The 461,373-nt window shown below is 53.8% G+C and carries 405 protein-coding genes, 4 tRNA genes, 3 rRNA genes, 1 other RNA gene, 7 pseudogenes, 1 riboswitch and 1 other annotated feature (1 of these 422 cut by a window edge); of the genes and pseudogenes, 179 read left to right on the top strand and 241 right to left on the bottom strand.

Annotated elements, in window-relative coordinates:
• Positions 1 to 134: 134 nt before the first annotated feature.
• From ppiB to mnmH, 6 genes are all read left to right on the top strand, one after another.
• Positions 135 to 629 carry a peptidylprolyl isomerase B gene (gene ppiB, locus AL479_RS15520; protein WP_061076698.1) on the top strand — a complete coding sequence of 165 codons (495 nt, stop codon included), beginning with the start codon at positions 135 to 137 and terminating at the stop codon, positions 627 to 629.
• Between the two features lie 2 nt (positions 630 to 631).
• Complete coding sequence (gene lpxH / locus AL479_RS15515; RefSeq protein ID WP_061076697.1) at positions 632 to 1,354, top strand: UDP-2,3-diacylglucosamine diphosphatase; 723 nt, start codon at positions 632 to 634, stop codon at positions 1,352 to 1,354.
• A 39-nt stretch (positions 1,355 to 1,393) separates the two neighbouring features.
• Positions 1,394 to 2,335: a DUF1848 domain-containing protein gene (locus AL479_RS15510; RefSeq protein WP_061076696.1), complete on the top strand. Its 942-nt coding sequence runs from the start codon at positions 1,394 to 1,396 to the stop codon at positions 2,333 to 2,335.
• Positions 2,336 to 2,449: 114 nt separating this feature from the next.
• On the top strand, positions 2,450 to 2,959 hold the full coding sequence (gene purE / locus AL479_RS15500; protein WP_061076695.1) for a 5-(carboxyamino)imidazole ribonucleotide mutase: 510 nt from the start codon (positions 2,450 to 2,452) through the stop codon (positions 2,957 to 2,959).
• Positions 2,956 to 4,023: a 5-(carboxyamino)imidazole ribonucleotide synthase gene (gene purK, locus AL479_RS15495; RefSeq protein WP_061076694.1), complete on the top strand. Its 1,068-nt coding sequence runs from the start codon at positions 2,956 to 2,958 to the stop codon at positions 4,021 to 4,023. The genes purE and purK overlap by 4 nt, the downstream gene beginning before the upstream one ends.
• A 96-nt stretch (positions 4,024 to 4,119) precedes the next feature.
• Positions 4,120 to 5,190 (top strand): tRNA 2-selenouridine(34) synthase MnmH, encoded by a 1,071-nt coding sequence (gene mnmH, locus AL479_RS15490; protein ID WP_061076693.1) that lies wholly within the window; start codon positions 4,120 to 4,122, stop codon positions 5,188 to 5,190.
• Between the two features lie 66 nt (positions 5,191 to 5,256).
• On the opposite strand, the gene AL479_RS15485 is transcribed toward mnmH, so the two are convergent.
• From AL479_RS15485 to ybbA, 3 genes are all read right to left on the bottom strand, one after another.
• Positions 5,257 to 6,390, bottom strand: a complete 1,134-nt coding sequence (locus tag AL479_RS15485) for a porin (RefSeq protein ID WP_061076692.1) — start codon at positions 6,388 to 6,390, stop codon at positions 5,257 to 5,259.
• Positions 6,391 to 6,567: 177 nt separating this feature from the next.
• The gene (ybbP, locus tag AL479_RS15480) at positions 6,568 to 8,982 is read right to left on the bottom strand and encodes a putative ABC transporter permease subunit YbbP (RefSeq protein WP_061076691.1); all 2,415 of its coding nucleotides are present in this window, start codon (positions 8,980 to 8,982) and stop codon (positions 6,568 to 6,570) included.
• Positions 8,979 to 9,665 (bottom strand): putative ABC transporter ATP-binding protein YbbA, encoded by a 687-nt coding sequence (ybbA, locus tag AL479_RS15475; protein ID WP_061076690.1) that lies wholly within the window; start codon positions 9,663 to 9,665, stop codon positions 8,979 to 8,981. Before ybbA ends, ybbP begins: the two co-directional genes overlap by 4 nt.
• Here ybbA and tesA point away from each other — a divergent pair.
• The 3 genes from tesA to AL479_RS15460 are packed head-to-tail and all read left to right on the top strand — an operon-like array spanning position 9,633 to position 11,972.
• Positions 9,633 to 10,259 (top strand): multifunctional acyl-CoA thioesterase I/protease I/lysophospholipase L1, encoded by a 627-nt coding sequence (tesA, locus tag AL479_RS15470; RefSeq protein WP_192477830.1) that lies wholly within the window; start codon positions 9,633 to 9,635, stop codon positions 10,257 to 10,259. The genes ybbA and tesA overlap by 33 nt on opposite strands.
• Before the next feature lie 28 nt (positions 10,260 to 10,287).
• Entirely contained in the window at positions 10,288 to 11,058 is a 771-nt protein-coding gene (locus AL479_RS15465) for an SDR family oxidoreductase (RefSeq protein ID WP_046401496.1), read from the top strand.
• Positions 11,059 to 11,117: 59 nt separating this feature from the next.
• Positions 11,118 to 11,972, top strand: coding sequence for a co-chaperone YbbN (locus AL479_RS15460; RefSeq protein WP_061076688.1), 855 nt, complete (start codon positions 11,118 to 11,120; stop codon positions 11,970 to 11,972).
• Between the two features lie 50 nt (positions 11,973 to 12,022).
• On the opposite strand, the gene fetB is transcribed toward AL479_RS15460, so the two are convergent.
• Together fetB and fetA are read right to left on the bottom strand one after the other, a co-directional pair.
• Positions 12,023 to 12,802: an iron efflux ABC transporter permease subunit FetB gene (fetB, locus tag AL479_RS15455; RefSeq protein ID WP_061076687.1), complete on the bottom strand. Its 780-nt coding sequence runs from the start codon at positions 12,800 to 12,802 to the stop codon at positions 12,023 to 12,025.
• Complete coding sequence (fetA, locus tag AL479_RS15450; RefSeq protein ID WP_061076686.1) at positions 12,795 to 13,466, bottom strand: iron efflux ABC transporter ATP-binding subunit FetA; 672 nt, start codon at positions 13,464 to 13,466, stop codon at positions 12,795 to 12,797. The genes fetB and fetA overlap by 8 nt, the downstream gene beginning before the upstream one ends.
• A 145-nt stretch (positions 13,467 to 13,611) precedes the next feature.
• Here fetA and AL479_RS15445 point away from each other — a divergent pair, with 145 nt between their 5' ends.
• The 4 genes from AL479_RS15445 to AL479_RS15430 are packed head-to-tail and all read left to right on the top strand — an operon-like array spanning position 13,612 to position 17,837.
• The gene (locus tag AL479_RS15445) at positions 13,612 to 14,526 is read left to right on the top strand and encodes an SPFH domain-containing protein (protein WP_061076685.1); all 915 of its coding nucleotides are present in this window, start codon (positions 13,612 to 13,614) and stop codon (positions 14,524 to 14,526) included.
• The gene (locus AL479_RS15440; protein WP_061076684.1) at positions 14,526 to 14,984 is read left to right on the top strand and encodes an NfeD family protein; all 459 of its coding nucleotides are present in this window, start codon (positions 14,526 to 14,528) and stop codon (positions 14,982 to 14,984) included. The genes AL479_RS15445 and AL479_RS15440 overlap by 1 nt, the downstream gene beginning before the upstream one ends.
• Before the next feature lie 22 nt (positions 14,985 to 15,006).
• Positions 15,007 to 17,151: a hypothetical protein gene (locus AL479_RS15435; protein WP_061077989.1), complete on the top strand. Its 2,145-nt coding sequence runs from the start codon at positions 15,007 to 15,009 to the stop codon at positions 17,149 to 17,151.
• On the top strand, positions 17,121 to 17,837 hold the full coding sequence (locus AL479_RS15430) for a DUF3142 domain-containing protein (RefSeq protein WP_061076683.1): 717 nt from the start codon (positions 17,121 to 17,123) through the stop codon (positions 17,835 to 17,837). Before AL479_RS15435 ends, AL479_RS15430 begins: the two co-directional genes overlap by 31 nt.
• Here AL479_RS15430 and cueR read toward each other — a convergent pair.
• Complete coding sequence (gene cueR, locus AL479_RS15425; protein WP_044258912.1) at positions 17,834 to 18,244, bottom strand: Cu(I)-responsive transcriptional regulator; 411 nt, start codon at positions 18,242 to 18,244, stop codon at positions 17,834 to 17,836. The two genes, AL479_RS15430 and cueR, sit on opposite strands and share 4 nt — an antisense overlap.
• A gap of 378 nt (positions 18,245 to 18,622) precedes the next feature.
• Between cueR and AL479_RS15420 the strand changes: the two genes are divergently transcribed.
• The 7 genes from AL479_RS15420 (at position 18,623) to ybaK (ending at position 27,150) form a co-directional block, all read left to right on the top strand.
• Complete coding sequence (locus tag AL479_RS15420) at positions 18,623 to 20,017, top strand: MFS transporter (RefSeq protein WP_061076682.1); 1,395 nt, start codon at positions 18,623 to 18,625, stop codon at positions 20,015 to 20,017.
• Positions 20,018 to 20,121: 104 nt separating this feature from the next.
• Positions 20,122 to 21,153: a LacI family DNA-binding transcriptional regulator gene (locus tag AL479_RS15415; RefSeq protein WP_061076681.1), complete on the top strand. Its 1,032-nt coding sequence runs from the start codon at positions 20,122 to 20,124 to the stop codon at positions 21,151 to 21,153.
• Positions 21,154 to 21,163: 10 nt separating this feature from the next.
• Positions 21,164 to 22,147 carry a nucleoside hydrolase gene (locus tag AL479_RS15410; RefSeq protein ID WP_061076680.1) on the top strand — a complete coding sequence of 328 codons (984 nt, stop codon included), beginning with the start codon at positions 21,164 to 21,166 and terminating at the stop codon, positions 22,145 to 22,147.
• A 61-nt stretch (positions 22,148 to 22,208) separates the two neighbouring features.
• Entirely contained in the window at positions 22,209 to 22,922 is a 714-nt protein-coding gene (locus AL479_RS15405) for an MgtC/SapB family protein (RefSeq protein ID WP_061076679.1), read from the top strand.
• A 96-nt stretch (positions 22,923 to 23,018) separates the two neighbouring features.
• Positions 23,019 to 25,520: a copper-exporting P-type ATPase CopA gene (gene copA, locus AL479_RS15400; protein ID WP_061076678.1), complete on the top strand. Its 2,502-nt coding sequence runs from the start codon at positions 23,019 to 23,021 to the stop codon at positions 25,518 to 25,520.
• A gap of 153 nt (positions 25,521 to 25,673) precedes the next feature.
• Positions 25,674 to 26,468: a TraB/GumN family protein gene (locus tag AL479_RS15395; RefSeq protein WP_061076677.1), complete on the top strand. Its 795-nt coding sequence runs from the start codon at positions 25,674 to 25,676 to the stop codon at positions 26,466 to 26,468.
• A 202-nt stretch (positions 26,469 to 26,670) separates the two neighbouring features.
• Entirely contained in the window at positions 26,671 to 27,150 is a 480-nt protein-coding gene (gene ybaK, locus AL479_RS15390) for a Cys-tRNA(Pro)/Cys-tRNA(Cys) deacylase YbaK (RefSeq protein WP_061076676.1), read from the top strand.
• A gap of 123 nt (positions 27,151 to 27,273) precedes the next feature.
• On the opposite strand, the gene ushA is transcribed toward ybaK, so the two are convergent.
• The gene (gene ushA, locus AL479_RS15385; RefSeq protein WP_105291769.1) at positions 27,274 to 28,926 is read right to left on the bottom strand and encodes a bifunctional UDP-sugar hydrolase/5'-nucleotidase UshA; all 1,653 of its coding nucleotides are present in this window, start codon (positions 28,924 to 28,926) and stop codon (positions 27,274 to 27,276) included.
• Positions 28,927 to 29,151: 225 nt separating this feature from the next.
• Between ushA and fsr the strand changes: the two genes are divergently transcribed.
• Both fsr and ybaL read left to right on the top strand, forming a co-directional pair.
• Positions 29,152 to 30,372 carry a fosmidomycin MFS transporter gene (gene fsr / locus AL479_RS15380; RefSeq protein WP_061076675.1) on the top strand — a complete coding sequence of 407 codons (1,221 nt, stop codon included), beginning with the start codon at positions 29,152 to 29,154 and terminating at the stop codon, positions 30,370 to 30,372.
• A gap of 214 nt (positions 30,373 to 30,586) precedes the next feature.
• The gene (ybaL, locus tag AL479_RS15375) at positions 30,587 to 32,263 is read left to right on the top strand and encodes a YbaL family putative K(+) efflux transporter (protein WP_061076674.1); all 1,677 of its coding nucleotides are present in this window, start codon (positions 30,587 to 30,589) and stop codon (positions 32,261 to 32,263) included.
• A gap of 119 nt (positions 32,264 to 32,382) precedes the next feature.
• On the opposite strand, the gene gsk is transcribed toward ybaL, so the two are convergent.
• On the bottom strand, positions 32,383 to 33,687 hold the full coding sequence (gsk, locus tag AL479_RS15370; RefSeq protein WP_061076673.1) for an inosine/guanosine kinase: 1,305 nt from the start codon (positions 33,685 to 33,687) through the stop codon (positions 32,383 to 32,385).
• A gap of 141 nt (positions 33,688 to 33,828) precedes the next feature.
• Here gsk and aes point away from each other — a divergent pair, with 141 nt between their 5' ends.
• Entirely contained in the window at positions 33,829 to 34,800 is a 972-nt protein-coding gene (gene aes, locus AL479_RS15365) for an acetyl esterase (RefSeq protein WP_061076672.1), read from the top strand.
• Here the strand turns inward: aes and hemH are convergent.
• The 8 genes from hemH to AL479_RS15315 all read right to left on the bottom strand — a co-directional run bounded on the left by hemH (position 34,797) and on the right by AL479_RS15315 (position 43,111).
• Positions 34,797 to 35,759 (bottom strand): ferrochelatase, encoded by a 963-nt coding sequence (gene hemH, locus AL479_RS15360; RefSeq protein WP_061076671.1) that lies wholly within the window; start codon positions 35,757 to 35,759, stop codon positions 34,797 to 34,799. The two genes, aes and hemH, sit on opposite strands and share 4 nt — an antisense overlap.
• Positions 35,760 to 35,922: 163 nt before the next feature.
• Complete coding sequence (gene adk, locus AL479_RS15355; RefSeq protein WP_043001547.1) at positions 35,923 to 36,567, bottom strand: adenylate kinase; 645 nt, start codon at positions 36,565 to 36,567, stop codon at positions 35,923 to 35,925.
• Positions 36,568 to 36,809: 242 nt separating this feature from the next.
• On the bottom strand, positions 36,810 to 38,684 hold the full coding sequence (htpG, locus tag AL479_RS15345; RefSeq protein ID WP_061076670.1) for a molecular chaperone HtpG: 1,875 nt from the start codon (positions 38,682 to 38,684) through the stop codon (positions 36,810 to 36,812).
• 110 nt (positions 38,685 to 38,794) lie between these two features.
• A complete protein-coding gene (gene recR, locus AL479_RS15340; RefSeq protein WP_061076669.1) occupies positions 38,795 to 39,400 on the bottom strand; it encodes a recombination mediator RecR in 606 nt (201 codons plus the stop codon).
• Positions 39,400 to 39,729 carry a YbaB/EbfC family nucleoid-associated protein gene (locus AL479_RS15335; RefSeq protein WP_001515903.1) on the bottom strand — a complete coding sequence of 110 codons (330 nt, stop codon included), beginning with the start codon at positions 39,727 to 39,729 and terminating at the stop codon, positions 39,400 to 39,402. The genes recR and AL479_RS15335 overlap by 1 nt, the downstream gene beginning before the upstream one ends.
• Before the next feature lie 53 nt (positions 39,730 to 39,782).
• Positions 39,783 to 41,711 (bottom strand): DNA polymerase III subunit gamma/tau, encoded by a 1,929-nt coding sequence (dnaX, locus tag AL479_RS15330; protein WP_061076668.1) that lies wholly within the window; start codon positions 41,709 to 41,711, stop codon positions 39,783 to 39,785.
• Positions 40,386 to 40,450, bottom strand: a sequence feature (DnaX frameshifting element). Its footprint overlaps the gene before it by 65 nt.
• A gap of 208 nt (positions 41,712 to 41,919) precedes the next feature.
• Positions 41,920 to 42,471, bottom strand: coding sequence for an adenine phosphoribosyltransferase (gene apt, locus AL479_RS15320; protein ID WP_061076667.1), 552 nt, complete (start codon positions 42,469 to 42,471; stop codon positions 41,920 to 41,922).
• A gap of 262 nt (positions 42,472 to 42,733) precedes the next feature.
• Positions 42,734 to 43,111, bottom strand: a complete 378-nt coding sequence (locus AL479_RS15315) for a DUF454 family protein (RefSeq protein ID WP_061076666.1) — start codon at positions 43,109 to 43,111, stop codon at positions 42,734 to 42,736.
• 69 nt (positions 43,112 to 43,180) lie between these two features.
• Between AL479_RS15315 and priC the strand changes: the two genes are divergently transcribed.
• Positions 43,181 to 43,708, top strand: coding sequence for a primosomal replication protein N'' (gene priC / locus AL479_RS15310; protein WP_061076665.1), 528 nt, complete (start codon positions 43,181 to 43,183; stop codon positions 43,706 to 43,708).
• Between the two features lie 14 nt (positions 43,709 to 43,722).
• Positions 43,723 to 43,884, top strand: coding sequence for a pleiotropic regulatory protein RsmS (gene rsmS / locus AL479_RS15305; RefSeq protein ID WP_061076664.1), 162 nt, complete (start codon positions 43,723 to 43,725; stop codon positions 43,882 to 43,884).
• Between the two features lie 118 nt (positions 43,885 to 44,002).
• Here the strand turns inward: rsmS and mscK are convergent, their stop codons facing one another.
• Positions 44,003 to 47,362 carry a mechanosensitive channel MscK gene (gene mscK / locus AL479_RS15300; protein ID WP_061076663.1) on the bottom strand — a complete coding sequence of 1,120 codons (3,360 nt, stop codon included), beginning with the start codon at positions 47,360 to 47,362 and terminating at the stop codon, positions 44,003 to 44,005.
• Between the two features lie 119 nt (positions 47,363 to 47,481).
• Complete coding sequence (gene acrR / locus AL479_RS15290; RefSeq protein WP_061076662.1) at positions 47,482 to 48,135, bottom strand: multidrug efflux transporter transcriptional repressor AcrR; 654 nt, start codon at positions 48,133 to 48,135, stop codon at positions 47,482 to 47,484.
• A gap of 141 nt (positions 48,136 to 48,276) precedes the next feature.
• On the opposite strand from acrR, the gene acrA reads away from it, so the two are divergent.
• From acrA to AL479_RS15260, 6 genes are all read left to right on the top strand, one after another.
• Positions 48,277 to 49,470, top strand: coding sequence for a multidrug efflux RND transporter periplasmic adaptor subunit AcrA (acrA, locus tag AL479_RS15285; RefSeq protein ID WP_061076661.1), 1,194 nt, complete (start codon positions 48,277 to 48,279; stop codon positions 49,468 to 49,470).
• Between the two features lie 22 nt (positions 49,471 to 49,492).
• Positions 49,493 to 52,642, top strand: coding sequence for an efflux RND transporter permease AcrB (acrB, locus tag AL479_RS15280; protein ID WP_061076660.1), 3,150 nt, complete (start codon positions 49,493 to 49,495; stop codon positions 52,640 to 52,642).
• A gap of 512 nt (positions 52,643 to 53,154) precedes the next feature.
• Positions 53,155 to 53,529, top strand: coding sequence for an Hha toxicity modulator TomB (gene tomB / locus AL479_RS15275; RefSeq protein ID WP_042324455.1), 375 nt, complete (start codon positions 53,155 to 53,157; stop codon positions 53,527 to 53,529).
• Positions 53,530 to 53,556: 27 nt separating this feature from the next.
• Positions 53,557 to 53,775, top strand: coding sequence for an HHA domain-containing protein (locus AL479_RS15270; RefSeq protein WP_001280991.1), 219 nt, complete (start codon positions 53,557 to 53,559; stop codon positions 53,773 to 53,775).
• A 176-nt stretch (positions 53,776 to 53,951) separates the two neighbouring features.
• Positions 53,952 to 54,503, top strand: a complete 552-nt coding sequence (maa, locus tag AL479_RS15265) for a maltose O-acetyltransferase (protein ID WP_061076659.1) — start codon at positions 53,952 to 53,954, stop codon at positions 54,501 to 54,503.
• Positions 54,504 to 54,616: 113 nt separating this feature from the next.
• On the top strand, positions 54,617 to 55,087 hold the full coding sequence (locus AL479_RS15260) for a YlaC family protein (RefSeq protein ID WP_061076658.1): 471 nt from the start codon (positions 54,617 to 54,619) through the stop codon (positions 55,085 to 55,087).
• A gap of 51 nt (positions 55,088 to 55,138) precedes the next feature.
• Here the strand turns inward: AL479_RS15260 and ykgO are convergent, their stop codons facing one another.
• Positions 55,139 to 55,279 carry a type B 50S ribosomal protein L36 gene (gene ykgO, locus AL479_RS15255; RefSeq protein WP_003859006.1) on the bottom strand — a complete coding sequence of 47 codons (141 nt, stop codon included), beginning with the start codon at positions 55,277 to 55,279 and terminating at the stop codon, positions 55,139 to 55,141.
• 222 nt (positions 55,280 to 55,501) lie between these two features.
• Here ykgO and AL479_RS15250 point away from each other — a divergent pair, with 222 nt between their 5' ends.
• The gene (locus tag AL479_RS15250) at positions 55,502 to 57,052 is read left to right on the top strand and encodes an EAL domain-containing protein (protein ID WP_061076657.1); all 1,551 of its coding nucleotides are present in this window, start codon (positions 55,502 to 55,504) and stop codon (positions 57,050 to 57,052) included.
• Positions 57,053 to 57,091: 39 nt separating this feature from the next.
• Here AL479_RS15250 and AL479_RS15245 read toward each other — a convergent pair whose 3' ends face one another.
• Both AL479_RS15245 and AL479_RS15240 read right to left on the bottom strand, forming a co-directional pair.
• Positions 57,092 to 57,445, bottom strand: coding sequence for a DUF1428 domain-containing protein (locus AL479_RS15245; protein WP_061076656.1), 354 nt, complete (start codon positions 57,443 to 57,445; stop codon positions 57,092 to 57,094).
• Positions 57,446 to 57,527: 82 nt separating this feature from the next.
• Entirely contained in the window at positions 57,528 to 58,124 is a 597-nt protein-coding gene (locus tag AL479_RS15240) for a YczE/YyaS/YitT family protein (RefSeq protein WP_061076655.1), read from the bottom strand.
• A gap of 84 nt (positions 58,125 to 58,208) precedes the next feature.
• Here AL479_RS15240 and AL479_RS15235 point away from each other — a divergent pair, with 84 nt between their 5' ends.
• Complete coding sequence (locus tag AL479_RS15235) at positions 58,209 to 59,636, top strand: PLP-dependent aminotransferase family protein (protein ID WP_105291768.1); 1,428 nt, start codon at positions 58,209 to 58,211, stop codon at positions 59,634 to 59,636.
• On the opposite strand, the gene AL479_RS15230 is transcribed toward AL479_RS15235, so the two are convergent.
• The 3 genes from AL479_RS15230 to ffs form a co-directional block, all read right to left on the bottom strand.
• Positions 59,633 to 59,851, bottom strand: a complete 219-nt coding sequence (locus AL479_RS15230; RefSeq protein WP_043001564.1) for a hypothetical protein — start codon at positions 59,849 to 59,851, stop codon at positions 59,633 to 59,635. The genes AL479_RS15235 and AL479_RS15230 overlap by 4 nt on opposite strands.
• Positions 59,848 to 60,099, bottom strand: a complete 252-nt coding sequence (locus AL479_RS15225) for a hypothetical protein (protein ID WP_061076654.1) — start codon at positions 60,097 to 60,099, stop codon at positions 59,848 to 59,850. The genes AL479_RS15230 and AL479_RS15225 overlap by 4 nt, the downstream gene beginning before the upstream one ends.
• A gap of 199 nt (positions 60,100 to 60,298) precedes the next feature.
• An RNA gene (gene ffs / locus AL479_RS15220) (signal recognition particle sRNA small type) lies at positions 60,299 to 60,395 on the bottom strand.
• Positions 60,396 to 60,557: 162 nt separating this feature from the next.
• Between ffs and AL479_RS15215 the strand changes: the two genes are divergently transcribed.
• A complete protein-coding gene (locus AL479_RS15215; RefSeq protein WP_061077988.1) occupies positions 60,558 to 60,869 on the top strand; it encodes an MGMT family protein in 312 nt (103 codons plus the stop codon).
• Positions 60,870 to 60,900: 31 nt separating this feature from the next.
• Here the strand turns inward: AL479_RS15215 and AL479_RS15210 are convergent, their stop codons facing one another.
• Entirely contained in the window at positions 60,901 to 61,470 is a 570-nt protein-coding gene (locus tag AL479_RS15210; RefSeq protein WP_044267638.1) for a YbaY family lipoprotein, read from the bottom strand.
• Positions 61,471 to 61,682: 212 nt separating this feature from the next.
• Between AL479_RS15210 and tesB the strand changes: the two genes are divergently transcribed.
• The gene (gene tesB / locus AL479_RS15205) at positions 61,683 to 62,546 is read left to right on the top strand and encodes an acyl-CoA thioesterase II (RefSeq protein WP_061076653.1); all 864 of its coding nucleotides are present in this window, start codon (positions 61,683 to 61,685) and stop codon (positions 62,544 to 62,546) included.
• A gap of 73 nt (positions 62,547 to 62,619) precedes the next feature.
• On the opposite strand, the gene amtB is transcribed toward tesB, so the two are convergent.
• The 5 genes from amtB to decR form a co-directional block, all read right to left on the bottom strand.
• Positions 62,620 to 63,906, bottom strand: a complete 1,287-nt coding sequence (amtB, locus tag AL479_RS15200) for an ammonium transporter AmtB (protein WP_061076652.1) — start codon at positions 63,904 to 63,906, stop codon at positions 62,620 to 62,622.
• Between the two features lie 31 nt (positions 63,907 to 63,937).
• Positions 63,938 to 64,276, bottom strand: coding sequence for a P-II family nitrogen regulator (gene glnK, locus AL479_RS15195; RefSeq protein ID WP_002891893.1), 339 nt, complete (start codon positions 64,274 to 64,276; stop codon positions 63,938 to 63,940).
• 223 nt (positions 64,277 to 64,499) lie between these two features.
• Complete coding sequence (locus tag AL479_RS15190; protein WP_061076651.1) at positions 64,500 to 66,278, bottom strand: SmdB family multidrug efflux ABC transporter permease/ATP-binding protein; 1,779 nt, start codon at positions 66,276 to 66,278, stop codon at positions 64,500 to 64,502.
• A complete protein-coding gene (locus AL479_RS15185) occupies positions 66,271 to 68,043 on the bottom strand; it encodes a SmdA family multidrug ABC transporter permease/ATP-binding protein (RefSeq protein ID WP_061076650.1) in 1,773 nt (590 codons plus the stop codon). Before AL479_RS15185 ends, AL479_RS15190 begins: the two co-directional genes overlap by 8 nt.
• A gap of 45 nt (positions 68,044 to 68,088) precedes the next feature.
• On the bottom strand, positions 68,089 to 68,547 hold the full coding sequence (gene decR, locus AL479_RS15180; protein WP_061076649.1) for a DNA-binding transcriptional regulator DecR: 459 nt from the start codon (positions 68,545 to 68,547) through the stop codon (positions 68,089 to 68,091).
• Between the two features lie 112 nt (positions 68,548 to 68,659).
• Between decR and AL479_RS15175 the strand changes: the two genes are divergently transcribed.
• Positions 68,660 to 69,715, top strand: a complete 1,056-nt coding sequence (locus AL479_RS15175; RefSeq protein ID WP_081093671.1) for a PLP-dependent cysteine synthase family protein — start codon at positions 68,660 to 68,662, stop codon at positions 69,713 to 69,715.
• A gap of 44 nt (positions 69,716 to 69,759) precedes the next feature.
• Here the strand turns inward: AL479_RS15175 and cof are convergent, their stop codons facing one another.
• Positions 69,760 to 70,578 carry an HMP-PP phosphatase gene (gene cof / locus AL479_RS15170; RefSeq protein WP_061076647.1) on the bottom strand — a complete coding sequence of 273 codons (819 nt, stop codon included), beginning with the start codon at positions 70,576 to 70,578 and terminating at the stop codon, positions 69,760 to 69,762.
• Between the two features lie 99 nt (positions 70,579 to 70,677).
• On the opposite strand from cof, the gene AL479_RS15165 reads away from it, so the two are divergent.
• Both AL479_RS15165 and queC read left to right on the top strand, forming a co-directional pair.
• On the top strand, positions 70,678 to 72,378 hold the full coding sequence (locus AL479_RS15165) for an SgrR family transcriptional regulator (RefSeq protein WP_061076646.1): 1,701 nt from the start codon (positions 70,678 to 70,680) through the stop codon (positions 72,376 to 72,378).
• A gap of 190 nt (positions 72,379 to 72,568) precedes the next feature.
• A complete protein-coding gene (gene queC, locus AL479_RS15160) occupies positions 72,569 to 73,264 on the top strand; it encodes a 7-cyano-7-deazaguanine synthase QueC (protein ID WP_043001575.1) in 696 nt (231 codons plus the stop codon).
• 64 nt (positions 73,265 to 73,328) lie between these two features.
• Here queC and fadM read toward each other — a convergent pair whose 3' ends face one another.
• From fadM to bolA, 9 genes are all read right to left on the bottom strand, one after another.
• The gene (fadM, locus tag AL479_RS15155) at positions 73,329 to 73,727 is read right to left on the bottom strand and encodes a long-chain acyl-CoA thioesterase FadM (RefSeq protein WP_043001576.1); all 399 of its coding nucleotides are present in this window, start codon (positions 73,725 to 73,727) and stop codon (positions 73,329 to 73,331) included.
• A 108-nt stretch (positions 73,728 to 73,835) separates the two neighbouring features.
• A complete protein-coding gene (locus tag AL479_RS15150) occupies positions 73,836 to 74,216 on the bottom strand; it encodes a helix-hairpin-helix domain-containing protein (RefSeq protein ID WP_061076645.1) in 381 nt (126 codons plus the stop codon).
• A gap of 150 nt (positions 74,217 to 74,366) precedes the next feature.
• On the bottom strand, positions 74,367 to 76,241 hold the full coding sequence (ppiD, locus tag AL479_RS15145; RefSeq protein WP_061076644.1) for a peptidylprolyl isomerase: 1,875 nt from the start codon (positions 76,239 to 76,241) through the stop codon (positions 74,367 to 74,369).
• 255 nt (positions 76,242 to 76,496) lie between these two features.
• Positions 76,497 to 76,769 (bottom strand): nucleoid-associated protein HU-beta, encoded by a 273-nt coding sequence (gene hupB, locus AL479_RS15140; protein ID WP_042324500.1) that lies wholly within the window; start codon positions 76,767 to 76,769, stop codon positions 76,497 to 76,499.
• Positions 76,770 to 76,977: 208 nt separating this feature from the next.
• Positions 76,978 to 79,332 carry an endopeptidase La gene (gene lon, locus AL479_RS15135; protein ID WP_042285905.1) on the bottom strand — a complete coding sequence of 785 codons (2,355 nt, stop codon included), beginning with the start codon at positions 79,330 to 79,332 and terminating at the stop codon, positions 76,978 to 76,980.
• Between the two features lie 184 nt (positions 79,333 to 79,516).
• The gene (gene clpX, locus AL479_RS15130; RefSeq protein ID WP_042324505.1) at positions 79,517 to 80,791 is read right to left on the bottom strand and encodes an ATP-dependent protease ATP-binding subunit ClpX; all 1,275 of its coding nucleotides are present in this window, start codon (positions 80,789 to 80,791) and stop codon (positions 79,517 to 79,519) included.
• 127 nt (positions 80,792 to 80,918) lie between these two features.
• Entirely contained in the window at positions 80,919 to 81,542 is a 624-nt protein-coding gene (gene clpP, locus AL479_RS15125) for an ATP-dependent Clp endopeptidase proteolytic subunit ClpP (protein ID WP_061076643.1), read from the bottom strand.
• 245 nt (positions 81,543 to 81,787) lie between these two features.
• Positions 81,788 to 83,086, bottom strand: a complete 1,299-nt coding sequence (gene tig, locus AL479_RS15120; RefSeq protein ID WP_061070466.1) for a trigger factor — start codon at positions 83,084 to 83,086, stop codon at positions 81,788 to 81,790.
• Positions 83,087 to 83,427: 341 nt separating this feature from the next.
• Positions 83,428 to 83,745, bottom strand: coding sequence for a transcriptional regulator BolA (bolA, locus tag AL479_RS15110; protein WP_042324511.1), 318 nt, complete (start codon positions 83,743 to 83,745; stop codon positions 83,428 to 83,430).
• Between the two features lie 307 nt (positions 83,746 to 84,052).
• Here bolA and AL479_RS15105 point away from each other — a divergent pair, with 307 nt between their 5' ends.
• The 8 genes from AL479_RS15105 (at position 84,053) to AL479_RS15065 (ending at position 92,993) form a co-directional block, all read left to right on the top strand.
• On the top strand, positions 84,053 to 84,631 hold the full coding sequence (locus tag AL479_RS15105) for a lipoprotein (RefSeq protein WP_061076642.1): 579 nt from the start codon (positions 84,053 to 84,055) through the stop codon (positions 84,629 to 84,631).
• A gap of 47 nt (positions 84,632 to 84,678) precedes the next feature.
• On the top strand, positions 84,679 to 86,154 hold the full coding sequence (gene ampG, locus AL479_RS15100) for a muropeptide MFS transporter AmpG (RefSeq protein WP_061076641.1): 1,476 nt from the start codon (positions 84,679 to 84,681) through the stop codon (positions 86,152 to 86,154).
• 458 nt (positions 86,155 to 86,612) lie between these two features.
• Positions 86,613 to 87,569: a cytochrome o ubiquinol oxidase subunit II gene (gene cyoA, locus AL479_RS15090; protein ID WP_061076640.1), complete on the top strand. Its 957-nt coding sequence runs from the start codon at positions 86,613 to 86,615 to the stop codon at positions 87,567 to 87,569.
• An 11-nt stretch (positions 87,570 to 87,580) separates the two neighbouring features.
• Positions 87,581 to 89,572, top strand: coding sequence for a cytochrome o ubiquinol oxidase subunit I (gene cyoB / locus AL479_RS15085; protein WP_042324518.1), 1,992 nt, complete (start codon positions 87,581 to 87,583; stop codon positions 89,570 to 89,572).
• Entirely contained in the window at positions 89,562 to 90,176 is a 615-nt protein-coding gene (locus AL479_RS15080; RefSeq protein ID WP_061076639.1) for a cytochrome o ubiquinol oxidase subunit III, read from the top strand. The genes cyoB and AL479_RS15080 overlap by 11 nt, the downstream gene beginning before the upstream one ends.
• Positions 90,176 to 90,505 carry a cytochrome o ubiquinol oxidase subunit IV gene (locus tag AL479_RS15075; RefSeq protein ID WP_032176034.1) on the top strand — a complete coding sequence of 110 codons (330 nt, stop codon included), beginning with the start codon at positions 90,176 to 90,178 and terminating at the stop codon, positions 90,503 to 90,505. Before AL479_RS15080 ends, AL479_RS15075 begins: the two co-directional genes overlap by 1 nt.
• Positions 90,506 to 90,516: 11 nt before the next feature.
• A complete protein-coding gene (cyoE, locus tag AL479_RS15070) occupies positions 90,517 to 91,407 on the top strand; it encodes a heme o synthase (protein ID WP_081093670.1) in 891 nt (296 codons plus the stop codon).
• Between the two features lie 221 nt (positions 91,408 to 91,628).
• Positions 91,629 to 92,993: an MFS transporter gene (locus AL479_RS15065; protein ID WP_061076637.1), complete on the top strand. Its 1,365-nt coding sequence runs from the start codon at positions 91,629 to 91,631 to the stop codon at positions 92,991 to 92,993.
• A gap of 36 nt (positions 92,994 to 93,029) precedes the next feature.
• On the opposite strand, the gene AL479_RS15060 is transcribed toward AL479_RS15065, so the two are convergent.
• Complete coding sequence (locus AL479_RS15060; protein ID WP_061076636.1) at positions 93,030 to 93,521, bottom strand: YajQ family cyclic di-GMP-binding protein; 492 nt, start codon at positions 93,519 to 93,521, stop codon at positions 93,030 to 93,032.
• Positions 93,522 to 93,634: 113 nt separating this feature from the next.
• Here AL479_RS15060 and panE point away from each other — a divergent pair, with 113 nt between their 5' ends.
• Together panE and yajL are read left to right on the top strand one after the other, a co-directional pair.
• The gene (panE, locus tag AL479_RS15055) at positions 93,635 to 94,546 is read left to right on the top strand and encodes a 2-dehydropantoate 2-reductase (RefSeq protein ID WP_061076635.1); all 912 of its coding nucleotides are present in this window, start codon (positions 93,635 to 93,637) and stop codon (positions 94,544 to 94,546) included.
• The gene (gene yajL / locus AL479_RS15050) at positions 94,509 to 95,099 is read left to right on the top strand and encodes a protein deglycase YajL (protein ID WP_061076634.1); all 591 of its coding nucleotides are present in this window, start codon (positions 94,509 to 94,511) and stop codon (positions 95,097 to 95,099) included. Before panE ends, yajL begins: the two co-directional genes overlap by 38 nt.
• Positions 95,100 to 95,226: 127 nt before the next feature.
• On the opposite strand, the gene AL479_RS15045 is transcribed toward yajL, so the two are convergent.
• The 3 genes from AL479_RS15045 to AL479_RS15035 are packed head-to-tail and all read right to left on the bottom strand — an operon-like array spanning position 95,227 to position 98,910.
• On the bottom strand, positions 95,227 to 96,015 hold the full coding sequence (locus AL479_RS15045) for a dimethyl sulfoxide reductase anchor subunit family protein (protein ID WP_061076633.1): 789 nt from the start codon (positions 96,013 to 96,015) through the stop codon (positions 95,227 to 95,229).
• A 10-nt stretch (positions 96,016 to 96,025) separates the two neighbouring features.
• A complete protein-coding gene (locus AL479_RS15040) occupies positions 96,026 to 96,577 on the bottom strand; it encodes a 4Fe-4S dicluster domain-containing protein (RefSeq protein WP_061076632.1) in 552 nt (183 codons plus the stop codon).
• Positions 96,577 to 98,910 carry a molybdopterin-containing oxidoreductase family protein gene (locus AL479_RS15035; RefSeq protein ID WP_061076631.1) on the bottom strand — a complete coding sequence of 778 codons (2,334 nt, stop codon included), beginning with the start codon at positions 98,908 to 98,910 and terminating at the stop codon, positions 96,577 to 96,579. Before AL479_RS15035 ends, AL479_RS15040 begins: the two co-directional genes overlap by 1 nt.
• Before the next feature lie 170 nt (positions 98,911 to 99,080).
• Between AL479_RS15035 and AL479_RS15030 the strand changes: the two genes are divergently transcribed.
• Positions 99,081 to 99,776 (top strand): IclR family transcriptional regulator, encoded by a 696-nt coding sequence (locus tag AL479_RS15030; RefSeq protein ID WP_061076630.1) that lies wholly within the window; start codon positions 99,081 to 99,083, stop codon positions 99,774 to 99,776.
• Between the two features lie 36 nt (positions 99,777 to 99,812).
• On the opposite strand, the gene thiI is transcribed toward AL479_RS15030, so the two are convergent.
• Complete coding sequence (gene thiI, locus AL479_RS15025; RefSeq protein WP_061076629.1) at positions 99,813 to 101,261, bottom strand: tRNA uracil 4-sulfurtransferase ThiI; 1,449 nt, start codon at positions 101,259 to 101,261, stop codon at positions 99,813 to 99,815.
• A gap of 320 nt (positions 101,262 to 101,581) precedes the next feature.
• On the opposite strand from thiI, the gene xseB reads away from it, so the two are divergent.
• From xseB to AL479_RS15005, 4 genes are read left to right on the top strand one after another with little or no spacing between them, the layout of a single operon-like run.
• On the top strand, positions 101,582 to 101,824 hold the full coding sequence (xseB, locus tag AL479_RS15020) for an exodeoxyribonuclease VII small subunit (RefSeq protein WP_042324547.1): 243 nt from the start codon (positions 101,582 to 101,584) through the stop codon (positions 101,822 to 101,824).
• The gene (gene ispA / locus AL479_RS15015; protein WP_043001594.1) at positions 101,825 to 102,724 is read left to right on the top strand and encodes a (2E,6E)-farnesyl diphosphate synthase; all 900 of its coding nucleotides are present in this window, start codon (positions 101,825 to 101,827) and stop codon (positions 102,722 to 102,724) included.
• 27 nt (positions 102,725 to 102,751) lie between these two features.
• The gene (gene dxs / locus AL479_RS15010) at positions 102,752 to 104,614 is read left to right on the top strand and encodes a 1-deoxy-D-xylulose-5-phosphate synthase (protein ID WP_061076628.1); all 1,863 of its coding nucleotides are present in this window, start codon (positions 102,752 to 102,754) and stop codon (positions 104,612 to 104,614) included.
• A 56-nt stretch (positions 104,615 to 104,670) separates the two neighbouring features.
• Entirely contained in the window at positions 104,671 to 105,645 is a 975-nt protein-coding gene (locus AL479_RS15005) for an aldo/keto reductase (RefSeq protein WP_061076627.1), read from the top strand.
• Between the two features lie 84 nt (positions 105,646 to 105,729).
• On the opposite strand, the gene pgpA is transcribed toward AL479_RS15005, so the two are convergent.
• From pgpA to nrdR, 6 genes are all read right to left on the bottom strand, one after another.
• Positions 105,730 to 106,245 (bottom strand): phosphatidylglycerophosphatase A, encoded by a 516-nt coding sequence (gene pgpA / locus AL479_RS15000; protein ID WP_061076626.1) that lies wholly within the window; start codon positions 106,243 to 106,245, stop codon positions 105,730 to 105,732.
• The gene (gene thiL / locus AL479_RS14995) at positions 106,223 to 107,200 is read right to left on the bottom strand and encodes a thiamine-phosphate kinase (protein ID WP_061076625.1); all 978 of its coding nucleotides are present in this window, start codon (positions 107,198 to 107,200) and stop codon (positions 106,223 to 106,225) included. The genes pgpA and thiL overlap by 23 nt, the downstream gene beginning before the upstream one ends.
• Before the next feature lie 77 nt (positions 107,201 to 107,277).
• On the bottom strand, positions 107,278 to 107,697 hold the full coding sequence (nusB, locus tag AL479_RS14990; protein WP_042285962.1) for a transcription antitermination factor NusB: 420 nt from the start codon (positions 107,695 to 107,697) through the stop codon (positions 107,278 to 107,280).
• Positions 107,698 to 107,716: 19 nt separating this feature from the next.
• Positions 107,717 to 108,187: a 6,7-dimethyl-8-ribityllumazine synthase gene (ribE, locus tag AL479_RS14985; protein ID WP_001021161.1), complete on the bottom strand. Its 471-nt coding sequence runs from the start codon at positions 108,185 to 108,187 to the stop codon at positions 107,717 to 107,719.
• A 95-nt stretch (positions 108,188 to 108,282) separates the two neighbouring features.
• Positions 108,283 to 109,386 (bottom strand): bifunctional diaminohydroxyphosphoribosylaminopyrimidine deaminase/5-amino-6-(5-phosphoribosylamino)uracil reductase RibD, encoded by a 1,104-nt coding sequence (gene ribD, locus AL479_RS14980; protein ID WP_061076624.1) that lies wholly within the window; start codon positions 109,384 to 109,386, stop codon positions 108,283 to 108,285.
• 3 nt (positions 109,387 to 109,389) lie between these two features.
• Entirely contained in the window at positions 109,390 to 109,839 is a 450-nt protein-coding gene (nrdR, locus tag AL479_RS14975) for a transcriptional regulator NrdR (RefSeq protein ID WP_042324561.1), read from the bottom strand.
• A gap of 152 nt (positions 109,840 to 109,991) precedes the next feature.
• Between nrdR and AL479_RS14970 the strand changes: the two genes are divergently transcribed.
• Positions 109,992 to 110,531: a DUF3251 domain-containing protein gene (locus AL479_RS14970; protein WP_061076623.1), complete on the top strand. Its 540-nt coding sequence runs from the start codon at positions 109,992 to 109,994 to the stop codon at positions 110,529 to 110,531.
• 298 nt (positions 110,532 to 110,829) lie between these two features.
• Positions 110,830 to 111,714 (top strand): nucleoside-specific channel-forming protein Tsx, encoded by an 885-nt coding sequence (locus AL479_RS14965; protein ID WP_061076622.1) that lies wholly within the window; start codon positions 110,830 to 110,832, stop codon positions 111,712 to 111,714.
• A 44-nt stretch (positions 111,715 to 111,758) separates the two neighbouring features.
• On the opposite strand, the gene AL479_RS14960 is transcribed toward AL479_RS14965, so the two are convergent.
• The 7 genes from AL479_RS14960 to queA form a co-directional block, all read right to left on the bottom strand.
• Complete coding sequence (locus AL479_RS14960) at positions 111,759 to 112,451, bottom strand: helix-turn-helix transcriptional regulator (protein ID WP_061076621.1); 693 nt, start codon at positions 112,449 to 112,451, stop codon at positions 111,759 to 111,761.
• Positions 112,452 to 112,466: 15 nt separating this feature from the next.
• Positions 112,467 to 112,832 (bottom strand): VOC family protein, encoded by a 366-nt coding sequence (locus AL479_RS14955; protein WP_061076620.1) that lies wholly within the window; start codon positions 112,830 to 112,832, stop codon positions 112,467 to 112,469.
• Positions 112,833 to 112,985: 153 nt separating this feature from the next.
• Positions 112,986 to 113,957: a protein translocase subunit SecF gene (gene secF, locus AL479_RS14950; RefSeq protein ID WP_046476190.1), complete on the bottom strand. Its 972-nt coding sequence runs from the start codon at positions 113,955 to 113,957 to the stop codon at positions 112,986 to 112,988.
• A 10-nt stretch (positions 113,958 to 113,967) separates the two neighbouring features.
• Complete coding sequence (gene secD, locus AL479_RS14945) at positions 113,968 to 115,815, bottom strand: protein translocase subunit SecD (protein WP_061076619.1); 1,848 nt, start codon at positions 115,813 to 115,815, stop codon at positions 113,968 to 113,970.
• A gap of 27 nt (positions 115,816 to 115,842) precedes the next feature.
• Positions 115,843 to 116,175, bottom strand: a complete 333-nt coding sequence (gene yajC / locus AL479_RS14940) for a preprotein translocase subunit YajC (protein WP_042324569.1) — start codon at positions 116,173 to 116,175, stop codon at positions 115,843 to 115,845.
• A 22-nt stretch (positions 116,176 to 116,197) separates the two neighbouring features.
• Positions 116,198 to 117,325 carry a tRNA guanosine(34) transglycosylase Tgt gene (gene tgt, locus AL479_RS14935; RefSeq protein ID WP_012133574.1) on the bottom strand — a complete coding sequence of 376 codons (1,128 nt, stop codon included), beginning with the start codon at positions 117,323 to 117,325 and terminating at the stop codon, positions 116,198 to 116,200.
• A gap of 54 nt (positions 117,326 to 117,379) precedes the next feature.
• On the bottom strand, positions 117,380 to 118,450 hold the full coding sequence (queA, locus tag AL479_RS14930; RefSeq protein WP_061076618.1) for a tRNA preQ1(34) S-adenosylmethionine ribosyltransferase-isomerase QueA: 1,071 nt from the start codon (positions 118,448 to 118,450) through the stop codon (positions 117,380 to 117,382).
• Between the two features lie 295 nt (positions 118,451 to 118,745).
• On the opposite strand from queA, the gene acpH reads away from it, so the two are divergent.
• The 7 genes from acpH (at position 118,746) to fba (ending at position 124,664) form a co-directional block, all read left to right on the top strand.
• Positions 118,746 to 119,327 (top strand): ACP phosphodiesterase, encoded by a 582-nt coding sequence (gene acpH, locus AL479_RS14925; protein WP_061076617.1) that lies wholly within the window; start codon positions 118,746 to 118,748, stop codon positions 119,325 to 119,327.
• 205 nt (positions 119,328 to 119,532) lie between these two features.
• Positions 119,533 to 120,135, top strand: coding sequence for a peroxiredoxin (locus AL479_RS14920; protein WP_042324573.1), 603 nt, complete (start codon positions 119,533 to 119,535; stop codon positions 120,133 to 120,135).
• A gap of 461 nt (positions 120,136 to 120,596) precedes the next feature.
• Positions 120,597 to 121,040, top strand: a complete 444-nt coding sequence (locus AL479_RS14915; RefSeq protein WP_061076616.1) for a PTS sugar transporter subunit IIA — start codon at positions 120,597 to 120,599, stop codon at positions 121,038 to 121,040.
• Between the two features lie 5 nt (positions 121,041 to 121,045).
• The gene (locus AL479_RS14910; protein WP_004099415.1) at positions 121,046 to 121,333 is read left to right on the top strand and encodes a PTS sugar transporter subunit IIB; all 288 of its coding nucleotides are present in this window, start codon (positions 121,046 to 121,048) and stop codon (positions 121,331 to 121,333) included.
• Between the two features lie 20 nt (positions 121,334 to 121,353).
• On the top strand, positions 121,354 to 122,745 hold the full coding sequence (locus AL479_RS14905; protein WP_061076615.1) for a PTS ascorbate transporter subunit IIC: 1,392 nt from the start codon (positions 121,354 to 121,356) through the stop codon (positions 122,743 to 122,745).
• A 66-nt stretch (positions 122,746 to 122,811) separates the two neighbouring features.
• Positions 122,812 to 123,774, top strand: coding sequence for a carbohydrate kinase family protein (locus tag AL479_RS14900; protein ID WP_061076614.1), 963 nt, complete (start codon positions 122,812 to 122,814; stop codon positions 123,772 to 123,774).
• 29 nt (positions 123,775 to 123,803) lie between these two features.
• Positions 123,804 to 124,664, top strand: a complete 861-nt coding sequence (gene fba / locus AL479_RS14895; RefSeq protein ID WP_061076613.1) for a class II fructose-1,6-bisphosphate aldolase — start codon at positions 123,804 to 123,806, stop codon at positions 124,662 to 124,664.
• 101 nt (positions 124,665 to 124,765) lie between these two features.
• On the opposite strand, the gene AL479_RS14890 is transcribed toward fba, so the two are convergent.
• The 5 genes from AL479_RS14890 to AL479_RS14870 form a co-directional block, all read right to left on the bottom strand.
• Entirely contained in the window at positions 124,766 to 126,160 is a 1,395-nt protein-coding gene (locus AL479_RS14890) for a DUF3999 domain-containing protein (protein WP_061076612.1), read from the bottom strand.
• Positions 126,157 to 128,820: a DUF2339 domain-containing protein gene (locus AL479_RS14885; protein WP_061076611.1), complete on the bottom strand. Its 2,664-nt coding sequence runs from the start codon at positions 128,818 to 128,820 to the stop codon at positions 126,157 to 126,159. Before AL479_RS14885 ends, AL479_RS14890 begins: the two co-directional genes overlap by 4 nt.
• A gap of 136 nt (positions 128,821 to 128,956) precedes the next feature.
• The gene (locus AL479_RS14880; protein ID WP_061076610.1) at positions 128,957 to 130,825 is read right to left on the bottom strand and encodes an amidohydrolase; all 1,869 of its coding nucleotides are present in this window, start codon (positions 130,823 to 130,825) and stop codon (positions 128,957 to 128,959) included.
• 21 nt (positions 130,826 to 130,846) lie between these two features.
• Positions 130,847 to 131,392: an antibiotic biosynthesis monooxygenase gene (locus tag AL479_RS14875; protein ID WP_061076609.1), complete on the bottom strand. Its 546-nt coding sequence runs from the start codon at positions 131,390 to 131,392 to the stop codon at positions 130,847 to 130,849.
• A gap of 140 nt (positions 131,393 to 131,532) precedes the next feature.
• Positions 131,533 to 132,174: a hydrolase gene (locus AL479_RS14870; RefSeq protein ID WP_061076608.1), complete on the bottom strand. Its 642-nt coding sequence runs from the start codon at positions 132,172 to 132,174 to the stop codon at positions 131,533 to 131,535.
• Between the two features lie 269 nt (positions 132,175 to 132,443).
• Between AL479_RS14870 and AL479_RS14865 the strand changes: the two genes are divergently transcribed.
• The gene (locus AL479_RS14865; protein WP_061076607.1) at positions 132,444 to 133,346 is read left to right on the top strand and encodes a LysR family transcriptional regulator; all 903 of its coding nucleotides are present in this window, start codon (positions 132,444 to 132,446) and stop codon (positions 133,344 to 133,346) included.
• Here the strand turns inward: AL479_RS14865 and malZ are convergent.
• The 5 genes from malZ to phoB all read right to left on the bottom strand — a co-directional run bounded on the left by malZ (position 133,340) and on the right by phoB (position 140,499).
• Positions 133,340 to 135,157: a maltodextrin glucosidase gene (gene malZ, locus AL479_RS14860; RefSeq protein WP_061076606.1), complete on the bottom strand. Its 1,818-nt coding sequence runs from the start codon at positions 135,155 to 135,157 to the stop codon at positions 133,340 to 133,342. The two genes, AL479_RS14865 and malZ, sit on opposite strands and share 7 nt — an antisense overlap.
• A 137-nt stretch (positions 135,158 to 135,294) precedes the next feature.
• A complete protein-coding gene (proY, locus tag AL479_RS14855) occupies positions 135,295 to 136,668 on the bottom strand; it encodes a proline-specific permease ProY (RefSeq protein ID WP_043001619.1) in 1,374 nt (457 codons plus the stop codon).
• Between the two features lie 78 nt (positions 136,669 to 136,746).
• Complete coding sequence (gene brnQ / locus AL479_RS14850) at positions 136,747 to 138,066, bottom strand: branched-chain amino acid transporter carrier protein BrnQ (RefSeq protein ID WP_061076605.1); 1,320 nt, start codon at positions 138,064 to 138,066, stop codon at positions 136,747 to 136,749.
• A 406-nt stretch (positions 138,067 to 138,472) separates the two neighbouring features.
• Positions 138,473 to 139,768, bottom strand: coding sequence for a phosphate regulon sensor histidine kinase PhoR (gene phoR, locus AL479_RS14845; protein ID WP_061076604.1), 1,296 nt, complete (start codon positions 139,766 to 139,768; stop codon positions 138,473 to 138,475).
• 41 nt (positions 139,769 to 139,809) lie between these two features.
• Positions 139,810 to 140,499 (bottom strand): phosphate response regulator transcription factor PhoB, encoded by a 690-nt coding sequence (gene phoB / locus AL479_RS14840; RefSeq protein ID WP_061076603.1) that lies wholly within the window; start codon positions 140,497 to 140,499, stop codon positions 139,810 to 139,812.
• A gap of 196 nt (positions 140,500 to 140,695) precedes the next feature.
• Between phoB and sbcD the strand changes: the two genes are divergently transcribed.
• The 3 genes from sbcD (at position 140,696) to araJ (ending at position 146,365) form a co-directional block, all read left to right on the top strand.
• Positions 140,696 to 141,898, top strand: a complete 1,203-nt coding sequence (gene sbcD, locus AL479_RS14835; protein ID WP_061077987.1) for an exonuclease subunit SbcD — start codon at positions 140,696 to 140,698, stop codon at positions 141,896 to 141,898.
• The gene (sbcC, locus tag AL479_RS14830; protein ID WP_061076602.1) at positions 141,895 to 145,038 is read left to right on the top strand and encodes an exonuclease subunit SbcC; all 3,144 of its coding nucleotides are present in this window, start codon (positions 141,895 to 141,897) and stop codon (positions 145,036 to 145,038) included. Before sbcD ends, sbcC begins: the two co-directional genes overlap by 4 nt.
• A 157-nt stretch (positions 145,039 to 145,195) precedes the next feature.
• Positions 145,196 to 146,365 carry an MFS transporter AraJ gene (araJ, locus tag AL479_RS14825; protein WP_061076601.1) on the top strand — a complete coding sequence of 390 codons (1,170 nt, stop codon included), beginning with the start codon at positions 145,196 to 145,198 and terminating at the stop codon, positions 146,363 to 146,365.
• Between the two features lie 39 nt (positions 146,366 to 146,404).
• Here the strand turns inward: araJ and mak are convergent, their stop codons facing one another.
• Positions 146,405 to 147,313, bottom strand: a complete 909-nt coding sequence (gene mak / locus AL479_RS14820; RefSeq protein WP_061076600.1) for a fructokinase — start codon at positions 147,311 to 147,313, stop codon at positions 146,405 to 146,407.
• 125 nt (positions 147,314 to 147,438) lie between these two features.
• Here mak and rdgC point away from each other — a divergent pair, with 125 nt between their 5' ends.
• The gene (gene rdgC / locus AL479_RS14815) at positions 147,439 to 148,350 is read left to right on the top strand and encodes a recombination-associated protein RdgC (RefSeq protein ID WP_061077986.1); all 912 of its coding nucleotides are present in this window, start codon (positions 147,439 to 147,441) and stop codon (positions 148,348 to 148,350) included.
• Between the two features lie 36 nt (positions 148,351 to 148,386).
• Here rdgC and ppnP read toward each other — a convergent pair whose 3' ends face one another.
• The 5 genes from ppnP to AL479_RS14790 form a co-directional block, all read right to left on the bottom strand.
• The gene (gene ppnP, locus AL479_RS14810) at positions 148,387 to 148,671 is read right to left on the bottom strand and encodes a pyrimidine/purine nucleoside phosphorylase (RefSeq protein ID WP_046476127.1); all 285 of its coding nucleotides are present in this window, start codon (positions 148,669 to 148,671) and stop codon (positions 148,387 to 148,389) included.
• A gap of 70 nt (positions 148,672 to 148,741) precedes the next feature.
• The gene (locus AL479_RS14805; RefSeq protein ID WP_043001625.1) at positions 148,742 to 149,419 is read right to left on the bottom strand and encodes an AroM family protein; all 678 of its coding nucleotides are present in this window, start codon (positions 149,417 to 149,419) and stop codon (positions 148,742 to 148,744) included.
• Positions 149,420 to 149,671: 252 nt separating this feature from the next.
• A complete protein-coding gene (gene yaiA, locus AL479_RS14800; RefSeq protein WP_043001626.1) occupies positions 149,672 to 149,863 on the bottom strand; it encodes a protein YaiA in 192 nt (63 codons plus the stop codon).
• Between the two features lie 25 nt (positions 149,864 to 149,888).
• Positions 149,889 to 150,434 (bottom strand): shikimate kinase AroL, encoded by a 546-nt coding sequence (gene aroL / locus AL479_RS14795; RefSeq protein WP_061076599.1) that lies wholly within the window; start codon positions 150,432 to 150,434, stop codon positions 149,889 to 149,891.
• Between the two features lie 182 nt (positions 150,435 to 150,616).
• Entirely contained in the window at positions 150,617 to 151,075 is a 459-nt protein-coding gene (locus tag AL479_RS14790) for a YaiI/YqxD family protein (protein ID WP_105291767.1), read from the bottom strand.
• A 148-nt stretch (positions 151,076 to 151,223) separates the two neighbouring features.
• On the opposite strand from AL479_RS14790, the gene proC reads away from it, so the two are divergent.
• Entirely contained in the window at positions 151,224 to 152,033 is an 810-nt protein-coding gene (proC, locus tag AL479_RS14785; RefSeq protein WP_061076598.1) for a pyrroline-5-carboxylate reductase, read from the top strand.
• Between the two features lie 15 nt (positions 152,034 to 152,048).
• Here the strand turns inward: proC and adrA are convergent, their stop codons facing one another.
• The 6 genes from adrA to AL479_RS14755 all read right to left on the bottom strand — a co-directional run bounded on the left by adrA (position 152,049) and on the right by AL479_RS14755 (position 157,779).
• On the bottom strand, positions 152,049 to 153,149 hold the full coding sequence (adrA, locus tag AL479_RS14780; protein ID WP_061076597.1) for a diguanylate cyclase AdrA: 1,101 nt from the start codon (positions 153,147 to 153,149) through the stop codon (positions 152,049 to 152,051).
• A gap of 118 nt (positions 153,150 to 153,267) precedes the next feature.
• Entirely contained in the window at positions 153,268 to 153,588 is a 321-nt protein-coding gene (psiF, locus tag AL479_RS14775) for a phosphate starvation-inducible protein PsiF (RefSeq protein WP_043001631.1), read from the bottom strand.
• A gap of 129 nt (positions 153,589 to 153,717) precedes the next feature.
• Positions 153,718 to 155,133, bottom strand: coding sequence for an alkaline phosphatase (gene phoA, locus AL479_RS14770; RefSeq protein ID WP_061076596.1), 1,416 nt, complete (start codon positions 155,131 to 155,133; stop codon positions 153,718 to 153,720).
• A 99-nt stretch (positions 155,134 to 155,232) separates the two neighbouring features.
• A complete protein-coding gene (gene iraP, locus AL479_RS14765; protein WP_061076595.1) occupies positions 155,233 to 155,493 on the bottom strand; it encodes an anti-adapter protein IraP in 261 nt (86 codons plus the stop codon).
• Positions 155,494 to 155,745: 252 nt separating this feature from the next.
• Positions 155,746 to 156,951, bottom strand: coding sequence for a multidrug efflux MFS transporter (locus AL479_RS14760; RefSeq protein WP_061076594.1), 1,206 nt, complete (start codon positions 156,949 to 156,951; stop codon positions 155,746 to 155,748).
• 168 nt (positions 156,952 to 157,119) lie between these two features.
• Positions 157,120 to 157,779: an extensin family protein gene (locus tag AL479_RS14755; RefSeq protein ID WP_081093668.1), complete on the bottom strand. Its 660-nt coding sequence runs from the start codon at positions 157,777 to 157,779 to the stop codon at positions 157,120 to 157,122.
• A gap of 128 nt (positions 157,780 to 157,907) precedes the next feature.
• Here AL479_RS14755 and ddlA point away from each other — a divergent pair, with 128 nt between their 5' ends.
• Positions 157,908 to 159,002, top strand: coding sequence for a D-alanine--D-alanine ligase (gene ddlA / locus AL479_RS14750; protein ID WP_061076592.1), 1,095 nt, complete (start codon positions 157,908 to 157,910; stop codon positions 159,000 to 159,002).
• A 42-nt stretch (positions 159,003 to 159,044) separates the two neighbouring features.
• On the opposite strand, the gene AL479_RS14745 is transcribed toward ddlA, so the two are convergent.
• A complete protein-coding gene (locus tag AL479_RS14745; protein WP_061076591.1) occupies positions 159,045 to 159,251 on the bottom strand; it encodes a DUF2754 family protein in 207 nt (68 codons plus the stop codon).
• 256 nt (positions 159,252 to 159,507) lie between these two features.
• On the opposite strand from AL479_RS14745, the gene AL479_RS14740 reads away from it, so the two are divergent.
• On the top strand, positions 159,508 to 159,816 hold the full coding sequence (locus tag AL479_RS14740) for a YaiY family protein (RefSeq protein ID WP_043001638.1): 309 nt from the start codon (positions 159,508 to 159,510) through the stop codon (positions 159,814 to 159,816).
• 11 nt (positions 159,817 to 159,827) lie between these two features.
• On the opposite strand, the gene AL479_RS14735 is transcribed toward AL479_RS14740, so the two are convergent.
• The 3 genes from AL479_RS14735 to AL479_RS14725 form a co-directional block, all read right to left on the bottom strand.
• On the bottom strand, positions 159,828 to 160,922 hold the full coding sequence (locus tag AL479_RS14735; protein WP_061076590.1) for a DUF1615 domain-containing protein: 1,095 nt from the start codon (positions 160,920 to 160,922) through the stop codon (positions 159,828 to 159,830).
• A 14-nt stretch (positions 160,923 to 160,936) separates the two neighbouring features.
• The gene (gene sbmA, locus AL479_RS14730) at positions 160,937 to 162,157 is read right to left on the bottom strand and encodes a peptide antibiotic transporter SbmA (protein WP_061076589.1); all 1,221 of its coding nucleotides are present in this window, start codon (positions 162,155 to 162,157) and stop codon (positions 160,937 to 160,939) included.
• A gap of 117 nt (positions 162,158 to 162,274) precedes the next feature.
• Positions 162,275 to 162,808, bottom strand: a complete 534-nt coding sequence (locus tag AL479_RS14725; RefSeq protein WP_061076588.1) for an isochorismatase family protein — start codon at positions 162,806 to 162,808, stop codon at positions 162,275 to 162,277.
• Between the two features lie 328 nt (positions 162,809 to 163,136).
• Between AL479_RS14725 and ampH the strand changes: the two genes are divergently transcribed.
• Positions 163,137 to 164,294: a D-alanyl-D-alanine-carboxypeptidase/endopeptidase AmpH gene (ampH, locus tag AL479_RS14715; RefSeq protein WP_061076587.1), complete on the top strand. Its 1,158-nt coding sequence runs from the start codon at positions 163,137 to 163,139 to the stop codon at positions 164,292 to 164,294.
• Here the strand turns inward: ampH and iprA are convergent, their stop codons facing one another.
• Positions 164,295 to 164,918 (bottom strand): hydrogen peroxide resistance inhibitor IprA, encoded by a 624-nt coding sequence (gene iprA, locus AL479_RS14710; protein WP_061076586.1) that lies wholly within the window; start codon positions 164,916 to 164,918, stop codon positions 164,295 to 164,297.
• Between the two features lie 89 nt (positions 164,919 to 165,007).
• Positions 165,008 to 167,924: pseudogene (gene ehaB, locus AL479_RS14705) on the bottom strand (autotransporter adhesin EhaB).
• 508 nt (positions 167,925 to 168,432) lie between these two features.
• Between ehaB and hemB the strand changes: the two are divergent.
• On the top strand, positions 168,433 to 169,407 hold the full coding sequence (hemB, locus tag AL479_RS14700; protein WP_061076585.1) for a porphobilinogen synthase: 975 nt from the start codon (positions 168,433 to 168,435) through the stop codon (positions 169,405 to 169,407).
• Between the two features lie 120 nt (positions 169,408 to 169,527).
• On the top strand, positions 169,528 to 171,228 hold the full coding sequence (locus AL479_RS14695) for a lysophospholipid acyltransferase family protein (RefSeq protein WP_061076584.1): 1,701 nt from the start codon (positions 169,528 to 169,530) through the stop codon (positions 171,226 to 171,228).
• A gap of 54 nt (positions 171,229 to 171,282) precedes the next feature.
• Here the strand turns inward: AL479_RS14695 and tauD are convergent, their stop codons facing one another.
• From tauD to tauA, 4 genes are read right to left on the bottom strand one after another with little or no spacing between them, the layout of a single operon-like run.
• A complete protein-coding gene (tauD, locus tag AL479_RS14690) occupies positions 171,283 to 172,134 on the bottom strand; it encodes a taurine dioxygenase (RefSeq protein ID WP_061076583.1) in 852 nt (283 codons plus the stop codon).
• Positions 172,131 to 172,958 (bottom strand): taurine ABC transporter permease TauC, encoded by an 828-nt coding sequence (gene tauC / locus AL479_RS14685; protein ID WP_061076582.1) that lies wholly within the window; start codon positions 172,956 to 172,958, stop codon positions 172,131 to 172,133. The genes tauD and tauC overlap by 4 nt, the downstream gene beginning before the upstream one ends.
• Entirely contained in the window at positions 172,955 to 173,722 is a 768-nt protein-coding gene (gene tauB / locus AL479_RS14680) for a taurine ABC transporter ATP-binding subunit (protein WP_061076581.1), read from the bottom strand. The genes tauC and tauB overlap by 4 nt, the downstream gene beginning before the upstream one ends.
• Positions 173,723 to 173,733: 11 nt before the next feature.
• Complete coding sequence (tauA, locus tag AL479_RS14675; protein WP_061076580.1) at positions 173,734 to 174,696, bottom strand: taurine ABC transporter substrate-binding protein; 963 nt, start codon at positions 174,694 to 174,696, stop codon at positions 173,734 to 173,736.
• 997 nt (positions 174,697 to 175,693) lie between these two features.
• Here tauA and AL479_RS14660 point away from each other — a divergent pair.
• The 6 genes from AL479_RS14660 to fbpC all read left to right on the top strand — a co-directional run bounded on the left by AL479_RS14660 (position 175,694) and on the right by fbpC (position 183,557).
• Entirely contained in the window at positions 175,694 to 176,323 is a 630-nt protein-coding gene (locus tag AL479_RS14660) for a response regulator transcription factor (RefSeq protein ID WP_044328386.1), read from the top strand.
• Positions 176,323 to 177,864, top strand: a complete 1,542-nt coding sequence (locus AL479_RS14655) for an MASE1 domain-containing sensor histidine kinase (RefSeq protein WP_061076579.1) — start codon at positions 176,323 to 176,325, stop codon at positions 177,862 to 177,864. Before AL479_RS14660 ends, AL479_RS14655 begins: the two co-directional genes overlap by 1 nt.
• 84 nt (positions 177,865 to 177,948) lie before the next feature.
• Positions 177,949 to 179,253, top strand: a complete 1,305-nt coding sequence (gene uhpC / locus AL479_RS14650) for an MFS transporter family glucose-6-phosphate receptor UhpC (RefSeq protein ID WP_061076578.1) — start codon at positions 177,949 to 177,951, stop codon at positions 179,251 to 179,253.
• The gene (locus AL479_RS14645; protein ID WP_043001654.1) at positions 179,250 to 180,281 is read left to right on the top strand and encodes an ABC transporter substrate-binding protein; all 1,032 of its coding nucleotides are present in this window, start codon (positions 179,250 to 179,252) and stop codon (positions 180,279 to 180,281) included. Before uhpC ends, AL479_RS14645 begins: the two co-directional genes overlap by 4 nt.
• 139 nt (positions 180,282 to 180,420) lie before the next feature.
• Positions 180,421 to 182,499: an ABC transporter permease gene (locus tag AL479_RS14640; RefSeq protein ID WP_061077985.1), complete on the top strand. Its 2,079-nt coding sequence runs from the start codon at positions 180,421 to 180,423 to the stop codon at positions 182,497 to 182,499.
• Between the two features lie 11 nt (positions 182,500 to 182,510).
• A complete protein-coding gene (gene fbpC, locus AL479_RS14635; RefSeq protein WP_061076577.1) occupies positions 182,511 to 183,557 on the top strand; it encodes a ferric ABC transporter ATP-binding protein in 1,047 nt (348 codons plus the stop codon).
• A gap of 136 nt (positions 183,558 to 183,693) precedes the next feature.
• Here fbpC and mmuM read toward each other — a convergent pair whose 3' ends face one another.
• Positions 183,694 to 184,626, bottom strand: a complete 933-nt coding sequence (gene mmuM, locus AL479_RS14630; protein WP_105291764.1) for a homocysteine S-methyltransferase — start codon at positions 184,624 to 184,626, stop codon at positions 183,694 to 183,696.
• 392 nt (positions 184,627 to 185,018) lie between these two features.
• Between mmuM and AL479_RS14625 the strand changes: the two genes are divergently transcribed.
• From AL479_RS14625 to lacA, 6 genes are all read left to right on the top strand, one after another.
• Positions 185,019 to 185,795 (top strand): MBL fold metallo-hydrolase, encoded by a 777-nt coding sequence (locus AL479_RS14625; protein ID WP_061076576.1) that lies wholly within the window; start codon positions 185,019 to 185,021, stop codon positions 185,793 to 185,795.
• Positions 185,796 to 185,814: 19 nt separating this feature from the next.
• On the top strand, positions 185,815 to 186,771 hold the full coding sequence (locus AL479_RS14620) for a GlxA family transcriptional regulator (protein ID WP_061076575.1): 957 nt from the start codon (positions 185,815 to 185,817) through the stop codon (positions 186,769 to 186,771).
• Between the two features lie 34 nt (positions 186,772 to 186,805).
• Positions 186,806 to 187,888, top strand: coding sequence for a LacI family DNA-binding transcriptional regulator (locus tag AL479_RS14615; RefSeq protein ID WP_061076574.1), 1,083 nt, complete (start codon positions 186,806 to 186,808; stop codon positions 187,886 to 187,888).
• A gap of 107 nt (positions 187,889 to 187,995) precedes the next feature.
• Positions 187,996 to 191,079, top strand: coding sequence for a beta-galactosidase (locus AL479_RS14610; protein WP_061076573.1), 3,084 nt, complete (start codon positions 187,996 to 187,998; stop codon positions 191,077 to 191,079).
• A 51-nt stretch (positions 191,080 to 191,130) separates the two neighbouring features.
• A complete protein-coding gene (locus tag AL479_RS14605) occupies positions 191,131 to 192,384 on the top strand; it encodes an MFS transporter (RefSeq protein WP_061076572.1) in 1,254 nt (417 codons plus the stop codon).
• A 29-nt stretch (positions 192,385 to 192,413) separates the two neighbouring features.
• Positions 192,414 to 193,025: a galactoside O-acetyltransferase gene (lacA, locus tag AL479_RS14600; protein WP_061076571.1), complete on the top strand. Its 612-nt coding sequence runs from the start codon at positions 192,414 to 192,416 to the stop codon at positions 193,023 to 193,025.
• A 52-nt stretch (positions 193,026 to 193,077) separates the two neighbouring features.
• Here the strand turns inward: lacA and prpE are convergent, their stop codons facing one another.
• The 5 genes from prpE to AL479_RS14570 all read right to left on the bottom strand — a co-directional run bounded on the left by prpE (position 193,078) and on the right by AL479_RS14570 (position 199,526).
• A complete protein-coding gene (prpE, locus tag AL479_RS14595) occupies positions 193,078 to 194,964 on the bottom strand; it encodes a propionate--CoA ligase (RefSeq protein WP_061076570.1) in 1,887 nt (628 codons plus the stop codon).
• A 39-nt stretch (positions 194,965 to 195,003) separates the two neighbouring features.
• Positions 195,004 to 196,455, bottom strand: a complete 1,452-nt coding sequence (locus tag AL479_RS14590; protein WP_061076569.1) for a bifunctional 2-methylcitrate dehydratase/aconitate hydratase — start codon at positions 196,453 to 196,455, stop codon at positions 195,004 to 195,006.
• A gap of 39 nt (positions 196,456 to 196,494) precedes the next feature.
• On the bottom strand, positions 196,495 to 197,664 hold the full coding sequence (gene prpC / locus AL479_RS14585; protein WP_061077984.1) for a bifunctional 2-methylcitrate synthase/citrate synthase: 1,170 nt from the start codon (positions 197,662 to 197,664) through the stop codon (positions 196,495 to 196,497).
• 108 nt (positions 197,665 to 197,772) lie between these two features.
• The gene (gene prpB, locus AL479_RS14580; RefSeq protein WP_061076568.1) at positions 197,773 to 198,654 is read right to left on the bottom strand and encodes a methylisocitrate lyase; all 882 of its coding nucleotides are present in this window, start codon (positions 198,652 to 198,654) and stop codon (positions 197,773 to 197,775) included.
• Between the two features lie 515 nt (positions 198,655 to 199,169).
• Positions 199,170 to 199,526: a hypothetical protein gene (locus AL479_RS14570; protein WP_071887634.1), complete on the bottom strand. Its 357-nt coding sequence runs from the start codon at positions 199,524 to 199,526 to the stop codon at positions 199,170 to 199,172.
• A gap of 403 nt (positions 199,527 to 199,929) precedes the next feature.
• Here AL479_RS14570 and AL479_RS14565 point away from each other — a divergent pair, with 403 nt between their 5' ends.
• The 3 genes and pseudogenes from AL479_RS14565 (at position 199,930) to prpR (ending at position 205,042) form a co-directional block, all read left to right on the top strand.
• Positions 199,930 to 201,183 carry an HlyD family secretion protein gene (locus AL479_RS14565; RefSeq protein WP_061076566.1) on the top strand — a complete coding sequence of 418 codons (1,254 nt, stop codon included), beginning with the start codon at positions 199,930 to 199,932 and terminating at the stop codon, positions 201,181 to 201,183.
• Positions 201,183 to 203,320 (top strand): annotated as a pseudogene (locus AL479_RS14560) (peptidase domain-containing ABC transporter). Before AL479_RS14565 ends, AL479_RS14560 begins: the two are co-directional and overlap by 1 nt.
• Positions 203,321 to 203,446: 126 nt before the next feature.
• A complete protein-coding gene (prpR, locus tag AL479_RS14550; RefSeq protein WP_061076565.1) occupies positions 203,447 to 205,042 on the top strand; it encodes a propionate catabolism operon regulatory protein PrpR in 1,596 nt (531 codons plus the stop codon).
• A 78-nt stretch (positions 205,043 to 205,120) separates the two neighbouring features.
• Here prpR and yahO read toward each other — a convergent pair whose 3' ends face one another.
• Positions 205,121 to 205,396: a DUF1471 family periplasmic protein YahO gene (yahO, locus tag AL479_RS14545; RefSeq protein WP_043001665.1), complete on the bottom strand. Its 276-nt coding sequence runs from the start codon at positions 205,394 to 205,396 to the stop codon at positions 205,121 to 205,123.
• A gap of 827 nt (positions 205,397 to 206,223) precedes the next feature.
• Here yahO and AL479_RS14540 point away from each other — a divergent pair.
• The 4 genes from AL479_RS14540 (at position 206,224) to AL479_RS14525 (ending at position 213,394) form a co-directional block, all read left to right on the top strand.
• Entirely contained in the window at positions 206,224 to 208,791 is a 2,568-nt protein-coding gene (locus tag AL479_RS14540; RefSeq protein ID WP_061076564.1) for an autotransporter outer membrane beta-barrel domain-containing protein, read from the top strand.
• 90 nt (positions 208,792 to 208,881) lie between these two features.
• Positions 208,882 to 211,950 (top strand): autotransporter outer membrane beta-barrel domain-containing protein, encoded by a 3,069-nt coding sequence (locus AL479_RS14535; RefSeq protein ID WP_225851840.1) that lies wholly within the window; start codon positions 208,882 to 208,884, stop codon positions 211,948 to 211,950.
• A gap of 130 nt (positions 211,951 to 212,080) precedes the next feature.
• The gene (locus AL479_RS14530; protein ID WP_061076562.1) at positions 212,081 to 212,713 is read left to right on the top strand and encodes a LysE family transporter; all 633 of its coding nucleotides are present in this window, start codon (positions 212,081 to 212,083) and stop codon (positions 212,711 to 212,713) included.
• A 171-nt stretch (positions 212,714 to 212,884) separates the two neighbouring features.
• Positions 212,885 to 213,394, top strand: a complete 510-nt coding sequence (locus tag AL479_RS14525; protein ID WP_061076561.1) for a hypothetical protein — start codon at positions 212,885 to 212,887, stop codon at positions 213,392 to 213,394.
• Positions 213,395 to 213,458: 64 nt separating this feature from the next.
• On the opposite strand, the gene AL479_RS14520 is transcribed toward AL479_RS14525, so the two are convergent.
• Entirely contained in the window at positions 213,459 to 216,221 is a 2,763-nt protein-coding gene (locus tag AL479_RS14520; protein ID WP_225851838.1) for an autotransporter outer membrane beta-barrel domain-containing protein, read from the bottom strand.
• Between the two features lie 781 nt (positions 216,222 to 217,002).
• Entirely contained in the window at positions 217,003 to 218,547 is a 1,545-nt protein-coding gene (locus tag AL479_RS14515; RefSeq protein WP_061076558.1) for a peptide MFS transporter, read from the bottom strand.
• Positions 218,548 to 218,995: 448 nt separating this feature from the next.
• Between AL479_RS14515 and AL479_RS14510 the strand changes: the two genes are divergently transcribed.
• The gene (locus tag AL479_RS14510; RefSeq protein ID WP_061076557.1) at positions 218,996 to 220,210 is read left to right on the top strand and encodes a multidrug effflux MFS transporter; all 1,215 of its coding nucleotides are present in this window, start codon (positions 218,996 to 218,998) and stop codon (positions 220,208 to 220,210) included.
• Entirely contained in the window at positions 220,207 to 220,614 is a 408-nt protein-coding gene (locus AL479_RS14505; protein WP_061076556.1) for a cupin domain-containing protein, read from the top strand. The genes AL479_RS14510 and AL479_RS14505 overlap by 4 nt, the downstream gene beginning before the upstream one ends.
• A 4-nt stretch (positions 220,615 to 220,618) precedes the next feature.
• On the opposite strand, the gene AL479_RS14500 is transcribed toward AL479_RS14505, so the two are convergent.
• The 3 genes and pseudogenes from AL479_RS14500 to AL479_RS14490 form a co-directional block, all read right to left on the bottom strand.
• Complete coding sequence (locus tag AL479_RS14500; RefSeq protein ID WP_061076555.1) at positions 220,619 to 221,509, bottom strand: LysR family transcriptional regulator; 891 nt, start codon at positions 221,507 to 221,509, stop codon at positions 220,619 to 220,621.
• Positions 221,510 to 221,665: 156 nt separating this feature from the next.
• Positions 221,666 to 222,499, bottom strand: a pseudogene (locus AL479_RS14495) (class I SAM-dependent methyltransferase); the annotation flags it as partial.
• 233 nt (positions 222,500 to 222,732) lie between these two features.
• Complete coding sequence (locus tag AL479_RS14490; RefSeq protein WP_061076553.1) at positions 222,733 to 223,788, bottom strand: NAD(P)-dependent alcohol dehydrogenase; 1,056 nt, start codon at positions 223,786 to 223,788, stop codon at positions 222,733 to 222,735.
• Between the two features lie 337 nt (positions 223,789 to 224,125).
• Between AL479_RS14490 and AL479_RS14485 the strand changes: the two genes are divergently transcribed.
• Positions 224,126 to 224,440 carry a PTS sugar transporter subunit IIB gene (locus AL479_RS14485; protein ID WP_061077983.1) on the top strand — a complete coding sequence of 105 codons (315 nt, stop codon included), beginning with the start codon at positions 224,126 to 224,128 and terminating at the stop codon, positions 224,438 to 224,440.
• An 82-nt stretch (positions 224,441 to 224,522) separates the two neighbouring features.
• Here AL479_RS14485 and AL479_RS14480 read toward each other — a convergent pair whose 3' ends face one another.
• The 17 genes and pseudogenes from AL479_RS14480 to AL479_RS14395 all read right to left on the bottom strand — a co-directional run bounded on the left by AL479_RS14480 (position 224,523) and on the right by AL479_RS14395 (position 236,938).
• Positions 224,523 to 226,118, bottom strand: a complete 1,596-nt coding sequence (locus AL479_RS14480; RefSeq protein WP_061076552.1) for a glycoside hydrolase family 43 protein — start codon at positions 226,116 to 226,118, stop codon at positions 224,523 to 224,525.
• A gap of 61 nt (positions 226,119 to 226,179) precedes the next feature.
• Positions 226,180 to 227,484 carry a glycoside-pentoside-hexuronide (GPH):cation symporter gene (locus tag AL479_RS14475; protein ID WP_061076551.1) on the bottom strand — a complete coding sequence of 435 codons (1,305 nt, stop codon included), beginning with the start codon at positions 227,482 to 227,484 and terminating at the stop codon, positions 226,180 to 226,182.
• Positions 227,485 to 227,742: 258 nt separating this feature from the next.
• Positions 227,743 to 228,639, bottom strand: a complete 897-nt coding sequence (locus tag AL479_RS14470; RefSeq protein ID WP_061076550.1) for a helix-turn-helix transcriptional regulator — start codon at positions 228,637 to 228,639, stop codon at positions 227,743 to 227,745.
• 627 nt (positions 228,640 to 229,266) lie between these two features.
• A complete protein-coding gene (locus AL479_RS14460) occupies positions 229,267 to 229,635 on the bottom strand; it encodes a TA system toxin CbtA family protein (RefSeq protein WP_061076549.1) in 369 nt (122 codons plus the stop codon).
• Between the two features lie 20 nt (positions 229,636 to 229,655).
• Positions 229,656 to 230,012, bottom strand: coding sequence for a type IV toxin-antitoxin system YeeU family antitoxin (locus AL479_RS14455; RefSeq protein ID WP_057101183.1), 357 nt, complete (start codon positions 230,010 to 230,012; stop codon positions 229,656 to 229,658).
• A gap of 25 nt (positions 230,013 to 230,037) precedes the next feature.
• Positions 230,038 to 230,259, bottom strand: coding sequence for a DUF987 domain-containing protein (locus AL479_RS14450; RefSeq protein ID WP_057101182.1), 222 nt, complete (start codon positions 230,257 to 230,259; stop codon positions 230,038 to 230,040).
• Entirely contained in the window at positions 230,256 to 230,798 is a 543-nt protein-coding gene (gene radC / locus AL479_RS14445; protein WP_061076548.1) for a RadC family protein, read from the bottom strand. Before radC ends, AL479_RS14450 begins: the two co-directional genes overlap by 4 nt.
• 12 nt (positions 230,799 to 230,810) lie before the next feature.
• Complete coding sequence (locus AL479_RS14440; RefSeq protein ID WP_061076547.1) at positions 230,811 to 231,251, bottom strand: antirestriction protein; 441 nt, start codon at positions 231,249 to 231,251, stop codon at positions 230,811 to 230,813.
• A 30-nt stretch (positions 231,252 to 231,281) separates the two neighbouring features.
• Entirely contained in the window at positions 231,282 to 232,103 is an 822-nt protein-coding gene (locus AL479_RS14435) for a DUF932 domain-containing protein (RefSeq protein ID WP_061076546.1), read from the bottom strand.
• A 120-nt stretch (positions 232,104 to 232,223) separates the two neighbouring features.
• A complete protein-coding gene (locus tag AL479_RS14430; protein WP_061076545.1) occupies positions 232,224 to 232,697 on the bottom strand; it encodes a hypothetical protein in 474 nt (157 codons plus the stop codon).
• 71 nt (positions 232,698 to 232,768) lie between these two features.
• Positions 232,769 to 233,221 carry a hypothetical protein gene (locus tag AL479_RS14425; protein ID WP_049082528.1) on the bottom strand — a complete coding sequence of 151 codons (453 nt, stop codon included), beginning with the start codon at positions 233,219 to 233,221 and terminating at the stop codon, positions 232,769 to 232,771.
• A gap of 35 nt (positions 233,222 to 233,256) precedes the next feature.
• Positions 233,257 to 233,973: a helix-turn-helix transcriptional regulator gene (locus AL479_RS14420; RefSeq protein ID WP_049082522.1), complete on the bottom strand. Its 717-nt coding sequence runs from the start codon at positions 233,971 to 233,973 to the stop codon at positions 233,257 to 233,259.
• 243 nt (positions 233,974 to 234,216) lie between these two features.
• Positions 234,217 to 235,092, bottom strand: a complete 876-nt coding sequence (locus AL479_RS14415; RefSeq protein ID WP_023303014.1) for a GTPase family protein — start codon at positions 235,090 to 235,092, stop codon at positions 234,217 to 234,219.
• A gap of 258 nt (positions 235,093 to 235,350) precedes the next feature.
• Positions 235,351 to 235,461 (bottom strand): annotated as a pseudogene (locus AL479_RS14410) (arsenical resistance protein ArsH); the annotation flags it as partial.
• A gap of 52 nt (positions 235,462 to 235,513) precedes the next feature.
• Positions 235,514 to 235,909 (bottom strand): H-NS family nucleoid-associated regulatory protein, encoded by a 396-nt coding sequence (locus AL479_RS14405; protein ID WP_061076544.1) that lies wholly within the window; start codon positions 235,907 to 235,909, stop codon positions 235,514 to 235,516.
• Between the two features lie 314 nt (positions 235,910 to 236,223).
• On the bottom strand, positions 236,224 to 236,451 hold the full coding sequence (locus AL479_RS14400) for a hypothetical protein (RefSeq protein ID WP_010434226.1): 228 nt from the start codon (positions 236,449 to 236,451) through the stop codon (positions 236,224 to 236,226).
• Positions 236,452 to 236,719: 268 nt separating this feature from the next.
• Positions 236,720 to 236,938 (bottom strand): cold shock domain-containing protein, encoded by a 219-nt coding sequence (locus AL479_RS14395; protein WP_000203924.1) that lies wholly within the window; start codon positions 236,936 to 236,938, stop codon positions 236,720 to 236,722.
• Positions 236,939 to 237,216: 278 nt separating this feature from the next.
• On the opposite strand from AL479_RS14395, the gene cspF reads away from it, so the two are divergent.
• From cspF to AL479_RS14385, 3 genes are all read left to right on the top strand, one after another.
• Positions 237,217 to 237,429 carry a cold shock-like protein CspF gene (gene cspF / locus AL479_RS14390; protein WP_001446195.1) on the top strand — a complete coding sequence of 71 codons (213 nt, stop codon included), beginning with the start codon at positions 237,217 to 237,219 and terminating at the stop codon, positions 237,427 to 237,429.
• Between the two features lie 75 nt (positions 237,430 to 237,504).
• A complete protein-coding gene (locus AL479_RS24045) occupies positions 237,505 to 237,675 on the top strand; it encodes a YnfU family zinc-binding protein (RefSeq protein ID WP_305955329.1) in 171 nt (56 codons plus the stop codon).
• Positions 237,676 to 237,830: 155 nt separating this feature from the next.
• Positions 237,831 to 246,413, top strand: a complete 8,583-nt coding sequence (locus AL479_RS14385) for a GH36-type glycosyl hydrolase domain-containing protein (RefSeq protein ID WP_061076543.1) — start codon at positions 237,831 to 237,833, stop codon at positions 246,411 to 246,413.
• 19 nt (positions 246,414 to 246,432) lie between these two features.
• On the opposite strand, the gene AL479_RS14380 is transcribed toward AL479_RS14385, so the two are convergent.
• Positions 246,433 to 246,666, bottom strand: coding sequence for a hypothetical protein (locus tag AL479_RS14380; RefSeq protein WP_004132711.1), 234 nt, complete (start codon positions 246,664 to 246,666; stop codon positions 246,433 to 246,435).
• 93 nt (positions 246,667 to 246,759) lie between these two features.
• Between AL479_RS14380 and AL479_RS24235 the strand changes: the two genes are divergently transcribed.
• Positions 246,760 to 246,996: a YnfU family zinc-binding protein gene (locus AL479_RS24235; protein WP_218189857.1), complete on the top strand. Its 237-nt coding sequence runs from the start codon at positions 246,760 to 246,762 to the stop codon at positions 246,994 to 246,996.
• A gap of 554 nt (positions 246,997 to 247,550) precedes the next feature.
• Positions 247,551 to 248,459, top strand: a complete 909-nt coding sequence (lpxP, locus tag AL479_RS14370; protein WP_061076542.1) for a kdo(2)-lipid IV(A) palmitoleoyltransferase — start codon at positions 247,551 to 247,553, stop codon at positions 248,457 to 248,459.
• A 384-nt stretch (positions 248,460 to 248,843) separates the two neighbouring features.
• Here lpxP and AL479_RS14365 read toward each other — a convergent pair whose 3' ends face one another.
• Together AL479_RS14365 and AL479_RS14360 are read right to left on the bottom strand one after the other, a co-directional pair.
• Positions 248,844 to 249,761 (bottom strand): hypothetical protein, encoded by a 918-nt coding sequence (locus AL479_RS14365; protein WP_061076541.1) that lies wholly within the window; start codon positions 249,759 to 249,761, stop codon positions 248,844 to 248,846.
• 455 nt (positions 249,762 to 250,216) lie between these two features.
• Positions 250,217 to 251,385, bottom strand: a protein-coding gene (locus AL479_RS14360) for an IS3 family transposase (protein ID WP_105291761.1) whose coding sequence is annotated in 2 segments (ribosomal slippage) — positions 250,217 to 251,136 and positions 251,136 to 251,385 — 1,170 coding nt in all. Because the reading frame shifts where the segments join, the coding sequence is not laid out codon by codon here.
• Between the two features lie 80 nt (positions 251,386 to 251,465).
• Between AL479_RS14360 and AL479_RS14355 the strand changes: the two genes are divergently transcribed.
• From AL479_RS14355 to tnpC, 5 genes and pseudogenes are all read left to right on the top strand, one after another.
• A complete protein-coding gene (locus tag AL479_RS14355) occupies positions 251,466 to 252,008 on the top strand; it encodes a YagK/YfjJ domain-containing protein (protein ID WP_225851836.1) in 543 nt (180 codons plus the stop codon).
• Positions 252,009 to 252,115: 107 nt separating this feature from the next.
• Positions 252,116 to 252,325, top strand: coding sequence for a helix-turn-helix transcriptional regulator (locus AL479_RS14350; RefSeq protein WP_075038942.1), 210 nt, complete (start codon positions 252,116 to 252,118; stop codon positions 252,323 to 252,325).
• Between the two features lie 254 nt (positions 252,326 to 252,579).
• The gene (gene tnpA / locus AL479_RS24230) at positions 252,580 to 252,957 is read left to right on the top strand and encodes an IS66-like element accessory protein TnpA (protein WP_042922212.1); all 378 of its coding nucleotides are present in this window, start codon (positions 252,580 to 252,582) and stop codon (positions 252,955 to 252,957) included.
• A pseudogene (tnpB, locus tag AL479_RS14340) lies at positions 252,957 to 253,303 on the top strand (IS66 family insertion sequence element accessory protein TnpB). Before tnpA ends, tnpB begins: the two are co-directional and overlap by 1 nt.
• Before the next feature lie 49 nt (positions 253,304 to 253,352).
• The gene (gene tnpC / locus AL479_RS14335) at positions 253,353 to 254,891 is read left to right on the top strand and encodes an IS66 family transposase (RefSeq protein WP_042922208.1); all 1,539 of its coding nucleotides are present in this window, start codon (positions 253,353 to 253,355) and stop codon (positions 254,889 to 254,891) included.
• Positions 254,892 to 254,924: 33 nt separating this feature from the next.
• Here tnpC and AL479_RS14330 read toward each other — a convergent pair whose 3' ends face one another.
• Both AL479_RS14330 and AL479_RS14325 read right to left on the bottom strand, forming a co-directional pair.
• A complete protein-coding gene (locus AL479_RS14330; RefSeq protein WP_061076537.1) occupies positions 254,925 to 255,269 on the bottom strand; it encodes a YbaK/EbsC family protein in 345 nt (114 codons plus the stop codon).
• 137 nt (positions 255,270 to 255,406) lie between these two features.
• Positions 255,407 to 256,015 carry a DUF1062 domain-containing protein gene (locus AL479_RS14325; protein ID WP_061076536.1) on the bottom strand — a complete coding sequence of 203 codons (609 nt, stop codon included), beginning with the start codon at positions 256,013 to 256,015 and terminating at the stop codon, positions 255,407 to 255,409.
• Between the two features lie 569 nt (positions 256,016 to 256,584).
• Here AL479_RS14325 and AL479_RS14320 point away from each other — a divergent pair.
• From AL479_RS14320 to AL479_RS14280, 8 genes and pseudogenes are all read left to right on the top strand, one after another.
• Positions 256,585 to 256,977 carry a VOC family protein gene (locus AL479_RS14320; protein ID WP_000493336.1) on the top strand — a complete coding sequence of 131 codons (393 nt, stop codon included), beginning with the start codon at positions 256,585 to 256,587 and terminating at the stop codon, positions 256,975 to 256,977.
• 207 nt (positions 256,978 to 257,184) lie between these two features.
• A complete protein-coding gene (locus AL479_RS14315) occupies positions 257,185 to 257,562 on the top strand; it encodes a GNAT family N-acetyltransferase (RefSeq protein ID WP_236847473.1) in 378 nt (125 codons plus the stop codon).
• 376 nt (positions 257,563 to 257,938) lie between these two features.
• Positions 257,939 to 258,196: a YjhX family toxin gene (locus AL479_RS14305; protein WP_061076535.1), complete on the top strand. Its 258-nt coding sequence runs from the start codon at positions 257,939 to 257,941 to the stop codon at positions 258,194 to 258,196.
• An 11-nt stretch (positions 258,197 to 258,207) separates the two neighbouring features.
• Positions 258,208 to 258,755: pseudogene (locus AL479_RS14300) on the top strand (GNAT family N-acetyltransferase).
• 55 nt (positions 258,756 to 258,810) lie between these two features.
• The gene (locus AL479_RS14295) at positions 258,811 to 259,557 is read left to right on the top strand and encodes a methyltransferase domain-containing protein (protein WP_061076533.1); all 747 of its coding nucleotides are present in this window, start codon (positions 258,811 to 258,813) and stop codon (positions 259,555 to 259,557) included.
• Between the two features lie 169 nt (positions 259,558 to 259,726).
• On the top strand, positions 259,727 to 259,936 hold the full coding sequence (locus AL479_RS14290; RefSeq protein ID WP_252997360.1) for a zinc ribbon domain-containing protein: 210 nt from the start codon (positions 259,727 to 259,729) through the stop codon (positions 259,934 to 259,936).
• A gap of 47 nt (positions 259,937 to 259,983) precedes the next feature.
• A complete protein-coding gene (locus AL479_RS14285; RefSeq protein ID WP_061076531.1) occupies positions 259,984 to 260,376 on the top strand; it encodes a VOC family protein in 393 nt (130 codons plus the stop codon).
• A gap of 341 nt (positions 260,377 to 260,717) precedes the next feature.
• A pseudogene (locus AL479_RS14280) lies at positions 260,718 to 261,356 on the top strand (ArsA-related P-loop ATPase); the annotation flags it as partial.
• 30 nt (positions 261,357 to 261,386) lie between these two features.
• On the opposite strand, the gene arsC reads toward AL479_RS14280, so the two are convergent.
• The 12 genes from arsC to proB all read right to left on the bottom strand — a co-directional run bounded on the left by arsC (position 261,387) and on the right by proB (position 273,996).
• Positions 261,387 to 261,812: a glutaredoxin-dependent arsenate reductase gene (arsC, locus tag AL479_RS14275; protein WP_061076530.1), complete on the bottom strand. Its 426-nt coding sequence runs from the start codon at positions 261,810 to 261,812 to the stop codon at positions 261,387 to 261,389.
• Between the two features lie 12 nt (positions 261,813 to 261,824).
• Positions 261,825 to 263,114, bottom strand: coding sequence for an arsenite efflux transporter membrane subunit ArsB (gene arsB / locus AL479_RS14270; protein ID WP_061076529.1), 1,290 nt, complete (start codon positions 263,112 to 263,114; stop codon positions 261,825 to 261,827).
• Between the two features lie 47 nt (positions 263,115 to 263,161).
• Entirely contained in the window at positions 263,162 to 264,913 is a 1,752-nt protein-coding gene (gene arsA / locus AL479_RS14265; protein ID WP_061076528.1) for an arsenite efflux transporter ATPase subunit ArsA, read from the bottom strand.
• A gap of 17 nt (positions 264,914 to 264,930) precedes the next feature.
• Positions 264,931 to 265,293 (bottom strand): arsenite efflux transporter metallochaperone ArsD, encoded by a 363-nt coding sequence (gene arsD / locus AL479_RS14260; RefSeq protein WP_061076527.1) that lies wholly within the window; start codon positions 265,291 to 265,293, stop codon positions 264,931 to 264,933.
• A 47-nt stretch (positions 265,294 to 265,340) separates the two neighbouring features.
• Complete coding sequence (arsR, locus tag AL479_RS14255) at positions 265,341 to 265,691, bottom strand: As(III)-sensing metalloregulatory transcriptional repressor ArsR (protein WP_061076526.1); 351 nt, start codon at positions 265,689 to 265,691, stop codon at positions 265,341 to 265,343.
• A gap of 346 nt (positions 265,692 to 266,037) precedes the next feature.
• Complete coding sequence (locus AL479_RS14250; protein WP_061076525.1) at positions 266,038 to 268,047, bottom strand: DUF3732 domain-containing protein; 2,010 nt, start codon at positions 268,045 to 268,047, stop codon at positions 266,038 to 266,040.
• Complete coding sequence (locus AL479_RS23845; RefSeq protein ID WP_071887631.1) at positions 268,044 to 268,514, bottom strand: three component ABC system middle component; 471 nt, start codon at positions 268,512 to 268,514, stop codon at positions 268,044 to 268,046. Before AL479_RS23845 ends, AL479_RS14250 begins: the two co-directional genes overlap by 4 nt.
• The gene (locus tag AL479_RS14245) at positions 268,511 to 269,722 is read right to left on the bottom strand and encodes an ABC-three component system protein (RefSeq protein ID WP_061076524.1); all 1,212 of its coding nucleotides are present in this window, start codon (positions 269,720 to 269,722) and stop codon (positions 268,511 to 268,513) included. The genes AL479_RS23845 and AL479_RS14245 overlap by 4 nt, the downstream gene beginning before the upstream one ends.
• A 337-nt stretch (positions 269,723 to 270,059) precedes the next feature.
• On the bottom strand, positions 270,060 to 271,274 hold the full coding sequence (locus AL479_RS14240; RefSeq protein ID WP_061076523.1) for a tyrosine-type recombinase/integrase: 1,215 nt from the start codon (positions 271,272 to 271,274) through the stop codon (positions 270,060 to 270,062).
• Positions 271,275 to 271,437: 163 nt separating this feature from the next.
• Positions 271,438 to 271,513 (bottom strand) — tRNA-Thr (locus AL479_RS14235).
• A 114-nt stretch (positions 271,514 to 271,627) separates the two neighbouring features.
• On the bottom strand, positions 271,628 to 272,881 hold the full coding sequence (proA, locus tag AL479_RS14230; RefSeq protein ID WP_061076522.1) for a glutamate-5-semialdehyde dehydrogenase: 1,254 nt from the start codon (positions 272,879 to 272,881) through the stop codon (positions 271,628 to 271,630).
• A gap of 11 nt (positions 272,882 to 272,892) precedes the next feature.
• Complete coding sequence (proB, locus tag AL479_RS14225; protein WP_042324793.1) at positions 272,893 to 273,996, bottom strand: glutamate 5-kinase; 1,104 nt, start codon at positions 273,994 to 273,996, stop codon at positions 272,893 to 272,895.
• Positions 273,997 to 274,284: 288 nt separating this feature from the next.
• On the opposite strand from proB, the gene phoE reads away from it, so the two are divergent.
• Positions 274,285 to 275,337, top strand: coding sequence for a phosphoporin PhoE (phoE, locus tag AL479_RS14220; protein WP_061076521.1), 1,053 nt, complete (start codon positions 274,285 to 274,287; stop codon positions 275,335 to 275,337).
• 81 nt (positions 275,338 to 275,418) lie between these two features.
• Here the strand turns inward: phoE and crl are convergent, their stop codons facing one another.
• The 3 genes from crl to gpt all read right to left on the bottom strand — a co-directional run bounded on the left by crl (position 275,419) and on the right by gpt (position 277,680).
• Positions 275,419 to 275,820, bottom strand: coding sequence for a sigma factor-binding protein Crl (gene crl / locus AL479_RS14215; RefSeq protein WP_061076520.1), 402 nt, complete (start codon positions 275,818 to 275,820; stop codon positions 275,419 to 275,421).
• A 57-nt stretch (positions 275,821 to 275,877) separates the two neighbouring features.
• Positions 275,878 to 277,122, bottom strand: coding sequence for an esterase FrsA (gene frsA, locus AL479_RS14210; RefSeq protein ID WP_061076519.1), 1,245 nt, complete (start codon positions 277,120 to 277,122; stop codon positions 275,878 to 275,880).
• Positions 277,123 to 277,221: 99 nt separating this feature from the next.
• A complete protein-coding gene (gene gpt / locus AL479_RS14205; RefSeq protein ID WP_061076518.1) occupies positions 277,222 to 277,680 on the bottom strand; it encodes a xanthine phosphoribosyltransferase in 459 nt (152 codons plus the stop codon).
• Between the two features lie 324 nt (positions 277,681 to 278,004).
• Here gpt and pepD point away from each other — a divergent pair, with 324 nt between their 5' ends.
• On the top strand, positions 278,005 to 279,462 hold the full coding sequence (gene pepD / locus AL479_RS14200) for a cytosol nonspecific dipeptidase (protein ID WP_061076517.1): 1,458 nt from the start codon (positions 278,005 to 278,007) through the stop codon (positions 279,460 to 279,462).
• 138 nt (positions 279,463 to 279,600) lie between these two features.
• Here the strand turns inward: pepD and AL479_RS14195 are convergent, their stop codons facing one another.
• Together AL479_RS14195 and dinB are read right to left on the bottom strand one after the other, a co-directional pair.
• The gene (locus AL479_RS14195) at positions 279,601 to 280,053 is read right to left on the bottom strand and encodes a GNAT family N-acetyltransferase (RefSeq protein WP_105291760.1); all 453 of its coding nucleotides are present in this window, start codon (positions 280,051 to 280,053) and stop codon (positions 279,601 to 279,603) included.
• A complete protein-coding gene (gene dinB, locus AL479_RS14190) occupies positions 280,050 to 281,105 on the bottom strand; it encodes a DNA polymerase IV (protein WP_061076515.1) in 1,056 nt (351 codons plus the stop codon). The genes AL479_RS14195 and dinB overlap by 4 nt, the downstream gene beginning before the upstream one ends.
• Before the next feature lie 265 nt (positions 281,106 to 281,370).
• On the opposite strand from dinB, the gene dpaA reads away from it, so the two are divergent.
• Positions 281,371 to 282,111 (top strand): peptidoglycan meso-diaminopimelic acid protein amidase, encoded by a 741-nt coding sequence (dpaA, locus tag AL479_RS14185; RefSeq protein ID WP_061076514.1) that lies wholly within the window; start codon positions 281,371 to 281,373, stop codon positions 282,109 to 282,111.
• Here dpaA and AL479_RS14180 read toward each other — a convergent pair.
• Together AL479_RS14180 and lpcA are read right to left on the bottom strand one after the other, a co-directional pair.
• Positions 282,082 to 282,849 carry a class II glutamine amidotransferase gene (locus tag AL479_RS14180; protein ID WP_061076513.1) on the bottom strand — a complete coding sequence of 256 codons (768 nt, stop codon included), beginning with the start codon at positions 282,847 to 282,849 and terminating at the stop codon, positions 282,082 to 282,084. The genes dpaA and AL479_RS14180 overlap by 30 nt on opposite strands.
• A gap of 44 nt (positions 282,850 to 282,893) precedes the next feature.
• Positions 282,894 to 283,472, bottom strand: a complete 579-nt coding sequence (gene lpcA / locus AL479_RS14175) for a D-sedoheptulose 7-phosphate isomerase (RefSeq protein WP_025760181.1) — start codon at positions 283,470 to 283,472, stop codon at positions 282,894 to 282,896.
• 239 nt (positions 283,473 to 283,711) lie between these two features.
• Between lpcA and fadE the strand changes: the two genes are divergently transcribed.
• The 3 genes from fadE (at position 283,712) to AL479_RS14160 (ending at position 287,626) form a co-directional block, all read left to right on the top strand.
• Positions 283,712 to 286,156 (top strand): acyl-CoA dehydrogenase FadE, encoded by a 2,445-nt coding sequence (gene fadE, locus AL479_RS14170; protein WP_061076512.1) that lies wholly within the window; start codon positions 283,712 to 283,714, stop codon positions 286,154 to 286,156.
• Positions 286,157 to 286,265: 109 nt separating this feature from the next.
• Positions 286,266 to 287,036, top strand: coding sequence for an amidohydrolase (locus AL479_RS14165; RefSeq protein ID WP_061076511.1), 771 nt, complete (start codon positions 286,266 to 286,268; stop codon positions 287,034 to 287,036).
• Between the two features lie 179 nt (positions 287,037 to 287,215).
• Positions 287,216 to 287,626: a Spy/CpxP family protein refolding chaperone gene (locus AL479_RS14160; protein WP_061076510.1), complete on the top strand. Its 411-nt coding sequence runs from the start codon at positions 287,216 to 287,218 to the stop codon at positions 287,624 to 287,626.
• On the opposite strand, the gene AL479_RS24225 is transcribed toward AL479_RS14160, so the two are convergent.
• The 3 genes from AL479_RS24225 to dnaQ form a co-directional block, all read right to left on the bottom strand.
• On the bottom strand, positions 287,545 to 287,976 hold the full coding sequence (locus AL479_RS24225) for a phosphoribosyl-dephospho-CoA transferase MdcG domain-containing protein (RefSeq protein ID WP_071887630.1): 432 nt from the start codon (positions 287,974 to 287,976) through the stop codon (positions 287,545 to 287,547). The two genes, AL479_RS14160 and AL479_RS24225, sit on opposite strands and share 82 nt — an antisense overlap.
• A gap of 205 nt (positions 287,977 to 288,181) precedes the next feature.
• Positions 288,182 to 288,258: transfer RNA gene (locus AL479_RS14150), tRNA-Asp, on the bottom strand.
• A 131-nt stretch (positions 288,259 to 288,389) separates the two neighbouring features.
• Positions 288,390 to 289,118 (bottom strand): DNA polymerase III subunit epsilon, encoded by a 729-nt coding sequence (gene dnaQ, locus AL479_RS14145; protein WP_044258800.1) that lies wholly within the window; start codon positions 289,116 to 289,118, stop codon positions 288,390 to 288,392.
• On the opposite strand from dnaQ, the gene rnhA reads away from it, so the two are divergent.
• Positions 289,072 to 289,650, top strand: coding sequence for a ribonuclease HI (gene rnhA, locus AL479_RS14140; RefSeq protein WP_192575234.1), 579 nt, complete (start codon positions 289,072 to 289,074; stop codon positions 289,648 to 289,650). The two genes, dnaQ and rnhA, sit on opposite strands and share 47 nt — an antisense overlap.
• Here the strand turns inward: rnhA and AL479_RS14135 are convergent.
• Entirely contained in the window at positions 289,647 to 290,369 is a 723-nt protein-coding gene (locus AL479_RS14135; protein WP_061076507.1) for a class I SAM-dependent methyltransferase, read from the bottom strand. The two genes, rnhA and AL479_RS14135, sit on opposite strands and share 4 nt — an antisense overlap.
• 37 nt (positions 290,370 to 290,406) lie before the next feature.
• Between AL479_RS14135 and gloB the strand changes: the two genes are divergently transcribed.
• Entirely contained in the window at positions 290,407 to 291,162 is a 756-nt protein-coding gene (gene gloB / locus AL479_RS14130) for a hydroxyacylglutathione hydrolase (RefSeq protein WP_061076506.1), read from the top strand.
• A gap of 71 nt (positions 291,163 to 291,233) precedes the next feature.
• On the top strand, positions 291,234 to 292,601 hold the full coding sequence (mltD, locus tag AL479_RS14125; protein WP_061076505.1) for a murein transglycosylase D: 1,368 nt from the start codon (positions 291,234 to 291,236) through the stop codon (positions 292,599 to 292,601).
• A gap of 48 nt (positions 292,602 to 292,649) precedes the next feature.
• Here mltD and AL479_RS14120 read toward each other — a convergent pair whose 3' ends face one another.
• The 3 genes from AL479_RS14120 to AL479_RS14110 form a co-directional block, all read right to left on the bottom strand.
• Complete coding sequence (locus tag AL479_RS14120) at positions 292,650 to 293,420, bottom strand: class I SAM-dependent methyltransferase (protein WP_061076504.1); 771 nt, start codon at positions 293,418 to 293,420, stop codon at positions 292,650 to 292,652.
• 77 nt (positions 293,421 to 293,497) lie between these two features.
• On the bottom strand, positions 293,498 to 294,298 hold the full coding sequence (locus AL479_RS14115; RefSeq protein ID WP_042324835.1) for an endonuclease/exonuclease/phosphatase family protein: 801 nt from the start codon (positions 294,296 to 294,298) through the stop codon (positions 293,498 to 293,500).
• A 131-nt stretch (positions 294,299 to 294,429) separates the two neighbouring features.
• Entirely contained in the window at positions 294,430 to 295,608 is a 1,179-nt protein-coding gene (locus AL479_RS14110; RefSeq protein ID WP_061076503.1) for an MFS transporter, read from the bottom strand.
• Between the two features lie 104 nt (positions 295,609 to 295,712).
• Between AL479_RS14110 and yafC the strand changes: the two genes are divergently transcribed.
• Complete coding sequence (gene yafC, locus AL479_RS14105) at positions 295,713 to 296,627, top strand: DNA-binding transcriptional regulator YafC (RefSeq protein ID WP_061076502.1); 915 nt, start codon at positions 295,713 to 295,715, stop codon at positions 296,625 to 296,627.
• Positions 296,628 to 296,648: 21 nt separating this feature from the next.
• Here the strand turns inward: yafC and dkgB are convergent, their stop codons facing one another.
• The 7 genes from dkgB to gmhB all read right to left on the bottom strand — a co-directional run bounded on the left by dkgB (position 296,649) and on the right by gmhB (position 303,704).
• Positions 296,649 to 297,452, bottom strand: coding sequence for a 2,5-didehydrogluconate reductase DkgB (gene dkgB, locus AL479_RS14100; protein ID WP_061076501.1), 804 nt, complete (start codon positions 297,450 to 297,452; stop codon positions 296,649 to 296,651).
• A 164-nt stretch (positions 297,453 to 297,616) separates the two neighbouring features.
• Positions 297,617 to 297,693 (bottom strand) — tRNA-Asp (locus AL479_RS14095).
• Between the two features lie 54 nt (positions 297,694 to 297,747).
• Positions 297,748 to 297,863 (bottom strand): 5S ribosomal RNA (rrf, locus tag AL479_RS14090).
• A 95-nt stretch (positions 297,864 to 297,958) separates the two neighbouring features.
• Positions 297,959 to 300,865, bottom strand: a 23S ribosomal RNA gene (locus AL479_RS14085).
• A 197-nt stretch (positions 300,866 to 301,062) separates the two neighbouring features.
• Positions 301,063 to 301,138 (bottom strand) — tRNA-Glu (locus AL479_RS14080).
• An 86-nt stretch (positions 301,139 to 301,224) separates the two neighbouring features.
• Positions 301,225 to 302,766 (bottom strand): 16S ribosomal RNA (locus tag AL479_RS14075).
• Together the 16S, 23S and 5S rRNA genes with 2 tRNA genes alongside form the textbook arrangement of a ribosomal RNA operon.
• 371 nt (positions 302,767 to 303,137) lie before the next feature.
• The gene (gene gmhB, locus AL479_RS14070) at positions 303,138 to 303,704 is read right to left on the bottom strand and encodes a D-glycero-beta-D-manno-heptose 1,7-bisphosphate 7-phosphatase (RefSeq protein ID WP_042997843.1); all 567 of its coding nucleotides are present in this window, start codon (positions 303,702 to 303,704) and stop codon (positions 303,138 to 303,140) included.
• A gap of 188 nt (positions 303,705 to 303,892) precedes the next feature.
• Here gmhB and metN point away from each other — a divergent pair, with 188 nt between their 5' ends.
• The 7 genes from metN to AL479_RS14035 all read left to right on the top strand — a co-directional run bounded on the left by metN (position 303,893) and on the right by AL479_RS14035 (position 310,359).
• On the top strand, positions 303,893 to 304,924 hold the full coding sequence (gene metN, locus AL479_RS14065; RefSeq protein ID WP_061076500.1) for a methionine ABC transporter ATP-binding protein MetN: 1,032 nt from the start codon (positions 303,893 to 303,895) through the stop codon (positions 304,922 to 304,924).
• Positions 304,917 to 305,570 (top strand): methionine ABC transporter permease MetI, encoded by a 654-nt coding sequence (locus tag AL479_RS14060; RefSeq protein WP_042323638.1) that lies wholly within the window; start codon positions 304,917 to 304,919, stop codon positions 305,568 to 305,570. The genes metN and AL479_RS14060 overlap by 8 nt, the downstream gene beginning before the upstream one ends.
• Before the next feature lie 39 nt (positions 305,571 to 305,609).
• On the top strand, positions 305,610 to 306,425 hold the full coding sequence (gene metQ, locus AL479_RS14055; RefSeq protein ID WP_061076499.1) for a methionine ABC transporter substrate-binding lipoprotein MetQ: 816 nt from the start codon (positions 305,610 to 305,612) through the stop codon (positions 306,423 to 306,425).
• A gap of 118 nt (positions 306,426 to 306,543) precedes the next feature.
• Entirely contained in the window at positions 306,544 to 306,948 is a 405-nt protein-coding gene (gene rcsF / locus AL479_RS14050; protein WP_042323642.1) for an Rcs stress response system protein RcsF, read from the top strand.
• Positions 306,945 to 307,652, top strand: a complete 708-nt coding sequence (tsaA, locus tag AL479_RS14045) for a tRNA (N6-threonylcarbamoyladenosine(37)-N6)-methyltransferase TrmO (RefSeq protein WP_061076498.1) — start codon at positions 306,945 to 306,947, stop codon at positions 307,650 to 307,652. The genes rcsF and tsaA overlap by 4 nt, the downstream gene beginning before the upstream one ends.
• Before the next feature lie 110 nt (positions 307,653 to 307,762).
• Complete coding sequence (gene proS / locus AL479_RS14040; protein ID WP_061076497.1) at positions 307,763 to 309,481, top strand: proline--tRNA ligase; 1,719 nt, start codon at positions 307,763 to 307,765, stop codon at positions 309,479 to 309,481.
• A 53-nt stretch (positions 309,482 to 309,534) separates the two neighbouring features.
• Complete coding sequence (locus tag AL479_RS14035) at positions 309,535 to 310,359, top strand: YaeF family permuted papain-like enzyme (RefSeq protein ID WP_061076496.1); 825 nt, start codon at positions 309,535 to 309,537, stop codon at positions 310,357 to 310,359.
• A gap of 77 nt (positions 310,360 to 310,436) precedes the next feature.
• Here AL479_RS14035 and nlpE read toward each other — a convergent pair whose 3' ends face one another.
• From nlpE to AL479_RS14020, 3 genes are read right to left on the bottom strand one after another with little or no spacing between them, the layout of a single operon-like run.
• Positions 310,437 to 311,111, bottom strand: a complete 675-nt coding sequence (gene nlpE, locus AL479_RS14030; RefSeq protein WP_233623187.1) for an envelope stress response activation lipoprotein NlpE — start codon at positions 311,109 to 311,111, stop codon at positions 310,437 to 310,439.
• Positions 311,112 to 311,167: 56 nt separating this feature from the next.
• Entirely contained in the window at positions 311,168 to 311,587 is a 420-nt protein-coding gene (gene arfB / locus AL479_RS14025) for an alternative ribosome rescue aminoacyl-tRNA hydrolase ArfB (protein ID WP_061076494.1), read from the bottom strand.
• Positions 311,584 to 312,129, bottom strand: a complete 546-nt coding sequence (locus tag AL479_RS14020; protein ID WP_061076493.1) for a YaeQ family protein — start codon at positions 312,127 to 312,129, stop codon at positions 311,584 to 311,586. Before AL479_RS14020 ends, arfB begins: the two co-directional genes overlap by 4 nt.
• A gap of 188 nt (positions 312,130 to 312,317) precedes the next feature.
• On the opposite strand from AL479_RS14020, the gene AL479_RS14015 reads away from it, so the two are divergent.
• Positions 312,318 to 312,518 (top strand): YaeP family protein, encoded by a 201-nt coding sequence (locus AL479_RS14015; RefSeq protein ID WP_042323658.1) that lies wholly within the window; start codon positions 312,318 to 312,320, stop codon positions 312,516 to 312,518.
• The gene (rof, locus tag AL479_RS14010; RefSeq protein WP_042323659.1) at positions 312,505 to 312,765 is read left to right on the top strand and encodes a Rho-binding antiterminator; all 261 of its coding nucleotides are present in this window, start codon (positions 312,505 to 312,507) and stop codon (positions 312,763 to 312,765) included. Before AL479_RS14015 ends, rof begins: the two co-directional genes overlap by 14 nt.
• Positions 312,766 to 312,802: 37 nt before the next feature.
• Here rof and tilS read toward each other — a convergent pair whose 3' ends face one another.
• The 20 genes from tilS to rpsB all read right to left on the bottom strand — a co-directional run bounded on the left by tilS (position 312,803) and on the right by rpsB (position 336,342).
• Positions 312,803 to 314,101 (bottom strand): tRNA lysidine(34) synthetase TilS, encoded by a 1,299-nt coding sequence (gene tilS / locus AL479_RS14005; RefSeq protein WP_061076492.1) that lies wholly within the window; start codon positions 314,099 to 314,101, stop codon positions 312,803 to 312,805.
• A 61-nt stretch (positions 314,102 to 314,162) separates the two neighbouring features.
• Entirely contained in the window at positions 314,163 to 314,552 is a 390-nt protein-coding gene (locus AL479_RS14000) for a VOC family protein (RefSeq protein ID WP_061076491.1), read from the bottom strand.
• Between the two features lie 65 nt (positions 314,553 to 314,617).
• Complete coding sequence (gene ldcC, locus AL479_RS13995) at positions 314,618 to 316,756, bottom strand: lysine decarboxylase LdcC (protein ID WP_061076490.1); 2,139 nt, start codon at positions 316,754 to 316,756, stop codon at positions 314,618 to 314,620.
• A gap of 98 nt (positions 316,757 to 316,854) precedes the next feature.
• Positions 316,855 to 317,814 (bottom strand): acetyl-CoA carboxylase carboxyl transferase subunit alpha, encoded by a 960-nt coding sequence (gene accA / locus AL479_RS13990; RefSeq protein WP_061076489.1) that lies wholly within the window; start codon positions 317,812 to 317,814, stop codon positions 316,855 to 316,857.
• 12 nt (positions 317,815 to 317,826) lie between these two features.
• The gene (dnaE, locus tag AL479_RS13985; protein ID WP_061076488.1) at positions 317,827 to 321,309 is read right to left on the bottom strand and encodes a DNA polymerase III subunit alpha; all 3,483 of its coding nucleotides are present in this window, start codon (positions 321,307 to 321,309) and stop codon (positions 317,827 to 317,829) included.
• A 24-nt stretch (positions 321,310 to 321,333) separates the two neighbouring features.
• Positions 321,334 to 321,930, bottom strand: a complete 597-nt coding sequence (rnhB, locus tag AL479_RS13980) for a ribonuclease HII (RefSeq protein WP_061076487.1) — start codon at positions 321,928 to 321,930, stop codon at positions 321,334 to 321,336.
• Positions 321,927 to 323,075, bottom strand: a complete 1,149-nt coding sequence (gene lpxB / locus AL479_RS13975) for a lipid-A-disaccharide synthase (protein WP_061076486.1) — start codon at positions 323,073 to 323,075, stop codon at positions 321,927 to 321,929. Before lpxB ends, rnhB begins: the two co-directional genes overlap by 4 nt.
• Positions 323,075 to 323,863, bottom strand: a complete 789-nt coding sequence (lpxA, locus tag AL479_RS13970) for an acyl-ACP--UDP-N-acetylglucosamine O-acyltransferase (RefSeq protein ID WP_061076485.1) — start codon at positions 323,861 to 323,863, stop codon at positions 323,075 to 323,077. Before lpxA ends, lpxB begins: the two co-directional genes overlap by 1 nt.
• A 3-nt stretch (positions 323,864 to 323,866) precedes the next feature.
• Positions 323,867 to 324,322 (bottom strand): 3-hydroxyacyl-ACP dehydratase FabZ, encoded by a 456-nt coding sequence (gene fabZ / locus AL479_RS13965; RefSeq protein WP_003018528.1) that lies wholly within the window; start codon positions 324,320 to 324,322, stop codon positions 323,867 to 323,869.
• Between the two features lie 102 nt (positions 324,323 to 324,424).
• Positions 324,425 to 325,450: a UDP-3-O-(3-hydroxymyristoyl)glucosamine N-acyltransferase gene (lpxD, locus tag AL479_RS13960; RefSeq protein ID WP_061076484.1), complete on the bottom strand. Its 1,026-nt coding sequence runs from the start codon at positions 325,448 to 325,450 to the stop codon at positions 324,425 to 324,427.
• Between the two features lie 3 nt (positions 325,451 to 325,453).
• Positions 325,454 to 325,939, bottom strand: a complete 486-nt coding sequence (gene skp, locus AL479_RS13955) for a molecular chaperone Skp (protein ID WP_042323679.1) — start codon at positions 325,937 to 325,939, stop codon at positions 325,454 to 325,456.
• Between the two features lie 122 nt (positions 325,940 to 326,061).
• On the bottom strand, positions 326,062 to 328,491 hold the full coding sequence (gene bamA / locus AL479_RS13950) for an outer membrane protein assembly factor BamA (RefSeq protein WP_061076483.1): 2,430 nt from the start codon (positions 328,489 to 328,491) through the stop codon (positions 326,062 to 326,064).
• 31 nt (positions 328,492 to 328,522) lie between these two features.
• Positions 328,523 to 329,875 (bottom strand): sigma E protease regulator RseP, encoded by a 1,353-nt coding sequence (gene rseP, locus AL479_RS13945; RefSeq protein ID WP_061076482.1) that lies wholly within the window; start codon positions 329,873 to 329,875, stop codon positions 328,523 to 328,525.
• An 11-nt stretch (positions 329,876 to 329,886) separates the two neighbouring features.
• Positions 329,887 to 330,744: a phosphatidate cytidylyltransferase gene (gene cdsA / locus AL479_RS13940; RefSeq protein WP_061076481.1), complete on the bottom strand. Its 858-nt coding sequence runs from the start codon at positions 330,742 to 330,744 to the stop codon at positions 329,887 to 329,889.
• Positions 330,745 to 330,756: 12 nt separating this feature from the next.
• Positions 330,757 to 331,515: a (2E,6E)-farnesyl-diphosphate-specific ditrans,polycis-undecaprenyl-diphosphate synthase gene (ispU, locus tag AL479_RS13935; protein WP_042997864.1), complete on the bottom strand. Its 759-nt coding sequence runs from the start codon at positions 331,513 to 331,515 to the stop codon at positions 330,757 to 330,759.
• Between the two features lie 188 nt (positions 331,516 to 331,703).
• Positions 331,704 to 332,900: a 1-deoxy-D-xylulose-5-phosphate reductoisomerase gene (gene ispC / locus AL479_RS13930; RefSeq protein ID WP_061076480.1), complete on the bottom strand. Its 1,197-nt coding sequence runs from the start codon at positions 332,898 to 332,900 to the stop codon at positions 331,704 to 331,706.
• 93 nt (positions 332,901 to 332,993) lie between these two features.
• Complete coding sequence (frr, locus tag AL479_RS13925; protein WP_042323692.1) at positions 332,994 to 333,551, bottom strand: ribosome recycling factor; 558 nt, start codon at positions 333,549 to 333,551, stop codon at positions 332,994 to 332,996.
• A gap of 142 nt (positions 333,552 to 333,693) precedes the next feature.
• A complete protein-coding gene (gene pyrH / locus AL479_RS13920; protein ID WP_042323694.1) occupies positions 333,694 to 334,419 on the bottom strand; it encodes a UMP kinase in 726 nt (241 codons plus the stop codon).
• 153 nt (positions 334,420 to 334,572) lie between these two features.
• A complete protein-coding gene (gene tsf / locus AL479_RS13915) occupies positions 334,573 to 335,424 on the bottom strand; it encodes a translation elongation factor Ts (protein WP_042323696.1) in 852 nt (283 codons plus the stop codon).
• Between the two features lie 192 nt (positions 335,425 to 335,616).
• The gene (gene rpsB, locus AL479_RS13905; RefSeq protein WP_012133990.1) at positions 335,617 to 336,342 is read right to left on the bottom strand and encodes a 30S ribosomal protein S2; all 726 of its coding nucleotides are present in this window, start codon (positions 336,340 to 336,342) and stop codon (positions 335,617 to 335,619) included.
• A gap of 448 nt (positions 336,343 to 336,790) precedes the next feature.
• Between rpsB and map the strand changes: the two genes are divergently transcribed.
• The 4 genes from map to AL479_RS13885 all read left to right on the top strand — a co-directional run bounded on the left by map (position 336,791) and on the right by AL479_RS13885 (position 341,717).
• On the top strand, positions 336,791 to 337,585 hold the full coding sequence (gene map, locus AL479_RS13900; RefSeq protein WP_061076479.1) for a type I methionyl aminopeptidase: 795 nt from the start codon (positions 336,791 to 336,793) through the stop codon (positions 337,583 to 337,585).
• Between the two features lie 108 nt (positions 337,586 to 337,693).
• Positions 337,694 to 340,366 carry a bifunctional uridylyltransferase/uridylyl-removing protein GlnD gene (gene glnD / locus AL479_RS13895; RefSeq protein WP_061076478.1) on the top strand — a complete coding sequence of 891 codons (2,673 nt, stop codon included), beginning with the start codon at positions 337,694 to 337,696 and terminating at the stop codon, positions 340,364 to 340,366.
• A gap of 30 nt (positions 340,367 to 340,396) precedes the next feature.
• A complete protein-coding gene (dapD, locus tag AL479_RS13890) occupies positions 340,397 to 341,221 on the top strand; it encodes a 2,3,4,5-tetrahydropyridine-2,6-dicarboxylate N-succinyltransferase (RefSeq protein WP_061076477.1) in 825 nt (274 codons plus the stop codon).
• A 109-nt stretch (positions 341,222 to 341,330) separates the two neighbouring features.
• Positions 341,331 to 341,717: a DUF3461 family protein gene (locus AL479_RS13885; protein WP_042997870.1), complete on the top strand. Its 387-nt coding sequence runs from the start codon at positions 341,331 to 341,333 to the stop codon at positions 341,715 to 341,717.
• A gap of 114 nt (positions 341,718 to 341,831) precedes the next feature.
• Here the strand turns inward: AL479_RS13885 and cdaR are convergent, their stop codons facing one another.
• The 3 genes from cdaR to dgt form a co-directional block, all read right to left on the bottom strand.
• Complete coding sequence (gene cdaR, locus AL479_RS13880; RefSeq protein WP_042323710.1) at positions 341,832 to 342,989, bottom strand: DNA-binding transcriptional regulator CdaR; 1,158 nt, start codon at positions 342,987 to 342,989, stop codon at positions 341,832 to 341,834.
• 150 nt (positions 342,990 to 343,139) lie between these two features.
• Entirely contained in the window at positions 343,140 to 344,567 is a 1,428-nt protein-coding gene (degP, locus tag AL479_RS13875; protein WP_061076476.1) for a serine endoprotease DegP, read from the bottom strand.
• A 129-nt stretch (positions 344,568 to 344,696) separates the two neighbouring features.
• Positions 344,697 to 346,214, bottom strand: a complete 1,518-nt coding sequence (gene dgt / locus AL479_RS13870) for a dGTPase (RefSeq protein ID WP_061076475.1) — start codon at positions 346,212 to 346,214, stop codon at positions 344,697 to 344,699.
• 82 nt (positions 346,215 to 346,296) lie between these two features.
• On the opposite strand from dgt, the gene mtnN reads away from it, so the two are divergent.
• Genes mtnN through AL479_RS13855 form a run of 3 tightly spaced genes read left to right on the top strand, consistent with a single transcriptional unit; the run spans position 346,297 to position 348,449 of the window.
• Positions 346,297 to 346,995 carry a 5'-methylthioadenosine/S-adenosylhomocysteine nucleosidase gene (mtnN, locus tag AL479_RS13865; protein ID WP_046475774.1) on the top strand — a complete coding sequence of 233 codons (699 nt, stop codon included), beginning with the start codon at positions 346,297 to 346,299 and terminating at the stop codon, positions 346,993 to 346,995.
• Positions 346,988 to 347,788, top strand: a complete 801-nt coding sequence (btuF, locus tag AL479_RS13860; protein ID WP_061076474.1) for a vitamin B12 ABC transporter substrate-binding protein BtuF — start codon at positions 346,988 to 346,990, stop codon at positions 347,786 to 347,788. Before mtnN ends, btuF begins: the two co-directional genes overlap by 8 nt.
• Positions 347,789 to 347,825: 37 nt before the next feature.
• Positions 347,826 to 348,449 carry a TRIC cation channel family protein gene (locus AL479_RS13855; protein ID WP_042997876.1) on the top strand — a complete coding sequence of 208 codons (624 nt, stop codon included), beginning with the start codon at positions 347,826 to 347,828 and terminating at the stop codon, positions 348,447 to 348,449.
• Positions 348,450 to 348,551: 102 nt separating this feature from the next.
• Here the strand turns inward: AL479_RS13855 and erpA are convergent, their stop codons facing one another.
• Genes erpA through clcA form a run of 3 tightly spaced genes read right to left on the bottom strand, consistent with a single transcriptional unit; the run spans position 348,552 to position 350,399 of the window.
• A complete protein-coding gene (gene erpA / locus AL479_RS13850) occupies positions 348,552 to 348,896 on the bottom strand; it encodes an iron-sulfur cluster insertion protein ErpA (RefSeq protein ID WP_042997877.1) in 345 nt (114 codons plus the stop codon).
• Complete coding sequence (yadW, locus tag AL479_RS24220; RefSeq protein WP_350396263.1) at positions 348,893 to 348,943, bottom strand: small protein YadW; 51 nt, start codon at positions 348,941 to 348,943, stop codon at positions 348,893 to 348,895. Before yadW ends, erpA begins: the two co-directional genes overlap by 4 nt.
• A 34-nt stretch (positions 348,944 to 348,977) precedes the next feature.
• Positions 348,978 to 350,399, bottom strand: coding sequence for a H(+)/Cl(-) exchange transporter ClcA (gene clcA / locus AL479_RS13845; RefSeq protein WP_061076473.1), 1,422 nt, complete (start codon positions 350,397 to 350,399; stop codon positions 348,978 to 348,980).
• Positions 350,400 to 350,567: 168 nt separating this feature from the next.
• On the opposite strand from clcA, the gene hemL reads away from it, so the two are divergent.
• A complete protein-coding gene (gene hemL, locus AL479_RS13840) occupies positions 350,568 to 351,848 on the top strand; it encodes a glutamate-1-semialdehyde 2,1-aminomutase (RefSeq protein ID WP_061076472.1) in 1,281 nt (426 codons plus the stop codon).
• Positions 351,849 to 351,959: 111 nt separating this feature from the next.
• Here the strand turns inward: hemL and fhuB are convergent, their stop codons facing one another.
• From fhuB to hrpB, 6 genes are all read right to left on the bottom strand, one after another.
• Entirely contained in the window at positions 351,960 to 353,942 is a 1,983-nt protein-coding gene (gene fhuB, locus AL479_RS13835) for a Fe(3+)-hydroxamate ABC transporter permease FhuB (protein WP_061076471.1), read from the bottom strand.
• A complete protein-coding gene (gene fhuD, locus AL479_RS13830) occupies positions 353,939 to 354,829 on the bottom strand; it encodes a Fe(3+)-hydroxamate ABC transporter substrate-binding protein FhuD (protein WP_105291759.1) in 891 nt (296 codons plus the stop codon). Before fhuD ends, fhuB begins: the two co-directional genes overlap by 4 nt.
• Positions 354,829 to 355,626, bottom strand: a complete 798-nt coding sequence (gene fhuC, locus AL479_RS13825; protein WP_044255394.1) for a Fe3+-hydroxamate ABC transporter ATP-binding protein FhuC — start codon at positions 355,624 to 355,626, stop codon at positions 354,829 to 354,831. The genes fhuD and fhuC overlap by 1 nt, the downstream gene beginning before the upstream one ends.
• A gap of 47 nt (positions 355,627 to 355,673) precedes the next feature.
• Positions 355,674 to 357,926, bottom strand: coding sequence for a ferrichrome porin FhuA (gene fhuA, locus AL479_RS13820; protein ID WP_061076470.1), 2,253 nt, complete (start codon positions 357,924 to 357,926; stop codon positions 355,674 to 355,676).
• Between the two features lie 284 nt (positions 357,927 to 358,210).
• Positions 358,211 to 360,742 carry a bifunctional glycosyl transferase/transpeptidase gene (gene mrcB, locus AL479_RS13815; protein ID WP_061076469.1) on the bottom strand — a complete coding sequence of 844 codons (2,532 nt, stop codon included), beginning with the start codon at positions 360,740 to 360,742 and terminating at the stop codon, positions 358,211 to 358,213.
• 124 nt (positions 360,743 to 360,866) lie between these two features.
• Positions 360,867 to 363,296 (bottom strand): ATP-dependent helicase HrpB, encoded by a 2,430-nt coding sequence (gene hrpB / locus AL479_RS13810; RefSeq protein WP_061076468.1) that lies wholly within the window; start codon positions 363,294 to 363,296, stop codon positions 360,867 to 360,869.
• 73 nt (positions 363,297 to 363,369) lie between these two features.
• Here hrpB and thpR point away from each other — a divergent pair, with 73 nt between their 5' ends.
• The 9 genes from thpR (at position 363,370) to panD (ending at position 370,419) form a co-directional block, all read left to right on the top strand.
• On the top strand, positions 363,370 to 363,900 hold the full coding sequence (gene thpR, locus AL479_RS13805) for an RNA 2',3'-cyclic phosphodiesterase (RefSeq protein ID WP_061076467.1): 531 nt from the start codon (positions 363,370 to 363,372) through the stop codon (positions 363,898 to 363,900).
• A gap of 15 nt (positions 363,901 to 363,915) precedes the next feature.
• Positions 363,916 to 364,620 (top strand): DNA/RNA nuclease SfsA, encoded by a 705-nt coding sequence (sfsA, locus tag AL479_RS13800; RefSeq protein ID WP_061076466.1) that lies wholly within the window; start codon positions 363,916 to 363,918, stop codon positions 364,618 to 364,620.
• Between the two features lie 177 nt (positions 364,621 to 364,797).
• The gene (dksA, locus tag AL479_RS13795; protein ID WP_003829221.1) at positions 364,798 to 365,253 is read left to right on the top strand and encodes an RNA polymerase-binding protein DksA; all 456 of its coding nucleotides are present in this window, start codon (positions 364,798 to 364,800) and stop codon (positions 365,251 to 365,253) included.
• A 64-nt stretch (positions 365,254 to 365,317) separates the two neighbouring features.
• Positions 365,318 to 366,214, top strand: a complete 897-nt coding sequence (gene gluQRS / locus AL479_RS13790; protein WP_061076465.1) for a tRNA glutamyl-Q(34) synthetase GluQRS — start codon at positions 365,318 to 365,320, stop codon at positions 366,212 to 366,214.
• An 80-nt stretch (positions 366,215 to 366,294) separates the two neighbouring features.
• Positions 366,295 to 367,692, top strand: a complete 1,398-nt coding sequence (gene pcnB / locus AL479_RS13785; RefSeq protein ID WP_205685287.1) for a polynucleotide adenylyltransferase PcnB — start codon at positions 366,295 to 366,297, stop codon at positions 367,690 to 367,692.
• Positions 367,689 to 368,168, top strand: coding sequence for a 2-amino-4-hydroxy-6-hydroxymethyldihydropteridine diphosphokinase (folK, locus tag AL479_RS13780; RefSeq protein WP_061076464.1), 480 nt, complete (start codon positions 367,689 to 367,691; stop codon positions 368,166 to 368,168). The genes pcnB and folK overlap by 4 nt, the downstream gene beginning before the upstream one ends.
• A 119-nt stretch (positions 368,169 to 368,287) precedes the next feature.
• On the top strand, positions 368,288 to 369,079 hold the full coding sequence (gene panB / locus AL479_RS13775) for a 3-methyl-2-oxobutanoate hydroxymethyltransferase (RefSeq protein WP_061076463.1): 792 nt from the start codon (positions 368,288 to 368,290) through the stop codon (positions 369,077 to 369,079).
• A gap of 11 nt (positions 369,080 to 369,090) precedes the next feature.
• A complete protein-coding gene (gene panC, locus AL479_RS13770) occupies positions 369,091 to 369,945 on the top strand; it encodes a pantoate--beta-alanine ligase (RefSeq protein ID WP_061076462.1) in 855 nt (284 codons plus the stop codon).
• 93 nt (positions 369,946 to 370,038) lie between these two features.
• Complete coding sequence (panD, locus tag AL479_RS13765) at positions 370,039 to 370,419, top strand: aspartate 1-decarboxylase (protein WP_042323756.1); 381 nt, start codon at positions 370,039 to 370,041, stop codon at positions 370,417 to 370,419.
• Positions 370,420 to 370,424: 5 nt separating this feature from the next.
• Here the strand turns inward: panD and AL479_RS13760 are convergent, their stop codons facing one another.
• The 4 genes from AL479_RS13760 to AL479_RS13745 form a co-directional block, all read right to left on the bottom strand.
• Positions 370,425 to 371,651 carry a polysaccharide deacetylase family protein gene (locus AL479_RS13760; protein ID WP_061076461.1) on the bottom strand — a complete coding sequence of 409 codons (1,227 nt, stop codon included), beginning with the start codon at positions 371,649 to 371,651 and terminating at the stop codon, positions 370,425 to 370,427.
• A 64-nt stretch (positions 371,652 to 371,715) separates the two neighbouring features.
• A complete protein-coding gene (locus AL479_RS13755) occupies positions 371,716 to 372,156 on the bottom strand; it encodes a PTS sugar transporter subunit IIA (RefSeq protein WP_061076460.1) in 441 nt (146 codons plus the stop codon).
• 106 nt (positions 372,157 to 372,262) lie between these two features.
• Positions 372,263 to 373,033, bottom strand: a complete 771-nt coding sequence (locus AL479_RS13750) for an ABC transporter permease (RefSeq protein ID WP_046475711.1) — start codon at positions 373,031 to 373,033, stop codon at positions 372,263 to 372,265.
• Entirely contained in the window at positions 373,030 to 373,956 is a 927-nt protein-coding gene (locus AL479_RS13745) for an ABC transporter ATP-binding protein (protein WP_061076459.1), read from the bottom strand. The genes AL479_RS13750 and AL479_RS13745 overlap by 4 nt, the downstream gene beginning before the upstream one ends.
• Positions 373,957 to 374,191: 235 nt before the next feature.
• Between AL479_RS13745 and can the strand changes: the two genes are divergently transcribed.
• Positions 374,192 to 374,854, top strand: a complete 663-nt coding sequence (can, locus tag AL479_RS13740) for a carbonate dehydratase (protein WP_061076458.1) — start codon at positions 374,192 to 374,194, stop codon at positions 374,852 to 374,854.
• A gap of 65 nt (positions 374,855 to 374,919) precedes the next feature.
• On the opposite strand, the gene hpt is transcribed toward can, so the two are convergent.
• Entirely contained in the window at positions 374,920 to 375,456 is a 537-nt protein-coding gene (gene hpt / locus AL479_RS13735; protein WP_042997896.1) for a hypoxanthine phosphoribosyltransferase, read from the bottom strand.
• Between the two features lie 205 nt (positions 375,457 to 375,661).
• On the opposite strand from hpt, the gene AL479_RS13730 reads away from it, so the two are divergent.
• On the top strand, positions 375,662 to 378,052 hold the full coding sequence (locus tag AL479_RS13730; protein ID WP_061076457.1) for a glucose/quinate/shikimate family membrane-bound PQQ-dependent dehydrogenase: 2,391 nt from the start codon (positions 375,662 to 375,664) through the stop codon (positions 378,050 to 378,052).
• Between the two features lie 55 nt (positions 378,053 to 378,107).
• On the opposite strand, the gene AL479_RS13725 is transcribed toward AL479_RS13730, so the two are convergent.
• From AL479_RS13725 to cueO, 3 genes are all read right to left on the bottom strand, one after another.
• On the bottom strand, positions 378,108 to 379,412 hold the full coding sequence (locus AL479_RS13725; protein ID WP_061076456.1) for a glycoside hydrolase family 28 protein: 1,305 nt from the start codon (positions 379,410 to 379,412) through the stop codon (positions 378,108 to 378,110).
• 276 nt (positions 379,413 to 379,688) lie between these two features.
• Positions 379,689 to 380,210 carry a hypothetical protein gene (locus AL479_RS13720; RefSeq protein WP_061076455.1) on the bottom strand — a complete coding sequence of 174 codons (522 nt, stop codon included), beginning with the start codon at positions 380,208 to 380,210 and terminating at the stop codon, positions 379,689 to 379,691.
• 162 nt (positions 380,211 to 380,372) lie between these two features.
• Complete coding sequence (gene cueO / locus AL479_RS13715; protein ID WP_061076454.1) at positions 380,373 to 381,932, bottom strand: multicopper oxidase CueO; 1,560 nt, start codon at positions 381,930 to 381,932, stop codon at positions 380,373 to 380,375.
• Positions 381,933 to 382,097: 165 nt separating this feature from the next.
• On the opposite strand from cueO, the gene AL479_RS13710 reads away from it, so the two are divergent.
• From AL479_RS13710 to speD, 3 genes are all read left to right on the top strand, one after another.
• The gene (locus tag AL479_RS13710; RefSeq protein ID WP_000846617.1) at positions 382,098 to 382,445 is read left to right on the top strand and encodes a YacC family pilotin-like protein; all 348 of its coding nucleotides are present in this window, start codon (positions 382,098 to 382,100) and stop codon (positions 382,443 to 382,445) included.
• A 104-nt stretch (positions 382,446 to 382,549) separates the two neighbouring features.
• Positions 382,550 to 383,416, top strand: a complete 867-nt coding sequence (speE, locus tag AL479_RS13705; protein ID WP_061076453.1) for a polyamine aminopropyltransferase — start codon at positions 382,550 to 382,552, stop codon at positions 383,414 to 383,416.
• Positions 383,417 to 383,431: 15 nt separating this feature from the next.
• Positions 383,432 to 384,226 (top strand): adenosylmethionine decarboxylase, encoded by a 795-nt coding sequence (gene speD, locus AL479_RS13700; protein WP_061076452.1) that lies wholly within the window; start codon positions 383,432 to 383,434, stop codon positions 384,224 to 384,226.
• A 47-nt stretch (positions 384,227 to 384,273) separates the two neighbouring features.
• On the opposite strand, the gene AL479_RS13695 is transcribed toward speD, so the two are convergent.
• The 7 genes from AL479_RS13695 to acnB all read right to left on the bottom strand — a co-directional run bounded on the left by AL479_RS13695 (position 384,274) and on the right by acnB (position 391,838).
• Positions 384,274 to 384,519, bottom strand: a complete 246-nt coding sequence (locus AL479_RS13695) for a YmjA family protein (protein ID WP_061076451.1) — start codon at positions 384,517 to 384,519, stop codon at positions 384,274 to 384,276.
• 31 nt (positions 384,520 to 384,550) lie between these two features.
• Positions 384,551 to 385,318 (bottom strand): DeoR/GlpR family DNA-binding transcription regulator, encoded by a 768-nt coding sequence (locus AL479_RS13690; protein ID WP_061076450.1) that lies wholly within the window; start codon positions 385,316 to 385,318, stop codon positions 384,551 to 384,553.
• A 9-nt stretch (positions 385,319 to 385,327) separates the two neighbouring features.
• A complete protein-coding gene (locus AL479_RS13685) occupies positions 385,328 to 386,311 on the bottom strand; it encodes a D-threonate 4-phosphate dehydrogenase (RefSeq protein ID WP_081093663.1) in 984 nt (327 codons plus the stop codon).
• Complete coding sequence (dtnK, locus tag AL479_RS13680; protein ID WP_061076448.1) at positions 386,301 to 387,572, bottom strand: D-threonate kinase; 1,272 nt, start codon at positions 387,570 to 387,572, stop codon at positions 386,301 to 386,303. The genes AL479_RS13685 and dtnK overlap by 11 nt, the downstream gene beginning before the upstream one ends.
• On the bottom strand, positions 387,569 to 388,522 hold the full coding sequence (locus tag AL479_RS13675; RefSeq protein WP_061076447.1) for a 2-keto-3-deoxygluconate permease 1: 954 nt from the start codon (positions 388,520 to 388,522) through the stop codon (positions 387,569 to 387,571). The genes dtnK and AL479_RS13675 overlap by 4 nt, the downstream gene beginning before the upstream one ends.
• 181 nt (positions 388,523 to 388,703) lie before the next feature.
• Complete coding sequence (gene yacL, locus AL479_RS13670; protein WP_042997907.1) at positions 388,704 to 389,066, bottom strand: protein YacL; 363 nt, start codon at positions 389,064 to 389,066, stop codon at positions 388,704 to 388,706.
• A 174-nt stretch (positions 389,067 to 389,240) separates the two neighbouring features.
• The gene (acnB, locus tag AL479_RS13665; protein ID WP_061076446.1) at positions 389,241 to 391,838 is read right to left on the bottom strand and encodes a bifunctional aconitate hydratase 2/2-methylisocitrate dehydratase; all 2,598 of its coding nucleotides are present in this window, start codon (positions 391,836 to 391,838) and stop codon (positions 389,241 to 389,243) included.
• 398 nt (positions 391,839 to 392,236) lie between these two features.
• On the opposite strand from acnB, the gene AL479_RS13655 reads away from it, so the two are divergent.
• Complete coding sequence (locus AL479_RS13655; RefSeq protein WP_061076445.1) at positions 392,237 to 393,880, top strand: DUF3300 domain-containing protein; 1,644 nt, start codon at positions 392,237 to 392,239, stop codon at positions 393,878 to 393,880.
• Between the two features lie 12 nt (positions 393,881 to 393,892).
• Positions 393,893 to 394,684 carry a DUF2950 family protein gene (locus AL479_RS13650; RefSeq protein WP_061076444.1) on the top strand — a complete coding sequence of 264 codons (792 nt, stop codon included), beginning with the start codon at positions 393,893 to 393,895 and terminating at the stop codon, positions 394,682 to 394,684.
• A gap of 56 nt (positions 394,685 to 394,740) precedes the next feature.
• Here AL479_RS13650 and lpdA read toward each other — a convergent pair whose 3' ends face one another.
• The 4 genes from lpdA to pdhR form a co-directional block, all read right to left on the bottom strand.
• Complete coding sequence (lpdA, locus tag AL479_RS13645) at positions 394,741 to 396,168, bottom strand: dihydrolipoyl dehydrogenase (protein ID WP_061077979.1); 1,428 nt, start codon at positions 396,166 to 396,168, stop codon at positions 394,741 to 394,743.
• 199 nt (positions 396,169 to 396,367) lie between these two features.
• The gene (gene aceF / locus AL479_RS13640; protein WP_061076443.1) at positions 396,368 to 398,257 is read right to left on the bottom strand and encodes a pyruvate dehydrogenase complex dihydrolipoyllysine-residue acetyltransferase; all 1,890 of its coding nucleotides are present in this window, start codon (positions 398,255 to 398,257) and stop codon (positions 396,368 to 396,370) included.
• Between the two features lie 14 nt (positions 398,258 to 398,271).
• Complete coding sequence (aceE, locus tag AL479_RS13635; protein ID WP_061076442.1) at positions 398,272 to 400,935, bottom strand: pyruvate dehydrogenase (acetyl-transferring), homodimeric type; 2,664 nt, start codon at positions 400,933 to 400,935, stop codon at positions 398,272 to 398,274.
• 163 nt (positions 400,936 to 401,098) lie between these two features.
• On the bottom strand, positions 401,099 to 401,863 hold the full coding sequence (gene pdhR, locus AL479_RS13630; RefSeq protein ID WP_042997914.1) for a pyruvate dehydrogenase complex transcriptional repressor PdhR: 765 nt from the start codon (positions 401,861 to 401,863) through the stop codon (positions 401,099 to 401,101).
• A gap of 589 nt (positions 401,864 to 402,452) precedes the next feature.
• Here pdhR and aroP point away from each other — a divergent pair.
• From aroP to AL479_RS13615, 3 genes are all read left to right on the top strand, one after another.
• The gene (gene aroP / locus AL479_RS13625) at positions 402,453 to 403,826 is read left to right on the top strand and encodes an aromatic amino acid transporter AroP (RefSeq protein ID WP_105291758.1); all 1,374 of its coding nucleotides are present in this window, start codon (positions 402,453 to 402,455) and stop codon (positions 403,824 to 403,826) included.
• A 158-nt stretch (positions 403,827 to 403,984) separates the two neighbouring features.
• Entirely contained in the window at positions 403,985 to 405,391 is a 1,407-nt protein-coding gene (locus AL479_RS13620) for a glycoside-pentoside-hexuronide (GPH):cation symporter (RefSeq protein WP_061076441.1), read from the top strand.
• A complete protein-coding gene (locus AL479_RS13615; protein WP_061076440.1) occupies positions 405,391 to 406,341 on the top strand; it encodes a family 43 glycosylhydrolase in 951 nt (316 codons plus the stop codon). The genes AL479_RS13620 and AL479_RS13615 overlap by 1 nt, the downstream gene beginning before the upstream one ends.
• A gap of 47 nt (positions 406,342 to 406,388) precedes the next feature.
• Here the strand turns inward: AL479_RS13615 and ampE are convergent, their stop codons facing one another.
• Together ampE and ampD are read right to left on the bottom strand one after the other, a co-directional pair.
• Entirely contained in the window at positions 406,389 to 407,243 is an 855-nt protein-coding gene (gene ampE, locus AL479_RS13610) for a beta-lactamase regulator AmpE (protein ID WP_061076439.1), read from the bottom strand.
• Positions 407,240 to 407,803: a 1,6-anhydro-N-acetylmuramyl-L-alanine amidase AmpD gene (gene ampD / locus AL479_RS13605; protein WP_061076438.1), complete on the bottom strand. Its 564-nt coding sequence runs from the start codon at positions 407,801 to 407,803 to the stop codon at positions 407,240 to 407,242. The genes ampE and ampD overlap by 4 nt, the downstream gene beginning before the upstream one ends.
• 87 nt (positions 407,804 to 407,890) lie before the next feature.
• Here ampD and nadC point away from each other — a divergent pair, with 87 nt between their 5' ends.
• The 4 genes from nadC (at position 407,891) to hofC (ending at position 412,021) form a co-directional block, all read left to right on the top strand.
• Positions 407,891 to 408,790 (top strand): carboxylating nicotinate-nucleotide diphosphorylase, encoded by a 900-nt coding sequence (gene nadC, locus AL479_RS13600; protein ID WP_061076437.1) that lies wholly within the window; start codon positions 407,891 to 407,893, stop codon positions 408,788 to 408,790.
• 206 nt (positions 408,791 to 408,996) lie between these two features.
• On the top strand, positions 408,997 to 409,434 hold the full coding sequence (ppdD, locus tag AL479_RS13595) for a prepilin peptidase-dependent pilin (RefSeq protein ID WP_061076436.1): 438 nt from the start codon (positions 408,997 to 408,999) through the stop codon (positions 409,432 to 409,434).
• 9 nt (positions 409,435 to 409,443) lie between these two features.
• Complete coding sequence (gene gspE, locus AL479_RS13590) at positions 409,444 to 410,829, top strand: type II secretion system protein GspE (protein ID WP_061076435.1); 1,386 nt, start codon at positions 409,444 to 409,446, stop codon at positions 410,827 to 410,829.
• Positions 410,819 to 412,021, top strand: coding sequence for a protein transport protein HofC (hofC, locus tag AL479_RS13585; protein ID WP_061076434.1), 1,203 nt, complete (start codon positions 410,819 to 410,821; stop codon positions 412,019 to 412,021). The genes gspE and hofC overlap by 11 nt, the downstream gene beginning before the upstream one ends.
• Positions 412,022 to 412,077: 56 nt before the next feature.
• On the opposite strand, the gene AL479_RS13580 is transcribed toward hofC, so the two are convergent.
• Entirely contained in the window at positions 412,078 to 413,121 is a 1,044-nt protein-coding gene (locus tag AL479_RS13580; RefSeq protein WP_061076433.1) for a GMP reductase, read from the bottom strand.
• Positions 413,122 to 413,346: 225 nt separating this feature from the next.
• Here AL479_RS13580 and coaE point away from each other — a divergent pair, with 225 nt between their 5' ends.
• The 3 genes from coaE to yacG are packed head-to-tail and all read left to right on the top strand — an operon-like array spanning position 413,347 to position 414,914.
• Positions 413,347 to 413,967: a dephospho-CoA kinase gene (gene coaE / locus AL479_RS13575; RefSeq protein WP_061076432.1), complete on the top strand. Its 621-nt coding sequence runs from the start codon at positions 413,347 to 413,349 to the stop codon at positions 413,965 to 413,967.
• The gene (gene zapD / locus AL479_RS13570; RefSeq protein WP_061076431.1) at positions 413,967 to 414,710 is read left to right on the top strand and encodes a cell division protein ZapD; all 744 of its coding nucleotides are present in this window, start codon (positions 413,967 to 413,969) and stop codon (positions 414,708 to 414,710) included. Before coaE ends, zapD begins: the two co-directional genes overlap by 1 nt.
• 9 nt (positions 414,711 to 414,719) lie before the next feature.
• Entirely contained in the window at positions 414,720 to 414,914 is a 195-nt protein-coding gene (gene yacG / locus AL479_RS13565; protein ID WP_061076430.1) for a DNA gyrase inhibitor YacG, read from the top strand.
• A gap of 70 nt (positions 414,915 to 414,984) precedes the next feature.
• On the opposite strand, the gene mutT is transcribed toward yacG, so the two are convergent.
• The 23 genes from mutT to leuO form a co-directional block, all read right to left on the bottom strand.
• Positions 414,985 to 415,377, bottom strand: coding sequence for an 8-oxo-dGTP diphosphatase MutT (mutT, locus tag AL479_RS13560; RefSeq protein ID WP_061076429.1), 393 nt, complete (start codon positions 415,375 to 415,377; stop codon positions 414,985 to 414,987).
• Between the two features lie 58 nt (positions 415,378 to 415,435).
• Positions 415,436 to 418,141, bottom strand: coding sequence for a preprotein translocase subunit SecA (gene secA, locus AL479_RS13555; RefSeq protein ID WP_061076428.1), 2,706 nt, complete (start codon positions 418,139 to 418,141; stop codon positions 415,436 to 415,438).
• 63 nt (positions 418,142 to 418,204) lie between these two features.
• Positions 418,205 to 418,711: a secA translation cis-regulator SecM gene (gene secM / locus AL479_RS13550; RefSeq protein WP_061076427.1), complete on the bottom strand. Its 507-nt coding sequence runs from the start codon at positions 418,709 to 418,711 to the stop codon at positions 418,205 to 418,207.
• 276 nt (positions 418,712 to 418,987) lie between these two features.
• A complete protein-coding gene (gene lpxC, locus AL479_RS13545) occupies positions 418,988 to 419,905 on the bottom strand; it encodes a UDP-3-O-acyl-N-acetylglucosamine deacetylase (protein WP_061076426.1) in 918 nt (305 codons plus the stop codon).
• A gap of 100 nt (positions 419,906 to 420,005) precedes the next feature.
• Entirely contained in the window at positions 420,006 to 421,157 is a 1,152-nt protein-coding gene (gene ftsZ, locus AL479_RS13540; protein ID WP_004857884.1) for a cell division protein FtsZ, read from the bottom strand.
• A 61-nt stretch (positions 421,158 to 421,218) separates the two neighbouring features.
• Positions 421,219 to 422,481, bottom strand: a complete 1,263-nt coding sequence (gene ftsA / locus AL479_RS13535; RefSeq protein WP_003018755.1) for a cell division protein FtsA — start codon at positions 422,479 to 422,481, stop codon at positions 421,219 to 421,221.
• On the bottom strand, positions 422,478 to 423,308 hold the full coding sequence (ftsQ, locus tag AL479_RS13530; protein ID WP_042997932.1) for a cell division protein FtsQ: 831 nt from the start codon (positions 423,306 to 423,308) through the stop codon (positions 422,478 to 422,480). The genes ftsA and ftsQ overlap by 4 nt, the downstream gene beginning before the upstream one ends.
• Position 423,309: 1 nt before the next feature.
• Entirely contained in the window at positions 423,310 to 424,230 is a 921-nt protein-coding gene (locus AL479_RS13525; protein WP_061076425.1) for a D-alanine--D-alanine ligase, read from the bottom strand.
• Positions 424,223 to 425,698, bottom strand: a complete 1,476-nt coding sequence (gene murC / locus AL479_RS13520) for a UDP-N-acetylmuramate--L-alanine ligase (RefSeq protein WP_061076424.1) — start codon at positions 425,696 to 425,698, stop codon at positions 424,223 to 424,225. Before murC ends, AL479_RS13525 begins: the two co-directional genes overlap by 8 nt.
• A gap of 52 nt (positions 425,699 to 425,750) precedes the next feature.
• On the bottom strand, positions 425,751 to 426,818 hold the full coding sequence (gene murG, locus AL479_RS13515; RefSeq protein ID WP_061076423.1) for an undecaprenyldiphospho-muramoylpentapeptide beta-N-acetylglucosaminyltransferase: 1,068 nt from the start codon (positions 426,816 to 426,818) through the stop codon (positions 425,751 to 425,753).
• Positions 426,815 to 428,059 carry a cell division protein FtsW gene (gene ftsW, locus AL479_RS13510; RefSeq protein ID WP_061076422.1) on the bottom strand — a complete coding sequence of 415 codons (1,245 nt, stop codon included), beginning with the start codon at positions 428,057 to 428,059 and terminating at the stop codon, positions 426,815 to 426,817. Before ftsW ends, murG begins: the two co-directional genes overlap by 4 nt.
• Positions 428,059 to 429,375 (bottom strand): UDP-N-acetylmuramoyl-L-alanine--D-glutamate ligase, encoded by a 1,317-nt coding sequence (murD, locus tag AL479_RS13505; RefSeq protein WP_061076421.1) that lies wholly within the window; start codon positions 429,373 to 429,375, stop codon positions 428,059 to 428,061. The genes ftsW and murD overlap by 1 nt, the downstream gene beginning before the upstream one ends.
• Positions 429,376 to 429,377: 2 nt before the next feature.
• Positions 429,378 to 430,460 (bottom strand): phospho-N-acetylmuramoyl-pentapeptide-transferase, encoded by a 1,083-nt coding sequence (gene mraY / locus AL479_RS13500; protein ID WP_042997938.1) that lies wholly within the window; start codon positions 430,458 to 430,460, stop codon positions 429,378 to 429,380.
• Positions 430,454 to 431,812, bottom strand: a complete 1,359-nt coding sequence (gene murF / locus AL479_RS13495; RefSeq protein ID WP_061076420.1) for a UDP-N-acetylmuramoyl-tripeptide--D-alanyl-D-alanine ligase — start codon at positions 431,810 to 431,812, stop codon at positions 430,454 to 430,456. The genes mraY and murF overlap by 7 nt, the downstream gene beginning before the upstream one ends.
• On the bottom strand, positions 431,809 to 433,296 hold the full coding sequence (gene murE / locus AL479_RS13490) for a UDP-N-acetylmuramoyl-L-alanyl-D-glutamate--2,6-diaminopimelate ligase (protein ID WP_061076419.1): 1,488 nt from the start codon (positions 433,294 to 433,296) through the stop codon (positions 431,809 to 431,811). The genes murF and murE overlap by 4 nt, the downstream gene beginning before the upstream one ends.
• Complete coding sequence (gene ftsI / locus AL479_RS13485; protein ID WP_042997941.1) at positions 433,283 to 435,049, bottom strand: peptidoglycan glycosyltransferase FtsI; 1,767 nt, start codon at positions 435,047 to 435,049, stop codon at positions 433,283 to 433,285. Before ftsI ends, murE begins: the two co-directional genes overlap by 14 nt.
• A 15-nt stretch (positions 435,050 to 435,064) precedes the next feature.
• Entirely contained in the window at positions 435,065 to 435,430 is a 366-nt protein-coding gene (gene ftsL, locus AL479_RS13480) for a cell division protein FtsL (RefSeq protein ID WP_012904474.1), read from the bottom strand.
• Complete coding sequence (rsmH, locus tag AL479_RS13475; RefSeq protein ID WP_061076418.1) at positions 435,427 to 436,368, bottom strand: 16S rRNA (cytosine(1402)-N(4))-methyltransferase RsmH; 942 nt, start codon at positions 436,366 to 436,368, stop codon at positions 435,427 to 435,429. Before rsmH ends, ftsL begins: the two co-directional genes overlap by 4 nt.
• 1 nt (position 436,369) lies before the next feature.
• Positions 436,370 to 436,828: a division/cell wall cluster transcriptional repressor MraZ gene (gene mraZ / locus AL479_RS13470; RefSeq protein WP_044255498.1), complete on the bottom strand. Its 459-nt coding sequence runs from the start codon at positions 436,826 to 436,828 to the stop codon at positions 436,370 to 436,372.
• Positions 436,829 to 437,439: 611 nt separating this feature from the next.
• Positions 437,440 to 438,444 carry a catabolite repressor/activator gene (gene cra / locus AL479_RS13465; RefSeq protein ID WP_061076417.1) on the bottom strand — a complete coding sequence of 335 codons (1,005 nt, stop codon included), beginning with the start codon at positions 438,442 to 438,444 and terminating at the stop codon, positions 437,440 to 437,442.
• Between the two features lie 180 nt (positions 438,445 to 438,624).
• Positions 438,625 to 439,116, bottom strand: a complete 492-nt coding sequence (gene ilvN, locus AL479_RS13460) for an acetolactate synthase small subunit (protein WP_042997945.1) — start codon at positions 439,114 to 439,116, stop codon at positions 438,625 to 438,627.
• A 2-nt stretch (positions 439,117 to 439,118) separates the two neighbouring features.
• The gene (gene ilvI, locus AL479_RS13455; RefSeq protein ID WP_061076416.1) at positions 439,119 to 440,843 is read right to left on the bottom strand and encodes an acetolactate synthase 3 large subunit; all 1,725 of its coding nucleotides are present in this window, start codon (positions 440,841 to 440,843) and stop codon (positions 439,119 to 439,121) included.
• Between the two features lie 317 nt (positions 440,844 to 441,160).
• Positions 441,161 to 442,111 carry a transcriptional regulator LeuO gene (leuO, locus tag AL479_RS13445; protein ID WP_061076414.1) on the bottom strand — a complete coding sequence of 317 codons (951 nt, stop codon included), beginning with the start codon at positions 442,109 to 442,111 and terminating at the stop codon, positions 441,161 to 441,163.
• 657 nt (positions 442,112 to 442,768) lie between these two features.
• On the opposite strand from leuO, the gene leuL reads away from it, so the two are divergent.
• The 5 genes from leuL (at position 442,769) to leuD (ending at position 447,626) form a co-directional block, all read left to right on the top strand.
• Positions 442,769 to 442,855 (top strand): leu operon leader peptide, encoded by an 87-nt coding sequence (gene leuL / locus AL479_RS13440; RefSeq protein WP_042323878.1) that lies wholly within the window; start codon positions 442,769 to 442,771, stop codon positions 442,853 to 442,855.
• A gap of 89 nt (positions 442,856 to 442,944) precedes the next feature.
• Positions 442,945 to 444,516: a 2-isopropylmalate synthase gene (leuA, locus tag AL479_RS13435; protein WP_061076413.1), complete on the top strand. Its 1,572-nt coding sequence runs from the start codon at positions 442,945 to 442,947 to the stop codon at positions 444,514 to 444,516.
• Positions 444,516 to 445,607, top strand: a complete 1,092-nt coding sequence (gene leuB / locus AL479_RS13430; RefSeq protein ID WP_061076412.1) for a 3-isopropylmalate dehydrogenase — start codon at positions 444,516 to 444,518, stop codon at positions 445,605 to 445,607. The genes leuA and leuB overlap by 1 nt, the downstream gene beginning before the upstream one ends.
• A 2-nt stretch (positions 445,608 to 445,609) precedes the next feature.
• Complete coding sequence (gene leuC, locus AL479_RS13425) at positions 445,610 to 447,010, top strand: 3-isopropylmalate dehydratase large subunit (protein ID WP_105291757.1); 1,401 nt, start codon at positions 445,610 to 445,612, stop codon at positions 447,008 to 447,010.
• A 10-nt stretch (positions 447,011 to 447,020) separates the two neighbouring features.
• Positions 447,021 to 447,626, top strand: coding sequence for a 3-isopropylmalate dehydratase small subunit (leuD, locus tag AL479_RS13420; RefSeq protein ID WP_061076411.1), 606 nt, complete (start codon positions 447,021 to 447,023; stop codon positions 447,624 to 447,626).
• Between the two features lie 89 nt (positions 447,627 to 447,715).
• Here the strand turns inward: leuD and AL479_RS13415 are convergent, their stop codons facing one another.
• Entirely contained in the window at positions 447,716 to 448,894 is a 1,179-nt protein-coding gene (locus AL479_RS13415) for a sugar efflux transporter (RefSeq protein WP_061076410.1), read from the bottom strand.
• A gap of 109 nt (positions 448,895 to 449,003) precedes the next feature.
• Entirely contained in the window at positions 449,004 to 449,126 is a 123-nt protein-coding gene (gene sgrT / locus AL479_RS13410; protein ID WP_042323887.1) for a glucose uptake inhibitor SgrT, read from the bottom strand.
• Positions 449,127 to 449,219: 93 nt separating this feature from the next.
• On the opposite strand from sgrT, the gene sgrR reads away from it, so the two are divergent.
• The 4 genes from sgrR to thiQ all read left to right on the top strand — a co-directional run bounded on the left by sgrR (position 449,220) and on the right by thiQ (position 454,404).
• Positions 449,220 to 450,875, top strand: coding sequence for an HTH-type transcriptional regulator SgrR (gene sgrR / locus AL479_RS13405; RefSeq protein ID WP_061076409.1), 1,656 nt, complete (start codon positions 449,220 to 449,222; stop codon positions 450,873 to 450,875).
• 33 nt (positions 450,876 to 450,908) lie between these two features.
• Positions 450,909 to 451,120: riboswitch (TPP riboswitch) on the top strand.
• A gap of 32 nt (positions 451,121 to 451,152) precedes the next feature.
• Positions 451,153 to 452,136 carry a thiamine ABC transporter substrate binding subunit gene (thiB, locus tag AL479_RS13400; protein WP_042997954.1) on the top strand — a complete coding sequence of 328 codons (984 nt, stop codon included), beginning with the start codon at positions 451,153 to 451,155 and terminating at the stop codon, positions 452,134 to 452,136.
• Positions 452,112 to 453,722 (top strand): thiamine/thiamine pyrophosphate ABC transporter permease ThiP, encoded by a 1,611-nt coding sequence (gene thiP / locus AL479_RS13395; protein ID WP_061076408.1) that lies wholly within the window; start codon positions 452,112 to 452,114, stop codon positions 453,720 to 453,722. Before thiB ends, thiP begins: the two co-directional genes overlap by 25 nt.
• Positions 453,706 to 454,404, top strand: a complete 699-nt coding sequence (gene thiQ / locus AL479_RS13390; protein WP_061076407.1) for a thiamine ABC transporter ATP-binding protein ThiQ — start codon at positions 453,706 to 453,708, stop codon at positions 454,402 to 454,404. The genes thiP and thiQ overlap by 17 nt, the downstream gene beginning before the upstream one ends.
• 64 nt (positions 454,405 to 454,468) lie before the next feature.
• On the opposite strand, the gene AL479_RS13385 is transcribed toward thiQ, so the two are convergent.
• Positions 454,469 to 455,236, bottom strand: a complete 768-nt coding sequence (locus AL479_RS13385; RefSeq protein WP_061076406.1) for a DedA family protein — start codon at positions 455,234 to 455,236, stop codon at positions 454,469 to 454,471.
• Between the two features lie 85 nt (positions 455,237 to 455,321).
• Positions 455,322 to 456,200: an arabinose operon transcriptional regulator AraC gene (araC, locus tag AL479_RS13380; RefSeq protein WP_042997958.1), complete on the bottom strand. Its 879-nt coding sequence runs from the start codon at positions 456,198 to 456,200 to the stop codon at positions 455,322 to 455,324.
• A gap of 340 nt (positions 456,201 to 456,540) precedes the next feature.
• On the opposite strand from araC, the gene araB reads away from it, so the two are divergent.
• From araB to polB, 4 genes are all read left to right on the top strand, one after another.
• The gene (gene araB / locus AL479_RS13375) at positions 456,541 to 458,250 is read left to right on the top strand and encodes a ribulokinase (protein ID WP_061076405.1); all 1,710 of its coding nucleotides are present in this window, start codon (positions 456,541 to 456,543) and stop codon (positions 458,248 to 458,250) included.
• A 10-nt stretch (positions 458,251 to 458,260) separates the two neighbouring features.
• Entirely contained in the window at positions 458,261 to 459,763 is a 1,503-nt protein-coding gene (araA, locus tag AL479_RS13370; RefSeq protein WP_061076404.1) for an L-arabinose isomerase, read from the top strand.
• Between the two features lie 96 nt (positions 459,764 to 459,859).
• Positions 459,860 to 460,555, top strand: coding sequence for an L-ribulose-5-phosphate 4-epimerase (araD, locus tag AL479_RS13365; protein ID WP_061076403.1), 696 nt, complete (start codon positions 459,860 to 459,862; stop codon positions 460,553 to 460,555).
• A gap of 84 nt (positions 460,556 to 460,639) precedes the next feature.
• On the top strand, positions 460,640 to 461,373 hold the 5' portion of the coding sequence (gene polB, locus AL479_RS13360) for a DNA polymerase II (RefSeq protein ID WP_061076402.1). The gene runs 1,618 nt beyond the window's last position; the window shows 734 of its 2,352 coding nt (coding positions 1-734); the start codon lies at positions 460,640 to 460,642; its stop codon lies beyond the right edge, outside the window.

Raw genomic sequence — 461,373 nt, 5'->3', positions numbered from 1 at the left:
TATAATACCCATAATTGGGACGGGAAGCAGCACACTTTGCGAGGTGATCGCAGCGTGCGGTTATGCTATAACACCTCCCTAACTCTGACCCTTAGTTGGGTTAAAGCACCACTATATCGGAACAGGATGCAAAAATGGTTACTTTCCACACTAATCACGGCGATATCGTAATCAAAACGTTTGATGATAAAGCGCCTGAAACAGTTAAAAACTTCCTGGACTACTGCCGCGAAGGTTTTTACAACAACACCATTTTCCACCGTGTGATTAACGGTTTTATGATTCAGGGCGGCGGTTTTGAGCCTGGCATGAAACAGAAAGCCACCAAAGAAGCTATCAAAAACGAAGCCAACAACGGTCTGAAAAACACCCGTGGTACGCTGGCGATGGCGCGTACTCAGGCTCCGCACTCCGCGACGGCGCAGTTCTTCATCAACGTTGCCGACAACGACTTCCTGAACTTCTCCGCCGAAAGCATGCAGGGCTGGGGCTACTGCGTATTTGCAGAAGTTGTTGAAGGTATGGACGTGGTTGACAAAATCAAAGGCGTTTCTACCGGTCGCAGCGGCATGCACCAGGACGTACCAAAAGAAGACGTCATTATCGAAAACGTGACCGTCAGCGAGTAATCGTGACGACACTGTTTATTGCAGATCTTCATCTCTGCACGGAAGAACCGGCGATCACCGCCGGTTTTCTGCGTTTTTTAGCGGGTGAAGCTCGTCAGGCCGACGCGTTGTATATCCTGGGCGACCTGTTCGAAGCCTGGATTGGCGATGACGATCCCAACCCGTTACACCGTGAAATAGCCGCCGCCATTAAAGCGGTTGTTGATTCCGGCGTCCCCTGTTTCTTCATTCACGGTAATCGTGACTTCCTGATTGGCAAACGCTTCGCCCGCGAAAGCGGCATGACGTTGCTCCCCCAGGAAAAAGTACTCAATCTGTACGGTCGTCGGGTGCTTATCCTGCACGGCGATACGCTGTGCACTGATGACGCGGGTTATCAGGCATTTCGCGCAAAAGTCCATCAGCGCTGGCTGCAAACGCTGTTCCTCGCCCTGCCGCTGTGTATTCGCAAACGCGTGGCCGCCCGAATGCGTGCCGACAGCAAAGCCGCCAACCGCAGCAAGTCGCTGGAAATCATGGACGTCAACAAACATGCGGTTATCGCGGAGATGGAAAAACACCATGTCCAGTGGCTGATTCACGGCCATACTCACCGTCCTGATGTTCACCCGCTCACTGCTAATGGTGAACCCGCCTTCCGCGTCGTGTTAGGCGCCTGGCATCATGAAGGTTCAATGGTTAAAGTCACGCCGGACGATGTGGAACTGATCGCTTTCCCGTTTTGAGAAAAAAGCTCTCTCATTATTAATACTGGAATACTCGCGATGATTATTAGCGCCAGCCGTCGCACCGATATACCTGCTTTCTACAGTGAGTGGTTAATGAACCGCATTCACGCTGGCTTTTTGCTGACCCGGAATCCTTTTAACTATCACCAGGTCTCTCGGGTGTCATTGCGACCTGAAGATGTTGATGCGATCGTATTCTGGACACGCAATCCCACGAAACTGCTTCCCTATATCGATGAGCTCACTGAAATCGGTCATCGCTTTTATTTCCAGTTCACCCTCACCGGGTATCCGCGGTTGATTGAGTCTAAAACCTTAAATCCGCATAAAGCGCTCGACGTATTCAAACGACTGTCAGCAAAAGTCGGCGCTGAAAAAGTCATCTGGCGCTATGATCCCATTTTGTTTTCAAACCACCTTCCGTTTGACGAACATATCCGCCTGTTCAGTAAAATCGCCAGCGAATTAGAAGGCCATACCCGGCGCGTCGTCATTAGCTTCGCTGATTTCTATCAAAAGACAGAAAAAAACCTGAAGGCGATTGATTCGCTCATTTACAGCGATATCACGCAAAACCATGAACTCTGTTTAGCGTTGTCGCAAAAATTATCAGAGATTGCCCGGCAACATGGACTGGACATTTACTCCTGTGCCGAAGAAGCCAATCTTACCGGGCAAGGCATTCAGCATGGGAAGTGTATTGATGAGGCGCTGATTAATGACTTATTTGGCTTATTAATCCCTGATAGCAAAGATTCAGGTCAACGTGAGGCCTGTGGATGTGTGAAGAGCATAGACATCGGCACCTACAACACCTGCCTGCATGGATGTCAATATTGCTACGCGACCGACAATCAGCATCAAGCCAACAGCAATTTCAAAAAACATGATCCGCAGAGTCCTTTTTTGTCAGGGGGGACTGAGGGGGTCGATCCGCTTCTGTTGGAACCGGTACGTTTCCAGCAAAATCTCTTTTGACGTCGCAGGAAGCCTTAAAATCCAGCTACGCAACCGTTTTCCTTGGCGTAGTATCGTGCTATTCTCTGTGGCCTCAAAAGCAGTGTGTCCCGCACCACAGGAGTTTTCAGACGCATGTCTTCCCGCAATAATCCGGCGCGTGTCGCCATCGTGATGGGGTCCAAAAGCGACTGGGCTACCATGCAGTTCGCCGCCGAAATCTTTGAAATCCTGGATGTCCCACATCACGTAGAAGTGGTTTCTGCCCACCGCACTCCCGATAAACTGTTCAGCTTTGCCGAAAGCGCCGAAGAGAACGGCTATCAGGTAATTATTGCTGGCGCGGGTGGCGCTGCCCATCTTCCAGGTATGATTGCGGCGAAAACGCTGGTGCCGGTACTGGGCGTTCCGGTACAAAGCGCGGCGCTGAGCGGCGTCGATAGCCTGTACTCTATCGTGCAGATGCCGCGCGGTATTCCGGTCGGTACGCTGGCGATTGGTAAAGCGGGCGCGGCTAACGCGGCGCTGCTGGCGGCGCAGATTCTGGCAACGCATGATAAAGCGCTGCATCAGCGCCTGACCGACTGGCGCAAGGCGCAAACGGATGAGGTGCTGGAGAATCCGGATCCGCGAGGTGCGGCATGAAACAGGTTTGCGTACTGGGCAACGGGCAATTAGGCCGGATGCTCCGTCAGGCGGGTGAACCGCTGGGCATCGCCGTCTGGCCGGTCGGGCTGGATGCGGAACCGGCTGCCGTGCCTTTTCAGCAAAGCGTGATTACCGCAGAAATCGAGCGCTGGCCGGAAACCGCGTTAACGCGTGAATTGGCGCGTCATCCGGCCTTCGTTAACCGCGATGTATTCCCAATCATTGCTGACCGCCTGACGCAAAAACAGCTTTTCGATAAGCTCGGTCTGGCGACCGCGCCGTGGCAGTTGCTGGCCGACAAAAGCGAATGGCCTGCTGTCTTTACCCGTTTAGGCGAACTGGCGATCGTGAAACGTCGCGTCGGTGGTTATGACGGTCGTGGTCAGTGGCGTCTACGTGCCGATGAAACCGATCAACTGCCGGACGACAACTACGGCGAATGCATTGTTGAGCAGGGCATTAATTTCTCGGGTGAAGTGTCGCTCGTTGGCGCACGCGCACATGACGGCAGCACGGTGTTCTACCCACTGACGCGTAACCTGCATCAGGACGGTATTCTGCGCACCAGCGTCGCCTTCCCGCGCGCTGATGCCAGACAGCAGGCGCAGGCCGAAACCATGCTTTCGGCCATCATGCAGGATCTGGGTTACGTCGGCGTGATGGCGATGGAGTGCTTTGTGACACCGGAAGGTCTGCTGATCAACGAACTGGCCCCGCGCGTACACAACAGCGGTCACTGGACGCAAAACGGCGCCAGCATCAGCCAGTTTGAGCTGCATCTGCGGGCGATTACCGGCCTGCCGCTGCCGTCACCGGTGGTGGACAGTCCGTCGGTAATGGTGAATCTGATTGGCAGCGATCTGAACTACGATTGGCTGAAACTGCCGCTGGTTCATCTGCACTGGTACGACAAAGAGGTGCGTCCAGGGCGTAAAGTGGGTCACCTGAATCTGACCGACAGCGATACCGCGCGACTGAGCGCCACGCTGGAAGCCCTCTCGCCGCTGCTGCCGACGGAATACGCCAGCGGTATCCTCTGGGCGCAAACTCAGCTCAAGTAAGCCTAAAATGCGGGGAAGTTTAACTTATACTTCCCCGTCCTCTCCTTCCGCGCGTAAAATCCCGTCCATTGCTGTTTGTCTTTTTCAGGATTTCTCATGAACGATGGAACGGACTATCGCGCGATCCTTACCGCCGATACGCCCTTAATCGATGTCCGCGCGCCGGTTGAATTTCAGCAGGGCGCCATACCGGGCGCGATAAATTTACCCTTAATGAATGATAACGAGCGCGCCGCCGTGGGTACCTGCTACAAACGCCAGGGGCCAGAGGCTGCACTGGCGCTCGGTCATCAACTGGTCTGCGGCGAGATTCGCCAGCAGCGTCTGGATGCCTGGCGCGAAGCCTGCCAGCAATATCCGCAGGGCTATCTCTGCTGCGCCCGGGGCGGTCAGCGTTCGCACATTGTCCAGCAGTGGCTACGTGAATCCGGTGTGGATTACCCATTGATCAACGGTGGCTACAAGGCGCTACGCCAGGCCGCGATCGCCGCCACGGAAGAACAGGTCCAAAAACCGATCGTGCTGATTGGCGGCTGTACCGGCAATGGCAAAACGCAACTGGTGCAACAGCAGGAAAATGGGGTAGACCTCGAGGGATTAGCCCACCATCGCGGCTCCTCTTTTGGTCGCACGCTGGAACCCCAGCTCAGTCAGGCCAGTTTTGAAAATCTGCTGGCGGTGACGCTGCTCAAAAAGCAGGCCACACGCTGGGTGCTGGAAGATGAAGGCCGGATGATTGGCGCTAACCATCTGCCGGAATGTCTGCGCGAGCGCATGGCGCAGTCCACAATCGCCGTGATTGACGATCCTTTCGAGCGCCGTCTTGAGCGCCTGCGGGAAGAGTATTTTGTGCGAATGCATCATGATTTCACCCACGCCTATGGCGACGAGCCGGGATGGCAGGAGTACAGCAACTATCTGCATCACGGGCTTTTCGCCATTCAACGGCGTCTGGGCTTGCAGCGGTTTAACGCGTTAACCGCAAAGCTGGACGTGGCGCTGGAGGTACAGCGTCATACCGGCAGCACCGAAGCGCATTTCAGTTGGTTAGTGCCGCTGCTGGAAGAGTATTACGATCCGATGTATCGCTATCAGCTGGAAAAGAAAGCCGGAAAGATTGTCTTTCGTGGAACGTTCGAAGAGGTTGAAGCGTGGTTGCGCAGTTGAAAAATGCCGGATAGTGATCATTTGTAGGCCCGGTAAGCGTTAGCGTCACCGGGCCTGGCATCAGACTCAGAAGTCGTAACGCAGACGTACCAGGTTCATATCACCCAGGTTGTCGGTGCTGGAGGTAAAGACGTGTTCGTAATCAACACGGAAACCGTAATCCAGCTGGAAGCTGATACCCACGCCATTGTCGGTACGCAGGTAGTTGCGACCATTCACGTATTCAATACGGTCACCCATGAAGTACGGCTGAACAGATTTCAACGCATACTGGTTGATTGGGAATTTATAGCCCGCAAAGTATTCCAGACCCCACGCATCACCGGCAAAGTAGTCGTTAACAGACACTTTCTTGGTGGTCATGAAGTTCTGGTACCAGCCGCCGCCCAGTGAGAAGGTCCAGTTATCCGGGGTCCAGCTCAGCGCGGTACCCACGATGTTCTGATCGTACGTTTTGCTGCCGTTACCGCGCATTTCCGCACGCGTGTAGTTCCACGCCGTACCCCAGCTCAGATCGTCAGTAATGTGATAATCCGCACCCAGTGAACCACCGCCTTTACGCTTGTAGTTCAGGCCATTGTTCGGGTTGTAGTCGTCGCTGAACAGATAAGACGCGTAGAGATCAACATCGCCAACCGTTTTCTTATATTTCAGCATTTTGCGGGAACGGTAAGAACCATCATAGTCGCCGTTAATCCCGTTACCCGGAGCCTGACCAATCATGTCGTAGTCCCAGATATCGGTTTTCGCACCAACCACATCGTAGTAGATGCTGTTCTGTTGACCGAAGGTCAGCGTACCCCAGGTATCGCTCTTCAGACCGGTGTACAGCATACGACGCGTGGTGTCATGCGCGCCATCAGCATAGTGATTGTCCCAGTTGAACTGTGCCGGAATGTTGACGCCCAGCTCGTAGAAGCTGATCCAACTGATGTCATCAAACAGATAGTAATCTGCCGCGAAGCGGAAACGGGTACCGCCGTCGAAGCCATTGCGTTTATAGCCATTTGCGCCGTCATCGCCCGTCATATTCTGGAACTGAGGACGAATACTCCCGCCAACGGTAAAGTTGAGACGACTCAGCGGATTGCCCGCCTGCGGATCTTGTTTCAGAACGGTGATTTCCGCCTGAGAGGCGAAGGACGTCAATGCCACTGCTGCGCCGATCGATGCCGCCAGCGCTGTTGTTTTTATAGTCATTATTTTTCCTTGATAGATTTCCTGCTAATTATTCAGCGCTTGAATATTAACTGGTATTAACACTGACGTGTTGGCGGGTTTTTAATGATTTGTGCCGTTAAACAGCGAGGGGTTATCAATTTATGCTACTAAGAAAGTACGCGCCAGCATAAAAACCGGCGCGTCATTATCACGGCATTAAACAGTAAACTGACGGAACAACGCTTTCCCTTTCAGCAGACGGACGCCGAGCCAGCCCCCGCAAAGAGAAAGTAAAAGCGCGCCGCAAAGAGGCAGGACAATCCACAAACGCCAGTCAGGTTCCCACGGGAAGTCAAACACCTGAGTTTGCAGCACCGCCAGCGCGGTTTCCGCGCCGATGGACGCCACCAGCCCGGAGACCAGCCCCAGCATGGCAAATTCACACCACAGCGTGGTGCGCAGGAGTTTCTTGCCCGCGCCTAACGTACGCCAGACCACCAGCTCCTGATGGCGCTGGCGCATGCCGACCTGCACCTGCGCCAGTAGCAGCAGCATGCCGCAGGCGGTCACCAGCACAACCATGACCTCCAGCGCCCGGCTAACCTGCTCCAGCACCTGCCCCACCTGCTTGAGGATCGCGCCGATGTCTAACAGGCTAATCGTCGGGAACTCACGGTTAAGCTGCGTCAGCATGCCGTTGCCGTTTTCCCAGCGGAAGCTGGTCAGCCAGCTTTGCGGCTGACCATCCAGCGCGCCGGACGGGAAGATAAAGAAAAAGTTGGGGCGCAGGCTTTCCCAGTCGACCCGGCGCAAACTGGTCACCTTCGCGCTGAACGCCTGGGTGTCCCCCATAAAAGTGACGCTGTCGCCGAGTGAAACGTTCAACCGTTTTGCCAGCCCCTCTTCCATCGATACCTCGCCTTCTTCTGGCGGCCAGTTGCCGGCGGTGATGGGATTGTGATCCGGACGGGCATCCTGCCAGGTCAGGTTCAGCTCACGATTCAGGGACTCATCTTGTCCACCTTCCGTCGGTGTGTTGTTTATCGCTGTCAACCGCGCCCGCACAATCGGGTAGAACGCCTCCGGGATCACCTGATGTTCGGAGAGAAATGCCTTCACCTGCGGCACCTGCTCCGGGGCAATGTTGATCAGAAAATAGTTGGGACTTTCCGGCGGAAGCTGCTGCTGCCAGCGATCCAGCAGGTCACCGCGTAAAACCAGCAGCAGCGCCAGCAGCATAAACGACAACGAAAATGCTGACAGCTGGCTCAGCGTCGACCACGGCTGGCGCAACAGGCGACTGACCGCGAGGCGCAGCGGCAGCGCCGACAGCGTCATCCCGCGCAGAACGTTCAGCAGCATCCATCCCAGCACGCCGCACAACAACGCCAGCACGACCGCCCCCGCCAGCACCGCCCACAGCAGCGGGCTGCCGCCCATTAACCCGGCCAGTAACACCACCACCACCACGGTCACGATCGGCAAATAGAATTTCAGCGGCCAGACGTTGGCCACCACGTCACGACGCAATACGCGCAGCGGCTGGGTGGCTAATAACAAGCGATATGGACGCAAACCGACCAGTAGAGAAATCACCGTCATGGTGCCCAACGCCCAGATCCACGGCCAGAAACTGGCAGGCGGCAGCGCGGCGGGCAACACCGGTTTAAGCAGCACCATCAGCATCTTTTCGAATAACAGGCCGATCGCCCCGCCCGTCACGGCGGAAAGCGCCAGTACCATCAACCACTGCCCGACAATCAGTTTTCGCAGTTGCGCCCTGCCCGCGCCGAGCGTTTTCAGAATCGCCACCAGATCGTAGCGACTGCGGCAGTAGTGATTCATCGCCACCGCCACGGCAGCGACGGCCAGCAGCAGTGTTAACAGTGCCGAAAGAAGAAGAAATTGTTGCGAACGCTCAAGGGATTTACCCAGCGCGCCTTCGTCCTGTTCAAGTCCGTACCAGCGATGTTCCGGCTTCAGTTGCGGTAACAGCCACTTTTCATAGCCGTCAAGCTGTTGTGGCGTACCGCCAAATTTATAGCGCCACGTGACGCGACTGCCGGGCTGCACGGCACCGGTTTTCGCGACATCCGCCGTATTCATTAACAGACGCGGCGCCATCTGGAAGGGATTAAAACCGGAATCCGGCTCCTGCACTACTTCACCGGCAATGCGCAGCGTGGCATCGCCGACATCAATGGTGTCGCCGGTTTTCAGATTCAGCAGCGCCATCAGTCGCGGCGCCAGCAGTACCGTTCCCTGCTGCGGCTTGAGCCCCGGCGGGTTGGTTTCCAGCTCGCCGTACATCGGGTAGATGTCATCGACCGCTTTGACATTCGCCAGTTGTGGCGTGTCACCGGCAAAGGTCATGGTGGCAAAGGTCAGTTGCTCCCCGACCTTCAGGCCGCGCTGACGCGCTTCGTCAATCCACGTCTGCGGCACCTCGCGTGAGCTGCGCAGCGCTCGATCGCCGGCCATGAACTCACGACTTTGCTGACTTAACCCTTTTTCCATCCGGTCGCTGATGTTGCCCAGCGCCAGCACGCAGGCCACCGCCAGACTCAGCGCCAGCCAGACAATCAACAGCGACGGCGAACGCCATTCGCGCCAGAACCAGCGTGCGATCATGCCTCCTCCTGCAACTGTCCATTCACCAGACGCAGCCGTCGGTTACAGCGCGCCGCCAGTTGCGGATCGTGAGTCACCAGGATAAGCGTGGTACCGTGTTCGCGGTTAAGAGAAAAGAGCAGATCGGCAATTTTCTCACCGGTCTGCCGGTCGAGGTTCCCCGTCGGTTCATCGGCAAACAGGACGTCCGGGCGACCATTAAAGGCACGCGCCAGCGCCACGCGCTGCTGCTCACCACCGGAAAGCTGTGCCGGAAGATGGTCCAGACGCTTGCCCAGACCCAGTTGTTCCAGCAGGGCTTTTGCTCCCGCTTTACTTTGTCCGCTGTTTTCGCCGCGCAGCAGTGCGGGAAGTTCGACGTTTTCCAGCGCATTCAGTGTGGGAATCAACATAAAGGACTGAAAGACAAAACCGACATGCTGTGCACGCAGTTGGGCCCGGGCCTCTTCATCCATCTGATGCAGCGGTTTCCCCACCAGATTGACGTCGCCCTCGGTGCCGTCGTCCAGTCCGGCGAGGATCGCCAGCAGCGTGGATTTCCCTGAACCCGACTCGCCAATCAGCGCAATGGTCTCGGCGCGTTTGACAACCAGGTCAACTCCGGTAAGGATGGAAAGCTCGTGCTCCCCCTGACCGACGGACTTCTTAAGATGATGAACTTCAACAATGTTTTCCGCTGGCATTTGCCTTTCCTGTTCCTGATCCTGTTTACCTGTCGGGCCGCTGTGGCTGACACGTTGTTAATCCTCGGCGACAGCCTGAGCGCCGGATACCGAATGTCCGCCAGTGCCGCCTGGCCTGCGTTGCTCAACGATAAATGGCAGAGCAAAACCACTGTGGTGAACGCCAGCATCAGCGGCGACACCTCCCAGCAAGCGCTGGCGCGTCTGCCTGCGCTACTCAAGCAGCATCAACCGCGCTGGGTGCTGGTTGAGCTGGGCGGCAACGACGGACTACGCGGCTTTGCGCCGCAACAGACCGAACAGACGCTGCGCACCATCGTGCAGGACGTGAAGGCGGCGAACGCCGAACCGTTGCTGATGCAAATTCGCCTGCCCGCAAACTATGGTCGTCGGTATAATGAAACCTTTAGCGCGCTCTATCCAAAGCTCGCCAAAGAATTTGATATTCCTCTGTTACCCTTTTTTATGGAAGAGGTCTATCTGAAACCGCAATGGATGCAGGATGATGGTATTCATCCTAACCGCGATGCCCAGCCGTTTATCGCCGACTGGATGGCGAAACAGCTGAGTCCTTTAGTAAAACACGAGTCTTAATTCAACGGAGATCCTGACAGGTAAAGTTATGCAAAAATCGGTCTTAATAACAGGATGTTCCAGCGGTATCGGCCTGGAAAGCGCGCTTGAGCTGAAGCGTCAGGGCTTTCAGGTTCTCGCCGGCTGCCGCAAACCCGACGATGTCACGCGCATGAATAACATGGGATTCACCGGCGTATTGATCGACCTCGACTCGCCTGAAAGCGTGGATCGCGCCGCTGACGAGGTGATCGCCCTGACCGATAACTGCTTATACGGGATCTTTAACAATGCCGGATACGGCGTCTACGGTCCGCTGCCCACCATCAGCCGCGCGCAGATGGAGCAGCAATTTTCCGCCAATTTCTTTGGCGCTCATCAGCTCACGATGCGTCTGTTACCGGCCATGCTGCCGCACGGCGAAGGTCGGATCGTGATGACCTCCTCGGTGATGGGGCTGATCTCAACGCCCGGGCGCGGCGCCTACGCGGCCAGTAAATACGCGCTGGAAGCCTGGTCAGATGCGTTACGCATGGAGCTGCGTCACAGCGGAATTAAGGTCAGTCTGATTGAACCCGGCCCCATTCGCACGCGCTTTACTGAAAACGTTAACCAGACCCAGAATGACAAACCGGTGGAAAACCCCGGTATTGCCGCACGTTTTACGCTCGATCCTGAAGCCGTCGTCGCCAAAGTGCGCCATGCTTTTGTCAGCGACAAACCCAAACTCCGCTATCCCGTCACGCTGGTGACCTGGGCCGTCATGCTGCTCAAACGTCTGCTGCCGGGACGCCTGATGGACAAAATTTTGCACGGATGAGTTGAAGCGTACGCGTCAGCCCCCATGTAAAAAAGAAATCGACACAAGAGAGTGACTCCATGTCCACACAGAATATTGTCAACATTAACGAATCGAACCTGCAGCAGACCTTAGAACTGTCTATGACCACGCCGGTCCTGTTCTACTTCTGGTCTGAACGCAGCCAGCACTGCCTGCAACTGACGCCGGTGCTGGAAAGCCTTGCCGCGCAGTACAACGGTCAGTTCATTCTGGCGAAGCTCGACTGTGATGCCGAACAGATGATCGCCTCTCAGTTCGGTCTGCGCGCTATTCCGACCGTCTATTTGTTCCAGAACGGTCAGCCGGTTGACGGCTTTCAGGGACCGCAGCCGGAAGAGGTGATTCGCGCCCTGCTCGACAAAGTGTTGCCACGTGAAGAAGAGCTAAAAGCGCAACAGGCCATGCAACTGATGCAGGAAGGCAACTACACTGAAGCGCTGCCGCTGCTGAAAGACGCCTGGCAGTTGTCTAACCAGAACGGTGAAATCGGCCTGCTGCTGGCGGAAACGCAAATTGCCCTCAACCGCTCCGAAGACGCAGAAGCCGTGCTGAAAACCATTCCGCTTCAGGATCAGGACACCCGTTATCAGGGGCTGGTCGCGCAAATTGAACTGTTGAAACAGGCGGCGGATACGCCAGAGATACAGCTACTGCAACAACAGGTGGCGGAAAACCCGCAGGACGCCGGACTGGCAGCGCAGCTGGCGCTGCAGCTGCATCAGGTGGGACGCAACGAAGAAGCGCTGGAACTGCTGTTCAGCCATCTGAAAAAAGATCTTGCCGCCGCAGACGGTCAAGCGCGTAAAACGTTCCAGGAAATTCTTGCCGCGCTGGGTACCGGCGACGCGCTGGCGTCGAAATATCGCCGTCAGCTGTATGCGTTGCTGTACTGATCGTATTTGCCCGATGGCGCTACGCGTATCGGGCCTACGCAAGCCGCCGGTTACGATTTCCTTAAATGCGTCACCACCAGTTGGTGACGCGAGTTGTAAAACTTCCGATAGGTTAAATAACAGGCAATGATGGTCGACAGACTCGCCGTTGAGAGCAGCATAAACGTCACCATAATCTGATATTTAATCGCTTTGACCGGATCGATACCGGCAAAGATCAGCCCTGACATCATCCCCGGCAAACTCACCAGTCCGACCGTTTTCGCGGAGTCGATCGTCGGGATCAGCGAGGCGCGAATGCTGTCGCGGATCAAGCCAGCAGACGCCATTTTCGGCGTGGCGCCGAGACTGAGTTTCTCCTGAATCTGCTGTTGTTCACTGCTGAAACGCTGGCCGAGATTGTTGTAGCACAATCCGACGGCCACCATTGCATTACCGGCGATCATCCCGGAAATGGGGATCACCTGCATCGGAATAAATTCAATCGACCCCGACAACACCAGCACCGCCAGCGTTAACCCTGCCCCTGTCGTGATGGCAATAAACGAGGAAACAAACGCTTTATCAATATATTTACTGCGCTTCTGCGCGTTATACGCGGCGTTAAAACAGATAAATAGCACCATCACTAACGTCAGGACCGCATGATTCACCGCGAAGATATATTTCAGGACATAGCCGACGATAATAAGCTGAACCACGGCGCGAGCGACGCTCCAGAGAATATCTTTCTCCAGCGCGAGTTTCTCTTTATGGCTTATCAGCATCGCCACCACCACCAGCATCATCGCTAATGCCGGTGACTCGTTAGTAATATTATGTTCATTCATTACGCGCTTCCTGCATTTCTCCGGCATGCGGCATCAGAGTGATTATTTCATCCGCATGATTAATTTCGTCTTTATCGTGAGTCACCCACAGCACCCCTATCCGCTGCTCGCGAGCATAGTGATGAATAATCTCATTCACATTGCGCTTATTGCTTTCATCCAGCGCGCTGGTGATTTCATCAAGCAGTAAAACCTGCGGCAAAAACTGTAAATTGCGGATCAGAGAAATGCGCTGTTTCTCTCCGCCGGAAAGTTCGTTGATATTTTTCGTCAGCATCGACTCCGGCAGTTGAAAGCGGGCCAGATCCGCCAGAAAAGCCCCAGGATCAGGGCGCCGGTTACGGATTTGCCAGGGGAAGATCAGATTATCGTAGACGGTATCGCCAAACAGCGCGGGCGTCTGGGCGCAATAGGAAACCTGTTGACGATAATGTTCCGGGTTGAGAGTGGCGATATCCTCCCCGACAAAGAGGATCTCGCCGCTATTCGGACTGAGCAACGACGCAATAATCTTCAGTAATGTACTTTTTCCACAGCCGGAAGGGCCGGTGATTAATTTAAATTCACCGGGATGTAAGTCAAAACTGATGTTATTCAGAATTTTCGTGGTCCCGACCTGGTAACCCACATTGTTTACCTGCAGCAAAATGCTATTTTCACGCATTATCTATCCTGTTTTCGCGTTTTATCGCAAAATAGTGTATCCCTCTAATTAACGGGAGGGGAACTCTCTTTAATGAATCAGGTATAATTTCAAGAGTAACGTCGCCAATCACGACATCATGGACAGTTCAACAGGAGGTTTTTCAATGCTTATCGTTATTCCTATTCTCATTTTTGTCGCGCTGGTCATCGTCGGTGCCGGCGTGAAAATTGTTCCCCAGGGGTATCAGTGGACGGTAGAGCGATTTGGCCGCTATACCAAAACGCTGCAACCGGGCTTAAGCATCGTTGTGCCGTTCATGGACCGGGTTGGCCGCAAAATCAATATGATGGAGCAGGTGCTGGATATTCCCTCGCAGGAAGTGATCTCGAAAGATAACGCCAACGTCACCATTGATGCCGTCTGCTTTATTCAGGTGATTGACGCTCCGCGTGCGGCCTATGAGGTCAGCAATCTGGAACTGGCGATCATCAACCTCACCATGACCAACATCCGTACCGTTCTGGGTTCGATGGAGCTCGATGAAATGCTCTCCCAGCGTGACAGCATCAATACCCGACTGCTGCATATTGTCGATGAAGCCACCAATCCCTGGGGCATTAAAGTTACGCGTATCGAAATTCGCGATGTCCGCCCACCGGCTGAACTGATCTCCTCAATGAACGCCCAGATGAAAGCGGAACGAACCAAGCGTGCCTATATTCTGGAAGCCGAAGGGGTGCGTCAGGCGGAAATCCTTAAGGCCGAAGGGGAAAAACAGTCGCAGATCCTGAAAGCTGAAGGGGAACGTCAGTCCGCCTTCTTACAGGCGGAAGCCCGCGAACGTTCCGCTGAAGCGGAAGCCCGCGCCACCAAAATGGTGTCTGAAGCGATCGCCTCCGGTGATATTCAGGCGGTGAATTACTTTGTGGCGCAGAAATATACCGAAGCGCTACAGCAAATCGGCTCGTCCAGTAACAGTAAAGTGGTGATGATGCCACTGGATGCCAGCAGCCTGATGGGCTCCATTGCCGGGATCACTGAACTGATCAAGGACAGCGCCAGCGAACGGAATAAATAATGATCGAGATGATTGTGGGGCATCCCCATATTTTCTGGCTCAGCCTCGGTGGTCTGCTTCTGGCCGCTGAGATGCTGGGCGGCAACGGTTATCTGTTATGGAGCGGCGTCGCGGCGGTCATTACCGGCATTCTGGTCTGGCTGTTGCCCGTCGACTGGGAATGGCAGGGTATTATCTTTGCCGTCTTAACGCTGCTTGCCGCCTGGTTCTGGTGGAAGTGGATGGCAAAACGCGTTCGTGAACAAAAGCCCGCAGACAGTCAGCTCAACCAGCGCGGCCAGCAACTGGTCGGCCGTCGGTTTGTACTGGAGTCGTCTCTGGTCAATGGTCGTGGACACATGCGGGTTGGCGACAGTTCATGGCCGGTCAACGCCAGCGACGATCTGCCCGCCGGCACTCACGTTGAAGTGATTGCCGTTGAAGGCATCACGCTCTACATCAGACCCCTTCCCCGATGAAACAGATGACAGGAATCGCATGATGGTCAGGAAGACGCCTCTGGCATTAAGTTTTTGCGCACTACTGGCGAGCGCCCCGCAGGCATTCGCCTCGTTTGATATGGCAGACTGCACGTGGAGCGACGAACGCTGCCTGCTGAAAGGCGACCCTATTCTGACGCCCGATAATGATTCTCGCGATAACCTGTTGCGCCTGCTGAGTGAGGCAAAGTCGTTTGCTGTGCCCGTCCAGTCGATGCCTGCGGATATCACCCGCTCACGCGACTTCTATTTTGCTTATCACCCGCAGTGGGATGACATTGATGTCCGGACGGACTCATCTGCACAAACGCAGAACGCAACCAGCCCGCTCGCCAGGCAAATGGCAACGCTGCAGGTGGAGCCGGTTGAATTCAACCACGACGGTGATCAGGAAAACCGTTTTGTCTCCAATAATGCCGACAGCGTCAGTCAGTTTTTTGCCGCGCTGCAAAGCGATGCGGCGCTGACGGCAGAACAAAAGCAGGCGCTGGCGCAGGCACGTCTGGGGCTTTATTCCGGGGCCAACGCAGAGCAAATTACGGCGTCCCTCGCCGCGCTCCCGGCGGATTCAGTTGCCCTGACGTATAAAACCTATCTGACCGGCGCGGCCCATTTTTACGCGGGTGAATACGAAAGCGCCGCGCAGACCTTCACGTCTCTGCTTAAGAGCGATCGCCCGTGGCTGGCGGAAACCGCGCAATATATGCTGATGCGCACGGCGCTGAACAAAAGCAGCCAGAACAGTGTCGGCGAATATGGCGATTTTGATATCGCGCGAATAAACCGTGAAGACGCCTTGCTCGCGCAAAAAGAGGCGCAAACCTATCTCCAGCGCTGGCCAGAAGGCCGCTATGCCGATTCCGCACACGGCATGCTGCGCCGCATCCACTGGTATTTGCAGGACTGGACGTCACTTGCAGGATTGTATGAGCAGGCATTCCAGCAGGCCGCCGATGCGCAGGCGCTGCGAAACCTGGTGATTGAATACGATAATGTCTTTGGCATGCAGTTTTACGATCAATCCGTCCAGGAGGCGTTCGCCGATGCCCCCCTCGTCAGTTATATCGAGATGCTGCGCGCCCTTCGTCTGAACAGCGACCAGAAGCCAACCCTGACGCAGGCCAACCTTGATGCCAGCAAACCGGTTTTTGAAAAAAGCGGGAAACTGCCGCTGTGGCGCGATCTGCAACTCAACCTGTGGCTGGTGACAGAGAACGATGCTGCCATTCTGCAGGCGGTTACCCCGGCGCAAAAACTACCGGCTCACGATATCCTCGCCTTCAGTGAACAGGTTCTCTACGGTAACGCGCTGATGGGGCAAAAGCAGTGGTCAGCGGCACGCGATTTCTGGTCGACACTGCTGAAGCTGAGCCAGGATAACGAACAGCGGCAGTATGTGCAGGCAAAACTGGCGGCGACGCTGGTCTACAGCGGCGATACGGCGGCGATGTTTGCCCCGGACAGCGCGGTCACCAGCTTGCGCTATCGCTCGCGGGTACTGAAAACCGTGGCGACGCCTGAACAGCTGCGCCAGCAGGTCAGCCAAGGGCCGAATAATGAAGAACGCACTATCGCGCTGCATACGCTGCTGGTGCGCGATCTCACTGAAAACCGCTTTAGCGACTGGCTGCAGGACCGCAAACTCGCCAGCGCCATCACGCAGCCGGTGATCGGTGAAGCATTCGACGACATCAATCTGAGCACGTTTGACTGGAACGGCGACGCCGCTGAAGCCGGTTACGTGTGCCGTAGCCTCAATGACACCGTCGGCACGCTGAGCAAAAATCCCGATGATGCCCATGCGCTGAACTGTCTGGGTGAGTTTTTCCGCACGTCGCAAACCCATGTTGATTTGTGGAAAGACAGCGCAGGCAATGGCGTGCTGGAAGCCGCTATCGACCGCAAGCATCCGGTTGGGCAGTATGACCGCCAGAGTTACTATCAGCAGGTCATTACCTCGCCGCAAGCCGAGCATGAAGACAGAAGTTACGCGCTGTATCGCGCCATCATGTGCTACGCCCCGTCCGGTGCAAATGAGTGCGGCGGAGAAGAGGTGGACAAACAGCAGCGCAAAGGCTGGTTCACGCAATTGAAAACCCAGTATCCGGGCAGTCCGTGGGCGCAAAAACTCAAATACTACTGGTAATCGCGCTACTGGCGGGACAGGCGCAGGCAGTTGAGACGGTTACCGCCCGCGAACATCCCGCCTTCTGGCTCTGGTCAGGGGTAAAGGCCAGCGATGAACTGAGAGGCGCCCGGACGGTCTATCTGCATCAGGGTGAAGTATTGATGCGGGCGAAGGGCGCAGAGTTTCAGCGTCTGGGACTTCCCGTCAGCCGCCTGACGTTTCCGTCCATCTGGCTTACCGTGCGCTTTACCACGCTCGACGTTCCGGACGCAATTCCGGCACGCATCGTGCGGCTGATGCAGCGCTGGCAGGCGGCGGGAAATCAGGTGGTAGGGCTGCAGGTCGATTTTGACGCCGCGACGCATCAACTCGCCGACTATGCCCGCTTTCTGCGGGCATTGCGCCAACAACTGCCTCCCGACTTTGCTCTTGGGGTAACCGGATTACTGGACTGGGCGAAAACCGGTGACGTCGCGACGCTGAACGCGCTGCCGATCGATGAACTGGTGGTGCAGAGCTATCAGGGGCGGCGCACGGTGACGAATTATCAGGACTACCTGCCCGCCCTCACCCGCCTGCGTATTCCATTTAAGCTTGGTCTGGTACAGCACGGTAAGCGGGACAGCCAGGCGGAAGCACAGTTACGCACCTCCCCGTGGTATCGCGGCACGGTGGTCTTTATGCTCAACTCCGACGCGCGTTAAGCCTGCGCCTTGTGGTGGCAGCAGCCAGAAAGGTTATCAATAATTGGGCATTCCGCGCTGTCATCGCCCGGACACGACTCAGCCAGCGCCAGCAACTGTACGCGCATTGACTGTAATTCGCTGATATGGCGCTCAATTTCAGCCACTTTCTCCAGCGTCCGCTTTTTGACATCCGCGCTGTGACGCCCCGGATCGTTGAACAGATTTACCAGTTCACCGCACTCTTCAAGATTGAATCCGACCTGGCGCGCCTGGCGCAGTAGCGTCAGCTCATTGAGATGCTGCTGCCCGTACGTGCGATAGCCGTTTTCGCCACGCAGCGGCGGCGTGACCAGCCCTTTCTCTTCATAAAAGCGGATCGCTTTACTGGTTAAGCCGGTTTTTTTTGCTACATCGCTGATATTCACACGTCCTCCGCACCTTAAGCTGTGGCATGGTGTCATTATAACGTACTTGTTGCTGACACCCCACACCCCATCCCTATTGATGCCAGTAACCATCTGTTATTTCACAGGTCACGGGCGTTACCACTGCCACTTTCACATTTTCCCGGAACCGCCGATCGTTCGTACAGAATAAACAGTGAAGAACATCGAAGCGGGCATACCTTTTTCTGTAACAATTGCCTGTTATAAGTGATCGCTTTCGCAATTTTAACTCTTTTATTTGATCATTCTACGCGGGTAGATTTATTAATCTCCGGTAAAAATATAATATCTACGCGAGTAGAACGTGAAGAGCACAAGCCTGCGACGCATGTCGACAGATAACTTCAAGGAGTTCTTATGAACACGCATTCATCCTCTGTTCCCCTGACGGATAACCAACAAGCAGCACAAGAGCGGCTGGAAACCCCCGAAGGACGCCGCGAGTTTTGGCGAGCAACATTTTCCTGCTGGTTAGGCACCACGATGGAGTATGCCGATTTTGCTCTGTACGGCCTTGCCGCAGGCATTATCTTTGGCGATGTCTTTTTTCCGGAAGCGACACCTGTCATGGCGTTGCTTTCCAGCTTTGCCGCCTATTCTGTTGGATTTATTGCTCGCCCCATCGGTGCGCTACTGTTCGGCTGGATAGGCGATAAACATGGTCGGAAGATTGTCATGGTTATCACGATTGGATTGATGGGCATGTCGACCATGCTAATAGGTTTAATCCCCAGCTACGCCCAGATTGGCGTCTGGGCGCCGGTATGCCTGGTTATCCTTCGATTTTCTCAGGGACTGGGAGCCGGAGCGGAGCTTTCAGGCGGTACTGTGATGCTCGGCGAATATGCTCCCGTTAAACGCCGTGGGCTGGTTTCCTCGATTATCGCGCTAGGCTCGAACAGCGGAACATTACTGGCTTCTCTGGTTTGGCTCATCGTCCTGCAAATGGACAAAGATGACTTACTGAGCTGGGGCTGGCGTATTCCTTTTCTTTGCAGCATTCTTATCGCCGCCGCCGCATTATTCATTCGTCGCCATATGCGCGAAACGCCCGTCTTTGAACGACAAAAAGCCCTCCTGCAGGCAGAGCGAGAAAAGGTTCTTCGCGAGGGGAAAGCACAGCAACTGCATGATACACGTAGCTTCTGGAAACGGACCCGTGCGTTCTGGACCATGGTCGGATTACGCATTGGCGAGAATGGCCCCTCCTACCTGGCTCAGGGATTTATCATTGGCTATGTCGCTAAGGTGCTGATGGTGGATAAATCTGTGCCGACCGTGGCGGTATTTATCGCATCGGTTCTGGGATTTGCCATTATTCCTCTGGCGGGTTGGCTTTCCGATCGATTCGGCAGACGGATCATCTATCGTTGGTTCTGCTTGTTACTGATCCTGTATGCCTTTCCGGCATTCATGCTGCTGGATTCTCGTGAGCCGTGGATTGTTATCCCAACGATCATTACCGGGATGGGACTTGCGTCACTGGGTATTTTTGGTGTTCAGGCTGCCTGGGGCGTTGAGCTTTTCGGTGTCACGAATCGTTATACTAAAATGGCATTTGCAAAAGAGCTCGGTTCGATTATGTCTGGCGGGACGGCGCCACTCATCGCCTCTGCACTGCTCTCGTTTTACGGACACTGGTGGCCAATCGCTCTCTATTTCGCTCTTATGGCCACCATTGGACTGGTAACCACTTTCTTTGCACCAGAAACCCGTGGGCGGGATCTTAACTTACCCGAGGATGCGATTTGAGGCCAGAGAACGTGAGACGCGCGTTCTTTACCAAAGATTTTTGGGTCATAACGCCTTATGCTGTCTGGAAAAAATCACTCTGAACGCAATCAGGTAGGTGCCTCGTGACTCAATCACATTCGCAACGCGTAACACGTTCTGACGTGGCAAAAGAAGCGGGAACGTCCGTCGCTGTCGTTAGTTACGTTATTAATAATGGTCCACGTCCCGTTGCCGAAGCGACCCGGCAACGTGTACTACAGGCCATTAAGAAAACCGGCTATCGACCCAATGGCATCGCGCGTGCGCTGGCTTCAGGGAGTACACAAACTTATGGGCTTGTCGCACCGGACATCTCGAACCCGTTTATCGCCTCTATGGCCCATGCTCTGCAACACGAAGCATTTGCTGATGGCAAAGTACTCCTGCTGGGTGATGCAGGCGACAGTAGCTGCCGTGAACGTGAACTCATTAATAATATGTTGCACCGCCAGGTTGACGGGCTGATCTACACCAGTGTTGATCGCCATCCTTATATCAATTTGATTCAGGAGAACGGTACGCCCTGTGTCATGCTCGATCGTGTGGATCCGGGACTTAACGTCAGCGTTATCCAGGTTGATGAACAACAGGCAGCGATGCAGGTAACACAACATCTGATTGATCATGGATACCGCGACATCGGCATCATCTGTGGCCCGCGTGAAATGCTGAATACTCAGGATCGTATCCGGGGCTGGCAGCAGGCGCTGGAAGCCTCATCGTTAATGGTCAATCCCTTATGGATTTTTTCGACCAACTATACCCGCGCCGGGGGTTACGAGGCGACAAAACGTATGTTGCAGCGCCAGCCACCGCGCGCGCTGTTCGCGACGAATGAACAGCAGGCACTGGGTTGTTTACGCGCTCTGGCGGAACAGGGGCTGCGCGTTCCTGAAGATGTTGCACTGGTCTGTTTTAACGCAACCCATGAATCAGCTTACAACGTCCCCTCGTTAACCGCCGTTCTGCAACCGGTCGATAAGATGGCCCGCGCGGCAATTGACATGCTGAAAAATTGGGATGGAGAGGTTCGCCGCGTTGAATTTGAATTTTATTTACGAACAGGAGAGTCGTGTGGCTGCCAGGGACATAAAGTACAACCCGAGACAACGTGAAAATACATCGATGCGGATCATAATTGACTGCGATCCAGGCAATGGCATCCCCGGCGCGAATATCGATGACGGCCTGGCGCTGGCGCTGGCGATCGCCGCGCCGCAAATCACTCTGGAGATGATCACCACTGTCGCAGGAAACACACCGGCAGACGTGGGATATGCCGTCGCGAAAGATCTCATTGCGCAATTGGATGTTCCGGTTGCGGTCTACCGTGGCGCCTCGCGTGCGCTCCGGGAAGATCCGCAACCCTGGCGTGAAAAACTGGATCATGGTGTCGATCAGTTCGGCTTGCGGCAACTCTGGTCGGAGGTTCCTGCCCCGGCATTGTGTCAACAGGTGCCCCCCCATGCGCCTGAGGCAATAGGTGAACTCATCAGTAATAACCCTGGTGAGATCACGTTGGTTGCTACCGGTCCACTCACCAATGTGGCCATTGCCCTGCAGCTTTACCCGCAGATGGTTCACGCGGTCAAAAATATCGTTGTTATGGGCGGCGTATTCAATGTGCCGGGCTACCTGAAAGATACAAATTTTGGTCTGGATCCTGAGGCGGCTCATGCGGTGCTTACCAGCGGTGCGCCAGTCACGCTGGTCCCGATGGACGTGACAACGAAAACTCAACTGCTTCACGCTGATTTGGATCGTCTGGCAAAAACAGAAAACGGGCTTAGCCGTTATTTGGTGCAAACCATTCGCCCGTGGATCACATACTCTATGCAAACCCGCAATCTGCCCGGATGTTGGATCCACGATGTGTTAACCGTTGCCTGGTTACTGGATCCCTCTCTGGCAACGATGGAGGAAGATTATCTGGATGTCTCTCTGGAAGGCATCACGCGGGGAATGACCTGTCGCTATGGACGTGACACGTTGCGTCTCAATGTCGGGATCCCTGAGCCAAAAGGTGCGCGGGTAAACATTCTGCAGAGCATCGATAACGAGCGGCTTCTTTCGCTGATTGAGCACTATATCCATACCTACAGCGCATAGCGTTACGGTCAGAAAAGGAGACCTTTCTACGCTGCTTGAGGTGAGTTTTTTCGGAGGAAATATGAATACGTTATCCTTCCTCTTATTCGGTGAAGGAGAATCTCTCTTAATTACCCTGGGCAAAATTTGCGTCGCTTTTATCCTCGGAGGGGTCATCGGTCTTGAAAGAGAATCGAAAGGAAAGCCTGTCGGATTTAAAACGTGCGTCATTATTTCCGTCGCCAGTTGCGTTCTGACAATCGTCTCTATTCAGTCAGCAGAGTATTACGCGGAAATCTCGATGAATATACGTAGCGATCCGATGCGCCTGGCCGCACAAATTATCAGCGGCGTAGGCTTTCTCGGTGCAGGTGTTATCCTTCATCGCCATGATGACGCCATATCCGGGCTGACAACCGCAGCCATTGTATGGGCGTCCGCAGGAGTGGGAATTACCAGTGGCGCCGGTTTTTATATGCATGCTCTGCTTGCCACAGGCTTGTTCCTGCTGGCCATAAAACTCAGCTATTTTGTGATCTTTTTACAAACCAAAAATCAATTGCCCGGTAAAGTAAAGATTCGCATTATTCTTGACGAAAAATCAGGGCTACAAACGCTGGTGGAAAGTATTAATCAGCAAAAAAACATTATTGAAGCTATCACCATCCGCGATGTCAAAAAGGGGAAAATAGAGGTTAACCTTAAAGTCGTGATTAGAAAAAAAATGACCTTACCGGAACTTTACAACAACCTTTCTACCCTCGAACATGTTTGCGCCATCGCGCTGGAACATTAAAAACACAGGGAAAAAACAAATCCCTTGACCTTCCCCTTGCGGGAAGGTTTAACCTTTATCACAGTCAGTTAATCCCTGTAATAAAGGAGTGTAGTGATGTCTCACACTATCGACCTGACCCTGGACGGCCTGTCCTGCGGTCACTGCGTCAAACGCGTAAAAGAGAGTCTTGAACAACGCCCGGATGTTGAACAAGCTGAGGTTACCGTGACTGAAGCGCACGTCACCGGTACTGCCAGTGCCGAAGCGCTTATCGACACCATCAAACAAGCCGGTTACGGCGCAGAGTTAAGCCACCCAAAGGCTAAACCGCTGGCGGAGTCATCAATCCCGTCGGAAGCGCTGGCAGCGGTCCCTCCTGAGCTTCCGGCAGCGACGGCTGAAGATGAGAGCCAACAGCTGCTGTTAAGCGGCATGAGCTGCGCCAGCTGTGTTTCCCGGGTACAAAATGCGCTGCAAAGCGTTCCCGGGGTCACGCAGGCACGGGTAAACCTCGCGGAACGTACTGCGCTGGTGATGGGCAGTGCGTCCGCCGCAGATTTAGTCCTGGCGGTGGAAAAAGCCGGTTATGGCGCGGAGGCGATTGAAGACGATCTCAAACGCCGTGAGCGCCAGCAGGAAACCGCCATCGCAACAATGAAACGCTTCCGCTGGCAGGCGATTGTTGCCCTGCTGGTCGGCGTGCCGGTGATGGTCTGGGGGATGATGGGCGATAACATGATGGTGACCGCCGACAACCGCAGTCTGTGGCTGGCGATCGGCCTGGCAACGCTCGCCGTGATGGTCTTTGCGGGCGGTCATTTTTATCGAAGCGCGTGGAAAAGCCTGATGAACGGCACCGCGACGATGGATACCCTGGTGGCGCTGGGCACCGGCGTTGCCTGGCTGTATTCCATGAGCGTCAACCTGTGGCCGCAGTGGTTCCCGATGGAAGCACGTCATCTTTATTATGAAGCCAGCGCGATGATCATTGGTCTGATTAACCTCGGACACATGCTGGAAGCGCGCGCGCGTCAGCGCTCGTCTAAGGCGCTGGAAAAATTACTCGATCTCACGCCGCCAACGGCGCGAGTGGTTACAGAAGAAGGTGAAAAGAGCGTACCGCTGGCAGAGGTTCAGCCGGGGATGCTGTTGCGCCTGACCACCGGCGACCGCGTGCCGGTTGACGGTGAAATCACCCAGGGCGAAGCCTGGCTGGATGAGGCGATGCTCACCGGCGAACCTATCCCACAACAAAAAGGGGAAGGCGACAGTGTGCATGCCGGTACCGTCGTGCAGGATGGCAGCGTGTTGTTCCGCGCCAGTGCGGTAGGCAGCCATACCACACTGTCGCGCATTATTCGCATGGTGCGCCAGGCGCAGAGCAGTAAGCCTGAAATCGGTCAGATGGCCGATAAGATTTCCGCCGTGTTTGTCCCGGTCGTGGTGCTGATTGCGCTGGTGAGCGCGGGTATCTGGTACTTCTTTGGCCCGGCCCCGCAAATTGTCTATACCCTGGTGATTGCCACGACGGTACTGATCATCGCCTGTCCGTGCGCGCTGGGTCTGGCGACGCCGATGTCGATTATTTCCGGCGTAGGTCGTGCGGCTGAGTTTGGCGTACTGGTGCGTGATGCCGATGCGCTGCAGCGCGCCAGCACTCTGGATACCGTGGTCTTCGACAAAACCGGGACGCTGACCGAAGGCAAACCCCAGGTCGTTGCGATTAAAACCGTTGGCAGCACTGACGAGGCGCAGGCGTTGCGACTGGCGGCCGCGCTTGAACAAGGCTCCAGCCACCCGCTGGCACGGGCAATTCTCGACAAAGCGGGTGACGGCGCACTGCCGCAGGTCAACGGTTTCCGCACCCTGCGTGGATTAGGCGTTAGCGGCGAAGCGGAAGGCCATACGCTGTTGCTGGGCAACCAGGCGCTGCTGAATGAGCAGCAGGTTGACACCCGCGAACTGGAAGCCGAGATTTCAGCCCAGGCTTCCCAGGGCGCCACGCCGGTATTGCTGGCGATTGATGGCAACGCGGCGGCGCTGCTGGCCGTACGCGATCCGCTGCGTAGCGACAGCGTGGCAGCCCTTCAGCGACTGCACCGTGCCGGTTATCGTCTGGTGATGTTAACCGGCGATAACCCGACGACGGCCAACGCCATCGCCAAAGAGGCGGGAATTGATGAGGTGATTGCCGGCGTTCTGCCGGACGGTAAAGCCGATGCCATTAAACGTCTGCAAAGCCAGGGGCGTCAGGTGGCGATGGTCGGTGACGGCATCAATGATGCACCGGCGCTGGCGCAGGCCGATGTCGGGATTGCAATGGGCGGCGGCAGCGACGTGGCGATTGAAACTGCCGCAATCACACTGATGCGCCACAGTCTGATGGGCGTAGCAGATGCGCTGTCCATCTCCCGTGCCACACTGCGTAATATGAAGCAGAACCTGCTCGGGGCGTTCATCTACAACAGCATCGGGATCCCGGTGGCCGCCGGTATCCTGTGGCCGTTTACCGGTACGCTGCTCAACCCAGTGGTTGCCGGTGCGGCAATGGCGCTCTCATCCATTACCGTGGTGAGCAACGCTAACCGACTGCTGCGCTTTAAACCAAAAGAGTAAGCGATGCCGGATGGCGCTGACGCTTATCCGGCCTACTGCGTTAATGTGAAACGGCAAAGCCGGATGAGGCACTTTAGCGCCGCCATCCGGCAATTCACACATTGCACAGCCCTGGGCCACGCGTTAGCATGGGCTTCTGATTAGGGAGGTCGCATGGATCTGTTTTACCGGGTAAAAACATTCTTCGCTACGCTATCCGGCAATCGCTATACCTGGCCCGCCATTGATGTTTCGTTGCCCGGCAACCGCCATTTCCACCTGATTGGCAGTATTCATATGGGCAGTCGCGATATGTCCCCTCTCCCTGCCAGACTGCTCAAAAAGCTTCACAACGCCGATGCGCTCATTGTTGAGGCCGACGTCTCCGGCAATGACAGTCCCTTTGCCGATCTACCCGAGTTTGCCGCGCTGGAAGAACGCATCAGCGAGGAGCAATTGCGCAACCTGCATCGCGCGACCGATGAACTGGGGATCTCTCCGGCGCTGTTTTCCACGCAACCGCTGTGGCAAATCGCGATGGTGTTGCAGGCCACCCAGGCGCAACAGTTAGGATTACGCCCGGAGTACGGCATTGATTATCAACTGTTGCAGGCCGCGAAAAAGGCAGAAAAACAGGTGATTGAACTGGAAGGCGCCGCCAGTCAGATTGCGCTATTGTGCGAACTGCCTGATAACGGTCTGGCGCTGCTGGATGATACGTTGACGCACTGGCACACCAACGCCCGACTGCTGCAGCAGATGATGAGCTGGTGGCTGAAAGCGCCGCCGCAGGACAATCACCTGACGCTTCCGAACACCTTCAGTCAGTCGCTGTATGATGTGCTGATGCATCAGCGCAATATCGCCTGGCGGGATCGTCTGGCCGCGCTGCCTGCGGGTCGCTATGTGGTAGCTGTCGGCGCGCTGCACCTGTATGGAGAGGGGAATCTGCCGGAGCTGATGCGATAAAAAAAGTGGCCAATATTTCTATTGGCCCGTCAAAGAGGAATTTCATCATTATTATTATGCCGCCGCTTAATGCGACGGTGTATGTCGATTGTCGCTCAAACTCTGCATCCTGCCAACATAATTGCGCAAGATGGTACTATATTTCGGACATTTGTTAGAGATACGCTTGACTTGTCATTTGGTTTAGCCAGGAAAAATAGCTATGACACCCGCCGTTAAATTACTCGAAAAAAACAAAATTACGTTCAAAATCCACACCTACGATCACGATCCCGCCGAAACCAACTTCGGTGATGAGGTGGTACGCAAGTTAGGGTTGAATGCCGATCAGGTGTACAAAACGCTGCTGGTTGCGGTGAATGGCGATATGAAACATCTGGCGGTAGCGGTCACCCCCGTGGCCGGACAACTGGATCTGAAAAAAGTCGCCAAAGCGCTCGGCGCGAAAAAGGTCGATATGGCCGATCCGCTGGTTGCGCAACGTACAACCGGGTATCTGGTCGGCGGCATTAGTCCGCTGGGACAGAAAAAACGTCTGCCAACGCTGATCGATGCGCCAGCCCAGACGTTTGACACCATTTTTGTCTCTGGCGGCAAACGCGGGCTGGACATTGAACTGGCGGCGGTTGATTTGGCCGCGATTCTGGAGGCTAAATTCGCCGATATCGCCCGCCGGGACTAAATGCGTATTTGTGCCGGATGGCGACGCACGCGTCTTATCCGGCCTACCTCTTATCAGGCCGACAAACCGCGCTGACCTGCAGGCCGGAAAAGGTGCCAGCACCCCATCCGGCACTCCGTCCTGTTACTGCCAGCTGACTTCCCCCTTCGGCTCATACGCACTGGCATCGAGCGGTGAGTTTTTCTGAATGTATTCCTTCAGCACTTCCGCATCAATAAACCCGGTGTTGACGTACCCCGGTTTGTTATCAATACGCGGATAACCATCGCCGCCGGTCGCGTTAAAGCTGAGCGTCGCCATACGATAGGTTTTCGCCGGGTCAACTGGCTCGCCATTGATTTTCAACTCGTTGAGCTTGCCATCTTTTGCCACAAAACTAACCCTGGCAAACTGCGGATAGGCGCCGGAATCCGGTTTCATTTGCGCCACAGCCGTCAGATAGTCCGTCACATCCTTACCGTTCATATCGACATACACGACAACGTTGCCGAACGGCTGAACCTTCAGCACGCTTTTATAGGTGATATCCCCGCCTTCGATCGAGTCACGAATGCCGCCGCCGCTCATGACGCCGAAATCAGCACCGGTGCGCGCCATTTGCGCAGCCAGAATCAAATGCCCCATGTTGGTCTGCACAAAACGGACCTTGCTGCGGTCGCCTTCCAGACGGTCATTCACCGCCCCGATTTTCACATCCAGCTGCGCTTTTCCTTTATTCTGGAACGGAGACAACAGCGAGAGCATCTGCGCATTCTCAGCGATTTCCGGGGTGTAAAGTACATGCTCACTTTTCCCGTCTTCCCAGGTCACTTTCTTCTTCAGGTTCACCGGAATCAGCTGATAGTTGACCATTTTCATCTCGCCGTTACGGAACTCAAAGTCCGCGCGACCAACGTATTTCCCCCACTCATGGGCCTGTACAATCCAGATCCCGTTCTGTTTGTCCGGCGCACACGGCGTACCGGGAACGTAATCCACCTGTTTTTTATTTTCCGCTGCCATGCACACCGGGTCCTGTGAGTGACCACCCACAATCATCGCCAGCGCGCCCTCTGGCAGACTGCGTGCCATTTCGACGTCGCCCGGCGCGTTCGAACCATGGTTACCGTTGTCGTAGTGCCCCATGTGAGTGGTGGCAATCATGACGTCAGGCTTTTCATTCATCTGCAACTCCTGAATCACCACCTTTGCCTCTTCCGCTGGTTTGCGAAATTCGATATCGGTGAAGAACTCAGGGTTACCGATTTTCGCCGTGTCATCAGTAGTCAAACCGATAACCGCGATTTTCAGGTCCTGACGTTTAAAGATGGCCCAGGGTTTGAACAGACGCTCGCCGGTACTTTTCTGGTAAATATTGGCCGAGAGAAAGGGGAACTTCGCCCACTTCTCCTGCTGACGCAGGACGGTGAGCGGATTATCAAATTCGTGGTTACCGACCGCCATCGCGTCATAACCAATCAGGTTCATCCCACGAAAGTCGGGCTCAGCATCCTGGAGATCCGATTCGGGAACGCCGGTATTGATGTCACCACCGGACAGCAGCAGGACGCTGCCCCCTTCGGCAGCCACCTCGCGACGAATCCCGTCCACCAGCGTTTTTTGCGCTGAGAGACCGTACTCGCCGTATTCGCTGCGCCAGAAATGGCCATGATGATCGTTGGTATGCAGAATGGTGATTTTATAGGTTTTATCTTTTTCATAAGCCTGAGCAGGCTGACTTGCCAGCGTGAATGCGGCGAACAGTGCCAGCGCCACACCCCGTTTCAAAAATTTCATGTTTCTCTCCCTGATTCCTTCACTCGGCTGAAATTACAATTATCTGAAATAATAGTCGAATAAGTTTTCAGAATTGAGACTTCCTTCAAACCTCGTCCGCAGGTATGTTAGTCAGGTAATAATCACAATGACGATATTCCCCTATGCGCAACATCGTTCACGTTGCATCCGGGCAGCGTGAAGGATAAAGCGCATACATCGCAAATCAGACAGAAGTGACTTTCTATGGCAATGAGTGAACAAACCCAGCCAGCACTTGGTGCGTCCGCGCCAGTCGCTAAGGCACGTACGTCGTTCGGCATTTTAGGCGCGATCAGCCTTTCACACCTGCTTAACGATATGATTCAGTCGTTAATTCTGGCGATCTATCCGCTATTACAGTCCGAATTCTCACTGACCTTTATGCAGATAGGGATGATCACCCTGACCTTCCAGTTGGCCTCTTCGCTTCTACAACCGGTGGTCGGCTACTGGACCGATAAGTACCCGATGCCGTGGTCGTTGCCGATTGGCATGTGCTTTACGCTGAGCGGGCTGGTGCTGTTGGCGATGGCCGGCAGTTTTGGCGCCGTGCTGCTGGCTGCCGCGCTGGTGGGCACCGGCTCTTCGGTATTCCACCCGGAATCGTCCCGTGTGGCACGGATGGCCTCAGGCGGACGCCACGGTCTTGCCCAGTCCATCTTCCAGGTGGGCGGTAACTTTGGTAGCTCCCTCGGCCCGTTGTTGGCGGCAGTGATCATCGCCCCTTACGGCAAAGGTAATGTGGCCTGGTTCGTGCTTGCGGCGCTGCTGGCGATTGTCGTGCTGGCGCAAATCAGCCGCTGGTATGCCGCGCAGCATCGTATGAGCAAGGGGAAACCCAAAGCAACGATTATCAATCCGCTGCCGCGCAATAAGGTGGTGCTTGCGGTCAGTGTCCTGCTGATCCTGATTTTCTCGAAATACTTCTATATGGCGAGCATCAGCAGCTATTACACCTTTTATCTGATGCAAAAATTCGGATTATCGGTACAAAACGCGCAATTTCACCTCTTTGCCTTCCTGTTTGCGGTTGCTGCAGGAACGGTAATCGGCGGGCCTTTAGGCGATAAGATTGGCAGAAAATATGTCATTTGGGGCTCTATCCTCGGCGTCGCGCCGTTTACGCTGATTTTACCTTATGCCACCCTACACTGGACCGGTATTTTAACGGTGATCATTGGTTTTATTCTCGCCTCCGCGTTTTCCGCCATTCTGGTGTATGCCCAGGAGCTACTGCCGGGTCGTATCGGCATGGTTTCTGGTCTGTTTTTTGGTTTTGCCTTTGGGATGGGTGGCCTGGGAGCCGCCGTGTTAGGTCTGCTCGCTGACCACACCAGCATCGAGTTAGTCTATAAAATCTGTGCTTTCCTACCACTTCTGGGGATACTGACCATATTCTTACCTGATAACCGGCATAAAGCCTGAGTTTCTTGCGGCTAAAGCTAAACTTTAGCCGCTCGCTACACCTGTTGTTATAAGCCTTTGCTCTGTATCCAGTCCGCTCGTTTTCCGATCCGTGCCTTTTTCGCCTCAAATTGCAGTTTTCTTCAAAATTCAATAATTATTCACAAACATAATAGTCAAAATTGTCATAAACTATTACCTGGAATTTTGGAAATCAGCTACCAAAGGAGACGGAATGCATCACGCCACCCCGCTTATCACCACCATTGTTGGCGGCCTTGTGCTCGCTTTTATACTCGGCATGCTTGCCAATAAACTGCGTATTTCTCCTCTGGTGGGATATCTGTTAGCGGGCGTTCTGGCCGGTCCTTTTACTCCTGGTTTTGTGGCTGATACCAAACTTGCGCCGGAGCTCGCTGAGCTTGGCGTTATTCTGCTGATGTTCGGCGTCGGTTTGCACTTTTCACTGAAGGATTTGATGGCGGTAAAGTCGATAGCCATTCCCGGTGCGATCGCCCAGATAGCCGTGGCGACGCTGTTGGGTATGGCCCTTTCCGCCATGCTGGGCTGGTCGCTGATGACCGGCATCGTCTTTGGTTTATGTCTTTCAACCGCCAGTACCGTGGTGCTGCTGCGCGCGCTTGAAGAACGACAACTGGTCGACAGTCAGCGAGGGCAGATAGCCATCGGCTGGCTGATTGTTGAAGATCTGGTGATGGTGCTGACGCTGGTCCTGCTGCCCGCCGTGGCCGGAATGATGGAAAAAGGCAACGTCGGGTTCGCCTCGCTGGCGGTCGACATGGGTATGACCATCGGTAAAGTTATCGCCTTTATCGCCATTATGATGCTGGTTGGCCGCCGTCTGGTACCGTGGATTATGGCGCGCAGTGCGGCAACCGGCTCCCGCGAACTGTTTACCCTGTCCGTACTGGCGCTGGCATTAGGTATCGCTTTCGGCGCAGTAGAACTGTTTGATGTCTCCTTCGCGCTGGGCGCGTTCTTTGCCGGGATGGTACTGAATGAATCGGAACTGAGCCATCGTGCGGCCCACGATACTCTGCCGCTGCGCGACGCATTTGCCGTCCTGTTCTTTGTCTCCGTCGGTATGCTGTTTGATCCGCTGATTCTGATCCAACAGCCGCTGGCCGTGCTGGCAACGCTTGCCATCATTATCTTTGGTAAGTCGGTCGCCGCCTTCTTCCTGGTACGTCTGTTTGGCCACTCGCCGCGTACCGCGCTGACCATTGCCGCCAGCCTGGCGCAGATTGGTGAGTTCGCCTTTATTCTCGCCGGTCTGGGGATGGCGCTGAACCTGCTGCCGCAGGAAGGGCAAAATCTGGTGCTGGCGGGGGCGATTCTGTCGATTATGCTCAACCCGGTGCTGTTTGCTCTGCTGGAAAAATATCTGGCAAAAACCGAGACGCTGGAAGAACAGACGCTGGAAGAGGCTATCGAGGAAGAGAAACAAATTCCGGTGGATATCTGCAACCACGCGCTGCTGGTCGGTTTTGGCCGCGTCGGCAGTCTGCTCGGTGAAAAACTGATGGCGGCCGGAATGCCGTTAGTGGTTATCGAAACGTCACGGACACGGGTGGATGAGCTACGCGAGCGCGGGATCCGCGCGGTGCTGGGGAATGCCGCCAATGAAGAGATCATGAATCTGGCGCACCTGGATTGCGCCCGCTGGCTGATCCTCACCATCCCGAACGGCTACGAGGCCGGCGAAATTGTTGCTTCTGCCCGCGAGAAGTGCCCGAATATTGAGATTATCGCTCGCGCGCATTATGACGATGAGGTCGAGTACATTACCGAACGCGGCGCTAATCAGGTCGTGATGGGCGAGCGCGAAATCGCCCGTACGATGCTGGAACTGCTGGAAACACCACCAGCAGGTGAAGTCGTGACGGGGTGACCGTCGTTGCATCGGCTCGTTTGCCTGATGGCGCTTCGCTTATCAGGCCTACGTGATGACACAGATAACAGCAACCGTAGGCCGGATAAGGCGTTTACGCCGCCATCCGGCATGATGACTTAACGATCCCAGTACGACTCTTCGAGGCTATCCTCACGCTCCGGCAGTCCACGCGTCAGACGCGGGGAGTGCTGGTTCAGTACCTGATAACTCACGCGATTGGCATATTTACACACCTGCGCTAATGACGAATAGGTCAGCCAGGTGAACTTATGCTTACTGGAATTTGGCACATTCGAACGGTGATAGCTGTTGGCGGTAATATCATGCAGCAGCGCCGCCAGCGCGCCGTCACCTGCGCCATTGGTGTTCATGATCTTTTCTGGGCCGCCCATATACGGAGCGATATGGGAATAGACACGCAGCGGATTGCGACAGTCTTTATGGCGCATCGCACGGCTGAACTCATACTGGTTAAATTCGGCAATCGCGCCCGGCAGCAGCGGGTGCTGGGTTTTGCGTTTGGCTTCCTCTTCAGTAAAGCCCGCCATGTACAGCCCTACCGGTCCGGCGGTACACAACACCAGATCGACCCAGTCCAGCGCTTTGTCAGACGCCAGCAGCGGATCGTTTTCACCGGTCAGCGCTTCGGCTTCTTCTTCATTCATCGCCAGAATAGAGACGTTCTCTTTCAGGAAATCCTGCCACCACTGCGGGTTATCGGCGATGACAAATTTGGTTCCCAGCGTCAGTACCACCGGCACATTGTGCTTTTTAGCGTACTCTATGGCCTTCATGGTGGCTTCCGGCATCGGCTCGCCCGGCTTGCAGCGTACCAGATAGGAGGTCAACACCAGCGCCGATGCCCCGGCAATTACCGATTCCGGAATGCTTTCCGCGCGCAGTTGGTTCATGTGCCCTGGGCTGATGGCGAAGGTACGCTCGCCGGATTCGCCTATCAGGGTAAAGCAGCGGCCAATCGGTCCGTCAACGCCCTGCAGATAGTTAAGGTCGGTCCGGCTGGAGGTGTTACACAGATAGCGGTATGCGTAACTACCAATCTCAATGTTGCTGCACATTACGCCCAGCAACACTGAACGGTCATCGGCCAGCACAGAGTAGTTATGCATGGTGTTGCCAATGGTCCCGCCGGCAAACTGATGGGTGATCAGGTTGTCACGTACCAGTTCCTGATACAGCGCTTCGGCCACGTCATCCTCAATCACCAGCGAATGCCCGGCGCTCAGTCCATAACGTTGCACAAACGCGTCATCCACTTTCGCCTCAATATCCACCAGCGTTTGATCGATCCCCACCACCCATGCGGCGCTGGTTTCATTTTCATGCTGGATTTGTTGCAGCAGCGGATCGCGTGCATTGACAGGGAAATAATGTTTGGATTTGCGTTTACCGGGAAATTTCATGGCTGTTTTTACGGGTGGCTAACTGAGCGGTGCATGGTAGCACATTCCCCCTGCGACAACAGAGTTTCAATATCGGACGGGCGGATCGCAGTTTCCATTACGAAAGTTTTTACAATGGGTCGATTTCACATGGAGCGTTTTATGAAACTGGAAAACAAACTTCCCGTACTGGCACGCATTTCAGATGAAATGAAGGCGGTACTGAATGTCCGGCAGGACGATCTGCCGCCCTGGCCGCCCGCTGATGATGTGGTCGCTATGCGCCAACACTACATTCTTGAACGCCGCTTCTGGAACGCGGATGCACCGCAGATGCCAACGCGGGAATATGCCATTCCCACGCGCTGGGGAGAGGTGACAACGCGCCTGTACAGCCCAACGCCAGACAGTCAGGCTACGCTGTTTTACCTGCACGGTGGCGGTTGTATTCTCGGTAATCTGGATACCCATGACCGTATCATGCGCCTGCTGGCAAGCTATACCCAGTGCACGGTGATTGGCGTCGACTATTCGCTCTCGCCTGAAGCGCGCTTTCCACAAGCCCTTGAAGAAACCGTTGACACCTGTCAGTTCTTTTATCAGCAGGCGGACGACTATCAGTTGAATATGACACGCATTGGCTTTGCTGGTGATTCCGCTGGCGCGATGCTGGCGCTCAGCAGCGCGCTGTGGCTGCGCGATAAGCACATCTCCTGTGGAACGGTGGCGGGCGTGCTGTTGTGGTACGGCCTGTACGGTTTACAGGATTCAGTGAGTCGTCGACTGATGGGCGGCGACTGGGATGGCCTCAGCCGCCAGGATTTAGCGATGTACGAAAAAATGTATCTGCGTAATGCCGACGATCGCGAGTCGCCATACTATTGCCTGTTCAACAACGACCTGACACAGGCGGTGCCGCCCTGCTTTATCGCCGGTGCGGAGTTTGACCCGCTGATCGACGACAGTCGCCTGCTCTTCCAGACGCTGGCGGCACACCAGCAGCCCTGCGAATACAAAATGTATCCCGGCACCCTGCACGCCTTTCTGCACTACTCACGCCTGATGAAATCTGCCGATGATGCATTACGCGATGGTGCGCGTTTCTTTACTCAGCAGATTAACGCGGCACGTTAGCGGTACGCGGCCGTCAGTTTCAGCATCATATCGATATGTTCCGGTGCGGCATTCAGCGCCGGAATATATTCATACTTTTTGCCGCCCGCGTCGAGGAAGATCTCTTTATTCTGCACCGCAATTTCTTCCAGCGTCTCCAGACAATCCGCCGCGAAGCCCGGACACATTACCTGAATATGGCCCGTTCCCTTCTCGCCTAACATCTTCAGCGTTTCATCAGTGTAGGGCGTCAGCCACGGTTCACGACCAAAACGCGACTGGAAGGTCATCATGACTTTTTCTGGCGGCAGGCCGAGCGCAGAAACCAGCTCTCGGGTGGTATCGCGGCAACGCTGCGGATAGTCGTCGCCTTCATCCGCAAAACGCTGGGGAATACCGTGATACGACAACAGCAGCAAATCGGGTTCGCCATGTTCGGCAAACGAGTCTCGCGCGCTGTTCGCCAGCGCATCAATATAGGCGCTGTCATCGGCGTAATCGCGAATAAACGAAATGCCGGGAATACGACGTTTACGCGCCAGAATGCGCGCCAGCTCATCCCAGACCGCCGCGGCGGTTGAGCAGGAATATTGCGGGTACAGCGGCAGCACAACAATGTGATCAACGTGGTTCGCCAGCAGCTCGTCTACCGCGCTTTCCAGCGACGGCGAGCCGTAACTCATACCCAGCGCGACGGGCGTGTCCGGTAAGCGCGCAGCAAGCGCCTGCTGCTGTTGACGGCTGTAGACCATCAGCGGCGAGCCGCCTTCCATCCAGACTGACTGATAAAGCTTTGCCACTCGCGGAGCGCGCAGCGGCAAAATTACACCGCGTAGTAGCGGCCACCACAACACACGGGGCGTATCGACAACGCGTTTATCGCTTAAGAATTGCCGGAGATAGCGTGTTACTGCCGCCGGGGTGGGGGCATCGGGAGTCCCAAGATTTGCCAGCAGGATACCGGTTTTCGTCTGACGCATTACCGCCTCTTATCGATTCAAATTGTTGATAATTGTAGCGGAAAAGCGAATAAGAAGAACTAATTGCTGTGAGAGGTATGACGAGAATTTGCCTGATGCCGCTGCGCTTATCAGGCCTACAGGATAATGGCAGGCCTGATAAAAGGTTCACGACGCGAAAAACTTAGCCGAGGATTTTTTCCAGCGCAGCACGCACGTCAGCAACGGCCTGAGTCCCGTCAACTTTCGCGTATTGGGTGTTACCTGCTGCCGCTTCTTTCTGGTAGTAGCCAATCAGCGGCGCCGTCATCTGATGGTATTCCACCAGACGCTTACGCACGGTCTCTTCCTGGTCGTCTTTACGGGTGGTCAGCTCTTCACCGGTCACGTCGTCTTTACCTTCAACCTTAGGCGGGTTGAATTTGATGTGGTAAACGCGGCCAGAGGCAGCGTGCACGCGACGACCGACGATACGGTCAACGATCAGCTCATCCGGTACGTCGAATTCGAGAACATAATCCACCACGATACCGGCTTCTTTCATGGCGTCTGCCTGCGGAATCGTGCGCGGGAAACCATCTAACAGAAAACCGTTACGGCAATCTTCCTGCGCGATACGCTCTTTTACCAGCGCGATCACCAGCTCATCCGTCACCAGCTTGCCGGCGTCCATGATGTCTTTCGCTTGTTTGCCCAGCTCGGAGCCAGATTTCACGGCGGCACGCAGCATATCACCGGTGGAGATTTGCGGAATACCATACTTCTCCATGATGAACTGAGCCTGAGTTCCTTTACCCGCGCCCGGAGCGCCAAGCAGAATGATACGCATTACGAAAATCCCCTTAAAGGTTGTCGATATTTTTAAAAAAGCGCTAAACGATACCACCATCACGCATTTGTCTCAAGGAAGGCGCCCTGCGCTGAAACGGTTAATGAGGGAAAATTTAGAAAAGAGAGGCGATTAAAAGAAAGGCCAGATGGCGATAACGCCCATCCAGCCTGGACAGAATATATCAATGTAGGCCGGATAAGACGCTAACGCGTCGCCATCCGGCATTCACATGGCGGTTATCAGGAAACCAGCAGTTGGTTCATACGACGAATGAACTGGTTTGGATCTTCGAGCGTGCCGCGCTCGGCAAACAACGCCTGATCCAGCAGCAGTTCAACCCACTCGTTGAATTGCGCTTCATCCTGGGTATCCGCCGTGCGTTTCACCAGCACGTGGTCCGGGTTGAGTTCAAAGATATATTTCACTTCCGGCACGTTCTGGCCCGCAGCGGCAAACAGTTTCGCCATCTGGGTGCTCATTTCGTCCGCGTCGGTGGTGACAATCGCCGGCGTATCGGTCAGACGGTGCGTCAGACGTACGTCTTTCACCCGGTCGCCCAGCAGGTTTTTCACGCGCTCAACAAACGGTGTCAGCGCTTTTTCCGCTTCTTTCGCGCTTTCATCAACCTCATCAGCCAGCTTGTCGATAGACTCGTCCGCTTTGGCGACGGACTGGAACGCCTTACCGTCGAACTCGGTCAGGTAGTTCATCATCCACTCGTCAATGCGATCGGAGAGCAGCAGCACTTCGATGCCTTTCTTACGCAACAGTTCCAGATGCGGGCTGCTCTTCGCTGCCGCGTAGCTGTCTGCAGTGATGTAGTAAATCTTCTCCTGCCCTTCTTTCATGCGGGAGACGTAGTCTTCCAGAGAGACGGTCTGCGCAGAAGAGTCGGTATGCGTCGACGCGAAACGCATCAGTTTGGCGATGGTTTCCTGGTTAGCGTGATCTTCCGCCGGCCCTTCTTTCATCACCAGACCAAACTGCTGCCAGAACGTCTGGTATTTTTCCGCGTCATCTTTCGCCAGTTTTTCCAGCATCTGCAATACGCGCTTGGTCAGTGCGCTACGCAGGTTGCGGGTAACGCTACTGTCTTGCAGGATCTCACGCGAGACGTTCAGCGGCAGATCGTTAGAGTCGATAAGCCCTCGCACGAAGCGCAGATAGTTCGGCATGAACTGCTCGGCGTCATCCATGATAAAGACGCGCTGGACGTACAGCTTCAGGCCGTGTTTGTGATCGCGGTTCCACATGTCCCACGGCGCCTGCGACGGGATGTACAGCAGGCTGGTGTACTCCTGCTTCCCTTCTACGCGGTTGTGGCTCCAGGTCAGCGGATCGGTAAAATCGTGCGCGATATGTTTGTAAAACTCGTTGTACTCGTCGTCTTTGATTTCTGACTTGTTACGGGTCCACAGCGCCTGCGCCTTGTTGATTTTCTCCCAGGAAACGACGGTTTCGCCGTCTTTTTCTTCCTGTTTTTCAATCTCAACCGGCAGCGCGATATGGTCGGAATATTTGCTGATGATGGAACGTACGCGCCAGTCATCAAGGAACTCGTCTTCGCCTTCACGCAGATGCAGGGTGATTTCCGTTCCGCGATCGTCTTTGGTGATATCGGCAACGGTGTATTCACCTTCGCCCGCCGACTCCCAGAACACGCCGTTCTCCGGCTTGTCGCCTGCGGCGCGAGTGCGGACCGTCACTTTATCCGCGACGATAAACGCCGAATAGAAGCCTACGCCAAACTGACCAATCAGTTGACTGTCTTTCGCCTGATCGGAGCCCATGGATTCAAGGAAGGATTTGGTCCCGGACTTCGCGATGGTCCCCAGATGATCGATCACGTCATCACGGTTCATCCCCACGCCGTTATCGGCGATGGTCAACGTACGCTTATCTTTATCGAAGGAGACGCGTACGCGCAGTTCACCGTCGCCTTCATAGAGGTCCGGGTTCGACAGCGCGCGAAAACGCAGCTTGTCTGCCGCATCGGAGGCGTTAGAGATAAGCTCACGCAGGAAGATTTCTTTATTGGAATACAGAGAATGGATCATCAGGTGCAGAAGCTGTTTTACTTCTGACTGAAAACCACGAGTTTCTTGTCCTTTCATGTAGATCTACCTCAACAATGCCATTTTCAATGGTAAAAACACGTTGAGGGTGAAATGGGGACAAGCGGGAAGGTTTTCAAGCGGAGGCCACGAGCGCAGCCTCCGTTTGGTCAGAATTTAATCTTGTGGCGTCCTGCCAGAGAATGCGACAGCGTGGTGCCGTCCACCATCTCCAGCTCACCACCGACCGGCACGCCATGGGCGATACGGCTGGCATCAACGCCATATTGCGCGCAGAGTTCAGCAATGTAGTTCGCCGTGGCTTCCCCTTCGACCGTCGGGTTGGTCGCGAGGATCACTTCACTGAGTTGCTCAGAGGACAGGCGCTGCTCAAGTCTGTCGAGACCGATGTCATCCGGCCCGATGCCGTCGAGCGGCGACAAATGCCCCATCAGCACGAAGTAGCGCCCGGAAAACTGCCCGGTCTGCTCGATAGCGTAGATATCCGCCGGGCTCTCGACCACGCAAATCTGGCCGTTTTCCTGGCGACGCGGGTTCGAACAGATATTGCAGACTTCCTGCTCGGTGAAGGTGCGGCAATCGGCGCAGTGACCGATTTCCGACATCGCCCGGGTGAGCGCTTGCGCCAGACGCATCCCGCCGCTGCGGTCACGCTGAAGCAGCGTAAATGCCATGCGCTGCGCCGACTTCGGGCCAACGCCCGGCAGACAGCGCAGTGCTTCCATAAGCTGAGTTAACAGCGGGCTGGTTTGCATCAGAACGGCATCTTAAAGCCTGGCGGCAGTTGCATACCGGAGGAAACAGAGGCCATTTTCTCTTTCTGGGTCTCTTCAATACGACGGGCAGCATCGTTAAATGCAGCAGCAACCAGATCTTCCAGCATCTCTTTGTCATCTTCGAGCAGGCTTGGGTCGATCTCCACGCGACGGCAGTTATGCGCGCCGTTGATGGTCACTTTCACCAGACCCGCGCCGGATTCACCGGTCACTTCCAGCTTGGCGATTTCTTCCTGCATCTGCTGCATTTTTTCCTGCATCTGCTGGGCCTGCTTCATCAGGTTACCCAGACCGCCTTTACCAAACATAGGCTTCTCTCTCAATCACGTTAAGGGATGACAATCATAAGCGTCGCTTACGATCAAATGGGGCGGATACTCTCTTCATCCAGATCCGCATCGAAGAATCGACGCAGAGTCTGGATGTTGTTATCCGCAACTATCGACTCGCGCGCCTGCGCAAGTTTCTCTTCATAAATCGCCTGACGCCATTCCAGCGGCGTTCGCACCGCCGGATTATCATCTTCTACGATGGTCAGTTCAACCGTTGATCCCGCAAGCTGACTCAGTGCTTCCGCCAGCTTTTGCTGTGCACCGCTGGAATTCAGGTGACGCTGGCTGGAACGCAAATGCAGACAGACCGCATTGCCGTTCTCTTCTTTCCAGGCATTGAGCGCGACCTGCTCAACCAGTTTGGGCAGCGAGAGCTGACTGACCTGCGCCGCCCACGGATCGCGTTCAATCGCTTCTGCGGCCAGCTTAGCAGCCAGTTCCGGCGTTTTCTCATGCTCCAGCGCTTTCTTCAGCGCCTTCGGCGTCGCCACCACCTCTTTCACTTCAGCAACCGGCGTGGTCGCCTTCCAGCGATAGGCTTCTTTCTTCGCCGGAGCCTGTTCGAGCGCAGACGGCGCAGGTCGAGCCTGCACGCGTTCTGATACCGAAGCCAGTCTTTCCAGCGCAGCGTTATTCACCGGCCGCGCGCGGGGTGCGGCTGCCGGTTCACTCTTTTTTGCTTTGGTTGCTCCCTGCGCACGTTGCAGTTGATTGCGCGCCGCCAGCACCTGACTGGTGGATTCCGGCAGCGGCGCTGTCGGAGATGGTTGCGCAGGCGCAGACTGCTGCGACACCTGGGTCGGCGACATTACCGCCGTTGGCGCGACAGGGGCAAACGATTGTCGCGGAACCTCGGGTTCTGGTAACGGCATACGCGGATGAAACGCCAGCGCCCGCAGTAAGGTCATTTCAACGCCCATGCGTCTGTCTGGCGCGTACGGCAGTTCTTTACGGCCAATCAATAACGTCTGGTAATAGAGCTGAACGTCCGCCGGCGGCACAGTACGCGCCAGTTCACGCATGCGCACTTCGATCGTCGCCATGTCGCTGCCAAGCGCGGCAGGAGACAACTGGACCAGCGCAATACGGTGCAGCAGACCCAGCATTTCGACCAGCAGCGCTTCCCACTCGATTCCCCGCGCCGCAGCCTCGTTGACCAGCGTCATCACCCGTTCGCCGTCGGCGGCGATTACCGCCTCCACCAGCGACAGCGCCTGATCGTCATCCAGCGTGCCGAGCATCGCGCTCACCGCCTGGGTGGATACCTGGCCGTCACCGCTGGCTATCGCCTGATCGGTCAGACTCAATGCGTCACGCAGACTGCCGTCGGCCGCACGGGAAAGCAGTTGCAGCGCACGCGGCTCGTGGGCGATCTGCTCTTCGTTAAGAATATGTTCAAGCTGATGGCGAATCTGGTCGACATCCAGCGCTTTAAGATGGAACTGCAGGCAGCGGGACAGAATGGTCACCGGCAGCTTCTGCGGATCGGTTGTCGCCAGCAGGAATTTGACGTGCGACGGCGGCTCCTCAAGCGTTTTGAGCAGCGCGTTAAAACTGTGGCGAGACAGCATATGCACTTCGTCGATCAGATAAACTTTGAATCGACCGCGCGCCGGTGCGTACTGGACGTTATCCAGCAGGTCCCGGGTGTCTTCGACTTTGGTGCGCGAGGCGGCATCGATCTCAATCAGATCGACAAATCGCCCCTGCTCAATTTCGCGGCAGTTATCACACACGCCGCACGGCGCGGCGGTAATGCCGGTTTCGCAATTCAGTCCCTTTGCCAGCAGACGGGCAATGGAGGTTTTACCGACACCCCGGGTACCGGAAAATAGATATGCATGGTGAATACGCCCTAACGACAAGCCGTTCGCCAGTGCGGTCAGCACATGTTCCTGGCCGACGACGTCAGCAAAGGTTTGTGGGCGCCATTTTCGGGCTAAAACCTGATAACTCATTGGCTGGCTCTGAAACGCTGGAAGGTGGATTCATAGGGGGGAATGCTAACACAACCTCGCACATTCAGCGAGGTTGAGAGGTGATATTCAGGCGACATCGTTGCAGCCAGTTTGGTGACGGACAGCGCGCAAAAACCGGAGCGTACTGACAGTACGTGAGGATTTCGAGCACTGACCGGGGCCAAAATGGCAAATAAGATAGCCTGAATCAGTGTCCCGGGAAAGGAACCAGGCTATAACAGTTGATGCCCTGCTGCGCCAGGCGCTGTTCGCCGCCGAGGTCAAACAGGTTGATGATGAACGCGGCATCGGTCACTTCGCCGCCCAGACGACGGATCAGTTTCACGGTCGCTTCAATCGTCCCGCCGGTTGCCAGCAGATCGTCAACCACCAGCACTTTATCACCGGCGTGGATCGCATCAACGTGGATTTCCAGTTGATCGGTGCCGTATTCCAGTTCGTAGCTTTCAGCGATCGTTTCACGCGGCAGCTTGCGCGGTTTACGCACCGGCACAAAGCCAACGCCCAGACCCAACGCTACCGGCGCGCCAAACAAAAAGCCGCGTGCTTCGGTACCGACAACTTTGGTGATGCCTGCATTTTTGTAACGCTCAACCAGCAATTCGATGCTGAGCGCGTAAGCTTTCGGATCTTCCAGTAAGCTGGTGACATCACGGAAAAGAATGCCCGGTTTCGGGTAGTCCTGAATGCTTTTAATGCTATTTTTGAGAAACTCAAGCTGCTGTGCAGTTGCGGTCATAAGTTTGTGCCTGATTAATACGGTGTTACTTCACGGCGCACTATACACTTCATCCTTCAGGCTGCCTCTTTGTTGGCTGCCATCATTCATCCCGGCCACTTACTGATGTAAGCTCAGGGATTCATTCAGTTGCCGCCTCGATGCACCTTCAAGGATAGTGTGTATATAGAAGGCCAACATTAATTTGACCCGGCGCGCCTGTGCTCGAAAACGGTCGAATTTACTGGCTACCGCCCTCAATTGCAACCGCGATTATTATGCTTCAGTGCTTTTGTTGCTTTTCGTCAATCACTGGTATTCGCCACATAAATATCAGCAGGCAGACCAGGATCACCAGCAGCAGGATCCGCACCCACCACATCGGGGTCAACCACAGCGATATGGCGAAGGTGATGAGGATCATTACGATCGCGCGGGGCTTAACGCCCGGCGGCATAGCCTTATATTTCTGCCAGAATCGCAAATAGCTGCCAAACCACGAGCGATAGAGTAACCAGTCATGGAAACGCGGCGATGAGCGGGCAAAGCACCAGGCAGCCAGCAGGATAAACGGTGTCGTCGGCAGTACAGGCAACACGACGCCCAGCGTCCCCAATACAACTGCCAGCCAACCCGTGATGATTAAAAGGATTCGTTGCATAATAAAGGCATATCGCAAACCAGAACGCTACTTTAGCATAACAGTTATCATTTTCATCGGAGTGTTACATTGAAAACCGCCATGCTGCTGCAAAAGCTGGAAGATCAGCTCGCCCTCCTGCGCCAACGCTGCGCGCCGGTGGCGCAGCATGCCACGATCAGCGCCCGCTTCGATCGCCATCTTTTTCAGACACGCAGTACCCTGCTCCAGGCCTGTCTGGAGGAAGCTGAAGGCCACCTTCAGGCGCTACGTCAGGCGGTTGAACAACAGCAATTGCCGCAAGTTGCCTGGCTGGCGGAACATCTGGCGTCGCAACTGGAAGCGATCTCCCGCGAAACCGCCAGTTGGTCGCTGCGGGAGTGGGACAGCGCCTCGCCGGGTCTGGCACACTGGCAGCGCAGACGCATCCAGCATCAGGAATTTGAGCGACGCCTGCAGGAAATGACCGCGCAACGCAAAGCGCGACTGGCTCAGGTCACCCGCCTGGACGAACAACAAACGCTGCAACGCGAAGTGGAAATCTATGAAGGTCGTCTGGCGCGCTGTCGTAAGGCGCTGGACAATATTGAACGTGTCCTGGCGCGTTTAACCCGCTAATCCCTGGAGACGCTATGTCACTTGAAAACGCCCCGGATGAGGTCAAACTGGCCGTCGATTTGATTGTGTTGCTGGAAGAAAACAATGTCGCCCCGGCTACCGTTTTGAAAGCGCTGGAAATGGTTAAGCGGGACTATGAAAAAAAAGTGGCTCAGACGGCTGACAAACCGGATTGAGTTTTGCCTGATGGCGCTGCGCTTATCAGGCCTACATTTCTGAGCGGGTATTGGATATTACCCTGTGTTGTAGGCCGGATAAGACGCAAGTGACGCCATCAGGCATGCGATCGTTTGATTAAACCGCAGGCGCCGGATCGTCGCCTTTGATCTCGCGTTTAACCTCTGTAACCTCATCGCCCTTCTCGTTGCGCAGATGCACTTCAAGCTGGTTAAAGGCGATATCAATGTTATTTTCGCGACACAGACGATCGATTGACCGGTTCAGTTCATCAACCGTGTGGCTACGATCGCGCAGCTCACGCACGTACAGACGCAGTTCGTGATCCAGGGTGCTGGCGCCGAAGGTGGTGAAGAACACCGCTGGCTCGGGATCGTGCATCACTTTCGGATGCTCCATCGCGGCCTGAAGCAGGACTTTCTTCACTTTATCCAGATCCGAACCGTAAGCCACGCCGAGGCGGATCACCAGACGAGTGGTGGTATCAGACAGCGACCAGTTGATCAGGCGCTCGGTTACAAACGCCTTGTTCGGGATGATCACCTCTTTACGATCGAAATCGGTAATGGTGGTCGCGCGGATACGGATCTTGCTGACGGTACCGGAGAACGTGCCGATCGTCACCGTATCGCCGATCCGCACCGGGCGTTCGAACAAAATGATCAAGCCCGAGACAAAGTTACCGAAGATCTCCTGCAAACCGAAACCGAGACCGACCGATAAGGCCGCCGCCAGCCACTGCAGTTTATCCCACGACACGCCGAGCGAACCGAAGACCGTCATCGCCCCGACGGCAATGATGATGTAGTTCAGGATCGTGGTGATGGCGTACGATGCGCCCTGGCGCATTTTGAGGCGCGACAGCACCAGCACTTCCAGCAGACCCGGCAGGTTGCGGATCAACGCCCAGGCCACCATCGAAGCGATAATGGCAAACAGCAGGCTGCCCATCGTCACGCTTTTCACTACCGCCGCGCCTGCTTCGGTGCCGTTATAGTGCCAGAGCGTAATGCTGTCGAGATAGCTGAACACGGTGATCAGATCGGACCAAATCGCCCAGAACACCACCGCAAACAGTGAAACCATCAGCAGCATCGTAATGCGTAATGTTTGCTGGTTCACCTGCTCCAGCGCGATGGTTGGTTCTTCCTGCGGTTCCGCCCCTTCGGCCCCCTCTTTCACCAGATTCTGACGACGCGCCAGCGCACGACGCCAGGCGATACGCCGCGCCGCGACGCTTAAACCGCGCAGCACCGTCTGATACAGCAGGTTCCAGATGATGACCAGATAAACGGTCTCAATCCAGCGGCCCGACAGGCGCAGCGTGGTGTAGAAGTAGCCGGTTGCCGTCAGCACCATCAGCGCAATCGGGATGATTGACAGGATGGTGATCGTCACCAGGCGCAGGCCATGCGACTCTTTATCACGCCAGCTTTCACGGCACATCGGCCACACCAGAAACGCGATCAGCAGCAGGTTGAGGAAAATCATCGCCTGCCCCAGCACATCGTCCATCAGATGCAGCGGAGAAAGCTCTGCCACGACGGACCAGAAGTGGAGTGGCAGTAGCGCCAGGCTGATGCGCACAATCTGGCGACGCCAGTGGCTGGTCAGTTGTGCAGGCATACCGAAATGGCGAATCGCCACCCCGTCTTTTTCGAGCACTTTCCAGCACAGTCCGAAGACCAGCCAGAAGATAGCCAGTTTTTTACTGAATGCCCACAGCAGATCGCTGATGTTTAACTGCATGGTCAGCAAAATCAGGCCGACAGCCAGAATCAGCAGGCACACCGGCAGTGCACGGATCAGATCGATCAGAATCGCTTTCGGTGTGTTTAGCTGACTGTCATTGCGCAGCGACCCCACCGCGGCGGCGAGTTTCTGCTGCCAGGCTTTCAGCCACTTCAGACGCCAGCGAATCAGCCCGGCAATCAGCAGTAGCGGCAGCCCGGCCAGGAAGGCGATAAACACCGCCGGCCACGCTTTTTCCCAGTTCACCGTGATTTTCATCGACTTGAACTGATCTTTCAGCGACTGCGGGAAGGCTTTGATCCAGTCCCAGTCCATTGGTCGGTTGCTGTTTACCCAGAAGATTTGCTGGGTCAGGATCTCTTTCAGGTTTTTCGAGACGCTCATTAACTGCTGCTGATTAATTTGCAGGTTAATGGCCATCATGAGCTGATTGCCCAACTGCTTATTAAGCTGGTCCAGCAGTTCACGGCGCATATCGACAACCTGCAACAGCGCATCGTGGACTTCGTCATTTACTTCGTTGCTGTGACCTTCTTCCAGCTTAGCCACGAACGCATCGTTCTGGAACAACGCGTCACGCTGTTGGTTAATTTCGAACTGCTCCAGACGCAGGTCCGCAATGCGGTTGGTCATGTCAGAGAGTTCATCCGCCGACGGCAGCGTTTGCTGCTGCTGATAGAGAATACGCGACAGCAGCAGGCTTCCCTTCAGCACCGCGATTTGTTCTTTAATATTGCGTTCGGATTGCAGCGCACGGTCCAGCCAGTTTTTGACTTTGATGTTTTGCTGCATCAGCGAGTTGCCATTTTCCGTCGCGGTGATCAGGCGCTGGCTGAGCTGATGATTGATTTCCAGCTCCTGTTTGACCAACGGATTGGCCTGGATCCGCGCGGTTTCATCCGGTGAAATGGCCTCCTGCGCCGTTTTTTCCGTTAAGGTCAGACGTTTACTGTTGACCGCTTCCTGCAGCAACTGCATCTGATGCTCGAGCCGGTTGCTGTTTGCGGTGACATAATCGCGCTGCTTTTGCAGAGTGTCCTGCAACACCGTATTGCCTTCCAGGCTTTTACGCTGTTGATCGATCTGGGCGTTCAGTAACGTTTGCTGGGCCTGTAAAAGCACCTGCTGAGTCGGTCGCAACGCCGCTTCGCCCACGTTGGTGCCGTCCAGTCGGTTGCGGATCTGCTGAAGCTGCTGAGAAGCCGTATACATCGCATTTTGTACGCGTTCGGGCTGCGTTTGCAGGGAGACCAACTGGCTGTTATAGGTGGCGAGATCGTTTTGCGCGTTCTGCAAATCATCCAGTACCTGCGCCACGCGCAGTTCTAACTGGCGTAATGAAAGCGTACTGAGCGTCTTACGCGTTTCATCATCATTATCCACATCGCTGAGGGCATTCAGGGCCTCTGTCGCCTGACGCATTTTTTCCGGCGCCTGCGCCACGCGCTGACGGAGCTGCGTCGTCTCGTCTTTCACCCGCTCGATTTTCTCCAGCGTTGCGATGGTCTCGACGAGATCCTGCTGAACCAGTTTATCCTGCGCGGAAAGGTCTTTTTGCTTATTGAGCGTATCCAGTTGGCTTTGCACCTCCGCCTTCGACGGCAGATCGCTGTTTGACGACGCGCGGGCAAGCGCCAAAGACTGGCAGGACAGCATTAAGATGAAAACAGCCACCGTGATAAAAACGAGGTGCTGTGCACGTTTATAGAGCTGCAACATAGTCATGTGAATGAAGGTTTCTGAACCGAAAAGACGACCGAAAATAGTCAACGAGCAAGAATATCACGGCTCTGTCAGACAGAATAGCGGCAGCGAAACCGTCCAGGATAATTCCTGGAGTGGCGTCAGGACACGGCGTCAGGCCCCGTCGACTGTAGCGTGGGGCAAAATGTTAACATTTCCAGCAACACGGCGACGTAATCCCGCGCTTCTTTTTTGAGATCAAACGATTGTGGAGCAAAAAGCCAGTTTTCCATCAGACCTGAAATCATGGCGCGCATGATCACCGCCGCCCGCCGCGTAATCAAATTTGCAGGCAACATTTTTGAATGAATACAATGGGCTAACGTTTGTTCGATCCGATCATAGCTTTCGAGACAGATGTTTCTTTGCGCCTGCTGGACTATAGTCATTTCTCCCACAAATTCACATTTGTGGAATATAATCTCCATCAATAAACGTCGCCGTTCTTCTGTCACGGTAGATTCAAGGAGATGAACGAGTATTTCTCTTAACACTGATAGTGGATCGTCGGGGAATTTTGCCTGATACTCAGTCTCAAGCTCACCAATACTGGATTCTGATAGTTCCCAGATTTCACTAAATAAATCCGACTTGTTTTTGAAATGCCAATAGATTGCACCGCGAGTAACGCCAGCGGCTTTTGCAATCTCCGCCAGCGAGGTGGAAGATACCCCTTGTTGCGAGAACAACCGTAGCGCTACATCCAGGATGTGTTGTCGTGTTTCCTGCGCTTGTTGTTTGGTTTTTCGTGCCATATGTCGGTGAATTTACAGGTGTTAGATTTACATACATTTATGGATGTATGTACCATAGCACGACGATAATATAAACGCAGCAATGGGTTTGTGGACTTTTGACCATTGATCAATTTGAAATCGGACACTCGAGGTTTACATATGAACAAAAACAGAGGGTTTACGCCTCTGGCGGTCGTTCTGATGCTCTCAGGCAGCTTAGCGCTTACAGGATGTGACGACAAACAGGCCCAACAAGGGGGCCAGCAGATGCCAGAAGTTGGGGTTGTGACGCTCAAAACCGAACCTCTACAGATCACAACTGAACTCCCGGGTCGCACCAGTGCTTTCCGTATTGCGGAAGTTCGTCCTCAGGTAAGCGGGATTATCCTGAAGCGTAATTTCGAGGAAGGTAGTGATATCGAAGCAGGAGTGTCTCTCTATCAGATTGATCCTGCGACGTATCAAGCCACTTATGAAAGCGCGAAAGGCGATCTGGCGAAAGCCCAGGCCGCTGCCAGCATCGCTCAGGTAACGGTTAACCGTTATAAAAAGCTGCTGGGCACGCAGTACATCAGTCAACAAGATTACGATCAGGCGCTGGCCGATGCGCAACAGGCGAATGCCGCTGTCGTTGCCGCGAAAGCCGCCGTTGAAACAGCGCGCATTAACCTGGCGTACACCAAAGTGACCTCTCCGATTAGCGGCCGTATTGGTAAATCTGCCGTGACGGAAGGCGCACTGGTGCAAAACGGTCAGGCGACAGCACTGGCAACCGTGCAACAGCTCGATCCTATCTATGTTGACGTGACGCAGTCGAGCAACGACTTCCTGCGTCTGAAACAAGAACTGGCTAACGGAACGTTGAAGCAGGAAAACGGCAAGGCGAAAGTCGAGCTGGTGACCAGCGATGGCATCAAATTCCCGCAGACCGGTACGCTTGAGTTTTCAGACGTGACCGTCGATCAGACCACCGGTTCTATCACCATCCGCGCCGTCTTCCCTAACCCGGATCACACTTTACTGCCGGGAATGTTTGTTCGCGCGCGTCTGGAAGAAGGAACCAACCCTACTGCGTTACTGGTACCACAACAAGGCGTGACCCGTACGCCGCGCGGTGATGCAACCGTGCTGGTTGTGGGCGCTGATGACAAAGTGGAAAGCCGTCAAATCGTGGCCAGTCAGGCGATTGGCGATAAATGGCTGGTGACCAGTGGTCTGAAATCAGGTGAACGCGTCATTATCAGTGGGCTGCAGAAAGTGCGTCCTGGTGCGCAGGTGAAAGCACAAGAGATTACCGCAGAGAACAACCAGCAAGCCGCTAGCGGTAGCCAGCCTGAGCAGTCTAAGTCTTAACTTAAACAGGAGCCGTTAAGACATGCCTAATTTCTTTATCGATCGCCCCATATTTGCATGGGTGATCGCCATTATCATCATGTTGGCAGGGGGGCTTGCGATCCTCAAGCTGCCGGTCGCGCAATATCCGACGATTGCGCCGCCCGCAGTGACGATCTCCGCAACCTACCCTGGTGCTGATGCCAAAACCGTGCAGGATACGGTCACGCAGGTTATCGAACAGAATATGAACGGTATCGATAACCTGATGTACATGTCCTCAAACAGTGACTCCACGGGTACCGTGCAGATCACCCTGACGTTTGAATCCGGTACGGATGCAGATATCGCGCAGGTTCAGGTGCAGAACAAACTGCAGCTGGCGATGCCGTTGCTGCCGCAGGAAGTACAACAACAGGGTGTAAGCGTTGAGAAGTCGTCCAGTAGCTTCCTGATGGTTGTCGGGGTTATCAATACCGACGGCACCATGACGCAGGAAGATATTTCGGATTACGTCGCCGCCAACATGAAAGACACCATCAGCCGTACTTCCGGCGTAGGTGACGTTCAGCTGTTTGGTTCGCAGTATGCGATGCGTATCTGGATGGACCCGACCGAACTCAACAAGTATCAGTTAACCCCGGTTGATGTCATTGCGGCCATCAAAGCGCAGAACGCCCAGGTCGCAGCCGGTCAGTTAGGCGGTACGCCGCCGGTGAAAGGCCAGCAGCTCAACGCATCGATTATTGCCCAGACCCGTCTGACGTCAACCGACGAGTTCGGCAAAATCCTGCTGAAAGTGAACCAGGATGGCTCTCAGGTTCGTCTGCGCGACGTCGCGAAAGTTGAACTGGGCGGCGAGAACTACGACATCATCGCGAAGTTCAACGGTAAACCGGCCTCCGGCCTGGGGATCAAACTGGCAACCGGTGCGAACGCGCTGGATACCGCCGCGGCGATCCGTGCCGAACTGGTGAAGATGGAACCGTTCTTCCCGTCAGGTCTGAAAATCGTTTACCCGTATGACACCACCCCGTTCGTGAAAATCTCTATTCACGAAGTGGTGAAAACGCTGGCGGAAGCGATCATCCTCGTGTTCCTCGTGATGTATCTGTTCCTGCAGAACTTCCGCGCGACGCTGATCCCGACCATTGCGGTGCCGGTCGTTCTGTTGGGGACCTTTGCGGTACTTGCCGCTTTTGGCTTCTCGATAAACACCCTGACGATGTTCGGGATGGTGCTCGCCATCGGCCTGTTGGTGGATGACGCCATCGTGGTGGTCGAGAACGTCGAACGTGTTATGTCCGAAGAGGGGTTACCGCCGAAGGAAGCCACGCGTAAATCCATGGGCCAGATTCAGGGCGCACTGGTGGGTATCGCGATGGTGCTGTCTGCGGTATTTATCCCGATGGCCTTCTTTGGTGGATCTACCGGTGCGATTTATCGTCAGTTCTCCATCACCATTGTGTCCGCAATGGCGCTGTCCGTACTGGTTGCGTTAATCCTGACGCCGGCGCTGTGCGCCACCATGCTTAAACCGGTTGCCAAAGGCGACCACGGTGAAGGCAAAAAAGGCTTCTTCGGCTGGTTTAACCGCATGTTCGATAAGAGCACGCACCATTACACCGACAGCGTGGGTAATATTCTGCGTAGCACCGGTCGTTATCTGCTGCTGTATCTGATCATCGTGGTCGGCATGGCGTTCCTGTTCGTCCGTCTGCCAAGCTCCTTCCTGCCGGACGAAGACCAGGGCGTATTCCTCAGCATGGCCCAGTTGCCTGCGGGTGCGACCCAGGAACGTACGCAGAAAGTGCTTGATGAGATGACCGACTACTTCCTTACCAAAGAGAAGAGCAACGTTGAATCGGTGTTTGCGGTTAACGGCTTCGGCTTTGCAGGTCGTGGTCAGAACACCGGTATCGCGTTCGTCTCGTTGAAAGACTGGGCTGACCGTCCGGGCGAAGAGAACAAGGTTGAAGCCATTACCCAACGCGCTTCTGCCGCCTTCTCGCAGATTAAAGACGCCATGGTATTCGCCTTTAACCTGCCCGCGATTGTGGAACTGGGTACCGCGACCGGTTTTGACTTCCAGTTGATTGACCAGGCGGGACTCGGTCACGACAAACTGACCCAGGCGCGTAACCAGTTGTTCGGCGAAGTGGCAAAACATCCGGATCTGCTGGTCGGCGTTCGTCCGAACGGTCTGGAAGATACGCCGCAGTTCAAGATTGATATCGACCAGGAAAAAGCACAGGCGCTGGGTGTTTCCATTAGCGACATTAATACCACGCTGGGTGCCGCATGGGGCGGAAGCTATGTGAACGACTTTATCGACCGTGGTCGTGTGAAGAAAGTTTACGTCATGTCCGAAGCCAAATACCGTATGTTGCCGGAAGATATCGGTAACTGGTATGTGCGCGGCAGCGATGGTCAGATGGTGCCGTTCTCCGCCTTCTCGTCCTCACGCTGGGAATACGGTTCACCGCGTCTGGAACGCTATAACGGTCTGCCTTCTATGGAGATCTTAGGTCAGGCGGCACCGGGTAAGAGTACCGGTGAAGCGATGGCGATGATGGAGCAGTTGGCCAGTAAGCTGCCATCCGGTATCGGCTACGACTGGACGGGGATGTCCTACCAGGAACGGCTGTCCGGTAACCAGGCCCCTGCCCTGTATGCCATCTCACTGATCGTCGTCTTCCTGTGTCTGGCGGCGTTGTATGAGAGCTGGTCTATTCCGTTCTCCGTAATGCTGGTGGTTCCGCTGGGGGTTATTGGTGCGCTGTTGGCGGCCACTTTCCGCGGCCTGACCAACGACGTTTACTTCCAGGTGGGCCTGCTCACAACCATTGGGTTGTCGGCGAAGAACGCGATACTGATCGTCGAATTCGCCAAAGATCTGATGGATAAAGAGGGCAAAGGCCTGATTGAAGCAACGCTGGATGCGGTTCGTATGCGTTTACGTCCGATCCTCATGACATCTCTGGCGTTCATTCTGGGCGTTATGCCACTGGTTATCAGCTCCGGTGCCGGTTCCGGCGCACAGAACGCCGTAGGTACTGGCGTAATGGGCGGGATGGTCACCGCAACGGTTCTGGCTATCTTCTTCGTCCCGGTCTTCTTTGTGGTGGTACGCCGCCGCTTCAGCCGGAAAAGTGAAGATATTGAACACAGCCATTCCGTAGAACATCGCTGATGCTCATCTGATAAAAGGCCGCGCAAGCGGCCTTTTTTTTCGAATGAAATCAGCAAAAGGGCTTATTGATACATTGTTGACTTTTGGTTGTGGATAATAAAGGTTATAATCCACAAGAGGATGAAGGCTATTTCTGGCCATTTGGCTTATGGCTTATTCCCTGCTTAATAACTCATTATTAAGACAATTCCTGGGGAGCATCCGTTTCTGGTTTCGTGCCGGAGGTAAGCGAAGAGGATGGAAAGAGAAGATAATCTGATGAATTTCAAAATAATCACGTAATTATCTCATTCCGGAATGGGTTGTCGGCATGCTATAATGAGAAAAATCTACAAACCTTCACTTTCTTTCGTATTACATTAATTGTAATTTTTCGTAATATAGCGATGAAATCTTTTTTAGAGTAGATTATAGTTAAATCATCAAGCGTAGAAGGCAAGTACCAGGTCAGTTAGTTGTACCCATCCCGAAAGGTGTTCGGTTAGTTCAAGCCACTAAGAAGGGGATGCGTTATGGATGAATACTCACCCAAAAGACATGATATAGCGCAGCTTAAATTTCTTTGTGAAACGCTTTATCACGACTGTCTTGCAAACCTTGAAGAAAGCAATCATGGCTGGGTTAACGACCCAACCTCGGCGATCAACCTTCAACTCAACGAACTGATAGAGCATATTGCAACCTTCGCACTTAATTATAAAATTAAGTATAATGAGGACAATAAGCTGATTGAGCAGATTGATGAATATCTGGACGACACATTTATGTTGTTCAGCAGTTATGGCATTAATGCGCAGGATCTGCAGAAATGGCGGAAATCAGGTAATCGCTTGTTCCGCTGCTTTGTGAATGCCACCAGAGCTAATCCTGTTAGTTTGTCTTGTTAAAAATTATTACAATCATAGGTAAGATTTATGTCCGATAAACCATTAACTAAAACTGATTATTTGATGCGTTTGCGACGCTGTCAGACAATTGACACGCTTGAGCGCGTGATCGAGAAAAATAAATATGAATTATCTGACAATGAACTGGCTGTATTTTACTCAGCCGCCGATCACCGTCTCGCAGAATTGACGATGAATAAACTTTACGACAAGATCCCCTCCTCCGTCTGGAAATTCATTCGTTAATTTGATTACTGAACATCAGGAAATACGGACGTTTTCCTGGAGGACATTTATCTTATTTGCAGTAACAATAGCATGACTATTGTGATTTCTGTCACGGTATGGCTCAGGGATCGTTCCCTGGTTAGCGCAGTCCCTCTACTGTATTGCCTCACTGGTGAACCGTCAGAGAGTGCAGAATGAGTGAAGAGAAGCGGAAAATGATAGCGGGTGAACGGTATCACCCGGCAGATGAGACCCTGCGCCATGACCGATTGCAGGCACGTCGGTTTGTTCACCGCTACAATCACACCGCCCCGGATGAAAAGGCCGAACGACTGGCTATTCTCCACGCCCTGTTAGGCCAGTGCGACCGGCCTTACATCGAGCCGTCATTCCGCTGTGACTACGGTTATAATATCTTCCTGGGTAAAGCATTTTACGCCAACTTCGACTGCGTCATGCTTGACGTCTGCCCCATTCATATTGGTGATAACTGCATGCTGGCTCCCGGCGTGCATATCTATACCGCCACGCACCCGCTGGATGCGACAGAGCGCAATAGCGGACTGGAATTCGGCAAACCCGTCACGATTGGCAATAATGTCTGGATTGGTGGGCGTGCAGTCATTAATCCCGGCGTCAGCATTGGTGACAATGTGGTGGTTGCCTCCGGCGCCGTCGTGACCAAAAGCGTACCCGCTAACGTCGTGGTGGGTGGTAATCCGGCTCGGATTATTAAAACACTGTAAATAGAATTGTAACTGTTATGCTAAATTGTGGTTAATCTGTTACTTTTTTCACGCTAATCGCCCACTTAAAATAGGGCGTTCCCCTGTAAGTAGCGAAATCACGAAGGCAAAAAATGACAGAAATACAACGCCTGCTCACTGAAACCATCGACGAACTGAACGTGCGTGAGAAGCGCGATAATAAGCCCCGCTTTAGCATCAGCTTTATTCGCAAACATCCTGGTTTGTTTATTGGGATGTATGTTGCATGGTTTGCGACGCTGGCAGTCATGCTGCAATCAGAAACGCTGGTCGACTCCGTCTGGCTGCTGGTGGTGCTGTTTGTCATCCTCAACGGTTTTTTCTTTTTTGATGTCGCCCCGCGCTATCGCTATGAAGATATCGACGTGCTGGATTTCAGAGTGTGTTACAACGGCGAATGGTACAACACCCGGTTTGTGCCTTCCGCGCTGATTAGCACCATCCTTCACTCCCCCCGTGTTGACGATGAACGCAAAGCGCAATTACAGAAGATGTTGACGCGTAAGGGCGAACTGTCGTTTTACGATATCTTCACCATTGCCCGCGCGGAAGCCACGCCATAACCGATTGGTGTTGCCGGATAGACTTTCTCTCTATCCGGCCCCCCCTTCTCCCTAACGCCGTTTTTTCCTTCCCTGTACCGCTTTAAAACGCGGGTTGCTCTTACAAATCACATATAAACGCCCTTTCCGTTTTACTATCTGACAGTCCGGATGGCGCTGCTTTGCGCTACGTAATGAATTCAAGACCTGCATGGTATCCTCTTCACCTCAAAAGTAATGTTATAATATAACATTACTTTATCGCTGAACGCACGACAGTTCAATCCTTTCTGCATTAACGCCCATTTTTTCGCTGTGCAGATGGCGAAAATTCACACTCCCCTCAAAAAAATCGGCAGATTAACGACATCATTTACAGGGCTTTTTTCCCGATCGGATATACTTTCTCTACAATGCGTTATTAAGGATATTTGCGTGAGAACACGACATCTGGTCAGTCTGGTGACAGGAGTGCTTATCCTCGCCGTGTTGGTTCCGGTCGGTTTGAGTGTTTGGCTCGCTCATCGCCAGGTCGAGAAGAAATTCATCGAGGAACTGGATACCTACTCATCGCGCGTTTCTGAACGTACTGAACGCGTGGTAGCCCAGGCAAAACAGGCATTGCAGCAGATTAGCGCCGTGAATAGCGCGCCTTGCTCGCGTGAACACTTACTGGCGATGCGGAGACTCTCCTTCAGCTATCGTTATGTCCAGGAAGTGCTGTATCTGCGCAACAACATGCCGGTTTGCTCATCCCTGGAGCAGGAAAGTTATACTTCGGCCTTCCCTCCGCCCATGAAAATCACTAACGATGGCTACCGCGCCTGGTTTACCGCGCATAACGATCTGGGGATCGAGCGCTACATGGCAGCACTGGGCTATGGCGACTATATCGTGATGATTGATCCCGCCTCTTTTATCGACGTGGTTCCTTTTGGCGCCTGGCAGATCGATGTCGCGATTATTGGCGTAAAACACAATACCGTCATTGCCAGCAGCAGCGCGCTCGCACCGAATATTCTGCAATTTACTCAGGAAACCACGCCTCGCCACCTGGAAAGCCATGGCATTATTTATGAAATTCGCCCTTTCCCGGAGATGGGCATTACCATTGTCAGTTGGGCGTCGACCCTCCCACTACAAAAAATTTGGTACCGGCAGGCGCTGATCTGGGTTCCCGCCGGCACGCTGATCGGTCTGCTGGCCGCCGCCTTTATTCTGCGCATTCTGCGCCGTCTCCAGTCTCCCCATCACCGATTGCAGGATGCCATCAATAACCGGGACATTAAGGTTCACTACCAACCCATTATTTCGTTATCCACCGGGAAAATCGTCGGGGCTGAAGCGCTGGCACGCTGGCCGCAAACCGACGGCAGCTACCTGTCACCCGACATTTTTATCCCCCTGGCCGAACAGACCGGGCTTACCGAACCACTCACTCGTTTAATTATCGAAACGGTGTTTGAGGATATGGGGCAATGGCTGAAGCAGCATCCCGAACAGCATATTTCCATTAATATTGAAGCGGCGGATCTCGCCTCTGAAAAGCTCCCGACGTTGCTCAGTAAACTGCTTAACCGGTATCAGCTTGCCCCCTCACAGATAGCTCTGGAACTGACGGAACGGGGATTTGCCGATCCGAAAACCAGTTCACCCATTGTCGCCCGCTACCGTAAGGCGGGACATGCCATCTATATTGATGATTTTGGCACCGGCTATTCCAGCCTCAGCTATTTGCAGAATCTGGACGTGGATATCCTGAAAATCGACAAATCGTTTGTCGATGCCCTGGAGTACAAAAACGTGACGCCGCATATCATCGAAATGGCCAAAACACTGAAGCTGAAAATGGTGGCGGAAGGGATTGAAACGGCTAATCAGGAAGACTGGCTGCGCCAGCACGGCGTCCACTACGGGCAGGGCTGGCTTTACAGCAAAGCGCTGCCCAAAGAAGCATTTATTCTGTGGGCGGAAAAACGCTTATAACGCGGAGATGGCTGGCGGCACGCCGCACAGCCAGTCACGCTAGTCGTCGATAATGGGTGAGAATCCGCCGTAAATCATGCGTTTACCATCAAACGGCATCGACTCGCCGAACGCTTTCATGCGCGGATCGGTCATCATCTTCTGATTCGCCGCATCCCGCACCTCTTTTGACGGGTATTCAATCCAGCTGAATACCACTTCTTCGTGCTCCTCGGCTTTCACCGCCATACGAAAATCGGTGAGTTTGCCATCGGGCACATCCTCGGCCCAGCATTCCACAATGCGGAGCGCGCCAAATTCCTTGAACAGCGGTGCTGCTTTTGCCGCCATCGCCTTATAAGCCTCCTTGTTTTCGGCAGGTACGGCAAGGACAAATCCATCCACGTACTTCATGAGAAAAACCTCCGAAGTCCACCGCGCGGCAAGCCAATTCCAGCCGCGTCAGTCGTGAATAAGTTTAGTCGTCCTCTCCGGTCTATGCCGTCTGAATCCGCGCCCGGGGTTTGTAGCGAAACCACGGCAGGCAGATCTGGATCAGAGGCCCAATCGCCAGCGCATACAGCACGGTTCCGACGCCAAGCGTACCGCCGAGCAGCCAACCACTCAGTAAAACAGAAACTTCAATCGCCGTTCGAATCGTACGCACCGACCATCCCGTGCGGGCGTGAATACCGGTCATCAGACCGTCTCTCGGCCCGGCGCCAAAACCCGCACCAATGTACATCCCCGTCGCCAGGGCGTTCACCACCACGGCCGCCACCAGCATAAGGCTACGCACGACGAGGGAGGAAAACGCCGGCATCACCGCCAGCGCGGCATCGGCGGCAAGTCCGATCACAATCACGTTACTGAGGGTGCCCAGCCCAGGACGTTGACGCAGGGGGATCCACAGCAAAAGGACCAGCGCACCGACAATAATCATCACCACGCCAATCTTCATCGACAACAGATTCGCCAGCCCCAGATGGAACACGTTCCACGGATCGGCACCTAAATCCGCGCGCACAAACATCGCGGTGGATACCCCATACAGAGCCAACCCAAAATAAAGTTGAACCAGACGACGCCCCATTTTCACCCTCCCCGTTCAGATAGCCTTCATCATCGCTGTAATTGGCACTATGATTAATGACCAGTTTTGAAAAAGTGGACTGCAATGTCATCACGTCGTTATGGAAGTCAATCTCTCCAGCGCCTGCTTGGGCACTGGCAGGACAGCGCTGCGAGAACCCCGCTCTGGCGGCAACTGGCAGAAGCGTTGCGTCTGCTGATCCTCGACGGGCGCCTGGCGCTCGACAGCCGTTTGCCCGGAGAACGCGAACTGGCTACGGTACTCGACGTCAGCCGGACCACCGTGGCCAGCGCGCTGGCGCAATTGCGGGAAGAGGGATATCTGGAGAGTCGGCACGGCAGTGGGTCGCGCGTGGTTTTGCCGGGTCATATCCGCGAAGTGCCGACGCGCACCGGTACCACGATGGCGTTGGATCTCTCCACCGCTGCCCTCAGTGCGGGGCCTGAAATCCATCAGGCTTATCAACAGGCGCTGGTTGCGATGCCGCCGCATTTGCTGACGTCGGGCTATCAACCGCAGGGATTACTCTGCTTGCGAGAATCGCTCGCCCGTCATTACTGCGCGCGAGGCCTTCCGACAACGGCGGATGACATCATGGTGGTCAACGGCGCGGTCAGTGGTCTGGCGCTGATCCTGCGCTTATTGACCGGCCCCGGCGATCGGGTAGTGGTCGATCATCCGACGTACCCGCTGGCGATTGCGGCCATTCAGGGCGCCTCCTGTCGACCGGTGGGCGTGTCATTACCCGAACAGGGCTGGGATACAGCCGGACTGGCAGCAACCATCGCCCAGACCTCACCGAGAATGGCCTATCTGATGCCGGATTTTCACAATCCCACCGGGCGGTGTATGGATGATGAGACGCGGCAAGTCATCGCGGATATCGCTGCCCGCACACGTACAACGCTGGTGATTGACGAAACGATGGTGAACCTCTGGTACGACGCCCCACCGCCACCGCCGCTGGCGACGTATCACCGCGACGCCCCGGTAATTATGCTGGGTTCGGCCGGCAAGAGCTTCTGGGGAGGACTGCGTCTGGGCTGGGTGCGTGCGCCATCTCGTACTATCGCCGCGCTGGTGCAAACGCGGGATACGGTCGATTTGGGCTCACCGATCATCGAACAACTTGCCACCACGTGGCTACTGGATAATGCCGATTCATTTTTGCCGCAGCGCAGACAACAGCTCGCCGCGCGGCGCGCACTCTGCGACACGCTGATGCGCAAGCACTTTCCCGAGTGGCGCTATCAGCAACCACAGGGCGGATTATCCTTCTGGGTAGAACTGCCGGATACGCTGGCGACGCTTTTCGCCACGCGAGCGGAAAGCGTCGGGATTCAACTCGGAACAGGCACCCGCTTTGGGCTCGCGGGCGCATTTGATCGTTTCTTACGTATGCCGTTTGCCTTGCCGGAAGAGCCTCTGCGCGCGGCATTTAACACCCTGGAACCGATCTGGGAAACACTGCGTCTGCAGTCCGGCAGCGGTAAGGTGCGTAAGATTATTTAATGCTGACGAGGAACCGGAAAACCCTTGAGGGAAATCACAAAGTTATCTCCCTCTTTCTTTATTTTGGCGCCGGCATCGCACCAGTCTGAGGCAATGCGAAAAAATTCATCGCTGCCGACGTTCCAGCTCAGACAAACATGCTTAACATAACCCGAGCGGAGCAGTTCACAGGCTTCGCCATAGTTACTGGCGATAGAGAGCGTTTGCTGTTTCATTTTTTCTTCTTCAGTAGTCTGCGCAATGCTTTGATTTCTTTAGGAGTCAGTGGCTCAACAAACGACTCTTCCGTGTGTTGGCTATCGATATCGCCAGCCGAGACCCCCGCCTCTGCCGCAACGTCGAAGGCAATCAGCAGCAGTTTTTCTGTCGTGATGCTTAAATTCTCATTATTCAGTTCAGCGTAATGACGCAGTTTTTCTTTTAACGTCTCATCAATTTTGACATTCAGTACTGCAGTAGCCATCGTAAGGATCCTTGTGGACAGGCAAAAGCACGGTTCCGGCGACGACAGGATCGCCATGGCGTGATAAGAGAATTGAGCGCCAGGATTTAACATCCCAAAAACACTCTGCCAGCATTTGATGACAAAAAAATGACAAAACTATGACAACGACAAGAAGAAAAACGAAGATGTGATGCCGGATGGCACAAATGGGTGGGGGCCCTGCCAGCTACATCCCGGCACACGCGTCATCTGCCTTGGCTGCTTCCTTCCGGACCTGACCTGGTAAACAGAGTAGCGTTGCGGGAGAACCAACAGAGCCCCCATTGAGAGCGTTGTTAACCAACGCGCAGGCGCATTATCACTGCTGCCCCCTGTAATTGCAAGCTATCGGCGGTCAGATGCTGGTTTCTTGCGCAATGGAACTTCCCGCGCCCGCCATTCCAGATTATGCTGAAGGATTACCGCAGGAAGAGACCATGGACAGACAAGACACTTTCCCTCAGCGCGTCTGGCAAATTGTTGCCTCCATTCCCGAAGGCTGTGTCACCACTTATGGCGACGTCGCAATGCTCGCAGGCTCTCCGCGTGCGGCCAGACAGGTCGGCGGCGTTCTCAAACGTTTACCTGAAGGCAGCACCCTGCCCTGGCATCGGGTGGTGAATCGGCACGGCGCGATTTCACTCACCGGTCCAGATCTACAGCGACAACGGCAGGCATTACTGGCGGAAGGTATTGTGGTGTCCGGGAGCGGGCTGATCGATTTACAGCGGTATCGCTGGAATTATTGACCCTCTCCGGGTGGAGAGGGTCAGACAGGCCTTAGTACTGCGTCGGGGCAGGCACCGCTGAAGACGGGTTGACCTGCGTTGGCGAGGTTGAAGGCACTGTCGTCGCTGCCCCACCGCTTGCCTGCACAGGAACTTCCGTCTGCTGGACCGGTACCAGAGTCAGATCGGCTTTCGTGCCGCCCTGGTTGATGACCGGCTGAACGGTATCGGTAATAAACACCAGTTTGTCATTCACCGTAATTGCCGCACTCAGCAGAATGCGGGCATTCGGCTGCACGTCAGCCGGGTTAAACGGCAGAACGAAGCTGAATGGCGCCTGTTTCCCTTCGGTACGAACCGCTTTCTGGGACAGAACTTTCGACGGGGCGTCGGCGAGCGACGCATCCGACAGGGTCACGGTCAGCACGGCGTCAGGCGGCAATGCCACTTTCTGACGGATCCATACGGTACCCGAGACATTAGGTTGCTGAATAGCAGGCTGTGTGGCCGTTGCTGAAGTGTTTGGGTTCGGCGCTGGCGTCTGGATATCCGCGCTTTTATCCGCGCAGGCAGCCAGAGCAACCGCAACCGCTAAACCACTTACCATGTGCATGAGCTTCATTAAATTCTCCTTATCATCTCTGCACCAGCGGGTTTTCCTCCCGCCGGAAGAGTGGTTAACAAAAACGTAACGTAGCTAAGTGTGGCACATATCACTTATTTTTGCCTGGAATTGGCCAGTTTTTCAGACTATTGCACCCATCGGACCACTTCCAAAATTGCGTTATACTCTGCCTATCTCGCTTCGGCGTCGTTGTTACCTGGAGAGCATGTATGAGTCAGGCACTGAACAATTTGCTGACATTGTTGAATCTGGAAAAAATTGAGGAAGGACTCTTTCGGGGCCAAAGTGAAGACTTAGGGTTGCGCCAGGTTTTTGGTGGACAGGTCGTCGGTCAGGCGCTATATGCGGCGAAAGAAACGGTACCGGAAGAACGCCTGGTCCACTCGTTTCACAGCTATTTTTTACGCCCTGGCGATAGTCAGCGACCGATTATTTATGACGTGGAAGTCCTGCGCGACGGCAACAGCTTCAGCGCCCGCCGCGTTGCCGCTATCCAGAACGGGAAGCCTATCTTTTATATGACTGCCTCCTTCCAGGCGCCGGAGCCCGGTTTCGAACATCAAAAAACCATGCCGCACGCCCCCGCGCCGGAAGGATTAACATCAGAAACCGACATTGCCCGGACAGTCGCGCATCTGCTGCCACCGATTTTAAAAGATAAATTTCTCTGCGATCGCCCGCTGGAAGTACGTCCCGTTGAGTTTCATAACCCGTTAAAAGGCCATGTGGCAGAACCCACGCGCCAGGTGTGGATCCGCGCGAATGGTGCGTTGCCCAACGACATTCGCGTCCATCAGTATCTGTTGGGCTACGCCTCCGATCTCAATTTCCTGCCCGTTGCCCTGCAACCTCACGGCATTGGTTTCCTGGAAAAAGGGATTCAGATTGCCACGATCGATCATTCCATGTGGTTCCACCGTCCGTTTGATTTGAATGAATGGCTGCTGTACAGCGTGGAAAGCACGTCGGCCTCCAGCGCGCGCGGATTTGTCCGCGGCGAGTTTTACACGCAGGATGGCAAACTGGTGGCCTCGACAGTGCAGGAAGGGGTGATGCGTAATCACAACGAATAAAAAGCCGGATGGCATGGTTGCGCATCCGGCGGTATCCCGCGTTGCCCGGTTACGTTAACCGGGCATCTTTCTGTTATGCGTTGTAGGCATTCTCGCCGTGGCTGTTCACATCCAGCCCTTCGCGCTCTTGCTCTTCCGGTACGCGCAGACCGACGGTCATATCCGCCAGCTTGTAGCCGATGAAGGCCACGACGCCAGACCAGACGATCGTGATGGCGATGCTCTCAAGCTGCACCAGCAACTGATGCCCCATCGTCACCCCTTCCGCAAAACCCACACCGCCCAGCGCGCTTGAGGCAAAGACCCCGGTAAGAATACAACCGACAATCCCGCAGACGCCGTGAACGCCGAACACATCACACGGGTCATCAACACGCAGCAGACGTTTGAGCATGGTCACGCCCCACAGCCCGGCCACGCCAGCCACCACGCCAATGATTAACGCGCCGCCGACACCGATGTAACCACAGGCAGGCGTTACGCCAACCAGACCGGCAATCGCCCCCGAGCATGCGCCCAACAGAGACGGTTTACCGCGCAGCGCCCACTCGCCGAAGATCCAGCCGAGAATCGCGGCGGCCGTGGCAACAACGGTGTTCACAAAGGCCAGCGCGGCAATTTCGTTCGCCGTCCCTGCGGAACCGGCGTTAAAGCCGAACCAACCAATATAGAGGATCGCCGTACCGGTAAAGACCATCGGCAGGTTATGCGGTTTGAACGCCTCTTTGCCGAAGCCCACACGTTTGCCAATCAGGTAGGCCCCCACCAGGCCAGCAATGGCGGCGTTGATATGCACGACGGTACCGCCGGCAAAGTCCAGCGCACCGTGCGATCCCAACAGGCCGCCGCCCCACACCATATGGGCAATCGGAATGTAGGAGAGGGTCAGCCAGACCACCACGAAGATCAGAACGGCAGAGAAACGAATGCGTTCCGCCAGCGAACCGACGATCAGACCGACGGTAATACAGGCAAACGATCCCTGGAAAGCAACGTGAATATACTGGTAGATACTGCCCATTACGGCGGTCAGTTCAATGTTTTTCAACATCACCCAGTTGAAGTTACCGAAGAAGCTGTTCCCTTCGCCGAACGCCAGTGAATAGCCAAACACCACCCACATGATGCACACCAGCGCAAAGGTGACGGTGACCTGCGTCAGCATCGACAGGACGTTCTTCCCGCGGATCAAACCGCCGTAGAACAGAGCGATACCCGGAATGGTCATAAACAGCACCAGCGCAGTACAAATCATCATAAAGGCGTTATCGGCTTTATCCGCCACTGCCGGAGCAGCCATCGCGAGACCTGGCAGCAGCGCCAGCGAAGCAAGGCCCGTTTTCATCGTTGCTATCTTCATTTTGTCGTTTCCCGTTACTGTGTGCCAGGCTTTACAGCGCCGCTTCGTCAGCTTCGCCGGTGCGAATACGAATGACGCGTTGCAGCTCCGCGACGAAAATTTTGCCGTCGCCAATTTTTCCGGTGTAGGCCGCCTTGCTGATGACATCGATCACTTCATCCAGTTGGTCGTCGGCAATGGCCACATCAATCTTCACTTTAGGCAGGAAGTTGACGCTGTACTCTGCACCCCGATATAACTCGGCATGACCCTTCTGACGTCCGAACCCTTTCACTTCGGTGACGGTCAGCCCTTGAATACCAATAGAAGAGAGCGCTTCGCGAACGTCTTCCAGTTTGAACGGTTTGATTACCACGGTAACCAGCTTCATAGATCCCCTCCAGTCAGAATTCGGCATATGGTGCGACTACACGACTGAGGTATTGCAAGGGGTATGCCAGAATTGAAAAAGCGGAGCCGATGTCTGTTCTACAGGCCGTCTGGCGGGCAATTCAGAAAGGAAAACGGAGCGGGAAAAGAAAAACGCACCATGACAGTGCATGATGCGTTACATTTTTGCACCACCGCCGAAGCGACCCGGCAACGGCGGTGCATCAGGCGGGAAGCGACTCCTCGCGAACGCTGGCCGCCAGCTCCTCGCCGGCAAGCTGGAGCTGATACATCTGCCAGTAGCGCCCTTGCGCCGCAAGCAGTTGTTGGTGAGTACCACGCTCTACCGCCTGTCCACGATGAAGCACCAGAATGGTGTCCGCCTCGACAATGGTCGACAGTCGGTGTGCAATCACTACCAGCGTGGTGTGTTCGCGCACGGCGGCCAGCGCATGCTGAATAGCCTGCTCGGTACCGGAATCGATGCTGGCGGTCGCTTCGTCGAGGATCAGGATCTGCGGCGTTGCCACCAGTACTCGCGCCAGCGCCAGCAGTTGTTTCTGCCCGACAGAGAGGGTGTTTCCCTGCTCGCCAAGTTGGGTATGAATGCCTTCACTCATCCCACGCGCCAGCTCTGCCAGTTGCACCGTCTCCAGCGCCTGCCACACCTGCTCTTCGGTGATATCCCGCCCCAGCGTCACGTTCGCCAGGAATGAATCCGCCATCACCACCGGATCCTGCTGTACCATCGCCACGCCCTGACGTAACACGCTGTGACTCAGCGAATGTAATGGACGGCCGTCAAGGCGAATCTCCCCCTGACTTAGCGGGTAGTAACCCATCAACAGGCTGGCGAGAGTACTTTTACCGCTGCCGGTATGCCCCACCAGCGCGACAAAACTGCGGGACGGTACGGAAAGAGTGACATTTTGCAGCACCAGATTATCGTCGCGATAGGCGAACGACACATCCTCAACGTCAATCTGCCCGGACGCCAGCGGGCGCGGGTCCTGCCCGTAACGCTGGCGCGGCCCGTCCATCAGTTCAAACACACGCTCCCCGGCCACCACGGCCTGCTGCAACATCGACTGCTGGGTGGTCAGTTCGATCAGCGGTTCATTCAGGCGTCCCAGATAACTGATAAAGGCGTAGAGCACCCCGACTTCTATTGTCCCTGCCGACGTAAAACTGAACAGCATCAGCAGGCCACAGAGAATGAGCGCGGAAAACAGGCTCAGCAGAGGCCGCAATAAGAAGCCATCTAAACGCAGCGTCTGCATACGCGCCAGATAATGCGAGCGGCTGGCTTCACCCATGCGTTCACCAAAACGCGCCTGCTGGCGAAACTGCTGGATCACGCTCATGCCATTGATGATTTCGTTGAAGCCGTCGTTGATATCGGCGAGATAAGCCCGCACGCGGCGGACAATTGGCGTGCTGTAACGCTGATAGATAATCATCACCACCAGCACCGCCGGGAAGATCAGGATCGCCACCAGCGCCATGCGCCAGTCGAGACTGAACATCGCCACCAGCATCGCACCAATCAGTGCAGCGCTGCGCAGAACCGTCGCCACTACCGTGACATACAGATCGCGAATCACTTCGGTATCGTTGGTGACGCGCGAAATGAGCTGCCCGACGGGCTGCGTGTCAAATTCACTCAATGGCTGACGCAGCGCGGCATCCATCACGTCGGTACGCAATTGCTGCACCACGCCGACTGCTGCGCGGTTAAACAACAGCGACTGAGCATAGTGCAGGCTGGCGGCGAGGATCTGCAGCCCGAGATAGGCGGCAATCAGCCCGGCCACTATCCCCAGCGGCAGGTTATTTTTAGCCACCATGTTGTCGATGAAGTAGCTGATCAGCAGCGGCCCACTGACTTCTGCGGCCGCCGCGACCCACAGCATAATCACTGCAACACCTAGCGGTTTTCGCCACGGCGATCCATAGGCCAGCAGGCGTTTGAGGGTCGGCCATAACTGCCCAAAACTACGCATTTGCCGCCTCCTCGTTATTTTCCGGCGCCTCATCGAGCGCCGCTTCCAGTTGCTGATAACGGTACATATCACGATACCAGCCCGGCTGCTGTACCAGCGCCTCGTGATCGCCGCGCTGCGCGATATGCCCATGCTGCATCACGATAATTTCGCTCGCTTCTGTCAGCGCCGAGAGACGATGCGCGCTGATGATCACCGTTCGCCCTTCTCCCCACTGACGCAGATTGTGCAGGATCTGATGCTCCGTTCGCCCATCCACCGCCGACAGAGCATCGTCCAGGATCAGGATTTCGGCATTCAGCAACAACGCCCGCGCAATGGAGATACGTTGTTTCTGCCCGCCGGAGAGCATCACGCCGCGCTCGCCGACTTCGGTATCGTAGCCCTGAGGCAGGCGAAGAATATCCTCATGTACGCTGGCTAAACGCGCCACATGTTCAATGTCCTGTTGCGTGGCGCTGGGGCAGCCCAGCGCAATGTTATTAGCCACGGTATCCGAAAACAGGAATGGCGTCTGACTGACCACCGCCAGCCGGCTGCGCCAGCTGTCCAGTTGCAGGCGCGGCAGAGGAATGTCATGAAAGCGAATATCCCCCTGGGTGATATCGAAATGGCGCTGAATCAGCGACAGCACGGTACTTTTACCCGCGCCGGTCGGCCCGCAGATGCCCAGCATCTGCCCTGGCTTAAGCTGAAAATTGACGTTTTCCAGCGTCGGATGCGTGGTTTGCGGATAGCTGAACGCGCGGATCGCCACCGCCAGCTCACCCCGCCCTTCCGGCACCGGTTCGCTCCCATCATTCACCACCGGCGCTTCGGCCAGCATCGCGCGAATACGGCCATAAGCCGCGCTGCCGCGCTCCACGATGTTAAACATCCACGCCAGCGCCAGCATCGGCCAAATCATCAACCCGAGGTACATCATGAAGCTGGTCAGTTGTCCCAGCGTTAGCGAGCCTTGCACGACCATCCAACTGCCGCCGCCGATAGCCAGCAGGTTCGCCGTGCCGATGGCGATATAAATCGTCGGATCAAAGCGGGCATCAATGCGCGCCACGCGCATGTTTTTCTTCCCGGTATCTTCCGCGTCAGCCGCAAACAACGCGGACTGCCGATCCTCCAGACCAAAGGCTTTGATCATGCGAATGCTGGTCAGGCTCTCCTGGGTACGGTCATTGAGACTGGAGAACGCCGCCTGCGCCAGTCTGAAACGATCATGCAGACGATCGCCGTAGCGTTTGATCATCAGCGCCATCACCGGCATCGGCAGCAGGGCAAACAACGTGAGCTGCCAGCTGATCTGCGTAGACATCACAATCAGCACCGCGCAACCCATCACCAGCGAATCCACCAGCGTCAGAACCCCTTCCCCTGCGGCAAAGACCACGCGATCGACGTCATTGGTGGCGCGGGCCATTAAATCACCGGTACGGTGGCGCAGATAAAATTCAGGATGCTGGCGACTGAGCTGGCGGTAATAATCTTCGCGTAGCTCCACCGCCAGTTGGTAAGAAGCACCAAACAGCAGCACGCGCCAGACGTAGCGCAACAGATAAACCACAACGGCAATCAGGGCGATGGTACCAATCCACATCATGACCTGTTGCGGCGTAAAGTGTTGTGTGGATACGCCATCCACCACAATACCGACCACTTTTGGCGGAATGAGTTGCAGAATAGCGATGAGGATAAGCAAGGCAACCGCCCCGAGGTAGCGACGCCACTCCCGGCGAAAATACCAGCTTAATTGAGCAAATAATCGCACGTATTATGTCCTGACCTGATTTTCCGGCAAATCGTGCCGGGAGAGTTATTCGATTGGCAGCGCAGTGGTGTATTTAATCTGTTCCATGGCAAAGCTCGACGTGACGTCCGACAGACCGGGAACGCTGTTTACCAGACGTTTGTAGAAGTCGTCATAGCGCTTCATATCGGCCACCTGGACCCGCATCAGGTAGTCGTATTCACCGGCCATGCGCCAGAAGCCCAGCACCTCCGGCATCTCACTGACCACCGTCACGAAGCGGCAATACCAGTCACTGCTGTGATGCTGGGTTTTGATATGCACAAAGGCAGTCAACCCCAACCCCAGTTTTTCCGGGTCAAGCAGCGCGACTTTTCCCAGCAGAATGCCATCGTCTTCCAGGCGTTTGAGGCGCTTCCAGCAGGGTGTGGTGGTCAGATTAACGGCATCCGCCAGCGCCTGCAAAGAGAGGGTGCAGTCCTGCTGCATCAATGCAAGTAGCTTACGGTCAATTTTATCTAACATACCGGCACCTCAGAGAAGAATTTTCTCCTTACATTCTATTTTAAAGGTTAAATGGCAACAATTTTTTCCGTGCTTTTCGTTACTCTTGGCACAAAATGACAAATGGATATTAATGATGAACAGCACCTGGGTTAAAAATGCCATCAATGAGATTAACGCGGATTATCAGCGCTCGGCTGATACCCATCTTATCCGCCTGCCGTTACCCGCTTTTCCGGGGATCCAGCTCTATCTGAAAGATGAAAGCACCCACCCGACCGGTAGCCTGAAGCACCGACTGGCGCGTTCACTGTTCATTTATGGGTTGTGCAACGGCTGGATTAAGGAAGGCACAACCATTATCGAATCCTCTTCCGGATCAACGGCGGTATCCGAAGCCTGGTTCGCCCGTCTGCTGGGACTGCCGTTTATCGCCGTCATGCCCGCCTGCACGGCCAAACGGAAAATTGAACAGATTGAATTTTACGGTGGTCGCTGCCATTTCGTGGACAGCGCCTGCGAGATTTATGCTGCGTCAGAACAGCTGGCGCACGAGTTGAACGGCCATTATATGGATCAGTTCACCTATGCCGAACGCGCCACCGACTGGCGCGGTAACAACAATATCGCCGACAGCATCTTCCGCCAGATGCAGTGCGAACCGCATCCCGTACCGAAACACATTGTGATGAGCGCCGGAACCGGCGGGACCTCCGCGACCATTGGCCGCTACATCCGCTGCCAGGGTTACGATACAAAATTGATGGTGGTGGACCCGGAAAACTCGGTTTTCCTGCCTTTCTGGCAAACGCGTGATGCCACGCTGCGCAGCCCTGTCGGCAGTAAAATTGAGGGGATTGGCCGTCCGCGCGTCGAACCGTCATTCATTGCCGACGTGGTCGATGAGATGTTGCGCGTCCCTGATGCTGCCAGCGTGGCGACCGCTCACTGGCTGGAAACGCAGTTGGGCCGCAAAGTGGGAGCCTCAACAGGCACCAACATGTGGGGCATGCTGCAACTCGCCGCCCGCATGCGCGAAGCCGGAGAAACCGGCTCGCTGGTGACGTTGCTGTGCGACAGCGGCGAGCGCTATCTGGACACCTACTACCATGCTGAATGGGTAAGCACCCATATTGGCGATCTCACTGCGTCGAAAGCCGAACTCGCCCGGTTGCTGAATGTGAATTAAATCAAAAAAAAACCGGGCTGAACGCCCGGTGCTGGTAGGGTCTCTCATTCGGGGGAATAAGGTCGATTTGGATAGTCCAGCCAATGTGTCAAAAAGTGTGATACCGCCTGATTGCGACAATGACCAATCACCGGTAAATGAGGAAGTTCGGCAATAAGTTGCGGCATGGCATTGCCCATGATCAGGCCGTGCCCGACGCTGCCGAGCATTTCGCGATCGTTCATGGCGTCGCCAAACGCCATACATTCTGCCATCGACAGGCCAAGATGCCCGCTCAGTACCTCCAGTGCAGAACCTTTGTTACAGCCCACCGGCAGCACTTCCAGGCAATCGACCGCAGAGAAGCAAAGATGAGCTCGCGCGCCTAACACCTCTTCAAGCTGAATTTTCAGCCGCGTCAGATCGTCATGATCGCCACAGAAGCAAACTTTGGTCACCCGATCTGCCGGGATACGCGCGACATCCACAATCTGATAGCGAAACCCGCTATAGACGTGGGCGTGCAGCATCTCGGGGATCTCTTGTCCGGTAAACCAGCCGTTATCGTTGAAGACATGCATACTCGCCTGTGTGTCCCAGCGCTGATGCAGGACGATCTCAGCAACAGCCGGATCCAGATCCTGACGGTGCAGCACCTCACCTTCCAGCGAGTGGATACGCGTCCCGTTGCCGGTAATCAGAAAAGCATCGAGTGAAAAGGTGCCGAGAATATGGCGCATTTCCAGCACATGACGCCCGGTGGCAAACGTCAGAGTTATGTCGCGTTCGCGCAGTCGCGCCAGGGTGGAGAGCGTTTCATCCCCCAAAAGGTGATTTGGCATCAACAGGGTGCCATCCATATCAAATGCAGCCAGGCGCGCCATCTCTTTCTCCACTCTGTGACGGATTAACTTGTGATTGAGTATTACCTGATATATACGGAAGTAATAGTGAATAGATAAAAGGAATTGTTCCGGGTTTATATGCGACTTCTCAACCGGCTTAATCAGTACCAGCGACTCTGGCAGCCTTCTAACGGCGAACCGCAGAACGTGACCGTCGGAGAACTGGCTGAACGTTGCTTCTGTAGCGAGCGGCACGTCCGCACGTTGTTGCGCCAGGCGCAGGAATCAGGTTGGCTGGTCTGGGAGGCGCAGTCCGGGCGCGGTAAGCGTGGGCAACTGCGTTTTCTGGTGACCCCGGAATCATTGCGCACGGCGATGATGGAACAGGCGCTGGAAAAGGGTCAACAGCTTAGCGTACTGGAGCTGGCACAACTGGCGCCTGGTGAACTGCGGGCCATGCTGCAGCCCTTTATGGGGGGTCAATGGCAAAACGACACGCCCACGCTGCGTATTCCCTATTACCGTCAGCTTGAACCGCTGCATTCTGGTTTTCTTCCCGGTCGCGCCGAGCAACATCTGGCGGGGCAGATTTTCTCCGGCCTGACCCGTTTTGACAGCCAGACCCAGCTTCCCTGCGGAGATTTAGCCCACCACTGGGACATCTCCGCCGACGGGTTGCGCTGGGACTTTTATATTCGTTCAACGCTGTTCTGGCACAACGGCGACGCGGTAGAGACCGCGCAACTGCATCAGCGACTGCTGATGTTGCGCGAACTCCCGGCGCTGAACCGGCTGTTTATCAGCGTGAAGCACATTGAGGTGACGCATCCTCAGTGCCTGACGTTTATCCTGCACCGCCCGGATTTCTGGCTGGCGCATCGGCTGGCAAGCTACGGCAGCCTGCTGGCACATCCGGAACATCCCGTCATTGGGACGGGGCCTTTTCGTCTGACGCTGTTTACGCCGGAACTGGTACGTCTGGAAAGCCATGATCATTACCATCTCGTACATCCGCTGCTGAAAGCCATTGAATACTGGATCACCCCTCAGCTTTTTGAGCAGGATCTGGGTACCAGCTGTCGCCATCCGGTGCAGATAACCATTGGCAAACCCGAAGAGCTCGCTACGGTGAGTCCGGTGAGTACCGGCATCAGCCTCGGTTTTTGCTATCTCGCGCTAAAAAAAAGCCCCCGCCTGACACCACTGCAGGCTCGTCGGCTGGTCAGCCTTATTCATCGTTCTTCGCTGTTGCAAACGCTGGATGTGAGAGAAAACCTGATTACACCCTGCAACGAACTGTTGCCTGGCTGGGAAATCCCGCAGTGGGAGGGGCTGGAAGCGGTTGAACTGCCGAAAAAGATGACGCTGGTTTATCACCTGCCGGTTGAACTGCATACCATGGCAGAGCACCTGCGCCACACGCTGGCAACCCTGGGCTGCGAACTGACGCTGATTTTTCATAACGCGAAAACCTGGGATGGCTGCCAACGGCTTGCCGAAGCAGATCTGATGATGGGAGACCGCCTGATTGGCGAAGCGCCCGAGTATACTCTCGAACAGTGGTTGCGCTGTGATTCACTCTGGCCGCACGTGCTTGATGCGCCGGCGTTCTCCCATCTTCAGGCCACGCTGGATGCGCTGCAAATCAGACCGGAAGAGGATCATCGCTATGCCGCGCTGCGGCAAGTTTTCGCCAGCCTGATGGATGACGCCACGCTGACACCGCTGTTTAACTATCACTACCGCATCAGCGCGCCGCCGGGTGTGAACGGGGTGCGGTTGAATCCGCGCGGCTGGTTTGAGTTCACCGAAGCCTGGCTACCGCCACCCGCGTCGTGAAGAAGCTGGTCGCCGGGCAACTCTGGCGCTACCATAGCGACTTTATGCACGCCATCCTTCAAACTGCCTCTTTATTGGCTACGTCTGTTCACCCCTGTCATTTACTTAGGTAAACGCCAGGAGATTCTCAGACTTGCCGCCTTGATGCAATTTGAATGATTTTGTGTACAGCAATTTATCAGGATTAACCATGAAACGTGCCGTCGTAGTTTTCAGTGGAGGGCAGGACTCCACCACCTGTCTGGTGCAGGCGCTGCATCAGTATGATGAAGTGCATTGCGTGACCTTTGATTATGGTCAGCGCCATCGAGCGGAGATTGATGTTGCGCGTGATCTGGCACTGAAACTGGGCGCCCGTGCGCACAAAGTACTGGACGTGACGCTGCTGAGTGAACTGGCGGTCAGCAGCCTGACTCGTGACAACATCCCGGTTCCGGATTACGAACCGGATGCCGATGGGATCCCAAATACCTTTGTGCCTGGACGCAATATTCTGTTTCTGACCCTGGCGGCGATTTATGCTTATCAGGTAAAAGCTGAAGCGGTGATTACCGGCGTCTGCGAGACCGATTTCTCCGGTTACCCTGACTGTCGTAATGATTTTGTCGAGGCGCTGAATCACGCCATCAAACTGGGAATGGCAAAAGATATCCGCTTTGAAACGCCGCTAATGTGGATTGATAAAGCCGAAACCTGGGCGCTGGCAGATTATTGGGGCAAGCTGGATCTGGTGCGTGAAGAAACGCTGACCTGCTACAACGGCATTAAGGGCGACGGTTGCGGCCACTGTGCGGCCTGTAATCTACGCGCAAATGGCCTGAATCATTACCTGGCGGATAAACCGGTCATCATGGCGGCAATGAAGCAGAAGACCGGTTTGAAATAATTGCGGGTTTCGCCGGATGGCGGTGCCAGGCACCTTATCCGGCCTACAGTTGAATCATCCACACCTACTTCACCATCTGCTCCAGCTTTTCGCGTAACTCCCCTTCCAGCGGCAGCGCTTTTTGCGATTTCAGATCGATACAGACGAACGTAATGAGCGCATCAGCCACCACCTGTCCTTCCGGTTCCAGCGTAATCACCTGGCTTAGAATACCGCTTTTCCCGTTGAGCTGTTGCACCTGGCTGGTGACAGTCAGCAGATCGCTCAGAACCGCCGGGCGGCGATAGTTAATATTGATGTTGACCACCACGAAAGCGATATTGTGGGCAGTCATCCATTGAAAGCTATCGCTGCTTTCCAGACCATCCCAGCGGGCTTCCTCCAGAAACTCAAGATAGCGGGCATTATTCACGTGCTGATAAACATCAAGATGATAACCACGAACCTTAATCTGTGTTTGCATAGCGCAGAGACCTTACGTTTTTTATAAGAATGTACTCTATGGAAGTAGAGAGGCCATAACTGGTATGACCTCTACTATCCTGGCAAATTTTTGCCACTGCGCAAGTTATTAAAGTGTTAAAATTGACAAATTACGCTCTACCAGCGAATTTCCCATCCCTGGCACTTGCTTGAGATCTTCCACCGTTTTAAACGGGCCGTACTCTTCACGATAGCTGACTATCGCCTGCGCTTTCTTCAGGCCAACACCGTTCATCGCTCGCGCCAGCTCTTCTGCCGATGCGGTATTGATGCTGACCCTGGTGCCCTCTTCGGTGCTGGCTTTCGCCGGAACCGCGGCTTTGTTTTGCCCCGCGACCGGAGCTTGTGCGCTGGTCTCCACCGCCGGGCTTTTCGCTGCCGCTGTCGATGACGCCGCCAGAGCGCTTTGAGTCATACCCGCGCAGGCGAAGGAAAGGGTGATAAGTAACGCTTTGATTCCATGTTTCATACTGTTTTCTCCTTGTTAGTGAACAGTGGAATCACGATAACGAGGCAAAAACCAACGAACAAATGGCAAATGTCAGAAATGGAAAAGGCCGCGAAAGCGGCCTTCAGGTGTTACAACGGTTGTGCAATGATTTGCGAGACGTCTCGACGATTACGGCTGTTGATCCATCGCATCGCCGATTTTGATTTTCGCCGATTTACGCAGGTTACTCATCAGCGCTTCGAAGACAATCTGCGCATTGTTCTGGGTGATCCCCTGAACCATCGCTTTCTTCTGCTCTTCCGGCATGGAACCCGCTTTCACGTCGTCCAGGGCCAGCAGAACCACATTGCCTTGCATATCGTTGGCAATGCCATAGCTCGGCTTATCTTTCGCCGGCAGGCTCAGACCAAACGCCGCCTGGCTAATAGGATCCTGGCCCGTACGGCTCAGCGTTTTAGACTCGCCAAAGCTCAGACCGGCGGCTTTCATCGCTTCTGCGCCTTTACCCGCCTTCAGCTCAACCAGCAGTTTTTCCGCATCCAGTTTAGCCTGCTGCTCTGCCTTGTTGTGCTTAACCAGCGCCGTAACCTGATCTTTCACCTCAGACAGCGGCTTCACGGCCTCTGCTTTGTGATCGCTGATACGCAGAACAAACGCGCGATCGCCATCCACAGTGATGATATCGGAGTTTCTGCCCGGCGCGCCGTTTTCACCCACCAGAGCGCCATCAAAAATGGCGTCTGATACCGGTTTGAAATTCAGCTCTTCCGGCAGGCTCTCGTGGCTGAACCAGCCCGTCTGTACCGCTTTCGCGCCAGCCGCCTGTTCGGCACCCGCCAGAGATTCCGTATCATTGTTCGCCGCATCGCTCACTTTCTGCTGTAAAGCAAAGTAAGCATCCAGCGCTTTTTCCTGTTTCACTTTCGCGGCGATGTCATCACGGACTTCGTTCAGCGGCTTCACAACCGCCGGCTGAATGTCGTCCAGACGCACCACCAGGAAGCCGACAGAGGATTTAATCACGCCAGAAAGCTGGCCCTTCTCTTTCAGCCCGGCATTTTTCAGCTCATCCGGCGTGGTGGCGTCTTCCAGCCAGCCCATATCGCCACCGTTGCGGGCAGAGATGATGTCGGCAGATTTCTCTTTCGCCAGCGCAGCAAAGTCACCGCCTTTGTTCAGCGCGTCCAGGACCGCTTTCGCTTCATCTTCCGTTTTCGTCTGGATAATACTGTAACGGCTACGCTGCGCCTGGGTGAACTGATCCTGATGCTGATCGTAATAAGACTGGATATCTTCATCGCTGACCGGTTTTTGCATCGAGGCAGCGTCCAGCTTGATGTAGCTGACGCGGAACTGTTCCGGGGTCATGAAGCTATTTTTGTGCTGCTCGTAGTAGCTGGCCACTTCCTGGTCCGTCACCGACTGCTTCGCTGCAAGGGCATTAACGTCAATCGTGGCTTCGCGGACGACGCGCTGCTGAGCGACAAGCGCCGCCAGCTCATCCGTCTCGCCTTTGAGCATGAAATCGGTACCCGCGACGCCGCTGATAAGCTGCTGCGTAGTCAGCTGGTTACGCAAGGCTTGCGCATACTGGTCAGCGGTCATCCCCATCTGATTGACAATCGCGTTGTAGCGGTTGTTATCAAACTTGCCATCGACCTGGAATGCCGGCGTGGAGAAAATGGCCTGCTTCACTTGTTCATCGCTGATGCCTAGTTTGAGTTCGCGGGCATACTGGTCAAGCAGCGCTTCATCAATCAGACGATTGAGCGTCTGCTGGCGCAGGGTTTTCATGTAACCTTCGTTTGCCGCGAGCTCAGAGTACTGGTCGCCCAACTGTTGCTGCATGCGATTACGTTCGCTGTTGAACGCATTCTCAAACTGCCCACGGCTGATTTCCTGGTCATTCACTTTAGCGGCGTAGTTATTGCCTCCGCCAATCAGGTAACCACTCACGCCGGTCAGAATGAACGACACGATAATGATTCCGAAAATAATCTTGAGCACGAGACTGTTAGCAGCCGTGCGTAAGCTGTCCATCATGGTGTAACCACACTCCGCTGTAGGTGACTATACACTGCATCAATCAGGCTGCTTCGTCGTGAACCGCCCCGATGCAACGTGAATACCTTAGTGTATATCATAGCGTTTCCTGAACGCTGCGTATAAAGGTCTATTGTGACAAGAAACAGGGGCGATTGTCAGCCCACAACGAGTATAAAATCGCTGCAAAAACAAAAAAGGCACATCAATTGATGCGCCCTTGTACTGAGTCCTGTCCCCGGAAGGGGATCACGCTTAGTTTACTGCGTCTTTCAGTGCTTTACCTGCACGGAAACCAGGTACTTTGGCGGCAGCAATGGCGATCTCTTTACCTGTTTGCGGGTTGCGACCAGTACGGGCAGCACGCTCTTTAACAGCAAAAGTACCAAAACCTACCAGCGCAACGTCATCCCCTTCTTTCAGAGATTCGGTAACAGAAGCAATAATTGCGTCTAACGCACGCCCTGCCGCAGCTTTGGAGATATCAGCCCCTGCAGCAATTTTGTCGATCAGTTGAGATTTATTCACTCTTCTCTTCCTCATTATAATTTATATCGCACCAGAATCCTTCAAAGTGCGACCGCGCAGCAGTTATATCAGGCCTGCCATGCCCTTACAACACCCGATAATGATGGCAAGCCCAATCCGTCATCTAAATTAGCTATACAAAAAAAGGCTGGCAAGTACGAAATGGCCTGCCAGCCCTGTTTTTATTAGTGCTCTTTGCGCGAGGTCACTATTTTGCCGTCACAACCTGCATTCCAGAGGGTTCATTTTGCAATGCGAGAGTCAGAACCTCTTCAATGCGTTTCACCGGATGGATGTCCAAATCGGCAATAACATTGTCCGGAATCTCTTCCAGGTCGCGTTTGTTTTCATCCGGAATTAAGACCGTTTTAATACCACCACGGTGCGCAGCCAGAAGTTTTTCTTTTAACCCACCGATCGGCAGTACCTGACCACGCAGGGTGATCTCACCGGTCATCGCCACATCGGCACGCACCGGGTTACCGGTCAGGCAGGAAACCAGCGCGGTACACATCGCAATACCGGCGCTCGGACCGTCTTTCGGCGTCGCCCCTTCCGGGACGTGAACGTGAATGTCGCGTTTTTCGTAAAAGTCCGGATTAATACCCAGTTTCTCCGCGCGCGCGCGCACCACGGTCAGCGCAGCCTGGATGGACTCCTGCATCACTTCACCCAGCGAACCGGTGTAGGTCAGCTTGCCTTTGCCCGGCACGCACGCGGTTTCGATGGTCAGCAGATCGCCGCCCACTTCCGTCCACGCCAGACCGGTCACCTGGCCCACGCGGTTTTCATTGTCCGCGCGACCATAGTCAAAGCGCTGTACGCCCAGGTAGTCGTGCAGGTTATCGCCATTGATCACAATGTGTTTCAGTGACTTATCCAGCAGCAACTGCTTGACCGCTTTCCGGCACAGTTTGGAAATTTCACGTTCCAGACTACGCACGCCAGCTTCACGAGTGTAGTAACGAATAATGCCGATAATGGCGCTGTCGTCGACCGTCAGCTCGCCTTTCTTCAGCGCGTTACGCTCAATCTGCTTCGGCAGCAGGTGCTGTTTGGCAATATTCAGCTTCTCGTCTTCGGTATACCCGGACAGACGGATCACTTCCATACGGTCCAGCAGCGGCGCCGGAATGTTCATGGAGTTGGAGGTCGCGACAAACATGACGTCGCTGAGATCGTAGTCCACTTCCAGGTAGTGATCGCTGAATGCCACGTTCTGCTCAGGATCCAGCACCTCAAGCAGTGCGGATGCCGGATCGCCACGCATGTCGGAAGACATTTTATCGATCTCATCGAGCAGGAACAGCGGGTTTTTAACGCCCACTTTCGCCATTTTCTGGATCAGTTTACCCGGCATAGAGCCGATGTACGTCCGACGGTGACCGCGAATTTCCGCTTCATCACGCACGCCACCCAGCGCCATACGGATGTATTTACGCCCGGTCGCTTTGGCGATGGACTGACCCAGAGAGGTTTTACCTACCCCCGGCGGTCCCACCAGGCACAGGATCGGCCCCTTGATTTTGTTCACACGGCTTTGTACCGCGAGATATTCAAGGATGCGGTCTTTCACACGCTCCAGACCATAGTGGTCGGTATCAAGGATTTCCTGCGCCTGACGCAGGTCTTTTTTGACCTTGCTACGCGCATTCCACGGCACCTGTACCATCCAGTCGATGTAGCCACGCACGACGGTCGCTTCCGCCGACATCGGCGACATCATTTTCAGCTTCTGCAGTTCAGCTTCGGCTTTCTCTTTCGCCTCTTTCGGCATTTTTGCCGCGTCGATCTTCCGCTTCAGCGCTTCATTTTCGTCTGGCGCGTCGTCCATTTCGCCGAGTTCTTTCTGAATTGCCTTCATCTGCTCATTCAGATAGTACTCACGCTGAGATTTCTCCATCTGCTTTTTCACGCGGTTGCGAATGCGCTTCTCAACCTGCAGCAGATCGATTTCAGACTCCATCATCGCCATCAGATACTCCAGACGCTCGTTCACGTCGGACATCTCCAGCACGGACTGCTTATCCGCCAGCTTCAGCGGCATATGGGCAGCGATGGTGTCCGCCAGGCGCGCCGGATCGTCAATGCTATTGAGCGACGTCAGCACTTCTGGTGGGATTTTCTTGTTCAGCTTGATGTAGCCTTCGAACTGGCTGATCGCCGTGCGTACCAGTACTTCCTGTTCGCGCTCGTCAATAGCAGGCGAATCAAGGTATTCCGCTTTCGCAGAGAAGTGCTCACCGTTATCAGACAGCGCAGAAATACGCGCACGCTGTAACCCTTCGACCAGCACTTTGACGGTGCCGTCAGGCAGTTTCAGCATCTGCAAAATAGAGGCCACGGTCCCGACGGTGAAAAGATCGTTTACACCCGGCTCATCCGTTGATGCTTCTTTCTGGGCGACCAGCATGATTTTTTTATCATGGTCCATAGCCGCTTCCAGACAACGGATAGATTTTTCCCGCCCTACAAACAAGGGTATGACCATGTGCGGATAAACCACCACATCGCGCAACGGCAATACGGGGATTTCAATGCGTTCAGAACGCTCAGGATTCATAGAGCTCTCTCTTAGTTTAGTGTCCGCCAGGTAATCAGATGGCATAGCTGTGCTTCACGCCACCTTTAACATGTATGTCAGTATATGGGGATGTTTCCCACACATTCAACGCCATGATTACGGAAAAAGTAAAGGGGAGATAAAATCCCCCCTTTTTGATTAACTGATTGTATGGATTGGCTAATTATTCACCAGATGCCTGCTGGGCTTCCGGCTTGCCGTAAATCAGCAATGGCTTGCTCTGGCCGCCGATCACTGACTCATCAATCACCACTTTTTCGACGTCTTCCATCGAAGGCAGATCGTACATGGTATCCAGCAGCGCGGCTTCTACGATGGAACGCAGACCACGGGCACCGGTTTTACGCGCCATCGCTTTGCGGGCAATCGCATCCAGCGCTTCGTCGCGGAACTCCAGGTCAACGCCTTCGAGGTTAAACAGCGCCTGATACTGCTTGGTCAGCGCGTTTTTCGGTTCTTTCAGGATCTGGATCAGCGCTTCTTCGCTCAGTTCGCTCAGCGTCGCCACAACCGGCAGACGACCAATAAACTCAGGAATCAGACCAAACTTGATCAAATCTTCCGGTTCAACCTGCGAGAGCAGTTCGCCTTCGCTGGCCTTGTCGGATTTTGCTTTCACCGTTGCGCCAAAACCAATGCCGGAGCCGGTTTCAACGCGGTTGGCGATCACTTTATCCAGACCGGCAAACGCACCGCCACAGATGAACAGGATCTTAGAGGTATCCACCTGCAAGAATTCCTGTTGCGGATGTTTACGTCCACCCTGCGGCGGAACGGCAGCAACCGTCCCTTCGATCAGTTTCAGCAGCGCCTGCTGTACGCCTTCACCGGAAACGTCACGAGTGATCGACGGGTTGTCAGACTTACGGGAAATCTTGTCAATTTCATCGATATAAACGATACCACGCTGCGCTTTCTGCACATCGTAGTCGCACTTCTGCAACAGTTTCTGGATGATGTTCTCAACGTCCTCACCCACGTAACCCGCTTCGGTCAGCGTGGTGGCATCCGCCATCGTGAACGGAACGTCCAGCAGACGCGCCAGCGTTTCCGCCAACAGCGTTTTACCGGAACCAGTCGGACCGATCAGCAGAATGTTACTTTTGCCCAACTCGACGCCATTGCTGGTGTCGCCGTTGCGCAGACGTTTGTAGTGGTTGTATACCGCGACCGCCAGCACTTTCTTCGCCTGTTCCTGACCAATGACGTAATCGTCAAGGTGGTTACGAATTTCGTGTGGCGTCGGCAGCGCACTGCGTTCACGATGCGGTGCAACTTCCTTAATCTCTTCGCGAATGATGTCGTTACACAGATCGACACATTCATCGCAGATATACACGGATGGACCGGCGATGAGCTTACGCACTTCATGCTGGCTTTTGCCGCAAAAAGAGCAGTACAACAATTTGCCCGAGCCATCTTTGCGTTTATCTGTCATGAGTCAAAACCTCTTCTTTGTTCTTTGTGCCGCACACGACGACGCAAAATGCCATTCTCAGGCGCAACTCGCTTTGTCGCGTTGTGCCGCCCCTGGTAAGTATAGCGGCAGAGTTGCGCCCCGGGCATCAATTACGATGGGTCAAAATCGAGTCGACTAAGCCATACTCCACTGCCTCAGCGGCAGAGAGGAAGCGATCGCGCTCAGTATCACGCTCAATCTGCTCAAGAGATTGACCCGTATGGTGTGCCATAAGTTCGTTCATGCGCCCTTTAACTTTCAGGATTTCACGGGCGTGAATTTCAATATCTGTTGCCTGGCCCTGGTAACCGCCCAACGGCTGGTGAATCATCACGCGGGAGTTCGGCAGGCAGAAACGTTTACCTTTCGCCCCGGCCGTCAGCAAGAACGCGCCCATAGAGGCCGCCTGGCCCATACAGATGGTGCTGACGTCTGGCTTAATAAACTGCATGGTGTCATAAATCGACATGCCTGCGGTAATTACGCCGCCCGGAGAGTTAATGTACAGGTAGATATCTTTTTCCGGGTTTTCGGCTTCCAGGAACAGCATCTGCGCCACGATCAGGTTAGCCATATGATCTTCGACCTGGCTGGTCAGAAAAATGACACGTTCCTTAAGTAGACGAGAGTAGATATCAAAAGAGCGCTCACCACGTGAGGTCTGTTCAATGACCATCGGCACCAGCGCCATATGGGGTGCAAAGTTATCTCGTTCGCCGCTGTATGACATTTCCGTCTCCTGGATAAAAAATGAAAAAACCTGCTGTACCGATTGTAACCTTATGGACGGATTATCAGCTAGTCCCTCTGTTATGGGTACGGCATCGCCATAATTCAAGCATAACAATCTTTTGCTTTAACGCTAACACCGAAAAACGCTTTTTCGCACTCTTCCATGCAAAAGTCATGACAAAAAAAAGACCCGCCACCTGACGGTGACGGGCCTTTGTGCGAAATTCGCGCGTTTAAGCGGAATTACGCCTGCTGGTTCATCAGCTCATTGAAGGTCGTGGCTTTTTCAGTCACTTTGGCTTTCGCCAGAACTGCTTCAACCGCCTGTTCTTCCAGAGCGACGTTACGCATGTTGTCCATCAGCTCTTTATTTTTGCTGTAGAACTCGATCACTTCTTTCGGATCTTCGTAAGCAGAAGCCATCTCTTCGATCAGGCCCTTCACGCGATCTTCATCCGCTTTCAGTTCGTTGGTACGAATCACTTCGCCCAGCAGCAGACCTACTACTACGCGACGCTTAGCCTGTTCTTCGAACAGTTCACGCGGCAGCTCCAGTGCTTGTTTCTCGTTACCACCGAAACGCTGAGCAGCCTGACGACGCAGAACGTCGATTTCGCTGTCAATCAGTGCAGCAGGAACGTCGATGTCGTTCGCTTTCACCAGACCGTCGATTGCCTGAGATTTAACACGGTTACGCACCGCGCCTTTCAGCTCGCGTTCCATGTTTTTACGGACTTCGGTACGCAGACCGGCAACGGAACCATCTTCAACGCCGAAACGTTTGATGAATTCTTCAGTCAGTTCCGGCAGCTCACGCTCTTCCACTTTCTTCAGGTTGATGGCGAATTTCGCCGCTTTACCTTTCAGGTTTTCAGCGTGGTAGTCTTCCGGGAAAGTCACGTCGATGGTGAACTCTTCGCCTGCTTTGTGACCTTTGATACCGTCTTCAAAGCCCGGGATCATACGACCCTGGCCCATCGCCAGTACGAAATCAGACGCTTTACCGCCTTCGAACTCTTCGCCGTCTACAGAACCGGTGAAGTCGAGGGTAACGCGGTCTTCTGCATCCGCAGCGCCGTCTTTATCTTTCCAGGTCGCCTGCTGTTTACGCAGGGTATCCAGCATCACGTCAACATCCGCGTCGGTGACTTCAACAACCGGTTTTTCAACTTCGATTGCGTCCAGACCGGTCAGTTCAACTTCCGGATAGACTTCGAATTCTACCGCGTAGGTGAAGTCTTCACCCAGTTTGTATTCGCCCGGAACGTAGTTCGGTGCGCCAGCCGGATTGATTTTTTCTTTGATGATGGCATCAACGAAGTTGCGGCTCATCAGGTCACCCAGAACGTCCTGGCGAACAGACGCGCCATAACGCTGAGCAACAACATTCATCGGTACTTTGCCTTTACGGAAGCCGTCAATACGCACTTTCTTCGCTACGTTGACCAGCTCGCTTTTAACAGCGGTCTCGATGCTGTCAGCAGCGATAGTAATCGTTACACGGCGGCCAAGGCCTTGAGTGGTTTCAACTGAAACTTGCATCTTGTTACCTCAAAAAATCACAGTGCTCGGTCAACTCTACTCCGCAAGCACAGATTATTAGCTTCGCGGAACCGGGATGTTCTCTTAATCAATCACATTCCCTGTCGTCAGAATCATCCCGAAGACATTCAAATAAGACGCGGCATTATAGCGGCATCACTTTTATGAGTCGAGAACGGTTATTGCGCGTTGCTGCGGCATTTTTCACAATTCCCGGCTATTCTTGCCCTGAAAAGGGTTTGACCCGTGCAAAATTCAGACAAAACAAAACGGCCCGCAGGCCGTTTTCACATAATCTTTAGCAACATACTGGAAAAGCGCCAGCGGTTGCAAATGCGTTTTTACGCGATGCTTCCCGCACCCCGACATGGCGGCGACGCAAAGATCGTATCCTGCAACCCTTCCCACTCTTTGATGGTATAGGTATGCAGAGCCAGCGCGTGGACCGTCGTAGACAGTTCTGCAGTTAATGTACCGTAGATCATCCGATGACGATTTAAAAAACGCTCGCCGGTAAAGCGATCGCTAACCAGAACGACTTTAAAGTGGCTTTCTGAACCAGCCGGGACATTGTGACGATAGCTTTCATCCACGACCTCGAGGAACACGGGTTGGAACGCTGCCCTTAATTTTTCTTCTATTTGCTCACGTATCATCATGATATATCTCCTCAAACGGCGCTGAGATGTCACCCATCCCTTTAAATATTAGCCGCTTTTACCGGTTCCATTACACCATTACAACAAAAATTTAGCCTTCGTCTGATTTTCGCCGTCAACGCGATGAAGTTTACTGATTCAACCCGCTGGGGGATGGCATAAATACCCAATTTGGTCTCTATAACCTCATTATTCGGACAACATGATGAATTTACATGCGTTACCCACTTCCCCTCGCCGTTGGCGATGTTATGATGGCGGGAATTATTCTCTATCCATATGATTAAGAGTTACTGAGAGCACGAACATGTTAAAAAAAATCCTCTTCCCGTTAATCGCGCTTTTCATGCTGGCGGGCTGTGCGACACCGCCAACCACGATTGACGTTTCGCCTAAAATTACGCTTCCGCAACAGGATCCGAGCCTGATGGGCGTGACCGTTAGCATCAATGGCGCCGATCAGCGTCCGGACCAGGCGCTGGCGAAAGTGACCCGCGACAATCAACTGGTGACACTGACTGCCTCCCGCGATCTGCGTTTCCTGTTACAAGAAGTGCTGGAAAAACAGATGACCTCACGCGGTTATATGGTCGGCCCGAACGGTGCGGTGAACCTGCAGATCATTGTTAACCAGCTGTACGCTGATGTGTCTCAGGGCAACGTGCGTTATAACATCGCCACCAAAGCCGATATCGCGATCATCGCGACGGCGGCTAACGGCAACAAGATGACCAAAAACTACCGCGCCAGTTACTCCGTTGAAGGCGCGTTCCAGGCGACCAACAAGAATATCGCCAACGCGGTTAACAGCGTGCTGACCGATACGATTGCTGACATGTCTCAGGACACCAGCGTCCACGACTTTATCAAACAGAACGCTCGTTAATTTCTGCCCCCTGACCCGGCACCGCGCCGGGTCAGCTTTATATGCCCATGCCCAGTCACTACTTACGTATTTTTCAACAACCAAAATCAGCTATCTTGCTGATGTTGGGTTTTGCCTCCGGCCTGCCGCTCGCGTTGACCTCCGGTACGCTTCAGGCGTGGATGACCGTCGAGAATATCGATCTGAAAACCATCGGTTTCTTTTCGCTGGTCGGTCAGGCTTACGTCTTTAAGTTTCTCTGGTCTCCGGTCATGGACCGCTACACACCGCCCTTTTTAGGTCGTCGTCGTGGCTGGTTGCTGACAACGCAATGTTTGTTGCTGGTATCCATCGCCGCGATGGGTTTTCTGGAGCCCGGTAGTCAGTTGCGCTGGATGGCGGCGCTGGCAGTGGTGATCGCCTTTTGTTCAGCGTCGCAAGATATTGTGTTTGACGCCTGGAAAACGGATGTCTTAGCCGCAGAAGAACGCGGGACCGGTGCGGCAATCAGCGTGCTTGGCTATCGCCTCGGAATGCTGGTGTCCGGCGGACTGGCGCTGTGGATGGCCGACCGCTGGCTCGGCTGGCAGGGCATGTACTGGCTGATGGCGGCGTTGCTAATCCCCTGCATTATTTCTACCCTGCTCGCCCCCGAACCGACTGACACTATTCCGGTGCCAAAAACGCTGGAACAAGCGGTAGCTGCCCCCTTACGTGATTTCTTCGGTCGCAACAACGCCTGGCTGATTTTGCTGCTCATCATCCTTTATAAGCTGGGTGATGCCTTCGCCATGAGCCTGACCACCACCTTTTTGATTCGTGGCGTGGGCTTTGACGCCGGTGAAGTGGGCGTCGTCAATAAAACGCTGGGACTGATAGCCACCATTATTGGCGCGCTGTACGGCGGGGTATTGATGCAGCGACTGACGCTGTTCCGTGCTTTACTGATTTTCGGCATCCTGCAGGGCGTCTCCAACGCCGGATACTGGCTCCTGTCGGTGACCGACAAACACATGTTCAGCATGGCCGCCGCGGTGTTTTTCGAAAATCTGTGCGGGGGGATGGGGACCTCGGCGTTTGTTGCACTGCTGATGACACTGTGCAATAAGTCGTTTTCTGCCACCCAGTTCGCCCTGCTATCGGCACTTTCTGCCGTCGGGCGCGTCTATGTTGGCCCGGTTGCCGGTTGGTTTGTCGAAGCGCACGGCTGGTCGACGTTTTATCTTTTCTCCGTCGTGGCCGCTGTTCCGGGTCTGATATTGCTGCTGGTGTGTCGGCAAACGCTGGAGTACACGCGACAGAGCGAAAGTTTCCTGCCGCGAACAGAATTCCGTTCGGCCTACAGTCTGGCGTTATGGATTTTGATGGCGGGATGCGCGTTGCTTGCCGTCTGGCTGCTGTTGCTGTCGATGAACGCGATGGATTTCACTAACTTCTCCTTCCTTGCCGGACTGCTGGAAGTCGCGGTGACTGTCGCCATTTTCGGCATCGTGTTTGGCGGATTGCTCGACTATCTGGCGCTGCGCAAAACGCGACTGGTGTAAACGCCCCCTTTATTTAGCCGTTGTAATCACCTTGCGTAATTATATCGGCTAAATAAGCAGCAATTGAAAAAAATAATATTTGTTGTTTTGTGCGCAATAGAATCTGGAAATTATTGACGCCTTTTATAGGTTTTATTTTCCTTACTCGATTCAGCCTGACCACATTTATTTTTTGTATTTTATTTGTCTCTTTATTGATAATCACTTGTTAAGCAATTGTTTTATTTTTGCATTGGTTATACCAATTGCCCTCCTGTCGCCTCCCTGGAATCCCCTTTCGTTATAACGTGATGTTGCAACAGGTTCTTAATGCTGAGACGACATATCCTGCAACATATGTGACACGGGCGGCAGAACCCGGTAACACAGATCCAATGATGTTTACAGTAATGTAACCTTCCCGTAAAATGCCCACACACTTTAAACGCCACCAGGTCCCGTGGAATTGAGGTCGTTAAATGAGACTCAGGAAATACAATAAAAGTTTGGGATGGTTGTCATTAATTGCAGGCACTGCATTACTCAGTGGCTGTAATTCTGCGCTGTTAGATCCCAAAGGACAGATTGGACTGGAGCAACGTTCGCTGATACTGACGGCATTTGGCCTGATGTTGATCGTCGTTATTCCTGCAATCTTGATGGCTGTAGGTTTTGCCTGGAAGTACCGTGCAAGCAATAAAGATGCGAAGTATAGCCCGAACTGGTCACACTCCAATAAAGTGGAAGCGGTGGTCTGGACGGTACCAATCTTAATCATCATTTTCCTTGCCGTGCTGACCTGGAAAACCACTCACGCTCTTGAGCCAAGCAAGCCGCTGGCACATGACGAGAAGCCCATTACCATCGAAGTGGTTTCCATGGACTGGAAATGGTTCTTCATCTACCCGGAACAGGGCATTGCTACCGTGAATGAAATCGCCTTCCCGGCGAACACTCCGGTGTACTTCAAAGTGACCTCTAATTCCGTGATGAACTCCTTCTTCATCCCGCGTCTGGGTAGCCAAATTTATGCCATGGCCGGTATGCAGACTCGCCTGCATCTGATCGCCAATGAAGCCGGTACCTATGACGGTATCTCCGCAAGCTATAGCGGACCTGGCTTCTCCGGTATGAAGTTCAAGGCTATCGCAACAGAGGACCGCGCCGCATTCGACCAATGGGTTGCTAAAGCGAAACAGTCACCGAACACCATGAGCGATATGGCTGCGTTCGAGAAAGTGGCTGCACCAAGCGAATACAACCAGGTGGAATATTTCTCCAACGTGAAACCCGATTTGTTTAAAGACGTTATTAACAAATTTATGGCTCACGGTCAGAGCATGGACATGACCCAACCAGAAGGTGAGCACAGCTCGCACGAAGGGATGGAAGGCATGGACATGAGCCACGCGGAAGCCGCCAACTCAAGGGGCTGAGGAAGAAAACGATGTTCGGAAAATTATCACTGGATGCAGTCCCGTTCCATGAACCTATCGTCATGGTTACGATCGCTGCCATTATCGTCGGGGGTCTGGCTTTATTAGCCTTGATCACTTACTTCGGTAAGTGGACCTACCTGTGGAAAGAGTGGCTCACGTCCGTTGACCACAAGCGTCTTGGCATCATGTATGTCATCGTCGCTATTGTGATGTTGCTGCGTGGCTTTGCCGACGCCATCATGATGCGTAGCCAGCAGGCGCTGGCCTCTGCGGGTGAAGCGGGCTTCCTGCCGCCTCACCACTACGACCAGATCTTCACGGCTCACGGCGTGATCATGATCTTCTTCGTGGCAATGCCTTTCGTTATCGGTCTGATGAACCTGGTGGTTCCGCTGCAGATCGGTGCGCGTGACGTTGCGTTCCCGTTCCTGAACAACCTGAGCTTCTGGTTCACCGTTGTCGGCGTTATCCTGGTTAACCTGTCTCTGGGCGTTGGTGAGTTCGCACAGACCGGTTGGCTGGCCTATCCGCCACTCTCGGGAATAGAGTACAGTCCCAGCGTCGGGGTCGATTACTGGATCTGGAGTCTCCAGCTATCCGGTATTGGTACGACGTTAACCGGTATCAACTTCTTCGTTACCATTCTGAAGATGCGTGCGCCGGGCATGACCATGTTCAAAATGCCGGTCTTTACCTGGGCATCACTGTGCGCGAACATCCTGATTATCGCGTCATTCCCAATCCTGACGGTTACCGTCGCGTTGCTGACCCTGGATCGCTATCTGGGCACCCATTTCTTTACCAACGATATGGGCGGCAACATGATGATGTACATCAACCTGATTTGGGCCTGGGGCCATCCGGAAGTGTACATTCTGGTTCTGCCCGTATTCGGGGTGTTCTCCGAAATCGCGGCAACCTTCTCGCGTAAACGTCTGTTTGGTTACACCTCGCTGGTCTGGGCGACCGTGTGTATTACCGTACTGTCGTTCATCGTCTGGCTGCACCACTTCTTCACCATGGGTGCTGGCGCAAACGTAAACGCCTTCTTCGGTATTACCACCATGATTATCGCCATCCCGACCGGGGTGAAGATCTTCAACTGGCTGTTCACCATGTATCAGGGCCGCATCGTTTTCCACTCCGCTATGCTGTGGACGATTGGCTTCATCGTGACCTTCTCCGTCGGCGGGATGACCGGCGTTCTGCTGGCGGTTCCGGGCGCGGACTTCGTACTGCACAACAGTCTGTTCCTGATTGCGCACTTCCATAACGTCATCATCGGCGGTGTGGTCTTCGGGTGCTTCGCCGGTATGACCTACTGGTGGCCAAAAGCGTTTGGCTTCACGCTGAACGAAACCTGGGGTAAACGCGCCTTCTGGTTGTGGATTATCGGCTTCTTCGTAGCCTTTATGCCGCTGTACGTGCTGGGCTTCATGGGGATGACCCGTCGCCTCAGCCAGCAGATTGACCCGCAGTTCCACCCGATGCTGGTGGTAGCCGCCTGCGGCGCCGCGCTGATTGCACTGGGTATCCTGTGCCAGCTGATTCAGATCTTCGTCTCTATTCGCGACCGCGAGCAGAACCGTGACCTGACCGGTGACCCGTGGGGTGGGCGTACGCTGGAGTGGGCAACCTCTTCTCCGCCGCCGTTCTACAACTTTGCCGTTGTGCCACACGTTCACGAGCGTGATGCATTCTGGGAAATGAAAGAGAAAGGTGAAGCGTACAAACAGCCTGCGCATTATGAAGAAATTCATATGCCGAAAAACAGCGGTGCGGGCATTGTGATTGCGGCGTTCTCTACCGTCTTCGGTTTCGCCATGATCTGGCATATCTGGTGGCTGGCGATTGTAGGCTTCGCAGGCATGATCATTAGCTGGATTGTGAAAAGCTTTGACGAGGACGTGGACTACTACGTACCAGTCCCGGAAGTCGAAAAACTGGAAAACCAGCATTTCGATGAGATTTCTAAGGCAGGGCTGAAAAATGGCAACTGATACTTTAGCGAACGCGACTGCCCACGCGCACGAACACGGGCACCACGACGCAGGCCAGACCAAAATCTTCGGATTCTGGATCTACCTGATGAGCGACTGCATTCTGTTCTCTATTCTGTTCGCAACCTATGCCGTTCTGGTGAACGGCACCGCAGGTGGCCCGACAGGTAAGGACATTTTTGAGCTGCCGTTCGTTCTGGTTGAAACTTTCCTGCTGTTGTTCAGCTCCATCACCTACGGCATGGCGGCGATCGCCATGCACAAGAACAACAAGAGCCAGGTTGTCTCCTGGCTGGCGTTGACCTTCTTGTTTGGTGCTGGCTTCATCGGGATGGAACTCTATGAATTCCATCACCTGATTGTTAACGGTATGGGTCCGGATCGCAGCGGCTTCCTGTCCGGGTTCTTTGCGTTGGTCGGCACCCACGGTCTGCACGTCACTTCCGGTCTGATCTGGATGGCCGTGCTGATGGTGCAAGTCGCCCGTCGCGGCCTGACCAGCACCAACCGTACCCGCATCATGTGCCTGAGCCTGTTCTGGCACTTCCTGGATGTGGTGTGGATCTGTGTGTTCACTGTTGTTTATCTGATGGGGGCGATGTAATGAGTCATTCTACCGATCACAGTGGCGCGTCCCATGGCAGCGTAAAAACCTACATGACAGGTTTTATCCTGTCGATAATCCTGACGGTTATCCCGTTCTGGATGGTCATGACGGGTGCTGCCTCTCCAGCCGTAATTCTGGGGACTATCCTGGCAATGGCAGTGGTGCAGATTCTGGTGCATCTGGTGTGCTTCCTGCACATGAACACCAAGTCTGATGAAGGCTGGAACATGACGGCTTTTGTCTTTACCGTGCTGATCATCGCCATCCTGGTTGTCGGTTCCATCTGGATCATGTGGAACCTCAACTACAATATGATGATGCACTAAGAGCGGCGGTTATGATGTTTAAGCAATACCTGCAAGTAACGAAACCAGGCATCATCTTTGGCAACCTGATCTCGGTGATCGGGGGATTCCTGCTGGCCTCCAAGGGCAGCATTGACTATCCCTTGTTCATCTACACGTTGGTCGGAGTGTCACTGGTTGTGGCGTCGGGTTGTGTATTTAACAACTACATCGACAGGGATATCGACAGAAAGATGGAAAGGACCAAGAATCGGGTGCTGGTAAGAGGCCTGATCTCTCCTAAAGTCTCGCTGGCGTACGCCACCCTGCTGGGTATTGCTGGCTTCATGCTGCTGTGGTTTGGCGCGAACCCTCTGGCCTGCTGGCTGGGTGTGATGGGCTTTGTGGTTTATGTGGGCGTTTACAGCCTGTATATGAAACGCCACTCGGTCTACGGCACGCTGATCGGCTCTCTCTCCGGCGCGGCGCCGCCGGTGATCGGCTACTGCGCGGTAACCGGTGAGTTCGACAGCGGCGCGCTGATTCTGCTGGCGATTTTTAGCCTGTGGCAGATGCCGCACTCTTATGCCATCGCGATTTTCCGCTTTAAGGATTATCAGGCGGCTAACATCCCGGTTCTGCCGGTGGTGAAAGGCATCTCTGTCGCCAAAAACCACATCACGCTGTATATCATCGCGTTTGCCATCGCGACGCTGATGCTCTCTCTGGGCGGCTACGCCGGATATAAATATCTGGTGGTTGCGGCAGCGGTGAGCGTCTGGTGGTTAGGCATGGCGCTGCGCGGTTACAAAGTGGAAGATGACCGAGTCTGGGCGCGCAAGCTGTTCGGTTTCTCCATCATCGCCATTACCGCGCTCTCCGTGATGATGTCGGTCGACTTTATGGTGCCGGATTCACACAATCTGCTGACTTACGTCTGGTAAGTTAATCGTCATATCTTCTATGCCGGATGGCGGCTGACGCCTTATCCGGCCTACAAAAAAGCACATTGCTTGTAGGCCGGATAAGAGATGTTAGTCTCGTCATCCGGCATTTTCGTCTCTAGCCGACGCCACTCACAACCCCAACATTTGTTAATAAAGCGCATATTTACCCCGCCTGCTTAGCGCTTTACACTAGGCGCGAAATTAAGACAGAGGTGGGAATGAACGATTATAAAATGACGCCGGGTGAGTTGCGCGCCACCTGGGGTTTAGGGACCGTATTTTCTCTGCGCATGCTTGGCATGTTTATGGTCCTGCCGGTTCTGACCACATACGGCATGGCGCTACAGGGAGCCAGCCAGGCGTTAATTGGCCTCGCCATCGGCATCTATGGTCTGGCGCAGGCTATTTTTCAGATCCCTTTTGGACTGCTCTCCGACCGTATCGGTCGTAAGCCGCTGATTGTCGGCGGGCTCGCTGTGTTTATCCTCGGCAGCATCATTGCCGCGCTGTCGGACTCCATCTGGGGCATTATTCTTGGCCGCGCGTTACAGGGTTCGGGGGCGATCGCCGCCGCGGTGATGGCGCTACTGTCAGACTTAACCCGTGAACAAAACCGCACAAAGGCAATGGCGTTTATTGGCGTGAGCTTTGGCATCACCTTCGCAATCGCCATGGTGCTTGGGCCAATCATTACCCACGCCCTGGGGCTCAACGCCCTCTTCTGGATGATCGCCATCCTGGCAACGCTTGGCATCATCCTGACGCTGTGGGTGGTGCCAGACAGTGACAACCACGTGCTCAATCGCGAATCGGGGATGGTGAAAGGCAGCTTCAGCAAAGTGCTGGCCGAACCGAAACTGCTGAAGCTTAACTTCGGCATCATGTGTCTGCACATTCTGCTGATGTCCACCTTCGTTGCCCTGCCCGGCCAGTTAGCTGATGCCGGACTACCCGCAGCGGAACACTGGAAAGTGTATCTGGTGACGATGCTGATTTCGTTTGGCTCGGTCGTCCCGTTTATTATATACGCCGAAGTGAAGCGGCGGATGAAACGGGTGTTCCTGTTCTGCGTAGCGCTGATTGTGATTGCCGAGGTTGTTCTCTGGGGCGCGGGCAGCCATTTCTGGGAACTGATTATCGGTGTGCAACTGTTCTTCCTCGCCTTCAATCTGATGGAAGCCCTCCTTCCCTCACTGATCAGTAAAGAGTCTCCGGCAGGCTATAAAGGCACGGCGATGGGCGTGTATTCCACCAGCCAGTTCCTCGGCGTCGCCCTGGGCGGTTCACTGGGCGGTTGGGTCGACGGGATGTTTGACGGACAGACGGTTTTCCTTGCCGGGGCGTTTTTAGCCGTTGTCTGGCTCGCCGTCGCCAGCACCATGAAAGAGCCGCCGTATGTCAGCAGCCTGCGGGTAGTCATTCCACCGGAGATTGCAGCCGATGACGTGCTGAAGCAGCGTTTACTGGCAACAGAAGGTGTCAGTGAAGTTTTGATTGCCCAGCAGGAACATTCCGCCTATGTGAAGATCGACAGCAAAGTGACCAACCGCTTTGAGGTTGAGCAGGCCATCAGCCGGGCGTAAAAGTGAAAACGGTCCGGAAAGCCGGACCGTTGAAGATTAATCGCGGAAGTTTTTAAACTGGAACGGCTGTCCCAAATCGCCGCCACGCACCAGCGCCATCACGGACTGGAGGTCATCACGGGATTTCCCGGTCACGCGAATCTCTTCACCCTGAATCTGCGCTTGCACCTTCAGCTTGCTGTCTTTAATCAGCTTAACGATCTTCTTCTGCACGGCGCTCTCGATGCCCTGCTTCAGCTTTGCTTCCACAAACCAGGTCTTCCCACTGTGGACGAACTCGTCCGGCACGTCGAGGGATGTCCCTTCAATGCCACGCTTGAGCAGCTTGGCACGCAGAATGTCCAGCAACTGGTTAACCTGGAAATCGGATTCGCTCAGTACCTTGATGGTTTTATTGGCATCATTGAGCTCAATGGTCGCTTCAACGCCGCGAAAATCAAAACGTGACTCAACTTCACGAATGGCGTTATCCACGCCGTTACGTGCTTCCTGAAGATCAACTTCAGACACAATATCGAAAGATGGCATCTTTTCCTCTCCCTTCATTTTTGATGCGAAGCATAATACCTGCAAAGTGACCCAACAGACAGCGCTATACTATGTTAGCAAACACCTGGTGCTGTTGCGGGTGAGGAGGAAGAATGAAAATTACCGTACTGGGATGCGGAGCCTTAGGACAGTTATGGCTTTCTGCGCTGTGCAAACAGGGACATGACGTACAAGGTTGGCTGCGCGTTCCGCAGCCCTATTGCAGCGTGAATGTGATTGAGACGGACGGGTCGATATTTAACGAATCCCTGACGGCAAACGATCCGGAGTTTTTAGCCACCAGCGATCTGCTGTTGGTCACGCTCAAAGCGTGGCAGGTCTCCGACGCGGTCAAAGCGCTGGCGTCGACACTGTCGGAAACGACACCCATTCTGTTGATCCATAACGGCATGGGAACGATTGAAGAATTGCACACTATCCGCCAACCCTTGCTGATGGGAACGACCACCCACGCCGCACGTCGCGATGGCAACGTCATTATCCATGTCGCGAACGGCACCACGCGTATCGGTCCGGCGCGCGAGCAGGATGGTGATTTCAGCTATCTCGCCGATTTGCTGCAATGCGTACTGCCTGACGTCGCCTGGCATAATAATATTCGCGCCGAGATGTGGCGCAAGCTGGCGGTGAACTGTGTGATCAACCCCCTGACCGCGCTGTGGAACTGCCCGAATGGCGAACTGCGCAACCATCCTGAAGAGGTCAACCTGATTTGCCAGGAAGTCGCGGCGGTTATTGAACGCGAAGGTCACCATACATCAGTCGACGATTTACGCTATTATGTCGAGCAAGTTATTGACAGTACGGCAGAAAACATCTCATCCATGTTGCAGGACATTCAGGCTCTGCGTCATACCGAGATTGACTACATTACCGGATATCTGCTGAAACGCGCCCGTGCGCATGGGATTGCGGTGCCGGAAAACAGCCGCCTGTTTGAGTTAGTAAAACGAAAGGAGAGTGAGTATGAGCGCATCGGCACTGGTATGCCTCGCCCCTGGTAGTGAAGAAACCGAAGCGGTTACCACTATCGACCTGCTGGTTCGTGGTGGAATCGACGTCACCACCGCGAGCGTCGCCAGCGACGGCAGTCTGACCATTGTCTGTTCACGCGGCGTAAAACTGCTGGCGGATGCGCCGCTGGTTGCCGTGGCCGATGGCGACTACGACATCATCGTTCTGCCGGGCGGCATTAAAGGCGCCGAGTGTTTTCGCGACAGTCCGTTACTGGTCGAAACCGTTAAGCAGTTTCACCGCTCCGGACGGATTGTCGCCGCCATTTGCGCGGCAGCCGCTACCGTACTCGTTCCACACGACATCTTCCCCATCGGCAACATGACGGGCTTTCCGGCGCTGAAAGACCGCATTCCGGCTGAACAATGGCAGGATAAACGCGTGGTCTGGGACCCGCGGGTGAAGTTGCTCACCAGCCAGGCCCCGGGGACCTCAATCGATTTTGGTTTAAAGATTATCGACCTGTTGGTTGGGCGCGAGAAAGCCCATGAAGTCGCGTCACAACTGGTGATGGCAGCAGGCATTTATAATTACTACGAGTAAGATGACGCAAGGCTTATCAGTCTCCAGGCCGGATAAGACGCTTTAGCGTCGCCATCCGGCATCATCGTTGTTTAATGCCTGATGGCGCTGCGCTTATCAGGCCTACAGGAAACCCCCGACCAATCATTCAAAACCAGGGAGCGGAACCCATCACATTACTGTAAAACAGCATTCTCCCGGCCAGTTCCCCCGTGATGATTAATGCCACCCATACCCAACTGCGCATCCCGCTGTTCAGACGTGATATCCCCCACACTGCGACACACACGCTGGCAAGCAACTGCCACCAGAGCAGAGGGCTGGACGCATCGGCACCCGGAACCTGATAGCGAAGGCCCAGTGCGCCTGCGCTCAGTACAATGCCAGCCACAATCCCCGCATTACAGACCGTAGAAGGTGAAAGATGCCAGTACGCTCGGGCAATGGCGACGCTCATAAACCCCGTCAGCAAGGCCGTTCCCAGGAACGCGGCAGGCGTCGCAACGTTGTGCCAGAGCGGGTGTAGCGGCATCTGGTAATAGACCTGCGAGGTCACCAGAATGGTGCCCAGCCCCACCAGCGCCGTCACGCCGCCCAGCAGCGTCACTCCGCGCGGCGCAGGCCTGAACCAGCACAGCAGTAGCCAGCAAAACATCACGCCATTGAGCACAATAAACGCGGCCACTTCCCGACTGAGCCAGGAGCTCTCCAGTCCAGTCAGGGAGCGGTAAGCGCCTTCAGGCGCTCCCAGATGCGCCAGCGATGCACAGGATCCCAGCACGGTAATGATCCAGAACCGAAGCGCCAGCGTACGACACTGCATTGCGCTGAATTTCTGTGCGCTGAAAGACTGGCATAGCGTCAGCGCCAGTACTCCACCAATACCCCACTGAGCGAAGACGGTGAAGAAGACCAATGGCAATTCATAATGTTCCATGTTGTTCTCCTTAATCCCGCGGCGGAATAATGACAATGTTAGGCTGGCTAATCGTGTGATCGGGCAGGTTGTAGCGTTTTTCCAGCACCGCCCATTGCGTCGTATGCTCTTTACGCAGCTCAGCGATCTCACCAAAACGTAATACGCCTGCCGGACAGGATTCTACGCAGCGCGGCTGCAATCCTTCATCGAGACGCTCAGCACACAAATTGCACTTACTGGTTTTCCCTTCGGCGGGATCGTACACCGGCGCACTCCACGGGCAGGCCATGATGCACATCCGACAACCAATGCAGCGATCGTGATCCTGCACGACAATGCCGTCGGCACGTTTGCTGTACGTCCCCGCCGGGCAGACTTTCATGCACTGCGGGTCATCGCAGTGGTTGCACGACATGCTGATGAAGGCCTGCGTGTTGGGCTCATCCGTATGACGTTCGCGAACCCGACGCCAGAGTACGCCCATCGGCGTCATGTTTTCTGATTTGCAGGCCATGCTACAGGTTTTACAACCGTAGCAATTTTGCATATCAATAAGAAATCCATACTGTCTCATCGCCATTAAGCCTCCCTTCTCACATCAACAAGCGTACTGTTGCAACAGTGCCCATTCCCCAGCACTTCCACCTGATCGTTGGTCACATGGCTACTGCTTCCTCCCTGCTGCTCCCACCAGCCGTTATCCAGACTCACGACTCCGCGTTTGATATGGGTGGTCACGTCAGCAATCGCCCGATGCTGACCGCGATGATTGAACACCACGACCCACTCTCCAGGCTGAATCTTACGCTGCCGGGCATCTTCCGGGTGAATCATCACGTTCGGGCGGTTACGCTGAACCTCCAGGATCCACTCGTTCATCCCGTGGCTGGAGTGCACGCTGCGCGCCAATTTGCGCTGCACCGCCATTAGCGGATAGGTTTGAGCCAGTTCAGGCGAGCCTTTAACCGATTCTTTCACCTGCTTCCAGGTCACCACCGGCAGGAAATCCTTTTTCGCCCACTCCTCAATGTACAGATGCGCTTTGCCGGTCGAGGTGAGGAACTGGCCGTCTTTAAACGGGATCCAGTCTTCTTCAACGGGGCATACCGGCCCCTTTTTCAGCATGTCGCGGGTAATGCCCGAGCCTTTCAGGCAGGTATCGATATAGTGCTCAATGGGCTGGTTAAAAACCTCGCCAAAACCAAAGCGTTCGGCCAGTCGGGCAAAAATCCAGTAATCGGGTTTGGCTTCTCCCGGCGGCTCCACCGCCTTCTCCATCAGTTGCACATAGTGGCTGCGCACGCCCGCCATAAGACTGACATCCTCAAAAATGGTCGTGACGGGGAGCACCAGATCGGCATATAGCGCAGACGAACTCATCAGGTTGTCGGCTACCACCACAAACGGTACCTTTTTAAAGGCCTCTCTGACCTGGTTGGTATTGGGCAACTGGGTCATCGCACCCAGCGTCATATTCCACCAGAACTTAATCGCATGCGGTTTTTCGTTAACGACCCAGTCACCGATTTTGGGAATAGGAATGGCGGGAATTTTGGCCGCATTCGGCGCCGGAGGAACGATGGGCGAGAATTTTGCCATCTGTCTGACGCCACCCGCATCGCAGACCCCCGCCCCGGCTTTGCCAATATTGCCGGTGATCAACGCCAGATAGAACTGGCTGGCGGCAACGTAAGTACCAAACTCGGTTCTCTGTGCCCCCGACATGTTCTGCACAATCATCGCCGGTTGCGTTGCGGCGTAATCTCGCGCCAGACGGAGCACCGTCTGCGCGGGCACATCAGTCTCCTCCTCCACTTTCTGCGCTGTCCAGGGTTTTGCCTGCGCCCACACGTTATCCAGCACGGTGGTGAATTCACTGTTGGCAGGTAATTCCTCACTCAACAATGCAGGCATCACGCCGGGCGCATCATGGCGTTTCAGGGTCTGACTCTGTATATCAAACACCAGATAGCTGTCCGCGTCCTTTGGATCGGCACGCATCAGTTGCTGCTGCGGATCCACCAGATAAACCGCACCGGTATGCGCGCGCAGGAAATCCGCGTCATAGCGTTTTTCCTGCATGATGATGTTAATCATCCCTAATGCCAGGGCGATATCCGTACCCGGCACGATTGGTACCCACTCGTCGGCTTTCGCCGCCGTTTCGTTAAATCGCGGGTCGATCACCACCAACCGTGCGCCGTTTCTCTGCGCCTGTGAGTAGTTTTTGAAATAGGCATGCATGGTGACCGCCGGGTTATTCCCCCAGCACAAAATGTAGCGGCTGTCTGCAATGGTGTCGCGGGTATCGGCATAACGCAGGCCAACCATCGGCATCATCGCCGCGGTGACCGCCGCGCAACAGAGCGAACCGGCGGTTTTGGTACTGCCACCTAGATAGTCGAAAAAGGCTTTGGCCATATCGTTCTTGATGGAGTCCATGTTCCCGGAAGCGGCAGTGAGCAATAAGCCTTTATTGCCCTCAGTGGCGATGGTCTCCCGGATGTTCTTTTCAATGAGATCCAGCGCGACGTCCCAGGTTATCGGTTTAAATTTCCCCTCGCCTTTTTCTCCTGTTCGCAACAATGGTTGCGTCAGCCGTAATGGGTGATAAACCCATTTGGTGCGGCTAATTCCCCGTAAACAGCACTTCACATTGAAGCCTTTCGTCGCTTCAATTTTCATTAACCGGTCTTTCCAGACGTACGCCGTCAGGTTGCAGTGCAAACACTCCATCGCGCAGGTCGAGCGGAACGTCTGGTAATCCGATTGCTTAAGACGAAATCGGGGTAAAGGCGCACCGTTAGCCTGACGCAGCGTCAGAAACGTCGGCGCTAATGAGGATAACCCCACCACACCGAACCCTTTTAACAGGGTTCTTCTTTTTAAGCGGATATTGCTCAATGCGTCCATGTTCTTGCCCCTAAAAAAGTTCATTATTAGTTAACCAAGGTTCACCAGTGATTAACCTGACGCAAGTCAATATCTAACCATTTAGGAGTAGTGAGCTTTTTAAATTGCGAAGACAGTACTGATTTCAGCCGCGATGATATACTCGCGAAGAATCAAAAAAGAGAACGCATATGGCTGAAACATCGCAAGGGGTCAATTCGGTTGATATCGCCGTCAACATTCTGGCGTTCGTTGCCAGTCAAAACGGCCAGACGCGGGCCATCGATATCGCTACGGGATGCAACCTGTCGAAAAGTCGTTTACACAAGTATCTGGTCTCACTCTGTCGAACCGGTATGCTGGGGCAAAACGAAAAAGGACTTTATTGCCTGGGATCGACCCTTCTTCAGATGGCGGGGAATCCAGCGGCTGCACGCGATCCGGTGAGTGAACTTAATACGGCGCTGATCGCGTTTCGCGATACCTTTAACCACTCTACCGGCGTGGTGGTTGAGACGGACGGCGGATTAGTGTTGAAGCACTACAATCGCAGCTTCCGTAATGTGGATATCGATTTTCTGCCCAACACGCCCGTTCCGCTTCACGCCAGTTCAGCGGGTCAGGTATTCATGAGTTATTCCGCCTGGCAGCCGCAAGACCAGGCGCAGGCACAACTGATTGAGCAGATACGCTCTCGGGGCTACGCGGTGCGTCACAATCCGACACAGGGGATCCCTGGCGCACAGTCGATTGCCTGTCCGCTATGCAATAAAAAGGGAGAGCTGGTGGCGATTGCCGTGACGATGGGGTTCTTCAGTACAGACGACATGCCGCAGATTGCCGGACAGTTAGTAAGTAGCGTCGAAGCGCTTCATTTGCAGGAATAAGGTTCCCCCGGCGCGGATGGCCGGGGGAAATCGCGATTACGGGCGATACACTTTCACATTCTCAAAGCCCTGCTCACGCAGATACAGCGCCTGCAGACGGCTCATCACGCCGCGCTCACACCACAGCAGCCAGGTTTTATTCTGGTCGAGATCGCCGAACTGAGTGCTCAGCTTGTAGAACGGCAGCGAAACCACATCGACACCTTCTACCTTCAACGGCTTATCGTCCTGCTCGTCGATGGAGCGGATATCCAGAATCACGTCGTTCGGGCCAAAACCGCTGACGGTTTCAACTTCCACCACATCCTGCTGGGTCTGCTGCGCGATTTCACGAATATCGACATTGCTGGCTTCTTCAACCACTTTGTCGAGGATGCTGAAGTCAAAGTTCTGTTCTTCCGCTTCAATCTTCGCCTTGATGGCTTTCACCGTCGGACTTTTTGAAATCACGCCACAGTATTCCGGCATGGTGCGGGCAAAATCTTCCGTCCCAATCTGGCGCGCCAGATTGATGATGTGCTCTTTATCGTAAGCAATCAGCGGACGCAGAATCAGCGTATCGGAGACGTTATCAATCAGACGCAGGTTGGTCAGCGTCTGGCTGGAGACCTGTCCCAGCGCTTCGCCGGTGACCAGCGCCTGCACGCCATAGCGCTCTGCCACTTTCGACGCCGCGCGAACCATCATGCGTTTCAGTACCACGCCCATCTGGCCGTCATCCACTTTTTCGAGGATCTCGCCGACCACTGGTTCAAAGTTGATGGCGACAAAACGCACGCGATGTGAACTGCCGAAGCGGTTCCACAGATAGTGCGCCACCTGACGAACGCCAATTTCATGGGCCGCGCCGCCAAGGTTAAAGAAGCAATAGTGAACGCGGCAGCCGCGACGCATCAGCATATAGCTGGAAACGCCGGAGTCGAAGCCGCCGGAGATCAGCGACAGTACGTCTTCCTGCGTCCCGATCGGGAAACCGCCGATCCCTTCGTAGCGGCCTTTAATCAGCAGCAGACGATCGTCTTCCACTTCCAGATGGACAGTCACATCCGGGTTGGTCAGCTTCACGCGCGCCGATTCAATATGCTGATTTAAACCGCCGCCTACGTAACGTTCCACGTCAATAGAGCTAAACTCGTGTTTACCGCGACGTTTAACGCGCACGCAGAAGGTTTTGCCTTCCAGTTGATCGCGGTATTGCACCAGCGCCTTCTCGAAAATATCGTGCATGTCGGTAAACGGCACGTCTTCGACTTCGAGAATGTGGTGAATCCCCGGGATACGGGTCAGCGCGTCGCGGATCGCCAGACGCTGGTTTTCATCTTTCGCGCGAACTTCGATGTTATCCCAGTGACGGACAACGGCGAGGGTCTCATCATAGTGCTTTAAAACGTTACGAATGTTCCCGGTCAGCATTTTTATAAAGCGCAAACGCACAGATTGGCTTTTGATGGTGATTTCCGGGAACAATTTAATGATAAACTTCATGGCGGCAATGGTTCTTTAGCAAGCCAGTTACGGCTTGTAGTGGAGAAATAGTACAGCAACCCCGTTAAGGGCTGCATCCAGGCGCGGAAGTATACCACTATCACGCGATTCCTGTGCACATTGCGCGTTATACCCTCAATAATTCGAGTTGCAGGCGGGCGGCAAAGGAGCGCATCCCCTGGCGCTGACACAAGTAAGCGGCTGGAGTGAGCGAATGCAGCCAACGTACATGCAGCCTGAAGTATGATGGGTAAATTTGATAATTGCTCTGAGTCCGTTACCATATCAGGGCTGAAAATACTGAGAGTCAGACATTTATTATGGCGAAGAAAAATGAGGCGCCGGTCAGCTTTGAAACGTCGCTGAACGAGCTGGAGCAAATTGTAACGCGTCTGGAAAGTGGCGATCTGCCGCTGGAAGAGGCGCTGAACGAATTCGAACGTGGCGTGCAGCTGGCACGTCAGGGTCAGGTGAAGTTGCAACAGGCTGAACAGCGTGTGCAAATCCTGCTGTCTGACAATGAAGACGCATCCCCTACGCCTTTTACAGCGGATAACGAGTAAATGGATTTTTCGCAGCAGCTTCAGGCCTGCGTCGAGCAGGCTAATCAGGCGCTGAGCCGTTTTATTGCCCCACTGCCCTTTCAGAACACTCCCGTGGTCGAAACCATGCAGTATGGCGCATTATTAGGCGGTAAACGTCTGCGTCCGTTTCTGGTGTATGCCACCGGTCAGATGTTTGGTATCAGCCTGAACACGCTGGATGCCCCGGCAGCCGCCGTTGAGTGCATTCATGCTTATTCGCTGATCCATGACGATCTGCCGGCAATGGACGATGACGATCTGCGGCGTGGCCTGCCGACCTGCCACGTCAAGTTTGGCGAGGCCAATGCGATTCTGGCGGGTGATGCCCTGCAAACGCTGGCGTTCTCGATTATCAGCGACGCCCCGATGCCGGAAGTTGCTGACCGCGATCGGATCGCGATGATTTCCGAGCTGGCGAGCGCCAGTGGAATCGCCGGAATGTGCGGCGGTCAGGCGCTGGATCTTGACGCCGAAGGTAAACAGGTGCCGCTGGAGGCGCTGGAGAAAATCCATCGTCATAAGACGGGCGCTTTGATTCGCGCCGCGGTTCGCCTGGGGGCGTTAAGCGCCGGAGAAAAAGGCAGAAATGCGCTGCCAATACTCGACAAATACGCAGAAAGTATCGGCCTGGCATTCCAGGTTCAGGATGACATTCTGGATGTGGTGGGCGATACTGCAACGTTGGGTAAACGTCAGGGCGCCGACCAGCAGCTTGGCAAAAGTACCTATCCTGCACTTCTGGGCCTTGAGCAAGCCCGGAACAAAGCCCGGGATTTAATCGCAGAGGCTCGCCAGTCGCTAAACCAACTGGCCGCACAGTCACTCGATACCTCGGCACTGGAAGCGCTAGCGGACTACATAATCCAGCGTAATAAATGAACACACTGTCTTACTTAAAGGCCTCTGATGAGTTTTGATATCGCCAAATACCCTACCCTGGCACTGGTCGACTCCACCCAGGAGTTGCGACTGCTACCAAAAGAGAGTCTGCCGAAACTCTGCGACGAACTGCGCCGCTATTTACTCGACAGCGTCAGTCGTTCCAGCGGACACTTCGCCTCCGGGCTGGGCACGGTCGAGCTGACCGTGGCGCTACACTATGTCTATAACACCCCGTTTGACCAGCTCATCTGGGACGTGGGTCATCAGGCTTATCCACACAAAATTCTGACCGGTCGTCGCGATAAAATTGGCACTATCCGCCAGAAAGGCGGCCTGCATCCGTTCCCGTGGCGTGGCGAAAGCGAATATGACGTCCTGAGCGTGGGTCACTCCTCTACCTCTATCAGCGCCGGTATCGGCGTGGCGGTTGCTGCGGAAAAAGAGGGCAAAGATCGCCGTACCGTCTGCGTGATTGGCGACGGGGCGATTACTGCCGGAATGGCATTCGAGGCGATGAACCATGCGGGCGATATCAAACCCGACATGCTGGTCATCCTCAACGACAACGAAATGTCGATTTCCGAGAACGTCGGCGCGCTAAACAATCACCTCGCGCAGTTGCTCTCCGGTAAGCTTTACTCTTCCCTGCGCGAAGGCGGAAAAAAAGTCTTCTCTGGCGTACCGCCGATTAAAGAACTGCTCAAACGCACCGAAGAACATATCAAAGGCATGGTCGTACCTGGCACGCTGTTTGAAGAGCTGGGCTTTAACTACATCGGCCCGGTCGATGGTCACGATGTACTGGGACTTATCACCACGCTGAAAAACATGCGCGACCTGAAAGGCCCGCAGTTCCTGCATATCATGACCAAAAAAGGCCGGGGTTATGAACCGGCGGAAAAAGACCCGATCACCTTCCATGCGGTGCCGAAATTCGATCCGTCCAGCGGTTGTCTGCCGAAAAGCAGCGGCGGTCTGCCGAGCTATTCGAAAATCTTCGGCGACTGGCTGTGCGAAACGGCGGCTAAAGACAGCAAGCTGATGGCGATCACTCCGGCCATGCGCGAAGGATCCGGCATGGTCGAATTCTCGCGTAAATTCCCGGACCGCTACTTTGACGTGGCGATTGCCGAGCAGCACGCGGTGACCTTCGCCGCCGGACTGGCGATTGGCGGTTACAAGCCGGTGGTGGCCATTTACTCCACCTTCCTGCAACGCGCCTACGATCAGGTGCTGCACGACGTGGCAATTCAAAAGCTGCCGGTCATGTTTGCGATTGATCGTGCGGGGATCGTCGGGGCCGACGGGCAAACTCACCAGGGGGCGTTCGATCTCTCCTATCTGCGCTGCATCCCGGAGATGGTCATCATGACCCCGAGCGATGAGAACGAATGCCGCCAGATGCTGTTTACCGGTTATCATTACAGCGATGGCCCCACGGCGGTGCGCTATCCACGCGGAAATGCCGTCGGCGTTGAGCTGACGCCGCTGGAGAAACTGCCGATCGGAAAAGGCGTGGTGAAGCGTCACGGCGAAAAGCTGGCGATCCTCAACTTCGGTACCTTAATGCCGGAAGCGGCAAAAGTCGCGGAATCCCTCAACGCCACGCTGGTCGACATGCGCTTTGTGAAACCGCTGGATGAAGCCCTGATCCTCGAAATGGCGGCGCGTCATGAAGTACTGGTGACGCTGGAAGAAAACGCCATTATGGGCGGGGCCGGTAGCGGCGTGAACGAAGTGCTGATGGCGCATCGCAAACCGGTTCCGGTGCTTAACATCGGCCTGCCGGACTTCTTCATTCCGCAAGGTACACAGGATGAAGCCCGCGCCGAGTTGGGTCTGGATGCCGCAGGCATTGAGGCCAAAATCAAGGCCTGGTTGGCATAATCCCCCCTTCGCTCCTGCTATGCTTAACCCATAACGAGCATAACAGGAGCGAAATAATGCAATACAACATCTTAGGAAAAACGGACCTTCGGGTTTCCCGCCTTTGTCTGGGCTGCATGACGTTCGGCGAGCCGAATCGCGGAAACCACGCCTGGACGCTTCCCGAAGAGAGCAGTCGCCCTATCATCCAACGCGCCCTTGAGGGCGGTATTAACTTTTTCGATACCTCGAACAACTACTCAGCCGGCAGCAGCGAAGAGATCGTCGGTCGCGCTCTGCGCGATTTCGCTCGTCGTGATGAGGTGGTGGTCGCCACCAAAGTGTTTAATCGGGTGGATGACCTGCCGGAAGGATTATCCCGCGCGCAAATCCTGCGTTCTATCGATGACAGCCTGAGACGGCTGGGGATGGACTACGTCGATATCCTGCAAATTCACCGCTGGGATTACAACACGCCGATTGAAGAGACGCTGGAAGCGTTAAACGATGTGGTCAAGGCCGGTAAAGCACGTTATATCGGCGCGTCGTCAATGCATGCGTCGCAGTTTGCCCAGGCGCTGGCGCTGCAAAAACAGCACGGTTGGGCGCAGTTTGTCAGCATGCAAGACCACTATAACCTCATCTACCGCGAGGAAGAGCGCGAAATGCTGCCGCTGTGCTACCAGGAAGGTGTGGCGGTTATTCCGTGGAGCCCGCTGGCCAGAGGGCGTCTGACGCGTCCGTGGGGAGAAACCACAGCACGCCTGGTTTCTGACGAAGTGGGGAAAAAGCTGTATAGCGAAAGCGACGAAAATGATGCGCAGATTGCCGCACGGCTGGCCGGTGTGAGCGAAGAACTTGGCGCGACGCGCGCCCAGGTGGCGCTGGCGTGGCTGTTAAGCAAACCCGGGATTGCCGCGCCAATTATCGGCTCATCACGGGAGGAACAGCTCGATGAGTTGCTGAATGCCGTGGATCTCACGCTGAAACCCGAGCACATCGCCGAACTGGAAACGCCGTATAAACCGCATCCTGTGGCCGGATATAAATAAGGAAATGTGCCCGATGGCGCTTCGCTTATCGGGCCTGCACACACGATCCCAGGCCCGATAAGGCGGTTACGCCGGCATCACCATTCAAATAATGCCAATCGGCCAGTGATGGCCGATGAAATAGAGGATCCCGGCGGAAATCACTCCGGCGACAATATCGTCCACCATGATCCCCATTCCGCCATGCACGTTGCGATCGAACCAACGGATCGGCCACGGCTTCCACATATCGAGAATACGGAAAATCACAAACCCGGCGGCGACCCACTGCCAGTCATGGGTCGGCAACGCCATTAGCGTGATCCACATTCCGATGAATTCATCCCAGACGATGCTGCCGTGATCGTGCACGCCCATGTCTTTTGCCGTCTGGTGGCAAAGATAGACGCCGATACAAATCCCCAGCATCACCACCAGCGAATAGAGCTGCCACGGCAGAAAGGTCATCAGATACCAGAAGGGAATTGCCGCCAGCGATCCCATCGTACCCGGAACAACCGGACTGAGGCCGCTACCAAACCCGGTAGCCAGTAAGTGCCACGGGTTAAGCAGATTCAGGCGGCTTTTGGCGACATCTTTATGGCGTGGCAAAATGGTCATATCCTTTCCAGTCAAAAGTGACAGGCGTTCCGTCACGCATGAAATGAATCCCTTCCACATCGGCGCTCATCTGCCCAATGCAGGTAAAGGCAACGCCAAGCTGGCCCATAGCCACCTCCAGTGCACCGCGGTTCAGTTCCGGTACCGTAAAGCATAACTCATAGTCTTCACCGCCAGACAGCGCCCAGCGCAGCGCCTGTTCAGGTTCGACGTGACGCGTCATCGCGTCTGACCAGGGTAGCGCATTGAGATCGACTCGCGCACCGCAGGCACTGGCCTTCACAATATGCCCAAGATCGGAAATCAGGCCGTCAGAGAGATCAATCGCCGCGCTGGCCAGATCGCGCAGCGCCTGACCCTGCAAAATACGCGGCGTCGGACGCAGGTGGCGCTTGAGCAGGTACTCACGATCGGCAGCATCGACAACCTGCAAGCGGTTCTGCAAAATCGCCAGACCCGCAGCGCTATCGCCCGGCGTACCGGTCACGTAAATCCAGTCGCCCGGTTTCGCCCCGGCGCGTTTCAGGGCGCGCCCGGCAGGAACAAAGCCGTGGATACCCAACGTCATCGACAGCGGACCCCGCGTGGTGTCGCCGCCAATCAGTTGCATACCATAGTAATTCAGACATTCAAACAGACTGTCGCTGAAGGCTTCCAGCCAGGGTTCGTCCACCTCAGGCAGGGTGATCGCCAGCGTCAGCCACGCCGGATCGGCCCCCATCGCCGCCAGATCGCTTAAGTTCACCGCCAGCGCTTTGTACGCCAGATCGGCAGGATCAATGTCGGTCAGGAAGTGGTTGCCCGCCACCAGCGTATCGGTGCTGATCGCCAGCGTCTGTTTATCGGGGATGTTCAGAAGTGCACAGTCGTCGCCAATACCGGTTTCGACGTCAAGACGAGAGCTTCTGACACGGTCAAAATAACGGGCAATCAGGGAAAATTCGCCGCATGCCATACGTTATGCCTCAGCAGAAAAAATGAAAAAGCCGCCAGGAGAGAGGAATCGTTTCCACTTCACTGACGGCCTGGAGATTACTTTTTGTTGGGGCGAATCGCAGGCGCTGCTTTATCCAGAACGCCATTGACGAACTTGTGGCTGTCTTCCGCACCGAACGTTTTCGCCAGTTCGATCGCTTCGTTAATGGCCACTTTGTATGGCACATCACTGCGTTTAGACAGCTCGAACAGCGCAATACGCAGTACGGCTTTTTCCACCTGACCCAGCTCTTCCAGCAGACGAGACAGGTAAGGCTTCATCAGGCCATCCAGGTACGCGCTGTTAGTCGCCACCCCGGACAGCAGTTCACGGAAGTACATGACGTCAACATCTTTCACGTCCTGTTCTGCCAGGAACTGGTATTCAACATCAGCGATGTCGTTCTGGGACAACTGCCAGGAGTAGAGCGCCTGAACGGCACACTCACGAGCGCGGCGACGAGCAGCAGGTTTCACGGATTTCCCCTTACAAAAATCAGGCCTTGATGGCTTTCAATACATTAATCATTTCAAGCGCGGTCAGTGCAGCTTCCGCGCCTTTGTTGCCAGCTTTGGTGCCAGCACGTTCGATAGCTTGTTCAATGCTTTCGGTGGTCAGGACGCCAAAGGCGACCGGAATTTCGCTGTCCTGAGCGACATGCGCCAGGCCGTTGCTTGCACCGCCAGCGACATATTCGAAGTGAGCTGTGCCGCCACGAATAACCGTACCCAGCGCAATCACCGCGTCATATTTACCGGTTTTCGCCAGCGCGCCCGCTGCCAGCGGCAGTTCGTAGGCACCTGGAACCCAGACAACGGTAATGTTTTCATCTTTGACCTGACCAATGCGTTTCAGGGCGTCAATCGCACCTTCCAGCAGGCTGTCGTTGATAAAGTTGTTGAAACGCGCAATGGTGATGGCGACGCGAGCGTCCGGAGTAGCAACGTTAGCTTCAATAATGTTCATATTCTTCCTTCGGGTTCGATATGGCCCCGTAAGGGGGGCGGATTTTATCATAATATTCTGTGCGCTGCTTCCTATAATTCGAAAATTCGAAAGCCTCACGCAGGGGTTAAATGCAGGCAAACGTCCGGGCCCACCTGGCGTATCTCATTGAATTTGAAATGGGGGGCGTCAGCCAGTTTCTCAAGCCCTGGCAACACACATAATCCCCTGGCATCACTGCCTAACAGTTTAGGCGCAAGATAGACGATAAGCTCATCAACCACACCGGCCTGCAAGAGTGCACCGGCGAGCGTCGGCCCAGCTTCCACCCACAGACTGTTAATCTGTTGTTTTCCCAGCAGCATCATCAGCACCACCAGATCCAGATGACCGTTATGCTCCGGCACCCTGATCGTGCGAACCGAATCAGGCCAGACGCGCGCGTCTTCTTTCGTGCGCGCAATCCAGGTTTCCCCTGGCTGCTGTACCAGACGATGCTCCGGCGTCACGCGGTTCTGACTGTCTATCACAATTCGCACCGGCTGGCGCACGGCATCCTGCGGATAAACCGCCTGTGTCGCCTCACCCAGCTCTGACCAGCGCACGGTGAGCTGCGGGTCGTCCGCCAGCACCGTCGCGCTGCTGGTTAAAATGGCGTGGCTTTGCGCGCGCAGACGCTGAACATCACGTCGCGCCTCTGGTGAGGTAATCCACTGGCTTTCACCGTTGGCCATCGCCGTACGGCCGTCCAGCGAAGCGCCGAGTTTCAGTTGCACATACGGAAACCCGGTGCGCATTCGTTTGAGGAAACCTTTATTTAACGCTTCGACTTCGCTCATCATCAGCCCGTGGCTGACGTCGATACCCGCCTGTTGCAGACGATATAACCCGCGTCCCGCCACTTGCGGATTGGGATCCTGCATCGCCGCCACCACGCGAGAAACGCCAGCGGCAATCAGCGCATCGCAGCACGGCGGCGTACGGCCATGATGGCTGCAGGGTTCAAGCGTGACATACGCGGTGGCGCCTTTGGCCTTATCGCCCGCCATACGCAGGGCGTGCACTTCCGCATGCGGTTCGCCGGCGCGATGATGGTAGCCTTCGCCGACAATCTCGCCATCGTTGACGATCACGCAGCCGACATTAGGGTTGGGATGGGTGGTAAACCGCCCGCGCTGCGCCAGCTTCAGCGCTCGCGCCATGTATAACTCATCCTGCATGGCTTAATCCTGTAGGCGAGCGATCTCTTCGCCAAATTCTTTAATATCTTCGAAGCTGCGGTAAACCGAGGCAAAGCGGATGTAGGCGACTTTATCGAGTTTTTTCAATTGTTCCATCACCAGATTGCCAATCATCTTACTGGGGACTTCACGCTCACCGGTGGCGCGCAACTGCGACTTAATGTGATTCAACGCCATTTCGACGTCATCGGAACTCACCGGACGCTTTTCCAGCGCACGCTGCATTCCACTGCGCAGCTTTTCTTCATTAAACGGTTCGCGCACGTCGTTGCTTTTCACAACACGCGGCATCACAAGCTCTGCCACTTCAAAAGTGGTGAAACGTTCATTACAAACCAGACACTGCCGACGGCGGCGTACGGAAGAGCCCTCGCCCACAAGACGAGAGTCAATTACCTTAGTGTCTACGGCGAAACAGAATGGGCAATGCATACGGCGTCCTGACCAGGTGGTTAACAGAAATCTATTTTAACCTGAACTGACGTGACAACAAAGGCGCAACGCTTTTGAGACAATGGATCGATGTCTTTACGCCTTTTACGATCTACCATTAACTTATCGCGACAATTCAGGAAATAAGAGTGATGACAAGACGTTACCTAAGAATTCTCCTGGTGGGAAGTCTCTTTAGTCTGAGCGCCTGCGCACAACAAAGCGAAGTGCGCCAGATGCATCAGAGCGTTTCGACGCTCAATAAAGAGATGAATCAGCTTAATCAGGAAACCGTGAAGATTACCCAGCAGAACAGTCTGAACGTCAAATCAACCCGCGGCGTTTATCTGCTGCCGGGCTCCAATACCCCGGCACGTCTGAACAGTCAGGTTGGCACACTGCGCATGTCGCTTATCAACATTGCGCCAAACGCGGCCGGCACCCGGGTGACGCTGCGTATTCAGGGGGAGTCCAACGATCCGCTGCCAGCGTTTAGCGGCACCGTTGAATATGGGCAAATTCAGGGAACAACTGACAATTATCAGGAAGTAAATGTGCAGAATCAGTTGATCACGGCCCCGGCGAGCGTGCTGGCGCCCAGTGATGTGGACATCCCGCTGCAACTGAATAACCTGACGCCCGATCAATTAGGATTTGTGCGTATCCACGACATCCAGCCTGTTACGCAATAAACCTCCTTGCGGAACGTTTTGTGCGTTCCGCAACATCTCCTGTTCCCTTTTGTTATTCCTCTTACATACACGCCCTTTTTAGTAAACGTTGGCAACATTCATGGAATGCCAGTACAATCCTCGCGCTAAAATACGCAAACGTGAAAGCAATCGATTACGTAAATGATAGAACTGTGAAACAAGACATATTTTTGTGAGCAATGATTTCTATAATAGGCTCGCAGAAACACGAAATATTCAGAAACGCTATTTGCGCCTTTTTCACTCCCGTCAGGGATTTCAAACAGTGGCATACAATATGAAAAAAACATTACTTGCAGCCGGTGCCGTGCTCGCGCTCTCCTCGTCATTCACCGTTAACGCTGCGGAAAATGATAAACCGCAGTATCTTTCAGACTGGTGGCACCAGAGCGTCAACGTCGTCGGTAGCTATCACACACGTTTCGGACCGCAGCTCCGTAACGATACCTACCTGGAATATGAAGCTTTCGCGAAGAAAGACTGGTTCGACTTCTATGGCTACATGGATGCGCCGGTTTTCTTCGGTGGTAACACCGACGCGAAAGGGATCTGGAACCACGGTTCTCCGCTGTTTATGGAAATCGAACCGCGTTTCTCCATCGACAAACTGACCGGCACTGACCTGAGCTTTGGTCCGTTTAAAGAGTGGTATTTCGCCAATAACTACATCTACGACATGGGTCGTAACAAAGATGGCCGTCAGAGCACCTGGTACATGGGTCTGGGTACCGATATTGATACTGGCCTGCCGATGAGCCTGTCCCTGAACGTGTATGCCAAGTATCAGTGGCAGAACTACGGCGCCGCTAACGAAAACGAGTGGGACGGCTACCGTTTCAAAGTGAAATACTTTGTCCCGATTACCGAACTGTGGGGCGGTAACCTGAGCTACATCGGTTTCACCAACTTTGACTGGGGTTCCGATCTGGGCGACAACGATTTCTCCGATCTGAACGGCAACAAAGCGCGTACCAACGACTCTATCGCCTCCAGCCATATTCTGGCGCTGAACTACGACCACTGGCACTACTCGGTCGTAGCGCGTTACTGGCATAACGGGGGTCAGTGGAACGACGACGCTGAGCTGAACTTCGGTAAAGGTAACTTCAACGTGAAATCTACCGGCTGGGGTGGCTACCTGGTTGTCGGTTACAACTTCTGATAACGTCCCTTTCCTGCAAAAGCCAGCCTGAGCGCTGGCTTTTTTTATGCGTGCGTTTCGTCGCGGATCTTACGTAAAAAATCACTCAGCGATCGATCGGCGCACTCGCAAAATCGTCTGTCGAGCGGCGTGATGCTTAAACAGCGATCGACACGAAAACAGCGGTAGTCTTCGCGTCGCTCGCACCAGGCCACCAGCAGCCAGAATTTGCCTTCGAAGAAGATCCCTAATGGCTGCACGTCCCGCCAGGAAAGCTGTCCGGCCTCGTCGCGGTAATGCAGCGCCAGCACCTGCTGGATAGTCACCGCCCGGTGGATCACATCGAACGCGCTGCGTGAATGGTGTTGTCTGCCAAAGTCTGGCGCGAAGATACGCGCCTGTTCGGCCTTGCGTCGGCTTTCTTCCGGCAAGATCGCCAGCACTTTTTCCTGCGCCGACTCCAGTTCCCTGGAGAGCAAATCACCGCCCCATGTGTGCAGCAGACGAATGGCGGCAATCAGCGCTTCCGATTCCCGGTGCGTCAGCATCAGCGGCGGGAGATCAAACCCCGCCATCAGACGATAGCCGCTCCCCGCCTCCCCTTCGACCGGCACGCCGGAGAGCGAAAGGTCACGGATATCACGATAGATCGTCCGCTCTGACACCTCAAGCCGCTCCGCCAGCAGCGCTGCCGTTGTCAGCCGCCTGCCACGCAGGATCTGGACTATCTGGAACAAACGGTCAGCGCGACGGGTCATAGTTGCTCTCTGTGATTAAGCCGGTTGATGTAAACCCACACGATTGCCTTCGCTGTCGGTAAACAGCGCGATGGTACCAATCCCTTTACCGAGATCGAACGGACCAAAAACGCAGTTGCCACCGGCACTGGCGACGCGATCCAGCGTGGCACCGAGATCGTCCGTATGCAGATAAATAATGGCACCCTGCAATGAAGGCGCGATACCGTCAAACTTCGCCAGCGCACCACCAGGAGCCGGATCGTCATACGGAAAAACCGCCAGATCGGCAAAGCCCATTTTTTCACGACGCAGCGACAGACCCATGACCGGCTCATAAAACGCAATCGCGCGCTCCATATCCGTTACGGGAATTTCAAACCAGTTGATAATGCTTTTCATCGTTCCTCCTGCCTGTGTGGGTAAGTTCAGGAAGAGGATAAAACAGGGCTCCTGACAGCATAGTGTCAGTAGTGATTGCAGGACAAGAGAAAGGGAGAAAAGAAAAATCCCGATCGAATGACCGGGATTTCTGAGCGTTAACTGAAAATCGGATTACGGCAGAATTGACGGCTGATCCGCCCCTTCTTTCTCGACTTTCTGTTGCAGCATATGCTCGCGCTTCATACCAAGCTTAAGCGCCAGCGCCGATGCCACGTAAATGGACGATGCCGTACCGATGGACACCCCGATAAGCATGGTCAGCGAGAAGCCTTCCAGCACCGGACCACCGAACAGGAACAGCATCAGGATAACCATTAACGTCGTACCGGAGGTAATCAACGTACGGTGCAGCGTCTGGGTCAGTGACACGTTAAAGATTTCGTAAGGCGTCCCGCGACGAATTTTGCGGAAGTTTTCACGAATACGGTCAGAGACCACGATACTGTCGTTAAGCGAGTAACCGATAACGGACATCAGCGAGGCCACGATAGTCAGGTCGATCTCGATATGGAATAACGACAGGATCCCCAGTGTAATGATGACGTCGTGCGCCAGCGCGATAACCACGCCCGCCGCCAGTCGCCATTCAAAACGGATACCTACGTAAACCAGGATGGAGATCAGCGCTGCCAGCAGCGCCATCGCACCGGTTTGCGCCAGATCGGCACCCACGCTCGGTCCGACGAATTCAATACGCTTCACTGCCGCGTTCTGGTTGGTGGATTCGTTAATCACACTCAACACTTTGCTGCCCAGCACCTGGCCGCCGTTTGCCCCTTCGGTCGGCGGCATACGGACCATGATGTCGTGGCTGCTGCCGAAGTTCTGTAAAAGCGGATCAACAAAGCCCGCTTTTTCCAGCGCGTCGCGCATCACATCCATCTCAGCCGGTTTTTCCAGCGTGATTTCAATCACCGTACCACCGGTGAAATCGAGACCCCAGTTAAAGCCGCGCACGCCCATCACGATGATGGCCAACACCAGCAGCAGGCCGGAGATGCCGAAAGCCCAGTAGTCCCAGCGCATAAAGTCGATGACTTTACGGCCGTGGTTCAATTGTTCAACAGTATATTCCTGTGCCACTTCGCACTCCTCAGATTGACAGCTTTTTGACGCGCTTGCCGCCATACAACAGGTTTACGATGGCACGAGTACCGACGATCGCGGTAAACATCGACGTCGCCACACCGATACCGGTAGTAATCGCGAACCCTTTAATTGCCCCGGTGCCGACGGCGTACAGGATAATGACCTTAATCAGCGTCGTAATGTTCGCATCAAAGATGGAACTGAAGGCGCCAGCATACCCTTCGTTGATCGCCTGCTGTACCGAACGTCCGTTACTCAACTCTTCTTTAATACGTTCGTTGATCAGGACGTTCGCATCGACGGCGACGGCAAGGGTTAAGACGATCCCCGCAATCCCCGGCATACTCAGCGTTGCCCCTGGCAGCAGCGACATAATGCCGACAATCAGTACCAGGTTAGCAATCAGCGCGCTGGTCGCAATCAGACCAAATTTCTTATAGAACAGAATCATGAACAGGATGGACACCGCCAGACCGGCCAGACATGCTTCCAGACCCTGCTTGATGTTCTGCATCCCCAGGGTTGGGCCGATGGTCCGTTCTTCAACAATCTGAATTGGCGCAATCAGCGCACCGGCACGCAGCAGCAGAGAGAGCTGACGCGCTTCGTTCGGGTTGTTGATCCCGGTAATACGGAAGCTGTTACCCAAGCGAGACTGGATGTTGGCGATGTTAATCACCTCTTCCTGTTTCACCAGCACCGCACGACCGTTAGCGTCTTTCTTACCGCTGTCTTTGTACTCCACAAACAGGGTCGCCATCGGTTTACCGATATTGTCCTTGGTGAAGTTAGACATGATGTTGCCACCTGCGCTATCCAGCGAGATGTTTACCTGCGGTTGGTTGTATTCGTCCTGGCTGGAAGTGGAGTCAGTGATATGGTCACCGGTCAGGATGACGCGTTTGTACAGCACAACCGGCTGACCTTCGCGCATCTGTTTCACTTCGGAATCGCCCGGCACACGACCGGAAGCCGCCGCAGACTGATCAACGTTGGTGTTGACCAGACGGAACTCCAGCGTTGCTGTCGCGCCGAGAATCTCTTTCGCACGCGCCGTATCCTGAATACCCGGCAGCTCGACCACGATACGATCCGCGCCCTGGCGTTGTACCACCGGTTCGGCGACGCCCAACTGGTTCACACGGTTACGCAGGATGTTGATGTTCTGTTGTACCGCGTATTCACGCGCTTCACTCAGACGCGCATCGGTCATCACCGCACGCAGCGCATTACTGCCCTGACTTGTGATCACCAGATCCTGGTGACGCTTGCTGAGGTAAGCAATCGCTTTATCACGTGCGTCGGCATCGCGGAAGTTGATGCTCAGGCCGTAATTGTCTTCTTTACGAACGGTAGTATACGGGATGCCTTCTGTACGCAGATCGCTGCGCAGGCTGTCGATATTTTGTTCCTGCAGTTTCCCCAGCGCGGTATCCATATCCACTTCCATCAGGAAGTGAACGCCGCCACGCAGGTCAAGACCGAGTTTCATCGGTTCTGCTTTGATGGCCGCCAACCAGCGCGGGGTTGCCGGAGCAAGGTTAAGCGCCACGACGTATTTATCACCCAGCACGTCCACCAGCGCTTCACGTGCGCGCAGTTGGGTGTCGGTGGTGTCGAAGCGCGCAAGAATCGCGCCCTCTTCCAGTGCCACAGACTTAGCGGTAATTTTTTCTTGTTGTAACGTATTCTGGACCTGGATCAGCGTTTGCTCACTGGCGGCGACACCGCGCGCGCCAGTGATTTGAACGGCCGGATCCTCACCATACAGGTTGGGAAGCGCATACAGCAGACCGACGACAATGACGACGATCAGCATGATGTACTTCCACAAAGGATAACGGTTTAACACGGCAGTTCCCTTAGGGAAAAGTTACTATTACAGCGCCTTCATGGTGCCTTTCGGCAGAACGGCAGCTACGAAGTCACGTTTGATAACCACTTCAGTGGTATCGTTCAGTGCGATAGCGATGTAACCAGATTCAGCAACTTTGGTCACTCGGCCTACCAGGCCACCGTTAGTCAGGACTTCATCACCTTTCGCGATGGAGGCCATCAGGTTTTTATGCTCTTTGGTGCGCTTCTGCTGTGGACGCAGGATCATAAAATAGAAAATCAGACCAAACACCACCAGCATCAGAATCAGAGACATCGGGCTGCCCTGCGCCGGAGCACCTGTTGCCGCTACCGCATCAGAAATAAAAAAGCTCATTCAAATTCCCTCATTATTAAAATTAATCAACGTTCAAAGGTGGAACCGGTCGACCCTGACGTTGGTAAAAATCGGTCACGAAGCTCTCTAATTTACCCTCTTCAATAGCCTTGCGTAAACCCGCCATCAAACGCTGGTAGTAACGCAGGTTATGAATCGTGTTGAGTCGCGCGCCCAATATTTCGTTGCAACGATCAAGATGATGCAAGTAGGCACGTGAATAATTGCGACAGGTGTAGCAATCACACTCAGCATCGAGTGGGCTGGTATCGCTCTTATGCTTCGCATTGCGAATTTTCACCACGCCATCGGTCACGAACAGGTGACCATTACGCGCATTGCGAGTTGGCATCACGCAGTCAAACATATCGATACCGCGACGCACGCCTTCAACCAGATCTTCAGGTTTACCGACGCCCATCAGGTACCGTGGTTTATCTGCCGGAATTTGCGGGCAAACATGCTCGAGGATGCGATGCATATCTTCCTTTGGCTCACCCACAGCCAGACCGCCGACAGCGTAGCCATCAAAGCCAATCTCTACCAGACCTTTCACAGAGATATCACGTAAATCTTCGTAAACACTGCCCTGGATGATGCCAAAAAGCGCATTTTTGTTGCCCAGACCGTCAAAACGGTCGCGGCTACGCTTCGCCCAGCGCAGTGACATCTCCATCGATCGTTTAGCATAGTCCCAGTCCGCCGGGTACGGCGTGCATTCGTCAAAAATCATGACAATATCGGAACCGAGATCGTACTGAATCTCCATCGACTTTTCTGGATCAAGGAAAATCGGATCGCCGTTGATCGGATTACGGAAGTGCACGCCCTGTTCGGTGATCTTACGGATATCGCCCAGGCTGAAAACCTGGAAACCGCCGGAGTCCGTCAGAATCGGTCCTTTCCACTGCATGAAATCATGCAGGTCGCCATGCAGCTTCATGATCTCCTGGCCTGGACGCAGCCAGAGATGAAAGGTATTACCGAGGATAATTTGCGCGCCGGTCGCTTCAACTTCTTCCGGCGTCATGCCCTTAACGGTGCCATAGGTGCCCACAGGCATAAAAGCAGGCGTTTCCACTACGCCGCGATCAAACACCAGGCGGCCACGGCGGGCGCGACCGTCGGTGGTATCCAGTTCGAATTTCATTTTTTCTCCAGTACGTCAGAAAAACAGTCCAACGTGTCAACCAGCGCTGCGGATTTATTCCCCAACGCGTTCATTCAAAGCTTGCGGATTGTACGTGATAAACATCGCGTCCCCGTAGCTAAAAAAGCGATAATTTTGTTCTACCGCAGCCTTGTAAGCGTTCATCGTATGCTGATAACCGGCAAACGCCGAGACCAGCATAATCAATGTCGATTCAGGCAGATGGAAGTTGGTCACCAGCGCATCGATCACTTTGTATTGATAACCTGGATAGATGAAGATTTGTGTGTCGCCAAAGAACGGTTCAATGAGCACGTTCTTCGCCGCCTGCGCCGCGCTCTCCAGAGAACGCACTGAGGTCGTGCCCACCGCAATCACCCGGTTACCGCGCGCTTTCGCCGCCAGCACCGCATCTACCACCTCTTGCGGCACTTCCGCATATTCGGAGTGCATGATGTGATCTTCAATGGTATCCACCCGCACCGGCTGGAATGTCCCTGCGCCGACGTGCAGCGTCACAAACACCATCTCGATACCTTTCTCGCGCAGTTTTTCCAGCAGCAGTTCGTCAAAGTGCAGGCCCGCCGTTGGTGCGGCAACGGCGCCGGGCTTTTCGCTGTACACCGTCTGGTAAAGCTCGCGATCGGCGTCTTCATCCGGGCGGTCGATATACGGCGGCAGCGGCATGTGACCAATGGCATTGAGAATATCCAGTACCGGACGCGTGTCGTTAAATTCGACTTCAAACAGCGCGCCGTGGCGGGCCGTCATCGTCGCATTGATGCTTTCGTCATCGCCAAGCAGCAGTTCTGCGCCCGGTTTCGGCGCCTTGGAGGCGCGAATATGTGCGAGGATGCGTTTATCATCCAGCATGCGTTCAACGAGAACTTCAATCTTGCCGCCGCTGGCTTTACGCCCAAACAGGCGCGCCGGGATCACGCGGGTATTATTAAAGACCAACAGATCGCCAGGGTTGAGCTTATCGAGCAAGTCGGTGAAAGTGCCATGCGTTAGCGCGCCCGTCGGCCCGTCCAGCGACAGCAAACGGCAGCGACTGCGCTCCGGCTGCGGGTAGTGGGCAATCAGGGATTCAGGTAATTCAAAGGAAAAATCGGCAACGCGCATGACACTGACTCAGACTAAAAATAAGAGGCGGGTAGTCTAGTGCCGGGGCGCGCTCCCTGCAACCTTTACCCCTCAGGATAAATCACATAACCTATACACAAAATCATTCAAGATGCATCGAGGCGGCAACTGAGTGAGCCCCAGGCGCTTGCACAAGCCAGTCACAAGAGTGAGTGGCAAATCTGTAGGGAACAGATTTGAACGTCGCGAAGCGGCGGTCAGTAAGGGCGAGTCTCATGGATGAGGCGAGTAACTCATCAGCCAACAAAGAGGCAGTTCGAAGGATGAAGTGTATATGAATTTTCTGGCTCACCTGCATTTAGCCCATCTCGCTGATAGTTCGCTTTCCGGTAATCTGCTGGCCGATTTTGTCCGCGGAAACCCGGAATCACACTATCCACCAGACATCGTGGACGGCATTCTGATGCACCGTCGTATAGACGTGATGACTGATAACCTGCCGGAAGTCCGCGAGGCGCGAGAGTGGTTTCGTCGCGAAACCCGTCGCGTTGCGCCGATTACGCTGGACGTAATGTGGGATCATTTCCTCTCGCGTCATTGGGCACACATTTCCCCTGAGTTTCCGCTACAGGCCTTTGTCGGCTATGCCCACGCCCAGGTCTCCACCATTCTGCCCGATTCACCGCCGCGCTTTGTCAATCTGAACGATTACCTGTGGTCGGAAAAGTGGCTGGAGCGCTATCGCGATATGGATTTTATCCAGAACGTATTGAACGGGATGGCAAGCCGTCGTCCACGTCTGGATGCGCTCCGCGACTCCTGGTACGACCTGGACAACCATTACGATGCGCTGGAAGCGCGTTTCTGGCGGTTTTACCCACGGATGATGGAACAAGCCAGGCAGAAAACGCTCTGATACCGGCTGGATCAGTCGACCGGATACGGCAAGGCCGCCCTCCGGCGATTTGTCCGGTGGTGCTTTCGCTTACCGGGGCTACTGAGAATATTGATAGGTAAAAGCTCACTGAACGATTGTCAGCGCCTCTTTGTCATATTCGCCATCACCTTCTATACTGGCCCGCGTTGCGTTCCAAAAACCCTTAACTTTGCAGGAGAATAATATGGTACTGGTGACTCGTCAGGCTCCGGATTTCACAGCAGCTGCGGTACTCGGTAGCGGTGAGATTGTTGAGAACTTCAATTTCAAACAGCACACCAACGGCAAAGCGACCGTTCTGTTCTTCTGGCCAATGGATTTCACTTTCGTTTGCCCGTCTGAACTGATCGCGTTCGACAAACGTTATGAAGAATTCCAGAAGCGCGGCGTTGAAGTGGTTGGCGTTTCTTTTGACTCAGAATTCGTCCACAACGCATGGCGTAACACCCCTGTCGACAAAGGCGGCATCGGTGCAGTGAAATACGCAATGGTTGCTGACGTTAAGCGTGAAATTCAGAAAGCCTATGGCATCGAACATCCGGAAGCGGGCGTTGCGCTGCGTGGTTCTTTCCTGATCGACGCAAACGGCGTGGTTCGCCACCAGGTGGTTAACGACCTGCCGCTGGGCCGTAACATCGACGAAATGCTGCGTATGGTTGACGCGCTGCAGTTCCACGAAGAGCACGGTGAAGTTTGCCCGGCACAGTGGGAAAAAGGCAAAGAAGGTATGAACGCCTCTCCGGACGGCGTTGCAAAATACCTGACCGAAAACGTCTCCAGCCTGTAATCGGCATGAATTAAAGAAAAGGCTCGCCACGGCGAGCCTTTTTTGTTTTCTGACCGCCAGCCCCTACCATCTCGCAACACCTTTTTAACGCACCGCCATACAAATATTGATGTCATCAATGAGTAAAATCGCCTTCCAGCCTGATTTTTGCCAACTTGTTCAAACTTTGTAAAAAAAACACCCCATTATTTGTGATAAAAATCGCATTCCTTCATTTTAAATTCAGACATTTGACGGTTTATCTTTACGTTCTGTTTCTTCCGCGCAAAAAAGACACAATCTAACTCATTGATATAAAACAACATAAAAAATAAATCGTTTGTCGACAAAATAACGCCAACATTCCCCTGGTGTGATCGGCTTCAACATTTAAAAATCCATATGTGATCTGTCCCATAATTTTTGTTGCTATATTTGGCCATGATCACGTTCAGGAATATGAACGCATTAAGGATCGGATGATGGACATTATTTTTAACCCTGGACTGATTACGCTTAAGCAGAATATTTCCAGCCCCGAGCAGGCTATCGAACTGGCTGGCTCGTTACTGGTCCGGCAAAATATTTGTCGCCCGGAATATGTCAGTGAAATGGTTAAGGTCTACCGGGATTTCGGCTCCGCCATTGTTATCGACTATGGCCTGGCGATGCCCCATGCCCGGCCAGAAAAAGGCGCATTGCTGACCGGATTTTCTTTAGTCACCAGTCAACAACCGTTCGCCTTTGGCCATGAGGAGTTTGATCCGGTTAACGTCATCATCGCCATCGCAGGCGCGGATGCCGATAGCCATATAAAAATGATCCAGCTGATCGCCTCACTGATTGAGTCCGATATTGTGACCTTTCTTCAGCAGGAAAATGACATTAATTCAGTATTACATTTCATCCAAAAACAAATGGAGTAGTCATTATGTTAGTTATCAGAACGGTTTGTGGTAACGGTATTGGCAGTTCATTAATGGCTGCGAATAATGTCAAAAAAATATGTGATGAATTAGGTATCAAAGCCGACGTTGCTTCCGTTGATTTCGCTAACGCCGTAGGCGAAAAAGCCGATCTTTATGTCACGATTAAAGAGCTGGCAAACCAGTTTCCTGCGCACTGTAACGTCGCCATTATTCGTAGCTACGTGCATAAAGCAAAAATTGCTGAAGATATTACCGAGGCACTGACCAAAATTGCTGCAACTCACTCTTAATCATTATTGAGGGAACGATCATGCAGGCTATTCTTAGTTTCTTATCAGAAATCTTTAGCCAACCCGCATTCCTGATGGGGATTATCGCATTTGTCGGTTTAGTGGCGCTGCGCTCTCCAGGGAATAAATTACTCACCGGTACCTTAAAGCCTATTTTAGGGTATTTAATGTTAAGCGCAGGTGCTGGTGTTATCGTTGCCAACCTGAACCCGCTTGGCGGAATTATCGAAGCCGGATTTAATATTCGCGGCGTAATTCCTAACAACGAGGCTATTGTTTCCGTCGCGCAGAAAGTTCTGGGTGTGGAAACCATGAGTATTTTGCTGTTAGGTTTTATTTTTAACCTCATTATTGCTCGCTGTACCAAGTACAAATATATCTTTCTGACCGGCCACCACTCATTCTTTCTGGCGTGCCTGTTTTCAGCGGTCTTACAGGCAGCGGAATTCCGCGGCTGGATGTTGGTTTTAATTGGCGGATTCTTGCTCGGCTCATGGTCGGCCATTTCTCCGGCAATCGGCCAGCGTTATACCAAACAGGTGACTGAAGACGGCGGTATCGCGATGGGACACTTTGGCTCCCTAGGCTATTACATCTCAGCCTGGATCGCCACAAAAACCGGTAACCCGGCAAACTCATTCGCCGATACTGAAATCTCAGAAAAGTGGGGCTTTCTGCGCGATACCACGGTCACAACCGGGATTGTGATGTTCATTATCTACTTTGTATGCAGCGCCGTTGCTGGCACTGAATATCTGCGTACGATAACGGATCAGAACATGTTGATCTTCTCTATCCTTACCGGTCTGCAGTTTGCGGTTGGCGTCGCCATCGTTTACAACGGCGTACGGCTGATCCTCGGCGATCTGGTTCCGGCATTCCAGGGGATTAGCCAGAAGCTGATTCCTGACTCAATCCCTGCCGTTGACTGCGCGGTCTTCTTCACCTTCAGCCCAACGGCGGTCGTCGTAGGCTTTATCAGCTCATTTGTTGGCGGTCTGGTCGGTATGCTCATGTTGGGTGGACTGGGAATGGCGCTGATTATTCCGGGCATGGTACCGCACTTCTTCTGTGGCGGGACCTCCGGGGTATTCGCCGACAAGCTTGGCGGTAAGCGCGGCTGCATCATCGCCTCCTTTATCGGCGGCATATTCCTTGCTTTCCTGCCAGCCATGCTGCTTCCGGCATTGGGTAACCTGGGCTTCGAAAACAGCACCTTCGCTGACTTTGACTTCGCGGTGTGGGGAATTATTATCGGTAACGCCTTCACCCAGTTTGGTCAGATCACTATCTATATGATTTGTCTGGCGCTTATCGTCGCGCTGCTGGTGCCATTCTGCTTCCGTTCGGTTCGCGTAGTCGGTGACACGCTCAGCTATGAGGAGCTCACTGCGGATAAGAAAAATGAATAAGCGGTTTCATTTTTCCCTGCGGGAAGGGATTTCTTCCCGCAGCTGACAAAATAATCAGGAGTTGTTATGGCTATCTTGTCCATCGGGTTTTCATGTTTTGATCAGTTTTTCTTTTTGAATGAATGGCCGCAGGAAAATACCAAAAATTTCTGCCATGACTTTATTGAAAGTGGCGGCGGCCCGGCAGCAAATGCGGCGTGGCTACTGGGATTATGGGGCGAAGATGTTTATTACATCGGCCATCTGAACCAGGACCTTTACGGTCAGCGGATTATCGATGAGTTTGCCCAGGCGGGCGTCGATACCAGCCAGGTCGTCTTCTCCGATGAAATGATCACGCCGCTGGCATCGGTGCTGGTAAACCGCTTAACGGGGTCGCGGACGATTATTACCCGTAAAATGCAGACGCCACCTTCGCTGACCTATGACCAGAAGCTCAAGCTTGATGATTTAGCTGAACGGTTGATTGCGTCAGACGAGCCCGTAACGCTATTAATTGATGGTCATGAAGCGGAAATCAGTGAGTACTTAATTAAGAAACTCCCATCAGCGCGAGTGGTCATGGATGGCGGTTCATTACGTGACAGTAATATTAAGCTAGCGGCCTGGACCGATTATTTTGTGGTCAGCGAACACTTTGCCCGTGACTATATGGGATATCGTGCTCTGAGTACCGAAGCAGAAATTAAAGCAGCATTAGTCGAGTTAAATAAAATTTGCCGTGGGGAGGCCTTTATTACCCTCGGGGAAAAAGGTTGTGCGTTATTAAAAAATGGCATGCTGCAAATTGTGCCTGCCTGGCTGTGCAATGCCGTTGATACCACCGGCGCAGGAGATGTATTCCACGGAGCCTTTACTTACGGCGTTCATTACTCATGGCATATTGATAATATCATTTTATTTGCCAGCCTGACCGCCGCAATATCCATAGAAAAAAAAGGTGTCCGCGAATCCATGCCGGATCTTGCCGTTGTCCACAACTCGTTAAATAGCTACGAAAGAAACTTAAAGCAATATTTTGGCGAGTAATTGCTTTTAATGAATATCAAGAGGTGATTATGTTAGTTTCTATGAAGGACATGCTTCAGCATGCCCTACGGGACGGTTATGCCGTAGGGCAATTCAATATTAATAATCTGGAATGGGTCGGTGCGGTATTAAGCACAGGACAACAGTTGCGCTCTCCGGTTATTTTAGGCGTTTCCGGCGGTACGGTTAAACATATGCTGGGATTAAAATGTATTCATGACATCGTGGTTAATGCGATAGATTATTTAAACATTGATATTCCGGTCGCACTGCACCTGGATCATGGAACCACCCGCGAAGCCTGCGAAGCGGCTATCGACGCCGGATTCAGTTCCATTATGTTTGATGGTTCACACCTGCCGTTTAACGAAAACCTGGCCATCACCCGTCATCTGGTTGAACTGGCCCACAGCAAAGGCATTTCGGTTGAGGCTGAGCTGGGTACCATCGCCGGCAGTGAAGACGGTATTGTCAATTCCGAGGTGATTTACGCCGACCCACAGGAGTGCTACACCCTGGTCAAAGAAACCCAGGTCGATTGCCTGGCGGCCGCGCTGGGTTCAACCCATGGACTGTATAAAGGCAAAGCTAAACTAGGGTTTACGGAGATGAAAACCATTTCCGAGTTGGTGAAAGTCCCTCTGGTATTGCACGGCGGCACCGGTATTGCTGACGACGACATGCGTAAAGCCATTGCCTGCGGGACGGCAAAAATCAACGTCAATACTGAAAATATGTACGCCTGGTGCCAGGAAGTGAAAGCGATATTTGCTGCCGATACCGGTCACGACGTGAATGACCCACGGAAAGTGATCAATCAGGGGCTAAAACCGGTACGCGAGATGATTGCGCGCCGCATCGAACTTTTTGGCTCGCAAAACCGCTATTAGAAACGTCTGGCTTCATCGAGTAATGCCATCTCAGGGAGAAACCCGCCGCCGGTCAACGCCGGGGCGGGCAATATATTGCTGACGACGAGCCTTTTTATCGCTTACTGCGTACCGTCCTTTTTGACTTCCCGCCAGATACGCCAGGCCATTAGCGCCAGAACGGCGACCCCCAATATCAGCGCCCCCCACACCAGCACCGTTTTCCACTGGCTTTGTTGCTCGGCAGTCGATGTTGCCGTCAGCCGCGCCTCGCCGCCGAGAGCGATCTCATTCTGAGGCGTGGCCCGTGGCAGAGAGTCCGGCTCCTGCGTTTTACGTAGCGACGCCGGGATCAGCAAATCAAGGCCAATATCCGCTTTTTGCGCCGCCCGGTTGCCCCAGACCAGCATGTAAGGCCCTTTTCCCTGAGTATTGAACACCAGTTGATAACTGTCCCGCGCGCCGCTCAGCGCAGGCAGTCTCTCCGGCAGGCGTGCGTTAATGGTCGTCATCCGAACGGCGTCAACCCGTTGACCGGAAAGACGAATATCCTCCGAACGCTTGCCGTTCAGGCGATAAAGCACGGTTTTCGTCAGCGGCTGCCAGGGCGCTTTTTCAGCGCTACGCCACGCCAGTTCTACCGGTAAAACCCCTTCATCATCCAGATCGATTCTGAGCGAAGTCAGAGGCTGCGGCTGTGTCCAGCGCCAGACCGCTTCGTCATTGGACACCTTCTCCTCTTGCGCGCCGATCTCGATTCGTGCGGATTCCGGCGCACTGTTTTCGGCAATAGCGGTCACGCTGTTTAACGTCAGCGCCGGGCTTTGTGAGTCGAGGATCACCAGCAGATAACGATTCCCATCGGCAGAGAGTCTCAGGCTGGCACTAATGGTATCCATTTTCAGCCGATCGTTATCACGCGTCAGCGCCATCAGCGGCGCCTCTTCCTGTACGGACCGCCAGTAGCGTAAATCACGACTGGTATAGACCGACGCTTTCCCCTGCCAGTTGCCCGTCGGGGTATCCCAGTTCAGACGCAGTTGCTCCAGGAAAAAGTCGTCTTTCATCTCCTCCGGCAGCATCAGTAAATAGCTCTGTCCGACCGTTTTAACGTCATCACTTTCCAGATGAATTTCAATGCCGGTCTTCGAGCGTAAGACAAAAGATTCCCCGCTACGTCGCCCCTCCTCACGCGGCGGGACAGGCGACATATCCAGGGGGAAGAGTCTCAGCGTGACCGTTTGCGGCGTAACGGGCTGGGTTTTCTGCGCCACCAGCGTAAACGGCACCGTTTCCCCCGCATGATTAAAGACGCGGACATCGCGCAAATCTGGCCAGGCGGTCCCCTGGTACACCGCCTGCGGGAGCGACACGCGATACCACGGCGATGCGCCGGAGGTTTCCAGCATAACGCCCGTCGCGTAATCCGTCGGAGACTCCTTAACGTCATCACTGCCGACGGCGGTTCCTGCCACGCCCAGCAGCACGCTACATAATACCGCTTTCATCCATTTCATTTTTCTTCTCCAGCTTTGGGCGGTAACGGTGAAAAATACCCGACAATGAGCACCAGTATAGCCACACCGATAAACGCGACCGCACGCGCCAGGCCGCCGCCACGCGCGCTGTCCACCAGCATTAGTTTCACAATCACAATTCCTAACAATACCGCCCCGCACAGCCATTCCCGGCGTGAACGATAGCGGGTCGCGCGCAGCATCACTACCAGTGCCACCAGCATCCAGAACAGCGCAAAACAGGTCTGAATCAGCCGTGAATGCCACAGCGCTTCTACGTTCCACGCCACATCGCCATACCAGGCCAATGCGCGCAGCAGCATACCGTTCAGCCACCAGAAGCCGAGTGCGACCAGCGCAACCACAGGCCACGGACGACATACGGACACCTGCACCGGAAAAAAGCGCAGGGAAGCGCGATAAAACACGATCAATCCCAGCAGCGCAAAAGCCGCCCCTTCTTCCAGCGGGTTGATCAGCGGTAGCCAGGTCTGACGATAGACCACGCCGTCCTGCAAATTGGTCAGCACTAACAGCCCCACTAACGCCGCCGCGACAGGAATCAGCCCCTGACAGGCATACAGCGCGGGCCAGACCCGGAACGGCCACAACTGACGACGAACGGCCATTGAGACGAGGAAAATCAACGCACCGCCTGCCGCCATCGCCACACCGCTGCCCCAGGCCGCCATTCCCCACGGTAGATCGCGGGCAAACCAGAACAGTTCCGCCGCCAGCGCCAACAGAATCATCCAGAAAAGCGAGAGATGCGCCAGTCGGGAAAGACGCGGCGGCAACGCCTCAGCATCACGCCAGAGCAACGCCGCCGCCGGTAATGCCAGACACCAGGCCAGATTCTGCCAGCCTGCGGCAAAAATCTGCTGTTGAGATATCTGATACAACAGCACCACCAGCATCATCGGCCACAGCAACCATTTGCAGGCATCCAGCGCCTGCCACGTCAGACGTGCGGCGGCAAATCGCCAGCTCCAGACCGACATCGCCATCAGCGCCAGCACGCCTGCCATCACCTGCGAATCGGTGGTCAACAGCCACTGCGCGGCGCCAGTGAGCGCCACAATCCAGAAAATCACCCCGCCCGCCAGCAGTCCCATGCTGCCGCGCAGATGAATCTTACGCCACAGCCACGCCCCTGCCAGCCAGCAGACGCTAAGGATGGCAAAGATCAGCATCAGCGAAAGCGCGGTAGTGCTGTTCGCCTGCGCCCACAGCGCGCTGCCGAGCGCCAGCACCAGCAGCGCGGTGCCGCTGTAGCTCATGCGTCGCTGCTGCTGTTGCACTCCCAGCCACAGGATCCCCAACCCTTCCAGCGCCCAGGCCATGGCCGTCCACTGCGCCGACAGCGCCAGCGGGATCGCAAGGGTGGTAAACGCGCCGCCCAGCGCCAGCGCAGCCAGCACCAGCGGTCGGCCCAGCGACGGGTAGCGGCGTAATACCAGCCATGCCAGTACCAGATAGAAACCGCCGTAGCCCAGCGCGCTGAGCGCCGGACCATATTCCCAGTGGCGGATAATGGCGTACTGCATACCAAAACCAATGAGCGGCGGCGCAAACAACAAAACGCCATCGATAATCTGCTTGCCCTTCGCCTGCGCTCGCAGCGACAGCGCCACGCTCAGCACGCCAAAAAGCAGAATGTTGGCAATCAGGAACAACTGGCAGTTCAGGTAATACGCTGGCTGATAGTCATCCAGCCCCCAGAGACCGCCAACGCCAAAGGTAAAGAGCAGCCCGAGCAGATTAAGCTCGCGCCAGTGTTGCCAGACGCTGATCGCCAGAATGCCGACCGAAAGCAGCAAATAGAAAGAGAACAGCGCGACATAGTTACCGCTTCCCGTCGAAAGCAGCAGCGGGGCAAGATAACCACCGAGGCTCGCCAGCATCGCCAGACTGAGCGCTTTTTGCAGAATCGCCAGTCCAACGCTCGCCGCGCAGATAACCACCAGCAGCACAAAGGCCAGCGTCATCGGCAGCATTTGCCAGAGACGAAACGCGCCAAAGACGGTGAGATAGAGCGCACCTGTCGCCCCGCCCTGCAAAATGAGGGCATAGATTGGCTGTTTATGCCGCAGACGCCAGCCTATCGCCAGCAGGACAATCGCAAACAGCGCCGCCGCAACTAGACGCAGCTCAAGCGGGAACAGGGAGTGCTCGACCGTATAGCGCAACAGGAAAGAGAGACCGAGGAAGAGAAGCAGGATCCCCAGTTTAGCCAGCGGATTACCCTGCATAAACCAGCGCACCAGCGATGACATCACGCCGCCAAAGGCGGAGGGTTGCGCTGCAGCAACAGGGACTTCTCTTTCGACGGTTTTCTCGGCGCTTGCCGCGTTCTGCGGCGTATGCGAGCGCCAGGGATTGACGGGAGTCTGTTTGGGTTCAGGTTCTGGCGCCGCCACCGGGATCGGGGCCGGGTCGCTCTCCATGACCGTCTCCGCAGGCTGAACCGGTGCCGCTGCCGTCGGTGTTGTCGCAGGGGCAACAACGCCGCGTTGCTCCAGCTCTTCTACCCGTCGGCGTAACCTGGCAAGCTCATCGCGCGTCGCCGAACTGCGATTAAAGGCAATAATCGACAGGATGGGCACCACCACCAGCGCGAAGAACAAAAAGACGCAGCCAAGGATTAAAAGGTCGTCCATGTATCCACCTTCACTGTATTAGGACAGTCCAGAATGACACAAATTGTTGCATTTGTGCCATATCTGTTAGCAGAGTGAACCACTTTTCAGAAAATACAGTCAGCCTCTGCGCACAGGCAGAGGCTGTCAGGCGGGATTAAAACGCAAAGCACGAGCAGCCAAGCGCGCCCCAGAAGGCCCGATCGTCAGACACCGGGATCCCCGACTGACGGGCAATATCATGCTGATGACCGTGCACGCCGCAGCTCCCGCAGCACTGGTGCATCTGCACCACGGCACCCACTTTCGCGGCGGCTGGCGGCGCCGAGCGATAGTGTCCCGGCACTTTCACCACCGGAGACCAGTCCGGGACGACCGGGATCGCAGGCGGCGCCAGCGGAGTAAACTGTCCGGCGGCATACACCACTTTGCCATCGACAATCGTCATCACCGACTCAATACCTTTGATCTCCTCTTCCGTGACGCTGAAGTAGTCTTTTGACAGCACCACCAGGTCGGCCAGTTGATCTTTAGCAATGCGCCCTTTTTTGCCCTGCTCGCTGGAAAACCACGCGCTCCCCGCTGTCCACAGTTCCAGCGCCACGTCGCGCGGCAGACGGTTGTTGTCGTCATACATCGCCGTCCCACCGACCGTGCGCCCGGACACCAGCCAGTACAGCGCCGTCCACGGGTTATAGCTGGCAACGCGAGTGGCATCGGTTCCGAGCCCCACCGGCACCTCGGCGGCCAGCATTTTTGCCACTGGCGGCGTCTGTTTCACCGCCTCTTTCCCGTAGCGGTCGATAAAGTATTCGCCCTGGAAGGCCATACGATGCTGTACCGCAATGCCGCCGCCCAGCGCTTTCACGCGATCAATATTGCGCTCGCTGATAGTCTCGGCGTGGTCGAAAAACCAGTGCAGACCGTTGAATGGAATATCACGGTTCACTTTCTCAAACACATCCAGCATCCGGCTGATGGATTCATCGTAAGTGGCATGCAGACGGAACGGCCAGCGGTGCTCCACCAGATGGCGCACCACGCGCTCCAGTTCATCCTCCATCCCTTGCGGCAAATCCGGGCGCGGTTGCAGGAAGTCTTCAAAGTCCGCTGCGGAGAAGACCAGCATCTCCCCGGCCCCGTTCGCACGGTAGAAATCGGTCCCCTGGCCCGGCTTGAGCATATCGGTCCAGCGCTCAAAGTCTTCCAGCTCCTGCTTCGGCCGCTGAGTAAACAGGTTATAGGCAATGCGCACCGTCATCTGATTGTTGGCATGCAGTTGCTCGATGATCTCGTAATCTTCCGGGTAGTTCTGAAAACCGCCGCCAGCGTCGATGGCGCTGGTCAGTCCGAGACGATTCAGTTCACGCATAAACTGGCGGGTGGAGTTCACCTGCATCTCCAGCGGCAGTTTTGGCCCTTTCGCCAGCGTCGAGTAAAGGATCATGGCGTTAGGTTTGGCGATCAGCATCCCGGTGGGGTTACCGTTGCCATCGCGGACGATCTCGCCGCCTGCCGGATCGGGTGTCGCTTTGGTGTATCCCACGGCTTTCAGCGCCGCGCGGTTTAACAGCGCACGATCGTACAGATGCAGCACGAAAACGGGAGTATCCGGCGCGGCGTCGTTAAGCTCTTCCAGCGTTGGCATCCGGCGTTCGGCAAACTGAAATTCACTCCAGCCGCCCACCACGCGAACCCATTGCGGTGACGGGGTTCGGTCGGCCTGTTCTTTCAGCATACGCAGTGCATCGGCCAGCGAGGGTACCCCTTCCCAGCGCAGCTCCAGATTGTAATTCAGCCCACCGCGGATCAAATGCAGGTGGGAATCATTAAGCCCCGGAATCACAGTGTGACCTTTCAGATCAATCACCTGTGTACCATCAGCGGCAAAACGCATCACCTGATCGTGCGTTCCCGTGGCGAGAATTTTTCCGTCCTTGATCGCCACGGCATCAGCCTGCGGGCGGTGGCTATCGAGGGTATGTATTTTTCCGTGGGTCAGAATCAATGAGGCAGTTTGAGACATAACACTCTCCTGACGAGCCGATCAGGCTTTTTTCAACCAACCGGCAAACAAACGGGTTACGATGGGCATCCACAACCAGACCACCAGCGCAACCACACAGGCATCGTTGATTAGATGCAGTAACAGCGTTCCCTTCAGCGACGGCAATAGCATGCCGGTCAGCCACGGCACCAGATTGGTGCTGGGGAAGATAACCAACAGGGTGATCAGAAACTGCTTCCAGCGCAGCGGTTGACGGACGTGTGGCGCGGGGGGCGTAAACCAGAATGCCGCTTCGGTGTGGATCTCGGTTTTATCGCCTTCCGCCAACAGTGGAGCGATCTCTTCGACCAGGATCCGCCGCGTGTCTGACTGCGTCCAGTTATAGAGATGCTCGAGCGTGTCGAAGCGAATAATGATGTTCCACAGATTTTGCCCATCCGTCGGACGAATCACATTCGCCCCAAGATGCCCGGGAAACGCTGCCGCGACTGGCATGATTTTCCCCAACCATAGCTCATAACGCGCCGCCTGGTCGGGCTGCAGCGTATGCGTAATTACCAACGTCACATGTGTATTCTGCGCCATGAAAAGTTCCTTGCTGAAGGGTAATGGCGGGTTGCCCCGCCATCAGACTGCTGACAAGGAAGGAAAAGACGTGGTTTTTCCTTCCTTGTGATCATCAGCCGAAAATCAATGCATTGATTTTCCTGGTTTTTAATTCAGAATCAGGCTTTACGTTCCGGCGCGCCGTGCACCAGGGTGTAGGCATAATCCACGCCCATGCCGTAAGCGCCACTGTGTTCACGAACCAGATCCATCACCGCGTCATAGGTCTCTTTGCGTGACCAGTCACGCTGGTACTCCAGCATAACCTGTTGCCAGGTCACCGGTACGGCGCCGGCCTGCACCATGCGATCGATCGCGCGCTCATGCGCATCAACAGAGGTGCCGCCGGAGGTATCCGTTACCACATACACTTCGTAACCGGCTTCCAGCGCCATCAGTGCCGGGAAGGTCAGGCACACTTCAGTCCATAAGGCAGAGATAATCAGTTTTTTACGCCCGGTCGCCGCCACGGCTTTCACAAACGCCGCGTCTTCCCAGGAGTTCATGGAGGTACGTTCGATAGGTTTCACATCCGGATGCACCGCCAGTAACTCAGGCCAGATGTAACCACTAAAACTTTTTGTTTCGACTGAAGTATAAATGACCGGCACATTAAATATTTTGCCGGCTTTCGCCAGCGCGACAGTATTATTTTTCAGCGTCTGGCGATCAATATTCGCTACCCCAAATGCCATTTGCGGCTGATGGTCAATAAAAATGAGCGTCGAGTTAGATGGATTAATCAGTTCCCGAATAGACATAATATACTTCCTTAATCAATGAGTTAGAAATTGACGTCTGGTATCCGCCGTCAGCCATCAAATCCTGAATCAGAAAGCCTGTTTAGTATAGTTGGAAATTTCTAACGACTTATTAAAGAAAACTTACCGTTGTGTGAAATAAGCCCTGTCACGGCAATATTTCTTTTATCTTCAAAAAAATGCACATCTTCCATCTAATTTATTCACTGGTTTTGTTTCTCGTCATTCGGTACAACAGAGGGGTTTATTTTCAGGGATATATTCAGCCTATGCGCATTAATCTGGACGTTCTGCTTATCCTGGACGCTATCGACAAATACGGTACTTTTGCCGCCGCTGCCGAATCGTTGTTTAAGACGCCCGCGGCGCTCAGCTATATGATTCAGAAGCTGGAAAAAGACCTGAACATCGAACTGCTTGACCGCTCCGGGCATCGGGCCAAATTCACCGATACCGGACTGATGATGCTGGAAAAGGGGCGTTTGCTGCTCAGCGCGGCAAAAGATCTGGAAAAGCAGGCGCTGCAACTGAGCTCCGGTTGGGAAAAAGAGCTGGTAGTTGCACTGGATGTCTCCTTCCCCTTTGAGGTGCTGTTACCTCTCATCGACGCCTTCCACGCGCTGAACAAACAGACGCTGCTTAAATTTTCATACCACACGCTGGCGGGGTCATGGGAAGAGCTAACGCATAATGGCGCGGATATCATTCTTGGCGCGATTAACGAACCGCCGACATCTGCCGCGTGGTCCTACAAAATGTTAGGCACTCTGGATAATGTCTTTGTGGTGGCGCCCAATCATCCGCTAGCCGCACTCTCTGACCGATTGACGAATGAACAACTTTGCCTGCACCGCGCCATTGTCATCAGCGACAGCGCGCGTTTTTGCCATCCGCTGCAAACCAACCTGATGGAAGAACAGCCGCAGATCCATGTCGATGATTTTCACAGTAAAGTGGCGCTGCTGCGCGCCGGGATGGGCTGTGGGTTTCTCCCGCGTCATATTGCCAGCCCGTGGCTTGCCACGGGCGAGCTGGTCGAAAAAAGCGTTATCTCGTTTCGCGAAAAAGATGTCGCCTATATGGCATGGCGCGAGGGTCACAACGGGCTGGCGCACCGCTGGTGGCGGGAAACGCTGCTTGCCAGCCCCGATATCGCGCGGCTGTATCAGTGATTCACCCAGAGAGTGGCGGAAATCGCCGGCAATGTCAGAATATCGTCAGACAGTTGCCCTTTCCCTTCTTTGCCGCACCATTCTTTTACGTTGAGCAGCGGTGACGCCGGGAGCACCACTTCACACGCCTCGCCGCGGTTAATGGCGACCAGCACGCGCTGCTGCTGGTAGACGCGCAAAAATACCACCACGTTGTCTTCCGCATAGACCACCTGGCACCCACCGTAGCGTAGCGCCGGAATGCCATGCCTCAGCTTCGCCATCCGCTGGTACAAGGCAAGCAATGTGGCATCCTGTTTTTCCTCCTGCCAGGGAAACGTCTTGCGGCAGAACGGATCGTTATCGCCATCCAGTCCCACCTCATCGCCGTAATAGATACAGGGCACGCCGGGCCAACTAAACAGCCAGACGACCGCCAGCGGCAGACGGGCGACATCATTGCCCAGGAGCGATTTGAAACGGGCGGTATCATGACTGTCGAGCTGGTTGAACATCCGCAACTGCTGCTGATGAGAGAGCCCGGCGCGATAGTTCTCCATCCACGCCATACAGGTCTGCGCGTCAATCTGCTGGGGATCGTAAGAGATATCGGTATTGGCAAGAAAACCCCACAGCGGAAAAGTGAAGCCACGATAGTTCATCGCAGCATCTTCTGCATCCGCCTGCAGCCACTGTCGCGCATCACCAAAGTGTTCGCCAAAGACGTAGGCGTCAGGCTGCGTTCCCTTCGCCGCCTGAGTGATCCCGGCGACATGCTGAAGGTTATTACGCGCACCGCCCGCTTCACCCAGCATATGCACGACGTCGAGCCGCCAGCCATCCATGTTCCACGGTGCTTTCAGCCAGTGACGAACGATGCTGTCTTCGCCGCGATACATTTCGTTGACCAGATTTTCGGACTGATAATCCAACTTCGGCAGACTGGAGTATCCCAGCCAGTCCAGCGCAACGCCGTCCGGCGAAAAGCTGTACCAGTCACGCCAGGGAGAATCCGGATGGTGGCACGCGCCGCCGGAGCCGCGCTGATGACGATCGAACCATGTATGGGAGTCGCCGCTGTGGTTAAACACGCCGTCCAGCACCAGCCGCATCCCCTGTTGTTGGGTTTTCAACCGCAGACGCATCAGCGCCGGATCGCCGCCAAACTGCGGATCAACGTGACGGTAATCCTCAGTATCATATTTATGCACGCTCGGGGCGGTGAATACCGGGTTCAGGTACAGGGCGGTGACGCCCAGCTTTTTCAGGTACGGCAGTTTTTCGCTGATGCCGTCGAGGTCGCCGCCATAAAACGTAGAGCCGCCAGCTTGCGCGGTCAACGGTTCATCCCAGTCACGTAGCACAATCTCCTGCCCGGCGGCGTGATGGTAATAGACCTGATCCTGCTGCGCGTCGCGTGACGCGCTACGGGCAAAACGGTCGGGAAAGATTTGGTAGAAAACCTGATCGGCCACCCACTGCGGCCCGCTGTCCGGCGCATCCACGGCAAATTGCTCCAGACGAGCAGGCGGAAAACGGCTGAATCCTTGCGGTGTAAACCACAACTGGCGATCGATCCAGAGCAGCTTGAAGCTGTAGCGCCGACGCGGCTGCCCGCTGCGAAGATCAATCGCCGCACGCCAGGCGGTCACGCCCGGAAACGGCTGCGTGCGTAATTTGTGCATCGCCAGCGCAATTTCTTCGTTGTCATTTTCCGCACGTAGCGTGACGCGCTGCGGCAGGTTCTCCCCCGTCAGCCAGAGCGTAATGGTCAGTTGGTCTTTGTTTTGCTTAACAAATGGGGCAACCGGTAGGTGCCAGGCGTTCAACATCACGTATCCCCTTTGATGAAAATGAGCACACCTTGCCATAGCGATTTACAGGATAACTCATCATCTGAAGGTTTATTGGGGGAGGAGTTCGGGGGAGGAGAAATGACCGGATGGCATTCACGCCACCCGGTACAACATTACTGCGCTTGCGCCATCTGACGATCGTGGCGACGCTTGAACATCCAGCCAATCATCAGCAGAACAATCCAGCCACAGCCAACGTACAACGAGATGCGGGTGTCCGGATGATAACCGATCAGTCCGATGATAAAGACGAGGAAAATCAGGCCTACAATGGTCGTTGCCACGCCGCCCGGCACTTTAAACTTCAGCGCTTTCACCTCTTCCGGCGGCAGACGACGACGGAAAGCGATTTGCGACAGCAGGATCATAATCCACACCCATACCGTCGCGAAGGTCGCCAGCGACGCAATCACCAGGAAGACATTCTCCGGCATGATGTAATTCAGATACACCGCAAACAGCAGAGCGATAGTCATCACCATCACGGTGACCCACGGGATCCCCCGACGCGAGGTTTTGGCGAACACTTTCGGCGCACTGCCCTGCTCCGCCATCCCGTGCAGCATACGACCGACGCCAAAGACGTCAGAGTTAATCGCCGACAGTGACGCCGTAAGCACCACAAAGTTGAGAATGCTGGCAGCAAAGGTGATACCGAGATGCTGGAAGGTCAACACAAACGGGCTACCGTCGGTTCCCACCTGGTTCCACGGGTAGATAGACATAATGACGAACAGTGTCCCCACATAGAACACCAGGATACGCATCGGCACCGAGTTAATCGCGCGCGGAATAGACTTCTCCGGGTCTTTCGCTTCACCGGCAGTGATACCGATGATCTCAATACCGCCGTAGGCAAACATCACCATCTGCAGCGACATCACCATCCCCAGCCAGCCGTTGCTGAAGAAACCGCCGTTAGTCCACAGGTTATGGATCCCGGTCGGTTGTCCGCCGTTGCCAATCCCCCAGATGATGATACCGAAGCCAGCCACAATCATGATGATGATGGTGGCAACTTTAAAGAAGGAGAACCAGAACTCCAGCTCACCAAACACTTTCACGCTCATCAGGTTGATGGCGCAAATGATCAGCACCACGCTGAGCACCCAGATCCAGTGCGGCACCGTCGGAAACCAGACGCCCATATAGATGCCGAACGCGGTCACGTCGGCAATGGCGACAATCAGGATTTCAAAACAGTAGGTCCAGCCGGTAATGTAACCGGCGAGCGGGCCGAGGTTTTCCTGCGCATAGCGCGAAAAGGAGCTGGCGGAAGGGTTGTGTACAGACATTTCCCCCAACGCGCGCATAATGATATAGGCCGCCACCCCACCGATAATGTAGGCCAGCAGCACGCTCGGCCCGGCCATTTTGATGGCGTCCGCAGAGCCATAAAACAGCCCGGTGCCGATTGCTGAGCCCAGGGCCATAAAGCGAATGTGTCGGGTGCTTAGCCCACGCTTCAGCTTGTTATTACTTTCCATCGATTCCTAACCCATCAACACAATAAAAAACCACGGGGCCAGTAATAGCCCCGTGGTTAAAACACTTTTTCCGCAATCTTAGTGTGCGCTGGAAGTCACCTGTCGACCTGCTGCGCGATCCCAGACAACCGCCAGGATCACCATCACGACGGTAGGCATTAACCACGCCAGACCTTGTTCCGCCAGCGGTAAGCGCTGGGTCCAGGCCGGTAACACGTCGCCGATTGCCGATGCTTTAATACCATCAAGGATACCAAAAATCAGGCTGATAAACATTGCCGGAGCAATGACGCGGGTCGAATTATGCCACCATGAGCGGGTAAAACTTAATACAACCAGTGCGATACACGGCGGGTAGATTGCCGTCAGCACCGGAATAGAAATCTGAATCAGATGGCTGAGCCCCAGGTTAGAAACCACCATCGAGAAGCCGCCAAGAATAAACACCAGCGTGCGGTAGGAGAGCGGCACATACTGGGCGAAGAATTCCGCGCAGGCGCAGGTCAGGCCGACCGCCGTTACCAGACAGGCGATGAAGATCAGCGCCGCCAGCAGCAGGCTACCCGCACCGCCAAAGGTGTGCTGAACATAGGCATGCAGGATCGCCGCGCCGTTCGCCGACTGATCGACCAGCGTGGCGCTGTCAGATCCGAGACGGAACAGCGCCAGGTACAGCAACGTTAATCCTACGCCCGCCATCAGGCCAGCCCAGACGGTATAACGGGTCAGCAGACGCGCTTCGGTCACGCCGCGAGAACGGGCGGCGTTAACAATAACGATGCCAAAAACCATCGCGCCCAGCGTATCCATCGTCAGGTAACCGTTAACGAAACCATTGGAGAATGCCGCCGTCTGATAGGCTTCCATGGCATGACTGATCGGGCCGGCAGGCCAGATGATGGCCGCAACGGAGAGCACAATCAGCGCCAGAATCTTCAGTGGCGCCAGGAAGTTACCCACGGTATCCAGCAGTTTGCCCGGATAGAGCGACACCAGAATGACAATGGAAAAATAGACCACGCTGTAGATAAACAGCGGCAGCGTCGAGTCGCCGGTCAGCGGGGCAATGCCCACTTCAAAAGAGACCGTTGCGGTACGCGGCGTAGCAAATAACGGTCCGACGGCCAGATAGCAGACGGTCGCCAGCAAAACGCCAGCCACTTTACCGATAGGGGTACTCAGACTGTCAACGCCACCACCGACTTTCGCCAGCGCGATAACGGTCAGCACCGGTAGCCCAACAGCGGTGATCAGAAAACCGAATGCCGCCATCCAGACGTTTTCGCCTGCCTGCAAACCAACCATTGGAGGAAAGATGATGTTCCCTGCGCCGACGAACAGCGCAAAAGTCATAAAGCCCAGCGCAATAATATCGCGCGATTTTAACTGATGGGTCATAAAGCTTACGGCCTGTGGATGTGGTGTTGATTAAATTAACGTAGTGTCTTTCCCTGCGGGAAGAAACAGCGGTTTTTTTAAGCCATTCCAGAGGGATATATCCCATAACCAGGAAAGCAAAGAATAGTTTTTCGATTTACCGCCTGAATACAGTCAGTCTGACAGCATCTGGGGCGCAATTTAAACGCTTATAACGTTTTAAAGCAAGGAGGGATCCAAAAACCGGAAGATTATAGCGATATCAAATCTCACACTAGTGTAAAACACCATACTAAAGAAAAAGTCATGGCTTATCATGCGAACAAAAAACAACCAGACGTTGATAAATTCAGCAGAGTTATCTTAGCCGCAAAGAAAATAAGCCAGCATTAGCTGGCTTATGGAAAGAAAACCTTACGATTGCACTTTAAGCACTTTTTTTGGCAATTAATCGTTCCGGCAGCACAAAACTAAAGCGCGTCCCTTTACCCGGTTGACTGTCGATCATCAGGCGACTTTCGTGATGATTCAGCGCGTGTTTAACGATAGCCAGTCCCAGTCCACTGCCGCCCGTTTGCCGCGATCGCGCTTTATCCACCCGATAAAATCGCTCTGTTAACCGTGGGATATGTTCCGGCGCAATGCCCGGTCCGTTATCCTCCACGCTAAACTCCGCGCCGTGCGGCGCCGCATACCAGCGGACGGTGATATGGGTTCCCGCTGGGGTATGGTTCACCGCGTTATACACCAGGTTGGACATCGCGCTACGCAGTTGCTCTTCATTCCCCAGTACTTTCAGCTGGTTATCCACCTCAAAACTGAACGTGTGCTTCTGCTGACTGAGCGTCTGCGCCTCGCGTTCAACCATCCGCAGCATCATAGGGACATCGACCTGCTCATTGAGCAGAAGCGTCGGGGCGGCTTCGATTTTCGACAGCGTGAGCAACTGTTTCACCAGTCCTTCCATGCGCGAGGTCTGGTCGCGCATCGTTAACAGCGCTTTTTCGCGCGTTGCCCCTTCCAGCGTTTGCTCGTGCATCATTTCAAGATAGCCCTGCAACACCGTGAGCGGGGTACGCAGTTCGTGGCTCACGTTGGCGAAGAAATTGCGTCTCGCGCCTTCGAGCTGGTGCATCTGGGTCATGTCGCGCGCCACCATCAGCAGTTGCTTATCGGTATACGGCATGACGCGGATTTCCAGGTGTCGGCCGGTATTAAGCACCAGATTTAACGGTCGGCTGAAATCCCGCAACTTGAGGTACTGCGTAAACTCCGGATAACGCAGCAGGTTCAGGATGTTCTGTCCGCTATCGTCCGGCCAGCGTAAGCCCAGCACCTGTTGCGCCAGACCGTTACACCAGAAGATCCCCCCCTCTTCGGTGGTCAACACCACCGCATCGGGCAGCGACTCCGCCCCGCTGCGAAAGCGTTTAATCAGATTGCCCAGCTCACGACGACGCTTTTTATTGCGCAGTTGCATCTGATGCAACCCATACAGCAGCGGTTCCCAACTGCCTCGTCCCGGCGGCGGCGTCATGCTTCTGTCGACCCACAGCCACCATGAGAGGCGTAATAAATTCCAGAAATGCCAGATAAGCAGTCCTGTTACCGATGCCAGTAAAAACCACGGCAGGTAACCCAAAAATGCACTTAGGATCAAGGTCGGGATACAGCAAAGTATCAGCTCCAGCACCAACCTTTTCCATGACAGCCGTTCCAGCACGGGTCACTCTCCCTTCAGAGCCAGGCTCTTGTTCTTGCCTTTCAAAAACGGGTCGAAAAACGATACCCTGTCCCGCGAACCGTCTGCACCATCCGATCGTGGCCGCTGGCTTCCAGCGCCTTACGCAGACGGCGAATATGCACATCAACCGTGCGATCCTCAACGTAGACGTTGGTGCCCCAGACGTGATTCAGCAGTTGCTCACGGCTGTAAACCCGCTCGGGATGCGTCATAAAGAAATGCAGGAGTTTAAATTCCGTCGGCCCCATATCGAGCGGGTTTTCGCCGGTCATCACGCGGTGCGAGGTGGGATCCAGGCTTAGCCCCTGCATCTCAATGACCTCTTCCACCGCCATCGGCGAAATCCTACGCATCACCGCTTTGATGCGGGCAACCAGCTCTTTCGGCGAGAACGGTTTGGTAATGTAGTCGTCCGCGCCGGTTTCCAGGCCGCGTACGCGATCCTCTTCTTCCCCTCTGGCGGTCAACATCATGACCGGAATATCCCGGGTCATCGCTTCACGCTTGAGGTGTTTAATAAACTGTAGACCAGAACCACCAGGCAACATCCAGTCAAGGAGGATCAAATCCGGCCAGGGTTCATTAAGCTGGTTCACCGCACTGTCATAATCTTCAGCTTCAACGGGCTGAAAGCCATTTTGCTCAAGCACGAAACAGACCATTTCGCGAATTGGAGCTTCATCTTCTACGACCAGAATACGTCTCGCCATGATTTGCCCTGTTATATAAGTTGCTTATCATCATCTGTCTTAATGCGGCGCCATTATGCGTCAGTTTTATGACAGATTTATGAAAATGCGTGCTGACGTTAACCTTAGGTTGTTGATTTATGACACCCGAGAAACGAGATATTACAGCCCCCGAATGGTTATAATCCCCTTTATGCTTTTTTGCCATGGAACCGTTATGCGCATCCTTCACACCTCTGACTGGCATCTGGGACAAAATTTCTACAGCAAAAGCCGTGCCGCTGAACATCAGGCCTTTCTTGACTGGCTGCTGGAAACAGCGGTTGAGCAACAGGTGGACGCGATCATCGTGGCAGGCGATATCTTCGATACCGGCTCACCGCCAAGCTATGCCCGCGAGCTCTATAACCGTTTTGTGGTCAACCTACAGCAAACGGGCTGTCATCTGGTGGTATTAGCGGGAAATCATGATTCCGTCGCCACGCTGAATGAATCCCGTGAGATTCTGGCGTTTCTCAATACCACGGTTGTGGCCAGCGCCGGTCACGCGCCGCAGATCCTGCATCGTCGCGATGGTCAGCCCGGCGCGGTGCTGTGCCCGGTGCCATTTTTACGCCCACGCGACATTATCAGCAGCCAGGCGGGACTCTCTGGCCAGGAAAAACAACAGCATTTACTGGGTGCCATCACCGACTATTACCAGCAGCAATACGAGGCCGCCTGCGCGTTGCGTGGCGATCTCGCCCTGCCGATTATCGCCACCGGCCACCTGACTACCGTGGGTGCCAGCAAAAGTGACGCCGTGCGTGACATTTATATTGGCACGCTGGATGCTTTCCCGGCGCAAAATTTCCCGCCTGCCGATTATATCGCACTGGGTCACATCCACCGGGCGCAGAAAATTGGCGGTACGGAGCATATCCGCTACTGCGGCTCGCCCATCGCGCTGAGCTTTGACGAATGCGGCAAAAGCAAATACGTGCATCGGGTGGACTTCCAGGACGGCGCATTAACCAGCGTCGAGGAGCTCACTGTTCCGGTAACGCAACCGCTGGCTGTGCTGAAGGGCGATCTTGCCGCCATTACCGAACAACTGGAGCAGTGGCGTGACAGTCCGCTGGAAACCCCGGTCTGGCTGGATATTGAAATCACCACCGATGAATACCTGCATGACATGCAGCGGAAAATTCAGACGCTGACGGAAACACTGCCCGTTGAGGTGCTGTTAGTTCGCCGCAGTCGGGAGCAGCGCGAACGCATGTTGAGTAACGAACGCCGGGAAACGCTGAGCGAACTGAGCGTGGATGAAGTATTTACCCGCCGTCTGGCGCTGGAAGAACTTGAGCCGCCTCAGTGTGAACGCCTGACATCACTTTTTCACCGCACACTACAGACACTGTCCGGGGAGCATGAGGCATGAAGATTCTCAGTCTGCGCCTGAAAAACCTCAACTCGCTGAAAGGGGAATGGAAGGTCGATTTCACAGTGGAACCCTTTGCCAGCAACGGACTGTTTGCGATTACCGGGCCTACCGGGGCGGGAAAAACCACTCTGCTCGACGCGATTTGCCTGGCGCTGTACCACGAGACGCCGCGCCTGAATACCGTGTCGCAATCGCAGAACGATCTGATGACCCGCGATACGGCGGAATGTCTGGCGGAAGTGGAGTTTGAAGTCAAAGGCGAAGCGTATCGTGCGTTCTGGAGCCAAAACCGGGCGCGCAACCAGCCCGACGGTAATTTGCAGGTTCCGCGCGTTGAACTGGCGCGCTGTGCCGACGGGAAAATCCTTGCCGATAAAGTGAAAGACAAACTGGAGATGACGGCGGAACTGACCGGGCTGGATTACGGCCGCTTTACCCGCTCAATGCTGCTCTCACAGGGGCAGTTCGCCGCCTTCCTCAACGCTAAACCGAAGGAGCGAGCGGAACTGCTGGAAGAACTGACCGGCACGGAAATTTACGGCCAGATTTCCGCTCAGGTTTTTGAGCAGCACAAAAGCGCACGCACCGAACTGGAAAAATTACAGGCGCAGGCCAGCGGCGTCGCGCTGTTAGCGCCAGAGGCGTTGCAGACGCTGACAGAAAGTTTGCAGGCACTCACTGACGAAGAGAAACAACTGGTCGCCCAACAGCAGACAGGACAACAGCAACTGAACTGGCTGACGCGACAGCGCGAACTGCAGGCCGACGCGAACCAGCGTCAGCAAATGCTGCAGGTTGCACAGGAAGCGCTGGAAAACGCCCAACCACAGCTGGCAGCGCTCAGCCTTGCGCAGCCCGCCAGAGCGTTGCGCCCACTGTGGGAGCGCATTCAGGAGCAATCTGCTACCGTTTCCCGCACTCGTCAGCAGATTAACGAAGTGAATGCTCGCTTACAGAGTAGATTCACGCTTCGCAATCACATCCGCCGCCAGGCTGAGCGGCAGTCCACTGCCCTGCTCGCCACGCAACAGACGCTAAGCGAGTGGCTAAACGAACACGATCGCTTTCGCCTGTGGAGCAACGAGTTAGGAGGATGGCGCGCCCTTTTTGCTCAGCAGGCCAGCGATAACGTTCAACTGGCAAAATGGCAGCAACAGCAGGTCAACGACAGCCGCAAGCTGGAATCGCTGCCGCCGGTGACGCTCAATCTGACGGCGGATGAAGTCGCTGTTGCGCTGGCGAAGCATGCGCAACAGCGCCCCCTGCGCCAGCAACTGCTTTCGCTCCATGGTCAGATTGTTCCCCGACTGACGCGTTTGAGTCAGCTTCAGGCGACGATGACGCATAACAAACAGGAACTGGCCCGACTCAACACCCTGCTGGAGGCTAAACGCCAGCAGTATAAAGATAAATATCAGCAGTATCAGGATGTTAAAACGCTCTGTGAGCAGGAAGCACGGATCAAGGATCTGGAAAGCCAGCGTGCGCAGTTGCAGTCCGGCCAGCCCTGCCCGCTTTGCGGTTCCACCACCCATCCTGCTGTCGCGGCGTATCAGGCACTCGAACCCGGTGTTAATCAGGCGCGACGCGATGCGCTGGAAAAAGAAGTCAAATCGCTGGCCGATGAAGGCGCCACCCTGCGGGGACAATCAGAGGCCGTCAACCAGCAGCTTCAGCGTGATGAAAGCGAAGCGCAGGCGCTGGTTAAAGAAGAGCAAGCGCTCACTCAACAGTGGCAAGCCACGATCGGCGCACTGAACGTCACGTTACAGCCGCAGGAGGATATTCAACCCTGGTTGATGGCGCAGGATGAACACGAGCAGCAACTCTACCAGCTCAACCAGCGCCATGATCTACAAGCGCAAATTACCGCCCATGCGCAACAGGTGGCGCAGTTCCGCCAGCAAATCGACCAGCGCCAGGCGACGCTGGCAGCCCAGTTAAGCCGCTATACGTTGTCACTTCCTGAGGAAGGCAGCGAGGAAGCATGGTTAGACGCGCGCGCGGCGGATGCACAAACATGGCAACAGCGGCAGACGGAGTTGACGGCGTTACAGGCGCGCATCGCGCAACTCACCCCGCTGCTCGAGACGCTGCCCGTCGCCGATACCGACGCTGAAGATGATGCAAGCGTGACGCTGGAAAACTGGCGTCAGGTTCATGACGAGTGCGTGTCGCTGCACAGTCAATTGCAGACATTACAGCAGCAGGAGAAGCAGGAAACTCAGCGCGCTGCCGATGCGCAGGCGCAGTTCGATGCTGCGCTTGAGCACAGTATATTTGCCGATCAGGCGGCATTTCTTGCCGCGCTGCTGGATGACGAGGCGGTCACGCGTCTGGAACAGCTAAAACAGTCGCTGGAAAATCAGGTTCAGCAGGCACAGACGCTCGCCGCACAATCGGCGCAGGCGCTGGCGGCACATCAGCAACAGCCGCCAGCGGGTCTGGATCCCACACAGTCGATTGAGCATGTTCAGCAAACCGTGGCGCAGTTAAACGATCGGGTACGCGACAACGCCACGCGTCAGGGCGAAATACGCCAACAGCTAAAACAGGACAGCGACAATCGCCAGCAGCAGCAGACGTTGATGCAAAAAATCGACAACGCGATGCAACAGGTTGAAGACTGGGGCTACCTGAATGCGCTGATCGGCTCTAAAGAGGGGGATAAATTCCGCAAATTCGCCCAAGGGCTGACGCTGGATAACCTGGTCTGGCTGGCGAACAACCAGTTGACCCGTCTCCATGGTCGCTATCTGCTACAGCGCAAAGCCAGTGAAGCGCTGGAACTGGAGGTGGTCGACACCTGGCAGGCCGACGCCGTGCGCGATACCCGTACCCTTTCCGGTGGCGAAAGTTTCCTGGTCAGTCTCGCACTGGCGCTGGCGCTCTCCGATCTGGTCAGCCACAAAACGCGCATTGACTCGCTGTTCCTTGACGAAGGCTTTGGCACGCTCGACAGTGAAACGCTGGATACCGCCCTTGATGCGCTGGATGCGCTCAACGCCAGCGGCAAAACCATTGGCGTGATTAGCCATGTGGAAGCGATGAAAGAACGGATCCCGGTGCAGATCAAGGTGAAGAAAATCAACGGACTGGGCTACAGCAAACTCGACAGAATGTTTGCCGTAGAATAACGAATCGCTTTCGGAGCAACGTATGTAGCACGATCGTCAATACACAAAGACGGATAAGGAATGGCAATACGGCAGACTTATCCGCAAGCTATACACTATTGGCTGCGGTTTTCGCAGCCGTCGCGCTTAACCCGCGCTTGAAATAACGGCAGGTGGTATGAAAAAGGCGATTTTCGCATTGGCGCTGGGGACATTTGGCCTCGGCATGGCCGAATTCGGCATTATGGGGGTATTGACGGAACTGGCACGCGATGTCGGCATATCAATTCCGACCGCCGGGCATATGATTTCGTATTACGCCTTTGGCGTGGTGCTGGGTGCACCCATCATCGCCCTCTTTTCCAGCCGCTTTTCCCTCAAGCATATTTTGCTGTTTCTGGTGACCTTATGCGTCATTGGCAACGCTATCTTCACCCTCTCCTCTTCTTACGCCATGCTGGCGATCGGCAGACTGGTTTCAGGCTTTCCGCATGGCGCCTTCTTTGGCGTCGGCGCGATCATTCTGTCGAAGCTCGCCCGACCAGGGAAAGTGACTGCCGCGGTGGCCGGTATGATCTCCGGCATGACCGTGGCGAATCTGGCCGGGATCCCATTAGGGACGTTTCTCAGTCAGGAATTCAGTTGGCGGTATACTTTTCTGCTGATCGCGGTATTTAACATCGCGGTGATTTGCTCCATTGCCTTCTGGATCCCCGATCTTCGCGATGAGGCAAAAGGCAGACTGCGCGAGCAGTTTCACTTTCTGAAAAATTCCGCGCCCTGGCTGATTTTCGCCGCCACGATGTTCGGTAACGCTGGCGTGTTTGCCTGGTTCAGCTACGTTAAGCCCTACATGATGTACATCTCGGGCTTCCCGGAAGCGAGCATGACCTTCATTATGATGCTGGTCGGGTCAGGAATGGTGTTGGGAAATCTGCTCAGTGGTCGGCTATCGGGCCGGTTTTCGCCGCTCAGCATTGCCGCAACCACGGGTTTTGTTATCGTCCTCGCCCTGTTGCTGCTGTTCTTGCTGGGAGATATCAAACTTGCCTCGCTGACGTTCGCCTTCATCTGCTGCGCAGGACTGTTTGCGCTCTCCGCGCCCTTGCAAATCCTGCTACTGCAAAATGCTAAAGGCGGTGAAATGCTGGGCGCGGCGGGCGGACAAATCGCCTTTAATCTCGGTAGCGCCATCGGCGCGTATTGTGGAGGGATGATGCTGACGCTGGGCTTTTCTTACAACTATGTGGCGCTTCCTGCGGCGCTGCTGTCATTTTCCGCCATGTCGTCGTTATTGCTGTACAGCCGCATGAAACATAAATCCGATCCGGCAGTAGTAGCAGGCTGAGAGCCTGCCACGCACCGGGCACGATTCTGGGTAATAACCTTATTTCTGCGGCCACAGCCACGCCGCGCCGCGCACGCCGCTGGAGTCACCGTGCAGAGCCTTACGTACCGGCGTTTCACACTCTCCACCGAACACAAACGGTTTAATCAACTGCGGTATCGTTTTGTACAGGCGGTCAATGTTGCTCATTCCGCCGCCGAGAACGAAAACATCCGGGTCGAGAATATTCACCACATGGGCCAGCGATTTCGCCAGCCGCAGCTCATAGCGGCTGAGCGCCAGTTCTGCCAGCGCGTCTTGTTCCTCCACCAGGCGGATAATTTCACTGCCTTTTAGCGGGTTACCGCTCAGGCGATGGTAATCGGTGGCAAACCCGGTGCCGGAAATAAACGTCTCAATGCATCCCTGTTTTCCACAGTAGCAGGGGACTTCTTCACGGTAGCGAAGCTCATCCTCGTCCATCCACGGCAAAGGGTTGTGCCCCCACTCGCCCGCCGTCCCGTTGCCACCAATGTGCGCCCGACCGTAGAGCGCCACACCCGCGCCGCAGCCGGTGCCAATAATCACTGCAAAAACCGTCTGCGCCCCGGCGGCGGCGCCGTCGACCGCCTCAGAGACCGCCAGACAGTTCGCGTCATTCGCCAGACGAACATCACGCTGCAGACGAGCGCTAAGGTCCTTATCAAACGGCTGTCCGTTCAGCCAGGTGGAGTTAGCATTTTTTACGACACCGGTGTAAGGCGAAATGGAACCCGGGATCCCTATCCCTACCGTCCCCGTTTGCCCGGTGGTCTGCTCCGCCATCGCCACCAGTGTGGCAATGGTTTCGATGGTTTGCTGATAGTCATTTCGCGGCGTCGGCAGACGATGGCGGAACAGTTGCTCCCCTGCCTCACTGAGCGCGATCACTTCCGTTTTGGTGCCGCCTAAATCAATACCAATACGCACACGGTGTTCCTCTTTTTTTGGGAATATCAACAGAGTAGAGCGAGGGATTGGGAATGGCAATGCAAGCCTGCCCACAATTCGTTACTATACGCGCTGGATTTAACGACAAGGCCGTGGAAATTATCATGCTGTGGTTCAAAAATTTAATGGTTTACCGTCTTAGCCGCGATATTTCATTGCGTGCCGAGGAGATGGAAAAACAGCTAGCCTCAATGACGTTTACCCCTTGCGGTAGCCAGGATATGGCAAAGACGGGCTGGGTGCCGCCAATGGGATCGCACAGCGATGCGTTGACGCATACCAATAACGGCCAGATTTTGATTTGCGCGCGTAAAGAAGAGAAGATCCTGCCTTCTCCGGTGATCAAACAGGCGCTGGAAGCGAAGATCGCCAAACTGGAAGCCGAACAGGCGCGTAAGCTGAAGAAAACCGAGAAAGACTCGCTGAAGGATGAAGTGCTGCATTCGCTACTGCCGCGCGCCTTTAGCCGCTTTAGTCAGACCATGATGTGGATCGACACCGTAAACGGGTTGATCATGGTGGATTGCGCAAGCGCGAAAAAAGCGGAAGATACGCTGGCGCTGCTGCGTAAAAGCCTCGGTTCTCTGCCGGTGGTTCCACTGGCGCTGGAAAACCCGATTGAGCTGACGCTCACCGAGTGGGTGCGTTCTGGCTCCGTGGCTCAGGGCTTCCAGTTACTCGACGAAGCTGAACTGAAAGCCATGCTGGAAGACGGCGGCGTGATCCGGGCGAAGAAACAGGATCTGGTGAGCGACGAGATCGCCGTCCACATTGAAGCGGGTAAAGTGGTGACCAAGCTGGCGCTCGACTGGCAGCAGCGTATTCAGTTTATGATCTGCGATGACGCGTCGATTAAACGGCTGAAATTCAGCGACGAGCTGCGCGATCAAAACGAAGATATCGACCGGGAAGATTTCGCCCAGCGTTTCGACGCGGACTTTATCCTGATGACCGGTGAACTCGCCGCGTTGATTCAGAATCTGGTGGAAGGTTTAGGCGGCGAAGCGCAGCGCTAAACGAAGATTCCCTCTCCACACGGAGAGGGAAAAATATTACAGATAGCGACAAAGATATGAGGTCGGTTCTGCGACCTGTAAATGAAACTCGCTATGGCCCGGGACGTTGAATACCTCTCCTGCGGCATACACTTTCCATTCGGTGGCATCCGGCAGTAACACATTCAACGCGCCGCTTACGACCGTCATCTCCTCAGGCTCCGCGGTACCGAAGGTGTATTCACCTTCCAGCATCACACCCACACTGGCACGGCCAGTACTGCTGCTGGTAAAGCCGATTGATTTTACTTTGCCGGAAAAGTATTCGTTACTTTGAAGCATAAACGGGCCCTGTCTCGTTGGTAAATTGACAACCAATATAGGGGGCAGCCCTTTGGCCTGTCACGCAAAATTAAACCAGCAGTTCTGAAGCCAGTCGCGCAATCAGCACATTAGAGAGCAGCACCGGGACATCGAGCGATTTTTGCAGGACATCGCGGTGGCGCTGATGAAAACCCAGGGAGTCGAGCATGATGACATCCGCCCCCTGTTCCAGCAGATCTTTCCCGGCTTCAATCAACTGCTGGGTACTGCCGTGAACCGGATTCGCCAGCGAGAACAGCGGCGGCGACTGTAAAACCTGCCATTTCTCCGCTTGATCGGCCATCAGATCTTCAACCGGCACAATCACCCCCACCTGGTGACCATCGACAATTGAGGCCACCAGCGGTGGAATAATACGCAGCGGCTCAAGCAGAATGCTGTTACGGGCGGTCATGCTGGCAATCGACACGGTACTCATCAGTAAAATGACGTCGTAGCCCTGGTTATCCAGCACTTCGATGACGCTTTGCAGATCGCGTTCCACTTTCTGCCGTGAAACATAAGCCAGTTCATTATCGTTAAGCAGGGTTAACAGCGGGTCTTCGTCAGATTCCAGCGCATATTCCGCCAGAACGTCATCACGACTCATTTTTCCGAGCAAACTGTGATGGGTGATATGTTGTTCGTCGATGTACTCAGTCAGAAGCGGTAAGACTTCACTCATGGGTACAACACCGATTGTGAGGATAGCCAACGACGCACTCATTTTTTCCACCTTCTTTTTTACTTCGTCGTTTATTCCCGGGCAAATGCGCTGCACCACTGCCGACACTTACCTTTGCAAATGCAAAAAAGCGTAGCAGGCGCAGCACAAGTCGCTGTGTAAAGATTCCAGATCATTCCAGTAATAGATTGTTATTGTTTGATGTTAGTTTTCAGGTACAACGATTCATCGGTGAAAAATGTGATGCAGGTTGGGTTTATACTCGCTCAGATTCCATTCCGAGCCGTTCAGTCGTCAGGTTTTATCCGGGTCTTCGTAACGGGCTTTCGCATCCATCGCTTCCTGCGCGCTGGGATGCTCGCTGATTAACGAATCCGGTTTCGGGTGATCGGCGCGCAACTGGTACCAGGTGACCGTCTGTCCCGGCGTTCCTTTCTCAATGGTGACAATATACGCTTCGCGTGGATAAGGCGGTTTGGTTGGCATAGTGCTTCCTTCTGTCGAATGAAGTTTAAGTATAGACCCCGCCTTGTTTGCACAGCGCGCTCTGCGCCAGCCTGCGCTGAATTTCAGAAATCACCTGGTCAGGTGAATTCGCCGCGTCAATGATGAAATGGGCCGCCTCGCGATACAAAATATCCCGCTGTTGCAGCACCTCTTGCACCTCTTCGCTCAAAGGTTTACCGGTCAGGGTGGGACGCAACTCCTCTTCAGGCGAGGCCTCAAGACGATTCACCAGCGTCGGGACCGGCGCGCTTAAATAAATGACGATGCCGTTATCCCGCATAAAGTGGCGGTTATAGTCAGTGAGAATGATTCCCCCACCGGTCGCCACCACCGTTGACGGTGCAGTCACCGCCTCCAGCGCAGCCGTCTCTCTGGCTCGAAATCCCGGCCAGCCTTCTCGCTCGACGATTTCCGCGACGGTCATTTGTACCTGCGACTGCAGCCATTGATCGGTATCGACAAACCGACAGCCAATTGCCGTAGCCAGCGCCATGCCAACCGTTGTCTTTCCACAGCCGCGTGGGCCAACAAGATAAAGCGGTTGCGTCATAGTGGGCGTTCCCCAGAAGGCCGCAAAGCGGCAGGATCAGATGTCATTAAAGGAATAATCATACCATCAAACTAGTACAGCGTTAAGTGTAAAGAATTTATTCCACAAAAAGTGAAAATATCAATCTATGCCCTACTATATCAAGAAATAGCGCTGAGGAAAGTGTAAAAAATAAATTACATTCACGCTTTTCTGCGCTGAACTTCCAGCCACCACTTTTCCAGTTCCGCCGCAAAATGCTGACGATCGCGCGCAGAGAGGCTATCCGGCCCCCCCGTCTGGATCCCGCTGGCGCGCAATGTATCCATAAAATCGCGCATCGTCAGACGTTCGCGAATGGTCGATTCGGTATAGCGCTCACCGCGCGGATTGAGCGCCGACGCGCCTTTTGCCAGCACTTCGGCGGCCAACGGGATATCGGCAGTAATGACCAGATCGCCCGCCGTACACTGGCGCACAATCTCGTTATCCGCCACATCAAATCCCGCAGGCACGCGCAGCGTACGGATATACGGCGACGGCGGCACGCGCAGGCTCTGGTTCGCCACCAGAATCAGCGACATTTGCATGCGTCCGGCGGCACGATAGAGGATCTCTTTAATTACGTTCGGACACGCATCCGCATCCACCCATATGGTCATACTGTCTCCCGTCTCTTGTGCAATCGGCTATTGTCTCGTGCTTTTGCGCTGCGGCAAAGTGCTGTTTATCCTTCATGCGTCTTTCAATCCGCGCTAAGCTAGGCTTTATCAAACAAAACAACAACTATCACCCATAGGGAGTGACGAGATGGAGAAGAAAATCGGTTTTATCGGCTGCGGTAATATGGGGAAAGCGATCCTCGGCGGTCTGATTGCCAGCGGTCAGGTGCTTCCTGGCCAGATCTGGGTCTACACCCCTTCCCCCGATAAAGTTGCCGCGTTGCACGATCAGTATGGGATCAACGTCGCGCAGTCCGCCCAGGAAGTCGCCCAGGTGGCGGATATTGTTTTCGGCGCCGTGAAGCCGGGCATTATGATCAAAGTGCTCAGCGAGGTAACCTCCAGCCTCAACAAAGAGTCGCTGGTGGTTTCTATTGCGGCAGGCGTGACTCTCGATCAACTCGCCCGTGCGCTGGGACACGACCGGAAAATCGTACGCGCGATGCCAAACACGCCGTCGCTGGTTAATGCCGGGATGACCTCAGTGACGCCAAACGCGCTGGTTACCCCGGAAGATACCGCGGATGTGCTGAATATTTTCCGCTGCTTTGGCGAAGCCGAAGTGATTGCCGAGTCGATGATTCATCCGGTGGTTGGCGTCAGCGGTTCCGCCCCGGCATATGTTTTCATGTTTATCGAAGCGATGGCAGATGCCGCAGTTCTGGGCGGTATGCCACGCGCGCAGGCTTACAAATTTGCCGCTCAGGCGGTCATGGGATCCGCGAAGATGGTACTGGAAACGGGCGAGCATCCTGGCGTACTGAAAGATATGGTCTGTTCGCCCGGCGGCACGACGATTGAAGCGGTCCGTGTACTGGAAGAGCGAGGATTTCGTGCGGCGGTGATTGAAGCGATGGCGAAGTGTATGGAGAAATCAGACAAACTCAGTAAATCCTGAGTGAACAACCGGACGTCAGGCCGCCACTTCGGTGCGGTTACGTCCGGCATTCTTTGCTTTGTAGAGCGCCAGATCGGCCGATTTCAGCCATTCACGATAGTGACCAAACTGCGGCGTCAGCGGCGCAACGCCAACGCTGATATGCAAAATGACCTGCGGCGCGCAGGCCAGACGTAACCCGCGTAACCCCTCATGAACCCGTGACATCGCCGCGATGGCGCTCTCGGCTGGCGTACCGCACATAATCACCGCAAATTCATCACCGCCAAAACGCCCTATCACATCGCTTCCGCGCAGGGTCATTCTCAGCTGTTGGGTCAGCGCCAGAATGGCTTCATCGCCAACGTCATGACCCCAGGTGTCGTTAATACTTTTGAAGTGGTCGATATCGATGATCAGCAGCGTGGCATCCCGATGCTGGCGACGACAGTGCTCAAATTCGTTGCGCAGTAATATTTCCCAGTGTCGTCGGTTGTAAACCCCCGTCATGCCATCACAGGTACTCATCACCTGCAACCGGCGCTTGTGCAGCGCCAGCTTTGTCGCGGCCTGATAGCTAATCCACGAGAATAACAGCGGGTAAATCACGATGACCGGCAGCGTCAGTACCCCTTCCAGCGGCGCACTTCTTAACGCCAGAGAGGCCCCCGTCAACTGCAATGTGACCAGACAGGCGACGACCATCAGGGCAAGTCCGGCAACAAACAGTCGCACACCGCCTGCGCCCATCAGATTCATACAGATGATCATCAACAACGCGGAAGAAGGCAGCGCATTGACGCCCATCAGTCCCATCCACATTCCGGCGAGTACCGCATCCGTTTTCAAATTGGTAAATTCCCGACTCAGCGGGTCGACGGCTCTGCTGGCGATTTGCCAGGCCAGATGTGGCCAGACGAACGCCCATCCCACCAGCAACAACCACCAGACACCGGGGACAGGGTTCGCGACCAGCGCGGCGGCGACAGGGAAAAACATTCCCCCCAGCGCCACTGCGCGCGGCACTCTTACTCGCCGGGCGAATCGCAGTCCAGAGCGTTGATGGTCGTTTTGCTGCGATAAAAGAGAGGTTTCATCGAGATCGACCGCTTTTTTGTAAAAGTTTTCGTCATTCATTATTTTTTGGGAACATTCTGAAACAATTTTCCCAAATTATAGAGACGGGTCTGGCGGGGAAAGTATGATATTTCGGGTGAGCGTTTTTCTTTGCTCACCCGTAAGCACTAGGTCGGCGCTAGGCCGCTTTCTTCAGGCAGGCACTCATAAACTTACTGCGATCGTCACCTTTCAGCGATTGTTCCGTCGCCTGGACGTTGCATTCACGCATTTTTTGCTGCTGCGGCGTCAGGCTTTTTTCACCGGGAGCGGATTTGCTGTTTTTAAGGCAATCGCTCATGTACGTCTTACGGGCATCTCCTTTCAACGCTTTCGCCGTCGCCTGTTGATTACAGGTAGTCATGCGCTGCTGTTGCGGCGTTAATGTTTTCTCTGCCGCACCAACGGTCGTTAAAAAGATCAAACCAAACAATAGGGTAACCAGTAATGTTATTTTCATAGCACCATCCTTTTTTGAGTATTCACTCGACTATCTCCCGCACGTCAGCGCGGGGGATATTCAGATAAGTCTGGCTGCTAACGATAAAAAAACCACCCGGCAGCAAAAGTTATCCTGCCGGGGGTTGGATTATTTCAGGCCTAACGCCGCTTTCATGGTATAGAACAGGTCGGTTTGATCGGTCAGCCCCACCACGTTGGCTGCATGAGGACCATAGGCCGCAATACGCAGCTGGCTGCCGGTATGCTCCTGCGATTCCTCTTCGGAGTTGCCATAGCTGATCACCATTACGGCGCCATCTTTGGTGTTTAATGCCTGGGTCAGACCCGGCGCTTTGGTCTCTGGCGCGACGATCTGGCTGGCGTGAGCGTGATCGGCGGTGACAATCACCAGCGTGTTACCCTCTTTTTTCGCAAAGGCCAGCGCGCGCTGCACCGCTTCGTCCAGATCCACCGTCTCGCCGATCTGTCCGCAAGGATTGGCGGCGTGATCCTGTTTATCGATGGAGGCCCCTTCCACCTGCAGGAAGAATCCCTTCTCATTTTTGCTCAACAACTCAATGGCTTTGTCGGTCATTTGCGCCAGCGTCGGTACGGTCTCATCGCGTTTTGGATTCGGCGTACAGGTTACGGCAGGCTTATCAATATTGCCGTGGTAAGACGCTTTTGGGCCTTCCCAGCGCACAGGCATGTTGCCGTCAGAGAACAGTCCCAGCAACGGTTTGTCCTGACTGGCTTCGCCAATCGCCGCCAGCGAGGCCGCATCGCCGACCAACTGGTAACCACGGGCCTCGGCCTGTTCACGCAGCGTTTTGCCCTGCCACTCGCCGGCCGTTGCGGTTTCGGCGAACGTTTTCGCGCCGCCGCCCAGCGTGACATCCGCACGGGCATTCAGTAGTTGTTCGGTGATCGAGCCTTTGCCGCCTTTTTCCAGCGCATTCGTCGGGCATTTCTCGCTCGTTACGCTCGGGCCATAGCATTTACGTGATGTCACATGCGCCACAAGCGCGGCTGGCGTGGCATCCTGCAGCTCGGCGGTTGAGACGTTACCCGTCGCCAGCCCCGCCGCTTTCGCCATTTCCAGCAGCGTCGTATGATCTTTTTCGTGAATATCGACGCCCAGCGCGCCGTTGTAGGTTTTCACGCCGGTTGTCCATGCGGTTGCTGATGCAGCAGAATCCGTCACGTAATCCGGCTTGCCGGTCTTTTTATTCAGCGCATAGTGGGTGTATTGGCCGGTCAGCGGTAAGGCATCAATCCCTTTAAAATACCCACCCGCGCCTTCAGCATAATTTCGCGCAGCCGTAATTTCCGAATCACCCATACCATCGCCAATCAATAAAATAATATTTTTAGCCGGTTTATCATTCAGTGATTCGCGCAATGCCTGTGTTTGATCGGCCGATAATCGGCGTGCTCCGCCAGGCGTTGTAATATCACCCTGTGCGGCACGGTTATCCAGAACCGCCATTGACGACGTTTCAGAATAGCTAACAGGGATATACAGCAGCGGTAACAATGCAAGAGCAATAGCGCTTTGTTTCACTTTATTTTCTCCATGTACTTAATACACTTAAAATAAAAAACAAAGCGACTATAGGTCTCTGATATGACAGGTTTATGACAGCACAGAAACGGGATAAAACTAGTAACGAGGATGCCTCAACAACTTTTGTACATACTGGCGCAGCAACTCCTTATCGTTATCCGGAATGCTGGCATCGGGCTTTACGCCGTCAAGCGCGCCCTCTACCTGATGAATCAGCATTTGCTGCTCGTTCTGAGCCATATTACGCAGCATCGCTGTGACGATAATCTCTAATGCTTCTACCTGAGCAACCAGTTCTTTCGACTCTTCCTCTTTCTGGGCAAGCTTAAGCAACAACTCAGCTATTAGATTTTTCATGACCGCATTTCCTTATCCAAAGAAGGCTGACGTTATCACTATGAATCCATGCTGCCTAGAGTCTGAAAGTAGTATTTTTATAAGAAAGGAAAGACTTTGCGTAAATAATCACAGAATACGGTGAGCGAAACGTTTCTCGCGCGGAAACAGAACGCTAAATTAAAAGCCAGGAATAAAATAGTCACCCCTGGCCATAATCTAAAGTTATGATAAAAAACGATCAGTTTTACTTAAGTCATTTTTTTAACCGCTTCACGCCCGCTTGCGGATATTTCGCCGCTGGCGCAGAACCAGGGCTAACTGACAAATGTTAATCATCACGATAATGGCGGTGGCAATAAATACCCAACGGAATCCTGCCATGGCTGAAACCGTCGCGCCCATCAGCGGGCCCGCGACATTGCCAAGGTACATAAACGATTGGTTATATCCAAAAATACGCCCGGTTATTTGGTCACTGGAGTATTTGACCAGCAGCGTCTGAACCGCGGGCAGCATGGCGCCATCGGCAAAACCGAGCAGAAAACGTAATACCCCGAGCTGAAAGGGCGTCGTAACCCATGACATGGCAAAAAACAGCACCACCGCACAAATCAGCGTTGCCATCAGGATCCTTTCAGTGCCGATGCGATCCCCGAGTTTACCCAACCGGGGCGCGGAGATAAGCGCGGAGACCCCAGGCACCGAGGCAATTAAGCCACTCAGAAAAGCAATATTATTACTGTCCGGGGCCATCGACTTAATAAATAACGCCAGAATCGGGCTGATTGAGCCATTACATAACTGAATCACCAGGGTGGTGAAAAACAGACTGATCACCAGCGCCGGATAAGGCAGCGACGCAAATACGGCTTTCCCGCTCAACCGTTCGCTCTTTTTCAGCGTCGGACGCACGCCTTCTTTAATCAAAAAGAGTGTGACCATAAAGCTGACGACCAACAGCATTGCGGTGATAAAAAAGACCGGGCGTAACCCCACATGATCGGCAATAAACCCGCCCATCAACGGGCCGCCAATCACGCCGCTGATTTGCGCGGTCGCCAGCGTACTGAGCGCCCATCCGCTACGTTCGCGGGGCACCTGAGACGCCACCAGTGCCATCGCGTTAGGAATATAGCCAGACGTTAAGCCCATGATGCCGCGCAACAGAAAAAGCTGCCAGACGTTGGTGGCAAAAGCCTGCAACAGTATCGCAATCGCCATGCCGAGCGAGGCGCGTAGCAGCATCAGCTTGCGACCTTTACGGTCTGCCAGGCTGCCCCAGAGCGGAGAAACAATCGCGGAAATTAGGAATGTGACACTGAACGTCAGCCCTGACCACATCGAGAGCGCTTCGTGGGAGGTCACCCCAAGCTGCGAAATATAGAGCGGCAAAAACGGCAGGATTTGACTGATTGCCAGACCGGTAAAAAAGCAGCCGAACCAGACGGAAATAAGATTAACTTTCCAGGATTCCATAAACGCTCATCGTGATAAATAGCAGAAAACGCCGGCTAGTTTAGCAATCTCCACGTCTGTCAGGGGATCCTCAGGTGCGGTGGCGCGCAATTTGATATTTTATCTTCCCGTTCACCAGATTTGTGAAATACATCACATTAAAACCCAACAAGCGACAGGGCTTTATGCTTAGCGACAGAGGCCAAATCCCCGTATCCCCAGGTGAAAATGGTTGGCGTGAGCGGCGTTATAGTCCGGCCCCAGGCCGTTGCCATAATATTGACAGCTCGCACTGAGCAGCGCCCGCAGCCACGTTGCGCTTTCTTCCTGCTTCCAGCCGCGCAGAACGGTGACGTGTCGCCCGTCGGCGAGAATAAAGCCGCTGATATCCAGGGCCTGTGCGCTGGCGTGTTCACTACGGCGTGCATCAGGGCGATGGTAAATGTTGCGGCAGGCGTAGCTGCCGAGATGCTCGATCCGGGTCAGTTGGCTCATCATCAGACGTTCCGTCAACGGTGCAGCCTGCTGCCCAACATACAACGCGGAACGCAATGCTAACGGACAGGAGGCAAGGAAGCTGCTGCTCAGTTTGACGACGCCAAAATCCCGCACCCGTACTACGTCGGTTAAAGGACATTCGCCAGCGCTGTCGGCGACAGGCTGCGACGTGATCAGCTTCTGCTCGTTTGCCTGCTGCAACAGCGTCTGACAGCGCGCTGGCGTCAGACGTTTAAGCTTAAATTGGGTAAGCCAGTTTGGCGGATCGGATAACTCAAGAGGGGCGAGCGGGTTGTAATAAGACGGCAGATAGCGATATCCCACGCCACACGCCACGCTCAGAATCATCATCGTCAGCCAGACTTTTCCTCTCACGCGCCCTCCCGTGTAATTCTCCCTAACATTATGGCAGAAGCCCGCGAATCCCTCGTTTTGTCGTGGTAATGTATACGCTTTGCGTTCGAAGGAATGGGTTTAAGATGGCAAAGTTGCGGGTAGGAATCGTATTTGGTGGTAAATCAGCGGAACATGAAGTGTCATTGCAATCGGCAAAAAATATTGTCGATGCCATCGACAAGACCCGCTTTGACGTCGTGCTGTTAGGCATTGATAAGCAAGGGCAGTGGCACGTCAGCGATGCCAGCAATTATCTGCTCAATGCAAACGATCCTGCGCACATTGCGCTGCGTCCTTCTGCGACCAGCCTTGCGCAGGTTCCGGGCAGACACGAGCAGCAGTTGATTGATGCGCAGAATGGCCAGCCGCTGCCGACCGTAGACGTGATTTTCCCGATTGTGCACGGCACGCTGGGTGAAGATGGTTCCCTGCAGGGAATGCTGCGCGTGGCGAATCTGCCCTTCGTTGGTTCCGACGTGCTGGGTTCAGCAGCATGCATGGATAAAGACGTCACCAAACGCTTGTTGCGTGATGCCGGACTGAATATCGCGCCGTTTATTACGCTGACGCGCGCCAATCGCAACACGATAAGTTTTGCCGAGGTAGAAGCCCGTCTTGGCCTGCCGCTGTTCGTTAAGCCCGCCAATCAGGGATCGTCTGTCGGCGTCAGTAAAGTCACCAGCGAAGCGCAGTACGCGCAGGCGGTCGACCTCGCGTTCGAATTCGATCACAAAGTGGTGGTGGAGCAAGGGATCAAGGGGCGCGAGATCGAGTGCGCCGTGCTGGGTAACGATCACCCGCAGGCCAGCACCTGTGGCGAGATCGTGCTCAACAGTGATTTCTATGCCTACGACACCAAATACATTGACGATAACGGCGCGAAAGTGGTGGTTCCTGCGGCGATTGATCCCCACATCAACGACAAAATCCGCGAGATCGCCATTCAGGCGTATCAGGCGCTGGGCTGCGCCGGCATGGCACGTGTCGACGTCTTCTTAACGGCCGACAATGAGGTGGTGATCAATGAGATCAACACCCTGCCAGGCTTTACCAACATCAGTATGTATCCGAAACTCTGGCAGGCCAGCGGCTTAGGTTACACCGATTTGATTACCCACTTGATCGAACTGGCGCTGGAGCGCCACGCTGCAGATAACGCGCTGAAAACGACGATGTAATCTGCACTTCCCGGTAAGCCTGACAGCGGTTTGTTGTCAGGCTTACGCCGTATCATCTTCCACACGACGACGAATAATCAATCCTGCCAGCCAGAAACTGACGATCCAGGTCACCAGCCCCACGGCATAGGTTTGCCAGCCCCTGGCTTCAAACCCCAACAGCCCGACAACGCCGTTCAGAATGAAAATCAGGCCGATAGCAAAGGCGTAGTAGTGCCAGTCACGGCGAATTTTTAAAGGCAGGTTCATGGCAACTCCTGAACGAAAAAAAGTATCGTCGCATATTACGGGAAACCGGTCTGTGTCGTGTGCGGAATTTCTTAAATGTTGCCGAATTTAATTTAAGGTAACTGATTTGTGACAACTGACAAAAATCTGCAATCCAGGATTCATCCCAGACTGAAATTACCATCATTCTGATATTGACAAACGCGATGACCTGTCACACTCACGGTAAGTTACTGGCATAGTGTCAGAGATGCAGAATTACTCGCGGAGGTCATTTATGGCTGATTTCACTCTCTCAAAATCCTTGTTTAACGGGAAACATCGAGAAACCGCCTCTACGCCAGGCAACATCGCTTATGCCGTGTTTGTTCTGTTCTGTTTTTGGGCCGGAGCGCAGATCCTGAACCTGCTGGTTCACGCGCCTGGCGTATATGAACATCTGATGCAAGTACAAGAGACAGGACGCCCGCGCGTAGAGATTGGGCTGGGCGTCGGAACCATCTTCGGTCTGGTGCCGTTTCTGGTCGGCAGTCTGATTTTCGGCGTCATCGCCGCCATTCTGCGCTGGCGCTACCGCCGCCAGTAATGGCCCGACGGTTATTGTCCCATGCACTTCGCCCGGCGATCGTCGACCCGTTTTGCAAACCATGCGGTAGTGAGATTACGGGTGATTTTCGGGCTTTCCAGTTGAATACCGGGCAGCATTTCACGCGGTAATCTCTTCCCTGTCTTTGCTTCAGCAAGCGTAAACACCTTTTCGTAAAGCGCCGTCTCTTCAAACGCAAGACTGTCGCCTTTCTCCAGTTGACGGCGGATCGCGCTCTCGCTGAGATCCAGTTTGCCCGCCAGTTTACGCACCGCCAGCTCCGTTTTACCGGCTTCTTTACTGCCGTAGGCGATCAGGTCGCCATCCAGCGCCAGTTTGACGCCACTGGCTTTACTGACTGCGTTCTGAAACGCGGCGTTTCGACTGGCATACCATCCGGCGTTAAAGTCGGCAAAGCGGAAAATCGGCGCGCTGTAGTTGGCCGGGTAATTGAGCAGGTGGTAGGTTCCGAACCAGAGTCCACCGCGACGGCTGAACACTTCCTGACGCACCGTTCCATCCATCTTCCACGGATACCCTTTGCTGTGCTGCTCGGCAAACGCAATGCTGACCTGCATCGGACCACCGGTATGGACCGGATTGAGTGAACCGAACAGCGTCTGTCCCATCGGCACCATATTGATGAAGTCATCAAAAATGGCGCTGAGCTGCTTTTCCGTTTTGACCGTGTCCAGACGCTCACTGTAGCTTTTCCCGTTCGGGGAGGTGATTTTCAGCGCGGTATGCACCAGGAAAACCGGAATATGCATCCGCTCGGCGCGCCGGTCTATCTCCTTCCAGGCAATGTTGTTCAATCCCGGAACGGCGGGATCGGCCTGATAACTGGACTCCTGCTGTGCGACCGCCAGCACCGAACAGATATTTTCCACGGTCGGCGCCAGCTTCTGGCTTTCAAAGGTTTTGGCAATATCCTGCGCCCAGTTGTCCCGATCCTTCACGCTGGCCGGCATTTTCTGGCGCACCACGCTCGCGACATCGACCGGTTTCTCGCCTTTTTTTAGTGGTTGCGAGGGCTGACTGCTACATCCTGCCAGCACCAGCCCGGCCAGCAATGACAAAGGGTAAAGACGAGACACCGCCGACATAACGTTTCCTTTTGTTAACCAAGTGTGTGGGTGACAGCCTGAATATCCCGCTCGTCCAGTTCGCGCTCAAAACTGCGCAGACGTTTATAGATAGACATCAGTTCAACCAGCGTTGTCCACGAGTTGATCAGGTACTGGAACGCGCCCCGCACCTGGCTAAAGACGTTGGTAATTTGCGTCATCAGACCCAGGGTAATCGTACCGGCAACAATCGACGGAAACAGCAGGAACAACCCGAAAACGTTGTCCACCTGCAGGTAGAGAATGCGCGCGATATTAAAATACATGTAGTGGAAATAGAGACGGAAATAGTTCTGACGAACCGCACTGAACAGCTCACGAACCGTCGGCGGCGTGGCGCGATTGGCATCGTCTTCCCCGTATACCAGCTCTTTACGATAAGCCGCTTCCACCCGCTGATTTTTAAATTCCAGTCCCGGGAGCTTGATCCCGACCACCGCCAGCATACCGGTGCCCATCAGTGACCAGACGATCGCTGCAATCACCAGGCCATAAGGCACATGACCGACTATCGGCAGTTCAGGCACGTGCGGAGACAGCGCAACCAGCACCGGCAGGAAGGCGATCAGCGTCATGATAGCGTTAATAAAACTCACGCCCATGCTTTCCAGCGTTGAGGCAAAACGCATGGTGTCTTCCTGCACACGCTGCGCGGCCCCCTCGATATGACGCAAATGCTGCCACTGCGCCATGTAATATTCGTTCATCGCCGTACGCCAGCGGAACACATAGTGGCTGACAAAAAAGTTGTTCAGCACGCTAATCACCACGGCAATCAGCGCGATGCCAAGGAAGATCCCCAGTTCGTTATAGAACTGGCTCATGGTGACCTTATGTGGTGCGCTAAGGGCGGTCTGGATCAGATCGTAAAATGGCGCATACCAGGCGTTGACGGCCACCCCGACTTCGACCAGAAACCAGGTGACGAAGATAATCAGCGAGGTGCCAAGAATTGACCAGTACTGCCAGCGATGCGGACTGTAGAGAAACCAGAACAGCGCAAACAGCCCGACACAAAGCACGTAGTAGGCATAAAAAATCAGGTAGCTCAGCGACCAGAAACGGGCGGCGCTGATAGGCACGGTACCCGTTGCGCCAGTCAGCCGCGCAACCCAGTCCCCACCACCGGCTTGCCAGAAAATAACCGCGACTATTGCCCAAATAAAAGCCGAAAGGAAAAAAGGACCCGGCTTTGGGAAAAAAGACTTAAACATGATGCTCTCCTGCTAACTTCTTATCGTTATGACAACTGCTGTGTTTTTGCCGCTGCGCGGACTAAAAATAAACGGTCACAACAGGCGAAACCGCCATTGTGACCAACATGGCGGCGCTTAGTTCGTTTTCCAGTCCTGAAGAATTGTTTCGACGGGTTTCACATATACCGGATTGTCCGGCACGATTAGATTGCGCCAGACATCATTATGGTGCGCAATCAGCGTCAGGGCAGGAGCAGCCGGGCGATGCGCAGTGGTATGGGCATCTTCCGCAACCGTAATGCGATAACCCCGGCTGGCGCCGTTTCTGATGGTGGTATCGACACAATAGTCCGTCGCACAGCCGCAAATGACAAAGTGTGAAATCGCCTGTTCGCGGAGCAACCGTTCGAGCGCCGTTTTGTAAAAAGCATCGCAGGCGGTTTTCGTGACATATTTTGCATTCGCAGGCGTGTCCAGTTCAGGCAGCAGCGCAAACCCCGCGCTCCCCTCCTCCAGGCCACCCGCCTCGGTGTGCTGAATAAAAATCGTGAGATCGGCCGCCCGCGTCAATTGATTGATACGTTCCACGCACGCTTCCCGATCAATACGCGGCGTGGCAAACACGCCGATTTGCATATCAACAACCATCACAACCCGTTTTTCAGACATCGTCAGCCCCATCCAAGAGTGGTAATGAAAGATTATTGCACGCCCCGGATCACAAAAGCGGACTTTCTTTCGCGGCAAAAACGCCGCGTTTACGCGCCGTTACGTTTTTCTCACTATCCTTGCTCTAATTAGCGCTTTGCAATGTACCGTTGCGTAGTATAAATACGCATACACACCATCCTTCAGGTTGCCTCTTTGTTGGCTACGTTCATAAACCCCGGTCACATCGTTAACGTTGTGGCGGGGGATTGACTCGCTTGCCGTCCCGATGCCTCCCGAATGATTTCGTGTAACGTTTTTCACTTCATCTCATTCATGGACAACACCGTTGAAACGTAGTCTGCTTTTTTCTGCCGCGCTGTGTGCGGCGTCATTGACCTCAGTCCAGGCGGCTCAGCCTGTCGCCGACCCGGTTTTTGCGTCTGATATTGTCGAACGTTACGCCGAACATATTTTTTATGGCAGCGGGGCGACGGGGATGGCACTCGTCGTGATCGACGGTAACCAGCGTGTTTTTCGCAGCTTCGGTGAAACCCGTCCGGGTAATAACGTGCATCCACAACTGGATTCCGTGATTCGTATTGCGTCACTCACTAAGCTGATGACCAGTGAAATGCTGGTCAAACTGCTCGATCAGGGCACCGTAAAACTGAACGATCCGCTGAGCAAATATGCCCCTGTCGGCGCGCGCGTACCATCGTATGAGGGAAAACCGATCACGCTGGTCAACCTGGCGACGCACACCAGCGCACTGCCGCGTGAACAACCCGGCGGCGCGGCAAAGCGCCCGGTGTTTGTCTGGCCTACGCGTGAACAGCGCTGGCGTTATCTCTCCACGGCGACGTTGAAAGCCGCACCGGGTTCACAGGCGGCCTATTCCAATCTGGCGTTCGACCTGCTGGCGGATGCGCTGGCAAACGCCTCCGGCAAACCCTATACCCAGCTTTTTGAAGAGAAAATCACCCGCCCGCTGGGCATGAAAGACACCACCTATACTCCCTCTCCCGATCAGTGCAAACGTCTGATGGTCGCAGAGAAAGGGGCTAGCCCGTGTAATAACACGCTGGCAGCCATCGGCAGCGGCGGGGTTTATTCAACTCCGGGGGACATGATGCGCTGGATGCAGCAGTATCTGTCCTCTGATTTTTACCAGCGCAGTAATCAGGCCGACAGAATGCAAACGCTGATTTATCAGCGCGCACAGTTAACGCGGGTAACCGGCATGGATGTCCCCGGCAAGGCCGATGCATTGGGATTGGGGTGGGTCTATATGGCGCCGAAGAATGGACGCCCGGGAATTATTCAAAAGACCGGCGGTGGCGGAGGGTTCATTACCTATATGGCAATGATTCCGCAAAAAAATGTGGGTGCGTTTGTGGTTGTCACTCGCTCTCCGCTCACCCGCTTTACAAGCATGAGCGACGGTATTAACGAACTGGTGGTTGAACTGAGCGAAAATACGCCGCGCGTGGTTCCGGCGTCTTAATTAATAATCTGAAGGCAAACGGTTTATTCCCACCAGTTTGCCTTTATTCATTTCGATGTAGCCGCCTTTTCGTAACGCCGCAAGGACTTCTGCCACCACGGAGCGTGAAATTTGCGTGCGCTGGTGAATATAACTCATCACCCCAATTCGTGAGCGTAAACCTTCATCCCACTCAATCATCGAGAAAAGGGTGGTTCGGATCTGTTCGTAGGAATTATTGCCAATTAACTGACGATCGCGCTGCTGCAGGATCCGGTTCTGCCAGGTTAACCAGTAAAAAGCTTCACGCCATAGCTGATATTCTTCAATAATCGCAACGGTTTGCGACGACGAAAGGTGATAACCCGAGCACATCCCTTCGCTGATGAGATCGTACTGAACATCATTTTTCATCACTCCATTGGTCAATCCCATAATGAAAGGGGCCTGGGCGATACCCACAAGAATATGTTCATTACGTCTTAATGAGATAATCCCTTCCAGAATCACTACTGTCGTGTCGGGATGTTTTTCAGTGGAATAAAGAAGATGTTTTTCATGGACATGTTCAAAACGGGTACCAAATTTTGACAAAAACTTATCGAGCTGTGCAAATTCTTGCAGCGGTTTATTCAGAGATAACATCTGTGCGTCCCTTGCAGTAATGCCCGTCAAATCCTTGACGGGCATTTTTTTAGATTAACGCCGCGATATCCATTTCCGTAAGGGAATGATTACCAGGTATATTTAACGCCCGCGTTAGCCGACCAGTCCTGATCAACATCGCCGCCGCCAAGGTAGTTCGCATCGGTATACGCGCTGAAGTTCTTGGTAAAGCTGAACTGCGTACCCAGACCAACGCGAACCGCTGAACCTTTGGTGCCATTGTCGATAGAATCGCCGTTGACATCCGCATGGTTACCCTGATCGTCATACACGTATGCCAGTTTGAAGTAAGGCGTAAGCGCCTGATCCTGGCTGTATGTGAAGGTATAGCCCGTATCCACACCCAGTTCATAACGCATGCTGTCGTAAGACTGACCGTCAAGATGCATGTCGTTGCTTAACCGGTAGTCATCACCAGACTGGAACAGACCAGACACGCTACCGTACGGCGTAACGTAACCCGCATCACCCACTTTCCAGTCGTAGCCCAGTTTCAGACCGAAGCCCCAGGCATCTGTTGACGTTTTACCATCTACATACTGACCGTCGCTCATATTGGCAGACAGATCGTTGTTGAAGTGGGAGTAGCTCAGGTTGCCATCGACAAAGACGTCGTTAGCAAAGCGAGCGGATGAGTAGAGGTAGGCAGACTGGCTGTCCTGATCCACCTGACCGGTATGGTCGCTCATGTCGCCTTTGGCGAAGCCTGCCGCTGCACCGACAATCCACTTCGCGTTATTACCATCAACTTTGGTATCCACACCCACCATGATGCCGTTGACATCCTGGTCGTAATTAATGGTGCCATTGTTGCCGTTGAAGCCGCCGCCGAAGTAACTTACCCATGCGCCGCCGTTATCCGCCAGACCGTGACGAGAGTTGGTCAGACGTGTTCCGACGGTATCCTGCTCCAGGTTCCAGATATTGGTGTTGGCAGACGGAATGCTCAGCGCCATGTTGGCGTAATCGGTCAGTTCCATCTGCTGCATGACAACAGTATTACCCTGTTGCTGAGCCTGATAGGTGTATGCGCCAAGGTCCGCTTTGTTCGCCGCAGAGAAGGTCGCCGTGCTGTTCTTATCGTTAACGTGCTCTTTGCCTTTGTAATCCGCGATGGAACCTTCACCGGTGGCATTGTCGATACGTACTTTGTAGTTACCGGTTGCCGCAGCCGCATTGTCGCCTGCGTTATCCACTTCAGACGTATCAGCGGTGTAAGCATCACCGTTACCGTTAATGGTCAGGTGACCATCGGAGTTCATGCCGATAACGCCATAACCATAGTTAGACCTGGTGGTGTCTGCGGTACGATCGTTGGTCAGATCGGCATCCAGAACGTAGTTGTTACTGTGAATGTCAAACACACCAGCATGCACATTGCCATCCGCATCGGTGGAGCTGGTCAGATTCAGGGTATCCGTCTGCAGCGCATAGTCCGCGCTGTTGCCGACGTCCAGAACACCGTCATTGGTGACGTTGATGGTGTTGGCATACAGTGCAGCATCATCCACGCTCCAACCCGCAGAGACATCATCAGCAATCGTGACGAGGCTGTTGTCGATGGTCAGCGTGTCGGTTGCCACGTGGCCATCTTCGTTGATGTTCAGCGCAGCGCCGCTTGTCAGGCCAATGGAGTCAGAAACCAGGTAGGAATCGCCAACGTTCACGACAGAACCACTGTTGATGCTCAGAGTATCAATCAAAGAGGCTTTCGTGGTATCCCACTCGGAGCCATTGTTCAGCGTGACGTTGAACAGGCCGCTTTGATAGACTTCATTACCAACAACATGACCGTTTTCATCATAAGCGGTGTTGTCATCATCAATGCCATACGTTGATGACGGCCACAGGCTGTTCGCTGCAATGTCGATCAGCGTAGCGGTCGCGTCGGTACCCGCCGCAACACCGTCATATACACCGTCGCCATCAGTATCAACCTGATGTACCGACATCGCTGCACCCACCCACTTGCTGCCGTTATCTAACGTCAGATCCATGCGGTCAGTGCCATCCCAGCCATTGGTGTCAACATCGGCGTCAGTATCACGATAGCTATCCGCGCCATTCGGGAAGAAGTTTTCGTCAAAGTTGCTGGAGAAAACCACATCGCCCATCAGCGTAGAATTGCTGAAATAAGCGGTCGTCTGCATGGCGTTGTCTGCCGCCGGATTGGCAATCACAGCTAAAGCGATGTCATCAGCAGTAACTTTACCGCTGTAATCACTGGCGTTACCGTTGTTGCCAAACCAGCCCGAGGTACCTTCATCTGTCCATGAACCCGACGTCACGGTAGAGTCCGTTACCGTGATCGTGTTATTGAACACTTCATTGCTGTTTACGCCAGTGCTGACGGTATTATCGTCAACATCGCTCCACTCATAGCCCTGCGTCAGGGTAATGCCAGCAACGTGAGAGTTGTTGCTAATAGCCAGATCCACTTCCTGATCCAGGGTGATCGCAGTCCCCAGGTCGTAAACATCAACATTATGCGTATCGGCGGTACCGTCGGTGTTGGTGCCGTTGTAGGTATAATGCTCGTAGTTATCGTCGATGGTTGAGTTATCAACGGTAAGCGCCAGGCGATCGTAGACATAGCCCGTATCACGACCATCGGCACATTCGCTCGTCATGCACTCTGACGTAATCATGCCGTGCACGGTGCTGTTTTTAATCGTCAGGCTGTTGCTATTGGTGTTGGTAGAAAGACCATCATCCAGATAGATAAGTTGAAATGACACCGTTAACGGTCGCGTTATTGATTACCGGGTAGATATCTCCGTTATACAGGCTATCGGTGCCATCGTTATTCCAGCCGACGTAACCATCGTAGTACACACCATCCGGATAAGTTGCGTCGTTATAGTGGTCAAATGTGGTGTAAGTCGTACCAGAAATATCTGTTGAAGCATTCGCCTGAGAAGTGATTGCCAACGTGCAGGCTAATGCTAATTGTGAGACTACAAGTTTCTTTTTCCAGGAGTGCATTTGTCATCCCTCCTCAGGGACGTAATAGTGTTGATCCATCAATAACCAATGCATAAAGAACATTATGTTTCGCAAGGAGGATTATGCGGTGTCCGCAATGAAAGGTTCAATTATTCTTTCCCTGGAGTCCGAAAACAGACAATAACAACATCACCACAATCGCTCAATAAAAATATAAAAACACATATAAAACAACAAATTAAAATAAAACCACAGAGGAATATATATAACATATCAATACTTGCAACCCAAAAAATAGATAATGGTTAATAAATAAACATCAATTAACCAGGAATAATAACCACTTTTATGAATTGATATGTTAAATAGCACAGGAAATAATAATAAAATAACCAAATATAATTATTTGGTTATTTACGACAAAAAATTGCCAAACTATTCCATTTATTTTTCAGGAAAACAAAACCATAAGGCCCATTTTCGTAAAACACTCGCCCGTGGCTTCAGGTATACTATGGCCTTCAATTTCACAAACATCAGGCATCCCATGACAGACTTAATCCATCGCCCTCGCCGTCTGCGCAAATCTGCAGCGCTACGCGCCATGTTTGAAGAGACAACACTCAGCTTGAACGATCTGGTGTTGCCGATCTTTGTTGAAGAAGAACTCGACGACTACAAAGCGATTGAGGCCATGCCCGGCGTCATGCGCATTCCGGAAAAACACCTGGCGCGCGAGATCGAACGTATTGCCAACGCCGGTATCCATTCCGTCATGACCTTTGGTATCTCTCACCATACCGATGACACCGGCAGCGACGCCTGGAAGGAAGACGGCCTGGTGGCGCGGATGTCGCGTATCTGCAAGCAGACCGTGCCAGAAATGATCGTGATGTCAGACACCTGCTTCTGCGAATATACCTCCCACGGTCACTGCGGCGTGCTGTGTGAACATGGCGTGGATAACGACGCTACGCTGGCAAACCTTGGCAAGCAAGCCGTTGTCGCTGCGGCAGCAGGCGCAGATTTCATCGCCCCTTCCGCCGCGATGGATGGTCAGGTACAGGCGATTCGCCAGGCGCTGGATGCCGCAGGCTTCACCGACACTGCCATCATGTCCTACTCGACCAAATTTGCCTCTTCCTTCTATGGTCCGTTCCGCGAAGCGGCGGGCACCGCGCTGAAAGGCGATCGCAAAACCTATCAGATGAACCCGATGAACCGCCGTGAAGCGATTCGCGAATCGCTGCTTGATGAAGCGCAGGGTGCGGACTGCCTGATGGTGAAACCGGCGGGTGCCTATCTGGACGTCCTGCGTGACATTCGTGAGCGCACAGAGCTGCCGCTCGGCGCCTATCAGGTCAGCGGCGAATACGCGATGATCAAATTTGCCGCCATGGCAGGCGCCATTGATGAAGGAAAAGTGGTACTGGAAAGCTTAGGCGCTATCAAACGCGCAGGTGCGGATCTGATCTTCAGCTACTTCGCACGGGATCTGGCAGAGAAAAAAATCCTGCGTTAAGTTTTCCCTGAACATGCCGGGTGGCCCCGCCATCCGGCCTTTCCCCAAAACGTCACCCAAACGTCATACAAGCGACACTTACCGCTTCTACTGTCAGCACAGGAAGAAGGAGGTGTTGTTATGTTCAGTCTCGATAACGTACTCAGCGACCTTTGGCCCGAGGCAAGGACAGCGCCCTGGCAGAAAAAGGTGTTACAACGCGTACTGTATGAAAAAGAGTTCCAGCAGTTTGCCGCCCGCCATCGTCATCTGAAAGGCGTGGATATGGTGGAACAGGTCCTGGAACATCTACAAATACGTTGTGAAATCCCCGAGCATCACATTGAAAACATCCCTGAAAATGGCCCCCTGATCATTATTGCCAACCACCCTACCGGTGCGCTGGATGGACTGGCGCTCATCTATGCCCTCTCCCGCGTACGGCGTGACATCAAAGTGGTGACTAACCGACTGCTCTCCCATCTGGAGCCCCTGAGTTCGTTGTTCATCCCGGTCGATAACATTCAGGGACGCACGCCAAAATCGTCGTTACAGCAAATGGATAGCCATCTGCAGGCCGGCGGCGCGCTGGTTTTCTTCCCGGCAGGGGAAGTTTCGCGGCTGACGCTAAAAGGAATCGCTGAACGCCGCTGGCACTCCGGATTTATCCGCATGGCAGAAAAGTACCGGACGCCGCTGCTGCCGGTACATATTCAGGCGTACAACAGCCCGCTGTTCTATGCCTGTGGGTTGGTTTCTTCCAGCGCGACGCTGCTGCTGTTAATGCAGCAGATGTTTCGCCGTCGCGGCAGCACGCTACCCGTACGCATCGGTCAACAAATTGCCTGGACGCAATGGTCCACCAGCAAAAGCAGCGTGCGCGAGCAGGCGGAAAAGTGTCGGGAGCATGTGATCGCACTGGGCAAAGGCCGACCGGGCCTCTTTCGCACCGAATCGACGATCGCCCCGCCGGAGAACAGAGCACGACTGAAACGCGAGCTGGCACAGGCGGAATGTCTGGGAAAAACCGCCGACGGCAAGCAAATTTACCTCTGGCAGCGCAACGGACAAGAGGAAGCGACGGTCCTGCGCGAACTGGGACGACTGCGTGAAATCGCCTTTCGCGCCGTGGGTGAAGGGAGCGGCAAGCGCAGAGATGTCGACCGTTACGATGATGACTATCTGCATCTGATCTTATGGGACGAGGAGGATCTTGAGATTGTCGGCGCTTACCGGTTCATCCCCTGCGCGCAGCAGCTGGAAAAACAGGGGCCGGAGGGACTCTACAGCCACAGTCTGTTTGACTACGATGAGCGGATGGCGGACATCATGCAGCACGGTATTGAGCTGGGACGTAGCTTTATTCAGCCGCGCTACTGGGGACGCCGCGGGCTGGATTATCTCTGGTCAGGAATCGGCGCATACCTGGCGCGTTATCCGCAGTATCGTTACCTGTTCGGACCCGTGTCTATCTCCGGAGGATTACCGCCGGATGCGCGCGATCTGCTGGTTGCCTTCTATCGTCTGTGGTTTCCGCCAACGCATCCGCTGGCCGTCTCACGCCAGCCGTATCCCGCTTCGCTACCGGATGTGCTGGCGCAGTTTGCGGGTAACGACTACAGCGAAGATCTGACGCGGCTGAAGTCGCTGCTGGGGAATCTGGGCTGCGGCATTCCCCCGCTCTATAAGCAATACTCAGAGCTCTGCGAACCCGGCGGCGTGCAGTTCATCGATTTCGGCAGCGATCCGGATTTTAACCACTGCGTGGATGGCCTGGTGTTGGTGGATTTGACCTATCTGAAGGCCAACCGGTATCAGCGCTATATTGAGGCGCATTTATAACGCCGTTGCCCGGTAGCGCTACGCTTACCGGGCCTGAAATGAAACGTAGGCCCATCACGGTGCACGATAAAACGGCTTATCTCCTAAAATCGTGGCCCGGTGCATAATACGCCGCTGCGGCAGGTAATCGGCGTTCGCATAATGCTGCGTCACACGATTATCCCAAATCGCCACATCATTCGGCTGCCAGCGCCAGCGCACCTGAAATTCCGGTTTCGTAATATGCGCAAACAGAAAGCCAAGCAGCGCCTCACTCTCTTTCTCCGTGACATCAACAATGCGCGTGGTGAAGCCTTCATTCACGAACAGCGCCTGTTTACCACTGATCGGATGGGTTCTGACCACCGGGTGTACCAGCGGCGGATGCTTCGCCACCGCTTCACGCCAGCGCTGATGCTCCTCCTCTGTTTTGCGGTACTTGTATTCCTGGAAGGACTTGCGGAAGTCATGCTCCGCCCGCAAACCGCTCAGCAACTGACGAAACGGCTCCGACAGCGCCTCATACGCCGCGATGCCGCTGGTCCACAGCGTATCGCCGCCGGTGGATGGCAACACCTTTGCCGCCAGAATCGCCCCGGCAGGCGGTGTATCAATAAACGTCACGTCAGTGTGCCAGTTGTCATTATCCGGCGGATTATCATTGTGCGTATCCAGCACGATAATCTCCTCGACGCCCTCCGCATGCGGATAGACCGGATGGATATGCAGATCGCCAAAGCGCTGAGCCAACGCCCGTTGCTGTTGAGGCGTGATGGCCTGTTCGCGCAGGAACACCACCTGATGGCGCAGTACCGCGTGATAAAGCTGCTCAAACTGATTGTCGCTCAGCGGGCGGGTCAAATCCGCCCCGGCGATCTGTGCGCCGATGTACGGCCCCAGCGGGGTAATGCTCAGACGTTCACTCATTGGACTTCTCCATGCCAGGGCGTCAGACGGCGCTGAAGCGCACGCAGACCCAGTTCTAAAATAAAGGCGATAATCGCAATGACCGCGATCCCTGCCAGCACCACGTCGGTCGCCAGAAACTCACCGGCCGACTGCACCATAAACCCTAATCCCCGCGTCGCCGCAATCAGCTCCGCCGCCACCAGCGTCGACCAGCCTACGCCGAGCCCGATGCGTAATCCGGTGAGGATCTCCGGCAGCGCGCCTGGCAGGATCACCAGCCATAACACCTGCGCCCGGCTCGCGCCCAGCGAACGGGCGGCGCGGATCCGCACCTGTTGCGCACTCTTCACCCCCGCCAGCGCGGACATGGCGACCGGAGCGAAAATCGCCAGGTAGATCAACAGGATCTTGGACGTTTCGCCAATCCCGAACCAGATCACCATCAGCGGTAAATAAGCCAGCGGTGGCACTGGACGATAAAGCTCAATGATCGGATCGAGAATGCCGCGTAGCGTCGGGCTGAGCCCCATCGCAATCCCGACCGGAATACCGAAAGCCACCGCGGCCAGCAGCGCCAGCACGATGCGAGTCAGGCTGGCGGCCAGATGCTGCCACAGCGTGGCATCCATAAATCCTTGCGGACCGGCGATGGTGATAAGCTTTTGCAACACCTGGTCTGGCGGCGGCAAAAACAAAGGGCTTATCAGCTGCAGCGCGGCAACCGTCCACCACACCGCCAGAATCACCGTTAACGTCGCAAGGCTCAGCGTAATCTGGCGCGAGAGCGGCCAGCGCCATCTCAGCGGTCGTTGGCGCGGCTTGTCGTTGATCACCACACTCATGAGAAGGCCTCCCGTTGCTCAAAGACGCGGCTTAAGACGTATTCGCGGGTCGCGATAAACTGCGGATCGGACTTAATGCTGCGGCTCGCTTCGCCCGCCACAAAGCGGCGGGCAAAGGTCAGCGGCAGACGCTCCAGCACCCGACCGGGTCCTGGTGACAACAGCACCAGTTCGGTCGCCATAAACACCGCTTCTTCAATATCATGCGTAATCAGCAGCACCTGCTTACCGGTCTCATGCCAGAGTTTCAGCAGCAGGGTTTGCATCTGTTCGCGGGTAAAGGCGTCCAGCGCGCCAAAGGGTTCATCCAGCAGCAACAGCTGTGGGTTCGCCGCCAGCGCGCGGGCAATGCCAACGCGCTGGCGCTGACCGCCGGAAAGTTGCCAGATAAAGCGTTTTCCTGCCCCGTCCAGCCCCACTTTTTTCAACATTTCCTGAGCGATACTGATGCGCTGCGCTTTCCCGATGCCCGCCAGTTGCAGACCCAACGCGACGTTATCCTGCACGTTGCGCCACGGCAGCAGCCCTTCGTGCTGAAACACCACGCCGCGCTCCGCACCTGGCCCGTCAACACGTTTTCCCGCCAGTTGAATGCTGCCGTGTTGATACGGTACAAATCCGGCAATCAGGTTCAGCAGCGTCGTTTTGCCACATCCCGAAGGCCCCAGCACCACCAGCAGTTCACCGTTGTCGAGCGTCAGATTAATATCTTCCAGCGCCGGTTTACCGCCGTAATCGGCATACAGATGAGAGAGTTGCAGCATCAGCGCCTCCTTTATTGCACGAAGCGATCGGTAACGTACTGGCTGTAATCGCTTGCTACCGCAGGCACCTTGCCCTGCTCCTTCAGAAACTGCGCGGTGTCGATAATCGCTTTGTTCCCCGGTCCGGTTAGCTCAGCCGTTTGCTGCTGGGGAGTGAGATAGGTATTGCCTTTCACCAGTCCCGGCACATCGGCTTCCGGAACGCCGCTCAGACGCGACAGCTTGCTGATGTTCTCCGGTTGCTTCAGCCATTCGTCGGGATTCGCGATATAGGGTTGCTGTGCGTCGATAGCGCTTTTCGCGAAGGCTTTCACCACCTCCGGATGCTTCTCGGCAAAGTCTTTGCGCACTACCCACACATCCAGCGTCGGGGCACCCCACTCACCTACTTTTTCCGAGTCGGTCAGCACGTTGCCATCTTTTTCCAGCGCGTTAACGGCAGGCGCCCAGACATAAGCCCCGTCAATATCTCCGCGCTGCCAGGCGGCGATAATCGCCGGCGGCTGCAGGTTCACAATCTCCACCTGACCGGGTTTGATCCCCCAGTGTTTGAGCGCGGCCAACAGGCTGTAGTGAGTGGTGGAGATAAACGGCACCGCGATGCGTTTGCCGATCAGGTCCTCGGGTTTACCGATCGTTTTCTTCACTACCAGCGCTTCGGAGTTACCGAGTTTCGACGCCAGCAGGAAAACCTCGATCGGGACCTGCTGACTGGCGGCGACCGCCAGCGGGCTGGAGCCGAGATTGCCAATCTGTACGTCGCCGGAAGCCAGGGCGCGAACAATGCTCGCGCCGCTGTCGAATTTACGCCAGTCGACGGTAGCCCCGCTCTCTTTAGCAAAGGTGTTATCCGCCTGCGCCACTTTTGCCGGTTCCGCGGAGGTTTGATACGCGACGGTGACGTTCACCGCCTGCGCCTGAAAGGTGATGAATGCCAGTGCGGCGAGAAGTGTATTACGCGATGAACGTGCCATATTGTCTGCTCCCATGTCTTGTTATGGAGGCAGTATTTCGTTGTGGCCGGGTTTGATAAAGGAATTAAAAATTCTTGCTAAGAACAAAGCGTTTTTAGAAAAAAAACGGGAATGGTTAGTCGGGATATGACTTTCATGTCACCGTATCAAACGGTTCCGTTCGCCTTGTATTTCTAACCGTGGGACAGACGTTTTCATGTCACTTCATCAAAGGGTTCCGTTCGCCCTACGAACCGTGATTATCTGGACGTAAATTTCCCGCGAACGTGTTAAGGAGGCTCGTCGCCGCCTCCTTAACAATCCTGGCTCCCGGCAGGAAAATTGTCGCTTCGCGATACCCTCCGCTTATTCCTCCAGGCTATCGGGCCGGGCGCGACTCAGCATCCCTGCTTCGCGCGCCCTGAACCCGCATCCCTGCGGGTTCTCCCGGCCTTACGGAAACACGTCGGCAATTTTCAGCCGGACCCATCCACACCAGACCATCTCTGCGGTTTGCTTTTTTTACAGCGAAATGAATTTACCTGAAAGGCAGAGAATCGAAGCGATGCCGTTGGTCCGGCGTGAAAATCGATGAGCCGTTGACGGCTGACCGGGTCCGCCCGCAGGGAAGCGGGCGGAGGGGACGGCCTGCAGGGACGCAGGCTCGGCCCCGACCCGACAGGCAGACGGCATAAGGCGAATGGACCACGAAGTGGCGATTTTCCCGGCCGGGAGCCGGGATTGTTAAGGGCGTGGCGGAGAACGCCCTTAACACGTTCGCGGGTAAGTGAGTTCCAAAGAAGCAATAGTCATAAAGCGAACGGAACCCTTTGATGAAGTGACATGGAAATGCCTGACACCTTGTGGAACCGTTTGATGAAATGACATGAAAACACATACCACCAGCGCCCCCAAATATTGCCATTTTGTTACATTCATTCCATAACTGTACCTGATTGATTGCCAGCGCAGCGGCGCCAGGCATCATAGGGTCATTATCCGGCAAGAGAGCAAAATCATGATACGTGTGGTGCTGGTGGACGACCATGTGGTGGTGCGTTCCGGCTTTGCGCAGTTACTCAGTCTCGAAGAAGACCTCGACGTCGCAGGCCAGTACAGCAGCGCGGCGGAAGCCTGGCCTGCTTTATTGCAGGACGACGTTAACGTTGCGGTGATGGACATCGCCATGCCGGACGAAAACGGTCTGAGCCTGCTGAAACGTCTGCGGGCGCAGAGGCCGCAATTTCGCGCCATTATTCTTAGCATCTATGACACGCCAGCCTTCGTACAGAGCGCGCTGGATGCGGGAGCCAGCGGCTATCTGACCAAACGCTGCGGGCCGGAAGAGTTAGTGCAGGCCGTCCGTTCCGTTGGGCTGGGGGGGCATTACCTCTGCGCGGATGCGCTGCGGGCGTTGCGTGGTGGAGAACCGTCATCGCCGGTACTGGAGGTTCTGACGCCACGCGAACGGGAAGTGTTTGATTTACTGGTCAAAGGTGACAGCGTAAAGGAGATTGCCTTCAAACTCGATCTCAGTCATAAAACGGTCCATGTCCATCGCGCCAACGTGCTGGGCAAGCTGAACTGCCACAGCACCATCGAGTTGGTTCATTTCGCCCTCGACCATCAGTTACTGGCGGGGCATTGATGTCGCGCAACCTCCGCCACGTCGTCATCTCGCTGTTTATTGTGCTGGCCTGGGGCACCGGCTGGCTAATGTTATGGACGCTCGGTTTTTATCTGACGCACAACGGCCAGCAGGCGGCCCTGTTCCTGCCGCACGGCGTCTACCTGGCGCTGCTGATCCTGCTATCACGCCGCTACTGGCCCGCGCTGGTGCTGCCGCCGATGATGATGATGTTCTGGCTGCACAGCGAGCAACTGCTCAATGGCTATATTCTGCTGACCACACCGCTTATCAGCATGATTCCCGCCAGCCTCGCGCAGACCTTCTGGTACCGTTTCCCCCTTTACTGGCAGCGGCTGACGCTGCTGCTGGCCACGGTAACTGCGGCCTCATTGCTCAACGCCGCTCTGCTGTCGCCGTTCGTCAAAAGTCCGGCGATGCTGCTCGGGCTGGCGTCGTTTACCGGTGGCGTGCTGCTGACGCCGTTCGTTTATCTGATCTTCGAGTTTCTGCGCCAGCAGCATCGCTATCACCTGCTGGGGCTGGACACCAATAACCCGCCGCTGCGTACCTCGTTAATCATCTGGTGCAGCCTGTTTTTCATCATTGGCATTGGTACCCAGATGGTGCTGTCGCCAGAGATTGAACGCCTGCTGTTGATTGTGGTGTTTCTGCCCAACGTGGTGATGGCGTGGAAATTCGGCTGGCAGGGTGGCGTGCTCTCAGGGCTATTGGGAAGCATGATGATCACCATCGCCCGCCAGGTTGGCGTGGGTTTCAGCAATCTGATTGAACTGGAGATCTTTCTCGCGACACAGTCGCTGCTCGGTATTGGTCTGGGGATCGCCATCAGTCGTCAGCAGCATCTGGCGCAAAACCTGCACCATTATCGTCGGCGTCTGGAAGCGGAACTGGCGGCGCGGCGCGCGCTGGCCGAGAAACTGGTGCATACCGAAGAGGATACGCGCAAGAGCCTGGCGCGCGAACTGCATGACGAGATTGGGCAGAACATCACCGCCATTCAGATCCAGTCGCAACTGGTAAAACGGGCGCACGATCCGGCGCAAGCCCAGGCCGCCGCCAGCCAGATCAACGATCTCGCCCGGCGAATCCATCACTCCACCCGCCAGTTATTGCGCCAGCTTCGCCCACCCGCGCTGGACGAACTGTCGTTCAAAGAGGCGTTGCTCCACCTGCTCAACGAATTTGCCTTTACGGAGCGCGGCATTCGCTGCCAGTTTGACTATCAGCTTGCCGCCACGCCCGAGAATGAAACGGTACGCTTCACCCTCTATCGACTGTTACAGGAGTTGCTCAACAACGTCTGTAAACACGCCGGGGCCAGCGAAGTCCGAATTGTTCTGCGTCAGCAGGGAGATATGCTGCATCTCGACGTGACCGACAACGGCGTGGGGATCAGCGCAGACAAAATAGCCGGTTTTGGCATTCAGGGGATGCGCGAGCGGGTCAGCGCTCTCGGGGGTGAACTGACGCTGGAATCGCGGCACGGTACACGGGTAAGTGTTAACTTGCCCACAAATTTGCAACAAATCGCCTTCTGACCAGGAAAAAGTCTTAGTCACTCCGGACTTTCTCTCATCCCCTTTCGGTTTCTCTTTCTTATAGTCAACAAAACGGAGACGGCTATGCACGCAGGCGCAGCAACTGAAATCAATCAACGTTACCGGACGCTGCGTCCACGACTACTGATGTACATGGTCATCGGTTACGCCGCGTTTTATCTGACGCGAAAAAGCGTCAACTACGTGCTGCCTGCGCTGCAAACCGATCTCGGGCTGGATAAAAGTGACATCGGTCTGTTGGGTTCCCTGTTTTATCTGACCTACGGCCTGTCGAAATTTACCGCCGGGTTATGGCATGACAGCCACGGACAGCGTTGGTTTATGGGCGTGGGCCTGTTCGCTACCGGCCTGCTGAACGTGGTGTTTGCCTTTGGCGAGTCGCTGACGCTGCTGCTGGCGGTCTGGACGCTGAACGGATTCTTTCAGGGCTGGGGATGGCCGCCCTGCGCTCGCCTGCTGACCCACTGGTATTCGCGTAACGAACGCGGCTTCTGGTGGGGCTGCTGGAATATGTCGATCAACATTGGCGGGGCGATTATCCCGCTGATTAGCGCCTTCGCCGCCCACTGGTGGGGCTGGCAGGCCGCAATGCTGATGCCAGGGATAATCAGCATGGCACTGGGGATTGGGTTAGCGCTGCAACTGAAAGGCACGCCCCAGGAAGAGGGTTTACCGTCCGTCGGCAACTGGCGTAACGATCCGCTGGAACTGCGCCAGGAGCAGCAGAGTCCGCCGATGGGGCTGTGGCAAATGCTGCGCACCACGATGCTGAAAAACCCGATGATCTGGCTGCTGGGCGTTTCGTATGTGCTGGTCTATCTGATCCGCATTGCGCTCAACGACTGGGGCAACATCTGGCTGACGGAAAGTCATGGCGTCAACCTGCTCAGCGCCAACGCCACGGTGATGCTATTTGAAGTCGGCGGGCTCCTCGGCGCGCTGTTTGCCGGTTGGGGCTCGGACCTGCTGTTTAGCGGTCAGCGGGCGCCGATGATTTTGCTGTTCACGCTGGGACTGATGGTCTCCGTCGCCGCGATATGGCTGGCACCGGTTCATCATTACGCCCTGCTGGCAGTCTGTTTTTTTACGGTGGGCTTTTTTGTCTTTGGCCCACAAATGTTGATTGGCCTGGCGGCGGTGGAATGCGGACACAAAGCGGCGGCAGGTTCAATCACCGGTTTTCTCGGCCTGTTCGCCTATCTGGGGGCAGCGCTGGCGGGCTGGCCTCTGTCGCTGGTCATTGAACGCTACGGCTGGTCGGGGATGTTCAGTTTGCTCTCGGTCGCCGCCGTACTTATGGGTTTACTGCTGATGCCACTGCTGATGGCGAGCATCACCACCACTCTCAGTCAAAGGATAAAACAATGAAAATGACCCTTACCTCTACTCTGATTGCCTCCGCCGTTGCGCTGGCGACCTTATCGGGCGCCGCACACGCAAAAGGGCGTCTGGTGGTGTATTGCAGCGCCACCAACGAGATGTGCGAAGCGGAAACCAAAGCCTTTGGGGAAAAATATGACGTGAAAACGTCGTTTATTCGCAACGGCTCCGGCAGCACGCTGGCCAAGGTCGATGCCGAGAAGAAAAACCCGCAGGCTGACGTCTGGTACGGTGGCACGCTGGATCCACAGTCTCAGGCCGGTGAAATGGGTCTGCTGCAGCCATACAAATCCCCGAACCTGGAACAGGTGATGGAGAAATTCCGCGATCCGGCGAAAGTGAAAGGCAACCTCTCGTCAGCGGTCTACGTGGGGATCCTCGGTTTTGGCGTCAACACTCAGCGCCTGAAAGAGAAAAACCTGCCGGTGCCGAAATGCTGGAAAGATCTGACCAAACCGGAATACAAAGGCGAAATTCAGATTGCCGATCCGCAAAGCTCCGGTACTGCCTATACCGCACTGGCCACTTTCGCCCAACTCTGGGGTGACGATCAGGCCTTTGATTACCTGAAACAACTGAACGCCAACGTCTCGCAGTACACCAAATCCGGTATTGCCCCGGCGCGTAACGCGGCTCGTGGCGAAACCGCCATCGGCATCGGCTTCCTGCATGACTACTCGCTGGAAAAAGAACAGGGCGCGCCGCTGGAGCTGATTTCTCCGTGTGAAGGTACCGGTTATGAAATCGGCGGCGTCAGTATCCTGAAAGGGGCACGCAACCTCGACAACGCCAAACTGTTCGTCGATTGGGTACTGTCAAAAGACGCACAAGAACTGGCGTGGAAGAAAGGCAAGTCCTATCAGATCCTGACCAATACCACGGCCGAAACCTCGCCGAACTCACTGAAGCTCGACGACCTGAAGCTTATCAACTACGACATGGATAAATACGGATCCACAGATGTCCGTAAAGCGTTGATCAATAAATGGGTCAGCGAAGTGAAGATGGGTAAATAAGCCCACACGATGACTTCCTGACGTTAAGGTTACGTAGGCCGGGTAAGGCAACGCCGCCACCCGGCAACCATCGTCACCCTGAATGCCGGATGGCGCTCACGCTTATCCGGCCTACTCGGGATTGAACACCGGAAAACGTATGTCACACACACTTGCACTCCATCCTGTGAAAAAGCGGGATGCGATATTCCTTTGGGTTTTACTCGGCTGGCTGGCATTCGTCCTGCTGCCGAGCTGGAGCCTGGATTACGGTCTGCTGGAATCCACGAGCGATGAAATTCTCGAGGCCTACGGCTGGTCACAGTTCAATATCAGTTGGCTATGGTATCTGCTGCCAAGCCTGCTGCTGGTACGCCCGTTCCACGAAGCCAGACGCGAACAGCGCAGCCGCCACACCCTCGATGCCGGCTGGGCGTTTTTGTGTATCGCCTTTATCGTCATCAGCGCCACCGTTGAAGGGCGTGGTCTTGGCTACGCCACCATCGTGCTGTTTGTCGCGCTGGGAGCGATCATGACGCTGGCACTGACCCGCCTCGAATGGCTGGGCGGCGATCGGTTTGTGATCGGTTCGCTGGTCACTATCGTGGCGCTCATCGGCATCTTTATCGTCTGGCCAAGCATCGCCATTTTCATCCCGATGTTCACCAACGACGCCGGGGAGTTCGCGCCGCTGGCGTTTATGAATGTGCTGTCGCAGGCGCATATCATTCAGGTGATCCTCAACTCTATTGCTCTGTCGATTGCGGTAGGTATTGGCTGTACCTTCTTCGGTCTGGTGCTGGCGATTTATACCACCCGTATCGCCCAACGCAGCGCCATTATTGGGCGTATCTTTTCGATTCTGCCGATCGTCACACCGCCGTTTGTGGTGGGGCTTGGCGTCACGCTGATGATGGGCCGTTCCGGCTATGTGACCGAATTAATGGTCGACTGGTTCGGGTTGACCAACACCAACTGGCTGTACGGATTTACCGGCATCTGGCTGGCGCAGGTGCTGGCGTTTACCCCAATGGCGTTTATGATCCTCGACGGCGCGATCAAAACCATTCACCCGTCGCTGGAAGAGGCGTCATATACCCTGCGCGCCAGTCGCTGGCAGACGTTTAACGGCGTGTTTGTGCCACTGCTGAAACCGGCGCTGGCGAACGCCTTTCTGATTGTCATCGTGCAGTCGCTGGCCGACTTCAGTAACCCGCTGGTGCTCGGCGGTAACTTCGACGTGCTGGCAACGCAAATTTACTTCTACATCACCGGTTCGCAGCTTGATTACCAGGCCGCCAGTACGCTGGGCGCGTTCCTGCTGCTGTTCTCGCTGCTGGTGTTCTGTGTACAGTACATGTGGATTGGCAAGCGCTCTTACGTCACCGTTTCCGGGAAATCGTACCGTGGCGACGTGCAGCCGCTGCCGGTCACGCTGGTCTGGAGCGTGGTGGCCATTCTGGCGATATGGATTGCCTTTAACGCCCTGCTCTATGGCAGCATTTTCTACGGCAGCTTCACCGTGAACTGGGGCGTGGACTACACCCTGACGCTGGATAACTTCATCAAACTGTTTGGTCAGGGGATGAGTGACGGCGCATGGCCTTCGCTGCTCGATACCCTGTTGTATGCCGGGATTGCCGCGCCGATCACCGCCGCCTTCGGTCTGCTGATCGCCTGGATTGTGGTACGCCAGCAGTTCAAAGGCAAAAAGACCATCGAGTTCACCACCATGTTGTGCTTTGCCGTACCGGGCACCGTGGCGGGCGTTTCGTACATCCTTGCCTTTAACAGCGCCCCGGTATACCTCACCGGCACGGCGGCGATTGTCATTATCTCGATGGTGATGCGTAACGTCCCGGTTGGTATTCGCGCCGGGATCGCCGGGCTCGGCCAGATCGATAAATCACTGGATGAAGCCTCGCTCAGTCTGCGTGCCGGGAGCTTACGCACTATCACGCACATTCTGCTGCCGCTGTTGCGCCCGGCCATTCTCTCGGCGCTGATCTACAGCTTCGTGCGCGCCATCACCACCGTCAGCGCGATTGTCTTCCTCGTCACCCCGGACACCCGCGTGGCAACGGCCTACATTCTGAACCGCGTGGAAGACGGCGAGTACGGCGTGGCGATTGCCTATGGGTCGATTCTGATCGTGGTCATGCTGGCGATTATTTTCATCTTTGACTGGCTGATTGGGGAAGCGCGTATTTCCCGGTCTAAAGCCAAAAACCAGGCGTAATGGAGCGCACTATGAGTCAGAAAAATTTCGTTGAACTGCGCAACGTCACTAAACGATTCGGCAGCAACACGGTTATCGACAATATCAATCTCACCATCCCACAAGGGCAGATGGTGACGCTGCTTGGCCCGTCCGGCTGCGGCAAGACCACCATTCTGCGCCTGGTCGCCGGTCTGGAAAAACCGAGCGAAGGACAGATTTTTATTGATGGCGAAGACGTCACCCATCGCTCTATTCAGCAGCGTGATATCTGTATGGTGTTCCAGTCGTATGCTCTGTTTCCGCATATGTCGCTGGGGGAAAACGTCGGCTACGGTCTGAAGATGTTGGGCGTGTCGCGCGCCGATGTGAAAACGCGGGTGAAAGAGGCGCTGGCGATGGTCGATCTGGAAGGATTCGAGGACCGCTATGTCGATCAGATCTCCGGCGGTCAACAGCAGCGCGTGGCGCTGGCGCGCGCGCTGATCCTCAAACCAAAGGTGCTGTTGTTTGACGAACCGTTGAGTAACCTCGACGCCAACCTGCGCCGCAGCATGCGCGATAAGATCCGCGAGCTGCAAAAGCAGTTCGATATCACCTCGCTGTACGTTACCCACGATCAGAGCGAAGCCTTTGCGGTTTCTGACACCGTGCTGGTGATGAACAAGGGGCATATCATGCAGATCGGTTCGCCGCAGGATCTCTATCGTCAGCCTGCGTCCCGTTTTATGGCGAGCTTCATGGGCGACGCCAACCTGTTCCCGGCCCACTTTAGCGAGGATGCCGTCGATATCTACGGTTATCGCCTCCCCCGCCCCGCGCATTTTGCATCCCAGGGGAATGGCACCGTGGGCGTACGCCCGGAAGCGATTACCTTAAGCAATCGCGGTGAGGAGAGTCAGCGCTGTGTGATTCGGCATGTGGCCTATATGGGACCACAGTATGAAGTCACGGTGGAGTGGCACGGACAGGAGATCCTGTTACAGGTCAACGCTACACGCCTGCAGCCGGATGTCGGTGAGACGTACTATCTGGAAATCCACCCCTACGGCATGTTTGTGTTAGCCGATGCGGCATGATAGTTCGTCGCCCGATGGCGGCTAACGCCTTATCGGGCCTACTTATCCGCTACAGCTGTAGGCCTGATAAGCGTAGCGCCATCAGGCAATTACAGTTGTAGGCCGGGTAAGGCATCCGCCGCCACCCGGCACAAACTCAACGTTGCGCGTTCAACGCGGCGATATCCTTTGGTGTGGTGCGACAGCACCCGCCAATCAACTTCGCCCCGGCAGCCTGCCACTGCGGCAGGTAATCCGCCAGGCGCACACATGATTCATCGTGGTGATGCCAGCTTTTGCTGCTCGCATCGTAATACTCTCCGCTGTTCGGATAGACCACCAGCGGCAGCGCCGTTATGCCGTACAGATGCTGCAAAGCGGCGGTGGCCTGTTCCAGGGCAATACAGTTGATCCCCATCGCCACCACCTGCGGATAATGTTCGAGAAACGTCACAACCTCGCGCAGCGGCGTGCCGTCGCTCAGATGCTCGCTATCGCGCAGGGTAAAAGAGAACCACACCCGCGCACGTGGATATGCGGTTAACAACGCCGCCAGCGCCTGAATCTCGGCAAAATTCGGTAGCGTTTCGCAGGCCAGCAGATCGGCCCCGGCATCCAGCAACGCCTCCACGCGCGGACGGTGGAACGTCTGAAAGGCTTCGCGGCTCAGCGCGTAATCTCCACGATACTCCGAACCATCAGCCAGAAACGCGCCGTAAGGCCCGACGGAACCGGCGACCAGCAGCGTGCCCGCCTGCGAATTTTCTGCCAGATACGCCTCACGCGCTTTACGCGCCAGTTCGACACTTTTACCAATCAGCGCTTTCGCCTGCGCCTCATCAAAGCCGCAGGCGGCAAATCCCGCTGGCGTCGCCTGATAGCTGGCGGTAATGGCGCACTGCGCCCCCGCCCGAAAATAGTCCAGGTGTACTTCGCGGATGAGCTCCGGGTTTTCCAGCAGGATTTTCGCTGACCACAGGCTGTCGGCCAGATGACACCCACGCGCTTCCAGCTCCGTCGCCAGTGCGCCATCCAGCAACAGGAAATCCTGCTTATCCAGAAGGGCGCTTAACGGATTATGTTGCGACATGATAAGGCTCCTGTTTTGCGAACGAGAACAGTCACCCTAACACAGCGCTAACGACGGGGATCCGCGCTCGCGCGCAATTCCCGACATACCGTTAGCGTTGCACCAGTCGCAAAAACCCACGCCGGGCGCTTAATGCAGGATCAGGAGTCACAATCAGATACAGAATGGGTCGCCAGCTCATAACGCCTCCACTTCAAGGGGTTATCTACACTCTGGCAGGGGAAATATCCTCCGGCGCTAAGACGAAAGTGGGAACGTTCTGTTACACCTCATGCCAACGGGTGAGGCAGACAATTGGCCCAATCCCATCGTTATTCGCCCATTTGCCCACATTCAGCTTCTGGTCAACACTCTACGATGACACCACTAGCCCCCTCACGTGGAGTATCACCATGAACATTACCCTTATTCGCAACGCCACCCAGTTGATTACCTTTGGCGGCAAAACCTTTCTTGTCGATCCGATGCTCGCCCCTCAAGGCGCATATCCCGGTTTTCCCGGCACGGCGCGGGCCGACATCCGTAATCCGACGGTGGAACTTCCGTGCGACATCGACACCCTGTTACAGGCCGATGCCCTGATTGTCACCCATCTCCATGCGGATCACTGGGACGAGGTCGCCGCAAAGGTCGTGCCGAAAGAGAAGCCGATTTATGTGCAAAACGACCAGGATGCGCAAATCCTGCGGGAACAGGGTTTCAGTCAACTCACCGTGCTGACCGACGATACCCGATTGGGTGAGATCTCCCTGCGCAAAACTGGCGGTCAGCACGGCTCCGACCGGCTGTACGCCATTCCCGCCATGGCTGAGCGGTTGGGCGATGCCTGCGGGATTATTTTCCAGCATCCACAGGAAAAAACGCTGTATCTGGTCGGCGATACGATCTGGCGCGATGAGGTTGAAGCCAATATGGTTTCTTTCCAGCCGGATGTGGTGGTCCTCAATGCCGGGTTTGCGCATGTGATCGGTTTTGGCGCCATTATCATGGGGGCAGAAGATGTGCTGAAAACCCACTTCGTTCTGCCCGACGCGCAGATTGTGGCGATTCACATGGAGGCGGTAAACCACTGCCTGCTGACACGCGCGGCGCTCAGGGAATACGCGCGCGATAACCAGATTGCAGAATATGTCCGGGTGCCGGAAGATGGAGAAACCCTGACGTTTTAATCCCCAGCCGAGGAGTGGTATGCGCCCCGTTACCGTCGCGATCGTCGCCGTTGAAGATTTTAGTCCGTTTCACTTCTCGGTGCCGTGCATCATGTTCAGTGAAAAAGCGGCAACGAAGAAACGCTTTGAGGTGCAGATTTGCGCTGAAGCCCCCGGCGTGGTCACCTCTGCGGAAGGCTTTTCCGTTACCGCCCGCCAGGGATTTGCAGCGATGACGGCGGCGGATATCGTGATTGTCCCCTGGTGGGGAACCCCCGCGCTCCGCCCGTCGCAGTCGCTGCTTGATGCGCTGGTTCAGGCCCGACAAAACGGCGCCCAGGTGGTCGGGTTATGCCTTGGCGCATTTGTGCTCGGTTACGCAGGACTGCTGGATGGCCGGCGCGCCGCCACCCACTGGGAGTTTGAAGCCGATTTTCAGACGCGTTTTCCCGCCGCGCACCTGGACATCAACGCCCTGTACGTCGACGATGATGGCATCATCACCTCAGCCGGTACCGCCGCCGCGCTAGACTGTTGTCTGTATCTCATCCGCCAGCGGTTTGGCAGTACGGTGGCGAATCAGATTGCGCGCCGGATGATTGTGCCACCGCATCGCGAGGGGGGTCAGGCCCAGTTTATTGCCCAACCGGTGGCGAAAAATACCCAGGATCAACGGATTAACGGCCTGCTGGACTACCTCCGCCAGCACAGCCACGAACAGCACGATCTGGATTCGCTGGCGCAAAAGGTGATGATGAGTCGCCGCACCCTGACCCGTCACTTTATGAAAGCCACTGGCTCAAGCGTTGCAGAATGGCTGATCAATGAACGTCTGCGCCGCAGCCAGGAACTGCTGGAATCCTCCCGGCTTCCCGTCGAGCGTATCGCCGGAGAAGTCGGGTTTCTGTCTCCGGTGACCTGGCGTCAGCATTTTAAGTCCCGCTTCGGCGTCAGCCCGGCAGAATGGCGAAAAACCTTTCAGGGTGTGGCATCATAGTGTGCAGAACACGTTGAATTCAGGGGTAAGAATTGTGAAACCGGTAACGCTATACGATGTTGCAGACCACGCAGGGGTCTCCTATCAGACCGTCTCCCGCGTGGTAAATCAGGCGAGCCACGTTTCCGCGAAAACCCGGCAAAAAGTGGAAGCCGCCATGGCGGAGCTGAATTACATCCCCAACCGCGTCGCCCAACAACTGGCCGGAAAACAAACGCCGCTTATCGGCGTGGCAACGTCCAACCTGGCGTTGCATGCCCCTTCGCAAATTGTCGCCGCCATCAAGTCGCGCGCCGACCAGTCCGGTGCCAGCGTGGTGATTGCCATGGTTGAACGTCACGGGGTCGACGCCTGCAAAGCGGCGGTACATAACCTGCTGGCGCAACGGGTAACAGGGCTGATTATCAACTATCCCCTTGATGAAGACGATGCCATCGCCGTCGCCGCCACCTGCGGTACTGTCCCCGTTCTGTTCCTCGACGTTTCTGATCTTTCCCCGATCAACAGTATTATTTTCTCGCATGATGATGGCGCACGACTGGGTGTTGAACATCTGGTCCAGAACGGCCATCAGCGCATTGCTCTGTTAGCTGGCCCTCGTTCTTCCGTTTCGGCACGCCTGCGCCTGGCGGGCTGGCATAAATACCTTGCCCGCTATCAGTTGCAACCGGTCGCAGAACAGGAAGGCGACTGGAGCGCGATGTCCGGTTTTTTGCAGACGCAGCACATGCTCAGCGCAGGCATCATCCCCGGCGCAATGCTGGTGGCAAACGATCAGATGGCGCTGGGCGCGATGCGGGCCATCAGTGAGTTTGGTCTGCGCGTGGCGAGTGACATTTCAGTGGTGGGTTATGACGATACCGAGGACAGCGCCTGCTACATCCCGCCACTCACCACCATCAGGCAGGATTTTGCGCTTCTCGGCCAGACCAGCGTCGATCGCCTGCTGCAACTTTCCCGTGGCGAATCCGCCCCCGGTAATCAACTGCTGCCGGTCACGCTGGTAGAACGAAAAACCGTTCTGCCGCCTGAAAAACAACACGCTTCCCCCCAGGCGCTGGCGGACTCGCTGATTCAACTGGCGCGTCAGATCGCGTTATTACCTCGCGCGGAATAATGTGAGTCAGTTCACTCATTAGACCCCTCAGGCTTTACAGCTTTCTGGCTTCCCTCGTATGTTGAATAAAATTGTGAGCGGATAACAATTATCAACAGGATACAGCCATGACATTCACTACGGATTCACTCGCCGCCGTACTGGCCCGACGCGACTGGGAAAATCCCGGCGTCACGCAGCTTAACCGTCTGGAGGCGCATCCTCCTTTTGCCAGTTGGCGCAACGCGACTGATGCGCGTAACAATACCTCCTCATCCTCTGTTCGCAGTCTGAACGGCGCGTGGAAATTCAGCTGGTTCGCCTCGCCGGAAGCCGTGCCGGAAAGTTGGCGTCTGGGCGATCTGGATGATGCCGATACGATCGCGGTGCCATCCAACTGGCAGATGCTCGGCTATGATGCGCCCATTTATACCAACGTGACCTATCCGATCCCGGTGAATCCGCCGTATGTGCCGCATGAAAATGCGACAGGATGTTACTCGCTCACATTTACTGTCAGCGAAGCCGAACGCCGCGATGGACAGACACGAATTATCTTTGATGGTGTGAATTCCGCTTTTCATCTCTGGTGCAACGGACGCTGGGTGGGCTACGGTCAGGACAGTCGTCTGCCATCTGAATTTGATCTCAGTGAGTTTCTGGTCAGCGGTGAGAACCGTCTGGCGGTGATGGTGCTGCGCTGGAGCGACGGCAGCTATCTGGAAGACCAGGATATGTGGCGAATGAGTGGCATCTTCCGCGATGTCTCCTTGTTAAACAAACCCGCCACGCAAATCAGCGATTTGCGCATCACCACCCACCTCAACGAGGATTTCAGCCAGGCAATATTTGCCGCCGAAGTCAGAATGCGTGGTGAGTGCTGTGACAGCCTGCGAGTGACCGTTCAACTGTGGGATGGCGATGTGCTGACAGGCGAAAGCACCGCCCCTTTTGGCAGCGAGATTATTGATGAGCGCGGTGCCTACGGCGATCGCACGACGCTGCGTCTGAATGTCGATCAGCCTTCACTGTGGAGCGCCGAAACACCGCATCTTTATCGCGCGGTCGTGCAGCTCCATACGGCTGACGGCACGCTGATTGAAGCCGAGGCCTGCGATGTCGGCTTCCGTCAGGTCTGCATTGAAAACGGCCTGCTGTTGTTGAACGGTAAGCCACTGCTGATTCGCGGCACCAACCGTCATGAACATCATCCTGAAAACGGCCAGGTGATGGACGAAGAGACGATGGTGCAGGACATCATTCTGATGAAGCAGAACAACTTTAACGCCGTGCGCTGCTCCCACTATCCGAATCATCCACGGTGGTACACGCTCTGCGATCGCTATGGTCTGTATGTGGTGGATGAGGCCAACATCGAAACCCACGGTATGGTGCCCATGAACCGCCTGACCGACGACCCAACCTGGCTGCCCGCCATGAGCCAGCGCGTGACGCGCATGGTGCAACGCGATCGCAACCATCCGAGCATTATCATCTGGTCGCTGGGGAATGAATCGGGCCACGGCGTCAACCATGACGCGCTGTACCGCTGGCTGAAATCAGAAGATCCGTCACGCCCGGTACAATATGAAGGCGGCGGCGCGGACACGGCGGCAACGGATATTATTTGCCCGATGTATGCGCGCGTCGATCAGGATCAGCCATTCCCGGCCGTGCCGAAGTGGTCAATCAAAAAATGGCTGTCGCTGCCCGGTGAACAACGCCCGTTGATCCTCTGCGAATACGCCCACGCGATGGGAAACAGCCTCGGCGGATTCGCCAAATACTGGCAGGCATTCCGCCAGTACCCGCGCCTGCAGGGCGGCTTCGTCTGGGACTGGGTCGATCAGTCGCTGATTAAATACGATGACGAAGGCAACCCATGGTCCGCGTACGGCGGCGACTTTGGCGACACGCCGAACGATCGCCAGTTCTGTATGGACGGGCTGGTGTTTGCCGATCGCACACCGCATCCGTCGTTGTTTGAGGCGAAACACGCTCAGCAGTTTTTCCAGTTCACGCTGCGACCTGGCGCGCAACGTCAGATTGAGGTCACCAGCGAATATCTGTTCCGCCATAGCGACAACGAGATTCTGCACTGGACCCTTACACTGGATGGCAACCCCATTGCCACCGGGGAGGTCACGCTGGATATCGCGCCGCAGGGTCGTCAGCTCATCACCCTGCCGGAGATTGCACAGCCTGACGCGGCAGGTCAGCTCTGGTTGACGGTGCGCGTGGAACAACTACAGGCAACCGCCTGGTCGCCTGCCGGACATGTCAGCGCCTGGCATCAGTGGCCGCTGGAAGAAAAACTGAATGTCCTCTGCTCACCACGCGCCAGTACGGCGCCACAGCTCAGCGTCAGTGACGCGGCCTTTCACGTGGCACTTCGCACGACGCGTTGGGAATTCTGCCGTCAACAGGGCACGTTAACGCAGTATTGGATTGGCGATGAAGCCCAGTTACTGACGCCACTGCACGATCAATTCACCCGTGCGCCGCTGGATAACGATATTGGCGTCAGCGAATCGACCCGCATTGACCCTAATGCCTGGGTCGAGCGCTGGAAAGCCGCCGGGCATTATCAGCTCCAGCCAGTACTGCTGCAATGCGATGCCCACGCCCTTGCCGACGCGGTACAGATCGCCACCGCGCACGCCTGGCAGTATCAGGGCGAAACCCTGTTTATCAGTCGTAAAACCTGGCGCATCGACGGTCACGGCGAAATGCAGATCACCGTTGATGTTGATGTCGCCAGCGGCACGCCGCATCCGGCGCGTATCGGCCTGACCTGCCAGCTGGCGCAGGAAGCAGAACGGGTGAACTGGCTGGGGCTTGGTCCGCATGAAAACTACCCGGATCGCCTGTCTTCTGCCTGTTTTGACCGCTGGGATTTATCACTGGATGAGATGTATACCCCTTACGTTTTCCCCAGTGAGAACGGCCTGCGCTGCGGTACGCGTGAACTGAAGTACGGTACGCACGTCTGGCGTGGCGACTTCCAGTTCAACATCAGTCGCTACAGCCAAAAGCAACTGATGGAGACCAGCCATCGCCATTTGCTGCAACCCGAAGCCGGCACCTGGCTCAATCTTGATGGTTTCCATATGGGCGTTGGCGGTGATGACTCCTGGAGTCCTTCTGTGTCACCGGAATATCAGCTGAGCGCCGGGCGTTATCACTTCCAGATTGTCTGGGGCCAAAAATAATAACAACCGGGCAGGCCAACGCCTGCCCGGTCGTCGCGTAAGGAAGTCCACATGCATTATTTGAAAAATACTAATTTCTGGATGTTTGGCTTTTTCTTCTTCTTTTATTTTTTCATTATGGGAGCCTACTTCCCGTTTTTCCCGATCTGGTTACACGATATCAACCACATCAGCAAAGGCGATACCGGCGTTATTTTCGCCTGCATCTCCCTGTTTTCCCTGTTGTTCCAGCCAATCTTCGGCCTGCTCTCTGATAAACTCGGCCTGCGTAAACATCTGCTGTGGATCATTACCGGGATGCTGGTAATATTCGCGCCCTTCTTTATTTACGTTTTTGGTCCGTTACTCCAGTTCAATATATTACTCGGCTCGATCGTCGGCGGGATTTATCTCGGTTTTATCTACAACGCCGGGGCTCCCGCCATTGAGGCTTATATTGAAAAAGCCAGCCGCCGTAGCCATTTTGAATTTGGTCGCGCCCGTATGTTTGGCTGTGTCGGTTGGGCGCTGTGCGCCTCAATCGCCGGGATTATGTTCACCATTAATAACCAGTTTGTTTTTTGGTTGGGTTCCGGCTGTGCGGTGATTCTGGCGATTCTGCTGTTCTTCTCAAAAGCGGATGCCCCCTCTTCTGCAACGGTTGCCGATGCGGTCGGTGCCAACCAGTCCGCCTTCAGCCTGAAGCTGGCGCTGGAGCTGTTTAAGCAGCCAAAGCTGTGGTTCCTTTCGCTCTACGTGGTCGGCGTCTCCTGTACTTACGATGTGTTTGACCAACAGTTTGCCAACTTCTTCACCTCATTCTTTGCGACGGGCGAACAAGGTACACGCGTTTTTGGCTACGTCACCACCCTGGGAGAACTGCTGAACGCCTCCATCATGTTCTTTGCACCGCTGATCGTGAACCGGATTGGCGGAAAGAACGCGCTGCTGCTGGCGGGGACCATTATGTCCGTGCGGATCATCGGCTCCTCATTCGCCACCAGCGCGCTGGAAGTCGTCATCCTGAAAACGCTGCATATGTTTGAGATCCCCTTCCTGATTGTCGGCTGTTTCAAATACATCACCAGCCAGTTTGAGGTGCGTTTCTCTGCCACGATTTATCTGGTGTGCTTCTGCTTCTTTAAACAGTTGGCGATGATTTTCATGTCCGTCTTTGCCGGCAACATGTATGAAAGCGTCGGTTTCCAGGGGGCGTATCTGGTTCTGGGGCTGATTGCACTGAGCTTTACGCTTATTTCGGTCTTTACCCTGAGTGGACCGGGGCCATTTTCCCGCGTGTTCACACCAGCAGGTAAACAAGTTTGACTGTCAGTGACAAGGATAGAATAGCGTCAATGAACGTTTCGATGAGAGACAGAATAAAAGCCGGAAAACTGTTTACCGATATGTGCGAAGGTCTGCCAGAAGAGAGGCTGCGCGGTAAAACGCTAATGTATGAATTCAATCACTCACGACCCTGCGAGACTGAAAAGAGGGAAAAACTGATTCGCGAAATGTTTGGCTCGGTGGGGGAAAACGCGTGGATAGAGCCACCGATCTATTTCTCTTACGGTACCCATATTCATGTAGGCGATAATTTTTACGCGAATTTTAACTTTACCATTGTGGATGATTACACGGTCACGATTGGCCATAACGTCCTGATTGCCCCCAACGTCACAATCTCTGTAACAGGGCACCCCATTCACCATGAATTGAGGAAATCGGGGGAAATGTTTTCTTTCCCGGTAACCATAGGTAATAACGTCTGGATTGGCAGCAATGTGGTGATCAATCCCGGTATAACGATTGGCGATAATTCGGTTATTGGCGCAGGGAGCGTCGTCACAAAAGACATTCCATCCGATGTGGTTGCCGTGGGAAATCCTTGTCGGGTGATCAGAACCATTAATGAAAGAGATAAAGAATATTATTTTAAAAATTATAAAGTTGAGCCGTCAGCTTAAGGGGTAATACCGGATGCACCGCTCACGCGGTGTATCCGGTTACGATACCAGATTACTCCTCGATGACCTGGCGGATTTGCTGCAGCGCCGCCGGATCGTCAAGCGTGGTGAGATCGCCCGGATCGCGGCCTTCGCAAATGGCCTGGATCGTGCGGCGGAGCATTTTGCCGGAACGGGTTTTCGGCAGTTGTGAAACAAACCAGACGTGGGCAGGACGACCAAAATTGCCAATCTGGCTGTCTACCAGCGCCATAATCGCCTTCTCTTCCGAATGCGCCACGTCGCTGTCCTCAAGGCTATCGCTCTGTTTGGGAATGACAAACGCCACCGCCACCTGCCCTTTCAGCGCATCTTTCACTCCGACCACCGCCACTTCCGCCACGTTCGGGTAACTGGAGATACTCTCCTCGATTTCCCGCGTGCCCAGCCGGTGCCCGGCGACGTTAATCACATCATCCGTACGACCAAGAATGAAGTAGTAACCATCGGCGTCGCGGATCCCCCAGTCAAACGTGGCGTACACCTGACGCTCGAACAGCGACCAATAGGTATTCACAAACCGTGCGTCGTCGCCCCAGATGGTCTGAATACAGCCGGGCGGCAGCGGCCCTTCGATGACCACCATCCCCTTCTCGTTGGCGCCGCAGGGTTCGCCGGTCGTCTCATTGAGCAACTGCACGTTATAGCCATACATTGGCACGCCGGGACTGCCCAGGCGTGACGGACGGTCATCCAGCGCTCGGGCCAGCGCCATAATCGGCCAACCGGATTCGGTCTGCCAGTAGTTATCGACAACCGGCACGCCCAGCGTTTCGGTTACCCAGCTTGCGGTCGGTTCATCCAGCGGCTCGCCGGCCAGATAGAGCACCTCCAGCGAGGAGAGATCGTGATTGCGGATCTGCGCGGTCGGGAATTTTTTCAGCACGCGAATGGCGGTCGGTGCCGAGAACATGCGGTTGACCTGATATTTCTCGACGATTTTCCACCACACGCCGCAGTCCGGATAGGTCGGCAGCCCTTCATACACAATGGTTGCCATCCCCGCCAGTAGCGGCGCGTAGACAATATAGGAATGTCCGACGACCCAACCGATATCCGACGCGCAGAAGAACACGCCACCCGCTTTACCGCCAAAAATGGTCTCCATGGAGGTCGCCAGCGCTACGGCATAGCCGCCGACGTCACGCTGCACGCCTTTAGGTTTGCCGGTGGTGCCGGAGGTATAAAGAATGCAGGACGTTTCATTGGATTCCAGCCACGTCACCGGCACCGTGGCGCCGAGATGCTGCTGGCGCAAAGTCGCAAAGTCGAGATCGCGACCGGTCACGCGCGCCATTTTCGCCAGTCCGCGATCCACCAGCAGCACCTGTTTCGGCTGATGTTGCGCCTGATCGATCGCATCATCGAGCAGCTTTTTGTAGGGCAACACTTTACCGCCGCGCGCCCCCGCATCGGCGGAGACGATCAGCACCGGCTTCGCGTCATCGATGCGCGCCGCCACGCTGTGCGAAGCAAAACCGCCGAACACCACCGAGTGGATCGCGCCAATCCGCGCGCAGGCCAGCAGCGTGATATGCGCCTCGGCGATCATCGGCATGTACACCAGCACCCGATCGCCGCGCTGCACACCGAGCGATTGCAGCATCGACGCCACCACGTTCACTTCGTCATATAGCTGACGGAAGGTAAAGGTGCGCTCCTCTTCGGTCTCGGATGAGACAGCGATCAGCGCCAGCGCATCCGGTTGTTTCTCCAGCCAGCGGTCAATGGCGTTATGACACAGATTGGTCGTACCGCCGCAAAACCAACGGGCAAACGGCGGATGGCTGTGATCCAGCGTGCGGGTAAACGGCTGCTGCCAGTCGATGCGCCGGGCCTGTTCGGCCCAGAATGATTCCGGTTGCGTAACAGAACGCTGATAAAATTCGCTAAAAGACATAACGCTCTCCTGTTGAACTTACGCCTGATGAAGCGGGTTCTAGATGACATAAAGGTCCATGTACTCATTGACCGGCATCTGCTCCAGGCACGTTCTGTCCAGGGAGACATCCAGGATGCGCTGCTGTTGGCGAGTCGGGAACTGGCGCGCCAGGTTAGTTTTGAATTTTTCGACCAGTTTCGGGATCCCGTCGGTACGGCGACGTGCATGGCCAATCGGGAACGCCACGACCACCTCGTCAAACTGCGAACCGTCAGTGAACTCCAAGGTAATGGCATTGGCGATAGCGCGTTTTTCCGGATCGTGATAGTCCGCGGTAAACGCCGGATCTTCAACACAACGGATCTTCTCGCGCAGGGAATCGATCCGCTTATCCTGCGCCACGCCGTCCTCATAATCCGCCGCCGTTAAGCGTCCGAACAGCAGCGGGATCGCTACCATATACTGAATACAGTGATCGCGATCGGCCGGGTTATTCAGCGGCCCCTGCTTATCGATGATGCGAATGCAGGCTTCGTGGGTGCGAATGGTCACTTTTTCGATATCCGCAGCGCTTTTACCTGCTGCCTGCATCTGCGCGTACAGCGTCATTGCCGCTTCAACCGCCGTCTGAGAGTGGAACTCCGCCGGGAAAGAGATTTTGAACAGCACGTTTTCCATCACGTAGGAGCCGTATGGACGCTGGAAGCGGAACGACTCGCCTTTGAAGGAGACGTCATAAAACCCCCAGGTTTTCGCCGTCAGTGCCGACGGATAACCCATCTCACCGGTTTTCGCCATCAGCGCCAGACGCACCGCGCGCGAGGTCGCATCGCCTGCCGCCCAGGATTTACGCGTGCCGGTATTCGGTGCATGGCGATAGGTGCGCAGCGACTGTCCGTCGACCCACGCCAGCGACACCGCGTTGAGGATCTCATCACGTGTCAGCCCCAGCAGCTCGGCGACCACGGCGGTGGAGGCCACTTTGACCAACAGAACGTGGTCGAGCCCCACGCGGTTAAAAGCGTTTTCCAGCGCGATACAGCCCTGAATTTCGTGGGCCTTAATCATCCCGGTCAGCACTTGTTTCATGGTCAACGGCGCTTTACCTGCCGCGACCGCGTTGCGCGACAGCCAGTCCGCTGTCGCCAGGATCCCGCCGAGGTTATCGGAAGGGTGGCCCCACTCCGCCGCCAGCCAGGTGTCATTGAAGTCGAGCCAGCGGATCATCGCACCAATGTTAAACGCGGCCTGTACCGGGTCGAGCTGAAACTGGGTACCCGGCACGCGTACGCCGTTGGGCACCACGGTACCCGGAACAATCGGCCCCATCAGTTTTTTACAGGCCGGATATTCCAGCGCTTCCAGACCGCAGCCCAACGTATCAAGCAGGCAGTAGTGGGCGGTGTCATACGCCACCGTTGAGGTGATCTCGTAGCTCATGACGTAATCCACGATATCAACGATTTCACGATCGAATTCCGGGCGAACATTTAAAATTTGAGCGGACATAAGGTACGTTTCCTGTTTTTTATCTTTAGAGGTAATGAATTACTGACGCTGATCGATCGGCACAAACTCACGATCTTCCGGGCCGGTATAGTTGGCGGAAGGACGAATGATTTTGTTGTCCTGGCGCTGTTCGATAATGTGCGCCGCCCAGCCGGTGACGCGGGCGATAACAAACAACGGGGTAAACATTTCGGTGGGAACGCCCATCATGTTGTAGGAGACCGCCGAGAACCAGTCGAGGTTAGGGAACATCTTCTTCGTCTCCCACATCACCTCTTCCAGACGATCGGCAATGTTGTACATCTTCAGCGAGCCGCCCTCTTCAGAAAGCTGCTTCGCCACGCGTTTGATTACCTGATGACGCGGATCGGCAATGGTGTAAACCGGATGACCAAAGCCAATCACTACCTCTTTGTTTTCCACGCGCTTACGGATATCGGCTTCAGCTTCGTCCGGCGTTTCGTAGCGCTGCTGAATCTCCAGCGAGACCTCATTCGCCCCGCCGTGTTTCGGGCCGCGCAGTGCGCCAATCGCGCCAATAATGGCCGAGTAAACATCCGATCCAGTGCCGGCAATCACGCGGCTGGTAAAGGTGGAGGCGTTGAACTCATGCTCGGCGTACAGCACCAGTGAAATGTGCATGGCTTTTTCCCAGCTTTGCGCCGGCTTTTCGCCGTGCAGCAGGTGCAGGAAATGGCCGCCGATAGAGTCGTCATCGGTTTCCGGCTGAATACGCTCGCCGTTGTGACTGTAGTGATACCAGTAGAGCAGGATAGAACTGAGCGAGGCCAGCAGCTTATCGGCAATATCACGCGCGCCGGAAACGGTATGCCCCTCTTTTTCCGGCAGCGTACAGCCCAGCGCCGATACGCCGGTGCGCATCACGTCCATCGGGTGCGATGCCGCTGGCAGCGCTTCCAGTACGGTACGGACGTTGGCCGGTAATCCGCGCAGCGCTTTGAGTTTACTTTTGTATGCCTGAAGTTCGTCACGGGTCGGGAGTTTGCCGTGAATCAGCAGGTGCGCGACTTCTTCAAATTCGCACTGCCGGGCGAGATCGAGAATATCGTAGCCGCGATAGTGAAGATCGTTACCGCTTTTACCGACGGTGCACAGCGCGGTATTGCCCGCCGGTACGCCGGACAGCGCGACGGATTTTTTAGGCTTAATGACATGGGTATTATTTTGCAGGATCGTTGTGTCGCTCATGTTGTCCTCGTCATTATTGTCATATGTAGGGTGCTGAGGTTTTTCGTCCAGGCCGGATAAACGCAGTGCCATCCGGCATTGCCTGATGGCGGCTACGCCTTATCAGGCCTACTGTTTGGTATACAACGCGTCGAGTTTCTCTTCGAACTGGTAGTAATTGATGCTTTCGTACAGTTCGTTGCGGGTCTGCATGATGTCGATGACGCTCTTTTGCGTCCCTTCCTGGCGCAGCACGTTGTAGACCTTTTCAGCAGCCCGGTTCATGGCGCGGAATGCCGAGAGCGGATAGAGCGCCATCGCCACGTTCGCACTGCGCAGTTCGTCGGTCGTAAACAGCGGCGTAGCACCAAATTCGGTGATATTGGCAAGAATGGGCACCTGGACTGCATCGGCAAACTGGCGGTACATCGAAAGCGCGGTGATCGCCTCCGGGAACAGCATGTCGGCGCCCGCTTCGACATAGGCCTGCGCACGATCGATCGCCGCGTCTAGCCCTTCCACCGCCAGGGCATCGGTACGCGCCATGATCACAAAGTTGGGATCGGTACGGGCATCCACCGCCGCACGAATGCGATCGACCATCTCCTCTTTTGAAACGATCGCTTTATTCGGACGGTGGCCGCAGCGCTTGGCGCCAATCTGATCTTCAATGTGTAGCGCCGCCGCCCCGGCTTTGATCATCGACTTCACGGTGCGCGCAACGTTAAACGCCGATGAACCAAAGCCGATATCAGCGTCCACCAGCAGCGGGAGCGGGCAGACGTCGGTGATGCGGCGAATGTCGGTCAAGACGTCGTCCAGGGTGGAGATCCCCAGATCCGGCAGTCCCAGCGAACCGGCCGCGACGCCGCCGCCAGAAAGATAAATCGCCTGATACCCGGCACGCTGAGCCAGCAGCGCATGGTTGGCGTTGATGGCGCCGACGATTTGTAAGGGGTTTTCTTTGGTGAGTGCAGCGCGAAATGCCTGACCCGGAGAATCCAGAGACATAGTCCATCCTCGTGTTATCAACTTGTAACTAACCGTTGAATCACATAAAGCAAGGGCTATGCCAACGCAGACATGAAGGTAATCATTATATTTTTATTCATTTTAAAACAAGGGATTATATTTCAGAATGGAAGAAAAAGTAAAAGAATGCAGATCCATTAGCGTTTCATGAAACGCTAATTACGTGTTTCATGAAACAGAAGTGAAACATCATAAAAAAGATGTCAGATACCAGAGATTTTCCGTCCCCAGAGAGAACATCACCTAATTTTATTGATTAATTTTAACAACCACTGGCTAAAGAAAAGCATTGTAGTGATGATTAATATAAATTTTGAGAATGTTTCAGGCGCGGAATACCAGAAATTCGGAAACGCAACATTTGCACCACTCAGGAGCGAGGACGATATAAATACAGATAACAGTATACAAAGCGCCTTTTTCATATTTTCCATTAGGTTATCCAGTACATTATTTTTGTTATGGAGGAGTTTCCTCCTCCATCATACTTAAAATCACTTACAGGTACCACCTATTCCACTTGAACTGCAGTTACTGTTAGCCCCAGAGCCTCCCCCATTACCATTCCCATGAGAAAAACAGCCACCAGCAAATGCGCCTCCTGTGATACCAACGGCAACTCCTGCCAGCCCTCCCAATGAACCTGCAATAGCGCCACCAATAATACCATTATTGCAATTCGTCACATCCTGACCTAAACCACCATAAAACCCTGAATTATTATTCCGTCCCTGATTGTTATAATTGCTGCCTCTGGAGCTAGAAGTATTCCTACCATTTTCATAATTAGAGTTAGCATTACCACCCGACACAAAATTTATTTCCGATATCGATAATTCACGAATACTCATACTCTCTCCTTTTTCAAAAACACTTACGAACACATTTCTCACTATTTTATATTTCACTATATTTCAAAGCGTAAAGACAAACATGTTCAATTTGAGATCTACGTTGCAAAACATTATGATCAATTAACTGATTATATATATCCACACAAAACATAAATAAATTATATAACAATTAAAATCCGCGATAAAAAATCACATCAGATTCATAAAAAACCAAAAACAATAAATTTCAACAATATTTAACACTTCAGTTCTAACTCCTCCGAATTTAAATAGAGAAAATATATAAAATCATCTAAAACTTGACAGCGATAAGATTTACCAGTTTACTACTAAAATAAAGTTTAGTCTAAAATCTAAACGGAAATATAAAATACATTCACAAAAAGCATAAGAATCACGAATGAAATTATTTAGAAAAGAAGTCATTGAAAATTTAAATAGTACGACATATGGGGGTGTGATCATCCCCACCTCATTCAGTCTGCTATTAAGTACAATAGCAACTATAGCATTAATAGTTTTAATTTCTATCTTTCTTGGCTTTGGTGAATACACTAGAAAAGCTCGTCTTACTGGCATTGTAATGCCATCATCTGGATTAATAAAAATAACACCACAATATAGTGGCTATGTAACTAAATTAACAATCCAGGAGGGTGAACATGTCCAGAAGGGGCAAGCTCTTTATCATATAAGTGGAGAACACTATGGCAGCAAAGGTACAGGGACTTTGGCTGCAATGAATCTGTCCTTACAAACACAATACTCCATGCTTTCCTCACAAAAAATGTTAGAACAACGAGATAATAACCAACAGCAACAGTCAATTCAACAGCATATTACATTAATACAATTACAAATAAAAAGCGGTGAACAACGATTACTATTAGCGAAACATCAAGCTGACTTATCTTCGTTAGTAGTAAGGCGTTACCAAAAATTAATAAATCAAAAATATGTTTCTGAAATTGAATATCAGTTAAAACAAATTGAATCAGCGTCAGCTAAAGAAAATGTGGAGAATCAGCGTCAGCTACTTCTACAACTACGGGCCTCTCTGGACAACGCAAGAGATGAACTAGCTCACTTGATTGTACAAGGTGAAAGTAGAAATGCCGAATTGAGCAGGCAGTTACAAGTAATAAAACAGCAGCAATTTGAGCTTGCAAGCCAAGAAAGCTTCACGTTAACTGCACCAGTGGCAGGAACTGTGGCAGCTATTCTCATTCGACAAGGGCAATCCGTAAAAGCTCAAGAACCAGTAATGTCGCTAGTTCCCGAAAATTCAGACCTACAGGTAGAACTTTACGCGACTAGTCAAAATGCAGGTTTTATTCAACCCGGCCAAAAGGTCGCTCTCAGATATACCGCTTTTCCTTATCAGAAATTTGGTGTCCAGTACGGAACCATTCTCGAAATCAGTCGAATAACGCTAGCACCTACAGATCTACTATCCATTTCACCAATGATCTGGAAAGTAAATGAGGGCCACTATCGTGTCATTGTAAAGCCTGAGCTTTCGCATATTCTGGCTTACGGGAAATATGAACCTCTTCGCCCGGGAATGACTTTAGAAGGCGATGTAAATTTGGATACCAGATATCTATGGGAATGGCTAACAGAACCACTCTGGAGTCTAAAAGGAAAGATTTGATGGAATCACTGAAATGGTTTGGGAAAAAATATCTCCCTGTAATACGACAGGCAGAATCTTCCGAATGTGGTCTTGCTTGTCTCGCTATGATTGCCAATTGGTATGGATTACGAACTGATTTATCTACTCTTCGTGGCCGTTTCAATATCGGCTCAAAAGGAATGACTCTACAACAATTAATGGAGTGTGCTACCGCTATTAATCTATCCTCACGGGCAATACGCTTAGATCTTGAAGAGCTAAAATCACTTAACCTTCCCTGCATACTTCACTGGAATATGAATCACTTTGTCGTACTGCATAGTATCAAAGGCCATAGATTAGTAATACATGATCCTGACAAAGGTAAAATTTCAATCAACCTATTAGAAACAGGGAAACATTTTACCGGAATTGCTCTCGAATTAATGCCAGTTGCTGACTTTAGCTGTCGAGATGAAAGAAAAAAAATACGACTACGTCAACTAACAGGTAAAACACCTGGATTATTTTCGTCTATGTTATGCATCATGACCTTTTCGCTAGTGCTCGAGGCAATCACTTTGGGAGGGCCTCTTATAAATCAAATTGTTATTGACGATGTTTTAGTCGCATCAGATAAAAATCTACTGACTGTCATTTTAATTGCACTACTTCTACTTTCGCTAACTCAATTATTGATATCACTTGCCCGGCAATGGGCTAGTATTGCGTTATCCGTTAGTTTTAATATGCAGTGGACAGCTAATATTTTCCATCACCTAATTCGGTTATCCCTAACCTGGTTCGATGCCAGAAGCATAGGAGGAATTAATGCTCGCTTTAGTGCAGTGAACAATATTCAACAAGCATTAACAGTGCAAATTTTAGAAGGTATACTAGATGTTCTTTTGGTCATTACCTCTCTAGGTATGATGTTATTATATAACACTACAATGACTTTTATTGTACTTTTGGCAGCGTTGTTTTACGGAGTATTAAGAGCACTTTGGTACCCATCTCTACGACAAGCAACGGAAGATACTTGGGATGCCGAAACACAAGAATCTGGCCATTTTCTTGAAACACTAAGTGGTATATTGAGTCTTAGAATTAATGGTGTAATACCGCATAGAGAAGCTGCCTGGCTCAATCTAAATGTTGAGCGTAGGAACGCTCAACTACGCCAAAGCAGACTAATGATGGGATTTGACATAGCTAGCACCCTAACATCTAGCTTAGTATCAACAGTAATTCTATGGAAAGGTGCCAATGAAGTTCTGAACGGCACTTTTACGGTAGGGATGTTTGTTGCATACCTTTCTTATCAAACACGTTTCTCTTCCAGTGCCAGCAGCCTGATCAATTCATTTTTTTTATGGCGGATGTTAGATGTCTACAATGAACGACTAGCAGATATTGTAATGACACCGCAGGAAGGCTACGCTAATGCAAATAATCCTACTCTTCCAGGTATTGTACCTCTCCGTGAATTCACAAATTCATCCCCCTCTGCCATAATGAAAACTGAATTACCTCTGGTATTGGAACACCTAACCTTCAGTCATAAGGGTATAAACAATCGTATAATTAACGATATATCAATGACACTTAGCCCAGGAGAAGTCGTCGCCATTACAGGTAAATCTGGATGTGGAAAATCAACCTTGATACAGCTAATTTTAGGCATTTATGCACCTGATGCGGGTACGATCAAAACATTAGGAATTCCTAATTCTCATCCAAACTACTTTCAAGTTCGCCAACACATTGGTACAGTACTTCAAAATGAGCATCTATTTCGTGGGTGTATTGCAGATAATATTATTTTTTTCCATGAAGATAATAACTTTGAACGAATGCTCCAATGTGCACAACTCTCCCTAATTCATGATGAAATAATGAAGATGCCAATGGGCTATCAAACATTAGTTGGAGAGGGGGGGGAGGTCTTTCTGGAGGGCAGAAACAAAGAATACTGTTAGCAAGAGCACTATACAAGCAACCTGCCTTTTTATTGCTAGATGAAGCTACTAGCCATTTAGATATAGAAAGTGAGATTCTCATCAGTCAAACACTCCGTCAATCTGGAATTCCAGTGTTATTGATAGCTCACCGCCCAGAAACTCTCGCTTCTGCAGATCGTATATTGATTATGGATAAAGGAGAACTAAGGTAGATAACTGATTAATTCAATAAAAAAGCGTGTCAGCTAACGTTTCATGAAACGTCCCGACCGGTTTCATTGCAACAATTATGAAACAAGACTACACCCAATACTCTGTCCTTTTATTTTGGATTGGCTATGGCGACGACAAATCTTCCCCCGCGGGTGAATGATGACAAACCGGTTATCTGGACGGTCTCGGTGACGCGACTGTTCGACCTGTTTCGCGACATCAGCCTCGAGTTCGATCATCTGGCGACCATCACCCCAATCCAGCTCGGTTTTGAAAAAGCGGTGACCTATATTCGTAAAAAACTGGCGACCGAACGCTGTGATGCGATCATCGCCGCCGGATCAAACGGCGCGTATCTGAAAAGTCGCCTGTCGATACCGGTGATCCTGATCAAACCCAGCGGGTTTGACGTCCTGCAGGCACTGGCAAAGGCCGGGAAACTGACCGCCTCTATTGGCGTGGTGACCTATCAGGAAACGCTGCCAGCGCTGATGGCCTTTCAAAAAACCTTTAGCCTGCAACTGGAACAACGCAGCTATATTACCGAAGAAGATGCGCGCGGGCAGATCAACGAGCTGAAAGCGAACGGCATTGAAGCGGTGGTTGGCGCGGGGCTTATCACCGATCTGGCGGAAGAGGCCGGTATGACCGGCATCTTTATCTATTCCGCCGCCACGGTGCGCCAGGCCTTTAGCGATGCACTGGACATGACTCGCCTGACCCAGCGTCGCCACGGCCATTATGCCTCCGATCAGGCGCTGCACACCCGCTATGAGCTGGGGGATATTCGTGGCGAGTCCGCGCAGATGGAGCAGGTACGCCATACCATTATGCTGTATGCCCGTTCATCCGCCTCCGTCCTGATTCAGGGGGAAACCGGCACCGGGAAAGAACTGGCGGCCCAGGCCATTCACCGCGAGTTTTGTACGCGTCCGGGCACGCGCGGCGACAAAACGGCGCATCCGTTCGTCGCGGTGAACTGCGGGGCGATCACCGAATCGTTACTGGAAGCGGAGCTGTTTGGCTACGAGGAAGGCGCCTTCACCGGATCGCGACGCGGTGGCCGTGCCGGGCTGTTTGAAATCGCCCACGGCGGAACGCTGTTTCTCGATGAAATCGGCGAAATGCCGTTGCCGCTGCAAACCCGACTGCTGCGCGTGCTGGAAGAAAAAGAGGTCACCCGGGTGGGTGGACATCACCCCATTCCGGTGACAGTGCGGGTGATTAGCGCCACCCACTGTAATCTGGAAGACGAAATGAAACGGGGGCAGTTTCGTCGCGATCTGTTTTATCGCCTGAGTATTTTACGTCTGTCGTTACCGGCCCTGCGGGAGCGCCCCGCTGATATCCTGTCACTGGCGGAAGGGTTTCTAAAACAGTCGCTGGCCGCGCTCTCCGTACCGTTTACCGAGTCGGTACGCGCCGGACTGGCGCAGAGCGTCTGCGTGCTCTGGCAATATCACTGGCCGGGAAATATTCGCGAATTGCGCAATATGATGGAACGGCTGGCGCTGTTTTTAAGCGTTGAACCGATGCCACAACTGGACGTGCCCTTATTACAGCAGCTATTGCCGGAACTGGCGCAAAGCAAATCGCCGTCATCCCTTTTGCCTTCCGCTACGCCGCAGCAGGTGCTGGCGCAGTTTAACGGTGATAAACGTGCCGCTGCGCGTTATCTGGGGATTAGCAGAACCACATTCTGGCGGCGGCTGAAGGAATGAACTGCCGGATGGCGACACACAGCGTCTTACCCGGCCTGCAACCGTCACCAGGCCAGTGCCATCCGGCACGCTTACAGATTACTTTTTCTTGTAGATATTGGCAGTGCCATGAATTTTATTGTCGGTTTGACCCGAGGTCAGCACGACCACATCAGCCCCTTTCTCATCTGCTTTTTTGAGCAGATCTTCTTTCGCATCCTGAGTGGACGTTTCATTGCTGGTATTGATATTACCAATCAGGGTGTACTGCGACTCCACCTTCTCAAACTCAGCCTTTGTTAACAGCTCCGCTGCAAACGCATTTGTCGCCACAAAAGCCAACGCACCAATCAAGAGTTTATATCCAGTTTTCATAGAAAAGCTCCAGGTTATGTTATGACGCTATCATCACCGCTGAATCCATGTCGCTGTTCAGGGATGATTAATAACTAGTTCAGCTTTCAGGAAAAATCCAGAGCCCTTTCAGTGATATGTTGCTTTTGTGGTTTCAGCCTGATCAGAACTTTTTTTTGCGTTCTACGGTAACGTTAAGTCACTATCCGTGTATAAATAAAAAAATGATCAACACCCCTGTCTTTTAATAAATCACACATGGATGCATGAATATGAATAACCTTGCTCAGGACAACCCCACTTAAGATTATTATTAAAACCTCTTCTGACTTATTGGTAATAATCTCAAAGCCAACAAAAAATATTCAGATTAATACCAATGTAAAAATTGACATTCATCAAAAAAATGACAGTTAAGCAGCCTGAAATCCTTAGGTAAAATTATTACCATACGTAATTAAAAACGTTAAACCGATATTCATACTAATGTTAAGCCTTCGCATCTATTCAGTCTGCCTTATCGAAACTCTCATCTATCTTGTTGTTTTTATCTTTATATTTGCACTATTCCTGGATGAGAAGCCAAAAACAATAAACATTGATAATCAAATAATTAGCAACCACTTAAACATTTTCACTCCGTTAACGACGGTTAATAGACTCAACCTATCAATAGCGAATACAAGCCTACGGTAAAACGATTACGCTATATCGCCTGCGACAAATAATATTAAAAATCATCAGAATTTTATTTACATGAGCAACCCCACAAATGGCCGTGTATTCAGGACTGGCTTTTCTTGCTCATGCCGCGGCGTAATATTTGAATCTTAAGGAAGAGTCAATATATGAAAATAAATGCACAAAAATTCCCTGAAACACTATTAGCCATTGCAATTTCCATTGCCTTAACGTCCACCGCAACAGCCAAAAATAATATTACTCCGCCAGCGGGAATAAATGACACGGTCATTATTAATAATGACCAAAGTATTACGCTTTCCACCACGGAAAATACCGATCCCGCGTGGGATAACTTCCGCAGTCTCTGGGTCGGTGATAACTCTGACGGCTCGCTACTGATCGATGGCCGTGATATTGCCACCGCCGCCGGTATGATCGGTAATGGCGCGAACGGCAGCGTGACGCTGACGAATGGTGCAACCTGGACACTGGACAATCTGAATCTGGTACTCGGGACCCATGATGGTTCAGGAACGCTGCTGGTGAGTAACGGCAGTAAAATCAGCGGCATTGATGAACTGCGCATTGGAGAATATGCCGCAAACGCGCAGGGAACGGTGACCATCGATGGCGCAAATTCGTCTGTCTCATCCGTCTGGAGCGTGGTTGGCGATCAGGGGCGTGGCAACCTGGTGATTACCCGCGGCGGTTCCCTCTCCTTAAGCGAGCACATGAACATCGGCTACGTCGGCAATACGAGTAACACCAGTCGTAATGGCTACGGTGTCACCCTCGTGGACGGTGAAAACTCGCTGCTGGATGTGACCGAAGGTATTTACCTCGGGGGGTTCGCAACAACCCCTAATGACGCCACCGGGATTCTCACCGTCAGCAATGGCGCAACGGTCCGCTCGGGTAACTTAATCTGGCTGGCGGTGGGAGAAGGCAGTACCGGTATCCTGAATATTGGCGGCGCAAAGGGAGAAGCGCAACAGGCCGCGGGAACGCTGGACCTGCCGAGGATCCACCTTGGCAACACCGGCGGTATGAACACAGCGGAACTCAACTTTAACCATAACAGCGACGACTTCGCGCTCTCGGCCAAAATCACAGGCACCGGTGAAGTGAACCATGTCGGCTCAGGGACAACCACGCTGACAGGCGCCAACACTTACCAGGGCCTCACTCACGTCGCAAGCGGCACGCTGCGCGCTGGAGTAGAAAATACCCTGAGTGCAAGATCGGATTACCGCGTGGACAGCGGCGCGCAGCTGGATCTTAACGGTTATTCGCAGACCCTGAATTCGCTGGAGCTGGCCGGTACAGCGATACTCTCTTCCCCGTCGCAGGTAAAAGCGGCCTTTACCCCGACCACAATGACGATTAACGGCGATTACACCGGCAACAACGGCCTGCTGGCCTTACGCACCGTGCTGGGCGATGACCTTTCGGCGACCGATAAACTAGTGGTTCGCGGAGATACCAGCGGCACCACGCGCGTCAGCGTCAGTAACGCCGGCGGTAACGGAGCCGCGACGACTGAAGGTATCCGTATTATCGACGTTGAAGGCGTTTCAAACGGTACTTTTGTGAAAGAAGGCCGTATCGTGGCGGGCGCCTATGACTACGACATTGTGAAACGGGATAACCAGAACTGGTCTCTGACCAGCGTGGCCTTGCCTGGACCGATTCCACCAACACCGCCGGTTGAGCCGAAAGAGCCAGAGGTTCCCGCACCTCCGACACCGGCAGGTCCGCACCAGTATCGCCCGGAAACCGGCAGCTATCTGGCGAATATCCTTGCCGCCAACACGCTGTTCACCACCCGTCTTCACGATCGTCTGGGTGAAACCCAGTACACCGACGCGTTAACCGGCGAGCAGAAGGTCACCAGCCTGTGGATGCGCCACATCGGCGGACATAACCGCTTCAAGGACGGTTCCGGGCAGATCAGCACCCAGAGCAACCGTTATGTGATGCAACTGGGCGGTGATATCGCGCAATGGAGCACCGACGGTCTCGATCGCTGGCATCTGGGTCTGATGGCCGGTTACGCCAACAGCAAGAGCCGCAGCCACTCCAGCCTGACCGGCTACACCTCACACGGGGAGATCAGCGGCTACAGCGCGGGTCTGTACGGCACCTGGTATGCCAACGACGCCGATAAAACCGGTGCGTATGTCGATGGCTGGATGCTCTACAACTGGTTTGATAACACCGTGTCCGGACAGGGCCTGGCGTCTGAAAAGTATGACTCGGACGGCATCACCGCCTCTGTCGAAACGGGCTACACCTGGAAACTGGCCGAATTCAGCGAGCGTAATGCGCTGTACATCCAGCCTAAAGCCCAGATCACCTGGATGGACGTGCAGGCCGATACTCACGTTGAGAAAAACGGTACCCGGGTGGTGGATAAAACCGACGGCAATCTGCAAACGCGACTGGGCGTGAAAGCCTATCTGCAGGGGCATAACGCCATGGATGACGGCAAAGACCGCACCTTCCAGCCGTTCGTCGAAGCCAACTGGATCCACAACACCAGCAGCTACAGCGTGAAGATGGATGACATCAGCAACGACGTGAAAGGCAACCGCAATATTGGCGAACTGAAAGTGGGCGTTGAAGGCCAGCTTAACCAGCGTCTGCAACTGTGGGGCAACGTCGCCCAGCAGATTGGCGACAACGGCTACAGCGATACTCAGGGAATGTTAGGCATCAAATATAGTTTCTGATCCCCCAAACCAATAAATGTCCTGCGAAGGCCGGACATTTTTTCTTTATTACAAATAAAAATAAGTCGTTAATCTCACGGAGAGTCATAAATGACAAATATAAAATGGAAATGTCTTGTACCTGTCGTAGTGGGAAGTTCGTTTCTCGCCTCACCGTTTGTCTTATCGGCCGAGCTGGAAGATCAGACCTTCACCAGTTCAATGTCGTCTATTAATAGCGGAACCCACACCGTCAGCCTGGGCAATGTGACCTTCGATGCCAGCGGTTACACGGGCATCGCCAATTACCAACGCGCGCTCATCAACACCCTGAACGGTGCGGTGAACATTAATATCAGCGACGGAAATACCCTGACGCTGAGAGGTTTTAATAATAACGCAACAGACGAGCGTGCAACGCTACATGCTTACAAGCGAGGGTCACTCAGCGGCACAATGACATTCACCGGCGGCAATATTGTCGTCAGTAATGAGGTCAACAATAGTTATACCGATATTTATGGTTTATTTGCCGGACCCGGCGGTAAATTTGATTTCAAAAGTAACGGCGATAATAAAGTCAATTTAACTGTTCTGATGCCGCAAGCGGGATATGTCAGCACCCACCGCTCGGGTATTGGCTTGTATAACGGTGAACTTGCCTTTGATGGCGGAAACTTTGTCATCAATGTTGACGGCGATCCGGGCGACAACTCTATCGACCGTCGCGTGGGGATAGTGCTTGCCGCAGGAAGTAATGTGGATATCAAAGCCGATCGTATTGATATCGATGCCAATGAACTGGCACTACAGTTTGCCGCAAGGGCTGGCGATAACACGAATAGCACGGCCTATAACGTGATTAATACCGCCAAATTTGAAGCTGACTACATCACCCTGAAAGGCAGCCAGGGGATCCTGGCGGCGCTACCCTACGCCACTTATGGTACGAGAAATAGCATCGAATTTACCGGCCTCACGCAGATTGAAGCGCTTTCACGTGGTGATGAAAATAACCTCTTTGGTGAGGTTGGAGGGGGTCGGGCACTTGACCTGATGGCAACAGATATCACCTTCAACAGCAATGCGATCATCGTCGGCGAGAACCTGACTTACCTGGGTAACCGACCCGGTTACGAGCATGAATTCGCAGGTTGGATCGACGCGTACTGGATGCGAACCATCTCCCTGACAGACCAGTCGTCGCTTATCGCAAAAGGCGATCTTCTGCTGACCAGCAACGGCGGATATTACAACACAGGCCTTTACCTTTGGAAAAGTGAGGCGCAGTTTCAGGGTAAAACCGCCATTACCATGCAAAATGGCGTCGATACCGCACGCGCGGTTTATGCTTATGATGGCGGCAGTAACACCACAAAAGTTGAATTCCAGGATGATTTAGGCATCTCACTGTCTGATACACACGCCAACTATGTGGCGGGTATCGAAGCCGCGGCTGGTGGTATTGTCGATGTGCAGAAAGGTCTGCTGATGACGGATAACAGCGATCCCACCTGGTCCCTGCTCTCCCGTGGAGCAAACAGCCTGATCAACGTGAATTCATCAGAAACCGGCACGGTACAGGTCATTGGCGACATTGGCGCAATTAACGATGCCACGCTCAATATGGTACTGAATAACGAAAACTCATTCCTGACGGCCACAAGTTATACCGCTACGTCTGGCTCAACCAGCAACGGTATTGTTAACCTGGATCTTTCCAACCAGGCCGTGTGGAATATGACCGGTAGCTCTCATGTCACCGACATCACCTTAGATAATGGGACTGTCAATTTCCTGCCTCCGGAAAGCAGCGGTGTGTTTAAGACTCTGACTGTAGAAGGTAATTTCTACGGCGGCGGAACACTGAAAATGAACACGACACTGGGTGGCGATGATTCTCCCACCGATAAACTTATTGTGGAAGGCGACACGTCCGGTAATACGCTGGTTGCGGTGAATAATATCGGCGGTACGGGCTCGCAAACGGTGAACGGTATTGAAATTGTCGAAGTGTATGGCGATTCCGCAGGTACTTTTGCCAAAGCCGGACGTATTGTCGCGGGGGCTTATGACTATGATGTGGTGAAAAAAGGTAGCAACTGGTATCTGACCAACACCTTCATCACTGACCCAGTGCCGGAGCCGGAGCCGACTCCAGATCCCGACCCGACACCAGCCCCCACGCCACAGCCGGAAGGAGAGAAAACCTATCGCCCGGAAACCGGTAGCTATCTGGCGAACATCCTGGCGGCCAACACCCTGTTCAACACCCGTCTTCACGATCGTCTGGGTGAAACCCAGTACACCGACGCGTTAACCGGCGAGCAGAAGGTCACCAGCCTGTGGATGCGCCACATCGGCGGACATAACCGCTTCAAGGACGGTTCCGGGCAGATCAGCACCCAGAGCAACCGTTATGTGATGCAACTGGGCGGTGATATCGCGCAATGGAGCACCGACGGTCTCGATCGCTGGCATCTGGGTCTGATGGCCGGTTACGCCAACAGCAAGAGCCGCAGCCACTCCAGCCTGACCGGCTACACCTCACGCGGGGAGATCAGCGGCTACAGCGCGGGTCTGTACGGCACCTGGTATGCCAACGACGCCGATAAAACCGGTGCGTATGTCGATGGCTGGATGCTCTACAACTGGTTTGACAACACCGTGTCCGGACAGGGCCTGGCGTCTGAAAAGTATGACTCGGACGGCATCACCGCCTCTGTCGAAACGGGCTACACCTGGAAACTGGCCGAATTCAGCGAGCGTAATGCGCTGTACATTCAGCCTAAAGCCCAGATCACCTGGATGGACGTGCAGGCCGATACTCACGTTGAGAAAAACGGTACCCGGGTGGTGGATAAAACCGACGGCAATCTGCAAACGCGACTGGGCGTGAAAACCTATCTGCAGGGGCATAACGCCATGGATGACGGCAAAGACCGCACCTTCCAGCCGTTTGTTGAAGCCAACTGGATCCACAACACCAGCAGCTACAGCGTGAAGATGGATGACATCAGCAACGACGTAAAAGGCAACCGCAATATTGGCGAACTGAAAGTGGGCGTTGAAGGCCAGCTTAACCAGCGTCTGCAACTGTGGGGCAACGTCGCCCAGCAGATTGGTGACAACGGCTACAGCGATACTCAGGGAATGTTAGGCATCAAATATAGTTTCTGACTTTCAACCACCCGTGGTAACACGGGTGGTTTTCTGCCCTCACCTCCCTCTTTGTGACACCATTCGCATCCCCCTGGTTTTGTGATAAATATGATGAGGTTACTTTATCCAATTCAGGGAAATGTGGTTTATGGAACCTCTGCATGCGGTTTTCCTCACCGTCAGCCTGTTCGTGCTAACCTTTTTCAACCCCGGCGCCAATCTGTTTGTGGTCGTGCAAACCAGTCTGGCCTCCGGACGGCGCGCAGGCGTATTAACCGGTCTGGGCGTCGCATTAGGTGACGCAATCTATTCCGGGCTGGGACTGTTTGGCATGGCGACGCTGATTACCCAGTGCGAGGCGATATTTTCGCTGATCAAAATTGGCGGCGGCGCGTATCTGCTGTGGTTTGCCTGGAACAGTATTCGTCACCAGGCCACGCCGCAAATGCCAACGCTGCAGCAACCCGTTAGCGCGCCGTGGACGGTGTTCTTTCGTCGCGGCTTACTGACCGATCTGTCAAATCCACAAACCGTCCTGTTTTTTATCAGTATCTTCTCCGTCACGCTGAGTGCCGACACGCCCATGTGGGCAAGAATGATGGCCTGGGCCGGGATTGTGCTCTCTTCGGTTATCTGGCGCGTCTTTCTGAGTCAGGCCTTTTCGTTGCCCGCCGTGCGCCGGGCATACGGCAGAATACAGCGTGTCGCCAGTCGCATCATCGGCGCGATTATTGGCCTGCTGGCGTTACGGTTAATCTATGAAGGCATTACCCATCGCTAAATCTCTCCCCCCTGAAATAAAGTAGTTTCAGGGGGCAGTATTTGCCCCTGCCATTCTCTTTGCTGTAAAACATTATTACCAAAAAAAAGCAAACGCTCTCTTTTAAATAAATTTAACGCAGAGAGAGACGGGTTTAATTATTCACCATAATGGCAGAATGGGAACAATCTGATGTTAAAAAATAAATCACTTCTTTTATTACCGTTTATTCTCGCCGGCTGTACGATGAGCGACAACGATATGCGCAAGGCCTACAGCAACCACTATCAGCAGCCAGCAGGCTATGTGGCAGCCTATAAGGAAAAAATCGCCGGAATGGACAGTGACGCGCTGGCAAAATATGCGGCAGCAGAAGAACAGAAAAAAATGCGCGGCCAGTCCAGCGTGAAAATTGATGATTACATTACGGCGCAAAACATTCAGGCCAGGGGTCAGCGCGTGGTCTTCGATTATTCACTTTCTGAAAAATGGTTAGCACTTCCTCCCGCACAACAACTCGAAAAACAGAAACTGATGGAAAAAGATTTGATATACCGTACCTGTTCACTGGAGACGGTAAAACTGGCGCAGGAAAAAGGACTGGAAGAAGAGCATAACTATTACAGTAACTATCCCGGAACGATTGCCTTTACTCTGCGTACCAGTGGGCAAATCTGTATCAATAATGGTTTTGCACGGTAATCCCCGAAGCTCCGGCGTCAGCGGGAATTTCCCCGGAGGCATTGCGCCACCGGGGATTTTGTCATCAGAACGACGCTTTAATACCGATCATCGCTGAAGTATCGCTGTAGCCGTTGTTGCCAATCTGCTGAGCGACGTTCCCCCACAGGGCGACGTTCTTCGTCAACTGGCCTTCAACACCGGCTTTCAGTTCGCCGATATTGCGGGCGCCCTTCAGATTCACGTTCTCACCGTTCATTGCGACGCCAAAGTCTTTGCTGTTGCGGATCCAGTTGGCTTCGACAAACGGCTGGAAGGTGCGGCCTTTACCGTCGTCCAGTTTGTTGTGACCCTTGCCGAACAGACGGACGCCGACGCGGGTCTGGATATTGCCGTCGCCATTGCCTTCCACGCGGGTACCGTTAACTTCTTTGTGCTCATCCGCCTTCACGCCCATCCAGGTGATCTGGGCTTTTGGCTGGATATACAGTGTATTACGCTCGCTGAGCTCCGCCAGTTTCCAGGTATAACCAGATTCGACAGAGGCGGTGAAGCCTTTGGAGTCATACTCTTCCGATTCGACGCCACGACCAGAAACGGTGTTATTAAACCAGCTGTACTGCGCCCAGGTGTCAACGTATGCCCCTTCGTGGGTTTCGTTATCCTGCAGCCAGGTACCGTACAGGCCGACACTGTAACCGCTGATACGACTGTCAGCGCGGTTACCGTTACGCTGGTTCTCGGCACGACTCTTCTGATTGGCGTAGCCTGCCATCAGACCCAGATGGTAGCGGTCGGTGTTGTCCGAAGACCACTGCGCAAGATCGCCGCCGAGCTGCATGACATAGCGGTTGCTCTGCATCGCCAGTTGGCCGCTGCTGTCCTTCTGACGGGTATGCCCGCCAACGTTACGCTGCCACAGGCTGGTGACGGTTTCTTCACCGGTCAGCGCATCCACATAATGCGTTTCACCCAGACGATCCTGTAAACGGGTGTTAAACAGCGTGTTCGCCGCCTGCAGGTTCATACCGTACAGACCCGCTTCCGGACGTACCGCATGTTCACGCGGTGTCGGAGATGGCGACGGCGGATCGGTAGGATCGGTTGGATACACAGGATCCACCGGAGACAGGGCGCTGCTCAGGTACCAGTTCTTGTTGTTCTGGCCTTCGCCGCGATGCAGGGTATAGTCATAGGCGCCGGCCACGATACGACCATGTTGTTTAAACACACCGTCAGAATTGCCGCTGACGCTAATCAGCTCGATACCGTCAGTCGTCAGGCCGCCTGCGCCGCCAGCGTTCAGCACGTTAACGTTGGTGGTACCCGAGGTGTTGCCCGCAACTATCATCCGGTCAGTCGGTGACGCGTCATCGCCCAGTTGGGTGTTCATCACGAGATTACCGTTAGCGCCGGTATAATCACCGTCCACCGTCAGGGTTTTGAAACTTGCGGCATCGCGCGCCAGCTTGAAGATTTTCGTACTGGCTGGCGTAAAAGTCAGCGTGGAGTCGTCCAGCGTCAGGTGCGTGAGCTGAGAACTTTTGGTCATGTTCCAGGCCGAGCCGTCCGCCAGCGACAGGTTATTCACCGCGTTGCCGCTGGTTACCGTCCCCCCGACGAAACGCGACTGGTTGATTGCGCTGACGTCAACCACGGCGGAATCATTGGCTTCGATAGTCCCGACAACCTGGATTTTTTGCGGGTTAATTGTCACGCGAGAGTCTGCATTTTCAGCCAGAATAGCGGTGGCGTCCGGGTCATTGTAGTTAACCCCCATCTGTACCCCGCCGTTCAGCGTGATTTCGCCGCCCTTGTCCGCACGGACGTAGTTCCAGCTCCCGCTGCGGGTGGTATCGACAACATCAATGTTCAGACGACCATTAATGTCGATTTTACCCGCAGTGAGTGCATCTTCTTTACTGGCCCGAATGCCGGTACCGGTTGTTTGCTGATGCCCCTGAGTGTCCAGCGTGATGTTCAGGTCGTTACTGGTAAACTGCGAAGCACCCACGGACTCGACGCCACTGAGAACGGTATTATCTCCGCCCGATTTCAGCAGCAGGCTCGTCTTCCCTGCCATGGTCACATGCGCATCCAGATCGACGCCTGTGAGACCATCTGAAACCCAGATCCCGGAAATCACGCCATGCGCATCGTTCACGGTGACATCAATAGAGGTGTCGCCAAGCGCTTCAACGTGACCCGCATTGGCACTGATACCGTCCGCATACTGATCGGCGACGGATGTAATCGTGGCGTTTTGATAACGAATCAGCGAACGATCGGCATCCACCACAGATTCCGAATCGAGGCCAACAGCGTAGAGCGTTCCTTTACTATTGACGGTCAAATTTTCGGCATTGATTTTCGATCCCGACTTCGCATAGATCGCGAAATTCTTACCATTCGCCCCGGTCACCGCCGCATTAACCGTGGTGTTCCCGGTTAAGGTAAAGACGCCATTGTGTTTATTGCCAAGAATACCGGCAATATCTTTGCCGTCACGTTTCTGGCTGAGATTTATCGTCAAATTATCGGCAACGATCGAGCCTTTTTGCGCGAGATAAGCGGCACTGGTGCCACCGACCTTAACGATCCCCACCGCATACATGAACTGATAATCGGCATCCAGCGGGATGTCTGGTCGCCCCACCACGGTGCCTGGAATCACATCACCGATGATATGATTCACGGTAGTCCCTGAACCTAAATTAATGGTTCCGCTGTTGGCGACAATCACTGTCCCGTTGGAAATCAAAAAGTCGCCGTTTTCAAATTCACCGCGACCTGAGACCGTAGGCGTTCCGCCTGGATTCGTAATGGTAACCGCGCCATTGTTCGCCACGGAGATCGTATTATTCTCTCCTGACGTACTAAGGATTTTATATTCTTGATCCGTAGCAATCGTTCCGCTTCCGGTAATAATGCCAGTTTCATCATAAATTACTGCGCTTGCGTTATTTGCCATTAACAGATTACTAATTAACAACGCCAGGGGTGTTATTTTAAGATCCTTTATATTCATCTCGATATCCACTGATAAAAAATAACAGCACGCCATACATTACATTATCGAATGCAGTGCAGAGGTGTCTATTTTTAGTAAAAGTAACGGCTATTTAACGCCTGTCTAACCGACACGAACTCCCTGAGTCTCGTTGCGGTATTTAGGCAATATTTTCCAGATATCAGACGTGAGAACAAATGAAATGACCTTAGCCAGGATAACAATGCAATTATCTTAAAAACAAAATTTTGGAAGATTATAATTCCTTAAAAAATATTATAAACAGCATATTATTTCATTAAATACAATTAAAGAATGAAGTATTTAAGAAAAATTTATACTCGATTAAGATTTTTCCACATTAATCAGACATCAGGGATGATGTGAGAAGCTATTTTTATGAGGGAAAGCGACGGAATCTCATCAGGTCATATCCGACGACTCAGCAACAACGGTTCGGCATTTCTGCGGACAGGGTGAAATTCTGTTTGGAATGGGGCCATCTATGATGAGGCGCGAGTTTCTTTCGTCAGAATAACTTTTTTGTCTGGAGGGAAAAATAAAACCGGCGCATCAGTCGCCGGTTTTATCAGTGAGTGTTAATTATCGGTCAGGCATATTACGCCGGTTTTTGCTCTGTTTTCACTTGTGCGTTTTCCAGCATCCGACGCACCGGAACAATCAGCACAATCAGTACTGCCGCGCAAATCAGCAACGCAATGGAACAGCGGGCGAAGAGGTCGGGCAGCATATCCAGTTGGTCAGCCTTAACGTGCCCACCAATCAGACCCGCCGCCAGGTTACCCAATGCGCTGGCGCAGAACCACAGACCCATCATCTGGCCCCGCATTCTTTCCGGTGCTAACAGCGTCATGGTCGCCAGACCAATCGGGCTCAGACACAGTTCGCCCAACGTCAGCATCAGAATGCTGCCCACCAGCCAGAACGGCGATACGCCCGCCCCACCGTTGTTCAACACGTTCTGCGCCGCCATCATCATCAGGCCAAAACCCGCCGCCGCACACAGAATACCGATAACAAACTTGGTGATACTGCTCGGACGCACGTTTCTGCGCGCCAGCGCCGGCCAGGCCCAGCTGAAGACCGGAGCCAGCAGGATGATAAACAGGGCATTGATCGACTGGAACCAGACGGCAGGAATTTCGAAATCACCGATCATGCGGTTGGTGTAGTCGTTCGCGAACAGGTTGAACGAGGTCGGTTTCTGCTCAAACGCCGACCAGAAGAAGGCCGCAGAAACCAGCAGAATGAAGCAAACCAGCAGCCTGGCGCGCTCTTTGCGGGTCAGCCCGGCAAACACGAACAGATAGATAAAGTAGAGCGCCACCGAAGCGGCAATGACGTAGACCAGCATACTGGCAACGGCGACCGGGTTAATGACGATCACCCCCTGGGCAATCAGCGTCACGATAATGGCAACACCGACCGCCAGCGCCAGCAGCCAACCGCCCACACCGTTTTTCTTCACCACCGGGCTGTTCCAGGTTGAATCGAGCCCCACTTCACTGTCGTAGCGTTTCATGGAAGGAACGGCAAACACGCGGAAAATGACCAGCGCAACCAGCATCCCGATCCCGCCGATACCAAAGCCCCAGTGCCAGCCGTGAGATTTAATCAACCAGCCGGAGATCAGCGGGGCAATGAATGACCCCATGTTAATGCCCATATAGAACAGCGAGAAACCGCCATCGCGGCGGGCATCGCCTTTCTTGTAGAGGGTTCCCACCATGACCGAGATACAGGTTTTGAACAGACCCGACCCCAGCACGATAAACATCAGACCGATGAAGAACAGGTTGTCGCCCATCCAGGCCGAAAGGGCAATAGACAGATGGCCGAGCGCGATCAGGATCGAGCCGTACCACACCGCGCGTTGCTGCCCGAGCCAGTTATCAGCCAGCCAACCACCCGGCAGTGCCGCCAGGTACATACTGCCGGCAAAAATACCGACAATCGCGGACGCATTTTCGCGCGCCAGCCCCATACCGCCGTCATAGACGGTCGCGGCCATGAACAGGATCAGTAACGGACGAATGCCGTAAAACGAAAATCGCTCCCACATCTCCGTGAAGAACAGTGAACCCAGCGGATAGGGATGACCGAAGAACGTTCGGCTTTCGTTTTTATTAACAGAGGAATGCATAATTTCTCCCGAAAGGGTGTGTTGTCTTGCTTGTAGCCACTGAATTACCCGCCGACCATTCATATATCTGGCCGATCATTTACATCCAGCGAAATATTATTTAACCATTTGATAACCATAAGACAGTTTTGTCTAGTGCCAACATCAGGACTTTAAGATGAAAACTCGATAGATGTCTAGTTTTGTAGATTTTCTGTTTGATGAATAAGAATAATGATTGACTTTAAAAGCCTGCAAATTATTGCTTATCAATTCATTAATAAACAAGGGGTTACCTTCAAACATTATCCCTGAAAGGGCGAAAATGGTCGATCCTTGCCGTCCGGTCTTTTTTTTACTGACCGGGATTTATGAATGACATTCATAGTGGCTATCCCGTTGGCGACCATTATCTCTGGGTCTGAAAACGCTACACTGCGTCTCACTCTTCATATCCCGATGGATGACTATGATTACCTCTCAGGCGTGTTCGCTCACCGCAACCGGTAAATCGACTGGCCTTACTTTTGTGCTTATTCTCAGTGCGCTAATGGCGTTTACGTCCTTATCCACGGATATTTATTTACCCGCCATGCCGGTGATGGCGAACGATTTACAGGGTGATGCCGAATTGACCATCACCGGTTTTTTGATTGGCTTTTGCATTGCACAGCTCATCTGGGGGCCAATCAGCGATCGTTTCGGCCGCCGCCTGCCTCTTTTCATTGGCATTACGCTGTTCATCATCGGTTCGGTGGGATGTGCCCTCTCAACCAGTATTGGGCAAATTGTTTTCTGGCGAGTGTTTCAGGCGCTGGGCGCCTGTACCGGCCCGATGCTGGCGCGCGCGATGATCCGCGACCTGTTCAGCCGGACGCGTGCCGCGCAAATGCTCTCCACGCTGATGATTGTGATGGCGATTGCCCCGATTGGCGGGCCGCTGCTGGGCGGCCAGATGATCAAAATCACCTCCTGGCATGCCATTTTCTGGCTGCTGGCGATCGTGGGCGCTTTCATCCTGATGACCTTGTTCTGGCTACCTGAAACCTTACCCACCGAAAAACGGCTGAAAACCTCTGTCGCCGGCGTTTTTCGCCACTATTATGCATTGCTGAAGCATCCACAGTTTTTGCGATTCACACTCTGCCTGACGTTCTACTACGTTGCGGCGTATGCGTTTATCACCGGCTCGCCGTTTGTTTACATCAGCTATTTTGGCATCGAACCTCAGCATTATGGCTGGTTGTTTGCGCTGAATATCGTGGGGCTGATGGCTGTAAGCCTGGTGAACCGGCGTCTGGTGCATCGCTATCCGCTTGATCGGTTACTGAAATTTGCCATAGGGATCGCCACGCTTGCCGCGCTGTTGCTGGCGGCGGCGACCGGGCTGAAATTCGGTGGGATTAGCCTTATCGTCGGGACGATTTTTGTTTTCTTCTCGATGAACGGCATTATCGCCGCCACCTCCACCGCCTGTGCGCTGGACGCGCTGCCCAACGTTGCCGGTTCGGCGTCGGCGCTCATGGGCTCGCTACAGTACGGCAGTGGGATTATCTCATCGCTGCTTCTGGCCCTGTTCAGCGACGGCACACCCTGGACAATGGGCTGGGTCATCGCCCTGTTTACCGTCGCCAGTGCCGTGATGGCATTGACCGCCCCCCTCATAACCCAGGAGAAATCATGAACGAACAATTTGCAGGTAATGGTATTTTCCCGAAAGGGCCGAAAAATGAAGCGTATGCGCAATATTTTCAGGGGACCAGCTATCTGAATATGCTGTCCACGCAGGGTGTGAATATTGGCAACGTGGTGTTTGAACCCGGCTGTCGCAATCACTGGCATATCCACCACAAAGGCGGGCAAATTCTGCTGGTGACCGGCGGGCGCGGCTGGTATCAAGAGTGGAATAAGCCGGCACAGCCGCTGGTCGCCGGAGACGTCGTCAATATTCCGCCCGGCGTAAAACACTGGCACGGCGCGGCAGCCGACAGTTGGTTTGCTCATCTTGCCGTCGAAGTCCCCGCACAAGGAGCCTCCAACGAATGGCTGGAGCCGGTCAGTGAGGAAGCCTACGCCCAGCTACCCTGATCACTCAGGGGTAGCGTAGCGCCTCGATCAGGCGCGCAAACGCGGGCGGGTGCTGTTTGCGGCTGGGGTAGTAAAGATAGTAGCCCGGAAATTCAGGGCACCACGCCTGCAGAACCTGCACCAGCGCGCCGGATTTGACGTACTCAGCGACAGAATCTTCCGGCACGCAGGTGAGGCCAAATCCGGACAGTGCGGCATCAACGCGTTCGGTGAGCAGGTTTAAGGTCAACTGCCCTTCCACCCTGACGCGCAGCGGCTTTCCGTCTCGCTCGAATTCCCAGTGGTACAAGCCGCCAGCAGTAGGCAGGCGCATGTTAATGCACCGGTGATTCTGTAATTCATGCGGTGTTTCAGGCGCGGGACGATCGGCAAAATAGTCTGGCGATCCCACCACCGCCATCCGCATATCCGGGCCGATTTTTACCGCGACCATATCTTTATCGACGCTTTCGCCCAGACGCACTCCCGCGTCAAAACGGCCTTCTACGATATCCACAAAACCATTATCGACCACCAGTTCGACACTGATTTGCGGCCAGGCTTTGAGAAAGGGTTTCAGCCTCGGCCACAGTAAACTGCGTGTCGCGTGCTCTCCGGCGGATAAACGGATATGGCCTGAGGGGGTGCCGTTCAGTTGAATGAGCGCTTCCAGTTCCTGCTCAAGATCGGCAATACGCGGTTCGAGACAGGCGATAATTCTCTCGCCAGCGGCGGTTGGCGCCACGCTGCGAGTGGTGCGGGTCAAAAGCCGCAGGTTCAAACGTTCCTCCAGCGCTTTCATCGCGTGGCTGAGGGCCGATTGTGAAACGCCAATCTTCGCAGCGGCTTTGGTAAAACTCCGCTCTCTGGCGACCACCAGAAAGATCTGCAGTTCGTTGAAGTTTTCTTTAAGCATGGGCGGATCCTGACAGGGTGCGGGATTCAGGCATGATAGTGAATCACTCCCCGCATTGTAAGGCTCCCCGGTCTAAAAAAATGCCCGACGGCATAAGCTATCGGGCATCCGGTTTCTCTGGTTAGCGAGAAGGTAGATTATCATTTACGCCGTATCGCGATGGGCCATCAGGGCATAGAGCTTCCCGGCAAAGGTTTCACTGACCGGCCACTCTTCAGCGGCAATGCGGGTCACCGTGTGAAAACCGCACTGCGCCAGCAACTGCAGGTACTCTTCGTCCCGCCAGGCACGCGTCTGGCTGCTAAAATGCACAACGCTGGCGTCAGCCTTAAGCGCCCAGAACGTCGTAGTGCTGGTTTGCCTATCCTCATCCCAGCGATTTTCGCTCAATAACAAGTGCGGTTCAGCGAGAAACAGCCCCTGCGGACAGCGCTGCCAGGACGCGGGCGCCGTTCCCTGCCTTTTGACTTCGTCAAACGTATGCACTTCAATCAGCAACTTGCCCCCCGGCTTCAGCCAGGCTGCACTGCGCGACACCAGTCGTTGCGCATCCTCAGCGCTAAAGACATTGATTTCACCGAAGGTCATCATGATGAAATCAAAAGTGCCGTCAGGCTGGTAGTCGCGGACGTCCTGTTCCTGATAATCAATGTCCAGCGCTGCGCTCTGCGCCTGTTCTCGCGCCCACTGCACAGAGGCCGGAGAGAAATCGACGCCAGTGCAATCAAATCCGCGCTGCGCGAGACGTTGGGTGTAAAAGCCGGGGCCGCATCCCAGATCAAGTATTGTTGCGCCTACGGGAAGCTGGCGGGCGATCCAGTCGACCTGTTGTTCAATGACCGAGAGTTTACGACTGGCCCAGTCGTGTTCCTGTGACAAATGGTTTTCCAGCATTCTGCGGCTGAAATCCGGATCATTCCACGGGATCTTTCCGCCCGTTTCACGATCGTTGTATTGCCCACTCAGAAGCGTCAGTTCAAGAAGATTCATCCGTTGATCTCATCGTAATGTGCCTGGTGGCTGAAATATCATTCCAGCACTCCTTCACTACGACAGTATTGTCTCATGATCCCGGAAATATTACTTCCTGCTCAGCTCACACCGGATCATATTTTGTCAGCAGGAAAATCTGATTTCGGCTGATAACTACAAAGCAGGAAAACCACGTTTTATTCCTGCTTTGTCAGCGGTCTGAGGCGGTACCGCGTACCGCCTTTACTTCGTCATGCGTTCAGCGAAGCCATATCAATCACGAAGCGATATTTCACATCGCTTTTCAGCATTCGCTGCCAGGCGACATTAATATCCTGGATGGTGATGAGTTCAATATCTGACGTGATTTGGTGCTCGGCACAGAAATCGATCATCTCCTGCGTTTCAGCGATGCCGCCGATCACCGATCCCGCCACCGATTTTCGCCCCAGAATCAGCGGCGTACTGTTCAGCACAGGATCCAGATCGCCCAGATACCCCACCAGTACGAGGGTACCGTTCAGCGCCAGTGTAGGGATATACGGTTTCAGATCGTGAACATACGGAACGGTATCAATAATCAAATCGAACTGGTTATAGACGCCCTGCATTTGCTTTTCATCGGTTGAAATCACAATATGCGCGGCGCCCAACCGACGGGCATCCGCCTCTTTGTTCGGGGAGCGACTAAACAGGGTTACCTCCGCCCCCAGCGCTTTCGCCAGTTTGATCGCCATATGGCCCAGACCGCCTAATCCCACCACCGCAACCTGACTGCCCGGCCCCACCTTCCAGTGGCGAAGCGGCGACCAGGTGGTAATCCCGGCGCACAGCAGCGGCGCCGCGCCTTTCAGATCCAGCGTCTCGGGAATTTTGATGACGAATTTTTCGGTCACCACGATCTTATCGGAATAGCCGCCGTAGGTCGGCATATGATCATGGCGATCGATATCGTTATAGGTCAGCGTGTTTCCTTCTTCGCAATACTGTTCCAGCCCTTGCTCACAAGGTTTACAGTGCTGGCAGGAGTCAACCATACACCCCACCCCGGCGTAATCGCCGACGCGAAATTTCGTCACGGCGCTACCCACATGCGTAATGCGACCAATAATCTCATGACCCGGCACCATCGGGTATTTCGCGCCGCCCCAGTCATTGAACGCATTATGAATGTCCGAGTGACAGACCCCGCTATACAAAATCTCGATAACCACATCATTGTCGCGCGGATCGCGGCGAACAAATTGATGCGGAGCCAAATCTTCTTTCGCGGCAAACGCGGCGTAACCTTTTACATTAAGCGTCATGAATGTTCTCCTGATGATGGGTCATATGGCGTGAAAGGGACGACACAGCGCGCAGGCCTTGTCGTCGTCACTCGCTGGCGATGTCATGCAGAATATCGTTTAGACGAAGAGGCAGTAAGGGTATCCACTGGCATGGCCTTATGAACCTGATTCATAAATTAACAGCGTTAGCAACGCAGACCCGCTTAAGTCTAGTCGACATCGCTGCCGATGGCCGGATGAACGCCTGCCTGTACGGTCAATCCGGCAATATATTTGTCACGTAAATAAGATGTGGCGCTCATTTTTTGCGCATGTCCAGCCCTATTCTGAGAACCGTTTTCAGGAGGTTAAAAACATGAAAAAGCTTCTGATTTGTTGTTTGTTCGGGAATACGGCAAATTCGCTTGCCAAAAAGATGCAGGTACTGGCAGATAGCAGCGGTCACCCTCTCATGATTAGCGCGGTAGGACTGGATAATTTCGCCAGCGTTGCTCCCGCTTTTGACGGTTTTCTCATTGCGCCGCACATTCAATACAAACTCTCTGAGATTTATGAAATTGTCGGCAACGCGCGTCCAGTTGCCATTATTGAAAGCCTGCCCTATGCGTCCCTGGATGCAGAGAACGTTTTACATTTTGTGAAGGAGAATATGCCTGAGCTGGCAGCCTGACACATGAGGCCGCAGTGGCCTCTTATTATGAACGATAACGGTCGAGGGGATTCTCACGTTCATCCCCTCGATTCATTTGCTATTATTTTGCGGAATAGAGGAAATAATCAAAATCGGCATAAATGCGCTCGCCGGTGAAGTCCTGACAACACATCCCGACAAACGCCCCGGTGAAGCGTTCAATGCCTCTTTCTTTAAAATACTCATCGGAAAGTTTACTGTATTCCACATGATCACCTACCGGGAACCAGGTGCGTTCATCCAACGAATAATAAAACCTGGCGGCATCGTCTTTCACGCAGACTTTAAGATACACCAGGCCATCACCGGTAATCTCAATACCTTCCCCCGTCGGCAGTGAAAATCGGTTAAGGTCGTTAATCATCAAATTAACCGTCCTCTCACCCTTTTCACTGCAGGAAATATGCAAATAAATATAATTTGTCGTGTCGTAAAAACAGACTAATCCTGCCATTTGTTGGAATGAACGAGGATGAAAATCGACGCAGGTTTGCGCAGTGAAGGCGAAATCGGTTTGTCTTCGTGCCAGTAAACTCTGATAGTGATGTGAACTCAGTGATTCACGACCGCGCAATCGCAACCAGCCTTTTCTCTCTTTCAGCGAACACATCTCTTCGCTCAAGGGGATACGCAACGACTGATAGTGCAGCGGCAGTACGGGCGTATCAAAATCATCTTTTTCAGGGAGCGCGGGCCAGGGGAACTCTCTCAGAGACGTTTGTACTCTCAGATCCGGCTCGACGTTGTTATTTGCCAGTCGCAACCAGCCCTCGTCATTCCAGTAAACCTGTTGAATCGCCGTTTCTCGCCCCATCGGACTGCGGCCTCTGGAGGGTAATGGTCGACCGCATAAATGAACGATAAACCACTCCCCCTGACTGTTTTCAATAAGATCGGCATGTCCGACGCGCTGAAGCGGAAGACGACAATTGAAACGTGATGTCATCATTTGGCCGATGGGATCGGTTTCGTAGGGGCCAAACAGATGTTTTGAACGTGCCACGGTCACGCTATGGTTATAGAAGGTGCCGCCTTCTGCAACCAGCAAATAGTACCAGCCGTTATATTCATACAGATGCGGTCCTTCGGTGATCCCAAGCGAGGTTCCGGCATATATTTTCCGGCATTCACCGACCAGCGTGTTTTTCTTTTCGTCATATTGCTGAATAATAATGCCATTCCATTTTGGAAATCCGGCCTCCCCTCCGTCCATATAGCTCATTTCCATACTCACCAGCCACTTGCTCCCATCGCTATGATGAAAAAGCGAAGGATCAATTCCCCGGCTATTGAGATACGCCGGCTCAGACCATTCGCCTTCGATATCTTCAGTGGTCACAATATAGTTATTGCTATCCCAAAAACGTCCGCTCACATTTTTGACATCGGTGTAGATGAGATAGAACCGGTCCGCATCGTAGCTCAAACAGGGGGCATATATTCCGCCAGAATCCGGGTTCCCCATCATGTCGAGTTGGCTTCTCCGATTCAACGGATAAGAAATAAGTCGCCAGTTTTTGAGATCATACGATTTATACAGACAAACGCCGGGAAACCATTCAAAGGTTGACGTCGCTAAATAATAGGCATCACCCACTCTGATGATGGAGGGGTCAGGATTAAAACCTGAAATAATCGGGTTGGTTATTGTGGTCATAGATACGTCCTGAAAGACAAAAATGAATTTACGTTATACTGACGGAGTGATACCACTGTGCTTACGCATCATATGAACGATATCGCTGCATAATAAAAAACATGATTAAGACAAAAACGGCCGGGATAATCGTAAAAATAAGGCGCACCGTCAGAGTAGCGAGATCCGTTTGCATCGCGGCGTTCCCGATATAACCACCAAAGGTCAACAACCAGCCGATAATGGCGCCCCCCACGGCAATACCAATTTTGATGGCAAATAAATTGGTGGAAAAGACCAGTCCGCTTAATGAACGATTTGATTTTTTCTCGACATTATCAATAATGTCGCTCAACAGACTCCATTGCAAAGGGGCCGAGCTTGAGTCAATAAAATGGATCAGGCAAATGACGCTGCAAATCAACATGACAGATTCCGCCGGGACGGCAAACAGTGCAGTCAGAATGACAGCCTGAATCACCAGTGTCAGTTTGTAGGCCCGTACCCGATCAAAATTCTTGTACAGCAAAGTGGTGGACATTGCCCCCACAAATCGTGTGCAAAGAATAATAACCAGTACCGTGCTGACTAAATCAGGTCTTTTCATATAGTAACTGACAAAATAGATCGCCCCACCCGTTTTTAAGATGCCAGCAATCAGGCTGGCGATATTGAGCGAAAAGATACAGCGCCAGTTGAAATCGTTAATAATGATCAGCAGTTCCTGATAAATCCCTCGTAGGTTATGACTTTTGTCCACTTCTTTAACATAGTGCTCTTTGGTCAGTGCAAAGCAGAGAAAGAACATGATGGTACTCATGCCCCCCATGATGACCATCGCCAGAAAATAACCTTTCTGCAAATCGCCTGCGCCCAGTATTTTGGTTAACGGTAGCGCGACGACAGACACAATAATGCCGCCTAATGCCGCAAAGGCAAAACGATACGACTGCAGTGAAACCCGTTCCTTTGCATTCTTTGAAATATTATTGATTAATGCACAGTAAGGAACGTTGACGAGAGAATAAAAAAGAGACAATGCAGTATAAGAAACATATGCATAAACAATCCTGCCCGTCTCGCCAAAATCAGGCGTATAAAATGTCAACGCGCCAAAGACACCAAAGGGCAGAGAAAACCAAAGTAAATAAGGTCTGAACTGGCCGTACTTCGTTTTGGTATGATCAGCAAGATAGCCAATATAGACATCGGCAACCGCATCAAATGCCCGGACAACGAGAAACATTGTCCCCATATGAAAAGCACTTAATCCATAGATATCCGTATAAAAATAGGCCATAAACAGCATAATGGTTTGCCAGATAATATTGGATGCGCCATCACCTAATCCATAACCTATTTTTTCTTTGACTCCTGACTTATTCATAAAAATACCTTTTACTTGAGAGGTTCAAGAATTTCAAATATCCAGGGCCGGCCTCAATATAAAAGATAAGTGCAATCAGGGATAAAAAATGTAGAAAAATGGGTCATTTATATAATTTTTTTGCGCCAGCCGCTATGTGCGGATCACATTTCCGGCAAGAACTCTCTGCGGGTGATACTTCGCGTGATTTATTTTTAAACGTGCAAAACCAAAGAATCGTTATCAATAGTAATCATTAGCGGTAGCAACTGATAAGGGTTAACTGGAGAGGTTTTCGTTAATTTTAAGCTGCTCAGAGGTGAGATTGCTGGTTCTGAATTTTTTCGGCGTAACGCCGATAAATCGCCTGAACTGATAGCAATAGTAAGCGGCATCCGTAAATTCACATTTGTACGCGATGTCTGTGATGCTAAGATCGGTATTACGCAACAACTGGACCGACATCGCAATCTTCTTACGCAGTAAATACTCTTTAAAACTGACCTGCATAACCTTTTTAAATACTCTGGAGAAATGGCCGGGTGACAACCCAACTGCATCTGCCGCCTCGTTGAGGCTGATGTTAAAAGATGTCCCTGTTTCCACAGCAATCACAAAGTTAATGATCATGCTAAATATTGACTGGCTATCCGTTTCAGACAAAATTTTATCCGAAGTCATCACATGCTGAAGTACCGTATTCAGCAAGAGAATGAGCAGAGGCCTAATCTCATTTTCCGTATGATCTTCATCGTTCACGTCTGAAAACCATCTAAAAATGAAATCCAGCCTGTCAGCCTCCTTTTCGCTCAGACAGGTGACGACGCCGATATGCGGTTCCAGCACCGGGAGAAGGTATTTCAGATTACTGAGCATTACCCTATCGTACTGTAAAATATAACGCTCATGATCGTCTGTAAATTCCAGTTCCATATCATGAAGGACTAACGGACTGACATAGATCAAGGTGTTATTCTCAATCCTGAACTTTTCCCGGCCAATGCTATAGCTGCCCGTTGCTTTGCGAAACCACATGATTTCGTGTTCAAAATGGACATGAGGTTTTATGTACATTCCTTTTTCAGGCACCTTTTCTCGAGCCCTCAGGATGTAATCGAGACCGGTTTTAGTCTCTAATTTTTCAAAAAAATAATCAGCATTAATCGGTGTCGGCATAATTTTTTTCAAAAAATTGAGAAGTGTTTGCGATGTGATAGCACATGGGCGAAGCCGAGTACACCGGATTTTGATGTTGCGCCTCGGGTATGGCGGTTTAGTTGTCGAACAATATTTATTCTATCCCAGCATCAACGTTAATAATTATCTGACAATCTTTTTTTTAGTCCGTAAACATCGACTGAACCATTATTCCACATATGTTTAAACGCATGGAACATCCGCGAAAACGCGCCAACGATGAAAAGCAGATGAAAAATTAAACAAACGGATATTTATATGACCGACAAACAGGAGGCCTTATTGAAACTTGCTCCCCCACCACACATTTTGGCATCAAGCTGTAACGACTAAACGCGGATAGCAGTGAAGAAAGAAACGGACGACGTTGCGGGATGTAGAGAAAACGGACGATTGGGTGTAGCAAATGAAATGGTGCGATAATAGGAACAAAACAAAACATACAAATCCTTTGATAAGTATAATTATTTTCTTGTTTCATCTTTATAAATGCCCCCTTTTGTGCCCCCATCTTGTTTTTCATGCGACTCGATGAGCCTTTCATCGAGTCGTTAATCTCATCAAATTCTTCACGTATCGTGGAAACCTTCTCAGATCTCCATCCCCTCACAGCCGTGATCGGCTAAGAACAATATTACTTACCTCCCTGTAAGAACACCGGCTCATCAGCCCGCACGCTTTCCTGGCTTGAAGAATGTCTGTCGCAGTCAAATATGGTGCATGTACCTGAGAGGTAAATCCATTGCGATCGATACGAACTAACTCATATTTCTCTACCAGAAAGTTAACGGCATTAGCCAGGGTGATACCGGCATCGATATGTTCCTTAATAACAGTTTCATCACTGAACGGCGTGTCGTTCAGTGTCAGGCCATAATGCTGTTCCAGCAGACGAGTAAGTAACATTTGCCAGATAGTCACGGGCGTCAGGCATGGCTTCGCCGCCCGCATATTTGTTGCAGGTAGAAATTTCATTTTTTCTCTCGTGAAAATAATTAACGTTGAGTGGGATAAACGGCGATGTATACGTAGCCACAACTACCAAGCGTATCGGCTTCGCAGGTGAGTCCGTTGTGGTAAAGCATGACGCTGTGTTGATAGCGGGGATTGAGCTCGCCACTGATGAGCATTAGTTCCAGTTGTTTGAGTATTAATGGAAATGCCTGGTCGAGGCTCAACGCATCCTCGTCGCTGAAAGCACCATTAAACCCGGCGCGGTCAGCGAGAAAATGCACCCGGCTGCCTTCCTGTACCAGACGAGCTCCAAAACAGGGTGTAATAGCGCGTTTAAGTCCCCACGGCTGGCTGGCGGGATTCTCCGGCTTGGTACCGGAGTCTGAGTGAATGCTCATTATTGTTCCTGATTAAAGGGAAGGATTAATTGAGAGTGACGCTTCGAAGAATGACATAGGGACCATTGCGATCATGACGGCGCTCAGCAAACACGGCCAGAACGCCGCGTATGTCCTGAACTTCCCGGCCAGCATAATGGCAGATACTGCCAGACCATTTATATTTACCGGTACAGAAGCGAAACAGTCGGGAGCCAGGATGTTGCCGATATAGAGCCATGGCCTGGCGCTTACTGATGATTTTCACATCCAGCCTCGCTCCGCAAACGACACAATGCCATCCTGACCGACAACCAGATGATCGAGCGTTTTCACATCAACCAATCCCAGCACCTCCTTCAGTTTGTCAGTCATATGGCGATCGGCTTTGCTGGGCTCCGGATCGCCGGATGGATGGTTATGCGCCAGTACGACAGCTGCAGCATTGAAGCGAAGCGCAGACTTCACCACCTCACGGGAATGGACCTGCACATGGTTAACTGAACCTGCAAACAGCGTTTCGCTCTCCAGTAAACGGTGTTGGTTATCGAGATAGAGCACCATAAACACTTCCCGTTCCTGTCTGGCCAGCTGTAACCGAAGCCAGTCACGGGCTGCAGCACTTGAGGTAAAGGCTATTCCAGGCTGGCGCAGATATTTATCCAGCAGGTTGATAGCGCGGCGGATGGTCCGTTGGGCATAGGGTGTCAATCCGGAGATCGCGGGGAGCAGGCAATCATGTTGAGCCATAACCGCCAGCGGAAAGAGTTCAGACTGCAATGACACCGGGGGTAATGTGGTATTCATGTCAGGTATTCCTCAGTCGATTAGATACATAATGGCGCTGCATTCTGGATGGTTTAGCGCGTAGTCGCGTAAGCGATAATAGTGCTCACTAATTGCGTCACACTCGGTGCGACAGACGTGGTGGCTGTATGCCATCAAGCAGACCGCTATACCGGCAGCCTCTCCGCTCATCTCCGCATCGTTGCCATTCATCGGGTTGAACAACGTCCACTTCTCACCGTCGGGCTCCGGAGCCATAAATGCGCCGCCGTTGCTGAGTGTGTAAAAGCTCCAGACGCCGCCGCTGTAATCAGCGCGCAGACGATCCATCCAGCCAAATATTCGGGGCTCAAGCGTTATCCACTGCGGGATGGTGCCAAAGTGCTGCGGCCAGAAGTCGATGCGTAGCTCGTCAGGGACCACTGAGGCCGTAATTGCTGTCTGCTGAGCGAATTGAGGGTGTTGTGTATCCATTTAACTATCTCCTTATGCCGGAACTGTTGTTTAACACCCGAAAAACTCGAGCATATTTTCTGCCATCACCCACAGAGCGCGATTGAGCTTCACATCGCCGTCAATGCCGGTAACAGCACGGGTACGGCTGCTTTTCCCCTGTGGGCTACGCCCTGACAGACCACCTTTCATCAGGTTCTCCTGGACACGCTGGTAGACGGTCCACAGGTCATCGCTGTAGTCCTCCCGGCGACGAGGAGTCAGCAACTGCGATACCGTGACCGGCTGGTGGTCCTCTCCAAATCGATACTTAAGTGCAGCATTTGCCAGTGCGTGACGGGCCGGGGCTGGCAGCGCCAGCGACTGCATCGCATCGCGCTTCTCCTCCACCCGGTCAAAGACCCCCAGCACTTCGTAAGCCCCTTCAATCACCTTCTCGACGACATTACCTTTATGCGGCACCCGCACTTCTCCGAACGACTGACCGCAGACCAGGCCGTTGGTACAGACGCCACGAAACAGCCCCGGCAGCATCTGGTAGCTCGAGGAGCCGTCATGGCTGTTGAGCAAAATAATTTCCGGTACCTGATGCCTGGTCAGTTGACTGGCACGACGCAGGCGAAGCATGTGTTTGGTGTGCTCCCGCTTGCTCAGGTCACGGACCTTCGTCTGGCAGGCAAAGAACGGCTCAAAGCCTTCACGCTGCAGGTTTTCGAGAATGGTGATGGTCGGGATGTAGGTATAACGGTCTGAACGAGACTCATGTTTGTCACTCCCGAACACGCTGGGGACATGACTCATCAGCTCTTCGTGGGTCAGAGGCCGGTCACGGCGTATCTGGTTTATACGGCCAAAGCGGCTGGCTAATCGCATGGCTAACTCCTTATCTGATAATCAAATAAAAACAAAAAAGGCCATGTTCCCGTAGGAGCATGGCCTGTTGCTATCTGGTGTTGGTGCGTAGCGGGCTGGAGAGGTCTGAAATGTGAATAATTAATCGCTGTAGCGTGTGGTCCGGCACTCACTGAGGTCAGACAGTTCTTTTTGCGTATTCTTCAGACCCGGACTAAAGGAGCCAACTTTGTTATTGTTGACGTAAACATCGAAATTAGACGACAGAACCAGCGCGTCAATAAATGACACCCAGGCGTTATCGCCATTCCTCCAGCCGAGGGATGAAGGTAATGGAAACTGACTGTTATCCATGACCACCGTTATTTCTGTCCCGTTGTCGTGAGAATCCAACATCGTACCATTGGGCAGGGTCACTAATACGCCATGTTGCAGAATGTTCTGTTCATCCGGATTACCAGTACAGTTGAGGTTAAAAATCACCTTCTCAGGGCTACTGATAATGTATTCCGTCACCCCCATCCCAAAACCACTCGTCCACATATTGGGAATAGCCTGTGCTGTTGATACAGAAGCCAGCATAGCTAATGTAACTATTACGTAAGGCAGTCGCATGATGTTGTCCTCAAATCATGTAATAAAGCTTTTGTTGTTTGAAACAATAAAGTAATGAAAAAACAGTTGGATTATCTTATTTGTTTGTAGCGAAACGCTTCTTTCCCGGCATAAATCCCGACGAGATCGTCATAACGAGGGTCCTTTTTATTCGTGCGGAATGTTACCTTCATATCCGGACTGCACATATCCTTCATGGTGAGATTGAATTCTTTACCTGGCGTAATCGTATAGCCTGTTGCTACACCGTCTTTACTGGGAGTGATCCACCCCCATATGCCACCCGGACAATCTCTGGAAGGTTTCGAGCGAACAACAATAAACCATCCCATTGAATCCACTTCCGTCGCTGTACACAGTTTTCTGACCTGTCGGTGGGCATCACACCAGAATATATTCCCACTCTTATTATTCACTGCCGCAGGCAGGAACCCGCTATAAGGACGTGCTGCATGAGCATTACCTGCGATAAGTAAGGGGAACAACATGACTGGTAGTAAAGACAATAAGTTCAATTTTTTCATTGCATTAACCTTACATTTAATTATGGAGACCATCTCTAATCAGTTTGTCCGGATTGCCCCCGACTTTCTGATGGAGAAAATGAATTCAGCGACTGTTGAATAAAACGGAAATGAGGTAAGGCTAAGATAAAATGTTTGTCCTCCGACAGCTGATGGAGAAGCTCACTGCGAATAAATGTTTCCCGGGATGGCCTTACCAGATGAATCTCATCCAGCCGGAAGACACGTAGTTGCCTGTTATGTTCAGCGACCAGATACCAGTAACCATCCAGGGCGATTAGCCGGTAAGGTGCAACGGCCTCATGACGCTCCCCTTCAGTCAGAATGGTGATGCGCTGACATCCCGAAATAGCTCTGACCAGCCTGTAGAAGCAGAGCTTTCCTGCCGGGGGATGAGGTCTGTCCTGATGCCATACCAGACAAGGTCGCTCATCACAGTCCAGCAGGCTGCTGACCAGTCGCCGGTCAAAGCCCGGGAAAACCCCGGCCAGCCCTGTGCGGTGAGCAAAGGTCAGAATATCTATTTCCTGCCGCGTACTGTGAATATCCGAGCGCAGACTGCACTGCCCCTGGTAGTAATCCAGGTCGAGATACATCAGACGTTCCCGAAAGTCACGACGCAGCGTGCGCTCTGACACCCCGAATTCAGTTGCCAGTTTGCGAATAAACAGAGTTTCACCGGACACCAGGCGGCTGATAATCAACGACAACCTGACGGCAAGCCGGTCATGTCGCCGTTCCTGAAGCGTCATGAAAGATTTCTCCTGAGATGTTAACTCTCTGAATTAATAATGATTACTTTAAAGGAAGGGGTGGACAGGGTATGGACAACATCGGAACTATTTTTTATGAGCAGCACGGGCTTGTGGGCGCTCGTCTGACAGATAATGATGCTTCGTCTGATTTAATTGATGATAAAACGCAGTGGAAAGGACATGTCCACAATCAACAAATCATTAACAACCAGTTCATCATTCGCAGAGAAAATTGCAATATCAGAAGAATATCCAGTCCCAGACGGCCCGTGCGACCGACACCACCGCATCACGCACGCTACGAATCACCGTTTTCAGCGATGCAGGCATGAACGAAGATGATTCTGCGGTATCGAAAACCCGGCCCACAGCTTCACCGAAATTGTTACGGGCCTGCGACTTTACCGGCTCTGTGCAGAGTCTCCCGTGCAGTTGTGTCGCTACCGGGCTGGTGGCGCGGTCAGGCAGACAGCGCATCATGGTTGCCACCATCTCCTCAATACCCCAGCCAGTGCTGGCTGACACCACACAGACCGGATGATACGGTTTAAACATCGCCATAATCGCAGCCTGCTTTGCTTTAAGATTTCCCAGTTGGTGCGGTGAAGGTTTGCTGGTGAGGGTATCCCATTCATGACAGGGTTCGATTTTGTCGGACTGGTTAATCACAAACTGTACCTTTTGCCTGTAAGGTTGCATTACGCCGTGCCAGAACTGCTCGTCCACGGTCAGTGCCCTATCATCGGCCTTAATGAGCCACAGCACCAGATCCAGCTCCGGCAGGATTCGACGGTACAGGGCCCGGTATTCATGATCCCGTCGCCCGCTTTCACCTACACCCGGTAAATCGACAATCACCAGACTGTGACAACCGCTGCGCAGCCGGAAGCGCAGTACGTCGCGAGTACAGGCGTTCACGTCACTCACCGGGGACACCTCGCCCCGGAAAAGTTCGTTGCAGAGAGAGGATTTACCAGCACCACTTTTGCCCATGATGCCAATCACCGGCTCGTAGTGAGTCAGGTTCTGGATACGTTCAAGAATAAGCTGGCGAAGCGTGTACGGAAGCGACGCAAGCGGTTGTTCAAAGGCCTGAAGGCCATCAGGTTTATTCATACAGTAGTCTCAGCGTGAAAAATTAAAAACCCCGCGTTCCAGTCAGGAAGGCGGGGGATTCACAGAGATGATATCTATCTGAAATTACTTGGGATTTTAGATTAACACGTAAACGGACTTCTGCAGGGCAGAACTAAAAGATGTCCGCTTAGTGCCAATGGCAGACGTTGTTAAGCTCATGCAGTATGGATTCACGAAGAACATACGTTATTTTTTGTCCTGATTGACTCGGAATGAAAGCTCCTGATGGCTCTCTTTTCACTCGCTGTAGCGATCTGCAAGATAACCGGTTTCTCCCTTAAGCAGCACTGTGATTTTAAACAGCGCCTCGGCTACATCGACGGAACTAAATGTTTCTCGACTATTCTCTAAGGCAACTTGCGGCATTTACAAAAAAGAGCCGGGTTTTACCCGGCTCTTTTTAGCTGATTTCAAAATCTTTTAATTCCCCACCTTCAGCAATCAGATTTGAGATCCGCTTCGGCATTCGCCCCTGACCTGACCATGTTTTTGACTCTCCAGTTTCGTTAGTATATCGATACTTCGCGGGGCGGGGGGAGCGCGTCCTTTTAGCCTTACCCGGAGAGCCAATAGCAGCTAAAAGTTCGGAGGGGTCGATACCCTCATCAAGCATCATCTGACGAAGTGTTTCCAGTTTATCGCGGCGCTGACTTTCATTTGCAAGACGTAATGTCTCTTCTTCTCGTCGTTCTATAAGAATAATTTTAAACTTTTCCAGAACATCTTCCAGTACATCTAATGACATTTCACGAGTCTGAGAACGTAAGGTACTTAAAACTATGATGCCAGGAGTCATCCGGAGAGCCTTTTTATATCCTCATAACTTATTGCTTCAGTCACACCTGATGAGATTTAAAATGAGGAGAGACAGCGCCGCCACTTAGCAAGGTTTTTCACAAATGGCAAGATGGCACGCAGGGGAGAGACACCTGCATTTTGTCAGAAGGTAGCGAATTACTCTCTCTTTATAGAGGTGTTTCTAAAAAAGTGTAATGTAAAAAAAAAGCCTGCTGTTAGCAGGCCATAAATGTTTTCAACTCATTTTTGTTCGATTCTGATAAATAGGGTAAGCATGCAATTAAACGTGGAGCAGAGAGCATGACAAAAATGCTATAAATATTTCCTGGCCGCATCAAGTATCTCCTGTGACGTTAACTCCCTGTCAGTAGCCACGTAAACAATACCATGATCGCCAGTTAAGGAAGGAAAACCTGCAGACATAATCCGAAGATGTGTTTCTTCACCGTTTGGATATTCCTGCCTGATAGAGGATATACCTTCCAGAACGGTCATGACTTTACAGGATTCAGCATTAAAGAAAACAAGGACTTTAATCATATTCTATTACCCTGTTCTCTCGTGGATATTAACTGGCAGATGCCATTAAGGTCAAAGCCATTACGCACTTCTTATTTAACATGTGGTTAGTTTGTGCTTTTAGACTTTTTATGCAGTAGTACTGCACTTCATCACATCGGTTAGCATACTCATAATTTTGAAAAATATGCTGATCAGATATTATGAATAAACGACTTTCATCTGATTTAAGTTATGGATCTGTCTACTCAGGAATAATCCTTTATAGTTATCGCAGACCCACAATGATTTATTTATCGCAAAGTGTTACGTTTGCAGCAGCAGGACCCTTGTCTCCGCGGTGAATGGCGAATTCAACTTTCTGACCTTCAAATAAAGTTTTAAAGTTGTCGCCATCAAGTGCAGACAAATGGACAAAGATATCTTTGCTGCCATCAAGAGGAGAGATGAAGCCAAAACCTTTGTCTTCGTTAAACCATTTAACCAGGCCCATAATTCTAGAGGTCATACTGACTCCGTTATACATGATTGTATTGATAGTAAACGTATAGGATTAAATATATGGACTCAAAAGAGGGGATATCAACGATAGCGCCTGGTAATGAGAACTGCCCGGAAAATTTCTAACTTTCATTAGTACATCGAACTGATGGGATTCATTAAGGCACAGGGAATCGATATAAGCAAATTATCTTTTAGCCGTCCAGAGGTCCTGTAGGGAAAATAAAAGTGGCTGAATGCCATTTTCAATGTATAGTCTTTACGTGTTTTCAATAAGGAATTGACTTGTCCCATAAAATGACAGGAATTGTCAAAAGCTTTGATATTCTTAGTGGTAAAGGCCTCATCATCCCATCTGATGGACGAAAAGACGTTCTGCTTCACATTTCAGCCGTTAACTCTCGCGAATCAGAATTACTCATCCCTGGAAGCCGCATAGAGTTTTGCCGGATAAACGGTCTCAGGGGGCCTGTGGCTGCGAACATTTATCTTTCCTGATTTTCAGTGTGTCAAAATAGATAGATTAAAACTTAACCACATGTGGTACGGTGAAGCTCATTCATTGAAAGGTTAATGGTTATGTCTGTTATCAATTACGCAATGAAATTCTTCAGCAGTGCGTCTACTGCCACTGCTGCCTGTCCTGTTTGTGGCTTAAAATCAGTACAACCGTTGTCAAAAATCCGGCTCAACCAGACCATGCTTTGCCCCGGATGTAAGGCTCTGTTTATCTCCCGACGCTAGCTCGACCAAAACCGCAGAACAGAGCTCATGTCCTATACTTATGTTAGATTCCGGCAGCTGTTAAATCCCTGATGCCTGACGCCCATCCTGAGAGAACGTTTCTGAACTGATTTCGCAACTGCTCCTGCGCGCTAACGTCGCATCAGAGCAATGCTATGAAAATGATCCCCAGAGCGTGGTTTAACCGCTCCCGTATTCTGATGAATGCTGCCGAAAACATAACGTTTTCGGCGAACGATCCTGCCGGTGAAAGCTCGCCGCGGTCAGAACTCTTTTCGACCGTCCAGATGGAACGCTACGGCCAGAAGCTGGCGCGGACTCATAAAGTATCACCGGATAGGCATCCTTATTATCTTCTGAAACGGCTTGGCGACAATGAGGCCGTCATTACCCAAAACTGCTATGAGCTTAACGCGGGTAAAAAGACCAGTATCATGCCCGCCGGTGAATGGCTGCTGGACAATTATTATCTGATTGAGGAACAAATCCGCACTGTCCGCCAGCATCTGCCGAAAAGCTTTGGCAAAGGTCTTCCGTCGCTTGTATCGCCGCTGAATTGCCCACGAATTTATCATATTGCATCAGAGGCCATTGCTCACGGCGATGGCCGCTGGGATGCCGCCAGCCTGACCAGCTATCTCACTGCCTATCAACAGGTGACGCCGCTGACGCTGGGTGAAGTCTGGGCGTTACCGGGAATGCTGCGCCTTGCGCTGATTGAAAATCTTCGTCGTATCAGTATGGAAGTGATAAAAGCGCAGCAGGACAGAAACCTTGCTGATACGTGGATAACAAGGATTGTCGAATGCGCAGAGAGTGCGCCTGGTGATTTAATCATGGTGGTTGCCGATATGGCGCGCTCCCGACCTCCGTTAACCAGTGCGTTTGTCGCAGAGCTGGTGCGGCGCCTGCAGGGGCATGGCAACGCGCTGTCGTTACCTCTGACCTGGGTTGATCAGTGCCTTCGGGAACAGGGGATCACCACTGACGTTCTCATACATAGTTTCAATCAGCAGCTTGCCGCCAGCCAGCTGTCCGTCAGTAACAGCATCGCGGGCCTGCGTTTATTGAGTGAAACGGACTGGGCTGATTTCGCCGAAACGATAAGCGTTGTCGAACAGGCATTACGCAATGATCCTGCCGGCATCTATCCCCGGATGCACTTTAATACCCGGGATCATTACCGGCACGTAGTTGAGGTTCTGGCCAGAGACAGCGGTCTCAGCGAGCCTGAGGTTGCTGAGAAGGTGCTGGCGCTTTCAGAGGAAAAAGCGCCCGATACACCGGAACATCATGTTGGTTATTATCTTGCGGGCGAAGGTCGACAGGCGCTGGATATTCATCTCCTGGCAGACGCCTCAAGGCTCATACGCTTGCGGCACAGTTTCAACAGAATAACCCTGCTGTCATGGCTTGGAAGCCTGGCGTTGCTGACAACCGCAGCGACCGCAGCAATATTGCACGAAACCGCCATGCAGGGCGCAGACTGGCTATTGATCGCGGTGATATTACCTCTGATTATCGCATTAACTCAGTTAATGAGCGATTTGCTCAGTGATGCAACCACCCGTTTTCGCGTTCCTCGACCCTTACCGGGGATGGATTTTTCAGCCGGTATTCCCGCTGACAGTGCCACCATGTTAGTCATTCCCTGCATGTTGACCAGCCACGAAAGTTTCAGCCAGCTCCTCACCAGTCTTGAAGTCTGCTGGTTGGGGAATGAAAACGAAAATCTCAGGTTCGCGCTGCTCACTGATTTTGCTGATTCTGAAAATGAACCCTCGCCGGAAAGTCACGCGCTGCTCAGACAGGCTATCGCCGATACGCAGGCGCTTAATCGCCGCTACCCCTCCGGCCGACCACGTTTTTATCTGTTACATCGCCAGCCTGAATGGAACCCCTCGGAAGGAGCGTGGATGGGCTATGAACGCAAGCGGGGAAAACTGGCGTTACTGAACAGCTGGTTGCGCCATCCCGGAACGCAATTCGTCAGCGTTGCAGAGATGCCTGCCCACCTTTTACCGGGTCACATAAAATACGTCATTACCCTGGACAGCGATACGGTGCTCCCGCGCGATACGGCACACAAACTCGTCGCGACGATGGCGCATCCGCTGAATACGCCTGAGTATGATCCGGTACGCCAGAGGGTTGTCAAAGGATTCGGTATTTTACAGCCCGGTCTTGCGGAGGAGATACCACGCAACGGTCAGGGGCGTTACGCAGCCCTGCGCAGCAGCGTACCGGGCAATAACCCTTATTCGATGATGTCTTCGGATATTTATCAGGATCTCTTTGGGGAAGGCTCGTTTGTGGGCAAAGGGATTTACGATGTTGATATTTTTATGCAGGCCACTACCAACATCTGCCCGGAAAATCTGGTACTCAGCCACGATCTGCTTGAAGGATGCTATGCACGTTCGGGTCTGCTGAGCGAGGTGTTACTGTACGAACAGTACCCTAATAATTATCTGTCGGATGTTGCACGACGTTCACGCTGGATCCGGGGTGACTGGCAACTGCTTAACTGGCTAAAACCACGCGTCAGAAAAGCCGATGGAACCCGGGTCAGGAATCCGCTGACCGCGCTTTCTTACTGGAAATTACTCGATAATCTACGTCGCAGTCTGGTCGCCCCCTCCTTACTGATATTGCTGTTCTTCGCTCTGCTTTGGGTACCCAACCCGGTTTACTGGCTGGGCATACTGTTGCTGATATGGCTGTTGCCAGCCATCCTCTGCATCAGCCACGACCTTCTGCATAAACCTCTGCGTCGCCGCGTGAAGCCGCATCTGTTAATGGTGGGGGCGGGCGCGCTAAAGCGTCTGTCAGGTATCAGCCTTAATTTTGCGATACTGCCGCACGAAGCCGGATATTCGCTGAAAGCGATCGCCGTGACGCTATGGCGACTGGGGATAAGCAGGCGTCACCTCAGCCAGTGGGTCAGCCACAGCCAGGACAGCAGTCAGGCCAGACCCACTGTTGCACGTTTTTATCAGGCGATGTGGCTGAACGTTGCCGGTGGCGTGGCGCTGACAATACTGACCGGACAATTTGCCCCACAGCTGCTGGGGATTGCGTTACCGATCGGTTTGGTATGGTGTGTGGCACCGCTGCTGATGAGCTGGCTGAGTCGCCAGCCCGTGCGTAAGGTTTTTTCGCCTAATCAGGAACAAAAACAGCTGTTACGCCAGACAAGCCGTGAAATCTGGGCTTTTTTTGAAACATTTGCCACAGCAAAAGAGAACTGGCTTCCGCCTGATAATTATCAGGAAATACCACAACCGACGGTGGCACACCGAACTTCTCCTACCAATATTGGTCTTTCACTTATGGCTAACCTGACGGCATGGGACTTTGGCTACCTGCCTGGCGGAGAGGTGCTCCGGCGCGTGTCGCTCACGCTCGACACGATGGATAAAATGGAGCACTACCGGGGCCATCTCTACAACTGGTATGACACCCGTACGCTGGCCCCCCTAAGTCCACGCTATATCTCCAGCGTCGACAGCGGCAATATGGCCGGGCATTTATTGACCCTGCGTGCAGGCCTGTCCGCCATGCGTCATCAGCCTGTTTTAAGCAACCAACAGATACTGGCAGGACTGAACGATACGCTGGATATTCTGGAAAAACAGTGGGGTAAGAACCCACCTGACAGCCTGAGACTGCTGCGCAAGCATTGCCTGAACGCGGTGTCGCTCTCTCCGCAGGCGCTTTTCAGCGAACTGAAAAGCATGCGCACCCAGTGCAACCATCTGACCAGCGCATGTCATCAGGGATCTCCTCTTCAGATGCGCTGGGCTGGACATCTGGAGCATCAACTGGTTCAGCTTTGCCATGAGTGGTCTCTGTTGCTTGGCTGGTTGCCTGCATCCTGGAATGAACAGACGCTGCCGACGCTGAGCGAGCTTGCCCGTCCGACATTAACCGGTACAGGAACGCCTCCGGCGTCAGTGGCGGAGCAGGCCCGAATGCGACTCAATATTATCACCGAGCTGGAACAGCGGCTGGATGAGCATGCCCGGATGGATTTCGCCTTTCTGTACAGTGAAGCAACCAGTCTGCTCAGCGTCGGTTATAACTGTGACACCAATATGCCTGACAAAAGCCACTACGATCTCCTGCCGTCTGAAATCCGCCTGACCAGTTTTCTTGCCATTGCGACTAATCAGCTGCCTCTTAAAAGCTGGTACGCGCTGGGTCGATTGTTTACCACGATTGATAATGAAACTGCCCTGATGTCATGGAGCGGATCCATGTTTGAATATCTGATGCCGAATCTGGTGATGCCCACCTGGCCCGGCAGTCTGCTCGATGAAATGAGTCAGTCGGCGGTTATGCGCCAGATTCATTGGGGGAAAGAACGCGGGGTACCATGGGGTGTTTCAGAGTCTGGCTATCATGCTTTTGATGTTCAGCATAATTATCAGTATCAGGCATTTGGCGTACCGGGGCTCGGTCTACGCAGGGGACTTGCCGATGACATGGTTGTTGCTCCTTACGCCACGCTGCTGGCGCTGATGGTTTCCCCACAGAGAGCCTGTGAGAACCTGTTCAGGCTGCAAAAAAATGGTGCACGCGGAGAATACGGTTTTTATGAAGCGCTGGACTATACCCCCTCACGTCTTGCAACCGGTCAGCTCTATGCGGTGGTACAGTCCTGGATGGCGCATCACCAGGGTATGGCATTTCAGGCGCTGGCTCATGTGCTGCTTGACGCCCCCATGACTGAACGCTTTATGTCCAGCACGGTATTCCGGTCAGCGAGTCTGCTGTTACAGGAGCGCGTGCCGGATGCGGTCGATCTGTACAGTCCGCGCCGTCATTTTGAATCTCATGAGGGCATGGTCAAACCCGTTCGCTATGAACCCCGTATTTTCTATAGCGTGGATACCCCCTCCCCGGATATTCAACTCCTGTCCAACGGCCATTATCATCTGATGTTGACCGCGGGCGGCGGTGGTTACAGTCGCTGGAATGATATTGCACTAACGCGCTGGCGCAGTGATACCACCCGTGATAACTGGGGAGCATTCTGCTACATCCGCGATACCCAGACGGGAGATGTGTGGAGCAATACCTGGCAACCAACAGGCTACACCAGCGGACAAGACGAGGAAGTGTTGTTCACCGATGCGGGGGCAGAATTCAGACGCAGCTTCGGGGGACTCAGCGTCAAAACTCAGGTGGTGATCTCTCCGGAGGATGATGTTGAATTGCGACGGCTCACACTGATTCATCGTGGTCGTAAGCCTCGCTCTCTGGAGCTGACAACCTATGCTGAAGTGGTACTGGCACCTGATGCCAGCGATCTGGCACACCCGGCATTCAGCAATTTGTTTATTCAGACTGAGCTGGCTCCTGAGCGTGACGCTATTCTTTGCCACCGGCGCCCGCGCTCACCGGATGAACCGGGCCCTTGCCTGTTTCACATGATGGTGGTGCACGGCGATAACCGACATAACGTGTCGTTTGAAACGGACAGGGCAAGGTTTATTGGACGTGGCAGAAACCCTGCGAATGCACAGGCAATAGAGACGGGAGGGATGCTAGGCAACACGTCGGGCTCGGTGCTGGATCCGATACTGGCAATTCGCAACGCCATCATTCTGCAGCCAGGGCAGCCGGTTACGATTGATATCATTTATGGCATCAGCGAGACCCGTCAGCAGAGCCTGGCGTTGCTGGAGAAATATCGCGATTACCCTATTGCCGATCGCGTCTTTGAACTGGCCTGGTCTCACAGTCTGGTGGTATTGCGCCAGATGAACGCCAGTGAAGATGATGCCACGTTGTTCAATAGTCTCGCCAGCGCTGTGCTTTACCCTGTCCAGGAGCTGCGCGCCGAAGGCCAGGCGATAGGCCGCAACCGGCGTGGCCAGTCCGGACTGTGGGGCTGGGCAATTTCAGGGGATCTGCCGATAGTGCTGCTGAGTATAACCAGCGAGGAAAGTATCACCTCAGTGACCACACTGATTCAGGCACACCGTTACTGGAGACAGAAAGGGCTGGATGTTGATTTGGTTATCCTGAATAACAGCCCCGGCGGCTACCAGCAGGGATTACAAAATCAGATTATGGAGTTAATTTATGCCGGGTCTGAAGCCAGTCTGCTGGATAAAAAGGGCGGGCTTTTTGTCCGCAACGGTGAGCATCTCTCCGCTGAGGATAAGTTGCTTTTGATGAGCGTGGCCTGTCTTTATCTTGATGACCGCGCAGGGGGTATTAATGAGCAGCTTAACCAGCGTATTCATACCCTGAAATCGCCGGCAAGGGCATTCATTCCGCGTGCTGTGCGCGAGCGTAATCAACATACGGACTGGAGCCCTGATACCAGTCAGTTATGCCATTTCAACGGATACGGTGGATTTTCTCAGGATGGGCGGGAGTATCAGATCGTCCTTCGGGAAAATGCGCTTACACCGGCTCCCTGGTCGAACATACTGGCAAATTCTCGTTTTGGCAGTGTGATCTCAGAGGCAGGGCAGGCCTATACCTGGTATGAGAATGCCCATGAATACCGGTTGACGCCGTGGGAGAACGATCCGGTGAGCGATCGCAGCGGCGAGGCATTTTACCTGCGCGATGAAGAGAGCGGGGAGTGCTGGTCGCCGACGGCTTTACCTGTTCGCGGACACGGTGACTACCTGACCCGCCATGGTTTTGGCTACAGCGTTTTTGCCCATCGTGAGAGTGGTATAGACAGCGAGTTGACGGTCCTGGTTGCTGAAGAAGATCCGGTTAAACTGGTGCTCCTGACGCTCAGTAACTCCTCGGGACGGACACGTCAACTTTCCGTCACAGGCTATGTAGAGTGGACGCTCGGAGAAACACGAACGCGCTCAGCCCCTCACATTGTGACACATGTGGCCAGAACGCCCGGCGGCTGCGGGATACTTGCGAATAACTTTTATGGTGATAATGGTGGCGGCCGAACTGCATTTTTTGCCGTCAGCGGTAATGACTGTTCTCTGACAGGGGACCGCCGGGAGTTTATTGGCCGTAATGGTTCCCTTCACGCCCCTTCGGCTATGAAACTGCAAAAGCTTTCTGGTAAGACGGGGGCCGGTCTGGATCCCTGCGGAGCGGTGCAATCGGCGGTTACATTAATTGACGGGGACCAGAGGACGTTTATTTTTATCCTCGGTGCAGAGGAGAATGATGTTTGTGCTCAGGAGACGCTGGCCCGCTACATGAACGAGGATACGGTCCGCCAGGAGCTGAACCGGATTCATAATCACTGGCACAATGTTCTCGATAAAATCGTAGTTAACACCCCCGACACGTCCGTAAATTTACTGGTTAATGGCTGGCTGTTGTATCAGACGGTCGCCTGCCGTCTTATGGCCCGGAGTGGCTACTATCAGTCTGGCGGTGCATTTGGTTTTCGCGATCAGCTGCAGGATACGCTGGCTCTGAGCCACGCTGCTCCGGACCGGATGCGTGAACAGATAATACTCTGTGCATCACGGCAGTTTATCGAGGGGGATGTGCAACACTGGTGGCACCCGCCACACGGCAACGGTGTGCGTACCCGCTGTTCCGATGACTATCTTTGGCTGCCGCTTGCTGTTTGCCACTATGTTGAAACGACGGGGGATATGGAGGCTCTGGGAATACGCATTCCTTATCTGGAGGGACGCTCGCTTCAGCCTGGTGAAGAGTCTGTCTATGACACGCCGGTCATCAGCGGCACCGAAGAGACACTCTGGTTACACTGCGTCAAAGCTATTCACTATGGACTTCGCTTCGGGGAGCATGGCCTGCCGCTGATGGGGGCTGGTGACTGGAATGACGGGATGAACCGGGTGGGTATCGAAGGCAAAGGTGAAAGCGTCTGGCTGGGCTTCTTCCTGTACGACATTTTGCAGCGGTTTGCAGCGCTGGCGGAGCGCAGGCTGGATGAAAGCGTCGCCGCGATGTGCCGTTCACAGGCTCTGCGCCTGCAAAGTAATCTCGAAGCCCACGCCTGGGATGGGGAATGGTACCGGCGCGGGTATTTTGACGATGGTACTCCCCTGGGATCGAAAACCTCACAGGACTGCCGGATTGATGCGATTGCGCAGAGCTGGTCTGTATTGTCCGGCGCCGCGAGCCCGGGACGGTGCGCAAAGGCCATGCAGGCGCTGGATAAGCACCTTGTGGATAACGAAGGAGGGCTGATCAAACTGTTAACGCCTCCTTTCGACGGACACGGTCCAAATCCGGGCTACATACAGGGGTACCTGCCCGGCGTGCGGGAAAACGGAGGGCAGTATACGCATGGCGCCATCTGGGCAGTGATGGCCTTTGCCCGAATGGGGAATGCCGGACGAGCCTGGCAACTCTGGTCAATGCTCAACCCTGTAAATCATACCCTGAATGCGGACTCTGTCGGGATTTATAAAGCTGAACCTTATGTCATGAGTGCTGATGTCTACAGCGTCGCTCCCCATACCGGACGTGCAGGGTGGAGCTGGTATACCGGTTCCGCAGGCTGGGCCTGGCGTTTACTTACCGAGGAATTACTGGGGATAAAACGTTCCGGCACTGACTTTAGTGTTCATGCCAGGTTACCGGATGAGTGGTCGTCTTTTTCTATGGCATATCAATATGGTGAAAGCCATTATCAGATTAGTGTTTCACGCGGCGATGCAGAATATTGCGTGACGCTGGATGGTGTTCTCCTCCCTGATGACAGAATACCGCTGAAGGATGATGGACAAAACCATACGGTTGAGATCATTCAGAACTGACACTGATCCCGGAGGTGCATTAACGTCTGCCGTTAATGCGCTGATTATCCCTGAGAACATCAATCGCAGTCTGCATGGCGATTTTGTCATCCCGCCTTTTTTGTTTGTCCTGCATGACCTGAAGGTATTCCAGCAAGGTGCGGGTATTAATCGGTCGGCCCTGTTTACCCACAGCCAGCACGGCTTCGCCAAGAATAATTTTCACAGGCGGTAGTTGTGCCGGATACCAGTCAAGGGTGTCTTCTGATTTCATCTTAAATTTCTCACGGAAGGGTAGTGTATCATAAATCAGACGTTCAATTTTCAATATCTGATATCCTGATTCAGACACAACTTAACATAACTTATGCCAGTTATTTTTATATTAAAGCGTATAATAATTACTCTATTCCTCAGAGAATTATTTATGTCTTATACAAATGGGCTCAGGTATTTTAAAGAAAGACCGGTTCATGTTGCCTGTCCGGTATGTGCACACAGAGCCGATCAGAAAGCAGGTAAACTAAGAAAAGATGCGGTTCTTGAGTGCCCTGCCTGCGGACTGTTGTTCAGACCTTCAGAATGCTGGTGTATCGGCGGCTGATCAGCTTCTGCCACTTAACGTCAGTGATGTCGGAAAATGACAACATTCCTCCTGTACTGCTGTTGTCGAGGGTATGATAATGAAATCTAAAAAATCTGTTTTTATTGAAGGGCATATTATGTCGAACAGCTGTCACGGACAGGCTGGCCAACCTTTCTGTATTCACAGGGTCAGGTTTAGTAATGGTAAATATGCGATTATTCGGGTGGCATCCGGGATATGTTTCAAACCAGACGAAATTATTCAACGAAACGATTGTGAGTGGTTTTGTAAACTTACCAAAATTCGGCTTCTTTCTTTTGAGTACCTTGATGATGATGAATCAAGAAGACAATTCCTTGAGTATCAATGATAAAACCATGGATTTATAACAGGATAAATTTACTGGCTTACAATTCACTCCTGGTTCTTTAAATTATTCACCAGCCACTGGAAAATATTTTTTCCTGAATTTAGATGAATTTAAATCATCTAAAACAAAATGTATCGCTAAAGACGAATTGCCTCATTGTTTTCCTTTTGCGTTATAACCTTCATTAGCATTAAGGAAATTTATGGCACAGACTTTTACTCATAATTTACTTCATCCTCGTCACTGGCTTACCTGGTCTGGTTTGGGTCTGCTGTGGCTTCTCGTTCAACTTCCTTACCCGGTTTTACATATTCTGGGCTCTGGCCTTGGAAAAATATCAAGACCCTTTCTGAAACGCCGGGAACGGATTGCGATTAGAAATATCGAACTGTGCTTTCCCGAGATGACACCGTTTGCCCGGAGCCAGATGGTCAATAAAAACTTTGTTTCTCTCGGGCTGGGACTGATGGAAACAGGAATGGCCTGGTTCTGGAGCGATGCGAGAGTCAAAAAATGGTTTGATGTCGAAGGGCTTGAAAACCTGACCGGTGCGACAAGAGGAGTAATGGTTGTCGGGATTCATTTTATGTCCCTTGAGTTGTGTGGAAGAGTAATGGGGTTATGCCATCCTATGATGGCAACGTATCGCCCACACAATGATCCATTAATGGAATGGGTACAGACAAAAGGGCGTATGCGTTCAAATAAGGCTATGATTAATCGACGTAATTTATCAGGTTTTGTTCATGCGCTAAAAGCAGGTGAAGCCGTTTGGTTTGCACCAGACCAGGATTATGGGTCTAAAGGAAGCGTTTTTGCACCTTTTTTCTCGGTAAAAAAAGCAGCAACGACGAACGGAACGTATGTTCTTTCAAAACTCGCTGGTGCGCCCTTGATCACACTTAGCATGATTCGACGTAGCGATAAAAAAGGTTATCACATGTATATCAGCAAGCCGTTGTCAGGCTATCCAGGGGAAGACAAGGTCGCCGCAGCGGCTTATATGAACAAGATCATCGAGCGTGAAATTCTCCGTGCTCCTGAGCAATACCTGTGGATGCATCGCAGGTTCAAAACGCGTCCTGAAGGCGAAGTCTCTTTATACAAATGAACAACTCTACTTGTCACGAGCCAGAGTCTATCTTTCTTGCCACTGCGTATTTGTAAAAAATGCGATAAGGAATTTTCGATCGGATTCATGCTAACGATGGGTTGACTGACAGCCAAGGTTAATCAATTAAACCGGTTCGGATTTGAAGGTCCGTTTTTCGCTCACAGCGTACCTTCAGCTCAGTTAGCTTGTAAGATTCGAGCCAAAAACATATATTCTAGTAAACAGGAAACCGCTCCATCATCCATACCCCGCCATATTAATCTTTAACAAGTATGTGCTCTCTACGTAACGGGACAAGAGAGAGATAGCTATAGACCTTGGTCCATTAAGATTCATTACAATACTGAGAAATCAGACGAAGAAACCACTGAGATCACAACGCTATTTAGCAGATCGCCGATAAGATTTCGCCGCTTGCCAGGCATGTTTCATCTTCTCAATAAACTCCAGCTTCTCTTCAGGTTGGACGTTCCACACATCTATAGCCGCAATAATCATGTCATAACGCATAGACATATTATAAGGGCGAAGATAGCCCGCTATTCGTCCTTTTCCTTTGAGATAGTCCCAGAGATAAACTAACTGAGTTTCATCATCACGTGATATCCAGTCAAAATCTGTCAGAAAAAAATCATATTGCTCAAGCCAGCGCTCATGCAGTTTTTTGAAATAAGTGATCTTATCTCCAAGTGAGCATGGAGCTTCATCAATGAACCTCATCACACCATTGATGAGTTCACGCTCAGTTACCGGAGTGGGGTTGTACAGATCGGTACTTGCTCCCGCGTTCAGATAGAATCGGGAGAAAACGCGTTTCGGTTTTTTCGAAGCAGTAGCCTGTGGATTTTTTATCAGGTCCCAATCTATATCGTCCAGGTCGATATTCAAATTAGAGAAATCAATATTTGTGAAGATATTATCATCCATTAAAAGAGAATTAAAACTACCAGAACCACCGACGTCATTCCCCAACCCACCAAGCGTCAGCCCTGCAGATAATACTGGGTATTCAAAAATATAATGGTGAGCAAACCACAATGCTCTTGGTGTACCTTTAAAACAATCAAAATAATCTTTATCAATCAGTAGCAGCTCAGCCCATTCTTTAAGAGTTTTCCGACCAACTTTGATCCTGTCCTGATCGCCTAGGAAATGCCGTTCAAGGATCTCAGAGATTAAACGTCGAAACTGATCCGGCGAATCATAAGTACTCCACTGTAAGGAGTAATCAGTGTTGGAAAGCGCACCAAGCATTTTTAGGTACATTATCTCGTAGCGGATCATATCGTAATGCAACATCGTCTCTTCCCTCTAATTCTGGCTCCTGAACACAGATTAGCATGAGTATCTTTTAGGTAGAGGGAGGCAGGTCACAGGCTGAGGAATGGCTGATTTTTTACTGATATCCTACTGATTTTATTGTGATAAAACTCTGACACCTTACTGCATTATTCCTGTTATTTTCACTCTATGACCCTCCTCTTTTCACCTCATTAGAATCGTTCACCAGCAGATATGAACATTTGGGTTTTTAGTATAATTAAAGGGGGCTCCCTGTTTCTATACCACCCTGTTCACAGCTTCTTCCCTCATTCATTAACCCTGCCTGTATTCCCCTGGATACATAGTTCCCTGTATCTGCCGTATCCCTGCTTCTCTTAAAAATTACATCTTATCCCAATCCTTTGTACTCCACCTGACAAAGGATAAATCAATGCACACACCTTACCCTTTTAATTCCAGATTTGTAGTGGTCAACTAAAACTGGCCACGGTTTTAGAGTTTTTCCAGTATCGGTTTTCCGATTCGTTTGGAGGTAATCCACCGTTATAGTCATGCGGCCTTAGCGAGCTGTAATACCCGACGATATAGTTTGTGATCGCATGAGATGCTTCGCTAAAGTTTATATAGCCTGTCACTGGCACCCACTCGTTTTTCAGACTTCTGAAGAAGCGTTCCATCGGGCTGTTATCCCAGCAGTTTCCACGTCGGCTCATACTTTGCCTGATCCGGTAACGCCACAATAACTGCCGGAACTGCCTGCTTGTGTAGTGGCTACCCTGGTCACTGTGGAACATCACTCCCGCTGGTTTACCTCGGGTTTCCCACGCCATTTCCAGCGCTTTGATGGTTAGCTTGCTGTCCGGTGAGAATGACATTGCCCAGCCTACCGGTTTCCTGGCGAACAAATCGAGAACGACGGCGAGGTAAGCCCAGCGCCTGCCTGTCCAGATATACGTCACATCGCCGCACCATACCTGATTAGGCTCTGTCACTGCGAACTGTCGCTCAAGGTGATTTGGGATAGCGATGTGTTGATGGCCACCACGTTTATACCGGTGGGTGGGTTGCTGACAACTCACCAGTCCCAGTTCTTTCATGAGCCTGCCGGCAAGCCAGCGTCCCATTCTGAAGCCTCTCAGGGTTGCCATGATGGCGATACTTCTCGCGCCAGCAGAGCCATGGCTAATGTTATGCAGCTCCAGAACCTGACTACGTAATACAGCCCGCTTGCCGTCTGGCTTTTCGGGGCTTTTCACCCAGTATTTGTCGCTGCTGCGATGAACCCCGAACACGTGGCAGAGTGTGACCACAGGATACTGCGCTCTGAGTTTCTCGATTAACGAGAACTGTTCAGGGAGTCTGACATCAAGAGCGCGGTAGCCTTTTTTAATATGTCGTTTTCCATTTCAATGCGTTGTAGCTTTTTCTTTAACTCACGTATTTCAATCTGTTCCGGGGTTATAGGAGAGGCTTTAGGTATTTTGCCCTGTCGTTCATCCCGTAACTGCTTTACCCATCGCGTCATGGTAGAAAGCCCCACGTCCATAGCACTGGCCGCAGCTGCAACGGTGTAGTTTTGATCAAGGACCAGTTGAGCGGATTCGCGTTTAAACTCTGCGCTGAAATTTCTTTTTTTCATTGGGACACCTGTATTGTTCTGAGATGAGCATATCACCTCTGTTCAGGTGGCCAAATTCAGTAAACCACTACAGATACACGATGAACTGGTTTCTGCTGTCTCTACTCAATGACCACCTGAATCAGCTACTGAACCGATACTCCCGAATACAGGCACTCAGACTCGACCTGTTCTATCAAAAAGGTACAGAGCGCTATAAACGTCATTCATGGAATGAAACCGAGCGCGAGGTGCGCATGCTGGTTGAACGCACCCTGCAGCACACAAATCTGGCAGGATATTTCTGGGTTCTCGAGAACTCTGTAGACCACGGGTGCCATGCCCATATCGTGTTCTATCTCGACAGGCACCTTAATCAGGCTACCTACCCAATAGCTGAGAGAGTAGGAACAATATGGCGGGAAATAACGCAACGAGAAGGCTATTACAACCGCTGCGAATACAAGTCCACTTATGAAGTCAGTATTGATAAGCCAGTGAACTACGATGATACCGAAGCCATCGATAACCTGCGCTACATCATCAGCTACCTTGCCAAAGAAGAACAAAAGCACGGTCACTATTACTACGGAGCCAGTGAGGTACCGCCGCCCAGCGGACTGGGGCGTCCTCGCACGGTGTAGCTCGCGTTCTGCACTTTTTTACGTATCAATCCATTGATGTGGAAGGGCTGGTGGTAACGAGCAATCAACCGCCAGCTCAGGATGATCCCACAATGGAAGACAGCATCATGACAGAACAAATTTCTTTGCTTGATGACCACCTGGTGGATATGCGGTTCATCACGAAGCTAACGGGGCTGACAGATAAGTGGTTTTACAAGCTGATTAAAGATGGCCTATTCCCGAAGCCGATTAAGCTGGGCCGCAGCTCCCGCTGGCGACAGAGTGAAGTCGAAGACTGGCTATTAGAACGCATCCGTTGTTCGCGCGAGTACTAAGAGCACGCTATCGGTCTGAACATCAACGGGGGAGTAATCCAAAAATGTCAGTAGGCGCAATAAGTCTTGTTTGGAAATACAAACCGAAGCTGTGTTAATCAGAGGGTGAAAACCCAGTGACCGACTCGCTGATACAGAAGTATCGATAACAATTCGAATATCGTAAGCGTCCAGCGAGAGCCGTCTGGTCATAATCTGAAGCATACGACAAAGTGGTGTCCACCAAATAAGTAGTGGGAACCAAAGTGTCAGATATGCAGAAAAATATGACTCCCGGCAGGCGTAAGGGCTGCCCTAATTATTCTCCTGAGTTTAAAAAGCAGCTCGTAGCTGCCTCCTGTGAACCCGGGATATCCATCTCAAAACTGGCGCTTGAAAATGGCATTAACGCCAATCTGTTGTTCAAATGGCGCCAACAATGGCGTGAGGGAAAGCTGCTGTTACCTTCCTCAGAGAGTCCTCAGCTACTCCCTGTGACTCTCGATGCCACCTCCGTACAGCCAGAACTAACCGCTGAGGGCCCGGAGGCTCTCAGTATCAGCTGTGAGGTAACGTTCCGGCACGGGACGCTCCGCCTTAATGGTACGGTCAGCGAAAAGCTCCTGACTCTGCTGATACAGGAACTGAAGTGATGATCCCGTTACCTTCCGGGACCAAGATCTGGCTGGTTGCCGGTATCACCGACATGCGCAACGGCTTCAACGGGCTGGCTGCAAAAGTGCAGACGGCGCTGAAAGATGATCCGATGTCCGGCCACGTCTTCATCTTCCGGGCCGCAGTGGCAGTCAGGTCAAACTGCTGTGGTCTACCGGAGACGGGCTGTGCCTGCTGACCAAACGGCTGGAGCGCGGGCGCTTCGCCTGGCCGTCAGCCCGCGATGGCAAAGTGTTCCTGACACCGGCGCAGCTGGCAATGTTGTTGGAAGGCATCGACTGGCGACAGCCGAAGCGGTTGCTGACCTCCCTGACCATGCTGTAGGCCTCTTTATCCTGGTTGTTGCAGAATAAGCCTGGTAAAATGCGGGCTTATGAACGACACCTCTTCTGACGACATCCTTCTGCTGAAACAGCGCCTGGCTGAACAGGAAGCGTTGATCCACGCCCTGCAGGAAAAGCTGAGCAACCGGGAGCGCGAAATAGACAAGCTGCAGGCGCAGCTGGATAAACTTCGCCGGATGAACTTCGGCAGTCGTTCCGAAAAGGTCTCCCGCCGCATCGCACAGATGGAAGCCGACCTGAACCGGCTGCAGAAAGAAAGCGATGCTCTGACCGGTCGGGTGGATGACCCGACAGTGCAGCGTCCGTTGCGTCAGACCCGCACCCGCAAACCGTTCCCCGCATCACTCTCCCGTGACGAAAAACGGCTGCTGCCGGCAGAGGCATGCTGCCCGGACTGCGGCGGTGCGTTGAGTTACCTGGGCGAAGATGCCGCCGAACAGCTGGAGCTGATGCGCAGCGCCTTCAGGGTTATCCGGACCGTGCGGGAAAAACACGCCTGCACAAAATGCGACGCCATCGTGCAGGCCCCCGCGCCTTCACGCCCCATCGAGCGGGGTATCGCCGGGCCGGGGCTGCTGGCGCGCGTGCTGAGTTCAAAGTATGCAGAGCATACCCCGCTGTATCGTCAGTCAGAAATATACGGTCGCCAGGGTGTGGACCTGAGCCGTTCACTGCTGTCGGGCTGGGTGGATGCATGCTGCCGGCTGCTGTCACCGCTGGAAGAGGCGCTTCAGGACTATGTCCTGACCGATGGCAAACTCCATGCCGATGATACCCCGGTGCAGGTGCTGTTGCCGGGTAATAAGAAGACGAAGACCGGGCGGTTGTGGACATACGTTCGCGACGACCGCAACGCCGGGTCAGCGCTGGCACCGGCCGTGTGGTTCGCCTATAGCCCGGACAGAAAAGGCATCCACCCGCAGACCCATCTTGCCGGCTTCAGCGGTGTGCTGCAGGCGGATGCATACGCCGGGTTCAACGAGCTTTACCGCAATGGCCGGATAATGGAAGCCGCCTGCTGGGCTCACGCCCGCCGAAAAATCCACGATGTGCATGTCCGAACGCCATCGGCGCTGACGGATGAAGCCCTGAAGCGTATCGGCGAGTTGTATATCATCGAGGCGGAAATAAGGGGAATACCGGCAGAACAGCGCCTTGCCGAACGTCAGCAGAAAACGAAGCCACTGCTGAAATCACTGGAAAGCTGGCTGCGTGAAAAGATGAAAACCCTGTCGCGACACTCAGAACTGGCGAAAGCGTTCGCATACGCCCTGAACCAGTGGCCGGCCCTGACGTACTATGCAGACGATGGCTGGGCGGAAGCAGATAACAACATCGCTGAAAATGCTCTGCGGACGGTCAGCCTGGGTCGAAAAAACTGGCTGTTCTTCGGTTCGGATCACGGAGGTGAGCGCGGCGCGTTGCTGTACAGCCTGATCGGGACGTGCAAACTGAACGGTGTGGAGCCAGAAAGCTACCTCCGCTATGTCCTTGACGTCATTGCTGACTGGCCGATAAACCGGGTCAGCGAACTGCTCCCCTGCCGCGTAGCATTGCCAACTGAATAACACCTCCCCGTCAATACGGTTCTCGCTGCACGCTTACCGAATATCCTTCTCCTTGTTATGTGCAATAGCGAAAGGCGTAACCCCGCTAGGTTCCACACCGAGTATTTCTATTAACTCGTCTGGTTTAGCGAAAGACAGACGCGATTCATTACGCTGGAGCGCTAACTCGCGAAGATCTGCCTTTTTATTGCCATCAAGAACATACAGGTAGAAATGCTTACCAGAACTATTTTTGAGTAACAGGTTCTTCAGCAACTGTGCCGGAAAATCCGCAGCAAAACTCGCATGGTCAGCGACCGTCTTCACTTCCGGATGTGATATGTACTGAAAAGATATATCCAGCTCTTTAAGCAATTTCAGAACCGCATGCTCATTCATATTTCCCCCTAAGTTTCATCACTGCCTGTAGCTTATGTCACAGGCAATGTAATTCACCTGAAGCTCATCTTGAATCTGTCCTTCTGCTAAGCCATTACCCTACTGGCACAACCGACCTCAAGATGAGCTTCTTACTTTTAACGATGCGTCAGAACGATCCTGCGCCGGGCGAACATCGTTTCCGCAGATAGCTGGAAGTGATATTCCGCTGCCTTCAGCTTTCTCGATTTAAGCATTTTCAGCGTAACTCCACTTATATGCCCTACTGCAACCCTTCTCTGAATTTCACCAGCGCTCAGCATGAGCTGCTGCTTCAAAATCGACAACAGGCTGACCTGGAATGAACGGGAAATCCTGACACTAACGCGGACCCGCTGGTGGGCAGTGATGCTTACCGGCCAGCGTTCCTGAACGGTAAAATCAGGCCGACCCGATAGCTCGGCATTATTTCGCTTCAGCGTAGCTGTGTCATAGGCAAAATGTAGAACCGTGGCTGCATCGTTCATCATCAATCGGTGATGAAGTTCGCGGTCAATTTTGCTGACGTGCAGGCGCGTAAACAGGGATATATTCCAGGTGTAATCGCAGTGTGTGCATTTGTAGATACTCCACACGTCCAGCACCTTCTTTTGCGAATTAACCCGAAATGCCCCCGAAGGCAAAAAGTCCCGTTTAATGCTGCATGAAGGGCAGCGTTTCGCGATGCGCTGATACCCCACAGGCGTGACGGTCCATGTAACTTTCATAACGTACCTTTTTTAACCCATACAAAACCGGATCCGCACTGAACGGACCATAGATGTTTATGTTCGAAAAATATTTAAGAGTTATTTTTCAGCGGGTTAAAAAAAGATTTCCAACGTTACAATCCTGTCAACGACCAAAGAGATACAGTAAGACTATCAAAGCGGCATTCATTGGACATATGAGTTGAGTCAATATTCATAATGTTATCAGCAGCATCTCTTGATCTGACCCGCTAAACGCCGCGCAGCAATTCTGTATATTTAGTAGACAATTAAACGACAGAAGGTGCGTGTTATGACATAGCACGAACAGTTTTGTCAGGCCTATGAGATGCCGATATCCGCCTGTATTCTTGCTTAGAGCGCATTTACTCTTTCCGGTGATGCAACTCGATGGATTTACTTTCTGCTGGCGGCAGGATGACCTTCCACTACGCGGCACTGCTAGCCGGTATAGCCGTCATCTATTGGTTTCCGGTCTGCTTAAACTGGGCAAGCAGCACCAGGGGCAGTCAGTATCACCGGTAGGCTGCCAGGAGCAATAATGCAAAAGAGATTAAGGAGGGTTTATGTTTTCTTACGTGATGCTGGGTACTAACGATCTACAGCGCGCCATAAGGTTCTACGATCCGCTGATGGAATTGCTTGGACATCCAAAGGCAGGCCGTAATGAAGAAGGCGCATCCTGGGGGACGTTCAGCAATAACCATACCATCGGATTGTGCGTCGGCAGGCCCTTTAACCAGCAACCAGCGAGCGTTGGTAATGGCACGATGGTCGCACTGAATACCCACTCGTTTGAACACATCCAGCAGTTGTACGAACTTGCTATCAGTCTGGGTGCCAGGGATGAAGGTACACCGGGGCACAGGCCACAATACGGACAGGGATTCCATAGTGCCTATGTACGCGATCCGGACGGGAATAAGCTGGCGTTTGTGTTCTATGCCGATGAGGGTTGAAAATCAAACTGACAGTTTTCGTGTTGTGTATGAAAGCGGCGACGCACCGGACATAGTCAGAGAGTAGCCGTCGGGAGTAGCGTCAGGCGGTAACTCTTGTAGTCGCAGAGACTGGGGCAGGAGAATCATTAAACAGGAAGCCTTATGCAAATAATATCGTCAAGATGCATCATTCGACCATTTCAGTCACACGAAATTGATAGTTTTATGGTGTATCGTAATGATGCTGAGTGGATGAAATATCAGGGATTTAAGGGGCTAACAAAAGAGGACTATGAAGCAGAGTTGCTGGGAGTTCTTACACTTGCTCGCGGTATTCAATTGGCCATTGTCAACAAGCTGACGCAGGTTTTGATTGGTGATATTTATTTACGTCAGCAATGCGATGTGTTTTGGCTCGGCTATACCATCAGTCCCGCTTATGCTCGCCAGGGATATGCAATTGAAGCAATTACCGCCACGATCGACTGGATAAAAGAGAACGGTTTTTCACTCATCAAAGCCGGTGTGGATCCGGAAAATACCCTTTCAATAAAATTACTTATCAGGATTGGCTTCAACTTTTCAGGCATCGAAGATGGGTGAGCATATTTATGTTCTGGATTTAACAAAAGGAGAATAACCTCCGGAGGGGAAAAGCCAATGAGGCCATATAAGGGGTACTAAAACCTGCATTCGACAGTGCACCTGCCTTTTTTCAGTAAATGAGCTGGCGTTCGATTTCCGAAGTACATCACACTTTTTCTACTGAAACATATCCCTGCTAAAACTGCGTGTTATTATTCGCTCCGTAAATACCTTTCATCTCTACCCGAGGCTTTGATGCTGGAGAATGTAATCATCCGATAATCAGCTTACCGACCTTTTCAGGCCGGACTGATTATCAATGCGCCGAAATCGAATGCGGACACCGCTGTGTGTTTGCACGTTTTGCACATGATGATTAAACAGGTTCTTCAGTATGAATTTATCCCGTCAGGAACAACGTACGTTACACGTTCTCGCTAAAGGTGGACGTATTGCGCACGTCCGCGATTCTTCAGGCCGCGTCACTTCCGTTGAATGCTACACCCGCGAAGGGCTGTTGCTGACCGACTGCACGCTCGCCGTCTTCAAAAAACTCAAAACCAAAAAACTTATCAAGTCCGTCAATGGTCAGCCCTATCGAATCAACACTACCGGGCTGAATAACGTTCGCGCTCAGCTCGATAATCGCTAAGGAGAGTTTCTATGACAGCACACCACTTCACTTTTCAAATCACAGATGAAAGTGATGCCAGTGATATCCGGGAAGTCGAAACCCGCGCATTTGGCTTCAGCAAAGAAGCCGATTTAACGGCCTCTTTACTTGAGGATGAAAGCGCGCGCCCTGCGTTATCGCTGCTGGCCCGACATGAAGGCAAAGCCGTCGGGCATATTTTATTTACCCGGGCAACCTTCAAAGGGGAAATGGATTCACCGCTGATGCATATCCTCGCTCCCCTGGCAGTCATACCGGAATACCAGGGGATGGGCGTGGGACGACGGTTGATACGCACTGGCATCGAGCACCTGAGGTTGATGGGCTGCCAGACAGTATTTGTGCTCGGCCACGCCACCTATTACCCCAGACATGGGTTCGAACCCTGTGCCGGAGACAAAGGCTATCCGGCACCTTATCCCATCCCGGGGGAGCACAAAGCCTGCTGGATGATGCAATCACTCACCGCTCAGCCCATGAACGTGACCGGCCACATCCAGTGCGCGCAGGCCCTGATGAAACCGGAGCACTGGCGTGAATAACAATCTTGTTGTGCCCTTTTTGGTGCTTAACCCAATAACAGGAATTAAATAATGGATATCCCACGTATTTTTACCATCAGCGAAAGTGAACACCGCATCCATAACCCGTTCACCGAAGAGAAGTACGCCACGCTGGGTCGTGTGCTGCGTATGAAACCGGAGACCCGCATTCTGGACCTCGGCAGCGGCTCGGGCGAGATGCTCTGCACCTGGGCCCGGGATCATGGCATTACGGGGACTGGCATCGACATGAGTTCGCTCTTCACCGCGCAGGCCATACACCGCGCGGAAGAACTCGGCGTCAGCGAACGCGTACATTTTATTCATAATGATGCGGCGGGTTACGTCGCCAATGAAAAATGTGACGTAGCAGCCTGCGTCGGCGCGACCCGGATTGCCGGAGGCTTTGCCGGGACAGTCGAACTGCTGGCGCAGAGCCTTAAACCGGGCGGGATCATGCTCATCGGTGAACCTTACTGGCGTCAGCTTCCGGCAACGGACGAGATAGCCCAGGCCTGCGGCGTCAGCTCGACAAGCGATTTCCTGACGCTGCCAGGACTTGTGAGTGCATTCGATAAACTCGGCTACGACGTAGTGGAAATGGTGCTGGCAGACCAGGAGGGCTGGGACCGATATGAAGCTGCGAAATGGCTGACCATGCGCCGCTGGCTGGACGCCAATCCTGACGACGACTTCGCCGCCGAAGTCAGGGCCGAGCTAAACATCTCGCCGAAACGCCACGTAACGTACGCGCGGGAATACTTTGGCTGGGGCGTGTTCGCGCTCATCGCCAGGTAAGAACAGGTTCCCGGTATTTCTGACTGGAGATACCGGGAGCTTCGCCTTTGCTTTGATCTGATGCATCACCTGCACAATACATATTCAGTATGTTTATTAATCAGGATGTCATCATAAGGAGCATCATATGTCACAACATGAACAGTTCTGTCAGGCTTGCGGAATGCCGATGTCGGCACCCGATGCACACAGTGCCAGTGATAAATATTGCGCGTACTGCTGCGACAGCAACGGCAATCTTAAACCCTGGGAAGAAGCGGTATCAGGCTTAGCCAGCTTCCTTGATTCCTGGCAAAAAGTCGGCCCGGAAGAAGCACAGAAGCGGGCAAAACGTTATCTGACGGCAATGCCCGCCTGGGCTCATAAAGCGGACGAGTGATTTGAGCTGATTATAGTCACTCCCCCTGAATCCATTAAGGAGAGCCCATGTTTTCTTACATTATGCTTGGAACCAACGACCTGCCACGCGCCATTACATTCTACGATCCGCTGATGGATATGCTGGGGTATCCCCGTGGCGGCAGGAATGAGGACGTCGCATGGTGGGGCGTTTTCAACGGTAATAACACGACGGCACTGGGTATCGGCAGACCTTTTGATAAACAGGATGCCACGACCGGAAATGGTGTGATGGTCGCCCTGATTGCCCGCTCTGCCGAACATATCCAGCAGCTTCACGCGCTCGCTTTAAACCAGGGCGGCACGGACGAGGGAGCACCTGGCCTGCGCCCGCATTACGGCGAAGGTTTCTACAGCGCTTATGTTAGAGATCCCGATGGCAACAAGCTGGCTTTCGTCTATTACACCGCACAATCCTGAGTAAGATAAATCGGGGGCCTCAGCGCCCCCACCTGAAACTAAACCGATCCCGCAAATTTCAGAGGAGCGTTGGACGAGTTGATAAATGCCGAGATGTCTGACTTTTTTACGCCAGAACTCTATAGTGTGACAACCGCAGCACTATCACCCTCTCAAACCCTTTAAACCTTTCAACCGCATGGCTTTTGTCTGCCCTTCAGGGACGGCTTATGCCTGCGTGTTGGTTGGCTGGAGCCTAGAATATGTTCGTCAAATCCTTTCTCGCTCTCGACGGTAATGGTCGTCTGACAGGTGCCAGAACGGTGCAGACTGCGCCATACGATCGCTGGTGTGGTGTTCCCCTGGATGGCTCGCTGCCCAATCTTCAGGTCAGCCGTATCGACCCGAAGGTAGAGACAGAGCACTATCGTCGTTTTGTTCTGGAAAATCAGGGCAAAGGGTTAGATGCGGAAGGGCTGGCGGTGCTGGAGGAAGACCTCCGCTCGCCATGCACTGAAGAGATTGCTGTCTTCCAGACATTCTCACGGATCATCAAAGAGGCCGACGACCATTTTGTCATTATGGACACCGCGCCAACGGGTCACACACTTCTGCTACTGGATGCGACTGGAGCCTATCACCGGGAAATGGTGCGCCAGATGGGGCAAACACATGACCATGTGATGACGCCAATGATGCAATTGCAGGACCCGGAGAAGACGAAGGTGATTATCGTGACGCTTGCCGAAACGACACCTGTACTGGAAGCAGCAAACCTGCAGCAGGATCTGCGTCGCGCTGGCATCGGGCCGTGGGCATGGGTTGTTAATAACAGCCTGGCGGCAGCTGAACCGTCTTCACTTTTCCTGAAGACCAGGGCGAACCGCGAGTTACCTCTCATCTCTGATGTGGAAGAGCAGTATGCAAAGCGTATTGCATTAACAGCGCTACAGAGCGAAGAGCCGGTTGGTATTGACCTGCTGGAAGAAATGGCGAAGTAACAATGAAGGGGGCAAATGCCCCCTTCATCTTTATTTCAGTCTTTTACCTGCATCATCAACGACTTTTTCACCGTCTTCTTTGGTGAAAGCTGCTTTCTGAGCATCTGGAAGGATATCCAGAACGACCTCGGAAGGACGGCAAAGTTTAGTTCCCAGTGGCGTCACTACGATCGGACGGTTGATCAGAATCGGATGCTGCAGCATAAAGTCAATGAGCTGGTCGTCAGTAAATTTATCTTCTGCAAGACCCAGTTCCTCATACGGCTCGACGTTCTTACGCAGCAAAGCACGGACGGAAATGCCCATATCCGCAATGAGTTTGACCAGCTCATCGCGTGAAGGTGGAGTCTCAAGGTAAAGAATAACGGTCGGCTCATTACCGCTGTTGCGGATCAACTCCAGCGTATTACGCGACGTGCCGCAGGCCGGGTTGTGATAAATGGTGATGTTGCTCATATCAGTATCTCATTACAAAGTGAAAGAGAGACGTAGCGCCAGCGCGGCCAGCGTTACAAACAGCACAGGCAGAGTCATGACGATCCCGGTGCGGAAATAGTATCCCCAGGTGATGGTCATATTCTTCTGTGAAAGTACATGCAGCCAGAGCAGCGTTGCCAGGCTACCAATAGGTGTAATTTTCGGGCCCAGATCGCAGCCAATCACGTTGGCGTAGATCATTGCCTCTTTAATAACGCCAGTTGCAGTGCTTCCATCAATAGAAAGAGCGCCAACCAGCACGGTAGGCATGTTGTTCATGATGGAAGACAGGAAAGCCGTCAGGAACCCAGTACCCAGCGTCGCAGCCCAGAGTCCTCTATCCGCCAGTACGTTCAGCACACCTGAAAGGTATTCGGTTAGCCCGGCGTTGCGCAGACCGTAGACCACTAGGTACATCCCCAATGAGAAGATGACGATCTGCCAGGGTGCGCCACGTAGCACTTTGCCGGTGTTAATGGCATGGCCTCGTTTCGCCACGGTAAACAGTATTACCGCCCCAACTGCAGCAATTGCGCTTACAGGAATCCCGAGCGGCTCGAGGACGAAAAAACCAACCAGCAGAAGAATCAAAACTATCCAGCCGGTGCGGAACGTAGCAGGATCTTTTATTGCTTTTGTCGGTGTCTTAAGGAGAGCCAGATCGTAAGTCGGCGGAATATCCTTGCGGAAGAACAGATGCAGCATAACCAGCGTGGCAGCAATGGCTGCAATATCCACCGGCACCATTACCGACGCATATTCGGTGAATCCCAGACCAAAGAAGTCCGCCGAGACGATATTCACCAGGTTCGACACGATAAGCGGCAGGCTGGCTGTATCGGCAATAAACCCGGCAGCCATGACGAATGCCAGTGTCGTGCCTTTGCTGAACCCTAATGCCAGTAGCATGGCGATGACTATCGGCGTCAGAATAAGTGCCGCACCATCGTTGGCAAACAGTGCCGCCACCGCTGCACCGAGCAGAACGATATACGTAAAGAGCAAACGGCCACGACCGTTACCCCAGCGCGAAACATGCAATGCCGCCCATTCGAAAAAGCCTGATTCATCAAGCAGCAGGCTGATAATAATCACGGCAATAAAGGTCGCCGTCGCGTTCCAGACGATATTCCACACCACCGGAATATCGCCCACATGCACAACGCCAGATATCAGAGCCAGTCCCGCGCCCAGCATTGCACTCCAGCCGATCCCTAATCCCTTTGGTTGCCAGATAACCAAAACAATGGTCAGGACAAAAATAGCGCCTGCCAGTAACATAAAACCTCCTGACAGGGCGACTTTGCCGCCCTGTATATGCAAAAAAATTAACTCATCAACTCTCTGAGCTTTTTAATACCGGCGGGCTCTGACGCCAGCACCGGAACAAGCGCTATGCGCTCAGCGTGCTGATTCTTAACAGCCTCAATCTGAGGCCGTTCCTGCCGGGCGCGCTGGCAAAGCAACGGAGAACGCGTATCCGCAATGGAAAGGCTGTTATTGATAATCCAGCCCCACGGATGAATCCCCGCTCTTTCAAGGTCAGCCTGTAGGCTTGCCGCTTCCAGTACCGGTGTGGTTTCAGGCAGAGTGACCAGCAGGACTTTGGTGCGTTCCGGGTCCTGAAGCTGCATCATCGGAGTGGTAAAATGACCTTTATCCCCCATCTTCTTGGCAATCTCACGGTGATAAGCCCCGGTAGCATCAAGCAGTAATAGCGTATGCCCGGTAGGTGCCGTATCCATGACCACAAACCGTTTGCCTGCTTCACGGATTACGCGTGAGAACGCCTGGAACACCGCAATCTCTTCCGTGCAAGGAGAACGTAAATCCTCTTCGAGCAGCCGTTTCCCTGCTTCGTCTAGATCTCTTCCCTTCGTCTCAAGGACATGCTGGCGATAACGTTCGGTTTCATCGTGAGGGTTGATTCGGCTGACCTGAAGGTTTTTGAGGCTGCCGTTCAGCGTTGTACTCAGGTGCGCAGCAGGATCAGAGGTCGTGAGATGCACGTCAAATCCCATGTCTGCCAGCCTGACGGCGATAGCCGCTGCCATCGTGGTTTTACCTACGCCACCTTTGCCCATCAACATAATCAGGCCGTGCTCACTGCGAGCGATATCATCGACCAGGTCAGAGAGCGATAAGTTTTCAGGCGTGTACTGGATGTTCGTTACCGGGAGCGGTAATGCCTCAGAACCGGTATCCAGCAGTCCCTTCAAGGCTGAAACACCAACCATATTGACTGGCTGTAGTAATAGGGTATCTGTCGGTAGCTCAGATAAACCGGCAGGAAGATTTGCCAGTACCTCCTGCTCACGTTGCCATATCGCAGCGGCCAGGGCGTCATGTTCAGCTTCGGTTTTAGGCAGCACACCATTAATAACCAGGTACTGATTTTTCAGGCCAATTGCAGCCAGTTCTTCATGGGTGCGGGCGACTTCCTGCAGCGTAGATTTTTGCAGTCGTGCAACCAGAACCAGGCGGGTACGTTCAGGATCGGACAACGCCTCTACTGCATGAGCATACTGCTCACGCTGCTTTTCCAGCCCGGCCATTGGGCCAAGACAGGAAGCACCATCTGGATTACTTTCAATGAAGCTACTCCAGGCACCGGGAAGCTGGAGAAGGCGAATCGTGTGGCCCGTCGGCGCTGTATCAAAAATGATGTGATCGAAACGGGTCAGCAGGGAAGCGTCTGTCAATAAGCCGGTGAACTCATCAAACGCCGCAATCTCAGTGGTACAGGCTCCTGAAAGCTGCTCGCTGATACTGTTAACAACGTCATCAGGCAGAAGACCTTTGATAGGATCAACGATTCTGGCGCGGTATTGCTGGGCGGCTTCCTGCGGGTCAATCTCCAGAGCAGAAAGCCCAGGAACTGCCGTCACAGGGCGAATGGTATTACCGATAGCCTGATCGAACACCTGACCGACATTGGAGGCCGGATCGGTACTGACCAGCAAAACCCGCTTACCCTGTTCAGCAAGGCGGATTGCCGTCGCGCAGGAAATAGAAGTTTTACCTACACCTCCCTTACCGGTAAAAAACAGGTAAGGTGGGATATTCTGTAAGAATTTCATATGTCCTCCTGACATATTCAGCAACAGGAAGTATTACCACCACAGCAGCTGGTGGGAGCTAACCCTACCTTCTCCAGCGGAATACCGAACCAGCGAGCCAGCTCAGCACGTTTTGGGTATCGCCCTGCCATCACCGTTTCACCGTCCAACAGCAGTAGCGGAAGACCTTCTGCTCCAGATGCTTCGAGGAATGCTTTCGCTTTCTCATTCTGCACAAAGCTCATGGGCTGCTGCGCCAGGTTGTAACGTTCAACCTGTCCACCACGTCCTTTCAGCCACTGCACATCAGCAGAAAAATCAACCAGAACCTGATCGACATCTGAGCCACATACGCCGGTACTGCAGCACATTGCCGGGTCAAACACCGTTAACGTCTTCATTCTGAATACCTCACATTTGGAAAAACATATATGTTCAGGCAAATTTTTTAGATGCAAACAGCCTTACCGCTACCAGAGCAGTTTGCCGATGCCAGCTTACGGGCGATGGCCTGTACGTCGTCCTGTTGGCTTAACCAGGCCTGCTCAATCACCTGAGCAGCCCAGGAAGGAATATGCGGGGATAAGCGGTAGTGAACCCACTTGCCCTGCTTGCGATCCAGCAATAGACCACTTTCCCGGAGCATTGCCAGGTGGCGGGAGATCTTGGGCTGTGACTGTTCTAGCGCAGTACAAAGGTCGCACACGCACAGCTCTCCCATCTCTCTAAGCAGCAACACAATGCCCAAACGAGTCTCATCGGAAAGGTTTTTGAAGAGCTGTAGGGAAGTTAGTGTCATTGAGCCTCCTGAATGTCTAAAAAATATAATACACTGTAAGTAAATAAGATCAAACATATATTCGATAAAACGCATATGAGAATCGATATAACTCTGAACAGAGTCATATCATGCCGGAATTCAGTTGTTTAATGGAGTAGGATTTCAGGCCAAAGTTGGGCGAAAGATCATTTAAAAATGAAGGGTTAAGCTAAGAAAGCGTGGGGTAAAACTGCTAGGGCGGATACTCCAAGTGATAACTTCAGCATAATAAAAATTAATATTAGAGAGAAAAAGAGCATGTAACCAATTTAAACTACACACTCTTATTTAAGGCTGTAAAGCATAAACTCACTTTTCTGCATTATTATTTATAGTCTGCCCTACGTTTCCAGCTTTTAGGAATCAAGGCCTCCCCAGATTCTCTAGTCCAACGTTGTTTTGTTGCTTCAACATATCGAACATCATCTACAAAATAAGCGTGCTCTAATAATATAACCTGTAATCCTTCCTCTCTATTGACCTCATCAAAGAGAAAATTAATATGTTTTCTCATTGCCCTAAAGTCTTCATCATTAGAGTTTATTTGAGTTTCATCTACGCCATTTGATTCATCTTCTTCATGAGCATTAGAATTAATATTTATTTTACTAGGCGAATTAGAAAAATATGGCCGGCTCAATTGATCTAACACTAACAATCCAGGAATAGGACGTTCTTCTTTTGCAAAATACCGCTGCAAACCAAATGATAATGCTATGTGAACAGCTAAGTAGTTTTGATCAGAACCAATATCAGCCATTGATAAAATAGAACCATAAGGACCTTTCTCTACGAGACTAACTTTAGGCTCTCTGGAAGAGAATAATATTTCAGCATTAGTACAAGGTTCTTCTCTCGGTAGCATTTGAAATGCTTGATTAGAAAAGTTAGAAATCAAGTTCTCCGCTCTCTGTAACCTTACCCTTCTGTTATCTAGGTCTACAACAGACTCTAACTTATTGATTTCACCTTGCAAGCCACTTAAGTCTTTTGCAGAATGTAATAACCTATCATCGAGTGTCTCGAGGAAAAAACTAGCTTTACCACGAAAATAAGCATGCATTTGAGCTAAACTAGTTAGTCTTTTTCCATTCTGTATTTGAGATAATTTTGATTCAATTGCTGCATCAACTTCTCTAAGTTTTAAACTAAGGTTAATTTCACCTTCAGATAGTTCATCCATTTGTAAGCTAAGATGAGGTTTGATTCGCCCAACCTCACTATTTTCAGAACTTAAAACCTCAAGTGAATGTTTTATCTTTTGAGCAACTTCTGCACCTTTCTTAGTTTCAGAGTTGCAAATGGGACATGTTGTAGGGATTTCTGACAAGTTCAAATACTCAGCTATCCTTAACTTCTCATGTTGTTTTTTAATAGCACATTGATAATCATTTGATTCTTTCAATGCCATGAACATTGCACGTTTCTTACGTTTAGTTCGATTGAGATCATGTAGGATATTTTTTCGATAATCATGTAACTCTGAAAGCTCATTCTCGTCAGGATAATTTAAAGTATCCATGGGGTTATTCATGGTGCTTTTTAATAAAAAAATAAGCTCATGCTCATCAATACCATATAAATCTCTCTCTGATAACAATCCTATTTCTTGGGCTTCTGCTAAAAGAACTCTTAAACGTTGTTTTACTAACCCATCTTTTGAACGGCGAGCTTCTACTCTGCTACTTTCAATTTCCAGTACTCTACGAAGCTGGCGCAAACGTTTTTCAGCAACGACTGAAGCTTCTGAACTTACGCCTAAAAAATAAGGAAGAGTTGAGATAATTGCTGGGGATTTTTTATTATCGTCCAAGCCATGAAGGAGTACTGTTTCGCTATCTATAACTTCCTTCGTAACAAATATGTATGGTGTTATATGTCGAACTGTAGCTTTCTCTGTATATTGACGATTAGAGTCTAAATCATTATTTAAGTCGCCAATCTGAAAAGCTCGCTCTAAAATAGCTTTTGCTGCAGATACTGTAGTACGCCCCTCAAGTTCTTTAATATTCTTTGGAACAGAGAGTTCTCGCCCCGAAGTAATATACATACAATCACTTGATTTTTTACCAACGGGAGGAATTTGGCGACACACAATCAACTGGTCCTTCCCTTTTGACCATCTAACTCCCACAACGGTACAATGGCGCTTAATATAAGCGGGTAATTCACACGAAGAAGAGCCCAAGCAATAATCAATTGCTTTTATTATTGCGGATTTACCTGTTCCCGAGGCTCCAGTAATAATATTAACTTTACCAACATCAAATTGGATCTCACGAAATAAATCTTCAACCCCAAAAAAAAAGATTCTTTCGATATTCCATCTTTTCATAACGTAAGTCCCATAGCTTCAAAAGTGGCCCTCGTTGATCCCATTTCAGAAAACCAATAAGCTAATAAACGTGTTTTCTTTAGGGATAGACTATTGTCTTTCATAAGACGCTCTAGCTTAATATTATTTCCAACTACTGTTCCATCAACATTTAATTTCAATATTTTTGAAATACATCCAAATCTAATGGCTTCAGTTGTAATAGCTAATGTAGAGTTTACTCGCTTAGTTAATTCATTAAGCACACTTGGATTCCTTTCCAACCAAACTAGCAAACCAGTCTTTATATTGCATCCTAAAAATGTTGAACTTAAATCCTCTGATAAAACAATAGGAAGAACTAAGTAGATGAGAGGAATTTCTGGATTTATCTCAATGGAAGTATTATAGAAATCACAAAACCCCGATAATAAAAACGAGCAAAATACAGGGTTCGTTTCAGCATATATATCGTGAGCTAAAATCATTTCTTATCCCTTAACAAACCCTTGTAATCAGGATGCCATCCCACTTTTAACTCTATTGATAATAATTGATAGGTCCCACGAACATAATAGCTAGCATTCCAATTCGGAGCAAAAGAACGTATCTGGGTATGAGCCAAGTCAAAAGACCATCTGAACAATTGATATCCTTGTTCTTCTTTATGATGACCTTCACAATCCTCACACTCCTCGGCCATTCTTTCATACTTATCAGACCATGTTTCTAATAGTAATTTATCGTATTGATCTATTCTGCTCGCCATATCAAATCGTTCATTGCACCACTTGTGCCGTTGAGATCTTGCCCTCCATTCTTCACGAGTTGCTTGCGATATATCAACCCGCCGCCCCTTAATAAGCTCTATTTGATTGACAATCATTGAATGTGGATTGTAGTTACTAGGCAAAATTGCATTTTCAAAATCGGCGTTCAGTTCGTCCCTTTCTAGTTCACCAGATATTTCTGATAATCTTTGTTGAACCTCAAGCTTATATATAACCCTTTCTCTTTTCCCACACAAAGAGAATATCACTTGAAGATCCCACCACTCCAGTAATCGTTGACAGATTAATTCACGTTTACTTGGAGGGAAGTTAGTTAACTTGCTTTCTATATCTTTACTTATATTTGATATGTTTTTTTCACTTGCAAAAAGCACTACTTTTCCCAATAATTCTTTTCGAGTATCTTTTTGCAATTCTAAAAATGATTTACATGCATTATATCGCTGGACATGTGGTGCTGGAACTTTCTTTTGAGCTAATGAATGTTCATGTTCTTCTACGACCCGAGTAGCCTCATCGATGAGTTTTAGTAGTAGTAATTCACGGTCTGAATTTTCTTGAGTTAAAACAAACAATTCGTCTTTATTACCGACAGGTGCAACAGTAATTAATTGTAGTCTTGTTTCATCTAAATTAATTTTAGGTAAAAGATCTATCCAAACCTTGAATGTTTTCCATAACAATGTAGATGTGATCGTGACTGAGGCTGGATTAGGCTTAATAGAATGCTTTAATTGTGATAAAAGGCTTTCGCCATTAGCTACAATCTCGACGTCATCTAGGCGTTCAAGACAAAGAGCTGCATCATCATGCTCGTTTTCGAGGATTGCTTTAAGTGCATAGAGTGACTGGTAGTAAAAACCAAGTGCAGCTCCTTCTGCGGTATGGTTCACAGCTCGACTCATGCTCTTCCCTCTCTTAGAATCTAATACATTTCATATTCCTAATGAAAGGCCTTGTTTGAAGAGATTAAAAAGCCTTAGATTTTAAAGTATATGAAACGAGCAAAAACCTAATGACACCGATAGTAACGTAGTTAGCTCACTAAATGCACTTTATTTTAGTAATAAATTGATATCACTCATATTTTTACTTTTCATTGCTTTCTTGTAAAGATGTAATATTCTCACAGATATCCCACCTGATAATTTAACTCATTGATTAAACTGATCATATAGTGAGATTTCTGTTATGTCATGGCATTAGATTGAATGCTAAACTAAAAAACCAAGCTGCGGTAGATTACGTTTGCATACTTCTCTTGATGTTTCGGTAAACTTCATAATGTAGCAATCTATCTATATGATTTGCATACCACTGCATCATCTCTCTTCGCCCTTCCAGATACAACGCATGGTTATACGTCCCACGGATCGCATTCTTATCGACATGCGCAAGCTGGGTTTCAATCCATGCCGTATTAAACCCTTCCTCATGCAAAATTGTACTCATCGTGTGCCTAAAACCATGTCCAGTAACCTTCCCCGTATATCCAATCCGCTTAAACACCTGATTTATACTCGCTTCGCTCATCGTTTTACGGGGGTCATTCCTTCCAGGAAACACCAGTGGATATTGACCAGACATCACTTTGAGTTGCTGTACGATTTCCAGCGCTTGGGTAGAGAGGGGTACCAGATGAGGCCGTTTCATCTTCATACGCTCTGCAGGGATTTCCCACACTGCTTTCTCAAGATCAAATTCACTCCAGAAAGCACCTCGGAGCTCGCCAGTACGAACCCCCGTGAGTATCAGCAGCCGAGCGGCAAGAACAACTAACGGGCTTCCAGTATAGCTGGATAGGGCTTTAAAGAAGTCTGGTAACTCTTCAACCGTCAGGAAGGGATAATGCTTCGATTCATGCCCTGACATCGCGCTGGTTAGATCCGCTGCAGGATTGTATTCCGCACGACCGGTAACTATGGCGTAGCGAAAGACTTCACTGCAGCGCTGGCGAACCTTCTTAGCCTTCTCTGTCGCGCCACGGCTTTCCATACGACGCAGCACATTCAGCAGAACCAGTGGTTTGATTTCATTCACCGGCAGTTGGCCGATATAGGGGAAAATATCTTTATTGAAGGCTTCGATGATGTCGGAGGCATAGCCTTCTGACCATCTGCTCACCTTCGTACCGTGCCACTCAAGCGCCACAGACTGGAACGTGTTATTGAGCTGCACATCGCGAACCAGCTTTTCTTCTTTCTTGGCAAACGATGGATCGATACCCTCGGCTAGTTTTTTCTTGGCTTCATCACGCAGTGCTCTCGCTTGTGCAAGGGACACTGCCGGATAGACCCCAAAAGCCATACGCTTCTCTTTTCCATTGAAGCGATACTTCATCCGCCAGTATCTGGAACCAGAGGGAACAACCTCAAGATACAAACCAGCACCATCTGCCAGCTTATAGGCTTTCTCTCTGGGTTTAGCTGCGTCTACCTGTCGCGCATTTAGCTTCATTGGGGGCATCTCCCAGGACCGAACACAGAATGCCCCCACTTATGCCCCCAACTGCGACTTGATTTCAGTTGAGTCCAGTTGATAACAGGAGATAAGATACGGGCCATAAACCGCAGTATACGGGCTTTTAGTTGATTTCGGTAGACTTGGGAAGAGTTTGAAATGGTGCCGATAATAGGAGTCGAACCTACGACCTTCGCATTACGAATGCGCTGCTCTACCAACTGAGCTATATCGGCCCTGATAAGGACGCGGCCACGAGTGTGAACACGGGGTAGAAGGTTAAAACTAACCGAGTGATGCGTCAATAGTCTTGCGAATCAAGTGGCTGATTTTGCATCACCCGGCGTTAATTAGGCACGAATCGTATCGTCACCAAAGCCGATCCACTTATAGGTGGTCAGCGCTTCCAGCCCCATTGGACCGCGGGCATGTAATTTTTGCGTGCTGACGGCGACTTCCGCACCGAGACCAAACTGCCCGCCATCGGTAAAACGGGTTGAGGCGTTGACGTACACCGCAGACGAATCCACTTCGTTCACAAAACGGTTCGCGTTGTGCATGGTACGCGTCAGGATGGCGTCGGAGTGCTGGGTACCGTGCTCGCGAATATGCGCGATGGCGTCATCCAGGTCAGCGACGATTTTGACGTTCAAATCCAGCGACAAGAACTCGTCGTCAAATTCTTCTGCTTTCACCGCCACCACGTTTGCTGGCCCCGCGTTCAACAGGGCAAACGACCGCTCGTCCGCATGCAGCGTCACGCCGCTCTCCGCCATCTGCTGACTCAGCGCCGGCAGGAAACGCGTCGCGATGTCCTGATGCACCAGCAGTGTCTCTACCGTGTTACAGGTACTCGGACGTTGCGTTTTCGCATTGACGATAATCTTCAGCGCCGGGGCAATCTCTGCGCTGTCGTCGACAACGATATGACACACGCCAATCCCGCCGGTGATCACCGGGATAGTCGACTGCTCGCGGCACAGCTTATGCAGACCCGCGCCGCCACGCGGGATCAGCATGTCGATATACTTGTCCATACGCAGCATCTCATTCACCAGCGCACGGTCGGGGCTTTCAATGGCCTGAACCGCCGCTTCCGGTAAACCACAAGAGGTTAACGCCTGCTGGATCACGCGCACGGTGGCCGCGTTGGTGCGATATGTCTCTTTACCGCCGCGCAGAATCGCCGCATTGCCCGTTTTCAGGCACAGAGAGGCGACATCGACGGTGACGTTTGGACGCGCTTCATAAATGACGCCAATCACGCCAAGCGGCACGCGGCGACGCTCCAGACGCAACCCGCTGTCCAGCAGTCCTCCGTCAATCACCTGCCCGACTGGATCCGCCAGATTGCAGACCTGACGGACGTCATCAGCAATCGCCTTCAGGCGCGCAGGCGTCAGCGCCAGGCGATCGAGCATCGCCTCGCTCAGGCCGTTCGTGCGCGCTTCGGCCACGTCCTGCGCATTAGCGTTCAGGATAGTGTCAGTTTGTGCTTCAAGCTCATCAGCTATTTTTTCCAGCACGCGATTTTTTTCGCGGCTGGAGAGCTGCGCCAGTTTGTACGACGCGGCTTTGGCAGCAATGCCCATTTGTTCCAGCATTTATCTGCTCCTTAACGGGTAATCATGTCATCACGATGGACAGCGACCGGGCCATATTCATAGCCCAGAATCGCATCAATCTGCTGGGAGTGGTGTCCGGCAATGCGGCGCAGCGCGTCGCTGTTGTAGCGGCTCACGCCGTGGGCGATGTCGCGCCCTTCCAGATTACAGATGCGGATCACTTCACCACGCGAGAAGTTGCCTGTCACGCTTTTAATGCCTTTGGGCAGCAGGGAACTGCCACGTTCCAGAATCGCCGCCGTCGCCCCTTCATCCACGGTGATTTCACCGGCAGGCGGCGCGCCGAAGATCCAGCGTTTGCGGTTCTCCAGCGGGGAAGCCTGCGCGTGGAAGCGGGTACCGACAGAGATGCCTTCCATCACGTCACCAATCACTCCCGGCTTGCTGCCAGCGGCAATGATGGTGTCGATACCGGCACGGCAGGCGACGTCAGCAGCCTGTAGCTTGGTGCCCATGCCGCCTGTTCCCAGCCCCGACACGCTGTCACCAGCGATGGCACGCAGGGCGTCATCAATCCCGTAAACATCTTTAATCAACTCGGCTTGCGGATCGGTACGCGGATCGGCAGTAAACAGACCCTGCTGATCGGTTAACAGCAGCAGTTTGTCCGCCCCGGCGAGGATCGCCGCCAGCGCGGAGAGATTGTCGTTATCCCCCACTTTAATTTCCGCCGTGGCAACCGCATCGTTCTCGTTGATAACCGGAACGATATTGTTATCCAGCAGCGCACGCAGAGTGTCTCGCGCATTCAGAAAGCGCTCCCGATCTTCCATATCCGCCCGCGTCAGCAGCATCTGCCCGACGTGAATGCCGTAAATCGAAAACAGCTGTTCCCACAGTTGAATCAGACGGCTCTGCCCGACTGCCGCCAGCAGCTGCTTGGTGGCAATCGTTGCAGGCAGTTCCGGATACCCCAGGTGTTCACGCCCGGCGGCGATAGCGCCCGACGTGACAATAACAATACGATGTCCTGCGGCATGCAGCTGCGCGCACTGACGAACAAGTTCTACGATGTGGGCACGGTTAAGGCGGCGCGATCCGCCCGTTAGCACACTGGTGCCGAGTTTTACCACCAGCGTCTGGCTGTCACTCATGATTCTCTGCCGTTCAAAATAGGGAAAATGATAGTAAACGAACGTTTTAGCAGGACTGGTCCCGGTTGCCAACAAGCAGCGCACAAAGCATGAAATTTTGTTGTGCTGGATCAGCAAGCGTAGCGGCAATGTTTGACGTTTTTATTACCGAAACAGAAAAACATCCTTTTTTAAAATTATTCTTACTTTGTCATAAAACCTTCACCCCAGAGCGATAAAACCCCTCCTGTCTTTCAACGGGGATCACACCCAGTAAATATTAGCGCGTACTTTAAATCAGGACTGAAAATGAAAAAGAGCACTCTGGCATTAGTGGTGATGGGTATTGTGGCATCGGCATCCGTGCAGGCAGCGGAAGTGTTTAACAAAGACGGGAATAAACTGGATGTGTATGGCAAAGTCAAAGCGATGCACTACTTCAGCGATAATGATGACAAAGACGGCGACCAGACCTATGTCCGCTTTGGTTTTAAAGGCGAAACGCAGATTAACGATCAACTGACCGGCTACGGTCGTTGGGAAGCGGAATTTGCGGGCAACAAAACCGAAAGCGAATCCGGTCAGAAAACGCGTCTGGCGTTCGCCGGGGTCAAGCTGAAAGATATCGGCTCTTTCGATTACGGTCGTAACCTGGGCGCACTGTATGACGTTGCCGCCTGGACCGATATGTTCCCGGAATTTGGTGGTGACGGCCTGGCGCAGACCGATAACTTTATGACTAAACGCGCCAGCGGCCTGGCGACATACCGTAATACCGACTTCTTCGGCGTGATCGACGGTCTAAACATGACCCTGCAATATCAGGGCAAAAACGAAGACCGTGACGTGAAGAAACAGAACGGTGACGGATTCGGGACATCACTGAGCTACGACTTCGGCGGCAGCGATTTCGCGATCATTGGCGCCTACGCCAACTCTGACCGTACTAATGAGCAAAACCAGCAGGCACGCGGCCATGGCCAGAATGCTGAAGGTTGGGCGACCGGTCTGAAATACGATGGCAACGACATCTATCTGGCGACCATCTATTCTGAAACCCGCAACATGGCGCCGATTTCCGGTGGTTTTGCCAACAAAGCGCAAAACTTCGAAGCCGTCGCACAATATCAGTTTGATTTCGGCCTGCGCCCGTCCATCGGTTACGTTCAGTCGAAAGGCAAAGATATTGAAGGTATTGGTGATGAAGATATCGTGAAATATATTGATGTCGGCGCGACCTATTATTTCAACAAGAATATGTCGGCGTTTGTTGATTATAAAATCAACCAGATTGATGATAACAACAAACTGGGCGTCAACAGCGATGACATCGTGGCGCTGGGTATGACCTATCAGTTCTGATGCCAGAATGGTCCGGATAGTCTGACTTATCCGGCGAACAAAACAGAGAAGCCGGATGATTCATCCGGCTTCTTTTTTGGATTACGCCGTTAGCTTCACCGGCTCATCACGGAAATCGTCTGCGGGTTCCAGTGACAGATGCAGCGTGTTTAACAGCTCACGCAACTTCTCATGAAACTCACGCAGGGTATATTCCAGTCGCTCAACCACTTCTTTATCTTTGATCGTCACAGTCGTCCAGTCGCCCGCTTTGTCAAACAGACCAAATTTGTAGCTATAGGTAAAACGCTTTTCCTGTGCTTCCAGCTCCATCCACCAGCCCCAGAATTCGCGCAGTTCAGGCGCGGGCTTCACGTTGACGCAAACGGCCAGACAATCGAAAAAAAATCGATTATCTTCGCACTTTCCTTCCCGGATATAGGGGCCAAGCGCGGTGAATTTCTTGATCAATCTGCTCTTCGGGTGTCCACTCGGTAACGTCATTGCGATCTCCTGTTGTGAAGCAACTGTTTTACCAAAACAGTAGAATTTAGCAAATTATTAACACAATCTCTTTTCAATCCAGCGGGCGATTTCCTGTAGCGCGTTGTCAAAATTGCGATACACCGGATTGAATGGAATCTCCAACAGCTTACCGTCAGAAGATGAAGAGGTGATTAAACGCGACTCCTCTTCCGGACTGAACGGATCGTTCTTCCAGAAGCCCGACAGCATTGGCGTCGGGCAACGTCTGCCAAGCAGTCCCTGTACCTTCAGCGAGTAGCGATTGAGCTCCACGCGCAGCGCTTCATCGGACGCATCGTGCATCCCCAGTCGGCTCGCCAGAACGTCAAGATACATTTCCGGTACCGCTCCCTGACGCAGCGGGTCGCTCAACAACGCATGCACAACCGGACCGAGACAGGCCACCGCTTTCAGACGCGGCGATTCAAGATAGGCCAGACGCACCGCCACGTTGGCGCCAAAACGGAATCCGAACGCCGCCACCCGGGTATGATCCACCCACGGCACATTTGCCAACGCTTTCAGCACATGCTGATGCAGCAAACTGGAGTCCTGAGAGAGCTTCCACTTTGACGAGAAACCGACGGAAGGCATGTCCAGCGTCAGCATAGCGATGCCGCGCGGCGCGAAATAGCGCTCATACAGGGTGTAGTAATCGGTTTGCATCGAATCCAGACCGCCGCACATGAGCACCGTCGGGAACGGGCCATCGCCTTTTGGCATATGCAAGAACCCGGTAACGGGAGAGCCGCCGGGTACCGAGAACTCCATCTCGCGCAGCGTACCGGGCAGTCGCTGCGCGGCTTCCTCATAAGCGCGGTTGGCTAACGCCTGCGCCTGCTCCGCCAGATCGTCCCCTTTCAGGTGGGGATAGGCGGCGATGTTGTACAGCGTCGAGGCGTGCAGCCAGTAGCGGCCACTGCGCTCAGGATCCGTTTCCTGGCAGGCTTTCTGCTGCCAGTCCATCGCCTGCTTCGCCCATTCATAAATCCAGTTGCCGCCACGGTAACCAATCACCGTATCGTAAAGCTCGGCATCGGTGCGCTCGGCGTCACTCATCACGATGCGCGCCTGAACATCAAGAATTTCTCGCGGATCCACCCCGCGCCAGATCCACATCAGGCGGTTAATCATGCGATACCAGTGGGGAACGTTCTTGCCATCCAGCGCCGATTGCACAGGCGGCTGCGTCCCGGCATTAAAACGGCGGACAAGGGTCGACGTTTCGGGATGTTTAAAACGGGGTTTGAACAGGATTTCGCTAAGATTAGCCTGTGACATGCGTACAGCCTCCTGAAGTACTCACTGAGGCTTATTGTAACCCGACACCGGCTAAATAGAACAACGCCCGGCAATGCCAGGCGTTGAAAAAGTCAGAGATTAGCGGCCAGAAATCGGCGGAACGAAGGTCACGCCCATGTCCCACGGCTGCTCAATCCAGGTATCCTGCGGGATATCAATCACATAATCGTCAACTAACGGACGACCCGCTGGTTTGGCGAAGATAGTGACAAAATGCGCTTTGGGATACATGTCACGGATAGCCACGGCGGTACCACCGGTATCCACCAGATCGTCAATGACGATAAAGCCTTCACCGTCGCCTTCAGCGCGTTTCAGAATTTTCAGTTCACGCTGGTTGTCGTGATCGTAGCTGGAAATGCATACGGTATCGACATGACGAATGCCCAGTTCACGTGCCAGCAATGCGCCCGGCACCAGACCACCACGACTAACGGCAATAATGCCTTTCCACTGTTCTGAAGGCATCAGGCGGTTTGCCAGTTTGCGTGCATGGATCTGCAGCATGTCCCAGGTGACGACGTATTTTTCGCTCATGTGAAGTGTCCCAGCCTGTTTATCTACGGCTTAAAATGTGTTCAAGGGGGAAATGGGTTGCGCGAGATTATAGAGATCTGAGCCACCAAAAACCAGTGTTTCGCGGAATCGGGCCCTCTTTTTACGTGCTTTATACTCGCAGCGGACGCAGAAAGTGGTATTCTCAAGCGCATCTCGCAAGCCAGACTTGTGGTAATAATTAACCTGCTAACCCTGTGACCTGCAAGCCTGTTTGCAGAGCATCGATACCTTAAATCATTCGCGTTGCAGGAAAACCAACCCCCATGCAACCTGAAGTATGACGGGTATACAAGGAGAATTATCGTGTCTGAATTATCTCAACTCTCCCCGCAACCGCTGTGGGATATTTTTGCAAAAATCTGTTCTATTCCTCACCCGTCCTATCATGAAGAGCAGCTCGCTGAGCACATCATCGGCTGGGCAAACGAGAAAGGTTTCCACGTAGAGCGCGACCAGGTAGGGAATATCCTGATTCGCAAACCGGCTACTGCGGGTATGGAAAACCGTAAACCGGTGGTTCTGCAGGCGCACCTGGATATGGTGCCGCAGAAAAACAACGACACTGTGCACGATTTCACCAAAGATCCAATCCAGCCTTATATTGATGGCGAATGGGTGAAAGCGCGTGGTACCACGCTGGGCGCCGATAACGGCATCGGGATGGCGTCCGCATTGGCGGTTCTGGCTGACGACAGCGTCGTTCACGGCCCGCTGGAAGTGCTGCTGACCATGACCGAAGAAGCGGGTATGGACGGGGCATTTGGTCTGCAGGCTAACTGGCTGCAGGCGGATATTTTGATCAATACCGACTCGGAAGAAGAAGGTGAGATCTACATGGGTTGCGCGGGCGGGATCGACTTCACCTCTAACCTGCCGCTGACCCGCGAAGCCGTTCCGGCGGGTTTCCAGACCTTTAAGCTGACTCTCAAAGGGCTGAAAGGCGGTCACTCCGGTGGCGAAATCCACGTTGGTCTTGGCAATGCGAACAAACTGCTGGTTCGTTTCCTGGCCGGTCATGCTGAAGAGTTGGATCTGCGTCTGGTCGATTTCAACGGCGGTACACTGCGTAACGCGATTCCGCGTGAAGCCTTTGCGACCGTTGCCGTTGCGGCGGACAACGTCGAGGCGCTGAAAGCGCAGGTCAACGCTTATCAGGACATCCTGAAAAACGAACTGGCTGAAAAAGAGAAAAACCTGGTGGTTCTGCTGGAGAGCGCCGCGAACGATAAAGCCGCGCTGACCACGCAGTCTCGCGATGGCTTTATCCGTCTGCTGAACGCCACGCCGAACGGTGTGATCCGCAATTCCGACGTCGCAAAAGGCGTGGTTGAAACCTCACTGAACGTGGGCGTCGTCACCATGACCGACGACAACGTCGAAATCCATTGCCTGATCCGTTCGCTGATCGACACCGGTAAAGACTATGTCGTTAGCATGCTGGATTCGCTGGGCAAACTGGCGGGCGCGAAAACCGAAGCCAAAGGGAGCTACCCTGGCTGGCAGCCGGATGCAAACTCGCCGGTGATGCATCTGGTGCGCGAAACTTATCAGCGTCTGTTCAACAAAACGCCAAACATCCAGATTATCCACGCGGGTCTGGAGTGCGGTCTGTTTAAGAAACCGTACCCGGATATGGATATGGTCTCTATCGGGCCAACCATTACCGGTCCACACTCACCGGATGAGCAGGTGCATATCGAAAGCGTCAGTCATTACTGGACGCTTCTGACCGAACTGCTCAAAGCGATTCCGACGAAGTAAGTCACGATCGTTATGCTTTAAAAATGCCGAATGGCGGCGCATTGCGCCTTATCCGGCCTACGAACTGTCAGCAAATTTGTAGGCCGGATAAGTGAAACGCCATCCGGCAGTTTTCATACCCGTTCTTGCAAAATGCATTTATGACGCGTGCTGATATTGCATCCGATAATTAACAAACCATTCCCCCCGACATTCCACATTTTGCCAGGCAACGACCAGAAACCCCTGACGTTCAAAAAAGGGTTTTGCAGTAATACTGGCATCAACAGTTAACACATCACCCCGCGCAATCCACGGTTTCAACAAGTGATGTGCAATCCCCTGACCATTGAATTCCGGCGCAACAAATAACAGATCAATATAGTTCCCCGCCACGCTTATAAACCCAACGGGTTGTTCATCAACGACAGCAACCTGTACTTCAGAGACGGCAAGCTTTTGTCGCCAGGTCGCTTCGTCAATTTGCGCCCAGGCCGCAACTTGCGATGCGGAATAATCGCGACGCGCCGTTTCCTGAACGGCTCGCAGGAATATTTCACACAGGGCCAAAAAATCACTCTCTTTATATTCTCTGATGTTCATCGCGGTTATAACCCCAGTAATAACTGCCGTTCCAGTTGCGGATCAAGCAGTGTAACGTGCAGCCCCACCAGACGTACGCCCCGCCCTCCCCGGCGCTCGTCCCAGGTTTTACGCGCGGTAGAAATCAGGTCTTCTTTATTCAGTCGCGGCCAGACGTGTTCCTGGGTGGTTTGCTGAAAATCATTAAACTTTAGCTTCACGCCCTGACGGGCGATGAGCAGATCGGGTTTCACTTTCGCCAGTCGCCGCTCAAGTTCCGGATATAATCGCTCAATAATCGCTTCACAATCAGACCACTGATGAATATCTTCCGCCATAGTGCGTTCCACGCCGACCGACTTGCGTAAGCGTTCATTATTGACGTCCCGTTCGTCGATTCCCTGGCAGCGCTCCCACAATACCCGACCAAACTTACCGAAGCGCTTAAGTAATGTCGCCAGATCGCACTGCTGAACATCACCGCAGGTGCGTAGCCCCATGCTTTCCAGTTTTGCCGCAGACACTTTACCGACGCCAGGTATTTTCCCCAGCGGCAACGTTTTGAGGAACGCCGGCACATCATCTGGCGTGATGACATATTGTCCGTTGGGCTTATTCAGATCGGAGGCGATCTTGGCCAGAAACTTTACCGGCGCCACGCCCGCGGAGGCGGTGAGTTGCAGCTCGTTGAAGATAGTCTGGCGGATCTCCTGGGCGATGAGCGTTGCCGAACCATGACAAAGCGTGCTTTCCGTGACATCCAGATACGCTTCATCAAGAGACAGCGGCTCAATTAATGAGGTGTAGCGTGAAAAGATGTCCTGAATCTGGCGAGACGCGTCCTTATAGGCTTCGTAGCGTCCGGGTAATAGCGTGAGGTGTGGGCACAGCTTCAGCGCCATTCCGGTCGGCATCGCGCTGCGTACGCCAAATTTACGGGCAGGATAGTTTGCGGTACTGATGACGCCTCTGCGCTCACGACTGCCGCCAATCGCAATAGGAATGTCGCGCAGCGCCGGGTTGTCACGCATCTCAACCGCTGCGAAAAAACAATCCATATCAACATGTATGATTTTACGCATCACTCACCTCCAAAGCACTGTTTAAGTATACAGTATCCTTCTGCAATAGGAAGCCAATGAGAACGCGTTAAAGTAAAACTCGACGGGTTGCAACAAAAGAACTATCCGAGATCGTTTTAGTATAAGTTGTAAACGCACCACGAGGGGCTTGCGAAAAACTGTCGTGGTGTTAATGTGAGCGTTCCAAATCCAGATTAGTCCGATTTGGGGATCTTATTATTTGCCGTTCTGGCGTGTGCAATCGTTTTATCAAGGAACAAGCAGTATGCGTAAAATCGCATTATTTATTGCGATGCTTTTGATCCCGTGCGTGTCATTCGCCGGCTTGCTGAGTAGCAATAGCTCCACAACACCTATCAGCAAAGAGTATAAGCAGCAATTGATGGGATCGCCGGTCTATATTCAGATCTTCAAGGAAGAGCGCGCGCTTGATCTCTACGTCAAGATGGGCGAGCAGTATCAACTTCTCGACAGCTATAAAATTTGTAATTACTCCGGCGGATTAGGTCCAAAACAACGCCAGGGCGATTTTAAAAGTCCGGAAGGTTTTTATAACGTCCAGCGCAGCCAGCTCAAACCTGACAGCCGCTTTTATAAAGCCATTAATATTGGCTTCCCCAACGCCTATGACCGCGCTCATGGTTATGAAGGCAAATACCTGATGATTCACGGTGCCTGCGTCTCGGTTGGCTGTTACGCCATGACCGACAGCGGTATTGATGAGATTTTCCAGTTTGTTACCGGCGCGTTGGTCTTTGGTCAGTCGAGTGTGCAGGTCAGTATTTATCCCTTCCGCATGACTGATGCCAACATGCAACGCCACAAGTATTCCTATTACAAAGAGTTCTGGTCGCAGTTAAAACCGGGATACGATTACTTTGAGCAGACCCGCAAGCCACCGACCGTGTCGGTTGTCGATGGCCGCTATGTCGTCAGCAAACCGTTGAGTCACGAAGTGGTTCAGCCGCAGCTGGCGTCAAACTACACGCTCCCCGAGACAAAATAACGCCCACTCGCCTGGCATAATCTTTTGCCAGGTTTCGTTGCCTGTCAGCGGTTGCGTGGCAATGACGGTGACCACATCATTAGGTGTGGTCTCTGAACTGAAGTCAATTTCCACATCCTGATCCAGCAGCGTCGCTACACCAAACGGCGCGCGACGAGTAATCCAGAACAGATTCGTTGAGCAGAATGCCATCACGTAGCGGCCATCTGACAACAGCATGTTAAAGACCCCCTTCTCACGCAGTACGCCCGCCAGCGTCGCGATATACCTGAACACCGCCGTCATATTGCCCGGCGTACGCGGGTAGCGCTGAGTGAGTTTGTGCAGCAACCAGCAGAACGCCTTTTCGCTGTCGGTTTCACCAACCGGGCGAAAATTGCCGGTTTCCAGCGTTTTATAGCCGGAAAGCTGCCCGTTGTGCGCGTAGGTCCAGTTGCGGCCCCACAGTTCACGCGTGAAGGGATGGGTGTTCTCCAGCGCCACTTCACCCCGGTTCGCCTGGCGAATATGGGCAATCACCGAACAGGATTTGATCGGGTAGTCCTGTACCAGTCTGGCGATGGGGGAATTAAAGCTGGGTTGCGGATCTTTAAACGTCCGGCAGCCTTTGCCTTCATAGAAGGTGATGCCCCAGCCGTCTTTGTGCGGCCCGGTTCCCCCTCCTCGCTGAACCAGCCCGGTAAAACTAAAGCAGATATCGGTCGGCACATTGGCGCTCATCCCGAGCAGTTCGCACATACATCACCTCCACAACAGCGGGGGCGTTAGCCCCCGGCGAAGACTTACTTAACCATCTCTTTTTCGATCAGCTGAATCAGGATATGAATCACTTTAATATGAATTTCCTGAATACGGTCAGCATAACCGAAATGCGGAACGCGGATTTCGATATCGGCAGTACCGGCCATTTTGCCGCCATCTTTACCGGTCAGGGTGATCACTTTCATCCCCTTTTCGCGTGCCGCGGCGATGGCTTTGATCACGTTAGCAGAATTGCCAGAAGTCGAAATGCCTAACAGCACATCGCCTTCGCGCCCTACCGCTTCCACATAACGAGAAAAGACGTAGTCGTAACCGAAATCATTGCTGACGCAAGAGATGTGGCTGACGTCGGAAATCGCAATGGCCGGATAGCCCGGACGGTTTTCGCGATAACGCCCTGTCAGCTCTTCTGCAAAGTGCATGGCGTCACAATGAGAGCCGCCGTTACCGCAGGAGAGTACCTTACCACCCGCTTTAAAACTGTCTGCCAGCAGGACCGCCGCGCGCTGAATGGCGTGAATATTGGCGTCATCTTTTAAAAAATTAGCCAGCGTTTCCGCCGCTTCGTTCAGTTCGTTACGAATAAGATCCTGGTACATGAGGATATCCTTCAGCATGAATGTAAATGACAGGATGCAGTGTACCGGATAGCACTGGCAGCGAGAAGCATAAGCCACACCAATGGCGACGGCTTTTGATTTTTCGTGCCGCAGAAAACGGCAACAATGTGAGCTTTGTTGTAATTATTTTGTAAACGCATTGCTAAAAGATTTCACATCCACTACAACCATAACATCACAAGTGGTCAGACCTCCTACAAGCAAGGGAGCTTTTCGTTATGATGATTTTGAGTATTCTCGCTACGGTCGTTCTGCTCGGCGCGCTGTTTTATCACCGCGTGAGCTTATTTCTCAGCAGCCTGATTTTGCTCGTCTGGACGGCGGCGCTTGGCGCTGTCGGACTGTGGTCCGTCTGGCTGCTGGTACCTCTGGCCATTATCCTCGTGCCATTCAACTTTACGCCAATGCGTAAGTCGATGATCTCCGCACCGGTGTTCCGCGGCTTCCGTAAGGTAATGCCGCCGATGTCGCGTACAGAGAAAGAAGCGATTGATGCCGGTACCACCTGGTGGGAAGGCGATCTGTTTCAGGGCAATCCGGACTGGAAAAAACTGCACAACTATCCGCAGCCGCGTCTGACCGCCGAAGAGCAGGCGTTCATCGACGGCCCGGTGGAAGAAGCGTGCCGCATGGCGAACGACTTCCAGATCACCCACGAGCTGGCCGATCTGCCGCCGGAACTGTGGGCGTTTCTGAAAGAGCATCGCTTCTTCGCGATGATCATTAAGAAAGAGTACGGCGGGCTGGAATTCTCTGCTTACGCCCAGTCTCGCGTGCTGCAAAAACTCTCCGGCGTCTCCGGGATCCTGGCGATTACCGTGGGCGTGCCGAACTCCTTAGGCCCAGGCGAGCTGTTGCAACATTACGGTACACAAGAGCAGAAAGACCATTACCTGCCTCGCCTGGCGCGCGGTCAGGAGATCCCTTGCTTTGCGCTGACCAGCCCGGAAGCGGGTTCCGATGCGGGCGCCATTCCGGATACCGGTATTGTCTGTATGGGTGAGTGGCAAGGCCAGCAGGTGCTGGGGATGCGTCTGACCTGGAACAAGCGTTACATCACTCTCGCGCCTATCGCCACCGTCCTGGGGCTGGCGTTTAAACTCTCCGACCCGGATAAACTGCTGGGCGGCGATGAAGAACTGGGGATCACCTGTGCGTTAATCCCAACCTCCACGCCAGGTGTGGAAATTGGTCGTCGGCACTTCCCGCTTAACGTTCCGTTCCAGAACGGTCCGACGCTCGGTAAAGACGTCTTTGTGCCGATCGATTACATCATCGGCGGCCCGAAAATGGCCGGTCAGGGCTGGCGTATGTTGGTGGAATGTCTGTCCGTCGGGCGCGGCATTACGTTGCCGTCAAACTCGACTGGCGGGGTGAAATCCGTCGCGATGGCGACCGGTGCCTACGCCCACATTCGTCGTCAGTTCAAAATCTCCATCGGTAAGATGGAAGGGATCGAAGAACCGCTGGCACGCATTGCCGGTAACGCCTACGTGATGGATGCAGCAGCGTCCCTCATCACCTACGGCATTATGCTGGGTGAGAAACCGGCAGTGCTGTCGGCAATCGTCAAGTATCACTGTACTCATCGCGGTCAGCAGTCGATTATTGACGCGATGGATATTACCGGCGGCAAGGGCATTATGCTGGGCGAAGGTAACTTCCTCGCGCGGGCCTATCAGGGCGCGCCGATTGCTATCACTGTGGAAGGCGCCAATATCCTGACTCGTAGCATGATGATCTTCGGTCAGGGGGCGATTCGTTGCCATCCGTATGTGCTGGAAGAGATGGCGGCGGCGCAGAATAACGATGTGAATGCGTTCGACAAACTGCTGTTCAAACATATCGGCCACGTCGGCAGCAATAAGATGCGCAGCTTCTGGCTGGGTCTGACGCGCGGCTTAACCAGCCAAACGCCCACCCGCGATGCAACGAAGCGCTATTATCAGCACCTTAACCGTCTGAGCGCGAGCCTCGCGCTGCTGTCTGACGTTTCGATGGCGGTACTGGGCGGCAGTCTGAAACGCCGCGAGCGCATCTCGGCCCGTCTGGGCGATGTACTGAGCCAGCTGTATCTGGCCTCTGCGGTACTGAAGCGTTATGACGACGAAGGCCGCCATGAAGCCGACCTGCCGCTGGTTCACTGGGGCGCTCAGGATGCGCTGTATAAAGCGGAACAGGCAATCGACGATCTGCTGCAAAACTTCCCGAACCGTTTGGTTGCCGGTCTGCTGAAAGTGGTGATCTTCCCGACCGGTCGTCACTATCTGGCCCCCTCGGACAAGCTGGATCACAAAGTCGCGAAGATTTTGCAGGTTCCGAGCGCCACCCGTGACCGTATTGGTCGTGGTCAATACCTGACGCCGAGCGAACATAACCCGGTGGGATTACTGGAAGAGGCGCTGCTGGATGTGATGGCCGCCGACCCGATCCACCAGCGTATTTGCAAAGAGATTGGCAAAAACCTGCCGTTTACCCGTCTGGATGAACTGGCGCAAAACGCCCTGGCGAAAGGCTTAATCGACAAAGACGAAGCGGCCATTCTGGTTAAGGCGGAAGAAAGCCGTCTGCGTAGCATCAATGTGGATGACTTTGCCCCAGAGGAGCTGGCGACGAAGCCGGTAAAGCTGCCAGAGAAAGTGCGTAAAGTCGAAGCCGCATAACGCTTACGCATGACCTTTTAGCCTCGCTTCGGCGGGGCTTTTTATCGCCCACGCTTCCTGAAATCACGTGCTACAGTGTCAGAATGCCGTTCAACAAGGAGACTCTACCGTGCCTGGTTTGAAAATTACGCTGCTGCAACAACCGCTGGTCTGGATGGATGGCCCGGCGAATTTGCGTCACTTTGACCGTCAACTGGAAGCCGTGACCGGACGCGACCTGATCGTGTTACCGGAGATGTTCACCACCGGCTTTGCGATGGAAGCCGCCGGACAGTCGCTTGCGGAAGTAACGCTTATCACCTGGCTGCGCGAGAAAGCGCAGCAGACCAATGCGCTGGTGGCCGGAAGTGCCGCCGTCTCCGGTGAGCAGGGGGCGGTGAATCGTTTTTTTCTGGTCGAGCCGCAAGGCGCGGTTCACTTTTATGACAAGCGCCACCTGTTTCGAATGGCTGACGAACATCATCATTACCAGCCAGGCAACCGCCGCGTGATCGTGGAATGGCGCGGGTGGCGCATTCTCCCGCTGGTCTGTTATGACCTGCGATTCCCTGTGTGGTCACGCAATTTGAATGATTACGATCTGGCGCTGTATGTCGCCAACTGGCCAGCCCCCCGCTCTCTTCACTGGCAAACACTTCTGGCGGCGCGCGCTATCGAAAATCAGGCCTGGGTGGCTGGATGTAACCGCGTCGGCACCGACGGCAACGGCCATCATTATCGCGGAGACAGTCGGATCATCAATCCTCAGGGAGAAGTAATTGCTACGGCGGAAGCCCACCAGGCCACGCGCATTGATGCCGAACTGTCGCTGAGTGCACTGAAAGAGTACCGGGAAACCTTCCCGGCCTGGCAGGATGCCGACCCGTTTATCCTGCGCTGATCTCCCCGCCTTCTCCACGACGGGGATTACCCGTAGTGGGATTGTTTCACTCTGTAACCTTCCGCAAAACAATTTCGCGTGGAAGCCCATCGCTGGCAACGTATCCTGACTCCGCCTATTACCCGCAATAAGCGGCTGATATCGCTACTCAATAATTTCCCTATAAGGATATGGAATAAATGAAAAAATTTGTACGTGCCACGTTACTGGCTGCGGCCCTGGCTGGTACCTCATTGAGTTCTTTTGCGGCAAATGTTACTGAGACTCCAGCTCCGGCACAGGATCCCGTTGTCCAACACCTGAAATTGACAGACAGCCAGATTACGCAGATTAAAAAGCTGCATGAGCAACTGGAAAACAACGTCGGTCAGATTTCAATGAAGGATATTAAAGATGGCGCGCTAATCGACGTGATTAAATCAGGCAAGTGGGATGAATCTGCGGTCAAAAAACAGTTAAGTGCATTCAGCAAAGTCGAACAGCAAGTACGTTATTATCGCGTAAAATACTATTTTGACCTGAGCAAAGTGTTAACGCCAGAACAGCGTAAACAGGTACAGGATGATATTGCCCAGACGCTGAGCGAATAATCTCGTCCCCATAAGCAGAACAGTAGACAAGCCCCACCGTGAGGACAGAAAATGTCTACCGCTGTGGGGTTTGTTCCGTGTGCTACTTCAAATGGCGTCAGGAGGTAAACCACCTCGTCCGGCGTGATAGTACTGGCAAGGCGCTGGCGCTGACCGTTTATGCGTTCAGGAAAACTAAAACCCAGTGCAATATCGCCCTGTGGTTCTCCCTCGACGGGGCGGCGCGCAATGCCAGGCAACTCTCCTGCCGCAAACGCCTGCTGCCAGGCTACCCGGGATGTTCGCCACCGCGAAAAAATACGCTGCGCCGCCTGAACGCTAATGTGCAGTAAATCATGACGCTGGAGCATATTTGCCCTCCTCTGGCTTTTTACAATAACTCCAGAATCTATCCCATAGCCGGGAATCGTCAATAACGCTGCAGGTGCATTCATTACGCAAAAGGTAAACGAGGGTAGAGAGGACAATTTCAGACGAAAAAAAACCGCATCACCTTAACAGTGATACGGTTTCTTATCATCACAGGATGTACTTAAACACTCTATGATCAGAATTTGGCGGAACGGACGGGACTCGAACCCGCGACCCCCTGCGTGACAGGCAGGTATTCTAACCAACTGAACTACCGCTCCGCGTTGTTCCACTTGGGAACGAAGCGAATATTACGGATTGCCACGCACCTCGTCAACGCTTTTTCTCATGTTTTTAATCGTTTGCTGTAAAAATCACCCGAGCGACGGTTTTTACCTCATTAGCAGACTTTCTACGCCCGCCAGAGGCAACTTCCCCCTTTCTTTTCCACCAGGTCGAGACGCGATTCATGGGCCGCCACTTCCTCATCAGTGGCAAAAACGACGCGTAGTCTGCTGGCCTGACGTACAAGGCGCTGGATCCCCGTATTGCCCTGCTGCTGGGTTTCACCTTCCATCGAAAACGCCATCGTCGTCTGACCACCGGTCATCATCAGATAAACATCAGCCAGAATCTGGGCATCGAGCAATGCGCCGTGCAGCGTACGCTTGCTGTTGTCTATCTCATAACGCGAGCACAACGCATCCAGGCTATTACGCTTGCCAGGGAACATCTTCCTTGCCAGCGCCAGGCTATCGGTGACTTTACAGAAGGTGTTGGTTTTCGGGATATCGCGGTTGAGCTTACTGAACTCGTAGTCCATAAAGCCGATATCAAACGACGCGTTATGAATGACCAGTTCCGCCCCGCGGATATAGTCGAGAAATTCATCCGCCACCTCGGCAAATGTCGGCTTGTCCAGCAGGAATTCATCCGCAATTCCGTGAACGCCGAACGCTTCCGGGTCCACCAGCCGATCAGGCTTCAGATAAACATGGAAGTTATTCCCCGTCAGACGGCGGTTCACCACCTCAACGGCACCGATCTCAATGATCTTGTGCCCTTCGTAGTGCGCGCCGATCTGGTTCATACCGGTGGTTTCGGTATCGAGGACGATCTGTCGTGTAATTGCAGTGCTCATAGCGGTCATTTATGTCAGACTTGTCGTTTTACGGTTCGATTCAATTACAGGAAGTCTACCAGAGATGCTTAAACAGGTAGAAATTTTCACCGACGGTTCGTGCCTGGGTAATCCAGGTCCGGGCGGTTACGGGGCAATTTTACGCTATCGCGGGCGCGAAAAAACCTTTAATGAGGGCTATACCCTCACGACCAATAATCGCATGGAGCTGATGGCGGCGATCGTCGCGCTGGAAGCCCTGAAAGAACAGTGTGAAGTCATTTTGAGCACCGACAGTCAGTACGTGCGCCAGGGGATCACCCAATGGATCCATAACTGGAAAAAACGCGGCTGGAAAACCGCCGACAAAAAACCGGTAAAAAATGTCGATCTCTGGAAGCGTCTTGATGCCGCGCTCGGGCCGCATCAGATCAAATGGGAGTGGGTAAAAGGCCATGCCGGTCATCCGGAAAACGAGCGTTGTGATGAGCTTGCCCGTGCCGCCGCCATGAATCCAACTCAGGAAGACGTTGGTTATCAGCCTGAAGCCTAAACGTCCGGCTTGCGATACTGCCGGGTCGCGCCGACGGCCTGCGGTATGCGCGCTTTCGCCTTGCTCTGTTTCATCGGATTGAGCGTAAGCGGAATCGTTCGCTTACGCGCCACAATCATTTGCATACAGCCCAGCGCAGGAAGGTGCGCACTTAACATCTTTCCCCCCTGCTTTTTCCACGGCAGGACGTGAAAACGGCTGTAGTGCAGCACTTCAAAATTCAGCAGCGACAGCCAGTCCAGTTGGCGCATCAGCGTAAACATACGACTATTATAAGGCGACGATTTACGCAATACCGGCACCAGCTTACGCAGTCCCATCAGGCTCACCGGGTTGAATCCGCTCAGTACCAGCCAGCCATCATCAATGAGTACCCGATCGGCTTCACGCAACAGGCGGTGGGGATCGGCGCACCAGGGTAGCGTGTGCGCCAGCAGACAGACATCGACCGATTTATCGGCAAAAGGCAGATGAAGCGGATCGGCCTGAACCTGAACCGGCGAGCCTTTGGCAGAAACGTTAACCTGATGCGAAACCGCACAGGCTTCCGAGTTGATTTCTGCACTTAAATTGCCCACCTTAAGCAGGTGAAAACCATACATTTTTGCAAACCACGGGTTAAGCTGTTTTTCCAGCGCCTCACGATAGTACTCTCCCCAGGGCAAATCGCTCCAGCGATTGGGTGCTACGACTGTTTGAGGGTTCCTTGCCGGTTTCATCACAACCATCCGTTATGCATAGACAGAGAGGTAATTTATGAATCTTAACAGTATTCCGGCGTTTCAGGACAATTACATCTGGGTTCTGAGTAATGATGAAGGACGTTGTCTGATCGTGGACCCGGGTGACGCCGCGCCGGTGTTAAAAGCCATTGCCGAAAATCAGTGGCAGCCAGAGGCCATTTTACTCACTCACCATCATCAGGACCATGTGGGAGGCGTGAAAGAACTGGTACAGAACTTTCCTGAATTAGTAGTTTACGGACCGGCAGAGACACAAGATAAGGGGGTCACTCATATAGTCGAAGATGGCGATTCCGCCCTCATTTTGGGGCATGAATTTAGTGTATTTGCTACACCCGGTCACACTTTAGGACATATCTGTTACTTTAGCCATCCTTATCTTTTTTGCGGGGATACGCTGTTCTCCGGTGGCTGTGGACGTCTGTTTGAAGGCACGGCAAGTCAGATGTATCAATCGATTAAAAGAATATCTGCACTTCCAGACGATACGCTTATTTGTTGCGCCCATGAGTATACTTTAGCAAACATGAAGTTTGCGCTGAGCATCCTGCCGCACGATTCGTTCATAAATGATTATTATCGTAAAGTTAATGAGTTACGGGTAAAAAAACAAATGACACTCCCCGTTATTCTGAAAAATGAGCGACAAAATAATATTTTTTTGAGAACAGAAGATATTGATTTAATTAATGAAATCAACAAAGAAACAATATTGCAACACCCTGAAGAGCGATTTGCCTGGTTAAGGTCAAAGAAAGACAGCTTCTGATAATTCCTGGTTGCCTTTTCAAAACTTCGCCGTTATGATCGGTCGTCTTTTAAGCAACTATTGACACACACATGAAGGCAAAAGCGATCCTACTCGCCTCTGTCCTGCTCGTGGGTTGCCAGTCGTCTCAAAACGCCGGCAATGTCCAACAGCACGCACAGAGCCTTTCTGCAGCTGGTCAAGGGGAAGCAGGAAAGTTTACGAGTCAGGCACGATGGATGGACGATGGGACGTCCCTCGCGCCGGATCAAGACTTGTGGGCTTTCATTGGCGACGAGCTAAAGATGGGAATTCCGGAAAACGACCGGATTCGCGAACAAAAACAGAAGTATTTACGCAATAAGAGCTATCTCCACGATGTAACTTTACGGGCAGAGCCGTATATGTACTGGATAGCCGGGCAAGTTAAGAAACGTAACATGCCGATGGAACTGGTACTACTACCCATAGTGGAGAGCGCTTTTGATCCTCACGCGACGTCTGGCGCCAATGCCGCAGGCATCTGGCAGATCATTCCGAGCACGGGGCGCAATTATGGTTTAAAACAGACCCGCAGTTATGACGCGCGTCGCGATGTGGTGGCTTCCACAACCGCAGCGCTCGACATGATGCAGCGTCTGAACAAAATGTTTGACGGCGACTGGCTGCTGACCGTTGCGGCTTATAATAGCGGTGAAGGTCGGGTCATGAAGGCGATTAAAACGAACAAAGCGCGTGGGAAATCCACCGACTTCTGGTCGTTGCCATTGCCTCAGGAAACGAAGCTGTACGTGCCAAAAATGCTGGCCCTGAGTGATATTCTCAAGAACAGCAAACGTTATGGCGTACGTCTGCCAACCACAGACGAAAGTCGTGCACTGGCACGTGTTCGTTTAAGCAGTCCGGTTGAAATGGCGCAGGTTGCCGATATGGCGGGGATTCCCGTCAGCAAGCTGAAGACCTTTAATGCTGGTGTAAAAGGCTCCACGCTGGGCGCAAGCGGCCCGCAATACGTGATGGTACCAAAGAAGCATGCAGAGAAACTGCGTGAATCTCTGGCCGCCGGCGAAATTGCTGCCGTACAGTCCACTCTGGTAGCAGATAACACCCCGCTGAACAGCCGTAATTATACCGTTCGCTCTGGCGATACGCTTTCAGGCATTGCTTCACGTCTCGGCGTGAGCACGAAGGATCTGCAGCAGTGGAATAAACTGCGCGGTTCAACGCTGAAAGTGGGCCAAAGTCTGACGGTGGGTGCAGGTAACAGAGCACAACAACTGGCTAAAAACAGCGACAGCATTACCTATCGCGTACGTAAGGGCGATTCGCTTTCGAGCATTGCTAAACGTCACGGCGTTAACATCAAAGATGTTATGCGCTGGAACAACGATACGGACAATCTGAAGCCCGGCGATCAACTGACGTTGTTTGTGAAAAACAACAACACGCCAGACTCCTGATAGCTCACAAGATTAAAAGGCACCGATTTCCCCCGGTGCCTTTTTTATTTATGCCGCTTTATGCGCTTCGGCCATGATGGTATCGCTGGTAAACGATCCCTCGTCCTGTAAAGCGAAGTAAGCTTTCACCTCCGCAGAGGCGCTCACCTGATACAGACGAATCGCCTCCACCAGTTCGGCGGGTGTACGCATTCTCGCCACCCATGAATTGAATTCCAACGGTAAACGGTCGGTTACCAACGAATCGACGACCAGGTTCGCATCATTCATCAATGCCAGCCACTCGCCGCTGGAATAGTTGCGAACGTGCGAAGTGTCGCGCAATGCCTCCACCGTCTGTAACCAGACATCGCGGACCGGATGTCCTGGGGACATGACATCCATAATAATCAGCACACCGCCCGATTTTAATACCCGATTAACTTCACGCAGCGCTCTGCCAACGTCATGCCAGTGATGCGCGGAATAACGACTGATAACCACGTCAAAGACCGCATCTTCAAACGGCAGGCTTTCGGCATAGCCCTGCTTTGTGGTGATGTTGGCTAATCCCTTCTCTTTTGCTGCCTGCGCTACAACGTCAAGCATCTGCGAAGATAAATCGTAAGCCACCACTTGTTTTACATTCTGCGCGGCGATAAAGCTGGCATGCCCGGCACCACAGCCCATATCCAGTACGCAGGCCTGAGGGAGTGCAGACAGGCGCTCAGCCAGCCGCTGCAAGTCGCGACCGGATGCATGCACGGCACTGGTTAAATAGGCGTTCGCCTGGGAGCCAAACTGCTTTTCGACGTTGTCGTGGTGGGAGTGTGTTGTCATTATGCTGTCCTTTGGTTGTTTGCAAGAGAAAGGGCAGCACCACTACAGGTCTGCCCCAACGGCAGACCTGACACACCTTACTGCACAGGTTTGCCGGGACTGAATTCAACGAGTAGCGGATTGTGATCGGATGCGCGTGTGACCAGTACAGAAGCCTCACTGACGTTCAGACCACGATAAAAGACAAAATCCAAGGGGCGACCAAACGCGCGACGGCGCTGATCGTCAGTAAAACGAACCTGGCGCAACGACATTTCGCGCGCGAAGCGATACAGCGCATTCATGCGGCGTCGGCTCCAGGCATTAAAATCTCCGGCCATAATCACCGGGCCACTGTGATGCGCAATCTGGTCACCGATTGGAAGTAACTGCTTACTATACACATCGACCCCCAGACTAAAGTTAACCGCATGGATATTAACGACCATCAACAGTCGCGTATCTGGCAACGGATAGACGGTAACCAACGCCGATTTGGCCAGGCGCAGGATAGGCTCACGCTCACGAAGCGGGCAACAGTACACAGGATGCGCGGATGAGAGCGTCATCACCCCTGACGGATGCTGCGGCAGAACAAATGCCGGCACCTGATCGGCCGCCAGATAATTCGCCGTCGCAAACCTCACCAGCTCCGGCGTCGTCTGCGCTTCCTGTAACAACACCAGGTGCGCATCTTTGCCAAAATTCTTCAGCACCGAAAGCCATTCCGCTCGCTGCTGTTTAAAGATATTCCACACCAGGATACGGATCCGATCTTCACTGCTTAACGGCGCCCCGGCGGGTAATGCCTGGCCGATGCTCGAAAATGACCCGGGCGGCAAAATCCGCTCAGCGGGTTGTCCGGCAACATAGCGCATGGCATAGGTGTTTTTTCGCACTTTTGACTTTCAAACCTCTATAACGTCAACCAGTCCGGTGCCGGACTGGTTCTTCTGTTATAGGGATTTTAGCTCACACTTTCAACGACCAATTGCAGATTGTTTTGTAAGCACTCGCTTACATCAAGTACTTAGCCCAGCACGGCAACGCGTGCGGGTTTATCCAGTCGACCACTAATTCCCATCAACAGGAAGGCGCCCAACACAATTAATGCTCCAATCCACGGTGTTTGTGCCAGGCCGAAGTGCTCCACCGTCTGTCCACCAACAACAGAACCGATCGCAATCCCGATGTTAAAAGCCGCAATGTTAAGACCGGATGCCACATCCACTGCGTTCGGCGTAAATTGCTCGGCTTTTTGCACCACATAAACCTGCAGACCCGGTACGTTACCGAAAGCAAAGATCCCCATCACCAGTACCGTTGCCAGCGCGGCGTACTGCATGGAAGCTGTAAACTGAAAGACGAGCAACAGAACAAACAGTGCAGCGAAAATAAACTTCAGCGCAGGCACCGCACCATGTTTATCCGCCAGTTTTCCGCCCCAGATGTTACCTATCGCGACGGATACGCCATAGCCTAATAAGATCCAACTCACTGCGGCAGGCGAGAAACCGGCCAGATCCTGCATCATCGGAGCCAGAAAGGTAAATGCGGTAAAGACGCCACCATAGCCCAGTGCAGTGATCGCATAGATAATTAGCAAGCGTGGGTGTGTTAAGACGCTTACCTGGTCACTCAGTGTTGCCGCCGCACGCCCCGGAATGTTCGCTGGAATAAGCCACTGACTGCTGATCAACGCCATCACGCCCAACACGGAAACGGCGAGGAAGGTTTCGCGCCAGCCAAAATGCTGACCGATGAACGTCCCCAGAGGAACCCCGGTCACCAGAGCAACCGTCAGACCACCAAACATAATGGCAATGGCAGAAGCCGCTTTTTCTTTTGCCACCAGACTGGTGGCAATGGTGGAGCCAATCGAGAAGAACACCCCATGAGCCAGACCGGTCAGTAAACGGGCCGCAATCAGCGTCATGTAGCCAGGAGCCTGCCACGCCAGCAGGTTGCCCGCCGTGAACAGGACCATCAACGCAACCAGCAACTGCTTACGCGGCAGACGTCCGGTCAACGCCGTCAGTACCGGCGCACCAATCGCCACGCCGAGAGCATAGATAGAAACCAACATCCCTGCAGAAGGCAGAGAAATGGCTAGCTGTTCGGCAATTGTCGGCACCAGACCTACAATTACAAATTCGGTTGTGCCAATAGCAAAGGCACTTATTGTCAGCGCAAATAACGCGAGAGGCATAAATCACTCCATATCATCAGTATTCGGATGACACGCAGTATGCCGGGATGGTTTAATAACAAAAATATCCAAAATCTCAATACAATTTTGCTTCGGGTGCAAAAATGAAAGCAACCTCAGAAGAACTCGCCATTTTTGTTTCAGTGGTAGAAAGCGGTAGTTTCAGCCGGGCGGCGGAACAGTTAGGTCAGGCAAACTCAGCGGTAAGCCGGGCAGTTAAAAAACTGGAAATGAAGCTCGGCGTAAGTTTACTCAACCGCACAACCCGGCAGCTCAGTCTGACAGAAGAAGGTGAACGCTATTTTCGCCGCGTCCAGTCTTTGCTGCAGGAGATGGCGGCGGCAGAAACGGAAATCATGGAGACACGCAACACTCCACGCGGGGTGCTGCGTATCGATGCCGCCACGCCGGTAATGTTGCATTTTCTGATGCCGTTGATAAAGCCTTTCCGTGAACGTTATCCGGAAATTACACTCTCTCTTGTTTCCTCCGAAACCTTTATCAATCTGATCGAGAGAAAAGTGGATGTCGCGATCCGTGCAGGTACCCTGACGGATTCCAGTTTACGCGCCCGACCACTCTTTAACAGCTATCGGAAGATTATCGCCTCGCCGGGCTATCTTGATCGATTCGGGAAGCCGGAAACAGTGGAAGAGCTGAAGGCACACCTGTGCCTGGGTTTCACTGAACCCGTATCCCTCAACACCTGGCCCATCGCCTGTAGCGATGGGCAACTTCACGAGATTACCTGTGGCATTTCGTCAAACAGCGGTGAAACGCTTAAACAGCTCTGCCTCAGCGGAAACGGCATTGCCTGCCTGTCGGACTACATGATTGATCGGGAAATCGCGCGAGGTGAACTGGTGGAGCTGATGGCTGATAAACGCCTGCCGGTAGAGATGCCGTTCAGCGCCGTCTATTACAGCGACCGTGCCGTGAGTACGCGTATTCGGGCATTTATCGACTTTCTGAGTGAACATATAAAAACAGCTCCCGGAGGAGCTGTTAAAGAGGGTTAAAGGCATTCAGAGGTTAACGCATTAATCCCACTGCGGTGCAAGTCCTTCCGGGCTTACCAGGCGATCGTTGCAATCCAGAGCAGCGATCGCTTTTTTATCTTCGGCATCTAACGTTAGATCCAGCGCCAGCAGGTTGCTCGCCAGGTTTTCACGCTTAGTGGAAGAAGGAATGACCGAGTAACCTTCGCCCATCGCCCATGCCAGGATCACCTGAGCGGCGGTGGCATTGTGTTTCGCCGCAATGCGGGCAATCACTTCATCTTTCAGTGCCTTACCATATGCCAGCGTCATGTAAGACGTAATGTGGATACCGTGCGCTTTCGCCCAGTCAACCACTTTGCCGTTTTGCAGGTAAGGAGACAGTTCAATCTGGTTCGTCGCGATATTTTCCGCACCCACCGCCGCAATGGCTTTTTCCATCAACGGGATAGTGAAGTTAGAGATACCGATTTCACGCGTCAGCCCCTGTTTTTTCGCTTCCAGCAGCGCCTGCATGAATTCCTCAACCGATACGGCATCATTTGGTGATGGCCAGTGGATCAGCGTCAGATCAACATAATCAGTACGCAGTTTTTTCAGGCTCTCTTTCAGGCTTGGGATCAGCTTGTCTTTGCTCAGATTCTCAATCCAGATCTTGGTCGTAATGTACAACTCATTGCGCGGAACGCCACTCTCGGCAATTGCCTGGCCAACTGCTGCTTCATTATCATAGATTTGTGCAGTATCGACAGCGCGGTAACCGAGCTCCAGAGCCGTTTTTACGGATGCAATAACAACATCGTCCTTAAGACGAAAGGTACCTAAACCGAATGCAGGGATAGTCATAATAATTCCTCTTTGATTCATCATGTTCGTTAACTGAGAGGATTATGACGTTTTGCGTTGTGTGGAAAAAGAGCGAAAAATGCAGAGGATTTTTGCGTTTTTAGCAACAATCAAATTTCAGGCAAAGAAAAAGCCCTGAGTGTTAACTCAGGGCTCTTAATAAGTGGCGGAACGGACGGGACTCGAACCCGCGACCCCCTGCGTGACAGGCAGGTATTCTAACCAACTGAACTACCGCTCCACCGAATTTTTCTACAACCACTGATTTTTACATCAGTTTACTGCTTAATTTGATGCCTGGCAGTTCCCTACTCTCACATGGGGAGACCCCACACTACCATCGGCGCTACGGCGTTTCACTTCTGAGTTCGGCATGGGGTCAGGTGGGACCACCGCGCTACAGCCGCCAGGCAAATTCTGTTTTATCACCCCGTTTTCACGCAGTGACGTAATCTGAATCCAGGCTGAAAATTCTCTCTATTCCGCCAAAACATCTTCGGCGTTGTAAGGTTAAGCCTCACGGTTCATTAGTACCGGTTAGCTCAACGCATCGCTGCGCTTACACACCCGGCCTATCAACGTCGTCGTCTTCAACGTTCCTTCAGGACCCTTAAAGAGTCAGGGAGAACTCATCTCGGGGCAAGTTTCGTGCTTAGATGCTTTCAGCACTTATCTCTTCCGCATTTAGCTACCGGGCAGTGCCATTGGCATGACAACCCGAACACCAGTGATGCGTCCACTCCGGTCCTCTCGTACTAGGAGCAGCCCCCCTCAATTCTCCAGCGCCCACGGCAGATAGGGACCGAACTGTCTCACGACGTTCTAAACCCAGCTCGCGTACCACTTTAAATGGCGAACAGCCATACCCTTGGGACCTACTTCAGCCCCAGGATGTGATGAGCCGACATCGAGGTGCCAAACACCGCCGTCGATATGAACTCTTGGGCGGTATCAGCCTGTTATCCCCGGAGTACCTTTTATCCGTTGAGCGATGGCCCTTCCATTCAGAACCACCGGATCACTAAGACCTGCTTTCGCACCTGCTCGCGCCGTCACGCTCGCAGTCAAGCTAGCTTATGCCTTTGCACTAACCTCCTGATGTCCGACCAGGATTAGCTAACCTTCGTGCTCCTCCGTTACTCTTTAGGAGGAGACCGCCCCAGTCAAACTACCCACCAGACACTGTCCGCAACCCGGATCACGGGTCCACGTTAGAACACCAGCCATTAAAGGGTGGTATTTCAAGGTTGGCTCCACACGAACTGGCGTCCGCGCTTCAAAGCCTCCCACCTATCCTACACATCAAGGACCAGTGTTCAGTGTCAAGCTATAGTAAAGGTTCACGGGGTCTTTCCGTCTTGCCGCGGGTACACTGCATCTTCACAGCGAGTTCAATTTCACTGAGTCTCGGGTGGAGACAGCCTGGCCATCATTACGCCATTCGTGCAGGTCGGAACTTACCCGACAAGGAATTTCGCTACCTTAGGACCGTTATAGTTACGGCCGCCGTTTACCGGGGCTTCGATCAAGAGCTTCTCCGCGAGGATAACCCCATCAATTAACCTTCCGGCACCGGGCAGGCGTCACACCGTATACGTCCACTTTCGTGTTTGCACAGTGCTGTGTTTTTAATAAACAGTTGCAGCCAGCTGGTATCTTCGACTGATTTCAGCTCCACGAGCAAGTCGCTTCACCTACCTATCAGCGTGCCTTCTCCCGAAGTTACGGCACCATTTTGCCTAGTTCCTTCACCCGAGTTCTCTCAAGCGCCTTGGTATTCTCTACCTGACCACCTGTGTCGGTTTGGGGTACGATCTGATGTTACCTGATGCTTAGAGGCTTTTCCTGGAAGCAGGGCATTTGTTGCTTCAGCACCGTAGTGCCTCGTCATCACGCCTCAGTGTTAAAGTGAACCGGATTTACCTGGAACACACACCTACACGCTTAAACCGGGACAACCGTCGCCCGGCCAACATAGCCTTCTCCGTCCCCCCTTCGCAGTAACACCTGGTACAGGAATATTAACCTGTTTCCCATCGACTACGCCTTTCGGCCTCGCCTTAGGGGTCGACTCACCCTGCCCCGATTAACGTTGGACAGGAACCCTTGGTCTTCCGGCGAGCGGGCTTTTCACCCGCTTTATCGTTACTTATGTCAGCATTCGCACTTCTGATACCTCCAGCATGCCTCACAGCACACCTTCACAGGCTTACAGAACGCTCCCCTACCCAACAACACTTAGTGTCGCTGCCGCAGCTTCGGTGCATGGTTTAGCCCCGTTACATCTTCCGCGCAGGCCGACTCGACCAGTGAGCTATTACGCTTTCTTTAAATGATGGCTGCTTCTAAGCCAACATCCTGGCTGTCTGAGCCTTCCCACATCGTTTCCCACTTAACCATGACTTTGGGACCTTAGCTGGCGGTCTGGGTTGTTTCCCTCTTCACGACGGACGTTAGCACCCGCCGTGTGTCTCCCGTGATAACATTCTCCGGTATTCGCAGTTTGCATCGGGTTGGTAAGTCGGGATGACCCCCTAGCCGAAACAGTGCTCTACCCCCGGAGATGAATTCACGAGGCGCTACCTAAATAGCTTTCGGGGAGAACCAGCTATCTCCCGGTTTGATTGGCCTTTCACCCCCAGCCACAAGTCATCCGCTAATTTTTCAACATTAGTCGGTTCGGTCCTCCAGTTAGTGTTACCCAACCTTCAACCTGCCCATGGCTAGATCACCGGGTTTCGGGTCTATACCCTGCAACTTAACGCCCAGTTAAGACTCGGTTTCCCTTCGGCTCCCCTATTCGGTTAACCTTGCTACAGAATATAAGTCGCTGACCCATTATACAAAAGGTACGCAGTCACCCCATAAAAGAGGCTCCCACTGCTTGTACGTACACGGTTTCAGGTTCTTTTTCACTCCCCTCGCCGGGGTTCTTTTCGCCTTTCCCTCACGGTACTGGTTCACTATCGGTCAGTCAGGAGTATTTAGCCTTGGAGGATGGTCCCCCCATATTCAGACAGGATACCACGTGTCCCGCCCTACTCATCGAGCTCACAACACGTGCAGTTTTGTGTACGGGGCTGTCACCCTGTATCGCCGGCCTTTCCAGACCGTTCCACTACCACACATGCTGATTCAGGCTCTGGGCTGCTCCCCGTTCGCTCGCCGCTACTGGGGGAATCTCGGTTGATTTCTTTTCCTCGGGGTACTTAGATGTTTCAGTTCCCCCGGTTCGCCTCGTTAACCTATGTATTCAGTTAACGATAGTGCAACGAATTGCACTGGGTTTCCCCATTCGGACATCGCCGGCTATAGCGGTTCATATCACCTTACCGGCGCTTTTCGCAGATTAGCACGTCCTTCATCGCCTCTGACTGCCAGGGCATCCACCGTGTACGCTTAGTCGCTTAACCTCACAACCCGAAGATGTTTCTTTCGATTCATCATCGTGATTGCGAAAATTTGAGAGACTCGAACACACCATTAACGGTGTGTCGTTTCAATTTTCAGCTTGATCCAGATTTTTAAAGAGCAAATATCTCAAACGTGACTCGCTGAGTCAGTTTTGAGATACAGGGGCCGGCGACTTTCACTCACACAAACCAGCAAGTGGCGTCCCCTAGGGGATTCGAACCCCTGTTACCGCCGTGAAAGGGCGGTGTCCTGGGCCTCTAGACGAAGGGGACACTGAAGTCTGCTTCGGCAAGACGCCTTGCTATTCACTTTTCATCAGACAATCTGTGTGGACACTACAAAGGCAGGTTCTTTAAGGTAAGGAGGTGATCCAACCGCAGGTTCCCCTACGGTTACCTTGTTACGACTTCACCCCAGTCATGAATCACAAAGTGGTAAGCGCCCTCCCGAAGGTTAAGCTACCTACTTCTTTTGCAACCCACTCCCATGGTGTGACGGGCGGTGTGTACAAGGCCCGGGAACGTATTCACCGTGGCATTCTGATCCACGATTACTAGCGATTCCGACTTCATGGAGTCGAGTTGCAGACTCCAATCCGGACTACGACATACTTTATGAGGTCCGCTTGCTCTCGCGAGGTCGCTTCTCTTTGTATATGCCATTGTAGCACGTGTGTAGCCCTGGTCGTAAGGGCCATGATGACTTGACGTCATCCCCACCTTCCTCCAGTTTATCACTGGCAGTCTCCTTTGAGTTCCCGGCCGGACCGCTGGCAACAAAGGATAAGGGTTGCGCTCGTTGCGGGACTTAACCCAACATTTCACAACACGAGCTGACGACAGCCATGCAGCACCTGTCTCACAGTTCCCGAAGGCACGTTCTCATCTCTGAAAACTTCTGTGGATGTCAAGACCAGGTAAGGTTCTTCGCGTTGCATCGAATTAAACCACATGCTCCACCGCTTGTGCGGGCCCCCGTCAATTCATTTGAGTTTTAACCTTGCGGCCGTACTCCCCAGGCGGTCTATTTAACGCGTTAGCTCCGGAAGCCACGCCTCAAGGGCACAACCTCCAAATAGACATCGTTTACGGCGTGGACTACCAGGGTATCTAATCCTGTTTGCTCCCCACGCTTTCGCACCTGAGCGTCAGTCTTCGTCCAGGGGGCCGCCTTCGCCACCGGTATTCCTCCAGATCTCTACGCATTTCACCGCTACACCTGGAATTCTACCCCCCTCTACGAGACTCAAGCCTGCCAGTTTCGAATGCAGTTCCCAGGTTGAGCCCGGGGATTTCACATCCGACTTGACAGACCGCCTGCGTGCGCTTTACGCCCAGTAATTCCGATTAACGCTTGCACCCTCCGTATTACCGCGGCTGCTGGCACGGAGTTAGCCGGTGCTTCTTCTGCGGGTAACGTCAATTGTTGCGGTTATTAACCACAACACCTTCCTCCCCGCTGAAAGTACTTTACAACCCGAAGGCCTTCTTCATACACGCGGCATGGCTGCATCAGGCTTGCGCCCATTGTGCAATATTCCCCACTGCTGCCTCCCGTAGGAGTCTGGACCGTGTCTCAGTTCCAGTGTGGCTGGTCATCCTCTCAGACCAGCTAGGGATCGTCGCCTTGGTGAGCCGTTACCTCACCAACAAGCTAATCCCATCTGGGCACATCCGATGGCAAGAGGCCCGAAGGTCCCCCTCTTTGGTCTTGCGACATTATGCGGTATTAGCTACCGTTTCCAGTAGTTATCCCCCTCCATCGGGCAGTTTCCCAGACATTACTCACCCGTCCGCCACTCGTCAGCGAAGCAGCAAGCTGCTTCCTGTTACCGTTCGACTTGCATGTGTTAGGCCTGCCGCCAGCGTTCAATCTGAGCCATGATCAAACTCTTCAATTTAAGTTTGATGCTCTTAGAATTAAACGTCGTAATGAATTACGTGTTCACTCTTTGAGACTTGGTATTCATTTATTGTCCGAAGACATTAAGAATCCATGTCACTCTGAGTGCCCACACAGATTGTCTGATAAATTGTTAAAGAGCAGTTGCGACGCGCTTTAGCGCTCTGTCGCGAGGTGGCGTATATTACGCTTTCCTCTTTCAGAGTCAACCCTGATTTTCAGGATTTTTCTCTTCAATCTCACTGGCGTTTTTCTGTGAAGTGATTCACATCTGCCGTGTCGATGGAGGCGCATTATAGGGGGTCGACTCAGGAAGACAAGCGGAAAAATGCAGATTTATTTCAACCGCTCACCTTTTAATCATAATGCTTATTTTTGCTGCTTTTTTATCGCCGATGGCAGATCAGCAAGGCTATTTAATACCCAATCTGCCGCATTTTCTGCTTCCGCAGTGATGGGCTTACCGGTTCGCACTAACACTTTTGTCCCGACCCCTGCCGCCGCAGCCGCCTGCATATCTTCTAATTTGTCGCCCACCATATAAGACGCGGCCATATCAATGTGCAGGAAATCGCGGGCCGAGATCAGCATACCGGGATGCGGCTTACGGCAATCACAAACCTGGCGGTACTCTTCCACGCTGCCTTGCGGGTGGTGTGGACAATAATAGATACCGTCGAGATCGACATCGCGATCGGCCAATGACCAGTCCATCCACTCTGTTAATGTCTCAAATTGGGCTTCAGTAAATTTACCGCGCGCAATCCCTGACTGGTTGGTGACAACCACCAGCGCATAACCCAGGGTTTTAAGCTCGCGCATAGCATCAATAACGCCGTCGATAAATTCGAACTCGTCGATTTCATGTACGTAGCCGTGATCAACATTAATTGTGCCGTCACGGTCGAGAAAAATTGCGGGTACGGACTTTGCCACCTTTTATAGCTCCTGAATAAGGCATGTGGCGCTAGTATCGCATGTTTCGGCAGGCAAGAAAGTGCTCATCGTAGAAACCCTGATTGATTTAGACGTCTGGATGCCTTAACATCCATTTTGTTGACGGCTTTTGACCGCATCAGACAGACGAAAATGCCACGGTAACTTCATTACGATAAAAATAATCAATGATTAAACTTTCGAATATCACCAAAGTGTTCCATCAGGGGACCCACACCATTCAGGCGTTGAATAACGTTAGCCTGCATGTTCCTGCCGGACAAATTTATGGCGTTATCGGTGCCTCAGGCGCAGGTAAAAGTACGCTGATCCGCTGTGTAAACCTGCTGGAGCGCCCGACTGAAGGGAGTGTTCAGGTCGGTGGACAAGAACTGACGACGCTATCTGAATCTGATCTGACCAAAGCGCGTCGCCAGATCGGCATGATTTTCCAGCACTTTAACCTGCTGGCCTCCCGAACTGTTTTTGGTAACGTCGCGCTGCCGCTGGAACTCGACAACACCCCGAAAGAAGAGATTAAGCGTCGCGTGACGGAACTGCTCGATCTCGTAGGCTTGGGTGATAAGCACGACAGCTACCCTGCAAACCTGTCTGGTGGTCAGAAGCAGCGTGTCGCCATCGCCCGTGCGCTGGCAAGCCAGCCGAAAGTACTGCTGTGCGACGAAGCGACCAGCGCACTGGATCCTGCCACCACGCGATCCATTCTCGAACTGCTGAAAGACATTAACCGTCGTCTGGGTCTGACCATTCTGCTGATCACGCACGAGATGGATGTGGTTAAGCGAATCTGCGACTGCGTGGCGGTGATCAGCAACGGTGAACTGATTGAGCAAGATACCGTCAGCGAAGTGTTTTCCCATCCGAAAACGCCTCTGGCGCAGAAATTTATTCAGTCAACGCTGCATCTGGATATTCCGGAAGATTATCTGGCACGCCTCAAAGCGGAGTCGACGGTCGACAGCGTCCCAATGTTGCGTATGGAATTCACCGGTCAGTCGGTGGATGCGCCGCTGCTTTCCGAAACGGCGCGTCGCTTTAACGTGAATAACAACATTATCAGCGCGCAGATGGATTACGCCGGCGGCGTGAAGTTCGGCATCATGCTGACTGAAATGCACGGCACACAAGAAGAAACGCAAGCCGCAATCGCCTGGCTGCAGGAACACCATGTAAAAGTAGAGGTACTGGGTTATGTCTGAGCCGATGATGTGGCTGCTGGTTCGTGGCGTCTGGGAAACGCTGGCGATGACCTTCGTATCGGGTTTCTTTGGTTTTGTGATTGGTCTGCCCGTTGGCGTGCTGCTGTACGTGACGCGTCCCGGACAAATCATTGAAAACGCGAAGCTCTACCGCACGCTGTCTGCGGTTGTGAACATCTTCCGTTCGATTCCGTTCATTATTCTGCTGGTATGGATGATTCCGTTCACTCGCGTGATTGTCGGGACATCAATCGGTTTGCAGGCCGCAATTGTCCCGCTCACCGTCGGTGCGGCGCCGTTTATCGCTCGTATGGTGGAAAATGCCCTGCTGGAAATCCCGACAGGCCTGATTGAAGCCTCTCGCGCAATGGGCGCAACGCCGCTGCAAATCGTACGCAAAGTGCTGCTGCCGGAAGCCCTGCCAGGGCTGGTGAACGCCGCGACGATTACGCTGATTACCCTGGTCGGTTATTCCGCCATGGGCGGTGCCGTGGGTGCCGGCGGTCTTGGACAGATCGGCTATCAGTACGGATATATTGGATACAATGCTACTGTTATGAATACGGTACTGGTATTACTCGTTGTTCTGGTTTATTTAATTCAGTTCGCGGGCGATCGTATCGTCCGGACTGTGACGCACAAGTAACGTTCTACAAAACACAATTATCACATTAAGGAAATAAGCATGGCGTTCAAATTCAAAACCATTGCGGCAGTCGGCGCCCTGATTGGTTCTCTGGCACTCGTGGGTTGCGGTCAGGATGAAAAAGATCCAAACCACATCAAAGTCGGCGTGATTGTCGGTGCGGAACAGCAGGTGGCTGAGGTCGCACAAAAAGTTGCGAAAGAAAAATACGGTCTGGACGTCGAGCTGGTGACCTTCAATGACTACGTTCTGCCGAACGAAGCGCTGAGCAAAGGCGATATCGATGCCAACGCTTTCCAGCACAAACCGTATCTGGATCAGCAGATCAAAGATCGCGGTTACAAACTGGTTGCCGCAGGCAATACCTTCGTTTATCCGATTGCGGGCTACTCCAAAAAAATCAAATCTCTGGATGAGCTTCAGGATGGCGCACAGGTCGCGGTTCCTAACGATCCGACCAACCTGGGTCGTTCCCTGCTGCTGCTTGAGAAAGTGGGCCTGATCAAACTGAAAGATGGCGTGGGCCTGCTGCCGACCTCACTGGATATCGTCGGGAACCCGAAAAATCTGAAAATTGTCGAGCTGGAAGCCCCGCAATTGCCGCGTTCTCTTGACGATGCGCAGATTGCTCTGGCGGTGATCAACACCACTTATGCCAGCCAGATCAACCTCACTCCGGCGAAAGACGGTATCTTCGTTGAAGATAAAGATTCCCCGTACGTCAACCTGATCGTGACCCGTGAAGATAACAAAGACGCGGAGAACGTGAAAAAATTCGTTCAGGCCTATCAGTCTGACGAAGTTTACGAAGCCGCCAATAAAGTCTTCAACGGTGGTGCTGTTAAGGGCTGGTAATTTTTAGGCGCTTTTCACAATCTGTAATATCATTCAGGACGGGCGTTTGCCCGTCTTGTCATTTATGCAAGCTCCTGATTCAATATGTGACAGTTAGATCATTCATTGAGGAAATATTATGCGTGCTTTACCGATCTGTTTATTGGCACTCATGCTGAGCGGCTGTTCCATGCTAAGCAGATCCCCTGTTGAACCCGTTCAAAGCACCGCAACCCCGCCTAAAGCGGAGCCGGAAAAACCGAAAGCGCCGCGCGCGGTTCCCGTCAGAATTTATACCAATGCTGAAGATCTGGTCGGCAAGCCGTTCCGCGATCTCGGTGAAGTGACCGGTGAATCCTGTCAGGCCTCTAACCAGGACTCTCCGCCGAACATCCCGACAGCACGTAAACGCATGCAGATTAATGCGTCGAAAATGAAAGCCAATGCCGTGTTATTGCATAGCTGTGAAGTCACCAGCGGAACGCCGGGTTGTTATCGTCAGGCTGTCTGCATTGGTTCTGCGCTCAACATCTCGGCTAAATGAGTCATTTTCAGTTTGAGCAAATCGGTGTCATTCGCTCGCCTTACAAAGAGAAGTTCGCCGTTCCCCGCCAGCCTGGGCTGGTAAAAAGCGTCAACGGCGAACTGCACCTGCTGTCTCCTTACAATCAGGCTGATGCGGTACGCGGTCTTGAAGCATTCAGCCACTTATGGGTGATCTTTGTTTTCCATCAGACGATGGAAGGGGGATGGCGCCCAACCGTGCGTCCGCCTCGTCTTGGCGGCAACGCGCGGATGGGCGTATTCGCCACGCGCTCAACGTTTCGCCCCAATCCCGTCGGCATGTCGCTGGTTGAACTGAGAGGCATTGCCTGTCAGAAAGATCAGGTCATTCTGCAACTGGGCAGTCTGGATCTGGTTGACGGTACGCCGGTCATCGACATCAAACCCTACCTGCCGTTCGCGGAATCGCTACCGAATGCGACCGCCAGCTATGCGCAACAGGCACCGCAAGCCGAAATGTCGGTGAGTTTTACCGACGAGATTGAGCAACAGTTTCCCGCGCTGGAAAAACGTTATCCCCTGTTGAAAACGTTTATTCGCGATGTACTGGCGCAGGATCCGCGTCCTGCCTATCGAAAAGGGGAAGAGACAGGCAAAACTTATGCTGTCTGGCTGCATGATTTCAACGTGCGCTGGCGCGTAACCGAGACAGGTTTTGAAGTCTTTGCGCTTGAACCCCGCTAATTTCACGCCCTTCTCTTTTGACATCCCTTTCTCGCTGGTAAACTGAGTTACTTTTTTTGTGTCAGGCTCACATTGAGCCTGTTCGATCGTTCAACTGGAACCGTAACAACATGCGTACTAGCCAATACCTGCTCTCCACTCTGAAGGAGACACCTGCCGACGCCGAGGTGATCAGCCACCAGCTGATGCTACGCGCCGGGATGATCCGCAAGCTGGCCTCCGGGTTATACACCTGGCTGCCGACCGGTGTGCGCGTCCTGAGAAAAGTCGAGAACATCGTGCGTGAAGAAATGAACAACGCCGGTGCCATTGAGGTGTTAATGCCAGTGGTTCAGCCTTCTGAACTGTGGCAAGAAAGTGGTCGTTGGGAACAGTACGGTCCGGAACTGCTGCGTATTGCTGACCGTGGCGATCGTCCGTTCGTACTTGGCCCAACGCACGAAGAAGTGATCACCGATTTGATTCGTAACGAGCTCAGCTCTTACAAACAGCTGCCGCTGAACTTCTACCAGATTCAGACTAAATTCCGTGACGAAGTGCGTCCGCGTTTCGGCGTGATGCGCTCCCGTGAATTCCTGATGAAAGATGCTTACTCTTTCCATACTTCTCAGGAATCTCTGCAGGAAACTTACGACGCGATGTACGCGGCTTATAGCAAGATCTTCAGCCGCATGGGGCTGGATTTCCGCGCGGTACAAGCTGACACCGGTTCTATCGGCGGCAGCGCCTCGCACGAATTCCAGGTACTGGCGCAGAGCGGCGAAGACGATGTGATCTTCTCTGATTCCTCTGACTACGCGGCCAACATTGAATTTGCGGAAGCCGTTGCGCCAAAAGAGCCGCGTGCCGCTGCAACGCAAGAGATGACTCTGGTTGATACGCCGAACGCAAAAACCATCGCCGAGCTGGTTGAACAGTTTAGTCTGCCAATCGAGAAAACCGTGAAAACCCTGCTGGTGAAAGCCGTAGAAGACAGTAAGTCTCCACTGGTCGCACTGCTGGTTCGCGGCGATCACGAGCTGAACGAAGTCAAAGCGGAAAAGCTGCCGCTGGTTGCCAGCCCGCTGACGTTCGCGACCGAAGAAGAGATCCGCGCGCTGGTGAATGCCGGTCCGGGTTCTTTGGGTCCGGTAAACATGCCGGTGCCGGTGATTATTGACCGTACCGTTGCCGCAATGAGTGATTTCGCGGCAGGCGCTAACGTCGATGGTAAGCACTACTTCGGCATTAACTGGGATCGCGATGTCGCCACCCCGGAAGTCGCCGACATCCGTAACGTCGTCGCCGGCGATCCAAGCCCGGATGGTAAAGGCACGTTGCTGATCAAACGCGGTATCGAAGTCGGCCATATCTTCCAGTTGGGCACCAAGTACTCGGAAGCAATGAAAGCCGCCGTTCAGGGTGAAGATGGCCGCAACCAGATCCTGACCATGGGTTGTTACGGTATCGGGGTCACGCGTGTGGTGGCCGCGGCCATTGAGCAGAACTACGACGAGCGCGGGATCGTATGGCCTGACGCGATCGCCCCATTCCAGGTGGCGATTCTGCCGATGAACATGCACAAGTCTTATCGTGTGCAGGAACTGGCGGAAAAACTGTATGCTGAACTGCACGCGCAGGGTATCGACGTGCTGATGGATGACCGTAAAGAGCGTCCAGGCGTGATGTTCGCGGACATGGAACTGATCGGTATTCCGCACACTATCGTGCTGGGCGACCGTAACCTCGACAACGACGATATTGAATACAAATACCGTCGCAATGGCGAGAAGCAGTTGATAAAAACTGGCGACATCGTCAACTATCTGGTTAAACAGATTAAAGGCTGATGTTATAAGAGGCTCTGATTTTCAGGGCCTCTTTTTTACATGGATTGTATAAAATGGCTAAACCAACGGCGTATTACCGCCTGTTCCTCCCTTGCCTTCTTTTGCTTTCGGCCTGCACCGTTGACGTCAGCCCGCCGAATAAATCCGCCGCCGCCATTGATGCACAATCCAAAAAATGGGCGGTTACATTCCAGCGCCAGAGTTCATTCACGAAGAAAGCACTCGTCGAAATTACCGATACCGACCTTAAGCCAGGCGATCTGTTGTTCTCCTCCAGCCTCGGGGTTACCTCATTAGGCATCCGCGCGTTCAGCAACGCTTCCGTAAGCCACGTTGCCGTCTATCTGGGCGATAATGAAGTCGCAGAAGCCACCGGCGCTGGCGTACAAATCGTGTCACTCAAACAGGCGAAGAAACACAGTGATAAACTTTTTGCCCTGAGAGTCCCGGAACTGACTCCGCAACAGGCCACAGAGATCAAAACCTTCGCCTACAAAATCAAAGACAGTGGCTATAACTATCGCGGTATCGTGGAATTCATTCCGTTTATGGTGACTCGCCAGATGTGTTCACTAAACCCCTTCTCTGCGGATTTCCGGCAACAGTGCGTCAGCGGACTGGCAAAAGCCCAGTTGAGCGATCCCCGCGAGGGAGAAAAAACGGCGTGGTTTTGCTCTGAATTCGTCACTGATGCGTTTACCAAAGCGGGACATCCGCTAACCCTGGCACAGTCGGGCTGGATCAGTCCTGCCGACCTGATGCACATGCGGGAAGGCGACGTTGCCGCATTTAAGCCAGAAACACAGCTACGCTATGTCGGTCATTTGAAGTTAGGGATTTATATCAAGACGGGACGTTTTGTAGGACTGACGCGTTAAGCGCGATACACAATAGCAAAAAGCGGGTAAGACGATAACTGTCCGGTCACCCGGACAGCTTTCGTTCAGCCCATCCCTCAGTCGGTACAGCTCTTACCCGGGATAAATTTAATCTCTTTATCGGCCATCAGCGTTTTCACCGGCTCATGGGTATCCGGATTCGCCTCCAGCGTGAAGTGCCCTTCGACGGACAACAGCACCGGTTTCTCACTGGCGCCACGCGCCGCAAGATAACCGCGTTCCAGCTCTGCGTTACTGGCGACGGAAACCTGCTTTCCGGTTGCGCAGTCGGTGAAGGTCGCGGCGTCCGCCATATAGAAATACATGCCACGCATCGCCATCGGCGTCACCGGCAAGCTCGATTTCACTGGCGCAAGGGTATAGTTGAACTGAGACTCGATCGGATTCCCCTCCCGATCCAGCATCTCCAGCGCGTCCCCTTTTGCACGATAGTAGGATTTCTCGCCCTGACTGTCGGTCAGCACCAGTTTATCGGCAGTACGCGCCCAGGAGCCGTAGGAAGCAAAAGAAGACGGCTCTTCACGCACGCCCTGATAGCGTTCGTTCATTACCCATGTGCCATCTTTCTCCAGAAACAGTGAAGTCTCAATTCCCTCGCAGTCGGCACAAGGCAGAATGCCTCGCCAGCTTTGCTGCATCGGTTTTAACTCTGCAACCTGTGTCGGCTGGATAACATCAACCTCTGAACGGTTGTTACAGCCAATCAATGCGAAGAGCGTAAACGCCGCCATCGCTGAAAGTAGTGTTTTTTTCACCCTGACTCCCTATCACATTTTATTCCTGCCCGTCAGTCATCACGACGGACTTTACCGCGAAGGGCTTTTACTGAGGATTTCTGCGCCTTCGAATTTAATCTTCGTTCTTTCGATGCCCGCGTCGGTCGGGTTGCGCGTCGGCTTTTTTGTTCTGCAGTGAGCTCTTTTATAACCGCTGCCAGTCTGGCAAGCGCCGCTTCCCGGTTGAGTTCCTGGTTACGGTACTCCTGCGCCTTAATAATCATCACGCCATCAGCGGTAATCAAATGATGGCTGGCAGCCAGCAGACGCTCCTTATAATACTCTGGCAGGCTGGAGGCCCGAATGTCAAAACGCAAATGTATCGCCGTTGAGGTCTTATTGACGTGCTGTCCCCCTGCGCCCTGGGCGCGAATAGCGGTGATCTCCAGCTCATCGTCGGGGATCGAGACCGTTCGTGAAATGACGATCATGCCGGCTGTTGCCACGGAGTCAGATGGATTTCCAGATTATTCTGAGAGTCAGACAGCCAGATCGCCCCGTCCTGAATCGTCGCCTGTAGCGTCATGGTACGGCTCGCGAAGGCACTGAGCTGGGCCAGTTGTTCATCATCCAGATACCAGACCGTGAGATTCGAAAACTGCGCGCATTTGCTTTGATTCTGCTGCCACCAGATCTGCGCCGCCCGGCTATTGTAGGCAAACAGCGCCACGTCAGCAGACTGCGTGCACGCTTTCTTAATACGACGCTCATCCGGTAATCCCAGTTCAACCCACAAGTCGATCCCCAGATGATCGTTACGCAGCCACGCTTCCGGTTCATCCTCTGCGCTTAAACCGCGCGTAAACTGGAGACGCTCATCCGCATACTTCATCCACGCCAGCAGACGCAGCATCATTCGTTCCTGGGTTTCTGAGGGGTGACGCGCCAGCGTCAACGCCGCATCAAGAAACTGGTTGCGGTCAAGGTCCGCCACGTTGACGACGGCTTTATAAATTGTCGCTTTAAGCGCCATGGAAAAACTCCTTTCGAATCAGGCAGCCATTGTAGCGAAAAAGGGGCCAAAAGGCTGTCAGAGGATCATCAATCAAGGCGCTGATATTGCGTGAATGGCTGTGGTATAGTCACCTTGCTAAACAGAGTTTATCTTCGTAGGCTTAGACTTGCATCCACGGTTAAGTCAGAATGCTGACAGGAGGGCATGTGGAAAAATATTGTGAGTTAATACGCAAGCGGTATGCGGAAATCGCCAGCGGAGACTTAGGGTATATCCCGGATGCGCTGGGTTGCGTATTGAAGGTGCTTAATGAAATAGCGGCAGACAGTGCCCTTTCAGAGTCGGTCAGGGAAAAGGCGGCGTATGCTGCGGCGAACTTACTGGTGAGCGATTATGTCAATGAATGATACATACCAACCCATCAACTGTGATGACTACGACAACCTCGAGCTCGCCTGCCAGCATCATTTATTACTGACGCTGGAACTGAAAGATGGTGAAGTTTTGCAGGCGAAAGCCAACGATTTGGTTTCACGGAAAAACGTGGAATATCTGATCACCGAGGTTGCGGGTGAAACGCGCGAGCTTCGTCTCGATAAAATTGTCAGCTTCAGCCATCCGGAAATCGGTACCGTGGTGGTTAGCGAATCCTGACCCCCTGTTGCCTGGTGGCGCTGCGCCATCAGGCATTTCAACGGAAATGATCCCACACCAGTTTCACCCCCGGTTCCCCCGCCGCCGCTCCATCACTCGTTACAAATACCCCTGCGGCCGCAATCAGCGTTTCGCCGTAAAACAGCAACGGCGTGGTGTCACGTCGCCAGGGGGGCACATTCCGCTCCTGCCAGATTTTCTTAAGCTTGCGCCCACCGTTGCGGCCAACAATATGCAGCATCCCCGGCGCCTTAAAACGGATACTGACGCGCTCATCCTCTCGGGGCATACGCAATTCCCCCCCCGCCTGTAGCCGCAGGTGGCCCAGCCCGGCAGGCAGCGAGAGCGGTAGCTGCCAGCGAGGCCAGTGCAGTATTGTCTCACTTTGTCCGACAACGGATTTAATCCACCACAGCTGTCCCTGATAACGCCGCACCTCATATTCGCCGAAACGCAGGCAGGGCGAAGCATCTTCACGCGCCAGCGCCACCTCCTGCCAGAGACGCTCCAGCCCATCGCGTGAAGGCATCGGCGCATTTTGCGCCGCCAGCCAGCGACGAAGCAGCGCGGCGCGCCGGACACGGCTCATCGCCGTGAGTGGTGCCAGCGCCAGCGCACCCTCTGCCGTAGTGCAACCAGACAACTCATCGGCAAGCAGTTCATCCAGCAGATGTTCCTGCTCGGCGCACAGCGCGGCGCTGCGCGCCGTAGCGTCTGCAAAATGCGGCCAGCGCTGTTGCAGGAGCGGCAGAACCTGCAAACGCAGGAAGTTGCGATCGTAGGCGTCATCCTGATTGCTTTCATCTTCAATCCAGCGAAGCTGATGTTGCCTCGCCCATTGCTCCAGCGCCATACGGGTTTGCGTCAACAACGGACGGATAAGCCGCGTGCCGGCAAACGCAGAACTCTCCGCCATCGCCGAAAGTCCCGCCGGTCCGCTACCGCGTTTGAGCGCCAGCAAAAAGGTTTCACACTGATCGTCAAGATGCTGGGCAGTCACCAGTACTTCGCCGGGCAATAACGCGTCGGCAAATGCCTGATATCGCGCCTGCCGGGCCTGCGCTTCGATTCCCAGCCCGGCGTCCGCCAGCGTTACCCGCGCCACCACCAGCGGCACCTGCCATTGTGCACAGACGGCTTCACAGTGAGCCACCCATTCATCGGCGTGAGCGCTAAGTCCATGATGGATGTGAATGGCGCGAAGAGAGCGTGTCGGCTGCTGCGTCCGCCATTGCACCAGTTGGTGCAGGAGCACGGTAGAGTCCAGACCGCCGCTAAAGGCGACCAGTATCTGCCGGGAGGTGATAAGCGAGGTGTTCAGCGTGAGTGTTGTCATAGCGGTTATTTACAGTGACGTTGCCCGGCACGTTACCGGGCAATCGTCGCAATAACAAGCCTTACTGCTCATACAATTCGAGCGGCAGGCCATCCGGGTCTTTAAAAAAGGTGAAGCGTTTGTTGGTGAAGGGATCAATGCGGATGGCTTCGCAATCAACGTGATTCGCCTCCAGATGTGCAACAGCATTATCCAGGTCATCCACGCTGAACGCCAGATGGCGCAAACCGCAGGCTTCCGGGTGACCAGGACGCGCTGGCGGGAAAGGAAATGAAAAAAGCTCAATCACATATTGTCCGTTCAGCGCCAGATCGCCCTTCCACGAGTCGCGTTCTGCGCGATAGGCCTCGCTCAGCAGCGTAAACCCCAGAATATCGCAATAGAAGGACTTACTCGCGGCATAGTCTGTCGCAATAATCGCAATGTGGTGAACCTGTTTTAATCCCAGCATAATGTCTTCATCTCCTTTATTTATCATCAGCACGTTACCCGCCCGAGTGCGCTGAAGGCAAGTCGTCATGCCGTTTTTAAGACTCGTACGAGGTATACGCCGTCGTCATCCTGTTTCGCCCCGTGAATATCCGTTTCAAAGCCCGGATAGCGCTGACCGACAGAACAGAGCATCAGCAGAAAATCGAGCACTGCGCGACTCTGCTCAGTGAGCATTTCTCCCGGCATCAGCAGCGGAACGCCGGGTGGGTACGGCAGGATCATATTCGCCGACACGCGTCCCACCAGTTGATCGAGGGGCACCGTTTCGACTTCGCCTTTGATCTGTCGCTGCCAGGCCTGATGCGGCGTCATGATCATTTCTGGCAATGTATCAAACGCACGCAACATCAGGCCGGAAAGATCGTGCTGGCGGATGAGCTTATGGATACCTTGCGCCAGATCCTGAATACGCATATTGCGATAAAAATCAGGATCTTCTGCATACAGATCCGGTAGCATATTCTTCACGCGCAAATTGAGATCGTAAGAGCGTTTGAACTCGGTCAGTCCACGCAACAGCCCCATTGCCCGGGTTTTATCAATACCGATGCTGAAGAGAAACAGCAGGTTGTACGGGCCGGTTTTCTCTACCACCACGCCACGCTCATCGAGGAATTTCGCCACCAGCGCAGCAGGGATCCCTTCGTCACTCATCTTCCCTTGCTCATCCATACCGGGCGTCAGAATCGTCACTTTTACCGGATCGAGGAACATATGGTCATCGTCGGCATCGGTAAATCCGTGCCAGTCTTCACCGGGCGCCACCGGCCAGCACGCTGCGTCATCCACCTCTTCCGGCTGCCAGATATCAAAGAACCAGCCGTCAGACTCCTCGCGCAGCCTCTGCACCTCTTTACGAAAATGCAGTGCGCGTTCCACCGAACGGTTGATTAAACGCCTGCCGGAATTTCCCCGCAGCATCGCCGCCGCCGTCTCAATGGAGGCAACAATGGGATAGCTCGGTGAGGTAGAGGTGTGCATCATAAAAGCTTCGTTGAAGGTCTCTTCGTCATAGTCCCCTTTAATATGGATCAGCGACGCCTGCGATAGCGCCGCCAGCATTTTGTGGGTGGATTGCGTTTCGAAAATCACCTTGCCAGGCACCCGTTCGCCGCTCATCCCGCTTTTCCCCTGATAAATGGGATGAAAGTGGGTATAGGGCACCCAGGCGGAATCGAAGTGGATAGAGGGGACATCCAGCGTCTGCTTGATCCAGTTGGTGTTATACAGCAGACCGTCATAGGTTGAGTTGGTAATCACAGCATGAACCGGCCACTGCGCCTGCGCCGTGGCGGCAACCATGCTCGCAATGCTCTCGCGCGTGAACTCGCGCTTAGGAATACCGCCCAGAATGCCGAGCGCATTACGCGTCGGTTTCAGCCAGATCGGGACAACATCGCTCATCATCAACAAGTGCGCCAGTGACTTATGGCAGTTACGGTCAATCAACAGCGTACTGCCAGTCGGTGCGGCATACATCCCCACAATTTTGTTTGAGGTGGAGGTGCCGTTAGTCACCATATAACTCTGCTCTGCGCCGAAGGTTCGGGCGATATACTCTTCGGCTTCCAGATGTGGCCCGGTGTGATCGAGTAACGAACCCAGTTCAGTGACCGATATCGACACATCCGCTTTCAGGGTATTGCCACCGAAAAAGTCATAGAACAGGCAGCCAACCGGGCTTTTTTGATAGGCCGTTCCGGCCATGTGCCCCGGCGTGCAGAAGGTGTATTTCCCCTCTTTCACATAGGTGAACAACGCTCTGGTAAAAGGCGGCGTGATATTGTCGAGATACTCATTGGTGTACTGCCGAATGCGCGTCGCGATATCTTCCGCCTGCCCCAGCGCATATTCAAAAAACCATAACGCCATGCGCATGTCGTGAACGCTGACATCCATCGTCGAATGCGTGTTGATAAACGCGTACAGTGGTAAATACTCATTGAGCTGGTTAATCTCACTGCACAGATCGAGACTGTACTCATCCCAGTCAAAAATCACCCCGCAAATGCGTGGGTTGTGTTCGATAAATTTCAGCAGGTCGACGCTGTTCTGTGGCCAGATAATCTGAAATCCCTGTGATTGCAGCGCACGCTCAAGCTCTTTGATGGGCTCGTCTTTATAAAAAACTCCGTGCGGCCCCATGATGGCGATGATATTCATGCGTTCCTCCTGGAAAAACCTACGCTAATCATAGCGTGTTCAAACCGCAGGTAAAAAAAAGGGCCACAATTTGTGGCCCTTTTCGGAATGGTCAACGCTTAGGCGTAGCCATAGCTCATCAGACGCTGATAGCGACGATTCTTCAAATCTTCGGTGCTCAGCACATCGAGATCGGCAAGATCGGCCACCAGTTGTGCTTTCAGCGAAGCCGCCATCACTTCCGGGTTACGATGCGCGCCACCCAGCGGTTCCGGGATAATGGAATCAATCAGCTTCAGCTCTTTCAGACGCGGAGCAACGATGCCCATCGCTTCTGCGGCCAGCGGCGCTTTGTCGGCGCTCTTCCAGAGAATAGACGCACAACCTTCCGGAGAGATCACGGAATAGGTGCTGTATTGCAGCATATTCACTTTATCACCCACGCCAATCGCCAGTGCGCCGCCGGAGCCACCCTCACCGATCACGGTGCAGATAACCGGTACGCTCAGACGTGACATTTCACGCAGGTTACGGGCGATAGCTTCGGACTGACCGCGCTCTTCGGCACCCACGCCTGGGTAAGCACCCGGGGTGTCGATAAAGGTAATGATCGGCATGTTGAAACGCTCGGCCATTTCCATCAGACGCAGCGCTTTACGATAGCCTTCCGGCGCCGGCATCCCGAAGTTACGACGGATTTTCTCTTTGGTCTCGCGGCCTTTCTGATGACCAATAATCATCACCGGACGACCGTCCAGACGCGCGATACCGCCGACGATAGCTTTATCGTCCGCATAGGCGCGATCGCCCGCCAGTTCGTCAAATTCATCAAACGCCAGGCGAACATAATCCAGGGTGTAAGGACGCTGCGGATGGCGTGCCAGTTGGGCAACCTGCCATGCGCCAAGATCGGCGAAGATTTTGCGCGTTAGCTCTACGCTTTTTTCACGCAGACGATGCACTTCTTCATCGATGTTAATATCCAGTTTCTCGTCCTGACGGCTCACCGCAGTCAGAGAATCGATTTTTGCTTCCAGCTCTGCAATCGGCTGTTCAAAATCAAGGAAATTCAGACTCATAGTATTCCTGTATTAGTCAAACTCCAGTTCCACCTGCTCCGAACCAATGAGGCCACGGAGATCGTTTAGCAAACGATCGCTCGGAGAGACACGCCACGTCGCGCCAAAACGCAACCGCGCACGTGCATCCGCCCTCTGATAGTAGAGATGTACTGGAATTGTCCCCGAGCGGTGGGGTTCCAGAGACTGACGGAGTCGGTTTAAAAGCTGGTCATCAATTTGCCTGTCCGTCAGCGAGATAGCAAGCCCGCGAGCATATTTTTCCCGGGCTTCGTCAATATCCATCACTTCGCGGGCGGTCATTTTAAGCCCCCCGCTGAAGTCATCAAAGCTGACCTGTCCGCTGACGATAAGTATGCGGTCTTTTTCCAGCAATTGCTGGTATTTATCCAGGGCGTCGGTAAATAACATCACCTCCAGACGTCCGGAACGGTCATCCAGCGTACAGATGCCGATACGATTGCCGCGCTTGGTGACCATAACCCTTGCGGCAATGACGAGCCCCGCAGCCGTGGTCACTTTACCACGTTCTGTCGGATGCATGTCTTTCAGCCGGTAGCCTCCGACATAGCGCTCAATTTCTTTCAAATACTGATTGATCGGGTGACCCGTCAGGTACAACCCTAACGTTTCGCGTTCTCCATCTAACACCACCTGCTCTGGCCACGGCTGGCAGCTGGCGTAGGACTGTTCAATTTGTTCCGGCTCTTCCGCCAGCACGCCGAACATATCCGCCTGACCAATCGCTTCTGCTTTCGCATGCTGATCGGCGGCTTTCAGCGCATCGCCCAGCGAGTTCATCAGCGCAGCGCGATGCGGCCCCAGCCTGTCGAACGCCCCGGACATGATCAATTTTTCCAGCACCCGGCGGTTGAGCTTTTTGGTATCGGTACGCGCGCAAAGATCGAACAACTCGCGGAAATAGCCGCCGTTATTACGCGCTTCAATGATCGCCTCAATCGGGCCTTCGCCCACGCCTTTGATCGCGCCGATGCCGTAGACAATCTCGCCATCGTCGTTGACGTGGAAGTGGTACAGCCCGGAGTTGATATCCGGCGGCAGGATTTTCAGCCCCATGCGCCAGCATTCATCCACCAGCCCCACCACTTTCTCAGTGTTGTCCATATCGGCAGTCATGACCGCCGCCATAAACTCAGCAGGATAGTGCGCTTTCAACCACAGCGTCTGGTAAGAGACCAGCGCGTAGGCAGCAGAGTGCGATTTGTTAAATCCGTAACCCGCGAATTTCTCCACCAGGTCGAAGATTTTCATCGCCAGTTCGCCGTCAACGCCGTTCTTTTTCGCCCCTTCTTCGAAGGTGCCGCGCTGTTTGGCCATCTCTTCCGGCTTTTTCTTACCCATCGCACGACGCAGCATGTCCGCGCCGCCGAGGGTATAGCCAGAGAGCACCTGGGCAATCTGCATGACCTGTTCCTGATACAGGATGATGCCGTAGGTCGGCTCCAGTACCGGTTTCAGGCTTTCGTGCTGCCACTGCACATCCGGATAGGAAATCTCTTCGCGTCCGTGCTTACGGTCGATGAAGTTATCTACCATCCCGGACTGCAACGGCCCCGGACGGAACAGGGCCACCAGAGCGATCATATCTTCGAAGCAGTCAGGCTGCAGACGCTTAATCAGGTCTTTCATGCCGCGGGATTCAAGCTGGAAGACCGCCGTGGTTTCCGAACGTTGCAGCATATCGAAGCTTTTCTTATCGTTCAGCGGGATAGCGGCAATATCCAGCGGCGGCTCGCCGTTCTTCTCGCGGCGGGCGTTAATCATCTCCAGCGCCCAGTTGATGATAGTGAGCGTACGCAAGCCGAGGAAGTCGAACTTCACGAGGCCGGCATATTCCACGTCGTTTTTATCAAACTGGGTAACCGGGTGCAGCCCCTGTTCATCACAGTACAGCGGCGCGAAATCGGTGATTTTCGTCGGGGCGATAACCACACCCCCGGCGTGTTTACCGGCGTTACGCGTGACCCCTTCGAGCTTACGCGCCATGTCGATCAGCGCTTTAACTTCTTCATCTGCCTCGTAAATCTCAGGCAGTTGCGGTTCGGCTTCAAAGGCTTTCGCCAGCGTCATCCCCGGATCGGGCGGGACCAGTTTCGAAATCCTGTCGACAAAACCGTACGGGTGGCCCAGCACGCGGCCCACGTCGCGGATAACCGCTTTCGCCGCCATCGTACCGAAGGTAATGATCTGCGACACCGCATCACGGCCGTACATGTCGGCCACGTGCTCAATGACCTGGTCGCGTTTCTCCATACAGAAGTCAACGTCGAAGTCGGGCATGGAGACACGTTCCGGGTTAAGGAAACGTTCGAACAGCAGGTCAAATTCCAGCGGATCGAGATCGGTAATTTTCAGCGCGTAAGCCACCAGCGAGCCCGCACCAGAACCACGGCCCGGACCTACCGGCACGCCGTTGTCTTTCGACCACTGGATAAATTCCATAACGATGAGGAAGTAGCCCGGGAACCCCATCTGGTTGATTACCTGTAGTTCGATATCCAGACGTTCATCGTATGGCGGACGTTTCTCTTTCCGCTCGGCTTCATCCGGGAACAGGAAGGCCAGGCGCTCTTCCAGTCCCTCTTTCGATTTCTGGACCAAGAAATCTTCCGTGGTCATATCGCCGGTCGGGAACTGCGGCAGGAAGTACTCGCCCAGACGCACCGTGACGTTGCAGCGTTTTGCTATTTCGACGGTGTTTTCCAGCGCTTCCGGAATATCGGAGAAAAGTTCGCACATCTCCTCTTCCGAACGCATATATTGCTGCGGCGAGTAGTTACGCGGACGTTTGGGATCGTCGAGGGTGAAGCCATCGTGAATAGCAACGCGAATTTCATGCGCGTCAAAGTCTTCACTATTGATGAAACGCACGTCGTTGGTGGCGACCACCGGCAAACCGCGTGCTTCCGCCAGCGCAACGGCAGCATGCAGATAATTCTCTTCATCAGGTCTGCCGGTTCGGATCAGCTCAAGGAAATAACGATCCGGAAAGTGTTCTTCGTAGAAAGCGACACACTCTTCGACCAGCACGCTGTTGCCGCGCAGCAGACTGCGCCCGACGTCACCCATGCGCCCGCCAGACAGCAGGATCAACCCTTCTTTCAGTTCGATCAGCCAGTCACGGTCAATAATCGGCCCCGCCGCACCATAGCCACGCTGATAGGCTTTGGAGATCAGCAGGGTGAGATTTTGATAACCGGTGTTATTCGCAGCGAGCACCGTCAGATGCGTGAGTTCATCCCCCATCAGCTCGCTCTGAACATGGAAATCAGCGCCAACAATGGGTTTAATCCCTGCGCCATGACCCGCTCCGTAGAACTTAACCAGACCACAGAGGTTAGTAAAATCGGTGATCGCCAGCGCAGGCATGCCCAACGCGGCCGCCTTTTTCACCAGCGGCCCGGTTTTCGCCAGCCCATCGATCATGGAGTAGTCGCTGTGCACCCGCAGGTGGACGAAACGAGGTTCAGACATCTTCAGATTCCTTCGACACAAGAATCAGGACGCGAGTCCCAGTGCGCGTTTAACGGGAGCAAAACTACGTCGGTGATGCTCCGTTGCGCCATGTTCAGCCAGTTTTTCCAGATGGAAAGCGGTTGGATACCCTTTGTGCTGGGCAAAACCATATTGCGGGAAAACGCTATCCAACGCGGCCATTTCGGCGTCACGCGTGACTTTTGCAAGAATAGACGCGGCGCTGATCTCTGCCACCCGGCTGTCGCCCTTCACCACCGCCAGAGACGGCACAGGCAATGCCGGGCAGCGATTACCGTCGATCAGCACATATTCCGGCGCAATAGATAACCCCGCCACCGCTCGCTGCATGGCCAGCATTGTGGCGTGGAGAATATTCAGCTCATCGATCTCGTGCGGTTCCGCACGACCGAGGCTCCAGCTCAACGCTTTTTCTTTGATTTCGTCATACAGCGCCAGACGGCGCTTTTCAGATAATTTTTTGGAATCGTTAAGACCCACAATCGGGCGAGCCGGGTCGAGGATCACGGCAGCGGTGACGACCGCGCCGACCAACGGACCGCGTCCGACTTCATCCACACCCGCCACTAAATGCGTGTGCGGATAAACAAATTCGATCATCGTGCTAACTCCAGGACCGCATCCGCCGCCTGCTCATCAGCATTACAGCGGATCTGCTGATGCAGTTCGCGGAAAGTATCGTGCATCGCATGGCTGGTTTTACCGTTTGCCAGCAAGGGGAGAAGTGCCTCAGCCAGCTTTTGCGGCTCGCACTCTTCCTGCAACAGCTCTTTCACCAGTTCCCTTCCCGCCAGCAGGTTCGGCAGTGAGACATAATCTGTCTTCACCAGTCGCTTTGCCAGCCAGAACGTAAAGGGCTTCATGCGATATCCCACCACCATCGGGCATTTCGCCAGCATACACTCGAGCGCAGCGGTACCGGATGCCAGCAGCGCGGCATCGCTGGCGATCATCGCTTCTCGCGCCATCCCATCCAACAGATGGACGGAAAGCGTCGGGGCGACTTCCGCTTTGATCTGCTCAAACTGCTCGCGCCGTTTGGCGTTCACCAATGGCACCACCACCTCAAGGTCGGGATAGCTCTGGCGCAACAGTTGAGCCGTTTTCAGGAAGTCGGCGCTGAGCATTTCTACTTCTGCACCGCGACTGCCGGGTAATAACGCCAGACAGTGCGCGTCGTGGGGGATCCCCAGCACATCTCGCGCCGCGTTTTTATCCGGGTCCAGCGGCATTGCATCCGCCATGGTGTGACCGATAAAACGGCACGGCACGTTGTACTTGTCGTAAAACGCTTTTTCGAAAGGCAGAAAAGCCAGAACCATGTTGGTGGATCTGCCTATTTTGAAAACGCGTTTCTGTCGCCACGCCCAGACGGACGGACTGACGTAATGAATCGTTTTGATGCCCTGTTTTTTCAGATTCCCTTCGAGGGTGATATTGAAATCGGGTGCATCAATACCAACGAAGACATCGGGCTGTAGCTCGGTGAATCGACGGGTCAGATCGGCGCGGATATGCAGCAGACGACGCAGGCGTCCAAGCACTTCCACAATGCCCATCACCGCCAGTTCTTCCATTTCATACCAGGCTTCACAGCCTTCGGCCTGCATGCGTGGGCCTGCGACGCCGACAAAACGCGCGTCAGGTACGCGCGCTTTCAGCGCCCGGATTAAGCCAGCACCAAGAATATCGCCGGAGGTTTCTCCGGCGACCAGGGCAATCGTTAAGGGGCGCTGTTGAGCCATTAACGAATCAGACCGCGCGTTGAGCGGGCAAAGAAATCGCTGAACGCCTGTACTTCCGGATACTGCTTCGCCAGTTCGGCGATTTCCGGTTTTACGTCTTCCAGCGTTTTGCCGCTACGGTACAACGCTTTGTAAGCATTGCGGATGGCGGTGATCGCTTCGCGAGTAAATCCGCGACGCTTCAGGCCTTCGATGTTGACGCCAAACGGCGTCGCGTGGTTGCCCTGCGCAATAACGTACGGCGGAACGTCCTGAGCAACGCCAGAACAGCCGCCGACCATCACGTGTGCGCCAATAATGCAGAATTGGTGCACGGCGGTCATGCCACCGATGATGACGTAATCATCCAGCGAGACGTGACCGGCAAGCGTGGCGTTATTCGCCAGAATACAGCGATCTCCTATTGTGCAATCGTGTGCCACATGGGCATTGATCATCAGTAAGTTATCGCTGCCCACCTTCGTCAATCCACCGCCCTGCACTGTGCCACGATGAATGGTAACGCTTTCGCGAATGCGGTTACGATCGCCAATTTCCACACGGGTCGGTTCACCAGCATATTTCAGATCCTGGTTCACTTCACCGATGGAGGCGAACTGATATATCTCGTTATCGCGGCCAATTTTGGTATGACCATTCACGACAACGTGAGACTTCAGTACGGTACCCTCACCAATTTCAACATGGGGTCCAACAAGGCAAAAAGGACCAATGTGAACGTTAGCGCCGAGTGAGGCGCCCTCTTCCACAATGGCGGTTGGATGAATAAAGGCGGATTTATCAATCACGTATCAGGCCTCCCGGCTACGAGCGCACATCATCGTTGCTTCGCAAACTACTTTACCGTCAACCAGCGCAACCCCTTTAAAGCGGGTCAGGCCACGGCGCGTTTTCTCGAAAGTGACTTCCATGATCATCTGATCGCCTGGCACGACGGGACGCTTAAAGCGTGCTTCATCAATACCGGCGAAATAGTAGAGTTCTCCTGGCTCCAGTTTCCCAACGCTTTTAAACGCAAGAATACCGGTAGCCTGTGCCATGGCTTCCAGAATCAGCACGCCAGGGAAAATCGGTTTACCCGGGAAATGCCCCTGGAAAAACGGCTCGTTAACGGAGACATTTTTCACTGCACGCAAAAAACGACCTTCTTCAAAGTCCAGCACGCGGTCAACCAGTAAAAACGGAAAACGGTGCGGCAGAAGTTCTAAAATCTCTTCAATATGCAGAGTATGAGTGTTAGTAGTCAAAATACTCTTCCTGTCCAAATATGCTAAAAGCCAATAATAACACGGCCTGCCGCAATCGTATGAATGCCGACAGGCCGTAAAGTATGTGTGACCGGGTGAGAGTTAGTCTTGTTGATTAACCTTGCGCTCAATGGCTTTGAGGCGCTTGCTCATATCATCAATGTTCATCACCAGTGCGGCTGTCTTACGCCATACTTTGTTAGGTTGCAGCGGAATGCCTGAGGAATAGACGCCAGGTTCAGTGATGGGACGCATCACCATACCCATGCCCGTCACGGTAACCTTGTCGCATATTTCCATATGCCCGTTGATTACGCTGGCACCGCCGATCATGCAATAACGGCCAATCTTCAGGCTGCCCGCCATGATGACGCCCCCGGCAACCGCCGTATTGTCGCCAATCACAACGTTATGTGCAATCTGACACTGGTTATCAATGATAACCCCATTGCCGATCACGGTATCATCCAGCGCACCACGGTCGATGGTGGTACAGGCGCCGATCTCCACGCGATCGCCAATAATGACGCGACCCAACTGCGGGATCTTCACCCAGTTGCCGCGATCGTTGGCATAGCCAAAACCGTCAGCACCAATGACCGTACTGGACTGGATCAGGCAATTCTCACCGATCTGAATGTCGTGGTAAACCGATACATTCGCCCACAGACGCGAACCGGCCCCAATTTTCGTATTTTTCCCGACGAAACAGCCCGGGCCGATAACCACGTTATCGCCCAGCTCCACGCCAGACTCAATCACCGCATTTGCGCCAATTGAAACATTGCTACCCAGCGTTGCCGTCGCATCAACCACTGCACTCGGTGCAATGTTCTGTGCCGGCTGCGGCGTGGTATCTAAAATTTGCGCCATTCGCGCGTACGTCAGGTAGGGATTCTTCACTACCAGCGCAGCACTCTTAGCAAAAGGAAGATCGTCCTGCGTCATGACAACGGCAGACGCCTGGCATAAGGCCAGGTGCTCACGGTATTTCGGATTCACCATGAACGTAATGTGACCTGTTTGCGCAGATTGCATGGACGCAACGCCGGTGATGACGAGATCGCCATCACCGTGTAATTCTGCATCCAACTGCTCTGCTAAATCAGCCAGTCGAATTGAAGGCATTACTTATTTAACCTGTTTCAGTACGTCAGCGGTGATGTCTTTTACATCGCTGCTGTTGTAAGCAACGGTGTTCGCGTCAACGACCAGATCGATGCTCTGGCTGCTGGCAACAGATTTCACAGCAGTCTGGATACGAGTAACCAGTTTGCCACGTTCTTCGTTGGAACGACGTGCACGATCCTGCTCAAAAGCCTGCGCTTTCTGAGAGAAGGTCTGGCGCTGAGCCATTACGTCTTTTTCCAGCTTAGTACGATCGCTACCTGCTTTCATGGACTGCAGACGCTGCATTTTAGATTGCAGATCGGATTCCATACGCTGCAGTTCGCTCGCGCGGCCTTTAAACTCATTTTCCAACGTGTTGGAAACACCGGTCTTCTGTGCAACCTGCTGGAACAGGCTACCCATGTTGACGATAGCAATTTTGTCAGCAGCCTGTGCAGACGTAACCATTGCTAAACCGAGACCTGCCGCTAATAACCACTTTTTCACAATAAACTCCTTACCATCCCATTTGCACTCGAAGGTGCAGTTCTTTGCGTGGCCAGGCGATCCCATGCAAGATCGCCTAAAGTCATCGCTACACTACCATTACATTCCTTTGCGAAGAACAATTACCAGGTTTTACCAATGTTAAACTGGAACTGCTCTTTTTTGTCTCCATCGTAGTCCTTAAACGGCTGGGCGTAGGAGAAGACCAACGGCCCCAATGGGGACATCCATTGTAATGCGATACCAGCAGACATACGGATATTGCTCGGATCACTGTAGTCTGGATAACCGGAATATGCACTTGAATCCCAGTTAGTATCCCAGACGGTACCCATATCCCAGAAGAATGAGGTACGGACCGAGTTCGCATACTTATCGCTGATGAACGGCGTTGGAGTAATGAATTCCAGGCTGGCGACAGCCATCGCGTTACCGCCCACTGCGTCATCCGATTTACACGGTGCTGACTGAGTGCTCTCACATTCGTTATCGTAGTCGTTATCACCATCATGACGACTGCTGGACGGGAAATAGACCGCTTTCGGACCAATGGTGTTGGACTGGAAGCCACGCACGGTACTGGAGCCACCGGCATAGAAGTTCTCATAGAACGGCATCTCTTTGCCGCCGAATCCATCGCCGTAACCCCAACGGGTACGACCGAGAACCACCCACTTGTGATCGTCATCGATCGGCACGTAGGTCGCGGTATCCAGCGTCGCTTTGTAGAACTCGTTATCAGAGCCCGGGATCGTCACCTTACCGTTCAGGTTGACGCGCGTCCCTTCCGTCGGGAAGAAGCCACGGTCAAGCTTGTTATAGGTCCAACCATAGTTGAAGGTGAAGTCATTGGCGCTGTAGGAGTTGCGGTCATTCGAGTTATCCGGGTATTCACCTACGGAGTTCAAATAACGCCACATCGCGACCTGCGGTTGCATGTTGGACAGGGAGTTATGCACATACCCTAAACCCGCACGCAAGGTGTTGTATTCGTTGATCGGGAAGCCCAGCGTAACGTCTGTACCGTAACTTTTGTTGGTATAGTCAGACAGATCCGCATCATTCGCATCGAAGTCGTTATAGAAGATACGACCACCCAGACTCACGCCATCAACGGTGAAGTATGGGTTGGTGACGGACAGTTCGCTGTAGGTCTGGTAATCGTTCTTGGTACCGTTAATCCCTACCGCGTAACCCGTACCCAGCCAGTTATCCTGCTGAACACCCGCCTGGAAGCTTACGCCGCTTTCCGTACCGTAACCGACACCGAAGTTGAAGCTACCGGTATTACGCTCTTTCACCTTATAGACCACATCAACCTGGTCCGGGCTGCCCGGAACACGCTGCGTGTCGGTGTCGACCGTTTCAAAGTAACCCAGACGGTTCAGACGCTCTTTACCCTGATCAACCATATCACTGCCCAGCCATGCCCCTTCCATCTGGCGCATTTCGCGACGCAGGACGGCATCTTTGGACGTGTCGTTACCTTCAAAACGGATCTTACGCACGTAGAAACGGTTACCCGCATCAACGTTTACGCGCAGCATAACGGTTTTGTCAGTATCGTTGATTTCCGGCTGTGACTGAACACGCGGATAGGCGTAACCATAGCGACCCAGAAGCTTCTTAATATCATCTTCCATTTTGGTCACTTTGGTGCCGTTGTAGAGTTCGCCCGGCTCAATTTTGGTCAGGCTTTCGATCTCCGCAGAGTGCCCCGCCAGGTTCCCCGTTACCTGAACGCCAGAAAGCTTATACTGCTCGCCTTCCGTGATGTTCACGGTAATGTAGATCCCTTTCTTATCCGGGGTCAGGCTGACCTGCGTTGAGTCGATGTTGAAACGCGCGTAACCGCGATCCAGATAGTAACTGCGCAGGGTTTCAAGGTCACCCGCCAGTTTCTGCTTCTGGTATTTGCGATCGCCAACGACGTTCCACCACGGAACTTCATCACGCAACTGGAAGTGAGAGATCAGTTCATCCGTGCTGAAGGCATGATTACCGACGATATTGATCTGCTGGATCTTCGCCGATACCCCTTCCTGGAATACCAGTTTAAGGTCAACACGGTTGCGTGGCAGTGGCGTGACAACGGCTTTCACGCTGGCACTGTATTTACCGACGCTGTAGTAGAAGTCTTCCAGACCTTTCTCGATATCGGCAATGGTGGTGCGATCCAAAGATTCGCCAACACGCACGCCAGAAGCCTCGAGGTTTTGCTTCAGCATGTCATCTTTCACCGATTTGTTACCGGAGAAGGTGATGCTGGCAATAGTCGGACGTTCTTTTACCTGAACCAGAAGCGTATCGCCATCGCGAAGGACACGAACATCCTCAAAGTTGCCAGTGGCAAACAGTGCGCGAATGGTATTACTGATATCTTCATCATTAACCGTGTCGCCTGTGCGCACCGGCATACTGAGGAGGGCCGCACCAACGGCGACACGCTGCAGGCCTTCGAAATGAATGTCCTTCACTACGAACCCTTCAGCACCGTATACGGTCGCGCTGCTAAACAGCAGCGACGCTATGAGCAACTTTTTCATCGCCATCGTTATTATGCGTTCTTCCTAACTAACTCTCTTACAACCGAGAGAAATCATTGAAAAGTGCAAGCCCCATTAACAGCACCAGCAATATCGAGCCAATGCGATAACTAAAGTCTTGAACCCGCTCGGATACCGGCCCGCCCTTAAGCTTTTCAATCGCCAGGAACAGCAGATGCCCCCCGTCAAGAACGGGCAGCGGAAACAGGTTGATTATCCCTAAGTTCACGCTAATCAGCGCAAGGAACATCAGATAATAAATCACCCCGAACTCCGCTGACATCCCAGCCCCCTGAGCGATAGAAATCGGCCCACTGAGGTTGTTCAGTTTCACATCACCGGTTATCAATTTTCCCAGCATACTGACCGTCAGCTTCATCAACTGCCACGTTTTATCCGTGGCCTGTGCAATGGCGCTGAACGGCCCATACTGGCGTACTGTCTTGTACTCATCCGGCAGAGGAATGATTTTCGGCACAACACCGGCAAACCCTTCTGCCTTCCCATTACCCGTTTTCGAATCCGGAATTAATGTTAAAGACAAGGCACTGCCCTGCCTTTCAATTTCCAGCGCTAACGGCTGACCCGGATTATCGCGCACCAGGTTCACGAACGTCATCCACTGCGTTAGCGGTTGACCATCGACTTTAACGATCCTGTCGCCAGCTTGCAAACCCGCCTTACTTGCGGCGGACTGTGCCTGGACTTCTGACAGCACCGGTTCAATCTGTGGTCCACGCGGTCGAATCCCTAAAGAAGATACAGGATCTTCCTTATCAGGCTCAAATGCCCACTGCCGCAAATCCAGCGTTTTTTCCTGTCGCTGGTTGCTGCCGAAAGGCGCCACGCTGATTGTCGTCTGTTCGTCGCCAATTTTTGCGACCAGCTGTAAACGCACTGCGTCCCAATCAGGGGTTTCGATACCATCAACGGCTTTAAGTTCCGTGCCTGGAATAATTTGCGCCTGGGCGGCAATCGAGTTGGGCGTTATTTCACCAACAACCGGACGAACACCAGGGACGCCGATGATAAACACCAGCCAGTAAGCGAAGATGGCAAAGAGGAAATTGGCAACCGGACCGGCGGCGATGATCGCTGCGCGCTGGCCGACGGTTTTATTGTTGAAAGCGTGGTGACGCAGTTCCGGGATCACCGGTTCCGCGCGCTCATCCAGCATTTTGACATAACCGCCCAGCGGGATCAGGGCGATGACATATTCGGTCCCGGACCGATCGGTACGGCGCCAGAGCGCTTTACCAAATCCAATGGAAAATCGCTCGACACGGACACCGCAGCGCCGGGCAACCCAGAAATGACCAAATTCATGCACGGTGATCAGCACACCCAGTGCGACAATGAATGCAGCCAGATTCCAGAGAATACTCAGCATAAAACCTTCCGTTAAAGCGTCTTGAATACCAGTAACAACAGGCAAGCAAAGACCGGTACTGCCGCCGTCAGGCTGTCAATACGGTCCAGAATACCACCGTGTCCTGGAATCAAATGACCGCTGTCTTTAATTCCTGCTTCACGCTTAAACATGCTCTCGGTCAGATCGCCCAGCACGGAGGCCAGCGCAGCGACAATAGAACAGATTAATAAGGTGACAGGCGCAACATCCAGATTCGCCCACATGCCGTAACCCCAGGAGATCACAGCCGCTGTGGCAAGGCCACCAAAAAAGCCCTGCCAGGTTTTCCCCGGCGACACTTTCGGCGCCAGTTTATGTTTGCCAAATAGTTTGCCAAACATATACGCCCCGGAGTCTGCACCCCAGACCAGGATCATGACATAGAGCAGCCATATTGCGCCACTGTAATGATTCTCGTCATAGTGCCAGGCACGCAGCGCCAGCATTCCCCAGAAGAAGGGAACGATCGTGAGCACGCCAAAAATTATGCGTAATGTCTTCGAATTACGCCAGATCGTCGCCGAGTCGGGGTAAAAAAACACCAGCACTAACGCAACGCCCCACCAGCCCAACGATGCCCACAACGAGACTTCGACCAACGGCTGGTGAATATTATGATGGTATTCCGGCAACAGAAACAGCATCAGTGCGAGCAATAACCCACACAGCACCGCCAGCCAGACGCGCTGCGTGCGCGTGGCAAAACCGCTAAATTGTCCCCATTCCCACGCGGCCAGCATACAAACAACCAGCGTCACAATGGCAAACCCCACCGGCGGCAGCAGAAACAGCGCCGCGATGACCACGGGTATTAAAACGAAAGCAGAAATCAGGCGATACTTCAGCAAAAGCGACCCCCATCAGGCTTTGTCATCACCGGGCTCGGTGCCGCCGAAACGACGCTCTCGATTAGCAAAGGCATGCAGTGCACCTTCAAAGTCTTGTTCATCGAAATCGGGCCAGAGAACATCTGTAAAGTAAAGTTCGGCATAGGCAATTTGCCAAAGCAAAAAGTTACTTATTCGATGCTCTCCCCCAGTCCTAATTACTAAATCCACCGGAGCCAGCTCATGCATACAGATTTGTTGGTTGAGCATGTCTTCATCAATCTGATCAGGACGCAGTAAACCTTCCTGCACCTGTTCTGCCAGTTGTCTGACTCCCTGGACAATGTCCCAACGTCCGCCGTAATTCGCCGCAATATTCAGCGTCAACCCGGTATTCTGGGCGGTAAGCGCTTCAGACTTACGAATACGTTCTTGCAAACGCGAGTTAAATCGACTGGTGTCGCCAATAATGCGCAGGCGGACGTTATGGCGATGCAGGCTTTTAACTTCACTATCAAGCGCCCACACAAATAGCTCCATTAACGCACTCACTTCCTGCGCCGGTCGGTTCCAGTTTTCACTACTAAAGGCATACAGCGTTAACGCATCAATACCATTGTTGGCAGCAAAAGAGACGGCACGGCGGACGGATTTCGCTCCGGCCTTATGCCCAAATGCGCGAATCTTCCCTTGCTTTTTCGCCCAGCGACCATTGCCATCCATAATGATCGCAACATGACGACAGCCATGTGCAGGCAAATTTTCGCTTACTGGTTGAGTTGCAGACAACATAACGCGTTTATAGTCCCTGAAAGGATTTAGCGGTACTCAGGAATACTGAAGCCTTTACACAAAAAAGCCGTGTCAAACCACGGCTTACCTGACCGAAAAAAGCCAAATACCTGCGATCAGGTGGCGCAGACTATATCACTGAAGCACAACGCTAACAAATAGCACGATCTTCTCCAGGAGGATAATCCTCAGCTTGCGAGTCGCATCACTTGTTTTCTGGCGACTTCTCGCGCAATCGCATCGACCCTCAGTACGTCATCAACGCTCTGCGGTTCCTGTAGATCCATCTGCTCCAGCACGGCTAAGTTGAGATCGGCAATATCGGTAAAGCGTATTTCTTCAGCAAGAAATGCAGCAACGACAATTTCATTCGCTGCATTCAGCGCGGTTGTGGCGGCCTGCCCCTGCTCAAACGCCTCCATCGCCAGTTTCAGGCACGGGTAGCGTTGGTAATCCGGCGCGCTAAACGTCAACGCACTGAGTTTGCAGAAATCGAGCGGCGCAACGCCAGAGGTTACGCGATTCGGCCAGGCCATCGTATGTGCGATAGGCGTGCGCATGTCTGGCTCACCCAGTTGCGCCAGAACGCTGCCGTCCTGATAACGCACCATCGAGTGAATCACCGACTGTGGGTGAATCAGCACTTCCATCTGACGGGCACTGGCGTTAAACAACCAACGCGCTTCAATGTATTCCAGACCTTTATTCATCATAGTGGCTGAGTCGACGGAGATCTTACGTCCCATCGACCAGTTCGGATGACGGCATGCCTGATCGGGCGTCATTGACACCAGTTCATGCAGCGGCGTTTCCCGGAACGGGCCACCAGACCCGGTAAGCAAAACGGACATCACGCCATTCTGCTCCAGGTCAGCGTATCCCAGATTGTGTTGAATGGGTTGGGGCATACTCTGAAAAATAGCGTTATGTTCGCTGTCTACCGGTAAAAGTCGGGCTTTACTGTGCTTCACGGCGTCCATGAACAGGCGTCCACAGGTCACCAGAGATTCTTTGTTTGCCAGCAGAATGGTTTTTCCCGCGCGAATCGCGGCAAGCGTTGGCAGCAGGCCCGCCGCGCCAACGATGGCCGCCATAACCTGATCGACCTCATCAAGCGCCGCCATATCACAAGCCGCCTGTTGCCCGCTGAGAACGCCCGTCTGGCTACCATGCTGCTTCAGCGCGTCATTGAGAAGGCGCGCGCTGGCGTCATCGTCCATCACGGCATAACGCGGAGAGAATTCCAGGCACTGCTCCACCATACGGCTGACATTTTTACCTGCCACCAGCGCGATAACGCGAAAGTGCTCAGGGTTTTGGCGCACCACGTCCAGCGTGCTGCAACCGATAGAGCCGGTCGAACCCAGAATGGTTAATTGCTTCATCAAACATCCGAAAAAAGAGACAGGATAAAAAGCAAAACGCCGCCAGCCGATCCTAAACGATCTTCTGAGCGGCGTTTTGAGCGTACAGCGGAATCAGAACTGCATCAGTTCTGCTTCTTTATCTGCCAGCGCCGCATCCACTTTCTTGATGGCAGCATCCGTCATTTTCTGTACGTCGTCCTGAGAACGGCGATCGTCATCTTCGCTGATCTCTTTGTCTTTCAGCAGTGCTTTCACTTTGTCGTTCGCGTCACGGCGGACGTTACGTACGGCAACACGCGCCTGTTCAGCTTCGCCACGAACGATTTTCGTCAGATCTTTACGACGCTCTTCCGTCAGCGGAGGCAGCGGAACGCGAATGTCGCTGCCTGCGGAGCTCGGGTTCAGACCGAGATCCGAAGCCATAATCGCTTTCTCAACGGCCGGGCTCATGGAGCGGTCAAACACGTTGATTTTCAGGGTACGGGAATCTTCTACCGTTACGCTTGCCAGCTGACGCAGCGGCGTTGGCGTGCCGTAATATTCCACGACAATGCCATCCAGCAGGCTGGGAGAAGCACGACCCGTGCGTATTTTGCTGATTTGGTTTTTGAACGCTTCTACGCATTTTTCCATGCGTACTTCAGCATCTTTTCTGATATCGCTAATCACGTTACGAATCCTTGAAAACTTGTCTCAGTCAGACCAGACAGTACACCTGTAGAGGTGTGCTTAGTATAGCCCTGATTAAAATATTACGGGTAAGCCCGCGATATTAACGCGGAATCTTACCCCGATTTCTACATTACGGGAATTATTCCGTAATTAACGTGCCTTCTTTTTCACCCATGACCACGCGACGCAGCGCGCCTGGCTTGTTCATGTTGAAGACACGAATCGGCAACTTATGGTCACGCGCCAGCGTAAACGCGGCCAGATCCATCACTTTCAGCTCTTTATCCAGCACTTCGTTGTATGTCAGTTGCTCATACATGGTGGCCGAAGGATCTTTCGCCGGATCGGCGGTAAAGACGCCATCGACTTTTGTCGCTTTCAGCACCACGTCGGCTTCGATTTCAATGCCGCGCAGGCACGCCGCAGAGTCAGTGGTGAAGAAAGGATTACCGGTACCCGCAGAGAGGATAACCACGCGGTTATTACGCAGCAGGCTGATAGCCTCTGCCCAACTGTAGTTGTCGCATACGCCATTCAGTGGAATGGCGGACATCAGGCGGGCGTTCACATAGGCGCGGTGAAGCGCATCGCGCATTGCCAGGCCGTTCATCACGGTGGCCAGCATGCCCATGTGGTCGCCCACAACGCGGTTCATACCCGCTTTCGCCAGACCAGCACCACGGAACAAGTTACCGCCACCAATCACCACACCAACCTGAATACCCAGTTCAACCAGTTCTTTGATTTCCTGAGCCATACGATCCAGTATGCTTGCGTCAATACCGAAGCCTTCCGAACCCTGCAGAGCTTCGCCACTTAACTTAAGCAGAATGCGTTTATAGACGGGTTTTGCATTGGTAGCCATGTTTCTTTCCTGAGACTGTCAACGATTAAAAATGGGGGTAAATTCTGGCGACAATGATATGTCGCTACTCAGTACAACGAAATAAGAGCCATACTGATTTTTGCGTGACGGGTGACAAAAAGAAGCCGCCCTCAGGCGGCTCCTTTTCGACAATTAAGACTGCTTGGACATCGCAGCAACTTCTGCTGCAAAGTCAGTCTCAACTTTCTCGATGCCTTCGCCCACTTCGAAGCGGATGAAGCCAGTCACGTCAGCGTTGTGCTCTTTCAGCAGCTGACCAACAGACTTGCTCGGCTCCATAACGAAAGGCTGACCCGTCAGAGAAACTTCGCCGGTGAATTTCTTCATGCGGCCTTCAACCATTTTCTCTGCGATTTCTTTCGGCTTACCAGACTGCATCGCGATGTCCAACTGAACCTGGTATTCTTTTTCTACCACTTCAGCAGACACGTCTTCCGGCTTAACGAATTCAGGCTTGCTTGCAGCAACGTGCATTGCCAGCTGCTTAACCAGCTCTTCGTCAGCGCCTTTAGCGGCAACCAGAACACCGATGCGCGCACCGTGCTGGTAGCTACCCAGAACGTCGCCTTCCAGGGAAGCGATACGGCGGATGTTGATGTTCTCACCAATTTTCGCTACCAGCGCAACGCGCTCTTCTTCGAACTGCGCTTTCAGCACTTCAACGTCAGTGATTTTGCCGGCAACAGCAGCGTCCAGCACTTTGTCAGCAAATGCCTGGAAACCACCATCTTTAGCAACGAAGTCAGTCTGGCAGTTAACTTCCAGAATGAAAGCGATGTTGCCGTCGATTTTGGTTTTGATTACGCCGTCAGCAGCAACGTTGCCTGCTTTTTTCGCCGCTTTGATAGCGCCAGACTTACGCATGTTTTCGATTGCCAGCTCGATGTCGCCATTAGCTTCAGTCAGTGCTTTTTTGCAATCCATCATGCCTGCGCCAGTACGCTCACGCAGCTCTTTTACCAGGGATGCGGTAATTTCAGCCATTCTAAAATCCTCGGAAGATTTGATCTGCCCGGCGTTAAACCACACAGATTTAAAAGTGAAAAAGGGGGCCATATACAGGCCCCCTAACCAAACATGATACTACCTGGTTTATAAGGGCTCTTCCCCTTCATATTCCGAGCCGCAGGTGCGTTGTCTTCACTCGAACTATCTCAGGGAAGTTATCAAGCCTTATTATTCAGCTTCTACGAAGCTTTCTTCCGCCTGGGAAGCCAGATCCTGAGAACGGCCTTCACGAACGGTTGCAGCGACAGCGCCTAGGTACAGGCTAACAGCACGGATTGCGTCGTCGTTACCCGGGATAACGAAGTCAACACCGTCCGGATCAGAGTTGGTATCAACGATAGCAAATACCGGAATACCCAGGTTGTTTGCTTCTTTGATAGCAATGTGCTCGTGGTCAGCATCGATGACGAACAGAGCGTCCGGCAGACCGCCCATGTCTTTGATACCGCCCAGGCTGTTTTCCAGTTTCTCAAGCTCACGAGTACGCATCAGCGCTTCTTTCTTGGTCAGCTTTTCGAAAGTACCGTCCTGAGACTGAGTTTCCAGGTCTTTCAGACGTTTGATGGACTGACGAACGGTTTTCCAGTTAGTCAGCATACCGCCCAGCCAGCGATGGTTCACGAAGAACTGGTCGCAGCTGTTAGCAGCGTCTTTCACCGCTTCGCTTGCAGCGCGTTTAGTACCAACGAAAAGGATTTTACCTTTACGAGAAGCAATCTTGTTCAGTTCAGCCAGAGCTTCATTGAACATCGGTACCGTTTTCTCAAGGTTGATGATGTGAACTTTGTTACGCGCACCGAAGATGAACGGCTTCATTTTCGGGTTCCAGTAACGGGTCTGGTGACCGAAGTGAACACCAGCCTTGAGCATGTCGCGCATGGAAACAGTTGCCATGATTAAAACCTCTATAGATTAAGTTGGGGTTATGCCTCCACGTATCCCATATTACCGACCCCAAAGGGCACCCCGGAATATGTGCCGATACGTGTGTGTTGTTACACAAAGTGAGATTTGTCGCTTCCGCCCATTCTGTGTATACGAAATGAGATCGGAAGTCCGGCGCGCTTTATACCACAAATACGCCGTGGACACCAATAATTGTTGGCGGTCTGTGCTGAATTGAACGATGAATTTCGTGTTACAAGAAAGCGGCAAATTTTAGCCTCCCCAGGCGCTTACACCTTGTCAGTGACTGGGGTGAAAAAATGCAGTCAACGCGCTTGTGGCACGAAAGGCGAAGTTCAGAATGATTCTCAATTTGGCAGGGTATACCCCAGGCTGATACCATTGACAGCACTTACACAATTATTGTCGAAATAACCGACACTGATGGACAGAATTCATGGCTATCTCAATCAAGACCCCTGAAGAAATCGAAAAAATGCGCGTCGCGGGCCGTCTGGCCGCGGAAGTGCTGGAGATGATCGAACCGTATATCAAACCGGGTGTCAGCACGGGTGAACTGGATCGTATCTGTAACGACTACATCGTTAACGAGCAGCATGCGATCTCTGCTTGCCTCGGCTATCACGGTTATCCGAAATCCGTCTGCATCTCTATTAATGAAGTGGTGTGTCACGGTATCCCGGATGATGCCAAACATCTAAAAGATGGCGATATCGTCAACATCGACGTGACCGTCATTAAAGACGAGTACCACGGCGATACCTCCAAAATGTTTATCGTCGGCAAACCGACCATTCTGGGCGAACGTCTGTGCCGCGTCACCCAGGAAAGCCTGTATCTGGCGCTGCGAATGGTGAAACCGGGTATCCGTCTGCGGACTCTCGGCGCGGCGATCCAGAAATATGCGGAAGGCGAAGGTTTCTCCGTGGTGCGTGAATACTGCGGACACGGTATTGGCCGCGGCTTCCACGAAGAGCCGCAGGTGCTGCACTATGATGCGGACGACGGCGGCGTAGTGCTGCAGCCGGGCATGACCTTTACCATTGAACCGATGCTCAACGCCGGTGATTACCGCATCCGTACGATGAAAGATGGCTGGACGGTAAAAACCAAAGACCGGAGCTTGTCTGCACAATACGAGCATACTATTGTGGTGACCGAAAACGGCTGTGAAATTCTGACGTTACGTAAGGATGACACTATTCCGGCGGTCTTCACGCACGACGCATAACTTTTTTGCCTGATGGCGCTCTCGCTTATCAGGCCTACAAATGGCACTATTCCGTAGGCCGGATAAGGCACTTTCGCCATATCCGGCTTTTTTAATGGGTGGCGCATAATGAATACACTTCCTGAACAGCACGCGAATACCGCACTCCCCACCCTCCCCGGTCAGCCGCAGAACCCGGGGGCCTGGTCTCGCGACGAACTCACCGTCTCCGGAATCAAAACGCATATCGACGCTTTCCAGCAGTGGTTAGGCGATGCCTTCGACAGCGGGATTTCCGCCGAACAGCTGATTGAAGCCCGGACCGAATTTATCGACCAGTTGCTGCAACGTCTGTGGATCGACGCCGGTTTTGGGCAGATTGCCGATCTGGCGCTGGTCGCCGTTGGCGGATACGGGCGCGGTGAACTGCACCCGCTTTCCGATATCGACCTGCTCATCCTGAGTCGTAAAAAATTACCGGACGATCAGGCGCAAAAGGTCGGCGAGCTGCTGACATTGCTGTGGGACGTCAAACTGGAGGTCGGGCACAGCGTGCGTACGCTGGAAGAGTGCCTGCTGGAAGGGTTGTCAGATCTGACCGTCGCCACCAACCTGATTGAGACCCGTCTGTTGATTGGCGACGTCGCCCTTTTTCTGGAGCTGCAAAAACATATCTTCAGCGAAGGTTTCTGGCCCTCCGACAAATTCTACGCCGCCAAAGTAGAAGAACAGCATCAGCGCCACCAGCGCTATCACGGCACCAGCTATAACCTTGAGCCGGATATCAAAAGTAGCCCCGGCGGTCTGCGCGATATCCACACGCTGCAGTGGGTCGCCCGTCGCCATTTTGGCGCTACCTCGCTCGACGAAATGGTCGGCTTCGGCTTTTTGACTCAGGCAGAGCGCGCTGAGCTCAACGAGTGCCTGCACATTCTGTGGCGCATTCGTTTTGCCCTGCATTTAGTGGTCAGTCGTTACGATAACCGCCTGCTGTTCGATCGCCAGTTGAGCGTCGCTCAGCGCCTGAACTACAGCGGCGAAGGCAACGAACCGGTTGAGCAGATGATGAAGGATTATTTCCGTGTCACCCGCCGCGTCACTGAACTCAACCAGATGCTGCTACAGCTGTTTGACGAAGCGATCCTCGCGCTGTCTGCCGACGAAAAGCCGCGTCCTATTGATGACGATTTTCAACTGCGCGGCACGCTGATCGATCTGCGTCAGGACGATCTGTTCATCCGCGAACCGGAAGCGATCCTGCGGATGTTCTACACCATGGTCCGCAACAGTGCGATCACCGGGATCTACTCCACCACCCTTCGCCATCTGCGCCATGCGCGCCGCCACCTGAACCAGCCGCTGTGCTATATCCCGGAGGCGCGCTCGTTGTTTCTCAGTATGCTGCGTCACCCAGGCGCGGTCAGCCGCGGCCTGCTGCCGATGCACCGCCATAGCGTGCTGTGGGCCTACATGCCGCAGTGGTCACGTATTGTCGGGCAGATGCAGTTTGACCTGTTCCATGCTTACACGGTAGACGAGCACACGATTCGCGTGATGCTGAAGCTGGAAAGTTTTGCCAAAGAAGAGACCCGCCAGCGCCACCCGCTGTGCGTGGATCTCTGGCCGCGTCTGCGGCAGCCCGAGCTGATTTTCATCGCCGCGCTATTCCATGACATCGCCAAAGGACGCGGCGGCGACCACTCGGTGCTGGGCGCGCAGGACGTGCTCAAGTTTGCGGAACTGCACGGCCTGAACTCGCGCGAAACGCAGTTGATTGCCTGGCTGGTTCGCCAGCACCTGCTGATGTCGGTGACCGCCCAGCGCCGGGATATTCAGGATCCTGAAGTGATTAAGCAGTTCGCCGAAGAGGTGCAGACGGAACATCGCCTGCGCTTCCTGGTTTGCCTGACGGTGGCAGATATATGCGCCACCAACGAAACGCTATGGAACAGCTGGAAGCAAAGTCTGTTGCGTGAACTGTACTTCGCCACGGAAAAACAGCTGCGTCGGGGAATGCAAAACACGCCGGATATGCGCGAACGCGTGCGCCATCACCAGTTGCAGGCGCTGGCGCTGCTGCGGATGGATAACATTGATGAAGAAGCGTTGCACCATATCTGGTCGCGCTGTCGCGCCAACTACTTCGTGCGCCACAGCCCGAACCAGTTGGCCTGGCATGCGCGTCATCTGTTGCAGCACGATCTCAGCGAGCCGCTAATTCTGCTCAGCCCGCAGGCAACGCGCGGCGGGACGGAAATCTTCATCTGGAGTCCGGATCGCCCGTATCTGTTTGCCGCCGTCTGCGCCGAGCTGGACCGACGTAACCTCAGCGTCCACGATGCGCAGATTTTCACAACCCGCGATGGCATGGCGATGGACACCTTTATCGTCCTGGAACCGGACGGCAGCCCGCTGTCGTCAGACAGGCATGAAGCCATCCGCTTTGGGCTGGAACAGGCGATCACCCAGCGCAGTTGGCAGCCGCCGCAGCCGCGTCGACAGCCGGCAAAATTGCGCCACTTTACCGTCGATACCGAGGTCACGTTCCTGCCCACGCACACTGACCGCAAATCGTTCCTCGAGCTTATCGCGCTCGATCAGCCAGGGCTGCTGGCGAGGGTCGGGCAAATTTTTGCCGATCTGGGAATTTCGCTTCATGGCGCCCGAATTACAACCATTGGCGAGCGAGTAGAAGATTTATTCATAATCGCTACAGCGGACCGGCGTGCGCTTAATAATGCGCTGCAGCAGGAAGTGCATCAACGGTTGACAGAGGCCCTCAATCCAAACGATAAAGGGTAGTGTGTTTATTTATAGGGAAAGAGTTTAACAATGCAGCAGTTACAGAACGTTATTGAGACCGCTTTTGAGCGCCGTGCCGACATTACTCCGGCCAATGTGGATACCGTGACCCGTGAAGCGGTGAATCAGGTGATTTCCCTGCTGGATTCCGGCGCGCTGCGCGTGGCAGAAAAGGTAGACGGTCAGTGGGTGACTCACCAGTGGTTGAAGAAAGCGGTTCTGCTCTCTTTCCGTATCAACGATAACCAGGTGATCGATGGCGCGGAAAGCCGCTACTTCGATAAGGTGCCGATGAAATTCGCCGACTACGACGACGCACGTTTCCAGAAAGAAGGCTTCCGTGTGGTTCCGCCCGCGGCGGTACGTCAGGGTGCATTTATCGCCCGTAACACCGTGCTGATGCCGTCCTATGTCAACATCGGCGCTTACGTTGATGAAGGCACGATGGTTGATACCTGGGCAACCGTGGGTTCCTGTGCGCAGATCGGTAAAAACGTTCACCTGTCCGGTGGCGTTGGCATCGGTGGTGTACTGGAGCCGCTGCAGGCGAACCCGACCATCATCGAAGACAACTGCTTTATCGGCGCGCGTTCTGAAGTCGTAGAAGGCGTGATTGTCGAAGAAGGCTCGGTGATTTCGATGGGCGTTTATATTGGTCAGAGCACCCGTATTTACGACCGTGAAACCGGTGAAGTCCATTATGGCCGCGTTCCGGCAGGCTCCGTTGTCGTTTCCGGCAACCTGCCATCGAAAGATGGCAAGTACAGCCTGTACTGTGCGGTGATTGTGAAAAAAGTCGACGCCAAAACCCGCGGCAAGGTCGGCATCAACGAGTTGTTGCGTACCATCGACTAACGGCGATTTGAAAAAGCGGGCTAAGCCCGCTTTTTTTACATCTGCGAGTGGCAGAAACAGGGCTTTTCGTTAATTATTCAATAGTTATAGTGAGCTTAAGGGTACCGCTATGTATGACAATCTGAAAAGTCTGGGCATTACTAATCCTGAAGAAATCGATCGTTACAGCCTGCGGCAAGAAGCCAACAACGATATCCTGAAAATCTATTTCCAGAAGGATAAAGGTGAGTTCTTTGCCAAAAGCGTGAAGTTTAAATACCCCCGCCAGCGCAAAACCGTGGTCGCCGATGGGGTGGGTCAGGGATACAAAGAGGTGCAGGAGATCAGTCCAAACCTGCGCTATGTGATCGACGAACTCGATCAGATCTGCCAGCGCGATCGCACTGAAGTCGATCTGAAACGTAAGATCCTTGATGACTTACGCCATCTGGAAAGCGTGGTGGCGAATAAGATCACCGAAATCGAAGCCGATCTGGAAAAACTGACGCGTAAATAAGCCGTTTGTTGCCGGATGGCGGCGTCATACGCCTTGTCCGGCCTACAGGTACATCCTCATACGCCTTATCAGGCCTACGTAGGCCTGATAAGCGTAGCGCCATCAGGCAATGAATCAACGCTGCTCATCGAGCTGTAACGCCACGTACAGCAGCAGCCGATCGTCGAAATTCCCCAAATCCAGCCCGGTCAATTCCGAGATACGATTCAGTCGATACTCCAGCGTATTCCGGTGAATAAACAGCGCTTTAGAGGTCGCCAGCGGCTGCACGTTGTGGCGAAACCATGCCGCCAGAGTGCGGCGCAACAGGCCGTTATTGTCCATCGCCTTCAGGCGCACCAGCGGGCGTGCCAGCTCATTGGCCTGCCAGCCGCCGCGCAGACTGTCGAGCAGAACCGGCAGCATCAAATCCTGATAAAAGTAGCTGCGGCTTTCCGGCATTCGTTGTTTGCCGACCATCATCGTCGTGCGCGCAGTGCGGTACGAACGCGCAATACTGCCAGGCCCGGTAAAATAGTTGCCCAGCGAAACGCGAAAGCGCAACTGCCCGTTCTCTTTCATGCGCGCAATCAGTTGCTCAACGCGCTTGCGATGATCTTCGGCATCCCAACGGCCAAACGAATTCAGCGCCGGTTTTAACACCACCATCTCGGTCAGCGAAACAATCGCAATCAGGTTATTACGCTCCGGGGTAGTCAGGGCGTTCTGTAACTGCTGCAACTCCGCCATCGCGCTGTCCACGCCGAGTTGTCCGCTGTCGACTTCCACCACCGCCACCACGCGCGGCTGATTGAGGTCGATACCTAAACGTTGCGCCCACTCGGTCAACGCAGGCGTGTTCTCTTCCGCCTGAATCAGGTTCATCACCAGCTCTTCACGCAGGCGACTGTCCTGCGCCAGCAGGTGCATCAGGCGCGACTGCTCCAGCATCATCTCCGCTGTCATGCACACCAGTTCGCCATATTTGCGCAGATGTTCAGGTTCGCCAGTCAGGCCAATCACGCCGACGATCTCGCCTTCCAGACGCAGCGGCAGGTTGATCCCCTGACGAACGCCGTGCAGATGACGCGCAACGGCATCATCGATATCCACCACGCGGCCCTGAGAGAGGACTAACAGCGCGCCTTCGTGCAATTCCCCAATACGCTCGCGATCGCCGCTGCCGATGATCCGTCCACGGGCATCCATCACGTTGATATTGGTATCAATAATGCGCATCGTGCGTGCCACGATATCCTGCGCCATTTTGGTATCAAGATGCCAGCCAGCCATAAAGCCCTCCTGTGAGCAGAGCTCCAGCATAAAGAAGATAATAAACGCTGACATTGTGCAGATGCACAAAGCAAAGGGAAGAAGTATGGAGTTGTGGGAAATATCACAAAAAGAAACCCCCTCCTGTGACAGGAAGGGGTTTTGGGGAGATTACTGCATCAACAGGTAGATATTGCTGTCGCCACGCTGAATGTTCAGCGCCAGGACAGACGGTTTGCTGTCGAGGATTTTACGCAGTTCGGCGATGTTTTTCACCGGCTGCTGGTTAGCGCCGACAATCACATCCCCTTTCTTCAGGCCAATCTGCGCCGCCGGGGTGTTCGCTTTCACGTTGTTCACCACGACGCCTTTATCCTGACCTTTGTTACTCATTTCAGCCCCTTCAATACCGCTGAAGATGGAGCTGGAATCAACCTGAGTCTGGCTGCTCTGCTGCAGTTCCAGATTCACGGTAACCGGCTTACCGTCGCGCAGCAGGCCGAGGGTAATTTTGCTGCCCACCGGCATGGTGCCAACCTGCGCACGCAGTGCGGCGAAGCTGCTGATCGGTTTACCGTTCAGGGAGGTGATCACATCCCCGGCTTTAATTCCGGCCTTCGAAGCAGACGAGTTCGGCATGACCTGGCTGACAAACGCGCCGCGCTGCGCATCGACTTTCATCGCTTTCGCCAGTTCGGAGCTCAGTTCGGTCCCCATAATCCCCAGCTCACCGCGTTTCACCTGGCCGAATTCCACCATCTGGGAGGTCAGGTTTTTCACCATATTGCTCGGGATCGCAAAACCGATACCGATGTTGCCGCCGTCCGGCGCGAGGATCGCCGTGTTAATACCGATCAGCTCGCCGTTCAGGTTAACCAACGCACCGCCGGAGTTACCGCGGTTGATCGCCGCATCGGTCTGGATGAAGTTTTCATAGTTCTGCGCATTCAGGCCGCTACGACCCAGCGCAGAGACGATACCGGAAGTGACCGTCTCACCCAGGCCAAACGGGTTACCGATGGCGACAGTGTAATCCCCCACGCGCAGCGTGTCGGAGTCAGCCAGCTTAATCGCCGTCAGGTTTTTCGGATCCTGAATCTGGATCAGCGCAATATCAGAACGCGGGTCTTTGCCGACGATCTTAGCGTCGAATTTACGGCCATCGCTCAGTTGAACCTTAATCACCGTGGCGTTATCCACCACGTGGTTGTTGGTGACGACATAGCCTTTCGCGGCATCAATGATGACACCGGAACCCAGCGCCATGAACTTCTGCTGCTGGCCGCCGCCGTTACCGCCCTGCGCGCCGCCCTGGCAGAATGGCGAGCTCTGGAACGGTGAACCTTCCTGGCAGAACGGGGAATCATCACCAAAGAACTGCTGGAAATTACGCGGCATCCGCGGTGTATTGACGGTTGTGCTACCTTCCACGTTAATGCTGACCACCGATGGCATCACTTTTTCGAGCATCGGTGCCAGACTTGGCATCTGCTGTGCGGTTGTCGCTGATGCAGTTTCAGCCGCCGTTGCAGAAAGCGGGGATAACGCCAAACCTAAACTCAGAGCCAGTGCACTCATTGCTAATGTGGTTTTTTTCATGTGTCTCAATCTCAATTAACAGATAACGCAAAATTGCTGTGTACGTCAGATTCATTTTATAGCGCTAAGTTCCGGGCAGAAGTTTATGGAAAAGGTAAAAATTTATTGTCCGTCTTTACAAAACTCTGCTTATTGTTCGACCGCCATCAGACGACGATATTCATCCCAGGCGTAGAGGTCGGTCATGCCGCTGATATAATCCTGGATCAGTCGACAACGGTAATAATATTCCAGCACGGGATACTCAGGTGAATCTGACGTTAATTTCCCCACGGCCTCCACATAGGCCAGTCGGTGACGCGTTGACAGTTTCTGAAATAAGCGCGATTCGATAGGAAAACGCGGCAACCGCTCTTTTTCCACCAGCTCGCTGAAATCCGCAAGCGGCAGGCTTAATAAAGGACGGTAGATATCGAGTAAGCCGCTGATCACCCGATAGCCCTGTAATTCGAGCTGCTCTACATCAGGATGGCTAAACACATGTTTCATCGCAACATTTTTATAGATCTTCAGCAGACGGCTAAAGCTGCTGCCATCTTCCAGTAACGCCTGATTAAACCGCCCATCAAAGATTTGTTCCAGGTTATCAATAAAACGCTGCGCCGCGTAGGGCACCAGTTTATTCAGCGTATTCACTCGCAAATACATGAAAAATTGATCTTCAGTACTGCGACTCAGATAATTCGCACGTGATTTGTCCCAGGCATTTTCGACAACCTGCGCAAAGAGCGAACCTTTCTCATGCTCCCCCCAGGCCTCATGTAAATGATGATAGAGTTGCTCAACGCTGAAGATTCTTTTCTCTACCGCATCTTCCAGATCGGCGACGCAATAAGAGATATCGTCGGCGGCTTCCATTATCCACGTTAACGGAAAGCGACTGTAAACCGCGAGATCGAGTTCTTTACGTAACCTCGCAATATACGGTTCTTCAGAAAGATAATAGCCCGGTTTTTTCATTAAATAGTTGTGCGTCGCGGGCGTGTCTCCCCGCCACCATGCCGGGCGGGTATATTTTAAGATCCCGCCGACCTGGGCCCATGTCAGGTTCATTCGCATCAAGGTATGGACCAGCCGAATCCCCTGGGCATTCCCTTCAAAGTGACACAGATCCTGGCGTACTTTACGGCGGATATCGTTCAACGACTCCTCGCCTTCGCGCAGACGCAACGTCGCCACAATGCAACGATCTTCGGTTAAGGGTTGGCTTTCCGCATCCGCCGGATGTAAACGCTGGCGAAACCAGTCATTGATCGCCGCCTCGCCAAAGTGCCCAAACGGCGGGTTGCCAATGTCATGCATCAGGCAGGACATTTCGACGATGCTCTCAAACGGTCCCGTTAACTCATCCAGGCCGTATTGTTCCAGCAGTTTCTGTTCTTTGAGGCGGCTTAAAATCTCTTTGGCGATATAGCGCCCCACCTGCTGAACTTCCATCGAATGGGTAAGACGCGTACGCACGGCGGCATTACGCTCAAGGGGAAACACCTGGGTTTTTTGCTGCAGGCGACGGATCGCCGGAGAGTTAATAATGCGTCCACGGTCGCTTTCAAAAATGCGCAGGATCTCATGCTCGGTTTTTACCCCTTGCGGAGAACGAAAACGACGGTGCCAGTTTATTTTTTTCCGGAAATCAATCTGTGACATGTCCTCTCCCGCGTGAGAATGCACTTCGCCTTAAGCGCATGATAGACTATGCCTTTAAATCTCACCTGGCGCGAGTAAATCTATGAAAATCGGCATCATTGGTGCAATGGAAGAAGAGGTTACGCTGCTGCGTGACAAAATCGAAAACCGTCAAACTCTCACCCTGGGCGGTTGTGAAATTTACACCGGTCAGCTTAACGGAACCGACGTTGCGCTGCTGAAATCCGGTATTGGTAAAGTGGCGGCGGCGCTGGGCGCTACGCTGCTGCTCGAACGCTGCAAGCCGGACGTCATTATTAACACTGGCTCAGCGGGCGGTCTCGCACCAACCCTGAAAGTGGGTGACATTGTGGTTTCTGATGAAGCGCGCTATCACGACGCTGACGTCACCGCATTTGGTTATGAGTTCGGCCAACTGCCGGGCTGCCCGGCCGGTTTTAAAGCCGATGAAAAACTGATTGCCGCAGCAGAATCCTGCATTGCGAAGCTGAACCTGAATGCCGTTCGCGGTCTGATCGTCAGCGGCGATGCGTTTATCAACGGTTCCGTGGGACTGGCAAAAATCCAGCATAACTTCCCGCAGGCGATTGCCGTTGAAATGGAAGCCACCGCGATTGCTCATGTTTGCCATAACTTTAAGGTGCCGTTTGTGGTGGTCCGCGCGATCTCTGATGTCGCCGATCAGCAGTCTCATCTCAGCTTTGATGAGTTCCTGGCCGTTGCCGCGAAGCAATCCACGCTGATGGTCGAATCGCTGGTACAGAAACTGGCGCATGGTTAAATCCCTCTCCAGGGCGCTTGCCGCCCTGCTATTAGCCCTTCCGGTGTGGCTGCATGCCGCGCCGCGCGTGATTTCACTCTCTCCTGCCAACACGGAACTCGCCTTTGCCGCCGGAATCACGCCCGTTGGCGTCAGCAGCTATTCAGACTATCCGCCACAGGCGCAAGGCATTGAACAGGTCTCGACCTGGCAAGGCATGAATCTGGAACGGATTGTGGCGCTGAAGCCGGATCTGGTCCTCGCCTGGCGCGGCGGCAATGCCGAACGACAGGTGAATCAACTCACTTCGTTGGGTATCAAGGTCATGTGGATCGATGCCGTCACCATCGAACAGATTGCCGACATGTTGCAGAAGCTGGCCGCCTTTAGCCCACATCCCGAAATGGCAAGGCACGCCGCGCAAACCTTGCTGGACGACTATTCGCAGCTAAAATCTCAGTATGCAGGCAAAGCGAAAAAACGCGTGTTTTTGCAGTTTGGCATCAATCCGCCCTTTACCAGCGGAAAAGGGTCGATTCAAAACGAGGTTATTGAGATCTGCGGTGGAGAAAACATCTTTGCCGGCAGTCGGGTTCCCTGGCCGCAGGTTAGTCGCGAACAGGTGCTGGCGCGCGCACCGCAAGCGATCGTTGTCGCCGGAGATGCGGGTGAAATTCTCAAAATTAAGCAATACTGGGGTGATCAGCTACAAATTCCGGTAATTCCCCTCACCAGTGACTGGTTTGAACGCGCAAGCCCGCGTATTATCCTCGCCGCAAAACAACTCTGTAATGCGCTTTCCCAGGTGAATTAGCGCCTGCCCCAACAGGTGTGTTGTGAGGATTTGAATCATGCTCGTCTATTGGCTGGATATTGTAGGCACAGCGGTATTTGCTATCTCTGGCGTATTACTGGCCGGAAAACTGCGTATGGACCCGTTTGGCGTGCTGGTATTGGGCGTTGTTACCGCCGTGGGCGGCGGGACGATCCGTGATATGGCACTAGATAACGGTCCCGTTTTCTGGGTTAAAGATCCTACCGATCTGGTGGTGGCGATGGTCACCAGCATGTTGACGATCCTGCTGGTGCGTCAGCCCCGACGCTTACCCAAATGGATGTTGCCGGTGCTGGACGCCGTCGGTCTGGCAGTGTTTGTGGGTATCGGCGTCAACAAAGCATTTATTGCAGGAACGGGGCCGCTGGTAGCGATCTGTATGGGCGTCATCACCGGCGTGGGCGGCGGTATTATTCGCGATGTGCTGGCACGAGAAATCCCGATGATCCTGCGTACGGAAATCTACGCAACGGCCTGTATTATCGGCGGGATTGTCCACGCAACCGCGTATTACACCTTCGCGATGCCGCTGGAAGCCGCCAGTATGATGGGGATGGTTGTGACGCTGGTAATTCGCCTCGCGGCGATCCGCTGGCATCTGAAGCTGCCGACATTTGCGTTAGATGAGAATAGCCGTTGACTTGATTTTGCCCGATGGCGCTGCGCTTATCGGGCCTACAACAGAACAACACCGTAGGCCGGATAAGGCATTTATGCCGTCATCCGGCATGACAGATAGCAATCAGATGCTGAAGGAAGAGCCACACCCGCAGGTGCTTTTCGCATTCGGGTTGGTGACTACAAAGCGAGAACCTTCCAGACCCTCGGTGTAGTCAACAGAACCGCCGACCAGATACTGCAGGCTCATAGGGTCAACCACCAGGCCAACGCCCTGTTTCTCGATGGTCATATCACCTTCGTTGACCTGGTCATCAAAGGTAAAACCATACTGGAAACCGCTGCATCCTCCCCCGGTGATATACACACGCAGTTTCAGGTTCGGGTTTTCTTCGTCAGCGATCAGGCTTTTTACTTTATTGGCTGCTGCTTCAGTAAATTGCAGTGGCAGCGCTACGTCATCACTCATATTTTTGCTCCAAACGACATCGGCAATTGGGCAAATTCTGACCCAATATTAACGCCATTATCTAATACCCTGGTATTTCATTCAAGTATTCTCGCCAGCGGTGGTCGTCTGACTTTTTGCCGCCTGCTCCGCTTCCTGCTTCGCCAGCGTGCGGGCAAGGATAGTGGAGTATAGCGGTTTTCCGCCCAGGAATTGTGCCAATAGTGTTGCGCCAAGACAGGTAATAATCATTGGCAAAATGAGCTGATAGTTATCGGTCATCTCCAGCACCAGCACAATCCCGGTCAACGGCGCGCGCACTGAGGCCGCCAGCAGCGCACCCATACCGGCGATGGCAAACGTTCCGGCCTCAAGCTGATAATGCGGAAAACCTGCTGCCGCCGCCATGCCAAATGCGGTACCCAACAGCGTACCCAGCGCCAGCATCGGCGCAAAGATCCCGCCGGGCGCACCGGAAGAGAAACAAAGCAACGTGGTGATCACTCGTGCGATAAAGATAAACAGCAACAGTCCGACGCTAAAATTGCCCGCCGCCGCAATAGGGATAAGGTTAAAACCGCCGCCTGCCGCCGCTGGTTCAATCAGCCCCAGAATGCCGCACAGACCGCCAATCGCCCCGCCCATCAGCACCCATTTGGTGATGTTTCCATGGTGAAAACGCTGGAACATATCCTGGGTACGCAGTACCAGCTTATTAAAAACCGGCCCCACACAGCCAAAAACCATCCCGAGGATCAGATACAGCCACAACGTATTGACCGGCGCGTTGGACAGTTTCCCTACTTCGATGATCGGCGATTCACCGTTGAAAATGCGGAAAACAATGCTCGACATGATTACGCCGGTAAAGACGGCTTTGATCGAGATAAGGTTATAGCGAAACTGCGGACGCATCTCCTCGATGATAAACAGAATGCCCGCCAGCGGTGCGTTGAAGGCGGCTGAAAGCCCTGCCGCTGCCCCGGTTGCCAACAGCGTATGGCGCGCCTCGGCGCTACGCATGCGGAAGATATCCAGCACCATGCGGCCAATATTACCGCCGATTTGTACCGTCGGCCCTTCGCGTCCCAGCACCATCCCTGCGCCCAGCGTGCCCATCCCACCGAAAAACTTGACCGGCAACACGCGCCACCAGCGTACGGGGCGAAGTTCTTCCAGCGCCCCTTCGATCTCCGGGATCCCCGACCCGCCAGCTTCCGGCGCAAATTTACGCACCAGAAAATAGCCGACCATCGCCAGTAATGCAGAGAGAATAAACGCCAGCGGCCAGAGCAGAATCGGATGGTCAGCCACATTCACTAGCGCACCGATACGCAGGTTTTGCACCCAGCTCACCGCTTTTTCGAACGCCACGCCCGCCAGACCGGTGAGCGTCCCCACCACTGCCGCCATCATTAAGATCGCCAGCGGCGTTTTATCCCGCTCCAGCAGTCGACGAATTTGGTCTCTGCGCCGTAAGCGCACAATTTGCTGTGCTTCAAAAGAGGGAGTTTCTGTCTTCATCAGATGATCATTAATTGGTAATACAAATGCAGAGGCGGCATTGTACTCGCCTCTTACCCGAAAATCCCCTGTAAATCGTAATGTTTCAAATGCGCAAAACTTTCATAACCTTCTCTGAATAACTAGAATAGCGGGCATTCACTTTTTCTACGAACCAGGAACCCATCCATGAGTAAGTCTGAAAACCTCTACAGCGCAGCACGCGAGCTAATCCCCGGCGGCGTTAACTCCCCTGTTCGCGCCTTTACTGGCGTGGGTGGTACTCCGCTGTTTATCGAAAAAGCGGACGGCGCGTATCTGTACGATGTCGATGGTAAAGCCTACATCGATTACGTCGGCTCCTGGGGACCGATGGTACTGGGACACAATCATCCGGCGATCCGCAACGCGGTGATCGACGCGGCTGAGCGTGGCCTGAGCTTCGGCGCGCCGACCGAGATGGAAGTCAAAATGGCGGAACTGGTGACTGAACTGGTACCGACGATGGACATGGTGCGAATGGTCAACTCCGGTACCGAAGCGACCATGAGCGCCATTCGTCTGGCGCGTGGCTTCACCGGCCGCGATAAGATCATCAAATTTGAAGGCTGCTACCACGGCCACGCGGACTGCCTGCTGGTAAAAGCCGGTTCCGGCGCGCTGACCCTGGGCCAGCCGAACTCTCCGGGCGTGCCGGCGGATTTCGCAAAACACACCCTGACCTGTACCTATAACGATCTCAACTCTGTGCGTGCCGCGTTCGAGCAGTTCCCGCAGGAGATCGCCTGTATCATCGTTGAACCAGTCGCGGGCAACATGAACTGCATTCCGCCGCTGCCGGAATTCCTGCCGGGTCTGCGCGCACTGTGCGATGAGTTCGGCGCGCTGCTGATTATCGACGAAGTGATGACCGGCTTCCGCGTAGCGCTGGCTGGCGCACAGGATTACTACAACGTGGTACCGGATCTGACCTGTCTGGGCAAAATCATCGGCGGCGGTATGCCTGTGGGCGCGTTCGGTGGTCGTCGCGACGTGATGGACGCGCTGGCTCCTACGGGTCCGGTCTATCAGGCGGGCACCCTCTCCGGCAACCCGATTGCGATGGCGGCCGGTTTTGCCTGTCTGACCGAAGTGGCGCAGCCGGGCATTCACGAAACGCTGGATGAACTGACGACGCGCCTGGCGGAAGGTCTGCTGGAAGCGGCAGAGGAAACCGCGATCCCACTGGTCGTTAACCACGTTGGCGGCATGTTCGGGATTTTCTTCACCGACGCGAAAACCGTCACCTGCTACCAGGACGTGATGGCCTGCGACGTGGAACGCTTCAAGCGCTTCTTCCACATGATGCTGGACGAGGGGATTTACCTTGCGCCTTCCGCGTTTGAAGCGGGCTTTATGTCCGTGGCGCACAGCATGGAAGACATCAATAACACTATCGACGCCGCGCGTCGGGTGTTTGCTAAGCTGTAACAGAGTACGTTTTAAACCGTAGGCCGGGTAAGGCGAAGCCGCCACCCGGCTTTTTTATTGCCGGATGGCGACGCGAAGCGTCTTATCCGGCCTACACGAAAAACAACCGAATCAACGACTCTGCTTACGTAACAGATAAATAAAGTACGGCGCACCGATAAACGTTGAGAGTATCCCCGCCGGGATCTGATACGGAAACAGCACCATCCGCCCGCACCAGTCGGCAAAGATGAGTAATAATCCTCCCGCCAGCGCCGACATCACAATATGCGGCATCGTTCGACGAAAACCTAACATCCGCGCGATATGCGGCGCCATCAGCCCGACAAAACTCAGCGGACCGATTGTCATTGTGGCGGCAGCCGTCAGACTGGCTGCCAGCAGCAGCAGGCCAACCCGCGATGGTGTCAGCGCGATACCGACTGCGCGGGCGGTATCACCGCCCAGCGGCAAAATCGTCAACCAGCGACGGCACAGTGGCGTGATCGCCAGTAGGATCGCCATCACCACCCCGGTATGCAACACCTGCTGGCCCGTCGCGTTATAGGTCGAACCGGAGATCCAGGTCAGTACCCCGGCCATACGCGGATCGCCGCTTGCCTGTAGCATCATCAACAGCATGGTGAAAGCCGTGCTGAGCGCCATCCCGGCCAGCAGCATACGGTGGGGGGAGAATCCTCCCCGTCCGGCGGCAATCATAATGATCAACAGCGTGGCGGCAGCACCGAGACTCCCGGCTGGCAACAGCCAGCCAAACGCATTGCCCGGCACCAGAAACAGCATCAGCACAACGCCGAACGCCGCGCCGGAGCTGATCCCCAGCACCTCAGGACTCGCCATCGGGTTCCCGGTCAGCCGCTGGATAATACACCCCGCCACCGCCAGCATCACCCCGGCGATCATCGCCGCCAGAATGCGCGGCCAGCGCCAGGGCATCAGTTCTTCCAGTTGCACGCCACTGGCCCAGCTCCAGCCCTGCGCGTCACGCCCCAACGACAGCGCGACATATGCCCCGATCAACAACAGCACGCCGCCGATCAGCGCATAACCCAGCACATGCTGACGTTCCGTCGCCACTCGATCGCTGACGTTCATATCCGGCGCGCTCTGACTTCGCAGACGCGGTAGCAGCCACAGCAGCAGCGGTGCGCCGATCAGCGCCGTCACAGAACCGGTGGACACTTCCATCCATACACGGGTCAGCCAGAGAATGACCTGATCGGACAGCCACAGAATCAGCGCCCCGATCAGCGGAGCCAGCATCAGGCGCGCCAGCAGACGACGCGCGCCCAGCATTTTCGCCAGCAGCGGCGCGAACAGACCGATAAAACCGATAATCCCCACCGCATTGACCAGCAGCGCGCTAAGCACAATCGCCAGCATCAGCGCCGCCAGACGTGCCAGCGACAACGCCAGCCCTAGATTTCGCGCAACGCCATCATCCAGCCCCATCAGGGTTAGCGGGCGCAACAACAACAGAGTGAGCATCACGCCGCCCAGCAGTTGCGGCCACAGACGCTGCACACCGCCCCAGTCAGTTTGCGTCAACGTTCCGGTGCTCCACAGGAACATGCTTTGCAACTGATCGTGGTGAAAGATGACTAACAGTTGGTTGATGGCCCCGCAGTACAGACTGACCACCAGACCGGCAAGGATCAGCGTGACGGGAGAAAGTCGTTTCCCCCAGGCGACGCCAAACACCAGCGCGCCGACAATACAGGCGCCCGCCAGCGCGGCAAACTGCGCGGCCATCACGCCCGGGATCGCCCACAATGTCGTGACCGTCATCCCCAACTGCGCGCCGGTCGCCACGCCCAGCGTGGTCGGTTCCGCTAGCGGGTTACGCAGCACCTGTTGAAAGAGCACGCCAACCAGACCCAGCCCGGCCCCAACCAGTAAGGAGATCACCAGACGAGGGAGAAGGCTGTAATGGAAAATCATCTGCTCGATGACGTCAATATCGGGTGACCACAGCGCCTGCTGCCACTGGGTACGCGGCAGCGCAACGGAGAAATTCGTCCAGGTTAACTCTACGGCGACGATAAACAACAGCGCCAGCAACAGCGCCGGGAAGCGTGCAATACGTTTGCTCACGCTTTGCCCCCCAGCGCATTATCCAGAATGCGTACAAAATTCATGGTCGACAGTGTGGCGCCATAGAACCACACGGGCGGAACGCGCTGGAAACGCCCTTCACGCACGAACGGCATCGCCTGCCAGAGTGGCGTTGCCATCAGCGTGGTCATCTCTTTGTTATTACCATGATCAAAGCAAAGCACATCGGCATCTTTGTAGGCTGCAAGGCGATCAATCCCCACCACCGTGCTGCCCCAGAAATTGGTTTCTCCCTGCCAGGCGTTTCGAATACCGTATTCATCCAGCACATCCTGGAACAGGCAGTTCGGGCCGAAGACCAGCATATGGCGAGGATCGAGAAGGGTGATCAGCAGAAGCGGGCGTTCGCCACGTTGCACAAAGCGCGGTTTCCGGCTGGCGATAAACTGGTCGTATTCCGCCAGATGTCGTTCAGCCGCAGATTCCAGATTCAGCATCTGCGCCATGTCGATCAGCGATCGGCGCGCCACGGCTAAGGGTTGTTTGCCATCGCTGAAGTTGAAGCCGCGTCCGGGCGAAATTCGCGCCAGCGTTTCGGGAGAAGGGCCGTAGCCCGTCGACCAGAACATATAGGAGGGCTTCATTTCGGCCAGCAGTTCAAGATTCGGCTCGGTGCGTAATCCGACATCAATCACCGACGCAGGCAGCGGCGGCTCATTCACCCACAGGCGGTAGTTAGGAATGTCTGCCACGCCATAGGGCGTTACGCCAAGCGCCAGCAACAGCTCGACCGGCAGCCACTCCAGCGCCACGATGCGATGCGGATCGACCGAGGCCGCGCGCGCCGGTTTCATCTGCCAGAGCAGCGGGGAAAGTGCCATCGCCGTTAATAAACGACGACGTGTTATATGGTGTAAGCCGCTCATCAATACACAAAACTCACAGGTGCAGCGCCTGCCGGATGCGGCAGGATCCCCATCGGGATGCCATAAATACGTTCCAGGGTTTCGCTACGCATCAGATCGGCGGGCGTTCCCTGGGCAATCATTTCGCCACCGCGCAAGGCGACTAAGTAGTCACAGTAGCGGGCAGCCATGTTGATATCATGCAGCACGGCGATCACCGTCAGGCCACGCTCCTGACTAAGGCGATGAACCAGCGCCAGCACATCAACCTGGTGGGCAATATCCAGCGCCGAGGTGGGTTCATCCAGCAGCAAACAGCGACTGTCCTGTGCCACCAGCATTGCTATCCACGCACGCTGACGTTCACCACCGGAAAGACTGTCGACCAGACGATGCGCCAGTGGTTTTAACCCTACCAGCGCGATCGCCTCTTCTACTTTTTCTCTGTCCGCGACGCCAAAACGGCCCAGCGCCCCGTGCCACGGATAGCGACCAATCGCCACCAGTTCACGTACGGTCATCCCTTCCGCCTGCGGCAACTGCTGCGGTAAATACGCCACCTTACGGGCAAACGCTTTGCTGTTCCAACTGTTCAGCGGTTGCGCATCGAGCAGGATATCCCCTTCTGACGGCGGCTGATGGCGACCCAACATTTTTAACAACGTGGATTTACCTGAACCGTTGTGACCAATCAGGCCAGTCACTTTACCGACGGGAAAAGTTAACGACAGAGGGTGCAGAAGCGTGCGACCGGGCACGCGAAAGGAGACATCACGCAGTGCAAACGTGGTATCGGGATGATGGGTCTGTTCCTGCATAGCGGCCAACTTGTAAAGCGGGCACGCAATGCGTGCCCAAAGAAAAATTAGAAACGGAAGGTTGCGGTAGCAACGACCTGACGTTCCGCGCCCCAGAAGCAGCCATAGGTGTTAAAGCAGCTGGCGACGTATTCGCGGTCGAACAGGTTGTTGACATGCAGCGCGACGTTGGAACCCGCCATGCCCAGGCGTGCCAGGTCGTAACGAACCAGCGCATCCACCAGGGTGTAGCTGCCGACTTTAAAGGAGTTCGCCGGATCGCCGTAGCTGGAGCTGGTATAGCGAACGCCGGTGCCCAGGGTCAGACCGGAGAGCGGGCCGTCAAACATCGTGTAATCGCCCCACAGCGACGCCATATGTTTTGGAACCTGCGCCGGAGTGTTGCCTTTGTAGTTGGTGTCGGTGGTGTATTCCGCATCCGTATAGGTGTAGGAACCGACCACGTTAACGCTGGCAGACAGCGCCGCTTTTGCTTCCACTTCAACGCCGCGTGAACGAATCTCACCGCCTTCAACCGAGAAGAACGAACCGTTAGGATCGGCCATCAGGTTGTTGGTTTTGGTCAACTGATAGATCGCACCGGTGAGCACGATCGGACGATCGCTCGGGACATATTTCACGCCTGCTTCGTACTGCTTGCCTTTAGACGGAGCAAAGATGCTGCCGTTCGCGCCCACGGTAGAAGCCGGCTCAAACGACTCGCTGTAGCTGAAGTACGGGGTCACGCCGTTGTCGAACAGGTAGTTTATACCGCCGCGCCAGGTGAACTCGTTATCATTACGCGAGTGCTGAGTATTCTCTTCACGATCCAGAGTGTCCTGTTGCGCCCAGTCATAACGCCCACCCAGGGTCACCAGCACTTTATCCCACTGCATCTGATCCTGGGCGTACACGCCGGTCTGCTTCTGCTTGTTCAATACGCGGTAAGCGGCGCCAGGCCCAGGGTGTGAGCCAAAATCGAAGTCGCTGCGATCAAGGTTGTAGATGTCAGACGGCGCAACCGAACCCGCCCAGCCAAACCAGGAGTCGATATCGTTACGCATGCGCATAAAGTCAACGCCGGTCAGCAGGGTATGATCCAGAGAACCGGTCGCAAACTTGCTTTGCAGTTGAGTATCCACAGAGAAGTTCTGCAGTTTTTCGTGATCATCCACGTACTGACGGGTCAGCGTATGGCCCCACTGTGACTGCGGCACGCTGGCGCAAGGGCTGGTGCTCGGATTGCTCGAATAGAGCGGATCGGAGCACATGCCGTATCCGTAGACGCTGTTCTGCGAAACTTCGTTTTCCGCGTAACGCAGGTTCTGACGCACGGTAAAGGTATCGTTGAATTCGTGATCGAAGCTGTAACCAACCATCTTCTCATTACGAGAGTAGGTATTGTTGTTCGCGCCTTCGTTGAAGTCGGTCGACAGACGCTTACCGTTCGGCAGCGTGCTGACGGTCCCTTCTTTCGGCAACCAACCGTAGTAACCGGTCTCGGGTTCGTTCTGGAAGTAAGACAGGAACGTGAAATTGGTCTTGTCATCCGGACGCCAGCTAAAGGACGGCGCGATGGCATAACGCTGTTCTTCCGCACCCTGCTGCTGCGCATTCGCCGAGCGAGCCAGACCGGTTAAGCGATAAGAGTAAACGCCGTCATCATCCAGCGCATCGCTGAAGTCAAAACCAGTCTGGAACAGGCTGTCAGTACCCATTTTAAACTGAACTTCTTTCAGCGGCTCGGTGGTTGGACGCTTGCTGACCATGTTCAACAAACCGCCCGGGTTGCTCTTACCGTACAAAACAGAAACCGGCCCACGCATCACTTCTGCGCGTTCCAGCATATAAGGATCAATCACCGCATCGTTGTAAAAGTTCCCCTGCATCTTCAGGCCATTCAGATAGTTATTCTGACTTTGGCCGTCGGCAGCGAAACCGCGAATGATCAAGTAGTCATAGGTGTTAGATGCGCCACGCGTTCCCACGGCAACGCCAGGCGTATAGCTGAGCGCCTCTTTCACGGATTTCGGCTGGTGCAGCGCCATCTCTTCAGCGGTCACCACAGAAATAGACTGGGGAACTTTCTGAATCGGGGTATCTGTTTTGGTCGCGGTGGCTGACTGGCGTGCCGCGATGGTTGCCGCCGGGCCCCACGCACTTTCCTGCGGAGCAGGAGCAGCAGTTACGGTGATAGTGTCTTCTTTTTTCGGTTCAACCGCCGCCTGTGCATAGACAGACATGCCGCTAACCGCTGTGGCTACTACAACTGCGATTTTACGCAGCGAGTGTTTTGGCTGAGCAGTTTTTTGACGCGCCATTGGTATATCTCTGATGGAAAGTGAATGATAACGTAAACGAGAATTATTATTATGACGGCAGAATAATATTCGAAACGCGGTCGCGATAGCAAGCGATACGCGTCCCCACCAAAACTAAGGGGTTAAGAAATATCCAGATGAAAAGAAAGGGTTAAGAAAGAAGTCGGAAATGTTTCTGCGAAGTCATTGCCGGATGGCGGCGAAAACGCCTTATCCGGCCTACTAACCCAATACCTGCATGAGCCCTGTAGGCCGGATAAGCGAAGCGCCATCCGGCACGGCGATTAGTTACTGCCGAACATATCCTTAATCCATCCCGCCACGCCATCGCTGTCTTTCTTCTCTTCCTTCGGCGGCTGTTGCTGCTGCGGTTGCTGCGGCTGAGAAGATTGATCGAACGGGTTCCCGGTCGGCTGCTGCATCATTTCGCCCTGCTGGCAGAGCGAGTCGGGATCGGAGGTCCAGACTGGCAACGTGCGCATACCGCCACTGCAGACAAAGTTGCCGTCATAGTCGACGCCCATCTCCGCAATATCCTCCGGCGGCATTAGCGTTAGCGGCGTCGGCGTCTGGTTAGCCAGATAGCGCTGATAAATCGACATCGCCCCGCTCGCCCCGTACAGTTTCGTCGGCTGGTTGTTATCGCGTCCCACCCAGGTGATGGTCACCTGACTGCCGTCAATACCGGCAAACCAGGTATCGACGTTGTTGTTCGTGGTCCCGGTTTTACCCGCCAGATGCAGATTCGGATACTTCGCGCCAAGCTGACGACCGGTGCCGCGCTGCACAACCTGCTGCATCGTCCACAGCGTCATATAGGCGGCCTGCGCCGGAACGGCACGCTCCGCCTGCGGGAAGCTCTGATACAGCACCGTGCCGTCTTCAGCAATGACCGAACGCAGCGCGGAAAGCGGCGCACGGTTACCGCCGCTGGCGATCGTCTGGAACGCCTGTGCCACTTCAATCGGCGTCAGGTTCAGCGCCCCCAGCAGCATAGCCGGAACCGGATGCAACTGCTCTTTCGGCACGCCCAGCTTCAGCCAGGTGTCGGTGACAGCCGGCAAGCCGAGTGCCATCCCCAGATTGACCGTCGGCACGTTCATAGAACGCGTCAACGCATCCACCAGCATCACTTTTCCGCTTTCGCTGTAGCGACGGTCATCGTTCTGCGGCGACCACACCTGGCCGTTTGGCTGACGCAGCGCAATCGGCGCATCGGCAATCCAGGTATTCAGGCGATAGATTTTCGGCTGGCTCAGCGCGGTCAGATAGGTCGCTGGTTTGGCCAGTGAACCAATCGAACGACGCGCCTGCATCGCGCGGTTATAGCCAGCGAACTGCGGCTCAGCGCCGCCGACCATGGCGCGAACTTCGCCACTGAAGCGGTCAACCACCACAATCGCCGTTTCCAGATCGCTCAGCTTGCGCTGTTTCTTCAGTTCCGGAATGCCGTCAACGGCGGCTTTCTCGGCGGCATCCTGGGCGACAGAGTCAAAGGTGGTGAAGATCTTCACGCCGGAGAGATCTTTCACTTTATCACCCAGCTTCGCCTGCAATTCCTGACGTACCATCTGCATAAACGCGGGCTGTGGCGAGATCACCCCACCGCGCGGCTGCACGCCTAACGGACGCGCGCTCAGCATGTCGTACAGTTCCTGATCGATCACCTGCTGTTGTTGCAGCAGACGCAGCACCAGGTTACGACGTTCAAGCGCCAGTTTCGGGTTGCGCCATGGGTTGTAGATTGAGGCCCCTTTCACCATCCCCACCAGCAGCGCCTGCTGATCAAGACTCAGTTCTTCTACCGGACGACCAAAGTAGTACAGACTCGCCAACGGGAAGCCGCGGATTTCATTATCACCGCTCTGACCGAGATACACCTCGTTCATATACAGCTCAAGAATGCGATCTTTGCTGTAGCGCGCATCCATCAGCAGCGCCATATAGGCTTCGTTAGCCTTACGCCAGTACGAACGTTCGCTGGAGAGGAACAGGTTTTTCACCAGCTGTTGGGTCAGGGTACTTGCCCCCTGTACCGTGCGTCCGGCGGTCAGGTTCGCCAGCACCGCGCGACCGATAGAGTACAGACTCACCCCGTCATGCTCATAGAAATGACGGTCTTCAGTCGCCAGCAGCGTGTCCACCAGCAGATCCGGGAAGCCACTGCGCGGGACAAACAGACGCTGTTCGCCGTTTGGCGACGACAGCATAGTGATCAAACGCGGATCGAGACGGAAGAAACCGAACTGGCGGTTGTTGTCCATGTTGACGATGGTATCCAGGCGGCCGCCATCGAACGTCAGACGCGCGCGCACCTGACCCTCTTTGCTGTCCGGGAAATCAAACGGACGACGGATCATCTCAATACTGTTCGCCTGAACGGTAAACTCGCCAGGACGTGTCATCTTGCTGACCTGACGGTACTGGGTGGCTTCCAGCAGCTTAACCATTTCATTTTTGCTGACCGACATTTCCGGCTCAAGGTTGACCATTCGGCCATACACTGCCGCCGGCAACTGCCAGACTTTGCCATCGATACGGCTACGGATTTTTTGATCCAGATAAACGCCGTAGATGGCAAGCAGTACCGCAAAAACAATCGCAATTTTCAGCAGCAGCCACAACCAGCCGCGCTTACCACGAGGCTTACGCCCTTTGCCTTTACCTTTACGCGGCATCGGTTCTTCATCCTCATAGTCATCATCATATTCGTCGTCGTACTCATCATCTCTGAGTTGGCGACGGCTCACCTTTTGTTTCACCGGACGCGTGGTTTTCCCTTTGCGTCCAATTGGCTCGCGGTCATTCCCGGCCATGCTTTTTCTCCGCAACATTCAGGCGCAAAGGCCTGATTCTCTGTTCTTCCGTCAGAAGACAGAAGAAGAAATCTCTCAATTTTACTGCTCTTTTTCCGGATACGGCATAAACGCCTTATCCGGCCTACGAATACTTTTTGGTGCGCCGCGTCGGCGCCGTGTTCGCCGGATCGTCCGGCCAAACATGTTTGGGGTAGCGCCCTTTCATCTCTTTTTGCACGTCGCGATACGACCCTTGCCAGAACGCGGCCAAATCCCGGGTAATCTGCAACGGTCGCTGCGCGGGGGATAAGAGCTCCAGCACCAGCGGCACGCGGCCCTCAGCAATCGTCGGCGTGCTGGCCTCGCCAAACATCTCCTGCATTCGGACCGCCAGCGCCGGCGGGTTATCTTCGTGATAACGAATGGCTATCCGGCTTCCCGTCGGCACAGTGTAATGTGTGGGTAACGAACTCACCAGACGTTGCTGTAGGGAATAATCCAGTAATCCGCTCAATGCCTGGTGAACATCCAGTGATTTCAGGCCGCGCAGCGAATGCACGCCGCTCATATGCGGCAGCAGCCAGTTCTCCAGCGTGGCCAGCAATGTTCGATCGTCCACCGCAGGCCAGTCATACTCCGGCAGCCATTTCGCCGCACAGTGCAGACGTAAACGCAGCTGTTCTGCCGCAGGCGTCCAGTTGAGCACGCTCAGACCTTTATCACGGATACCGTTAAGCATCGCCAGATGCAACTCGTCTTCAGACGGTTTTGCCAGCGGCTGGACTTTAACCGTCAGTTCGCCTATCCGCATTCTGCGCCAGGCTTTCAGCGTCCCCTGCACCTCATCCCATTCAATGGTATCAGACTGCTGTAGCAGTTCAGGACAACGCGAGATAAGCGCGTCGATATCGAGCGGCAGCGCCAGCAGGATCCTGGCATCCGGCGACGCGTTGCCCTGCAACAACAGCGGCGCAATCAGCCATTCGTGCCGCCCCAGCGCATCATCGACGTCCAGCGCCGCGCCCATGCCATTCGCCAGTTGATAACGCCCGTCCTGGCTGCGTCGACGCGCGATACGATCGGCAAAGGCCCGGGCCAGCAGCGGGGCGATGCGCGACGCATCCGCTTCGCCGTTACGGACATTCAGACGTTTAAGAAGTTGCTGACTGCGCTGCTGCCAGGCGGGCTGATGGCGGGAAAACGCCACACCAAGATCGGTATTGCCCATCCGCGGCGGCTCTTCAAGAATGGCTGCCAGCTTTGCCGCCGTAGCTGCGTCGTCGGGTGTGGAAGCACTGACTAACATCGCGGCCAGGCGCGGGTCGTTACCCAACGCCGCCATTTTATGTCCCGTTGCACTAAGTTGTTCGCCATCCAGCGCACCCAGCATGCGCAGTAATCGTTTCGCCGCCTGTAAGTTGATGGCAGGCGGCCGATCCAGCCAGGTGAGTTGCGCGGGATCGCGACATCCCCACTGCAACAACTCCATCAGCAAACCGGAGAGATCGCTGTGCAACATCTCAGGATCCCCCTGCGCCGCCGCGCGTTCCGCCTGCTCTTTCGCCAGCAGATGCAAACAGATCCCCGGCTCCAGACGCCCGGCACGCCCGGCACGCTGGGTCATTGAGGCCTGACTAATGCGCTGAGTGATAAGCCGGGTCAATCCGGTGCGCGCATCAAACCGCGCCACCCGCTCCTGCGCGCAATCCACCACCAGTCGAATCCCCTCAATGGTCAGACTTGTCTCGGCAATGTTGGTTGCCAACACAACTTTGCGCATTCCTTCCGGGGCCGGCAAAATCGCTTTGCGCTGATCGTTGAGCGACAGCGCGCCATACAACGGACACAGCAGCACATCGCTGCCGACTCGTGAACTTAATTGCTCCTGTACGCGCAGGATCTCCCCGACACCGGGTAAAAACAGCAGTAGCGAGCCGGGCTCTTTGCGCAGCAGTTCAGCGCTGGCGACCGCCACGGCTTCGTCGAAACGCAATTGCGACGCCAGCGGCTGATAACGACGCTCAACGGGGAAGACGCGCCCTTCGGAAACGATCACTGGCGCATCCGGCAGGCACTGTTGCAGGCGATCGTTATCCAGCGTGGCGGACATGATCAGCAGTTTGAGATCGTCGCGCAACCCTTGCTGCACATCCAGCAGCAGCGCCAGCGCGAGATCCGCCTGCAAACTGCGTTCGTGAAATTCATCGAGGATCACCAGCCCAACGCCGCTGAGCTCCGGGTCGCGCTGGATCATACGCGTCAGAACCCCTTCGGTGACCACCTCAAGCCGTGTTGCTGGCCCGACGCAGGATTGCGTCCGCATCCGGTAACCGACCGTCTCGCCGGGCTTTTCATTGAGTAATTCCGCAAGCCTTTGCGCCACGTTTCGTGCCGCCAGGCGACGCGGTTCCAGCAGGATAATCCGCCCTTCGACCCCTTTATGCGCCAGAAACTGCAGCGGCAACCAGGTTGACTTACCGGCGCCCGTCGGCGCGCTCAGCAGAACCTGCGGCGCAGAATCCAGGGCGGTAAGCAATTCAGGGAGTACAGCAGCAACAGGTAACGACGTCACAAATGGCTCCAGAGGGTTAACATTCTTCGCGCCGCATTGTAGCATCGCGTTAATTCATAACCGAGTACCTAAGATGTCTGAGCCGAAACGGCTGTTCTTTGCCATCGAACTGCCTGCTACCGTACGTGAGCAAATTATCTCGTGGCGAGCGGCGCATTTCCCCCCTGAAGCGGGGCGACCGGTCGCGGCCGAAAACCTACATTTAACGCTGGCGTTTTTAGGCGATGTGAGCGCTGACAAACAACAGGCGCTGATCGCCCTTGCCGGACGCATTCGCCAGCCCGGTTTTACGCTCAATCTCGATGATGCCGGGCAGTGGTTACGCTCTCGCGTCGTCTGGCTGGGGACGCGTCAGTCCCCGCGTGGGCTGTTGCAACTGGCCAATATCCTGCGAGCCCAGGCGGCGCGCAGCGGTTGTTACCAGAGTCCGCAGCCGTTTCATCCTCACGTAACGCTGCTGCGCGATGCCAGTCACGCCGTGGCGATCCCGCCGCCTGGCTTTGGTTGGTCATTTCCGGTGACGGAATTTGCCCTGTATGCCTCTTCTTTTTCCCGGGGACGCACGCGTTACGCCAAACTTCAGCGCTGGATGCTCACCGACTAATTAAGGAAATGCGTGATGCAATTTACTCCTCCTCTCCAGCGCGCGACGCTGGTTCAGCGGTATAAACGCTTTTTAGCCGATGTGATCACACCTGACGGGACTGAACTCACGCTACACTGCCCCAACACCGGGGCGATGACCGGGTGTGCAACGCCCGGCGATACGGTCTGGTATTCGACGTCGGAGAATAGTAAACGCAAATATCCGCACACCTGGGAATTAACGCAAACCCAGACGGGCGCGTTAATTTGTGTGAATACGTTGTGGGCTAACAGGCTGACGAAAGAGGCCATTGAACAGGGGCGAGTTTCAGAACTTTCAGGTTATTCCACGCTGAAAAGCGAAGTAAAATACGGCGCCGAACGGAGCCGCATCGATTTTATGTTACAGGCAGATTCGCGGCCTGACTGCTATATTGAAGTGAAATCGGTAACGTTAGCGGAAAAGGATTTTGGTTATTTTCCCGATGCCATCACTGAACGAGGTCAGAAACATCTTCGGGAACTGATGAGCGTAGCGGCTGAGGGCAAACGCGCAGCGATTTTCTTTGCCGTCCTGCACTCCGCCATTACACGGTTTTCACCCGCGCGCCATATTGACGCGAAATATGCGCAACTATTGTTCGAAGCACAGCGTAAGGGGGTAGAAATTCTGGTTTATAAAGCGGAACTTTCTGCCGATAGTATGACTCTGATAGAGCCATTAACTGTCACTTTATAGTGTTGTAAACAATTGGTTATTTAGTATTCTGGTCGCGTGCGCAAATACGCTTTTCCTCACAGGGTTGTCAAGTGTTACGTTTAGTTAATTGCTATCCGGAAAAGCATCTGCTATTTATAGCGACCTGATTTTTCCCCCGAACATGGGGATCGATAGTGCGTGTTAAGGAGAAGCAACATGCAAGAAGGGCAAAACCGTAAAACATCGTCCCTGAGTATTCTCGCCATCGCTGGGGTGGAGCCGTACCAGGAGAAACCGGGCGAAGAGTATATGAACGAAGCCCAGCTGTCGCACTTCAGGCGTATTCTTGAAGCATGGCGTAATCAACTTAGGGATGAAGTCGATCGCACCGTTACTCATATGCAGGATGAAGCTGCCAACTTCCCGGACCCGGTAGACCGTGCCGCACAGGAAGAAGAGTTCAGCCTCGAACTGCGTAACCGTGACCGTGAGCGCAAACTGATCAAAAAGATCGAGAAAACGCTGAAGAAGGTTGAAGACGAAGATTTCGGCTACTGCGAATCCTGCGGTGTGGAAATTGGTATTCGTCGCCTGGAAGCGCGTCCAACAGCCGATCTGTGCATCGACTGCAAAACGCTGGCTGAAATTCGCGAAAAACAAATGGCTGGCTAAGGCCTGGCGTTTGAAACGTTTACAACAGGCGGGGCTTTCCCCGCCTGTTCATTTTTACGCAAAGATGACTGACTCACACTATATTGGCCGATTCGCCCCATCACCTTCCGGTGAACTGCATTTTGGCTCCCTCATTGCTGCACTGGGCAGCTACTTACAGGCTCGCGCCCGTCAGGGAATATGGCGAGTACGTATAGAAGATATTGATCCCCCTCGTGAAGTTCCCGGTGCCGCCGACACTATTCTGCGTCAACTGGAACATTACGGCCTGCACTGGGATGGCGATATTTTATGGCAGTCGCAGCGCCATGACGCCTACCGCGACGCGCTCGCCTGGTTATATGACCGGGGGCTGAGCTACTACTGCACCTGTACCCGTGCGCGGATCCAGAGCATTGGCGGAATTTACGATGGTCATTGCCGCGAGTTACGTCACGGGCCAGAGCAGGCGGCGGTGCGGATTAAACAGCGGCAACCTGTCACCCGTTTTCACGATCGGCTGCGCGGAGACATTCAGGCTGACGAACGACTGGCGAGAGAGGATTTTATTATCCATCGCCGTGATGGGCTGTTCGCCTATAACCTGGCGGTGGTGGTGGATGACCATTTTCAGGGGGTCAGCGAAATCGTGCGCGGCGCCGATTTGATCGAACCGACGGTGCGCCAGATCTCGCTGTACCAGCAGTTCGGCTGGACACCTCCGGACTATATTCATCTGCCGCTGGCGCTCAATGAACAAGGCGCTAAACTTTCCAAACAGAATCATGCCCCTGCCTTGCCGCACGGCGATCCGCGCCCTGTTCTCATTGACGCGCTGCGCTTTCTCGGGCAACAGAGCGATTTGCCGTGGCAGGAGATGCGCGTCGACGAGATCCTGGCCTCCGCCGTGGCAAACTGGACGCTTTCGACGATACCTGAATCGGCGATTGTAAATCCGGCATTCTCAAATACGTCGTGCTGAGCTATGATTAGCCGCTATTTTTACACAGCAAACGATTTGAACTGAATTCTGAATATTGTTTGACACTACCGAGGTGCACTATTTTTACCCGAGTCGCTAATTTTTGCCGCAAGGTGCTAAGCCGCGAGGAGAGCGAGGCCGAAATTGCCGTCGCCCGTCCGCGTATGACGGTCATCCCGCGCGAGCAGCACGCTATTTCACGCAAAGATATCAGTGAAAATGCCCTGAAGGTAATGTACAGGCTGAATAAAGCGGGATATGAAGCCTGGCTGGTCGGCGGTGGCGTCCGTGACCTTCTGCTCGGCAAAAAACCGAAAGATTTTGACGTCACGACCAATGCGACGCCGGACCAGGTGCGCAAGCTGTTCCGCAATTGCCGTCTTGTTGGCCGCCGTTTCCGTCTGGCGCACGTCATGTTTGGCCCGGAAATTATTGAAGTCGCCACCTTTCGTGGTCACCACGAAGGCAGCGAAAGCGATCGTACCACGTCCCAACGCGGACAAAACGGTATGCTGCTGCGCGACAATATTTTCGGCTCCATCGAAGAAGACGCCCAGCGCCGTGATTTCACCATTAACAGCCTTTATTACAGCGTCGCCGATTTCACCGTCCGCGACTATGTCGGCGGCATGCAGGATCTGGAAGATGGCGTGATTCGCCTGATCGGCAATCCGGAAACCCGTTATCGCGAAGATCCGGTGCGGATGCTGCGCGCCGTGCGTTTCGCAGCCAAGCTCGATATGAAGATCAGCCCGGAAACGGCAGAGCCGATCCCGCGCCTGGCCACGCTGCTCAACGATATCCCGCCCGCGCGCCTGTTTGAAGAGGCGCTGAAGCTATTACAAGCGGGTTACGGCTATGAAACCTATAAAAAGCTGCGCGAATACAGCCTGTTCCAGCCACTGTTCCCGACCATCACGCGCTATTTCACCGAGAATGGCGACAGCGCAATGGAACGTATCATCGCGCAGGTACTGAAAAACACCGATAACCGCATTCATAACGATATGCGCGTTAACCCGGCCTTCCTGTTTGCCGCGATGTTCTGGTATCCGCTGCTGGAAATGGCGCAGAAAATCGCCCAGGAAAGCGGTCTGGCCTACTATGACGCGTTTGCGCTGGCGATGAATGAAGTGCTTGATGAAGCCTGTCGTTCGTTGGCGATCCCGAAACGCCTCACGTCGCTGACCCGTGATATCTGGCAGCTACAGCTGCGCATGTCCCGTCGTCAGGGTAAACGTGCGTGGAAGCTGATGGAGCATCCGAAATTCCGCGCCGCATATGATTTACTCGCTCTGCGTGCTGAAGTGGAAAACAATGCCGAACTGCAGCGTCTGGCGCAGTGGTGGGGCGAATTCCAGGTTTCCGCGCCACCAGAGCAGAAAGGCATGCTGAACGAGCTGGATGAAGATCCATCGCCGCGCCGTCGTCACCGTCGTCCGCGCAAGCGTGCGCCGCGTCGTGAAGGAACGGCATGACCCTCGTTTATATCGCACTGGGCAGTAATCTGGCCTCTCCTCTGGAGCAGGTCAATGCTGCCGTCAACGCGATAGGCGAGATCCCCGAAAGCCGGATTGTCGCCCTTTCTTCTTTTTATCGAACCCCACCGCTGGGTCCGCAGGATCAGCCCGATTACCTGAACGCCGCCGTGGCGCTGGCAACGACGCTCGAAGCGGAAACCCTGCTCGACCACACCCAGCGCATCGAACTTCAGCAGGGCCGGGTACGTAAGGCCGAACGCTGGGGACCGCGCACGTTAGATCTGGATATCATGCTGTTTGGCGATCGCGTCATTAACAGCGAACGCCTGACCGTGCCACACTACGATATGAAAAATCGCGGTTTTATGCTCTGGCCGCTGTTTGAAATCGCCCCTGACTTGCACTTCCCTGACGGTACCTCGCTGCAACAGAGACTCGCTCATCTTGGTGCAGAAAAACCCGCACTCTGGTAATGGCCCTCGCCTCATTTCCTGTTTATTGCTTTCGCGCAAACAGTTGCTTAAAACAATTGCCCCACTGAATGTGACTGTTAGAATGCCGGTAAATATGACGTTCACCATCAGGAAATGTTATGAAACCGACCACCATCTCACTGTTGCAGAAGTGCAAACAAGAAAAAAAACGCTTCGCCACCATTACTGCTTATGACTACAGTTTCGCCAGACTGTTTGCCGACGAAGGGATCAATGTGATGCTGGTCGGGGATTCCCTGGGGATGACAGTACAAGGGCATGACTCCACCCTGCCGGTGACGGTTGAGGATATCGCTTACCACACGCGGGCGGTGCGTCGCGGCGCGCCAAATTGCCTGCTGCTCGCCGATCTGCCGTTTATGGCTTACGCGACGCCGGAACAGGCTTTTGAAAATTCAGCCACCGTCATGCGCGCGGGTGCGAACATGGTCAAAATTGAAGGCGGCGCATGGCTGGTGGAGACAGTGAAAATGCTCACCGAACGTGCGGTGCCGGTCTGCGGACATTTGGGGCTGACCCCACAGTCGGTCAATATCTTCGGTGGCTATAAGATTCAGGGTCGTGGCGATGCCGGACAGGTTTTGCTGGACGATGCCCTGGCGCTGGAAGCCGCAGGCGCGCAGCTCATCGTGCTGGAATGCGTCCCGGTTGAACTTGCCAGACGCGTAACTGACGCGCTCTCCATTCCAGTTATCGGCATCGGTGCCGGCAACGTGACCGACGGACAAATTTTAGTCATGCACGACGCCTTTGGCATCACCGGCGGCCATATTCCGAAATTTGCCAAAAATTTCCTTACGCAAGCAGGCGACATGCGCGCCGCGGTACGGCAGTATATTGCCGAGGTTGAGTCCGGCGTCTATCCGGGCGAAGAACACAGTTTCCATTAAGGAGTCTTGTCGTGCTGATTATTGAAACCCTGCCGCTGCTGCGTCAGCATATCCGCAGAGCCCGTCAGGAAGGGAAGCGCATTGCGCTGGTCCCGACGATGGGCAACCTGCATGATGGTCACATGAAGGTGGTTGATGAAGCCAAAGCCCGTGCGGACATCGTGGTGGTGAGTATTTTCGTCAACCCGATGCAGTTTGACCGTCCGGACGATCTGGTGCGTTATCCGCGCACGCTGCAGGAAGACTGCGAAAAACTGAACAAGCGTAAAGTGGATTTCGTCTTTGCTCCCGCGCCGGACCAAATCTATCCTCAGGGCACCGACGGGCAGACATACGTGGATGTTCCTGGCCTCTCGACGATGCTGGAAGGCGCCAGCCGCCCTGGCCATTTTCGTGGGGTTTCAACCATCGTCAGCAAGTTATTCAATCTGGTACAACCGGACGTCGCCTGCTTTGGCGAGAAAGACTTCCAGCAACTGGCGCTAATCCGCAAAATGGTTGCCGATATGGGCTACGACATTGATATCGTCGGCGTGCCGATTATTCGCGCCAAAGACGGTTTAGCCCTGAGTTCGCGTAACGGTTATCTGACGGCCGAACAACGAAAAATTGCCCCAGGTTTGTATAAAGTGATGAGCCGCATTGGCGAAAAACTGCAGGCCGGCGAGCGTGAACTGGAAGAGATTATTGCCATCGCCGAGCAGGAACTGACGGAAAAAGGCTTCCGCCCCGATGACATTCAGATCCGCGATGCTGACACGCTGCTTGAGCTGACCGAAAGCAGCCAGCGTGCGGTGATTCTGGTTGCCGCATGGCTTGGCCAGGCACGGTTAATTGACAATCAGACGGTTGCATTAACCCAGTAGACAGGGGTTAAAAATCGGGCAATACTGCCTGAGAAATTTCTCAAAGCAGGTTTCGACCTGCTTCGTTATCGATACGAGTTTAAGGTAGACGTTATGATTCGCACTATGCTGCAGGGCAAACTCCACCGCGTGAAAGTGACTCAGGCGGACCTGCACTATGAAGGTTCCTGCGCCATCGATCAGGATTTTCTGGATGCCGCCGGGATCCTTGAAAATGAAGCCATCGATATCTGGAACGTGAGCAACGGTAAACGCTTTTCCACCTATGCGATTGCCGCCGAGCGCGGTTCCAGAATCATCTCCGTCAACGGCGCGGCGGCACACTGTGCCAGCGTGGGCGACATTGTGATTATCGCCAGCTTCGTGACCATGTCTGACGAAGAAGCGCGCCGCTGGCAGCCAAAGGTCGCTTACTTCGAAGGCGACAACGAAATGAAACGCACCGCGAAAGCCATTCCGGTTCAGGTTGCGTAAGTAAACTACCCCTGCGGCTGATTGCTGATCAGCCGCGACAGGGTCTCCAGTGAATCCGTTCTTAAGATGTATAAGCGTTTGAGCAAGAACGGATTATCCCCCGGCTTCACCTTCCCTTTTACTGTTGTCACCGCCAGGTGAAATCCGGCCTCTTCCGCGGCTTTCACGGCCGTCGCGTTATAGCCGCCAAACGGATAGGAAAGATAACGTACATTCGGGTTAAACGGGGCCAGCGCACGCCGGGAGCGTGCAAAATCAAACAAAATATTGTGATAGCTGCGACTAAGCAGGATTGGCCGGTGATAGCCGTCGACCCGATGTAAAAAGTGCGTATGGGACTGAAAGTCAAACACGTCGCGGATGCTATTGAGTTCTGAAATGCTCATAAACTGCAGCGATTTGGGATCCCATTTTTGTGGGCGAACTTTAATTCGCGACGAGATAATAAACGCCGTGGCCTTCATCTCGTACTGCTTCAGCACCGGATAAGCGTAACGACTTACCGACTTCAGGCCGTCATCAAAGGTAATCACCACCGCTCGCGCGGGCAGATTCATGTTGTTACGCACATAACCTTCCAGTTGCGCCATCGTCAGCGTACTGTATCCGCGATCGCGCAGCCAGGTCATCTGGTTGCTGAAGGCACGAACTGACGTGGTGGTGGAGGTATGACGAAAACGAGTGTTCTCTTCATCGCGCAGAATATGGTGATAGGTCAGCACCGGCAAGCCACGGTCTTCCTGGGCATCGAGGGCACTTATCCAGGCCAGTCGGTCGCCAATGCGAATCTGATACCAGGTTTGATTCAGCCGGTCTTTCAGCTTACTGATGATGGGATAACGCAGGTTATCCGCCAGTACGCCAAACGGCGCACTGCCAATATTCGGTGCGTTATAAACGGGGGTGGCTTGCCAGGTGATCAGATTCTGATTGCTGAGCGGTTTATTGAGATCGCCGAGGCTGTCCTCAACGCGTTGTTTACCCTGCACCGGTTCCAGATGGCCCTTGTCAATGAACCCGTTGCCGAAGCCGAATTTGAATTCGTAATAATCCGCCGCGACCGGAATGACAGAAATAATCTGTCCGGCGCGAATATTCCCCACGGTCACCATGTCATCGCCAATTTGCGCCCAAATAGCCGCATCTTCAGTGGTTTGCATATAGCGAGCAGGCAACGCCGCACTGACGACTGTAGAGAGGGACAGCAGCAGCAGAAACAGATATTTCATCATTAACAATAACCGGGGCAAGAAACAACGCAGCGATTGTATCAATTCACCTCATTAATAAGAATGATCAATACTCATACAAATCGTGCAGCAGAACAAAGGGGGGATTTTTCTGTTGCTGATGCCAAAGGCTGGTCACTTCTGGCCCACCGAGGGCTACTATCTGGTCGCGAAACGCCTGACTACTCATAGATTCCCGTGATGAAATCATGTGTCCCAACAGCGTCGCATTCACACCGGAGATCACTTCACATTGCGGATGTTTATGGCTCATCAGTGAGGCCACGCGATACGGCGCCGCACCGGGCAGGTCGGTCAGAAAGATGACGCCATCACCGGAATCCGTAGCATGTAATGCGTCGCACATCATCCGACTCAGCATGTTCGCGCTCAATCCACGCCAAAAATTCACCGCCCGGCATTGCGCCAGCGGGCCGTGTTTTTTTTCCAGAAGGCTCAGCAGTTCCTCAGCCTTATCGTCATGACAGGTAATGACCCAGCCTAGCATTTCTCACCTCATTAGCAGGCAAGTAGTTTATCAGAGTGACAAATGGAGAATGATGACAATGGTCAAAAATCGCCCTCTCCTTACCGGGAGGAAAGGGCGAAAACTGTCAGCTACGCAACCCGCGTCCGCGCTGAATTAAGGACCAACACAGCAGATAAAACGCCACAATAAAGACTACCAGCACGCCAAACGTGGTCACTAACGGCACGTCGTGAATACCCAGGAAGCCGTAGCGGAAGCCGCTGATCATGTAGACGATCGGGTTCAGTTGCGATAACCCCTGCCAGAACGGCGGCAGCAGCGTCAGGGAGTAGAACACGCCGCCGAGATAGGTCAGCGGCGTCAGGACAAAAGTCGGGATCAGGCTGATGTCATCAAAGGTTTTCGCAAATACGGCGTTCAACAGACCCGCCAGCGAAAACAGAATCGCGGTCAGAACCAGCGTCAGCGCCACAAAGAGCCACGAATGAACCTGGAACGGAACAAAGAACAGTGAAATCGCCGTCACCAGAACCCCGACGCACAGTCCGCGCGCCACACCGCCACCGACAAAACCGGCGATAATCACGTGTGTCGGCACCGGCGCAACCAGCAGTTCTTCAATGTTGCGCTGGAACTTGGCGCTAAAGAATGACGATGCCACGTTCGCATACGCGTTGGTGATGACGGCCATCATGATCAGACCTGGCACGATAAACTGCATATAGCTGAAACCGTGCATCTCGCCAATGCGAGAACCAATCAGGTTACCGAAGATAATAAAATAGAGCGTCATGGTGATGACGGGCGGCACCAGCGTCTGGATCCAGATCCGCATGAAGCGGTTAATCTCTTTCGCCCAGATGCTTTTCAGCGCGACCCAGTAAAGCTGCATCATGCGCGATCTCCTTGTTTTTCATGAACCAGTGACACAAACAGCTCTTCAAGGCGGTTCGCTTTGTTACGCATACTCAGCACCTGAATGCCCTGCGCGCTGAGCTGGCTGAATACGCTGTTAATGCCCTGCTCACGCAACACTTCCACTTCCAGCGTTGAGGTATCCACCAGCCGGTAGTGATAGCCCTCCAGCTGCGGCAGCGGACTTTTCGCCGCCAGATCGAGAATGAAGGTTTCGGATTTGAGCTTAGAGAGCAGGTTCTTCATCGAGGTGTTTTCGACCAGCTCGCCGTGCTGAATAATCCCGATATTGCGGCAGAGCATTTCCGCCTCTTCCAGGTAGTGAGTGGTCAGAATGATCGTGGTGCCTTTGTCGTTTAAATCCTTCAAAAAACCCCACATTGAGCGGCGAAGTTCGATATCGACGCCCGCTGTCGGTTCATCAAGGATCAGCAGCTTCGGCTCATGCATCAGCGCACGGGCAATCATCAGACGGCGCTTCATCCCACCGGATAACATCCGCGCACGTTCGTTGCGTTTTTCCCACAGATCGAGCTGTTTTAAATACTTTTCGCTGCGATCAATCGCCTCTTTTCGCTCCACGCCGTAGTAACCCGCCTGATTGACCACAATCTGCTGTACGGTCTCAAACGGATTGAAGTTAAATTCCTGCGGCACCAGCCCCAGCTGGCGTTTGGCATTGACGACATCTTTTTCGAGATCGTAGCCAAAGACGCTGACGCGCCCGGAAGATTTGTTCACCAGCGAACTGATGATACCGATAGTGGTCGACTTGCCTGCCCCGTTCGGCCCCAGCAGTGCGTAAAAATCCCCCGCCTCGACCTGTAAATCTATCCCGCGTAGCGCCTGAACACCGCCAGGATAGGTTTTTTTAAGTTGTTGAAGTTCCAGTGCAATGGTCATAAATAATTACTTACCTTACGTTCTTACACTTTAATATACTGCATCCTTCAAGATGCCTCTTTGTTGGCTGCCTTCACTTACCCCAGTCACTTACAAATGTAAGCTCCAGGGGATTCATTCAGTTGCCGCCTCGATGCACCTCGAATGATCTTGTATATATTATGTGGTTTAAATAATCCCGGAGTTGCCCTATATTAGCCCAACGCACTTATTTGGTTACAGGTCGTTAACCTCCATGAAAGACATAGATACACTCATCAGCAACAATGCACTATGGTCAAAAATGCTGGTGGAAGAGGATTCCGGATTTTTTGAGAAACTGGCGCAAGCGCAGAAACCACGCTTTCTATGGATTGGATGTTCCGACAGTCGCGTTCCCGCAGAACGTTTAACCGGTCTTGAACCGGGCGAATTATTTGTCCACCGTAATGTGGCCAACCTGGTCATCCACACCGACCTCAACTGCCTCTCTGTTGTTCAGTATGCCGTTGATGTCCTCGAAGTTGAACACATTATTATCTGTGGTCACTACGGGTGTGGCGGCGTACAGGCTGCGGTCGATAACCCGGAACTGGGCCTCATCGACAACTGGTTGCTGCATATCCGTGATATCTGGTTCAAACATAGCTCATTGCTTGGCGATATGCCGCAAGAGCGTCGTATGGACACGCTGTGCGAGCTGAACGTGATGGAACAGGTGTATAACCTGGGCCACTCCACCATCATGCAGTCAGCCTGGAAACGGGGTCAGAAAGTGACTATCCACGGCTGGGCATACGGTATTCACGACGGCCTGCTGCGCGATCTGGAAGTGACCGCGACCAGTCGCGCCACCCTGGAGCAACGTTATCGCCAGGGCGTTTCTAACCTCAGTCAGAAACACGTCAACCACAAATAAAAATCCCCGGTCATACACCGGGGATGTATCCAGTCAACGCCGGGATTTTCCCGGCTTTTTTACGCTTACTCGTCCAGCAGCACCACTTTGCCGACATACGGCAGATGACGATAGCGCTGAGCGTAATCAATACCGTAGCCCACCACGAACTCATCCGGAATGGAAAAACCGATAAACTCGACCGGAACGTTCACTTCACGGCGAGAGGGTTTATCCAGCAGAGTGCAAATCGCCAGAGATTTCGGTTCACGCAGACTCAGGATTTCACGCACTTTCGACAGCGTGTTGCCGGAGTCAATAATATCTTCCACAATCAGCACGTCTTTACCGCGAATGTCTTCATCGAGATCTTTGAGGATCTTGACGTCACGGGTGGTGGACATGCCGCTACCGTAGCTGGAGGCGGTCATAAAATCGACTTCATGAGATACCTGCACTTCACGGCACAGATCCGCCATAAACATAAATGAGCCACGCAGCAGACCAACCAGCACCATGTCACTGCCGCTGTCTTTGTAACGTTCAGTAATCTGACGACCCAGTTCGGCAATCCGCGCTTTGATCTCCGCTTCGGGGATCATTACTTCTACAGTATGTTTCATAACTCTAACCATATGATTTAAAAACAAATCACTCAATGCCCGCTTCTACCGGAACAGCATCGAAGTGCAAGGCATGCAGTATACCAGTAAAAGTATTTATCCGCGGCATCTCTTAATAAAGCTCATTTTGTGATGACGATCACACTTGTTAAATCCTATAATTAATTGCTACTAAAAAATTAACAAATTGAGATGGTGTATTTTTATGGCAAATAACAACGCACGTTCACCACGGCTCCTCGTGGTGTTAACGGCCCTCTTTGCAGCGCTTAGCGGGCTGTATCTCCTGATCGGTGGAGGCTGGTTGGTCGCCATTGGCGGCTCCTGGTACTATCCGATCGCCGGTCTTGTCATGCTGGGCGTCGCCGTCATGCTCTGGCGCAGCCAGCGTTCCGCGCTGTGGCTGTACGCTGCCCTGCTCCTGGCCACCCTGATCTGGGGCGTCTGGGAGGTTGGGTTCGACTTTTGGGCGCTCACGCCGCGCAGCGACATTCTGGTCTTCTTCGGCATCTGGCTGATTTTACCCTTTGTCTGGCATCGCCTGATTATCCCTTCCCGGGGTGCCGTCGCCGCTCTGGTGGTGGCCCTGCTGATCAGCGGTGGGATCCTGACCTGGGCGGGCTTCAATGACCCACAGGAAATCAATGGCACGCTGAGCGCCGACGCGACGCCGGCTGAAGCCATCTCCACGATCTCCGACAACGACTGGCCGGCGTATGGCCGTAATCAGGAAGGCCAACGCTTCTCGCCGCTCAAACAGATCAACGCCGACAACGTCCATAACCTGAAAGAAGCGTGGGTGTTTCGCACCGGTGATCTGAAGCAGCCTAACGATCCGGGTGAGATCACCAATGAAGTGACGCCAATTAAAGTCGGCGATACGCTGTATCTTTGTACCGCACACCAGCGTCTGTTCGCGCTTGATGCCGCTACCGGTAAAGAGAAGTGGCATTTCGATCCGCAACTCAATACCAACACCCGCTTCCAGCACGTGACCTGTCGCGGCGTGTCGTACCATGAAGCGAAAGCCGATAACGCCTCACCGGAAGTGGTTGCCGATTGTCCACGCCGCATCATCCTGCCAGTAAACGATGGTCGTCTGTTTGCGGTGAATGCGGAAACCGGCAAGCTGTGCGAAACCTTTGCCAACAAAGGTATTCTGAATCTGCAGACCAATATGCCGGACACCACGCCGGGGCTGTATGAGCCAACATCGCCGCCGATCATCACCGATAAAACGATTGTGATTGCCGGTTCGGTAACGGATAACTTTTCCACCCGCGAAACCTCGGGCGTGATCCGTGGTTTTGACGTCAATAACGGCAAACTGCTGTGGGCCTTCGATCCGGGTGCGAAAGACCCGAATGCGATCCCGTCTGACGAACATGCGTTTACCTTTAACTCACCTAACTCATGGGCACCGGCGGCCTACGACGCGAAGCTGGATCTGGTCTATCTGCCGATGGGGGTGACCACGCCGGATATCTGGGGTGGCAACCGTACGCCGGAGCAGGAACGCTATGCCAGCTCGATTGTGGCGCTGAACGCCACCACCGGTAAACTTGCCTGGAGCTATCAGACCGTTCACCACGATCTGTGGGATATGGACATGCCGTCCCAGCCGACGCTGGCGGATATTACCGTCAACGGTGAGAAAGTCCCGGTTATCTACGCGCCAGCGAAAACCGGTAACATCTTTGTCCTCGACCGCCGTAACGGCGAGCTGGTCGTTCCTGCACCGGAAAAACCGGTTCCGCAGGGGGCCGCGAAAGGCGATTACGTCAGCAAAACACAGCCGTTCTCTGAACTGAGTTTCCGCCCGAAAAAAGATCTGACCGGGGCGGATATGTGGGGCGCCACCATGTTCGACCAACTGGTGTGCCGCGTGATGTTCCACCAGATGCGCTATGAGGGCATCTTTACTCCGCCGTCTGAGCAGGGCACGCTGGTGTTCCCGGGTAACCTCGGGATGTTCGAATGGGGCGGTATTTCGGTCGATCCGAACCGTCAGGTGGCGATTGCCAACCCGATGGCGCTGCCGTTTGTCTCTAAGCTGATCCCACGTGGTCCGGGTAATCCGATGGAACAGCCGAAAGACGCGCAAGGCACAGGTACCGAATCCGGTATTCAGCCACAGTATGGCGTGCCGTACGGCGTCACGCTGAACCCGTTCCTGTCGCCGTTTGGTCTGCCGTGTAAACAGCCAGCCTGGGGTTATATCTCCGCGCTGGATCTGAAGACCAACGACGTGGTCTGGAAAAAACGCATTGGCACACCGCAGGACAGCATGCCGTTCCCGATGCCCATTCCGGTACCGTTCAATATGGGGATGCCGATGCTGGGTGGTCCTATCTCTACGGCAGGCAACGTGCTGTTTATTGCCGCCACGGCGGACAACTACCTGCGCGCCTATAACATGAGCAACGGTGAGAAACTGTGGCAGGGACGTCTGCCGGCCGGTGGACAAGCCACACCGATGACCTATGAGGTGAACGGCAAGCAGTATGTCGTGATTTCAGCCGGGGGCCACGGCTCGTTTGGTACGAAGATGGGCGATTATATTGTCGCTTACGCATTGCCTGACGACGCGAAATAAGACAGTCGGTTCTGCAGCAGAGACAGCGTGGAAATCCCACGCTGTCTTTTTTATGTCAGCGATTATCAAACGTATCATTCACGCCGTTATTTTCCCCCGCAACAGAGACCACCACATCATCAAAGCGCAGATCGTTTACCGCCACGATACGCCCAAATTCTTTCGCCTCGATCCGGCAGTGGCTGAAGCGAATAGCTTCCATCGGTTTTTGTGCAAATGCCACCAGATCGAACGCACGCGCCGGTAAGCGATAATCCGCCTCCAGCGTGGCATCAACATGGCTGATGCGGATATTACGCACTTTGGTCATCTGTAACGGTTCCGGGATCTGCCTCGCCACCGCCTGCCAGGCGTCGGGCAGCTCCGAAATATTGTCGAACCGTTTGCGGTTATAGGCGTTATGCCAGTCCATAATCCAGGAGAACGGAAATTGCACATTACGCATCCGCAGGTTTTCCACGACCACGTCTTCAACAAACCCACCTCGTTCCTTCGACGACTTCATGCGCAGCCCGCAGTCAGAGTTTTCGAAAGTAATATCGTGCACATAGACGTTGCGTATTCCGCCGCTAACTTCACTGCCCAGCGTCACACCGTAGCCCGAGCGAATAATGCAGTGGTCGATTTCAATATGTTCGGCAATTCGCCCAACCCGGTATCCATCCCCATCACGACCCGACTTGATCACGATGCAATCGTCGCCGCACGACACATCGCATTGCGTGACGCGGACATGGCGGGAGGAGTCAATGTCAATGCCGTCCGTGCTCGGCCCGTGGTTATCCCGAATAGTTACCCCGCTGACAACCACGTTATTGGCATAGGTTATCTGTAAATTCCAGAACCCGGCGCGCTCAAAGGTTAAATCGGTAATCGCGACGTTTTCGGCTTTGTAAATCAGGCAGGCGCGCGGCCGCTTAATGAGATAGTCCGCAATCCAGCGTAATCCTTGGTTGTCGTAATCGACGCGCAGTCCGCTCGCTTTGTCCGGGCCGTAGTAGAGATCCCACCAGTGCGCGCCCTGACCATCGATCCTGCCATGGCCGGAGATGACAATGTTGTTCACCTCAATGGCATTCACTATCGCCGCCGGCCATATCATTTCAACGCCCGCCACACGCGTCGGGATCTCCGGATAGTCGGCGATATCCGGAGATCCCAGCAAAGTCGCTCCCTGCGCGAAATGGAGTTGGCTGCCTTCCTTCAGGAATAACGAACCGACCAGGTAAGTCCCCGGAGAAATAACGACCGGAACACCCTGTGCCGCCCCGCTATCGATAGCCCTTTGCACTGCGTGGGTGTCTTTGACAAGGCCATCACCCGTCGCCCCAAAATCTTTGACATCAAGTTGTACGGACATGAATGCAATCCCTCTCTCACTTATGGCGCGATGGGCTGGTGCCACTGAAGTTATTCAGCGTCGCTTCCCTTCCCCGCGCAGGTCCACGATTTAACGGATAGAGAAATAAAATAACGGGGGGAATCCCCATTCACAAGCGTCACGTTTTTTATGCAGATCAATGATAAATATAATGAATGTACAGACGAAAGAAGATTATTAGCAGAAATTAATATGCAGAAAAAAGCAAAACGCCCGCGATACTTGCGGGCGCTTATCGATATTCAGCGATAATGATTAGTCAAACTTCAGCGACATTAATGATGCTTTTGCGACATCCTGATACTGGTCAACTAAATCCTTCGTCATATTAAAGGCAACCTGGACGGCTTTATTGTCTTCGCTGGTAATCAGCATCAGATTCAGAATTTCGCTATCCGCAGCCTGAGAGCGGAAAGTCAGTAACCATGCTTTATGCCCGTCAACCGTAACGGCCTCCGCCTCCGGTTTGTAGTTAGCTAACATTTTCAGCAACGCATCTTTCATCATATCCAGCTGCGCGGCAGGCAATGCGTTGCGACCCGCCGTCACACCCAGTGAGGCTTTACCTCTCTCATCGCCATAAATGATCTGCGGACGATTCTCGGACGGGTACTTAATCTTCGCCATTTCCGCCGACATGGGCGTCAGCGTTTGCGGAATTTCGATGCTTAACTTCAGCTCAGGAAAGTTTTTTCGCTCCACGTCCATTCCGGCATGAGCAGAAATCGCCACTAACATAGCAAAAGATGCCGCCACAATCTTACGGAAAATATCCATTTTTCACCTCAGGTTTAATGATTCGATTTCGCGAGTATATCCGGTGACATGAATAAAGATACCACCCAAAATCTGTTTTCAGAGATTATGGATGAGAATGATATTATTCTTATCTCTGATGGAGAGCGATTTCCGGGAAAGCCGGAGTCGCCCTCCGGCTGCTTATACCGTAAAGCCTAACATCATTCCGGTATCTTCATGTTCCAGCAGATGACAGTGCGCCATATAAGCATGCTCTTCGGGCGCGGCATGATCAAATTTCACTAACACTTCGCTGACGGCGCCTTCCACCCGAACGGTATCTTTCCAGCCCGCACGATGTGCCGCTGGCGTCTGGCCGTTCTCTGACAGGATGCGGAACTGCGTGCCGTGAATATGGAACGGATGCAGCATCATGTCGCCCACTCCGGAAATCACCCAGCGTTCAACCTTCCCTTTGCTCGCCGCGAACATCGGTTTGTTCATATCAAAAGCCACGCCGTTGATCTTATTGGCATTGTGGAAATCGAATGACCCACCGTGGTTCATATGGCCCATGTCACCGTGCTGCATGTTGCCCCCATGTCCCTGCATCTGCCCGTGCGCCATTCCGCTCATCGCCTGGTCGCCGTACTTTTTCATCAGCATCTGCATCCCCATCATGTCGAGCATTGGATCCATCGACAGTTGCAGATTACGCACCGTCAGCCCGTCAACAGAAGGCAACGCTGGCATTGAACTCAGGGTGTCCGGCAGCGTACCGGAGGCATTCACAGCAACCGGCTGAATACGCATGACCAGATGCGGCTTATCAAACGGCGCAATCGCCATCCCCATCTGGCTGACCGGCAGGGTAACCAGATCAAACGGTTTACCGTCACTGACGTCCACCAGCACTTCAAAACGCTCGCCCATCAGCATGGGCAGTTCGTTGACGCTAACTGGCTCCGCCAGCAGCCCGCCGTCGCTGGCGATGACGTACAACGGACGCTTATCGCTGGCGGCAAAATTGAGTGAACGCGCGTTACAGCCGTTAAGCAATCGCAGACGCAACCAGCCGCGCGGCGCAGCATGTTGAGGATAAATGGCACCATTGGTCAGCAGCGTATCGCCAAACCAGCCTACGGCAGCCGTCATCACATCAAGCTGATAATCAATCTGTCCGGTGGCATCAAACCGTTTGTCCTGCACGATGACTGGCACATCATCGATCCCCCACTGCTTCGGGAGCAGCAGCTTATGAATCTCTTCATCTTCAATCAGAACCAGACCCGCTAAGCCCATTGCCACCTGACGCCCGGTCTTCCCGTGCTGATGAGGATGAAACCAGCAGGTCGCCGCCCGCTGATCCGGCGTAAACGTGACGGTACGTTTTCCGCCCGCCGGGATAATCCCCTGCGGCCCGCCATCCACCTCACCCGGCACCTCGAGTCCATGCCAGTGCAGCGTGGTCTCTTCCTGAAGCTGATTATGGATATCCACCGTCACCGCTTTACCTTTTTGCAGCTTCAGCGCAGGCCCGAGCAGATTGCCGTTATAGCCCCAGGTGGTTGCCGTTTTTCCGCCAAAGGCCGACTGGCCGGCTTTCGCCATCAGCGAGATATGGTTACGCGCGTCGGCGGTGAGAAGCTCGGGAATGGGTAACGTGGGGCGTTGGGCGGCAAAGACGGTGCGGCTCCAGAGCGGTAAGGCTGACGATAGCCCCAACGCCACAGAATATTTTAAGAAATCACGACGTTGCATAATTATTTCCTTATTTTGCTGCAGGCGAAATAACGCTAATCTCTGAGCATAGACCCTCCCCTTACGGCAAGGTCAAGCCAGGGATATCACTTAATAGAGAATAAAAGTCGTCGCTTCGCCTCCAGTATGCTAACGTTGACTTTCCGTGATGCAGTGGTAGAAGCAATGAAGACGTTTTTCAGAACCGTGTTGTTCGGCAGCCTGATGGCCGTATGCGCAAACAGCTATGCGCTCAGTGAATCTGAAGCCGAAGATATGGCCGATTTGACGGCCGTTTTTGTCTTTCTGAAAAATGACTGCGGCTACCAGAATTTACCCAACGGGCAGATTCGTCGCGCACTGGTCTTCTTTGCTCAGCAAAACCAGTGGGACCTCAGCAATTACGACACCTTCGATATGAAATCCCTCGGCGAAGACAGCTACCGCGATCTCAGCGGTATTGGTATCCCTGTCGCCAAAAAATGCAAAGCGCTGGCGCGCGACTCCCTGAGCCTGCTGGCTTACGTCAAATAACCTCCCGTCCATACTGCTGAAATAATGACCGTGCATCAACGGTCATTGTTAGCTATGATGTTGCGCCCTTTTTTTACGGGTGTTAACAAAGGAGGCATCACCCCATGGCCGAAAAACCACAGTGGCATGAAACGCTACACGACCAGTTTGGGCAGTACTTTGCCGTCGATAACGTTCTTTATCACGAGAAGACCGAGCATCAGGATCTCATCATCTTTGAAAACGCCGCCTTTGGTCGCGTAATGGCGCTGGACGGCGTGGTGCAGACCACCGAGCGCGATGAGTTTATCTATCATGAGATGATGACCCACGTTCCGTTGATAGCGCACGGTCACGCGAAGCACGTGCTGATTATCGGTGGTGGCGACGGTGCGATGCTGCGCGAAGTCACCCGGCACAAAAACGTTGAAACCATCACGATGGTGGAAATCGATGCAGGCGTTGTCTCGTTCTGCCGCCAGTATCTGCCCAACCACAACGCCGGTAGCTATGACGATCCGCGCTTTACACTGGTAATCGACGACGGCGTGAACTACGTCAACCAGACGCAGAACACGTTTGATGTGATCATCTCCGACTGTACCGATCCGATCGGTCCCGGCGAGAGTCTGTTCACCTCGGCATTCTACGAAGGCTGTAAACGCTGCCTGAATCCGGGTGGGATCTTTGTCGCCCAGAACGGCGTCTGCTTCCTGCAACAGGATGAAGCCCTCGACAGCCACCGTAAGCTCAGCCATTACTTCGCCGACGTCGGCTTCTACCAGGCGGCGATCCCCACCTACTACGGCGGCATAATGACCTTCGCATGGGCGACCGATAATGAAGCGTTGCGCCACCTGTCGACTGAAATCATCCAGGCGCGTTTTCACGCCTCCGGCCTTAAGTGTCGCTATTACAACCCGGCAATCCACACGGCAGCGTTTGCCTTACCTCAGTATCTGCAAGACGCGCTGGCGACAGCATCGTCCTAAGGAGAAGATAAGAAATTGAAAAAACTGAAACTGCATGGCTTTAACAACCTGACTAAAAGTCTGAGTTTTTGTATTTACGATATCTGCTATGCCAAAACCGCCGAAGAGCGCGACGGATACATCGCCTATATCGACGAACTCTACAACGCCAACCGCCTGACCGAAATTCTGTCAGAAACCTGTTCCATCATTGGCGCCAATATCCTGAATATCGCCCGTCAGGATTACGAACCTCAGGGTGCCAGCGTCACCATTCTGGTGAGCGAAGAACCTGTCGATCCGCAGCTAATTGATAAAACCGAGCATCCCGGCCCGCTGCCGGAAACGGTGGTCGCCCATCTTGATAAGAGCCATATTTGCGTGCATACCTATCCGGAAAGCCACCCGGAAGGCGGATTATGCACCTTCCGCGCCGATATTGAAGTTTCAACCTGCGGTGTGATTTCCCCATTGAAGGCGCTGAATTACCTGATCCACCAGCTTGAATCCGACATCGTGACCATCGATTATCGCGTGCGTGGCTTTACCCGTGATATCAACGGGATGAAGCACTTTATCGATCATGAGATTAACTCCATCCAGAACTTTATGTCCGAGGATATGAAGTCGTTATATGACATGGTGGATGTGAACGTGTATCAGGAAAATATCTTCCATACCAAAATGCTGCTTAAAGAGTTTGACCTTAAGCACTACATGTTCCACACCAGACCGGAAGACTTGACGGCAGCAGAGCGTAAAGAGATTACCGCTGCACTGTGGAAAGAGATGCGTGAGATCTATTACGCACGCAATATACCGGGCGTGTAAGCAAAACCCTCAGGAGCGTGTCAACGCTCCTGAGCAGAGAGCTGAGACTATTCATTTCCCCATTGATTGAGGAATTCCGCGATCTCATCGATGCGTTGCGCGTCAATGCCCGCTTCGCTGGCCATCTCTTGCTGCGCCTCTTCGCTGATCTCTTCGTTATTCATCAAACGCGTAATCAGTAACTGAAAATAGCGCGCCAGGGGTTCGCGTTCTGAATCGTCTACGGGTTTCGCACACTCCGTCGAATACTCATCCACAATGTCATAATATTTCAGTGGTATTTCATTACCCATCACTCATCTCCTGGGGTTATCCCAACGTTAGTTACTCAGGCTGTACCAGCGTCAGGGCGACGGATTGCGCTTTCAGTTCGGCCTGCACGGCAGGCGGTAAATTAACATCGGTAATGACGTCGGTAAAGCGACTGAGAGAAGCCACGTTAAACAGCGAATGCGCGCCATATTTGCTGCTGTCAGCCAGTAGCACTTTCCGTTGCGCATTGGCGATAATTTCCTGCTTCAGTCCCGCTTTGTCCTCTGTCGGCGTGGTCACGCCCTTTTCCATACTCCAGGTATTACAGCTCATAAACGCGATATCGGGATAGACGCTGCGCAGCATTTTGCGGCCAAACTCGCCGATACATGACTGGCTGCTGTCATCAATTCGCCCACCGACAATGGTCACCTCTATCTGGCGAAACTCGGATAAAAACAAGGCGATGTGCAGATCAACAGTAATGACTCTGAGGGGAAGATGGGTTAAACATTTTGCCAGCTCCAGCATCGTGGTACCGGCATCGAGCACCACGGCATCGCCCGCATGCACCATCGAGGCCGCATGACGCGCAATCGCCCGTTTTTCGGCGGGCGAACGCAGTTGCTTCTCGTTGGTCGTCGGTTGCACCGCTTCAAAGCGCCGTAACGCCACACCGCCATGGCTGCGACTAATCACCCCCTGTTCATCCAGTTTGATCAGATCGCGGCGGATCGTTGCCGGAGAGGCGTCAACGGCATCCACCAGTTGTTCCACGGTAACCAGCGTATGATTTTTCAAATACGCCACAATCTGATCCAGACGGTGTTGTCCTTTCATAACAGGAAATTATGCCAGTTGCATTGCCAGTTTAATCGATACGGCCATGCTCTCAGATTTTGCTTTTCCCGTCCAGGCGATATCAAATGCCGTCCCGTGATCGGCAGAGGTGCGAATAAACGGCAAACCGGCGGTGATATTGACGCCGTCATAAAAACCAAGCAGCTTCAGCGGGATATGGCCCTGATCGTGGTACATCGCCACCACCATGTCATAGTGACCTTCATACGCCTGCAAAAACACAGTGTCCGGCGGGCATGGACCGTAAACATCCATCCCCTTTGCTTTCATGTTCTCAATCGCCGGACCGACGATGCGAATCTCCTCATCGCCAAACAGCCCGTTCTCACCGGCATGCGGGTTCACCCCGGCCACCGCAATACGCGGCTGCGCATAACCAACGCGCTTCAGGAAAGTATCGGCGATACCAATGACGGTCTCCACGCGCTGACCGTTCAGGGTATCGAGGAACTTACGCAGGGCGATATGGGTGGAAACGTGAATGACTTTCAGCTTATCGGTGTAAAGCACCATCGCGTAGTCGCGACTTTCCGTCAGCGTCGCCAGCAGCTCGGTGTGTCCGGGGAAATGATGTCCGCCAAGATGCAGGGCTTCTTTGTTCAACGGCGCGGTGGCGATGGCATGGACGTCGCCTTTCATCGCCAGTTCCGTTGCCCGTTTTACGCAGCGATAAGCCAGATCGCCCGCCTGTGCCTGCACTTTACCCGGCTCCAGCGCCTCCGGGTGCGCCAGCGGTTCATCAATCACATGAATCACGCCTGGCGCGAAGCGGGCATCCGCCACCTGCGTAATGGCGCGAAACGTCACACCCTCCGCCAGACCGTTGGCCTGCAACCGCTTCAGGGTTTGCAGGCATCCCACCACCACCAGCGGCGCGCCGCTGAGTTCATCTTCACTGAGCGCTTTAACAATAATTTCCGGGCCGATCCCCGCAGGGTCGCCCATCGTAATCGCGACGGTTTTAGTTACCACTGTACATCTCCTCAATAAAATAAAGCGCATCACAAAGGGTACTGTCGGAGCCGAATCCTCCCGCTTTGGTGATCACCGGCAGATCGTCAATCTCGCTGTTCACGAACGTTCCACACGGAATGCACGGCGCCACCTCGCTCTGAATGCGATAGCCTTCCGCCCCCAGCGCGCTGGCAACGGCGGTCGCGATATCCCCTCCGGTCAGGAACAGGCCGCCAATACGCGCCTGCTCAATAATGCGTAAAGTGATTATTCCAAGACGCTGGCTTAACCGTTCGCCAAGCGCCTGACGACTCATCCCGACGCTGGCACACAGCGTGTCGATCATCTGTCGGTCGTCCGCACACCGACTGGTACGTAAAATCGTATGGTGCTGACGGCTCAGTAACGCGCAGGCCTGCTCCACCACCGACGCTATCTCCTGCTCGAAATCAGCAGAGGCCAGCCGGGAGACATCGATATCGACAACCTTTGCCCGGTCCTGACACAGCGCCTTGTTTACCTGACGTCGCGTGGCTTCGCTCATCGAACCCGCGACGACCAGCACCGGCAACGCTTGCTTTTCCTGCATAAACAGGCGGACCGGCAGGGCATTGGCAAGCCCGGCGGCGCCGACCAGTAACGGCAGAGCCTCCTGCTCGCAGATAGCATGCGCAATCAGCGACAAATCACGGTCCTCAACCGCATCCACCACCACCATGCACTCGCCTTCTGCTGCGAAAGCGACTAACAGCGCGCTCAGTCGTCCACGGCGGACATCGTCGAGCGACACTTCATGCACCGGAATGTCACTTTGCAACGTGACCAGTTCCGCAATACGCGAAGAGATAATCGGCGTTTTGGGATCGCTGGCAAATTCGGTCTCCAGTAATGGCGTTCCGTTGACCAGGCACCGTCCATCACGTGTTGTGCGCCCTGCGGCGGGGATCGCCGCAGCAATCACAGCCAGCGTCCGGTTAGCAGCGCGCATCGCCGCCGTCACCTCTGCGCCGACGTTGCCACGAAACGTAGAATCAATTTTTTTATACACCAGCGGCGCGGTTACCCCTTCACACCAAGGGGCTAACGCTTGCTGTACCGCCTGCGCGGCTTGCGCCGCCGGGATTGCCCGGCTCTCTGTGTTGATCACCAGCACATCAGCACGACGGGAAGGCTTTTGCGTCGGGGTGAGCATCACCTCCGTGCGTGCGCCTTTTTTCGCCAGTTGCACGCCGGTATCGTTAGAGCCCGTAAAGTCATCGGCGATAACGATCATTTTCATGCTTTATTCTCCTGAGCAACCTGACGGGCCTGTTTTTTGGCAACCCACGAAGTGAGGATTGGCGTCAGGATAGCGGTAGTGATCACGGAGGCGGCAATCAATGGCGCGGCGGCAGCAGCGACTTCCGCCAGAGAAGGGTCAGCCTGGGCTATCGCCAGCGGCGTTGCGACGGCATTACCGGCGGTACTGGAGGCCGCCGCTCCGGCAATCCCGGTACCGCCCACCAGACGGTCTGCGCGGATGTTAAAGAAGCCGCCGACGAACGTGGTCAATACACCGAGCAAGATGCCCGCCAGACCGCCCTGCAACAGCATTTCGAGGTTGATGCCAGCCCCCAGCGCAAAGGCAAAGAACGGAATCAATAGCGGTCCGCCTTTGGTCAGGAAGTCACGCATGTTGTGATCGAGGTTACCGAGGATCATGCCAACCACCAGCGGAACCAGTACCGCCACCAGCGCCATGATCGGAATGTTGGCCATTCCCGCAGCACCCAGCGCGATCATCGTAAAGAATGGGCCGTCATTAAGAGACAGAATAGAGATTGCGCCGACGTCACGCTCGTTACCGAACTCGCCGACTAACGCCGCGTACAGCCCTCCATTCGAGTTGCTCATGGCAGCAATAATCGCCAGTCCACTTAAGCCAAAGATCCCTTCTGCCCCGAACAGGTGTTCAACACCGAGACCGATCGCAATGGCGATCAGCAGTTTAGTCAGGGTGATCGTACCGCCCTGCAATAAAGCCTGAGGTGCCGCCTTCACGCTGATCCCTGCGCCCATGCACAACAGGAATGCACCGATTAGCGGCGCGGCGCCGTTTTTAAACAGCGCGGTAGTAAATCCGCCGATCTCCAGCGCCTGCGGGGCAAAGGTATTGATAATGGCACCGATAACCAATGGCACGACCATCATGCCGCCGGGTACGCGTTCTATTGCCTTCTTGATGTTCATGGTCTTCCCGCCTGTTGTTGTATTGTGATTAAATAAAATCACAACGATTATATTTAATCAATTTTAGATCACAAATGGGCCAGATCACAGTTTTAAAATGATTAATAAAAATCAAACAATCATTTTTTCGGCAAAAAAAAGCCGGACGCAGACGCCCGGCTTCAATGATGATTGAAAGAATTCAGGATTGACGTAGAAATTCCCGGTAGGCGTTTACCACCTGCAGGAAATCCTCAACGCCGCACAGCGACAGGCTCTCTTCATCGTAGTAATTCATCCCTTCTTCCATTTCGTCGCCGGTAAACTCCAGCTGATTGGCGCGGATCATCACCTCTTCGCCATCCATCCAGAGCGTATATTCGTGCCCCGCCCGTTGCCAGGAACGTTCGCTGCCTTTCACCGCGTGAGCCGCCTGTTCCACTTCGTCCAGCAGGGCCAGGTTTTCTTTCACTTCTTCATTAAACCAGTGCCCGACCACTTCGTGACCCATGGACATGCGTACCAAAACCCGCCCGGTAACATCGCGCAGAAATTCGTAATCCATAATGTAGTCCTCTGCTCCCGGCAATGCGCCATTACCGCATTGCGCCTTGTCTTAATTATCGCAGCCTGGACGCAGAAAAAAAGCGGATCGCGCATAAGGAATGGAAATAAAAATGCCCGGAGAAGCACGCTTCACCGGGCATTGATGCGTTTTTACGCGAAATGCGTTAGCGCATTACACCGCTGTCTGGAAAATCACACCGTCTGCTTTCTCGGTGTACTGAGAGAGCTGGTCAAAGTTCAGATAACGGTAGGTGTCGACTGCCGTTTTATCCACCTGCGCCACATAGGTCTGGTACTCTTCCGGCGTCGGCAATTTACCAATCAGTGCCGCAACCGCCGCCAGTTCCGCAGACGCCAGGTAGACGTTCGCACCGGTACCTAAACGGTTCGGGAAGTTACGCGTGGAGGTCGATACCACCGTCGCGCCGTCTGCAACACGCGCCTGGTTACCCATGCACAGTGAACAGCCCGGGATTTCAATACGCGCACCGCTCTTACCAAAGACGCTGTAGTAGCCCTCTTCAGTCAGCTGTGCCGCATCCATACGGGTTGGCGGCGCCACCCACAGACGAGTCGGCAACTGGCCTTTGTGCGCATCCAGCAGCTTGCCGGCCGCACGGAAGTGACCGATGTTGGTCATGCAGGAACCAATGAACACTTCGTCGATTTTATCGCCCTGAACATCAGAGAGCAGACGCGCATCGTCCGGATCGTTCGGCGCACAAAGGATAGGCTCTTTGATATCGGCCAGATCGATGTCGATCACCGCGGCATATTCTGCATCCGCATCGCCTTCCAGCAGTTCAGGTTCTGCCAGCCATTTTTCCATACCCTGAATACGACGTTCCAGCGTACGACGGTCGCCGTAGCCTTCCGCGATCATCCACTTCAGCAGAACGATGTTGGAGGTCAGGTATTCCACGATCGGCTCTTTGTTCAGCTTAATGGTGCACCCTGCCGCAGAACGCTCGGCGGACGCATCGGTCAGCTCAAACGCCTGCTCAACTTTCAGATCCGGCAGACCTTCGATTTCGAGAATACGGCCAGAGAAGATGTTCTTCTTACCTTTCTTCTCAACGGTCAGCAGACCTTGTTTGATCGCATACAGCGGAATGGCGTGTACCAGATCGCGCAGGGTAATACCCGGCTGCATTTTGCCTTTGAAGCGCACCAGCACCGATTCCGGCATATCCAGCGGCATGACGCCGGTCGCCGCAGCAAACGCCACCAGACCCGAGCCCGCCGGGAAGGAGATACCAATTGGGAAACGGGTGTGGGAGTCACCACCGGTGCCGACGGTATCCGGCAGCAGCATACGGTTCAGCCAGGAGTGGATCACGCCATCGCCCGGACGCAGCGAAACACCGCCACGGTTCATAATAAAGTCAGGCAGCGTGTGGTGCGTGGTGACGTCAACCGGCTTCGGATAAGCAGCGGTGTGGCAGAAAGACTGCATCACCAGATCGGAAGAGAAGCCCAGGCACGCCAGGTCCTTCAGTTCGTCACGGGTCATTGGGCCGGTGGTATCCTGAGAACCCACAGAGGTCATCTTCGGTTCGCAGTACGCGCCCGGACGGATACCGGCGACGCCGCACGCACGGCCAACCATTTTCTGTGCCAGTGAATAACCACGGCTGCTTTCCGCCACGTCTTTCGCCTGACGGAACACATCGCTGTGTGGCAGACCCAGCGCTTCGCGCGCTTTGGTGGTCAGACCGCGGCCGATGATCAGCGGAATACGACCGCCCGCACGGACTTCATCCACCAGCACGTCAGTTTTCAGTTCAAAGCTGGCCAGCAGTTCACCGGTTTCATGGTTACGGACTTCACCTTTGAACGGGTAAACGTCAATCACATCACCCATGTTCAGGTTTGACACATCCACTTCGATCGGCAGTGCGCCTGCATCTTCCATGGTGTTGAAGAAGATAGGGGCGATTTTACCGCCGAGGCACAGGCCGCCGCCGCGCTTGTTCGGCACATGAGGAATGTCATCGCCCATGAACCACAGCACGGAGTTGGTGGCGGATTTACGTGAAGAACCCGTCCCGACGACGTCGCCGACGTAAGCCAGCGGGTAGCCTTTGCTCGCCAGGGCTTCGATCTGTTTGATCGGGCCAACGACACCCGGCTGATCCGGCTCAATGCCTTCACGGGCGTTTTTCAGCATCGCTAACGCGTGCAGCGGGATATCCGGACGAGACCAGGCATCAGGTGCCGGAGACAGGTCATCGGTGTTGGTTTCACCGGTCACTTTGAAAACAGTGACGGTCATTTTTTCAGCCAGCGGCGGACGGCTCAGGAACCATTCGGCCTCCGCCCAGGACTGCATCACCTGCTTCGCATATTCGTTCCCTGCTTTGGCTTTTTCTTCTACGTCATAGAAGTTATCGAACATCAGCAGCGTATGGGAGAGCGCTTTGGCGGCAATCGGCGCCAGTTTAGCATCGTCCAGGGCGTCAATCAGCGGATGAATGTTGTAACCACCCTGCATAGTGCCGAGCAGTTCAATCGCTTTTTCAGGCGTAATCAGTGGGGAAGTCGTTTCGCCTTTCGCGACGGCAGCGAGGAAACCAGCTTTGACATAGGCGGCTTCATCGACGCCCGGGGGAACACGGTTGATCAACAGGTCTAACAGGAATTCTTCTTCGCCCGCAGGCGGTGCTTTCAGCAGCTCGACGAGCGCGGCCATTTGGGTTGCATCTAAGGGTTTGGGCACAATCCCCTCGGCGGCACGTTCTGCTACGTGCTTACGGTATTCTTCTAGCACGACGGTTCTCCTCGCTCTCATTGTCATAGTGCGGCGCTTTATCGATGGGCGATTCTCTTCACGCTCCTGTGAGACAGCAGTTTGTAGGGTAAATGCCCGGTACCGCAATGGGCAGAATAACAGGATTTTAGTGAGGTGTTAATCTGTTTACAAAAAAGCAACATAAAAAAGTGGCTGAATCGTTAAGGATGGTCTAATGCCCTTTTCGATTTCAGAAGCGGGGAATTAATCGCTGTTACGAATCGTCACACTATTTCGCATTCTTATAATCACTCTGCTTTACCGATCCCAAGATTAGTCAAAAATTAAACTATCGTCTCTTTATACTCACGCAACACTGCACCTGCGGGTGGCAGCACTTCGACCATTGCGATTTCCAGGAAATCGGGAGTAAGAATATGACGTTGCCCTTTAAACCCCACGTGCATGCGTTGATCTGTAGCGCCGGGCTACTTGCTGCTTCAGGCGTGCTGTATGTCAAAAGCCGCACACCGGAAGCCCCGGTTCAGCCCTCGACGCCCGTCGCCGCGCAACCGCCCGCGCCTGTCGAACCCTCTCCGGTCGCGAAAACGAGCTTTACCACGGCGCAAATCGACCAATGGGTCGCGCCGATCGCCCTCTATCCGGACCCGCTGCTTTCTCAGGTGCTGATGGCCTCGACCTATCCGGCTAATGTCGTCCAGGCAGTACAATGGTCGCGCGATAATCCGACACAACAAGGCGATGCCGCCATTCAGGCTGTCGCAAACCAGCCCTGGGATCCCAGCGTGAAGTCGCTGGTCGCATTTCCGCAACTCATGACGCTGATGGGGGAAAACACAGAGTGGGTGCAAAACCTCGGTGATGCGTTTCTGGCGCAACCGCAGGATGTGATGGATTCAGTGCAGCGCCTGCGCTTACTGGCCCAGCAAACCGGCTCGCTGAAATCCACTCCGCAGCAGACGGTAACCAGCACGCCGAAAAAGAGCGTCGCAGCAACGCCCTCAACTACCGCCTCCGCATCAAAGTCCGGCGCCGTTTCCGCCGCCCCGGCCTCTACGGTGATAAAAATTGAACCTGCGGATCCGCAGGTGGTGTACGTCCCCAGCTATAACCCCTCCACGGTTTATGGCACCTGGCCCAACACCGCGTATCCGCCAGTGTATCTGCCGCCTACGCCTGGTGAACAGTTTGCCGGCAGTTTTGTTAAGGGATTCGGCTACAGCCTTGGCGTCGCCACCACCTATGCGCTGTTCAGCAATATCGACTGGGATGACGATGATCATCACCACGATGACGATCACCATCATGACGACGATCACCATGGCGGTAACGGCTATCAGCACAATGGCGATAACATCAATATCAACGTCGATAACTTCAACCGTATTTCCGGGCAGAATCTGAAAACACAGAACATGACCTGGCAGCACAACCCGGCCTGGCGGGGTGGGGTTCCGTATCAGAATGAGGCGACTGCGCAGCGTTTTCATCAGACCAACGTCAGCGGCGGTCTCAGCGCCACGCAGCAGCCTGCTGCGACCACCTCCCGGGACAGCCAGCGTCAGGCGGCGATGGCGCAACTGCAACAGCGTCATCCGGATGCCACTTTACCCCAGCAACCGACGGCCACAACGCGGGATGCCCAGCGTAAAGCGGCGTCTCAACAGCTGAATCAGGTTGCCCAGCGCAATAACTATCGCGGCTATGACGACAACAACGCTCGCCGTCAGAGCGCGCAGCAGACGTTGAAACCATCGACCTCGCCGGCGCAACAACAGCATCGTGACGATCTCAGGACTAAAGCGCAGCAACACCCGGTCTCACAATCGCAGCGGGATACGGCACGCCAGCGTATCGAGTCCTCCTCGCCGCAGCAGCGTCAACAGACGTTCCAGCAAAACCGGGCGAATGCCTTTAGCGGCAATGACAGCCGCTCGCCGAACTGGCAATCACAACAGCAGCGCGGCCAGGAAAGTCGAAGTTTGAGTAATATCAGCACTGAACAACGTGCTCACGCGCGCGAACGCGCTTCTGAACACCATGAATTTCGCCGTCGCTAACGGGAGCCGATAATGAAAAAAGTACTGTTAAGCACCCTGCTGCTCTCGCTGCCGTTAATGAGCTACGCCCAGCAGATGTTCGCCACGCCAGACGAGGCGGCCAACGCCTTTGCCCGTGCGATTGCTGGCAATAACGACACGCAGCTGACCGCTCTGTTAGGTGATGACTGGCGACAGTTTTTACCTCCACAAGGCGCGGACCCGGAAGCCGTCGCACGCTTTAACCGCGACTGGAAGGTCAGCCATCAGATTGTGCAACAAGGTAATGTGGCCCACCTGAACGTCGGTCAGGAAAGCTGGCAGTTGCCCATCCCCATCGTTAAGGCAAGCAAGGGCTGGCATTTTGATATGTCTGCCGCGCAGGATGAGATATCTACACGAACGGTGGGTCGCAATGAACTCTCGGCGATTCAGGCTATGCGTGCCTATGTCGACGCCCAGTATGATTACTGGCAACGCAAACAGGTTTTTGCCACCCGAATTATCAGCCATGCCGGTCAACAGGACGGTCTGTACTGGCCTGTCAAACCCGGCGAAACGCCCAGTCCGTTAGGACCGGCCTTCAGCCCTGAATCGCCTGGCGAAGGGTATCACGGCTACTATTTCCGCATCATTGCCAGCGATAACGCGAAAGGATTTGCGCTGCTCGCCTGGCCGGTTACATGGGGCGAAACGGGTGTGATGAGCTTTATGGTAAGTCAGGATGACCGGGTGTATCAGACGGATTTAGGGGAAGATAGCGGGCTAAAAGCCATCGCGATAGAGAAATTTACGCCTCACGATCCATGGAAGCCAGTGGAGTAACAGACATAAAAAAAGCGGCATTTATGCCGCTTTTTTCGTTGCCGGAAGGCTGAAGATTACTTCTTCTTCTTCGCTTTCGCGTTCGGCAGGTCAGTGATGCTACCTTCGAACACTTCTGCCGCCAGGCCCACGGACTCGTGCAGAGTCGGGTGCGCGTGGATGGTCAGCGCGATGTCTTCTGCGTCACAGCCCATTTCGATCGCCAGACCGATTTCACCCAGCAGCTCGCCGCCGTTGGTACCGACAATCGCACCACCGATGACACGGTGAGTTTCTTTGTCGAAAATCAGTTTGGTCATACCGTCTGCGCAGTCGGAAGCGATAGCACGGCCAGAAGCAGCCCACGGGAAGGTGGCGGTTTCGTAGCTGATGCCTTTTTCTTTCGCTTCTTTCTCGGTCAGACCTACCCATGCCACTTCTGGTTCAGTGTAGGCAATCGATGGGATCACTTTCGGATCGAAGTAGTGTTTCATGCCGGCGATAACTTCAGCGGCAACGTGACCTTCGTGAACACCTTTGTGCGCCAGCATCGGCTGACCGACGATATCGCCGATAGCAAAGATGTGCGGCACGTTGGTGCGCAGTTGTTTGTCAACACGGATGAAGCCACGGTCGTCTACTTCCACGCCCGCTTTGCCAGCGTCGAGATTTTTACCGTTCGGCACACGACCGATTGCCACCAGCACGGCGTCATAACGCTGCGCTTCAGCAGGGGCTTTTTTGCCTTCCATGGAAACGTAAATACCGTCTTCTTTCGCTTCAACGGCAGTCACTTTGGTTTCCAGCATCAGGTTGAATTTCTTACCGATGCGTTTGGTGAAGACTTTAACGATGTCTTTGTCAGCCGCCGGGATAACCTGGTCGAACATTTCAACCACGTCAATTTCTGAACCCAGCGCATGGTACACGGTACCCATTTCCAGACCGATGATACCGCCACCCATGACCAGCAGACGCTTCGGTACGGATTTCAGTTCCAGGGCGTCGGTGGAATCCCACACGCGCGGATCTTCATGCGGAATGAACGGCAACTGGATCGGACGGGAACCCGCCGCAATGATCGCGTTGTCGAAGTTGATCACAGTTTTACCGTTCTCACCTTCTACTTCCAGGGTGTTCGCCCCGGTGAATTTACCCAGACCGGTAACCACTTTCACTTTACGGCCTTTCGCCATACCCGCCAGACCGCCGGTCAGCTGAGTGATTACTTTTTCTTTCCAGGTACGAATCTTGTCGATATCGGTTTTCGGCTCGCCGAAGACGATACCGTGTTCCGCCAGCGCTTTGGCTTCTTCGATAACTTTGGCTACGTGCAGCAGTGCTTTAGAAGGGATACAGCCGACGTTCAGACAAACACCGCCGAGGGTGCTGTAACGTTCTACGATTACGGTTTCCAGACCTAAATCAGCGCAACGGAAGGCTGCAGAGTAACCTGCGGGGCCTGCCCCAAGTACCACGACCTGAGTTTTGATTTCAGTACTCATCATGACCTCTTAATTTATTTCCGGGGATCCCTGGTCTTGTCGCCCATCGTCCACCGGGTCGTTCTATCCGTCCGTATTTTACAAAATTGTTAACAATTTTGAAACAACAAAACGGCAACGATTTATCTTTAGCACTAATAACCCCAAAACCATCATGAGATTACCAGAAAAAAGCCGGCCGTCGGGCCGGCTTTTTTGCTTACATCACCAGGCGGCGAATGTCAGACAGCATATTGTTAATGATGGTAATGAAACGCGCACCATCAGCACCGTCAATCACGCGGTGGTCGAAGGACAGAGAGATCGGCATCATCAGACGCGGTACAAACTCTTTACCGTTCCACACCGGCTCCATCGCCGACTTGGATACACCGAGGATCGCGACTTCAGGCGCGTTCACAATCGGTGCAAAGTGGGTAGTACCCAGGCCGCCGATGCTGGAGATGGTGAAGCAACCGCCCTGCATTTCGCCAGCCGTCAGCTTACCGTCACGCGCTTTTTTGGAGATCACGGTCAGTTCACGGGACAGCTCGGTAACGCTCTTCTTGTTCACGTCTTTGAATACCGGAACCACCAGACCATTTGGCGTATCCACCGCCACACCGATGTTGATGTATTTTTTCAACGTCAGGCGCTGGCCGTCTTCAGACAGCGAACTGTTAAAGCGAGGCATCTGCTCAAGCGCCGCAGCAACCGCCTTCATGATGAAGACCACTGGGGTGAATTTCACGTCCAGTTTGCGCTTCTCAGCTTCAGCGTTCTGCTGTTTACGGAACGCTTCCAGGTCGGTGATATCGGTTTTGTCGAAGTGGGTAACGTGCGGGATCATCACCCAGTTACGGCTCAGGTTAGCACCCGAAATTTTCTGGATGCGGCCCAGTTCCACTTCTTCGATTTCACCAAACTTGCTGAAGTCGACTTTCGGCCACGGCAGCATGCCCGGGATACCGCCACCTGCAGCGGCTGCCGGAGCGGCTTCCGCACGCTTGACAGCGTCTTTCACGTAAGTCTGAACGTCTTCGCGCAGGATACGACCTTTACGGCCTGTACCCTTCACTTTCGCCAGATTCACGCCGAACTCACGCGCCAGACGGCGAATCAGCGGGGTCGCATGAACGTAAGCGTCGTTCTCAGCAAACTCAGATTTGCCTTCGGCTTTCGCTGCTGGAGCAGCGGCAGCTGGCGCAGGTGCAGCGGCCGGAGCCGGTGCGGCAGCCTGCTGTGGCGCGGCAGCAGCAGGTGCTGCGCCTTCCACTTCGAAGACCATAATCAGAGAGCCGGTTTTCACTTTATCGCCGGTGCTGATTTTGATTTCTTTAACGGTACCCGCGAACGGAGCCGGGACTTCCATAGAAGCTTTATCGCCTTCTACGGTGATCAGTGATTGCTCAGCGGCCACTTTATCGCCCACTTTCACCATCACTTCGGTCACTTCAACTTCGTCACCGCCGATGTCCGGTACGTTAACGTCTTTCGCACCAGTGGCTGCAGGAGCCGCAGCGGCTGCTGGAGCAGCGGCCTGAGCGGGAGCGGCAGCAGGCGCAGCGCCCGCCACTTCGAAGACCATAATCAGAGAGCCGGTAGACACTTTATCGCCGGTGTTGATTTTGATCTCTTTCACGACGCCCGCGAACGGAGCCGGCACTTCCATAGACGCTTTGTCGCCTTCTACGGTGATCAGCGACTGTTCAGCGGCGATGGTGTCGCCCACTTTGACCATGATCTCAGTCACTTCAACTTCGTCACCGCCGATGTCTGGGACATGGACTTCTTTCGCTGCTGCGGCTGCAGGTGCTGCTGCCGGAGCGGCTTCTTTCTTCTCTTCTGCCGGAGCAGGTGCAGCGGCTGCTGCACCGTCAGCGGAATCGAAAATCATGATCAGTTTGCCCGTCTCGGTTTTGTCGCCAACAGAGACTTTGATCTCTTTAACAACGCCAGCCTGCGGAGACGGGACTTCCATAGAGGCTTTATCGCCTTCTACGGTGATCAGCGACTGTTCGGCTTCAACCTTGTCGCCCACTTTGACCAGGATCTCGGTGATTTCAACTTCATCTGCCCCGATGTCCGGTACTTTGATTTCGATAGCCATTATTCTTTTACCTCTTACGCCAGACGCGGGTTAACTTTTTCTGCATCGATGTTGAATTTGGTAATTGCATCCGCAACCACTTTCTTATCGATTTCGCCACGTTTAGCCAGTTCGCCCAGTGCCGCTACCACCACGTAGGATGCATCCACTTCGAAGTGGTGACGCAGGTTTTCACGGCTGTCAGAGCGACCGAAACCGTCGGTACCCAGTACGCGATAATCATCAGCCGGTACATAAGTACGAACCTGTTCGGCAAACAGTTTCATATAGTCAGTAGATGCTACAGCCGGAGCGTCGTTCATCACCTGAGCGATGTACGGTACGCGCGGAGTTTCCATTGGGTGCAGCATGTTCCAGCGTTCACAGTCCTGACCATCACGTGCCAGTTCAGTGAAGGAGGTGACGCTGTACACGTCAGAGCCCACGCCGTAGTCTTTCGCCAGGATCTGCGCTGCTTCACGAACGTGACGCAGGATAGAACCGGAGCCCAACAGCTGAACTTTACCTTTGCTACCTTCCAGGGTTTCGAGTTTGTAGATACCTTTACGGATACCTTCCTCAGCACCTTCCGGCATGGCTGGCATGTGGTAGTTTTCGTTCAGCGTGGTGATGTAGTAGTAAACGTTCTCTTGTTTCTCACCGTACATACGCTCCAGACCATCGTGCATGATGACCGCAACTTCGTATGCGTAAGACGGATCGTAAGAGATACAGTTCGGGATAGTCAGAGACTGAATATGGCTGTGACCATCTTCGTGCTGCAGACCTTCACCGTTCAGCGTTGTACGACCAGACGTCCCGCCAATCAGGAAGCCACGCGCCTGCTGGTCACCTGCTGCCCAGCACAGGTCGCCAATACGCTGGAACCCGAACATGGAGTAGTAGATGTAGAACGGAATCATCGGCAGGTCGTTGGTGCTGTAAGAGGTTGCCGCCGCCAGCCAGGAAGACCCTGCGCCCAGCTCGTTGATCCCTTCCTGCAAAATCTGACCTTTCTCGTCTTCTTTGTAGTACGCAACCTGCTCACGGTCCTGCGGGGTGTACTGCTGGCCGTTCGGGCTGTAAATACCGATCTGACGGAACAGACCTTCCATACCGAAAGTACGCGCTTCGTCGGCGATGATCGGAACCAGACGATCTTTGATCGATTTGTTCTTCAGCATCACGTTCAGGGCACGAACGAAAGCGATAGTGGTGGAGATTTCTTTGTTCTGCTCTTCCAGCAGCGCGCCGAAGTCTTCCAGGGTCGGCAGTTCCAGCTTCTCAGTGAAGTTCGGCTGACGGCTCGGCAGGTAGCCGTGCAACGCCTGGCGGCGTTCGTGCAGGTATTTGTGCTCTTCAGAACCTTCCGGGAAGGTAATGTAAGACAGTTTTTCAACCTGCTCATCAGTGACAGGAACATTGAAACGGTCGCGGATATAACGCACGCCGTCCATGTTCATTTTCTTCACCTGGTGCGCGATGTTTTTACCTTCAGCGGTGTCACCCATGCCATAACCTTTGATGGTATGGGCCAGGATTACGGTGGCTTTGCCTTTGGTTTCCTGCGCTTTTTTCAGTGCGGCGTAAACTTTCTTCGGATCGTGACCACCACGGTTCAGCGCCCAGATCTGCTCATCAGTCCAGTCTGCAACCAGTGCTGCGGTTTCCGGGTATTTACCGAAGAAGTGCTCACGAACGTACGCGCCATCTTTGGATTTGAAGGTCTGGTAGTCGCCGTCAACGGTTTCGTTCATCAACTGGATCAGTTTACCGCTGGTATCTTTACGCAGCAGCTCATCCCAACGACCGCCCCACATCACTTTGATCACGTTCCAGCCAGCGCCGTCGAAGATGCCTTCCAGTTCGTTAACGATTTTGCCGTTACCGGTGACCGGGCCGTCCAGACGCTGCAGGTTACAGTTGATGACGAAGACCAGGTTGTCCAGTTTTTCACGGGTAGCGATAGTGATCGCACCTTTGGATTCCGGTTCGTCCATTTCACCGTCGCCCAGGAAGGCGTAAACGGTTTGTTTAGAGGTGTCTTTCAGGCCACGGTGTTCCAGATATTTCAGGAATTTAGCCTGGTAGATCGCACCGATTGGACCCAGACCCATAGAAACGGTCGGGAACTGCCAGAATTCTGGCATCAGTTTCGGGTGCGGGTAGGAAGACAGGCCATTGCCATGAACTTCCTGACGGAAGTTGTCCATCTGCTCTTCAGTCAGACGGCCTTCCAGGAATGCGCGTGCGTAAATGCCCGGGGAGATGTGGCCCTGGAAGTACACCAGGTCGCCGCCATCCTGCTCATTGCGGGCACGGAAGAAATGGTTGAAGCAAACATCGTACACCGTCGCAGAGGACTGGAAGGATGCCATGTGGCCGCCCAGCTCGAGGTCTTTTTTAGACGCACGCAGCACGGTCATGATGGCGTTCCAACGGATAGCAGAACGAATACGACGCTCCAGCTCCAGATTGCCCGGATATTCCGGCTCATCTTCAACGGCAATAGTGTTGATGTAATTGCTGGCCCCTGTACCTGCCGCTACTTTCACGCCGCCTTTGCGGGCTTCAGAAAGAAGCTGGTCAATCAGATACTGAGCGCGCTCAACACCTTCTTCACGGATGACCGATTCGATCGCCTGTAGCCAGTCGCGAGTTTCGATCGGATCCACGTCATTTGGGAAACGTTCTGACATGGGGGTATTCCTTATCTATCTAATACGTTGAGTTATCTGGAACCTGTCCCATTACGTTCTCGTCAGAGAGCGTAATAAGACAGGTTCTGCGTTTAGTTGCCGCGCACTTTATATGGCGCTTGATTTACAACATCTTCTGGTTAACGTTCTGCCAGAAAAATCACTAATTCTTTCGCTGCTCCAGACGACGTAAGGCGCGTTCACGACGGCTCTCCTCACGGCTGCGGTCGAGCAGAATCTCTTCGATAAACGCCAGATGGCGATGTGATGCTTCACGCGCCTCTTCTGGTTTACCGGCAATAATCGCTTCGAAAATACGGGTGCGGTGACCACTCACCAGCGGAAGCATCTCGCGACGCGAATAGAGCAACTCGAAGTTCTGACGTACGTTCTGGGCCAGCATGGGTTCCATACACCTTAGCAGATGAAGTAACACCACATTGTGCGCCGCTTCGGTGACAGCAATTTGATACTGGAGGACCGCATCGGACTCGGCATCGCGGTCACCCGACTCTTGCGCCAGCTCAATGGCATGATGCAGTTCACGAATGCGCGTTTTATCTTCATCCGTACTGCGCAGCGCTGCGTAATATGCAGCAATGCCTTCCAGCGCATGGCGCGTCTCAAGCAGGTCAAACTGGGATTCAGGATGGTCGGAGAGCAATTCTACCAGTGGATCGCTAAAGCTCTGCCACAGGCTACTCTGAACAAAAGTGCCGCCGCCCTGGCGACGAAGCAGCAATCCCTTCGCTTCGAGACGTTGAATCGCCTCACGCAAGGAGGGACGGGAGACGTCGAACTGTTTTGCCAGTTCGCGTTCCGGTGGGAGTTTTTCGCCCGGGCGCAGCGTGCCCTCAAGAATCAAAAACTCCAGCTGTTGCTCAATCACATCGGATAATTTTGGTTGGCGGATTTTGCTGTAGGCCATGATGTCCTGTCTTAAGCCATTTGCCCGAAGTCAATTGGTCTTACCAATTTCATATCTGTGACGCTAAAGTAACAAAGTATTCACCTTATGTCCATACAGGTTTTGATTGAAATCAGTAAACCAGGCACATTTTAACAACATCACAGAAATAACGTTTCAAACATGTAACTATGCACAAATGTTAAATTTACCACCCATGAGGTAGTTTTAACCTTATTGAAACGAAGAAAAATCCTGGTTGAACCGATTCAGATGCGTTTTTATGCATGGTTTCTGTATAGGTAAGCATTTTACATCTAACGGAAGTGTTATCAGGGAGTAAGAGGCGGGACAAACAACTGCTCTCTTTTTATTCAACTCGTCATCATCCATTCACAAAGCAGGTGCATTCCCTGCCGCATACCATTATTCTGATCCGGACAAAAGAGTTTCGGCGACATTTCAAAAACAATTGCTGTAAACATAATAATACAACAGACGGAATTGCAAACTTACACGCATCACTGCGTAGGACAAATAATAATTACTCAAATTGCCCGGTCGCCGTCACGCGGCCGAGTGCTGAAGGGTAAACCACACACGAGGTTTCATGATGGACAGTCAGCAGCACGGCGAGCAGCTAAAGCGCGGCCTTAAGAACCGCCATATCCAGCTTATCGCGCTGGGTGGCGCGATAGGAACAGGCCTGTTCCTGGGAAGCGCTTCCGTAATTCAGTCCGCGGGCCCCGGTATTATTCTGGGTTATGCGATAGCCGGTTTTATTGCCTTCCTTATTATGCGTCAGTTAGGTGAAATGGTGGTTGAGGAGCCGGTCGCCGGTTCGTTCAGTCACTTTGCCTACAAGTACTGGGGAAGTTTTGCGGGATTTGCGTCGGGCTGGAACTATTGGGTGCTGTATGTGCTGGTTGCAATGGCGGAACTGACCGCCGTCGGCAAGTACATTCAGTTCTGGTGGCCGGAGATCCCCACCTGGGTTTCGGCAGCCGTTTTCTTTATTGCGATCAACGCCATCAACCTGACCAACGTAAAAGTGTTCGGTGAGATGGAGTTCTGGTTTGCGATCATCAAAGTCATCGCCGTGGTCGCGATGATCATCTTCGGCGGCTGGCTGCTGTTCAGCGGCAACGGCGGCCCGCAGGCGACCGTGCGTAACCTGTGGGAACAGGGCGGCTTCCTGCCTCACGGCATGACCGGACTGGTCATGATGATGGCAATCATCATGTTCTCTTTCGGCGGACTTGAACTGGTCGGTATCACCGCTGCCGAAGCCGATAACCCGGAGCAGAGCATTCCCAAAGCCACCAACCAGGTTATCTATCGTATTCTGATTTTCTATGTGGGTTCACTGGCCGTTCTGCTTTCCCTGCTGCCGTGGACGCGTGTCACTGCTGACACCAGCCCGTTTGTCCTGATCTTCCACGAGCTGGGCGATACCTTCGTGGCGAACGCGCTGAATATCGTGGTTCTGACGGCGGCACTGTCGGTGTACAACAGCTGCGTTTACTGTAACAGCCGCATGCTGTTTGGTCTGGCGCAACAGGGTAACGCCCCGAAAATCCTGCTCACTATCGACAAACGCGGCGTGCCGGTGAATACCATCATCGTTTCGGCGCTGGTGACGGCGCTGTGCGTATTGATCAACTACATGGCGCCAGAATCCGCCTTCGGTCTGCTGATGGCGCTGGTGGTCTCCGCACTGGTGATCAACTGGGCGATGATCAGTCTTGCGCACATCAAATTCCGTCGCGCTAAGCAGCAACAGGGGGTGAAAACCCGCTTCCCGGCGCTGTTCTACCCGTTGGGTAACTGGGTCTGTCTGGCCTTCATGGCGGCGGTGCTGGTGATTATGCTGATGACGCCGGGTATGGCGATTTCGGTTTACCTGATCCCGGTATGGCTGGTTGTCCTTGGCATCGGTTATCTGTGCAAACAGAAATCCGCGAAGACGGCGAAAGCACATTAATGCCTTGAACCCTCACCCGTCCTGGGTGAGGGTTGTTACCTGCCTCACACTTTTCCCCCAACAGCCATTTCGTCCATATCAGCGGCGCTATCCTGCAACGCAATTCATGGCTTACAGACGAATAATTCTTTCCATCACCTTGATGGGGAGACATCTCAATGGATACAGGTAAGCTGTCGGTAAGAGAAAAAATTGGTTATGGCATGGGCGATGCCGGATGCAACATCATCTTTGGCGCTATCATGCTGTTTGTGAACTATTTTTATACGGATATCTTTGGTCTCGCCCCGGCTCTGGTAGGGGTGTTATTACTGTCAGTACGCGTTATCGACGCCGTTACTGACCCCATTATGGGCGCTATTGCTGATCGAACCCAAAGCAAATATGGCCGTTTTCGTCCATGGTTACTCTGGATCGCCTTCCCTTACGCGCTGTTCAGCATTCTGATGTTCACCACCCCGGAGTGGACTTATAGCAGCAAGGTTATCTATGCGTTCGTCACTTACTTCCTGCTGTCGATTACCTACACGGCGATCAACATTCCTTATTGCTCATTGGGCGGCGTGATCACCAACGACCCGAAAGAACGCGTGGCCTGTCAGTCTTACCGCTTTGTACTGGTCGGTATCGCGACATTGCTGCTGTCGCTCACTCTACTGCCGATGGTCGACTGGTTTGGCGGCGATGACAAAGCGAAGGGCTATCAACTGGCGATGACCGTGCTGGCCATTATCGGCATGTGTATGTTCCTGTTCTGCTTTGCTACCGTTCGTGAACGTGTGCGCCCTGCCGTTCCTACGCACGATGACATGAAAAACGACTTCAAAGACGTGTGGAAGAACGACCAGTGGGTACGCATACTGCTGCTGACGCTGTGCAACGTCTGCCCGGGCTTTATCCGTATGGCGGCAACCATGTACTACGTCACCTGGGTCATGGGACAAAGCACCCATTTCGCCACGATCTTTATCAGTCTCGGCGTGGTCGGCATGATGATCGGTAGCGTGTTGGCGAAAGTGCTGACCGACCGCTGGTGCAAGCTGAAGGTCTTCTTCTGGACCAACATCGCGCTGGCCCTTTTCTCCTGCGCGTTTTACTTCTTCGATCCCAAAGCCACGATGATGATTGTCGTGCTCTACTTCCTGCTCAACATTTTGCACCAAATCCCGTCGCCGCTGCACTGGTCCCTGATGGCGGACGTTGACGACTACGGCGAATGGAAAACCGGCAAGCGCATTACCGGCATTAGCTTTTCCGGCAACCTGTTCTTCCTGAAACTCGGTCTGGCGATTGCCGGGGCGATGGTTGGCTTCCTGCTCTCGTGGTACGGCTATGATGCCGGGGCGAAAGCGCAAAGCGATTCCGCGATCAACGGCATCGTGCTGCTCTTTACCGTGATTCCGGGAGTCGGCTACCTGATCACTGCCGGCGTGGTGCGTCTGTTGAAAGTCGACCGCGAACTGATGAAACAGATTCAGGACGATCTGGAAAAACGCCGCGCTAACTACCGCGAACTCAATGATTATCAGGAACTGAAAGCCACTGAAACCGTAAGGAAAGCCTGATGCAAAACTGGCCTAACCCGTTTATTGAACAACGCGCCGATCCGTTTATCCTGCGCGACGGCAGCGACTATTACTTTATTGCCTCAGTGCCAGAATACGACCGACTGGAAATCCGTCGGGCGGATTCGCTGGAAAGATTACGTACAGCGTCACCCGTTGTCGTCTGGCGCAAACCCGAACACGGCCCGATGAGCGAGCTGATCTGGGCACCGGAAATTCATCACCTCGACGGCAGATGGGTCATCTACTTTGCCGCCGCGCATACCCAGGCGCTCGACAAACTGGGCATGTTTCAGCATCGGATGTACGCGCTGGAGTGTACAGATACCGATCCGCTCACCGGCAACTGGGTCGAAAAGGGTCAGGTGAAAACGCCGTTTGATACCTTTGCACTTGATGCCACAACGTTCCGCCATCAGGGAAAACAGTGGTATCTGTGGGCGCAAAAATCCCCAGATATCGCCGGTAACTCCAACATTTATCTGGCGGAGCTGGAAAATCCCTGGACGATTAAAGGCCAGCCGGTGATGCTCAGCAAACCGGAGTACGACTGGGAGTGTCGGGGCTTTTGGGTCAATGAAGGTCCGGCAGTATTAACCCACGGTGACCGGCTGTTTATCAGCTATTCCGCCAGCGCCACGGATGAAAATTACTGCATGGGACTGTTATGGATTGATATCCACGCCGATCCGCTGAATCCGGAAAACTGGCATAAATCCCCGCGTCCGGTGTTTACCACCAGCAATGAAAATCGCCAGTATGGACCCGGGCACAACAGCTTTACCCAAACGCCGGAAGGTGATGACGTGCTGGTGTATCACGCGCGTAACTACACCGAAATTGAAGGCGATCCGCTCTACGATCCTAATCGCCATACCCGTCTGAAGCTGATTCGGTGGGATGACCACGGAATGCCAGACTTCGGTATTCCGCCCGCAGATACGCTTTGACATCGTTGCCCGGTAACACGCAACTTACCGGGCGTCCTGCCTGTACGTTAAATCAACGTGCCATAAATGGTCAGTACAGCAATGACCACCACTAAGGCAAACGACGTTTTCTTCGCCATAGAAACCGCCGCTTTCGGCGTTTCAACCTTATCGGTATGCGGCTCACGCGCCAGCGAGAACTGCGCCAGACGTGTTAACACCTGATATTGCGAAGTACGCAAATCCGCCAGCGAGGCAAACCATGCCGGCAGCGCTTTTTCTCCATGACCGATCAGGGCATACACCACGCCCGCCAGACGCACCGGGATCCAGTCGAGAACATGAAGAATGGCATCGATGCCGGACTGTAGGCGCTCATGCGGCGTCTGGTAACGCGCCAGCCAGGACTGCCACGAGCGCAGGAAAGCATAGCCCACCAGCAGAACCGGCCCACACGGACCGCCGACGATCAGCCAGAACAGCGGCGCGATATAGAAACGGAAGTTAATCCACAGCAGCGCGTTTTGCAGTTCACGTAAAAACTCACGCTCATTGCAATCCGGCGGGACGCCATGGATCATCGTCAGTTCGCTGGCCATCGCCGTTCGGGCATGCGCATCATCGCGCGCCGCCGCGTTAAGGTAAGCGTGATAGTGCATCCGCACTTTTCCCGCGCCAATACACAGCAGGCCTATCAGGATCCACGCCACGATCGTCGGCACATTAAACAATAGCCCCTCCAATGCGCGCAGCAGCAGGAACGTGATCACCATCGCGATGATCATCATCCCGAGTGTCCGCGCCATCGAGAAGCGTTTGACCCGGCGGAAAAAAGCTTCTAACCGGTGATCGAACTGCCAGTGTTCGCCCAGCTTAAACAGGCGCTCGACGAGCAGCACCAGTAATGTCGTAAACAGCGTCATGTCATCTCCTTATCTGACGAGGCGGTGACCAGGGCGCGAAACCTTGCCCAGTCAAAAGCCGGACCGGGATCGGTCTTACGCTCAGGCGCAATATCACAGTGTCCGGTTATGTTTTCGGCAACGGCCGGGTAAATCTTTATTAATGCACGCGTGATGGCAGCCAGTTGTTGGTACTGGACATCGGTGTAGGCCAGCGTATCGGTCCCTTCCAGCTCAATACCAATCGAAAAATCATTGCAGCGTTCACGCCCCTGATAATTCGACACGCCGGCATGCCATGCACGCTTATCAAAAGGAACATACTGAACGATTTCGCCATCACGGCGAATCAGACAATGGGCGGAAACGCGAAGATGCGCGATTTCGGCAAAAAAGGGATGGGCGTTGGGATCAATTGTTCCAGTGAATAGTGCGTCAATCCACGGACCGCCAAACTCACCGGGCGGCAGGCTGATATTATGCACCACCAGCAAAGAAGGGGCTTCATCATCCGGGCGGCAATCGTAGTGCGGAGAAGGAACGCGTCGCGCTTCTGCCAGCCAGCCCTTGTCTAACAACATGCTGAATCTCCTTTTGAGTGGTGCTTATAGCCGCTTCAGAGTAGCATGTTTCTACCTTATGATTCGTTAGCAATTTGGAGTTTTCTCATGCCGCCTCGCCGCTATAACCCTGACTACCGACGTGACGCGCTGTTGGAACGTATTAACCTGGATATCCCAAACGTTGTCGCCCAGGCGCTGCGCGAAGATTTAGGCGGTGAAGTGGATGCCAGCAACGATATTACGGCTCAACTTTTACCGGAGAACAGCCGTTCTCATGCCACGGTCATCACCCGTGAAGACGGCGTTTTTTGTGGAAAACGCTGGGTTGAAGAGGTCTTTATTCAACTGGCTGGCGACGATGTCAGCATCACCTGGCATGTGGAAGACGGCGACAGTATCAAGGCGAACCAACCGCTGTTTGAGCTGGACGGTCCCTCTCGCGTGCTACTGACCGGCGAACGTACCGCGCTGAACTTCGTGCAGACCCTGTCAGGTGTCGCCAGCGAAGTGCGTAAATACGTTGATATCCTGGCGGGCACAAACACCCAACTGCTGGACACGCGTAAAACCCTGCCAGGGCTGCGTACCGCGCTGAAATATGCCGTGCTCTGCGGCGGCGGCGCGAATCATCGTCTGGGGCTTTCGGATGCCTTCCTGATCAAAGAGAACCACATTATTGCTTCTGGTTCCGTGCGTCAGGCGGTGGAGAAAGCCTTCTGGCTGCATCCGGATGTGCCTGTAGAAGTCGAAGTTGAAAACCTCGATGAACTGGATGATGCGCTGAAAGCCGGTGCCGACATCATCATGCTGGACAACTTTGAAACGGAGCAGATGCGTGAAGCGGTTAAACGGACCAACGGCCAGGCGCGACTGGAAGTTTCCGGCAACGTAACCAACGAAACGCTGCGGGAATTTGCCGAAACCGGCGTCGATTTTATCTCCGTTGGCGCGCTAACCAAACATCTCCGGGCGCTGGATCTGTCCATGCGCTTCGCTAACGCGTAATCATTATATGGCCTGATAACGCGCTGCTTATCGGGCCTGTTTATTCCTTTCAATCACTAAAATCCTCGTCGTGCCTCGCAATCTCATTGCTTGCGACTGCAAACCGATAACATTCCTCTGAACCCACCTTCCCGATTCATTTTTTGCTGCTCGCCTGGCGTACCGGTGTTTGCCAAAGTGACGTCCACTCACTCAAGGAGCGAACAATGGATAAACAACGCGGATTTACCCTTATTGAACTGATGGTGGTGATCGGCATTATTGCCATCCTCAGCGCCATCGGCATTCCGGCCTATCAGAACTATCTGCGCAAAGCGGCGCTGACCGATATGCTGCAAACCTTTGTCCCCTATCGCACTGCCGTCGAACTCTGCGCCCTGGAGCATGGCGGTACAGACACCTGCGACGCAGGCGTCAACGGGATTCCCTCTCCGACAACAACACGCTATGTCTCAGGAATGAGCGTCGAAAATGGAGTGGTTTCTCTTACTGGCCAGGAAAGCCTGAACGGGCTTAGCGTCATCATGACCCCTGGATGGGACAAAGCAGAAGGCATTACGGGCTGGACGCGTAACTGCAACATCCAGAATGACAGCGCGTTAAAACAGGCCTGCGAAGACGTCTTTCGCTTCGATAGCCATTAAGGAAGCGCCATGAATACGACGCAACTCAGCGCGCTGTGCCAGCGCTACCAGGGGATATTACTTGATGCCAATAACGATGCGGTACACATTGCCGTCGAAGATGCCCCTTCTCATGAACTGCTGGACGCCCTGCATTTCGCCACGACTCGCCGTATTGAGATTGCCTGCTGGACACGCCAGCAAATGGAGCAACACCAGCATCAGTCTTCACCCGCGCTGCCGTCCGTGGTTCCTGAAAGCAGCGTCAGCGCAGCGGTTTTACTGGATAAAACATTACAGAGCGCGCTGGCGAAACGGGCCTCGGATATCCACATAGAGCCTGCAGAGCATCACGTCCGTCTCCGCTTACGTGTGGACGGCGTGCTGCATTGCTTACCCGATATCGCCAAAGAGACCGGTATCGCCCTGACAGCACGTTTGAAAGTGTTAAGTCATCTGGATATCGCGGAACACCGCTTACCGCAGGACGGACAATTTACCATTGAGCTGAACGGCGCTGCCGTCTCGTTTCGTATCGCCACCCTTCCCTGTCGTTATGGCGAAAAGGTCGTGCTACGGTTGCTGCATCAGGTAAATCAGGCACTGGATGCCTGCACGCTGGGAATGCACGACACGCAGCTCTCTGCTTTCCTCCACGCCCTGCAACAGCCTCAGGGGTTGATCCTCGTCACCGGCCCTACGGGTAGCGGCAAAACGGTAACCCTTTATAGCGCACTGCAAACGCGAAACGCGCCGGAGGTGAATCTGTGCAGCGTTGAGGATCCGGTGGAGATTCCCCTCGACGGTATCAATCAGACGCAGATCCATCCGCGTGCCGGGCTGACCTTTCAGGGCGTATTGCGGGCACTGCTACGTCAGGATCCGGATGTCATCATGGTGGGTGAGATCCGCGACGGCGAAACCGCAGAAATTGCCATTAAGGCCGCGCAGACCGGGCATCTGGTGCTTTCCACGCTGCATACCAACTCAACCTGCGAAGCGCTGGTACGCTTACAGCAGATGGGCGTGGCGCGCTGGATGCTCTCTTCCGCATTAACCTTAGTGGTTGCGCAGCGGCTGGTCAGAAAACTGTGCCCACACTGCCGACGGCTGAGTGACGATCCCATTCGTTTACCGCCCGCATGGTACCCAACGCCGCTGCCCCGTTGGCAGGCGGTTGGCTGTGAACATTGCTATCACGGATTCTATGGTCGTTCGGCGTTGTTTGAACTGCTTGCGATCACCGCTGAACTGCGTCATCAGATTGCTAACGACGCCTCAGCCGCAACGCTGGAAGCCCATGCAAAACAGGCAGGAATGAGCACACTCTTTGAAAGCGGGTGCCGCGCCGTCGATCAAGGGCTAACCACGTTCGAGGAACTGGTGCGCATTCTGGGTATGCCGGATGATCACTAAAAAGCTGTGGTACTGGCAGGGAATGAATCACGATGGCCTGCCCGGCGAGGGAACCCGTTGGGCGGAAAACCGACTCCTGTTGATGCAGGAACTGGAACAGCATCAGATAATACCTTTGCGCGTGAAATCCTTACGCGTAAAGCGCGCGCTCTGGCGCAATGACAAATCCACGGAAGTGATTCACCAGCTTGCGACGCTGCTAAAAGCGGGGCTAACGCTGTCTGAAGGGCTGGAACTGCTTGCCGGACAGCAACCGAACAAACAGTGGCAAGCCCTGTTAGGGAGCCTTGCAAACGAACTGGAACACGGTACGCCGCTCTCCAGCGCACTGGCGCAGTGGCCAGACGTGTTTCCGCCGCTGTATCAGGCGATGATACGCACCGGAGAGCTGACCGGGAAACTGGATGAATGCTGCTTTGAACTCGCCCGGCAGCAGAAGGCGCAAAGACAGTTAACCGATAAGGTCAAAAAAGCGCTGCGTTACCCCATCATTATTTTAACGATGGCGGTCATGGTGGTGGTGGCGATGCTCCAATTTGTCCTGCCTGAATTTGCCGCCATTTACCGGACCTTTAACACGCCGCTACCTGCTCTCACTCAGGGGATCATCGCGTTTGCCGACTGGAGTCAACGCTGGGGTGGGCTGATTGTCCTGATGATCGTCATGCTAATTGCAGCCAACAGCCTGCTGAGCCGAAAGCCCGGCTGGCAAGTGTTGCGCCAGCGAGGATTACTCCGCATGCCCGTGATGGGCCAGTTGATCAGAGGTCAGAAGCTCACACAAATTTTTACCATCCTCGCGCTGACGCAAACGGCGGGGATCGCTTTTTTACCCGCGCTTGAGAGTGTGAAAGAGACGATTCAGTGCCCCTACTGGGCACGGCGTCTGGCACAGGTACAGCACGATATCAGTACCGGCGTGCCCGTCTGGCAGGCGCTCAAAAATGCGGAAGAATTTAGCCCATTATGTCTGCAACTGGTCAGGACCGGAGAAGCCTCTGGCTCGCTGGATATCATGCTGCGCAACCTTGCCCGTCATCATGATGAACATACCCAGGCGATGGCTGACAACCTGGCGGCACTGCTGGAACCGGCGCTGCTCGTGATTACCGGGCTTATCATCGGCACACTGGTCGTGGCGATGTACTTACCGATTTTCCATCTGGGCGATGCGATGAGTGGCGTGGGATAATGAAGGGAAGTTGACAGCAGAACTGGCGCTCAAGGCAGCGCCAGTTCCAGGGAGGGTTACAGGCTATTGAAAACGCGGTTTTCTTGTTCCTGAACCCGGATAAACGTCGTACGTTTGGTCAGCTCTTTCAGACGAGAGGCACCGACGTAGGTACAGGCTGAACGCAGACCGCCGAGAATATCACGCGCGGTGTTCTCCACCGGGCCACGCAGCGGCAGCTTGACGGTTTTCCCTTCCGCCGCGCGATACTGCGCAACGCCGCCGACATGACGGGTCATGGCGGATTCAGAGCTCATACCGTAGAACAGCATGAATTTTTCGCCGTTTTCTTCAACGACTTTACCGCCACTCTCTTCGTGACCGGCCAGCATACCGCCAAGCATTACGAAATCAGCGCCGCCACCGAATGCTTTCGCCACATCACCAGGCATGGTACAACCGCCATCGCTGACAATCATCCCGCCCAGACCGTGCGCCGCATCAGCACATTCGATCACCGCAGACAGTTGCGGATAACCAACACCGGTTTTCACACGGGTGGTGCAGACAGAACCCGGACCAATCCCGACTTTAACGATATCCGCGCCAGACAGAACCAGTTCCTCACACATTTCACCCGTGACCACGTTACCGGCGCAGATGGTTTTGGTCGGCCAGGCTTCACGCGCTTTCGACACGAACTGAACAAAGTGTTCGGAGTAGCCGTTTGCGACATCGATGCAAACAAAGTTCAGTGCCGGATTCAGCGCCAGAATCTGTTGGGTCTTTGCGAAATCCGCATCGGAGGTACCGGTAGAGACCATGACGTGCTTGAGTACATCGGCTGACACCGTGCCCACAAAGGCTGTCCAGTCTTCAACGGTGTAATGCTTATGAACGGCAGTCAGCACATCGAAAGAGGCAAGAGCCGTTGCCATCGCAAACGTCCCGACGGTATCCATGTTTGCAGCAATAATAGGTACGCCGGACCAGGTCTGACCTGAATGTTTAAAGGTGAATTGACGTTCCAGCTCGACATCGGAACGACTTTTAAGGGTAGAACGCTTAGGGCGGATAAGAACGTCTTTAAAACCTAACTTCAGATCTTCTTCAATACGCATGTGCGGATTCCTGGGGTTAAGGGCTATTAGTATGAGAGCGCAACTCCAGTGACGCTATCATACGCACTAATCAATGCCGCGCAAGACTGCGAAATTCTCTTTTTTTACGCTACAATCCCATAAATTTACCTGGCGAATGGCGGGCACGCCCTGAGTCATCATCGCCAGTGTACGTTCAACTTTCAACCAATTGATTATCATAATGAATTCCCGGGAACCGAGCTTATGAGGTATACAGTAGCCTTAACTGGCGGCATTGGCAGTGGTAAAAGCACCGTTGCAAATGCCTTTGCTGACCTCGGAATTCAGATAATTGACGCAGATATTATTGCCCGCCAGGTGGTCGAACCGGGCAAGCCTGCGCTGGATGCGATTGCGGCACATTTTGGCCCTGAACTGATTGCCGCAGACGGCACGCTGCATCGTCGGCGGCTTCGCGAACGGATTTTTGCTGATCCGCAAGAGAAGGCCTGGCTCAGTGCCTTACTTCATCCGCTCATCCAGCAGGAGACCCGACGTCAGTTGCAACAGGCGACGTCTGCCTATGTGCTGTGGGTGGTGCCATTACTGGTTGAAAACGGCCTTTATCGCCAGGCAAATCGCGTGCTCGTGGTCGATGTCACCCCCGAGACGCAGCTTTCCCGGACCATGCAGCGCGATGACGTTACGCGCGCACACGTTGAACAGATTCTCGCTGCCCAGGCGACGCGTGAAGCGCGCCTTGCCGTGGCAGACGATGTTATTGATAATAATGGCGCACCAGACTCCATCATGTCGGATGTCGCCCGCCTGCACGCACGTTATCTCCAGCTTGCGTCGCAGTTTGTCTCACAGGAAAAACCGTAATGCACACCCAGGTCCTTTTTGAACACCCTCTCAATGAGAAGATGCGCACGTGGTTGCGCATTGAGTTTTTGATTCAACAACTCTCTGCACGCTTACCGATTGCAGAGAGTTCAGATGCCCTGCACTTCTTTCGCAATGCCGGAGATTTGTTGGACGTATTCGAACGTGGTGAAGTGCGTACAGAATTACTGAAAGAGCTTGAGCGCCAGCAGCGTAAACTTCAGGCATGGACAGAAGTCCCGGGCGTCGACCAGAGCCGTATTGATGCTCTGCGCCAGCAGCTAAAAATGGCCGGCAGTATTTTAATTTCCGCCCCGCGGATGGGACAATTCTTGCGTGAGGATCGGCTGATTGCCCTGGTCCGCCAGCGTCTGAGTATTCCTGGCGGTTGTTGCAGCTTTGATTTACCGACGCTGCATATCTGGCTGCATATGCCGCAGGCACAGCGCGATGCGCAGGTCGATAGCTGGCTTGCCAGTCTGAACCCGCTGAATCAGGCACTGACTCTGATCCTCGATTTAATTCGCAACTCGGCACCGTTCCGTAAACAAACCAGCCTGAACGGTTTTTATCAGGACAACGGGGACGACGCGGATTTACTGCGCCTGCAGTTGCCGTTGGGTCTACAGCTTTATCCGCAAATTTCCGGCCACAAGAGCCGTTTTGCGATCCGTTTTATGCCGCTCGATAGCGACAATGGCATGGTACCTGAGCGCCTCGATTTCGAACTGGCCTGCTGTTAAGGAGTTAAGATGTCTGAGACGATCACCGTTAATTGCCCCACCTGCGGCAAAACGGTTGTATGGGGTGAAGTCAGTCCATTCCGCCCGTTTTGTTCCAAACGTTGTCAGTTGATCGATTTAGGTGAATGGGCCGCTGAAGAGAAACGTATTGCCAGCCGCGGCGATCTTTCCGACAGCGACGACTGGAGCGAAACGAAAGAGTAAACAGAGACGGTGTGGGGGATCAATACGCCCCCACCGCGCGTTACCGGATGACGACGTCGCCTCATCCGGCCTACAGGTTTTGTTTTAACTTCGCAATCACGGGTTCATTCGCCGGAGGGAAATCCTCCGCCTGCAACGTCCCGGCGGCCATCCATTTTCCAGGTTGCCCCTCTTTCCCCCACGGCTCGCCTTTCCAGCTTTCAACCAGCCAGAACCACAGCGTGATATGCCTGTCCGGAAACTGATACTCCAGCTTCTCGAAAAGCCTGGCATCTACCGGCGTAATGCCCACCTCTTCCTGTAGCTCGCGGCTCAGTGCCTGCTCCGGCGTCTCTCCGGCCTCAATTTTTCCGCCTGGAAATTCCAGTTTGTTCGCCATGTGCGCATCGACCGCACGCTGGGTGATAAAGATTTCGTTATACGGATTACGAATAATCCCAACCGCGATGTTCAGTTTTTTCATATTGTCGTATCCATAAAAAAGGCGCAGTTTCCTGCGCCTTATCGTTATGATGCAGACCTTAGCTCAGACGGCCGTGGCACTGTTTGTATTTTTTACCAGAACCACACGGGCATGGATCGTTACGACCCACTTTACGCTCGCCCGTTTGTGCCGCCAGATCGGCCGCCGCGGCGCTGTCGTCATCCTGATGGCTGAGTTGTTGCATCTGTGCTAAGCGCTCAGCTTCTTCACGACGCTGCTGCTCCATGGCTTCAACTTCTTCCGGCATGCGAACCTGAACTTTGCTCAGCGTACTGATCACTTCGTATTTCAGTGATTCCAGCATAGAGGCAAACATCGAGAAGGATTCGCGCTTATATTCCTGCTTCGGATCTTTCTGCGCATAGCCACGCAGATGGATCCCCTGACGCAGGTAATCCATCGCCGCCAGGTGCTCTTTCCACAGGGAATCGAGCGTTTGCAGCATGACCCCTTTTTCGAAGTGACGCATCATCTCTGCGCCAACCACTTCTTCTTTGCGCTGATACACTTCGATGGCCTGCGCCAGAATACGCTCACGCAGCGTCTCTTCATGCAGCTCCGGCTCTTTATCCAGCCATTCTGCAATCGGCATCTCCAGATCAAAGTCATTTTTCAGGCGTTCCTGCAGGCCCGGGATATCCCACATTTCTTCCAGAGACTGCGGCGGAATGTAGGCATCAATGGTCGTTTTGAACACGTCTTCACGAATGCTGTTGATGGTTTCGCTAACGTCGCTCACATCCAGCAGTTCGTTACGCTGGGTATAGATCGCGCGACGCTGATCGTTGGCGACATCATCGTATTCCAGCAGTTGCTTACGAATATCGAAGTTGCGGCTTTCCACTTTACGCTGCGCGTTAGCAATCGCTTTGGTGACCCACGGGTGCTCAATAGCCTCGCCCGGTTTCATCCCCAGTTTACGCATCATCCCGGACACGCGGTCAGAGGCAAAAATACGCATCAACGCATCTTCCATTGACAGGTAGAAACGCGAAGAACCCGCATCCCCCTGACGACCGGAACGACCGCGCAGCTGGTTATCGATACGACGAGATTCATGACGCTCAGTACCGATGATGTGCAGACCACCGGACGCCAGCACCGCTTCATGGCGAACCTGCCAGTCGGCTTTAATCTGTGCAATCTGCTCTGGCGTTGGGTTTTCCAGCGCGGCCACTTCGGCCTGCCAGCTACCGCCCAGCACAATATCGGTACCACGACCGGCCATGTTGGTGGCGATGGTCACCGCCGCCGGATAGCCCGCCTGCGCGACGATAGCCGCTTCGTTAGCGTGGAATTTGGCGTTCAGAACGTTGTGCTTGATACCCGCTTTGGTCAGTTCGTTAGAAACCACTTCGGATTTCTCAATGGAGATAGTCCCCACCAGTACCGGCTGACCATTGGCGGTACGCTCTTTAATATCTTCAATAATGGCCTGAATTTTTTCCGCTTCGGTCATGTAGACCAGATCCGGCATATCCTTACGGATCATCGGACGGTTGGTCGGCACCACCACGGTATCCAGTTTGTAGATTGAGCTAAATTCGAACGCTTCGGTATCTGCCGTACCGGTCATACCGGCCAGTTTTTCATACAGACGGAAGTAGTTCTGGAAGGTGATCGAGGCCAGCGTCTGGTTCTCGTTCTGGATATCCACGCCCTCTTTCGCTTCAACAGCCTGGTGCAGACCATCAGACCAGCGACGGCCCTGCATGGTACGACCAGTGTGTTCGTCAACGATGATGACTTCGCCGTCTTTTACGATGTAGTCAACGTCGCGGGTGAACAGCGCGTGCGCGCGCAGCGCAGCGGTCACGTGGTGCATCAGCATGATGTTGCCCGGAGAGTACAAAGACTCACCTTCATCCATAATGCCTTCTTTCACCAGCAGTTCTTCAATCAGTACCAGACCACGTTCGGTCAGGTTAACCTGGCGCGCCTTTTCATCCACAGAAAAGTGACCTTCACCCTGGAAACTGTCGGAGTCTTCTTTCTCCTGGCGAACCAGATGCGGGATGATTTTGTTCACTTTCTTGTACATTTCCGAGCTGTCTTCAGCCGGTCCGGAAATGATCAGCGGCGTACGCGCTTCATCGATCAGGATGGAGTCGACCTCATCCACCAGCGCATAGTGCAGTTTACGCTGTACGCGCTCTTCAGGGCTGAACGCCATGTTGTCACGCAGATAGTCAAAGCCATATTCGTTGTTGGTACCGTAAGTAATGTCCGCAGCGTAGGCTTCGCGCTTGGCTGGCGCAGGCATACCCGGCAGGTTGATACCGACGGTCATACCGAGGAATTCAAACAGCGGACGGTTGTTTTCGGCGTCACGTTGTGCCAGATAGTCGTTCACGGTAACCACGTGAACGCCTTTGCCGCTCAGCGCGTTCAGATAAGCGGGCAGCGTTGCAGTCAGGGTTTTACCTTCACCGGTACGCATTTCCGCGATGCAGCGATCGTTAAGGACCATCCCACCGAGCAACTGAACGTCGAAGTGACGCATGCCGAACACGCGCTTACTGGCTTCACGTACGACAGCAAACGCTTCCGGGATCAGACTCTCCACGCTTTCGCCTTTTTCCAGACGCGCACGGAATTCACCGGTTTTCGCTTTCAGTTCGTCATCGGAGAGTTTTTCCATCTCCGGTTCCATGGCATTGATCACTGCAACCGCTTTACGCATACGACGTAACGTACGATCGTTACGGCTACCGAATACTTTCGTTAATAATTTGATTAGCATATTGAAATCTCAAACGCCCCGCGATGTGGGGTCATAATAATGTATTGAAGTTTATTGGGTTTTTTAGCTGAGGCGTTGAGGGCCGGCGCGTATCCCTTGCGCCTGACTGATCCAGGCGGGAACGGTGAATACGGCCTGAGGCGTGAAATGGGCATACGTTACGCGCGACGCACTTGCCGGGGGCGTACCTTCCTGCGTCAGCATCGCGCTGAGCGTGTTCAGTAAGGCTAAATGGTGCGCCTGAAGCGGTAATGGTTCTTCAGCAACGGGCAGCGCCTGTGGCGCCATTGCGAAGGAAAGATGACGAATGACCGTACGAATAGCATGCTGATGCCAGTAATCGACGGTGAAATTGGGGCGACGATTGCTCGCTTCCAGCAGCGCCAGTTGGCTGAAATTAACTTTAACGCGTTGTTCGTGGCTACTGGCTGTCGCCTTTGCCGGCGTAGTCGGCTCAACGGCATTTCCGAGCGCGGGCAAGCCAAAACTCGCCGCGACCATCCCTAATAAGAGATGCGGCCAGAAGTAGCGTCTACCTAACTGTCGCCAGCGCGTCAGTATTCCACTCACGTTATTGCCATCCCAATCGTGTTATTCAAAACGTTTTTGCGCACAAATCTTATCATTAATGCGCAGGCACTACAGCAGTATTGATGAGAAGTTGCAGGTAAAAGTGCTTAAGAAAGCAGCGTTCGCACGGCATCGCGATTCAGTACGCGAAAGCACACAACCGAAAGGCGCTTTTGGCAACAGGCAGGGCAGAAAAATGCCAAAAAAAACGACTGGCTTACCTGGCCGGAGAGAGTGCCAGATTAACCAGTCGAATTTATGCGACAACCTGTGTCGTTATGCCAGTACGGTCGAAGGCGCTTTGAAAGCCAGCGGCAGTTCTGCGTCGTCCTGGAAGGTCACATATTCCCAGGCTTCCTGTTTTGCCAGGACAGCCTGCAGCAATTTGTTATTCAGCGCATGACCGGATTTGTACGCGGTAAATGCACCGATAATGTTGTGACCACACATGAACAGGTCGCCAATGGCGTCGAGCATTTTGTGACGAACGAATTCATCTTCAAAACGCAGGCCGTCTTCGTTCAGTACGCGATAATCGTCAACAACGATGGCACAATCGAAGCTACCGCCCAGGCACAGGCCTCGGGACTGCAGATATTCGATATCACGCATGAAACCGAAAGTACGCGCGCGGCTGATCTGGCGCATGAATGCATCAGCAGAGAAATTCATCGCATAGCGCTGAGTGCTGGAGTCGATCGCCGGATGGTTAAAGTCGATGGTGAAATCCAACGTAAAACCATTGTACGGTTTGAACTCGGCCCACTTGTCGCCATCTTCGACCCGAACGGTCTCTTTGATGCGAACAAATTTCTTGGCACTGTTCAGTTCTTCAATACCGGCATCAAGCAGCAGGTAGACAAACGGAGCAGCACTGCCATCCATGATCGGGATTTCCGGAGCATCGACTTCGATAACAATGTTATCGATACCCAGACCCGCCAGAGCAGCGTTAAGGTGCTCAACGGTTGAAATCCGTACATCATGCTCATTAACCAGACACGTACAGAGCATGGTATCACGCACAGATTTGGCATCGGCCGGGAAATCTACCGGTGGATTCAAGTCGGTGCGACGATAGATGACCCCGGTGTTGGCCGGCGCAGGGCGTAATGTCAGGGTGACTTTCTTGCCGGTATGTAAACCGACGCCAGTCGCCTGAACGATACGTTTAAGTGTCCTTTGTTTGATCATCGTATAATCTCGCCAAATTACCTATCCAACCGAAGTGTACTATACATTCGGTGGGCCAGTTTAGCACAAAGAGCCTCGAATCCCAAATTCCAGCCTATTCTTAATCGGCTTGCTTACGCAGGAACGCAGGGATATCCAGATAATCCGGCTCTTTCGCAGTTTGCGGCGTATTGTCGTTCACCACTTTCGCGACCGGTTTCTGCTCTTGCGTCAACGGCGCCATGCCATGCTGCTGGTAACGATCCATCACCGGTTGCTGCACCTGTTTGTTGGTGACCAGGGTGATTTCAGGACGCTTGTCCATACCGATACCGGTAGCAACAACGGTCACGCGCAGCTCGTCGTTCATATCCGGGTCCAGAGAGGTACCGATCACCACGGTCGCGTTATCCGATGCAAAGGCACGGATGGTGTTACCCACGGTTTCGAACTCATCCAGACGCAGGTCGAAGCCCGCAGTGATGTTGACCAGTACGCCACGCGCGCCGGACAGATCGATATCTTCCAGCAGCGGAGAAGAGATCGCCATTTCAGCGGCTTCTTCTGCACGGTCTTCACCGCTTGCCACGCCAGAACCCATCATCGCGTAGCCCATTTCGGACATCACGGTGCGCACGTCAGCAAAGTCGACGTTCATCAGGCCCGGACGGGTAATCAGTTCCGCGATGCCCTGAACTGCGCCTTTCAGCACGTCGTTCGCCGCGCCAAACGCGTCGAGCAGGGAGATACCACGTCCCAGGACTTTCAGCAGTTTGTCGTTCGGGATGGTGATCAGCGAGTCCACATGCTTGGACAGCTCAGTGATCCCCTGCTCCGCGAAAGCCATACGCTTTTTGCCTTCAAAATTGAAAGGCTTGGTCACGACCGCAACGGTCAGGATCCCTAAATCTTTCGCCACTTCAGCAACCACTGGCGCTGCACCGGTACCGGTACCGCCGCCCATGCCAGCTGCGATAAACACCATGTCTGCACCGTCAAGCGCTGCACGCAGAGCTTCACGATCTTCGTCTGCTGCATTGCGACCGACTTCCGGGTTCGCACCCGCACCCAGACCTTTGGTAATACCGCTACCGATCTGAATAGTCTGGCCAACCGCCGTCTTTCGCAACGCCTGAGCGTCGGTATTTACCGCGAAGAATTCAACACCCTCAATGCGCTCGCGCACCATGTGTTCAACGGCGTTACCGCCGCCGCCACCGACGCCGATGACTTTAATCACCGCGTCGTTGGTCAGTTCCATAGGTTCAAACATAGTTTCTCTCTCCGTTGTGCCTGTCGCCTGAGGCCGTAATTTTCGCCGGCCTCATAAAAAATTAAAACTCTTTTCGCAGCCAGCTATTAAGACGTTTAATCCAAGAGCCAACTGAAGCCGTAACACGCTTCTCTACTTCAGCTTCACCACTTAAATGGGACTCTTTCCCGTAGTGAAGCAGCCCCACCGCCGTTGAGTAATACGGCTCCTGAGCGTAATCCGTCAGACCGGTAATATTCAGCGGCGCGCCGATACGCACTTGCGTATGGAACACGCGCTGGGCACAGGCGGCAAGCCCTTCAATTTGCGCCGCGCCACCGGTCAGTACAATCCCCGCCGCCAGATGATGTTTCACACCCTGCTGGCGAAGCTGTTCCTGTAATTGCAATATCTCTTCGTTGACCAGGTTGAGCAGTTCGGTATAACGCGGCTCAATCACCTCTGCCAGCGTCTGTCGTTGCAGACTGCGCGGCGGACGCCCGCCCACGCTTGGCACTTCAACGCTTTCGTCTTTCCCGACGATGGATCCCAGCGCACAGCCGTGACGAACTTTAATCGCTTCGGCGTCGCTCGGCGGCGTACCGAAGGCATACGCAATGTCGCTGGTGACCACATTCCCTGCATAAGGGATCACTTTGGTGTGGCGCAAAGCCCCGCCAGTATAAACGGCGATGTCCATTGTACCACCACCAATATCGACGACGCAGACGCCCAGTTCGCGTTCATCTTCCGTCAATACGGAATAACTGGCCGCCAGTCCGGCGAATATCAGTTGGTCAACTTTCAGGCCACAACGTTCCACGGCTTTAACAATGTTCTTCGCCATATCGTTGTGGCAGGTGATCAAATGCACTTTAGCCTGCATACGCACACCGGAAAGACCGACCGGGTTTTTAATCCCTTCCTGATAGTCAATCGCATATTCCTGCGGGATGACGTGCAACACACGGTGCTCATCGCGAACGCGTACAGACTTCGCGGTATGCACGACGTTTTCCACGTCTTCCTGCGTCACTTCTTCTTCCGAAATCGGCACCATGCCAATTTCATTCTGACAGCTAATGTGTTTGCCCGAAAGCGCCAGATAGACCGAGGAGATTTGGCAATCTGCCATCAGTTCTGCCTGGTCAATGGCGCGCTGTACGCATTTCACCACGGATTCGAGGTCGTTAACCCCGCCTTTATCCATCCCCCGTGACGGGCAACTGCCCACGCCAATGATATTGACCATACCGTCGGGCAGAACTTCCCCTACTAAAGCGGCGACCTTCGCGGTGCCAATCTCCAGTCCAACTACCAGTTTTCTGTCCGTCGCCTTGATCATTGTTGTTCTGCCTGTACCTGATTCTGTTGCTGATTAGATTCCTCAGGAGGCAAGGGAACCCACCCTACTGCCGCTCCTGAGTCATAACGCAAATCAACGTAGCTAATCCGTTTGCCATCGGTTTGCGCCTGCTGCTGTAAAACTGGATACAGTTCTACAAAGCGAGCCAAACGTTTCATCGTGTCGCCCCTGCCAAGATTGAGCTTAATATCGTTATTAAGCGTCAACTGCCAGGAACGACGAGCGGTCATTGCCGCTTCCTTCAGGGTAAACCGGTCCTTCGCCAGCACCTGCGACATGTCACGATACCCTTGCAACACTTCACTCGCGCTGCCTTCCGGGCCAGATAACATGGGTAAAACCTGCTTGCTGGTGCGATCGGCCGGCACGCTGAAGGCATTTCCTTCGGCGTCTACCATATGCTGATCATTCCAACGCGCAATCGGCACATATTCAACCAGATGAATCTTCAATTCATCGGGCCATTGCTTTCTGACGCTGGCCTGCTTGATCCACGGCAAGCGTTCAATCTGACTCTGGATGATATTCACGTCCTGGGTCATGAAGGTGCCAGGCGCGCCCAGCGCCAGAATCGACTGGCGAATATCATCATTCTTCGTGTAATGGCGCTCACCGGTTAACACCAGCTTTGACAGCGGCAAACGCTGCGCATCTTCCATCCACCCCAACACCACCCAGCCGCTGACCAGCACGGTACACAGCACCGTCAGCAGGAAGAAAATACCTGCAAGACGCGTTCCATTATTGCGACGTGAGGAAGAAACCTCTTCATCACTGTTTCGCGTGTTCAGCGCAGCCTGCGACATATCAGTCCGCCAACTCCAGAATTCGTACCACCAACTGCGAGAAACTCATCCCCGCCTGACGCGCCGCCATCGGCACCAGGCTGTGGCTGGTCATACCCGGAGAGGTATTCGCTTCCAGCAGATAAAACTGGCCATCGTTATCCAGCATGACGTCAATGCGCCCCCAGCCTTTACAGCCCAGGGTTGTCCATGCTTTCAGCACGAATGCCTGTAAAATAGCCTCTTGTTCGCTTTCCAGACCTGCAGGGCAGAAATACTGTGTCTCATCAGACAGATACTTCGCCTCATAATCATAGAAGGTTCCGGCGGGTTGGATACGAGTTGCGGGTAAAATTTCTTCACCCAGTATCGCTACCGTAAATTCCGGACCGCTGAGCCATTTCTCGATCAGAACTTCTTCATCATGCTGAAATGCCAGCGTTAATGCATCCTGTAAAGCGTCATATTCTGACACTTTTGACATTCCCACGCTGGACCCTTCACAGCTGGGCTTCACAATCAGCGGTAAACCCAGCGCAGAAATTTGCGTAACCTGTTCTTCGTCAAGACCTTTTTCAAACTGAGATCGCGTCAGAGCTACCCATGGCGCGACGGGTAATCCCGCCCCCTGCCACAGCAACTTGCTGCGCAGTTTATCCATTGAGATCGCCGATGCCATTACGCCGCTGCCGGTATAAGGCAAGCCAACCAGCTCCAGCAGTCCCTGTAAGGTTCCGTCTTCCCCGCCGCGACCATGCAGGGCGATAAAGACTTTCTGAAAGCCCATCGACTTCAGCAGCGTAACGTCGACCTCTTTCGGATCGACCGGATGCGCATCCACGCCGCCTTCACGTAATCCGGCCAGCACTGCCGCGCCGGAATTCAGCGACACATCACGTTCAGCAGAGGTACCGCCCAGCAGGACCGCGATTTTATCAGCCATGTTGCTCGTCCTCCTGAATTTGCGGCTTCAGTTTGATTTCAGCTAAGGAACGCGCGATTTTGCCGATATTTCCCGCACCCTGAACCAGAATCAAATCATTGCCGGTTAATACCGGCGCCAGCATTTCTGCGACCTGCGCCGGATCGGAAACCAGAATCGGGTCGATTTTACCGCGACCACGAATAGTGCGGCACAGCGAACGGCTGTCCGCACCTGGAATAGGCGCTTCACCCGCCGCATACACATCCAGCATCAGCAACGCATCAACCTGGGTCAGCACGTTGGCAAAGTCGTCATACAGATCACGCGTACGCGTGAAACGGTGCGGCTGAAACAGCATCACCAGATTTTTGTCCGGCCAGCCCGCCCGTGCCGCTTTAATGGTCGCATCCACTTCCGTCGGGTGATGTCCGTAATCATCCACCAGCATTGCCGTACCGGCTTTACCGTTAACCGGCTCGAGCGGGTATTCACCGAGGAAGTCGAAGCGGCGCCCGGTACCCTGGAAGCTTTCCAGCGCGCGCAGGATCGCCTCGTCTGCAATACCTTCTTCCGTCGCAACCGCCACGGCCGCCGCCGCGTTCAGGGCGTTATGGCGACCTGGCGCATTCAGCGTGACGCGCAGGTCTTGCATCCCCTGGCGCAACAGAGTGAAGTGCCCCTGCGGACCCACCTGCTGATAATCTTGCACACGAACGTCAGCGTCATCGCTAAAGCCGTAAGTGGTCGTCTGACGGCCCACGCGCGGCAGTAGCTCGCGGATCACCGGGTCATCAACACACATCACCGCACGACCATAAAACGGCAGGTTATGCAGGAAGTTAATAAACGTCTGCTTTAAATTCTCGAAATCGCCATGGTAGGTATCCATGTGGTCGGCTTCGATGTTGGTGACAATCGCCACCATCGGCTGCAGATGGAGGAACGACGCGTCGCTCTCATCCGCTTCCGCAATTAAGTAACGGCTATGGCCCAGACGCGCATGCACGCCCGCCGCTTTCACCAGACCGCCGTTAACGAAGGTCGGGTCCAGTCCCGCTTCCGCGTAAATACTGGAGACCATCGCGGTGGTGGTCGTTTTACCGTGCGTCCCGGCAATCGCAATGCCGTGACGAAAACGCATCAGCTCCGCCAGCATCTCCGCGCGACGGATCACCGGAATGCGCGCTTCATGCGCCGCCACAATCTCCGGGTTATCGGCCGAGATGGCGCTGGAAACCACAACTACGCTCGCATCACGCACGTTTTCCGGGCGATGGTTGAAATAAATCGTTGCTCCCAGGTTCGTCAACTGCTGCGTCACCGGGTTTGGCGCTAAATCGGAACCACTGATCTGATACCCTTCATTGGCCAGAACTTCGGCAATACCGCCCATACCAGCACCACCGATGCCGACAAAGTGAATGTGCCGAACGCGACGCATTTCGGGCACGATGGAACGCAGTTTTGCCAGTTGTTGTGTATTCATTCTTTACGCCATTCACTTCTCAATTCATGCGATGCAAAAGGCACCGCTACAATTACGCCCGGGCAGCCCGGCTCACTTCATTTGCGACACGCTCGGTGGCATCCGGAATGGATGCAGCGCGGGCACGTTCTGCCATGGTTAACAAACTTTCTCGCGACCACCCGGACAGGGTGCTGGCGACGGCATCCACAGTAAACTGCGGCTGCTCGAGAATTTTGGCTGCGCCCGCTTTTTCCAGCGGCAGCGCATTCCAGTACTGCTGTCGATCTTTATGTTGAAACGGCACAAACAGCGCAGGTAAACCGGCGGCGGCAATTTCACTGACCGTCAATGCGCCAGAACGACAGACCACCACATCGGCCCACGCGTAGGCGGCCGCCATGTCATCAATAAATTCCGTCACCTTATGCTGCGGTTGTCCCGCATCGGCATAGGCCTGTTCTACGGTCTGCTGCGCGCCTTTCCCACTCTGATGCCAGATAGTCACCGCATCACCCAGTCTGCCGGCAACCTGCGGCAGGGTTTGATTCAGCACGCGAGCGCCCTGCGATCCCCCGACCACCAGCACACGAATCGGACCTTCGCGCCCGGTCAGACGATCCTGCGGCAGCGGCAGCGCCAGCACGTCGGTACGTACCGGGTTCCCGACCACTTCCGCATTCGGAAACGCACCAGGAAACGCCTGCATGACCTTCGTAGCAATTCTCGCCAGCCATTTATTCGTTAACCCGGCGATACCATTTTGCTCGTGCAGCACGACCGGAATGCCCAGTGACCACGCGGCCAGACCGCCGGGACCGGAAACATACCCGCCCATCCCCAGCACTACATCGGGTTTAAAACTTTTCATGATTGCGCGAGCCTGACGCCATGCGTTGAAAATACGCAACGGGGCGGCCAACAGCGCTTTCACGCCTTTTCCGCGCAACCCGGAAATACGGATGAAGTCAATATCGATGCCATGCTTAGGGACTAAATCCGCTTCCATACGGTCTGCGGTACCCAGCCAGCGAACTTCCCAGCCCTGGGACATTAAATGGTGCGCGACCGCCAGTCCCGGGAACACATGTCCGCCGGTACCGCCCGCCATCACCATTAACCGCTTCGCTTGACCACTCATCGTGAACCTCGTGTAAACGCCTGTGCTTTTTCCAGGCGCGTTTCATAATCAATTCGCAACAAAAACATGATGGCCGTCGACATAATCAGCAAACTCGAGCCACCGTAACTGATGAGCGGCAGCGTCAGACCTTTGGTTGGCAGCATGCCTGCCGCCGCGCCGACGTTCACCAGTGCCTGAAAACTAAACCAAATACCGATGGAACAGGCCAAAAATCCGGAAAAACGGTGGTCGATCTCCAGCGCTTTGCGGCCAATCGACATCGCGCGAAAAGCGACGAAGAATACCATTAAAAGCGCCAATACCACACCGATATAACCCAGTTCTTCCCCAATGATGGCGAAGATAAAGTCGGTATGCGCTTCCGGCAAATACTCCAGTTTCTGTACCGAGTTGCCCAGTCCCTGTCCCCACATCTCACCGCGACCGAACGCCATCAGTGACTGGGTAAGCTGGTATCCGCTACCAAACGGATCTTCCCATGGGTTCCAGAACGAGGTTACGCGGCGAATACGATACGGTTCGGCGAGAATCAGCAGCACGACCGCTGAAATCCCCATGCCGATGATGGCAATGAACTGCCACAACTTCGCCCCGGCCAGAAACAGCATCGCCAGCGTGGTCACGAACAGCACCACCACCGTACCGAGGTCCGGCTGCGCCAGCAGCAGGATCGCCAGTACCAGAATCACGCCCATCGGCTTCAGGAAGCCGCGCAGGTTATTACGAACTTCGTCAACCTTGCGCACCAGGTAGTTCGCCAGATAGCAGAACAGCGACAGCTTGGTAAATTCCGCGGGCTGAATACGCAGCGGACCTAATGCGATCCAACGCGATGCCCCGTTCACCGAACTGCCCACTACCAGCACGATCAACAGCATAATGATCGAGGCGATCAGCATCGTCGTGCTGTACTTCTGCCAGAACTCCATAGGCAGACGCAGCGTGATCATCGCCAGACAAAATGCCAGAAAAATATAGAGCGCATCACGCTTGGCAAACAGGAACGGATCGCCCGCCAGACGTTGACCTACCGGCATGGATGCCGACGTCACCATGATAAAACCGATCGCCGCGAGGCCTAACGTCAGCCACAGCAGCACGCGATCGTACATGATCAGACTGTCGGAATCCTTATCCCGCGAGCCCATCACCCAGCCTTTAAGCGCCGCAAAGATCCATCCCAGGATTCCAAGTCCCGGCAGGCGCGGCAGTCTCAGGCGAGGGAGAGATAAACGCATCAACCCAACTCCTTCGCCAGACGGGTGAAGACATCGCCCCGTTGTTCAAAATTCTTAAACTGATCGAGGCTGGCGCAGGCCGGAGACAACAACACCATATCGCCCGCCTGCAGACGCGGCGCCAGCAGACGCATCGCCTCTTCCATCGTGTCGGTTTGTTCCGCAATTTCCGGACGCAGCGCCGCCAGTTGCGCGCCATCGCGACCGAAACAGTACAAACGCACGCGATCGCCTTCCAGATAACGACTCAGCGAAGAGAAGTCCGCCGATTTACCATCGCCGCCCAGCAACAGATGCAGCGTACCGTCAACATGCAGGCCATTCAGCGCCGCTTCGGTGCTGCCGACGTTGGTCGCTTTCGAGTCGTTAATCCAGCGCACGCCGTTATGGTTCAGCGCTAACTGGAAGCGATGCGCCAGCCCGGTGAACGTCGTCAGCGCTTTCAGGCTGCTGGCGCGCGGTAAACCAGCCGCATCTGCCAGCGCCAGCGCCGCCAGGGCGTTGGTGTAGTTATGCTGGCCGGAAAGCTTCATCTCTTTCACGTTCAGCACTTTTTCCCCCTTCACCCGCAGCCAGGTTTCGCCCTGCTGACGGTTAAGGTGGTAATCGCCCATGTTGACGCCAAAGCTCACACAGCGCTCGTCGGCGCCACGAATCGGCATCGTCAACGCATCATCAGCATTGACCACACAGACTTTCGCATTCTCGTAAACGCGCAGTTTTGCCGCGCGATACTGTTGTAAACCAAACGGATACCGATCCATGTGATCTTCGGTCACGTTCAGAATGGTGGCCGCAGCCGCCTGCAGGCTGAACGTGGTTTCCAGCTGGAAGCTAGAGAGTTCAAGGACATACAATTCGCGTTCTGCATCCAGCAGCATCAAGGCGGGCAGGCCAATGTTGCCGCCAACGCCGACGTTCACTCCTGCCGCTTTCGCCATTTCACCCACCAGCGTCGTGACGGTGCTTTTCCCGTTCGAACCGGTGATCGCCACAATCGGTGCCTGCGCTTCACGGCAGAACAACTCGATATCGCCAACAATCTCAACGCCCGCATCAGCCGCTGCGCTCAGTGACGGATGCGCAAGGGCGATACCAGGGCTTGCCACAATCAGATCCGCCGCCAGCAACCAGTCATCGTTCAGACTGCCGACATGACGCTCTACCGCCTCCGGTAACTTTTCCAGTCCCGGTGGTGTCGCACGGGTATCCATCACGCGAGGGGTCACGCCACGAGCGAGGAAAAAGTCCACGCAAGAGAGTCCGGTTAATCCCAGACCGATAATGACGACGTTTTTACCCTGGTAATCAGCCATGATTAACGTACCTTCAGCGTTGCCAGCCCAATCAGGACCAGCATCAGCGAAATAATCCAGAAGCGCACAATCACGCGCGGTTCCGGCCAGCCTTTCAGTTCATAGTGGTGATGAATCGGCGCCATGCGGAAGATACGCTGACCACGCAGCTTGAAGGAACCGACCTGCAATATCACCGACAGGGTCTCCACCACAAATACCCCGCCCATGATCACCAGCAGGAACTCCTGACGCAGCAGCACGGCGATAATGCCAAGCGCGCCGCCCAGCGCCAGCGATCCGACGTCGCCCATGAAGACCTGCGCCGGATAGGTGTTAAACCACAGGAAACCTAAGCCCGCGCCGACAATCGCCGTACAGACGATCACCAGTTCGCCGGCATGACGTAAGTACGGAATATGCAGATAGTTGGCAAAATTCATGTTACCGGTCGCCCACGCCACCAGCGCGAATCCCCCCGCGACGAAGACGGTTGGCATAATCGCCAGGCCATCCAGGCCGTCAGTCAGGTTCACCGCGTTGCCGGTGCCGACAATCACGAAATATGCCAGCAGAACGTAGAACAGCCCCAGTTGCGGCATGACGTCTTTGAAGAACGGCACCACCAGCTCTGTCGCCGGCGTGTCTTTCCCGGCGAGGTACAGTGCGAAAGCAACGCCCAGCGCAATGACTGACATCCAGAAGTATTTCCAGCGCGCAATCAGGCCTTTGGTGTCTTTGCGGACCACTTTGCGGTAGTCATCGACGAAGCCGATAATGCCGTAACCAATCAGCACCACCAACACGCACCAGACGTACGGGTTTGACGGATAGGCCCACAGCAGAACGGAAATAACGATCGCCGTCAGGATCATGATCCCGCCCATCGTCGGCGTGCCGCGCTTGCTGAAGTGGGACTCCGGACCATCGTTACGTACGACCTGGCCGAAAGAGAGTTTTTGCAGACGGGCGATCATGCGCGGGCCCATCCACAATGAGATGAACAGCGCGGTCAGCAGGCTGACAATGGCGCGAAACGTCAGATAGGAAAAGACGTTAAAGCCGGAATAATATTTGACCAAATGTTCGGCCAGCCAAACTAGCATGATCCTTTCTCCTGTAATGCGCGTACGACCTCTTCCATGGCGGCACTACGTGAACCCTTCACCAAAATGGTAATAATCTGTTGCTCTGCAATCAGCGCCTGCAGACGCGCGATCAGCGCGGGTTTATCCGCAAAATGTTCGCCGACGCCACTGGTATCGCTGATAGCCTTGCTCAGTTTCCCTGAACTCAATACGCAGTCGATGCCTGCCGCTTTCGCCGCCTCACCGACCTGCACGTGGCAGGCTTCGCTTTCTGCGCCCAGCTCGGCCATATCGCCGACAACCAGCACACGGTAACCCGGCATTTCGGACAGTACCTGTACCGCGGCGGTCATTGACCCGACGTTAGCGTTATACGAATCATCGAGCAGCAGTTGGTTTTCCGCTAACTGGACAGGGAACAGACGCCCCGGTACCGCTTTTAAATTCGCCAGACCGGTTTTGATCGCCTCCAGCGTCGCGCCAACAGCCATCGACAGCGCCGCCGCCGCCAGTGCATTGGCGATATTGTGACGCCCGGGCAACGGCAGCAGTACATCAATGCTTCCGCCAGGCGTTTGCAGTAAAAATTCGGTGCCATGTGACGTCACATGCACATTGGTGGCGGTGAAATCGCTGTTGGCGGCATTCGGTGAAAAGCGCCAGACTTTTCGATCGCCGATGATGTTTTGCCAGTTCAGCCAGTCATTGTTATCGGCATTCATAATGGCAATGCCGTTTTCAGGCAGACCGGTAAAGATTTCGCCTTTCGCTTTCGCCACTCCCGCCAGCGAGCCGAAGCCTTCCAGATGCGCCGCCGCCAGGTTGTTGACCAGTGCCGCTTCCGGGCGCGTCAGGCCGACGGTCCAGGCGATTTCGCCCTGGTGGTTAGCGCCTAATTCAATCACCGCGTAGTCAACATCCGCGGTTAAGCGCAGCAGCGTCATCGGTACACCGATATCGTTGTTAAGATTGCCTGCGGTATAGAGCGTGTTACCACACTGGCTTAGCATCGCCGCCGCCATCTCTTTCACAGAGGTTTTACCGGACGAACCGGTTAATGCCACCACGCGCGCCGGAACCTGCGCGCGAACCCACGCAGCCAGTTCGCCGAAGGCCAGACGGGTGTCTTGCACAATCACCTGCGGCAAATCAACTGCCAGCGGACGGCTGACCAACAGCGCGCCTGCCCCGCCTTCTTTTGCCTGTTCGGCAAAATCGTGAGCATCAAAACGTTCGCCTTTGAGCGCCACAAACAGGCAGCCCGGCGTCAGCTTACGCGTATCGGTGGTGACGGCATCGAGGGACAGATCGTTCCCTTTCAGTTCGCCGCCGAGAATACCGGCGAGCTGGCTGAGCGTTACGCGAATCATGCGATCACCCCCAGCAGGCGCGCCGCGGTTACGCGGTCGGAATAGTCGAGACGCTGCGTACCGACAATCTGGTAATCCTCGTGGCCTTTACCCGCCACCAGCACTACATCGTTATCTTTCGCCTGCATAATGGCATTGGTCACCGCTTCGGCGCGGCCTTCCATCACTTTTGCCCGACCGGCATCCAGCATGCCTGCCAGAATGTCGTCGATAATGGCGCGCGGCTCTTCAGTACGCGGGTTGTCGTCCGTTACGACCACAACATCGGCGAACTCTTCGGCAATCGCCCCCATCAGCGGGCGCTTTCCTTTGTCACGATCGCCGCCGCAGCCAAAGACGCACCAGAGTTGCCCGGTGCAGTGCAGACGCGCCGCCTGCAGCGCTTTTTCCAGCGCATCAGGGGTATGGGCATAATCGACGACTACGGTGGTTTTACCCGGCGCGCTAAAGACTTCCATACGCCCGCAAACCGGTTGCAGACGCGCGGCGGTTTTCAGTAAGTCAGCCAGTGGATAGCCCAGCGCCAGCAGCGTGGCCAGCGCCAGCAGCAGATTGCTGACGTTAAACGCGCCCATCAGACGACTTTCAATCTCACCCTCGCCCCAGCTTGAGGCAAAGCGGATGGTCGCGCCGCTGTCGTGATAATTCACCTCAACGGCCTTCAGCCAACGACCATGACAGTTAGGGTTGATATGATCTTCCATGGAGACGGCCACGGCATCCGGCAGATTCGCCAGCCAACGGCGACCGACTTCATCATCCGCGTTGATAATCGCCTGTCCACAATGGTGCGTAGAGAAAAGCAGCCATTTCGCGGCTTCGTAATGCTCCATGTCACCGTGATAATCCAGATGGTCACGGCTTAAATTGGTAAACACCGAAGCGGCAAATTTCAGCGCGGCGACGCGATGCTGCACCAGACCGTGGGAAGAGACTTCCATCGCGCATAAGGTCGCGCCCTGATCAACCAGTCCCGCCAGCACTTGCTGAACGTCTACCGCCGAGCCGGTGGTATTTTCCGTTGGGATCACTTTACCGAGCAGGCCGTTACCGACCGTGCCCATCACTGCGCTGGTTTCGCCGAGCAGTTGGCTCCACTGCGCCAGCAGTTGGGTCGTGGTGGTTTTACCGTTCGTGCCGGTGACGCCGACCAGACGCATGTTTTCAGATGGCTCGTGATAAAAGCGGCCCGCCAGCGCAGATAAACGCTCGTTAAGCTGGCTGAGATAGATAACCGGTACGCCGTGCATTTCACGCACTTCGCCGTCGATTGCCTCGTCTTTCGCCTCTGCAATAATGGCAGCCACACCTTGCGCTATCGCCTGCGGGATATATCGACGCCCGTCCGCCTGATGACCCACCACTGCCACAAAGAGATCGCCCGACGCAGCCACACGGCTGTCGAGTGTCATCTCTCGCAGTTCTCGCGCAGGTAAACCTGATACCCACGGAGCAAGAAGGTCGCGCAAATTACGATCTGCCACCTGTTCCCTCGCCTTGATTAATTACGAATTCACTTTTTTCGCCCGTTGCCAGCGCATCCGGTTCGATGTTCATGGTGCGCAGAACGCCGCCCATGATGGCACCGAATACCGGCGCGGAAACGGCGCCGCCGTAGTATTTACCCGCCTGCGGATCGTTGATAACAACAACCAGCGCGAAGCGCGGCTGACTCGCAGGCGCAACGCCTGCGGTATAAGCAATGTATTTGTTGATATAGCGGCCATCCGGACCGACTTTCTTCGCGGTACCGGTTTTAATGGCGATACGATAACCTTTAATCGCCGCCTTCACCCCGCCGCCGCCAGGCAGCGCCACGCTTTCCATCATGTGCACAACGGTACGTACGGTCGATTCCGGGAAAATGCGCTCGCCGGGAACCGGGGGGTCAACTTTGGTAATCGACAGCGGACGATAAACGCCATAGCTGCCAATCGTTGCGTAGACTCGCGCTAACTGTAACGGGGTTACCATTAGCCCGTAGCCGAAAGAGAAGGTGGCCCTCTCTATGTCAGACCACCGTTGTTTTTGAGGATATAAGCCACTGCGTTCTCCGACCAACCCCAAATTGGTCGCCTTTCCTAGCCCAAAACGTGAGTAAGTATCTACTAACGCTGAGGACGGCATCGCTAACGCCAGCTTAGAAACACCGACGTTACTCGACTTCTGTAAAACCCCGGTCAGGGTCAATTCGCTGTAGCGCGCCACGTCTTTGATTTCGTGGCCGTTAATTCGGTAGGGCACGGTATTGAGCACGCTGTTTTCCCGCACCACACCACGCTGGAGCGCGGTCATCACCACCATCGGTTTGACGGTAGAACCCGGCTCGAAAACGTCGGTAATGGTACGGTTACGCATCGCGTCTTTTGGCGTGCCGCTCAGGTTGTTCGGGTTGTAGGACGGGCTGTTCGCCATTGCCAGCACTTCACCGGTGCTCACATCAACCAGCACCGCGCTCCCGGATTCCGCCTTGTTAAACGCCACCGCATTGTTCAGTTCGCGATACACCAACGCCTGCAGGCGTTCGTCAATGCTCAGCGCGAGGTTATGCGCTGCCTGGCTGTCGGTAGAAGAGATATCTTCAATGACGCGACCGTAGCGGTCTTTACGCACAATACGCTCGCCCGGTTGACCGGTGAGCCATTTGTCAAAACTCTTCTCAACGCCTTCAATCCCCTGGCTATCCACGTTGGTGAAACCAATGAGGTGAGCGGTCACTTCGCCGGAAGGATAGTAACGACGGGACTCTTCGCGCAGATAAATGCCCGGCAGCTTCAGCTTTTTGATGTAATCCGCCATATCCGGGTTTAACTGACGCGCCAGATAGATAAAACGCCCTTTTGGGTTAGCATTGATCCGGGCAGACAGTTGATCGAGGGGGATATTCAGAGCGGTGGAGAGCGCTCGCCAGCGGTCGCCAACGGTAATACCCCCGGCTTCATGCACCTCTTTCGGATCGGCCCAGATAGCTTTCACTGGCACGCTGACGGCCAGCGGACGGCCCGAACGGTCGGTGATCATACCGCGCGACGTTGCCACTTCCTGTACGCGCAGCGAACGCATGTCACCCTGACGGACCAGCATGTCCGGCGCGATAATCTGCAGCCAGGCGACACGGCCCAGCAGGAAACCCAGCGCCAGTAAAATGCAGCCGCACAGCAACGCAAAACGCCAACTGATAAAGTTGGCCTGTTCTTCCTGACGTTTTGGTTTTAGCGTTTTTGCCGCTGCTTTCATGCGTCGCGTTTTTCCTTATTTTTGCACTACGATATTTTCTTGTGAGGGATCAACATGCTGCATTTGCAGCTTCTCCGTTGCGATCCGTTCCACCCGGCTATGATCGCCGAGGGCATTCTCCTCAAGGATCAGGTTGCGCCACTCGATATCCAGCGCATCGCGCTCCAGAACCAGTTGTTCACGTTGCGCAGTCAGTAATCGTGTGTGGTGTGCGGTCGTGACCACCGTCACCGCCGTCACAATGATGCAAATGAACAGGCAGAGTGGCAGCTTCCCAAATCGCAAAAGATCGTCACCGATCACGCCAGGCAAAGCATGGCGCTCGTTGCTTCCAATCGATCCCTTAACTTTGCTGAGGGCCTCTGTCACTCTGCTGATCATGCGTTCGTCCTCTCTGCAATACGCAGAACTGAACTACGGGCACGAGGATTCTCTGCAACCTCTTCTTCACCCGGCATCAACTTGCCTAATGCTCTTAGCTCACGACCGCCCAGTTTTTTGAGCTGCTCTTCCGTCATCGGTAATCCGGCCGGAACCTGCGGACCGCGGCTTTGCTCACGCATAAAGCGTTTCACAATGCGGTCTTCCAGCGAGTGGAAACTGATGACAGAAAGCCGCCCACCCGGGGCCAGCACGCTGAGCGAGCTTTTTAGCGCCTGCTCTATCTCCTCCAGTTCACTGTTCACCCAGATGCGCACCGCCTGGAAGGTACGGGTCGCGGGATGTTTGAATTTGTCCTTCACCGGCGTTGCCGCCGCGACCACTTCCGCCAGTTCTTTGGTGCGGGTCATGGGCTGTTCGCGGTTGCGCTCAACGATGGCGCGGGCAATACGTTTGGCAAAACGCTCTTCGCCAAAGGTCTTCAGCACCCAGGCGATATCGGCTTCTTCTGCGATTTGCAGCCATTCGGCAGCCGACTGGCCGCGAGTGGGATCCATGCGCATATCCAGCGGGCCGTCACGCATGAAAGAGAAACCGCGCTCAGCGTCGTCAAGCTGCGGTGAAGAGACGCCAAGATCGAGAAGAATCCCGTCGATCTTGCCGGTCAGTTCGCGCTCGCCAACATAGTCAGCCAGCGCGGAGAAAGGTCCATGAATGATGGAGAAGCGAGGATCATTGATGGTCTGGGCGACGGCGATCGCCTGCGGATCGCGATCGATTGCCAGCAGACGTCCCTCTTCGCCAAGCTGCGAGAGAATGAGACGCGAGTGACCACCGCGACCAAATGTTCCATCAATGTAGATGCCATCAGGGCGAATATTCAGACCGTTTACGGCCTCGTCCAGCAGCACCGTGGTGTGTTTAAAATTTTCCATCATCTTATAGAGACAAGTCCTGCAGGCGCTCCGACAACGTCCCGGTCGCACTCTGCTCAGCGTCGATATCTTCCTTGACCTGTTGATACCAGGTCGTTTCATCCCACAGTTCAAATTTGTTGAACTGTCCAACCAGCATCACTTCTTTTGTCAGCCCGGCATGTTGCCGCAGGACAGGCGCCACCAGTAATCGCCCGGCGCTGTCCATCTGACATTCGCTGGCATGCCCCAACAGTAAACGCTGCACGCGGCGCTCTACCGGGTTCATGCTCGACAGACGCGATAATTTTTGCTCGATAATTTCCCATTCAGGCAGGGGGTAAAGCAGCAGGCACGGGTGATGGATGTCAATGGTACAAACCATTTGACCGGTAGCGCTCTCGATCAGTTGATCCCGGTAACGGGTAGGCACAGATAAGCGCCCTTTACTGTCGAGATTGACTAACGTTGCTCCCCGGAACATGCCAGTCTCCCCCCTCATTACCACTTTGCCCCACAAATTCCCACTCAAAGGAGTTTACGGAGCGGAGGAAAAGCTTGTCAAGCGAGTCACAACGCTTACCTGAGTAAAAAACCCAATGTTTACGGCTAATATCAGCGTTGATTAAATTCCGTCCAACGAACGAAGCAAATTAACGTCATGAATATTTGTAAGAAAAAAATCCCAAAACTCATCACCGTTTTAAAACGAACAATTATTCTCAGAAGGGAATATAAAGTGTCAGTTTGCGACGCGAGCGGCATTTTAGGACATATTGCATCATGAATACAGTCCCTGTTTATGGCTGCTAACACCGCACACCGACAAGCCCGCCGAGACATTCGCGCTGCGGCGACAAAAAGTGTTTGTTAATTCGGCAATTCACGACAAGCATGTAACAAAATAATACAACTCTAACCTGCCGTTACGTCTCAATAACCTGAAATCGGCTCTGTTTCGTTTAAATACGGATTATTTCGGTAAAGTTGAGAAAACTTTAAGGAATAATCTTAATTATGGTGAGGGTATTGTGGAGAGAAGATCGTTAAGTTGCGCCAGAAAAATTGTCTTCTGGCGCAAAATTCAGAAATTGACTAGCTGCGGCTTAATACGCCCCGACGGTAGAGGTTTCGTTTAATGCGCGTTAAACCGGGTTTTGGTTTACGCGGCTCATCCAGACTCGCCAGGACAATTTCCAGCACGCGCTCTGCAACATCACGATGGCGCTGCGCCACGGCCAGAACCGGGCACTGCAAGAAATCCAGCAGTTCGTTGTCGCCAAAGGTCGCAATCGCCAGATCGGAAGGTAGCTTACCATCACGGCGCAGCGTCACATCCATCACCCCCTGCAACAGGGCGAATGAGGTGGTAAACAGCGCCTGTGGCATCGGATGCGTCTCCAGCCATTTTTCAAATAGCTGTGCCGCCGCGTCACGCTCATAGCTGTTAGCATACAGAAAATTCACTTCACGCGGATCGTCTTTCCAGGCGGCACGGAAACCCTGCTCGCGCAGGAAGCTGACGGACAACTCCGGCAGCGCGCCCAGATAAAGCACAGTGTCAGCCGGGAACTTACGCAACTCTCCGGCCAGCATTTCGGCATCGTCCTGATCGGCGCCCACGACGCTGGTAAAATGTTCACGATCTAATGCACGATCCAGCGCCACAATTGGGAAAGTATCATTGGCCCAGCGTTGATAGAACGGGTGTTCCGGCGGCAACGATGTGGAGACAATGATCGCATCAACCTGGCGCTGTAAGAGATGTTCAATGCAGCGCATTTCGTTATCAGGCTGATCTTCCGAACAGGCAATCAGCAGTTGATAACCACGCTGGCGCGCCTGGCGTTCAAGATAATTCGCAATACGGGTATAGCTCGTGTTCTCCAGATCCGGGATCACCAGACCGATAGAACGTGTGCGTCCAGCACGTAGCCCGGCAGCCACAGCATTCGGGTGGTAATTATGCTCACGCACCACCGCCATGACTTTTTCGACAGTCTTGTCGCTCACGCGGTATTGCTTTGCTTTTCCGTTAATTACGTAGCTTGCAGTCGTTCGCGATACACCAGCCAGCCGAGCGATTTCATCCAGTTTCACAATTGCCCCTTGCGTAAAATGTACAAACCATAACCATTGTAACGGCATGGGTTAAAATCGGTAACATCTAAGCGCAGAATAGTTACTGCGGCAACCGCTTTTATTCCGGGTTACCACGGATTTCGCAAAAAAATGCCCAACGGGGGAAGTTGGGCATATGAATTAACGAAAAGAGAATGATTAGCGCATTATTTTGTCGCCGCGCGATAGCCCCACCACACCGGAACGCGCAACCTCAACAATTTTCGCCACTTCGCGCAACGTTGCCAGAAAAGCGTCCAGCTTATCGCTGGTCCCCGCCAGTTGAACGGTATAGAGGTTTGGCGTGACATCAATAATCTGCCCACGAAAAATCTCCGTGTTGCGTTTCACCTCTTCCCGACCATAGCCGCTGGCCTGAATCTTCACGAGCATGATTTCGCGCTCGACGTGCGCGCCATGCCCGAGTTCGCTAACCCGCAGCACATCCACCAGCTTGTGCAGTTGCTTTTCAATCTGCTCAAGCACTTTCTCGTCGCCCACCGTCTGGATGGTCATGCGAGAGAGCGTCGGATCGTCCGTCGGCGCGACGGTCAGGCTCTCAATGTTGTAACCCCGCTGAGCAAAAAGGCCGATCACGCGCGACAGCGCACCGGATTCGTTCTCCAGCAGTACTGATAATATCCGGCGCATAATCAGGTCCTCTCCGTTTTACTTAACCACATTTCATCCATCCCGCCGCCGCGAATCTGCATCGGGTAGACGTGTTCGCTGCCATCGACGGTAACATCAACAAACACCAGACGACCGTTTTTCACTTGCGCCAGCGCTTCACTCAATTGACTTTCCAGTTCATCAGGACGAGAGATCTGAATGCCGACATGTCCGTAGGCTTCCGCCAGGCGAACAAAATCAGGCAGCGACTGCATATACGATTGAGAGTGACGACCCGAGTAGATCATGTCCTGCCACTGCTTTACCATGCCCAGATAACGGTTGTTCAGGTTTAGCACCAGTACCGGCAGTTTATACTGCAGCGCGGTCGACAACTCCTGAATGTTCATCTGAATACTGCCGTCACCCGTCACGCAGACCACCGTTTCCTCCGGCAACGCCATCTTCACTCCCAGAGCTGCAGGCAAACCGAAGCCCATCGTGCCGAGACCGCCAGAGTTGATCCAACGGCGCGGTTTATCGAAGGGGTAATAAAGCGCGGCAAACATTTGATGCTGACCCACATCCGAGGTCACATACGCATCGCCATTAGTCAGGCGCCAAATCGCCTCGATAACCGCCTGTGGCTTGATACTTTCGCTGTGCGTGTCATATTTCAGGCACTGACGCGCACGCCAGCGTTCAATCTGTTGCCACCAGTCACGAATATCATCCAGCGGCTGCTGGGCGGATTCCTGCGGCAATAATTCCAGCAACTGCTCCAGCACCTGGCGCGCATCACCCACAATAGGGATATCCGCCGTCACCGTTTTAGAGATTGAAGTCGGGTCGATATCAATGTGCAGCACCGTTGCATTCGGGCAATACTTGGCCAGATTATTCGTCGTGCGATCGTCAAAACGTACCCCAACGGCAAAAATCACATCGGCGTTATGCATCGTCATGTTGGCTTCATAGGTACCGTGCATGCCCAGCATCCCGAGCGACTGACGGTGCGTTGCGGGAAATGCCCCGAGTCCCATCAGCGAAGAGACCACCGGCAGGTTGAGCGCTTCGATGGTCTGATGCAGTTGCTCATAGCACCCCGCCGTTATCGCCCCGCCGCCGACATAGACAACCGGTTTTTTTGCCGCCACCAGCGTTTGCAGGGCGCGCTTAATCTGTCCTTTATGGCCCGCAGTGGTCGGGTTATACGACCGCATGCTGACCGACTCAGGCCAGGAGTAAGGCAGTTTTTTGCCAGGATTGAGAATATCCTTCGGCAAATCCACCACCACCGGTCCCGGACGACCGCTCGCTGCCAGCCAGAAGGCTTTTTTCAGCACCTGCGGAATATCTTCCGTTTGCTTCACCAGAAAACTGTGTTTCACGACCGGGCGAGAGATCCCCACCATGTCGCACTCCTGAAAGGCGTCGTAGCCAATCAGCGAGGTCGCGACCTGACCTGAAAGAATCACTAACGGAATAGAATCCATATACGCCGTCGCGATTCCAGTAATCGCATTGGTAGCGCCCGGGCCGGAAGTTACCAGCACCACGCCCACTTCCCCTGTTGCCCGCGCCAGGCCATCGGCCATATGCACGGCAGCCTGTTCATGGCGGACGAGCACGTGATCGATCCCACCGACCGTATGCAACGCATCATAAATATCGAGGACTGCGCCCCCGGGATAACCGAATACCTGCTTAACGCCCTGATCGATAAGCGATCGGACGACCATTTCGGCTCCAGACAACATCTCCATGGCTTGCCTCACTGAATGACGATTAATGATGTGTAAAACACCTTAACCGCTCCCCTGGATGCAGGCAATTCTGAGAAAGGGGCAAATGCGCCGGGAAATAAGCACAAACGAGAGGAAAGCGACGGAGAAACGGCGAATTAAACTAAATTTCTCTCAGGTATTGATAATTAATCGGCTGAAAATGGGCACATACAGCGAATCATCAATTTTTTCGCGGATAGAAAAAAGAATGACCAACTCAATTCAGGACAAAATGCCAGTAAATAAAACGAAGACAGGATAAACCGGATGTTTCACCCGGTTTATCTCATTCGCGCCTAACGTGTGCAGACGGACGCTAACAACTCTTCCATCCACTGATGCCCTTTGTCCCGACCGGCCGCTTCATGCCATGAAAGATAACAGGTTCTGCTATTCAGTTTTAAAGGCAGCGGTAATATCTGGAGATCCAGAGAGGTAGAGAACTCTTCAGCTAACCAGCGTGGCGCAATCGCCACCAGATGCGTTTGCGAAACAACATTAAGAACACTGATTAATGCCATCCCCTGATAGGCCACACAAGATTGTGAGTCAGCCGTGTCATACCAGGGTTGACTGAATGAGTCAAAACGGTCCAGTGCAACAACAGCATGTTGTTCATTATAAACCTCGCTTTCCAGCAGAGGTCCATTAATACGAGGATGTTTACGACTGGCGACCAGCACCATTTCATCATTAAACAATGGAATACTCGTAAATTCAGGACGACGGAATTCTTCATAACTAATAACGAACTCCGTTTCCTGATAACGTAATTGGTGTTCAGTGTCTTTATTTAAGGATGACTTAAATACAACATGAATATTAGGTGCAATTTTTTCAATACGATTATAAATTAAAGAGGTCAGGGTATTATCCAGCGGGCTGCAAACGCAAAGATGGAACATGCGCTCGCTGCTACCGGGTTCAAAGCCGGAACCAGGCAGTTCATTCTGAACCAATTGCAGCGCCTGACGGACGGAACCGAAGAGCTGGAAAGCCCGCGCAGTGGGCTGGATCCCACGGCCGTAGCGCACAAAAAGCTCATCATTAAACATCACTTTAAGACGCGCCACGGCGTTGCTTACGGCTGGCTGCGACATCCCGAGGGCATGCGCGGCACGGGTAATATTCTGCTCCTGCATTACCGCATCAAATACAGTCAATAGATTAAGATCGACCATACGAAGTTGCGGTTTATCCATCTCTAAATGATGGGCATTGGGTTTATCAACGGTTACTTCTGGCATAGTTAACTCCACTGTCACGCTTAACTCCCTTTTTCTTGCCGGAATGCAGAGAAATAATCTCGGAAAATATGATTTACCATGCATATAAAATAAGAAAAAGGGTAGAGATTGAAATTAGGAAAACATAAAGACGCCAGAAAAATATGTATAAAACTGGCGCCAGCGTGATGTGGCATCCTTCACAGCACGATAAATCATAAATTTTTCATGACGAAAGCAATATAAACATAAGCAACATCAATAAACAACAATGCACCAAGTGAATAAAAACATGAATTGTAATTGACTATTTATATTACTCATACGTTAACACTTAACATTAACTTATCAATAATGTTCTTTATGCAGATATCGATTGATTAACAACGCAAATAACTTCATTAAAATCATACTGATAAAAAATCAATCTCAGTAGAGCGTGGATAAACCTTCTTTTACTCTAATTGAAAAAAAACGTGCTCAATTATGTCAAACAATGAGAAGTGTGAACACACAACCGTTTTTTACTCTGGAATAAAAGAAAAAGTTCAGCACAATTAGCTAAATCAGCCCCTCCCTTTTCCTCTGCCTGGGGCGGTGTTTTCGGCAGTGGGGTTGACATCAGCCATCGTATCCAGTACCACTAAAAGCATATCGCATTCGCCTGGAGTTGATTTAATGATTCGTATCGCTCGCTTTAACGGTCTACTACTACTAAACGCATCTTCGTTGCGCGGTAGACTGGTGAGCGGCATTCAGCATTAAGTCGTATCCAGTAAGATAAAAAACCCGCGCCGTTGCGCGGGTTTTTTTATGCTCGAAGCAAGGCGCCCTAAAGACTAAGGACCTAAAACATGAGCCAGCAAGTCACTATTTTCGATACCACTTTACGCGACGGTGAACAGGCGTTACAGGCAAGCCTGAGTGTGAAAGAGAAGCTGCAGATTGCGCTGGCCCTTGAGCGTATGGGTGTTGACGTGATGGAAGTCGGCTTCCCGGTCTCCTCTCCCGGCGACTTCGAATCCGTACAAACTATCGCTCGTCAGGTCAAGAACAGCCGGGTTTGCGCATTAGCCCGCTGTGTGGAAAAAGATATCGACGTCGCGGCTGAGTCGCTGAAGGTTGCCGAAGCCTTCCGTATTCATACCTTTATCGCCACCTCACCGATGCATATCGCCACCAAGCTGCGCAGCACGCTGGACGAGGTGATTGAGCGCGCGGTCTATATGGTGAAACGCGCACGTAATTACACCGACGATGTTGAATTCTCTTGTGAAGATGCAGGCCGTACGCCTATCGCCGATCTGGCCCGCGTTGTGGAAGCCGCCATTAATGCTGGCGCTAAGACCATCAACATCCCGGACACCGTCGGCTACACCATGCCCTTTGAGTTCGCCGGCATTATCTCCGGTCTGTATGAGCGCGTACCAAACATCGATAAAGCGATCATTTCCGTCCACACCCATGACGACTTAGGTCTGGGCGTCGGCAACGCGCTGGCTGCGGTTCACGCTGGCGCACGTCAGGTAGAAGGGGCGATGAACGGAATTGGCGAGCGTGCCGGTAACTGCTCGCTGGAAGAGGTGATCATGGCGATTAAAGTTCGCCAGGACATCCTGAACGTCAACACCCGTATTAACCATCAGGAGATCTGGCGTACCAGCCAGTTGGTCAGCCAGATCTGCAACATGCCAATCCCGGCGAACAAAGCGATTGTCGGCAGCGGCGCGTTTGCCCACTCCTCCGGGATCCACCAGGACGGCGTGCTGAAGAACCGCGAAAACTACGAAATCATGACGCCGGAATCCATCGGTCTGAATCAGGTGCAACTGAACCTGACCTCCCGTTCCGGGCGCGCAGCGGTAAAACACCGTATGGATGAGATGGGTTATAAAGAGAGTGAATACAGCCTGGACAATCTGTACGACGCCTTCCTGAAGCTGGCCGACAAGAAAGGTCAGGTGTTTGATTACGATCTGGAAGCGCTGGCGTTTATTGGCAAGCAACAGGAAGAGCCTGAGCACTTCCGCCTGGATTATTTCAGCGTCCAGTCCGGCTCTAACGATATCGCCACTGCCTCCGTCAAGCTGGCCTGCGGCAGCGACGTGAAAGCCGAAGCGGCTAACGGTAACGGCCCGGTCGATGCCATTTACCAGGCGATCAACCGTATTACCGATTACGACATTGAGCTGGTGAAATACAGCCTGTCCGCTAAAGGACACGGCAAAGATGCACTGGGTCAGGTCGATATCGTCGCCAACTATAACGGGCGCCGTTTCCACGGCGTCGGTCTGGCAACAGACATTGTTGAATCTTCCGCGAAAGCGATGGTGCACGTGCTGAACAACATCTGGCGTGCGGCAGAAGTCGAAAAAGAGTTGCAACGTAAAGCTCAGAACAACGAGAACAACAAGGAAACCGTGTGATGTCGAAGAATTACCATATTGCTGTTTTGCCGGGCGACGGTATTGGTCCGGAAGTGATGACGCAAGCCCTGAAAGTCCTGGACGCTATTCGCCATCGTTTTGAGATGCGCATTACCACCAGTCATTATGATGTCGGCGGCGCGGCGATCGACAACCACGGTCAACCGCTGCCGAAGGCGACGGTGGAAGGCTGCGAACAGGCCGACGCCGTTCTGTTTGGCTCCGTCGGTGGCCCGAAATGGGAACATCTGCCGCCGGACAGCCAGCCGGAACGCGGCGCGCTGCTGCCGTTGCGTAAGCACTTCAAACTGTTCAGTAATCTGCGTCCGGCAAAACTGTATCAAGGGCTGGAAGCCTTCTGCCCTCTGCGCGCCGACATCGCCGCGAATGGCTTCGACATTTTGTGCGTCCGTGAACTGACCGGCGGGATCTACTTCGGTCAGCCAAAAGGTCGTGAAGGCAGCGGCCAGTATGAAAAAGCGTTCGATACCGAGGTCTATCACCGCTTTGAAATTGAACGTATCGCGCGCATTGCGTTTGAATCTGCGCGTAAACGCCGCCGTAAAGTGACCTCTATCGACAAAGCTAACGTTCTGCAAACCTCTATTTTGTGGCGCGAAATCGTCAATGAAATTGCCAAAGAATATCCGGACGTTGAGCTGGCGCACATGTACATCGACAACGCCACCATGCAGTTGATTAAAGACCCGTCCCAGTTTGACGTGCTGCTGTGCTCCAACCTGTTTGGCGACATTCTGTCTGACGAATGCGCGATGATTACCGGCTCGATGGGCATGCTGCCTTCCGCCAGTCTGAACGAGCAGGGCTTTGGTCTGTATGAACCGGCGGGCGGCTCCGCGCCGGATATTGCCGGCAAGAATATCGCTAACCCGATCGCGCAAATTTTGTCGCTGGCGCTGCTGCTGCGCTACAGCCTGGATGCCGATGACGCGGCATCCGCCATTGAACGTGCGGTTAACCGCGCATTAGAAGAAGGTATCCGCACCGGTGATTTAGCCCGTGGCGCAGCTGCCGTTGGTACCGATGAGATGGGCGACATCATTGCTCGTTATGTCGCACAAGGGGTGTAATCATGGCTAAAACGTTATACGAAAAATTGTTTGATGCGCACGTCGTCTTTGAAGCGCAAAACGAAACCCCGTTGCTGTACATCGATCGACATCTGGTGCATGAAGTGACCTCTCCGCAGGCGTTCGACGGCCTGCGTGCGCATGGTCGTCCGGTTCGCCAGCCGGGCAAAACCTTTGCCACGATGGATCACAACGTCTCCACGCAGACCAAAGATATCAATGCGTCCGGCGAGATGGCGCGTATCCAGATGCAGGAACTGATTAAGAACTGCAATGAATTCGGCGTTGAGCTGTACGATCTGAACCACCCGTATCAGGGCATCGTTCACGTGATGGGGCCGGAACAAGGCGTCACCCTGCCGGGAATGACCATCGTCTGCGGCGACTCGCATACCGCGACCCACGGTGCCTTTGGCGCGCTGGCGTTCGGTATCGGCACCTCCGAAGTCGAGCACGTGCTGGCAACCCAGACCCTGAAGCAGGGCCGCGCTAAAACCATGAAGATTGAAGTCAACGGCAACGCCGCGCCGGGGATCACTGCGAAAGATATCGTGCTGGCGATTATCGGTAAAACCGGTAGCGCCGGCGGTACCGGCCACGTCGTTGAATTTTGCGGCGATGCCATTCGTGCTCTGAGCATGGAAGGCCGCATGACCCTGTGCAACATGGCGATTGAAATGGGCGCCAAAGCCGGATTAGTCGCCCCGGATGAAACCACCTTTAACTACGTCAAAGGCCGTCTGCACGCGCCGAAAGGTAAAGATTTTGATAACGCAGTCGCGTACTGGAAAACGTTACAAACCGACGCCGACGCGCGCTTTGATACGGTTGTCACCTTACAGGCTGAAGAGATTGCCCCGCAGGTAACCTGGGGAACCAACCCGGGCCAGGTGATCTCCGTGACGGACAACATTCCTGACCCGGCGTCGTTTACCGATCCGGTTGAGCGCGCCAGCGCCGAAAAAGCGCTGGCCTATATGGGCCTGAAACCGGGTGTGCCGTTAACGGAAGTGGCGATCGATAAAGTGTTCATCGGCTCGTGCACCAACTCGCGTATTGAAGATTTACGCGCTGCCGCAGAGGTTGCCAAAGGTCGTAAAGTCGCGCCGGGCGTCCAGGCGCTGGTGGTTCCAGGCTCTGGTCCGGTGAAGGCGCAAGCAGAAGCAGAAGGGCTGGATAAGATCTTTATCGAAGCCGGTTTCGAGTGGCGTCTGCCGGGTTGCTCCATGTGTCTGGCCATGAACAACGACCGTCTGAATCCGGGCGAACGCTGCGCGTCGACCAGCAACCGTAACTTCGAAGGGCGTCAGGGGCGCGGTGGTCGTACCCATCTGGTCAGCCCGGCGATGGCTGCTGCCGCCGCCGTTACCGGTCATTTTGCCGACATTCGCCGCATCAAATAAGGAGACTCCCATGGCAGAGAAATTTACCCAACATACAGGCCTGGTTGTCCCGCTGGATGCCGCCAACGTCGATACCGACGCGATCATTCCTAAGCAGTTTTTGCAGAAGGTCACCCGCACCGGTTTTGGTGCCCACCTGTTCAATGACTGGCGTTTTCTGGATGAAAAAGGCCAGCAGCCAAATCCGGAATTCGTCCTGAACTTCCCGGAATACCAGGGGGCCTCGATTCTGCTGGCTCGTGAAAACTTCGGCTGCGGCTCTTCCCGTGAGCACGCGCCGTGGGCGTTGACGGATTACGGCTTTAAAGTGGTGATTGCGCCGAGCTTCGCGGACATTTTCTACGGCAACAGCTTTAACAACCAACTGCTGCCGGTGAAATTAAGCGACGAACAGGTCGATGAGCTGTTCAGCCTGGTCAAAGCCAATCCGGGGATTACATTTGAAGTGGACCTGGTAGCGCAGGTAGTGAAAGCAGGCGATAAGTCTTACAGCTTTAAGATCGACGACTTCCGCCGCCACTGCATGCTGAACGGTCTGGACAGCATCGGGCTGACGCTGCAGCACGAAGCCGCTATCACCGAGTACGAAGACAAGCAGCCCGCGTTTATGCGCTAAGCCCGCAATACCGGATGTGCTGCGCTTATCCGGCCTACGAATTTCTGTAGGTCGGATAAGGCGTTAGCCGCCATCCGGCAATCCATAAATCAAACGTCTTTCACCCGCCCGGTCATCACCAGCGTAACCAGCGAAATCGCCGCAATCACCCAGTATACCGCGAAGTGACCATAGCTTTGGGCAACCGCACCCTGGATCACCCCCGCCAGAATTACGCCGGTCGAAATGCTGTTGGTAAATAGCGTCGTCGCCGATCCGGCCCTGCCCGGCATCAGATCCTGGAACCAGAGCATGCCAATACCGGCAATAATCCCGATAAACGCCGCATTAAACAGTTGCAACATCAGCAGCGCCTGATGGCTGTGGAAGAAAATCAGCCCGAGATAAAACAGCACGCCCGCGGTGACAGCAATAAGCATCATCCGGCGCTTACCGAAACGTTTGACGTAGAAGCCGGCAAGGATCATGATCGGGATTTCCAGTCCTGCGGCGGTGCCCATAAGGATCCCGGCAAGCTTATCCGGCAGTCCAAGCTCCGTGCTAATCCACAGCGGCATATCGATGATGTACATGGTGTTGCAGGTCCACATCAGCGTGGAAGCGATAAACAACATACGGACGTTTTTATCCTGCCAGCCACCAGACTGAATGACCGGCACATCCGCGGGTTGTTCAACGCGGGCGACGGACGGCAGCATAAAGGCAATCAGGATGAAACTGAGCGCAAAAATCGCGGCGGCAATCGAAAACATCACGGTAAAGCCGTAATTCAGCGCCAGCATAAACGCCATCGGCGGGCCAATCACCCACGCCAGTGAGAGCTGAGCACGCATCACTGAGCTGAACATCACCACTTCACGCGCCGAGCTGTCGGCATATTCCCGCGCCAGCGCGAACAATTGCGGCATCGCGGTATTTGCCAGCGACGCCAGCAGTACGCCGCAGGTGATCAGCGTCAGGTAGTGGCGATTGAAGGCAAACAGCAGCGCATTACCGATGGCCATCAGGCAACAAAACAGAATCAGCCTGCGGCGGTCTCCCTGGCTGTCTGAGCGTTTTGCCAGCGCAAGGCTCACGCCAATCCCGGCGATGGCGTTAACGGTGTAAAACAGCCCCACCCAGAACGGCTGCGCCCCGACCTCGCGACTGAGAAACAGGCTCAGCGTCGGGGCCTGTAGCGCCCCCGCCACGCCCATCATAAAAGCGACGAGCATAAACGCCGCGTACACACCGTTGAGACGTCGTCCCATCGTCATTAACCAGAGCATATCTTTCCTTAGTCAGCGCAGCCGAAACGAAAAAAGCCAGCAGATAATACCTGCTGGCGCGGTGATTAACACCAATACTCAGTCACACATGATGTCTGCTACTCCAGGGTCAGGCTGTCACCTCCCACTGCATCAGTTCTTCCAGCATCTTTAAGCGCTGCGGCGCGCTCAGGCAAGCCAACCAGGACAACCCTTCTGTCGCGGCAAAGTACTTCTGATAAAACTGGCGCATAGATGACCCCTTCATAGTGCTTCATCGGAATGTATTATTGGCCTAATATAGGGATAATAAAATTGCTGAGTTTTCCGCAGGAGTTCCCCTTTTATGTCTTCTGGCCGTCTGCAACAACAGTTCATCCGCTTGTGGCAATGCTGCGACGGCAAAACGCAGGACACCACGCTCAACGAACTGGCGGATCTGCTGAGCTGCTCGCGCCGTCATATGCGCACGCTGCTCAATACCATGCAGGAGCGCGGCTGGCTGACGTGGGAGGCGGAAGTGGGACGCGGAAAACGTTCACGCCTGACCTTTCTGTATACCGGACTGGCGCTCCAGCAGCAGCGTGCGGAAGATCTGCTGGAGCAGGATCGCATCGATCAACTGGTGCAACTGGTCGGCGACAAAACGGCCGTGCGGCAGATGCTGGTTTCCCATCTGGGCCGCAGCTTCCGTCAGGGCCGTCACATCCTGCGCGTACTTTACTACCGCCCGATGCAAAATCTGCTGCCAGGCAGCGCATTACGTCGCTCAGAAACCCACATTGCCCGCCAAATCTTCAGCGCCCTGACTCGCGTAAATGAGGAAAATGGGGAACTGGAAGCCGACATTGCCCACCACTGGCAACAAATTTCTCCCCTGCACTGGCGCTTTTTCCTGCGTCCAGGGATCCATTTTCACCACGGGCGTGAACTGGAAATGGACGATGTGGTGTCGTCACTAACGCGCATTAACGCCTTACCGCTCTATTCGCACATCAGCGAGATCGTCTCGCCAACGCCCTGGACGCTGGACATTCATCTTTCGCAACCCGATCGCTGGCTGCCGTGGCTGCTGGGTCAGGTCCCGGCGATGATCCTGCCGCGCGAATGGGAAACCCTGAGCAATTTTTCCAGCCATCCGATTGGCACCGGCCCGTACGCGGTGATACGGAATACGCGCAACCAGTTAAAAATCCATGCTTTTGACGATTTCTTCGGCTTTCGGGCCCTGATTGATGAAGTGAACGTCTGGGTACTGCCGGATATCGGCGATGAGCCGAACGGCGGTCTGACGCTGAAAGGTCCCACTGACGACGAAAAAGCCATCGAAAGCCGTCTGGAAGAGGGGTGCTATTACCTGCTGTTCGACGCCCGTACCCATCGCGGCGCCAATCAGGCGGTCCGGGAGTGGGTCAGCCGCATACTGTCACCAAGCAACCTGCTTTACTATGCCGATGAACAGTATCAGCGCCACTGGTTCCCGGCCTATGGCCTGCTGCCGCGCTGGCATCATGCGCGGCCGGGCCACGGCGAGAAACCCGCCGGGCTGGAGACGCTCACGCTGACCTATTATCACGAACACATAGAACACCAGGTGATTGCACAGATCATGAGTCAGCTCCTGGCTGAACATCAGGTGAAGCTAGAGATTCAGGAGATCGACTACGATCAATGGCATGCCGGGGAAATTGAAAGCGACATCTGGCTTAACAGCGCCAACTTCACCCTGCCGCTCGACTTCTCTTTGTTCGCGCACCTGTGTGAAGTCCCGCTGTTACAGCACTGTATTCCGCTGGACTGGGAAGCCGATGCCGCGCGCTGGCGCACCGGCGAAATGAATCTGGCCGTGTGGTGTCAGCAACTGCTTGCCAGCAAAGCGATTGTCCCGCTGATCCACCACTGGCTGATTATTCAGGGCCAGCGCAGTATGCGCGGCTTGCGCATGAACACCCTCGGCTGGTTCGACTTTAAATCCGCGTGGTTTGCCCCGCCGGATCCCTGATTGCCGCAACGCGGCAAAATCACTACACTAACGCCGTTCTCAACGGGGTGCTAATTAAACATACACAAAATCATTCAAGCTGCATCAAAGCGGCAAGCGAGTGAATCCCCAGGAGCATAGAACACTATGTGACTGGGGTGAGCGAACTCAGAGGCTGCCTGAATGATGAAGTGTATGGGCTGAGAAAATACCCGTCGAACCTGATCCGGATAACGCCGGCGAAGGGATTTGAGGCTACCGCTCAAAATCCTTTGCCACCCATCTTTTGAGGTGCAAAGTGTTGAAAAAATGTCTTCCCCTTTTACTCCTGTGCGCAGCGCCTGCCTTCGCAAAACCCGTTCTTACCGTCTACACCTACGACTCGTTCGCCGCAGACTGGGGCCCTGGCCCGGCGGTGAAAAAAGCTTTTGAAGCCGACTGCAACTGCGAGCTGAAACTGGTAGCGCTGGAAGATGGCGTTTCACTCCTCAACCGCCTGCGGATGGAAGGGAAAAACAGCAAGGCCGACGTGGTGCTGGGGCTGGATAACAACCTGCTGGAAGCGGCGACGCAAACCCAACTGTTCGCGAAAAGCGGTGTCGCCAGCGAGGCGGTCAATGTTCCTGGCGGCTGGAAGAATGACACCTTCGTCCCGTTTGATTACGGCTACTTCGCTTTTGTGTATGACAAAAACAAACTGAAAAACCCACCGAAGAGCCTGAAGGAACTGGTCGAGAGCGATCAGAAATGGCGGGTGATTTATCAGGATCCGCGCACCAGCACGCCAGGACTTGGGCTGATGCTGTGGATGCAGAAAGTGTATGGCGATAAAACGCCGCAGGCGTGGCAAAAACTGGCGGCAAAAACCGTCACCGTCACCAAAGGCTGGAGCGAAGCTTATGGCCTGTTCCTGAAAGGTGAAAGCGATCTGGTGCTGAGCTACACCACCTCTCCGGCGTATCACATCATCGAAGAGAAAAAAGAGAACTACGTGGCGGCCAACTTTAGTGAAGGCCATTACCTGCAGGTGGAGGTCGCCGCGCGTACCGCAGCCAGTAAGCAGCCTGAACTGGCGGAAAAATTCCTCAAATTTATGGTTTCGCCTGCGTTTCAGAATGCTATCCCGACCGGCAACTGGATGTATCCGGTGGCGAATGTCACCCTGCCTGCCGGATTCGAACAACTGACGAAACCCGCAACGACCCTGGAATTCACGTCAGCGGAAGTGGCGGCACAGCGCCAGGCATGGATTAGCGAATGGCAACGCGCCGTCAGCCGTTAATTGCCGGCTGGCTGATCCCAGGCCTTTGTGCCGCCACGTTGATGGTGGCGGTGGCGCTGGCCGCTTTTCTGGCATTGTGGTTCAACGCGCCGCAGGCGGCGTGGTCCTCGCTGTGGCAGGACAGCTACCTGTGGCACGTGGTGCGTTTTTCCTTCTGGCAGGCCTTCCTGTCAGCGGTGCTTTCTGTCGTTCCAGCCATCTTCCTTGCCCGCGCGTTGTACCGACGCCGCTTTCCGGGGCGTCTGGCCCTGCTGCGCCTGTGCGCCATGACGCTGATCCTCCCGGTGCTGGTCGCGGTGTTTGGTATTCTCAGCGTCTATGGACGCCAGGGATGGCTGGCTTCGCTCTGGCACATGCTTGGGCTGGAGTGGACCTTCTCGCCTTACGGTTTGCAGGGCATCCTGCTGGCTCACATCTTTTTTAATCTGCCGATGGCAAGCCGCCTGCTGTTGCAGTCGCTGGAGAATATTCCCGGCGAGCAGCGTCAGCTTGCCGCCCAACTGGGTATCCGCGGCTGGCAGTTCTTCCGTTTTGTCGAGTGGCCGTGGCTGCGCCGCCAAATCCCGCCGGTCGCTGCGCTGATTTTTATGCTCTGTTTTGCCAGTTTCGCTACCGTACTGTCGCTGGGCGGCGGGCCGCAGGCGACAACCATTGAGCTGGCGATTTATCAGGCGCTGAATTTCGACTACGATCCTGCCCGCGCCGCCATGCTGGCGCTGATCCAGATGGTGTGCTGTCTGGCGCTGGTGCTCCTCAGTCAGCGATTGAGTAAAGCCATCTCTCCCGGCACCACGTTGGTTCAGGGGTGGCGCGATCCGGACGATCGGCTGCACAGCCGTTTAACCGATGCCCTGCTGATTGTCCTCGCACTGCTGCTGTTGCTTCCACCGCTGTTGGCGGTGATGGTCGACGGGGTGAATCGCCATCTGCTGGACGTGCTCGCACAGCCCATTTTATGGCAGGCGGTGTGGACTTCGCTGCGTATTGCGCTGGCAGCGGGTCTGCTGTGCGTGATCCTGACGATGATGTTGCTGTGGAGCAGCCGCGAACTGCGCGCCCGTCAGCAGCTGTTGGCAGGGCAAGCGCTGGAGCTAAGCGGGATGCTTATTCTGGCGATGCCTGGCATTGTACTGGCCACCGGCTTCTTCCTGTTGCTCAACAACAGCATCGGTCTGCCGGAATCCGCTGACGGCATCGTGATTTTCACCAATGCGCTGATGGCCATTCCCTACGCGCTGAAAGTGCTGGAAAACCCGATGCGCGATATTACCGCCCGCTACACCATGCTGTGTCAGTCGCTGGGGATTGAAGGCTGGCAGCGGCTAAAAGTGGTCGAACTGCGGGCACTGAAGCGCCCGCTGGCGCAAGCTCTCGCCTTTGCCTGCGTGCTGTCTATCGGCGATTTTGGCGTGGTAGCGCTGTTCGGCAACGATGATTTCCGCACCCTGCCGTTTTATCTGTATCAGCAAATTGGCTCTTATCGCAGTCAGGACGGTGCCGTCACTGCGCTCTTATTGCTGATCCTGTGCTTTATTTTATTTACCGTTATTGAGACGTTACCGGGGCGAAATGCTAAGACTGACTGATATCACCTGGCTCTACCACCATCTGCCCATGCGCTTTACGCTGTCCGTGGCGCGCGGTGAACAGATGGCGATTCTGGGACCAAGCGGCGCAGGGAAAAGTACGTTACTGAGTCTGATTGCCGGTTTTCTCACGCCTGCCCGCGGCACCCTGCTGATAGAAGGGGAAGACCACACCACCACGCCGCCATCACGTCGTCCGGTGTCGATGTTGTTTCAGGAAAACAATCTGTTCAGCCATTTAAACGTTGAGCAAAACATCGGTCTGGGACTGGATCCCGGACTGAAGTTAAACGCCGAACAGAAAGAGAAGCGCCGGCATATCGCACAACAAATGGGGATCGAGACGCTGATGGCCCGCCTGCCCGGCGAGCTTTCCGGCGGTCAGCGCCAGCGTGTGGCACTGGCGCGTTGTCTGGTACGCGAACAGCCGGTCCTGCTGCTTGACGAACCGTTTTCAGCCCTCGACCCTGCTCTGCGCCAGGAGATGCTGACCCTGGTAAGCGATATCTGCCATGCCCGGCAACTGACGCTGCTGATGGTGTCACACAGCGTCGAAGATGCGGCGCGCATTGCCCCACGCTCTGTCGTCGTGGCCGACGGTCGCATCGCGTGGCAGGGCAAAACCGATGAATTGCTGAGTGGCAGAGCCAGCGCCTCAGCGCTGTTGGGGATTAAAAAATAATGGGTTGCCGGATGGCGGCTTTGCCTTATCCGGCCTACGAGATAAACGCCATCCGGCAGAAATATCAGTAGCCCACCACTTTTTGCAGAATATCGAGATACACTGGCATCAGCGGGTGGCGGAGTAACGTCACCAGCGCGACAATCCCCATCCCCAGCACCACCGGCGCCAGCCAGAGCAGACGGCCTTTTGGCAGGTAATGCGTTAAGCGGTCCGTCGCGGCTTTTCCGCTACGCCACAGGCGCCAGCACAGCCAGCCACCGAGCCACAGCAGGATGGCTGTCGCCAGCAGCAACCACTTAAACTCGCCGCTTTGCATCCCCGCCGGAATATCAATTGCCGCGCCGGCCAGAATCCCTGGCAGAAAATAAAACGGCGGCCAGAGCAGGCAGCCAATAATGTTGGGCGTAATGAATTTCGCCACCGGTAGATCCAGCATTCCGGCGACCATCGGCACCAGCGGGCGCGTTGGTCCGACAAAGCGTCCCACCAGAATCGTGAACATACTGTGCTGATGCAGCGCGTGCTCAGTTTTATCCAGCAGCGCCTTGTTCTTCTTCATGAACGACCAGCGGTGTAGCGGCTTTTTGAAGCGCCAGCCCAGCCAGAACGAGATCCAGTCGCCCAGCAGACAACCGATAATTCCCGCCAGCCAGGCATGCCAGAAGTTGAGTTCCCCGCTACCGATCAGGGCGCCCAACCCGGCCATCATTACCGTTCCCGGTAAAATCAACCCCACCAGCGCCAGCGATTCCAGGAAGGCCACCAGCGCCACAGCAATCAAAGAGTACATGGCGGACTGGAGAATGAAGTGTTCCAGCAATGCTTGCATAATGCGTCCGTCAGATTTACGAAGCAGGGATTCTGCTAATCCATCCCTGCTTCGTCAAGCTATCAGTTATCAGATTAGTTACAGGTTATGACATCTTCACGGGCACATCATTCACTTTTTCTTCACAACCGGCGCGGAACTCGCTCGGACTGGCGCCGGTACATTTTTTAAAGACGCGGGAGAAATAGAGCTGATCGTCGAACCCGACATTACGTCCGACGGTGGCAATCGGCATGCGTGTTGTACTGAGCAGCAGTTTCGCCTGGCTGATACGCTGATCCTCACGCCAGCTCAACACGCTGATACCCAACTGTTGACGGAACAGGTGCGACAGGCGCGATGGCGACAGGCAGACGTGCTGGGCAACGCTGGCAATATCGAAGTGGCTGTCCGCCAGATGATCGCTGATGTACTGACAGGCATCGCGCACGCGGTTATCCATCGGTGGATGCAGCGACGCGTTGATCGCTTCCATTCTCCGCAGCAGTAACTGCTCCAGCAGGTTGATAGCCAGCAGTTCAGAGTAGCGCCCTTCCCCCTGTCCGGCGTGGATAATCTGGCCGAACAGCTCATTAAAGTGCGGCTGATGCGCTTCGTCCGGACGGAAAAAACCGGTCTGCGCAAAAATGGACGGCCAGGTCAGCCACTCCTGCCAGTAGGCGCGGGGACGAAAGTAAACCCACTGGTGATACCACTCGCTGGCATCCGGATGGCGTCCGTAGTGATGAATTTCGCCCGGCGGGAACAACAAAATGTCACCGGGTCGGCAGACAAACTCCCGCCCCTGATTTTTAATCACCCCTTCCCCCCGAATCGTGAGGTTAAGGATATAGCCTTTCATCCCCAACGGCCTGTCGATAAAAAAATCCAGATACCCGTTGGCGTCTATCGGCGTTAAACCGGCGACCAGATGCGCGTTAAACGAGTACCCTGGCAGGAGAGGGTCATTTTGCGGTTCAGCCATAATTTCACGACTCCCGAGGTTCGGTGAGGAAACAAATTGTCCATATTACGCAGGACAGTATGGTTTGCGCCCTGCCTTGTCGCCGCACCATCACGGGCGGCCCCATCAACCCCGCTTGTGAAAAGCATTATGTCATGACTCTGCGCGATGACTGCGGCAAAAACGGGTAACAAAAGTGTCTATAACTAGAGCAGAAATGTCCACATTGATTATTTGCACGGCGTCACACTTTGCGATGCCATAGCATTTTAATCCATAAGATTAGCGGATCCTACCTGACGGTTTTTATCCCCACTCACTACTGTTTCTCCATACCCGTATTTCTGGATGGAGCAAGAGGATGGCAATTGCAATTGGCCTCGATTTTGGCAGTGATTCTGTACGCGCGCTGGCAGTGGAATGCGCCACCGGCGAAGAGATCGCCACCAGCGTTGAGTGGTACCCGCGCTGGCAGGAAGGACGTTTTTGTGACGCCCCGAACAACCGGTTCCGCCATCATCCCCGCGACTACATGGAGTCGATGGAAGCCGCGCTGAAAAGCGTATTGGCAGAACTCAGCGCGGCGCAACGTGCAGAGGTCGTTGGGATTGGCGTCGACAGTACAGGCTCAACGCCAGCGCCGATTGACGCCGATGGCAACGTGCTGGCGCTCCGGGAAGAGTTCGCGGAAAACCCAAACGCGATGTTCGTCCTGTGGAAAGACCACACGTCAGTAGAAGAAGCCGAAGCCATTACCCGTCTGTGCCATACGCCGGGCAACGTCGATTACTCCCGTTACATCGGCGGCATTTACTCCAGCGAATGGTTCTGGGCCAAGATCCTTCATGTCACCCGCGAAGACCGCGCAGTTGCCCAGGCCGCCGTCTCCTGGATTGAACTGTGCGACTGGGTGCCAGCCCTCCTTTCTGGTACCACGCGTCCGCAGGATATCCGCCGGGGTCGTTGCAGCGCCGGGCACAAATCACTGTGGCATGAAAGCTGGGGCGGTCTGCCGCCCGCCAGTTTCTTCGACGACCTCGATCCGCTGATTAACCAGCATTTGCAATACCCCCTGTTCACCGACACGTTCACTGCCGATCTGCCAGTTGGAACGCTGTGCGCCGAGTGGGCGCAGCGCCTTGGCCTGCCGGAAAACGTCGTCATCTCCGGCGGCGCATTCGACTGCCACATGGGTGCTGTTGGCGCGGGCGCACAGCCCAATGCGCTGGTGAAAGTCATTGGAACCTCAACCTGCGACATCTTGATTGCGGACAGACAGAGCGTCGGCGAGCGCGCCGTGAAAGGCATTTGTGGGCAAGTCGATGGCAGTGTGGTCCCCGGTTTTATCGGTCTGGAAGCCGGACAGTCTGCCTTTGGCGATATCTACGCGTGGTTTGGTCGCATTCTCGGCTGGCCGCTGGAGCAACTCGCCGCGCAGCACCCGGAACTGAAAGCGCAGATCAGCGCCAGCCAGAAACAACTGCTGCCAGCATTAACCGAAGCCTGGGCGAAAAATCCGTCGCTGGATCACCTACCGGTGGTGCTTGACTGGTTTAACGGCCGCCGCACGCCGAACGCAAACCAACGCCTGAAAGGGGTGATGACCGATCTGAATCTGGCCACGGATGCCCCGGCGCTGTTCGGCGGACTAATCGCCGCAACCGCCTTTGGCGCAAGGGCCATCATGGAATGCTTTACCGAACAAGGTATTGCGGTCAACAACGTCATGGCGCTGGGCGGCATCGCCCGGAAAAACAAGGTCATTATGCAGGCCTGCTGCGATGTCCTGAATCGACCGCTACAAATCGTCGCCTCCGATCAGTGCTGTGCGCTGGGCGCGGCCATCTTCGCCGCCGTGGCGGCCAACGTGCATGCCGATATCCCTGCGGCACAGCAGAAAATGGCCAGCGCGGTGGAAAACACGCTGCAACCTCGCCCCGAACAGGCACAACGTTTCGAACAGCTTTATCGCCGCTACCAGCAGTGGGCGGTAAGCGCTGAGCAACATTATCTTCCGACTGCCACCCCGGTTAATACCGCGCCGGCTGACCAGGCAACCCTGACTCACTAAGGACACGACAATGACTATTTTTGATAACTATGAAGTGTGGTTTGTAATTGGCAGCCAGCATTTGTACGGCCCTGAGACGCTGCGTCAGGTCACTCAACACGCGGAGCACGTCGTCAAGGCGCTGAATACCGAAGCGAAACTGCCCTGCAAGCTGGTGTTAAAACCACTGGGGACCACACCGGATGAGATCACCGCCATTTGCCGTGACGCAAACTATGACGATCGCTGTGCGGGTCTGGTGGTCTGGCTGCATACCTTCTCTCCAGCCAAAATGTGGATCAACGGCCTGACAATCCTCAACAAACCGCTGCTGCAATTCCACACCCAGTTCAATGCCGCCCTGCCGTGGGACAGCATCGACATGGACTTTATGAACCTCAACCAGACTGCGCACGGCGGCCGCGAGTTCGGCTTCATCGGCGCGCGTATGCGCCAGCAACACGCGGTAGTCACCGGTCACTGGCAGGATCAACAGGCTCATGCTCGTATCGGCGCCTGGATGCGTCATGCGGTGTCGAAACAAGATACCCGTCATCTGAAAGTGTGCCGCTTTGGCGACAATATGCGTGAAGTGGCGGTTACCGATGGCGATAAAGTTGCCGCGCAGATCAAGTTCGGCTTCTCGGTCAACACCTGGGCGGTGGGCGATCTGGTGCAGGTGGTGAATTCCATCAGCGACGGCGACATCAATGCCCTGATTGATGAATACGAAAGCAGCTACACCCTGACCGCCGCCACGCAGGTTCACGGTGAAAAACGCCAGAACGTGCTGGAAGCGGCGCGTATTGAGCTGGGCATGAAGCGCTTCCTGGAACAGGGCGGCTTTCACGCGTTCACCACCACCTTTGAAGATTTGCACGGTCTGAAACAACTTCCGGGTCTGGCCGTACAGCGTCTGATGCAGCAGGGCTATGGCTTTGCCGGCGAAGGCGACTGGAAAACTGCCGCTCTGCTTCGCATCATGAAAGTGATGTCAACCGGTCTGCAGGGCGGCACCTCTTTTATGGAGGATTACACCTATCACTTCGAGAAAGGCAACGATCTGGTGCTCGGCTCCCACATGCTGGAAGTGTGTCCATCGATCGCGGTGGACGAAAAACCGATCCTCGATGTCCAGCATCTTGGCATTGGCGGTAAAGACGATCCCGCTCGTCTGATCTTCAATACGAAGACCGGTCCGGCGATCGTGGCCAGCCTGATCGACCTCGGCGATCGCTATCGTCTGCTGGTCAACTGCATCGACACCGTGAAAACCCCGCACGCGCTGCCGAAACTGCCGGTCGCCAACGCGCTGTGGAAAGCCCAACCGGATCTGCCGACCGCGTCGGAAGCGTGGATCCTGGCCGGCGGAGCGCACCATACCGTCTTCAGCCATGCGCTGGATCTCAACGACATGCGTCAGTTCGCCGAAATGCACGATATCGAAATCACCGTGATTGATAACGATACCCGCCTGCCCGCCTTCAAGGACGCGCTGCGCTGGAACGAAGTGTATTACGGCTTTAAACGTTAAGCGAATGGTTGCCTGATGGCGCTTTGCTGATCAGGCCTACCTCTCTGCGTAGGCCTGATAAGGCGTTTACGTCGTCATCAGGCAGGGAGAAAAAACATGCTAGAAGATCTCAAACGTCAGGTACTGGAAGCGAATCTGGCGCTGCCAAAGCACAATCTGGTCACGCTCACCTGGGGGAACGTCAGCGCGGTCGATCGCGAGCGCGGTGTCTTTGTGATCAAACCTTCCGGCGTTGATTACAGCGTGATGACCGCAGATGATATGGTGGTTGTCAGCATCGCGACGGGTGAAGTGATTGAAGGTAAGAAAAAGCCCTCGTCCGATACGCCGACGCATCGTCTGCTGTACCAGGCTTTCCCCTCTATTGGCGGTATTGTGCATACTCATTCGCGCCATGCAACCATCTGGGCACAGGCCGGGCAGTCCATTCCGGCAACGGGCACTACGCACGCCGACTATTTCTATGGCGCGATTCCCTGCACCCGCAAAATGACCGATAGCGAAATCAACGGCGAGTATGAGTGGGAAACCGGCAACGTCATTGTCGAAACCTTTGCAAAACAGGGCATCGACGCCGCGCAGATGCCCGGGGTGCTGGTGCATTCACACGGTCCCTTTGCGTGGGGGAAAAACGCCGAAGACGCTGTGCATAACGCCATCGTCTTAGAAGAGGTCGCCTATATGGGCATTTTCTGCCGCCAGCTCGCGCCACAGTTACCCGATATGCAGCAAACGTTGCTGGACAAGCATTACCTTCGCAAGCACGGAGCGAAAGCCTATTACGGGCAGTAGCAGCGCCAATAACTGTATAAAACCCCAGCACAACACGTTGAACCAGGCTATAATCATGCCTGGTTTTTTTGATGGATAAACAGCGTGGCGCAGGCAGGTTTTATCTTAACCCGGCACTGGCGGGATACGTCGCAGGGAACTGAAGTCTCCTTCTGGCTGGCAACAGACAGCGGGCCTTTGCAGGTTACGCTTGCGCCGCAAGAATCCGTTGCGTTTATCCCTACCGCGCTAACCGCCCGCGTCACGTCGGTATTAAGCAGTGAAAATGGCTACCGCCTGACGCCGCTTAACCTCAAAGATTTTCATCGTCAGCCGGTTTCAGGTCTTTACTGCCGCTCGCATCGCCAGTTGATGCGACTGGAAAAGCTGTTGCGCGAGAATGGCGTGACGGTTTATGAAGGCGATGTCCGCCCGCCGGAGCGTTATCTGATGGAACGCTTTATCACCTCGCCGGTGTGGGTCGAAGGTGAGACGCGCAACGGTGCAATCGTCAATGCGCGATTAAAGCCCCATCCCGACTATCGTCCCCCGCTCAAGTGGTTGTCTCTGGATATTGAAACCACCCGCCACGGCGAGTTGTACTGCATTGGGCTTGAAGGCTGCGGGCAGCGCATTGTCTATATGCTCGGCCCCGAAAATGGCGATTCATCAGCGCTCGATTTCCAGCTTGAGTATGTCAACAGCCGCCCACAACTGCTGGAAAAGCTAAACGAGTGGGTTGCCCGCCACGATCCCGACATCATCATCGGCTGGAATCTGGTGCAGTTCGACCTTCGCGTGTTGCAAAAACATGCTGAGCGCTACCGTATCCCGCTGCG

Source organism: Citrobacter amalonaticus (genome assembly GCF_001559075.2).
GTDB lineage: Bacteria > Pseudomonadota > Gammaproteobacteria > Enterobacterales > Enterobacteriaceae > Citrobacter_A > Citrobacter_A amalonaticus_F.
Note: the sequence above shows the minus strand (reverse complement) of the source record. Positions and strands in the feature narration are given on the sequence as shown.

What these genes read in the sequence shown, in the direction of transcription:
- AL479_RS14590 (WP_061076569.1), bottom strand. Translation starts at nt 196,455, where the DNA reads ATGTCCGCTCAAATTTTAAATGTTCGCCCGGAATTCGATCGTGAAATC.
- dpaA (WP_061076514.1), top strand. Translation starts at nt 281,371, where the DNA reads ATGCGTAAAATCGCATTATTTATTGCGATGCTTTTGATCCCGTGCGTG.
- bamA (WP_061076483.1), bottom strand. Translation starts at nt 328,491, where the DNA reads ATGGCGATGAAAAAGTTGCTCATAGCGTCGCTGCTGTTTAGCAGCGCG.
- AL479_RS15405 (WP_061076679.1), top strand. Translation starts at nt 22,209, where the DNA reads ATGAATACGTTATCCTTCCTCTTATTCGGTGAAGGAGAATCTCTCTTA.
- ampD (WP_061076438.1), bottom strand. Translation starts at nt 407,803, where the DNA reads ATGTTGTTAGACAAGGGCTGGCTGGCAGAAGCGCGACGCGTTCCTTCT.
- AL479_RS14740 (WP_043001638.1), top strand. Translation starts at nt 159,508, where the DNA reads ATGGCTGATTTCACTCTCTCAAAATCCTTGTTTAACGGGAAACATCGA.
- AL479_RS14610 (WP_061076573.1), top strand. Translation starts at nt 187,996, where the DNA reads ATGACATTCACTACGGATTCACTCGCCGCCGTACTGGCCCGACGCGAC.
- AL479_RS14725 (WP_061076588.1), bottom strand. Translation starts at nt 162,808, where the DNA reads ATGTCTGAAAAACGGGTTGTGATGGTTGTTGATATGCAAATCGGCGTG.
- erpA (WP_042997877.1), bottom strand. Translation starts at nt 348,896, where the DNA reads ATGAGTGATGACGTAGCGCTGCCACTGCAATTTACTGAAGCAGCAGCC.
- dkgB (WP_061076501.1), bottom strand. Translation starts at nt 297,452, where the DNA reads ATGACTATCCCTGCATTCGGTTTAGGTACCTTTCGTCTTAAGGACGAT.
- AL479_RS14805 (WP_043001625.1), bottom strand. Translation starts at nt 149,419, where the DNA reads ATGAGTGCGTCGTTGGCTATCCTCACAATCGGTGTTGTACCCATGAGT.
- yafC (WP_061076502.1), top strand. Translation starts at nt 295,713, where the DNA reads ATGAAAGCAACCTCAGAAGAACTCGCCATTTTTGTTTCAGTGGTAGAA.
- AL479_RS14530 (WP_061076562.1), top strand. Translation starts at nt 212,081, where the DNA reads ATGGAACCTCTGCATGCGGTTTTCCTCACCGTCAGCCTGTTCGTGCTA.
- AL479_RS14965 (WP_061076622.1), top strand. Translation starts at nt 110,830, where the DNA reads ATGAAAAAAACATTACTTGCAGCCGGTGCCGTGCTCGCGCTCTCCTCG.
- leuO (WP_061076414.1), bottom strand. Translation starts at nt 442,111, where the DNA reads ATGCCAGAAGTAACCGTTGATAAACCCAATGCCCATCATTTAGAGATG.
- AL479_RS14875 (WP_061076609.1), bottom strand. Translation starts at nt 131,392, where the DNA reads ATGGCGCAGAATACACATGTGACGTTGGTAATTACGCATACGCTGCAG.
- AL479_RS14655 (WP_061076579.1), top strand. Translation starts at nt 176,323, where the DNA reads ATGTCGCGCAACCTCCGCCACGTCGTCATCTCGCTGTTTATTGTGCTG.
- pyrH (WP_042323694.1), bottom strand. Translation starts at nt 334,419, where the DNA reads ATGGCTACCAATGCAAAACCCGTCTATAAACGCATTCTGCTTAAGTTA.
- ykgO (WP_003859006.1), bottom strand. Translation starts at nt 55,279, where the DNA reads ATGCAGGTCTTGAATTCATTACGTAGCGCAAAGCAGCGCCATCCGGAC.
- AL479_RS13695 (WP_061076451.1), bottom strand. Translation starts at nt 384,519, where the DNA reads ATGGGTAATGAAATACCACTGAAATATTATGACATTGTGGATGAGTAT.
- AL479_RS15460 (WP_061076688.1), top strand. Translation starts at nt 11,118, where the DNA reads ATGTCCACACAGAATATTGTCAACATTAACGAATCGAACCTGCAGCAG.
- AL479_RS15260 (WP_061076658.1), top strand. Translation starts at nt 54,617, where the DNA reads ATGACAGAAATACAACGCCTGCTCACTGAAACCATCGACGAACTGAAC.
- hpt (WP_042997896.1), bottom strand. Translation starts at nt 375,456, where the DNA reads ATGAAACATACTGTAGAAGTAATGATCCCCGAAGCGGAGATCAAAGCG.
- phoE (WP_061076521.1), top strand. Translation starts at nt 274,285, where the DNA reads ATGAAAAAGAGCACTCTGGCATTAGTGGTGATGGGTATTGTGGCATCG.
- mltD (WP_061076505.1), top strand. Translation starts at nt 291,234, where the DNA reads ATGAAGGCAAAAGCGATCCTACTCGCCTCTGTCCTGCTCGTGGGTTGC.
- tesB (WP_061076653.1), top strand. Translation starts at nt 61,683, where the DNA reads ATGAGTCAGGCACTGAACAATTTGCTGACATTGTTGAATCTGGAAAAA.
- yacL (WP_042997907.1), bottom strand. Translation starts at nt 389,066, where the DNA reads ATGGATTACGAATTTCTGCGCGATGTTACCGGGCGGGTTTTGGTACGC.
- AL479_RS13675 (WP_061076447.1), bottom strand. Translation starts at nt 388,522, where the DNA reads ATGAACATCAAGAAGGCAATAGAACGCGTACCCGGCGGCATGATGGTC.
- sgrT (WP_042323887.1), bottom strand. Translation starts at nt 449,126, where the DNA reads ATGCGCCAGTTTTATCAGAAGTACTTTGCCGCGACAGAAGGGTTGTCC.
- dinB (WP_061076515.1), bottom strand. Translation starts at nt 281,105, where the DNA reads ATGCGTAAAATCATACATGTTGATATGGATTGTTTTTTCGCAGCGGTT.
- AL479_RS13650 (WP_061076444.1), top strand. Translation starts at nt 393,893, where the DNA reads ATGAAAAAAGTACTGTTAAGCACCCTGCTGCTCTCGCTGCCGTTAATG.
- mrcB (WP_061076469.1), bottom strand. Translation starts at nt 360,742, where the DNA reads ATGGCCGGGAATGACCGCGAGCCAATTGGACGCAAAGGGAAAACCACG.
- rdgC (WP_061077986.1), top strand. Translation starts at nt 147,439, where the DNA reads ATGCTGTGGTTCAAAAATTTAATGGTTTACCGTCTTAGCCGCGATATT.
- ppdD (WP_061076436.1), top strand. Translation starts at nt 408,997, where the DNA reads ATGGATAAACAACGCGGATTTACCCTTATTGAACTGATGGTGGTGATC.
- AL479_RS13655 (WP_061076445.1), top strand. Translation starts at nt 392,237, where the DNA reads ATGACGTTGCCCTTTAAACCCCACGTGCATGCGTTGATCTGTAGCGCC.
- dksA (WP_003829221.1), top strand. Translation starts at nt 364,798, where the DNA reads ATGCAAGAAGGGCAAAACCGTAAAACATCGTCCCTGAGTATTCTCGCC.
- AL479_RS14865 (WP_061076607.1), top strand. Translation starts at nt 132,444, where the DNA reads ATGCGCATTAATCTGGACGTTCTGCTTATCCTGGACGCTATCGACAAA.
- clpX (WP_042324505.1), bottom strand. Translation starts at nt 80,791, where the DNA reads ATGACAGATAAACGCAAAGATGGCTCGGGCAAATTGTTGTACTGCTCT.
- rseP (WP_061076482.1), bottom strand. Translation starts at nt 329,875, where the DNA reads ATGCTGAGTATTCTCTGGAATCTGGCTGCATTCATTGTCGCACTGGGT.
- AL479_RS15485 (WP_061076692.1), bottom strand. Translation starts at nt 6,390, where the DNA reads ATGACTATAAAAACAACAGCGCTGGCGGCATCGATCGGCGCAGCAGTG.
- cyoB (WP_042324518.1), top strand. Translation starts at nt 87,581, where the DNA reads ATGTTCGGAAAATTATCACTGGATGCAGTCCCGTTCCATGAACCTATC.
- mraY (WP_042997938.1), bottom strand. Translation starts at nt 430,460, where the DNA reads ATGCTAGTTTGGCTGGCCGAACATTTGGTCAAATATTATTCCGGCTTT.
- fhuD (WP_105291759.1), bottom strand. Translation starts at nt 354,829, where the DNA reads ATGAGCGGCTTACACCATATAACACGTCGTCGTTTATTAACGGCGATG.
- dnaX (WP_061076668.1), bottom strand. Translation starts at nt 41,711, where the DNA reads ATGAGTTATCAGGTTTTAGCCCGAAAATGGCGCCCACAAACCTTTGCT.
- rof (WP_042323659.1), top strand. Translation starts at nt 312,505, where the DNA reads ATGTCAATGAATGATACATACCAACCCATCAACTGTGATGACTACGAC.
- AL479_RS15410 (WP_061076680.1), top strand. Translation starts at nt 21,164, where the DNA reads ATGCGGATCATAATTGACTGCGATCCAGGCAATGGCATCCCCGGCGCG.
- AL479_RS14120 (WP_061076504.1), bottom strand. Translation starts at nt 293,420, where the DNA reads ATGACAACACACTCCCACCACGACAACGTCGAAAAGCAGTTTGGCTCC.
- pdhR (WP_042997914.1), bottom strand. Translation starts at nt 401,863, where the DNA reads ATGGCCTACAGCAAAATCCGCCAACCAAAATTATCCGATGTGATTGAG.
- ftsL (WP_012904474.1), bottom strand. Translation starts at nt 435,430, where the DNA reads ATGATCAGCAGAGTGACAGAGGCCCTCAGCAAAGTTAAGGGATCGATT.
- radC (WP_061076548.1), bottom strand. Translation starts at nt 230,798, where the DNA reads ATGAATACCACATTACCCCCGGTGTCATTGCAGTCTGAACTCTTTCCG.
- AL479_RS14490 (WP_061076553.1), bottom strand. Translation starts at nt 223,788, where the DNA reads ATGACGCTTAATGTAAAAGGTTACGCCGCGTTTGCCGCGAAAGAAGAT.
- brnQ (WP_061076605.1), bottom strand. Translation starts at nt 138,066, where the DNA reads ATGACCCATCAGTTAAAATCGCGCGATATTATTGCGCTGGGCTTTATG.
- AL479_RS14295 (WP_061076533.1), top strand. Translation starts at nt 258,811, where the DNA reads ATGGATATCCCACGTATTTTTACCATCAGCGAAAGTGAACACCGCATC.
- ilvI (WP_061076416.1), bottom strand. Translation starts at nt 440,843, where the DNA reads ATGGAGATGTTGTCTGGAGCCGAAATGGTCGTCCGATCGCTTATCGAT.
- AL479_RS15150 (WP_061076645.1), bottom strand. Translation starts at nt 74,216, where the DNA reads ATGAAACATGGAATCAAAGCGTTACTTATCACCCTTTCCTTCGCCTGC.
- thiP (WP_061076408.1), top strand. Translation starts at nt 452,112, where the DNA reads ATGGCAACGCGCCGTCAGCCGTTAATTGCCGGCTGGCTGATCCCAGGC.
- fsr (WP_061076675.1), top strand. Translation starts at nt 29,152, where the DNA reads ATGGCAATGAGTGAACAAACCCAGCCAGCACTTGGTGCGTCCGCGCCA.
- panD (WP_042323756.1), top strand. Translation starts at nt 370,039, where the DNA reads ATGATTCGCACTATGCTGCAGGGCAAACTCCACCGCGTGAAAGTGACT.
- araD (WP_061076403.1), top strand. Translation starts at nt 459,860, where the DNA reads ATGCTAGAAGATCTCAAACGTCAGGTACTGGAAGCGAATCTGGCGCTG.
- AL479_RS14620 (WP_061076575.1), top strand. Translation starts at nt 185,815, where the DNA reads ATGCGCCCCGTTACCGTCGCGATCGTCGCCGTTGAAGATTTTAGTCCG.
- murD (WP_061076421.1), bottom strand. Translation starts at nt 429,375, where the DNA reads ATGGCTGATTACCAGGGTAAAAACGTCGTCATTATCGGTCTGGGATTA.
- AL479_RS14355 (WP_225851836.1), top strand. Translation starts at nt 251,466, where the DNA reads ATGAACTGGTTTCTGCTGTCTCTACTCAATGACCACCTGAATCAGCTA.
- AL479_RS14885 (WP_061076611.1), bottom strand. Translation starts at nt 128,820, where the DNA reads ATGGACGACCTTTTAATCCTTGGCTGCGTCTTTTTGTTCTTCGCGCTG.
- AL479_RS13580 (WP_061076433.1), bottom strand. Translation starts at nt 413,121, where the DNA reads ATGCGTATTGAAGAAGATCTGAAGTTAGGTTTTAAAGACGTTCTTATC.
- AL479_RS14325 (WP_061076536.1), bottom strand. Translation starts at nt 256,015, where the DNA reads ATGAAAGTTACATGGACCGTCACGCCTGTGGGGTATCAGCGCATCGCG.
- gspE (WP_061076435.1), top strand. Translation starts at nt 409,444, where the DNA reads ATGAATACGACGCAACTCAGCGCGCTGTGCCAGCGCTACCAGGGGATA.
- adrA (WP_061076597.1), bottom strand. Translation starts at nt 153,149, where the DNA reads ATGAATGACGAAAACTTTTACAAAAAAGCGGTCGATCTCGATGAAACC.
- arsC (WP_061076530.1), bottom strand. Translation starts at nt 261,812, where the DNA reads ATGAGCAACATCACCATTTATCACAACCCGGCCTGCGGCACGTCGCGT.
- AL479_RS15075 (WP_032176034.1), top strand. Translation starts at nt 90,176, where the DNA reads ATGAGTCATTCTACCGATCACAGTGGCGCGTCCCATGGCAGCGTAAAA.
- proA (WP_061076522.1), bottom strand. Translation starts at nt 272,881, where the DNA reads ATGCTGGAACAAATGGGCATTGCTGCCAAAGCCGCGTCGTACAAACTG.
- AL479_RS15105 (WP_061076642.1), top strand. Translation starts at nt 84,053, where the DNA reads ATGTTAAAAAAAATCCTCTTCCCGTTAATCGCGCTTTTCATGCTGGCG.
- lpxD (WP_061076484.1), bottom strand. Translation starts at nt 325,450, where the DNA reads ATGCCTTCAATTCGACTGGCTGATTTAGCAGAGCAGTTGGATGCAGAA.
- ybbP (WP_061076691.1), bottom strand. Translation starts at nt 8,982, where the DNA reads ATGATCGCACGCTGGTTCTGGCGCGAATGGCGTTCGCCGTCGCTGTTG.
- ftsQ (WP_042997932.1), bottom strand. Translation starts at nt 423,308, where the DNA reads ATGTCGCAGGCTGCGCTGAACACGCGAAACAGTGATGAAGAGGTTTCT.
- ybbA (WP_061076690.1), bottom strand. Translation starts at nt 9,665, where the DNA reads ATGCCAGCGGAAAACATTGTTGAAGTTCATCATCTTAAGAAGTCCGTC.
- AL479_RS15465 (WP_046401496.1), top strand. Translation starts at nt 10,288, where the DNA reads ATGCAAAAATCGGTCTTAATAACAGGATGTTCCAGCGGTATCGGCCTG.
- AL479_RS14900 (WP_061076614.1), top strand. Translation starts at nt 122,812, where the DNA reads ATGGCTATCTTGTCCATCGGGTTTTCATGTTTTGATCAGTTTTTCTTT.
- ppiD (WP_061076644.1), bottom strand. Translation starts at nt 76,241, where the DNA reads ATGATGGACAGCTTACGCACGGCTGCTAACAGTCTCGTGCTCAAGATT.
- ampG (WP_061076641.1), top strand. Translation starts at nt 84,679, where the DNA reads ATGCCCAGTCACTACTTACGTATTTTTCAACAACCAAAATCAGCTATC.
- yajC (WP_042324569.1), bottom strand. Translation starts at nt 116,175, where the DNA reads ATGAGCTTTTTTATTTCTGATGCGGTAGCGGCAACAGGTGCTCCGGCG.
- aceF (WP_061076443.1), bottom strand. Translation starts at nt 398,257, where the DNA reads ATGGCTATCGAAATCAAAGTACCGGACATCGGGGCAGATGAAGTTGAA.
- copA (WP_061076678.1), top strand. Translation starts at nt 23,019, where the DNA reads ATGTCTCACACTATCGACCTGACCCTGGACGGCCTGTCCTGCGGTCAC.
- mutT (WP_061076429.1), bottom strand. Translation starts at nt 415,377, where the DNA reads ATGAAAAAACTGAACATCGCGGTTGGGATTATTCGTAATCCGTATAAC.
- hemH (WP_061076671.1), bottom strand. Translation starts at nt 35,759, where the DNA reads ATGCGTCAGACGAAAACCGGTATCCTGCTGGCAAATCTTGGGACTCCC.
- acpH (WP_061076617.1), top strand. Translation starts at nt 118,746, where the DNA reads ATGAATTTTCTGGCTCACCTGCATTTAGCCCATCTCGCTGATAGTTCG.
- arsR (WP_061076526.1), bottom strand. Translation starts at nt 265,691, where the DNA reads ATGACACTAACTTCCCTACAGCTCTTCAAAAACCTTTCCGATGAGACT.
- AL479_RS15225 (WP_061076654.1), bottom strand. Translation starts at nt 60,099, where the DNA reads ATGGCTACTGCAGTACTGAATGTCAAAATTGATGAGACGTTAAAAGAA.
- rpsB (WP_012133990.1), bottom strand. Translation starts at nt 336,342, where the DNA reads ATGGCAACTGTTTCCATGCGCGACATGCTCAAGGCTGGTGTTCACTTC.
- fhuC (WP_044255394.1), bottom strand. Translation starts at nt 355,626, where the DNA reads ATGCAGGAACAGACCCATCATCCCGATACCACGTTTGCACTGCGTGAT.
- AL479_RS14660 (WP_044328386.1), top strand. Translation starts at nt 175,694, where the DNA reads ATGATACGTGTGGTGCTGGTGGACGACCATGTGGTGGTGCGTTCCGGC.
- AL479_RS14645 (WP_043001654.1), top strand. Translation starts at nt 179,250, where the DNA reads ATGAAAATGACCCTTACCTCTACTCTGATTGCCTCCGCCGTTGCGCTG.
- sbmA (WP_061076589.1), bottom strand. Translation starts at nt 162,157, where the DNA reads ATGTTTAAGTCTTTTTTCCCAAAGCCGGGTCCTTTTTTCCTTTCGGCT.
- recR (WP_061076669.1), bottom strand. Translation starts at nt 39,400, where the DNA reads ATGCAAACCAGCCCGCTGTTAACTCAGCTTATGGAAGCACTGCGCTGT.
- dnaE (WP_061076488.1), bottom strand. Translation starts at nt 321,309, where the DNA reads ATGTCTGAACCTCGTTTCGTCCACCTGCGGGTGCACAGCGACTACTCC.
- proB (WP_042324793.1), bottom strand. Translation starts at nt 273,996, where the DNA reads ATGAGTGACAGCCAGACGCTGGTGGTAAAACTCGGCACCAGTGTGCTA.
- AL479_RS13525 (WP_061076425.1), bottom strand. Translation starts at nt 424,230, where the DNA reads ATGGCTGATAAAATCGCGGTCCTGCTGGGCGGTACCTCTGCTGAACGT.
- metQ (WP_061076499.1), top strand. Translation starts at nt 305,610, where the DNA reads ATGGCGTTCAAATTCAAAACCATTGCGGCAGTCGGCGCCCTGATTGGT.
- AL479_RS15210 (WP_044267638.1), bottom strand. Translation starts at nt 61,470, where the DNA reads ATGAAGCTCATGCACATGGTAAGTGGTTTAGCGGTTGCGGTTGCTCTG.
- AL479_RS13755 (WP_061076460.1), bottom strand. Translation starts at nt 372,156, where the DNA reads ATGCTAGGCTGGGTCATTACCTGTCATGACGATAAGGCTGAGGAACTG.
- prpB (WP_061076568.1), bottom strand. Translation starts at nt 198,654, where the DNA reads ATGTCTCTGGATTCTCCGGGTCAGGCATTTCGCGCTGCACTCACCAAA.
- AL479_RS13725 (WP_061076456.1), bottom strand. Translation starts at nt 379,412, where the DNA reads ATGTCCGTACAACTTGATGTCAAAGATTTTGGGGCGACGGGTGATGGC.
- clcA (WP_061076473.1), bottom strand. Translation starts at nt 350,399, where the DNA reads ATGAAGACAGAAACTCCCTCTTTTGAAGCACAGCAAATTGTGCGCTTA.
- htpG (WP_061076670.1), bottom strand. Translation starts at nt 38,684, where the DNA reads ATGAAAGGACAAGAAACTCGTGGTTTTCAGTCAGAAGTAAAACAGCTT.
- AL479_RS14505 (WP_061076556.1), top strand. Translation starts at nt 220,207, where the DNA reads ATGAACGAACAATTTGCAGGTAATGGTATTTTCCCGAAAGGGCCGAAA.
- uhpC (WP_061076578.1), top strand. Translation starts at nt 177,949, where the DNA reads ATGCACGCAGGCGCAGCAACTGAAATCAATCAACGTTACCGGACGCTG.
- prpE (WP_061076570.1), bottom strand. Translation starts at nt 194,964, where the DNA reads ATGTCTTTTAGCGAATTTTATCAGCGTTCTGTTACGCAACCGGAATCA.
- AL479_RS14475 (WP_061076551.1), bottom strand. Translation starts at nt 227,484, where the DNA reads ATGAATAAGTCAGGAGTCAAAGAAAAAATAGGTTATGGATTAGGTGAT.
- AL479_RS14240 (WP_061076523.1), bottom strand. Translation starts at nt 271,274, where the DNA reads ATGAAGCTAAATGCGCGACAGGTAGACGCAGCTAAACCCAGAGAGAAA.
- sgrR (WP_061076409.1), top strand. Translation starts at nt 449,220, where the DNA reads ATGTCTTCTGGCCGTCTGCAACAACAGTTCATCCGCTTGTGGCAATGC.
- btuF (WP_061076474.1), top strand. Translation starts at nt 346,988, where the DNA reads ATGGTTAAATCCCTCTCCAGGGCGCTTGCCGCCCTGCTATTAGCCCTT.
- AL479_RS14250 (WP_061076525.1), bottom strand. Translation starts at nt 268,047, where the DNA reads ATGAAAAGATGGAATATCGAAAGAATCTTTTTTTTTGGGGTTGAAGAT.
- AL479_RS13730 (WP_061076457.1), top strand. Translation starts at nt 375,662, where the DNA reads ATGGCAAATAACAACGCACGTTCACCACGGCTCCTCGTGGTGTTAACG.
- AL479_RS14920 (WP_042324573.1), top strand. Translation starts at nt 119,533, where the DNA reads ATGGTACTGGTGACTCGTCAGGCTCCGGATTTCACAGCAGCTGCGGTA.
- tilS (WP_061076492.1), bottom strand. Translation starts at nt 314,101, where the DNA reads ATGACAACACTCACGCTGAACACCTCGCTTATCACCTCCCGGCAGATA.
- lpxB (WP_061076486.1), bottom strand. Translation starts at nt 323,075, where the DNA reads ATGGCTCAACAGCGCCCCTTAACGATTGCCCTGGTCGCCGGAGAAACC.
- ldcC (WP_061076490.1), bottom strand. Translation starts at nt 316,756, where the DNA reads ATGAATATCATCGCCATCATGGGGCCGCACGGAGTTTTTTATAAAGAC.
- leuB (WP_061076412.1), top strand. Translation starts at nt 444,516, where the DNA reads ATGTCGAAGAATTACCATATTGCTGTTTTGCCGGGCGACGGTATTGGT.
- AL479_RS15035 (WP_061076631.1), bottom strand. Translation starts at nt 98,910, where the DNA reads ATGGACGCATTGAGCAATATCCGCTTAAAAAGAAGAACCCTGTTAAAA.
- pgpA (WP_061076626.1), bottom strand. Translation starts at nt 106,245, where the DNA reads ATGACCATTTTGCCACGCCATAAAGATGTCGCCAAAAGCCGCCTGAAT.
- lpxP (WP_061076542.1), top strand. Translation starts at nt 247,551, where the DNA reads ATGGCACAGACTTTTACTCATAATTTACTTCATCCTCGTCACTGGCTT.
- queA (WP_061076618.1), bottom strand. Translation starts at nt 118,450, where the DNA reads ATGCGCGTTGCCGATTTTTCCTTTGAATTACCTGAATCCCTGATTGCC.
- AL479_RS24225 (WP_071887630.1), bottom strand. Translation starts at nt 287,976, where the DNA reads ATGCTCCAGCGTCATGATTTACTGCACATTAGCGTTCAGGCGGCGCAG.
- AL479_RS15315 (WP_061076666.1), bottom strand. Translation starts at nt 43,111, where the DNA reads ATGCAACGAATCCTTTTAATCATCACGGGTTGGCTGGCAGTTGTATTG.
- sbcC (WP_061076602.1), top strand. Translation starts at nt 141,895, where the DNA reads ATGAAGATTCTCAGTCTGCGCCTGAAAAACCTCAACTCGCTGAAAGGG.
- AL479_RS14880 (WP_061076610.1), bottom strand. Translation starts at nt 130,825, where the DNA reads ATGTCTCAAACTGCCTCATTGATTCTGACCCACGGAAAAATACATACC.
- glnK (WP_002891893.1), bottom strand. Translation starts at nt 64,276, where the DNA reads ATGAAGCTGGTTACCGTGGTAATCAAACCGTTCAAACTGGAAGACGTT.
- AL479_RS24045 (WP_305955329.1), top strand. Translation starts at nt 237,505, where the DNA reads ATGGTTATGTCTGTTATCAATTACGCAATGAAATTCTTCAGCAGTGCG.
- AL479_RS14915 (WP_061076616.1), top strand. Translation starts at nt 120,597, where the DNA reads ATGGACATTATTTTTAACCCTGGACTGATTACGCTTAAGCAGAATATT.
- AL479_RS14485 (WP_061077983.1), top strand. Translation starts at nt 224,126, where the DNA reads ATGAAAAAGCTTCTGATTTGTTGTTTGTTCGGGAATACGGCAAATTCG.
- leuD (WP_061076411.1), top strand. Translation starts at nt 447,021, where the DNA reads ATGGCAGAGAAATTTACCCAACATACAGGCCTGGTTGTCCCGCTGGAT.
- ybaK (WP_061076676.1), top strand. Translation starts at nt 26,671, where the DNA reads ATGACACCCGCCGTTAAATTACTCGAAAAAAACAAAATTACGTTCAAA.
- AL479_RS14480 (WP_061076552.1), bottom strand. Translation starts at nt 226,118, where the DNA reads ATGACCACAATAACCAACCCGATTATTTCAGGTTTTAATCCTGACCCC.
- purK (WP_061076694.1), top strand. Translation starts at nt 2,956, where the DNA reads ATGAAACAGGTTTGCGTACTGGGCAACGGGCAATTAGGCCGGATGCTC.
- ushA (WP_105291769.1), bottom strand. Translation starts at nt 28,926, where the DNA reads ATGAAATTTTTGAAACGGGGTGTGGCGCTGGCACTGTTCGCCGCATTC.
- arsA (WP_061076528.1), bottom strand. Translation starts at nt 264,913, where the DNA reads ATGAAATTCTTACAGAATATCCCACCTTACCTGTTTTTTACCGGTAAG.
- AL479_RS14540 (WP_061076564.1), top strand. Translation starts at nt 206,224, where the DNA reads ATGAAAATAAATGCACAAAAATTCCCTGAAACACTATTAGCCATTGCA.
- AL479_RS14060 (WP_042323638.1), top strand. Translation starts at nt 304,917, where the DNA reads ATGTCTGAGCCGATGATGTGGCTGCTGGTTCGTGGCGTCTGGGAAACG.
- secA (WP_061076428.1), bottom strand. Translation starts at nt 418,141, where the DNA reads ATGCTAATCAAATTATTAACGAAAGTATTCGGTAGCCGTAACGATCGT.
- AL479_RS15435 (WP_061077989.1), top strand. Translation starts at nt 15,007, where the DNA reads ATGGTCAGGAAGACGCCTCTGGCATTAAGTTTTTGCGCACTACTGGCG.
- dgt (WP_061076475.1), bottom strand. Translation starts at nt 346,214, where the DNA reads ATGTCACAGATTGATTTCCGGAAAAAAATAAACTGGCACCGTCGTTTT.
- cdaR (WP_042323710.1), bottom strand. Translation starts at nt 342,989, where the DNA reads ATGGCTGGCTGGCATCTTGATACCAAAATGGCGCAGGATATCGTGGCA.
- AL479_RS14395 (WP_000203924.1), bottom strand. Translation starts at nt 236,938, where the DNA reads ATGACCTCTAGAATTATGGGCCTGGTTAAATGGTTTAACGAAGACAAA.
- AL479_RS13745 (WP_061076459.1), bottom strand. Translation starts at nt 373,956, where the DNA reads ATGACCATTGCACTGGAACTTCAACAACTTAAAAAAACCTATCCTGGC.
- hofC (WP_061076434.1), top strand. Translation starts at nt 410,819, where the DNA reads ATGATCACTAAAAAGCTGTGGTACTGGCAGGGAATGAATCACGATGGC.
- yaiA (WP_043001626.1), bottom strand. Translation starts at nt 149,863, where the DNA reads ATGCCAACCAAACCGCCTTATCCACGCGAAGCGTATATTGTCACCATT.
- tnpA (WP_042922212.1), top strand. Translation starts at nt 252,580, where the DNA reads ATGCAGAAAAATATGACTCCCGGCAGGCGTAAGGGCTGCCCTAATTAT.
- ddlA (WP_061076592.1), top strand. Translation starts at nt 157,908, where the DNA reads ATGGCAAAGTTGCGGGTAGGAATCGTATTTGGTGGTAAATCAGCGGAA.
- cueO (WP_061076454.1), bottom strand. Translation starts at nt 381,932, where the DNA reads ATGCAACGTCGTGATTTCTTAAAATATTCTGTGGCGTTGGGGCTATCG.
- gluQRS (WP_061076465.1), top strand. Translation starts at nt 365,318, where the DNA reads ATGACTGACTCACACTATATTGGCCGATTCGCCCCATCACCTTCCGGT.
- tig (WP_061070466.1), bottom strand. Translation starts at nt 83,086, where the DNA reads ATGCAAGTTTCAGTTGAAACCACTCAAGGCCTTGGCCGCCGTGTAACG.
- dxs (WP_061076628.1), top strand. Translation starts at nt 102,752, where the DNA reads ATGAGTTTTGATATCGCCAAATACCCTACCCTGGCACTGGTCGACTCC.
- ispU (WP_042997864.1), bottom strand. Translation starts at nt 331,515, where the DNA reads ATGTTGTCTGCAACTCAACCAGTAAGCGAAAATTTGCCTGCACATGGC.
- aroP (WP_105291758.1), top strand. Translation starts at nt 402,453, where the DNA reads ATGATGGACAGTCAGCAGCACGGCGAGCAGCTAAAGCGCGGCCTTAAG.
- dtnK (WP_061076448.1), bottom strand. Translation starts at nt 387,572, where the DNA reads ATGAAAATGATCGTTATCGCCGATGACTTTACGGGCTCTAACGATACC.
- AL479_RS13720 (WP_061076455.1), bottom strand. Translation starts at nt 380,210, where the DNA reads ATGGATATTTTCCGTAAGATTGTGGCGGCATCTTTTGCTATGTTAGTG.
- hemL (WP_061076472.1), top strand. Translation starts at nt 350,568, where the DNA reads ATGAGTAAGTCTGAAAACCTCTACAGCGCAGCACGCGAGCTAATCCCC.
- AL479_RS14510 (WP_061076557.1), top strand. Translation starts at nt 218,996, where the DNA reads ATGATTACCTCTCAGGCGTGTTCGCTCACCGCAACCGGTAAATCGACT.
- adk (WP_043001547.1), bottom strand. Translation starts at nt 36,567, where the DNA reads ATGCGTATCATTCTGCTTGGCGCTCCGGGCGCGGGTAAAGGAACTCAG.
- thpR (WP_061076467.1), top strand. Translation starts at nt 363,370, where the DNA reads ATGTCTGAGCCGAAACGGCTGTTCTTTGCCATCGAACTGCCTGCTACC.
- leuA (WP_061076413.1), top strand. Translation starts at nt 442,945, where the DNA reads ATGAGCCAGCAAGTCACTATTTTCGATACCACTTTACGCGACGGTGAA.
- AL479_RS14435 (WP_061076546.1), bottom strand. Translation starts at nt 232,103, where the DNA reads ATGCGATTAGCCAGCCGCTTTGGCCGTATAAACCAGATACGCCGTGAC.
- AL479_RS14460 (WP_061076549.1), bottom strand. Translation starts at nt 229,635, where the DNA reads ATGAAATTTCTACCTGCAACAAATATGCGGGCGGCGAAGCCATGCCTG.
- AL479_RS15165 (WP_061076646.1), top strand. Translation starts at nt 70,678, where the DNA reads ATGCGACTTCTCAACCGGCTTAATCAGTACCAGCGACTCTGGCAGCCT.
- cyoE (WP_081093670.1), top strand. Translation starts at nt 90,517, where the DNA reads ATGATGTTTAAGCAATACCTGCAAGTAACGAAACCAGGCATCATCTTT.
- thiL (WP_061076625.1), bottom strand. Translation starts at nt 107,200, where the DNA reads ATGGCATGCGGCGAATTTTCCCTGATTGCCCGTTATTTTGACCGTGTC.
- araA (WP_061076404.1), top strand. Translation starts at nt 458,261, where the DNA reads ATGACTATTTTTGATAACTATGAAGTGTGGTTTGTAATTGGCAGCCAG.
- mmuM (WP_105291764.1), bottom strand. Translation starts at nt 184,626, where the DNA reads ATGTCGCAACATAATCCGTTAAGCGCCCTTCTGGATAAGCAGGATTTC.
- AL479_RS14955 (WP_061076620.1), bottom strand. Translation starts at nt 112,832, where the DNA reads ATGAAAAGCATTATCAACTGGTTTGAAATTCCCGTAACGGATATGGAG.
- tesA (WP_192477830.1), top strand. Translation starts at nt 9,633, where the DNA reads ATGATGAACTTCAACAATGTTTTCCGCTGGCATTTGCCTTTCCTGTTC.
- fetB (WP_061076687.1), bottom strand. Translation starts at nt 12,802, where the DNA reads ATGAATGAACATAATATTACTAACGAGTCACCGGCATTAGCGATGATG.
- can (WP_061076458.1), top strand. Translation starts at nt 374,192, where the DNA reads ATGAAAGACATAGATACACTCATCAGCAACAATGCACTATGGTCAAAA.
- AL479_RS15510 (WP_061076696.1), top strand. Translation starts at nt 1,394, where the DNA reads ATGATTATTAGCGCCAGCCGTCGCACCGATATACCTGCTTTCTACAGT.
- metN (WP_061076500.1), top strand. Translation starts at nt 303,893, where the DNA reads ATGATTAAACTTTCGAATATCACCAAAGTGTTCCATCAGGGGACCCAC.
- AL479_RS14745 (WP_061076591.1), bottom strand. Translation starts at nt 159,251, where the DNA reads ATGAACCTGCCTTTAAAAATTCGCCGTGACTGGCACTACTACGCCTTT.
- glnD (WP_061076478.1), top strand. Translation starts at nt 337,694, where the DNA reads ATGAATACACTTCCTGAACAGCACGCGAATACCGCACTCCCCACCCTC.
- ybaL (WP_061076674.1), top strand. Translation starts at nt 30,587, where the DNA reads ATGCATCACGCCACCCCGCTTATCACCACCATTGTTGGCGGCCTTGTG.
- cyoA (WP_061076640.1), top strand. Translation starts at nt 86,613, where the DNA reads ATGAGACTCAGGAAATACAATAAAAGTTTGGGATGGTTGTCATTAATT.
- AL479_RS13710 (WP_000846617.1), top strand. Translation starts at nt 382,098, where the DNA reads ATGAAGACGTTTTTCAGAACCGTGTTGTTCGGCAGCCTGATGGCCGTA.
- AL479_RS14020 (WP_061076493.1), bottom strand. Translation starts at nt 312,129, where the DNA reads ATGGCGCTTAAAGCGACAATTTATAAAGCCGTCGTCAACGTGGCGGAC.
- crl (WP_061076520.1), bottom strand. Translation starts at nt 275,820, where the DNA reads ATGACGTTACCGAGTGGACACCCGAAGAGCAGATTGATCAAGAAATTC.
- AL479_RS14960 (WP_061076621.1), bottom strand. Translation starts at nt 112,451, where the DNA reads ATGACCCGTCGCGCTGACCGTTTGTTCCAGATAGTCCAGATCCTGCGT.
- apt (WP_061076667.1), bottom strand. Translation starts at nt 42,471, where the DNA reads ATGACCGCAACTGCACAGCAGCTTGAGTTTCTCAAAAATAGCATTAAA.
- AL479_RS14290 (WP_252997360.1), top strand. Translation starts at nt 259,727, where the DNA reads ATGTCGGCACCCGATGCACACAGTGCCAGTGATAAATATTGCGCGTAC.
- AL479_RS23845 (WP_071887631.1), bottom strand. Translation starts at nt 268,514, where the DNA reads ATGATTTTAGCTCACGATATATATGCTGAAACGAACCCTGTATTTTGC.
- yahO (WP_043001665.1), bottom strand. Translation starts at nt 205,396, where the DNA reads ATGAAAACTGGATATAAACTCTTGATTGGTGCGTTGGCTTTTGTGGCG.
- AL479_RS14415 (WP_023303014.1), bottom strand. Translation starts at nt 235,092, where the DNA reads ATGAATAAACCTGATGGCCTTCAGGCCTTTGAACAACCGCTTGCGTCG.
- iraP (WP_061076595.1), bottom strand. Translation starts at nt 155,493, where the DNA reads ATGAAAAATCTAATAGCTGAGTTGTTGCTTAAGCTTGCCCAGAAAGAG.
- ribD (WP_061076624.1), bottom strand. Translation starts at nt 109,386, where the DNA reads ATGCAGGATGAGTTATACATGGCGCGAGCGCTGAAGCTGGCGCAGCGC.
- AL479_RS15395 (WP_061076677.1), top strand. Translation starts at nt 25,674, where the DNA reads ATGGATCTGTTTTACCGGGTAAAAACATTCTTCGCTACGCTATCCGGC.
- AL479_RS14640 (WP_061077985.1), top strand. Translation starts at nt 180,421, where the DNA reads ATGTCACACACACTTGCACTCCATCCTGTGAAAAAGCGGGATGCGATA.
- mraZ (WP_044255498.1), bottom strand. Translation starts at nt 436,828, where the DNA reads ATGTTCCGGGGAGCAACGTTAGTCAATCTCGACAGTAAAGGGCGCTTA.
- yajL (WP_061076634.1), top strand. Translation starts at nt 94,509, where the DNA reads ATGAGCGCATCGGCACTGGTATGCCTCGCCCCTGGTAGTGAAGAAACC.
- fba (WP_061076613.1), top strand. Translation starts at nt 123,804, where the DNA reads ATGTTAGTTTCTATGAAGGACATGCTTCAGCATGCCCTACGGGACGGT.
- bolA (WP_042324511.1), bottom strand. Translation starts at nt 83,745, where the DNA reads ATGATGATACGTGAGCAAATAGAAGAAAAATTAAGGGCAGCGTTCCAA.
- hemB (WP_061076585.1), top strand. Translation starts at nt 168,433, where the DNA reads ATGACAGACTTAATCCATCGCCCTCGCCGTCTGCGCAAATCTGCAGCG.
- AL479_RS15440 (WP_061076684.1), top strand. Translation starts at nt 14,526, where the DNA reads ATGATCGAGATGATTGTGGGGCATCCCCATATTTTCTGGCTCAGCCTC.
- ampE (WP_061076439.1), bottom strand. Translation starts at nt 407,243, where the DNA reads ATGACGCTGTTTACGACATTACTGGTGCTGCTCGTCGAGCGCCTGTTT.
- ftsA (WP_003018755.1), bottom strand. Translation starts at nt 422,481, where the DNA reads ATGATCAAGGCGACGGACAGAAAACTGGTAGTTGGACTGGAGATTGGC.
- fhuA (WP_061076470.1), bottom strand. Translation starts at nt 357,926, where the DNA reads ATGGCGCGTCAAAAAACTGCTCAGCCAAAACACTCGCTGCGTAAAATC.
- AL479_RS14035 (WP_061076496.1), top strand. Translation starts at nt 309,535, where the DNA reads ATGGCTAAACCAACGGCGTATTACCGCCTGTTCCTCCCTTGCCTTCTT.
- tsf (WP_042323696.1), bottom strand. Translation starts at nt 335,424, where the DNA reads ATGGCTGAAATTACCGCATCCCTGGTAAAAGAGCTGCGTGAGCGTACT.
- AL479_RS14245 (WP_061076524.1), bottom strand. Translation starts at nt 269,722, where the DNA reads ATGAGTCGAGCTGTGAACCATACCGCAGAAGGAGCTGCACTTGGTTTT.
- ispC (WP_061076480.1), bottom strand. Translation starts at nt 332,900, where the DNA reads ATGAAGCAATTAACCATTCTGGGTTCGACCGGCTCTATCGGTTGCAGC.
- AL479_RS15240 (WP_061076655.1), bottom strand. Translation starts at nt 58,124, where the DNA reads ATGGGGCGTCGTCTGGTTCAACTTTATTTTGGGTTGGCTCTGTATGGG.
- panB (WP_061076463.1), top strand. Translation starts at nt 368,288, where the DNA reads ATGAAACCGACCACCATCTCACTGTTGCAGAAGTGCAAACAAGAAAAA.
- lpcA (WP_025760181.1), bottom strand. Translation starts at nt 283,472, where the DNA reads ATGTACCAGGATCTTATTCGTAACGAACTGAACGAAGCGGCGGAAACG.
- AL479_RS14135 (WP_061076507.1), bottom strand. Translation starts at nt 290,369, where the DNA reads ATGAAACCGGCAAGGAACCCTCAAACAGTCGTAGCACCCAATCGCTGG.
- araJ (WP_061076601.1), top strand. Translation starts at nt 145,196, where the DNA reads ATGAAAAAGGCGATTTTCGCATTGGCGCTGGGGACATTTGGCCTCGGC.
- iprA (WP_061076586.1), bottom strand. Translation starts at nt 164,918, where the DNA reads ATGTTATCTCTGAATAAACCGCTGCAAGAATTTGCACAGCTCGATAAG.
- AL479_RS13620 (WP_061076441.1), top strand. Translation starts at nt 403,985, where the DNA reads ATGGATACAGGTAAGCTGTCGGTAAGAGAAAAAATTGGTTATGGCATG.
- AL479_RS15080 (WP_061076639.1), top strand. Translation starts at nt 89,562, where the DNA reads ATGGCAACTGATACTTTAGCGAACGCGACTGCCCACGCGCACGAACAC.
- murC (WP_061076424.1), bottom strand. Translation starts at nt 425,698, where the DNA reads ATGAATACACAACAACTGGCAAAACTGCGTTCCATCGTGCCCGAAATG.
- araC (WP_042997958.1), bottom strand. Translation starts at nt 456,200, where the DNA reads ATGGCTGAACCGCAAAATGACCCTCTCCTGCCAGGGTACTCGTTTAAC.
- decR (WP_061076649.1), bottom strand. Translation starts at nt 68,547, where the DNA reads ATGTTAGATAAAATTGACCGTAAGCTACTTGCATTGATGCAGCAGGAC.
- fadM (WP_043001576.1), bottom strand. Translation starts at nt 73,727, where the DNA reads ATGCAAACACAGATTAAGGTTCGTGGTTATCATCTTGATGTTTATCAG.
- AL479_RS15335 (WP_001515903.1), bottom strand. Translation starts at nt 39,729, where the DNA reads ATGTTTGGTAAAGGCGGTCTGGGTAACCTGATGAAGCAGGCCCAGCAG.
- rcsF (WP_042323642.1), top strand. Translation starts at nt 306,544, where the DNA reads ATGCGTGCTTTACCGATCTGTTTATTGGCACTCATGCTGAGCGGCTGT.
- aes (WP_061076672.1), top strand. Translation starts at nt 33,829, where the DNA reads ATGAAACTGGAAAACAAACTTCCCGTACTGGCACGCATTTCAGATGAA.
- frsA (WP_061076519.1), bottom strand. Translation starts at nt 277,122, where the DNA reads ATGTCACAGGCTAATCTTAGCGAAATCCTGTTCAAACCCCGTTTTAAA.
- AL479_RS15270 (WP_001280991.1), top strand. Translation starts at nt 53,557, where the DNA reads ATGTCCGATAAACCATTAACTAAAACTGATTATTTGATGCGTTTGCGA.
- phoB (WP_061076603.1), bottom strand. Translation starts at nt 140,499, where the DNA reads ATGGCGAGACGTATTCTGGTCGTAGAAGATGAAGCTCCAATTCGCGAA.
- purE (WP_061076695.1), top strand. Translation starts at nt 2,450, where the DNA reads ATGTCTTCCCGCAATAATCCGGCGCGTGTCGCCATCGTGATGGGGTCC.
- AL479_RS14760 (WP_061076594.1), bottom strand. Translation starts at nt 156,951, where the DNA reads ATGGAATCCTGGAAAGTTAATCTTATTTCCGTCTGGTTCGGCTGCTTT.
- AL479_RS13885 (WP_042997870.1), top strand. Translation starts at nt 341,331, where the DNA reads ATGTATGACAATCTGAAAAGTCTGGGCATTACTAATCCTGAAGAAATC.
- acrR (WP_061076662.1), bottom strand. Translation starts at nt 48,135, where the DNA reads ATGGCACGAAAAACCAAACAACAAGCGCAGGAAACACGACAACACATC.
- AL479_RS14160 (WP_061076510.1), top strand. Translation starts at nt 287,216, where the DNA reads ATGAAAAAATTTGTACGTGCCACGTTACTGGCTGCGGCCCTGGCTGGT.
- tauB (WP_061076581.1), bottom strand. Translation starts at nt 173,722, where the DNA reads ATGCTGCAACTCTCTCATCTGTATGCCGATTACGGCGGTAAACCGGCG.
- rsmH (WP_061076418.1), bottom strand. Translation starts at nt 436,368, where the DNA reads ATGATGGAAAATTTTAAACACACCACGGTGCTGCTGGACGAGGCCGTA.
- AL479_RS15230 (WP_043001564.1), bottom strand. Translation starts at nt 59,851, where the DNA reads ATGAAACAGCAAACGCTCTCTATCGCCAGTAACTATGGCGAAGCCTGT.
- lon (WP_042285905.1), bottom strand. Translation starts at nt 79,332, where the DNA reads ATGAATCCTGAGCGTTCTGAACGCATTGAAATCCCCGTATTGCCGTTG.
- arsB (WP_061076529.1), bottom strand. Translation starts at nt 263,114, where the DNA reads ATGTTACTGGCAGGCGCTATTTTTGTCCTGACCATTGTTTTGGTTATC.
- tgt (WP_012133574.1), bottom strand. Translation starts at nt 117,325, where the DNA reads ATGAAATTCGAACTGGATACCACCGACGGTCGCGCCCGCCGTGGCCGC.
- nadC (WP_061076437.1), top strand. Translation starts at nt 407,891, where the DNA reads ATGCCGCCTCGCCGCTATAACCCTGACTACCGACGTGACGCGCTGTTG.
- AL479_RS14000 (WP_061076491.1), bottom strand. Translation starts at nt 314,552, where the DNA reads ATGCTGGGATTAAAACAGGTTCACCACATTGCGATTATTGCGACAGAC.
- murF (WP_061076420.1), bottom strand. Translation starts at nt 431,812, where the DNA reads ATGATTCGCGTAACGCTCAGCCAGCTCGCCGGTATTCTCGGCGGCGAA.
- mnmH (WP_061076693.1), top strand. Translation starts at nt 4,120, where the DNA reads ATGAACGATGGAACGGACTATCGCGCGATCCTTACCGCCGATACGCCC.
- AL479_RS15030 (WP_061076630.1), top strand. Translation starts at nt 99,081, where the DNA reads ATGGCTGAAACATCGCAAGGGGTCAATTCGGTTGATATCGCCGTCAAC.
- AL479_RS13760 (WP_061076461.1), bottom strand. Translation starts at nt 371,651, where the DNA reads ATGATGAAATATCTGTTTCTGCTGCTGCTGTCCCTCTCTACAGTCGTC.
- AL479_RS14365 (WP_061076541.1), bottom strand. Translation starts at nt 249,761, where the DNA reads ATGTTGCATTACGATATGATCCGCTACGAGATAATGTACCTAAAAATG.
- clpP (WP_061076643.1), bottom strand. Translation starts at nt 81,542, where the DNA reads ATGTCATACAGCGGCGAACGAGATAACTTTGCACCCCATATGGCGCTG.
- AL479_RS15060 (WP_061076636.1), bottom strand. Translation starts at nt 93,521, where the DNA reads ATGCCATCTTTCGATATTGTGTCTGAAGTTGATCTTCAGGAAGCACGT.
- folK (WP_061076464.1), top strand. Translation starts at nt 367,689, where the DNA reads ATGACCCTCGTTTATATCGCACTGGGCAGTAATCTGGCCTCTCCTCTG.
- prpC (WP_061077984.1), bottom strand. Translation starts at nt 197,664, where the DNA reads ATGAGCGACACAACGATCCTGCAAAATAATACCCATGTCATTAAGCCT.
- AL479_RS14320 (WP_000493336.1), top strand. Translation starts at nt 256,585, where the DNA reads ATGTTTTCTTACGTGATGCTGGGTACTAACGATCTACAGCGCGCCATA.
- AL479_RS14605 (WP_061076572.1), top strand. Translation starts at nt 191,131, where the DNA reads ATGCATTATTTGAAAAATACTAATTTCTGGATGTTTGGCTTTTTCTTC.
- AL479_RS14695 (WP_061076584.1), top strand. Translation starts at nt 169,528, where the DNA reads ATGTTCAGTCTCGATAACGTACTCAGCGACCTTTGGCCCGAGGCAAGG.
- leuC (WP_105291757.1), top strand. Translation starts at nt 445,610, where the DNA reads ATGGCTAAAACGTTATACGAAAAATTGTTTGATGCGCACGTCGTCTTT.
- AL479_RS15245 (WP_061076656.1), bottom strand. Translation starts at nt 57,445, where the DNA reads ATGAAGTACGTGGATGGATTTGTCCTTGCCGTACCTGCCGAAAACAAG.
- AL479_RS13690 (WP_061076450.1), bottom strand. Translation starts at nt 385,318, where the DNA reads ATGAAAGGACAACACCGTCTGGATCAGATTGTGGCGTATTTGAAAAAT.
- fetA (WP_061076686.1), bottom strand. Translation starts at nt 13,466, where the DNA reads ATGCGTGAAAATAGCATTTTGCTGCAGGTAAACAATGTGGGTTACCAG.
- lpxC (WP_061076426.1), bottom strand. Translation starts at nt 419,905, where the DNA reads ATGATCAAACAAAGGACACTTAAACGTATCGTTCAGGCGACTGGCGTC.
- AL479_RS14890 (WP_061076612.1), bottom strand. Translation starts at nt 126,160, where the DNA reads ATGAAATGGATGAAAGCGGTATTATGTAGCGTGCTGCTGGGCGTGGCA.
- gsk (WP_061076673.1), bottom strand. Translation starts at nt 33,687, where the DNA reads ATGAAATTTCCCGGTAAACGCAAATCCAAACATTATTTCCCTGTCAAT.
- fadE (WP_061076512.1), top strand. Translation starts at nt 283,712, where the DNA reads ATGATGATTTTGAGTATTCTCGCTACGGTCGTTCTGCTCGGCGCGCTG.
- AL479_RS14425 (WP_049082528.1), bottom strand. Translation starts at nt 233,221, where the DNA reads ATGAAAAAATTGAACTTATTGTCTTTACTACCAGTCATGTTGTTCCCC.
- degP (WP_061076476.1), bottom strand. Translation starts at nt 344,567, where the DNA reads ATGAAAAAAACCACATTAGCAATGAGTGCACTGGCTCTGAGTTTAGGT.
- thiI (WP_061076629.1), bottom strand. Translation starts at nt 101,261, where the DNA reads ATGAAGTTTATCATTAAATTGTTCCCGGAAATCACCATCAAAAGCCAA.
- AL479_RS14525 (WP_061076561.1), top strand. Translation starts at nt 212,885, where the DNA reads ATGTTAAAAAATAAATCACTTCTTTTATTACCGTTTATTCTCGCCGGC.
- ftsZ (WP_004857884.1), bottom strand. Translation starts at nt 421,157, where the DNA reads ATGTTTGAACCTATGGAACTGACCAACGACGCGGTGATTAAAGTCATC.
- AL479_RS14535 (WP_225851840.1), top strand. Translation starts at nt 208,882, where the DNA reads ATGACAAATATAAAATGGAAATGTCTTGTACCTGTCGTAGTGGGAAGT.
- ftsI (WP_042997941.1), bottom strand. Translation starts at nt 435,049, where the DNA reads ATGAAAGCAGCGGCAAAAACGCTAAAACCAAAACGTCAGGAAGAACAG.
- AL479_RS15040 (WP_061076632.1), bottom strand. Translation starts at nt 96,577, where the DNA reads ATGGCGATGAGACAGTATGGATTTCTTATTGATATGCAAAATTGCTAC.
- murG (WP_061076423.1), bottom strand. Translation starts at nt 426,818, where the DNA reads ATGAGTGGTCAAGCGAAGCGGTTAATGGTGATGGCGGGCGGTACCGGC.
- AL479_RS14385 (WP_061076543.1), top strand. Translation starts at nt 237,831, where the DNA reads ATGAAAATGATCCCCAGAGCGTGGTTTAACCGCTCCCGTATTCTGATG.
- AL479_RS14970 (WP_061076623.1), top strand. Translation starts at nt 109,992, where the DNA reads ATGACAAGACGTTACCTAAGAATTCTCCTGGTGGGAAGTCTCTTTAGT.
- ppnP (WP_046476127.1), bottom strand. Translation starts at nt 148,671, where the DNA reads ATGCTTCAAAGTAACGAATACTTTTCCGGCAAAGTAAAATCAATCGGC.
- AL479_RS15190 (WP_061076651.1), bottom strand. Translation starts at nt 66,278, where the DNA reads ATGCGTAGTTTTGGGCAGTTATGGCCGACCCTCAAACGCCTGCTGGCC.
- AL479_RS14285 (WP_061076531.1), top strand. Translation starts at nt 259,984, where the DNA reads ATGTTTTCTTACATTATGCTTGGAACCAACGACCTGCCACGCGCCATT.
- lpdA (WP_061077979.1), bottom strand. Translation starts at nt 396,168, where the DNA reads ATGAGTACTGAAATCAAAACTCAGGTCGTGGTACTTGGGGCAGGCCCC.
- arfB (WP_061076494.1), bottom strand. Translation starts at nt 311,587, where the DNA reads ATGATCGTCATTTCACGAACGGTCTCGATCCCCGACGATGAGCTGGAG.
- AL479_RS14110 (WP_061076503.1), bottom strand. Translation starts at nt 295,608, where the DNA reads ATGCCTCTCGCGTTATTTGCGCTGACAATAAGTGCCTTTGCTATTGGC.
- AL479_RS14440 (WP_061076547.1), bottom strand. Translation starts at nt 231,251, where the DNA reads ATGGATACACAACACCCTCAATTCGCTCAGCAGACAGCAATTACGGCC.
- dapD (WP_061076477.1), top strand. Translation starts at nt 340,397, where the DNA reads ATGCAGCAGTTACAGAACGTTATTGAGACCGCTTTTGAGCGCCGTGCC.
- AL479_RS13415 (WP_061076410.1), bottom strand. Translation starts at nt 448,894, where the DNA reads ATGCTCTGGTTAATGACGATGGGACGACGTCTCAACGGTGTGTACGCG.
- panE (WP_061076635.1), top strand. Translation starts at nt 93,635, where the DNA reads ATGAAAATTACCGTACTGGGATGCGGAGCCTTAGGACAGTTATGGCTT.
- ribE (WP_001021161.1), bottom strand. Translation starts at nt 108,187, where the DNA reads ATGAACATTATTGAAGCTAACGTTGCTACTCCGGACGCTCGCGTCGCC.
- AL479_RS14735 (WP_061076590.1), bottom strand. Translation starts at nt 160,922, where the DNA reads ATGTCGGCGGTGTCTCGTCTTTACCCTTTGTCATTGCTGGCCGGGCTG.
- sfsA (WP_061076466.1), top strand. Translation starts at nt 363,916, where the DNA reads ATGCAATTTACTCCTCCTCTCCAGCGCGCGACGCTGGTTCAGCGGTAT.
- queC (WP_043001575.1), top strand. Translation starts at nt 72,569, where the DNA reads ATGAAACGTGCCGTCGTAGTTTTCAGTGGAGGGCAGGACTCCACCACC.
- thiQ (WP_061076407.1), top strand. Translation starts at nt 453,706, where the DNA reads ATGCTAAGACTGACTGATATCACCTGGCTCTACCACCATCTGCCCATG.
- dnaQ (WP_044258800.1), bottom strand. Translation starts at nt 289,118, where the DNA reads ATGAGCACTGCAATTACACGACAGATCGTCCTCGATACCGAAACCACC.
- arsD (WP_061076527.1), bottom strand. Translation starts at nt 265,293, where the DNA reads ATGAAGACGTTAACGGTGTTTGACCCGGCAATGTGCTGCAGTACCGGC.
- AL479_RS14430 (WP_061076545.1), bottom strand. Translation starts at nt 232,697, where the DNA reads ATGCGACTGCCTTACGTAATAGTTACATTAGCTATGCTGGCTTCTGTA.
- psiF (WP_043001631.1), bottom strand. Translation starts at nt 153,588, where the DNA reads ATGAAAATAACATTACTGGTTACCCTATTGTTTGGTTTGATCTTTTTA.
- AL479_RS14455 (WP_057101183.1), bottom strand. Translation starts at nt 230,012, where the DNA reads ATGAGCATTCACTCAGACTCCGGTACCAAGCCGGAGAATCCCGCCAGC.
- ilvN (WP_042997945.1), bottom strand. Translation starts at nt 439,116, where the DNA reads ATGCGCCGGATATTATCAGTACTGCTGGAGAACGAATCCGGTGCGCTG.
- malZ (WP_061076606.1), bottom strand. Translation starts at nt 135,157, where the DNA reads ATGTTGAACGCCTGGCACCTACCGGTTGCCCCATTTGTTAAGCAAAAC.
- tomB (WP_042324455.1), top strand. Translation starts at nt 53,155, where the DNA reads ATGGATGAATACTCACCCAAAAGACATGATATAGCGCAGCTTAAATTT.
- AL479_RS14625 (WP_061076576.1), top strand. Translation starts at nt 185,019, where the DNA reads ATGAACATTACCCTTATTCGCAACGCCACCCAGTTGATTACCTTTGGC.
- AL479_RS14350 (WP_075038942.1), top strand. Translation starts at nt 252,116, where the DNA reads ATGACAGAACAAATTTCTTTGCTTGATGACCACCTGGTGGATATGCGG.
- AL479_RS14790 (WP_105291767.1), bottom strand. Translation starts at nt 151,075, where the DNA reads ATGACCATATGGGTGGATGCGGATGCGTGTCCGAACGTAATTAAAGAG.
- proY (WP_043001619.1), bottom strand. Translation starts at nt 136,668, where the DNA reads ATGGAAAGTAATAACAAGCTGAAGCGTGGGCTAAGCACCCGACACATT.
- fbpC (WP_061076577.1), top strand. Translation starts at nt 182,511, where the DNA reads ATGAGTCAGAAAAATTTCGTTGAACTGCGCAACGTCACTAAACGATTC.
- AL479_RS14315 (WP_236847473.1), top strand. Translation starts at nt 257,185, where the DNA reads ATGGTGTATCGTAATGATGCTGAGTGGATGAAATATCAGGGATTTAAG.
- map (WP_061076479.1), top strand. Translation starts at nt 336,791, where the DNA reads ATGGCTATCTCAATCAAGACCCCTGAAGAAATCGAAAAAATGCGCGTC.
- acrB (WP_061076660.1), top strand. Translation starts at nt 49,493, where the DNA reads ATGCCTAATTTCTTTATCGATCGCCCCATATTTGCATGGGTGATCGCC.
- sbcD (WP_061077987.1), top strand. Translation starts at nt 140,696, where the DNA reads ATGCGCATCCTTCACACCTCTGACTGGCATCTGGGACAAAATTTCTAC.
- yacG (WP_061076430.1), top strand. Translation starts at nt 414,720, where the DNA reads ATGTCTGAGACGATCACCGTTAATTGCCCCACCTGCGGCAAAACGGTT.
- tauA (WP_061076580.1), bottom strand. Translation starts at nt 174,696, where the DNA reads ATGGCACGTTCATCGCGTAATACACTTCTCGCCGCACTGGCATTCATC.
- xseB (WP_042324547.1), top strand. Translation starts at nt 101,582, where the DNA reads ATGGCGAAGAAAAATGAGGCGCCGGTCAGCTTTGAAACGTCGCTGAAC.
- lacA (WP_061076571.1), top strand. Translation starts at nt 192,414, where the DNA reads ATGAACGTTTCGATGAGAGACAGAATAAAAGCCGGAAAACTGTTTACC.
- AL479_RS14565 (WP_061076566.1), top strand. Translation starts at nt 199,930, where the DNA reads ATGAAATTATTTAGAAAAGAAGTCATTGAAAATTTAAATAGTACGACA.
- AL479_RS24235 (WP_218189857.1), top strand. Translation starts at nt 246,760, where the DNA reads ATGCCAGTTATTTTTATATTAAAGCGTATAATAATTACTCTATTCCTC.
- AL479_RS15420 (WP_061076682.1), top strand. Translation starts at nt 18,623, where the DNA reads ATGAACACGCATTCATCCTCTGTTCCCCTGACGGATAACCAACAAGCA.
- speE (WP_061076453.1), top strand. Translation starts at nt 382,550, where the DNA reads ATGGCCGAAAAACCACAGTGGCATGAAACGCTACACGACCAGTTTGGG.
- prpR (WP_061076565.1), top strand. Translation starts at nt 203,447, where the DNA reads ATGGCGACGACAAATCTTCCCCCGCGGGTGAATGATGACAAACCGGTT.
- coaE (WP_061076432.1), top strand. Translation starts at nt 413,347, where the DNA reads ATGAGGTATACAGTAGCCTTAACTGGCGGCATTGGCAGTGGTAAAAGC.
- leuL (WP_042323878.1), top strand. Translation starts at nt 442,769, where the DNA reads ATGATTCGTATCGCTCGCTTTAACGGTCTACTACTACTAAACGCATCT.
- AL479_RS14910 (WP_004099415.1), top strand. Translation starts at nt 121,046, where the DNA reads ATGTTAGTTATCAGAACGGTTTGTGGTAACGGTATTGGCAGTTCATTA.
- AL479_RS15045 (WP_061076633.1), bottom strand. Translation starts at nt 96,015, where the DNA reads ATGGAACATTATGAATTGCCATTGGTCTTCTTCACCGTCTTCGCTCAG.
- AL479_RS13615 (WP_061076440.1), top strand. Translation starts at nt 405,391, where the DNA reads ATGCAAAACTGGCCTAACCCGTTTATTGAACAACGCGCCGATCCGTTT.
- cof (WP_061076647.1), bottom strand. Translation starts at nt 70,578, where the DNA reads ATGGCGCGCCTGGCTGCATTTGATATGGATGGCACCCTGTTGATGCCA.
- ispA (WP_043001594.1), top strand. Translation starts at nt 101,825, where the DNA reads ATGGATTTTTCGCAGCAGCTTCAGGCCTGCGTCGAGCAGGCTAATCAG.
- AL479_RS14305 (WP_061076535.1), top strand. Translation starts at nt 257,939, where the DNA reads ATGAATTTATCCCGTCAGGAACAACGTACGTTACACGTTCTCGCTAAA.
- accA (WP_061076489.1), bottom strand. Translation starts at nt 317,814, where the DNA reads ATGAGTCTGAATTTCCTTGATTTTGAACAGCCGATTGCAGAGCTGGAA.
- aceE (WP_061076442.1), bottom strand. Translation starts at nt 400,935, where the DNA reads ATGTCAGAACGTTTCCCAAATGACGTGGATCCGATCGAAACTCGCGAC.
- gpt (WP_061076518.1), bottom strand. Translation starts at nt 277,680, where the DNA reads ATGAGCGAAAAATACGTCGTCACCTGGGACATGCTGCAGATCCATGCA.
- tauC (WP_061076582.1), bottom strand. Translation starts at nt 172,958, where the DNA reads ATGAGTGTGGTGATCAACGACAAGCCGCGCCAACGACCGCTGAGATGG.
- nrdR (WP_042324561.1), bottom strand. Translation starts at nt 109,839, where the DNA reads ATGCATTGCCCATTCTGTTTCGCCGTAGACACTAAGGTAATTGACTCT.
- AL479_RS15175 (WP_081093671.1), top strand. Translation starts at nt 68,660, where the DNA reads ATGATGAACAGCACCTGGGTTAAAAATGCCATCAATGAGATTAACGCG.
- AL479_RS14755 (WP_081093668.1), bottom strand. Translation starts at nt 157,779, where the DNA reads ATGATGATTCTGAGCGTGGCGTGTGGCGTGGGATATCGCTATCTGCCG.
- AL479_RS14420 (WP_049082522.1), bottom strand. Translation starts at nt 233,973, where the DNA reads ATGACGCTTCAGGAACGGCGACATGACCGGCTTGCCGTCAGGTTGTCG.
- tnpC (WP_042922208.1), top strand. Translation starts at nt 253,353, where the DNA reads ATGAACGACACCTCTTCTGACGACATCCTTCTGCTGAAACAGCGCCTG.
- proC (WP_061076598.1), top strand. Translation starts at nt 151,224, where the DNA reads ATGGAGAAGAAAATCGGTTTTATCGGCTGCGGTAATATGGGGAAAGCG.
- zapD (WP_061076431.1), top strand. Translation starts at nt 413,967, where the DNA reads ATGCACACCCAGGTCCTTTTTGAACACCCTCTCAATGAGAAGATGCGC.
- AL479_RS14400 (WP_010434226.1), bottom strand. Translation starts at nt 236,451, where the DNA reads ATGATTAAAGTCCTTGTTTTCTTTAATGCTGAATCCTGTAAAGTCATG.
- AL479_RS13855 (WP_042997876.1), top strand. Translation starts at nt 347,826, where the DNA reads ATGCTCGTCTATTGGCTGGATATTGTAGGCACAGCGGTATTTGCTATC.
- AL479_RS14380 (WP_004132711.1), bottom strand. Translation starts at nt 246,666, where the DNA reads ATGAAATCAGAAGACACCCTTGACTGGTATCCGGCACAACTACCGCCT.
- ppiB (WP_061076698.1), top strand. Translation starts at nt 135, where the DNA reads ATGGTTACTTTCCACACTAATCACGGCGATATCGTAATCAAAACGTTT.
- AL479_RS15215 (WP_061077988.1), top strand. Translation starts at nt 60,558, where the DNA reads ATGGACAGACAAGACACTTTCCCTCAGCGCGTCTGGCAAATTGTTGCC.
- AL479_RS14500 (WP_061076555.1), bottom strand. Translation starts at nt 221,509, where the DNA reads ATGCTTAAAGAAAACTTCAACGAACTGCAGATCTTTCTGGTGGTCGCC.
- AL479_RS15065 (WP_061076637.1), top strand. Translation starts at nt 91,629, where the DNA reads ATGAACGATTATAAAATGACGCCGGGTGAGTTGCGCGCCACCTGGGGT.
- acrA (WP_061076661.1), top strand. Translation starts at nt 48,277, where the DNA reads ATGAACAAAAACAGAGGGTTTACGCCTCTGGCGGTCGTTCTGATGCTC.
- AL479_RS13385 (WP_061076406.1), bottom strand. Translation starts at nt 455,236, where the DNA reads ATGCAAGCATTGCTGGAACACTTCATTCTCCAGTCCGCCATGTACTCT.
- araB (WP_061076405.1), top strand. Translation starts at nt 456,541, where the DNA reads ATGGCAATTGCAATTGGCCTCGATTTTGGCAGTGATTCTGTACGCGCG.
- proS (WP_061076497.1), top strand. Translation starts at nt 307,763, where the DNA reads ATGCGTACTAGCCAATACCTGCTCTCCACTCTGAAGGAGACACCTGCC.
- tauD (WP_061076583.1), bottom strand. Translation starts at nt 172,134, where the DNA reads ATGAGTGAACGTCTGAGCATTACCCCGCTGGGGCCGTACATCGGCGCA.
- AL479_RS14180 (WP_061076513.1), bottom strand. Translation starts at nt 282,849, where the DNA reads ATGTGCGAACTGCTCGGGATGAGCGCCAATGTGCCGACCGATATCTGC.
- AL479_RS14905 (WP_061076615.1), top strand. Translation starts at nt 121,354, where the DNA reads ATGCAGGCTATTCTTAGTTTCTTATCAGAAATCTTTAGCCAACCCGCA.
- AL479_RS14515 (WP_061076558.1), bottom strand. Translation starts at nt 218,547, where the DNA reads ATGCATTCCTCTGTTAATAAAAACGAAAGCCGAACGTTCTTCGGTCAT.
- AL479_RS14470 (WP_061076550.1), bottom strand. Translation starts at nt 228,639, where the DNA reads ATGCCGACACCGATTAATGCTGATTATTTTTTTGAAAAATTAGAGACT.
- rsmS (WP_061076664.1), top strand. Translation starts at nt 43,723, where the DNA reads ATGTCACTTGAAAACGCCCCGGATGAGGTCAAACTGGCCGTCGATTTG.
- mscK (WP_061076663.1), bottom strand. Translation starts at nt 47,362, where the DNA reads ATGACTATGTTGCAGCTCTATAAACGTGCACAGCACCTCGTTTTTATC.
- AL479_RS15005 (WP_061076627.1), top strand. Translation starts at nt 104,671, where the DNA reads ATGCAATACAACATCTTAGGAAAAACGGACCTTCGGGTTTCCCGCCTT.
- AL479_RS15235 (WP_105291768.1), top strand. Translation starts at nt 58,209, where the DNA reads ATGTCATCACGTCGTTATGGAAGTCAATCTCTCCAGCGCCTGCTTGGG.
- AL479_RS14570 (WP_071887634.1), bottom strand. Translation starts at nt 199,526, where the DNA reads ATGAGTATTCGTGAATTATCGATATCGGAAATAAATTTTGTGTCGGGT.
- AL479_RS14330 (WP_061076537.1), bottom strand. Translation starts at nt 255,269, where the DNA reads ATGAATGAGCATGCGGTTCTGAAATTGCTTAAAGAGCTGGATATATCT.
- maa (WP_061076659.1), top strand. Translation starts at nt 53,952, where the DNA reads ATGAGTGAAGAGAAGCGGAAAATGATAGCGGGTGAACGGTATCACCCG.
- tsaA (WP_061076498.1), top strand. Translation starts at nt 306,945, where the DNA reads ATGAGTCATTTTCAGTTTGAGCAAATCGGTGTCATTCGCTCGCCTTAC.
- aroL (WP_061076599.1), bottom strand. Translation starts at nt 150,434, where the DNA reads ATGACGCAACCGCTTTATCTTGTTGGCCCACGCGGCTGTGGAAAGACA.
- amtB (WP_061076652.1), bottom strand. Translation starts at nt 63,906, where the DNA reads ATGAAGATAGCAACGATGAAAACGGGCCTTGCTTCGCTGGCGCTGCTG.
- AL479_RS14405 (WP_061076544.1), bottom strand. Translation starts at nt 235,909, where the DNA reads ATGACTCCTGGCATCATAGTTTTAAGTACCTTACGTTCTCAGACTCGT.
- AL479_RS14870 (WP_061076608.1), bottom strand. Translation starts at nt 132,174, where the DNA reads ATGTCTATTCGGGAACTGATTAATCCATCTAACTCGACGCTCATTTTT.
- ftsW (WP_061076422.1), bottom strand. Translation starts at nt 428,059, where the DNA reads ATGCGTTTATCTCTCCCTCGCCTGAGACTGCCGCGCCTGCCGGGACTT.
- nlpE (WP_233623187.1), bottom strand. Translation starts at nt 311,111, where the DNA reads ATGGCGGCGTTTACGCTCTTCGCATTGATTGGCTGTAACAACCGTTCA.
- AL479_RS15445 (WP_061076685.1), top strand. Translation starts at nt 13,612, where the DNA reads ATGCTTATCGTTATTCCTATTCTCATTTTTGTCGCGCTGGTCATCGTC.
- rnhB (WP_061076487.1), bottom strand. Translation starts at nt 321,930, where the DNA reads ATGATCGAATTTGTTTATCCGCACACGCATTTAGTGGCGGGTGTGGAT.
- mtnN (WP_046475774.1), top strand. Translation starts at nt 346,297, where the DNA reads ATGAAAATCGGCATCATTGGTGCAATGGAAGAAGAGGTTACGCTGCTG.
- AL479_RS13750 (WP_046475711.1), bottom strand. Translation starts at nt 373,033, where the DNA reads ATGATGCAGCTTTACTGGGTCGCGCTGAAAAGCATCTGGGCGAAAGAG.
- gloB (WP_061076506.1), top strand. Translation starts at nt 290,407, where the DNA reads ATGAATCTTAACAGTATTCCGGCGTTTCAGGACAATTACATCTGGGTT.